447 protein-coding genes, 7 tRNA genes and 1 pseudogene (2 of these 455 only partly in view) are annotated in these 450,076 nt (G+C 64.9%); 253 read left to right on the forward strand and 202 right to left on the reverse strand.

All coding sequences use genetic code 11. The annotated features are described in order from the left end of the window. Both HOY44_RS17145 and HOY44_RS17150 read left to right on the forward strand, forming a co-directional pair. Positions 1-364 carry the 3' portion of a dihydrofolate reductase family protein gene (locus HOY44_RS17145; protein WP_287436379.1) on the forward strand. Its footprint begins 173 nt before the window's first position, so only the last 364 of its 537 coding nucleotides appear in the window; the start codon falls outside the window, past its left edge; the stop codon is at positions 362-364. Between the two features lie 254 nt (positions 365-618). Continuing rightward, positions 619-1,038, forward strand: a complete 420-nt coding sequence (locus tag HOY44_RS17150; RefSeq protein ID WP_287436381.1) for a PACE efflux transporter — start codon at positions 619-621, stop codon at positions 1,036-1,038. A gap of 56 nt (positions 1,039-1,094) precedes the next feature. Here the strand turns inward: HOY44_RS17150 and HOY44_RS17155 are convergent, their stop codons facing one another. From HOY44_RS17155 to secG, 13 genes are all read right to left on the reverse strand, one after another. Beyond that, entirely contained in the window at positions 1,095-2,318 is a 1,224-nt protein-coding gene (locus HOY44_RS17155; protein ID WP_008329631.1) for a DegT/DnrJ/EryC1/StrS family aminotransferase, read from the reverse strand. A gap of 214 nt (positions 2,319-2,532) precedes the next feature. Beyond that, positions 2,533-3,894 (reverse strand): glutamine synthetase family protein, encoded by a 1,362-nt coding sequence (locus HOY44_RS17160; RefSeq protein ID WP_008329629.1) that lies wholly within the window; start codon positions 3,892-3,894, stop codon positions 2,533-2,535. Beyond that, positions 3,894-4,571 (reverse strand): type 1 glutamine amidotransferase, encoded by a 678-nt coding sequence (locus tag HOY44_RS17165; protein WP_287436386.1) that lies wholly within the window; start codon positions 4,569-4,571, stop codon positions 3,894-3,896. Before HOY44_RS17165 ends, HOY44_RS17160 begins: the two co-directional genes overlap by 1 nt. A 163-nt stretch (positions 4,572-4,734) precedes the next feature. Then, positions 4,735-5,541 (reverse strand): ABC transporter permease, encoded by an 807-nt coding sequence (locus HOY44_RS17170; RefSeq protein ID WP_287436389.1) that lies wholly within the window; start codon positions 5,539-5,541, stop codon positions 4,735-4,737. Continuing rightward, the gene (locus HOY44_RS17175; protein WP_287436391.1) at positions 5,538-6,422 is read right to left on the reverse strand and encodes an ABC transporter permease; all 885 of its coding nucleotides are present in this window, start codon (positions 6,420-6,422) and stop codon (positions 5,538-5,540) included. Before HOY44_RS17175 ends, HOY44_RS17170 begins: the two co-directional genes overlap by 4 nt. A gap of 41 nt (positions 6,423-6,463) precedes the next feature. Continuing rightward, the gene (locus HOY44_RS17180; protein WP_287436393.1) at positions 6,464-7,195 is read right to left on the reverse strand and encodes a transporter substrate-binding domain-containing protein; all 732 of its coding nucleotides are present in this window, start codon (positions 7,193-7,195) and stop codon (positions 6,464-6,466) included. A gap of 20 nt (positions 7,196-7,215) precedes the next feature. Beyond that, the gene (locus HOY44_RS17185; protein WP_138424115.1) at positions 7,216-7,995 is read right to left on the reverse strand and encodes an ABC transporter ATP-binding protein; all 780 of its coding nucleotides are present in this window, start codon (positions 7,993-7,995) and stop codon (positions 7,216-7,218) included. Positions 7,996-8,127: 132 nt separating this feature from the next. Beyond that, positions 8,128-8,562 carry a tellurite resistance TerB family protein gene (locus HOY44_RS17190; protein ID WP_287436395.1) on the reverse strand — a complete coding sequence of 145 codons (435 nt, stop codon included), beginning with the start codon at positions 8,560-8,562 and terminating at the stop codon, positions 8,128-8,130. A 75-nt stretch (positions 8,563-8,637) separates the two neighbouring features. Next, on the reverse strand, positions 8,638-8,931 hold the full coding sequence (locus HOY44_RS17195; protein ID WP_287436397.1) for a DUF1330 domain-containing protein: 294 nt from the start codon (positions 8,929-8,931) through the stop codon (positions 8,638-8,640). Between the two features lies 1 nt (position 8,932). Then, positions 8,933-9,715: a 23S rRNA (adenine(2030)-N(6))-methyltransferase RlmJ gene (locus HOY44_RS17200; protein WP_287436399.1), complete on the reverse strand. Its 783-nt coding sequence runs from the start codon at positions 9,713-9,715 to the stop codon at positions 8,933-8,935. A gap of 49 nt (positions 9,716-9,764) precedes the next feature. After that, positions 9,765-11,153, reverse strand: coding sequence for an aromatic ring-hydroxylating oxygenase subunit alpha (locus tag HOY44_RS17205; protein WP_287436401.1), 1,389 nt, complete (start codon positions 11,151-11,153; stop codon positions 9,765-9,767). Positions 11,154-11,320: 167 nt separating this feature from the next. Further along, positions 11,321-12,964: a CTP synthase gene (pyrG, locus tag HOY44_RS17210; RefSeq protein ID WP_008329614.1), complete on the reverse strand. Its 1,644-nt coding sequence runs from the start codon at positions 12,962-12,964 to the stop codon at positions 11,321-11,323. 220 nt (positions 12,965-13,184) lie between these two features. Next, positions 13,185-13,574 (reverse strand): preprotein translocase subunit SecG, encoded by a 390-nt coding sequence (secG, locus tag HOY44_RS17215; RefSeq protein ID WP_287436404.1) that lies wholly within the window; start codon positions 13,572-13,574, stop codon positions 13,185-13,187. A gap of 174 nt (positions 13,575-13,748) precedes the next feature. Here secG and HOY44_RS17220 point away from each other — a divergent pair, with 174 nt between their 5' ends. Continuing rightward, a complete protein-coding gene (locus HOY44_RS17220) occupies positions 13,749-15,044 on the forward strand; it encodes an adenylosuccinate synthase (RefSeq protein ID WP_287436406.1) in 1,296 nt (431 codons plus the stop codon). A 54-nt stretch (positions 15,045-15,098) separates the two neighbouring features. Further along, entirely contained in the window at positions 15,099-15,329 is a 231-nt protein-coding gene (locus HOY44_RS17225) for a DUF2842 domain-containing protein (protein WP_287436408.1), read from the forward strand. 55 nt (positions 15,330-15,384) lie between these two features. Here HOY44_RS17225 and HOY44_RS17230 read toward each other — a convergent pair whose 3' ends face one another. Beyond that, positions 15,385-17,652, reverse strand: coding sequence for a hypothetical protein (locus HOY44_RS17230; RefSeq protein ID WP_287436410.1), 2,268 nt, complete (start codon positions 17,650-17,652; stop codon positions 15,385-15,387). On the opposite strand from HOY44_RS17230, the gene HOY44_RS17235 reads away from it, so the two are divergent. Both HOY44_RS17235 and HOY44_RS17240 read left to right on the forward strand, forming a co-directional pair. Beyond that, positions 17,642-17,851, forward strand: a complete 210-nt coding sequence (locus HOY44_RS17235; protein WP_138424107.1) for a hypothetical protein — start codon at positions 17,642-17,644, stop codon at positions 17,849-17,851. The two genes, HOY44_RS17230 and HOY44_RS17235, sit on opposite strands and share 11 nt — an antisense overlap. 20 nt (positions 17,852-17,871) lie before the next feature. After that, positions 17,872-18,540 (forward strand): thiamine diphosphokinase, encoded by a 669-nt coding sequence (locus tag HOY44_RS17240; RefSeq protein ID WP_287436412.1) that lies wholly within the window; start codon positions 17,872-17,874, stop codon positions 18,538-18,540. A gap of 1 nt (position 18,541) precedes the next feature. On the opposite strand, the gene HOY44_RS17245 is transcribed toward HOY44_RS17240, so the two are convergent. Beyond that, the gene (locus tag HOY44_RS17245) at positions 18,542-18,895 is read right to left on the reverse strand and encodes a YbaN family protein (RefSeq protein WP_287436414.1); all 354 of its coding nucleotides are present in this window, start codon (positions 18,893-18,895) and stop codon (positions 18,542-18,544) included. A 102-nt stretch (positions 18,896-18,997) separates the two neighbouring features. Beyond that, entirely contained in the window at positions 18,998-19,597 is a 600-nt protein-coding gene (locus tag HOY44_RS17250) for a hypothetical protein (RefSeq protein ID WP_287436416.1), read from the reverse strand. 133 nt (positions 19,598-19,730) lie between these two features. Between HOY44_RS17250 and rpiA the strand changes: the two genes are divergently transcribed. From rpiA to HOY44_RS17280, 6 genes are all read left to right on the forward strand, one after another. Further along, the gene (gene rpiA, locus HOY44_RS17255) at positions 19,731-20,513 is read left to right on the forward strand and encodes a ribose-5-phosphate isomerase RpiA (RefSeq protein ID WP_008329627.1); all 783 of its coding nucleotides are present in this window, start codon (positions 19,731-19,733) and stop codon (positions 20,511-20,513) included. A 351-nt stretch (positions 20,514-20,864) separates the two neighbouring features. Further along, positions 20,865-22,226 (forward strand): glutathione-disulfide reductase, encoded by a 1,362-nt coding sequence (gor, locus tag HOY44_RS17260; protein ID WP_287436420.1) that lies wholly within the window; start codon positions 20,865-20,867, stop codon positions 22,224-22,226. 87 nt (positions 22,227-22,313) lie between these two features. Further along, positions 22,314-23,486, forward strand: coding sequence for an FtsH protease activity modulator HflK (gene hflK / locus HOY44_RS17265; protein WP_008329602.1), 1,173 nt, complete (start codon positions 22,314-22,316; stop codon positions 23,484-23,486). After that, positions 23,486-24,532 carry a protease modulator HflC gene (gene hflC / locus HOY44_RS17270; RefSeq protein ID WP_287436423.1) on the forward strand — a complete coding sequence of 349 codons (1,047 nt, stop codon included), beginning with the start codon at positions 23,486-23,488 and terminating at the stop codon, positions 24,530-24,532. The genes hflK and hflC overlap by 1 nt, the downstream gene beginning before the upstream one ends. Continuing rightward, positions 24,529-24,714, forward strand: a complete 186-nt coding sequence (locus HOY44_RS17275; protein ID WP_287436425.1) for a DUF2065 domain-containing protein — start codon at positions 24,529-24,531, stop codon at positions 24,712-24,714. Before hflC ends, HOY44_RS17275 begins: the two co-directional genes overlap by 4 nt. Before the next feature lie 82 nt (positions 24,715-24,796). Further along, on the forward strand, positions 24,797-26,314 hold the full coding sequence (locus HOY44_RS17280) for a DegQ family serine endoprotease (protein ID WP_502710702.1): 1,518 nt from the start codon (positions 24,797-24,799) through the stop codon (positions 26,312-26,314). 89 nt (positions 26,315-26,403) lie between these two features. Here the strand turns inward: HOY44_RS17280 and HOY44_RS17285 are convergent, their stop codons facing one another. After that, the gene (locus tag HOY44_RS17285; RefSeq protein ID WP_008329598.1) at positions 26,404-26,595 is read right to left on the reverse strand and encodes a YjiS-like domain-containing protein; all 192 of its coding nucleotides are present in this window, start codon (positions 26,593-26,595) and stop codon (positions 26,404-26,406) included. A gap of 318 nt (positions 26,596-26,913) precedes the next feature. Between HOY44_RS17285 and ruvC the strand changes: the two genes are divergently transcribed. The 4 genes from ruvC to HOY44_RS17305 all read left to right on the forward strand — a co-directional run bounded on the left by ruvC (position 26,914) and on the right by HOY44_RS17305 (position 30,405). Next, positions 26,914-27,420 carry a crossover junction endodeoxyribonuclease RuvC gene (ruvC, locus tag HOY44_RS17290; protein ID WP_287436427.1) on the forward strand — a complete coding sequence of 169 codons (507 nt, stop codon included), beginning with the start codon at positions 26,914-26,916 and terminating at the stop codon, positions 27,418-27,420. Continuing rightward, positions 27,417-28,085: a Holliday junction branch migration protein RuvA gene (ruvA, locus tag HOY44_RS17295; protein ID WP_287436429.1), complete on the forward strand. Its 669-nt coding sequence runs from the start codon at positions 27,417-27,419 to the stop codon at positions 28,083-28,085. The genes ruvC and ruvA overlap by 4 nt, the downstream gene beginning before the upstream one ends. 70 nt (positions 28,086-28,155) lie before the next feature. Next, positions 28,156-29,184, forward strand: coding sequence for a Holliday junction branch migration DNA helicase RuvB (gene ruvB, locus HOY44_RS17300; protein ID WP_008329594.1), 1,029 nt, complete (start codon positions 28,156-28,158; stop codon positions 29,182-29,184). A 54-nt stretch (positions 29,185-29,238) separates the two neighbouring features. Further along, entirely contained in the window at positions 29,239-30,405 is a 1,167-nt protein-coding gene (locus HOY44_RS17305; protein ID WP_287436431.1) for a M20 aminoacylase family protein, read from the forward strand. A gap of 271 nt (positions 30,406-30,676) precedes the next feature. On the opposite strand, the gene moaA is transcribed toward HOY44_RS17305, so the two are convergent. After that, positions 30,677-31,687, reverse strand: a complete 1,011-nt coding sequence (gene moaA, locus HOY44_RS17310) for a GTP 3',8-cyclase MoaA (protein WP_287436433.1) — start codon at positions 31,685-31,687, stop codon at positions 30,677-30,679. 83 nt (positions 31,688-31,770) lie between these two features. Here moaA and HOY44_RS17315 point away from each other — a divergent pair, with 83 nt between their 5' ends. The 27 genes from HOY44_RS17315 (at position 31,771) to ribD (ending at position 58,822) form a co-directional block, all read left to right on the forward strand. Then, on the forward strand, positions 31,771-32,226 hold the full coding sequence (locus HOY44_RS17315) for a D-galactarate dehydratase (protein ID WP_287436435.1): 456 nt from the start codon (positions 31,771-31,773) through the stop codon (positions 32,224-32,226). Further along, complete coding sequence (locus HOY44_RS17320; RefSeq protein ID WP_287436437.1) at positions 32,223-33,830, forward strand: AMP-binding protein; 1,608 nt, start codon at positions 32,223-32,225, stop codon at positions 33,828-33,830. The genes HOY44_RS17315 and HOY44_RS17320 overlap by 4 nt, the downstream gene beginning before the upstream one ends. A 251-nt stretch (positions 33,831-34,081) precedes the next feature. Beyond that, positions 34,082-34,861 carry an Ivy family c-type lysozyme inhibitor gene (locus tag HOY44_RS17325; protein WP_287436439.1) on the forward strand — a complete coding sequence of 260 codons (780 nt, stop codon included), beginning with the start codon at positions 34,082-34,084 and terminating at the stop codon, positions 34,859-34,861. 49 nt (positions 34,862-34,910) lie between these two features. Continuing rightward, entirely contained in the window at positions 34,911-35,531 is a 621-nt protein-coding gene (locus HOY44_RS17330) for a hypothetical protein (protein ID WP_287436440.1), read from the forward strand. After that, entirely contained in the window at positions 35,531-36,076 is a 546-nt protein-coding gene (gene thpR, locus HOY44_RS17335; protein ID WP_287436442.1) for an RNA 2',3'-cyclic phosphodiesterase, read from the forward strand. Before HOY44_RS17330 ends, thpR begins: the two co-directional genes overlap by 1 nt. A gap of 22 nt (positions 36,077-36,098) precedes the next feature. Next, positions 36,099-36,488: a tol-pal system-associated acyl-CoA thioesterase gene (gene ybgC / locus HOY44_RS17340; protein WP_138424091.1), complete on the forward strand. Its 390-nt coding sequence runs from the start codon at positions 36,099-36,101 to the stop codon at positions 36,486-36,488. A 130-nt stretch (positions 36,489-36,618) separates the two neighbouring features. Next, on the forward strand, positions 36,619-37,314 hold the full coding sequence (gene tolQ, locus HOY44_RS17345; RefSeq protein WP_008329569.1) for a protein TolQ: 696 nt from the start codon (positions 36,619-36,621) through the stop codon (positions 37,312-37,314). A 1-nt stretch (position 37,315) separates the two neighbouring features. Beyond that, positions 37,316-37,792, forward strand: a complete 477-nt coding sequence (gene tolR, locus HOY44_RS17350) for a protein TolR (protein WP_040884464.1) — start codon at positions 37,316-37,318, stop codon at positions 37,790-37,792. 9 nt (positions 37,793-37,801) lie between these two features. After that, positions 37,802-38,902 carry a cell envelope integrity protein TolA gene (tolA, locus tag HOY44_RS17355; RefSeq protein ID WP_287436446.1) on the forward strand — a complete coding sequence of 367 codons (1,101 nt, stop codon included), beginning with the start codon at positions 37,802-37,804 and terminating at the stop codon, positions 38,900-38,902. A gap of 32 nt (positions 38,903-38,934) precedes the next feature. Further along, positions 38,935-40,233 carry a Tol-Pal system beta propeller repeat protein TolB gene (tolB, locus tag HOY44_RS17360; RefSeq protein WP_287437262.1) on the forward strand — a complete coding sequence of 433 codons (1,299 nt, stop codon included), beginning with the start codon at positions 38,935-38,937 and terminating at the stop codon, positions 40,231-40,233. 74 nt (positions 40,234-40,307) lie between these two features. Further along, on the forward strand, positions 40,308-40,805 hold the full coding sequence (gene pal / locus HOY44_RS17365) for a peptidoglycan-associated lipoprotein Pal (protein WP_008329565.1): 498 nt from the start codon (positions 40,308-40,310) through the stop codon (positions 40,803-40,805). Positions 40,806-40,835: 30 nt separating this feature from the next. Further along, positions 40,836-41,684 carry a tol-pal system protein YbgF gene (ybgF, locus tag HOY44_RS17370; protein ID WP_235889169.1) on the forward strand — a complete coding sequence of 283 codons (849 nt, stop codon included), beginning with the start codon at positions 40,836-40,838 and terminating at the stop codon, positions 41,682-41,684. After that, positions 41,681-42,934, forward strand: a complete 1,254-nt coding sequence (gene tilS, locus HOY44_RS17375; protein ID WP_287436451.1) for a tRNA lysidine(34) synthetase TilS — start codon at positions 41,681-41,683, stop codon at positions 42,932-42,934. Before ybgF ends, tilS begins: the two co-directional genes overlap by 4 nt. A 102-nt stretch (positions 42,935-43,036) precedes the next feature. Further along, positions 43,037-44,962 carry an ATP-dependent zinc metalloprotease FtsH gene (gene ftsH / locus HOY44_RS17380; protein ID WP_040884462.1) on the forward strand — a complete coding sequence of 642 codons (1,926 nt, stop codon included), beginning with the start codon at positions 43,037-43,039 and terminating at the stop codon, positions 44,960-44,962. A 118-nt stretch (positions 44,963-45,080) separates the two neighbouring features. After that, entirely contained in the window at positions 45,081-45,863 is a 783-nt protein-coding gene (locus HOY44_RS17385; protein ID WP_287436455.1) for a methyltransferase domain-containing protein, read from the forward strand. Between the two features lie 91 nt (positions 45,864-45,954). After that, the gene (locus HOY44_RS17390) at positions 45,955-46,659 is read left to right on the forward strand and encodes a Crp/Fnr family transcriptional regulator (RefSeq protein WP_287436457.1); all 705 of its coding nucleotides are present in this window, start codon (positions 45,955-45,957) and stop codon (positions 46,657-46,659) included. A 42-nt stretch (positions 46,660-46,701) separates the two neighbouring features. Then, positions 46,702-47,289 (forward strand): MOSC domain-containing protein, encoded by a 588-nt coding sequence (locus HOY44_RS17395; RefSeq protein ID WP_353806663.1) that lies wholly within the window; start codon positions 46,702-46,704, stop codon positions 47,287-47,289. Positions 47,290-47,448: 159 nt separating this feature from the next. Next, entirely contained in the window at positions 47,449-49,125 is a 1,677-nt protein-coding gene (locus tag HOY44_RS17400) for a formate--tetrahydrofolate ligase (RefSeq protein WP_138424086.1), read from the forward strand. A 115-nt stretch (positions 49,126-49,240) separates the two neighbouring features. Continuing rightward, the gene (gene folD / locus HOY44_RS17405) at positions 49,241-50,137 is read left to right on the forward strand and encodes a bifunctional methylenetetrahydrofolate dehydrogenase/methenyltetrahydrofolate cyclohydrolase FolD (RefSeq protein ID WP_287436463.1); all 897 of its coding nucleotides are present in this window, start codon (positions 49,241-49,243) and stop codon (positions 50,135-50,137) included. A gap of 77 nt (positions 50,138-50,214) precedes the next feature. After that, positions 50,215-50,802, forward strand: a complete 588-nt coding sequence (locus HOY44_RS17410; RefSeq protein ID WP_287436465.1) for a TetR/AcrR family transcriptional regulator — start codon at positions 50,215-50,217, stop codon at positions 50,800-50,802. 46 nt (positions 50,803-50,848) lie between these two features. Further along, a complete protein-coding gene (locus HOY44_RS17415) occupies positions 50,849-51,319 on the forward strand; it encodes a hypothetical protein (protein ID WP_287436467.1) in 471 nt (156 codons plus the stop codon). Between the two features lie 31 nt (positions 51,320-51,350). Next, positions 51,351-53,330, forward strand: coding sequence for a DNA primase (gene dnaG, locus HOY44_RS17420; protein WP_287436469.1), 1,980 nt, complete (start codon positions 51,351-51,353; stop codon positions 53,328-53,330). Positions 53,331-53,481: 151 nt separating this feature from the next. Continuing rightward, positions 53,482-55,494, forward strand: coding sequence for an RNA polymerase sigma factor RpoD (gene rpoD / locus HOY44_RS17425; RefSeq protein ID WP_008329526.1), 2,013 nt, complete (start codon positions 53,482-53,484; stop codon positions 55,492-55,494). A gap of 842 nt (positions 55,495-56,336) precedes the next feature. Further along, positions 56,337-56,603, forward strand: a complete 267-nt coding sequence (locus HOY44_RS17430; protein WP_008329520.1) for a hypothetical protein — start codon at positions 56,337-56,339, stop codon at positions 56,601-56,603. Positions 56,604-56,695: 92 nt separating this feature from the next. Next, positions 56,696-57,112 carry a secondary thiamine-phosphate synthase enzyme YjbQ gene (locus HOY44_RS17435; RefSeq protein WP_287436472.1) on the forward strand — a complete coding sequence of 139 codons (417 nt, stop codon included), beginning with the start codon at positions 56,696-56,698 and terminating at the stop codon, positions 57,110-57,112. 148 nt (positions 57,113-57,260) lie between these two features. Next, positions 57,261-57,734, forward strand: coding sequence for a transcriptional regulator NrdR (gene nrdR / locus HOY44_RS17440; protein ID WP_040884456.1), 474 nt, complete (start codon positions 57,261-57,263; stop codon positions 57,732-57,734). 14 nt (positions 57,735-57,748) lie between these two features. Next, entirely contained in the window at positions 57,749-58,822 is a 1,074-nt protein-coding gene (gene ribD / locus HOY44_RS17445) for a bifunctional diaminohydroxyphosphoribosylaminopyrimidine deaminase/5-amino-6-(5-phosphoribosylamino)uracil reductase RibD (RefSeq protein WP_287437265.1), read from the forward strand. 140 nt (positions 58,823-58,962) lie between these two features. Here the strand turns inward: ribD and HOY44_RS17450 are convergent, their stop codons facing one another. From HOY44_RS17450 to HOY44_RS17460, 3 genes are all read right to left on the reverse strand, one after another. Then, positions 58,963-61,005 carry a capsule polysaccharide biogenesis protein gene (locus HOY44_RS17450; RefSeq protein ID WP_287436475.1) on the reverse strand — a complete coding sequence of 681 codons (2,043 nt, stop codon included), beginning with the start codon at positions 61,003-61,005 and terminating at the stop codon, positions 58,963-58,965. A 12-nt stretch (positions 61,006-61,017) separates the two neighbouring features. Beyond that, positions 61,018-62,121, reverse strand: a complete 1,104-nt coding sequence (locus HOY44_RS17455) for a polysaccharide biosynthesis/export family protein (RefSeq protein WP_138424223.1) — start codon at positions 62,119-62,121, stop codon at positions 61,018-61,020. A 145-nt stretch (positions 62,122-62,266) separates the two neighbouring features. Beyond that, the gene (locus HOY44_RS17460) at positions 62,267-63,559 is read right to left on the reverse strand and encodes a capsule polysaccharide biogenesis protein (protein WP_287436477.1); all 1,293 of its coding nucleotides are present in this window, start codon (positions 63,557-63,559) and stop codon (positions 62,267-62,269) included. Positions 63,560-63,758: 199 nt separating this feature from the next. On the opposite strand from HOY44_RS17460, the gene HOY44_RS17465 reads away from it, so the two are divergent. The 7 genes from HOY44_RS17465 (at position 63,759) to HOY44_RS17495 (ending at position 68,840) form a co-directional block, all read left to right on the forward strand. Next, positions 63,759-64,349, forward strand: coding sequence for a riboflavin synthase (locus HOY44_RS17465; RefSeq protein WP_287436479.1), 591 nt, complete (start codon positions 63,759-63,761; stop codon positions 64,347-64,349). After that, entirely contained in the window at positions 64,346-64,909 is a 564-nt protein-coding gene (locus tag HOY44_RS17470; protein ID WP_138424074.1) for a hypothetical protein, read from the forward strand. The genes HOY44_RS17465 and HOY44_RS17470 overlap by 4 nt, the downstream gene beginning before the upstream one ends. Positions 64,910-64,958: 49 nt before the next feature. After that, positions 64,959-65,924, forward strand: coding sequence for an MBL fold metallo-hydrolase (locus HOY44_RS17475; protein ID WP_287436482.1), 966 nt, complete (start codon positions 64,959-64,961; stop codon positions 65,922-65,924). A gap of 203 nt (positions 65,925-66,127) precedes the next feature. Further along, positions 66,128-67,264 (forward strand): 3,4-dihydroxy-2-butanone-4-phosphate synthase, encoded by a 1,137-nt coding sequence (gene ribB, locus HOY44_RS17480; RefSeq protein ID WP_040884452.1) that lies wholly within the window; start codon positions 66,128-66,130, stop codon positions 67,262-67,264. Next, positions 67,264-67,773: a 6,7-dimethyl-8-ribityllumazine synthase gene (locus HOY44_RS17485; RefSeq protein ID WP_008329486.1), complete on the forward strand. Its 510-nt coding sequence runs from the start codon at positions 67,264-67,266 to the stop codon at positions 67,771-67,773. Before ribB ends, HOY44_RS17485 begins: the two co-directional genes overlap by 1 nt. Before the next feature lie 87 nt (positions 67,774-67,860). Next, positions 67,861-68,367 (forward strand): transcription antitermination factor NusB, encoded by a 507-nt coding sequence (gene nusB / locus HOY44_RS17490; protein WP_138424073.1) that lies wholly within the window; start codon positions 67,861-67,863, stop codon positions 68,365-68,367. Between the two features lie 158 nt (positions 68,368-68,525). After that, positions 68,526-68,840, forward strand: coding sequence for a hypothetical protein (locus HOY44_RS17495; RefSeq protein WP_287436486.1), 315 nt, complete (start codon positions 68,526-68,528; stop codon positions 68,838-68,840). Here the strand turns inward: HOY44_RS17495 and HOY44_RS17500 are convergent. Continuing rightward, positions 68,834-69,523, reverse strand: a complete 690-nt coding sequence (locus HOY44_RS17500; protein ID WP_287436488.1) for a nitroreductase family protein — start codon at positions 69,521-69,523, stop codon at positions 68,834-68,836. The genes HOY44_RS17495 and HOY44_RS17500 overlap by 7 nt on opposite strands. Before the next feature lie 301 nt (positions 69,524-69,824). Between HOY44_RS17500 and HOY44_RS17505 the strand changes: the two genes are divergently transcribed. Beyond that, positions 69,825-70,286 (forward strand): MmcB family DNA repair protein, encoded by a 462-nt coding sequence (locus tag HOY44_RS17505; RefSeq protein WP_008329476.1) that lies wholly within the window; start codon positions 69,825-69,827, stop codon positions 70,284-70,286. Here the strand turns inward: HOY44_RS17505 and HOY44_RS17510 are convergent. Next, complete coding sequence (locus tag HOY44_RS17510) at positions 70,255-70,479, reverse strand: DUF6324 family protein (RefSeq protein ID WP_008329475.1); 225 nt, start codon at positions 70,477-70,479, stop codon at positions 70,255-70,257. The two genes, HOY44_RS17505 and HOY44_RS17510, sit on opposite strands and share 32 nt — an antisense overlap. A 104-nt stretch (positions 70,480-70,583) precedes the next feature. Between HOY44_RS17510 and HOY44_RS17515 the strand changes: the two genes are divergently transcribed. The 3 genes from HOY44_RS17515 to HOY44_RS17525 all read left to right on the forward strand — a co-directional run bounded on the left by HOY44_RS17515 (position 70,584) and on the right by HOY44_RS17525 (position 72,057). After that, positions 70,584-70,660 (forward strand) — tRNA-His (locus tag HOY44_RS17515). Positions 70,661-70,802: 142 nt separating this feature from the next. Further along, the gene (locus tag HOY44_RS17520; RefSeq protein ID WP_287436491.1) at positions 70,803-71,468 is read left to right on the forward strand and encodes a hypothetical protein; all 666 of its coding nucleotides are present in this window, start codon (positions 70,803-70,805) and stop codon (positions 71,466-71,468) included. Between the two features lie 4 nt (positions 71,469-71,472). Beyond that, positions 71,473-72,057: a hypothetical protein gene (locus HOY44_RS17525; protein WP_287436493.1), complete on the forward strand. Its 585-nt coding sequence runs from the start codon at positions 71,473-71,475 to the stop codon at positions 72,055-72,057. Here the strand turns inward: HOY44_RS17525 and HOY44_RS17530 are convergent. Next, on the reverse strand, positions 72,054-72,353 hold the full coding sequence (locus HOY44_RS17530; protein ID WP_287436495.1) for a DUF6476 family protein: 300 nt from the start codon (positions 72,351-72,353) through the stop codon (positions 72,054-72,056). The genes HOY44_RS17525 and HOY44_RS17530 overlap by 4 nt on opposite strands. On the opposite strand from HOY44_RS17530, the gene HOY44_RS17535 reads away from it, so the two are divergent. The 4 genes from HOY44_RS17535 to HOY44_RS17550 all read left to right on the forward strand — a co-directional run bounded on the left by HOY44_RS17535 (position 72,352) and on the right by HOY44_RS17550 (position 75,856). Then, the gene (locus HOY44_RS17535) at positions 72,352-73,386 is read left to right on the forward strand and encodes an RluA family pseudouridine synthase (RefSeq protein ID WP_287436497.1); all 1,035 of its coding nucleotides are present in this window, start codon (positions 72,352-72,354) and stop codon (positions 73,384-73,386) included. The genes HOY44_RS17530 and HOY44_RS17535 overlap by 2 nt on opposite strands. A gap of 163 nt (positions 73,387-73,549) precedes the next feature. Then, positions 73,550-74,446, forward strand: a complete 897-nt coding sequence (rpoH, locus tag HOY44_RS17540) for an RNA polymerase sigma factor RpoH (RefSeq protein ID WP_138424066.1) — start codon at positions 73,550-73,552, stop codon at positions 74,444-74,446. Positions 74,447-74,509: 63 nt separating this feature from the next. Further along, positions 74,510-75,496 (forward strand): Gfo/Idh/MocA family protein, encoded by a 987-nt coding sequence (locus tag HOY44_RS17545; RefSeq protein WP_287436499.1) that lies wholly within the window; start codon positions 74,510-74,512, stop codon positions 75,494-75,496. A 27-nt stretch (positions 75,497-75,523) separates the two neighbouring features. Then, on the forward strand, positions 75,524-75,856 hold the full coding sequence (locus HOY44_RS17550; protein WP_287436501.1) for a DUF4389 domain-containing protein: 333 nt from the start codon (positions 75,524-75,526) through the stop codon (positions 75,854-75,856). An 81-nt stretch (positions 75,857-75,937) separates the two neighbouring features. Here the strand turns inward: HOY44_RS17550 and HOY44_RS17555 are convergent, their stop codons facing one another. After that, the gene (locus HOY44_RS17555; protein ID WP_287436502.1) at positions 75,938-77,110 is read right to left on the reverse strand and encodes a dipeptidase; all 1,173 of its coding nucleotides are present in this window, start codon (positions 77,108-77,110) and stop codon (positions 75,938-75,940) included. A gap of 78 nt (positions 77,111-77,188) precedes the next feature. On the opposite strand from HOY44_RS17555, the gene HOY44_RS17560 reads away from it, so the two are divergent. Continuing rightward, positions 77,189-77,458: a DksA/TraR family C4-type zinc finger protein gene (locus HOY44_RS17560; RefSeq protein WP_287436504.1), complete on the forward strand. Its 270-nt coding sequence runs from the start codon at positions 77,189-77,191 to the stop codon at positions 77,456-77,458. Between the two features lie 188 nt (positions 77,459-77,646). Here the strand turns inward: HOY44_RS17560 and HOY44_RS17565 are convergent, their stop codons facing one another. Then, positions 77,647-79,491 carry a M3 family oligoendopeptidase gene (locus HOY44_RS17565; protein ID WP_008329458.1) on the reverse strand — a complete coding sequence of 615 codons (1,845 nt, stop codon included), beginning with the start codon at positions 79,489-79,491 and terminating at the stop codon, positions 77,647-77,649. Between the two features lie 301 nt (positions 79,492-79,792). Between HOY44_RS17565 and HOY44_RS17570 the strand changes: the two genes are divergently transcribed. The 4 genes from HOY44_RS17570 to HOY44_RS17585 all read left to right on the forward strand — a co-directional run bounded on the left by HOY44_RS17570 (position 79,793) and on the right by HOY44_RS17585 (position 83,790). Continuing rightward, positions 79,793-81,580 carry a TadE/TadG family type IV pilus assembly protein gene (locus HOY44_RS17570; RefSeq protein ID WP_171043033.1) on the forward strand — a complete coding sequence of 596 codons (1,788 nt, stop codon included), beginning with the start codon at positions 79,793-79,795 and terminating at the stop codon, positions 81,578-81,580. A gap of 1 nt (position 81,581) precedes the next feature. Then, entirely contained in the window at positions 81,582-82,124 is a 543-nt protein-coding gene (locus HOY44_RS17575; RefSeq protein ID WP_040884450.1) for a TadE/TadG family type IV pilus assembly protein, read from the forward strand. 14 nt (positions 82,125-82,138) lie between these two features. Beyond that, complete coding sequence (locus HOY44_RS17580) at positions 82,139-82,768, forward strand: TadE/TadG family type IV pilus assembly protein (protein ID WP_138424059.1); 630 nt, start codon at positions 82,139-82,141, stop codon at positions 82,766-82,768. Between the two features lie 110 nt (positions 82,769-82,878). Continuing rightward, positions 82,879-83,790, forward strand: coding sequence for a pirin family protein (locus HOY44_RS17585; protein ID WP_287436510.1), 912 nt, complete (start codon positions 82,879-82,881; stop codon positions 83,788-83,790). A 103-nt stretch (positions 83,791-83,893) separates the two neighbouring features. Here the strand turns inward: HOY44_RS17585 and HOY44_RS17590 are convergent, their stop codons facing one another. Both HOY44_RS17590 and HOY44_RS17595 read right to left on the reverse strand, forming a co-directional pair. After that, entirely contained in the window at positions 83,894-84,838 is a 945-nt protein-coding gene (locus HOY44_RS17590; protein WP_287436512.1) for an alpha/beta fold hydrolase, read from the reverse strand. Further along, on the reverse strand, positions 84,838-85,128 hold the full coding sequence (locus HOY44_RS17595) for an SCP2 sterol-binding domain-containing protein (RefSeq protein ID WP_008329421.1): 291 nt from the start codon (positions 85,126-85,128) through the stop codon (positions 84,838-84,840). The genes HOY44_RS17590 and HOY44_RS17595 overlap by 1 nt, the downstream gene beginning before the upstream one ends. A 176-nt stretch (positions 85,129-85,304) precedes the next feature. Here HOY44_RS17595 and HOY44_RS17600 point away from each other — a divergent pair, with 176 nt between their 5' ends. From HOY44_RS17600 to HOY44_RS17620, 5 genes are all read left to right on the forward strand, one after another. Further along, positions 85,305-85,838 (forward strand): tetratricopeptide repeat protein, encoded by a 534-nt coding sequence (locus tag HOY44_RS17600; protein WP_287436515.1) that lies wholly within the window; start codon positions 85,305-85,307, stop codon positions 85,836-85,838. A 29-nt stretch (positions 85,839-85,867) separates the two neighbouring features. Next, the gene (locus HOY44_RS17605) at positions 85,868-88,627 is read left to right on the forward strand and encodes a helicase-related protein (protein ID WP_287436517.1); all 2,760 of its coding nucleotides are present in this window, start codon (positions 85,868-85,870) and stop codon (positions 88,625-88,627) included. After that, positions 88,624-89,028 (forward strand): RNA-binding S4 domain-containing protein, encoded by a 405-nt coding sequence (locus HOY44_RS17610; RefSeq protein ID WP_138424055.1) that lies wholly within the window; start codon positions 88,624-88,626, stop codon positions 89,026-89,028. The genes HOY44_RS17605 and HOY44_RS17610 overlap by 4 nt, the downstream gene beginning before the upstream one ends. 51 nt (positions 89,029-89,079) lie before the next feature. Continuing rightward, complete coding sequence (fdxA, locus tag HOY44_RS17615) at positions 89,080-89,412, forward strand: ferredoxin FdxA (RefSeq protein WP_287436520.1); 333 nt, start codon at positions 89,080-89,082, stop codon at positions 89,410-89,412. Positions 89,413-89,699: 287 nt separating this feature from the next. Next, on the forward strand, positions 89,700-90,209 hold the full coding sequence (locus HOY44_RS17620; RefSeq protein ID WP_008329411.1) for a CarD family transcriptional regulator: 510 nt from the start codon (positions 89,700-89,702) through the stop codon (positions 90,207-90,209). Positions 90,210-90,266: 57 nt separating this feature from the next. Here the strand turns inward: HOY44_RS17620 and cobS are convergent, their stop codons facing one another. Continuing rightward, positions 90,267-91,022, reverse strand: a complete 756-nt coding sequence (gene cobS / locus HOY44_RS17625; protein ID WP_287436523.1) for an adenosylcobinamide-GDP ribazoletransferase — start codon at positions 91,020-91,022, stop codon at positions 90,267-90,269. 71 nt (positions 91,023-91,093) lie between these two features. Between cobS and cobT the strand changes: the two genes are divergently transcribed. Continuing rightward, positions 91,094-92,110 carry a nicotinate-nucleotide--dimethylbenzimidazole phosphoribosyltransferase gene (gene cobT, locus HOY44_RS17630; protein ID WP_287436525.1) on the forward strand — a complete coding sequence of 339 codons (1,017 nt, stop codon included), beginning with the start codon at positions 91,094-91,096 and terminating at the stop codon, positions 92,108-92,110. Here the strand turns inward: cobT and HOY44_RS17635 are convergent. The 3 genes from HOY44_RS17635 to HOY44_RS17645 all read right to left on the reverse strand — a co-directional run bounded on the left by HOY44_RS17635 (position 92,107) and on the right by HOY44_RS17645 (position 98,279). After that, positions 92,107-93,999, reverse strand: a complete 1,893-nt coding sequence (locus HOY44_RS17635) for a monovalent cation:proton antiporter-2 (CPA2) family protein (protein WP_008329405.1) — start codon at positions 93,997-93,999, stop codon at positions 92,107-92,109. The genes cobT and HOY44_RS17635 overlap by 4 nt on opposite strands. A gap of 70 nt (positions 94,000-94,069) precedes the next feature. Continuing rightward, entirely contained in the window at positions 94,070-95,290 is a 1,221-nt protein-coding gene (locus HOY44_RS17640) for a PAS domain-containing protein (RefSeq protein ID WP_287437268.1), read from the reverse strand. Positions 95,291-95,369: 79 nt separating this feature from the next. After that, positions 95,370-98,279, reverse strand: a complete 2,910-nt coding sequence (locus tag HOY44_RS17645) for a hypothetical protein (protein WP_287436528.1) — start codon at positions 98,277-98,279, stop codon at positions 95,370-95,372. Between the two features lie 328 nt (positions 98,280-98,607). Here HOY44_RS17645 and HOY44_RS17650 point away from each other — a divergent pair, with 328 nt between their 5' ends. The 16 genes from HOY44_RS17650 to HOY44_RS17725 all read left to right on the forward strand — a co-directional run bounded on the left by HOY44_RS17650 (position 98,608) and on the right by HOY44_RS17725 (position 112,394). After that, positions 98,608-98,946, forward strand: a complete 339-nt coding sequence (locus HOY44_RS17650; RefSeq protein WP_040884445.1) for a hypothetical protein — start codon at positions 98,608-98,610, stop codon at positions 98,944-98,946. Next, positions 98,858-100,240, forward strand: a complete 1,383-nt coding sequence (locus tag HOY44_RS17655) for a DNA-packaging protein (RefSeq protein ID WP_287436530.1) — start codon at positions 98,858-98,860, stop codon at positions 100,238-100,240. Before HOY44_RS17650 ends, HOY44_RS17655 begins: the two co-directional genes overlap by 89 nt. Before the next feature lie 172 nt (positions 100,241-100,412). Then, on the forward strand, positions 100,413-101,609 hold the full coding sequence (locus HOY44_RS17660) for a phage portal protein (protein ID WP_287436532.1): 1,197 nt from the start codon (positions 100,413-100,415) through the stop codon (positions 101,607-101,609). Next, on the forward strand, positions 101,602-102,207 hold the full coding sequence (locus HOY44_RS17665) for an HK97 family phage prohead protease (RefSeq protein WP_287436534.1): 606 nt from the start codon (positions 101,602-101,604) through the stop codon (positions 102,205-102,207). Before HOY44_RS17660 ends, HOY44_RS17665 begins: the two co-directional genes overlap by 8 nt. Beyond that, the gene (locus tag HOY44_RS17670; RefSeq protein ID WP_008329388.1) at positions 102,204-103,406 is read left to right on the forward strand and encodes a phage major capsid protein; all 1,203 of its coding nucleotides are present in this window, start codon (positions 102,204-102,206) and stop codon (positions 103,404-103,406) included. The genes HOY44_RS17665 and HOY44_RS17670 overlap by 4 nt, the downstream gene beginning before the upstream one ends. A gap of 156 nt (positions 103,407-103,562) precedes the next feature. Further along, positions 103,563-104,156, forward strand: coding sequence for a head-tail connector protein (locus HOY44_RS17675; RefSeq protein ID WP_008329386.1), 594 nt, complete (start codon positions 103,563-103,565; stop codon positions 104,154-104,156). Then, positions 104,153-104,491 (forward strand): phage head closure protein, encoded by a 339-nt coding sequence (locus tag HOY44_RS17680; RefSeq protein ID WP_008329384.1) that lies wholly within the window; start codon positions 104,153-104,155, stop codon positions 104,489-104,491. The genes HOY44_RS17675 and HOY44_RS17680 overlap by 4 nt, the downstream gene beginning before the upstream one ends. Next, entirely contained in the window at positions 104,488-104,898 is a 411-nt protein-coding gene (locus HOY44_RS17685) for a DUF3168 domain-containing protein (RefSeq protein ID WP_287436538.1), read from the forward strand. The genes HOY44_RS17680 and HOY44_RS17685 overlap by 4 nt, the downstream gene beginning before the upstream one ends. A gap of 23 nt (positions 104,899-104,921) precedes the next feature. Next, positions 104,922-105,335 (forward strand): phage major tail protein, TP901-1 family, encoded by a 414-nt coding sequence (locus tag HOY44_RS17690; protein ID WP_138424047.1) that lies wholly within the window; start codon positions 104,922-104,924, stop codon positions 105,333-105,335. Between the two features lies 1 nt (position 105,336). Next, positions 105,337-105,651: a gene transfer agent family protein gene (locus HOY44_RS17695; protein ID WP_287436541.1), complete on the forward strand. Its 315-nt coding sequence runs from the start codon at positions 105,337-105,339 to the stop codon at positions 105,649-105,651. After that, positions 105,648-105,866, forward strand: a complete 219-nt coding sequence (locus tag HOY44_RS17700; protein ID WP_287436543.1) for a rcc01693 family protein — start codon at positions 105,648-105,650, stop codon at positions 105,864-105,866. Before HOY44_RS17695 ends, HOY44_RS17700 begins: the two co-directional genes overlap by 4 nt. After that, on the forward strand, positions 105,853-106,512 hold the full coding sequence (locus tag HOY44_RS17705) for an RcGTA-type gene transfer agent tail tape measure protein (RefSeq protein ID WP_287436545.1): 660 nt from the start codon (positions 105,853-105,855) through the stop codon (positions 106,510-106,512). The genes HOY44_RS17700 and HOY44_RS17705 overlap by 14 nt, the downstream gene beginning before the upstream one ends. 10 nt (positions 106,513-106,522) lie before the next feature. Next, positions 106,523-107,155, forward strand: coding sequence for a phage distal tail protein, Rcc01695 family (locus tag HOY44_RS17710; protein WP_287436547.1), 633 nt, complete (start codon positions 106,523-106,525; stop codon positions 107,153-107,155). Continuing rightward, entirely contained in the window at positions 107,155-108,042 is an 888-nt protein-coding gene (locus HOY44_RS17715; protein WP_287436549.1) for a phage/gene transfer agent baseplate hub protein, read from the forward strand. Before HOY44_RS17710 ends, HOY44_RS17715 begins: the two co-directional genes overlap by 1 nt. Continuing rightward, on the forward strand, positions 108,039-108,461 hold the full coding sequence (locus tag HOY44_RS17720; RefSeq protein WP_287436551.1) for an NlpC/P60 family protein: 423 nt from the start codon (positions 108,039-108,041) through the stop codon (positions 108,459-108,461). Before HOY44_RS17715 ends, HOY44_RS17720 begins: the two co-directional genes overlap by 4 nt. A 3-nt stretch (positions 108,462-108,464) precedes the next feature. Then, positions 108,465-112,394, forward strand: a complete 3,930-nt coding sequence (locus HOY44_RS17725) for a baseplate multidomain protein megatron (RefSeq protein WP_287436553.1) — start codon at positions 108,465-108,467, stop codon at positions 112,392-112,394. Between the two features lie 6 nt (positions 112,395-112,400). Here HOY44_RS17725 and HOY44_RS17730 read toward each other — a convergent pair whose 3' ends face one another. The 3 genes from HOY44_RS17730 to HOY44_RS17740 are packed head-to-tail and all read right to left on the reverse strand — an operon-like array spanning position 112,401 to position 115,284. Then, positions 112,401-113,405: a lysophospholipid acyltransferase family protein gene (locus HOY44_RS17730; protein ID WP_287436555.1), complete on the reverse strand. Its 1,005-nt coding sequence runs from the start codon at positions 113,403-113,405 to the stop codon at positions 112,401-112,403. Further along, positions 113,398-114,912, reverse strand: coding sequence for a cytochrome P450 (locus HOY44_RS17735; RefSeq protein WP_287436557.1), 1,515 nt, complete (start codon positions 114,910-114,912; stop codon positions 113,398-113,400). The genes HOY44_RS17730 and HOY44_RS17735 overlap by 8 nt, the downstream gene beginning before the upstream one ends. A gap of 30 nt (positions 114,913-114,942) precedes the next feature. Beyond that, positions 114,943-115,284 (reverse strand): TraR/DksA family transcriptional regulator, encoded by a 342-nt coding sequence (locus HOY44_RS17740; RefSeq protein ID WP_287436560.1) that lies wholly within the window; start codon positions 115,282-115,284, stop codon positions 114,943-114,945. Positions 115,285-115,371: 87 nt separating this feature from the next. Between HOY44_RS17740 and cysE the strand changes: the two genes are divergently transcribed. Next, entirely contained in the window at positions 115,372-116,187 is an 816-nt protein-coding gene (cysE, locus tag HOY44_RS17745) for a serine O-acetyltransferase (RefSeq protein ID WP_040885469.1), read from the forward strand. Between the two features lie 773 nt (positions 116,188-116,960). Here cysE and HOY44_RS17750 read toward each other — a convergent pair. The 5 genes from HOY44_RS17750 to HOY44_RS17770 form a co-directional block, all read right to left on the reverse strand. Further along, the gene (locus HOY44_RS17750; protein WP_287436563.1) at positions 116,961-117,278 is read right to left on the reverse strand and encodes a hypothetical protein; all 318 of its coding nucleotides are present in this window, start codon (positions 117,276-117,278) and stop codon (positions 116,961-116,963) included. 105 nt (positions 117,279-117,383) lie between these two features. Further along, positions 117,384-118,706 carry a pyruvate dehydrogenase complex dihydrolipoamide acetyltransferase gene (locus HOY44_RS17755; RefSeq protein WP_287436565.1) on the reverse strand — a complete coding sequence of 441 codons (1,323 nt, stop codon included), beginning with the start codon at positions 118,704-118,706 and terminating at the stop codon, positions 117,384-117,386. Between the two features lie 12 nt (positions 118,707-118,718). After that, positions 118,719-120,122, reverse strand: coding sequence for a pyruvate dehydrogenase complex E1 component subunit beta (locus HOY44_RS17760; RefSeq protein WP_287436567.1), 1,404 nt, complete (start codon positions 120,120-120,122; stop codon positions 118,719-118,721). A 24-nt stretch (positions 120,123-120,146) separates the two neighbouring features. Next, positions 120,147-121,136: a pyruvate dehydrogenase (acetyl-transferring) E1 component subunit alpha gene (gene pdhA / locus HOY44_RS17765; protein WP_008329342.1), complete on the reverse strand. Its 990-nt coding sequence runs from the start codon at positions 121,134-121,136 to the stop codon at positions 120,147-120,149. Between the two features lie 274 nt (positions 121,137-121,410). After that, positions 121,411-121,677 carry an FtsB family cell division protein gene (locus HOY44_RS17770; protein ID WP_138424037.1) on the reverse strand — a complete coding sequence of 89 codons (267 nt, stop codon included), beginning with the start codon at positions 121,675-121,677 and terminating at the stop codon, positions 121,411-121,413. A gap of 223 nt (positions 121,678-121,900) precedes the next feature. Here HOY44_RS17770 and HOY44_RS17775 point away from each other — a divergent pair, with 223 nt between their 5' ends. Further along, a complete protein-coding gene (locus HOY44_RS17775) occupies positions 121,901-123,514 on the forward strand; it encodes an acyl-CoA dehydrogenase family protein (RefSeq protein WP_287436569.1) in 1,614 nt (537 codons plus the stop codon). A 24-nt stretch (positions 123,515-123,538) separates the two neighbouring features. Here HOY44_RS17775 and HOY44_RS17780 read toward each other — a convergent pair whose 3' ends face one another. From HOY44_RS17780 to HOY44_RS17795, 4 genes are all read right to left on the reverse strand, one after another. Further along, positions 123,539-123,976, reverse strand: coding sequence for a DUF4399 domain-containing protein (locus HOY44_RS17780; RefSeq protein WP_287436570.1), 438 nt, complete (start codon positions 123,974-123,976; stop codon positions 123,539-123,541). Positions 123,977-124,091: 115 nt separating this feature from the next. Next, positions 124,092-124,982, reverse strand: a complete 891-nt coding sequence (locus tag HOY44_RS17785; protein ID WP_287436571.1) for a fructose bisphosphate aldolase — start codon at positions 124,980-124,982, stop codon at positions 124,092-124,094. 95 nt (positions 124,983-125,077) lie between these two features. After that, complete coding sequence (locus HOY44_RS17790; protein WP_138424033.1) at positions 125,078-125,845, reverse strand: SDR family NAD(P)-dependent oxidoreductase; 768 nt, start codon at positions 125,843-125,845, stop codon at positions 125,078-125,080. Between the two features lie 3 nt (positions 125,846-125,848). Continuing rightward, complete coding sequence (locus HOY44_RS17795) at positions 125,849-127,042, reverse strand: phosphoglycerate kinase (RefSeq protein WP_138424032.1); 1,194 nt, start codon at positions 127,040-127,042, stop codon at positions 125,849-125,851. 148 nt (positions 127,043-127,190) lie between these two features. On the opposite strand from HOY44_RS17795, the gene HOY44_RS17800 reads away from it, so the two are divergent. From HOY44_RS17800 to HOY44_RS17815, 4 genes are all read left to right on the forward strand, one after another. Further along, on the forward strand, positions 127,191-127,694 hold the full coding sequence (locus tag HOY44_RS17800) for a peptidylprolyl isomerase (protein ID WP_008329333.1): 504 nt from the start codon (positions 127,191-127,193) through the stop codon (positions 127,692-127,694). Then, positions 127,687-128,313, forward strand: a complete 627-nt coding sequence (locus tag HOY44_RS17805) for a peptidylprolyl isomerase (RefSeq protein WP_008329327.1) — start codon at positions 127,687-127,689, stop codon at positions 128,311-128,313. The genes HOY44_RS17800 and HOY44_RS17805 overlap by 8 nt, the downstream gene beginning before the upstream one ends. 275 nt (positions 128,314-128,588) lie before the next feature. Beyond that, positions 128,589-129,284 (forward strand): hypothetical protein, encoded by a 696-nt coding sequence (locus tag HOY44_RS17810; RefSeq protein WP_287436572.1) that lies wholly within the window; start codon positions 128,589-128,591, stop codon positions 129,282-129,284. Positions 129,285-129,315: 31 nt separating this feature from the next. Continuing rightward, positions 129,316-130,275, forward strand: a complete 960-nt coding sequence (locus HOY44_RS17815) for a DUF3179 domain-containing protein (RefSeq protein WP_287436574.1) — start codon at positions 129,316-129,318, stop codon at positions 130,273-130,275. A 61-nt stretch (positions 130,276-130,336) separates the two neighbouring features. Here HOY44_RS17815 and acnA read toward each other — a convergent pair whose 3' ends face one another. Then, positions 130,337-133,087 carry an aconitate hydratase AcnA gene (gene acnA / locus HOY44_RS17820; RefSeq protein ID WP_287436576.1) on the reverse strand — a complete coding sequence of 917 codons (2,751 nt, stop codon included), beginning with the start codon at positions 133,085-133,087 and terminating at the stop codon, positions 130,337-130,339. 266 nt (positions 133,088-133,353) lie between these two features. On the opposite strand from acnA, the gene HOY44_RS17825 reads away from it, so the two are divergent. Further along, positions 133,354-134,064, forward strand: a complete 711-nt coding sequence (locus HOY44_RS17825) for a DUF1223 domain-containing protein (protein ID WP_008329322.1) — start codon at positions 133,354-133,356, stop codon at positions 134,062-134,064. Positions 134,065-134,199: 135 nt separating this feature from the next. Then, positions 134,200-134,949 carry a glutathione S-transferase family protein gene (locus HOY44_RS17830; RefSeq protein WP_287436578.1) on the forward strand — a complete coding sequence of 250 codons (750 nt, stop codon included), beginning with the start codon at positions 134,200-134,202 and terminating at the stop codon, positions 134,947-134,949. 8 nt (positions 134,950-134,957) lie between these two features. Here HOY44_RS17830 and HOY44_RS17835 read toward each other — a convergent pair whose 3' ends face one another. From HOY44_RS17835 to purB, 7 genes are all read right to left on the reverse strand, one after another. Next, positions 134,958-135,830: a DMT family transporter gene (locus HOY44_RS17835; RefSeq protein ID WP_287436580.1), complete on the reverse strand. Its 873-nt coding sequence runs from the start codon at positions 135,828-135,830 to the stop codon at positions 134,958-134,960. Positions 135,831-135,874: 44 nt separating this feature from the next. Continuing rightward, positions 135,875-136,765 carry a DMT family transporter gene (locus HOY44_RS17840; protein ID WP_235889160.1) on the reverse strand — a complete coding sequence of 297 codons (891 nt, stop codon included), beginning with the start codon at positions 136,763-136,765 and terminating at the stop codon, positions 135,875-135,877. 109 nt (positions 136,766-136,874) lie between these two features. After that, entirely contained in the window at positions 136,875-137,924 is a 1,050-nt protein-coding gene (locus tag HOY44_RS17845) for a flagellar motor switch protein FliG (protein ID WP_353806666.1), read from the reverse strand. Positions 137,925-137,990: 66 nt separating this feature from the next. After that, positions 137,991-138,524 carry a tetratricopeptide repeat protein gene (locus HOY44_RS17850; protein ID WP_287436583.1) on the reverse strand — a complete coding sequence of 178 codons (534 nt, stop codon included), beginning with the start codon at positions 138,522-138,524 and terminating at the stop codon, positions 137,991-137,993. 84 nt (positions 138,525-138,608) lie between these two features. Beyond that, positions 138,609-138,767, reverse strand: coding sequence for a hypothetical protein (locus tag HOY44_RS17855; protein WP_287436585.1), 159 nt, complete (start codon positions 138,765-138,767; stop codon positions 138,609-138,611). A gap of 79 nt (positions 138,768-138,846) precedes the next feature. Further along, on the reverse strand, positions 138,847-139,005 hold the full coding sequence (locus HOY44_RS17860) for an adenylosuccinate lyase (RefSeq protein ID WP_138424025.1): 159 nt from the start codon (positions 139,003-139,005) through the stop codon (positions 138,847-138,849). 69 nt (positions 139,006-139,074) lie between these two features. Continuing rightward, positions 139,075-140,379 carry an adenylosuccinate lyase gene (purB, locus tag HOY44_RS17865; RefSeq protein WP_287436587.1) on the reverse strand — a complete coding sequence of 435 codons (1,305 nt, stop codon included), beginning with the start codon at positions 140,377-140,379 and terminating at the stop codon, positions 139,075-139,077. Between the two features lie 71 nt (positions 140,380-140,450). On the opposite strand from purB, the gene HOY44_RS17870 reads away from it, so the two are divergent. After that, positions 140,451-140,867: a DUF6314 family protein gene (locus HOY44_RS17870; protein ID WP_287436589.1), complete on the forward strand. Its 417-nt coding sequence runs from the start codon at positions 140,451-140,453 to the stop codon at positions 140,865-140,867. A 10-nt stretch (positions 140,868-140,877) separates the two neighbouring features. Here HOY44_RS17870 and HOY44_RS17875 read toward each other — a convergent pair whose 3' ends face one another. The 9 genes from HOY44_RS17875 to HOY44_RS17915 form a co-directional block, all read right to left on the reverse strand. Further along, complete coding sequence (locus tag HOY44_RS17875; RefSeq protein ID WP_287436591.1) at positions 140,878-141,351, reverse strand: NYN domain-containing protein; 474 nt, start codon at positions 141,349-141,351, stop codon at positions 140,878-140,880. 4 nt (positions 141,352-141,355) lie between these two features. Next, entirely contained in the window at positions 141,356-142,858 is a 1,503-nt protein-coding gene (locus HOY44_RS17880) for a replicative DNA helicase (protein WP_138424021.1), read from the reverse strand. A 223-nt stretch (positions 142,859-143,081) separates the two neighbouring features. After that, positions 143,082-143,762 (reverse strand): orotate phosphoribosyltransferase, encoded by a 681-nt coding sequence (locus tag HOY44_RS17885; protein ID WP_287436593.1) that lies wholly within the window; start codon positions 143,760-143,762, stop codon positions 143,082-143,084. A gap of 12 nt (positions 143,763-143,774) precedes the next feature. Next, positions 143,775-144,812, reverse strand: a complete 1,038-nt coding sequence (pyrC, locus tag HOY44_RS17890; RefSeq protein WP_287436595.1) for a dihydroorotase — start codon at positions 144,810-144,812, stop codon at positions 143,775-143,777. Between the two features lie 211 nt (positions 144,813-145,023). Next, positions 145,024-146,073, reverse strand: a complete 1,050-nt coding sequence (locus tag HOY44_RS17895; protein WP_287436597.1) for a glycosyltransferase family 2 protein — start codon at positions 146,071-146,073, stop codon at positions 145,024-145,026. Then, positions 146,073-146,828, reverse strand: a complete 756-nt coding sequence (locus HOY44_RS17900; protein ID WP_287436599.1) for an FkbM family methyltransferase — start codon at positions 146,826-146,828, stop codon at positions 146,073-146,075. The genes HOY44_RS17895 and HOY44_RS17900 overlap by 1 nt, the downstream gene beginning before the upstream one ends. A 63-nt stretch (positions 146,829-146,891) precedes the next feature. Continuing rightward, positions 146,892-149,234 carry a glycosyltransferase family 2 protein gene (locus tag HOY44_RS17905; RefSeq protein ID WP_287436601.1) on the reverse strand — a complete coding sequence of 781 codons (2,343 nt, stop codon included), beginning with the start codon at positions 149,232-149,234 and terminating at the stop codon, positions 146,892-146,894. Then, entirely contained in the window at positions 149,231-149,896 is a 666-nt protein-coding gene (locus HOY44_RS17910) for a sulfotransferase (RefSeq protein WP_287436603.1), read from the reverse strand. Before HOY44_RS17910 ends, HOY44_RS17905 begins: the two co-directional genes overlap by 4 nt. Continuing rightward, positions 149,893-150,915, reverse strand: a complete 1,023-nt coding sequence (locus HOY44_RS17915) for a glycosyltransferase family 2 protein (RefSeq protein ID WP_287436606.1) — start codon at positions 150,913-150,915, stop codon at positions 149,893-149,895. The genes HOY44_RS17910 and HOY44_RS17915 overlap by 4 nt, the downstream gene beginning before the upstream one ends. A 265-nt stretch (positions 150,916-151,180) precedes the next feature. Between HOY44_RS17915 and HOY44_RS17920 the strand changes: the two genes are divergently transcribed. The 3 genes from HOY44_RS17920 to HOY44_RS17930 all read left to right on the forward strand — a co-directional run bounded on the left by HOY44_RS17920 (position 151,181) and on the right by HOY44_RS17930 (position 155,142). Then, entirely contained in the window at positions 151,181-152,092 is a 912-nt protein-coding gene (locus HOY44_RS17920; protein WP_287436609.1) for an AAA family ATPase, read from the forward strand. 123 nt (positions 152,093-152,215) lie between these two features. Continuing rightward, positions 152,216-153,472: a vWA domain-containing protein gene (locus HOY44_RS17925; RefSeq protein ID WP_287436610.1), complete on the forward strand. Its 1,257-nt coding sequence runs from the start codon at positions 152,216-152,218 to the stop codon at positions 153,470-153,472. A 137-nt stretch (positions 153,473-153,609) separates the two neighbouring features. Further along, the gene (locus HOY44_RS17930; RefSeq protein ID WP_287436612.1) at positions 153,610-155,142 is read left to right on the forward strand and encodes a catalase; all 1,533 of its coding nucleotides are present in this window, start codon (positions 153,610-153,612) and stop codon (positions 155,140-155,142) included. Between the two features lie 71 nt (positions 155,143-155,213). Here the strand turns inward: HOY44_RS17930 and HOY44_RS17935 are convergent. The 4 genes from HOY44_RS17935 to HOY44_RS17950 all read right to left on the reverse strand — a co-directional run bounded on the left by HOY44_RS17935 (position 155,214) and on the right by HOY44_RS17950 (position 158,362). Continuing rightward, positions 155,214-155,287, reverse strand: a tRNA-Gly gene (locus HOY44_RS17935). Positions 155,288-155,337: 50 nt separating this feature from the next. Beyond that, positions 155,338-155,814: a pentapeptide repeat-containing protein gene (locus HOY44_RS17940; protein ID WP_287436614.1), complete on the reverse strand. Its 477-nt coding sequence runs from the start codon at positions 155,812-155,814 to the stop codon at positions 155,338-155,340. A gap of 60 nt (positions 155,815-155,874) precedes the next feature. Further along, positions 155,875-157,896, reverse strand: coding sequence for an ASKHA domain-containing protein (locus HOY44_RS17945; RefSeq protein WP_287436616.1), 2,022 nt, complete (start codon positions 157,894-157,896; stop codon positions 155,875-155,877). 136 nt (positions 157,897-158,032) lie between these two features. Further along, complete coding sequence (locus tag HOY44_RS17950) at positions 158,033-158,362, reverse strand: HesB/IscA family protein (RefSeq protein ID WP_008329247.1); 330 nt, start codon at positions 158,360-158,362, stop codon at positions 158,033-158,035. An 88-nt stretch (positions 158,363-158,450) separates the two neighbouring features. Between HOY44_RS17950 and HOY44_RS17955 the strand changes: the two genes are divergently transcribed. The 7 genes from HOY44_RS17955 (at position 158,451) to HOY44_RS17985 (ending at position 166,068) form a co-directional block, all read left to right on the forward strand. Continuing rightward, entirely contained in the window at positions 158,451-159,620 is a 1,170-nt protein-coding gene (locus tag HOY44_RS17955) for a deoxyguanosinetriphosphate triphosphohydrolase (protein ID WP_138424009.1), read from the forward strand. 306 nt (positions 159,621-159,926) lie between these two features. Beyond that, a complete protein-coding gene (gene argS, locus HOY44_RS17960; RefSeq protein ID WP_138424008.1) occupies positions 159,927-161,645 on the forward strand; it encodes an arginine--tRNA ligase in 1,719 nt (572 codons plus the stop codon). A gap of 133 nt (positions 161,646-161,778) precedes the next feature. After that, entirely contained in the window at positions 161,779-163,350 is a 1,572-nt protein-coding gene (locus tag HOY44_RS17965; protein ID WP_287436620.1) for an SPOR domain-containing protein, read from the forward strand. A gap of 4 nt (positions 163,351-163,354) precedes the next feature. Beyond that, positions 163,355-164,359 carry a beta-N-acetylhexosaminidase gene (nagZ, locus tag HOY44_RS17970; protein ID WP_287436622.1) on the forward strand — a complete coding sequence of 335 codons (1,005 nt, stop codon included), beginning with the start codon at positions 163,355-163,357 and terminating at the stop codon, positions 164,357-164,359. Positions 164,360-164,369: 10 nt separating this feature from the next. Next, on the forward strand, positions 164,370-165,161 hold the full coding sequence (locus tag HOY44_RS17975; protein ID WP_008329240.1) for a segregation and condensation protein A: 792 nt from the start codon (positions 164,370-164,372) through the stop codon (positions 165,159-165,161). Then, positions 165,154-165,804 carry an SMC-Scp complex subunit ScpB gene (scpB, locus tag HOY44_RS17980; RefSeq protein WP_287436625.1) on the forward strand — a complete coding sequence of 217 codons (651 nt, stop codon included), beginning with the start codon at positions 165,154-165,156 and terminating at the stop codon, positions 165,802-165,804. The genes HOY44_RS17975 and scpB overlap by 8 nt, the downstream gene beginning before the upstream one ends. A 54-nt stretch (positions 165,805-165,858) precedes the next feature. Continuing rightward, positions 165,859-166,068, forward strand: a complete 210-nt coding sequence (locus HOY44_RS17985; RefSeq protein WP_008329238.1) for a hypothetical protein — start codon at positions 165,859-165,861, stop codon at positions 166,066-166,068. Positions 166,069-166,183: 115 nt separating this feature from the next. Here the strand turns inward: HOY44_RS17985 and HOY44_RS17990 are convergent, their stop codons facing one another. The 8 genes from HOY44_RS17990 to HOY44_RS18025 all read right to left on the reverse strand — a co-directional run bounded on the left by HOY44_RS17990 (position 166,184) and on the right by HOY44_RS18025 (position 172,446). Beyond that, on the reverse strand, positions 166,184-167,278 hold the full coding sequence (locus HOY44_RS17990; RefSeq protein WP_287436628.1) for a 2'-deoxycytidine 5'-triphosphate deaminase: 1,095 nt from the start codon (positions 167,276-167,278) through the stop codon (positions 166,184-166,186). Between the two features lie 58 nt (positions 167,279-167,336). Beyond that, positions 167,337-167,413, reverse strand: a tRNA-Pro gene (locus HOY44_RS17995). A gap of 63 nt (positions 167,414-167,476) precedes the next feature. After that, the gene (locus tag HOY44_RS18000; RefSeq protein WP_287436630.1) at positions 167,477-168,877 is read right to left on the reverse strand and encodes a MerR family transcriptional regulator; all 1,401 of its coding nucleotides are present in this window, start codon (positions 168,875-168,877) and stop codon (positions 167,477-167,479) included. 35 nt (positions 168,878-168,912) lie between these two features. Continuing rightward, positions 168,913-169,215 carry an integration host factor subunit alpha gene (gene ihfA / locus HOY44_RS18005; protein WP_040885460.1) on the reverse strand — a complete coding sequence of 101 codons (303 nt, stop codon included), beginning with the start codon at positions 169,213-169,215 and terminating at the stop codon, positions 168,913-168,915. A 106-nt stretch (positions 169,216-169,321) separates the two neighbouring features. Next, complete coding sequence (locus HOY44_RS18010) at positions 169,322-170,296, reverse strand: beta-ketoacyl-ACP synthase III (protein WP_138424002.1); 975 nt, start codon at positions 170,294-170,296, stop codon at positions 169,322-169,324. Next, positions 170,293-171,420: a phosphate acyltransferase PlsX gene (plsX, locus tag HOY44_RS18015; RefSeq protein WP_287436633.1), complete on the reverse strand. Its 1,128-nt coding sequence runs from the start codon at positions 171,418-171,420 to the stop codon at positions 170,293-170,295. The genes HOY44_RS18010 and plsX overlap by 4 nt, the downstream gene beginning before the upstream one ends. Before the next feature lie 21 nt (positions 171,421-171,441). Further along, positions 171,442-171,651, reverse strand: coding sequence for a 50S ribosomal protein L32 (gene rpmF / locus HOY44_RS18020; RefSeq protein WP_008329231.1), 210 nt, complete (start codon positions 171,649-171,651; stop codon positions 171,442-171,444). Between the two features lie 273 nt (positions 171,652-171,924). Next, the gene (locus tag HOY44_RS18025) at positions 171,925-172,446 is read right to left on the reverse strand and encodes a YceD family protein (RefSeq protein WP_287436636.1); all 522 of its coding nucleotides are present in this window, start codon (positions 172,444-172,446) and stop codon (positions 171,925-171,927) included. A gap of 129 nt (positions 172,447-172,575) precedes the next feature. Here HOY44_RS18025 and HOY44_RS18030 point away from each other — a divergent pair, with 129 nt between their 5' ends. Genes HOY44_RS18030 through HOY44_RS18040 form a run of 3 tightly spaced genes read left to right on the forward strand, consistent with a single transcriptional unit; the run spans position 172,576 to position 175,631 of the window. Then, on the forward strand, positions 172,576-173,043 hold the full coding sequence (locus tag HOY44_RS18030) for an outer membrane protein assembly factor BamE (RefSeq protein WP_040884422.1): 468 nt from the start codon (positions 172,576-172,578) through the stop codon (positions 173,041-173,043). 13 nt (positions 173,044-173,056) lie between these two features. Further along, positions 173,057-173,785, forward strand: coding sequence for a GNAT family N-acetyltransferase (locus HOY44_RS18035; RefSeq protein ID WP_287436639.1), 729 nt, complete (start codon positions 173,057-173,059; stop codon positions 173,783-173,785). A 31-nt stretch (positions 173,786-173,816) separates the two neighbouring features. Beyond that, positions 173,817-175,631 (forward strand): ABC-F family ATP-binding cassette domain-containing protein, encoded by a 1,815-nt coding sequence (locus HOY44_RS18040; RefSeq protein WP_287436641.1) that lies wholly within the window; start codon positions 173,817-173,819, stop codon positions 175,629-175,631. A 94-nt stretch (positions 175,632-175,725) separates the two neighbouring features. Here the strand turns inward: HOY44_RS18040 and hemB are convergent, their stop codons facing one another. Further along, positions 175,726-176,724 (reverse strand): porphobilinogen synthase, encoded by a 999-nt coding sequence (hemB, locus tag HOY44_RS18045; protein WP_287436643.1) that lies wholly within the window; start codon positions 176,722-176,724, stop codon positions 175,726-175,728. A gap of 81 nt (positions 176,725-176,805) precedes the next feature. Here hemB and HOY44_RS18050 point away from each other — a divergent pair, with 81 nt between their 5' ends. After that, the gene (locus tag HOY44_RS18050) at positions 176,806-177,375 is read left to right on the forward strand and encodes a hypothetical protein (protein WP_008329215.1); all 570 of its coding nucleotides are present in this window, start codon (positions 176,806-176,808) and stop codon (positions 177,373-177,375) included. 50 nt (positions 177,376-177,425) lie between these two features. Then, entirely contained in the window at positions 177,426-180,887 is a 3,462-nt protein-coding gene (mfd, locus tag HOY44_RS18055; protein ID WP_287436646.1) for a transcription-repair coupling factor, read from the forward strand. A gap of 12 nt (positions 180,888-180,899) precedes the next feature. On the opposite strand, the gene HOY44_RS18060 is transcribed toward mfd, so the two are convergent. The 3 genes from HOY44_RS18060 to HOY44_RS18070 form a co-directional block, all read right to left on the reverse strand. Further along, a complete protein-coding gene (locus tag HOY44_RS18060; protein WP_287436648.1) occupies positions 180,900-182,132 on the reverse strand; it encodes a multidrug effflux MFS transporter in 1,233 nt (410 codons plus the stop codon). Between the two features lie 82 nt (positions 182,133-182,214). Beyond that, entirely contained in the window at positions 182,215-182,859 is a 645-nt protein-coding gene (locus HOY44_RS18065; protein WP_008329212.1) for a DsbA family oxidoreductase, read from the reverse strand. 80 nt (positions 182,860-182,939) lie between these two features. Continuing rightward, positions 182,940-184,487 (reverse strand): class I adenylate-forming enzyme family protein, encoded by a 1,548-nt coding sequence (locus tag HOY44_RS18070; protein WP_287436651.1) that lies wholly within the window; start codon positions 184,485-184,487, stop codon positions 182,940-182,942. Positions 184,488-184,572: 85 nt separating this feature from the next. Here HOY44_RS18070 and HOY44_RS18075 point away from each other — a divergent pair, with 85 nt between their 5' ends. From HOY44_RS18075 to lpdA, 4 genes are all read left to right on the forward strand, one after another. Continuing rightward, positions 184,573-185,181 carry a helix-turn-helix domain-containing protein gene (locus HOY44_RS18075; RefSeq protein WP_287436653.1) on the forward strand — a complete coding sequence of 203 codons (609 nt, stop codon included), beginning with the start codon at positions 184,573-184,575 and terminating at the stop codon, positions 185,179-185,181. A gap of 87 nt (positions 185,182-185,268) precedes the next feature. Next, positions 185,269-186,555 (forward strand): MFS transporter, encoded by a 1,287-nt coding sequence (locus HOY44_RS18080; protein ID WP_040884420.1) that lies wholly within the window; start codon positions 185,269-185,271, stop codon positions 186,553-186,555. Positions 186,556-186,629: 74 nt separating this feature from the next. Then, positions 186,630-187,202, forward strand: a complete 573-nt coding sequence (locus tag HOY44_RS18085) for a DUF924 family protein (protein ID WP_287436656.1) — start codon at positions 186,630-186,632, stop codon at positions 187,200-187,202. A 140-nt stretch (positions 187,203-187,342) separates the two neighbouring features. Then, positions 187,343-188,737 carry a dihydrolipoyl dehydrogenase gene (lpdA, locus tag HOY44_RS18090; RefSeq protein WP_287436658.1) on the forward strand — a complete coding sequence of 465 codons (1,395 nt, stop codon included), beginning with the start codon at positions 187,343-187,345 and terminating at the stop codon, positions 188,735-188,737. Between the two features lie 52 nt (positions 188,738-188,789). Here the strand turns inward: lpdA and HOY44_RS18095 are convergent, their stop codons facing one another. The 3 genes from HOY44_RS18095 to HOY44_RS18105 form a co-directional block, all read right to left on the reverse strand. Next, positions 188,790-190,415, reverse strand: a complete 1,626-nt coding sequence (locus HOY44_RS18095) for a hypothetical protein (protein WP_287436659.1) — start codon at positions 190,413-190,415, stop codon at positions 188,790-188,792. Between the two features lie 117 nt (positions 190,416-190,532). Then, complete coding sequence (locus HOY44_RS18100; RefSeq protein ID WP_008329202.1) at positions 190,533-190,895, reverse strand: rhodanese-like domain-containing protein; 363 nt, start codon at positions 190,893-190,895, stop codon at positions 190,533-190,535. 76 nt (positions 190,896-190,971) lie between these two features. Next, positions 190,972-193,470 (reverse strand): vWA domain-containing protein, encoded by a 2,499-nt coding sequence (locus HOY44_RS18105; RefSeq protein ID WP_287436661.1) that lies wholly within the window; start codon positions 193,468-193,470, stop codon positions 190,972-190,974. A 165-nt stretch (positions 193,471-193,635) separates the two neighbouring features. On the opposite strand from HOY44_RS18105, the gene uvrA reads away from it, so the two are divergent. Further along, entirely contained in the window at positions 193,636-196,494 is a 2,859-nt protein-coding gene (gene uvrA, locus HOY44_RS18110; protein ID WP_287436663.1) for an excinuclease ABC subunit UvrA, read from the forward strand. Continuing rightward, a complete protein-coding gene (locus HOY44_RS18115) occupies positions 196,491-196,901 on the forward strand; it encodes an NUDIX hydrolase (RefSeq protein WP_287436665.1) in 411 nt (136 codons plus the stop codon). The genes uvrA and HOY44_RS18115 overlap by 4 nt, the downstream gene beginning before the upstream one ends. A gap of 134 nt (positions 196,902-197,035) precedes the next feature. Here the strand turns inward: HOY44_RS18115 and HOY44_RS18120 are convergent, their stop codons facing one another. The 5 genes from HOY44_RS18120 to gltX all read right to left on the reverse strand — a co-directional run bounded on the left by HOY44_RS18120 (position 197,036) and on the right by gltX (position 201,066). Beyond that, entirely contained in the window at positions 197,036-197,767 is a 732-nt protein-coding gene (locus HOY44_RS18120) for a TspO-related membrane protein (RefSeq protein ID WP_287436667.1), read from the reverse strand. An 84-nt stretch (positions 197,768-197,851) separates the two neighbouring features. Further along, the gene (locus tag HOY44_RS18125; protein WP_287436669.1) at positions 197,852-198,070 is read right to left on the reverse strand and encodes a ribbon-helix-helix domain-containing protein; all 219 of its coding nucleotides are present in this window, start codon (positions 198,068-198,070) and stop codon (positions 197,852-197,854) included. Next, a complete protein-coding gene (locus HOY44_RS18130) occupies positions 198,063-198,239 on the reverse strand; it encodes a DUF4169 family protein (protein ID WP_287436671.1) in 177 nt (58 codons plus the stop codon). Before HOY44_RS18130 ends, HOY44_RS18125 begins: the two co-directional genes overlap by 8 nt. Before the next feature lie 86 nt (positions 198,240-198,325). Beyond that, positions 198,326-199,621, reverse strand: a complete 1,296-nt coding sequence (gene gltA, locus HOY44_RS18135) for a citrate synthase (protein WP_148912589.1) — start codon at positions 199,619-199,621, stop codon at positions 198,326-198,328. A gap of 41 nt (positions 199,622-199,662) precedes the next feature. Next, positions 199,663-201,066 carry a glutamate--tRNA ligase gene (gene gltX, locus HOY44_RS18140; RefSeq protein WP_287436674.1) on the reverse strand — a complete coding sequence of 468 codons (1,404 nt, stop codon included), beginning with the start codon at positions 201,064-201,066 and terminating at the stop codon, positions 199,663-199,665. Positions 201,067-201,149: 83 nt separating this feature from the next. On the opposite strand from gltX, the gene HOY44_RS18145 reads away from it, so the two are divergent. Then, positions 201,150-203,252 carry a ComEC/Rec2 family competence protein gene (locus tag HOY44_RS18145; protein ID WP_287437272.1) on the forward strand — a complete coding sequence of 701 codons (2,103 nt, stop codon included), beginning with the start codon at positions 201,150-201,152 and terminating at the stop codon, positions 203,250-203,252. On the opposite strand, the gene lexA is transcribed toward HOY44_RS18145, so the two are convergent. The 4 genes from lexA to trpC form a co-directional block, all read right to left on the reverse strand. After that, positions 203,246-203,938: a transcriptional repressor LexA gene (lexA, locus tag HOY44_RS18150; protein WP_008329183.1), complete on the reverse strand. Its 693-nt coding sequence runs from the start codon at positions 203,936-203,938 to the stop codon at positions 203,246-203,248. The genes HOY44_RS18145 and lexA overlap by 7 nt on opposite strands. A 96-nt stretch (positions 203,939-204,034) precedes the next feature. Continuing rightward, on the reverse strand, positions 204,035-205,207 hold the full coding sequence (locus HOY44_RS18155) for a molybdopterin molybdotransferase MoeA (RefSeq protein ID WP_287436678.1): 1,173 nt from the start codon (positions 205,205-205,207) through the stop codon (positions 204,035-204,037). Then, positions 205,204-205,686, reverse strand: a complete 483-nt coding sequence (moaC, locus tag HOY44_RS18160) for a cyclic pyranopterin monophosphate synthase MoaC (protein ID WP_287436680.1) — start codon at positions 205,684-205,686, stop codon at positions 205,204-205,206. Before moaC ends, HOY44_RS18155 begins: the two co-directional genes overlap by 4 nt. Further along, positions 205,683-206,483 carry an indole-3-glycerol phosphate synthase TrpC gene (gene trpC, locus HOY44_RS18165; RefSeq protein ID WP_287437274.1) on the reverse strand — a complete coding sequence of 267 codons (801 nt, stop codon included), beginning with the start codon at positions 206,481-206,483 and terminating at the stop codon, positions 205,683-205,685. The genes moaC and trpC overlap by 4 nt, the downstream gene beginning before the upstream one ends. A 171-nt stretch (positions 206,484-206,654) precedes the next feature. On the opposite strand from trpC, the gene HOY44_RS18170 reads away from it, so the two are divergent. The 7 genes from HOY44_RS18170 to HOY44_RS18200 all read left to right on the forward strand — a co-directional run bounded on the left by HOY44_RS18170 (position 206,655) and on the right by HOY44_RS18200 (position 216,220). Continuing rightward, a complete protein-coding gene (locus HOY44_RS18170; protein ID WP_287436682.1) occupies positions 206,655-207,623 on the forward strand; it encodes an XdhC family protein in 969 nt (322 codons plus the stop codon). Beyond that, entirely contained in the window at positions 207,623-208,618 is a 996-nt protein-coding gene (locus HOY44_RS18175; protein ID WP_287436684.1) for a molybdopterin-binding protein, read from the forward strand. Before HOY44_RS18170 ends, HOY44_RS18175 begins: the two co-directional genes overlap by 1 nt. A 122-nt stretch (positions 208,619-208,740) precedes the next feature. Beyond that, positions 208,741-209,226 carry a (2Fe-2S)-binding protein gene (locus tag HOY44_RS18180; RefSeq protein WP_040884415.1) on the forward strand — a complete coding sequence of 162 codons (486 nt, stop codon included), beginning with the start codon at positions 208,741-208,743 and terminating at the stop codon, positions 209,224-209,226. A gap of 36 nt (positions 209,227-209,262) precedes the next feature. After that, entirely contained in the window at positions 209,263-211,629 is a 2,367-nt protein-coding gene (locus HOY44_RS18185; RefSeq protein ID WP_287436687.1) for a xanthine dehydrogenase family protein molybdopterin-binding subunit, read from the forward strand. A 15-nt stretch (positions 211,630-211,644) separates the two neighbouring features. Further along, positions 211,645-212,427: an FAD binding domain-containing protein gene (locus HOY44_RS18190; RefSeq protein ID WP_287436689.1), complete on the forward strand. Its 783-nt coding sequence runs from the start codon at positions 211,645-211,647 to the stop codon at positions 212,425-212,427. 201 nt (positions 212,428-212,628) lie between these two features. After that, positions 212,629-214,578, forward strand: coding sequence for an OmpA family protein (locus HOY44_RS18195; protein WP_287436691.1), 1,950 nt, complete (start codon positions 212,629-212,631; stop codon positions 214,576-214,578). Positions 214,579-214,675: 97 nt separating this feature from the next. Beyond that, complete coding sequence (locus HOY44_RS18200; protein WP_287436693.1) at positions 214,676-216,220, forward strand: glutamate synthase-related protein; 1,545 nt, start codon at positions 214,676-214,678, stop codon at positions 216,218-216,220. Positions 216,221-216,276: 56 nt separating this feature from the next. Here HOY44_RS18200 and infC read toward each other — a convergent pair whose 3' ends face one another. Continuing rightward, positions 216,277-216,771: a translation initiation factor IF-3 gene (infC, locus tag HOY44_RS18205; RefSeq protein ID WP_008329151.1), complete on the reverse strand. Its 495-nt coding sequence runs from the start codon at positions 216,769-216,771 to the stop codon at positions 216,277-216,279. Positions 216,772-217,003: 232 nt separating this feature from the next. Between infC and HOY44_RS18210 the strand changes: the two genes are divergently transcribed. After that, positions 217,004-217,900: a hypothetical protein gene (locus HOY44_RS18210; RefSeq protein WP_287436695.1), complete on the forward strand. Its 897-nt coding sequence runs from the start codon at positions 217,004-217,006 to the stop codon at positions 217,898-217,900. A 57-nt stretch (positions 217,901-217,957) separates the two neighbouring features. On the opposite strand, the gene HOY44_RS18215 is transcribed toward HOY44_RS18210, so the two are convergent. The 5 genes from HOY44_RS18215 to HOY44_RS18235 form a co-directional block, all read right to left on the reverse strand. Next, on the reverse strand, positions 217,958-218,809 hold the full coding sequence (locus HOY44_RS18215; RefSeq protein WP_008329149.1) for a ferredoxin--NADP reductase: 852 nt from the start codon (positions 218,807-218,809) through the stop codon (positions 217,958-217,960). 64 nt (positions 218,810-218,873) lie between these two features. Next, positions 218,874-219,293, reverse strand: a complete 420-nt coding sequence (locus HOY44_RS18220; protein WP_287436698.1) for a DUF934 domain-containing protein — start codon at positions 219,291-219,293, stop codon at positions 218,874-218,876. Beyond that, positions 219,290-220,015 carry a phosphoadenylyl-sulfate reductase gene (locus HOY44_RS18225; RefSeq protein WP_138423971.1) on the reverse strand — a complete coding sequence of 242 codons (726 nt, stop codon included), beginning with the start codon at positions 220,013-220,015 and terminating at the stop codon, positions 219,290-219,292. The genes HOY44_RS18220 and HOY44_RS18225 overlap by 4 nt, the downstream gene beginning before the upstream one ends. Continuing rightward, the gene (locus HOY44_RS18230; protein WP_287436701.1) at positions 220,005-221,666 is read right to left on the reverse strand and encodes a nitrite/sulfite reductase; all 1,662 of its coding nucleotides are present in this window, start codon (positions 221,664-221,666) and stop codon (positions 220,005-220,007) included. Before HOY44_RS18230 ends, HOY44_RS18225 begins: the two co-directional genes overlap by 11 nt. Next, a complete protein-coding gene (locus HOY44_RS18235; RefSeq protein ID WP_008329143.1) occupies positions 221,666-221,965 on the reverse strand; it encodes a DUF2849 domain-containing protein in 300 nt (99 codons plus the stop codon). The genes HOY44_RS18230 and HOY44_RS18235 overlap by 1 nt, the downstream gene beginning before the upstream one ends. Before the next feature lie 148 nt (positions 221,966-222,113). Between HOY44_RS18235 and HOY44_RS18240 the strand changes: the two genes are divergently transcribed. Beyond that, on the forward strand, positions 222,114-222,578 hold the full coding sequence (locus HOY44_RS18240; protein WP_008329141.1) for an Lrp/AsnC family transcriptional regulator: 465 nt from the start codon (positions 222,114-222,116) through the stop codon (positions 222,576-222,578). A gap of 27 nt (positions 222,579-222,605) precedes the next feature. Here HOY44_RS18240 and HOY44_RS18245 read toward each other — a convergent pair whose 3' ends face one another. Beyond that, positions 222,606-223,121 (reverse strand): Hint domain-containing protein, encoded by a 516-nt coding sequence (locus tag HOY44_RS18245; protein ID WP_008329139.1) that lies wholly within the window; start codon positions 223,119-223,121, stop codon positions 222,606-222,608. Positions 223,122-223,257: 136 nt separating this feature from the next. Here HOY44_RS18245 and HOY44_RS18250 point away from each other — a divergent pair. The 4 genes from HOY44_RS18250 (at position 223,258) to HOY44_RS18265 (ending at position 226,182) form a co-directional block, all read left to right on the forward strand. Continuing rightward, a tRNA-Leu gene (locus tag HOY44_RS18250) sits at positions 223,258-223,342 on the forward strand. Positions 223,343-223,580: 238 nt separating this feature from the next. Next, on the forward strand, positions 223,581-224,168 hold the full coding sequence (locus HOY44_RS18255; RefSeq protein WP_287436706.1) for a hypothetical protein: 588 nt from the start codon (positions 223,581-223,583) through the stop codon (positions 224,166-224,168). A gap of 181 nt (positions 224,169-224,349) precedes the next feature. Then, positions 224,350-225,681: a trigger factor gene (tig, locus tag HOY44_RS18260; RefSeq protein ID WP_040884408.1), complete on the forward strand. Its 1,332-nt coding sequence runs from the start codon at positions 224,350-224,352 to the stop codon at positions 225,679-225,681. Between the two features lie 84 nt (positions 225,682-225,765). Then, on the forward strand, positions 225,766-226,182 hold the full coding sequence (locus HOY44_RS18265) for a DUF1330 domain-containing protein (RefSeq protein ID WP_008329134.1): 417 nt from the start codon (positions 225,766-225,768) through the stop codon (positions 226,180-226,182). A gap of 155 nt (positions 226,183-226,337) precedes the next feature. Here HOY44_RS18265 and HOY44_RS18270 read toward each other — a convergent pair whose 3' ends face one another. After that, complete coding sequence (locus HOY44_RS18270; RefSeq protein ID WP_008329133.1) at positions 226,338-227,393, reverse strand: methyltetrahydrofolate cobalamin methyltransferase; 1,056 nt, start codon at positions 227,391-227,393, stop codon at positions 226,338-226,340. Continuing rightward, positions 227,390-227,716 carry a virulence factor gene (locus HOY44_RS18275; RefSeq protein WP_287436711.1) on the reverse strand — a complete coding sequence of 109 codons (327 nt, stop codon included), beginning with the start codon at positions 227,714-227,716 and terminating at the stop codon, positions 227,390-227,392. Before HOY44_RS18275 ends, HOY44_RS18270 begins: the two co-directional genes overlap by 4 nt. A 207-nt stretch (positions 227,717-227,923) precedes the next feature. Between HOY44_RS18275 and HOY44_RS18280 the strand changes: the two genes are divergently transcribed. From HOY44_RS18280 to HOY44_RS18295, 4 genes are all read left to right on the forward strand, one after another. Next, positions 227,924-229,036, forward strand: coding sequence for a Ppx/GppA phosphatase family protein (locus HOY44_RS18280; protein WP_008329130.1), 1,113 nt, complete (start codon positions 227,924-227,926; stop codon positions 229,034-229,036). Between the two features lies 1 nt (position 229,037). Beyond that, the gene (locus HOY44_RS18285; protein WP_138423965.1) at positions 229,038-229,754 is read left to right on the forward strand and encodes an RlmE family RNA methyltransferase; all 717 of its coding nucleotides are present in this window, start codon (positions 229,038-229,040) and stop codon (positions 229,752-229,754) included. A gap of 30 nt (positions 229,755-229,784) precedes the next feature. Then, positions 229,785-230,129, forward strand: a complete 345-nt coding sequence (locus tag HOY44_RS18290) for a hypothetical protein (RefSeq protein WP_287436713.1) — start codon at positions 229,785-229,787, stop codon at positions 230,127-230,129. A 190-nt stretch (positions 230,130-230,319) separates the two neighbouring features. Continuing rightward, the gene (locus HOY44_RS18295; protein ID WP_138423963.1) at positions 230,320-231,825 is read left to right on the forward strand and encodes a cytochrome-c peroxidase; all 1,506 of its coding nucleotides are present in this window, start codon (positions 230,320-230,322) and stop codon (positions 231,823-231,825) included. A gap of 84 nt (positions 231,826-231,909) precedes the next feature. Here the strand turns inward: HOY44_RS18295 and msrB are convergent, their stop codons facing one another. Both msrB and HOY44_RS18305 read right to left on the reverse strand, forming a co-directional pair. Further along, positions 231,910-232,350 carry a peptide-methionine (R)-S-oxide reductase MsrB gene (msrB, locus tag HOY44_RS18300; protein WP_040884406.1) on the reverse strand — a complete coding sequence of 147 codons (441 nt, stop codon included), beginning with the start codon at positions 232,348-232,350 and terminating at the stop codon, positions 231,910-231,912. Positions 232,351-232,473: 123 nt separating this feature from the next. Then, positions 232,474-232,563: transfer RNA gene (locus HOY44_RS18305), tRNA-Ser, on the reverse strand. Between the two features lie 176 nt (positions 232,564-232,739). Here HOY44_RS18305 and HOY44_RS18310 point away from each other — a divergent pair. Then, positions 232,740-233,570, forward strand: a complete 831-nt coding sequence (locus tag HOY44_RS18310; protein WP_138423962.1) for a hypothetical protein — start codon at positions 232,740-232,742, stop codon at positions 233,568-233,570. Positions 233,571-233,576: 6 nt separating this feature from the next. Here HOY44_RS18310 and HOY44_RS18315 read toward each other — a convergent pair whose 3' ends face one another. Then, positions 233,577-235,148: an acyl-CoA synthetase gene (locus HOY44_RS18315; protein ID WP_287436717.1), complete on the reverse strand. Its 1,572-nt coding sequence runs from the start codon at positions 235,146-235,148 to the stop codon at positions 233,577-233,579. 22 nt (positions 235,149-235,170) lie between these two features. After that, the gene (locus tag HOY44_RS18320; RefSeq protein WP_287436719.1) at positions 235,171-236,268 is read right to left on the reverse strand and encodes a glycosyltransferase family 2 protein; all 1,098 of its coding nucleotides are present in this window, start codon (positions 236,266-236,268) and stop codon (positions 235,171-235,173) included. Positions 236,269-236,560: 292 nt separating this feature from the next. On the opposite strand from HOY44_RS18320, the gene HOY44_RS18325 reads away from it, so the two are divergent. The 7 genes from HOY44_RS18325 to HOY44_RS18355 all read left to right on the forward strand — a co-directional run bounded on the left by HOY44_RS18325 (position 236,561) and on the right by HOY44_RS18355 (position 242,401). Further along, positions 236,561-237,187, forward strand: coding sequence for a 50S ribosomal protein L21 (locus tag HOY44_RS18325; protein WP_008329098.1), 627 nt, complete (start codon positions 236,561-236,563; stop codon positions 237,185-237,187). Positions 237,188-237,199: 12 nt separating this feature from the next. Continuing rightward, complete coding sequence (gene rpmA, locus HOY44_RS18330; protein WP_008329093.1) at positions 237,200-237,469, forward strand: 50S ribosomal protein L27; 270 nt, start codon at positions 237,200-237,202, stop codon at positions 237,467-237,469. 174 nt (positions 237,470-237,643) lie between these two features. Next, entirely contained in the window at positions 237,644-238,201 is a 558-nt protein-coding gene (locus HOY44_RS18335; RefSeq protein WP_287436722.1) for a GNAT family N-acetyltransferase, read from the forward strand. 4 nt (positions 238,202-238,205) lie between these two features. After that, complete coding sequence (locus tag HOY44_RS18340; protein ID WP_287436724.1) at positions 238,206-238,715, forward strand: GNAT family N-acetyltransferase; 510 nt, start codon at positions 238,206-238,208, stop codon at positions 238,713-238,715. 62 nt (positions 238,716-238,777) lie between these two features. Next, the gene (gene obgE, locus HOY44_RS18345; RefSeq protein WP_138423958.1) at positions 238,778-239,824 is read left to right on the forward strand and encodes a GTPase ObgE; all 1,047 of its coding nucleotides are present in this window, start codon (positions 238,778-238,780) and stop codon (positions 239,822-239,824) included. Beyond that, positions 239,812-240,924 carry a glutamate 5-kinase gene (proB, locus tag HOY44_RS18350; protein ID WP_287436726.1) on the forward strand — a complete coding sequence of 371 codons (1,113 nt, stop codon included), beginning with the start codon at positions 239,812-239,814 and terminating at the stop codon, positions 240,922-240,924. The genes obgE and proB overlap by 13 nt, the downstream gene beginning before the upstream one ends. A gap of 223 nt (positions 240,925-241,147) precedes the next feature. Then, positions 241,148-242,401, forward strand: a complete 1,254-nt coding sequence (locus tag HOY44_RS18355; RefSeq protein ID WP_287436728.1) for a glutamate-5-semialdehyde dehydrogenase — start codon at positions 241,148-241,150, stop codon at positions 242,399-242,401. A 105-nt stretch (positions 242,402-242,506) separates the two neighbouring features. Here the strand turns inward: HOY44_RS18355 and HOY44_RS18360 are convergent, their stop codons facing one another. Beyond that, positions 242,507-243,103 carry a histidine phosphotransferase family protein gene (locus tag HOY44_RS18360; RefSeq protein WP_287436731.1) on the reverse strand — a complete coding sequence of 199 codons (597 nt, stop codon included), beginning with the start codon at positions 243,101-243,103 and terminating at the stop codon, positions 242,507-242,509. A 27-nt stretch (positions 243,104-243,130) separates the two neighbouring features. Here HOY44_RS18360 and HOY44_RS18365 point away from each other — a divergent pair, with 27 nt between their 5' ends. From HOY44_RS18365 to olsA, 3 genes are all read left to right on the forward strand, one after another. Next, positions 243,131-243,316, forward strand: coding sequence for a DUF3553 domain-containing protein (locus HOY44_RS18365; RefSeq protein ID WP_138423954.1), 186 nt, complete (start codon positions 243,131-243,133; stop codon positions 243,314-243,316). Positions 243,317-243,446: 130 nt separating this feature from the next. Further along, complete coding sequence (gene olsB, locus HOY44_RS18370; protein ID WP_287436733.1) at positions 243,447-244,232, forward strand: L-ornithine N(alpha)-acyltransferase; 786 nt, start codon at positions 243,447-243,449, stop codon at positions 244,230-244,232. After that, on the forward strand, positions 244,229-245,059 hold the full coding sequence (olsA, locus tag HOY44_RS18375; RefSeq protein WP_287436735.1) for a lyso-ornithine lipid O-acyltransferase: 831 nt from the start codon (positions 244,229-244,231) through the stop codon (positions 245,057-245,059). The genes olsB and olsA overlap by 4 nt, the downstream gene beginning before the upstream one ends. On the opposite strand, the gene HOY44_RS18380 is transcribed toward olsA, so the two are convergent. Together HOY44_RS18380 and HOY44_RS18385 are read right to left on the reverse strand one after the other, a co-directional pair. Continuing rightward, positions 245,056-245,676 carry a thiamine phosphate synthase gene (locus HOY44_RS18380; protein ID WP_287436738.1) on the reverse strand — a complete coding sequence of 207 codons (621 nt, stop codon included), beginning with the start codon at positions 245,674-245,676 and terminating at the stop codon, positions 245,056-245,058. The two genes, olsA and HOY44_RS18380, sit on opposite strands and share 4 nt — an antisense overlap. Positions 245,677-245,729: 53 nt before the next feature. Continuing rightward, positions 245,730-246,068, reverse strand: a complete 339-nt coding sequence (locus tag HOY44_RS18385) for a TfoX/Sxy family protein (protein WP_040884405.1) — start codon at positions 246,066-246,068, stop codon at positions 245,730-245,732. A 46-nt stretch (positions 246,069-246,114) separates the two neighbouring features. Here HOY44_RS18385 and HOY44_RS18390 point away from each other — a divergent pair, with 46 nt between their 5' ends. Then, positions 246,115-246,864 carry an RNA methyltransferase gene (locus HOY44_RS18390; RefSeq protein WP_287436741.1) on the forward strand — a complete coding sequence of 250 codons (750 nt, stop codon included), beginning with the start codon at positions 246,115-246,117 and terminating at the stop codon, positions 246,862-246,864. 90 nt (positions 246,865-246,954) lie between these two features. On the opposite strand, the gene HOY44_RS18395 is transcribed toward HOY44_RS18390, so the two are convergent. After that, entirely contained in the window at positions 246,955-247,422 is a 468-nt protein-coding gene (locus HOY44_RS18395) for a disulfide bond formation protein B (RefSeq protein ID WP_008329034.1), read from the reverse strand. Beyond that, positions 247,419-247,997, reverse strand: coding sequence for a YqaA family protein (locus HOY44_RS18400; RefSeq protein ID WP_287436744.1), 579 nt, complete (start codon positions 247,995-247,997; stop codon positions 247,419-247,421). The genes HOY44_RS18395 and HOY44_RS18400 overlap by 4 nt, the downstream gene beginning before the upstream one ends. Positions 247,998-248,113: 116 nt before the next feature. On the opposite strand from HOY44_RS18400, the gene ypfJ reads away from it, so the two are divergent. The 5 genes from ypfJ (at position 248,114) to HOY44_RS18425 (ending at position 257,967) form a co-directional block, all read left to right on the forward strand. Beyond that, on the forward strand, positions 248,114-248,950 hold the full coding sequence (gene ypfJ, locus HOY44_RS18405) for a KPN_02809 family neutral zinc metallopeptidase (RefSeq protein WP_287436746.1): 837 nt from the start codon (positions 248,114-248,116) through the stop codon (positions 248,948-248,950). Between the two features lie 44 nt (positions 248,951-248,994). Then, positions 248,995-249,080 (forward strand) — tRNA-Leu (locus tag HOY44_RS18410). 831 nt (positions 249,081-249,911) lie between these two features. Next, entirely contained in the window at positions 249,912-250,094 is a 183-nt protein-coding gene (locus tag HOY44_RS18415) for a hypothetical protein (RefSeq protein WP_287436748.1), read from the forward strand. 1 nt (position 250,095) lies between these two features. Next, positions 250,096-256,692, forward strand: coding sequence for an Ig-like domain-containing protein (locus HOY44_RS18420; protein ID WP_287436750.1), 6,597 nt, complete (start codon positions 250,096-250,098; stop codon positions 256,690-256,692). 585 nt (positions 256,693-257,277) lie between these two features. Further along, on the forward strand, positions 257,278-257,967 hold the full coding sequence (locus tag HOY44_RS18425) for a Hint domain-containing protein (RefSeq protein WP_287436752.1): 690 nt from the start codon (positions 257,278-257,280) through the stop codon (positions 257,965-257,967). On the opposite strand, the gene HOY44_RS18430 is transcribed toward HOY44_RS18425, so the two are convergent. The 9 genes from HOY44_RS18430 to HOY44_RS18470 form a co-directional block, all read right to left on the reverse strand. Continuing rightward, on the reverse strand, positions 257,968-258,573 hold the full coding sequence (locus tag HOY44_RS18430; protein WP_287436754.1) for a nucleotidyltransferase family protein: 606 nt from the start codon (positions 258,571-258,573) through the stop codon (positions 257,968-257,970). It abuts the gene before it with no gap. After that, positions 258,570-259,871 carry a branched-chain amino acid ABC transporter permease gene (locus HOY44_RS18435; RefSeq protein ID WP_287436756.1) on the reverse strand — a complete coding sequence of 434 codons (1,302 nt, stop codon included), beginning with the start codon at positions 259,869-259,871 and terminating at the stop codon, positions 258,570-258,572. Before HOY44_RS18435 ends, HOY44_RS18430 begins: the two co-directional genes overlap by 4 nt. Beyond that, positions 259,868-260,878, reverse strand: coding sequence for a branched-chain amino acid ABC transporter permease (locus HOY44_RS18440; protein WP_287436758.1), 1,011 nt, complete (start codon positions 260,876-260,878; stop codon positions 259,868-259,870). Before HOY44_RS18440 ends, HOY44_RS18435 begins: the two co-directional genes overlap by 4 nt. Beyond that, positions 260,878-261,234: a hypothetical protein gene (locus HOY44_RS18445; protein ID WP_287436760.1), complete on the reverse strand. Its 357-nt coding sequence runs from the start codon at positions 261,232-261,234 to the stop codon at positions 260,878-260,880. Before HOY44_RS18445 ends, HOY44_RS18440 begins: the two co-directional genes overlap by 1 nt. Next, positions 261,231-261,596 (reverse strand): hypothetical protein, encoded by a 366-nt coding sequence (locus HOY44_RS18450; protein ID WP_287436762.1) that lies wholly within the window; start codon positions 261,594-261,596, stop codon positions 261,231-261,233. Before HOY44_RS18450 ends, HOY44_RS18445 begins: the two co-directional genes overlap by 4 nt. 6 nt (positions 261,597-261,602) lie before the next feature. After that, positions 261,603-262,421, reverse strand: a complete 819-nt coding sequence (locus HOY44_RS18455; protein ID WP_008329023.1) for an ABC transporter ATP-binding protein — start codon at positions 262,419-262,421, stop codon at positions 261,603-261,605. Beyond that, positions 262,418-262,912 carry a hypothetical protein gene (locus HOY44_RS18460; RefSeq protein WP_287436764.1) on the reverse strand — a complete coding sequence of 165 codons (495 nt, stop codon included), beginning with the start codon at positions 262,910-262,912 and terminating at the stop codon, positions 262,418-262,420. The genes HOY44_RS18455 and HOY44_RS18460 overlap by 4 nt, the downstream gene beginning before the upstream one ends. Beyond that, positions 262,909-263,691, reverse strand: a complete 783-nt coding sequence (locus tag HOY44_RS18465) for an ABC transporter ATP-binding protein (protein ID WP_008329021.1) — start codon at positions 263,689-263,691, stop codon at positions 262,909-262,911. The genes HOY44_RS18460 and HOY44_RS18465 overlap by 4 nt, the downstream gene beginning before the upstream one ends. 78 nt (positions 263,692-263,769) lie before the next feature. Beyond that, positions 263,770-264,966: an ABC transporter substrate-binding protein gene (locus HOY44_RS18470; protein ID WP_008329020.1), complete on the reverse strand. Its 1,197-nt coding sequence runs from the start codon at positions 264,964-264,966 to the stop codon at positions 263,770-263,772. Positions 264,967-265,135: 169 nt separating this feature from the next. Between HOY44_RS18470 and HOY44_RS18475 the strand changes: the two genes are divergently transcribed. Continuing rightward, entirely contained in the window at positions 265,136-266,242 is a 1,107-nt protein-coding gene (locus HOY44_RS18475) for a PQQ-dependent sugar dehydrogenase (protein ID WP_287436767.1), read from the forward strand. 13 nt (positions 266,243-266,255) lie between these two features. Here HOY44_RS18475 and HOY44_RS18480 read toward each other — a convergent pair whose 3' ends face one another. After that, positions 266,256-267,248, reverse strand: a complete 993-nt coding sequence (locus HOY44_RS18480) for a GlxA family transcriptional regulator (protein WP_287436769.1) — start codon at positions 267,246-267,248, stop codon at positions 266,256-266,258. Between the two features lie 195 nt (positions 267,249-267,443). Between HOY44_RS18480 and HOY44_RS18485 the strand changes: the two genes are divergently transcribed. Beyond that, a complete protein-coding gene (locus HOY44_RS18485) occupies positions 267,444-268,814 on the forward strand; it encodes a class II 3-deoxy-7-phosphoheptulonate synthase (RefSeq protein ID WP_040885450.1) in 1,371 nt (456 codons plus the stop codon). Positions 268,815-268,932: 118 nt separating this feature from the next. Here the strand turns inward: HOY44_RS18485 and HOY44_RS18490 are convergent, their stop codons facing one another. After that, the gene (locus HOY44_RS18490; RefSeq protein WP_287436772.1) at positions 268,933-269,625 is read right to left on the reverse strand and encodes a PAS domain-containing protein; all 693 of its coding nucleotides are present in this window, start codon (positions 269,623-269,625) and stop codon (positions 268,933-268,935) included. Between the two features lie 146 nt (positions 269,626-269,771). Between HOY44_RS18490 and HOY44_RS18495 the strand changes: the two genes are divergently transcribed. Genes HOY44_RS18495 through HOY44_RS18505 form a run of 3 tightly spaced genes read left to right on the forward strand, consistent with a single transcriptional unit; the run spans position 269,772 to position 271,817 of the window. Then, entirely contained in the window at positions 269,772-270,650 is an 879-nt protein-coding gene (locus HOY44_RS18495) for a YicC/YloC family endoribonuclease (RefSeq protein WP_287437276.1), read from the forward strand. A 7-nt stretch (positions 270,651-270,657) separates the two neighbouring features. Then, on the forward strand, positions 270,658-271,299 hold the full coding sequence (gene gmk, locus HOY44_RS18500) for a guanylate kinase (protein ID WP_008328999.1): 642 nt from the start codon (positions 270,658-270,660) through the stop codon (positions 271,297-271,299). Then, complete coding sequence (locus HOY44_RS18505; protein ID WP_287436774.1) at positions 271,296-271,817, forward strand: gamma carbonic anhydrase family protein; 522 nt, start codon at positions 271,296-271,298, stop codon at positions 271,815-271,817. The genes gmk and HOY44_RS18505 overlap by 4 nt, the downstream gene beginning before the upstream one ends. 77 nt (positions 271,818-271,894) lie before the next feature. On the opposite strand, the gene gpt is transcribed toward HOY44_RS18505, so the two are convergent. Both gpt and fabI read right to left on the reverse strand, forming a co-directional pair. Further along, positions 271,895-272,401: a xanthine phosphoribosyltransferase gene (gpt, locus tag HOY44_RS18510; protein ID WP_138423935.1), complete on the reverse strand. Its 507-nt coding sequence runs from the start codon at positions 272,399-272,401 to the stop codon at positions 271,895-271,897. Between the two features lies 1 nt (position 272,402). After that, a complete protein-coding gene (gene fabI, locus HOY44_RS18515) occupies positions 272,403-273,224 on the reverse strand; it encodes an enoyl-ACP reductase FabI (RefSeq protein ID WP_008328994.1) in 822 nt (273 codons plus the stop codon). 121 nt (positions 273,225-273,345) lie between these two features. On the opposite strand from fabI, the gene pdxH reads away from it, so the two are divergent. From pdxH to HOY44_RS18545, 6 genes are all read left to right on the forward strand, one after another. After that, positions 273,346-273,951, forward strand: a complete 606-nt coding sequence (pdxH, locus tag HOY44_RS18520; protein ID WP_287436777.1) for a pyridoxamine 5'-phosphate oxidase — start codon at positions 273,346-273,348, stop codon at positions 273,949-273,951. 117 nt (positions 273,952-274,068) lie between these two features. After that, a complete protein-coding gene (locus tag HOY44_RS18525) occupies positions 274,069-274,599 on the forward strand; it encodes a cold-shock protein (protein WP_287436779.1) in 531 nt (176 codons plus the stop codon). 1 nt (position 274,600) lies between these two features. Next, complete coding sequence (locus tag HOY44_RS18530; protein WP_407943661.1) at positions 274,601-275,068, forward strand: DUF192 domain-containing protein; 468 nt, start codon at positions 274,601-274,603, stop codon at positions 275,066-275,068. Positions 275,069-275,109: 41 nt separating this feature from the next. Continuing rightward, positions 275,110-275,186, forward strand: a tRNA-Pro gene (locus HOY44_RS18535). Positions 275,187-275,828: 642 nt separating this feature from the next. Further along, the gene (locus tag HOY44_RS18540; RefSeq protein ID WP_287436781.1) at positions 275,829-279,521 is read left to right on the forward strand and encodes a vitamin B12-dependent ribonucleotide reductase; all 3,693 of its coding nucleotides are present in this window, start codon (positions 275,829-275,831) and stop codon (positions 279,519-279,521) included. Between the two features lie 12 nt (positions 279,522-279,533). Beyond that, positions 279,534-279,824 carry a hypothetical protein gene (locus HOY44_RS18545; RefSeq protein ID WP_287436783.1) on the forward strand — a complete coding sequence of 97 codons (291 nt, stop codon included), beginning with the start codon at positions 279,534-279,536 and terminating at the stop codon, positions 279,822-279,824. A 156-nt stretch (positions 279,825-279,980) separates the two neighbouring features. On the opposite strand, the gene HOY44_RS18550 is transcribed toward HOY44_RS18545, so the two are convergent. Further along, positions 279,981-280,211, reverse strand: a complete 231-nt coding sequence (locus HOY44_RS18550) for a sulfurtransferase TusA family protein (RefSeq protein ID WP_008328982.1) — start codon at positions 280,209-280,211, stop codon at positions 279,981-279,983. Positions 280,212-280,307: 96 nt separating this feature from the next. Here HOY44_RS18550 and HOY44_RS18555 point away from each other — a divergent pair, with 96 nt between their 5' ends. The 3 genes from HOY44_RS18555 (at position 280,308) to HOY44_RS18565 (ending at position 283,833) form a co-directional block, all read left to right on the forward strand. Beyond that, complete coding sequence (locus HOY44_RS18555) at positions 280,308-281,060, forward strand: cytochrome c biogenesis CcdA family protein (RefSeq protein ID WP_287436786.1); 753 nt, start codon at positions 280,308-280,310, stop codon at positions 281,058-281,060. A 173-nt stretch (positions 281,061-281,233) separates the two neighbouring features. Further along, positions 281,234-282,472, forward strand: coding sequence for a hypothetical protein (locus tag HOY44_RS18560; protein WP_287436788.1), 1,239 nt, complete (start codon positions 281,234-281,236; stop codon positions 282,470-282,472). Beyond that, positions 282,472-283,833, forward strand: a complete 1,362-nt coding sequence (locus HOY44_RS18565) for a cytochrome P450 (protein WP_287436790.1) — start codon at positions 282,472-282,474, stop codon at positions 283,831-283,833. The genes HOY44_RS18560 and HOY44_RS18565 overlap by 1 nt, the downstream gene beginning before the upstream one ends. Before the next feature lie 26 nt (positions 283,834-283,859). Here the strand turns inward: HOY44_RS18565 and HOY44_RS18570 are convergent, their stop codons facing one another. After that, complete coding sequence (locus tag HOY44_RS18570) at positions 283,860-284,861, reverse strand: Fe(3+) ABC transporter substrate-binding protein (protein ID WP_138423281.1); 1,002 nt, start codon at positions 284,859-284,861, stop codon at positions 283,860-283,862. Between the two features lie 72 nt (positions 284,862-284,933). Then, on the reverse strand, positions 284,934-285,764 hold the full coding sequence (gene mazG, locus HOY44_RS18575) for a nucleoside triphosphate pyrophosphohydrolase (RefSeq protein WP_138423280.1): 831 nt from the start codon (positions 285,762-285,764) through the stop codon (positions 284,934-284,936). Positions 285,765-285,870: 106 nt separating this feature from the next. Between mazG and speB the strand changes: the two genes are divergently transcribed. Then, positions 285,871-286,830, forward strand: a complete 960-nt coding sequence (gene speB / locus HOY44_RS18580; protein ID WP_287436794.1) for an agmatinase — start codon at positions 285,871-285,873, stop codon at positions 286,828-286,830. 143 nt (positions 286,831-286,973) lie between these two features. Here speB and HOY44_RS18585 read toward each other — a convergent pair whose 3' ends face one another. Then, positions 286,974-287,318: a hypothetical protein gene (locus HOY44_RS18585; protein WP_287436796.1), complete on the reverse strand. Its 345-nt coding sequence runs from the start codon at positions 287,316-287,318 to the stop codon at positions 286,974-286,976. A gap of 55 nt (positions 287,319-287,373) precedes the next feature. Here HOY44_RS18585 and HOY44_RS18590 point away from each other — a divergent pair, with 55 nt between their 5' ends. The 5 genes from HOY44_RS18590 (at position 287,374) to rpiB (ending at position 291,364) form a co-directional block, all read left to right on the forward strand. Then, positions 287,374-287,796: a DUF1499 domain-containing protein gene (locus HOY44_RS18590; protein ID WP_008328967.1), complete on the forward strand. Its 423-nt coding sequence runs from the start codon at positions 287,374-287,376 to the stop codon at positions 287,794-287,796. A 262-nt stretch (positions 287,797-288,058) separates the two neighbouring features. Next, the gene (gene prfA, locus HOY44_RS18595) at positions 288,059-289,114 is read left to right on the forward strand and encodes a peptide chain release factor 1 (protein WP_287436799.1); all 1,056 of its coding nucleotides are present in this window, start codon (positions 288,059-288,061) and stop codon (positions 289,112-289,114) included. Then, on the forward strand, positions 289,111-289,950 hold the full coding sequence (prmC, locus tag HOY44_RS18600) for a peptide chain release factor N(5)-glutamine methyltransferase (protein WP_502710703.1): 840 nt from the start codon (positions 289,111-289,113) through the stop codon (positions 289,948-289,950). The genes prfA and prmC overlap by 4 nt, the downstream gene beginning before the upstream one ends. 225 nt (positions 289,951-290,175) lie before the next feature. Next, a complete protein-coding gene (locus HOY44_RS18605; protein ID WP_287436801.1) occupies positions 290,176-290,823 on the forward strand; it encodes a DUF4167 domain-containing protein in 648 nt (215 codons plus the stop codon). Between the two features lie 100 nt (positions 290,824-290,923). Then, on the forward strand, positions 290,924-291,364 hold the full coding sequence (gene rpiB, locus HOY44_RS18610) for a ribose 5-phosphate isomerase B (RefSeq protein ID WP_287436803.1): 441 nt from the start codon (positions 290,924-290,926) through the stop codon (positions 291,362-291,364). 12 nt (positions 291,365-291,376) lie between these two features. On the opposite strand, the gene HOY44_RS18615 is transcribed toward rpiB, so the two are convergent. Further along, positions 291,377-292,522 (reverse strand): KH domain-containing protein, encoded by a 1,146-nt coding sequence (locus tag HOY44_RS18615; RefSeq protein WP_287436805.1) that lies wholly within the window; start codon positions 292,520-292,522, stop codon positions 291,377-291,379. 136 nt (positions 292,523-292,658) lie between these two features. Beyond that, positions 292,659-293,204, reverse strand: a complete 546-nt coding sequence (locus HOY44_RS18620; RefSeq protein WP_008328960.1) for a peroxiredoxin — start codon at positions 293,202-293,204, stop codon at positions 292,659-292,661. Positions 293,205-293,512: 308 nt separating this feature from the next. On the opposite strand from HOY44_RS18620, the gene lipA reads away from it, so the two are divergent. The 3 genes from lipA to HOY44_RS18635 all read left to right on the forward strand — a co-directional run bounded on the left by lipA (position 293,513) and on the right by HOY44_RS18635 (position 295,795). Beyond that, positions 293,513-294,463: a lipoyl synthase gene (lipA, locus tag HOY44_RS18625; RefSeq protein ID WP_040884397.1), complete on the forward strand. Its 951-nt coding sequence runs from the start codon at positions 293,513-293,515 to the stop codon at positions 294,461-294,463. Beyond that, on the forward strand, positions 294,460-294,882 hold the full coding sequence (locus tag HOY44_RS18630; protein WP_287436809.1) for a PaaI family thioesterase: 423 nt from the start codon (positions 294,460-294,462) through the stop codon (positions 294,880-294,882). Before lipA ends, HOY44_RS18630 begins: the two co-directional genes overlap by 4 nt. Positions 294,883-294,961: 79 nt before the next feature. Then, a complete protein-coding gene (locus HOY44_RS18635) occupies positions 294,962-295,795 on the forward strand; it encodes an endonuclease/exonuclease/phosphatase family protein (protein WP_287436811.1) in 834 nt (277 codons plus the stop codon). 3 nt (positions 295,796-295,798) lie between these two features. Here the strand turns inward: HOY44_RS18635 and HOY44_RS18640 are convergent, their stop codons facing one another. Beyond that, a complete protein-coding gene (locus HOY44_RS18640; protein WP_287436813.1) occupies positions 295,799-296,686 on the reverse strand; it encodes a c-type cytochrome in 888 nt (295 codons plus the stop codon). 68 nt (positions 296,687-296,754) lie between these two features. Then, entirely contained in the window at positions 296,755-297,228 is a 474-nt protein-coding gene (locus tag HOY44_RS18645; RefSeq protein WP_008328955.1) for a c-type cytochrome, read from the reverse strand. A 90-nt stretch (positions 297,229-297,318) separates the two neighbouring features. Here HOY44_RS18645 and HOY44_RS18650 point away from each other — a divergent pair, with 90 nt between their 5' ends. Further along, positions 297,319-298,182 (forward strand): LysR family transcriptional regulator, encoded by an 864-nt coding sequence (locus tag HOY44_RS18650; protein ID WP_287436816.1) that lies wholly within the window; start codon positions 297,319-297,321, stop codon positions 298,180-298,182. Here HOY44_RS18650 and HOY44_RS18655 read toward each other — a convergent pair. Together HOY44_RS18655 and hpt are read right to left on the reverse strand one after the other, a co-directional pair. Next, complete coding sequence (locus HOY44_RS18655; protein WP_008328953.1) at positions 298,172-298,357, reverse strand: hypothetical protein; 186 nt, start codon at positions 298,355-298,357, stop codon at positions 298,172-298,174. The genes HOY44_RS18650 and HOY44_RS18655 overlap by 11 nt on opposite strands. 3 nt (positions 298,358-298,360) lie before the next feature. Then, a complete protein-coding gene (hpt, locus tag HOY44_RS18660) occupies positions 298,361-298,903 on the reverse strand; it encodes a hypoxanthine phosphoribosyltransferase (RefSeq protein WP_008328952.1) in 543 nt (180 codons plus the stop codon). Between the two features lie 82 nt (positions 298,904-298,985). Here hpt and HOY44_RS18665 point away from each other — a divergent pair, with 82 nt between their 5' ends. After that, entirely contained in the window at positions 298,986-299,432 is a 447-nt protein-coding gene (locus HOY44_RS18665) for a type II toxin-antitoxin system RatA family toxin (RefSeq protein WP_138423265.1), read from the forward strand. Between the two features lie 10 nt (positions 299,433-299,442). On the opposite strand, the gene HOY44_RS18670 is transcribed toward HOY44_RS18665, so the two are convergent. Genes HOY44_RS18670 through HOY44_RS18680 form a run of 3 tightly spaced genes read right to left on the reverse strand, consistent with a single transcriptional unit; the run spans position 299,443 to position 302,067 of the window. After that, the gene (locus HOY44_RS18670) at positions 299,443-300,390 is read right to left on the reverse strand and encodes a site-specific tyrosine recombinase XerD (RefSeq protein ID WP_287436819.1); all 948 of its coding nucleotides are present in this window, start codon (positions 300,388-300,390) and stop codon (positions 299,443-299,445) included. Then, on the reverse strand, positions 300,387-301,937 hold the full coding sequence (locus HOY44_RS18675) for a hypothetical protein (protein WP_287436821.1): 1,551 nt from the start codon (positions 301,935-301,937) through the stop codon (positions 300,387-300,389). Before HOY44_RS18675 ends, HOY44_RS18670 begins: the two co-directional genes overlap by 4 nt. Further along, a complete protein-coding gene (locus HOY44_RS18680) occupies positions 301,930-302,067 on the reverse strand; it encodes a hypothetical protein (protein WP_008328948.1) in 138 nt (45 codons plus the stop codon). Before HOY44_RS18680 ends, HOY44_RS18675 begins: the two co-directional genes overlap by 8 nt. Before the next feature lie 140 nt (positions 302,068-302,207). Here HOY44_RS18680 and HOY44_RS18685 point away from each other — a divergent pair. Both HOY44_RS18685 and aroB read left to right on the forward strand, forming a co-directional pair. Next, positions 302,208-302,765: pseudogene (locus HOY44_RS18685) on the forward strand (shikimate kinase); the annotation flags it as partial. Position 302,766: 1 nt separating this feature from the next. Continuing rightward, positions 302,767-303,876 (forward strand): 3-dehydroquinate synthase, encoded by a 1,110-nt coding sequence (gene aroB / locus HOY44_RS18690; RefSeq protein ID WP_287436824.1) that lies wholly within the window; start codon positions 302,767-302,769, stop codon positions 303,874-303,876. Here aroB and HOY44_RS18695 read toward each other — a convergent pair. Further along, the gene (locus HOY44_RS18695; protein WP_138423260.1) at positions 303,873-304,931 is read right to left on the reverse strand and encodes a site-2 protease family protein; all 1,059 of its coding nucleotides are present in this window, start codon (positions 304,929-304,931) and stop codon (positions 303,873-303,875) included. The genes aroB and HOY44_RS18695 overlap by 4 nt on opposite strands. 66 nt (positions 304,932-304,997) lie before the next feature. Next, a complete protein-coding gene (gene ssb, locus HOY44_RS18700) occupies positions 304,998-305,486 on the reverse strand; it encodes a single-stranded DNA-binding protein (RefSeq protein WP_008328944.1) in 489 nt (162 codons plus the stop codon). 180 nt (positions 305,487-305,666) lie between these two features. On the opposite strand from ssb, the gene HOY44_RS18705 reads away from it, so the two are divergent. Beyond that, positions 305,667-306,236: a lytic transglycosylase domain-containing protein gene (locus HOY44_RS18705; RefSeq protein ID WP_008328943.1), complete on the forward strand. Its 570-nt coding sequence runs from the start codon at positions 305,667-305,669 to the stop codon at positions 306,234-306,236. Positions 306,237-306,238: 2 nt separating this feature from the next. Here the strand turns inward: HOY44_RS18705 and HOY44_RS18710 are convergent, their stop codons facing one another. The 3 genes from HOY44_RS18710 to miaA form a co-directional block, all read right to left on the reverse strand. Further along, the gene (locus tag HOY44_RS18710; protein ID WP_008328942.1) at positions 306,239-306,766 is read right to left on the reverse strand and encodes a GFA family protein; all 528 of its coding nucleotides are present in this window, start codon (positions 306,764-306,766) and stop codon (positions 306,239-306,241) included. A gap of 147 nt (positions 306,767-306,913) precedes the next feature. Next, complete coding sequence (locus HOY44_RS18715) at positions 306,914-307,720, reverse strand: helix-turn-helix domain-containing protein (protein WP_008328941.1); 807 nt, start codon at positions 307,718-307,720, stop codon at positions 306,914-306,916. Positions 307,721-307,939: 219 nt separating this feature from the next. Next, positions 307,940-308,833 (reverse strand): tRNA (adenosine(37)-N6)-dimethylallyltransferase MiaA, encoded by an 894-nt coding sequence (miaA, locus tag HOY44_RS18720; protein ID WP_287436831.1) that lies wholly within the window; start codon positions 308,831-308,833, stop codon positions 307,940-307,942. Between the two features lie 106 nt (positions 308,834-308,939). On the opposite strand from miaA, the gene pyrH reads away from it, so the two are divergent. The 10 genes from pyrH to fabZ all read left to right on the forward strand — a co-directional run bounded on the left by pyrH (position 308,940) and on the right by fabZ (position 318,465). After that, positions 308,940-309,704: a UMP kinase gene (gene pyrH / locus HOY44_RS18725; RefSeq protein ID WP_008328939.1), complete on the forward strand. Its 765-nt coding sequence runs from the start codon at positions 308,940-308,942 to the stop codon at positions 309,702-309,704. 106 nt (positions 309,705-309,810) lie between these two features. Beyond that, entirely contained in the window at positions 309,811-310,377 is a 567-nt protein-coding gene (gene frr / locus HOY44_RS18730) for a ribosome recycling factor (protein WP_008328938.1), read from the forward strand. A 107-nt stretch (positions 310,378-310,484) separates the two neighbouring features. Further along, positions 310,485-311,162 (forward strand): polyprenyl diphosphate synthase, encoded by a 678-nt coding sequence (uppS, locus tag HOY44_RS18735; RefSeq protein ID WP_235889048.1) that lies wholly within the window; start codon positions 310,485-310,487, stop codon positions 311,160-311,162. Continuing rightward, positions 311,155-312,015 (forward strand): phosphatidate cytidylyltransferase, encoded by an 861-nt coding sequence (locus tag HOY44_RS18740; RefSeq protein WP_287436834.1) that lies wholly within the window; start codon positions 311,155-311,157, stop codon positions 312,013-312,015. The genes uppS and HOY44_RS18740 overlap by 8 nt, the downstream gene beginning before the upstream one ends. Next, the gene (gene dxr / locus HOY44_RS18745) at positions 312,012-313,211 is read left to right on the forward strand and encodes a 1-deoxy-D-xylulose-5-phosphate reductoisomerase (protein ID WP_287436837.1); all 1,200 of its coding nucleotides are present in this window, start codon (positions 312,012-312,014) and stop codon (positions 313,209-313,211) included. The genes HOY44_RS18740 and dxr overlap by 4 nt, the downstream gene beginning before the upstream one ends. After that, complete coding sequence (rseP, locus tag HOY44_RS18750) at positions 313,202-314,539, forward strand: RIP metalloprotease RseP (protein WP_287436839.1); 1,338 nt, start codon at positions 313,202-313,204, stop codon at positions 314,537-314,539. The genes dxr and rseP overlap by 10 nt, the downstream gene beginning before the upstream one ends. A 132-nt stretch (positions 314,540-314,671) precedes the next feature. Further along, positions 314,672-314,803: a hypothetical protein gene (locus tag HOY44_RS18755; protein WP_008328933.1), complete on the forward strand. Its 132-nt coding sequence runs from the start codon at positions 314,672-314,674 to the stop codon at positions 314,801-314,803. A gap of 157 nt (positions 314,804-314,960) precedes the next feature. Next, positions 314,961-317,306, forward strand: a complete 2,346-nt coding sequence (gene bamA / locus HOY44_RS18760; protein WP_287436844.1) for an outer membrane protein assembly factor BamA — start codon at positions 314,961-314,963, stop codon at positions 317,304-317,306. A gap of 28 nt (positions 317,307-317,334) precedes the next feature. Further along, on the forward strand, positions 317,335-317,922 hold the full coding sequence (locus HOY44_RS18765; RefSeq protein ID WP_008328931.1) for an OmpH/Skp family outer membrane protein: 588 nt from the start codon (positions 317,335-317,337) through the stop codon (positions 317,920-317,922). Between the two features lie 75 nt (positions 317,923-317,997). Continuing rightward, a complete protein-coding gene (gene fabZ / locus HOY44_RS18770; protein ID WP_287436846.1) occupies positions 317,998-318,465 on the forward strand; it encodes a 3-hydroxyacyl-ACP dehydratase FabZ in 468 nt (155 codons plus the stop codon). A gap of 156 nt (positions 318,466-318,621) precedes the next feature. Here the strand turns inward: fabZ and mnmA are convergent, their stop codons facing one another. Then, complete coding sequence (mnmA, locus tag HOY44_RS18775; RefSeq protein ID WP_287436848.1) at positions 318,622-319,767, reverse strand: tRNA 2-thiouridine(34) synthase MnmA; 1,146 nt, start codon at positions 319,765-319,767, stop codon at positions 318,622-318,624. Positions 319,768-319,887: 120 nt separating this feature from the next. Between mnmA and sciP the strand changes: the two genes are divergently transcribed. From sciP to HOY44_RS18800, 5 genes are all read left to right on the forward strand, one after another. Further along, entirely contained in the window at positions 319,888-320,166 is a 279-nt protein-coding gene (sciP, locus tag HOY44_RS18780; RefSeq protein ID WP_040884390.1) for a CtrA inhibitor SciP, read from the forward strand. Between the two features lie 98 nt (positions 320,167-320,264). Then, a complete protein-coding gene (gene ctrA / locus HOY44_RS18785) occupies positions 320,265-320,978 on the forward strand; it encodes a response regulator transcription factor CtrA (RefSeq protein ID WP_008328927.1) in 714 nt (237 codons plus the stop codon). A gap of 195 nt (positions 320,979-321,173) precedes the next feature. Beyond that, positions 321,174-323,306 carry an NAD-dependent DNA ligase LigA gene (ligA, locus tag HOY44_RS18790; RefSeq protein WP_287436852.1) on the forward strand — a complete coding sequence of 711 codons (2,133 nt, stop codon included), beginning with the start codon at positions 321,174-321,176 and terminating at the stop codon, positions 323,304-323,306. Continuing rightward, positions 323,303-325,393, forward strand: coding sequence for an ATP-dependent DNA helicase RecG (gene recG, locus HOY44_RS18795; RefSeq protein ID WP_287436855.1), 2,091 nt, complete (start codon positions 323,303-323,305; stop codon positions 325,391-325,393). The genes ligA and recG overlap by 4 nt, the downstream gene beginning before the upstream one ends. A gap of 132 nt (positions 325,394-325,525) precedes the next feature. Continuing rightward, positions 325,526-325,648 carry a hypothetical protein gene (locus HOY44_RS18800; protein ID WP_008328924.1) on the forward strand — a complete coding sequence of 41 codons (123 nt, stop codon included), beginning with the start codon at positions 325,526-325,528 and terminating at the stop codon, positions 325,646-325,648. Positions 325,649-325,823: 175 nt separating this feature from the next. Here HOY44_RS18800 and HOY44_RS18805 read toward each other — a convergent pair whose 3' ends face one another. Then, positions 325,824-326,267, reverse strand: a complete 444-nt coding sequence (locus tag HOY44_RS18805; protein ID WP_287436858.1) for an iron-sulfur cluster assembly scaffold protein — start codon at positions 326,265-326,267, stop codon at positions 325,824-325,826. Positions 326,268-326,342: 75 nt separating this feature from the next. Here HOY44_RS18805 and hisI point away from each other — a divergent pair, with 75 nt between their 5' ends. After that, positions 326,343-326,702, forward strand: a complete 360-nt coding sequence (gene hisI / locus HOY44_RS18810; protein WP_287436860.1) for a phosphoribosyl-AMP cyclohydrolase — start codon at positions 326,343-326,345, stop codon at positions 326,700-326,702. A 4-nt stretch (positions 326,703-326,706) separates the two neighbouring features. Here hisI and HOY44_RS18815 read toward each other — a convergent pair whose 3' ends face one another. The 9 genes from HOY44_RS18815 to gyrA all read right to left on the reverse strand — a co-directional run bounded on the left by HOY44_RS18815 (position 326,707) and on the right by gyrA (position 335,418). Next, complete coding sequence (locus tag HOY44_RS18815; protein ID WP_287436862.1) at positions 326,707-327,363, reverse strand: hypothetical protein; 657 nt, start codon at positions 327,361-327,363, stop codon at positions 326,707-326,709. Positions 327,364-327,440: 77 nt separating this feature from the next. Beyond that, complete coding sequence (gene gluQRS, locus HOY44_RS18820; RefSeq protein WP_287436864.1) at positions 327,441-328,265, reverse strand: tRNA glutamyl-Q(34) synthetase GluQRS; 825 nt, start codon at positions 328,263-328,265, stop codon at positions 327,441-327,443. Next, positions 328,266-328,871: a class I SAM-dependent DNA methyltransferase gene (locus HOY44_RS18825; protein WP_287436866.1), complete on the reverse strand. Its 606-nt coding sequence runs from the start codon at positions 328,869-328,871 to the stop codon at positions 328,266-328,268. It lies immediately after the preceding gene. A 44-nt stretch (positions 328,872-328,915) separates the two neighbouring features. Next, positions 328,916-329,131: a hypothetical protein gene (locus HOY44_RS18830; RefSeq protein ID WP_008328918.1), complete on the reverse strand. Its 216-nt coding sequence runs from the start codon at positions 329,129-329,131 to the stop codon at positions 328,916-328,918. Then, positions 329,128-330,480, reverse strand: a complete 1,353-nt coding sequence (gene trmFO, locus HOY44_RS18835; protein ID WP_287436869.1) for a methylenetetrahydrofolate--tRNA-(uracil(54)-C(5))-methyltransferase (FADH(2)-oxidizing) TrmFO — start codon at positions 330,478-330,480, stop codon at positions 329,128-329,130. Before trmFO ends, HOY44_RS18830 begins: the two co-directional genes overlap by 4 nt. A gap of 82 nt (positions 330,481-330,562) precedes the next feature. Continuing rightward, complete coding sequence (locus tag HOY44_RS18840; RefSeq protein ID WP_287436871.1) at positions 330,563-330,721, reverse strand: hypothetical protein; 159 nt, start codon at positions 330,719-330,721, stop codon at positions 330,563-330,565. A gap of 132 nt (positions 330,722-330,853) precedes the next feature. Then, complete coding sequence (locus HOY44_RS18845) at positions 330,854-331,240, reverse strand: hypothetical protein (protein ID WP_287436873.1); 387 nt, start codon at positions 331,238-331,240, stop codon at positions 330,854-330,856. Beyond that, positions 331,237-332,646 carry a GMC oxidoreductase gene (locus HOY44_RS18850; RefSeq protein ID WP_287436875.1) on the reverse strand — a complete coding sequence of 470 codons (1,410 nt, stop codon included), beginning with the start codon at positions 332,644-332,646 and terminating at the stop codon, positions 331,237-331,239. Before HOY44_RS18850 ends, HOY44_RS18845 begins: the two co-directional genes overlap by 4 nt. Positions 332,647-332,664: 18 nt before the next feature. Beyond that, positions 332,665-335,418: a DNA gyrase subunit A gene (gene gyrA / locus HOY44_RS18855; protein WP_287436877.1), complete on the reverse strand. Its 2,754-nt coding sequence runs from the start codon at positions 335,416-335,418 to the stop codon at positions 332,665-332,667. 194 nt (positions 335,419-335,612) lie between these two features. Between gyrA and ctaA the strand changes: the two genes are divergently transcribed. Both ctaA and HOY44_RS18865 read left to right on the forward strand, forming a co-directional pair. Further along, the gene (gene ctaA / locus HOY44_RS18860; RefSeq protein ID WP_287436879.1) at positions 335,613-336,758 is read left to right on the forward strand and encodes a heme A synthase; all 1,146 of its coding nucleotides are present in this window, start codon (positions 335,613-335,615) and stop codon (positions 336,756-336,758) included. 4 nt (positions 336,759-336,762) lie between these two features. Continuing rightward, positions 336,763-338,244: a carboxypeptidase M32 gene (locus HOY44_RS18865; RefSeq protein WP_287436881.1), complete on the forward strand. Its 1,482-nt coding sequence runs from the start codon at positions 336,763-336,765 to the stop codon at positions 338,242-338,244. 117 nt (positions 338,245-338,361) lie between these two features. On the opposite strand, the gene HOY44_RS18870 is transcribed toward HOY44_RS18865, so the two are convergent. Genes HOY44_RS18870 through HOY44_RS18880 form a run of 3 tightly spaced genes read right to left on the reverse strand, consistent with a single transcriptional unit; the run spans position 338,362 to position 339,942 of the window. Beyond that, on the reverse strand, positions 338,362-339,057 hold the full coding sequence (locus tag HOY44_RS18870) for a VIT1/CCC1 transporter family protein (RefSeq protein ID WP_287436884.1): 696 nt from the start codon (positions 339,055-339,057) through the stop codon (positions 338,362-338,364). A gap of 6 nt (positions 339,058-339,063) precedes the next feature. Then, positions 339,064-339,279, reverse strand: a complete 216-nt coding sequence (locus tag HOY44_RS18875) for a hypothetical protein (RefSeq protein ID WP_008328909.1) — start codon at positions 339,277-339,279, stop codon at positions 339,064-339,066. A gap of 9 nt (positions 339,280-339,288) precedes the next feature. Beyond that, entirely contained in the window at positions 339,289-339,942 is a 654-nt protein-coding gene (locus HOY44_RS18880; RefSeq protein ID WP_008328908.1) for an alpha/beta hydrolase, read from the reverse strand. Between the two features lie 146 nt (positions 339,943-340,088). Here HOY44_RS18880 and iscR point away from each other — a divergent pair, with 146 nt between their 5' ends. Genes iscR through HOY44_RS18920 form a run of 8 tightly spaced genes read left to right on the forward strand, consistent with a single transcriptional unit; the run spans position 340,089 to position 347,580 of the window. Continuing rightward, positions 340,089-340,550 carry a Fe-S cluster assembly transcriptional regulator IscR gene (gene iscR / locus HOY44_RS18885; RefSeq protein WP_040884385.1) on the forward strand — a complete coding sequence of 154 codons (462 nt, stop codon included), beginning with the start codon at positions 340,089-340,091 and terminating at the stop codon, positions 340,548-340,550. Positions 340,551-340,594: 44 nt separating this feature from the next. Next, on the forward strand, positions 340,595-341,641 hold the full coding sequence (locus HOY44_RS18890; RefSeq protein WP_287436887.1) for a cysteine desulfurase family protein: 1,047 nt from the start codon (positions 340,595-340,597) through the stop codon (positions 341,639-341,641). Positions 341,642-341,650: 9 nt separating this feature from the next. Then, positions 341,651-343,183 (forward strand): Fe-S cluster assembly protein SufB, encoded by a 1,533-nt coding sequence (gene sufB, locus HOY44_RS18895; protein WP_138423236.1) that lies wholly within the window; start codon positions 341,651-341,653, stop codon positions 343,181-343,183. 31 nt (positions 343,184-343,214) lie between these two features. Next, positions 343,215-343,967 carry a Fe-S cluster assembly ATPase SufC gene (gene sufC / locus HOY44_RS18900; protein WP_138423235.1) on the forward strand — a complete coding sequence of 251 codons (753 nt, stop codon included), beginning with the start codon at positions 343,215-343,217 and terminating at the stop codon, positions 343,965-343,967. Continuing rightward, the gene (gene sufD, locus HOY44_RS18905; protein ID WP_287436890.1) at positions 343,967-345,271 is read left to right on the forward strand and encodes a Fe-S cluster assembly protein SufD; all 1,305 of its coding nucleotides are present in this window, start codon (positions 343,967-343,969) and stop codon (positions 345,269-345,271) included. The genes sufC and sufD overlap by 1 nt, the downstream gene beginning before the upstream one ends. Positions 345,272-345,273: 2 nt before the next feature. Continuing rightward, positions 345,274-345,768 carry a YIP1 family protein gene (locus tag HOY44_RS18910; RefSeq protein WP_287436892.1) on the forward strand — a complete coding sequence of 165 codons (495 nt, stop codon included), beginning with the start codon at positions 345,274-345,276 and terminating at the stop codon, positions 345,766-345,768. After that, complete coding sequence (locus tag HOY44_RS18915; RefSeq protein ID WP_138423232.1) at positions 345,765-346,373, forward strand: Yip1 family protein; 609 nt, start codon at positions 345,765-345,767, stop codon at positions 346,371-346,373. The genes HOY44_RS18910 and HOY44_RS18915 overlap by 4 nt, the downstream gene beginning before the upstream one ends. After that, complete coding sequence (locus HOY44_RS18920; protein ID WP_287436895.1) at positions 346,366-347,580, forward strand: cysteine desulfurase; 1,215 nt, start codon at positions 346,366-346,368, stop codon at positions 347,578-347,580. The genes HOY44_RS18915 and HOY44_RS18920 overlap by 8 nt, the downstream gene beginning before the upstream one ends. Positions 347,581-347,586: 6 nt before the next feature. Here the strand turns inward: HOY44_RS18920 and HOY44_RS18925 are convergent, their stop codons facing one another. Beyond that, positions 347,587-348,270 (reverse strand): M48 family metallopeptidase, encoded by a 684-nt coding sequence (locus HOY44_RS18925; protein WP_287436897.1) that lies wholly within the window; start codon positions 348,268-348,270, stop codon positions 347,587-347,589. 147 nt (positions 348,271-348,417) lie between these two features. Here HOY44_RS18925 and HOY44_RS18930 point away from each other — a divergent pair, with 147 nt between their 5' ends. Further along, on the forward strand, positions 348,418-349,137 hold the full coding sequence (locus HOY44_RS18930) for an FkbM family methyltransferase (protein WP_287436899.1): 720 nt from the start codon (positions 348,418-348,420) through the stop codon (positions 349,135-349,137). 13 nt (positions 349,138-349,150) lie between these two features. Here HOY44_RS18930 and HOY44_RS18935 read toward each other — a convergent pair whose 3' ends face one another. From HOY44_RS18935 to HOY44_RS18955, 5 genes are all read right to left on the reverse strand, one after another. Further along, positions 349,151-350,335 carry a vWA domain-containing protein gene (locus HOY44_RS18935; protein WP_287436901.1) on the reverse strand — a complete coding sequence of 395 codons (1,185 nt, stop codon included), beginning with the start codon at positions 350,333-350,335 and terminating at the stop codon, positions 349,151-349,153. 16 nt (positions 350,336-350,351) lie between these two features. After that, positions 350,352-350,516 carry a hypothetical protein gene (locus tag HOY44_RS18940; RefSeq protein WP_008328894.1) on the reverse strand — a complete coding sequence of 55 codons (165 nt, stop codon included), beginning with the start codon at positions 350,514-350,516 and terminating at the stop codon, positions 350,352-350,354. A gap of 34 nt (positions 350,517-350,550) precedes the next feature. Further along, positions 350,551-351,951 (reverse strand): DUF2927 domain-containing protein, encoded by a 1,401-nt coding sequence (locus HOY44_RS18945; protein ID WP_235889027.1) that lies wholly within the window; start codon positions 351,949-351,951, stop codon positions 350,551-350,553. Then, on the reverse strand, positions 351,948-352,409 hold the full coding sequence (locus tag HOY44_RS18950) for a GNAT family N-acetyltransferase (protein ID WP_008328892.1): 462 nt from the start codon (positions 352,407-352,409) through the stop codon (positions 351,948-351,950). The genes HOY44_RS18945 and HOY44_RS18950 overlap by 4 nt, the downstream gene beginning before the upstream one ends. 376 nt (positions 352,410-352,785) lie before the next feature. After that, the gene (locus HOY44_RS18955; RefSeq protein ID WP_138423228.1) at positions 352,786-353,628 is read right to left on the reverse strand and encodes an AAA family ATPase; all 843 of its coding nucleotides are present in this window, start codon (positions 353,626-353,628) and stop codon (positions 352,786-352,788) included. A 376-nt stretch (positions 353,629-354,004) separates the two neighbouring features. Here HOY44_RS18955 and dksA point away from each other — a divergent pair, with 376 nt between their 5' ends. Further along, positions 354,005-354,427 (forward strand): RNA polymerase-binding protein DksA, encoded by a 423-nt coding sequence (gene dksA, locus HOY44_RS18960; protein ID WP_008328890.1) that lies wholly within the window; start codon positions 354,005-354,007, stop codon positions 354,425-354,427. 77 nt (positions 354,428-354,504) lie between these two features. Further along, the gene (locus HOY44_RS18965) at positions 354,505-355,671 is read left to right on the forward strand and encodes an FAD-dependent monooxygenase (protein WP_287436905.1); all 1,167 of its coding nucleotides are present in this window, start codon (positions 354,505-354,507) and stop codon (positions 355,669-355,671) included. Here HOY44_RS18965 and HOY44_RS18970 read toward each other — a convergent pair. After that, positions 355,650-356,483: an isocitrate lyase/PEP mutase family protein gene (locus tag HOY44_RS18970; RefSeq protein WP_287436907.1), complete on the reverse strand. Its 834-nt coding sequence runs from the start codon at positions 356,481-356,483 to the stop codon at positions 355,650-355,652. The genes HOY44_RS18965 and HOY44_RS18970 overlap by 22 nt on opposite strands. A 191-nt stretch (positions 356,484-356,674) precedes the next feature. Here HOY44_RS18970 and guaB point away from each other — a divergent pair, with 191 nt between their 5' ends. The 8 genes from guaB (at position 356,675) to HOY44_RS19010 (ending at position 367,353) form a co-directional block, all read left to right on the forward strand. Beyond that, positions 356,675-358,129: an IMP dehydrogenase gene (gene guaB / locus HOY44_RS18975; protein WP_287436909.1), complete on the forward strand. Its 1,455-nt coding sequence runs from the start codon at positions 356,675-356,677 to the stop codon at positions 358,127-358,129. Between the two features lie 44 nt (positions 358,130-358,173). Continuing rightward, positions 358,174-359,346 carry an RsmB/NOP family class I SAM-dependent RNA methyltransferase gene (locus HOY44_RS18980; RefSeq protein ID WP_287436911.1) on the forward strand — a complete coding sequence of 391 codons (1,173 nt, stop codon included), beginning with the start codon at positions 358,174-358,176 and terminating at the stop codon, positions 359,344-359,346. Between the two features lie 135 nt (positions 359,347-359,481). After that, complete coding sequence (locus tag HOY44_RS18985; protein WP_287436913.1) at positions 359,482-361,884, forward strand: hybrid sensor histidine kinase/response regulator; 2,403 nt, start codon at positions 359,482-359,484, stop codon at positions 361,882-361,884. A 207-nt stretch (positions 361,885-362,091) separates the two neighbouring features. Next, the gene (gene recA, locus HOY44_RS18990; protein WP_040884382.1) at positions 362,092-363,168 is read left to right on the forward strand and encodes a recombinase RecA; all 1,077 of its coding nucleotides are present in this window, start codon (positions 362,092-362,094) and stop codon (positions 363,166-363,168) included. Positions 363,169-363,338: 170 nt separating this feature from the next. Next, the gene (gene alaS / locus HOY44_RS18995; RefSeq protein WP_287436916.1) at positions 363,339-365,987 is read left to right on the forward strand and encodes an alanine--tRNA ligase; all 2,649 of its coding nucleotides are present in this window, start codon (positions 363,339-363,341) and stop codon (positions 365,985-365,987) included. Position 365,988: 1 nt separating this feature from the next. After that, on the forward strand, positions 365,989-366,276 hold the full coding sequence (locus tag HOY44_RS19000) for a DUF1330 domain-containing protein (protein ID WP_287436918.1): 288 nt from the start codon (positions 365,989-365,991) through the stop codon (positions 366,274-366,276). Positions 366,277-366,610: 334 nt separating this feature from the next. After that, on the forward strand, positions 366,611-366,880 hold the full coding sequence (locus tag HOY44_RS19005; protein ID WP_138423220.1) for a hypothetical protein: 270 nt from the start codon (positions 366,611-366,613) through the stop codon (positions 366,878-366,880). A 179-nt stretch (positions 366,881-367,059) separates the two neighbouring features. Further along, positions 367,060-367,353, forward strand: a complete 294-nt coding sequence (locus HOY44_RS19010; RefSeq protein WP_287436921.1) for a hypothetical protein — start codon at positions 367,060-367,062, stop codon at positions 367,351-367,353. Between the two features lie 72 nt (positions 367,354-367,425). On the opposite strand, the gene typA is transcribed toward HOY44_RS19010, so the two are convergent. From typA to HOY44_RS19050, 8 genes are all read right to left on the reverse strand, one after another. Next, positions 367,426-369,243, reverse strand: a complete 1,818-nt coding sequence (gene typA, locus HOY44_RS19015; protein WP_008328871.1) for a translational GTPase TypA — start codon at positions 369,241-369,243, stop codon at positions 367,426-367,428. A gap of 70 nt (positions 369,244-369,313) precedes the next feature. Further along, on the reverse strand, positions 369,314-370,276 hold the full coding sequence (locus HOY44_RS19020) for an alpha/beta fold hydrolase (RefSeq protein WP_287436924.1): 963 nt from the start codon (positions 370,274-370,276) through the stop codon (positions 369,314-369,316). 59 nt (positions 370,277-370,335) lie between these two features. After that, positions 370,336-370,953: a YitT family protein gene (locus HOY44_RS19025; protein WP_008328868.1), complete on the reverse strand. Its 618-nt coding sequence runs from the start codon at positions 370,951-370,953 to the stop codon at positions 370,336-370,338. After that, on the reverse strand, positions 370,954-371,286 hold the full coding sequence (locus HOY44_RS19030) for a DMT family transporter (protein ID WP_171042978.1): 333 nt from the start codon (positions 371,284-371,286) through the stop codon (positions 370,954-370,956). After that, positions 371,283-371,600, reverse strand: coding sequence for a divalent-cation tolerance protein CutA (gene cutA / locus HOY44_RS19035; RefSeq protein WP_287436928.1), 318 nt, complete (start codon positions 371,598-371,600; stop codon positions 371,283-371,285). The genes HOY44_RS19030 and cutA overlap by 4 nt, the downstream gene beginning before the upstream one ends. Before the next feature lie 64 nt (positions 371,601-371,664). After that, entirely contained in the window at positions 371,665-372,762 is a 1,098-nt protein-coding gene (locus HOY44_RS19040; protein ID WP_287436930.1) for a Hint domain-containing protein, read from the reverse strand. 72 nt (positions 372,763-372,834) lie between these two features. After that, a complete protein-coding gene (locus HOY44_RS19045; RefSeq protein ID WP_287436932.1) occupies positions 372,835-374,046 on the reverse strand; it encodes an NADP-dependent isocitrate dehydrogenase in 1,212 nt (403 codons plus the stop codon). Between the two features lie 158 nt (positions 374,047-374,204). Beyond that, the gene (locus HOY44_RS19050; RefSeq protein WP_287436934.1) at positions 374,205-374,993 is read right to left on the reverse strand and encodes an enoyl-CoA hydratase; all 789 of its coding nucleotides are present in this window, start codon (positions 374,991-374,993) and stop codon (positions 374,205-374,207) included. Between the two features lie 55 nt (positions 374,994-375,048). On the opposite strand from HOY44_RS19050, the gene HOY44_RS19055 reads away from it, so the two are divergent. The 9 genes from HOY44_RS19055 (at position 375,049) to HOY44_RS19095 (ending at position 383,484) form a co-directional block, all read left to right on the forward strand. After that, positions 375,049-375,471: a PaaI family thioesterase gene (locus HOY44_RS19055; protein ID WP_287436936.1), complete on the forward strand. Its 423-nt coding sequence runs from the start codon at positions 375,049-375,051 to the stop codon at positions 375,469-375,471. Positions 375,472-375,550: 79 nt separating this feature from the next. After that, complete coding sequence (locus HOY44_RS19060) at positions 375,551-376,528, forward strand: SLAC1 anion channel family protein (RefSeq protein WP_287436938.1); 978 nt, start codon at positions 375,551-375,553, stop codon at positions 376,526-376,528. Between the two features lie 245 nt (positions 376,529-376,773). Beyond that, entirely contained in the window at positions 376,774-377,412 is a 639-nt protein-coding gene (locus tag HOY44_RS19065; protein WP_008328857.1) for a hypothetical protein, read from the forward strand. A 129-nt stretch (positions 377,413-377,541) separates the two neighbouring features. Beyond that, positions 377,542-378,006 (forward strand): 50S ribosomal protein L13, encoded by a 465-nt coding sequence (gene rplM / locus HOY44_RS19070; protein ID WP_008328855.1) that lies wholly within the window; start codon positions 377,542-377,544, stop codon positions 378,004-378,006. 2 nt (positions 378,007-378,008) lie between these two features. After that, positions 378,009-378,503 carry a 30S ribosomal protein S9 gene (gene rpsI, locus HOY44_RS19075; protein ID WP_287436941.1) on the forward strand — a complete coding sequence of 165 codons (495 nt, stop codon included), beginning with the start codon at positions 378,009-378,011 and terminating at the stop codon, positions 378,501-378,503. Positions 378,504-378,699: 196 nt separating this feature from the next. Beyond that, positions 378,700-379,269, forward strand: a complete 570-nt coding sequence (locus tag HOY44_RS19080) for a hypothetical protein (protein WP_287436943.1) — start codon at positions 378,700-378,702, stop codon at positions 379,267-379,269. A 30-nt stretch (positions 379,270-379,299) separates the two neighbouring features. Next, on the forward strand, positions 379,300-381,894 hold the full coding sequence (locus tag HOY44_RS19085; protein ID WP_287436945.1) for a methyl-accepting chemotaxis protein: 2,595 nt from the start codon (positions 379,300-379,302) through the stop codon (positions 381,892-381,894). 14 nt (positions 381,895-381,908) lie between these two features. Continuing rightward, complete coding sequence (locus HOY44_RS19090) at positions 381,909-382,967, forward strand: protein-glutamate methylesterase/protein-glutamine glutaminase (protein ID WP_287436947.1); 1,059 nt, start codon at positions 381,909-381,911, stop codon at positions 382,965-382,967. Positions 382,968-383,109: 142 nt separating this feature from the next. Then, a complete protein-coding gene (locus HOY44_RS19095; RefSeq protein ID WP_287436949.1) occupies positions 383,110-383,484 on the forward strand; it encodes a chemotaxis protein CheD in 375 nt (124 codons plus the stop codon). A 49-nt stretch (positions 383,485-383,533) separates the two neighbouring features. Here the strand turns inward: HOY44_RS19095 and HOY44_RS19100 are convergent, their stop codons facing one another. From HOY44_RS19100 to HOY44_RS19145, 10 genes are all read right to left on the reverse strand, one after another. Then, positions 383,534-383,917 (reverse strand): hypothetical protein, encoded by a 384-nt coding sequence (locus HOY44_RS19100; protein WP_287436951.1) that lies wholly within the window; start codon positions 383,915-383,917, stop codon positions 383,534-383,536. A 2-nt stretch (positions 383,918-383,919) separates the two neighbouring features. Continuing rightward, entirely contained in the window at positions 383,920-384,306 is a 387-nt protein-coding gene (locus HOY44_RS19105) for a response regulator (RefSeq protein ID WP_287436953.1), read from the reverse strand. Further along, positions 384,306-385,208 (reverse strand): CheR family methyltransferase, encoded by a 903-nt coding sequence (locus HOY44_RS19110; protein WP_287436955.1) that lies wholly within the window; start codon positions 385,206-385,208, stop codon positions 384,306-384,308. Before HOY44_RS19110 ends, HOY44_RS19105 begins: the two co-directional genes overlap by 1 nt. Then, positions 385,205-385,684: a chemotaxis protein CheW gene (locus HOY44_RS19115; protein WP_138423207.1), complete on the reverse strand. Its 480-nt coding sequence runs from the start codon at positions 385,682-385,684 to the stop codon at positions 385,205-385,207. The genes HOY44_RS19110 and HOY44_RS19115 overlap by 4 nt, the downstream gene beginning before the upstream one ends. Beyond that, complete coding sequence (locus HOY44_RS19120) at positions 385,681-387,900, reverse strand: chemotaxis protein CheA (RefSeq protein WP_287436957.1); 2,220 nt, start codon at positions 387,898-387,900, stop codon at positions 385,681-385,683. Before HOY44_RS19120 ends, HOY44_RS19115 begins: the two co-directional genes overlap by 4 nt. A 4-nt stretch (positions 387,901-387,904) precedes the next feature. Next, positions 387,905-388,273, reverse strand: coding sequence for a response regulator (locus tag HOY44_RS19125; protein ID WP_008328839.1), 369 nt, complete (start codon positions 388,271-388,273; stop codon positions 387,905-387,907). Next, entirely contained in the window at positions 388,270-388,551 is a 282-nt protein-coding gene (locus HOY44_RS19130) for an STAS domain-containing protein (RefSeq protein WP_040884374.1), read from the reverse strand. The genes HOY44_RS19125 and HOY44_RS19130 overlap by 4 nt, the downstream gene beginning before the upstream one ends. 100 nt (positions 388,552-388,651) lie before the next feature. Continuing rightward, positions 388,652-389,635 (reverse strand): glucokinase, encoded by a 984-nt coding sequence (locus HOY44_RS19135; protein WP_287436961.1) that lies wholly within the window; start codon positions 389,633-389,635, stop codon positions 388,652-388,654. Positions 389,636-389,662: 27 nt separating this feature from the next. After that, a complete protein-coding gene (locus HOY44_RS19140) occupies positions 389,663-390,994 on the reverse strand; it encodes a GH1 family beta-glucosidase (protein ID WP_287436963.1) in 1,332 nt (443 codons plus the stop codon). Beyond that, on the reverse strand, positions 390,991-392,040 hold the full coding sequence (locus HOY44_RS19145; RefSeq protein ID WP_040884372.1) for a LacI family DNA-binding transcriptional regulator: 1,050 nt from the start codon (positions 392,038-392,040) through the stop codon (positions 390,991-390,993). Before HOY44_RS19145 ends, HOY44_RS19140 begins: the two co-directional genes overlap by 4 nt. Before the next feature lie 256 nt (positions 392,041-392,296). Between HOY44_RS19145 and HOY44_RS19150 the strand changes: the two genes are divergently transcribed. The 8 genes from HOY44_RS19150 (at position 392,297) to HOY44_RS19185 (ending at position 402,243) form a co-directional block, all read left to right on the forward strand. Then, on the forward strand, positions 392,297-393,655 hold the full coding sequence (locus HOY44_RS19150) for an ABC transporter substrate-binding protein (protein ID WP_287436965.1): 1,359 nt from the start codon (positions 392,297-392,299) through the stop codon (positions 393,653-393,655). A 76-nt stretch (positions 393,656-393,731) separates the two neighbouring features. Beyond that, entirely contained in the window at positions 393,732-394,736 is a 1,005-nt protein-coding gene (locus tag HOY44_RS19155) for a carbohydrate ABC transporter permease (protein ID WP_138423202.1), read from the forward strand. Then, on the forward strand, positions 394,736-395,878 hold the full coding sequence (locus HOY44_RS19160; protein ID WP_008328832.1) for a carbohydrate ABC transporter permease: 1,143 nt from the start codon (positions 394,736-394,738) through the stop codon (positions 395,876-395,878). The genes HOY44_RS19155 and HOY44_RS19160 overlap by 1 nt, the downstream gene beginning before the upstream one ends. A gap of 37 nt (positions 395,879-395,915) precedes the next feature. Then, positions 395,916-397,565 carry an alpha-glucosidase gene (locus HOY44_RS19165; protein ID WP_287437281.1) on the forward strand — a complete coding sequence of 550 codons (1,650 nt, stop codon included), beginning with the start codon at positions 395,916-395,918 and terminating at the stop codon, positions 397,563-397,565. Positions 397,566-397,585: 20 nt separating this feature from the next. Then, positions 397,586-398,677 carry an ABC transporter ATP-binding protein gene (locus HOY44_RS19170; RefSeq protein WP_287436968.1) on the forward strand — a complete coding sequence of 364 codons (1,092 nt, stop codon included), beginning with the start codon at positions 397,586-397,588 and terminating at the stop codon, positions 398,675-398,677. Positions 398,678-398,829: 152 nt separating this feature from the next. Then, the gene (locus HOY44_RS19175; protein ID WP_287436970.1) at positions 398,830-400,083 is read left to right on the forward strand and encodes an Hsp70 family protein; all 1,254 of its coding nucleotides are present in this window, start codon (positions 398,830-398,832) and stop codon (positions 400,081-400,083) included. A gap of 68 nt (positions 400,084-400,151) precedes the next feature. After that, positions 400,152-401,279, forward strand: coding sequence for a peptide chain release factor 2 (gene prfB, locus HOY44_RS19180; protein ID WP_287436972.1), 1,128 nt, complete (start codon positions 400,152-400,154; stop codon positions 401,277-401,279). 154 nt (positions 401,280-401,433) lie between these two features. Beyond that, positions 401,434-402,243 carry a DUF2189 domain-containing protein gene (locus HOY44_RS19185; RefSeq protein WP_287436974.1) on the forward strand — a complete coding sequence of 270 codons (810 nt, stop codon included), beginning with the start codon at positions 401,434-401,436 and terminating at the stop codon, positions 402,241-402,243. A 48-nt stretch (positions 402,244-402,291) separates the two neighbouring features. On the opposite strand, the gene HOY44_RS19190 is transcribed toward HOY44_RS19185, so the two are convergent. The 4 genes from HOY44_RS19190 to bcp form a co-directional block, all read right to left on the reverse strand. Continuing rightward, positions 402,292-402,840, reverse strand: a complete 549-nt coding sequence (locus tag HOY44_RS19190; protein ID WP_040884369.1) for a bactofilin family protein — start codon at positions 402,838-402,840, stop codon at positions 402,292-402,294. After that, on the reverse strand, positions 402,830-404,158 hold the full coding sequence (locus tag HOY44_RS19195; protein ID WP_502710704.1) for a DUF5930 domain-containing protein: 1,329 nt from the start codon (positions 404,156-404,158) through the stop codon (positions 402,830-402,832). Before HOY44_RS19195 ends, HOY44_RS19190 begins: the two co-directional genes overlap by 11 nt. A gap of 162 nt (positions 404,159-404,320) precedes the next feature. Continuing rightward, complete coding sequence (locus HOY44_RS19200) at positions 404,321-405,118, reverse strand: ferritin-like domain-containing protein (RefSeq protein WP_287437283.1); 798 nt, start codon at positions 405,116-405,118, stop codon at positions 404,321-404,323. A gap of 17 nt (positions 405,119-405,135) precedes the next feature. Further along, positions 405,136-405,624 (reverse strand): thioredoxin-dependent thiol peroxidase, encoded by a 489-nt coding sequence (gene bcp, locus HOY44_RS19205; protein ID WP_008328823.1) that lies wholly within the window; start codon positions 405,622-405,624, stop codon positions 405,136-405,138. Between the two features lie 62 nt (positions 405,625-405,686). On the opposite strand from bcp, the gene HOY44_RS19210 reads away from it, so the two are divergent. Further along, entirely contained in the window at positions 405,687-409,007 is a 3,321-nt protein-coding gene (locus HOY44_RS19210; RefSeq protein ID WP_287436978.1) for a YhdP family protein, read from the forward strand. 7 nt (positions 409,008-409,014) lie between these two features. Beyond that, positions 409,015-410,082: a tRNA preQ1(34) S-adenosylmethionine ribosyltransferase-isomerase QueA gene (gene queA / locus HOY44_RS19215; protein ID WP_287436980.1), complete on the forward strand. Its 1,068-nt coding sequence runs from the start codon at positions 409,015-409,017 to the stop codon at positions 410,080-410,082. A 65-nt stretch (positions 410,083-410,147) separates the two neighbouring features. Here the strand turns inward: queA and HOY44_RS19220 are convergent, their stop codons facing one another. From HOY44_RS19220 to HOY44_RS19245, 6 genes are all read right to left on the reverse strand, one after another. Further along, on the reverse strand, positions 410,148-411,893 hold the full coding sequence (locus HOY44_RS19220) for an extracellular solute-binding protein (RefSeq protein ID WP_287436982.1): 1,746 nt from the start codon (positions 411,891-411,893) through the stop codon (positions 410,148-410,150). Positions 411,894-412,263: 370 nt separating this feature from the next. Further along, a complete protein-coding gene (locus tag HOY44_RS19225; RefSeq protein WP_287436984.1) occupies positions 412,264-412,872 on the reverse strand; it encodes a LysE/ArgO family amino acid transporter in 609 nt (202 codons plus the stop codon). Next, entirely contained in the window at positions 412,869-413,633 is a 765-nt protein-coding gene (locus HOY44_RS19230) for a DUF502 domain-containing protein (RefSeq protein WP_008328806.1), read from the reverse strand. Before HOY44_RS19230 ends, HOY44_RS19225 begins: the two co-directional genes overlap by 4 nt. A gap of 78 nt (positions 413,634-413,711) precedes the next feature. Further along, positions 413,712-414,620: a pseudouridine-5'-phosphate glycosidase gene (locus HOY44_RS19235; RefSeq protein WP_287436986.1), complete on the reverse strand. Its 909-nt coding sequence runs from the start codon at positions 414,618-414,620 to the stop codon at positions 413,712-413,714. Next, entirely contained in the window at positions 414,617-415,510 is an 894-nt protein-coding gene (locus tag HOY44_RS19240) for a PfkB family carbohydrate kinase (protein WP_008328804.1), read from the reverse strand. Before HOY44_RS19240 ends, HOY44_RS19235 begins: the two co-directional genes overlap by 4 nt. Before the next feature lie 51 nt (positions 415,511-415,561). Then, positions 415,562-415,897, reverse strand: coding sequence for a cupin domain-containing protein (locus HOY44_RS19245; protein ID WP_008328803.1), 336 nt, complete (start codon positions 415,895-415,897; stop codon positions 415,562-415,564). Positions 415,898-416,150: 253 nt separating this feature from the next. On the opposite strand from HOY44_RS19245, the gene rpsB reads away from it, so the two are divergent. Both rpsB and tsf read left to right on the forward strand, forming a co-directional pair. Then, complete coding sequence (gene rpsB / locus HOY44_RS19250) at positions 416,151-416,921, forward strand: 30S ribosomal protein S2 (RefSeq protein ID WP_138423190.1); 771 nt, start codon at positions 416,151-416,153, stop codon at positions 416,919-416,921. An 88-nt stretch (positions 416,922-417,009) separates the two neighbouring features. Further along, entirely contained in the window at positions 417,010-417,885 is an 876-nt protein-coding gene (gene tsf, locus HOY44_RS19255; protein WP_138423189.1) for a translation elongation factor Ts, read from the forward strand. A 302-nt stretch (positions 417,886-418,187) separates the two neighbouring features. Here the strand turns inward: tsf and HOY44_RS19260 are convergent, their stop codons facing one another. From HOY44_RS19260 to HOY44_RS19295, 8 genes are all read right to left on the reverse strand, one after another. Further along, entirely contained in the window at positions 418,188-419,021 is an 834-nt protein-coding gene (locus tag HOY44_RS19260) for a helix-turn-helix transcriptional regulator (RefSeq protein WP_083783333.1), read from the reverse strand. Positions 419,022-419,340: 319 nt separating this feature from the next. Then, entirely contained in the window at positions 419,341-420,030 is a 690-nt protein-coding gene (gene phoB / locus HOY44_RS19265) for a phosphate regulon transcriptional regulator PhoB (protein ID WP_008328799.1), read from the reverse strand. Next, the gene (phoU, locus tag HOY44_RS19270; RefSeq protein ID WP_008328798.1) at positions 420,027-420,752 is read right to left on the reverse strand and encodes a phosphate signaling complex protein PhoU; all 726 of its coding nucleotides are present in this window, start codon (positions 420,750-420,752) and stop codon (positions 420,027-420,029) included. Before phoU ends, phoB begins: the two co-directional genes overlap by 4 nt. Before the next feature lie 13 nt (positions 420,753-420,765). Next, positions 420,766-421,563, reverse strand: coding sequence for a phosphate ABC transporter ATP-binding protein PstB (gene pstB, locus HOY44_RS19275; RefSeq protein ID WP_040885434.1), 798 nt, complete (start codon positions 421,561-421,563; stop codon positions 420,766-420,768). A gap of 22 nt (positions 421,564-421,585) precedes the next feature. Beyond that, positions 421,586-422,917 carry a phosphate ABC transporter permease PstA gene (pstA, locus tag HOY44_RS19280; RefSeq protein ID WP_287436998.1) on the reverse strand — a complete coding sequence of 444 codons (1,332 nt, stop codon included), beginning with the start codon at positions 422,915-422,917 and terminating at the stop codon, positions 421,586-421,588. After that, a complete protein-coding gene (gene pstC / locus HOY44_RS19285) occupies positions 422,914-424,377 on the reverse strand; it encodes a phosphate ABC transporter permease subunit PstC (protein WP_287437000.1) in 1,464 nt (487 codons plus the stop codon). The genes pstA and pstC overlap by 4 nt, the downstream gene beginning before the upstream one ends. Positions 424,378-424,482: 105 nt before the next feature. Continuing rightward, on the reverse strand, positions 424,483-425,514 hold the full coding sequence (locus HOY44_RS19290) for a substrate-binding domain-containing protein (protein ID WP_287437002.1): 1,032 nt from the start codon (positions 425,512-425,514) through the stop codon (positions 424,483-424,485). 149 nt (positions 425,515-425,663) lie between these two features. Beyond that, positions 425,664-426,656, reverse strand: coding sequence for a sensor histidine kinase (locus HOY44_RS19295; RefSeq protein ID WP_287437004.1), 993 nt, complete (start codon positions 426,654-426,656; stop codon positions 425,664-425,666). A 222-nt stretch (positions 426,657-426,878) separates the two neighbouring features. Here HOY44_RS19295 and HOY44_RS19300 point away from each other — a divergent pair, with 222 nt between their 5' ends. Beyond that, positions 426,879-427,286, forward strand: a complete 408-nt coding sequence (locus tag HOY44_RS19300; protein ID WP_008328792.1) for a hypothetical protein — start codon at positions 426,879-426,881, stop codon at positions 427,284-427,286. 18 nt (positions 427,287-427,304) lie between these two features. On the opposite strand, the gene HOY44_RS19305 is transcribed toward HOY44_RS19300, so the two are convergent. Continuing rightward, positions 427,305-428,414, reverse strand: coding sequence for a DUF6456 domain-containing protein (locus tag HOY44_RS19305; RefSeq protein ID WP_287437006.1), 1,110 nt, complete (start codon positions 428,412-428,414; stop codon positions 427,305-427,307). 242 nt (positions 428,415-428,656) lie between these two features. Here HOY44_RS19305 and HOY44_RS19310 point away from each other — a divergent pair, with 242 nt between their 5' ends. After that, positions 428,657-428,950 (forward strand): DUF6477 family protein, encoded by a 294-nt coding sequence (locus HOY44_RS19310; RefSeq protein ID WP_138423184.1) that lies wholly within the window; start codon positions 428,657-428,659, stop codon positions 428,948-428,950. Here the strand turns inward: HOY44_RS19310 and HOY44_RS19315 are convergent. Both HOY44_RS19315 and HOY44_RS19320 read right to left on the reverse strand, forming a co-directional pair. Then, positions 428,941-430,497 carry a trimethylamine methyltransferase family protein gene (locus tag HOY44_RS19315; RefSeq protein ID WP_287437008.1) on the reverse strand — a complete coding sequence of 519 codons (1,557 nt, stop codon included), beginning with the start codon at positions 430,495-430,497 and terminating at the stop codon, positions 428,941-428,943. The genes HOY44_RS19310 and HOY44_RS19315 overlap by 10 nt on opposite strands. 146 nt (positions 430,498-430,643) lie before the next feature. Then, a complete protein-coding gene (locus tag HOY44_RS19320; protein ID WP_008328788.1) occupies positions 430,644-431,129 on the reverse strand; it encodes a YciE/YciF ferroxidase family protein in 486 nt (161 codons plus the stop codon). 147 nt (positions 431,130-431,276) lie between these two features. On the opposite strand from HOY44_RS19320, the gene guaA reads away from it, so the two are divergent. From guaA to HOY44_RS19370, 10 genes are all read left to right on the forward strand, one after another. Next, entirely contained in the window at positions 431,277-432,857 is a 1,581-nt protein-coding gene (gene guaA / locus HOY44_RS19325; protein ID WP_287437011.1) for a glutamine-hydrolyzing GMP synthase, read from the forward strand. Between the two features lie 46 nt (positions 432,858-432,903). Continuing rightward, positions 432,904-434,814, forward strand: coding sequence for an acyltransferase family protein (locus HOY44_RS19330; protein ID WP_287437013.1), 1,911 nt, complete (start codon positions 432,904-432,906; stop codon positions 434,812-434,814). Positions 434,815-435,119: 305 nt separating this feature from the next. Beyond that, entirely contained in the window at positions 435,120-435,269 is a 150-nt protein-coding gene (locus tag HOY44_RS19335) for a hypothetical protein (RefSeq protein WP_008328770.1), read from the forward strand. A 15-nt stretch (positions 435,270-435,284) separates the two neighbouring features. Beyond that, positions 435,285-436,199 (forward strand): DMT family transporter, encoded by a 915-nt coding sequence (locus HOY44_RS19340; protein WP_287437016.1) that lies wholly within the window; start codon positions 435,285-435,287, stop codon positions 436,197-436,199. Continuing rightward, positions 436,196-436,558: a hypothetical protein gene (locus tag HOY44_RS19345; protein WP_287437018.1), complete on the forward strand. Its 363-nt coding sequence runs from the start codon at positions 436,196-436,198 to the stop codon at positions 436,556-436,558. The genes HOY44_RS19340 and HOY44_RS19345 overlap by 4 nt, the downstream gene beginning before the upstream one ends. Before the next feature lie 60 nt (positions 436,559-436,618). Then, the gene (locus HOY44_RS19350) at positions 436,619-437,479 is read left to right on the forward strand and encodes an ATPase (RefSeq protein WP_287437020.1); all 861 of its coding nucleotides are present in this window, start codon (positions 436,619-436,621) and stop codon (positions 437,477-437,479) included. A gap of 42 nt (positions 437,480-437,521) precedes the next feature. After that, positions 437,522-438,439 (forward strand): homoserine O-acetyltransferase MetA, encoded by a 918-nt coding sequence (gene metA / locus HOY44_RS19355; RefSeq protein WP_008328766.1) that lies wholly within the window; start codon positions 437,522-437,524, stop codon positions 438,437-438,439. Continuing rightward, positions 438,423-439,370, forward strand: coding sequence for an alpha/beta fold hydrolase (locus tag HOY44_RS19360; protein WP_287437023.1), 948 nt, complete (start codon positions 438,423-438,425; stop codon positions 439,368-439,370). Before metA ends, HOY44_RS19360 begins: the two co-directional genes overlap by 17 nt. Before the next feature lie 33 nt (positions 439,371-439,403). Next, entirely contained in the window at positions 439,404-440,273 is an 870-nt protein-coding gene (gene ppk2 / locus HOY44_RS19365; protein ID WP_287437025.1) for a polyphosphate kinase 2, read from the forward strand. A 5-nt stretch (positions 440,274-440,278) separates the two neighbouring features. Next, positions 440,279-440,902 (forward strand): TetR/AcrR family transcriptional regulator, encoded by a 624-nt coding sequence (locus tag HOY44_RS19370; RefSeq protein ID WP_008328763.1) that lies wholly within the window; start codon positions 440,279-440,281, stop codon positions 440,900-440,902. On the opposite strand, the gene HOY44_RS19375 is transcribed toward HOY44_RS19370, so the two are convergent. Beyond that, on the reverse strand, positions 440,899-441,453 hold the full coding sequence (locus HOY44_RS19375; protein WP_287437028.1) for an RSP_2648 family PIN domain-containing protein: 555 nt from the start codon (positions 441,451-441,453) through the stop codon (positions 440,899-440,901). The genes HOY44_RS19370 and HOY44_RS19375 overlap by 4 nt on opposite strands. After that, the gene (locus tag HOY44_RS19380; RefSeq protein ID WP_287437030.1) at positions 441,450-442,658 is read right to left on the reverse strand and encodes an RSP_2647 family RNA methyltransferase; all 1,209 of its coding nucleotides are present in this window, start codon (positions 442,656-442,658) and stop codon (positions 441,450-441,452) included. Before HOY44_RS19380 ends, HOY44_RS19375 begins: the two co-directional genes overlap by 4 nt. Positions 442,659-442,871: 213 nt before the next feature. Here HOY44_RS19380 and edd point away from each other — a divergent pair, with 213 nt between their 5' ends. Next, a complete protein-coding gene (gene edd / locus HOY44_RS19385) occupies positions 442,872-444,677 on the forward strand; it encodes a phosphogluconate dehydratase (protein WP_138423175.1) in 1,806 nt (601 codons plus the stop codon). A gap of 4 nt (positions 444,678-444,681) precedes the next feature. Beyond that, on the forward strand, positions 444,682-445,329 hold the full coding sequence (gene eda, locus HOY44_RS19390) for a bifunctional 4-hydroxy-2-oxoglutarate aldolase/2-dehydro-3-deoxy-phosphogluconate aldolase (RefSeq protein WP_138423174.1): 648 nt from the start codon (positions 444,682-444,684) through the stop codon (positions 445,327-445,329). A gap of 45 nt (positions 445,330-445,374) precedes the next feature. Here eda and HOY44_RS19395 read toward each other — a convergent pair whose 3' ends face one another. Both HOY44_RS19395 and glnE read right to left on the reverse strand, forming a co-directional pair. Next, positions 445,375-445,641 carry a hypothetical protein gene (locus tag HOY44_RS19395; protein ID WP_138423173.1) on the reverse strand — a complete coding sequence of 89 codons (267 nt, stop codon included), beginning with the start codon at positions 445,639-445,641 and terminating at the stop codon, positions 445,375-445,377. Continuing rightward, on the reverse strand, positions 445,638-448,427 hold the full coding sequence (glnE, locus tag HOY44_RS19400) for a bifunctional [glutamate--ammonia ligase]-adenylyl-L-tyrosine phosphorylase/[glutamate--ammonia-ligase] adenylyltransferase (RefSeq protein WP_287437285.1): 2,790 nt from the start codon (positions 448,425-448,427) through the stop codon (positions 445,638-445,640). The genes HOY44_RS19395 and glnE overlap by 4 nt, the downstream gene beginning before the upstream one ends. 63 nt (positions 448,428-448,490) lie before the next feature. Here glnE and HOY44_RS19405 point away from each other — a divergent pair, with 63 nt between their 5' ends. The 3 genes from HOY44_RS19405 to HOY44_RS19415 form a co-directional block, all read left to right on the forward strand. Then, on the forward strand, positions 448,491-448,961 hold the full coding sequence (locus HOY44_RS19405) for a YbaK/EbsC family protein (protein WP_287437035.1): 471 nt from the start codon (positions 448,491-448,493) through the stop codon (positions 448,959-448,961). Between the two features lie 125 nt (positions 448,962-449,086). Beyond that, entirely contained in the window at positions 449,087-449,605 is a 519-nt protein-coding gene (locus tag HOY44_RS19410) for a DUF2852 domain-containing protein (RefSeq protein ID WP_287437037.1), read from the forward strand. Between the two features lie 51 nt (positions 449,606-449,656). After that, positions 449,657-450,076: the 5' portion of an RDD family protein gene (locus HOY44_RS19415; RefSeq protein ID WP_287437038.1), read on the forward strand. 36 nt of this gene lie beyond the right edge of the window; only the first 420 of its 456 coding nucleotides appear in the window; the start codon lies at positions 449,657-449,659; its stop codon lies off the right edge, out of view.

The following is a 450,076-nucleotide window of genomic DNA, read 5'->3' on the forward strand; positions in this document are numbered from 1 at the left end:
TCTTGGCTTCGACGAATGGGTCTATGGCGACAAGCCGATCCGGGTGATGAGCCACGCCCTGACGCGCGAGGACATTCCCGAGGCGCGGCGGTCCAGCGTCGAAGTCACGCGCCAAGACCCGCAGGCGCTGATGGAGATGGTCGAGATCGAGGGCTGGACGCGCGCCTATGTCGACGGCGGCGCGCTGGTCCACAGTTTCCTGCGCGCGGGCCTGATCGCGGACATGACGATCACCATCATCCCGATCCTTCTGGGGCAGGGCCGATCCCTGTTCGGCCCCCTCGAACGCGACATCGACCTGAAGCTCGAACATGCGGAAAAGACCAAGGCGGGGTTCCTGACGACCAGATACCGGGTGTTGTGAGGCCACTTCGGTCCCTGCGGGAACGAAAAAACGGCGTGCCTCGGGCAAATGCGTCGCCTCGCAGGGCGCGCGCTTTCGTGACCACCAGTTTGGGCGGCATGTGCCCCGGATGGTTGCCATCGGGCAACCCGTCACATCTCGCATATGGCGACAGGTTGAACGCGGGCACCCGGACATCCATCTCTCGGTCATCAGGACGACCTTCCCATCATGGATCAACACCGGGACGACCCGGAAAGCACACGGGGTTTCCCATGCGCTCGCCTCTCGATCGTCTTCGCCATGCCGTCACATTCGAACTTCTCGCGCTCGGCCTCGCCGTGCCCTTGGGCGCGGTCCTGTTTCACCTTCCCGTTCATGACATCGGTGTCGTGGGCGTGGTCAGCGCGACGCTCGCGACGCTGTGGAACCTGATCTACAACCTTGTGTTCGATCTGGTGCTGCGCTGGCGTCGTGGCACAACCGCGAAATCAATCGGACTTCGCGTGATCCATGCGGTGCTGTTCGAGGCGGGGTTGCTCGCCCTGCTGCTCCCCTTCATGGCGTGGTATCTGGGCCTCACGCTCGTCGAGGCGCTGGTCATGGATCTGGGGTTCGCGGCGTTCTATCTGGTTTACGCCTTCGCGTTCAACTGCGCTTACGACTGGCTGTTTCCGGTCCCACGACCCGTCTGACCGGCCAAACGAAAAGGCCGCCCCAAGGGCGGCCTTTTCCAGCGTTTTCGAACCGTTTACTGCGCCGCGACCGAGGCGCTTGCGGCCTCTTTCACATCCGCCGCCGCCGCGACCAGCGCATTGGCGATGAAGTCGAGTTCCGGCTTCTTGAGGCGGACGGGAAGACGGGTGTCACAGGCGCGCATCAGCATCTTCTTGGTGCCGGGCAGCGGACCCTGATCGCCGATGAATTCCCAGTTCCAGAAGGCGCGGGCGTTGTCGGTGTGCATCCCGAAGACCTGCACCGACACGCCGCGCACCTTGGCGGCATCCATGAAAGCGCGGGTTTCGTCGTCGGTCATGTCGACGAGGTTGAACTGGATCGAATCCGGCGCGCGGGTTTCGGCGGCCAGCGGGGCGGGCACGTCGATCCACGGGCTTTCGTTCAGCTTGGCGGCGACGTAGTCGTGGTTGCGAAGGCCGTCGGTCACCCGGCGTTCGAGCTCGGGGATCTGGGGCCGGATCACGGCGGCGGACAGATTGGACAGCCGCGTGTTGTAAAGCGGCAGCTTGTTCTGCCAGCGCCCGAAGGCCTCTTCCAGCTCGGTCGTGTTGTCGCCGTGCGGGCCTTTGTGCTTCTTCCAGTTATGCTCATAGGCACCGGACATGATGACCGCGCGGGCGATGATGTCGGCATCGTCGGTGATGAGGATGCCACCCTCGCCGGCGTTCAGCATCTTGTAGGACTGGAACGAGAAACAGCCGATCTTGCCGATCTTGCCGATCTTCTCGCCATGCCAGAGCGTGCCGAGGCTGTGGGCCGCATCCTCGACGACCGGAATGCCCTTGGCGTCGCACAGCGCCATGATCGCGTCCATGTCCGAGGTGTGGCCGCGCATGTGGCTGATGATGACCGCGCCCACGTCGTCGGTGAGCTTCGTCTCGAAGTCGTCCATGTTGACGCGGTAGTTGTCCATCACGTCCACGAGCACCGGAACGCAGTCGGCATGAACGACCGAGGAGGGCACAGCGGCGAAGGTGAAGGCCGGGATCAGAACCTTGGTGTCGCGCGGCAGGCCGAGCGCCTTGAGCGAAATGAAGAGCGCCGCCGAGCAGGAGGCCACGGCCAGCGCATACTTGGCCCCCATCATGTCGGCGAATTCACGCTCCAGCAAAGCCACCGGCGCGTCCTGAGGCGCTGTGTAGCGGAACAGGTCGCCCGATTGCAGCAGCCGATCGATCTCGGCGCGGGCAGCTTCGGGAATGGGTTCTGCGTCGTATACGTTGGGCCCCAGGGTCATACTCGTATCCTTTTCGGGTTTTCCGAAGGTGATATTCGGGAAAAGTGTAACACCCGCATGAAACCAAGCAAAGAAAAATGACGCGCACGGCGGGTCAGGATACCCTGCCCACCGTAAGTGCTTGCTCGCTATAGAGGATTTCATTGGCGCTGCACCGCCCACCGGGCCTGTGCCGGGCGGCTTTTCGCAGCGGCGCGAATCGCGGTGTCGTGCCTTACACGTTCAGGAGCAGATGCTCGCGTTCCCACGGGCTGATGACCGACAGGAATTCCTGATACTCCGTGCGTTTCACGATGGAATAAACGCGGGCGAATTCCGGTCCCAGCACCTCGTGCATCTCGGTCGCTTCCTCGAACAGGTCGAGCGCGGACCAGAGGTCATGGGGGATTTCCTCGTCCGCGTCATAGGCGTCGCCCCGGAACTGCGGCTCGGCCCGCACCTCGTTCATCATGCCGAGGTAGCCCGAGGCGAGCGAGGCGGCCATGGCGAGATAGGGGTTCGCATCCATACCGGTCAGGCGGTTCTCGACCCGGCGGGAGTCGGGGCCGGACAGCGGGATGCGGATGCCGGTGGTGCGGTTGTCGCGGCCCCAGGCCAGATTGATCGGCGCGGCGTTGTCGCGCACGTAGCGGCGGTAGCTGTTCACGTAAGGTGCCAGCACCGCGATGACCGAGGGCAGGTGGGTCTGAAGCCCGCCGATGAAGGTGAAGAACGCATCGGTGTCGCCGCCGTTGGGGCCTGCGAAGATGTTCTTTCCGGTGTCCGTTTCCACGACCGAGTGGTGGATGTGCATGGCCGAGCCCGGCTCGTCCGCGATGGGCTTGGCCATGAATGTGGCGAAACAGTCGTGGCGCAGCGCGGCCTCGCGGATCAGGCGTTTGAAATAGAACACCTCGTCGGCGAGCTTCACCGGATCGCCGTGGCGCAGGTTGATCTCCAACTGCCCCGCGCCGCCTTCCTGCGTAATCCCGTCGATCTCAAACCCCTGCGCCTCGGCAAAGTCGTAGATGTCGTCGATCACCGGGCCGAATTCGTCCACGGCGGTCATGGAATAGGCCTGACGCGCGGCGGCGGGGCGGCCCGAGCGGCCCATCATCGGCTCGATCTTCTTGGCGGGGTCGAGGTTGCGGGCGACGAGGAAGAACTCCATCTCCGGCGCGACCACGGGCGTCCAGCCCTGCGCCTTGTAAAGCTCCACCACCCGTTTCAGCACATTGCGCGGGGAATAGGGGATCGGCTCGCCGTTGCGGTCGAAGGCGTCGTGGATCACCTGAAGCGTCACGTCCGCCGTCCACGGTGCCGCCGTCGCGGTGGTCATGTCGGGCTTCAGGATCATGTCGCGTTCGATGAAGCCTTCGTCCCCGGCCGCCTCGCCCCAGTCGCCGGTGATGGTCTGGTAGAAAATCGAATCCGGCAGGTGGAAATAGTTCTGGCGCGCGAATTTGCCCGCCGGCACCGCCTTGCCCCGCGCGATGCCGGGCAGGTCGGCGATGATGCACTCCACCTCGTCCAGCCTGCGCCCGTCGAGATAGGCTTGCGCGGCCTCAGGCAGGCCCGTTGTCCAGTCGCTGGCCATCACTTGGCCCCTTTCTTGAGGAACGCGGCCATGCGGTCGGCCAGTTCGTCGTTGTCGGTGGGTTTCGCCACGTTCGCGCGGGCCTCGTCCACGAGGGCGGGTGGCACGGCGGCGGAGCGGTGTTCGATCAGCCCTTCGATCACGTCGGCGCGAAACTCGGGGTGGGGTTGAACGGTGAGGATGGACGAGCCGATGACCATGGCCGCGTTCTTGCAGAACTCGCTTTCCGCGATGACCTGCGCCCCTTCGGGCAGTTCGACCACCTGATCCTGATGCCAAGCGTTCAGGGCAAGCTCGGTGTCGCCGAAATCGTAGATCTGGCGCCCGACGGACCAGCCGCCGCGAAACTTCTCGACCTTGCCGCCAAGGGCCTGCGCGATGATCTGGTGGCCGAAGCAGATGCCCACCATCGGGCGGGATGACGCGGCGATGGCGCGGATCAGGTCTTCGAGCGGGGGAATCCAGTCGTGATCCTCATAGGCGCCGTGGCGCGAGCCGGTGATGAGCCAGCCGTCGCAGGTGTCCGGGCCCTCCGGGAACTCGCCATCGACGACGTTCCACGTGCGGAAGGTGAAGCCGTGGCCTGAGAAGAGCCGTTCGAACATGGCGGAATAGTCGCCCGTCTCGCCGATGAGCGCGTCCGGCATGTGGCCGGTTTGCAGGATGCCGATAAGCATGAAGCCTCGATTTGATCAAATCTCGCGGCGACCCTAGCCGAGGGGCGCGGGGGCGGCAAGCGGGGTGTTGTCTGTTTCGAATTGGGCTTGCGCCCAATCCGACCCATGTGGGGGGCCAGCCCCCCACACCCCCCGGGATATTTGAGACCGGAAAGAGACGCGCTCAGCGCACGAGCATGGGCCGCAGGCGCAGTTTCGGGCGGGTTTCCTGCGGCAGGTGCCGGGTCAGGCGGCGGTTGATCGCGCCGAAGATCGTGATGACCGTAAGGGTCAGCAGGATGAAGTAGAAGGCGAGGATCGGGTAGGGGACGAAGGGGTTGAAGGTCTTGTCCGCGAAATAGTTGGCGTAATAAAGCGCGTCGCCCCGCTGTTGCCAGGCCGGAAAGCCCGAGAAGAACACGAGCGCGGTGGCGTGAAACAGAAAGATCGCCTCGTTCGTGTAGGCGGGCCAAGCCAGGCGCAGCATGGTCGGAAAGGTGATCCGGCGGAAGCGTTTCCAGCCCATGATGCCGTAGGCGTCGGCGGCTTCGAGATCGCCCTTCGGGATGGCTTTGAGCGCGCCATAGAAGATTTCGCCGGCATAGGCCGAGGTGTTCAGGAACAGAACGATGGTGGCCCCGAAGGCCGCCGAGGTCAGCGGATCGAAGATCGGGGCGACCTGTTTCAGTGACAGGAAGGCGAAATAGGCGAAGAAGAACTGGATGAAGAGGGGCGAGCCGCGAAAGAGGAAGATGAACCACTCCGCCGGTTTTCTGATGAGCGGCGTCGCGGAGGATTTACCGAGCGCCACAGCGATCGACAGGAAGAACCCGAAGGCGAGCGCGAGGACGCCGAAGTAGATGTTCCAGATCATGCCGGAGCCGATCAGCGTGAACTGCTGGCAGAGCGTGAAGTCGGACCGGGGCAGGAGACGCTCACCGATCCCGATGGAGCGCAGGCCGTAGTCCATGACCGTGTCCCAGCAGCTCATGCGGCGGCCTTTCGCTGGGCTTCGCCCGCGGCGGTGGCCTGCCCATGGCTGAGGCGGGCCATCAGCTTGTCGAGCACGATTTCCGAGAGTTTCGTGAGCAGCAGATAGAACACGAGCAGTGCGCCGAAGTAATACATCCGCCAGTCGCCGTGCGGGTAGTCGGAGAAGCGCGCGGTCTTGGAGCCGCCGAGTTCGCGCGCCCAATAGACGATGTCTTCGACCCCCAGAAGGAACAGGAGCGGCGTGGCCTTGATGAGGATCATCCAGAGGTTCGACAGGCCCGGCAGGGCGTAGAGCCACATCTGCGGCACGAGAATGCGCCAGAAGGCCTGACGGTGGGAAAAGCCGTACGCCTCGGCGGTTTCCATCTGGGCGCGCGGGACCGAGCGCATGGCGCCGAACAGCACATTGGCCGCGAAGGCGCCGAAAACGATGGCGAAGGTCAGGACGGCGAGGGTGAAGCCGTAGCTTTCATGCACCCATTGCGGCGAGGTCGAGAGCGGCAGTTTGGCTTGCGCACAGACCACGAAATCGCTGCCCTGACGGATCGGCGCGTCCCAGTCGGGACATTTCACCTGATGGCGCAGCCACTCGAACGCCTGATCCAACGCGATGACGAAGAAGAGGAAAAAGGCGATGTCGGGCACGCCGCGCACAATCGAGGTGTAGCCCTTGCCGAACCAGCGCAGCGGCGCGATGGGCGAGCGGGCGGCCGAGGCACCGATGAAGCCGAAGGCCAGCGAGACGGGCGCGGTGATGACGAGAAGCAGCATCACCACCCCGAAGGACTGGTAGAACAGGATATGCTTGCCGCTGGTGAGGTAGCAGGCAAGCCACTGCAATTCTTGCAGGTTCTGGGGGTCTGCGCAGATCTCGAACATCGGTGGAGAGGAGCGGCCCGAAAGCCGCCCCCCGTGTCAGATCAGTACGGGCCTTCCATGCCGTCGAACCATTTGGCGATCAGTTCGTTGACGGTGCCGTCGGCCTTCAGTTCGGCGATTGCCGCGTTGAGCTTGTCTTTCAGCTCGGTGTCGCTTTCACGCACGCCAAGGCCGATGCCGCCGCCCAGCATCACGTCGTCGCCCGCGAACATCAGGTCGCTGTCTTCGGCCACGATGGGCTCGAGGAACGACTTGTCGGCGAGGACCGCGTCGGCTTCGCCGTTCTTCACGGCGGCGATGGTTTCGTCCGGGGTGGCGAATTCGACAAGCTGCGCGCCGTCCATCGAGGCGACGTGGCTGGCCTGAATCGTGCCGGTCTGGGCCGCGATCACGCCGGTGCCGTCGAAGGCGTCGGACATGGCGACGAAGGAGGACGGATCGGGCGGGAAGTAGGCCTCGGTAAAGTCGATGACCTCGTCACGTTCGTCGGTGATCGACATGCCGGCGATGATCGTGTCGTAGTTGCCCGACACGAGGTTCGGGATGATCGAATCCCACTCGTTCGTCACCCATTCGCAGGTCAGCCCGGCGGTTTCGCAGATCGCGTCGCCCAGTTCGCGCTCGAACCCGTCGACTTCGCCGTTGTCGTTGAGGAAGTTGAACGGAGGGTAGGCGCCTTCGGTGCCCATGCGCACGGTCATGGCGTGGCTTTCGGCCAGCGCGGTGCCCGCAGTCAGCGCGAGCGCGGCGGCGGTGAGGATCAGCTTTTTCATTTTTTGCTCCCTTGGTTGGTTCAGGCCGGAACGGTGGCGGAGAGGAACCCCTTCAGCCGTTCCGATTTGGGGTTGGAGAAGAGCTCTTCGGGTGGCCCTTCTTCCTCGATCTTTCCCTGATGGAGAAAGACCACATGATCGGCCACGTCTGCGGCCATGCGCATGTCGTGGGTCACGATTATCATGGTGCGGCCCTCGGCGGCGAGGGCCTTGATGACGCGCACCACCTCTTGCTCGAGCTCTGGGTCGAGGGCCGAGGTGGGTTCGTCGAACAAAAGCGCCTTGGGCTCCATGCACAAAGCGCGGGCGATGGCGGCGCGCTGTTGCTGGCCGCCGGACAACTGCGCCGGGTAGACATCGCATTTGTCGCCGATGCCGACCTTTTCGAGATAGGCGCGCGCGGCCTCTTCCACGTCCTTTTTCGGGCGGCCCAGAACGGTGACGGGGGCCTCCATGACGTTTTCCAGGATGGTCATATGGGACCACAGGTTGAACTGTTGGAACACCATCGACAGGTTGGTGCGAATGCGCGTCACCTGCGCCCGGTCGGCAGGGCGGCGGGCAAGGCCGGTTCCATGCCAGCGGATTGGTTCGCCTTCGAACAGGATCTCGCCCGACTGGCTGTCTTCCAGCAGGTTGCAGCACCGCAGAAGCGTGGATTTGCCCGAGCCGGACGACCCGATCATCGAGATCGCGTGCCCGCGCGGGGCGGACAGGCTGACACCTTTCAGGACCTCGAGTTCCCCGAAACTCTTGTGCAGGTCATGTATCTCTATGACGGGCGGTTCAGTGTGCGGCACAGCATTTGATCATATCGGTTTCGAGGCCCGAGTAGGGACGAAATCCCAATGTATTGCAACGATAGATTGCCCAATGCCCGGGCGGCTTTTGCCTGCCGTTGGGTCAGGTGGCGCGAAAACGGGCAGCGGACCTCAGCCCATCGCCTTTTGTCGCGCGATGTTCGAGTCGCGGTCGGACACGCCCAGGAACTTGGCGATGAGCCGCATAAGCGCGTCTTCTTCATCGGCCCGGTCGCCGTCCGCCAATACCACGCGCCAAGCGGCGGCGACCACGCTCGTGCGGTCTTCGTAGGGTACCGCATCCTTGATCGCCTCGGTGAAGCGGACGGTGTCGGGGGCCTGAGATTCCAGCTCCTGCGCCTGATACATCAGGTCCTGCGCCAGTTCGGAGGACAGGTCGTAACGGTCCGCCACGATGTCGCGGATCTGGTCCTTTTCGACATCGTCATATTGCCCGTCCGAGCGGGCGATCCGCACGAGCAGGGCGGTCAGCGCCACGCGGGCGTCTTCGGGCGGGAGCTCTTCGGGCGCGGAGCCGAAGAGGGAATTCATGAGTTTGTCGAACATAGCTTTCCACTTAGGCCGGTTTCGCGACGCTTTCCAGCGTATGACTGTCAACTTTCGGGGATATGGCCCGGTTCCTCAGTCCTCATAGCCCTCGATGATGATGAGGTCGCCTTCGGACACCGGGTCGCGGATCGCCTTGGCGGCCTGATATTCCGGGCTGTCGTAGCAGGCGAGCGCATCGGCGTAGCTTGGAAACTCGATCACCACGTTGCGCGCCCGTGCGGTGCCTTCGGCGATCCGATGCTCGCCGCCGCGCACGAGGAAGCGGGCCTTGTACTTGGCGAAGGCCGAGGCGTTCGCGGCCACATAGGCCATGTAGGTTTCGGGGTCGTCCACGTCGACGCGACCGATCCAGTATCCTTTGGGCATGTCAGCCTCCCAAGCTGTCGAAGTTCTGTTTCAGTTTTCCCGCTTCGTCGGCCAGACCCCAAGGCGGGTTGAGCACGAAAAGACCTGAGCCGACCATGCCATGCCCGGGGCGTGCGGGTGGAAAGCGCACTTCGTTTATCAGTGCATCGGGGTGCTGGGTGGTGAGTGTGCGTACCATCCCGGTATGGCGGTCGTCGGTGAGGATCGGATACCACAGCAAAACAACGCCCACGGGCCACTTGCGCGCGATGTTCGAGATCGCCTTCGGCAGGGTGTCGTAATCCGATTTCAACTCCCACGACGGGTCGATGAGCAACACGCCACGTCGCGGATCGGGGGGCGTTACGGCCAGCGCCATCTCAATCCCGTCGCGCTGCTCGACTTTTGCGCCCAAAGGCCGCATGACTTGGGCCAGAGCAGCGCTTTCCTGCGGATGCAGATCGGCCAGCCGCAGGGAATCGCCCGGTCGCAACAGGTGCGCGGCGATCAGGGGCGAGCCGGGATAGGCGGTGGGGCCGTATTCGGCCGTCACCCAGTCGCAGGCGCGGGTGTAGGGGTGATCGGGGCCGAACCAGTCGGCCACGCGCCCGATGCCCGCGGCCGCTTCGCCCGTCTTGACGGCTTCTGGCGCGTCCAGCCGATAAAGCCCGCGTCCCGCATGGGTTTCGATGTAGGACAGCGGTTTGTCCTTTTGCGTCAGGTAGTCCAGCACCCATGCCAGAAGCCCGTGTTTGTGCACGTCGGCCAGATTGCCCGCATGGAAGATGTGTTGGTAGGACAGCATCCCTTGGCGTAACGCCTGCCCCAAGCGGCATCAAGGGGCGAGGCGATGGTCAGTCGGCCACGTATTTGCCGAGGGTCTGGTGGAAATGCCGGATGCGCTGTTCTTCGTAGCGCGCGAGTTCCACGACGCCGGTCGCGGAATTGCGCAGCCCGTCCTGCACAAGCCCGAGGTTCGAAATGTCCTGATCGATGACCGGGCCGAGCACGGGCAATTCCGGTGCCTCCGACCAGGGTGCGCCCGGTTCGATCCACCGCAGTTCGGCGGGGGCGGGGCGTGGCTTGCCGGCGGGGCAGCGCTTCAGGATCATGACCTCCATGATGCACGAATGAACGTCCATCCCGTTGGGGCGCCAGCGGTAGACGATGTTGGGCGCGAACCCGCCCCACGGCGCGAAGTTCGGAAAGACGTTGTAGACGAGCGCGTCCAGAACCTCGGCATCCGAGACGCCGGAATGGTCGGTGCCATAGGCCCGGCTGAACGCCGCGCGGGTCTTGTCGCCAAGGGTGCGGCGGGCCTGGATCGCGCCATCGTCCTTGGGGTCGACCGTCTGGGCCTCTTCGCGCATCCCGAGCATCTGCGCCACGATCTCCTGCTCCGACACGGCGCCCTCGCCCATATGCGGGCTGGTCACGCCGAAGGCGGCGAGGTTTCGGTTCACGTTGTCGCCGTAAAGGTCGTATTGCGCGCTGGCATCCGCGAAAAAGGGCAGGATCTGCGGGTGCGTGGCGATGACGTGGTAGCTTTCCATGAAAGCCTCCTGCGCCACCTTCCAATTGCATTGCATGACCCCGGCCAGATGCACGGATTTGTAGCAATCTTCGAGCCGCCAAGGGGCGAAATGCTCCGGCAGCACACCGAGGTAGTCGGCCAGCGGCGCGGCGTCCGTGTCGAAATTGATGAAGACGAAGCCGCCCCACGTACCCACCTGCACCTCGCGCAGGTGCGCGTCGTCGTCCGTCAGATGCGGGAAATCCCAGCGGCAGGGGATGCTTTTCACGCTGCCGTCAAGGTTCCAGGTCCAACCGTGAAACGCGCAGCGGATCGTCTGGGCCTGCCCGGCGTCGGCCCGAAGCTTGCGGCCCCGGTGCGGACAGGAATTGACGAAGCCGCGCACGGTGCCGCTTTCGGTGCGGACCAGCAGGACCGAGCGGTCCGCGATGTCATAAACGGTCTGATCGCCCGGCGCGGGAATGTCCTCGTCCCGGCAGGCCATCTGCCAGACCTTTTCCCACATCTCGCGCACCTCGCGCAGGAAATAGTCGGGCGAGGTGTAGCGGGCGGTGGGCACGCGGACGGTCTGCGGGTGATACGGCGCCACGTCGCGCAGGCAGGGCGAAGGCGGGTTCGTGTCCCGGTCCAGCACCATCTGATAGGTCGGGCGCGGACGGCCTTCGATGGTTTCGGGGTCGGCAAGGGGGGCTGGGGTTTCGCGGTTCATGGCGGGCTCCGTCTGCATCCGTTCATTGTCTCTTGTGCATACGGATAGCGCCTAATTGCATACAAAGACCTTGATCCAGATCAATCGCCCACCGCGCGTGGACACGAAAAAGGCCGCCGCACCCATCGGTGCAGCGGCCCTTGTCAGTTGGGCGGTTGCGGCCCGCGTCAAACGAGGCGTTCCTGCTCGATCGCCGCGCGGACGAAATCCGCGAACAGCGGCGCGGGCGCGAAGGGCTTCGACTTCAGCTCCGGGTGATACTGCACGCCGATGAACCACGGGTGATCCTGCCATTCCACGATCTCGGGCAGGCGGCCATCGGGCGACATGCCGGAGAAGCACAGGCCCTTGGCCTCAAGCTCCTCCCGATACTTGATGTCGACCTCGTAGCGGTGGCGATGGCGTTCCTCGATGGTCGTGTCGCCATAGACTTCGGCCACTTTCGACCCCTCTTTCAGCGTCGCGGTATAGGCGCCAAGCCGCATCGTGCCGCCCTTGTCGTCGGACACCTTGCGCTTGACGGTATAGTTGCCCTGCACCCATTCCTTGAGGTGGTAAACCACGGGCGTAAAACGCTTTTTCCCGGCCTCGTGGTCGAATTCCTCGGACCCGGCATCCTCGAGCCCGACGACGTTGCGGGCCGCTTCGATCACGGCCATCTGCATCCCAAGGCAGATGCCGAGGTAGGGCACCTTGTGCTCGCGCGCGAACTGGGCGGCGCGGATCTTGCCCTCGGTCCCGCGTTCGCCGAAGCCGCCGGGGACGAGGATCGCATGGTAGCCTTCGAGATGCGGGGCGGGGTCTTCTTTTTCGAAAATCTCGGCATCGACCCATTCGGTCGTGACCTTCACCCGGTTTGCCATGCCGCCGTGGGTGAGCGCCTCTTTGATCGACTTGTAGGCGTCTTCAAGCTGCACGTATTTGCCGACGATGGCGATTTTCACCTCGCCCTCGGCGTTGTGGATGCGGTCCTCGACATCTTCCCACCGGGTCATGTTGGGCGCGGGGGCGGGGCTGATCTGGAAGGCGTCGAGCACGGCCTGATCGAGACCGGCGCGGTGGAACGACATCGGCGCCTCGTAGATCGACTTGAGGTCGTAGGCCGGGATCACGCTGTCGGGGCGCACGTTACAGAACAGCGCGATCTTGGCGCGTTCCTTTTCGGGGATCGGATGCTCGGCGCGGCAGACCAGCACGTCGGGCGCGATGCCGATGGAGCGCAGCTCCTTCACGCTGTGCTGGGTCGGCTTGGTTTTCAGCTCGCCCGAGGCCGCGAGATAGGGGAGCAGCGTGAGGTGCATGAAGATGCACTGGCCGCGGGGGCGTTCCTGGCTGAACTGGCGGATCGCTTCGAAGAAAGGCAGCGCCTCGATGTCGCCGACGGTGCCGCCGATCTCGCACAGCATGAAATCGACCTCGTCATCGCCGATCTCGATGAAGTCCTTGATTTCATTGGTGACGTGCGGAATCACCTGAATGGTCTTGCCGAGGTAGTCGCCGCGCCGCTCTTTCTCGAGCACGTTGGTATAGATGCGGCCCGACGAGACGCTGTCGGTGGCGCGCGCCGCGACGCCCGTGAAGCGTTCGTAATGGCCCAAATCGAGGTCGGTTTCCGCGCCGTCGTCGGTGACGAACACTTCGCCATGTTCGAACGGCGACATCGTGCCCGGATCGACGTTCAGATACGGGTCCAGTTTGCGCATCCGGACGGAAAAGCCGCGTGCCTGCAACAACGCGCCGAGTGCCGCCGCCGTGAGCCCCTTGCCAAGGGACGAAACCACGCCGCCGGTGATAAAGATGTAACGTGCCATGTAAGGGCTGCCCCCGTGATTTTGGTTGGATGCGGTGCGCTCAGGCCGATTTGTCCCGGCTCAAAAACCCATCATCACGGGATTCCGGAATATCCGATTCCCGGTCTCAAGGCAAGCAGACCGCAATATGATGTGGCCGGATTTTCCGGCTTATCAACAGGTTGTAGTGTGGTGCGAAATCACCCCGTCCGGGTCACGGACGGGGTTTCGGGTGCCGCGCTTACTCGGCGCGCGGCGGGGCCACCGGGGCATCCGACGGCTGATCCGAATTCTGCGACGGCATCATGTCCGTCACGTCGGGCAGCGCCGGGGCGTCCGGGGTCGCGTCGCCCGCATCCGAAGACGGTGCGACGATCAGGTCGGTGACCGAACTGTCCGCCGAATTGCGCGCCGAGATGATCGTGAGACCAAGTGACGCGGCAAGAAAGGCGATCCCCAGAATCCAGGTCAGTTTGGAAAGCGCCGTGGCCGCGCTGCGCGACGACATCACGCCGCCGCCGCCACCGCCGCCGCCCATGCCGAGCCCACCGCCTTCCGAGCGTTGCAGAAGCACGACGCCGATCAGCGACAGCGCGAGCAGGAGAAGGATGACGAGCAGGACGTTTTCCATGGGACTTTAGCGGCCTTCCGGGGGTCAGTGTTCCGATGGGGCTATCTAGGGTGAACGGCGCGCCGTCGCAACCCCAAAGCCATGCCGAAATGCGGGCAGGGCGCGCGGGATTGGCCTTTCACCGGGGCGCGGGCTTCGCTATACGGGCGCGGGTTTACCGACAGAGGAAACGTCATGGCCAACGTAGTCGTCGTAGGCGCCCAGTGGGGCGACGAGGGGAAAGGCAAGATCGTGGACTGGCTCAGCGAACGCGCTGACGTCATCTGCCGGTTTCAGGGCGGCCATAATGCGGGCCACACGCTTGTCATCGACGGCACGGTCTACAAGCTGCACGCGCTGCCTTCGGGCGTGGTGCGTGGCGGCAAATTGTCGGTGATTGGCAACGGCGTGGTGCTGGACCCGTGGCACCTGCTGGGCGAGATCGAGACGATCCGCAAACAGGGCGTCGAAATCACGCCCGAGACGCTGATGATCGCCGAGAACACGCCGCTGATCCTGCCGTTCCACGGCGAATTGGACCGGGCGCGCGAAGAGGCCGCGAGCACCGGGACCAAGATCGGCACGACGGGCCGTGGCATCGGCCCGGCCTACGAGGACAAGGTGGGGCGCCGGGTGATCCGGGTCGCCGACCTTGCCGACGACGCGACGCTCGAGGCGCGGGTGGACCGGGCGCTTCAGCACCACAACCCGCTGCGCAAAGGGCTGGGCGTGGACGAGATCGACCGCGACGCGCTGATCGCGCAGTTGAAAGAGATCGCGCCCAAGATCCTCGAATACGCGGCACCGGCGTGGAAGGTGCTCAACGAAAAGCGCAAGGCGGGCAACCGGATCCTGTTCGAAGGGGCGCAGGGTGCGCTTCTGGATATCGACTTCGGCACCTATCCGTTCGTGACCTCGTCGAACGTGATCGCGGGTCAGGCGGCCACGGGCGTCGGCATGGGGCCGGGGGCGATCGACTATGTCCTGGGCATCGTGAAAGCCTATACGACCCGCGTGGGCGAAGGGCCGTTCCCGTCGGAGCTGTTCGACGCGGACGGCGACCGTCTGGGCACGCGCGGACATGAATTCGGGACCACCACCGGGCGCAAGCGCCGCTGCGGCTGGTTCGACGCGGCGCTCGTGCGGCAGACCTGCGCGATTTCCGGCATCAACGGCATCTGCCTGACGAAACTCGACGTGCTCGACGGGTTCGAGACGCTGAAAATCTGCGTGGCTTACGATCTGGACGGCAAGCGGCTGGATTACCTGCCGACCGCCGCCGACGAACAGGCGCGGTGCAAGCCGATCTACGAAGAGCTGGAAGGGTGGAGCGCGTCGACCGAAGGCGCGCGCAGCTGGGCCGATCTTCCGGCCGCCGCGATCAAATACGTCCGCCGGGTCGAGGAACTGATCGAGTGCCCGGTCGCGCTCTTGTCGACCAGCCCGGAGCGCGAGGATACGATCCTCGTCACCGATCCGTTCGCGGACTGATGCCGTAAGTCTGGATACCAGACCAAGGGCGCAAGCCCGATGAAAGGAGACGCCATGGCCCTGTCACTGAAAGCCCGCAAACGCTGGTCGCTGGTCGTTCTGCTGATCGGCCTGCCGCTGTGGATCATCGTGGCGGTCAACTTGGCCGATCTCATCAACCGCGATTCCATCCTCGTCGAGCTGATCGTGTTCGTCGTGCTGGGCGTGGCGTGGATTCTGCCGTTCAAGAAGCTGTTTCAGGGCGTCGCCGCGATGCCGCCCGAAGAAAAGCGCGACGAGGAATGAAAAACGGCGGGGTCCGACCCCGCCGTTTCCGACATCCCCATAACGCGGCAGCGTTTCACTCGTAATACAAACTGTCCTCAGACAGGACGAACTGGCCCCGGTTGACCTTGACGATCTGACCGGAGCGCAGGAGCTGGGCGAAACTCGCCAGCGCTTCTTCGCGCCCCGCGCCGGACGAGGAGGCGAGGGCGAGCGAAATGATTTGCGGACGTGTGGCCCAGGGACGGCCCACTTCCTGCGTGACGAAGGCGGTGGCCGCCTCCAACGTGTCTTCGATCCCTTCGACACCCAGATCGGCGGCGAAAGCGCGGAAGCCCGAGGTCATGTTGTCGCTGGCCTCTTCGCCCTCGTCTTCCTGCGCTTCTTCCGGCTCGTCCTGCATGGCGAGGTTCGATTTGCCCACGCGACGCGGGCGCACCGGGCGCACCGGACGGGCGGGTTTGGCGACGGCGGCCGGGCGCGCGGGCTGGGGCACTTCGGCTTCGGCCACGTCGGACTGATCCACACGCTGCTCGGACACCAGAACCAGCGGGGCGAGGCGTCGCTTGGGGCGGTCGGCATCGGCCTGCGGGCGGCGCGGACGCACGACACGAGCAAGGTCGTCGCGGTATTCGTCGTTGGTCAGCGGCGTCGGGTCGATCGAATCGAGCGCCTCGTCCACCTCGTCACGGTCGGCGCGCTTGGCCTGAACCGCGGCCTTGAGGTGCTGGATCGCATTGCGGCGACGGGTGCTTTCGCCGGTGGCGAGCTGCGAATTGGTCTTTTGCAGGATGCGGTCGATGGCGCGGTCGGTTTCGCCCATGTCCACATCCGCGAACGGCGCGGCCTGCGCCTTGCGGTCGTCCTGAATGCGATCTTCGGGCTCTTCCTCGGGCTCGATGGGCAGGGCTTCGCCGCGCACCATTTCGTCTTCATCGTCCGTGTCCGCGGCGTCGTCGGCCAGAGCGGCCTCGTCCTCATCGGCGTCATCGGCCAGCGCGGCGCGTGCGGCGTTGAAATCGTCCTCGTCGGCACCCGCCGTTTCGCGCGAGTCGCGCTCGACCTCGGCCAGCTCCGCGATCAACGCGGCCTCGTCCTCGGGCGTCAGCGTGCTTTCGCCGGGAACGGTGAAATCGTCCTCGTCCGGGTCGTAAGGCTTCTCGGTCGCCGTCGCTTCGATCTGCTGCGGGGCCGGGGTTTCGTCCTTGGCGAAGGGGCGGCGCACACGGACCACGCGGGCGATCGGGCGGCGCGGCTGGGTCGCCGGGGTCTGGGTCTGGGCGGGCACGATCACGGTCGCGGCCTCGGCGTCCCGAGCGGGCGCTTCGTCCTCGGCTGCATCCGGCGTTTCGGCGGCCTGCGGGATGTCTTCGTCCGCACCTGCGTCATCGGACGCGAAGTCCTCGGCAAAGGCGCTGAGGTCCAGCGGCGTTTCGTCCTCATCCTCGTCTTCGTCCGAGTCGAGGTCCGAGGCGGTCTCTTCGCTCACCTCGTCTGTCAGCGCCTCGTCCTCGAGCGCCGAATCTTCGGCCACCTTGCCGAGCAGAGCGGAAATGTCGTCATCCTCCTCAGACGCATCGTCCTCCGCCTGCGCTTCGGCGGGCGTGTCGTCTTCGTCGTCGGTGTCGATCGGCAGAACTTCGTCCTGTTCCTCGGCCAGCAGCGCCTCTTCGAGAATGTCGTCGTCGTCGCGGAAGTAATCGTCGGCGTGTTCGTCTTCCGAATAGTCGTCGGCGCTGACATCGGTGACGGCGTGGATGCGGCGGATGCGATCGGTCACGGACCCGGCGTCTGCCGCTTCGTCTTCGTCCTCGTCGGCGGCACGGCGCGCTTCGGCCTCGGCCTCGGCTTCGGCGCGGCGCTGTTCGGCTTCCGCTTCCGCCTCGGCGCGGCGACGGGCCGCTTCGGCTTCCGCCTCGGCCCGGCGGGCCTCTTCTTCCTCGGCCTTGCGGGCGGCCTCGGCCTCCTGCGCGGCGGCGTCCTCGGCGGCCTTTGCGGCAGCCTCTTCGGCGGCCCGGCGATTCTCGGCCTGACGTTCGACTTCGGCCGCGTGGCGTTCCGCCTCTTCCTCGGCGGCGCGGCGGCGGGCCTCATCGGCCTGGCGCTTGATTTCGTCGTCCACGGTCGGGGCCGCGGCACCGGTGAGCAGACCGGTCGCGGGCATCTCGTCGTCGGTGGCCTGACGCAGCACGACGCCGTGTTCGCTGACCCGAGCCTCGACGCGGCGCTTGACCTCGCGTTCGGCGATCTGGTGCAGCATCTCGGCATCCGGCTGCGGGGGTTCGGCCCCGAAATAGCGGTCATCCGCCGCAAGTTCGCGGAAATACTCGGCGATGGACTTCATCGTCGAGAACGGCTCATCGAATCCCTCCAGCGTGCAGCTGAAAGTTCCGTATGATACAGTGAGAATCCTGCTCGAACTCACCATCTCTGACTCGCTTTCTCCCCCGATCCAGCAGGGAATGGTTTACCATGCCCTGTCCCGCGAAATTGCACAAAACCGAGATAATCGCGGTATTTTTTCTGGTCCGAAATGTGGATAGTTTCCGACATGGATACAAAGATGGCCATAAATCCCGGTTTTTTAACCTATTTGGAAAAAGTCACCCTTCTGGGCGGCGGCGAGCTTGCCCCGGGCACGGTTTCCGAATTGTTGACGATCGCGCCGAATCTCGTCTGCTGTGACGGGGCGGCGGGCCGGGCGCTGGCGATGGGCCATGTGCCGGACGCGGTGGTCGGCGATCTCGACTCGATCGACGCGGAAACGCGCGCACGGCTCGACCCGGCGACGGTGCATTTCTCCGGCGACCAGGACACGACGGATTTCGACAAGGCGCTCCTCGCCATCGACGCGCCTTTGGTTCTGGGGGCGGGGTTCATGGGACGCAGGCTGGACCATGAGCTTGCCTGTTACAATGCGCTCGTGCGCTGGGACCGTCGCTGCATCCTCGTCGGCGATCATGACATCTGCTTTCATGCGCCCGTCTCGGTCCGGCTCGACCTGCCCAAAGGCACGCGGGTGTCGGTGTTTCCGCTGGCCGAGCGCACGGTAAACCTGCGCGGACTGGTCTGGTCGCATGAGGGCATCACCCTGTCGCCCCTTGGCCGGGTCGGCACGTCGAACGCGGCGGACGGGGTGGTTGAGATCGAAAGCTCCGGCCCCGGTCTGCTGGTCATCCTACCGGTCGGGCATCTGAACGCGGCGATCGAGGCGGTTCTGGCCATGCCGTGACCTAATCGGGACGGGTGAGGATGAAAACCGCCGCTCCGCCCATGCACAGCGCCTGAATGGTGATGAGCCAGCCGGACAGGCCCAGCACCACCGACAAAAGCAAGAGCGCCACCATCATCGACACCGCCAGCACCTTGGCCCGGCGCGAAATCGCGCCGCGATCCTCCCAATCCCGGATCGGCGGACCAAGGTGGGCATGGTCGATCAGCCATGCCCGCATCCGGGGGCTGCCCTTGCCGAAGGCGAAAGCCGCGACCAGCAGGAAAGGCGTGGTCGGCAGGCCCGGCAGAACGACCCCAAGACCGCCAAGGGCGAGCGCGGCCCAACCCAACAGGAGATACCCGAAACGTTGCATGGTCCGACCGTACCCTGTGCCGCTTGCCAAATCGTTCCCGTCCGAAAGACCGGACGATTCCGGCACCATGGCCCCATGCCGATGGGACGGCAAGGCCGCGCGTCACTCCGCCTGTGTTCGGGCAAGTCTCAGCCCGGCGGTATAGTGAATCTCGGGCCCGTCGTCGCGCGTGCGCCAGTCCCAGGCACCGAGCATCAGGTCGGCCGACAGGGCGACGAGCCAGGTGGTATGGGTGAATTGCCGACCGTCGTCCGACACCGTCTCGACCTGCGCCGCCAGCCGGGGAAAGCGCGACAGTGTGCAGCCCAAGGCCGCCTCCACATCCGCGCTGGATTGAGCGGCCTCGGGATCGTCGGGAAGCGTCAGGACCGGATCGCCGGACCAGCGCCACACCCCCTGACCGAACGGCATTTCGACGAAAGTGACCGGCGAGAGGGGCGCCACCATCCCGAACATCCTGAAGGCCCCGTCGACGACATAAAGCCGGACCGGCAGGCGCTTGATCTCGGACGTGTAGGTCGGCGTCTCTTCGGTGCGAATGCGGAACCGTGAGACGGTCATCGTCCAGCCGTCCCCCATCACGGCCTCGGGGTCGAGCTGCGCCGTATCGCAAAGCGACGCGTCCGGGCCCGGCAGCGTGCCCTCGGCCATCGCGGGCGCGGCGGCGGACAGGGCAAGGGCGGTCAGGGCGGCGCGAAACATGGCGATCTCCGGATCGGTGAGGAAACCATAAGGCCGCGCGCCGAATGAGGCCAGTCTTCGCATCGCAATCGGCTCTCGCCCCGCCCGCAGCGATTGCCTATAAAGCCTGCGAACGCAGCGCAGGGATCCGCCCATGTCATCCAACCTCTCGCCCATCGACACCGCCAAATTCGTCGCCGCCAAGCGTGCGGTGGATTTCGTCGAGGACGGAATGCGCGTGGGGCTGGGCACCGGGTCGACGGCGGCCTGGATGGTGCGCTGTCTGGGCGAACGCGTGCGTGAGGAGGGGCTCCGGATCGCCGGTGTCCCGACCTCGACCCGCACCGCGGAATTGGCGCGCCAGGTCGGTATCCGCGTGATCTCGCTGGACGAGGCGCGCTGGCTCGACCTCACCATCGACGGCGCGGACGAATTCGACATGGACCTCAACCTCATCAAGGGCGGGGGCGGCGCGCATCTTCAGGAAAAGATCGTGGCGACGGCTTCGGACCAGATGATCGTCATCACCGATCCGTCGAAACAGGTCGAACACCTCGGCTCGTTCCCGCTGCCGGTCGAAGTGATTCCGTTCGGATGGCAGACCTCGAAAGCCCTGATCGAGGAAACGCTCGCCTCGCTCGAGGTTCTGGGACAGACCAGTGCCCTCAGGATGAACGGCGAGGCCCCCTTCGTCACCGACGAAGGCAACCACATCATCGACCTCTACCTGCAACGCATCGGCAATCCGCGCCAGCTTTCCATGGTCCTGAACCAGATCCCGGGCGTGGTCGAGAACGGGCTGTTCATCGACATCTGCGACAAGGTCGTCATCGGGCATCAGGACGGGCGCGTCGAAGTCATCGACATCAACGAAGGCACGCATGACGAGGGCCTCGTCGAATTCGCCGAAACCGAGAACCTGTTCTCCGATATCTGATTTCGGATTTCGCTTGCGCGAAATCCGACCCGGGCGAGAGGGCGCTGCCCTCTCGCGCTCTCCCGAGGTTTTTTGAAACAGAGAAGACATAGGCGCATCGCGTCCCTCTTCTCTGTTTCGGGAAACCTCAGGGGGTAAGGGCGCATTTGCCTGCAAATGCGACCAGGGGGACTGGTCCCCCTCACCGCGACGGCCTGCCGAAGGCGGGGCGGCGCAATCCCTGTGCCGGCGCAAGCCGGCTCCGCAGTCTGACATATCACACTTGGGCGTGATCCTCCGCTGCGTCGCGGCGGCTGGCATCCCCGGGATTTGTGTGGAATATCCGCATCGAACGGTTGGGAAGGGATGACCATGAGCACATTCGACTACGACCTTTTCGTGATCGGCGGCGGCTCCGGCGGGGTGCGCGCGGGGCGCGTTGCGGCCGAGAGCGGGGCCAGGGTGGCTCTGGCCGAGGAGTTCCGCATGGGCGGAACCTGCGTGATCCGGGGCTGCGTGCCGAAGAAACTGATGGTCTTCGCCTCCAAGTTCGGCCCGGCCACCGGCGAGGCGCGCGACTGGGGCTGGGAGATGGGCGACGGCACCTTCGACTGGTCGAAGTTCCGCCCGAACCTCCATGCCGAGTTGAGCCGGCTCGAGAACATCTACCGCACCAACCTCGCGCGGCCCGGCACCGACATCTACGACGCGCGCGCCACGCTGACCGATGCACATACGGTCGCGCTGTCCAACGGGCAGAGCTACACCGCCAAGCATATCCTCGTGGCGACCGGCGGCCGGCCCTTCATCCCCGATCTGCCGGGGGCGGAAATGGGGATCACCTCGAACGAGGTCTTCAACCTCGACCGGCTGCCGAAGAAGATCCTGATCGTCGGCGGCGGCTATATCGCCTGTGAATTCGCCTGCATTCTCAATGGTCTGGGCACTCAAGTGACGCAATGGCACCGGGGCCCCCAGGTGCTGCGCGGCTTCGATGACGAGGTGCGCGGGCATATCGCGGAGCTCATGCTGGCGCAGGGGATCGACCTGCGCGTGGGCGTCAGTCCCCGCGCGCTCGAACGCTGTGACGACGGGCGCATTCGGGTGATCGGCTCGGACGACCACAAGGTCGTCGTGGACGAGGTCCTGTGGGCCACGGGCCGCAAGCCCAATTCCGACGGTCTTGGGCTCGAAGACCTCGGGGTCGAGATCGGGGAACGGGGCGAGGTCGTCGTGGACGACTATTCGCAGACCGCCGTGCCGTCGATCTATGCCATCGGGGATGTGACCGACCGCATCAACCTCACCCCGGTCGCGATCCGCGAAGGCGCGGCTTTCGTCGAGACGGTGTTCAAGGGCAACCCGACCAAGCCGGATCACGAAATGGTCGCCTCGGCGGTCTTCACCCAGCCGGAATACGGCACCGTCGGGCTGACCGAAGAGGACGCGCGCGCGCGGGAGCCGATCGACGTCTACACCGCGACCTTCCGCCCGATGCAGAAAAGCTTCATCGACCGTCAGGAAAAGGCGCTCTTCAAACTGGTGGTCAGTCAGGAGAGTCAGCGGGTTCTGGGGTGCCATATCGTCGCGGACGGGGCGGGCGAGATGATCCAGCTGGCCGCCGTGGCGGTAAAGATGGGGGCGACCAAGGCCGATTTCGACGCCGCCGTGGCGGTGCACCCGACCATGGCCGAGGAAATCGTGCTGATGAAATCGCCCACGCGGAGCGATTGAACCCAATAGAGAACCCGTGATCCGGGTTGAAAAACAAGCATTCAGCCGCCAGTTATGAGCGGACAGTTTCTGGAGGACTCTACACATATGGCCAGCGATAGCGGCGGACCCTGGGGCGGCGGCGGTGGAAACCGTGGCGGCAGCAATGGCGGATCGAATGGCGGCGACGACCGCAACGGGCAGAACGGCGGCAATCGCCGGCCCGGTCAGCAAGGCGGAAACATCCCCGAGATAGACGACCTGATGCGGCGCGGGCAGGAACAGCTTCGCGTGCTCATGGGCGGCAAGGGCGGTGCGAACCGGGGCAACGGCGGCGGCGAAGGTCCAGCGGGCCCGCGGTTCACCCGTGGCACCATCGGGATCGTCGTTCTGGCGGCCGTCGCGCTGTGGCTGTTCGCGAGCTTCTACCGCGTCGACACCTCGGAGCAGTCGGTCGAGCTTCTGTTCGGCGAACGCTATCAGGTCGGCACCGAAGGTCTGAACTTCGCGCCCTGGCCGGTCGTGACCAAGGAAATCTACCCCGTCACCCGTGAAAACACCGAAGACATCGGTGTGGGTCTCGATGAGGGTCTGATGCTGACGGGCGACGAGAACATCGTCGACATCGACTATCAGGTGGTCTGGAACATCGGTGACGTCGAGCAATTCGTGTTCAACCTCGCCGATCCCGTGAACACGATCCGCGCCGTGTCGGAATCGGCCATGCGCGAGATCATCGGTCGCTCCTCGCTCGCGCCGATCCTGAACCGGGATCGCGGTGTCATCGCGCAGGAACTCGAAGAGCTGATCCAGTCGACGCTCGACAGCTACAACTCCGGCGTGAACATCGTGCGTGTGAACTTCGACCGCGCCGACCCGCCGCGCGAGGTCATCGACAGCTTCCGCGAAGTGCAGGCCGCCGAACAGACCCGCGACACGCTTCAGTCTCAGGCGGATGCCTATGCCAACCGCGTGGTGGCGGAAGCCCGTGGTGAAGCGGCGCAGACGCTGGAACAGGCCGAGGCCTATCGCGCCCGCGTCGTGAACGAGGCCGAAGGTGAGGCCGCGCGCTTCATCGCGGTCTACAACGAATATGCGAAGGCGCCTGAAGTGACCCGTCGCCGCCTTTACATCGAAACGCTGGAGCGGGTTCTGGGTGATGTCGACAAGATCATCATGGACGATGCCGTGGGCGGCGAGCAGGGGGTCGTGCCCTATCTGCCGCTGAACGAGCTGCGCCGGAACTCGACCAACACCACTACTTCGGGAGGGTCGAACTGATGCGTCGTTCCTACGTCATTCTCGGGATCATCGCCGTTCTCGTCTTTATCGGCCTGAATTCCTATTACATCGTCGACGAACGCGAAAAGGCCCTGCGCCTGTGGTTCGGTGAGGTCACGGCCGAGATCGGTGAGCCGGGTCTTTATTTCAAAGTGCCGGTCCTGCACGAGATCGCCAAATACGACGACCGCATCCTGCCGCTCGACACCGAGCCGCTCGAGGTCACACCGGCGGACGATCGTCGTCTCGTCGTCGATGCCTTCGCGCGCTGGCGGATCGAGGACGCGACCCAGTTCCGCCGTGCTGTTGGCGCGTCGGGCATCTCGGGCGCACGTTCGCGGCTTGAACGCATCCTGAACGCCGAGCTTCGCGAAGTGCTGGGTAGCGTGCCCTCGGACGCGGTGCTGTCGGTCGACCGTGTGTCGCTCATGAACCAGATCCGCGACCAGTCACGGGACGAGGCCGCCGCGCTGGGTATCCGTGTCATCGACGTGCGCATCAAGCGCGCCGACCTGCCGGATCAGAACCTCGAGGCGACCTTTGAACGGATGCGGGCCGAGCGTCAGCGGGAAGCGGCGGACGAGATCGCACGCGGTAACGAGGCGGCGCAGCGTCTGCGCGCACAAGCCGACCGGACCGTGGTCGAAACCACATCGGAAGCCCAGCGTGAGGCCGAGATCATTCGCGGTGAAGCCGACGCGCAGCGTAACGCGATCTATGCCGAAGCCTTTGGCCGCGATCCGGAATTCTTCGCCTTCTACCGGTCGATGAGCGCCTATGAGCGGTCGATCCGTGGCGGAAACTCCACGCTCGTCATTTCGCCCAACAGCGAGTTCTTCAACTACCTCAAGTCCGACACTTCGGCCCAGATCGCGCGCAGCGCGGGCACGCCGAACGACACCCGTGTCGAGACCGAGACCGACGGGTCGGCCGATGCCGGTCCCGTGATTGAAGTTCCCGGTGCCGGGCTTGGCGACGAGGATGCGACCGCGACCGACTCGGCCGGTGGAGACGACGCGACGCAAGAGCAGCCCGCCGACGGATGAGCTGGCTGTTTTTGGGCATGGGTCTCGCCCTCGTGTTCGAGGGCCTGATCTTCGCCCTGCTTCCGGGCCGCCTGGAAAACATACTGGCCACCATCGCCACGATGAGCCGCGACAGACGGCGGGTCGTGGGGTTGGTGGCCATTGCTTTTGGCGTGGCGCTGGTCTGGCTCGCCAATCGCTGAGCGGGGCGGGTGGGCCATGTCACGCCGCCGTGACGGCCCGTGGTCAAGATTGCGTTGCGCTCGGCGCCTCCTATCTGGAAAGATGAACGAAACGTCCGACAGGATTTCAGAGGAGACTGCAGTGAAAGCGCAGGCGAGGGTAGAGACCCGACCGAACCCCAAACTGATCGCAACCCTGTTCGCCCTGATGGCGGCGATGGTGCTGGCGGCCACGTCGCTGGCCCATGCCCAGACCCGGCCCGCGAGTTTCGCGGATCTCGCCGAAAAGGTCAGCCCTTCGGTGGTGAACATCACCACGGCCACGGTCGTCAGTCAGGACACCGGGCCGCAACCGATGGTGCCCGAGGGGTCGCCGTTCGAGGATTTCTTCCGTGACTTCCTCGACCGCGAAGGCGAGGGGCAGCCGCCGCGCACCCGGCGTTCGTCCGCTCTCGGGTCGGGCTTCGTGATTTCCGAGGACGGCTACATCGTCACCAACAACCACGTCATCGAGGGCGCGGACGAGATCGTGATCGAATTCTTCGGCAACCGGGGCGAACTGGACGCGACCGTGATCGGCACCGACCCGAACACCGACATCGCGCTGTTGAAGGTCGAGACCGACGAACCGCTCCCCTTCGTGCCCTTCGGCGATTCCGAGGCGATCCGCGTCGGCGACTGGGTCATGGCGATGGGCAACCCGCTGGGTCAGGGCTTTTCGATTTCCGCCGGGATCATCTCGGCCCGTGGGCGCGAGCTTCAGGGCACCTATGATGACTTCCTCCAGACCGACGCGGCGATCAACCGGGGCAACTCGGGCGGACCGCTGTTCAACATGGACGGGCAGGTGATCGGCGTGAACACCGCGATCCTGTCGCCCAACGGCGGGTCCATCGGCATCGGTTTCGCCATGGCGTCGAACGTGGTGACCAAGGTGGTCGACCAGCTCAAGGAATTCGGCGAGACGCGGCGCGGCTGGCTGGGTGTCCGCATTCAGGACGTGAGCGACGACGTGGCCGAGGCGATGGGGCTTTCATCCACCAACGGCGCGCTCGTGACCGACGTGCCCGACGGCCCGGCCAAGGATGCGGGCATGGAAGCGGGCGACCTGATCCTGAGCTTCGCGGGCGAAGAGGTCGCGAACACCCGCGAACTCGTGCGTATCGTCGGCAACTCCGGCGTCGGTGAAACCGTGCGCGTCGTGGTGCTGCGTGACGGCCAGACCCAGACGCTGAAGGTCGTGCTCGGCCGGCGCGAAGAAGCCCTCGCCAATGACGAAGGCGGGTCGTCGAACGACAGCACGCCCGCGCCCGAGGTGCAGCAACAGACCATCCTCGGCATGACCCTGTCGGAAATGACCGACGAATTGCGCGAGGAACTGGGGCTCGACGCCGGGGCGCAGGGGCTCGTCGTGACGGCGGTGCAGGCCGACAGCGAAGCCGCCGCCAAGGGCTTGATCGAAGGCGACGTCATCACCGAGGCCGGCCAACAGCAACTGACCTCCATCGCCCAACTGGAAGAACGGATCGCCTCGGCCCGTGATGGCGGTCGGCAATCCTTGCTGCTTCTGGTGCGGCGCGGCGGCGACCCGCGCTTCGTGGCGCTGCCGGTCACCGAGTAGACCTTGAAAACAAAACGCCCCGCCGAAATAGGCGGGGCGCTTCGTGGCCGCCCCTATGGGCGGCCCTTTTCGTTCGCGTGAGTGGCGGGTCAGCGCATACGGAACACGTCGAGGCGGTTCACCCCGATGTCCGTGAGCTGCGCATCCGTCAGGCCGGTGAGGATCGCGCGGGTCATGCGGCGGGCACGACGACGCTCAACCTCGATGGCGAGATCGGAGAAGAACCGGACGACGCGCGAAACGTGACCGGCGAATTCGTAGTTGGCGACTTTGACAGCCATTTCGGCGCTCCTTGCATAAGTTATGGGCATTTTGAAAACATCTACGCCCGACCCGGTGCAAATAGGGAGAAACACGCGCCGACACAAATGCAGTTTCTGCATGGCTAGGCTGTCATTTCCGCATAGCTCATGCATCATTTAAGACACTGAAATAGCTTGAGGAATCCGGGTGGCCAAAACCGTCGGTTTCGGTTTCCGGGGTGTCGTTTTTCGCCCTCGTGGTCGCAAATCGAGGAGCGGTCCCGAAGGATTGACCTTGGCAGATGTTCGCGTTTCGTGCTAATTTTTCGTCAAAAGCAGAACAAAAGGGGCGGCGACATGCGGGTATTGGGCATCGACCCGGGGCTGAGAAACCTCGGCTGGGGCGTGATCGACGTGTCCGGCAGCCGAATCTCGCACATCGCGAACGGCGTCTGTCACGGGACCGGCGAAGATCTGGGCGACCGCCTTCTGGCCCTGTTCGACGCGCTCACCGACGTGGTCGCGCGCTTCGCCCCGGACACGGCGGCGGTGGAACAGACCTTCGTGAACAAGGATGGCGCGGGCACGCTGAAACTGGGTCAGGCGCGCGGGATCGCGATGCTGGTGCCCGCGCGCGCGGGCCTGCCGGTCGGGGAATACGCGCCCAACACGATCAAGAAGACCGTCGTGGGCGTGGGCCATGCCGACAAGCGCCAGATCGACCATATGGTGCGGCTGCAATTGCCGGGGATCGAGATCGCAGGCCCGGATGCGGCGGATGCACTAGCCATCGCGCTTTGCCATGCCCATCACGCGCGGGCGGGCGACCGGCTCGCGCAGGCCGTGGAACGGGTGCGGGCATGATCGGGAAGCTGTCGGGCCGGATCGACTACAAGGGCGACGATCACGTGCTGATCGACGTGCGCGGCGTTGGCTATATCGTCCACGTCTCGGACCGCACGCTCGCCGGCCTGCCGGGGCCGGGCGAGGCGGTGGCGCTCTATACCGACATGATCGTGCGCGAAGACCTGATGCAGTTGCACGGCTTCACCTCGCTGGTCGAGAAAGAGTGGTTCCGGCTTCTGATGACGGTGCAGGGCATCGGCGCCAAGGCCGCGACCGCCATTCTGGGCACGCTCGGCGCGGACGGTGTGAGCCGGGCGATCGCCTTGGGCGACTGGAATGCGGTCAAAGCGGCCAAGGGGCTGGGGCCGAAGACGGCGCAGCGTGTCGTGAACGAGTTGAAAGACAAGGCGCCGACGATCATGGCGATGGGCGCGGGGCAGGCTGTGGCCGCGCCCGAGGACGTGCTGGTCGAAAGCGATGCGACCCCGGTGGCGGCAGCGCCCAGAGCGGCTGCAAAGCCCGCGAACATGGCCCAGCCGGAGGCCCTGTCGGCGCTCGCGAACCTCGGCTACGGGCCGGGTGAGGCGGCGAGTGCGGTGGCCACCGCTCTCGGCGACGATCCGGACCTCGATACGGCGGGGCTGATCCGCGCGGCCTTGAAGCTGCTCGCGCCGAAAGGGTAGGGAGAATGTGCTGCTCATCCAGCCTCGGGCTGTCTTCGCGGCGACGAGCCTTTGAAAGCGTGCGAGGAGCATGACCGAGCCTGATCCCACCCTGCGCCCCGAGCCGATGGCCGAGGATGTGGACCGCGCCCTGCGGCCCCAGACGCTCGCCGATTTCATCGGGCAGGCCGAGGCCCGCGCGAACCTGAGCGTGTTCATCGAAAGCGCGCGGCGGCGGGGCGAGGCGATGGATCATGCGCTGTTCCACGGCCCGCCCGGTCTGGGCAAGACCACGCTGGCGCAGATCATGGCGCGCGAATTGGGCGTGAATTTCCGCATGACCTCCGGCCCGGTGCTGGCGAAAGCAGGCGATCTGGCGGCGATCCTGACGAACCTCGAAGCGCGCGACGTGCTGTTCATCGACGAGATTCACCGTCTGAACCCGGTGGTCGAAGAGGTGCTTTACCCGGCGCTCGAGGATTTCGAACTGGACCTCGTGATCGGCGAGGGGCCGGCGGCGCGCACCGTGCGGATCGAATTGCAGCCCTTCACGCTGGTCGGCGCGACCACGCGGCTGGGCCTGCTGACCACGCCATTGCGCGACCGCTTCGGCATTCCGACGCGGCTGCAATTCTACACGGTCGAGGAACTCCACAGCATCGTGACCAAGAACGCGATCAAGCTGGGCGCACCCGCCGATGAAGACGGCGCATTGGAGATCGCCAAGCGCGCGCGCGGCACGCCGCGCATCGCCGGGCGGCTTTTGCGCCGGGTCGTGGACTTCGCCGTGGTCGAAGGCGACGGGCGCATCACGCGGGCGATCGCGGACAATGCGCTGACGCGGCTCGGCGTCGATCATCTGGGCCTCGACGGGGCGGACCGGCGCTATCTGACGCTGATGGCCGAGCACTATGGCGGCGGACCGGTGGGCATCGAAACGCTGGCGGCGGCGCTGTCGGAAAGCCGGGACGCGCTGGAAGAGGTGATCGAGCCGTATCTGCTGCAACAAGGTCTGATCCAGCGCACCCCGCGCGGGCGGATGCTGGGCCATCTGGCTTGGCGGCATCTGGGGCTGGAGGCGCCGCGTGCGCCCGGACAAGGCTCGCTTTTCGAGGACTGAGGCCGCTTGACTGTCCGAGGGTCCGGGCACAGATTCCGGGCAAAGGAGACCCTCATGCCCATCAAGAACCGCTTCGCCGAACTGCACGGTGACATCACCGCGTGGCGACAGGACATTCACGCCAACCCCGAACTTCTGTTCGACACCCACCGCACCGCCGCGCTGGTGGCCGAGAAACTCCGCGCCTTCGGCTGCGACGAGGTGGTCGAAGGGATCGGGCGCACCGGGGTCGTGGGCGTCATCAAGGGCAAGAGCGACACGGCGGGCAAGGTCATCGGGCTGCGCGCCGATATGGATGCCCTGCCGATCAAGGAGGCGACGGGGCTGCCCTATGCCTCCGGCACGGACGGCAAGATGCATGCCTGCGGTCATGACGGGCACACCTCGATGCTGCTGGGTGCGGCGCAATATCTGGCCGAGACGCGGAATTTCGACGGCACCTGCGTCGTGATCTTTCAGCCCGCCGAAGAGGGCGGCGGCGGCGGGCGCGAGATGGTCGAGGACGGGATGATGGACCGCTGGGGTATTCAGGAGGTCTACGGCATGCACAACTGGCCCGGCGTTCCCGTGGGGCAGTTTCAGATCCGCGCAGGCGGGTTCTTCGCCGCCACCGACCAGTTCGACCTGACCATCGAAGGCAAGGGCGGACATGCCGCCAAGCCGCATGAGGGCGTGGACCCGACCGTGGTGGCGAGCCATGTGATCGTCGCGCTCCAGACCATCGCGAGCCGCAATGTGGACCCGGTGAAGCATGTGGTGGTGAGCGTCACGACGATGCAGACCGAGGGCGACAGCTACAACGTCATCCCGCAGCGCGTGCATATGAAAGGCACGATCCGCACCCATGACGCCGACGTGCGCGAGGCCGCGCCGGAGCGGGTGAAGGCTCTGGCCGAAGGCATCGCCGCCGGGTTCGGGGCACGGGCGCAGTTCACCTATCTGCCGGGCTATCCGGTCATGGTGAATTCCGAGGAACAGACTGCCTTCGCCGCCGAAGTGGCGCAGGCGGTGACGGGGCAGGAGACCGCCGAGGCCGACCCGATCATGGGCGGTGAGGACTTCGCCTATATGCTCGAGGCGCGGCCCGGGGCCTATATCCTCGTGGGCAATGGCGATACGGCGCCGGTGCATCACCCGGAATACAACTTCAACGACGAGGCGATCCCGGCGGGGTGCAGCTGGTGGGCCGAGATCGTGGAACGGTGGATGCCGGCGGCGTGAGGGCTGCGTGGCGGTGTTGGATTGAGTGCGGCTGGCGCCGCACGCTCTAATCTGGAGTAGGGTGGCTCCGGCTCACCAAAGAGAAAGACCTTTCGCTTGCGTATCCGCGGTCGCCTGATCCTGCGATGACAGAGCCGGTCGTGCCGCTCAACCGAAATAGACGTATCCCCGGCAAGCCGGGGCCCCTCGTCGATTTCGGTGGATCGTCCCACCCGTCTCCGTCCCCTTGGTCTCAGGCGACGGCGGCTCCGAAGCGAAAGGCTCGGTTCTCTCAGCCCCCGGTGTGGCTCATGTGGCGCGAGACCTGACCGTCCGCGCGCTGGCGGGAATAGTCGAAGTCGTGGCCCTTGGGCTTGCGCGTGATCGCTTCGCGGATCGCGGCGACCAGCGGTTCGTCGGTGTCGGGATGATCGCGCAGCGGCTGGCGCAGGTCGGCGCGGTCCTCTTGCCCCAGGCACATGTAAAGTTCCCCGGTGCAGGTCATGCGCACCCGGTTGCAGCTTTCGCAGAAATTATGCGTGAGCGGCGTGATGAAGCCGATCTTTTGCCCGGTTTCCTCGAGCCGCACGTAGCGCGCCGGGCCGCCGGAGCGTTCGGCGAGCGGGGTCACCGTGTACCGCTCTTCGAGACGCTCGCGCAGGTCGGTGAGGGGCCAGTATTGGTCGAGCCGGTTCTCGTTGCCGATGTCGCCCATCGGCATGACCTCGATCCACGTCAGGTCCATGTCGCGGCGGGCGCACCATTCGGTCAGCTCGAACAGTTCGACATCGTTGAAATTCTTCAGCGCCACCGCGTTGATCTTGATTCGAAGCCCCGCCTCCTGCGCGGCGTCGATGCCGCGGATCACCTTCGACAGGTCGCCGCGCCGGGTGATGTCGGCGAATTTCCGCGGGTCGAGGCTGTCCAGCGAGACGTTCACGCGGCGCACGCCCGCATCCGCCAGGTCGCCCGCGAACCGTTCGAGTTGCGAGCCGTTGGTGGTGAGCGTGAGTTCGTCGAGCGCGCCGGATGTCAGGTGGCGCGACATGGCGCGGAAGTAGTCCATGATGTCGCGCCGCACGAGCGGCTCGCCCCCCGTGATGCGCAGCTTGCGCACGCCGAGGCCGATGAAGGCCGTCGAGACGCGGTCGAGTTCCTCGAGCGTCAGGAGTTCCTTTTTCGGCAGGAACGTCATGTTCTCGGCCATGCAATAGGTGCAGCGGAAATCGCAGCGGTCCGTCACCGACAGCCTGAGGTAGGTGATCGGACGCATGAACGGATCGATGAGAGGTGCATCTGCCATACCGTGAACGTAAGAGCGCGCAGCGGTCGGGGCAAGCGGTATCGGCGCTTGGCCTGCCAGTGCCTTGGTCGTATGCTCGCCCCATGAAACGACTGGTTCTCATTGGTTTTCTTGGGCTTGCAGGCTGTGCGAACGGCCCGGCCTTTCTGCAACCTGCCGCGAATGTGAAACCCGAGGGGTCGACGGTCACCACCGTCGCGCCGCCCGCCGATGCGCGGACCGAGGATGCGTTCGACACCACGACGGACGAAGAGCGCGCGGCGGCGGTCGCGACGCCGGAGCCGGCGGGCGAGCGGTCGCTGGGCACCACGGTCGCGACGCTGGGCAGCCCGACCGATCCGGGGATCTGGATGGACACGCCGCTGGTCTCGTCGGTGACGCAAGGCCGGGTCGAGGCCGCGAACGGCAAGTCGGTGAACCTCGAACTCAGGCCGATCGACGGACCGGCCACGGCCGGAAGCCGGATATCGCTTCCGGCGCTCAGGCTTCTCGAAGTGGGGCTCGCGGGGCTTCACACGCTGACCGTCTACGCGAAATGAACCGGCGGGTCGTCGAGGGGCCGGGCGATTGGGCGGCGCTCAGGCGCGCGTTCCGCTGGACCGTGCCCGACGGGTTCAACATGGCCGACGCCTGTTGCGACAACTGGGCGCGCGACGAACCCGGACGCGTGGCGGTGACCCATGTGGGGCGTGAGACGCGCGACTGGACCTTTGGCGAGTTGAAAGACGCCTCCGACCGGCTGGCCGGGGCCTTTGCCGATGCGGGCGTCGGGCGGGGGGACCGGGTCGGCGTGCTTCTGGGCCAGTCGCCCGAAACCCTGATCGCGCACCTCGCGACGTGGAAGCGGGGCGGTATCTCGATCCCGCTGTTTTCGCTTTTCGGTCCCGATGCGCTGGCCTTCCGGCTCGCAGATAGCGGGACGAAAGCGGTGGTTACGGATGCGGCAGGGGCCGAAAAGCTTGCCGCGGTCCGGGGCGAACTGCCCGATCTGGCCGAGGTGTTCGTCGTGGGCGGCGGCACGGGGCGCGACTTTTGGGGTGAGGTCGAGGCGGCGACCCCGGTCGATCCCGTGCCGGTGAGGGCCGAAGACCCGGCGGTCATCATCTACACCTCCGGCACCACGGGGCCGCCCAAGGGCGCGCTTCATGCCCATCGGTTCCTGATCGGCCATCTTCCGTCGGTCGAATTGCATCACGAGGGGTTTCCGCAGCCCGGCGACGTGGGCTGGACGCCCGCCGACTGGGCGTGGATCGGGGGCCTCATGGATATGGCGATGCCGTGCCTTTATCACGGCGTCCGGCTTGTATCCTGCCGGATGCGCAAGTTCGACGCGGACGAGGCGTATCGGCTGATCGCGGACCAGAGGGTGCGAAATCTGTTCCTGCCGCCGACGGCCCTGAAACTGATGCGGCAGGCCGAGGTGCCGGAGGACGTAAACATACGCACCATCGGGTCCGGGGGCGAGGCGCTGGGGGCCGATCTGCTGGCCTGGGCGCAAGACGCGCTCGGGGTGACGATCAACGAGTTTTACGGCCAGACCGAGTGCAATCTGGTGCTTGCCTCCTGCGCCGGGTCGATGGCGGTGAAGCCCGGCAGCATGGGGCAGGCGGTGCCGGGGCACGAGGTCGCGGTGATCGACGCCGATGGGCAGGTCGTGGCGCCGGGCACGGTGGGCGAGATCGCGGTGAAACGGCCCGATCCGGTGATGTTTCTGGGCTACTGGAACCTGCCGGAGAAGACCGCCGCCAAGTTCACGGGCGACTGGATGCGGACCGGCGACTTGGGGGTCTGCGACGAAGACGGGTATTTCACCTATGTCAGCCGCGACGACGACGTCATCACCTCGGCCGGCTACCGCATCGGGCCGACCGAGATCGAGACTTGCCTGACGGGCCACCCGGACGTGGTGATGGCCGCCGCCGTCGGCGTGCCGGACAAGACGCGGGGCGAGGTGGTGAAGGCCTATGTGGTGCTCAGGGGAGGGGCGGCGACCGAGGGGTTGGCGGACCGCCTCATCCAGCGGGTGCGCGAAAAGGTGTCGCCCCACGTGGCGCCGCGGATCGTGGAATTCGTCGACGATCTGCCGATGACCGCGACGGGCAAGATCATGCGGCGGTCCCTGCGTGATCCGGGTGCGCGGTGATCGGTTTCGCCCGGGCTTGCGCCCGGTCGACCCGCGCGTCGGCTGCGCCGCCGCGATTGTTTAGTGGAATGAGGGGGCGCTGCCCCCTCAAACTCCGCATCCTTCACATGAGGGGGCGCTGCCCCCTCAAACGCCCCCGAGGTATTTTCGGACCAGAGAAGAGGGACCGGCGCATGCGATTGAACCCTTCGCGGTCTTGCGGTGTTGATGCGGGAGCGTGCCGGACGGTGCGCCATGTGAGGAGACAGGACATGCGTTGGATACTCGCCGGGCTGATGGCCCTGATCGCGGCGCCGCTCGCGGCGATGGACACCCGGTTCGGGGAGGTCGAGATCGCCCCGCTGGGCGAAATGGAAAAGGGCCTGATGTTTCAGGGCGAGGTGATCGAACTGCCATCGAACCCCTATTACGCTTTCATCGAGGCGGCGCTTCACGACTGGCTGCTCGTGTCCGTCTCGCAAGGCGGGAATGCCTGTGCCACCGAATACGTCTGGGCCAAGCTGTCGGACGAGGGCGTCGCGTTTTCCGAGGTGTTCGGCACCTGCGCGGAAGGGTTCGAGATGACCGAAGTGCCGGCGGGCGCGAAGGTCACGATCCCGTCGGCGGACGTGGGGGCGGGGCCCGTGTCGTTCATCTATGACGGCGAGGCGATCAGCCGGGTGCAGGAAGGCCCGGAGCCGATCGGCTGGACCCCGGGCGAGGCGGGCGCCTTCTGGCTCGACCGCTATGCCTTCGACTTCTTCGGCGCGGGCGAGCTTCAGGGGCACTTGGCCAACATGATGCCGCCCGACATGGTGGCGCTGGCCGAGAAGAATGCCGAACTGGGCGGACCGTTCGAAATGCAGGATGGATGGATCGTGGCGCGCGCCTGCGAAAAGCTGGAATGCGAAACGAATTACGTGGTGGTCGCGGTGTCGGACGCGGGCGACCGGATCGTGATCGGCATCGCGAACGAGAATATGGACGCCGAAATTTACGGCGATACCGACGGCCCGCTCCCGGCCGCTATCCAAGAGATCGGGGCCCGGTAGTTGGCATTCGCCATGTGAGCGGGTATCCCGCCCGGTGAGGAGTGCTGCCATGACACCGGACGAGATCGAGAGCCTTTTCACCCGACAGGGGCGCTATAGTTTCGCGCGATGGGGTCGTCCCATAGCGCCCGTGGTGTTCGGCGTCGAGGACGAGACGCTCAGGATGCTCAAGGGCTGTATCGAGGCGGTGACCACCTTTGCAGGCCACCCCATGGCCGAGACGGATATGGAGATCGGCACGAACCTGATGCTCTTCTTCCTGCGCGACTGGTCGGAACTGTCGGGGGTGCCCAACCTCGACAAGATGATCCCCGACATCGACCGGATCGTGTCCAAGCTCGCCAAGGCCGACGCGGTGCAATACCGGACCTTCCGCTTTGACGAGGCGGGGGCGATCAAGGCCGCTTTCGCCTTCGTCCGCATGGGCGGCGGGATGGAGAAGCTGCCCGCCGACACCATCGGGCTGATGCAGGCCGCGCAGATCATGCTGACATGGGGCGAGGGCGCGTTCGCCGAGACCTCGCCGCTCGCCAAGCACCCCGAGAGCGGGGTGACGATGCTGCGGCCCGAAATCGCGGACCTGATCCGCGCGGCCTATGACCCGGTCATGCCGCTGGCGGCGGACGATCCGTCCCACGCGCTCAGGCTGTCGGCGCGGATGCAGGGCTGATGCGCGCCTTCGTCGCTTTGGACCTGCCTGAGGCGATCCGCCGCCCGTTGACGCGGCTTCAGGCCGGGCTGTCCGTGGGGCGGCTGGTGGACGAGGACAACCTGCACCTGACGCTGGCGTTTCTGGGCGAGATCGACCCGCAGAAGGCGCAGGATCTGGCGGCGCGGCTGGCCGACCTGCCTGATGCGCCGATCGAGCTGACACTCACCGGCATCGACATCATGGGCGGCAAGAAGCCCAACCTTCTGGTCATGGATGCCGCCCCTACGCAGGCTTTGGTGACGTTGCAGGACCGGGTGCGCCGGATCGCGATGGACGCCGGGGTCGAGATGGAGCGACGGCGCTTTCGCCCGCATGTGACGCTCGCGCGTTTCGGCAAGGTGATGACCACCAAGGACGAGCGGGGGCTGGCCGCGTTTCTGTCACTGAACGCGCCATATTCCTTGCCGACCGAACTGGCGGATACGGTGACGCTCTATCGTTCGCACCTCACGGGCGAGGGCGCGGATTACGAACCGCTGGCTGAATTTCTGCTGACCGGATAGGACGTTACGCAAAGAGGCTCACATGACCCATACATTCCCCGTGCATGTCTATTACGAGGACACCGACCTTGCCGGCATCGTTTATTATGCCAACTACCTGAAGTTCATCGAACGCGCCCGGACCGAGTGGATTCGCGGGATCGGGGTGGATCAGACGCGGGTGAAGGATGAGCAGGGGATCGTCTTCGCCGTGCGCCGGGTCGAGGCGGATTATCACAAGCCCGCGAAGTTCGACGACGATCTGACGGTCGAAACCAGCGTCGAGGCGATGACGGGGGTGCGGATCGTGCTCAAGCAGGACATAAAGCGCGATGGCGAGCTTCTGTTTTCCTCGACCGTGACCATCGTGGCGCTCACCGAAACCGGCGCGCCCGCCCGTTTGCCAGCGAATATCCGCCAAAACCTGCACTGAAACGCCCGTATTTCATGCCGAACACGCGGTTTTGTTGGCTATCGGGCTTCAATTCGGCTACCGTCCTGTTCCATAGAGCCGTCCGATAGAGATGGCCGTCGAGGCAGTCATAGGCAGGTAACGGACCCATATGGAACAGGATGCCCTCGCGCTGGCAGGAGAGATGGATTTCTCCTTCTGGGCGCTTTTCTTCCGCGCAACGCTGATCGTGAAACTGGTCATGGTGCTTCTGGTGGCCATGTCGTTCTACTCTTGGGCGATCATCGTCACGAAGTTCATGCAATTCCGCCGCGCCAAGGCGGAGGCCGCGATGTTCGATCAGGCGTTCTGGTCGGGCGAGCCGCTGGACGAGCTTTACGAACAGATCGGACCATCGCCCACGGGATCGTCGGAAAAGGTCTTCGCCGCCGGGATGCTGGAATGGCGTCGCTCGCACCGCGCCGATGGCGGGTTGATCGCAGGCGCCCAAAGCCGGATCGACCGCTCGATGGACGTGGCGATCGCGAAAGAAGCCGAGGGGCTGAACGCGCGTCTGGGTTTTCTGGCCACCACCGCCTCGTCGGCGCCGTTCATCGGGCTGTTCGGCACGGTCTGGGGCATCATGCATGCCTTCACCGAGATCGCGCAGCAGCAGAACACCAACCTCGCCGTCGTGGCACCGGGGATCGCCGAGGCGCTACTGGCGACCGGGCTGGGCCTGCTCGCCGCAATCCCCGCGCTGATCTTTTACAACAAGCTGACCGCCGACAGCGACAATGTCGCCGCCGGGTGGGAAAGTTTCGCGGACGAGTTCTCGACCATTCTCAGCCGCCAGTTGGACAGCTGACATGGCAGGCTCCGTCGCAACTTCCGCCAAGCCACGCGCCCGCCGGGGCCGTCGCCGGGGGCGCCATCGCGCGATGATGGCCGAGATCAACATCACCCCATTCGTGGACGTGATGCTGGTTCTGCTCATCATCTTCATGGTGGCCGCGCCGCTGATGACCGTGGGCGTGCCCGTGCAGCTGCCCGAAACTGCCGCCACGCCGCTGCCTGCGGTCGAGGAAGAGCCGCTGACGGTCACGCTCACCGAAGAGGGCACCATCACGCTCATGACGACCGAAATCGCGCGCGACGACCTGATCCCGCGCCTTCGCGCCGTCGCCGCCGAACGCTCGGACAACAAAATTTTCCTGCGTGCCGACGGGCGCGTGCCGTATGCGCAGGTCGCGCAGATCATGGGGGCGCTGAACGCCGCCGGGTTCAATGACATCGGCCTCGTCACCGAAACGGGCGGGCCGAGCATGGACGGGGCTTCGAGGTAGGGCACGGGTTTGAAGACCGGCTACTATATCTCGGGGATCGGTCACGGACTTCTGATCCTCTGGCTCCTGTTCGGGGGCATCTTCGAGTTTCGCTCGGAGGAGCCGTTCGTGCCGGTGGCCGATGTCTCGATCATCTCGGAGGAGGAGTTCGCGGCCCTGACCGCGCCGCCCGTCGGTGCGCCCGAGCCAGAGGAAGCCGCGCCGACCGAAACGCCGGTCCCGCCCGCGCGACCGGAGCCGGAGCCTGAGCCCGAGCCGGAACCCGAACCGCAACCGGAACCCGAACCCGCCCCGGAGCCCGAGCCGACCCCGCTGCCGGAGCCGCCCGCTCCGGCGCCGTCGCTGCCGACCGAGGACGTTCAGCCTGAGACGACAGAGCCGACGCCGCCTGAGGCCGACCGCGTCGCGCCCGAGATCGCGCCGGAACCCGAACCGCAGGCCGAGATCGCGCCGGAGGTGGCACCCGAGGTCGCGCCGTCGGAAGAGGCGGTCGAAACCCCGCCCGAGGAAGAGCAGGAGGCGACCCAGCCCGAGGCCGCGACGACCGAGATCGTGACCGAGGCCGAGACGCCGCAATCCTCTGCGCCCACCACCTCGATCCGCCCGCAGGCCCGGCCCGCGCGGCCCGAACCGCCTGTCGAAACCGCCGCGCCGGACCCCACGCCCGAGCCCGACCCGACGCCGGAGCCCGCCGAAGAGCGTGACCCGATCGCCGATGCCGTGGCCGATGCGGTGAACGATGCGCTGACCAGCGACACGCAGGGCCAGACCGACCAGCCCGCGCCCCTTGGGCCGCCGCTCACCTCAGGTGAACGGGACGGGCTGCGCCTTGCCGTGTCGCAATGCTGGAACCTCGGCTCGTCCTCCACGGACGCGATGAAGACGACCGTCGTGGTGCTCGTCCAGATGCAACCCAACGGCGTGCCTTCGGGCATCGAACTGGTCTCGTCCGAGGGGCCGACACAGGACGCGGTGCAAACCGCCTTCCAAGCCGCGCGACGGGCGGTTATCCGTTGCGGGGCGAACGGCTATAATCTGCCGAGTGAAAAGTACGAACAGTGGCGTGAGATTGAAATGACCTTCAATCCGGAGAATATGAGGCTGCGATGACCAAACTGAACCTGCTTGTGGCGCTCGTCTTGATGACGCTTGCGCCCGTCTTCTCCGCCACGACGGCCACGGCCCAGCAAGGCCCGCTTCGGATCGAGATCACCGAGGGTGTGATCGAACCGCTGCCCTTCGCCGTCCCCACCTTTCAGGCCGAAACCGGCAGCGCCGGCGCGATTGCCGAGGAAATCAGCCGCGTGATCGCGGCGGACCTGTCGGGCACGGGGCTGTTTCGCGAAATCCCGTCCTCGGCGTTCATCGCGAACGTCACCAATTTCGCCTCGCCGATCCAGTATGCCGACTGGAAAGCGGTGAACGTGCAGGCGCTTATCACCGGGGCCGTGTCCGAACAGGGCGGCCAGATCAACGTCAAGTTCCGGGTCTACGACGTGTTCTCGGGCACCGAACTGGGGCAGGGGCTGCAATACACCGGCACCACCGACGGCGTGCGCCGCATCGCGCACAAGGTGGCCGATACCGTCTATTCCCGGATCACGGGCGAGACCGGGTATTTCGACAGCCGCGTGGTGTTCGTCAGCGAAAGCGGACCCAAGAACGCCCGGCGCAAGCAACTGGCCGTCATGGATTACGACGGGGCCAACGTCAAATACCTGACGGATTCGGAATCGCTCCTCCTCGCGCCGCGCTTTTCCAAGTCGGGCGACCGGGTGCTTTATACGTCCTATGAGACCGGGCAGCCGCAGATCTACGTGCTCGAGGTCGGATCGGCGCAGCGCCGGGCGCTGGGTACCGGGGGCGGCAACATGGCGTTCTCGCCGCGCTTCTCGCCCGATGGCAACGGCCTGATCTTTTCGCTCGAACAGGGCGGCAACTCGGAAATCTACCGGATGGACCTGAACGGTGGCGGGCTGGTGCAACTGACCAATTCCCCCGCCATCGACACCGCGCCCAGCTTCTCGCCCGACGGGTCGCGGATCGTGTTCGAAAGCGACCGCTCCGGCACCCAGCAGATCTATGTCATGTCCGCGAACGGCGGCGAGCCGCAGCGCATCAGCTTCGGCCCCGGTCGTTACGGCACCCCGGTCTGGTCGCCGCGCGGCGACCTGATCGCCTTCACCAAGCAGAACGCGGGCCGGTTCCATATCGGCGTCATGCGCACGGACGGGTCCGAGGAACGCCTGCTCACCGCGTCCTTCCTCGACGAAGGCCCGACCTGGGCCCCGAACGGGCGTGTCATCATGTTCACCCGTGAAAGCCAGGGGGCCGAGGGTGCGCCGGGTCTTTACTCGGTCGACATCTCGGGCCGCAATCTGCGCCGCGTGCCGACGCCCGATGCGGCCTCGGACCCGAGCTGGGGACCGCTCCAGAACTAAGGAAAAGACCTGCGCGGCCCGATCTGATAGACTGGCCGCATTCGAGCAACGATAAACACGAAGGACAGGATTTCATGAAAAAGACCACCATCGCCCTCCTGATGATCGGCGCTGTCGCGCTCTCGGCCTGTTCGCGGGACCGCTACAACAGTGCGACCGACGGGGCCAACAACAGCGGCGTTGCGGGCAGCGTGAACGACCCGACCTCGACCGCCTATTTCAACCAGACCATCGGCGACCGCGTGCTGTTCATGGTGGATCAGTCGACCCTCAGCCCGCAGGCGCAGGGTATCCTCGACCAGCAGGCCCAGTGGCTGAATTCCAACACCGCCTATTCCGCGATCATCGAAGGTCACGCGGACGAGCAGGGCACCCGCGAATACAACGTGGCCCTCGGCGCGCGCCGGGCCAGCTCGGTCCAGAGCTACCTGATCGAGCGCGGCGTTGCACCGGGCCGCCTCAAGACCGTAAGCTACGGCAAGGAGCGTCCGCTCGCGATCTGTTCGGACGAAAGCTGCTACCAGCAAAACCGCCGGGCGGTAACGGTGCTGACGACCGGCGCCGGAACCTGACCGACCGGCCTGACGGGGTGACATGACGCCATGAGGCTGAGAACGAGTGTGATGGCCGTGGCCTGCGTGATGACGCTGGCCACGCCGGGTCTTGCACAGGACCGCGAGCAGACGCTTGCGGATGTGCGGCAGGAACTGACCGTGCTGAACGTGGAACTGGCCAAGGTCCGGTCCGAACTCAACACGACCGGCGCGCCGAATCCGGTGGCGTCGGGGTCCACGCTGGACCGGGTAAACGCCATCGAAGCGGCGTTGACGCGCCTGACGAACAAGACCGAAGAGCTTGAATTCAAACTGAATTCCATCGCGACCGACGGCGCGAACCGGATCGGCGACCTGTCGTTCCGGCTGTGCGAACTGGAAAGCGATTGCGACATCATGAACGAGGGGATTTCCAAGCCTCTGGGCGGTGTCGAGGCGGCGGCGGTGTCGCAGTCGATGACCACGACCACGCCGCAATCCGACACGTTCTCTGAAACCAACAACACCCAGCTTGCCGTGGGCGAGCAGGCGGATTTCGATGCCGCGATGGCTGCGATGGACGCCGGTGACTTCGCCGGTGCCGCGAGCATGTTCCAGACCTTCGTCGACAATTACCCCGGCACGCCGATGACCGGGCAGGCGCTGTTTCTGAAGGGCGAGGCGCTGAACGCGCAGAACATGGTGGCCGATGCGGCCCGCGCCTATCTCGCGTCCTTCTCGGCCGATCCGACCGGGCAATCCGCGCCGAACGCGCTGGTGCAGCTTGGCACGGCCTTGGGCCAGCTTGGCCAGACGAACGAGGCCTGCGCGACCTTGGGCGAGGTGCCGAACCGCTTCCCCGGTTCGAACGCGGCGGCCGAGGCACAGGCAGAGCGGCAACAGCTCGGCTGTCTGTGACACCGGAAGAGGCGTTCGCGGCGGCGCTGGCCGCCGCGCAGACCGATCACACCATCGACAATCTGGTCGTCGCCGTTTCCGGCGGCGGCGACAGCATGGCGCTGCTTCATGTCGCGCAGGCTTGGGGGCGGACGCAGGGCAAAGCCGTCTCGGCGCTGACCGTGGACCACGGGCTGCGTGACGAGGCCGCGACCGAGGCCGCGCGCGTGGCCGAGATCTGCGCGGACCTCGGTGTCGCGCACCGAACGCTCGATTGGCCCGACTGGGACGGGCAGGGCAATCTACAGGCGATGGCGCGCGCCGCGCGTTACGACCTCATCGCCGATGCCGCGCCCGCCGGGGCGGCGATCCTGATCGGGCATACGATGGACGACGCCGCCGAAACCTTTCTCATGCGTCTGGCGCGTGGCTCCGGTGTCGATGGGCTGTCGCGGATGCGGTCAACGTGGACGGACCGCGGCCACCTCTGGCTGCGTCCGTTTCTGACCGTGCGCCGGGCCGCGCTGCGCGACTGGCTTCACGACCGCGAAATCGGCTGGATCGACGACCCGACCAATGACGACACGCAATACGATCGGGTGCGGATGCGGCAGGCGCTGGACCTGCTCGCCCCCCTCGGCATCGACGCCGAGCGGCTGACCATGACCGCTCAGGCAATGACCGAGGCGCGGCAGGCGCTCGAGCACTGGGCCGAACAGGCGGCACGCGGCACGGCATGGACGGAGGCGGGCGATGTGGTCTTCGACCAGGCCAAGGTGCAGGCATTGCCGCGCGAGACGCATGATCGCCTGATCGCCCACGCGATCGGCTGGGTCGCCAGCGCGGCATATCGTCCGCGCCGTGCCGCGCTGATTCAAGCGGTGCGCGACGTGACCGAGACGGGCTGCGCCACGCTGGGCGGTTGCCTGCTCACCGCGAAAGGCGGGACGCTGCGGGTCGGGCGCGAACCAAAGGCGGTGACCGATCTGCGGGTCTCGCCCCCGTCGATCTGGGACAATCGCTGGCGTCTGAGCGGCCCGGACGCGCCCTCTGGGCAGGTTCTTGCCGTCCGCGCGCTTGGGGCCGGGGGGCTGTCGGACTGCCCGGACTGGCGCGAAACCGGCCTTCCGCGCGATACGCTTTTGGCAAGCCCGGCGGTGTTCGCGGGCGACAGGCTGGTCGCCGCGCCGCTCGCCGGACACCCCGCAGGCTGGCGCGCCGAGCTTTGTCCGCCGCGCGGCGATTTCTTCACATCGCTTTTATCGCATTGAACATATGGTCACGTTCCCTATTTTAGAAGGAAACCAGTGTGACGGTGCGCCGTCACGCCCGGGCAGACCCGGACCCCCATCCGGCATCGTGAGGAGATAACCTTGGGTAACGCGCGAAATTTCGCCTTCTGGATCGTGCTCTTCCTGCTGATCCTGGCCCTCTTCAACCTGTTCTCCAATGGTCAGGGCTCCATCGCCTCGACCGCGGTGAGCTATTCAGATTTCATCGAAGACGTCGAGAACGGCGAAGTGACCAAGGCCACGCTGGATGGCGAGAACGTCACCTACGTCGGGTCCGGTGGTACCGTCTATTCGACCGTCGTGCCGCGTGACGCGGACGTGTCCGAACGGCTTCTGGCCGAGGGCGTCAACGTCGAGGCCAAGAAGCAGGAGCAGTCGGGCTTCCTGTCGCTGCTGTCGCTGCTCTTGCCCGTCATCATCCTGATCGGTTTCTGGTTCTTCATGATGAACCGGATGCAAGGCGGCGGACGTGGCGGGGCCATGGGCTTCGGCAAGAGCCGTGCCAAGCTTTTGACCGAGCGTGAGGGGCGCGTGACCTTCGACGACGTGGCGGGCATCGACGAGGCTAAGGAAGAACTGCAAGAGATCGTGGAATTCCTGCGCAACCCGCAGAAATTCTCGCGCCTTGGCGGGCAGATCCCCAAGGGTGCGCTTCTGGTCGGCCCTCCGGGCACGGGTAAGACGCTTCTGGCCCGCTCGGTCGCGGGTGAGGCGGGCGTGCCGTTCTTCACCATCTCCGGCTCCGACTTCGTCGAGATGTTCGTCGGCGTGGGTGCATCCCGTGTCCGTGACATGTTCGAGCAGGCCAAAAAGAACGCGCCCTGTATCGTCTTCATCGACGAAATCGACGCCGTGGGCCGCCATCGTGGCGCAGGCTATGGCGGCGGCAACGACGAGCGTGAGCAGACGTTGAACCAGCTTCTCGTCGAAATGGACGGGTTCGAGTCGAACGAGGGTGTCATCATCATCGCCGCGACCAACCGCAAGGACGTGCTGGACCCCGCGCTTCTGCGCCCCGGCCGTTTCGACCGCCAGGTCACCGTGCCGAACCCCGACATCAAGGGCCGCGAAAAGATCCTTGGCGTGCACTCGCGCAAGGTGCCGCTCGGCCCCGACGTGGACCTGCGCATCATCGCGCGCGGCACGCCCGGGTTCTCGGGTGCCGACCTTGCCAACCTCGTGAACGAGGCGGCGCTGATGGCCGCGCGTGTGGGCCGTCGTTTCGTGGTGATGGAAGACTTCGAGAACGCCAAGGACAAGGTCATGATGGGCGCCGAGCGCCGGTCGATGGTCCTGACCGACGAGCAGAAGGAACACACCGCGTATCACGAAGCCGGTCACGCGGTCGTGGGCCTGTCGCTGCCGAAATGCGATCCGGTCTACAAGGCCACGATCATCCCGCGCGGCGGTGCGTTGGGGATGGTGGTCAGCCTGCCCGAGATCGACCGCCTGAACTGGCACAAGGATCAGTGCGTCCAACAGCTTGCCATGACCATGGCCGGCAAGGCTGCCGAAATCATGCGCTGGGGCGAGGACGAGGTGTCGAACGGCCCCGCCGGCGACATCATGCAGGCGAGCCAGTTGGCCCGTGCCATGGTGATGCGCTGGGGCATGTCGGAAAAGGTCGGCAACATCGACTACGCCGAAGCCGCCGAAGGCTATCAGGGCAACACCGGGGGCTTCTCGGTCTCGGCCCACACCAAGGAACTCATCGAGGAAGAGGTGCGCCGCTTCGTGCAGGACGGGTATGAAACCGCCCGCCGCATCCTCGAAGAGCGCAAGGTGGAGTGGGAGCGTCTGGCCGAAGGTCTGCTGGAATACGAGACCCTGACGGGCGAAGAGATCAAGCGCGTGATGGCCGGTGACCCGCCGCATATCGACGAAGACGAAGATGGCGGCGCGGGCGAGAAAGCCGACGACAAGCCGTCGGTCGCCGCGATCCCCAAGACCAAGCCGCGCAAGAAGCCCAAGGGCGACGGCGGGCTGGAGCCGGAACCGTCGGCGTAACGACAGCACCACAAGAACACGAGGCCGGGGTCCAAGCCCCGGCCTTTTTCTTTTGCGCGTGGTATCCAGACCGCGCAATTGCGCATAGGATCGAAGGGACAAGGAAAGGGACGCGCCGATGACCACCGCCGACTGGAATCCCGAAGCCTACCAACGCTTTCGCGGGCTGCGCCTGCGCCCGGCGCTGGAGCTTCTGGCACAGGTCCGCGACCTGCCCGACGGGCCGGTGGTCGATATGGGCTGCGGTGCAGGCGCGGTGGCCGAGGCGCTGTCGACGCGCTACCCGAACCGCGATCTCTATGGCATCGACAGTTCCGCCACCATGCTGGCCGAGGCCGAGGCGATGGGGCTTTATGCCCGGCTGACCCGAGACGACGCGAACGACTGGACCCCCGGCTACACCCCCGCGCTGATCTTTTCCAACGCGCTGGCCAACTGGCTTCCCGATCATGCCACGCTCTTTGCCCGCTGGGCCTCGGTTCTGCCGGACCGCGGTGCGCTCGCCGTGCAGATGCCGCGCCAGTATGACGAACCCTCGCACCGGCTGCTGCGCGAGCTGGCGGAGGATATGTTTCCCGACCGCTTCGATTTCGCGGAGTGGACACCCCCCGTCGCCCCGCCGCAGGTCTATGCCGATATGCTCGCGCCCTTGGGTGACATCCGGGCGTGGGAAACGACCTATGTCCAAGACCTCGCCCCGGTGGCCGAGGGGCATCCGGTGCGCCACTTCACCCGGTCCACGGTGATGCGGCCGTTCGTGGCCGAGCTGTCGGAAGAAGAGGCCGTGCGCTATGTCGCGGCCTATGAAACGCTGCTCGCCAAGCACTATCCCGCGCGCGCCGATGGCCACGTGCATTTCCCGTTCAGACGGGTGTTCTTCGTGCTGACACGTGGGGCGTGACCGTGACCCGCCGCGACCCAGCCCGGCGTGACCGCCCGCGCACGAATGCCCGTCATCGGGTCTTGAGCGGGGCGACAAGGACCGCGCGTTGATGCAGGGGAGCCTGTTCCTCGACGGTCTCGGCCTGCTGGGTGCCGCGCTTTATCTGGGCTCCTACGCCGGGTTGCAGTTCGGGGTGATCCGGGGCAACTCGGCGCTCTACACCATCCTCAATCTGGCCGCGTCGCTTGCGGTCCTCACCTCTCTTTTCTCACAGTGGAACCTGAGTTCCGCCGTCATCCAGACAAGCTGGGTCGTGATTTCGATCGTCGGGCTGACGCGGCTCTGGCTGCTTCAGCGGCGGCTCCGGTTGGACGATGCCGAACAGGTGTTCTACGACACCCACCTCGGGGCGCTCCGCCACATCGACGCGCGCCGGTTCTTGGATGCGGGCGAATGGGTGGACCTCGCGGTGGGCGAGGGTCTGACCACCGAGGGCGCGCCGGTCGAGGCGCTGTTCTTTCTGGCAGGCGGCGAGGCCCGCGTGATCGCCGGATCGCAGGAGGTCGCGCGACTGGGCGAGGGCGCTCTCATCGGCGAATTCGGCGTGCTCACGCGCGCCCCGGCCAGCGCGACGGTCGAAATCACCCGGCCCGCGCGCGCCTTTCGCATAACGGCGGATGCCCTGGAAACGCTCGGGGACCGCAACGGCGAATTGCTCCGTCAACTCAGCTTCGTCTTCGCCTTGTCGGGACAAGCCAAGCTTGCCACGTCGAACGCGCGCCTGCGGGGCTCGTCGCTTGACGCCGCCCGGTGATTGGGGTCGAGTGCCGCGACCGCAGCACAGGACCGGATGACCATGAGCGAATATTTCGACGAAGCGCCCTATGCGGCCCGGATCACATGGCTCGGCCATGTCGCGGATCGGGCGGCGGCGCTGGCCTCTGAAGGGCAGGCGCAGGCGGTCCTGACCTATGGCGGCATCGAGGGCGAGGACCATGGCGGCGTGACGCGGCCTGCGTGCAGCCGCGTGTCGATCCTGCATCCGCGCGACACGCAGATCCGCAATACCCGCCAACTGACCATCCTCGCCGCCGAACAGATCGACGAGATCGCGCGGAACATGGGGCTCGACCATTTCGATCCGGCGTGGATCGGCGTGTCCATGGTCGTCGAGGGCATTCCGGACTTCAGCTACGTTCCCCCGTCCTCGCGCCTCCAGACCCCTGATGGGGCGACGCTGACCATCGACATGGTGAACCATCCCTGCACGCTCTCGGGCCGTTCGGTCGAACGCTTCGCGCCGGGCTACGGGCCCAAGTTCAAACCGGCAGCTGTCGATCTGCGCGGCGTCACGGCGTGGGTCGAGCGCGAAGGCACGCTGACCGTTGGCGACGAGATCCGCCTTTTCGTCCCGAAACAGCGAGGCTGGCAGCCGGACGCCTGACCAGACGTCTCCGAACGGGGGCGCAGGTTTCCGAAAGGTCACCGAGTTTCCGGCCCGGTGCCGCAAACCCGCGCATTTTCGTCGCGTATCGCGTTGTCCGATCGGCTATCCCTGCGCACATTCCGGGCGAATTCAGCCACTTGGTCCGGGGAGGACACCATGAGCCATAAATCCGATATCGAAATCGCGCGCGCCGCGAAGAAACGCCCGATCGGGGAGATTGGCGACAAGCTTGGCATCCCGTCCGACCATCTGCTGCCCTACGGCCACGACAAGGCCAAGATCAGTCAGGACTTCATCAATTCGGTCGAGGATCGCCCGGACGGCAAGCTCATCCTCGTGACCGCGATCAACCCGACCCCGGCGGGCGAGGGCAAGACGACGACCACGGTGGGCCTTGGCGACGGGCTGAACCGGATCGGCAAGAAGGCGATGATCTGCATTCGCGAAGCCTCGCTCGGGCCAAACTTCGGGATGAAGGGCGGGGCTGCGGGCGGCGGGTATGCGCAGGTGGTGCCGATGGAGGATATGAACCTTCACTTCACCGGCGATTTCCACGCGATCACCAGCGCGCACAATCTGCTGTCGGCGATGATCGACAACCACATCTACTGGGGCAACGAACTGGGCATCGACGAGCGCCGGGTGACGTGGCGCCGGGTCGTGGACCTCAACGACCGGGCGCTGCGCGATGTAGTGACCTCGCTTGGCGGTGTCGCCAACGGGTTCCCGCGCCAGACCGGGTTCGACATCACCGTGGCCTCCGAGGTCATGGCGATCCTGTGTCTCGCCCGCGATCTGGCCGACCTCGAACGTCGTCTGGGCGACATCATCGTGGCCTACACCCGCGACCGCGACCCGATCACCTGCCGCGATGTCGGGGCCGAGGGCGCGATGACGGTTCTGCTCAAGGACGCGATGCAGCCCAACCTCGTCCAGACGCTAGAAAACAACCCGGCCTTCGTCCACGGCGGCCCCTTCGCCAACATCGCCCACGGCTGCAACAGCCTGATCGCGACGCGCACGGCGCTGAAACTGGCCGACTACGTGGTGACCGAGGCGGGCTTCGGCGCCGATCTGGGGGCCGAGAAGTTCATGAACATCAAGTGCCGCAAGGGTGGGCTGGCCCCCGCCGCCGTCGTGCTCGTCGCCACCGTGCGCGCGATGAAGATGAACGGCGGTGTCGCCAAGGCCGATCTGGGGGCCGAGAACGTCGATGCGGTCAAGGCGGGCTGCCCGAACCTTGGCCGACATATCGAGAACCTCAAAGGGTTCGGCGTTCCGGTGGTCGTCGCGATCAACCATTTCGTCACCGACACCGACGCCGAAGTGCAGGCGGTGAAGGATTACGTCGCCGAACACGGGACCGAGGCGATCCTGTGCCAGCATTGGGCCAAGGGATCGGAAGGGACCGAGGCGCTGGCCACCCGCGTGGCCGAGATCGCGGATGCCGGCATGGGCAGCTTCGCGCCGCTCTACAACGACGATCTGAGCCTGTTCGAGAAGATCGAAACGGTGGCCAAGCGCATCTACCGCGCGGATGAGGTGCTGGCGGACAAGAAGATCCGCGACCAGCTTCGCGCGTGGGAGGCGGCGGGCTATGGCAACCTGCCGGTCTGCATGGCCAAGACCCAGTATTCCTTTACCACCGACCCCACCCGGCGCGGCGCCCCCACGGGCCATTCCGTTCCGGTACGCGAAGTCCGGCTGTCGGCGGGCGCGGGCTTCGTCGTGGTGATCTGCGGAGAAATCATGACCATGCCGGGCCTGCCGTCCAAACCGGCCGCCCTGACCATCGGGCTGGACGACAACGGCGACGTGCAGGGGCTGTTCTGAGGCGGAGGCCGCGCGACCGGGCATCGAGCCCGGTCGCACGGTGCCTTCGGCGAAGGTATTTTTGGACCAGAGAAGCGGGCGAGCGCGCCCCTTCACACAGACGAGGAGAGAGCGGATGAGCGCGACGATCATAGACGGCAAGGCTTTCGCCGCCGAGGTGCGCGGCAAGGTGGCCGAGCATGTGGCGGAGCTTGCCAAGAAGGGCATCAAGCCGGGACTGGCCGTGGTGCTGGTGGGCGAAGACCCCGCGAGTCAGGTCTATGTCCGCTCCAAGGGCAAGCAGACGGTCGAGGCCGGGATGGAAAGCTTCGAGCACAAGCTGGATGCTTCGACCTCGGAGGCCGATCTGCTCGCGCTGGTCGAAAAGCTGAACAACGACCCGGCGGTGAACGGGATCTTGGTGCAACTGCCGCTGCCCGACCACATCGACGAGGAAAAGGTGATCAATGCGATCGACCCGGCCAAGGACGTGGACGGGTTCCACATTTCCAATGTGGGTCTGCTGGCCACGGGGCAAAAGGCGATGGTGCCCTGCACCCCGCTTGGCTGTCTGATGCTGCTGCGCGACCATTTCGGGTCGCTCTCGGGCAAGTCTGCGGTGGTCGTGGGCCGATCGAACATCGTGGGCAAGCCGATGGCGCAGCTCTTGCTGCGTGACAGCTGCACGGTGACCATCGCCCACAGCCGCACGAAAGACATCGAGGACGTGGTGCGCGGGGCCGACATCGTGGTCGCCGCCGTAGGCAGGCCCGAGATGGTGACGGGCGACTGGCTCAAGCCCGGCGCCGTGGTCATCGACGTGGGCATCAACCGTCTGCCGCCCGCCGAAGAAGGCGGCAAGGGCAAGCTGGTTGGCGACGTTGATTTCGCGAGTGCCGCCGAGGTCGCAGGCGCGATCACCCCGGTCCCGGGCGGTGTCGGCCCCATGACCATCGCCTGCCTTCTGGCCAATACGCTGACGGCGACCTGCCGGGCCAACGGCCTGCCGGAGCCCAAGGGGCTGACCGCCTGAACCAATTCGCGCGCCCGGACCCGCGTGCCGGGCGCGCAATCGCTTGATCTGAACGAATGTTCAGTTAATCTTCACCCATGGCGCGAAAATCCGGCTCCCACGCCGACATCACTGGCCCCAAGGTGCGCGAGGCGGCATTGAAGCTCTTCGCGCGCGACGGCTATGCGGCGGTCTCGATGCGAAAGATCGCGGCGGAGGTCGGCGTGCAGGCCGGGGCGCTCTATCTTTACACCCCCGACAAGCAATCGCTGCTCTACGACCTGATGAAGGTCCATATGGAGGAGTTGCTCGACGCTTGGCGCGAGGCCGACACGGGCGGCACGCCGCCTGAACGGCTGGAGGCCTTCGCGCGCTTTCACATCCATTATCACCTCGACCGGCCCGACAATATCTTCATCGCCTACATGGAGTTGCGCAATCTGGACGACGCGAATTTCGCCGAGATCGAGGTGCTGCGCCGCCGCTACGAACAGGGTCTGATCGATATTCTGGAGGCAGGGAACGCCAGCGGCGATTTCGCCGTGCCGGACCCGAAACTCGCCGCGATGGCCGCGATTTCCATGCTGAACGGGGTGACCACGTGGTTTCGCGATGGCGGCCGCCTCAGCCGCGAAACGGTCGAAACGATCTATTGGGACATGCTGCGCAAATCCGTGGCCGCGTGAGGCCGCGCGCGTTAACCTGACGCCATTCAGTTTCAGGAGTTTTGCCATGCGCCTTGCCCTTGTCGCAGCCCTTACCGCCGCGCCGGCCCTTGCCGAACCTATGGGCTGCTACCACCGCACCTATTCCGACGCCCACATCGCGGCTCATCCCGAACAGGTCGTCTCGGCGATCTCGGTCGCCTTCGGGATCGACGAATACGACCAGTATTCCGCCTCCGTTGCGGTCAGCACGTCGAATGGCGGCCATGTGAAAGACACGGAGCTTGCGCTCAGGACGTTCGAGCAGGGGCTTCTGTGCTGGAACGAAGGGGGCGAGATGACTTGTTCGGTCGACTGCGACGGCGGGTTCTTCGAGGTCACGCGCGACAGCGGCGACAGCATCGACCTGACGCTGACATACCTGTGGGTCGGCGAGACCGAGGAATGCGGGGGCGCGGTGGACATCGCCGAGGTGTCCGGCGAGCCTGTCGTCTACCGTCTGTACAAATCTCCGCCCGAGGCCTGCGTGGTCAATTGAGGCGGGCGCGCGGGCGGCCTATATTGACGCCATGTCGTTGCCCCCCGGATTCTTGGATGAACTTCGCACCCGCACCTCGCTTGCGCAGGTGGTCGGGCGCAAGGTCATGTGGGACCAGCGAAAATCCAATCAGGGCAAGGGCGATCTTTGGGCCCCGTGCCCGTTCCATCAGGAAAAGACCGCCAGTTTCCATGTCGATGACCGCAAGGGATTCTACTACTGCTTCGGCTGCCATGCGAAGGGCGATGCGCTGTCCTTCGTGAAGGAAACCGAGAACGTCGGCTTCATGGAGGCGGTCGAAATCCTCGCCCGCGAAGCCGGGATGCAGATGCCCGAGCGTGACCCGAAGGCGCAGGAAAAGGCCGACCGGCGCACGCAACTGGCCGAGGTGATGGAGCAGGCGGTGCAGTTCTTCCGCCTGCAACTCAAGACCAACTCGGGCGTCGGCGCGCGGGAGTATCTCGACCGTCGGGGGCTGAAGGAGGCCGCGCAGGACCGCTGGGACATCGGCTTTGCGCCGGATGGCTGGCAGGGGCTGTGGGATCATCTGCGTGGCAAGGGCGTGGCCGAAGACCTGATCCTCGGGGCAGGACTCGCCAAAGCCTCGTCCAAAGGCAAGCAGCCCTATGACACGTTTCGCAACCGGATCATGTTCCCGATCCGTGACGCGCGCGGGCGCTGCATCGCCTTCGGGGGTCGGGCGATGGACCCGAACGACAACGCGAAATACTTGAACAGCCCCGAGACGGAGCTGTTCGACAAGGGCCGCTCGCTTTACAACCACGGGCCTGCGCGCGAGGCGGCGGGGAAGGGCACGCCGCTGGTGGTGGCCGAGGGGTATATGGACGTGATCGCATTGTCCGAGGCTGGGTTCGGCGCGACCGTGGCCCCGCTCGGCACCGCGATCACCGAGGATCAGCTGCGCCTTCTGTGGCGCATCGCCCCGGAACCGATCATCGCGCTCGACGGCGATACCGCAGGGCTGCGCGCGGCGATGCGGGTCATCGACACCGCGCTGCCGATGCTTGAAGCCGGGCAGTCCTTGCGCTTTGCGATCATGCCCGAGGGGTTGGACCCCGACGATCTCATCAAGGCGCAGGGCGCGGGCGCGATGCAGAAGTTGCTGGACGGGGCGCGGCCCATGGTGAGCCTGCTGTGGCAGCGCGAAACCGAGGGCAAGGTCTTCGACAGCCCGGAGCGGCGCGCGGCGTTGGACCGCGACTTGCGCCAAGCCATCGCCAAAATCCAAGACCAGTCGATCCGCCAGCACTACGGCGAAGAGATCAAGCGCCTGCGCTACGAACTCTTCAATCCGCGTCGCGCGAACGCCCCGCGCCAAGGCGGCTGGCAGGGTGGCGGCGGGCGCCGTGGCCCATGGAAACCCGCCGGGCCGGCGTTCCAGCCCGCCACCAAGGGTTCGCTTCTGGCGGCCGCGTCGGGGCAGGTCGAAGAGGTGCTGCGCGAGGCCGTGATCCTTGCCACCCTCGTCACCCATCCGCACCTGATCGAAAGCTTCGAGAGCGCCTTTGAGCGGGTCGAAATGGCCACCGATGAACATGCGGCGATGCAACGGGCGATCCTGTCGTTCGACGGCGAGGCGACGGAAGACCTGTGCGCGAAAATCGACGCCGAAGTCGGCACGCGCGCCCTTGAAAAACTCTTCGCCCTGAACCATGTGCAGATCGCACCCCCGATACGCCGCAAGGACGATCCGGAGCTCGCGGCGCTGTGTCTGGCCGAGGAGCTTGCCAAACTCGATGCCGCCCGTGGCGCCAGACACGAACTGGACGACGCGGTGGCCGAGATCGGCGCCTTGAGCGACGAGGGGCTTACATTCCGCCTGTCCGAGGCCGTGCGCTTGCTTGACGAGGCGCGGCGGGGGCAGGGCGACGACAAGGGACTGTTCGACCGCGCCGACAACGGCGTCATGGTCGCGCGCGAGGAGAAAGACGCGCTGGATGCGCTCTTGAAGCAGATCGAGGATCAACAGGGCGGACGCAAGAGACCCTGATCCATCACATTTTGAGAAAACACAAAGGTTTCAGGGCTACACGGGTTGGCGAATCAGTGATTCGAGTCGAAGATTCGCAAAAGCGAATCAGCCGAATCAGTCTCGATCCGCCAGATTCGATCCGAGACCGACCCGAGCGAAGGGAACACGCATGGCCGCGAAAGACGCAAACGACGACCAGAACAAGGACGAGCAGGACGACGGCTCCAACCCGATGGGGGATATGGACCAGGCCGCCGTCAAGAAGATGATCGCCGAGGCCCGTGAGAAGGGCTACATCACCTACGATCAGCTCAACAACGTGCTCCCGCCCGATCAGGTCTCGTCGGAACAGATCGAAGACGTGATGTCGATGCTCTCGGAAATGGGAATCAACATCATCGAGGACGAAGAAGCCGAGGACGACAACGACGACGCCAAGGGCTCGACCGAAGTCGTCGCCAAGAATCAGGGCGGCGCCGTCGCCGTGTCGTCCGGCGATACCGAGAAGCTCGACCGCACCGACGACCCGGTGCGCATGTATCTGCGCGAAATGGGGTCGGTGGAACTCCTGTCCCGCGAGGGCGAGATCGCCATCGCCAAGCGGATCGAAGCGGGCCGGAACACAATGATCGCGGGGCTCTGCGAAAGCCCGCTCACCTTCCAGGCCATCACGATCTGGCGCGACGAACTTCTGAACGAAGACATCCTGCTGCGCGACGTCATCGACCTCGACGCCACCTTCGGGCGCCAGATGGGCGAGGACGGCGAGGACGAGGATGTGGTGCAGGGGCTGGGCGAAGCCGCGGCCACGAACACCGAAAGCCAGAAAAAGGACGACGGCCCCGAGCTTGACGCCGACGGCAACCCGATCGCCAAGGACGACGACGACGAGGATGAGGACGATCAGGCCAACATGTCGCTCGCCGCGATGGAGGCCGCCCTCAAGCCCCGCGTGCTCGAAACGCTGGAACTGATCGCGCGCGATTACACCAAACTCAGCGAAATGCAGGATCTTCGGATGTCCGCCACGCTGAACGAGGATGGATCGTTCTCGGACAAGGCGGAAGCCGAGTACCAGAAGCTGCGCTCGGAAATCGTGCTGCTGGTGAACGAACTGCACCTGCACAACAACCGGATCGAGGCGCTCGTCGACCAGCTTTACGGCATCAACCGCCGCATCATGTCGATCGACTCGGCCATGGTGAAGCTCGCCGATCAGGCGCGCATCAACCGCCGCGAATTCGTCGATGCCTACCGGGGCGAGGAGCTTGACCCGAACTGGCTGGAACGGATGGCCGAAAAGCCCGGTCGCGGCTGGCAGGCGTTCATCGAACGCTCGTCCGACAAGGTGGCCGAACTGCGCGGAGACATGGCCCAGGTCGGTCAGTATGTCGGCGTCGACATCTCGGAATTCCGCCGCATCGTGTCTCAGGTCCAGAAGGGTGAAAAAGAGGCGCGTCAGGCCAAAAAGGAAATGGTCGAGGCGAACCTGCGTCTGGTGATCTCGATCGCCAAGAAATACACGAACCGCGGCCTGCAATTCCTTGATCTCATTCAGGAAGGCAACATCGGCCTGATGAAGGCCGTGGACAAGTTCGAGTATCGCCGGGGCTACAAGTTCTCGACCTACGCGACGTGGTGGATCCGCCAGGCGATCACCCGGTCCATCGCCGATCAGGCCCGCACGATCCGCATCCCGGTCCACATGATCGAGACGATCAACAAGCTCGTGCGCACCGGTCGCCAGATGCTGCACGAAATCGGCCGCGAGCCGACGCCGGAAGAACTGGCCGAGAAGCTGCAAATGCCGCTCGAAAAGGTCCGCAAGGTGATGAAGATCGCCAAGGAGCCGATCTCGCTCGAAACGCCCATCGGCGACGAGGAGGACTCGCAGCTTGGCGATTTCATCGAGGACAAGAACGCCGTCCTGCCGCTCGACTCGGCCATTCAGGAGAACCTGAAGGAAACCACGACCCGCGTGCTGGCATCTTTGACGCCGCGTGAGGAACGGGTTCTGCGCATGCGCTTCGGCATCGGCATGAACACCGACCACACGCTGGAAGAGGTGGGCCAGCAGTTCAGCGTCACCCGCGAACGCATCCGCCAGATCGAGGCGAAGGCGCTCAGAAAGCTGAAGCACCCGAGCCGGAGCCGGAAGCTGCGGAGCTTCCTGGATCAGTGAGCGGTCTGGGCGACGAGGCATTTGCGGCGACGCTCAGAGAAGAAATCCAAGCGTTCTATGACGCCAGCCCTCATGAGTTGGGCTGGCGTTTTCTATATGGACCGGCCTCCACTCTGAGTGGTGCCAGAATTGCCTTCATCGGGGCAAATCCGGGTGGCAGTGAAATACCAGCGGACCATTCAGTCTTTTCCTCGGAGCGCGGGAGCGTGTACCGGATTGAACGCTGGAAAGACCGTGAACGCGAGCGACCAGCGGGAGAGCACCGCCTACAAAAGCGTGTGCTGCTCTTGTTCGATAGATTGGGTGTGGACGCTGACGACGTCCTCGCGGGGAACCTTGTCCCGTTTCGTTCCCCCTCTTGGGCGCTCCTTTCGGATAGATCGAAAGCTGTCGAGTTTGGAACGGACCTTTGGCGAAGAGTGCTAAGGCGGGCAAATACAGAACTTATTGTTTGCATGGGGAATGACGCGTTTTTCGCGGTTCATGGGACCCTTGGCCAATCGCGCTATTCTGAAGCGCCTGCAAATTGCGGCAACGGAACGATCAGGACCGCGACGGTGATCGGAGGGGCCAAGTTGGTCGGTATTCCCCACCTGTCGCGTTCAGGCGTTATGACCCGGGCCGAAAGCCAGCGTGCGCTGGCCGAGGCATTCGGCGGTTTCTGGTCGTAAGGAGCCGTCATACCACTGAGAGCCTGTGCAAACCGGACTCACTCCCCTTTGTTTCCACCTGCTCACATCATTTCCCGCTACGCGAAATGAACGAAGCGGTGTAATCTGCCGCCACGGGGCATGGTGCCCCAGCGCCCGGCAAGAAGGCGCGAAACCATTGAGGAAGCAATTATGGCGACCAAGGCAAAGAAAGAGAAACCGGTGCTGACGCCGGAAGAGATGGCCCGCAAGAAAGCCGTCAAGCTGATCGGCTATCACGGCTGGCTGACCGACTGGAAACGCGACAACCCCGAGGCCGACGTGGAAGCCCGTCGTGCGGCCTGGGGCGAGGCCAAGGGCCAGCGGATGCGCGATGCGCGTCGCGTGGTGAAGCGGCTGGAAAAGGGCGGGCTGCAACTCGTCGCGGCCCCGACGCCGGAGGCCATCGCCGCCGAGTGATCCCCGGCAGATGACCTACACGACCCGCCCGGATCATCGCGATCCGGGCGGCGTCGCTTGCGCGTCTCATCCGCATTTGGCAGCGTGGCGCCATGCACACCGAATTCGAGATCGAAACGCGCGGGCAGGGCACCTATGAGTTCACCCGCGACGTGACGCGCTGGGTGGCAGGCACCGGGTCGGGTGAGGGGTTGCTGACGCTCTTCGTGCGGCACACGTCGGCCTCGCTCCTCATTCAGGAAAATGCCGATCCAGAGGTGCAGGTCGACCTGCGCAACTACTTCGCGCGGCTCGTGCCGCCCACCACCGACCCCAGCATGTCCTACCTGACCCACACCTATGAGGGGCCGGACGACATGCCGGCCCATATCAAGGCCGCGCTGCTCCCCATTTCTTTACAGATTCCAATCATAAACGGGACAATGACGCTCGGAACATGGCAGGGAATTTACCTTTTCGAACATCGCGACCGACCGCACCGCCGAAAAGTGGCGGCGCTCGTCCGGTGATTGCGGCATAGGGGCCACAAAACGGCCCTGCTATATCTGGGCGCGACGCTTTGAACCTACCCAAAATGCGGCACTCTTCCTATAGTGCCTGTGGATAAGTGGGCAAAGACCCACGATCAGAGGTGACAGGCATAGAAAAGGAAGTGGGATGCGGTGCCCGTTCTGCGGAAATATTGACACTCAAGTGAAGGATTCACGCCCGGCCGAGGATCACGTCGCGATCCGGCGGCGGCGGTTCTGTCCGGCCTGCGGCGGGCGCTTCACAACCTATGAACGCGTGCAGTTGCGCGACCTCGTGGTCATCAAGTCTAACGGTCGGCGCGAGGATTTCGACCGCGAGAAGCTGGAGCGTTCGATCCGGATTTCGATGCAGAAACGGCCCGTGGAGCCGGAGCGCATCGATCAGATGATCTCGGGCATCGTGCGGCGGCTGGAATCGATGGGCGAGACGGATATTCCGTCCAAGACCATCGGTGAGATCGTGATGGAAAGTCTGGCCCGGATCGACACGGTCGCCTATGTGCGCTTCGCGAGCGTTTACAAGAACTTCCAGGCGGCGGACGATTTCGAGAAGTTCATGAGCGAGCTGCGCCCCGACATTCCGCCCGAAGAACAGGCGTGACCGACGAAAGGTTCATGGATCTGGCCCTGTCGCTCGGGCGGCGGGGCCTTGGCTCTGTCTGGCCGAACCCGGCGGTGGGCTGCGTGATCGTGAGCGGTGAGCGGATCGTCGGGCGCGGCTGGACCCAGCCGGGCGGGCGGCCCCATGCCGAAGTCGTGGCGCTGGCGCAGGCGGGTGAGGCGGCGCGGGGGGCGACGGCCTACGTCACGCTCGAGCCCTGTTCCCACCATGGACGGACCCCGCCCTGTGCCGAGGCGCTGATTTCGGCGGGGATCGCACGGGTGGTCGTCGCTTTGGGAGACCCCGACGACCGGGTGAACGGACGCGGGATCGCGATGTTGCGCGCGGCCGGGATCGAGGCCGTGACGGGGCTGGGCGAAGCCGAGGCACGCGCCGATCAGGTCGGATTTCTGAGCCGGGTAGAGCGCGGTCGCCCGATGGTGACGCTGAAACTCGCTGCGTCCCTTGACGGGCGCATCGCCACGGCGACGGGGGAAAGCCAGTGGATCACGGGGCCGGAGGCGCGGCGGCAAGTCCATGCCGAACGCATGATCCATGACGCGGTGATGGTCGGCGCGGGCACGGCGCGGGCGGATGATCCGTCGCTGACCGTGCGCGGGCTGGGCGCGCGGCGCCAGCCTGTGCGCGTGGTGCTATCGCGGCATCTGGATATTCCCTTGGAAAGCGCGCTCGCGCGCACGGCGAAAGAGGTTCCGGTCTGGCTGATCCACGGCGACCGGGCGCCGGACGGCGTGGTCGCGGCTTGGGAAGGGCTGGGCGCGCGCTGTATCGCGGTGCCCGTCGTGCTGGGTCGCATCGACGTGGCGGCGGCGCAGGCCGCCTTGGGCGAAGCGGGACTGACGCGCGTGTTCTGCGAGGGCGGCGGCGGGCTGGCCGCCTCGCTTCTGGCCGAGGGGCTGGTGGACGAATACGTGGGCTTCACCGCCGGGATCGCTCTTGGTGCCGAGGGCTGGCCTTCGATCGCCGCGATGGGCGTGGGTGCGCTGGCGGATGCGCCGCGGCTGGAGCTGGTCGAGCTGCGCGCCATCGGGGGCGACGTCCTGCACAGGTGGCGGGCCGTATCCTAGCGGTGCGGGCTGACGCCCGCGCTTGATTTGCGCCGCCCTGCCGTTGGCAGGTCGTCGCGGTGGACGCGCCTTGCGGCGCGTTTGGAGGGCCAGCCCTCCAAACCTCCCTAAGTATTTTCGAAACAGAGAAGGGGACCGCTTCAGCGCCAGAAGGTGGTGTAGGGCGCGAGCAGGCCTTGCAGCTTTGAGACGAGGCGCAGGGACGGTGTGCCGGGGCCGGTTTCCTGCGCTTCGATCCGGTCGAGGATGACCTCGACCGGGCAGGGCATGTTCGTGACCGGGTCGTGGTAGCGCGGGTAGTCGATGAGGATCGCGTGGACGAGGCCGGCAAGGCTGGGGCGCGCCCTGCGTCGGTCCGGTATGGTGCCCAGATCGCGGGTGAGGCCCCAGCCTGCGTAGAACGGGGCGCCGAGGCAGGAGACGGTCTTGCCACGGATGAGCGCCTCGAACCCGAGGGTCGAGGTCATGGTCCAGACCTCGTCCACCGCTTCGATCAGCGCCACGGCGTCGGTTTCGGTGGCGACCACGTCGGCATGGCGCGCGGCCTCGTCCAGCGGCATGTCGCCGTCGCGCAGGCCCGCTTCCACGTCCGGGTGGGGTTTGTAGATGATGACGGCCTCCGGGTTGGCCGCGCGCACGCCGCGCAGGAGGCCCCGGTTGTGGGTGACCTCGCGCGTGCCGAGGCGGACTGAGGCATCGTCTTCGACCTGACCGGGAACGAGGATGCGGTGGCCCGGCGGCAGGTTGACCGGCGCGGCGCGATCGAGGTTGTATTTCGAGATACCGGAGGCGGTGAGCCGGTCGATCAGGGCCTCGGCACGGTGAAGCGGGCCGGGGGCGAGGGTTTCTGCGGCGGCGACGAGCCGTTCGAGGCGGCTTTCGGCGTTCGGATCGTAGTAGATGCCGAGGTCGTCACGCACGAGCGACAGGGGCGGGGTCAGTTCGGCGCCCAGACCCCGCGAGCGGATGAAGCCGTCCTCGATGCGGATGGCCGGGGCGGTGAGCGTGTCCGCTTTTCCCGCCCAGACCATCAGCGGGCGACCCGTCTTTGCCGCTTTCGCTTCGGCCTTGGGGCCGTCTTCGAAGATCACGCCCGCGCCGCTCCCGTAGAACTGCGACAATGGCTTGCGCTTCCACAGCCGCATTCCGGCGGCGACGTAGCCCGGCCCGTCCTCGCGCATCGCGCGGGCGCGCGCCTCCAACGTTCCGATCACGTCCTCGATCTCGCACAGCCTGTCGCGGTAGGGGTCGTACCACGTCGGATATTCGAGCATGGCCGCGGCGAACAATTGCGCGCGCGTCAGTTGACGTTCGCGGCGCGGCACGGGGTTTTCGTCCTTGGTCAGGCCCCAGCCGGCGTAGAACGGCTGGCCGAAGACGCGGGGCTTGTGCCCGGCGAAGATCGCTTCGAACCCCATGCCGGACGAGACGGTATAGACCGCAACCGCGCCCTCCATCAGCGCCCAGGGGCTGACGGGATCGGTCAGAAGCGTGACCTTGCCGCCCGTGTGTTCCGGGCCGTAGTAGCCCAGGCGATGGCCTGCGGTGCTGTCCGGGTGGGACTTGATGACGACGCGCAGGCCCGGATTTTCCTCCTGCGCGATGACCAGCATTTCACGGAAGGTCTGCGGTGTGGCCTTCGACGCCAGCACGGCCGCGTCGTCGCGGGTCTGGTCGATCACCAGCACGTAGGGCGCGCGCGGCACAGGGGCCTTGGGGTCGAAGCCGTTGTATTTCGACAGATGGGCGTGGCGGATGCGGTCCACCGCGTCGCGCGCACGGCTGAGAAGCGCGTAGTCGTCCAGCGGCGCATCCGCGAGCATTCGTTCGAGGTCCGAGGGCACGGCGGGGTCGAAATGCACGCCGGAGCGGTCGAGGAGGAGGCCCAGCGGCGGCTCGCCGTCACGGCCCAGACCGACCGAGCGCAGGAAGGGGTCTTCGACGCGCATCAGGGTGGCCCCCCGCCGGTTCGCGACACCCTCGCCCCGGTGCGCGGTGGGCGAGACGCCCCAGACCGCCACGGTATCTTGGGCCTTGGGCAGGCCGATGCGAATGTCCCACCCGGCCAGCGTCAGGACACGCCGCACCCGGCGCTCCCGCAGGAAACCGCCCGAGTAAACGTAAAGCCGCCGCGAGGAGGGAGGCTCCGTCGTGGCGGCTGTGATCCTGTCGTAGGGGGTCATGCGCCCCAAACCTTACGGCGTCGCGCCGACGAGGCCGAAGGTGCTGCCTGCGTTGGCCAGCGACTCGGCCGCGCCGAGGGCACCGGTGAGCGCCGTGATGACCTTGGCCCACTGGACGTAGGGCGCTTCGGTCACGTAGACGGTATCGCCGTCGCGGATCACGAAGTCGCGGGCCATGAACATGCCGTTGGGTTCGGTCAGGTTCAGCACGTAGATCAGGCGCTGCGCCCCGACCAGATCGCCCCGTGCCAGCACGACATTCGCGATCTCGGCGGGTTCGTTGCGGAACACGAAGATACCCGTGGGGTCGGCCAGTGTCGGGTTCAGACCGCCGACCTGCGCGATGGCTTCGAGCGCCGAGAGGTTCTGGGTCTGGAAGTTCACGCGGGTCTGGGTGCCAGTGGCGCCGAGAGCGGTGAAGGCGCGGGTGTCGGCCTCGACCAGAATGCGGTCGCCATTGCGCAGGGCGATGTCGAGGCGCGGGTCTTCGAACAGATCCTGATACCAGATCTGCCCGGTCTGACCGCCACGGATGATCTTGACCACGGCCACCTCGGGGTTCACGGCCACACCGCCTGCGGCGGCGAGCATGGCACCCAGCGTGCGGGTGGGGCGTTCGATCGGGTAGACGCCCTGACCGTTGACCGCGCCCGTGATCGACACGGTGGCGCCGTCGCCAGCGATCCGGGTGACCAAGACCTGCGGGTCCGGGGTCTGGGTGGCGAGTTGTTCGGTGATGATGCGGCGCACGGCTTCGGGTGAGTTGCCGGCGGCCTTGATCCGTCCCGCATAGGGGATGAAGATGAAGCCGGAGCCGTCGACCTGCACCTCTTCGAGCGCGGCGGGGGCGCCTGCCGAGGCGAGGATGCCTTGTTCGACGTTTTCCCAGATCGCCACGCCCAGCACGTCGCCTGGGCGGATCGTGTCGGACCCGACCTGTCCGGCCGAGAGGAAGTTCTCGCCGAACCCGAGCGCCGGGGTGACGGCGGTCGCCCGCGTCACGTGATCGTTGACCGAGACGACGAAGGCGTCGCCCTGTCTCTGCACCGAACCGGAGTAGATTTCCTGCTTGTTCGGGCCGCTTCTGGGGAGCACGTCACATGCGGCTACACCCATCACAAGCGCGAAAAGGAGCGCGATGCGCGCCCACGTAATGCCCTGATTTTTCACTGCCCGGGCTCCTTTTTGGAGTTCTGCCTCAGTTTCTTTTTTTGGCAGACTACTCGGGCTGTGGATAAAAATCCAGACGCGATTCCAAGGGTTACTTCACGAGTCTCAACTGTTGCCGGGGGGCCGCGGTGCCCTTGGCGAGGGCATCGTAGGGGTCGTCCGGGGCGAGCATCATGTCGACGATCTGGCGCAGAAGCTGCCGCCGGCCCCGGGCCGAATAGAACCCGCCGGGGATTTGCGAGGTTTCCAAGAGGTAATGACGATAATCGCGGTAGGCGCGGCTGTCGGGGCGCGTCGGCTGGGCGAAGAATTCGGGCAGGGGCTGGGTCGAAACGAACTCCGGCTTGTCATAGACGGCCGCGCCGAAAACCTTGAGCGGAAGTCCGCGCCACAGCACCTGTTGGGCCGCCGTCGAGTTCACGGTGACGGCGCTGCGGGCATGATCGAGCAGCCGGGCGAGCTTGCCGCCGCGCACGTAATGCACTCGTCCCTCGACGCCATATTGGGCGGCCAGACGACGGATTTCGCGGCGCAGGGGCACGCGGCCATCCTCCAGCGGATGCGCCTTGAACACGAGGTGATGGTGACGGGCCGCGCCGTTCGCGAAGCCTTCGATCACGAGGTCGAGGAACTCGGTCACGCTTTTGAACGGGGAATGGTCCAGAAAGCTCGCGTCATGGGCCAGTTGCAGAAGCGCGAGGTGATAGGGAAAGCCGCCGTTTCGGATACGGCGCGTGGCGATGATCCGTCCCAGCGCCTGAAACGGCATCAGGATCAGGCGCTTGAGGTAAAGCTGGAATTCCTTGCCCACGGTCAGGGCGCGGTGCGGACGGAAGCCGCGATAGCGCCGGTTCGCGAACATGACGAACCAGTGGTAGAGCGCGCCGTAGAAGATGTGGTGGCGCATGTCGCCCCAATGGGCGGGCGGCTCCGGAATGTCGAGCTGCGCGTCGGCCAGCACCTGCTGCATCTGCGGCACGTCCATGTCCATCAGGCGGGAATGGCCGTTCGATCCGCCGCGCTCATAGCTGATCCAATAGGGGCGCAGGTAACCCTCTTCGAACACGTGGACCATGACGCCCGCTTTCCGCGCGGCGCGCACGGCCTCGGCATGAATGAACCGGGTGTCGCCGTAGAGCACCAGATCGGTCACGCCCTTTTCGGTCAGGATGGTGCGGATGCGTTCCGGCCACGCGTCCTGGCTTTCGGTGAAGGGAATGTAGGTCCGCGCATCGTGCCAGAACACCTGATCGCCCATGTTGAACCCGACGCGCCAGACCTGCGCGCCCGAGGCCGAGAGCATCCGGGCCAGACGACGGACATAGGGGCCGTGTGGCCCTTGCAGGAACAGGAATGTCCGGTCGGTTCCGTCGATGGCTTTCATGCGCCTGATTTTACCCGTTTTTCTGGCCTCTGTCGCGAACTGATGCCGCGTTTCTTCAAGGAAAACCTTGCCATTGTCCTTGCGCAAGACACAAAACACCCGAACCGGGCTTTTTTGTGACGCTTGGGGTTTGGCTTGTCCCGCGCCCTGCTTGGCAAGGGGTGGGATTGGGCGTAGCCATTGGGGAAAGGAGTCAGCCATGTTCACTGGGATCATCACCGATATCGGCCGGATCGCCGAGGTCACCCGGACCGAGGATCTGCGCGCGCGGATCGCGACCGCATACGACACCTCGCGCATCGAACTGGGTGCGTCCATCGCCTCCGACGGCGTGTGTCTGACGGTGACCCGGCTCGGCCCGGACTGGTACGAGGTCTTCGTCTCGGGCGAGACGCTGAACAAGACCAACCTCGGCGGATGGGAGGTCGGCAAGCGTGTGAACCTCGAACGCGCCCTGAAGGTGGGGGACGAACTGGGTGGGCATATCGTCTCGGGCCATGTCGATGGCGTGGCCGAGGTGACGGATGTGCATGACGAAGGCGACTCGACGCGGATTTCCTTCAAGGTGCCGGGCGATCTGGCGCGCTTCATCGCGCCCAAGGGCTCGGTCGCGCTGAACGGCACCTCTCTGACCGTGAACGAGGTCGACGGCGACACGTTCGGCGTGAACCTCATCACCCACACGAAAGAGGTGACGACCTGGGGCGACGTGCGCGTGGGCGACAAGGTCAACCTCGAGATCGACACGCTGGCGCGCTACGTGGCGCGGCTCGGCGAATACGCGGCATGACCCTGATCGGTCACAACGGCGGGCCGGGGATCGGCAATACCGGCTGGCACGGTTATGCGTGGCGCAGGGCGCGGGCCGATCTGGTGCCGACCCTGCCGCTGGAAGTGGTGCGGATGCGGGTGCGCCGGGCCAAGGAACTTGGGATCGATTACAAGAGCTACGCCTCGATCCGGGCCGCGACGGGGCGCGACGTGATCGCGCTCCTGTTCTCGTCGAACGCGCTGAAATGCGGGCCGAAACTGGTTGCGGTGCCTGAGGCCGAGGCCACGAAACTGCGGGGCGTGGCCCGCGCAGAACGCCTTGCCGCCGTGCACCGTCCGCTCGACGCGCCCGGCTTTCACGGCGCCAACGCCGCGCTTATCGACGCAGCCATGCAGGCGCCCACATTGGCCGACGGCTGGTCCGCCACGCGCGAAAAGCTCGCCGACCTGACCGCGCGCCGGGGGGTGCCCACGGATGCGGTCTTGGTCGTCGGCGCGACCATGCTGGAGGCCGAATGGTCGGTGGCGGGCCGGATGGCGGGATACCTGCCGGCCGAGAGATATTTCACGACGCTTTAAATCATTCGAAATCGTGCATATGATTCCCGGATCGAACAGGGAGGAATCGATGCCGCTTTTGCGCCCCACACGCCGCGAGATGCTCGCGCTCGCCGCAGCTATGCCCGCCTTCGCCATGCCCGCGGCCCTTCGCGCCGAGCTTGGCCCGCCTGATGGCGAGAACCCCGCGCACTTTCGCTTCACGCTGGGGGATATGAAGATCACCATCGTCTCGGACGGCTGGTTCCCGCAGCCTCTGACGGCCATGGGCATGAATGCGGACGAGGCCGAGAAGCTGGCGTTTCTCGAAGCGCATTTCCTGCCGACCGATGAACTCGTCGGGCATACGAACCACGTCTATATCGAGACCGGCGAGGCGAAGGTGCTGATCGACGTCGGCTCCGGCAATCGGTTCTTCGACACGGCGGGGCGGCTCATGTCGAACATGGAAGCCGCCGGGATCGACCCTTTCGCCACGACGCATGTCGTCGTCACCCATGCCCACCCGGATCACATCTGGGGCGTGCGCGACGATTTCGACGAGGCGATCATCCCCGACGCCGAATACGTGATCGGCGAGGCCGAACACGATTACTGGTTGCAGGACGGCCTCGTCGACCGGGTGGCCCCGGAGGCGCAGCAGTTCGTGCTGGGCGCGGTCAATTCGATCAATGTCGATGGCGCGGACTGGACGCTTGCGGGCGACGGGCACGAAGTGGCGCCGGGCGTGCGGCTGATGTCGACCAACGGGCATACGCCCGGGCACATGTCGATCCTGCTGGAAAGCGGCGACGATCAGCTTCTTGTGCTGGGCGACGCGATCACCCACGCCTTCGGGCACTTCGCGCACCCCGACTGGTACGGCTCGATGGACAGCGACCCCGAGGCGACGGTGGCCACGCGCCGCCGAATCCTCGACATGGCCGCGGCGGATCGCATCCCGGTCGTGGGCTACCATTTCCCGTTCCCCGGCGTGGGCCATGTGAAGGCCGAGGGCGAGGCCTATGCCTTCGTCCCGGCGCTCTGGCGGTTCTGAGGTTTCGCCGGGCTGAAGCCCGGTCGACCAGCTGGGGAGGCGCTGCCTCCCCAGACCCTCCGAGGTTTCCTGAAACAGAGAAGGGGCGGGCGGTCGGCATTCATTGCGACGTTGCGATTTTCACAGCCTCTGTGCGCGACGTTCCTCTGGCATCGGGGGGCGGGTCGCGTTATCTCGCGGGGGCAATTGGAAGGAATGCCCAGATGTCGGACGCCAAGATCTATGACGCACCCGGACCGGTGGAACGCGAGTGGGGCGATGTGATCTCCTCGATCGAGGAGATCATCGAAGACGCGCGCAACGGCCGCATGTTCATCCTCGTCGATCACGAGGACCGCGAGAACGAGGGCGACCTGGTGATCCCCGCGCAGATGGCGACGCCGGATGCGATCAACTTCATGGCGACCCACGGGCGCGGCCTGATCTGCCTGTCGCTGACCGGCGAGCGGGTCGATGCGCTGGGCCTGTCGCTCATGGCCTCGCAGAACTCGTCGCGCCACGAGACCGCGTTCACCATTTCCATCGAGGCGCGCGAAGGCGTGACCACCGGCATTTCGGCGCATGACCGTGCGCGCACCGTTTCGGTCGCCATCGACCCGACCAAGGGAGCCGCCGACATCGCGACTCCCGGCCACGTCTTTCCGCTGCGCGCCAAGGACGGCGGTGTCCTTGTGCGGGCCGGCCATACCGAGGCGGCCGTCGACATTTCGCGCCTTGCGGGTCTGAACCCGGCCGGCGTGATCTGCGAGATCATGAACGAGGACGGGTCGATGGCCCGGCTCCCCGATCTCGTGGCCTTCGCGCAGAAGCACGGATTGAAGATCGGGACGATCAGCGACCTGATCGCCTATCGCCACCGCCACGATAACCTCGTGAACGAAAGCGCGGTGAAGCAGGTCACCTCGGCCTATGGCGGCGACTGGATGCTGCGCATCTTCACGGACGAGACGCAGGGGGCCGAGCACATCGTGCTGACCAAGGGCGACCTGACCACGGACGAGCCGGTGCTGGTGCGTATGCACGCGCTGAACCCCTTGGAGGATGCGCTGGGCCTTGGCCCGAACCCGCATGACGAACTGCCCCGCGCGATGCAGATCATCGCCGACAAGGGGCGCGGGGCCGTGGTCCTGCTGCGCGACCCGTCGATGAAACTCGCCACCGCCGAGGGCGAGGTCAGCCCGCAGGTGCTGCGCCAATACGGCCTCGGTGCGCAGATCCTGTCGGCGCTGGGCATCCACCGGATGCATCTGCTTACCGACAGCCCGTTGCCCAAGGTGGTGGGGCTGGACGCCTACGACCTGACCATCGAAGGCACCCATCCGATCCGGGGAGAGAAGTGATGGCCGGAACCGAGACGCATTACACCCTGCCGCGCCCGACTTTCGACGAGGCGCCCAAGCTGCTGATCGTCGTGGCGCCTTATTACAAGGACATCGCCGACGACCTGATCGCGGGCGCCAAGGCCGAGATCGAGGCCGCGGGTGCAACGTGGGAGATCGTCGAGGTGCCCGGCGCGCTGGAAGTGCCGACCGCGATCCGCATCGCCGACCGCACCGCCGATTTCGACGGCTACGTCGCCCTTGGCTGCGTGATCCGGGGCGAAACCACGCATTACGAGACGGTGTGCAACGACAGCTCGCGCGCGCTCTCGACGCTGGGGCTTGCGGGCCTGTGCATCGGCAACGGCATCCTGACCGTCGAGAACCGCGATCAGGCCGTGGTTCGCGCCGCCGTGGACCAGCAGAACAAGGGGGGCGGGGCCGCTGCCGCCGCGCTCCACCTCATCGCACTCGGTCGGAAATGGACGGGCGGCGAGAAGCAGGTCGGCTTTCGCCCCGTCGGAGCGTGAGCGAATTTTCACGCTTTTCGCGGAAAACGGTTTCCCTTGGTCCGGCCTTGATCTAAGGACGCGGCCTGAGTTTGCCCGAGAGCCGACATGACCGACGAGACCCCGCAAGACACCGACCGCCCCAAGCGCAAGATGACGCCCGAGTTGAAGCGCCGGATGAAATCCGCGTCGCGGCTTTATGCTGTGCAGGCGCTTTTCCAGATGGAGGCGGCGGGGCAGGGCTATGACCGCGTGCGCAAGGAATTCGAGGACCATCGCTTCGGGGCCGAATACGAAGAGGGCGAATTCGAAGAGGGGAACGTGGACCTCTTCCGCGCCATTCTGGGCGAAGCGGTGGACCGGCAGGCCAAGATCGACCAGATGACCGACCGGGCGCTGGTCGCCAAATGGCCCATCGCGCGGATCGACCCGACGCTGCGCGCGCTGTTTCGGGCCGCCGGGGCCGAGCTGGTTCTGGGCGACACGCCGCCCAAGGTCGTCATCGTCGAATTCGTCGAGGTCGCCAAGGCGTTCTTCCCGGAAGGTCAGGAACCCAAGTTCACCAACGCCGTGCTCGACCACATGGCGCGCGAGGCGCGGCCGGAAGCGTTCTGAGCGGTCGTCAGGCTGCCGTCTGCGCACGCGAGTTTCCGCACCATCGTCGCCAAACCTGAAGGGCCGATCGGCCTGAACGCGCCAACCGCGACCCTGCGACAAATGGGCCTTTGCGGCTGCGGCAACCCGTGCCTACATTCGGATCAGGAGGTGCTGACATGCCCAAACTGATCTCGCTCTACATTCGTCACGTTCTGATCGGGTTCGGCCTTGCCGCCGTATTCGTCGCGGCGCTTCTGTGGATGAACGTGGGCAACCTGTGGCACCTCGTGTCGACCTCTGATGTCGGGATCATGGCCGTCATCATGCTGTTCTTCGGCAACGGGATCGTGTTCTCGGGCGTGCAGTTCGCCATCACCATCATGCGGATGGGCGAAGATGACGAACCGCGCGGGGGCAAGCGTATTCCGGTCGCGACCAATATCCCGGCGCGGATCGAAGCGACGGCGAACGCACCGCGTAAGCGTCAGTAAACCTTTAGAATTTCGCCCAGCGGCTTTTTCAGTTTCGCGACCGCGGGCACCGTGGCGTCCTCGGCCGGGTGGCCGACGGCGAGGATCATCACCGGCTTTTCCGAACCGGGCCGCCCCAAGGCGCCGTTCAGGAACTTCATCGGGTTCGGCGTGTGGGTCAGGCAGGCGAGGCCCGCCTGATGCAGCGCCGCGATCAGGAACCCGGTCGCGATCCCCACGCTTTCGGGCACGTAGTAGTTCTTGAACCGGGTGCCATCGTCGAATTCGCCCCAACGCTGCGCGAAAATCACGATGAGCCAGGGCGCGATCTCGAGATGCGGCTTGGAGGCGTCGGTGCCGATGGGTTCCAGCGCCTTGAGCCATTCGTCGCCCGCGCCGCCGTCGTAGAACTTTTCCTCTTCCGCCTCGGCCTCGGCCCGGATGCGGGCCTTCAGCCCCGCGTCCTGCACCACGGCGAAGAACCACGGTTGGTGATTGGCTCCCGAGGGCGCGCGGCCCGCAGTGGCGACGGCGGTCTCGATGATGTCCTGCGGCACCGGGCGGTCCGAGAAGTCGCGCACCGTGTGGCGCCGCGCCATCAGGTCGAAAAAGCCGGTCACGCGGGCGCGTGCCTCGTCATCCGTCCAGTCGAAACGGTCGGGCAGGGGCAGGGGATCGTGCGGCAGGTTGGACTTGGAAGACATGAGGCTCCTCCCGGTGTTGCCGGAAGGAGCCTAGGTAGTGGCGGGACCACCTGCAACCGTCAGGGAAGCGCATTCCCGAGGACCTGATATTCAGGTGGGCGCCGGGTAACTCGGCCACGGCCGCGACAGAGCCAGCTCCCTCGGATTTGCTTAAGGCCACCGGAATGTTCCCGTGTAGACGAGAAGGGCAGACCGCCAAGACCCGAGATAGGCCCGGCCGGGGGTTCGCGCAAGGGGAATGATCGGGGGAATTTCGCGCGGGCGACTTGCGAAATGTTCACGAATTGTTCATTCTGGGCGCATGGACACCGCATTGCTTCAACCCGGCCAGTTGCTCGCCCGTGGCGTGGCGCGGCACCTGAGCCTGCACGATTTCGCCTGCGTGGAGGAATTCGTGCCGGCGCGCGGGTTGCGCACCGATGTCTATGCCGTGGGCCCCAAAGGGGAAATCTGGGTCGTGGAGTGCAAGTCCTGCCGCGCCGATTTCATGGCGGATCACAAGTGGCAGGGCTATCTGGAGTTCTGCGACCGGTTCTTCTGGGCGGTCGATTGCGACTTCCCGCTCGACCTTCTGCCGGACGAGACCGGGCTTATCATCGCCGATCCATACGATGCCGAGATCGTGCGCATGGGGCCGGAAACAAAGCTCGCCCCGGCGCGGCGCAAGAAACTGACGCTCAAGTTCGCGCGGGATGCGGCGCGGCGCCTGCACGGCTACCGCGATCCCGGCGTCAGCCCTTTTTCGGACCCTTCGACTTTTTAGCGCCCTTGTCGCCCATCTTCTGCGCCTGCATCGCGGCGGCGCGAATTTCCTCGGCAATCTCAAGGGCTTCGTCCGGCTCGAAGTCCATCGGCAGATCGATGCCGTTGCCTTCGACATAGATGCGCACCATGCCGAGCGTGGTCGGCCCGATCTGGATGTTGGCGGAAACTTCGGTCTCGGAATTGATGCCCATGGCTGCGCTCCTTCAAGGATGCGGGTGAGTTACGCCGTGCCCCTTCGTTTTTCAAGCCCGGGCTATTGCATTGCACGGATGGGGGCGCTAAACGGCGCTCCAGTGCCGACATAGCTCAGTTGGTTAGAGCGCTTGATTGTGGATCAAGAGGTCCCCCGTTCGAGCCGGGGTGTCGGTACCATCCTTCCCTTTTCGATGTTCGCGCCGAGCGGGCCAGTGCCGTGGTCAAGCTGCGACAGCCCGCGTCATTTCGCGCGGGCAGGGCTTGCCCCGTTCCCAAACGTCCCATAGCGTCCGAACAAGGGGCTAGAAGGGCAGAAAAAATGAAGCTGAAACTCAGCGGTCTCCTGGTGACGGCACTGGCTCTTTCGGCCTGTGCGACCAGCACGACGGGCGTGACCACGACCACCACGACAACGACGACGACCACCAGCGGATCGGGCAGCGTGACCACGACCTCGTCCGAGGTGGTCCTGTTCGACTCGCGGGAGTTGCCGAACGCCGAGGCGCGGCGCACGCTGGCCTGGTCGAACGTGGAGTTCGGGGCGGTAAACGACACGACGCTCGGCGGTGTCGATTTCGTGGTCGGGACGCAGCGCGAAACGGCGCGGGGCTATACCGGCGTTCGCGCGGGCACCGACATCGGGGTCACGGTCGCGACCGGCACGGCGACCTACACCACCGACTATACGGTCCTTCAACTCGACAACCTCACCAGCGACGGCACCAACCTGTCGGGCGACCTTATCCGCGATTCCGGCCAGATCGTGCTGACGGCGGATTTCGACACCGGCGGGCTGACCGGCACCGACAAAGACCTTGTGGTCGCGGGCACAATCGCGGGCGACAATCTGGGCGGCGCAGTGACCTATCGCAGCACGGCCGGCCTTCTGGGCGGCAACATCGGCGACAAGGGCGTCGCGGGCGCGTTCCACGGCAGCGGCGCGGACACGGTGTTCGCGGGCGGCTTCATCGGACCGCAGGACTGACGCCATGCTTCGCACCGCGCTCCTCCTCCCGCTTCTCGCCTTCCCGCTGTCGGGCTGCCTTCTGGTCGACGTGAACACGCGCTCGGGGTTCTACACGGGCGGCACCGTGTCATCGACCGTAACCACCACCGACACCATTCAGGAGTCCGGCGATATCTACGACGCATCCATCGGCGGCATCGAGTATTTCTCGACCCTCGGCAACGGTCGCGCCGAAGCCTATTCCGCGATCCTAGCCGGGTCCGACACGGGCACGACGCCGACCTCGGGTCAGGCGGTCTACCTCGCCGACTACGAAGTCGCCGTGATCTCCAACCTGCGCTACTACGAGACCGAGCTGCGCGGGGTGTCGAGCCTCGATGACGGCAAGATCTCGATCGTCGCGGATTTCGATCAGGGCACGGTGACCGGGTCCGACGGCGCGCTCGTCGTCGATGGCGCGATCACAGGCCGCGCGTTCGAGGGCGGGGTGGTCTATGCGGGCCATGACGGCGACCTCGAAGGGCTCGTCGGCGATCAGGGTGTGATCGGTGCGTTCCACGGCAACAACGGCAAGATCGTCTTCGCCGGTGGCTTCGTCGGGAATTAGTCGACCGCGATTTCCTGTCTGAGCGTCTGGCCGGTCGTGTCGTAGATCAGGATGCGGTCGTCATCCGTCACCACGGCGATCCAGTCGGACCCCCGCGTGATCGCGGTGGCGGCGCTGCCGTCAGGCAGGGCGATCCGGTCCGGGAAACTTTGACCGGGCGTTTCGTTCAACCGCATGACAACGACGGCGATCAGGACTACAAGCCCCACGATCATGGTGACCGTCAGCGTCGTCACCAGCCATTTCAGGTAACGTACGAGACCGGCATCCGGGCCGGTCAGGGGAGCCTCGTCCATGTCGTCCACGTCCGTCCTCGTCGAGATCGGGGCCAATCCGCCCAACCGGCTTGATAAGGCACTGGCCCGCGATGTGCCAGAGGCGGCGAACCTGTCGCGTTCGCGGCTGGCGAAGCTGATCGCCGAGGGGGCCGTTGTGCGGGCAGGCGAGGTGCTGACCGACGCCAAGGCCAAGGTCGCCGAGGGCGAGGTGATCGAGATCACCGTGCCGGTGGCCGAGGACACCCACATGCTGCCCGAGGCGATCGCGCTCGACGTGGTGTGGGAGGACCACGACCTGATCGTCGTGAACAAACCGGCGGGCATGGTGGTGCATCCGGCGCCCGGCACGCCGTCGGGCACGCTGGTCAACGCGCTTTTGCACCATTGCGGCGACGATCTGTCGGGCGTTGGGGGTGAGAAACGCCCCGGCATCGTCCACCGGATCGACAAGGACACCTCGGGCCTGCTCGTGGTGGCCAAGACCGATGCGGCCCATCACGGGCTGGCGGCCCAGTTCGAAAAGCACACGGTCGAGCGGCATTACCGCGCGCTGGTCTACGGTATGCCCGACCTTGCCGATCCGCGGCTCAAGGGCGTGCGTGGCGTGAGTTTCGAACAGGGGGGGATCGTGAAGATCACCACTCAGCTCGCGCGCCACAAAACCGACCGCCAGAAACAGGCGGTCACGTGGTCCGGCGGGCGTCACGCCGTCACGCGGGCCCGCGTGGTTGAAACATTTGGGCGGCCTCCTTCCGTCTCATTGCTCGATTGCTGGCTCGAGACCGGGCGCACGCATCAGATCCGCGTGCACATGGCCCATGCCGGTCACGGGCTTGTCGGTGATCCGGTCTACGGCGGGCGGCGTAAACCCTCTGAATCCGCTCTGGGGGCCGAGGCGGCCAAGGCGTTGTGGGGGTTCGAGCGACAGGCGCTTCATGCCGCCACGCTCGGGTTCGAGCATCCGGTGACCAAGGAACAGCTGCGGTTCGAGGCGCGTTTGCCTGATGACATGGCGGGGCTGATCGAGGTGTTGGGCGCTAAACCCGACTGAAATACTCAGCACAAAGGCGTGAGCCCGCTACCAAAACCGACGGAGATGAGTTCATACTTCGTTAAGTGTTCAAGGGCTCAATGCTCTTGAATGGTGGTACACGCGCCCTAAATAGAATGTTAATCCCCGAAACATTGGGGCGCGACAGTGGAGATGTAAACAGATGGCCAATTATTCGACTTTGCCTGCTCCGACGCCGGAAGGTGGCCTGAACCGCTACCTTCAGGATATCCGGAAGTTCCCGATGCTGGAGCCGGAGGAGGAATACATGCTGGCCAAGCGGTGGGTGGACCATCAGGACACCGACGCCGCGCACCAGCTTGTGACCAGTCACCTGCGGCTCGCAGCCAAGATCGCGATGGGCTATCGCGGCTACGGCCTGCCGCAGGCCGAAGTGATTTCCGAAGCCAACGTGGGTCTCATGCAGGCGGTCAAACGCTTCGACCCCGAAAAGGGCTTTCGCCTCGCCACCTATGCGATGTGGTGGATCCGCGCCTCGATTCAGGAATACATCCTGCGCTCGTGGTCGCTGGTCAAACTCGGCACGACCTCTGCCCAGAAGAAGCTGTTCTTCAACCTGCGCAAGGCCAAGGCCCGCATCGGTGCGCTGGAAGACGGCGACCTGCGGCCCGAGAACGTGGCCCAGATCGCCCATGACCTGAACGTCACCGAGGAAGAAGTGATCTCGATGAACCGGCGCATGTCGGGTGGCGATGCCTCGCTCAACGCCACGATCACGAACGACGGCGATTCCACGATGCAGTGGCAGGACTGGCTGGAAGACGAGGATGCCGATCAGGCGGGCGACTACGAACAGCGAGACGAACTGACCGTGCGCCGCGAAATGCTGGCACAGGCGATGGACGTGCTGAACGACCGCGAGAAGGACATCCTGACCCAGCGCCGCCTGTCGGACGAGACGGTGACGCTGGAAGACCTGTCCGGTCAATACGACGTCAGCCGAGAACGTATCCGCCAGATCGAAGTGCGCGCCTTCGAGAAGCTCCAGAAGCGGATGCAGGAGCTTGCCTCGGAAAAGGGCATGGCCGAAACGGCCTGATTGCGCTAACGACGACACAGGACGCCCGGGCCAAGCGCCCGGGCTTTTTGTAAGGGGAAACCAATGGCCAACGACCTGCGGTGGGGCATTCTCGGGGCGGCGCGGTTCGCCGCCAAAGACATGGCGCCGGCGATCCACGCGGCGCGCGGCAACCGACTGGCCGCACTTGCCACGACCTCGCCGGACAAAGTCGCGCCGTTCCGGGCGATCACCGACGATCTGACGGTCTATGACAGCTACGCGGCGCTGCTGGACGACGATGGGATCGACGCCATCTACATCCCGCTTGCCAATCACCTGCACGTGGATTGGACCCTGCGCGCGATCGAGGCGGGCAAGCATGTGTTGTGCGAAAAACCCATCGCGCTCGACGCGGGCGAGGTGGATCGCATCATCGCCGCGCGGGACGCGAGCGGGCTGCACGTCGCCGAAGCCTACATGATACTGCACCACCCGCAGTGGGAGCGCGTCAGGGAACTGCTGGACGCGGGTGCGCTCGGCACGCTGGGCCATGTCGACGCCGTGTTCACCTACAACAACCCGGATCGCGCGAACTTCCGCAACCAGCGCGGCACGGGCGGCGGCGGTATCCGCGACGTGGGCGTCTATACCTATGGCTCGGCGCGCTTCGCCACGGGCGCGGAACCCGAAGAGATCTCGACCCGCATCCGATGGGAGGACGGGGTCGATGTCTGGGCTCATACAACGGGCACGATGGCCGGGCCGAAAGGCCGCTTCACCTATTCCGGTCTCACCTCGACCCGGCTCATGCGTCACCAATCCGTCACGTTCCACGGTTCGGACGGCCTTCTGAAGCTCACCGCGCCGTTCAACGGCGGCGTTTTCGCCGAAGCGCAGGCCCATCTTTTGCGCCCCGACCACTCGGTCGCGGTGGAACGCTGGCCGGGCGTGAACCAATACGTTCTTCAGGTGGAGAATTTCGCGGCGACGGTGCGCGAGGGCACGTCCTATCCCGCGCCGCTCGAATTCAGCCGGGGCACGCAGGCCATGATTGACATGGTGTTTTCGCAGGCGACCGATATTACTTGAATAGGGACAGAACTGGGAGACGACGGGATGGCCAAGGAAGCTGAAACACCGGATGAGGATGTCGATCCGACCGTGCTGGAAGAGCCGGGCGCGGAGATCGACGAGCGCGAGCCGGACAACATCTGGCTGCGCGGGCTGTGGATGGTGTTCTTCGTCATCGCGCTCTGGGTGGCACGCGGGCTGGTCATCATCGCGGGCCTGATCCAGTTCTTCTGGATGCTGTTCGGCAGCGAAAAGAACCACTACGTCGCCGAGTTTGGCGAGGATCTGGCCGACTGGATGGCGCGCGCCACCCTGTTCGTCACCGGCGTCACCGAAGATCGCCCGTTCCCCTTCGACCGCTGGGGCATTCCCGACTGATCCGTGGCCGTGCGGAGCGCGCCAAGTGCGCGCGCAGGGCAAGCGCCGCCCCGGCTTCGCCGGGACGCCGCGGTGGGCGCCTCAGTTCAGCCGGTCGCGCAGAACCCTGACCATGTTGCCGCCCGCGACCTTGCGAATCTGCGCCTCGGTCAGGCCGATGTCCAGCATCGCCTGCGTCAGGGCGGCGAGCTCGGCGGTGTCGAAGCCGGTGGTCACCGTGCCGTCGTAATCGGAGCCGAGGGCCACGTGATCTTCGCCGACAAGGTCGATGGCTGCCTGAATGGTGCGGGCCACGCCCAAAGGGCTGTCGTCGCAGGTCACGTCCTCCCAGTAGCCGATGCCGATCACCCCGCCCGTGGCGGCGATGGCCTGCATCAGGTCGTCCGGGTAATTCCGCTTCGTGTCGCAATGCGACCTAATACCGGTGTGGCTGACCACAAGCGGCATATCGGTCATCTCGATCACGTCGCGCGCCACCTGGGGCGAGGAATGGGCGAGGTCCAATATCATGCCCCGCGCCGCGACCTCTTTCACGACCTGACGCCCGAAATCGGTAAGTCCGGCATCGCCGACCCCGTGCAGCGATCCACCCAGTTCGTTGTCGAAGAAATGGTGCAGCCCGATCAGCCGGTATCCCGCCGCCTCGAGCCGGTCGAGATTGGCGATCTCGCCTTCGAGCGGATGGGCGCCCTCGATCCCGAGAACACCGCCCACGACCTCTTCCCCGGCCTCACGCAGCGCGAGGACGGCGTCGAGATCCTTTTCGGTGCGGATGAGGCGCAGATGGCCCCCCGATCTGTTCGCCGCGTTCCTGAGCCGCTCGGCCTGATAAAGCGCACGCTCCAGAAGGCTGTTCCAGGTGCGTGGCGGCCAGAGCTGACCCACGGCGAGAAGGGTGATGTTGTCGAACGTCTCGGCGGAGTTCTCTTCGTAATTCTGGCCGGAGGGGGATTTGGTGACGGCGGTGAAGACCTGAAGCGTCACGTTGCCCTCGATCAGGCGCGGAATGTCCACATGTCCCCGGTCGGACCGCTCCAGCGGATCGCGCTTCCACAGCAGCGTGTCGGCATGCCAGTCGCCGATGAGGAGCGTATCGTGAAACGCGGCACCCTCGGCGGTGACCGGGTAGGGGTCGTGTTCGACGACCACGTTCATGTCACGCTCGGCGATCCCCGGCGCGAGGATGAAGAACCCCAGAAGCCCGACCACCAGGACGGTCAGCACGATTCCAAGGATCCATTTCACGATGCGCATCCGCTCCTCCCTCGTTCTTGCGGGCAGGCTATGGCACACTACCTATGGTGAACAGACCCAACCCGACGGAAGGTGGTCATGGCCGGTGGATGGAGCCGCGACGGTGCGGTGCAGGAACAGATCGACGCGTCGATTTCGGAGGAGCTGGAGCGCCTGCGCGCCCGGCGCGCGCCCGTGGGCGAAAGCCTTGCGGTCTGCGCGGAATGCGGCGAAGCGATCCCCGAGGCGCGGCGCGAGGCCTTGCCCGGCGTCAAGATCTGCATCGATTGCCAGCAGGAGCGTGACCAGACCTTCAAGGTGCGCCCGGGTTTCAATCGGCGCGGCTCAAAGGACAGTCAACTGAAATAGCCGCGTCTCCTACGGCAAGCGCCGGGGGATTTTGCATCCCCCGGACCCCCTGCAGGATATTTTGGGACCGGAAAGCAGGGTGCCGGGTCCAGTCTCTTTCCGGTCGGAAAATATCCCCGGGGGAGGTTTGGAGGGGGCAGGCAGCCCCCTCCAACGGGTCGACGCGGGCGCAAGCCCGCGTCGAAACCTCAATCTTCCATCGCTTCGAGTTCGTCGATGAAGCCCGAAATCATGCTCAGGCCCTTGTCCCAGAATTTCGGGTCCGAGGCGTCGAGACCGAAGGGTTTGAGCAGTTCGGAATGGTGCTTGGACCCGCCGGCCTTCAGCATCTCGAAATACTTCTTCTGAAAGTCCGGATCGCCCTCTTCGTAGACCGCGTAGAGCGCGTTCACGAGGCCGTCGCCGAAGGCATAGGCGTAGACGTAGAACGGCGAGTGGACGAAGTGGGGGATGTAGGACCAGAAGGTTTCGTAGCCGTCCATGAAGGTGAACGCCGGGCCGAGGCTTTCGCCCTGCACGCTCATCCACAGCTCGTTGATCTGGCTGGTGGTGAGTTCGCCGCGGGTGCGGCGCGCTTCGTGCAGTTTGCATTCGAAGTCGTAGAACGCGATCTGGCGCACGACCGTGTTGATCATATCCTCGACCTTGCCCGCGAGCAGCACCTTTTTCTGGGCCGCATCGGGCGCTTCGGCCAGCAGTTTGCGGAAGGTGAGCATCTCGCCGAAGACGCTTGCGGTCTCGGCCAGCGTAAGAGGCGTGTCGGCCAGAAGCTCGCCCTGACCGGCGGCCAGCACCTGATGCACGCCGTGGCCCAGCTCGTGCGCCAGCGTCATCACGTCGCGCGGTTTGCCGAGGTAGTTGAGCAGAACGTAAGGATGCGCGTCGGTGACGGTGGGGTGGGCGAAGGCACCGGGGGCCTTGCCGGGTTTCACGCCGGCATCGATCCAGCCGCGATCGAAGAACGGCTCGGCGATGGCGGCCATTTCCGGGTCGAAGCCTGCATAGGCCGACAGCACCATCTCGCGTGCCTTGGGCCAGTCGATGACCCGCTCCTCCTCCATCGGGAGCGGTGCATTTCGGTCCCAGACCTCCATCGTTTCGAGCCCGAGCCATTTGGCCTTGAGCGCATAGTAACGGTGCGACAGCTTCGGATAGGCGTCGACCACGGCGTTTCTGAGAGCCTCGACCACCTCGGGTTCGACATGGTTCGAGAGGTGGCGCGCGGTCTGGGCCGAGGGCATCTTGCGCCAGCGGTCCTCGATCTCTTTCTCCTTGGCGAGCGTGTTGTGCACGCGGGCGAAGAGGGGGAGGTTTTCGCCGAACACGCGGGCCAGTTCGCGCGCGCCCGCTTCGCGGCGGGAGCGTTTCTGTTCGGACAGAAGGTTCAGCGTGGCCTCGAGCGACAGGTCTTCGTCCTCGCCTTCGGGTGAGAAGGTGAGGCGGGCCATCGTTTCGTCGAACAGCTTGTTCCACGCGGCGGAGCCGACGGCGGATTGGTCGTGCAGGAATTTTTCCAACTCGTCGGACAGCTGGTAGGGGCGCATCGCGCGCAGGCGGTCGAAGATCGGCTTGTAGCGGGCCAGATCGGCGTTGGCTTCGAACAGGGCGTCGAGCTTGTCGTCCGGAATTCGGTTGATTTCGAGCGAGAAGAACACCAGCGGCGTGGTGTAGTCCGTCAGCTTTTCCTGACAGTTTTGCAGGAACTGCGCCCGTTCGCCATCGGTCGTGACCTGATAATACCGCAGACCCGCGTAGGACATGAGCCGCCCGGCGATGCGGTCGATCTCCTCATGCGCCGTGACGCAGGTGAGCATGCCCTGAGCGTCCAGATCGGCCAGTTTGCCTTCGTAGCGTTCGGCGAAGTCGGCGCAGAGCGTTTTCAGCCGGTCGAGGTCGCGGGTCACTTCCGGCGCGTCGGGGGCCGCGTAGAGGTCGCTCAGATCCCAGTCGGGCAGATTTCCCAAATCCTTGCCGGACCCTGCGGGGTCGGTGGCGGCGTCGAAGACGGGGCTGGGCTTGGTCGGGATGCGCATGAAGTCTCCTGTTCGTGTGTCGGTCAAGACATAGGACGTGGGCGGGTGGGCCACAACACCCGGTCCGGTCACGTCCGTATTCAGGTCATGGTTCGCTAACCCACGCGGAATTTTCGTGGCGGATTGTGCATGGTTGGGAAACGCTGAAGCGCGGCGGCGGGTCACTGTCCCGTAAAGCTGCATGGTGAGTTTCAAATTTCAAACATTCGCCTCAATTCCGCCGTGGTTCTGGGGTCTCTGGATCGCGGTGAAATCCGTGTTTCGAACGCGGATGATGCGTTTTGACGCGGGAGACGGGACGATGACGGATCACGGCCTGAAAGATCGGAAGACCACGCAACGGGTGGACAATCCCGAGGGGTTCCTGCGTGACGAGCGCGGGTCGTTCATCATATTCGGGATCGCCGTTTTCATGCTGATGTGTCTGGCGGGCGGTATCGCGGTCGACACGATGCGCTATGAAACCCACCGGGTGCATGTTCAGGGCACGCTCGACCGTGCGATCCTTGCCGCAGCGTCGCTGGATCAGGATCTGGACCCGGAAGAGGTGGTGCTGGACTACTTCACCAAGGCCGGTCTGGGCCATGTCATCAGTCAGGACGACATCGACGTCTTCGAGAACCAAACGAACGGCGAGGTGGCCGACGACGTGGCCGTGACCACACGGCGGGTCGAGGCCTCGGTCAGCGCGCTCATGCCGACCACCTTCCTGCGTCTGGCGCATATGTACGATCTGGGCCTCTACACCGAAGGCGGGGCCGAAGAGGCGCTGTCGCTGTCCGAAATTTCACTGGTGCTCGACGTGTCCGGTTCGATGGGCAACTCGTCCAGTTCCGGCTATTCCAAGATCTATGAACTTCGTCGGGCCGCCAAGCGGTTCGTCAACGTCATGCTGTGCAACCCCGCCGATGCGGACGAGACCGAGGATTGCACGCTGACCGAGGGCGACATCTCGATCAACATCGTGCCCTACGCCGAACAGGTGCTGCTGCCGTCGAACCTGCTGCAGCGGTTCAACCACACGAGCGAGCACACCGAAAGCCGGTGCATCACCTTCTACGAGGACGAGTTCGACACGGTCGCCGTTCCGACCTTCTCGCTCGACACCTTCGTGACGAACGGGCGCCCGCTGCCCGCGCTTTACGGCGATCCGATCCAGCTTACAGGGTATTTCGACCCGTCGGGCGGCACCAACAGCACCCCGAACCCCGGCTCGAATTCGCCCTGCTACAACGATTATTCCGGCAGCACGAACGACTACTGGCGCGAGATTTACCCGATGGGCTTCTCCGCCGAGGCTCTGCGCGACGAGATCGACGATCTGGGCGCGAGCGGCAACACCTCGATCGACCTCGGGATGAAATGGGGCGCGGCCCTTCTGGACCCGGCGGCGCAGCCCGCGATCTCGGACCTCGTGGCCGCGAACGAAGTGAACGAGGCCTTCGATGGTCGCCCGTTCGAATACACCCAGCGCGGGATCGAAAAGGTCATCGTGCTGATGACGGACGGCGAAAACACCTCGCAGGACTATCTGCGGCGCGGGTATCACAGCGGGCCGTCGGGCGTTTACAAGGCCAACAGCTCGAACGACTGGTCGGTCTACGACGCCGACGATGATCGCTATTACTGGGTGAACGGCGGTCAGTGGCTCGACCACCCGTACGGCGAGGGCGAATACGAGGAATGCCATTCGGTCCGGCAATACTGGGGGTACTGGTGGTGGCAGTACAACTGGGTCGAAGAATGCGAGATGGTGTACGAAGGCAACGGCGCCACGCAGTTGACCTTCCCGCAACTGTGGCTTCAGAAGACCGCCAACTGGTATGACCAGTGGAACTTCCTCGCGGATGCGCACGACTATTTCAACTACAGCGAAAAGAACGACAATCTGGACGAGATCTGCACGGCGGCGAAGAACGCGGGCATGGTCGTCTTCACGATCGGGTTCGAGGTCAGCGGCAGCCAGCACGACATCATGCGCAGCTGCGCGTCGGCACCGGCCTATTACTTCGACGTCGACGGTCTGGATATCTCGGCGGCCTTCGCGGCCATCGCAAGGGAAATCTCGAAACTGAGGCTAGTGTTCTGAAATGACACATCGGGCAGGCATACTAAAAAGAATAAAACAGGCAATCAGACGGGAAGACGGAACGGCCTCGATCGAGTTCGTCATCCTCTTCCCTGCGCTGATGACGCTGTTCCTATCGTCGTTCGAAATGTCCGTCCTGCTTCTCAGGTCGGTCATGCTGGACAAGTCGCTCGACACGACGGTGCGCGAACTGCGCCTCGGGCTGGTCGATACGCAGACCCAGGGGGCGCTCAAGACGACGCTGTGCAACCGGGCGCCGATCATCTCGAACTGCAATTCGAACCTGCTGGTCGAACTGACACCGATCTCGACCGATACGTGGTCTTTCCCGGCGGGCAACACGACCTGCACCGACCAGTCGGCTGAAATCCAGCCGGTCGTCAACGTCACCTTCGGGCTGGCCAACGACATCATGATCGTGCGCGCCTGCGCCAAGGTCGACCCGTTCTTCGCCCCGTCGAAGTGGGTTCTGGACCTCGCCCCGCTGGACGAAGCCGGTCAATACGCCGTCGTCGCCGCCTCGACCTTCGTGAACGAACCGTGAGGGGAGGGCGACAGATGGAACCACATTTTTCGATCCGCCGGTTCGTTCGGGACGAGGATGCCTCGCTCACCGTCGAGATGGTGCTGATCCTGCCGCTGCTGATCTGGGGCTTTCTGACGGTCTACACGATCTTCGACGTGTTCCGCGCCCGCAATCTGGCGCTGAAGGGCAACTACGCGATCTCGGACCTGATGTCGCGGGAAACCGCATCGATCAACACGACCTATCTCAACGGCGTGCGCTCGGTCTTTCGCTATCTGACGCAGGGCGACAACGACACATGGGTGCGCGTCACCCAGCTTTACTGCAACGGCGATTGCGGCGATGCCGACAACCGGGTGCTGGTTCTGGACTGGTCGCGCGCGACCAATGGCGTGGACACCTACGAATCCGACGACCTCGACGCGTTGAATGCCGTGGTGCCGCTTCTGGGCTTCGGAGAGCGGATCGTCATGGTCGAAACCAGCGTCGACTATGTCGCGCCCTTCATCCCGCCGATGCTGAAAACCGTATCGACGGAGAACTACGAGTCCGGCTGGGGGTTCATGAAGAACAACACCTTCATCGACACCGTGTTCACCGAGCCGCGCTTCGGCCCGCAATTGTGCTGGGAATACGTGAACAGCTGCCCGGCGCGGTCCTGATCTGCCCGGATCTGTGCCTGCGTGCACAGAAACTGCGCCGCCTCGAAGCGTGGCGGCGGATTGTTGCGGGCCACGTGCAACCCTAAATTACGGGTCGAAAGGAGACGCTCATGTCCATTCGTCCCGTAATCTCCCAGACCCCCGCCCAACCCACGATGGAAGGCGCCGGGGTCAAGCTTCATCGCGGTTTCGGCTTCGGCGATCCCGAGGCCTTCGACCCGTTTCTTCTGTTCGACGATTTCCGGGGCGAGATGCCTTCGGATTACATCAAGGGCTTCCCGTGGCACCCGCACCGGGGGATCGAGACGATCACCTATGTGCTCGAAGGCACGGTCGAGCATGGCGACAGCCTTGGCAACCGGGGCACGCTGGGCGCGGGCGACATCCAGTGGATGACCGCGGGCTCCGGCATCATGCATCAGGAAATGCCGACCGGGAACGCCAAGGGCCAGATGCACGGGTTCCAGCTTTGGGGCAACCTGCCGTCATCGCTCAAGATGACGGACCCGCGCTATCAGGACATCGCGTCCAAGGAGATCCCCGAGGTCACCGATGACGACGGCACGGTGGTTCGTGTGGTCGCGGGCGAGTTCTGGGGCAAACGCGGCCCGGTCGACGGGATCGCGGCGGAACCGCAGTATCTGGACGTGACGATTCCGGCGGGGGTGAAGAAGACCTTCAAGATCGACACCTATCGCCGGGCCTTCGCCTATGTGTTCCAAGGCGCGGCGGCGTTCGTCGACGCCTCGAGACCCTCGGGCGTTCTGCTCGAGAAAGAGGTGTTCGGGCAGGAGGTTAACATCCGCGACATGTCGGGCAACCGCACGGTCGTGCGCTTCGGCTCGGGCGACGAGGTCACCGTGCAGGCGGGTGAAGAGGGGGTTCGGTTCCTTCTGATCTCGGGCGCGCCGATTTCCGAGCCGGTGGCGTGGCATGGGCCGATCGTGATGAACACGCGCGAAGAACTGATGCAGGCGATGCAGGATCTGCGCAACGGGACGTTCATTCGTCCGGCGCACTGAGGCGTGTGAAGGGTTTCGCCGCGGGCTTTGGCCCGCGTCGATCCGCTGGAGGGGGTTCTACCCCCTCCAGACCTCCCCCGGGATATTTAACGACCGGAAAGAGTTACGCGTGGGCTTGGAAGTGTTCCACAGTGCGCTGGTAGAACATCGCGCGCGTGTCCGGCACTTCCATCATGATCTCGTGTTCGGCCTTGGGGACGACGACGAGTTCGCCGTTCTTCCAGTGTTCCATCACCTTGTGAACAGGCTCCGTCGCCACGATCCGTTCGTCTGCCCCCAGAAAGGTGAGCGTCGGGATCGCGGGCGGCGGCGTGCGCGCGAGCGAGGCGGTTTCGCGCAGGGCGAGGTAGAGCCACGTGACCGAGGGGCCGCCCAAGGCAAGCTCCGGGTGCGCGACGAGTTGGCGCTGCATGAAGGCCCACATTTCGGGGTCTTTGGTCAGCTGGTTGTCCTCGAACGGGGCGATCTGCACGTAGCCTTCGCGCTTGGTCGCGGGCGACAGCTTGGTGCCGTCGCCGAAGGAATGGGTGAGCCAGGACAGCGACCAGGCCACGGGCCGCAGCCATGTGGCGAGACCGATGCCCCACATCGGCGCCGAAAACACCGCCGCGTTCACGGGCAGGTTGCGATGCAGCGCGCGCAGGCCGATGCAGCCGCCCATGGAGTGACCGATGAGATAGTAGGGCTTGGGCAGGTCGAGCTCGGCCACGGCCGCCATGACCGTGTCGACATCGACCTGATAATCGTCGAAATCCGCGACATGGCCCAGAAGCTTGTCCTCGGCCACCCGGTCGGCGATGCCTTGACCGCGCCAGTCCACCGCGATCATGTCGTATCCCTGTGCCGCGAATTCGGCGGCGGCGGGCCCGTATTTTTCCGCGTATTCCGTGCGGCCGGGGAACAGGAGCACCGTTCCCCGCGCCTTGCGCCGTCCCGATTTCGGCCAATGGGCCAGACGGATCTTCACCCCGTCGGGGCAGGTGAGCCAATAGGCCCGCCCGCCTTTCGGCCCCTCGGCCACTTCGTCGAAGAGCGGCGCGTCATCCATCAGGCGAGGATCGCGCCCAGCTTCATGGCGGTGCCCATGTCGCCGTCCACGGCAAGCTTGCCGCCCATGAAGGCCGCCGTCGGGTTCAGGTCGCCCGACATCATGGATTCGAAGGTTTCGGCGCTGGCGGTCAGGGTCACGTCGGTGTCCTCGTCGCCGGCATGGGCGCCGTTGCCGTCGACCACGACCGAACCTTCGCCTTCGATCACGAATTTCGCCGTCGAGTCGAAATCCTGACCTTCCATCTTTTCGTTGAGTGCGGTCACTGCCGCGTCGATCACGTCGCTCACCTCAGGGTCCTCCGAATATTGGTTGAGATGCCAAGTTTACGTCCCCGTCAGGTTAGCAGGCACACGCAGGGCGCGAAACAGGGGATCGCGCCAAATGACGTGCGGTTAGCGCCATATACGCGCGCGGTCGCGACATGGTGATGACAGCCGCGCGCGTCCGGCGCTAGGCTGTGGGCATGAGACGCATGATCCTGACGCTTTGCCTGTTGGCCAGCCCCGCATTCGCCGCGGATGACGAGCGGTTGAACGAGTTGTTCACTTCGCTCGAAAACGCGGACGAGACCAGTTGGGAGCAGATCGAGAACAAGATCTGGTCGGAATGGTCCGAGTCCGGCTCGCCCGCGATGGACCTGCTGCTGCAACGGGGTCGCGAAGCGACGACCGAAGAGCGGTACGAGGAGGCCATCGAGCATCTGACCGCGCTGGTCGAAAACGCGCCAGACTTCGCCGAGGGCTGGAACGCGCGGGCCACGGCCTACTACGCGGCCGGGCTGATCGGCCCGTCGCTGCACGACATCGCGCGCACGCTGGAACTGGAGCCGCGCCATTTCGGGGCGCTGTCCGGGCTTGGCCGTATCCTCGAGGAAACCGGCAACGATCCCGCCGCGCTCGAAGCCTATTCCGAGGCGCTGTCTATACATCCCCACCGACCGTCGCTAATCAGGGCCGTGGAGCGGCTTGAAGGCGCGCTCGAAGGAAAGTCCATCTAGCGCGCCGACTTGCGCGACGGGGAGCGTGGATGCCGGGCATCACGGCCGTTCTCGGCCCGACGAATACGGGCAAGACTCACTACGCCATCGAACGGATGCTGGCGCATCGCACGGGAGTCATCGGGCTGCCGCTGCGCCTGCTGGCGCGCGAGGTCTATGACCGGATCGTCGCGTTGCGCGGGCCGAGCGTCGTGGCGTTGGTCACGGGCGAAGAGCGGATCGTGCCGGAGCGGACGCAATACTGGGTCTGCACGGTCGAGGCGATGCCGGAGGGGCTGGGCGCCGATTTCGTCGCCATCGACGAGATCCAGCTTTGCGCCGACCCCGAACGCGGCCATGTGTTCACCGAACGTCTGCTGAACGCGCGGGGCATGCATGAGACCCTGTTCATGGGGTCCGACACCATGCGCGGGGCGATTGCCGCGCTGGTACCGAAGGTGCAGTTCATGCGGCGCGAGCGGTTCTCGTCGCTTACCTATGCCGGGTCGAAGAAGATCAGCCGGATGCCGGGGCGTTCGGCCATCGTGGGTTTCTCGGTCGATAACCTTTATGCGCTGGCCGAGTTGATGCGGCGGCAGAAGGGCGGGGTGGCCGTGGTCATGGGGGCGCTGTCGCCCCGGACCCGGAACGCGCAGGTGGCGATGTATCAGAACGGCGACGTGGATTACCTTGTCGCGACCGACGCCATCGGGATGGGTCTGAACCTCGACGTGAATCACGTGGCATTCTCGGCCTTGTCGAAGTTCGACGGGCGGCGGATGCGGCGGCTCGCGCCGAATGAACTGGCGCAGATCGCGGGGCGGGCCGGGCGGTATATGTCCGACGGGTCGTTCGGCGTGACGGGTGAGGCGCAGCCGCTTGAGGATGAGGTGGTCGAAGCGATCACGAACCATTCCTTCACGCCATTGAGGAAACTCAACTGGCGCAACTCGGACCTTCAGTTCGGCACGGCGCAGGCGCTCATCGCCTCGCTCGAGGTCGGCACGGATGACGAATGGCTGATGAAGGCGCGGGAGGCGGACGACCTGATCGCGCTGCGGGATCTGGCGGACGATCCCGTCGTCAGTGCGCGGGCGCATGACGGCAAGAGCGTTCGCCTGCTTTGGGATGTGTGCCGGGTGCCGGATTTCCGGGGCATCAGCCAGACCGAGCATGTGACGCTGCTTCACAGGCTTTTCACAGACCTGCACGAATATGGCCGCGTGAACGAAGATTGGTTCGCGCGGCAGGTCAAACGGATTGATCGGACTGATGGCGAAATCGACACCCTGTCCAAAAGGTTGGCGTATATCCGCACATGGACCTATGTGGCGCAGCGAAATGGGTGGCTTGCCGACGAAGGCCATTGGCGCGGCGAAACCCGTGCGGTAGAAGACCGCTTGTCGGATGCGCTTCACGCCGCACTGACCAAGCGATTTGTCGACCGGCGCACATCCGTGCTTTTGCGCCGGTTGAAGCAGAAGGAGGGCCTTGTGGCCGAGGTGAACGACAAGGGTGAAGTGAGCGTCGAGGGCGAATTCGTCGGTCGGCTGGAAGGGTTCAGGTTCCGGCAGGACACGTCGTCGTCGCCCGACGAGGCCAAAACCTTGCGTCAGGCGTCCGTCGCCGCGCTGGCCCCCGAGTTCCATCTCAGGGCGGACCGGTTCTACAACGCGCCCGATACCGAGCTCGATTTCACCGAGCAGGGCGGGCTGATGTGGGGCGACAGCGCCGTCGGCAAGCTGGTCAAGGGCGACGACATCCTGCGCCCGCGCGTGCAGGCCTTCGTCGATGACGAGGCGGGGACCGAGGTGGCCGAAAAGGTCGCGCGCCGCTTGCAGCATTTCATCGACCGCAAGGTGGCAGGCCTGTTCGAGCCGATGCTGGGCATGCAGAAGGACGAGGCGCTGACCGGGCTGGCCCGTGGCTTCGCGTTCCGTCTGATCGAGGCTTTGGGCATCATCCCGCGCGGAAACGTGGCGGGTGAGGTCAAGGAACTGGATCAGGACGCGCGCGGTAGCCTGCGCAAGCATGGCGTCCGGTTCGGGCAGTTCACGATCTTTATGCCGCTCCTGCTGAAGCCCGCGCCGACGCGCCTGCGTCTGGTGCTGTGGAGCCTTTTCAATGGTCTGGACGAGTTTCCCGAAGCGCCGCCGCCGGGTCTGGTCACGATCCCTGTGATCGAAGGCGTGGGCGACGAGGTTTATACGCTGTCCGGCTATCACAAGGCCGGGGCCCGCGCGATCCGCATCGACATGCTGGAGCGGCTGGCCGACCAGCTTCGCGCGCAGGATTCCAAGGCCGGGTTCGAGGCGAACCCCGACATGCTGTCGATCACCGGCATGACGCTGGAGCAGTTCGCCGACCTTATGTCCGGTCTTGGCTACAAGGCCGAGAAGGGCGAGCGGCCCAAAGCCAAGCCGGTGAGCGAGGCCGAGGCGACGCCGGAGGCTGGCGAGGCCGAGCCGCAACCGATTCCCGAAACCGAGGGCGCATCCGAGGCCGAGGCCACGCCGGATGCCGAGCCGTCAGCCGAGCCTGAGGTCGAAGTCTACTATACCTTCACCTGGGCCGGGTTCGCCCGCAAGGGCGGTGGCGCCCCGCGCGGCGGCGAACGTCGCGGACAGGGCGGCAAGCCGCAGGGTGGCAAGCCCAAGGGCAAGGGGCCGCGTCGCGACGGCGACCGGGGCAAAGGCGGGCAGGGCGGCAAGGCCAAGACCTTCTCGTCCCGACCGCCGAAGAAGGACAAGCCGATCGACCCGGACAACCCGTTCGCGCAGGCGCTCATGGGGCTCAAAGACAAGAAATGACCGGGGCGCCGGAGGGCCAGCCGTCCGCGAACGGGCCGCGCGCCACGATGCGGGCGGACAAATGGCTCTGGCACGCGCGGTTCTTCAAGACACGTGGACTGGCGACGAAACTGATCGCCGCCGGACACCTGCGGGTGAACGGGACCAAGGTCGCCAAAGCATCGCACGGGATCGGGGCGGGGGATGTGCTGACCTTCCCGCAGGCCCGGCGCGTTCGCGTCGTCCGGCTCAAGGCACTGTCCGAACGGCGCGGACCGGCCCCCGAGGCGCAGGCGCTGTACGACGATCTGAGCCCGCAGGAAACGCACGTTCCGGCGAATCCCGGTTTCGAAGGAAAGGGTCGTCCCAGTGCGAAAGATAGACGCAACGCACGTCTTTACGATCCGTCCCGGCTTGAATGATTGCGCCGGGGGCGGTAGGCACAGCCGAAACGACCGGTATCTGGACCTGACATGACATATATCGTCAACGACAAGTGCATCGCCTGCAAATACACCGACTGCGTCGAAGTCTGCCCCGTGGATTGCTTCTACGAGGGGGAGAACATGCTGGTGATTCACCCCGACGAATGCATCGACTGCGGTGTGTGTGAGCCGGAATGCCCGGCGGACGCCATTCGCCCGGACACCGAGCCGGAAGCGGAGAAGTGGGTCGAGTTCAACCGCAAATACTCCGAACTCTGGCCGGTCATCATCGAGAAGAAAGACCCGCTTCCCGAAGCCGAAGCGCGCGACGGGGAAGAGGGCAAACTGGAGAAGTACTTCTCCGAAGCGCCGGGCGGCTGATTCGCCCGATCCGCGCTGCGGCGCGGCGAAAACAGCGGCTTTCATAGGCCAAACTCCGCGGATTCAGGGGGGATTCACCCGAATCCGCCGTGAACCCTTTGAAATTCGGCGATTCTGCGCTATATAGAACTTCGCTGTGAACCATGACACCTGACCAGCGCCCATTGGGGGCCAAATCTGGGCGTGCCTGAATTGCGAAAAACAATCGCGACGATGTAAGGAAGCTTTCCTTGCACCGTGCGTTTTTGTCGCCCAGGTCGCGAGGTGCTGAAAGGAAGTACTTGAAGATGAGCAAAGCCAAGAAGCTTGATTTCCGCCCGAACGAATACGTCGTCTATCCCGCGCATGGCGTCGGACAGATCGTATCCATCGAGGAACAGGAAGTCGCCGGGCTTACGCTGGAACTGTTCGTGATCTCGTTCGAAAAGGACAAGATGACGCTGCGCGTTCCGACCAACAAGGCGACCGAAGTGGGTATGCGCTCGCTCTCGTCGCCGGATGTCGTGTCCAAAGCTATGGATACGCTCAAGGGCAAGGCCCGCGTGAAGCGTGCGATGTGGTCGCGCCGCGCGCAGGAATACGAACAGAAGATCAACTCGGGCGATCTGATCTCGATTGCCGAGGTCGTGCGCGACCTGCACCGCAACGACGACCAGCGGGAGCAGTCCTATTCCGAGCGGCAGCTTTACGAAGCGGCGTTGGAGCGTCTGACCCGCGAAGTGGCTGCGGTGTCCGGTGGTGACGAAGCTGCCGCGCAGGAAAAGGTCGACGGCGTTCTGACCTCGCGCGCCGCCTGATCCGCGCAAAACACTCAAGTTTCCAGAAAACGCCGCTCCGCTTGGGGCGGCGTTTTTTCATGTGCTGATGGCGACCAGCGCGCCGAGGGCAGCAATTTCGCAAAGCTGTTGAGCCGAGCCGAGGACATCGCCGGTCTGCCCCCCGATCTTGGCTTTCGCGATGGCGGCGATCGCGAGTGTTGCAAGCGACACCCAGAGGATCGGGGCGAGGGCACTCGTGCCGAGGCACAGGAAACCCGCGAGCAGAGCGACGAGCACGCCGAGGGTCCCGGTGGCCTGAGACGGGCGGCCGACGCTTTGCGACAGTCCCGCGCCCCGCGCATTCGGCATGGCGGCCGTCAGCACGGCCATCGGGGCGCGGCTGAGGGCGCCCGTGGCGACCAGAACCCAGAACAGGCCGCCGAAGGGCATGAGTGCGGCAAGCGCGGCCCAGCGTGCGATGAGCGAGAGCACCAGCGCGATCACCCCGTAACTGCCGACGCGACTGTCCTTCATGATGTCGAGGCGTCGCGCGACGTCATGCCCGCCCCAGAAGCCGTCGGCCACATCGGCCAGCCCGTCCTCGTGCAATGCGCCGGTCAGGACGATCTGGGTCGCCAGAACCAGTGCGGCGGCGAGCTCGGCGGGCAGGCCCAGCCACAGGGCGACCCCGCCAAAGACCGCCGCGACAGCGCCCGTGACGGCACCGGCGAGGGGCCAGGCCCAGGACGCACGCGCGCCACGGGCGTGGTCCGCCGGGACCGGAAGCCGGGTCAGAAGCGCCAGCGCGGCGGCGATGTCGCCGGGGGTGGCAAGGGGGTCGGAACGGGCCATGACTTTCGCCTTGTTCTCGTTGATGAAACCTCGGTAAGCCTTCGCCCGCGACACATCAATAGGAGACGCCCATGACCGCCCCCTTCGAGACGCTCGACGCCTTTCGCGCCATCCTCGCGGACCTGCCGCAGCCGGACGCCGTGGCCGTCGCCGGGGCGCAGGCGCGCAATGGGCAACTGACGAAGCCGCCGGGGGCACTGGGGCGGCTCGAGGATCTGGCGATCTGGTATGCGGGATGGCGCGGTGACGCGCGGCCCGGCCTGAACGCGCCGCAGGTCATCGTCTTCGCGGGCAACCATGGGGTGACGGCACAGGGCGTGTCGGCATTTCCGGCGGACGTGACCGTGCAGATGGTCGCGAATTTCGAGGCGGGCGGCGCGGCGATCAACCAGCTCGCCAAGGCATTCGGCGCGAAGATGGACGTTCACGCCCTGTCGCTCGACATCCCCACGGCGGATTTCACGCAAGGCCCGGCCATGAGCGAGGCCGAGGTCATCGAGGCCTTGCAGATGGGCTGGAACGCGGTCGATCCGCAGGCCGATCTGCTGGTCACAGGTGAAATGGGAATCGGCAACACCACCTCGGCGGCGGCCATCGCCCATGCCCTGTTCGGCGATTTGGCCGAGGATTGGGTGGGGCGCGGCACCGGGGTCGACGACGCGGGGCTGGCCAACAAGGCGCGCGTGGTGCGCGAGGGGCTGAAAGCCAACCCCGGCGCGTCCTCGGACGGGCTGGAGGCGCTCAGGTGCCTCGGGGGGCGCGAGGTCGCGGCTATGGCCGGGGCGATTGCGCGGGCGCGGGTGCTGGGCATTCCGGTGATCCTCGACGGGTTCATCTGCACCGCGGCGGCGGCCTGTCTTGAACAGGCTGCGAAAGGTGCGTTGGATCATACCGTCGCCGGTCATGTCTCGGCAGAGGCCGCGCACGGGCGGCTTCTCGCGCTGCTGGGCAAGACGCCGCTTCTGTCGTTGGGAATGCGGCTGGGCGAGGGGTCGGGCGCCGCACTTGCGATCGGCGTGCTCAAGGGTGCGGTCGCCACGCACAGCGGCATGGCGACCTTCGCCGAGGCGGGCGTGTCCGAGGGTTAGGAGGCTTTCGCCTCGTCCTCGTCATCCTCGTCGAAGTCGTCGTCACGCGAAGGCTTGGGGTCCTGATCCAGCGCCATGAGCTGTGTCAGCATCGCGCTTTCCATGTCCTTATCGAGCGCCATGGCGCGTTCACGGTAGGCCTCGTTCTCGTCGGCGCGCAGCTTGGGATCCCAATAGTTCGCAAGTTCGCGGATGATGTGGCGGTCGTGCTTGTAGAACATGCGCTCGGCCTCATGCGCCTCGAACTCCGACAGGCCGATGTTTTCCAGCACATAGCGCCCGACGCGTAGCGAGGAGTCGAACATCTCGCGCACGATGTCGTTGGCCCCGGCCTGATACAACCCGTAGACATGCGTCCGGTCGCGGGCGCGGGCGATGATGTGGATGTCGGGGCGTTGCGCGCGGGCGTGCGCCACGATTTTCATGCAGGCTTCCGGGCTGTTGACGGCGACGACGAGGACTTTGGCCGACAGCAGCCCCGCGGCCTTGAGCAGGTCCGGGCGGGTCGGGTCGCCGAAGAACCCTTTCACGCCGAATTTCCGCATCATCTGAATGGTTTGCAGGTTGTTGTCGAGGACCGTGGTTTCGTAGCCCACCGACCGGACGAGCCGGTTCACCACCTGACCGAACCGGCCGATGCCCACGATGATGACGTCGGAGGTATGGTCGATCTCGTCCTCTTCGTGGTGCTCGGTCTTCTCGGACGCGCGTCGGTCGTAGAAGTCGTAGGCGATGAAGGCGAGCGGCGTCAGCAGCATGGACAGCGCGATGACCGTCAGCACGTCCTGACCGATGGCGTTTGTGATGACGCCCTGCTGGGCCGAGAACGTCACCATCAGGAAGCCGAATTCACCGGCCTGCGCAAGGCCGAGCGTGAAAAGCCAAAGGTTCCGTCCGCGCAGGTGGAAGAAGTAGCCGAGCGGCGCGAGCACCGCCGCCTTGGCCGCCATGAGCAGGACCGCGAGGCCGATCAGGCGGGCGGGGTCGGCGATGAAGCCGCGCACGTCCATCCCGGCGCCGACGGTGATGAAGAAAAGGCCCAGAAGCAGGCCCTTGAAGGGTTCGATGTCGGTTTCAAGCTGATGCCGGAATTCCGAGTTCGCCAGCATGACGCCCGCAAGGAAAGCGCCGAGTGCGGGGGACAGGCCGACCATGTTCATGAGCGTGGCGATGCCCACGACGATCAGCAGGGCGACGGCGGTGAACATTTCGCGCAGGCGGGCGCGACCGATGAAGTTGAACACCGGGCGCACGAGGTAACGGCCGCCGAGGATGATCGCCGCGATGGCTCCGAGCGTGACGAGGGCGACGCCCCAGCTTGGCAGGTTCTCGACGATGGACACGCTGGAATGCTCTTCCCCGCCGTGGTGCGCGCCGCTGGAGGCGAGGAACGGGAGGATGAGCAACATCGGGATGACCGCGATATCCTGCGTGAGCAGAACCGAGAAACTGGATCGCCCGCCCGGCGATTGCATCAATCCCTTTTCCGTCAGGGTTTGCAGGACGATAGCGGTCGAACTTAAGGCGAGCATGAGGCCGACGGCAAGCGCGACCTGCCACCCTTCGCCAAGCACCATGACGCCCGCCGTGACGACCCCGGTTGTGAGCAGCACCTGAAGGCCGCCAAGCCCCATGAGCCTGTGTCGCATGTCCCACAGCGCGCCAGGGTCGAGTTCGAGACCGATGATGAAAAGCATCATCACCACGCCGAATTCGGCGAAGTGCATCAGCCCCTCGGTCTCGCCCCCGTCGATCCCCGTGATCGGCCCGATCAGGAGGCCCGCGACGAGGTAGCCCAGAACCGAGCCGAGTCCGAGACGGATGGCGATGGGAACGGCGACGACGGCGGCACCGAGGTAAATCGTGGCATTGAGGAGAAAGGTTTCCATGGGCCGATATTTGCAACCGCCTGTAACATTGGCAATGCACAGCGCGCGGCGGACAGGCGGAAAAGCGCGTTCAGCCCAGCCTGTCGCGTATTTCGTTCCCGAGGTGCATGATGCGATCAAGTCTTGTGCTGATCCTGTCTTGGAACACCTTCAGCTGACCGATGATATCCGTCAGGCTTTCACCCGATTTCGGCAGGCGCGCGCCCTCGATCTTGCACATGACGCGGGTGGTCGACAGGCCAAGCACATGACGTTCCATGGTGTCGCAGGCCGACAGGATGCGCCGCGCCTCGTCCTGCACGAGCGAGATGGCCTTGCTCGCCTCGACCTTGTAGGCGTCGACGAGATTTCGAAGAATCTCGCGCTCGGTTTCAAGGTCGGTGTGGCCCAGCTTGCGCCGTTCGAAGGTCAGTTGCAGGTCGCAAGCGTTCAGAAGGCGCGAAAGTCCCTGGATCAGCAGGGTCTGGATCACCGAGGACTGGATCGACGAAAAGTTGCTGTCTTCGCCCAGAACATGCGCCTCGAACCATTCGAACATATCACGCGACATGATCCCGTAGTTCTTGGACAGGGTCGAGATCGGTCCGCCCGTGGGTTCCATGCGCGAGGCGATGACGCGCAGGTTGTGGGGCACGGTGCGCATGGCGTTGAAGTCGCGGATCAGCCCCTCGGTCTCGGTCTTGAGCGCTTCGGCATGGCCCATCGTGTCGCGCAGCGCATCCATGCGGGGGTCGGTCGGGCGACCGAGGCCGGTGTCGCGCGCCGTCAGTTCCTCGGACAACGCATGGGCCGCGAATTCGGCATAGGTCGGAAAGCCGTGTTCGGCCAGACGGGCCAGCAGGCGGCGTGCGCTTTCCTCCGGCTCGATCTTTTCGGTGAGCTCGACCTCGCGCAGCGCGGCGTATTCTTTCTCGACCGTACGAAAGAGCGGGCTCGTGGGTTTTATGCGGGCCGAAAGATAGCCGTCGCCATTCGGCATCACGACGGCGAACACCCAGTAATAAAGCCCGTCCTCGGCCCGGTTCTTCACATAAGCCCCGATGGGCCGACCCTGTTTGATCGTGTCCCACAAGAGCCAGAAGACCGCGCGCGGCATGTCGGGGTGGCGGATGATCTTGTGCGGAGCGCCGAGCAGGCGGTCCCATTCATAATGGGCTACGCGGCGGAACACGTAATTGCCGGATTCGATCACGCCGCGGGCATCGGTGCGCGAAAAGAACACCTCGTCCAGATTGAAAGGAGCCTCACCCGATGTTGGGCGGAACTCCTGTCGTCTATCCTGAATTGTCACGGCCCAAAGCTCCAACACGCGCCAGTCCGGCTGTCATGTCGGTCTTATCCGTGAAGAGTTGTCGCGCGGTTAATCCGGGTCAGCCCAGCGGCAGAACGTCGAGCGCGAACTGACGCCCGCCTTTCTGGTACACGAGCCGGGTGTCCGAGATCGCGACGACCTGTCCGCCGTCGAGCCGGTCACCGACCGACACCTTCACATAGCGCCCGTTGCCCATCCGCACGAGCGCGCGGCGCGACGAGGACGAGCCGTAGACGCCGATCAGGTTGACCCGACCGAGGTTGAGGGCGTTCTTCATCGTGGCGGTGCGCGCGACCGATGCCGACGACGGGATGATCGGCTGGTTCGATTGCACGGCGGCGGCCACGACGGTGGTGCCGTCGGAGTGGTCCTCGGCCTCGTCCGCCGCTTCTTCGTCGTTCTGGGCGCTCTGCACGGCCTGTTCCACGAGGGCTGCGAAATTCGACGGGCGCTGGCCCGGACGCATGGAGGTGAGCACGGCGAGTTCGGTCGCGTTTTCGATCACGGCGGTCTGCTCGGCCTCTGCCGTCGTCTCGGGCGTGTCCAGCGCCTCTTCCACGGCATCGTCGAGCGCGGCGGTTCGCGTGTCGGGCGCGGCTTGCGTGTCGAGCCGGTCAGGCCGGGCGCGGGGGCGCAGTTCGGCCAGTTCGTCCCGGCTCAACCCGCCCAACTGCGCGCGTTCGGTGAGTTCCGCGAGGTTGTCGGGCCGGGCCTGCGGGGAGATCGTCGGGGTCTCGGCAGGCAGGTCGAGGGCCGCATCGTCCTGCGTCTCGGGCACGATGCCTTCGGGGCGCGGCGCGGGCACCACGGAGGGGCGGCCCTGAATGACGATCACGCCGGTGGGGGAAACGGCCCCTTCCGGCGTGGCAATGACGAGCCCATCTTCGTTGAGGTCGAAGGATGTTCCGGGGGGCGGTGGCGGTATCGGCGCATCGGTCGGAGCTTCGGCCACGGTGCCCGGATCGGGCAGGGCCAAAGCATCGCTTGCCGAAATCTCGGGGTCGATGGAGGCGACATAGACATCGTCGCCGCGTGCCGTTTCGGGTTCGCCCAACGGATCGGGCGCGCGCTGATAGACGCCAGTGACCGCGTATTGGGCTTCGGCCTCTTCGGCGGTGAGAACGCTGGCGGTGTCGACGGTCGGCTCGGGCTCTGGCTCAGGGTCGACGGCGGCTTCGGTCGAGGCAGCGGGGTCTTCCGTCGCCACCGGGGTTTCCGCCGGTGTCGTGGCCGGGTCCGGGTTGAACAGCGTCACCTCTTGGTCGTCGAGGAAGACGGTGGACCAGAGCGCGGCGGCCGCCATCAGAAGCAGCAGGACGAGGGTCAGGATCAGGCCCATGTAACGCGGGCGTCCGCGTTGCGTGGCCTGGTTGCGGCGCGCGCCGAAGACGGTCAGCGATTCCGCCTCTTTCGAGCGCGCGTCGAGTTCCTTGTCCTTCGGTTTTTCCTTGCGCGCACGCTTCGGCTTGTCCGCCTTGGCAGGCTTTGCAGGGCCCGGATCGGGTGTTTTCGCGGCGGGGGCCGGGGCAGGGTCGTCGAGGTCCGCAGGCGGTGCGGGGAGCGGGGCGAGCGGTGTCGTCGCCTCGTCCTTCGTCGGGCGGCGCAGGCGCGACCCGGCGGATGAGGAAAGGCCGCTGATGCCGGAGGACACCCGCGACAACAGGCCCGGCTTTTCCTCGCCCGGCGTCGGTGTCGGTGCGCTGATGGCACGTGCCATCGCCTGTCGGCGCGTCTCGGCCTCGCCCGACAGGCCGCGCGGGGCGGGGCGGGTGTCGTCGATGACGAGGGGCTTTGGCTTCTGGGCGGCATCGTCACCCTTGGCGGGGGTCGATGCGCTGTCGTCGATGTCCGAGATGCGCGGCTCGGTCACCCCGGCCGATGCGGTCGGCGCGGGGCGCGGGGCAGGAGCCGCCGGTGCCGGAGCGCCACGGCGGGACGTGAACGACGGCGTTTCGGGCTCGGTGGCCGGAGCGGCGACGCTGGGCGCCGGGGTCGGCGCGGCCTTGGAGGGTTCGGGATCGCGCGCCGGGGCGGGCGCTTTCGGCCGGTCCGGTGCGGGGGCGGGCTGCGACCGCTGGATCGGTTTGTAGGCTGGCTTGGCGCTGATTTCCGTGGGGTCGTCCGGCGTCGGCGGGAACGGCGCGAGCACGGGCGGGGCCGAGGTAGCACGGGGCTTGCGCGCCGCCGCTGGCGCACGGGGGGCGGTGGCCTCGCCGGTTTCGTCCGCACCGGGATCGCGCGGGAAGGCATCCAGCGCCGGACGGTCCGAAGGGCGCGACGCGGGCGTCGGGTCCGGCATCGGGCGCGCGGGTGCGGATTGCTCGGGTTCGGCGGGCGTGGGTTCGGGTTCGGGCTGCGCCGTGACGGGTTCGGGGCGCGTCGTCGGCGCGGGCACGGACATGCCGCCCGGCAAGTCGATCTGGCGCGGATTGCGCGGCACCGGGGTCGCATCGGGCGTGACGCGCTCGTTGCCACCCAGAATGCGCGGCGCGGATTTGGTCTTGCCGAAGAACGGCTCACCCGAGAAGGCCCCATTGGCCGGGCGCGCGACGAAGCTGACCGGGTTGAACCCGAATTGCGACGCGAAGCCTTCGGCCTCTTCCATCGTCTCATGGGCCAGAACGGCGACGCGGGCGACATCGCCCTCGGCCCGCCAGTCGAACACAAGCTCGGACACCGGGTAGGGCGTGCGCCCTTCGAGTGCGACGCGGATCTGCACTTCGCGCGCCACATCGTCGGGGCCGGGCGCTTCGAGCGTCGTATAGAGGATCTGGCTGTCGGGGATGATGAGCTTGGATGTGACGGTGCCGTCGCCCAGCTCTTCGGCCACCGCGCGCAGGGCCTTGAGATGCTCGGACATCTTCGGATCGTCCAGCGCCACTTCCCCGACATAGCCCCAGCCGCCCGCTGCGCGAAACAGGAGGCGGATGCCGTCATGGGTGAAATCAAGCGCGAAATTCGGCTTCATGGCCTGTGGTGTGCCCGGTGCAATGTCAGTCGATCTCGGGGCCAAGTCCCCGGAGTTTTTGGGAAACTATCGCAGGAGCGCGGGCTTGGGAAGGGAAAGCACGGGGATGGGTCAGGCGGTCGGCGGATTTGGTGTCCGAACGCGGGTTTTCGCCGATATGTGCCTGATTGTCGGCGATTTTCCGGGCGCGAAACCGGCGTCGGGGAGAGAATCACTTGTATACGTCCTAATTCGCCGTGCGGCGGGTTTCCCCAAGCGTCACCCGAATTCGCCAGACTGCCGGTCCAGAGCGCAACCGACCGAACCTGCGCCGATGCCGGAGCCGTCCATGACCGACGACAATACGCGATATGTGCCAGACCCGGACGATCCGTCCGACCCGGTTGCGATCCACAAGATCGCGTCGGATCAGTTCGCGCGGGCGCTGAAAACGATGAACGACCTGACCGAAGCGTTGAAGACGGGCGAGGTGACGGCGGCCAACGACACGGTGGACTGGTCGAAGTTGCTGACCAAGGCGGCGGTTGCGCTGCGCGATGAAAGCGCCCGTCTCGATGCCCTGTTCAAGGATACCGCCGATGACCTTTCCGAAATCGACCTCGACAAGGTCCGAACCGACCTTCAACGCCAACTGGCTCGCATCGCTGACTCCCTCGAAACAGATTGAGTTTCTGGAGACGTTGAACGACGCGGCGCTGGTGGCTTTGCCTTACGTGTTCGAGTTCTGGGCGCTGGATCATCAGCTGCCGCCCGAAGGGGATTGGCGCACCTGGGTCATCCTGGGCGGGCGCGGTGCGGGCAAGACGCGCGCCGGGGCCGAATGGGTGCGCGCGCAGGTCGAGGGGCCTGCGCCCCTGTCGCCGGGACGGGCCGGGCGCGTGGCCCTGATCGGCGAGACCTTCGATCAGGTGCGCGACGTGATGGTGTTCGGCGACAGCGGGATCGTGGCCTGCGCGCCGCCCGACCGCCGCCCGGCGTGGGAAGCGACGAAACGGCGGCTCGTGTGGCCGAACGGCGCGACCGCGACGGCCTTTTCCGCCTCGGAACCCGAGGGGCTGCGTGGGCCGCAGTTCGATGCCGCCTGGGCCGACGAATTGGCGAAGTGGAAAAAGGTCGATGACGCCTGGGACATGCTGCAATTCGCGCTCAGGCTGGGGGACCATCCCCGGCAGGTCGTTACGACCACGCCGCGCGACGTGCCGATTCTGCGGCGCCTGCTCACCCTGTCCTCGACCGTGACGACCCATGCGCCGACGGCGGCGAACCGGGCCAATCTGGCGAAAAGCTTTCTGGAAGAGATCGAGGCCCGCTATGGCGGCACCCGGCTGGGGCGGCAGGAGTTGGAGGGCGTTCTGCTCGACGACCGCGAGGGGGCGTTCTGGTCGACGGCGATGCTGGAGGATTGCCGGATCGACGGGCCGCCGCCGCTGTCGCGGATCGTGGTCGCGGTGGACCCGCCTGTCACGGGTCACGCGGGATCGGACGAATGCGGGATCGTGGTGGCCGGGGCTGTGACCGAGGGCGCACCGGGCGCGTGGCGCGCGGTGGTGCTGGAAGACGCGAGCGTGAAGGCCGCGAAGCCCATCGACTGGGCGCGCGCCGCGCTGGACGCGATGGAGCGATATGGCGCGGACCGGCTGGTGGCCGAGGTCAATCAGGGCGGCGATCTGGTCGAGACGGTGATCCGCCAGATCGACCCGCTGGTGCCCTTTCGCGGCGTGCGGGCGGCCAAGGGCAAGTCGGCGCGGGCCGAACCCGTGGCCGCGCTGTATGAGCAGGGGCGCGTGTCGCATCTGCGGGGTCTGGGCGATCTCGAGGACCAGATGTGCCTGATGACGGTGCAGGGCTTCGAGGGCAAAGGCAGCCCGGACCGGGTGGATGCGCTGGTCTGGGCGCTGACCGATCTTGTCGTCGAACCGGGCGCGAAATGGCGGCGGCCGCAGGTGCGTACGCTGCTTTAAACCCTTCTTTAACCCTTTCTGCGAGGGTGTCCAAAGTCGGAATTCGCCGACGTCGCGCCGGGTAAGGTGCTGATCTTAAAAGGGAACGATCCGCCGCGACAGGGCAAGCGCCCCACGCGGACGGGACAGATGTGCGGGCAAGGCCCGCGAACGGAACGAGGAGCACGCGCCGATGGCGGTATTCGATTTCCTGAAGAAGGGCCCGGTTGCGCCCGCCGAGACCAAGGCTTCGGCCACCGGTCCTGTGATCGCCTATCGCGGCTCGGGCCGCGTCGTCTGGGGCCCGCGCGACACCGTGAACCTGACGAAAAACGGCTTCACCGGGAACCCGGTCGGCTTTCGCGCGGTCAAGCTGATCGCGGAAGCCGCCGCTGCCCTGCCGCTCGTGCTTCAGGACACGTTCCAACGCTACGAGACGCACCCGGTGCTCGATCTGGTGACCCGGCCGAACCCGGCGCAGGGCCGCGCCGAGCTGCTGGAGGCGCTGTTCGGTCAGGTGCTGTTGTCCGGCAACGGCTATGTCGAGGCGGTGGGCGGCGACGAAGGCGTGCCGATGGAATTGCATGTGCTGCGCTCGGACCGCATGAGCCTCGTCCCCGGCGCCGATGGCTGGCCGGTGGCCTATGACTACACCGTGGGCGCGCGCAAACACCGGTTCAACATCGGCGAGGGCCTGTCGCCCATCTGCCATGTGCGCACGTTCCACCCGCAGGACGATCACTACGGCCTGTCCCCGATGCAGGCGGCGGCGAGTGCGCTGGACGTGCACAACTCGGCCACCGCCTGGTCCAAGGCGCTGCTCGACAATGCCGCGCGGCCTTCGGGCGCAATCGTGTATTCGGGCAGTGACGGGCAGGGGACGCTGACCCCGGATCAATACGACCGGCTGCTGAACGAAATGGAAGCGCATCACATCGGCGCGCGCAATGCCGGGCGTCCGATGCTGCTGGAAGGCGGGCTCGACTGGAAGCCGATGGGGTTCAGCCCGTCGGACATGGAATTCCAGAAGACCAAGGAGGCCGCCGCGCGTGAGATCGCGACCGCTTTCGGCGTGCCGCCCATGCTGCTAGGCATCCCCGGCGATGCGACCTTTGCGAATTATCAGGAGGCGAACCGGGCGTTCTACCGACTGACGGTGCTGCCGCTCGCCTCCAAGGTCGCCGCGACCCTGTCGCATTGGCTGTCGGGCTTCGCGGGCGAAACCGTGACGCTGAAACCCGACCTCGACCAGGTGCCCGCGCTTGCCGCCGAGCGCGACCAGCAATGGGCGCGGGTGACGCAGGCCGATTTCCTGACGAACGACGAGAAACGCAGCCTTCTGGGTCTGCCGCCGCTCACACCCCCCACCGAGGAGACCGAGGATGAGTGATTATCACATGCCGTTCTGGTTGGAGCACAAGTTCGTCGCCCTTGGCGAGACGCAGGAGGTCACCGACGGCATCGCCATCGAAGGCTACGCGAGTTTCTTCGGCGAGGCCGACCGGGGTGGCGATATCGTGCAGAAGGGGGCCTATGCCGCCTGTCTGACGGCGCTCGCCCGCGACGGTGGGCACGTCAAGATGCTCTGGCAGCACGACCCGGCCCAGCCCATCGGGGTCTGGGACGAGGTGCGCGAGGATGCGCGCGGGCTTTACGTCAAGGGCCGCATTCTGACCGACGTCGCCAAAGGGCGCGAGGCGGCGAGACTGATCGAGGCCGGGGCCATCGACGGTCTGTCCATCGGCTATCGCACCGTGAAGGCGGCGAAGAACGACCGGGGCCAACGGCTCCTCACCGAACTGGAGCTTTGGGAAGTGTCTCTTGTGACCTTCCCCATGCTGCCCAGTGCGCGGGTCGGGGCCAAGGGCGATGCGCCCGAGGATGCCGGCTTTCGCCAACTGGCGCACATCATCGACGATGCGCGCCTGATGCTGACCCGGCACGGCTCGGGCGGCGATCACACCCTCTCTCGCAACAGGACCGAATGATGACGAAAGAGACCAAGGCGCACGCGCCGTCGGACATGCCGCAGACGGCGGGCCCGGCTGGGGAGGTGAAGACCGCCCTGACGCGTTTCGTGAGCGAAATCAGGTCGTTCAACGACGACATTGAGACCAGACTTCAACAACAGGAAGAGCGACTGACCATGCTGGATCGTAAATCCCTTTCCCCCGCGCGCCCGGTTCTGTCCCGGACCGCCGACACCGAGGCCCCGCACCAGAAAGCCTTCGAGGCCTACGTGCGTTCGGGTGACGACGATGCCCTGCGCGGTATCGTGATCGAAGAGAAAAGCCTGTCGACCGCCGTTGCGGGCGATGGCGGCTATCTGGTCGACCCCAAGACGGCGGACGTGATCCAGAGCGTGCTGCGTTCGAACGCCTCGCTGCGCGCCGTGGCCAACGTGGTGAACGTCGAGTCCACGTCCTATGACGTGCTGATCGACCACGGCGACCTCGGCTCCGGCTGGGCGACCGAGACCGATCCGTCGTCCGAGACCGCGACGCCGAGCATCGAGCGCATCACCATCCCGCTGCACGAGCTTTCGGCGCTGCCCAAGGCGTCGCAGCGGCTGCTGGACGACAGCGCCTTCGACATCGAAACCTGGCTGGCCAGCCGGATCGCGGACAAGTTCGCGCGCGCCGAAGCGGCGGCCTTCGTTTCGGGCGACGGGGTGGACAAGCCCACCGGCTTCCTCACCCACCCGACGGTGGACGAGGATGTCTGGACCTGGGGCAACATCGGCTATGTCGTGTCCGGCGCGGACGGCACGTTCAACGGGATCGACCCGGCGGATTGCCTGTTCGATCTGATCTACGCGCTGGATGCCGAATACCGCGCGGGCGCGTCCTTCGTGATGAACTCCAAGACCGCGGGCGCGGTGCGCAAGCTCAAGGATGCCGATGGCCGGTTCCTGTGGTCCGACGGTCTGGCCGCCGAGGCGCCTGCGCGTCTTGCGGGTTATCCGGTGCTGATCGTCGAGGACATGCCGGACATCGCCTCGGGCTCCATGTCCATTGCCTTCGGGGATTTCCACGCGGGCTATACCGTGGCCGAACGCCCCGACACCCGCATCCTGCGCGACCCGTTCTCGGCCAAGCCGCATGTGCTGTTCTATGCGACCAAGCGCGTGGGCGGCGACGTGAGCGATTTCGCCGCGATCAAGCTGCTCAAATTCGCGACCTCGTAAGTCAGCGGACCGTCGCATCCGTCCGGACCGGGCGGGTGCGGCGACGGGCGCGCGCCCGAACCTCCTTGCCGTCCTGCTGCTCCCCCTCCGTCCGGGCGGCTTGGAAGGCGCGCGCCCTACCATCGATGCGAGGGGCCCGAATTTCGGAGTAAATCCATGATGCTAGTCGAGCAGACCACGATCGAGAGCAGCGCCCTGCCGGTCTGGGCGTTCAAGGAGCACCTTCGGCTCGGCACAGGGTTCGCCGACGACGACGTGCAGGAAAGCGTGCTCGGGTCCTACCTGCGGGCGGCCATTGCGGCGATCGAGGCGCGCACGACCAAGGCGACGCTGACGCGGGCCTTCGCGTTCACGACGACCGCATGGCGCGACCTCGCCTCCCAGACGCTGCCCATCGCGCCGGTCTCGGCGATCAATGCGCTGACCATCGTCGACCGTTACGGCGACGAAGAGGTGGTCGATCCGGCGCGCTACACGCTCGTGCCCGACACGCATCGGCCCCGGCTGGTGTCCACAGGGTTCCTGCTGCCGCCGATCCCGGTGAACGGCAAGGCGTTGATTTCGTTCGACGCCGGGTTCGGCCCGACCTGGGGCGACCTGCCGGGCGATCTGTGCCACGCGATCATCCTGTTGGCGGCCCAGTATTACGAGGATCGCGCAGATCCCGCCGCCGACCGTTTGCCGAGCGACGTGACCGCGCTGACCGAACGCTACCGCGACCTGCGTATCTTCGGCGGGGGGCGGGCATGAAGGCGCCGGTTCTCAATCGCAGGCTCACGCTGGAAGAGCCGGTCGACGTGGCCGACGGGGCCGGAGGCTTCACCCGCACCTGGGTCGAGCTCGGCGCGCTCTGGGCGAATATCAAGGCGGGCACCGGGCGCGAACGTGCGGTCGAAAGTATGACCGCCTCCACGATCTCGTGGAAAATCACGGTGCGCGCCGCCCCGCATGGGTCGCCCTCGCGCCCCAAGCCGGAGCAGCGGTTCCGGGCCGGAGCGCGGCTTTTCCGTATCGTCGCGGTGGCCGAGGCGGATCATTCCGCACGGTACCTGACCTGCTTCGCGCAAGAGGAGGTGTCGGTATGAGCTATGGCACGGCGCTGGCGCTGCAACAGGCGATTTATCAAAGGCTTACGGCGGACAGTTCACTCGCGTCCCTCGTGGGGACCGCGATCTATGATGCGGTGCCGCCGGGACTGACCGGGGTGACCTACGTGGCGCTCGGACCCGAAGACGTGCGCGATGCGGCGGATGGGTCGGACCACGGCGCGCTGCACGAGGTGACGATCTCGGTCGTCTCGGATGCCGCCGGTTTCACCACGGCGAAACAGGTCGCGGCGGCGGTGTCCGACGCGCTTGTCGATGCCTCGCTGATCCTGTCGCGGGGCACGCTCGTCTCGCTCAATTTCCACCGTGCCCGGGCGCGCCGGGTGCAGGACGCCGACATGCGGCGCATCGATCTGCGCTTTCGGGCGCGGGTCGAAGATAGCTGACCTCACACCAACGGAGACCCGTCATGACCGCACAGAACGGCAAAGACCTACTCATCAAGATCGACATGGACGACACCGGTAACTTCTCGACCCTCGCGGGCCTGCGGGCCACACGGATCAGCCTGAACGCCGAAAGCGTCGATGTCACCTCGCTCGAAAGCCAGGGCGGCTGGCGCGAGCTTCTGGGCGGCGCGGGGGTGAAATCCGCGTCGATCGCCGGATCGGGCATCTTCAAGGATGACGCGACCGATGCCCGCGCGCGCCAGATCTTCTTCGACGGGGAGGTGCCTGATTTTCAGGTGATCGTCCCCGACTTCGGCATCCTTCAGGGCGCTTTCATGATTACCGGCATCGAATATGCCGGGAGCCACAACGGCGAGGCGACGTTCGAGATGTCGATGGCCTCGGCGGGCGAACTTAGCTTCACGGCGCTCTGACATGGCCAATCCGTGGACGGGTGAGGTGGCGCTGACCATCGACGGGGAGCGGCGCGTGCTCAAGCTGACGCTTGGGGCGCTCGCGGAACTCGAAGAGCGGCTGGGGGCGGACAGCCTTCTGGCCCTTGTCGAGCGGTTCGAGGGCGGGCGGTTTTCGGCACGCGACGTGATCGCGGTGCTGGTCGCCGGCCTGCGCGGTGGCGGACACGGGGCGATGGATCTTGCCGCCGCCGAGATCGCGGGTGGCCCGATGGAGGCCGCCCGCGTGGCCGGGCAACTCATCCTGCGCGCCTTCAGCCTGCCGGAGGTGGAATGAGCGGCTTCGACTGGTCCGGCCTGATGCGGCTGGGGATGCGCGGGCTGGGCCTGCGCCCCCATGAGTTCTGGACGCTCACGCCCGCCGAACTCACGCTGATGCTGGGCCGGGACGGGGCGGCGGGGCCGCTCGACCGGGCGCGGCTGGAAGATCTGGCGCGGGCTTTTCCCGACACGCCCGCAGATACAGGAGAGATGACCGATGGCGGACATTGAAAGCCTTGATGCATTCGACGATCAGGTGGCGGCGCTGGAAGGCTCGCTTCAGGGGGCGACGGCGCTGACCGCGCATTTCTCGGCCGAGATCGAGCGTGTGGGCGCGACCTTCGACAAGCTCAACACCGATGTGTCGGGCCTGTCGTCCGGCATGACGCGGGGGTTGCGCAAGTCGTTGGACGGGCTGGTCTATGGCTCGATGAATGCCGAACAGGCGCTGCAATCGCTGGGCCGGTCGATGCTGGACACGGTCTATGACGCCGCCGTGTCCCCGCTCGTCAGCCATTTCGGCGGCATTCTGGGGCAGGGGCTGGGCACGGTGATGAACGCCTTTCTGCCCTATGCCAATGGCGGCGCCTTTGCCCAAGGCCGTGTCATGCCCTTTGCCAACGGCGGAATCGTGAACGGCCCGGTGTCTTTTCCCATGCGCGGGGCCACGGGCCTGATGGGCGAGGCGGGGCCGGAGGCGATCATGCCCCTGACCCGTGGCCGCGACGGCAAGCTGGGCGTGCGCGCCGAAGGTGGGCGCAGCGTCCACGTCACTATGAACATCACGACGCCGGATGCGGAGAGTTTCCGCCGCTCGCAGGGGCAGGTCGCAGCGCAGGTGAACCGCATGCTCGGGCGCGGGCGTCGCTATAGCTGAGGAGGGTGCCATGAGTTTCCACGAGGTCAGATTTCCCCCCAACCTGAGCTTCGGCTCGGTCGGTGGGCCGGAGCGGCGCACCGAGGTCGTCACGCTTGCCAACGGGTTCGAAGAGCGCAACACGCCGTGGGCGCACAGCCGCCGCCGCTATGACGCGGGGATGGGGATGCGCTCGCTCGACGATATCGAGGTGCTGATCGCGTTCTTCGAGGCGCGGCGCGGGCAGCTATTCGGGTTCCGCTGGAAGGATTGGTCGGACTTCAAGTCCAGCCTGCCGTCGAAAGACCCGGAGTATCGCGACCAGCGACTTGGTACGGGCGATGGTGAGACGACGGTGTTTCAGGTCGTGAAGACCTATGAGAGCGGGACCAACACCTATGCCCGACCGATCCGCAAGCCGGTGGCGGGCAGCGTCAAGATCGGGCTTGGCGGCGACCCCAAGATCGAGACCATCGACTACACCGTCGATCTGGCCACGGGAGAGGTGACGTTCGTGAACCCGCCCCCCATCGGGGCCGAGGTCACTGCGGGGTTCGAGTTCGACGTGCCGGTGCGCTTCGACACCGACCGCATCCAGACCTCGGTCGCCTCGTTCCAGGCGGGCGACGTGCCGAACGTGCCAGTGGTGGAGGTGCGGGTCTGATGGCATTGACCGAGGACTTTCTGGACCACCTGCAATCCGGGCTGACGACGCTTGCGCGCTGCTGGCTGCTCAGGCGCAAGGATGGCTGGGTGCGTGGATTCACCGATCACGACACCGATGTCGCGTTCGGCGGCGTTGTTTACCGGGCCGATACCGGGCTGACGGCGCACGCAATCATGCAGACCACCGGGCTTGCCATCGACAATACCGAGGCGCTGGGCGCGCTGTCGGATGCCTCGGTCACCGAGGCCGACATTCGCGCGGGCCGCTTCGACGGGGCCAGCGTCGAGGCGTGGCTTGTGAACTGGGCCAACCCGGATGAGCGGCTTTTGCAGTTTCGCGGCGCGCTGGGCGAAATCACGCGCTCCGGCGGTGCGTTCCGGGCCGAGTTGCTGGGGCTGACCGAAACGCTGAACCGCCCGCAGGGTCGGGTCTATCAATCGGCCTGCTCGGCGGTGCTGGGCGACGGGCGCTGCCGCTTCGACACGGACCAGCCGGGGTTTTCCGCGGAGCTGGCGGTGGTCGCCATCGAAGACGATGTGCGTTTCACCCTCGACGGGGCGGGCGAACAGCCGGAGCGGTGGTTCGAGAAGGGGCGGTTTACCGTGCTGGACGGTGGCGCAAAGGGTCTTGTCGGTGTCATCAAGAACGATGGGATCGGGGCCGGGGGCCGGGTGGTCGAACTGTGGCAGGCCTTGCGCGCGCCGATGCGCGTGGGCGACCGCGTTCGGATTGAGGCGGGCTGCGACAAGCGGCACCAGACTTGCCGCGACCGCTTCGACAATATCGTCAATTTCCGGGGCTTCCCCCACATTCCCGGCGAGGATCGGCTGTTGTCGGTCCCGGTGCAGGGGACGACGGTGGATGAAACCGGGGGCGGCAAGTGATCCGGGCCGATGCGCTGGCCGAGGCGCGGACATGGATCGGCACGCCCTATCGTCACCAGGCCTCCTGCAAGGGGGCTGGCACCGATTGTCTGGGCCTCATTCGTGGCATCTGGCGCGCGCTTTACGGGGGGGAGCCGGTGGCGATCCCGCCCTACACGCCCGACTGGTCGGAGCCGTCGCGTGACGAGGTGCTCATGCGCACCGCCACCGCGCTTCTGACCCACGTCGAGCGCCCCGATCCCGGCGACGTTCTGTTGTTCCGGATGCGGGACAAGGGGGTGGCGAAGCACCTCGGCGTGCTCGCGACGTCCGAGACCTTCATCCACGCCTATTCCGGTCACGGGGTTGTCGAAAGCTCGCTTTCCGCCCCGTGGCGCCGCCGCATCGTCGGCACGTTCCGTTTTCCCGAAAGGGGGTAGCATATGGCCACCATCGTTCTGTCCGCCATCGGCGCGGGCCTTGGCGCATCCATCGGCGGCTCGGTTCTGGGCCTGTCCTCGGTCGTGATCGGCCGCGCGGTCGGCGCCATCGCCGGGCGCATGATCGACAACCGCTTGATGAGCACCGGGTCCGAGCCGGTCGAAACCGGCAAGGTCGACCGCCTGCGCATCACCGGCGTCTCCGAGGGCGCGCCCGTGGGTCAGGTCTATGGCCGCTACCGGACGGGCGGTCAGGTGATCTGGTCGGGCAAGGTGCGCGAGAACCGGACCATCACGGATGGCGAGGCGCAGGGGTCGGGCAAGGGCTTCCTCGCCCCCAAGGGGCCGACGGTGACCGAGTATTCCTACTCCGTGTCGCTCGCCATCGCGCTGTGCGAGGGCGAGATCACCCATGTCGGCCGGATCTGGGCGGACGGGAAAGAGGTGAAACCCAAGCACCTGACGATGCGCGTCTATCCGGGGGACGAAGCGCAGATGCCCGACCCGGCGCTCGAGGCCGCGCTGGGCGCGGGCAAGACACCCGCGTTTCGCGGCACCGCCTATGTGGTGATCGAAAACCTCGACATCACGCAATACGGCAACCGCATCCCGGTCTTCAATTTCGAGGTGTTCCGCCCCGAACAGCCCGGCGAGACCCCGGACCTTGCCCGTGGGACCAAGGCGGTCGCGATGATCCCCGGCTGCGGGGAATATGCGCTGGCGACGGATGTGGTGCATTTCGGCGGCGAGCCGGGAAAACGGACGCCCGCGAACAAGCACACACCGCTGGGCAAACCGGATTTCGAGGCGTCTCTCGCGATGCTGGAGGGCGAATTGCCCAACTGCGAGTCCGTGTCGCTGGTCGTCTCATGGTTCGGCACCGACCTGCGCGCGGACCAGTGCGAGATCGCGCCGCGCGTGGATCAGAAGGACCGGGACGGGATCAAGATGCCGTGGCAGGTGTCGGGGCTGGACCGGGAGGGCGCGTCGCTCGTGCCTTACGACGGGGACCGCGCCGTCTATGGTGGCACGCCCACCGATTTCTCGGTCTATCAGGCGATCACGCGGTTGAAGGAGGCAGGGAAGGCGGTCACGTTCTACCCCTTCATTCTGATGGAGCAGATGGACGGCAATGGGCTGACCGACCCTTGGACGGGTGCGGGCGATCAGCCGCGCCTGCCGTGGCGCGGGCGGATCACCACGTCGAAGGCGCCGGGGCAGGCGGGGTCGCCCGATGGGACGGCAGCGGCGGCGGCCGAGGTTGCGGCGTTCTTCGGCAATGCCCAGCCGCATCACTTCATCCCGGTCGACGGCACGGTGAACTACATCGGCCCCTATGAATGGTCCTATCGCCGGATGATCCTGCACTACGCCACGATCTGCGCGCAGGCGGGCGGGGTCGAGGCCTTCCTGATCGGCTCGGAACTGCGCGGGTTGACCCAGATCCGGGGCGCAGGGAACAGCTTTCCGGTAGTCGAGCAGTTGCAGGCGCTGGCGAATGACGTGCGCCTGATCCTCGGGCCGGGCGTCAAGATCAGCTATGCCGCCGACTGGTCGGAATACTTCGGCTATCACCCGCAGGACGGGTCGGGCGACGTGTTCTTTCACCTCGACGCGCTCTGGTCCGATCCGAACATCGACTTCATCGGCATCGACAACTACATGCCCGTCTCCGACTGGCGCGAGGGCGAGGATCACGCGGACGCGCATTGGGGGTCGGTATACAACCTTAACTACCTGAAATCGAACGTCATGGGGGGCGAGGGGTACGACTGGTATTACCACGCGCCGGAAGCGCGCGAGGTGCAGCTTCGCACCCCGATCACAGACGGGGCGCACAATGAGCCGTGGGTCTGGCGTTACAAGGACATCCGGGGCTGGTGGGAGAACGAGCATCACAACCGGATCGGCGGCGTGCGCCAATCCGCGTCGACCGACTGGGTGGCGGGGTCGAAACCGATCTGGTTCACCGAATACGGCTGCGCGGCCATCGACAAGGGCACGAACGAGCCGAACAAGTTTCTGGACCCGAAAAGCTCGGAAAGCTCGCTACCGCGCTATTCCAACGGCCACCGCGACGACTTCATGCAGATGCAGTATCTGCGGGCGGTGCGCGAGTTCTGGGAAGACCCCGCGAACAATCCCGTGCATCAGCTGACGGGCGTGAAGATGATCGACATGGACCGCGCCCATGTCTGGGCGTGGGATGCGCGCCCCTTCCCATGGTTCCCGAAAAAGCGGGCCGCCTGGGGGGATTGGGAGAACTACGAACGGGGCCATTGGCTGAACGGTCGGGCGTCGAACCGTTCGCTCGCCTCGGTCGTGTCGGAAATCTGCACGCGCTCCGGCGTTACGCATTTCGACGTCTCGCGGCTCTATGGTCTGGTGCGCGGCTACATGGTCGATCAGGTGACCGACGCGCGCACGGCGCTTCAGCCGCTCATGCTGGCCTACGGGTTCGAGGCGGCGGAGCGCGAGGGGGTGCTTGAGTTCTTCACGCGTAAGGGCACGCCTGACGGCACGCTCGACCCGGCGCGGTTCGTGGCGACCGACGAGATCGAGGGCGATCTGGAGTTCTCCCGCGCCCCCGAGGCCGAGATGGTGGGGCGGGTGCGTCTGAACCACACGGAGTCCGAGTCCGCCTATGAGGTGCGGTCGGTCGAGGCGATCTTCCCGGACGAAGAGACGCATTCCGTCTCGTCCTCGGACCTGCCGATGATCCTGACGCAAGCCGAGGCGCGGGGGATCACCGAGCGGTGGCTGGCCGAGGCGCGGGTGGCGCGCGACCGGGCGCGGTTCGCGCTGGCCCCGTCCGACCTGAGCTGGCGGGCGGGCGACGTGGTCGAATTGGAGACCGCCGACGGCACCGGGTATTTCCGCATCGACCATGTCGAACAGGCGGGCGTCCAGATGATTCAGGCGGTGCGGGTCGAACCGGGCGTGCTGACCCCCTCGGACGGAGTCGAGAGCGAGATCGAGCTGGCGGAGTTCACACCTGCCGTGCCGGTCTATCCCGTGTTCCTCGACCTGCCGCTTCTGACCGGGGAGGAGACGCCGCATCTGCCGCGCCTTGCCGTGGCGTCGGACCCGTGGCCGGGGCCGGTGGCGGTGTATTCCTCGGCTTCGGAGAACGGCTATTCGCTCAATCAGGTGATCCGCGCACCGGCCCGGATCGGTGTCACCGAAAGCACGCTGCGCTGGGCACGCCCCGGCCTGATCGACCGGGGGCCGGCCCTGCGCGTGCGGCTGCCGCAGGGCGCGGTGTCGTCGGCGGGTCTGGACGGTATCCTGAGCGGTTCCAACGTCGCGGCGATCGGCTTCGGCGACACGGACGGGTGGGAGGTGTTCCAGTTCTCGGACGCGGTGCTGGTCGAAGAGGACGTGTACGAGCTGTCGGGCCGCCTGCGCGGACAGGTCGGGAGCGACTGGGCGATGCCCGCCGAATGGCCGGTGGGATCGACGGTGGTATTCCTCGACAGCGCGGTGACGCCCCTCAACTTGCCGCTGTCGGCGCGCGGGCTGGAACGGCACTACCGGATCGGACCCGCGTCGGAAACCATCGACGACGAGACCTATGAGCACAGCGTGGTCACCACCTATGGCGTGGGGCTCAGACCCTATACGCCCGCGCATGTTTCCGCGCGGGCATCAGGCGGCGACTACGCGGTCACATGGGTGCGGCGCACGCGGATCGACGGCGATAGCTGGCAGGGGGTCGAGGTGCCGCTGGGCGAGGAAAGCGAATCCTACGTCCTGCGGGTCATCGACGGCGGGTCGGTGAAGCGCGAGGTTGTGGTGACGAGCGCCGCGTGGACCTATTCCGCCGCGATGCATGCGGCGGACGGCGTGACCGCCCCGTTCGAGATCGAGGTCGCGCAGGTGTCGCAAAGCTTCGGGCCGGGGCCGGGGGCACGGATCGTGGTGGGCGGATGATCGGGGTCAGGCGTCGCCGATGATGCGGTGGCGCCCCTTGGCAATCGGCTCGGCATTGCGAACCTCGTGCCCCATGTACCATTGCTCGGGCAGCGCAAAGATCCGGCGGCTTGCGATAAGGTCGATCCGTGTCACGGCCTCTTCGAGGCTTTCGTCGCTCAGGACGCTTTCGACGGGGATGTAATGCACCTCGAACCGGCAGCCCTTGAGCCGTTTCGCATGGGTCAGAAGGATCTGCGCCCCGGTCTTGCGCGCCATGCGCACCGCGAAGGCGATGTTGCCGTCGAGACGGACGCCACGCCCAAGCGACGGGCCGCGCACGCCGCCGTGGATGAATTCGTCCGCGAAAATCTGGACCGCGTTGCCCTCGCGCAGCCATTTCATCATTGGGCGGGTTCCGTCGACTCCGGCCGGAAACACCTTGCCGCCGAAGCGTTCGCGCGCGGTGATGGCGAGCGCGTGGCGAAACCGGCTGTCGGGCGGCTCGTAGACCCCCATGATGTTCACGCCGTGGGCGATATGGGTGGGGCCCAGAACCTCGAAATTGCCCAGATGCAGGCCCAGCAGGATCAGGGGCCCTCCTTTGACCGCTTCGAGATGTTCCAACCCGTGAACCGTCACGCGGCCCTTCGGGTAGATGCGGTCGAGCACGGAAAACTCGGTCATCAGGCGTCCGAAGTTCCCGAACCCGTCCTTGACCTTGGCTTCGACCTCGTCGGGTGACCAGTCGGGGCGGATCGCGGACAGCACCGCGCGGAACCGGTTCACGGGAAGCTCGTAGTTGCGCATCCCGACGGTGCGCCCAAGCGCGTCACCGACGCTCGAACACAGTTCGAGCGGGGCGAGGCGCAGGCCGTAGTGCATGATGTAATCGACGATCCCGTCCCGCGTGTCGCGCAGCCAATAGCGCCGCCAACGCGCGCGTCTGCCGCCGCCTGCCTTGAAGTCTTCCCAGGTCGGCGGCGTTTCCGGGCGCCACCGGCGGGCGGCTTTCTTGACCGGCTTAGCCACGGTCCCGGCGCGGATGGATGGTCACGGGCAGACCGCCGCGCGGACGCAGGGTCAGACGGCACTGGGGCACCACATCGGCACCCTCGGGCACACGCACCCGGAATTGCTGGGCGAGGGTGGCGAGGCACAGAACCGCCTCGACCTGACCGAAGGCGGTCCCGGCGCAGACGCGCGGGCCGACCGCGAAGGGCGTATAGGCGAAGGGGAACTTGGGCCGCTTGTCGAGGAAGCGGTCCGGCTCGAAATTATGCGGGCGCTCCCAGAACTCCTCATGCCGATGCAGAAGCCACGGGATCACGAGGACGAGGCTCTTGGCGTCGATCGGGAACTCGCCGATCATGTCGGCTTCCTTCGCCTGCCGCCCGAGGATCGGGACGGGGGGATAAAGCCGTAGCGTTTCGTCGATGATGGCGCGCGTGTATTTCAGCCGAGGCACGTCGGCCAGCGTCGGGGCGCGCCCGCCCAGAACCTCGTCCAGCTCGCGGTGAAGCTGATCTTCGGCCCATTCGGCGCGCGACAGCAGATACCAGGCCCATGTCAGGGTGGCCGCCGTGGTCTCGTGCCCGGCCATGAAGATCGTCGCGGCCTCGTTGCGCAGTTCGACCGGGGTCATCGGCTTGTCCGTGCGCGGATCGACCGACTTCATCAGCATGGCGATCATGGAATTCGGGTCGCCGCGACCCGACAGGTGATGCGCGATCAACTCGTCGATCACCCGGTGCACACGCGCGATGGAGGCGCGGCGGCGGGGTCCGGGAAACAGCGGCCAGCCATCGTCCGCGCCAAGGAAATAGGCCACGTTGATCTGGTTCACGACCTTCTGGTAGTCGGTGAAGCCTTGGATCACTTCGAGCGTCTTGTCGCGCCCCAGCTTGCTGCCGAACACGGCGCGCGCGATGATTTCAGCCGTCAGATCGGCCATTTCCACCAGCGCGTCCACTTGTGCCCCGTCGCCCATCTGGTGCCAGTGCTGCGCCAATTCCTCGGTCGCGTCGACCATGACGGGCGCGAAGATGTCGAGTTTCCGGCGGTGCACGGTCGCCGCGACCTCGCGCCGCCGGAACTGCCACGTCTCGCCGTCGGAGATGAACAGGCCGTCGCCCAGAAGCTGCTCCAGCGCGCGGCGTTGCTGCGGGGCTTTGCGTTCGTAGTTGTCGTGGTTCTTCACCATCACATGCTGAATGGCATGGGGGTTGTTGAGGATCGTGACCTGACGCCCGAAAATGCGGGTCGGCATGATCTTGTAGTCGTAGGCCTCGTTCCACCACAGGCTCAGAAGGTCGCGCCGGGCCAGACGAATGAATTCGGACGGGCGGGGCTGCGCGGGCGCGGGCCTTGGGTAGACGGGGATCAGATGGTCCGCGCCGATATGTTCGACAATCGCGTTTATGTGACGAGCCTTCCGAGTGGGCGGGGCCGAGGGGCGGACGTGGCGACCGCGTTTCGGAACCCCCGGGGCAAATTTGGCGCTAGGTGCCTTTTTTCTGACCGGAAGGTCAAGCGTCACGCGGCGTTCCGGCCAAGGGGCGTGTCGTGTTCAGCCGCCTGTTGCGCAGGAAATACAGGTCGGCACGACAGGGTCGAAATCGAGCCGGCCCTTCGCGATCTCTTCTCCACATTCGGTGCAGTATCCATATTCGCCGTCCTCCATCCGGGCGAATGCGGCGGCGATCCGGCTGCGCTGGACCTCGCGGCGGGCGGCGGTCGCCCGCGCCATCGCCTGACCCTGAAGCGCGTCCATCCGGCTGAGGCGGCCCACGGACTGCTGGTCCAGCGTCACGGTCTTTTGCCCGTCCGTGCCAAGCCGATCCTCGGCGTCCAGCGCGTCGAGCGCCGCGATCAGGGCGTCGCGGTAACGGGCGAGGGTGGTCTCATCCATCTCGGTGAACCTTTGCATCACCTCTTTGCGTTTGGAATTGCGAGCCTATCTGGGGTAACACGAGCCAGCAACATGATGGAGGCCCGCATGGCCGAAACGCGAACGAAACCCCGGGCGATCGACCCTGTCTGGGACCGGATCACCTCGGAAGCGCATGAGGCCGTGGCGAAAGAGCCGCTCATGGGCGGGCTGGTTCATGCCTGTATCCTGCACCACAAGACGCTGGAACGGGCGTTGAGTTACCGCATCGCGGCCAAGCTGTGTTCCAACGAAATGTCGATGATGGTCCTGCGCGAAGTCGCGAACGAGGCCTATGACGACGACCCGACGCTGGTCGAGGCGGCGCGCGCCGACCTGAACGCGGTGCTGGAACGCGACCCGGCGACGCTGCGGATGTTGCAGCCGATCCTTTACTACAAGGGCTTTCAGGGGATGCAGGCGCATCGGTTGGCCCATTGGCTTTGGGCCAAGGGGCGCACCGATCTGGCCTATTTCCTGCAAATGCGCTGTTCCGAGGTCTACGGGATCGACATTCACCCGGCGGCTCGGATGGGCAAGGGGATCATGATCGACCACGCCCATTCCATCGTCATCGGCGAGACGGCGGTGGTGGGCGACAACGTGTCGATGCTGCACTCGGTCACGCTGGGCGGCACCGGGAAAGAGGAAGAGGACCGGCACCCCAAGATCGCGGACGAGGTTCTGATCGGGGCCGGGGCCAAGGTTCTGGGCAACATCAAGGTCGGCTGCTGCTCGCGCATCGCGGCCGGTTCGGTCGTGCTGGCCGACGTGCCGCCCGCGACCACCGTGGCGGGCGTGCCGGCCAAGGTGGTGGGCACGGCGGGTTGCGACCACCCGTCGGTGTCGATGAACCAGCTTCTGGGCACCCGCGGCGCAGAGTGACTGCGACCGAAAAGTTGACCGGATGCGGCCTCCTTTGTAGAGGCCGCTTTCATTTTTACAACATATAGTCGGATCGGACGGGAACTTTCGCGCTGCGTTTACCGTTTCTTCAGGGACAGCCCGGCAGGATCGGGCATTCGAAACCCTGGGAGACCAAGTCATGAAGCCCTTTGCCCTCATCACCATCGGTTGGATCGCAGCCAGCGGTGCGCTGGCGATCATCATCTGATCGGACGAAACCTGACTTAAATGGAAAGACCCGCGCAGGCCGATGCGCGGGTCTTTCTGTATCCGGGGGGCTGTTCGGGGCAGACAGAGGAACGTCACCGAGAACGGCGATCGCTGTGCCCGGACAGCGGACCATGGGTCGTGAGTGGACGGAGCAGGTGAAGGCGCGACTGGTCGCGTTCGACCGGCAGACCGGCCTTGCCCCTCCGCCTGCGTAGTGTCCGGCAAGCGATTGAGTCTTCGTGATTTTCCGATAACCAGCCGGAACGCCGCGCCGCGCGAGACGCGCCGACAGACGAGTCGTCGAGTCTCATAGGCGAAACCTCGCGCACCCGTGATCTGTGTCAATGACACGCGGATCATTTTGTCTAAAAGTGTGGCCACAACGAAAAGGACAGGGGACAACACCATGCTTCGTTTGTGGATCGCCACAGTACTCGGTTTCGCGGCTCTTTACGCGGTTGCCATCGCGGCCTGAACCGGGCAGCACCGATCAAGGAAAATGGAGCGCTGGGATGGCAGTCCCGCGCTCCTTTCTTTTTGGGTCAGTCCCGCCCGGCCTCTTTCATCACCCGACCGAAATGGCGCGAGTGGAAAAGCGCCATGACAAGGCCACCGGCGGCGCCCGCGATCAGATGCCCGGTGCGCGCCGGGTCGAAGCCCGCCACGGGACAGAAGAGCGCCCATGCGGCCAGCGCATTCGCCGCCGCCCACAGGACATTCACGGGCGGGGCGGACATGCCGACACCGGGCGGCGACGCAAAGGGCGAAGGGAACGCGCGCCCCTGAACGCCCGCCACGAAATGCGGGATCGCGTTCACGGCGAAGGCGGCTGCGAAGAATACTCCGACGAGTGACCACATGACAGGTTCCTCCTGCCTGCGATCCTGCCGTTGCGGGCGGCCCCGCTCAATGAAAAAGGCCGCGCAGTCGCCCGCGCGGCCCCCATTTCCGGCAAGATGGCCCGATCAGGCCAGCATCATCATCGGGTTTTCGAGGTTCTGGACGATCTGCTCAAGAAGCTGGGCACCCAGCGCCCCGTCGATCACCCGGTGATCCACGCTAAGGGTCACCGACATGATCGTGGCCACCTCGATCTCGCCCTCGGCGTTCACGATGGGCTTCTTCACCCCGGACCCAACCGCGAGGATCCCGCCGTGCGGCGGGTTGATGACCGCGTCGAAGTTGTCGATGCCGAACATCCCAAGGTTCGAGATCGCGAAGCTGCCGCCCTGATATTCATGGGGCGCAAGCTTGCGGTCGCGGGCGCGGGCGGCGAGGTCTTTCATCTCGGCCGACAGGGCCGAAAGCGACTTCATGTCCGCGTCTTTGAGCACAGGCGTGAACAACCCACCCTCGATGGCGACGGCCACGGCCACGTCGGAGGGCTTCAGCTTCAGCACCCGGTCACCCGCCCAGACGGCATTGGCATCCGGCACGGCCTGAAGCGCCAGCGCCGAGGCCTTGATGATGAAGTCGTTGACCGACAGCTTAACGCCGCGCGCTTCGAGCTGCTTGTTCAGCTGAGAGCGGAACTTCATCAGAGCGTCCAGCTTGATGTCGCGCCGCAGGTAGAAGTGCGGGATCGTCTGCTTGGCTTCGGTAAGCCGCGCGGCGATGGTCTTGCGCATCCCGTCCAACTTGACCTCTTCGAACTCGCGCCCGTCGTACATCTTGAGCACGGCATCGGTGGACGGCCCGGCAGGCATCGCGCCGCCGCCGCCGCCAGCCGGGGCCGCAGCGGGTTTCGCGTCGTCCTTGGCCGGGGCGGCAGAGGGCTTGGCGTCCAGCACGTCGGCCTTGACGATCCGACCCTTGGGACCGGAGCCCTTGATCTGACCGAGGTCGAGCCCTTTATCCTTGGCGATCCGGCGGGCGAGCGGCGAGGCGAAGATGCGCCCGCCCTTGTCGTCTTTGGGTGCGGGGATCGGTCCGGTGGATTTCGGGGCCGGGGCGGCCTCCTCGGTCGCCTTCGGCGCCGCGTCGGCCTTGTCCGAAGACGGGGCCGGGGCCCCGGATGAGGCCTCACCGATGTCGTCGGCGCTTTCGCCCTCTTCCAGCAAAACCGCGATGGGCGTGTTGACCTTCACGCCCTCGCTGCCCGCTTCGACGAGGATCTTGCCGATCACGCCTTCGTCGACGGCTTCGAATTCCATCGTCGCCTTGTCGGTCTCGATCTCGGCCAGCAGGTCACCGGACGACACGGTGTCGCCCTCTTTCACCAGCCATTTGGCCAGCGTGCCCTCTTCCATCGTGGGCGAGAGGGCGGGCATCAGGATTTCCGTAGGCATCGCGCTCTCTCCTTACTTGTAGCAGACCGACTTGACCGCCTCGACCACCTCGTCGGTGGTGACCAGCGCCAGTTTTTCGAGGTTGGCGGCATAGGGCATGGGCACGTCCTTGCCGGTCATGTTCAGAACCGGGGCGTCGAGGTAGTCGAAGGCTTCCTTCATGATTGTCGCGGACAGGTAGCTGCCGATCGACGGTGTCGGCCAGCCCTCTTCGACGGTCACGCAGCGGTTCGTCTTCTTGACGCTTTCGATGACGGTCTTGGTGTCCATCGGGCGCAAGGTGCGCAGGTCGATGACCTCGGCGGAAATGCCTTCGCCCGCCAGAACCTCGGCGGCTTCAAGCGCGTATTTCATGCCGATCCCGAAGGAAACGATGGTCACGTCGTCGCCCTTCTGCCAGATGCGGGCCTTGCCGAAGGGGATGGCGTAGTCATCCAGTTCCGGCACTTCGAACGACTGGCCGTAGAGCAGTTCGTTCTCGAGGAAGACGACCGGGGTGTCGCCCCGGATCGCGGTCTTGAGCAGACCCTTGGCGTCGGCGGCGGAGTAGGGCATCGCCACGTGCAGGCCGGGGATCTGGGCATACCATGCCGCATAATCCTGACTGTGCTGGGCGGCCACGCGGGCGGCGGCGCCGTTGGGGCCACGGAACACGACCGGCACGCTCATCTGGCCGCCGGACATATAGCGCGTCTTGGCGGCGGTGTTGAGGATGTGGTCGATCGCCTGCATCGCGAAGTTGAAGGTCATGAACTCGACGATCGGGCGCAGGGTGCCCATCGCGGCCCCGGTGGCGAGCCCGGCGAAACCATGCTCGGTGATCGGGGTGTCGATCACGCGGCGCTCGCCGAATTCGTCCAGAAGGCCTTGGGTCACTTTGTAGGCACCCTGATACTCGGCCACTTCCTCGCCCATGACGAATACGGCCTCGTCGGCGCGCATTTCCTCGGCCATCGCGTCGCGCAGGGCTTCGCGGACCGTCTGGGTCTTGAAGGTGGTGCCTTCGGGCACTTCGGGGTCTTCGACCGGCTCCGGCTCGGGCACGGATGCGCCCGGCTGGGTCGACATCGGTTTGGCGGTGTCGGTGTCGTCGAGCGCGTCGCCGGAGGACGACGGCGCATCCGCCTCGGCGGCGGCCTTGTTCGACCCGGTGTCGATGTCGTCGGCGCTTTCGCCGTCTTCCACCAGCACGGCGATGGGGGTGTTCACCTTGACGCCTTCGGTCCCGGCTTCGATCAGGATCTTGCCGACGGTGCCTTCGTCCACCGCTTCGAATTCCATCGTCGCCTTGTCGGTTTCGATCTCGGCCAGAATGTCGCCGGATTTGACTTCGTCGCCTTCCTTGACGAGCCATTTCGCCAGCGTGCCCTCTTCCATCGTGGGGCTGAGGGCCGGCATGAGAATTTCGGTTGCCATGTCTTTAGTCTCCGTCCCTCGGTCTTATGCGTAAATGTCGGTCCAGAGCTCGTCGAGCGCCGGCTCCGGGCTTTCGCGGGCGAAGTCGGCCGCGTCGTTGACGATCTGTTTGATCTCTTTGTCGACCGCCTTGAGGTCGTCTTCCGAGGCGTGCTTGCCCTGGATCAGCAGGTCGCGGACGTGTTCGATCGGGTCCTTCTCGTCGCGCATCTTCTGCACCTCTTCGCGGGTCCGGTATTTCGCCGGGTCCGACATGGAGTGGCCGCGGTAGCGGTAGGTCTTCATCTCGAGGATGTAGGGGCCCTTGCCCGCGCGGCAGTGCGCGATGGCCTTTTCCCCGGCGGCCTTGACCGCGAGCACGTCCATCCCGTCGACCTCTTCGCCTTCGATCCCGTAGGCCGCGCCGCGTTCCCACAGCGACGGCGACTTGGTCGCGCGCTTCATCGAGGTGCCCATGGCGTACTGGTTGTTCTCGATCACGAAGATCACCGGGAGGTCCCAGAGTTCTGCCATGTTATAGGTCTCGGCGACCTGGCCCTGGTTGGCGGCGCCATCCCCGAAATAGGTGAAGGTCACGCGGTCGTTGCCGAGGTATTTGTCTGCGAAGGCGAGGCCCGCGCCGATCGGCACCTGCGCGCCGACGATGCCGTGGCCGCCGTAGAAATGCTTTTCGGTCGAGAACATGTGCATCGAGCCGCCCTTGCCCTTGGAATACCCGCCTTCGCGGCCCGTCAGCTCGGCCATGACGCCCTTGGGGTCCATCCCACAGGCCAGCATGTGACCGTGATCGCGGTAGGAGGTGACGCGCTTGTCGCCCTCTTCGGCGGCGGCTTCGAGCCCGACGACCACGGCTTCCTGCCCGATGTAGAGGTGGCAGAAGCCCCCGATCAGACCCATGCCGTAAAGCTGGCCTGCCTTTTCTTCGAATCGGCGGATGAGCAGCATCTCGCGGTAGTGCTCAAGCAATTCTTCCTTGGATGTGTTTGATTTCTTGGCGCTTTTGGCGGTCGCCATGGGCGTTATCCTCCGCGGTCCTAAAGATAGTTTAGTGTTAAACTATCTCATAAACCATTCTGGCGAAGATTGCGAGTATCGATTTGACGGTGCGTCACATCGTCGATGCGCACGAGTATGGAGGCGTCGTGGAGGTTGTCAAATCGTGCGGCTTGCGCCGCGCATGTCAAGCTTGTCCGCGCAGGGCGCGGCCAAGCGGAAAGGGGCGCTGCCCCTTCGGACGCGTTTGCAGGCAAACACGTCCACCCCGAGGTTTCCTGAAACGAAGAAGGTCTTAGCGCAGCACGACCTCGTCCGCGCGCACGAGGCCCAAAACGTCGCGGGCTTGCTGGTCGAGCAGGTCGAGATCGAGGAAATCGTCCGAGATGCGGCGGGTCTTGTTTTCGAGCGTCGCGATTTCGGCGGCGAGGCGGTCGCGCTCTTTCGCGAGCGTCTGCGCCTCGGCGTCGATACGCACGCGACGAAACAGCCCGTAATCCCCCTGCACGGACGCGAAGGTGAAATAGGTGCCAGCGGAAATCAGCCCCAGAAGATAGAGCACGCCGCCGAAGCCGGATTGTCTGCGTGGACCGCGCAAGGGAAACCCCTCGGTATGAACGTCTGCCTCATGCGCCTCTGCCGGGCGCTGTAACTCTTTATGACACAGGCGATTCGCTCTGTGAATCCCCAATGATTCGGTTGGGCGATTTTCGGCGGATGCCGCGACGGGATGGCTTTTCCTGTGCGGGGGCGGGGCGCTAGGCTGGGGGCGAGGAGGACTTGCGATGACGGTGGAGCCACGAAGCACGCTCGCCACCCATGAGGTCGAGAACCAGCCGGGGGCACCGGCGGCGCGCGACCTTTGGGCGTCGGATGCCACGCTGCGCGATCACGTCTTGGCGGCAGGCGGGCGCGAAGATGCGGCGGCCACGGCCGGGGCATCTTTCGGGACCGAGGCCCTGCGTGCGGCGGGCGAGGCGGCGCGGGCGAACCCGCCGGAGCTGAAGCTCTTCGACCGGGCGGGGCGACGGCTGGACGAGGTGCATTTTCATCCGGGGTATCACGAGGTCATGCAGGCGGGCATGGCCGCCGGATATGCCGCCCTTGCTTGGGACGGGGCGCCCGGTGGGCACGCGACCCATGCCGCGATGGTCTATATGCTCAGTCAGGTCGAGCCGGGGATTTGCTGCCCTTTGACCATGACCTATGCCGCCGTGCCCGCGCTTGCCGCCGATCCGGCGCTGGAGGCGGTCTGGGCGCCGAAGCTGACCGGGACCGATTACGACCCGTCCATCGCCCCCGTGGGTCGGAAACGCGCGGCCACGATGGGCATGGCCATGACCGAGAAGCAGGGCGGCTCGGACGTGCGGGCCAATACGACGCGGGCGGAACCGTCGGGTGGGATGTGGCGGCTCACCGGACACAAGTGGTTCTGTTCGGCGCCGATGTCGGACGGGTTCCTGACGCTGGCCTATACCGAGGCCGGGCTCACCTGTTTCCTCGTTCCGCGCTGGACCGACGAGGGGCGCAACCCGATCCAGATCCAGCGGTTGAAGGAGAAGCTGGGCAACCGGGCCAATGCCTCGTCCGAGATCGAGTATCACGGCGCGCTGGCGCACAAGCTGGGCGAGGACGGGCGCGGAGTCGCGACGATCATCGAGATGGTGCATCACACCCGTCTCGACACCGCCATGGCGCCCGCCGGGCTGATGCGGGCGGCGCTCGTCGAGGCGAAACACTGGGTCGAGGGCCGGTCCGCGTTTCAGAAGCGGCTGATCGATCAGCCGCTGATGCGGTCGGTTCTGGCCGATCTGGCGCTGGAGTGGGAAGGGGCGCTGGCGCTCGGGATGCGGGCGGCACGGGCTTTTGACGGTGACGCGCCCGAGGATCGGGCCTTCGCGCGGATTTCCGTGGCGCTGGCCAAGTTCCTGTCGAACAAGCGGTGCGGTCCGGTGATCCTCGAGGCGATGGAGTGCCTTGGCGGTATGGGCTATGTCGAAGAGACGCCGATGCCGATGCTGTATCGCGAAGCGCCGCTCAACTCGATCTGGGAAGGGTCGGGGAATGTGATCTGCCTCGACATTCTCCGCACGCTGGCGCGCGAGCCGATGGCCGGCGCGGCGTTGCGGGCCGAACTGGAGGCCGCGACCGGCGCCGACCGTCGCTATGACGCGGCGCTCGCGGCGCATTTCGACCGCTGGCCTGCGTTGCCGGAGGAGGGCGAGGCGCGGTGGTTTGCCGAACGGCTTGCGGTGCTGCTGGCCGCCTCGGTCCTGCTGCGGGCCGGAAACGCGGCGGTTTCCGACGGCTGGATCGCGACCAAGGTGGACGGCGCGCGCGGCATGGTGCCGGGCGCGGTCAGCGGTCTGGACACGGCCGCCTTGATCGCGCGGATCTGACCGGACAGACCCGCGCGCCAGATTTTATTCCACGGTGATCGTGATTACGTCCGAGGCGACCGGCGGATCGAACGGCACGTGGTTCATGTCGCCCAGCACGAGTTGCAGCGTGTGTTCGCCCGGGGCGAGTTCCAGCATGGTTTCGGTCTGGCCGCCGCCGAAGTGCTTGTGGTTGTCGTCGGCGGGCAGGCCATAGGTCAATTCGCCCTCTTCGCCTTCCCCCAGCGGTGGGCGGTCGATCAGGATGTGGTGGTGGCCGGTGTTTTCCTTTTCGGTGCCCGCCGGGGCCACGCCCATGCCGGTCAGGCCGAAGACGACCTTGACCGGGGACGACACGGTGTCGCCGTCCGACAGGTTGACGAAATAGACCCCGGCCCCCTCGGGCGCCATCATCTGTGCGGCGGCGGGGCTGGCGATGGCCAATCCAAGGGCGATGGCTGCGGCAATGGATCTTGTGAACATGGTTTCCTCCCAAAATGTCCAGGTGTTGTGATGGAAGGGTAACATGAAGCGGGCCACCGCCAAACGAGAACGGGCCGCCCGGTCGGACGGCCCGTTTCAGACGTGGGGGCGGCAATCAGGTGATCGAGGCCCGATAGATGCCGTCGATGGCCTCGCCGATGGTCGCGTTGAATTCGTCGTCGGATTGCTGGGCCGAAAGCCCCTCGGTCAGGGCGCGCGAGAAGCTGGCGATCATGCCCTCGTTCTTGGCGAGCAGCGCGTTCGCCTCGTCGCGCGCATAGCCGCCCGACAGCGCCACGACGCGGATCACGCGGGGGTGGGCGATGAGGCTGGCATACTGGTTTGCCTTGGTCGGAAGCGAGAGTTTCAGCATGATCTCCTGCCCCTCGTCCAGCGCGTCCAAGTGTTTGGTGATCTCTTCGAGGAGGATGTCCTCAGCCTCGGCCTTGTCGTCGATCGAGATAGTCACCTCGGGTTCGAGGATCGGGACCAGACCCTTGGTGAGGATCTGTTTGCCCACCTCGAACTGCTGATCGACGATGGCCGCGATCCCTTCGCGGTTGGCTGCCGAGACGACCGAGCGCATCTTGGTGCCGAAAATCCCGGCGGCGACCGCACGGTCGAGCAGCGCGTCGAGGTCCGGCATGGGTTTCATGAGCTGCACGCCGTTCGCCTCGGCCTCGAGCCCCTTGTCCACCTTGAGGAACGGGACCACGCCGCGCTCTTCCCAGAGGAACCGGGCCGAGGGTTTGCCGCCGATCTCGCGGTCCATCGTCATCTCGAACAGGATCGCGCCGATCACCTTTTCACCCGTGAAAGCCGGGGCCTGTGCGATGCGGGCGCGCATCCCGTGGATCAGGTCGAACATCTCGTCCTCGGACGAATAGGCGCTTTCATCGACGCCGTAGAGGCGCAGCGCCTTGGGGGTCGAACCGCCGGATTGGTCGAGCGCGGCGATGAAGCCCTTGCCGCTTGTCATCTGCTCGCGTTGTTTCGAATCCGACATCTCAATTCCCTCCGTGGTCGCGTGTCCGCCACTTGGTAAGGTGTCGCGCGGCGCTGCGCAATTCTGGTCGCGCTAACGCATCGCGATTGCGCGGGTCAGCCGCGACCGGACCAGAAAAAACCGTTCATGCGGGCCAGTAGACCGCGGGGCGTGATCTTGGCCGACAGCACGACGAGCTTGGTGACGAAGCCGGGCACCTCGACCCGCTTCCCGGCCTCGAGGGCACGCCAGCCGGCGCGGGCGATCACATCGGGGGCGAGCATCGGCAGGAAACTGGTGAGCCACGCGCTGTCGATGCCCGCCGCGCCGAAGAAGTTGGTCTTGGACGGGCCGGGGCAGAGCGCGGTGACGGTGATGCCGTCGCGTTTGCATTCGTAGTGCGCCGCTTCGGACAGGGTCAGGACGTAGGATTTCGTCGCGTGATAGATCGCCATGTTGGGCGAGGGCATGTAGCCGGCGAGCGAGGCGACGTTCAGAACCTTGCCTTTCGTGCCCGTCGCGCGGAACTGTTTGAGGGCGTTCTGCATCAGCTCGGTGACGGCGACCATGTTCACGGTCACCGATCCGCGTTCGCGATCGTCGCCGCAGGTGGCGAAACGCCCATGCACGCCGAAGCCCGCGTTGTTCACCAAGAGGTCGATGGAACGCCCGTCGTTCGCAGCCTGCCAGAGCCTGTCGGCGGCGCCGGGTTCGGCCAGATCGGCCGTCACCACCACCACTTCGGTCGGAAGGGTGTCGGCGAGCGCGCGCAACTCGTCTTCGCGACGGGCCGAAATCACGAGGTTCCAGCCATCGGCGGCGGCGAGCTTGGCGAACTCGAGGCCAAGGCCCGAGGACGCGCCGGTGATGAGCGCCCAGCCCACCGTTCAGCCCTCGAGCGCGGCGACGCCGGGCAGGGTCTTGCCCTCCATCCATTCGAGGAATGCCCCGCCAGCGGTGGAGATGTAGGTGAAATCATCGGCCACGCCCGCCTTGTTCAGCGCGGCCACCGTATCGCCACCGCCCGCGACCGAGGTCAGGCGACCCTCTTTCGACAACGCGCCCGCTTTCTGCGCGGCGGCGTTGGTAGCGGCGTCGAACGGCTCGATCTCGAACGCGCCGAGCGGGCCGTTCCAGATCAGGGTCGAGGCGTTCTCGAACGCCTTTGCGATGGTGTCGACCGTGTCGGGACCGGCATCGAGGATCATGGCGTCGGACGGGCATGCGTCGGCCGCGACGGTTTCGTTCTCGGCCCCCGCTTTGAATTCGCGGGCCACGACCACATCCGTCGGCAGGATGATCTTGCACCCCGCCTCGTCGGCCTTTTCCATGATCTCGCGCGCCGTGTCGGCCATGTCGTGCTCGCACAGCGATTTGCCCACGTCGATGCCTTGAGCGGCGAGGAAGGTATTCGCCATGCCGCCCCCGATCACGAGGTTGTCGACCTTTTCCACGAGGTTGCCGAGCAGTTCCAGCTTGGTTGACACCTTGGCGCCGCCGACCACCGCGACCACCGGGCGCACCGGGTTCGATAGTGCGGCTTCGAGCGCCTTGAGCTCGGCTTCCATCAGCCGTCCGGCGCAGTTCGTCATGATCCGGGCCACGCCTTCGGTCGAGGCATGGGCGCGGTGCGAGGCCGAGAAGGCGTCGTTGACATAGACCTCGCCAAGCGCGGCCAGTGCGGCGGCGAACGAGGCTTCGTTGTCGGTCTCTTCCGGGTGGAAGCGCGTGTTTTCGAGCAGCAGCACTTCGCCCGGCTCCAGCTTCGACACGGCGATCTTGGCGGGTCCGCCGATGCAGTTGTCCGCGAATTTCACCGGGGCGTCGAAGGCGGCGGAGAGCGCGGGCACCAGCGGTTTCAGCGACATCTCGGGCACCACCTTGCCCTTGGGCCGCCCGAAATGGGCCATGAGCACGGGCTTGCCGCCCTTGTCGAGAATGTCCTTCACGGTCGGCACGATACGTTCGATCCGGGTCGCGTCGGTGACGTTGCCCTGATCGTCGAGCGGCACGTTGATGTCCACGCGGACCAGCACGGTCTTGCCGTCAAGGTCCATGTCGTCGAGTGTCTTCCAGCTCATCGGTCTCTCCTTCGTGCCTCAACTCCACAAACACGCTCGTGTTCGGGAATTCAATGGCGATTTGCCGCTGGCCCGCCCGGGATTTCCGCTCTTGCGGGGGCGGGGGGCGGCGCCTAGTTTCCCCGCCAAACAGTCAAAGGAGCGCCAGATGGCCGATATCAAGGACCCCGAGAACACCATCCTCATGGAACTGAAGGATGGGACCGTCGTGATCGAACTGCTGCCCGACGTGGCCCCCAAGCATGTCGAGCGGATGAAAGAGCTGGCGCGGGCCGGGAAATACGACGGCGTCGTGTTCCACCGCGTGATCGAGGGCTTCATGGCGCAGACCGGCGATGTCGAGCACGGTCAGGCCGATGGCGGCAACGTCCGCCGCGCGGGCACGGGCGGTTCGGACCTGCCGGACCTGCCGGCCGAATTCTCGAAGATCCCGCACGCGCGTGGCTCCATCGGTGCGGCCCGCACCCAGAACCCGAACAGCGCGAACAGCCAGTTCTTCATCAACTTCAAGGACAACGATTTCCTGAACGGGCAATACACGGTCTACGGTCAGGTCATCGAAGGCATGGAGCATGTCGATGCGATCACGCGGGGCGAGCCGCCTGCGAACCCGGACAAGATGATTTCCGTCAAGGTCGCCGCCGATGCGTAAGGCCACGTTGGTCGCCTGGCTCCTGTTTCTTGCGGGGGTCGGGCTGGTCGTCTGGTACTACTTCGCGACCGTGCCGGGGTCGGACCCGGCGGTCGTGAACGATGCGCCCGGTCAGGCAGGCGGTCCGCAGATCGAGATCACCGTCGCGGGCGAAGCGAACGGGAAGGTGCTGATCGAACTGTTCGACAACCTCGCCCCGCAGCACGCCGAGCGGATCACCCGTCTGGCCGACGAGGGGGCCTATGACGGCGTGGTCTTTCACCGTGTGATCGACGGCTTCATGGCGCAGACCGGCGACGTGGCCTTTGGCCTCGAAGGCGGTGACATGAGCCGCGCGGGCATCGGCGGATCGGATTATCCCGATCTGCCCGCCGAATTCTCGAACGAGCCGTTCGTGCGCGGTGTCGTCGGCATGGCGCGGTCGTCGAACCCGGACAGCGGCAACAGCCAGTTCTTCATCATGTTCGACGAAGCCCCGTTCCTCGACGGCGAATACACCGTCGTCGGACGGGTGATCGAAGGCATGGACGTGGTCATGGACATCAAGCGCGGCGAAGGGCCGAACGGCGCCGTCATCGGTCAGCCGGATGTCATGACCAACGTGGATGTCGTGAAATGATCGTGGTGGCCCGCCCTTGCGCGGGCCGTCACGCCCCGGCCAGCATCAGAATGAAGCCGAGGAACAATAGCCATTCCAAGGCCGGAGTCCGGTATCGTTTGAGCGTCGAAATCATGTGTGCCTCCCCAGGTCGACAGGCACTATGGTAATCCATACCCGGTAAACAAAGCGTTTTCGTGCGTTTTGGTGAAATTGCCTCGAAATACCCTCAAAAGATCATAAAAACCCCCCGATCCGCGTGAATTGTGTCGGAAACCGCCACAAAGGACGGATCGATGCAGTTGAGTGATGTGATTTTCTACGGGTTGGGCGCCGCCGTCGTGGTGGGCGTCTCGGGGCTTGTGGATTTCAGCGGCCTTTTCGGAGGCAAATCCGAGGACGGGGCGACGCCGCAAGAGGCCGACGCACACAAGGCCGAGGCGGAACAGGTCAACCCGATCCAGAACGAATACCAATCGACACTCGCCTTCTTCCTCGACGAAGAACACGAAAACCTCGTCTCCGGGCGAGACGATGACGCCGCGGACACCGCTTTGGCCCAGGCCGAAGCCTCGGAGGAGGCTGCCGCGCCCGATCTCGTGCAGGCGGACGACACGGGGTTCGATGACGACAACATCTTCGGCGACGTGGCCGCGACGGCGGAGGATTCGCTTTACGAAGCGGCCGAGGAGGCAAGGATGACCGCACCGATCGCGGTCTACGACCTGACCGATCCCGAGGCCGAAGTGCCGCATTGGGACGACTTCGATGCGGAGGCCGAAATGGTCCGAATCGAATACATGCCGAGCTTCGACCCCGAAACGGGGGAGCCGGTGGAGCCTGTGGTTTCAGTGACTTACGACCCGGACTTCGACCAGACGACCATCGCGTTGGACGGCGCGGCGGTGGCGGAACTCGACGGCGATGCGGGGATCGGCGCCGGGGACATCGACCTCGTCCCGATGAGCGACGAGACCTACGCCGCCGCGTGACAGGTGACCCCGGCGATGCCATGCTGATCCCATGACACGCCTGATCCTGTTCCTGATCGTCCTTCCCGGTCTGGCGCTTGCCGACCCGAAGTTCTGGAAAAACGAATTTCCGCACACCGACTTCTCGAACCGCACCATCGAAAGCTGGACCGAAGTGCTGTCGGGCGGGCCGCCGCGCGACGGTATCCCTGCTCTGAGCGACCCCGACATGATCGGCGTGGCGGACGCATCCTTGCCGGAGCGGGAGCCGATCATCGCGCTGGAGCTCGACGGGGAAACCCCGCGTGCCTATCCGATCCGTTACCTCATCTGGCATGAGATCGTGAACGATACCGTGGGCGACGTGCCGGTCGCGGTGACCTTTTGCCCGTTATGCAATTCTGCGCTGACCTTCGACCGGCGGCATGATGGCCGCGTGCTGACCTTCGGCGTGTCGGGCAAGCTCAGAAACAGCGACATGATTATGTATGACCGCGAAACCGAAAGCTGGTGGCAGCAGGCGCTGGGTCAGGGGATCGTCGGCGACTATGCGGGCGACGACCTGACGCCTCTGCCGTCATGGATGGAGGCTTGGTCGGTCTTCGCCGCGCGTAACCCGGACGGGCTGGTCATGGGCGAGCCGGACCACCGCCGCCCCTATGGCCAGAACCCCTATGCGGGCTATGACGACAGGGCGCGACCCTATCCGTTCTTCACTGGCGAGATGCCGCCGCATGACATTCCGGCGCTCGCCCGCGTGGTGCGGGTCGGCGAGCGGGCCTGGCCGATGGCACGGCTGGCCGAGGCGGGCACGATCACCGAAGCCGGGGTGACCCTGACGTGGGAGCATGAGCAGGCCTCGGCGCTCGGCGCCGCGGTGATGGGCGAGGCCGCGCCGGTCGGAGCGATCCGGGTGCGCGATGCGGCGGGCCACGATCTGCCCCACGACCTGATGTTCGCCTTCGCCTTCCACGCCTTTTACCCGGACGGGGACTGGATGCTGGGCGAATAGCCCCCGACGCGAAAAAGCCCCGGGTGCGAACCCGGGGCTTTCCAGTCGATTCAAGCGGTTGTCAGCTCTTGGCGAGGTTGCGCAGCACGTAGTGCAGCACGCCGCCGTTGGCCACGTAATCGATCTCGACCTCGGTATCGATCCGGCATTTCAGCTCGATGTCCTTGGTCGTGCCGTCCGGGTAGGTGATCGTGCAGGGCAGCACCGCAAGAGGCTTCAGATCCTCCGACAACCCGGTGATGGTGAAGGTCTCTTCCCCGGTCAGGTTCAGCGTCTTGCGCGTGTCGCCGCCCGTGAACTCGAACGGAACGACGCCCATACCGACGAGGTTCGAGCGGTGGATGCGCTCGAAGCTTTCCGCGATCACCGCCTTCACGCCCAACAGGTTCGTGCCCTTGGCCGCCCAGTCGCGCGACGAGCCCGCGCCATATTCGATGCCACCGACGACGACGAGGGGCGTGCCGTCCTCCTGATAAGCCATCGACGCGTCGTAGATCGACGTCTGTTCGCCGTCCGGGCCCTTGGTGTAGCCGCCTTCGACGCCATCCAGCATCTCGTTCTTGATGCGGATGTTGGCGAAGGTGCCGCGCATCATGACCTCGTGGTTGCCCCGGCGCGAGCCGTAGCTGTTGAAGTCACGCGGCGCGACCTGCCGTTCGGTCAGATACTTGCCGGCGGGCGACTCCGCCTTGAACGACCCGGCGGGCGAGATGTGGTCGGTCGTAATCATGTCGCCCAGAAGCGCCAGAACGCGGGCGTCCTTGATGTCGGCGATGGTGCCGGGGTCTTTGGACATGCCTTGGAAATAGGGCGGGTTCTGGATGTAGGTGGACTGCGGCGGCCAGTCATAGGTTTCGCCGCCCGACACCTCGACCGCCTGCCATTTCTCGTCGCCCTTGAAGACGTCGGCGTATTTTTCCTGAAACGCCTCGCGGGTGACGACCTTTTCGACCAGTTCGGCGATCTCGGCGTCGCTGGGCCACAGATCCTTGAGGTAGACATCCTTGCCGTCCGGCGTCTGCGCGATTGGGTCGTTGGCCATGTCGATGTTCATGTCGCCGGCCAGCGCATAGGCCACCACGAGCGGGGGCGAGGCGAGGTAGTTGGCGCGCACGTCCGGGCTGATCCGGCCCTCGAAGTTGCGGTTGCCCGACAGCACCGAGACGGCGATCAGGTCGTTGTCCGCGATCGACTTGGAAATCTCGGGCTGGAGCGGGCCGGAGTTGCCGATGCAGGTGGTGCAGCCGTAACCCACGAGGTCGAAGCCGATGGCGTCGAGGTCGTCCTGAAGCCCGGCGGCTTCGAGATACTCGGTCACGACCTGCGACCCGGGGGCGAGCGAGGTCTTGACCCAGGGTTTGCGGTTCAGGCCCAGCTCGTTGGCCTTGCGTGCGACTAGGCCCGCGCCGATCATCACATAGGGGTTCGACGTGTTGGTGCAGGAGGTGATCGAGGCGATCACGACGCTGCCGTCCTTGAGTTCATACTCCTCGCCTTCGACCTTGCCCGACTTGGCATAGACGGCGGGCTTGGTCGCGATGGGGCCTTCGGCGGCCATGTCCTGCGCGTCGTCGGACATATCCACGCCCCGGTAATCCGCAACGACGTTGTCGAAGGCACCGGCGGCCTGATCCAGCGCCACGTAATCCTGCGGGCGTTTCGGGCCGGAGATCGCCGGAACGATGTCGCCCATGTCCAGATGCAGGGTCGAGGTATAGACCGGATCGTAATCCGCATCGCGCCACAACCCGTTTTCCTTGGCATAGGCCTCGACAAGTTCGATCCGGTCCTTGTCGCGCCCGGTCTGTTCCAGATAGCGCAGGGTTTCGCCGTCGATGGGGAAGAAGCCGCAGGTCGCGCCGTATTCGGGGGCCATGTTGGCGATGGTCGCGCGTTGTGCCAGCGGCAGGTTGTCGAGCCCGTCGCCGTAGAATTCGACGAACTTGCCCACGACGCCGTGCTTGCGCAGCATTTCCACGACTTTGAGCACCAGGTCGGTGCCGGTCGTGCCCTCGACCATCGCGCCGGTGAGTTTGAAGCCCACGACTTCGGGGATGAGCATCGAGATCGGCTGGCCCAGCATGGCCGCCTCGGCCTCGATCCCACCGACGCCCCAGCCGAGCACGGCGACGCCGTTGATCATGGTGGTGTGGCTGTCGGTGCCGACAAGCGTATCCGGGTAGGCGACCTCTTCGCCGTTCTGGTCCTTGTCTGTCCAGACAGTCTGGGCGAGGTATTCGAGGTTCACCTGATGGCAGATGCCGGTGCCCGGCGGGACCACGCGGAAATTCTCGAACGCGGTCTGACCCCATTTGAGAAACTGATACCGCTCCATGTTCCGCTCGTATTCACGGTCCACGTTCATCTGGAAGGCGCGCGGGTTGCCGAATTCGTCGATCATCACCGAGTGGTCGATGACGAGGTCGACGGGCACCAGCGGGTTGATCTTTTCCGCATCCCCCCCAAGCGCCTTGATCCCGTCGCGCATGGCGGCGAGGTCCACGACCGCCGGGACGCCGGTGAAATCCTGCATCAGCACACGGGCCGGTCGGTATGCGATCTCGCGGGGGTTCTGCCCGCCCTTGTCGGCCCATTCCGAGAAGGCCTTGATGTCGTCGGTCGACACCGTGCGCCCGCCGTCTTCGAAGCGGAGCATGTTTTCCAGAACCACCTTGAGCGAGGCGGGGAGCTTGGAAAACGTGCCAAGCCCGGCCTCTTCGGCAGCGGGAATGGAATAATAGGCGACGGTCGATCCGCCTGCCGACAGTGTCTTGCGCGTTTTGGATGTGTCTTTGCCGACTTCGATGGGCATGTCTGGCTCCTCTCGCTGGACCACGCGGTGCCCCTCGAACGGGGACATCCGGTTAACGTTTACTCTCCATGTGAGACTGTAGAGGGATTCCTGCAAGGGTTTGAGAGGCAGTTTTTGTATACCATTGCACACACGTCGGGAGGCGCGGGGTGTCTGCCTGCGGACATGGCACATCTGCCACGTTGCAGGACACTCTCAAAACCTTGATTGGCGGGTGAGAGGGGGGTGGTCTATCACGCTTTGCACGGACAGACGGAGAGCGCGTGATGAAATCTTGGATCGGGGCAGGGCTCGTTGCAGCCGCGGCGCTTACGGGTGGCGCTGGATATGCAGACGAGAAACCGCTTGTTCTGATCGAACTTTTCACCTCGCAAGGGTGCAACTCCTGTCCGCCCGCCGACGCCCTTCTGGCCGAGCTTGCGGTGCGCGACGATGTTCTGCCGCTCGCGCTTCACGTGGATTACTGGGACTACATCGGGTGGAAGGACAAGTTCGCCCGGCCCGAACATACGGCACGGCAAAAGGCCTATGCCCATGTCGCGGGCGCCTCGACGATCTATACGCCGCAGATGGTCGTGGGCGGCACTGATCACGTGGTCGGCTACAAACCGATGCGTGTCGCCGATTACATGAAGGCCCATGAGGCGACGCTTGCGGATGTCGAGGTCCGGGCCGAGATCGTCGACGGCAAGATGCGGATCAAATGCCTCGTCAAAGACGGCACGACGCTGCCCACGAAGATCAACGTCGATATCGTGCGCTTCAACCCGTCAGAAACCGTCGACATCAAGCATGGTGAAAACGCCGGTGAAACCATCGCCTACACGAACATCGTGACGGATTGGGAACGCGTCGCGACCTGGGACGGCCGCGAAACGCTTGAACTCGATACCGCGATGGCGGGGGATGGGCCGATGGCGCTGATCCTGCAAGAACCGGGGCCGGGGCGGGTGCTGGCCGCCTATCGGATCAACTGACTCGCCAACCGTACGCCCTCATTGCCTGAAGCAATGGGCCGTATTGCTGGAGTGCGGGAAAATTTCGTCGGATTTTGCCACAGCCCACCGCCGCGTCGGCGGCGCGCGACGTGGTATTCAGAAAAGGACGACGGTATGACGGACCCGACAGAGCGAATTCTCTTTGGCACCGGCAGCCCAAATGTGCGCAAGGTGGGGCTTTTGCTCGAAGAACTCGGGCTCGACTACGCCATGAAACACGTGGCGGTCTTCAGCGGCGAGCAGTTCGAGCCCGACTTCCTCGCCATGAACCCGATCGCCAAGGTGCCGGTCCTGACCGATCCGGGCGCCGATGAGCCGCTGTTCGAATCCAATGCGATCCTGATCTATCTGGCCGAAACCTACGGCCCCGACTTTCTGCCGGAGGCGGGCGCGGCCCGGCGCGACGTGATGCGCTGGCTCATGGTGCAAACCGCGCTGGTGGGGCCGATGCTGGGGCAATACAACCACTACCACCTCGTCGTGAAGCATGGCTCGGAACCCTATTCCGCGGCGCGCTATCGCAACCAGTCGGAAACCGTCTATCGGCACCTCGACGACCGGCTCGCGAGCCGCGACTGGATCGCGGGCGACGGCTATTCCATCGCCGATATCGCGATCTGGCCGTGGACGCTTTACCTTGAGCGGCACGAGTTCGCGCCGGAGGATTTTCCGAACCTTTCGCGCTGGCGTGCGCAGATCGGTGAACGTCCTGCGGCCAAGCGGATGACCCATCGGGTCGAAACCGAATACGATCCCCGCAACAACCTCACCCGGCGGTCATCCTCACCGGAATCGCTCGATCGGTTGTTCAACCGCAAACCGGACGGTCCCGAGGCGGATTTCTCGTTGATCGTCAGTGTCTGACCGGGCGTTCAGGGCGCCGCCCGTTCCCGATGCCAGATGTAAAGGCCCGAGGCGACGATGATCGCCCCGCCAATCCATGTGGCGAGGTCCGGATATTCGCCGAACACCAGCGCGCCCCAGATCGCCGCGATCAGAAGGCCGACGTAGGAAAACGGCGCGATGGCCGAGGCTTCTGCGAAGCGCACGGCTTGTATCAGGAACAGTTGCCCCAACGCGCCAAGCGCGCCGATGGCCAGCATCAGCGCGATCTCTTTGGGGCCGGGGACGGTCCAGAAAAACGGCACGATGACGCTGGTCACGATGGCGCCGAGCAGGGCGGCGTATAGCAGCGAAGTGCGCGGGTCTTCGTCATGGCCGACCTTGCGTGTCAGCAGGATGAAGGTGGCATAGCCCGTGGCCGCGATCAGGGGCAGAAAGGCGGCCGGTGAAAACACCTCGGTCCCCGGCCGGATAATGACCAGCGCGCCGACAAGCGCCGCGACCACCCCGAAGGCCCGGCGCGGCCCGAAGCGTTCCCCCAGAAACAGCGCCGCGCCCAGCGTGATGAAGATCGGATTGATGTCCATGATCGCCGTCGCTTCCGCCAGACCGAGGTAGGTGAGCGACATGAAGAACAGGCTGGTGCCCATCAGAAGCGACATGGAGCGCACGAATTGCAGGCCGGGGTATTTGGTGCGCGCGACCGTCTTCAGCGTGGGCAGGAGCCAGATCGTGACGATGATGGTCTGCCCGGCATAGCGGGCCCAGATCGTCTGGGTGACATGCACCTCCTGCGACAGGATCTTGGCCAAAAGATCCATCGTCGCCATGCAGAAAATCCCGCTCATATAAAGCAGGATGCCCTTGCCCGGCTGGTTGAGGGGGGAGGCGATCGCGGTCATGGCGTCGCTCTATGCCCGGGGGCGGGGATTGGCAACGGGGCGTCTCAGCGGATCGGGACGACGCCAGACCGCTCGCGGTGCCAGATGTAGATGCCCGAGGCCACGATGATGCCTCCCCCGATCCATGTGGCGAGGTCGGGAACGTCGCCGAACGCGACATAGCCCCAGAAGGCGGCGACGAGCAGGGCGATGTAGGAAAACGGCGCGATGGCGCTGGCCTCGGCGTATCGCACCGACTGGATCATCAGGAACTGGCCCAACGCGCCGAGGATGCCGATGGCGCACATGAGGCCGACCTGCCGCAGATCCGGGGTCTGCCAGTAGAACGGCACGACGATGGACGTGATGATCGCCCCGAGAAGGGCCGCGTACAGGAGCGATGTGCGCGGGTCCTCGTCATGGCCCACCTTGCGGGTGAGCAGGATGAACCCGGCGTAGCAGGAGGCCGAGATCAGCGGCAGAAGGGTCGCGGGCGAAAAGACGTCCGTGCCGGGCCGGATCACGATGAGCGCGCCGATCAGCGCCGCGCCGACCCCGAAGGCGCGTTTCACCCCGAAGGTCTCGCCCAGAAAGATCGCGCCGCCCACGGTGATGAGCACGGGGTTGATGTTCATGACCGCCGATGCCTCGGCCAGCCCGAGATAGGTGAGCGCGGTGAAAAACACGGCGGTCCCGATCAGAAGCAGCACGGACCGGGCGAATTGCAGGCCGGGATAGCGGGTGCGCACCACCTGACCCAGCTGCGGGAACAGCCAGACGACGACGATCACGGTCTGGCCCGCGTAGCGTGCCCAGACCGCCTGTGCGACGTGCAGATCCTGCGTGAGCAGCTTCGCCATCAGCTCCATCGTCGACATGAAGAAGAAGGCGGCCATATAAAGCAGGATGCCCTTGCCGGGTTGGCTGGCGGGCTGCATCGCGGGTGTGACGGTCAAGGGAAGGGTCCGGTCGCAGTTTGGTCCCATCGGGCATAAGGCCGTTGTGGGGTCGCGTCCATCAATCTCGGGCATTGCTTACCGGCGGCATGGCGCGCGGCGTTCCGGGTCAGTCGTCGTCGCCCGCCAGCAGCAGAACCTCGCCAGCCGCCTCCAGTTCCCGGATGGTCGAGACGATGGTGCCCATCGCCTCCTCCGCCTCCTTCGGTTTCACCTTGCCCACATTGCCGATCTCTTCGCGCAACTGATCCGCCATGCGTTTCGACATGGCGCCGAGGATGAATTCCGCCGCGGGCGCCAACGGGCCGCCCATCGCACCGGCGAGCGCGGTGATGAGAACGGCGGGGTCCACGTCGCGCGTGATCTTTGGCACGTCGCGCGCGTCGATCCGGTCGGGGATGTTGGCGAAGGTGAAGATCGCCTTGCGCACTTCTTCCGCGAACGCCTGATCCTCGGCATCCAGCCCTTCGAGCACATCGTCGCGGGTGGCGGCGGGCGAGAAGTTCAGGATCGCGCCGACCCGTTCGACCGGCCCGTCGCTGAACGCCTTGAGCGGCTGGGCGTCGAGTTGTTCGGCGATGGCGCGCCCGATCCGGTCGACCACGGCGGGTTCGACCGATCCGGTCAGCGATATGGCATAGGCCAGCTTGCGCGCGCGCGGGCCTGGCAGGCGCCCGAGCAGGTCGGCGGCGGTCGAGACCTTGAGCTTGGACAGGAGCACCGCGCCCACCTCGACGCTTTCCTCTTCGAGAACGGGGAGAAGGCGGGAAGGGTCCAGCCCGGCGATGGTTTCCCAAGGGTCGCCCGTGAAGTTGAACCCCTTGGCCTTGCGGATGCGCGCGACGGTCGCGGGGCTGATTGTGCCGTCGAGCACGTTCAGCGCCCCTTCGAGCCCGCCGGGAAAAGACAGGCCGACGCTTTCGATTTCCTCGACGAATTCATCGACCACCGACTTCAGCGTCACCCGGTCGATGAAGCGCATCGACGACATCTGCTGCGCCAGTTCGGTCTGCAATTCTTCCGGCAGGTCGGCGAGTTTGAGTTCGATCCCTTCGGCGAGCAGGAGCCGCACGATGACCGCCGCCTTCTGACGCTTGGTCAGGCGGCGCAGCGGCATGGGGTCCATGCCGAAATCCGAAAGGGCCATCTCCGTCGACACGTCTCACCTCTTCCCCGGTTCCCCGGAAACCATAGGGTCAAGGTGTTAACGGTTGGTTCCGCGGGATCAGTAGTTGGTGGTCACACCCGAGCGGATCGCCGTCTCCAGCGCCCGTGCGGGCCAGGAGCCTTCGCCGCCCCGCGCGCGGATTTCGACGAGCTGTGCATAAGCCTCGTCCACGCGACCTTCCACGACATAGCCCTGACCCATGTAGGATCGGGCGAGCAGGTTGTCGGGGTTGGCTTCGATTGCGGCGCGGTAGAACGCCTCGCCCCCTTCGAGATCGCCCATGTTCCGGGCGACGAAACCGCGATAGGTCAGAACCCGGTCGTCGGACTGGTCGGACATGGCGGCGAGCACGTTCAGCGTGTCGGCGTAGCGCCCGGCATAGGCCAGTTCGCGCACGGCCTCATAAAGCGCATCATCGGTGAGCGAGCTTTCCTTGGGGGCGACGCACTGGCCGAGGTTCGCATCCCACACCATGCCTTCGGAACACTGTGTGGTGGTTTCGGTCGTGGTCGGCGTGCTGTCATTGTCCGACCCGGCGGCGAAGGCCGCGGCGGGCAGGGCAAGGGCGGCCGCGAGGAATGTGGTACGCATGTCTAACTCCGAAAAAATAATCCCGTATCACAAGCCTAACATGCGCCGCGCGCAAGCCCGGTCACGATGGTGTCACAGGTCCGATTAGCTGGAAACGACGACGCAGGCCTTGGTTTCCGCGTCGTAGATCGTGCCTTCCTTGCAATTGGCATGAGCCTCTTCGCAGGACCGGCTTTCCTGCGCGATGGCGGCAAGGGGAAGAAAGGCGAGGATGGCGGACGCGAGCAGGGTCTTGGCTTTCATGGCTGGACTCCGGGATGGGATGGACGCGAGGAGACACCGCGCAGCCATGCGGGCGACGCGGTGCGCAAACAGTGTTCGATCAGCCGGAAACGACTTCGACGCAGGCGCCCTTTTCGGCGTCCCAGGAATAGCCTTCCATGCAGGACGAGGCGGTTTCCTCATGGCCCGCGCACATGGCGAAGCCGGTGACGGGCAACAGGGCAAGGCAGGCGGCGGCGAAAAAGGCTTTGGCGTTCATGAATGATCTCCTGTTCGACTGACAGGAGGGTATCACGGTTTTTCGCCGCCCGACTTCACGCGCCCGCGATCATGCGCCGAAGACGCGCTTGAAGATCGTGTCGACGTGCTTGGTGTGGTAATCCATGTCGAACTTGGCGCGGATACCGTCCTCGCCAAGTGCCGCCACGACCTCGTCGTCGGCCAGCAGAAGCTCTTGGAAATCGAGGCGTTCTTCCCAGACCTTGAGCGAGTTGCGCTGAACCATGGAATAGGCGTCCTCGCGGCTGACACCGGCTTGGGTCAGCGCCAGAAGCACGCGCTGCGACATCACCAGACCCGGGAATTTGTTCATGTTTTCAAGCATGTTATCGGGATAGATAATCATCTTGTCGACCACGCCCGCCAGACGGTTCAGCGCGAAGTCGAGCGTTACGGTGGCGTCCGGGCCGATCCCGCGTTCGACGGAGGAGTGCGAGATGTCGCGTTCGTGCCAGAGCGCCACGTTCTCCATCGCCGGGATCACGGTCATGCGCACGAGGCGGGCGAGACCCGTGAGGTTCTCGGTCAGGACCGGGTTTTTCTTGTGCGGCATGGCCGACGAGCCCTTCTGGCCCATCGAGAAGAACTCGGCCCCCTCCAGCACCTCGGTGCGCTGCATGTGGCGAATCTCGATCGCGACATTCTCGATGGAACTAGCGATGACGCCCAGCGTGGCGAAGAACATGGCGTGACGGTCACGCGGGATCACCTGCGTCGAGATCGGTTCGGGGCGGAGGCCCAGCTTTTCGCAGACGTGCTCTTCCACCGCCGGGTCGATGTTGGCGAAGGTGCCGACCGCGCCGGAAATCGCGCCGGTGGCGACCTCGGCGCGCGCCGCTTTCAGACGGGCGAGGTTGCGGTCGAACTCGGCATAAAAGCGCGCGAAGGTCAGGCCCATCGTGGTCGGTTCGGCGTGGATGCCGTGGCTGCGCCCGACGCGGACGGTCATCTTGTGCTCCATCGCGCGCTTTTTCAGCGCGGCGAGCACCTTTTCCACATCCTCGATCAGGATGTCGGCGGCGCGCACGAGCTGGACGTTGAGGCAGGTATCGAGCACGTCCGAAGACGTCATCCCCTGATGGACGAAGCGCGCCTCGTCCGACCCGACATGCTCGGCCAGATGGGTGAGGAACGCGATCACGTCATGCTTCGTCACCGCTTCGATCTCGTCGATCCGGGCCACGTCGAAATCCACGTCCTTGGCCTTCCAGACCGCATCGGCGTTTTCGCGCGGGATCACGCCAAGGTCGGCTTGCGCGTCGCAGGCGTGGGCCTCGATCTCGTACCAGATCTTGAACTTGGTGGCCGGCTCCCAGATGTCGGTCATTTCTTTGCGGGCATAACGCGGGATCATGGGGCGGCCTTTCGGTTTGTGGGCGGGTCGCGCGCGTCATAGACTGACGTTCCGGAAGGGGCAAGGTGAGCATGGCAACGCTTTTCGACTTCGAGGGCCGCTGGCGCGTGGCGCGCCGGATCGACGACCGGATGGCGGGCAGGGCGGGCCGGTTCGAGGGCGTCGTGACCTTCGCGCCGGATGGTGAAGGGCTGACCTGCCGCGAAGTGGGCGAACTGACCTTCGAGGGCGGCACGCCGTTCGCCGCGACCCGCACCTATCTGTGGCGGCAGGGCGACGGGGGGATCGAAGTCTACTTCGGGGACGGGCGCTTCTTTCACCGGATCGGACCCGATCAGGCCCCGATCGCGCAGCATTGGTGCGACCCGGACGATTACCGCGTGGCCTATGACTTCACCCTCTGGCCCGACTGGCGCGCGACGTGGGAGGTTACCGGCCCGCAGAAGGACTATTTCATGGTCAGCGACTACTTCCGGATCGCGCCCTGAGGCGGAGCCTTCAAGTCTTGAGATGGAGCCGGTTGCCCCGGTAGCCGCCCCGGATGAGCCGGCCTTTGACGGTGACGAAGTGATAGCGGTCGGCCCAGTCGCGGAACCGGTCGTTCGTCACGATCCGGGCGTTCATTTCGGCGGCCGCCCGCAGCAAATGACCGTCGGCCTGCGTGCCTTTCGGAACCACCATCACACGTTTCTCAGGCAAATTCAGATGCTTGGCGAAGGCGCGATCATGCGTGTAGCGCCCGAACAGCAGATAGCCTGCGTTGGCGTCGAACATCACGCCGGGGCGAAACCCGTCCGCTTCGAGCCGCTTGACGACCTGCCGAACGGTGCGGATGTCCGGCGTCTCGCCGCGCCAATACATGACGTTCGATCCGTCGACCAATACGGCCGGGCGACGCGAACGGCGCACCCGCAGGACGAGTGCGCCGATGAGAAGTCCGAGGACGAAGACCCCAATGGCGAGGGGCGACATGGGCTTAGTAGCCGTCCGGCCCGCCGCCGCCCTGTTGCCACGGCTGCACGAGGTTGCCGAAGCGCGTGAAGCGGCCCTCGAAGCTCAGTTCGACCGTGCCGATGGGGCCGTGACGCTGCTTGCCGATGATGACCTCGGCCTTGCCGTGCAGACGCTCCATCCGTTCCTGCCAGGCCGCCATTTCGTCGAGCCGGTCGTCCGACGGCTTTTCGCGCTCGGCATAATATTCCTCGCGGAACACGAACATGACGACGTCGGCGTCCTGCTCGATCGAGCCGGATTCGCGAAGGTCCGACAGCTGCGGGCGTTTGTCGTCGCGGCTTTCCACCTGACGCGACAGCTGCGACAGCGCGATGACGGGGATGTTGAGTTCCTTGGCGATGGCCTTCAGCCCCATCGAAATCTCGGCGATCTCGTTCACCCGGTTCTCGGCGGTGCCGCGCACAAGCTGGAGGTAGTCGACCATCAGCACGTCGAGCCCATGCTCGCGCTTCAAGCGCCGCGCGCGGGCGGCCAACTGCGCGATGGGGAGCGCGGGCGTGTCGTCGATGTAAAGCGGACAGCTTTCCAGCGCCTTGGCGGCATCGACGAAGCGCCGGAACTCGGCCTCGGTCATGTCGCCGCGCCGGATCTGTTCGGACGGGACTTCGGAGGCTTCGGACAGGATACGCGCGGCGAGCTGCTCGGCACTCATTTCGAGCGAATAGAAGCCCACGACACCGCCGGACACCGCGCCTTCGGACCCGTCGGGTTTCTTGCCCTTCTTATAGGCCTTGGCGATGTTGAACGCGATGTTTGTGGCGAGCGAGGTTTTCCCCATCGACGGACGACCGGCGAGGATCAGAAGGTCCGAGGGGTGCAGGCCCCCCAACTTCTTGTCCATGTCGGTGAGGCCCGTCGAGATACCCGCAAGGCCACCGTCGCGCTGGTAGGCGGCGTTGGCGACCTGCACCGCATCGGTGACGGCGGACAGGAAGCTGACGAACCCGGATGAGGTCTTGCCGGTTTCAGCCAGTTTATAAAGCGACTGTTCGGCGGCGACGATCTGCTCGCCCGGCTCGTTGTCCTTCTCGAACCGCACCGCGCGCGCGGCGATGTCGGCGCCAAGGCGGATCAGTTCGCGGCGCTGGTGCATTTCGTAGATCAGCTGCGCATAGTCGCGCGCGGCGAAGGACGAGATCGCGGCACCGGCGAGGCGCGCGAGGTAGGCGGGACCGCCCAGTTCCTTGAGCCCCTCGTCATCTTCCATGAACGCCTTGATCGTCACCGGCGAGGCGAGCGCGTTCTTCGAGATGCGCTGTTCGGCGATGTCGTAGATGCGCCGGTGCACGGGTTCGTAGAAATGCTCGGGCCGCACGATCTGCGCCACGCGGTCATAGACCTCGTTGTTCGTCAGAATCGCGCCGAGAAGCTGCTGTTCGGCCTCGATATTATGCGGGACGCTGTCCGTCGCGTCGTCTTTTCCGTCCGCCGGCTCGCCCGGCCGGAACGGTGACACCTGATTCATGATTTCCCCCAAAAGCGTTCAGTGGGAATAGCTTAAGAGCGGTTCTTGAGGCTAGGCCTTAAGAAGTCTGCGGATAACCCTGTGCATATCCGCGACCACCGGCCAAATCGCCCGACCACATACCGCCCAGTGTAGCACGCCGCGCCGCGATATCTATATCTTGTTTCACGGTAAGCGGACGAGCACGGAGTCGTCCACAAGCCCGACGAAACGATCCACAGTTCTATCCCCGCTTATTTTTCTCCTGCCAGTCGCGCGGCGCGTTCAGGAAGGCTTCGACCTCGGTCAGCGTCTCGGGCGCGAAGCTGCCGGAGGATTTCGCCTCGGCCAGAACGTCCCACCAGGTGCACAGGTGGTGCAGTTGCACACCGTGATCGCCTAGCGTTTTTTCGGTCTCGGGGAAGATGCCGTAGTAGAAGATCACCGCCGTATGGCCGCAGGTGGCCCCGGTTTCGCGGATCGCGTCGACGAAGGACAGCTTCGATCCGCCGTCGGTGGTGAGGTCTTCGACCAGCAGCACCCGCTCGCCCTCGCTCATCGCGCCTTCGATCCGGGCGTTCTTGCCGTAACCCTTGGGCTTTTTGCGCACATAGGTCATCGGCAGGGCGAGGCGTTCGGCCACCAGCGCGGCGAAGGGAATGCCCGCGGTCTCACCGCCCGCGACATTGTCGAAGGCCTCGAAGCCTGCGTCGCGCATCACCGTGACGGCGAGGAAATCCATCAGCGTCGAGCGGATGCGCGGGTAGGAGATCAGTTTGCGACAGTCGATATAGGTCGGGCTGGGCAGCCCGGAGGCGAGGATGAACGGATCCTCGGGGCGGAAGTTCACCGCGCCGATTTCCAGCAGCATCCGGGCGGTCAGGCGGGCGATTTCGGCCTTGTCGGGAAACGAGGTGGGGATCATCGGATGCTCCTGTTATGCCACGGACCAATGCAGCGGCCGGCCCGGATCGAACACCGTCACGGTGTCGGGGCCAGCGGCGATTTTGGTCGGAAGATCAAGGGGATCGCCCTTGGTGAGGGTCAGCGTTTCGTCCGACACCGGCAGGCCGTAGAAGGCGGGGCCGTTGAGCGAGACGAAGGCTTCGAAATGGTCGAGCGCGCCGTGAGCTTCGAACACCTCGGCAATGCAGGACAGCGCGATGGGCGCGGTGAAGGCGCCTGCCGCGCAGCACTCGGCCTCTTTCCTGTGGGTCGGATGCGGCGCGCTGTCAGTGCCGAGGAAGGTGCGGGAGAAGCCGGAGGTGGCGAGGTTCACCAGCGCCTCGCGGTGGTCGCGGCGTTTGAGGATCGGCAGGCAGTAGTAATGCGGGCGCATCCCGCCCACCAGCATGTCGTTGCGGTCGAGCATGAGGTGCTGGACGGTGATCGTGGCCGCCAAGCTGTCGTCGCCCGCCTGCACATATTGCGCGGCTTGGGCGGTCGTGACGTGCTCCATCACCACTTTGAGGCCGGGGGTGGCGCGGCGGATCGGGTCGAGCACGCGGTCGATGAACACCGCTTCGCGGTCGAAAATGTCGATCTCGGCATCGGTGACTTCTCCATGGACGCAGAGCGGCAGGCCGATCTCGGCCATCACGTCCAGCACGCCGCGCACCTTGTCGAAATCGCGCACGCCCGAGGCGGAATTGGTGGTCGCGCCAGCGGGGTAAAGCTTGACCGCCGTGACGAGGCCCGAGGCGGCGGCGCGGCGCACGTCTTCGGCATCGGTGTCTTCGGTCATGTAAAGCGTCATGAGCGGCTCGAAGGTCATTCTATCGGGCAGGGCGGCCATGATCCGCTCGCGGTAAGCGGCGGCATCGCTGCCGGTCACGACGGGGGGCACGAGGTTGGGCATCACGATGGCGCGGCCGAAATGGCGGGCGGTTTCGGGCAGGACGGCAGCGAGCATCGCGCCGTCGCGCAGGTGCAGGTGCCAGTCGTCGGGGCGGCGGATCGTGAGGCTTTGGGTCATGCGGGGGGATTAGCCTGTCGGCGCTGGCTTCGCCAGAGGTTTTGCGCCCTGCTGCGCAGGTCGCGGCGGGCGCGGCTTCGCCGCGCTTTGGGGTGCGGACCTCGGGCGGTGGTGCGGGGCGGCGAGGGCGGAAAGGGGGCTGTCTGCCCCCTTGGACGTGTTTGCGGGCAAACACGTCCTACCCCCGAAGGTATTTTCGGACCAGAGAAGATCAGGCGGTGTTGGTGGTCCGCCGGGCGTCGCGCTGGCCGTAGGTGATGAGGAAACGCGCGGCCTCCATCGAAAGCGGGCGGGCCGGGGGGCTCATCATCAGGCGGCCCATGAGGGCGCGGTTCGGTTCTTCGAGCATGAGGGCGTCGAAACGCTGCCGTCGCCAGAGCACCGCCTCGGCGTGCAGCTCGGCCAGTTGGGTGTCGGCCATGAATCGGTCGAGCCACGCATCACGCAGGGAGCCGGACTGGCGGATCGAGGTGTCGTCTTCGGAGACCCAGTTGCGCTCGGTCCAGTAGTCGAGGCCGAGCGCATCGCCCTCGTGGACGGCGCGGCCCCGGTCGCGTTTGAGAATGTAGCTTTCCATCGCGCCCAAGGGGTAGTGGTTCAATTGGACGAGGCCGTAGTTCGGGCGGCCATAGTGCGAGAAGATCGGACCCTTGCGAAAGCGCGGGCCCAGGTCGCGGCCCTCGCCGTCGAACCAGCGCGCGTCGTCGGCCTTGGGGCCGGGCGCGCGGGGGCGGTGGACGCCGAGTTTGGCGTAGGCGCCGTCGTTTCGGTAGAGCGTCTTGAACATGCTCGCCCGCCACGGCCAGTACATGATTTCGGGCGCGGCGCGGGTGAACTGGGCGGTGATCGGCAGGTCTTCGAACCGCACGACGCCGCCATTGCCGAAAAGCCGCCAGGTGAGCGTGATCGCGTCGGCGTCCGGGAGGGCGGCGAGGAGGGCGGCGAGCCTGTGGTCGCCGGTGTGGATGTTGACGAACTCGTCCACATCCAGCGCGCAGAGCCAGTCGGCGCCGGTGACGGCGGGGTGTTTGTCGGCGAGTTTCAGCGCGGCGAACTGGATGCCGCCTTCGTGCGGGCCGTCGTTGCGCACATGGTGGACGGGGGCGACCTCGGCCAGCCGGTCGAGCATCGTGTCGGTGCCGTCGTCGCAGTCGTTGGACAGCACCACAAGGTCGGTGAACCCGATGCCCAGATGATGCGCGACCCATTCGATCAGGAACGCGGCTTCGTTTCGGACCGTCAGGACGGCGGTGAAGCGCATCAGAAATCTTTCTTGAAGACCAGAACCTTGGCGACCGAGGCTTTCGGGAAATAGGTCAGCCCGTTGCGGTGCATCGCGTCGAACACGGCGCGCACGCCCGTTTCCCCGATCCACTGCGGATGCACCTCGATGATGGCGAGACGGATGCCGGAGAGCGTCGCCTTGTCGAACAGGTCCGCTTCGGCGCCTTCGATGTCGCAGACCAGAACGGTGGGCTTCAGATCCTTCCACACCGTGTTGATGTTCAGCACCTCGATGTCATGCTCGGCCACCACCGGCACGTCGAGTTTCGCAGGGTTTTCCTCAAGCGACGAGGTCAGAAGGTTCTCGCGCTGGTAGAACGTGGCCTTGCCCTTTTTCGGGCCGACGATGGCGTTCATGACGGTCGCGTTCGTGATCCCGTTCAGCGCGTGGACGTCGCGCATATAGGCGACGGCATCCGGGTTCGGCTCGAACACGTGGACGTGGCTTGCCTTGCAGTTGCGGGCCATGACCGAGGACATGAAGCCGATGCCGCCGCCGAGTTCCAGCACCACGTCGTCGGCGGTGACCTGACTGCGGGCGGCATCCGCTTCGGTCCGCTCGTAGTTGTTGCGCCTCAGCGCACGGCGCAGGCGGGGGGCGAGGATTTCGGGGCGGTCGGGAAACCTAAGGCCCCGGCAGCGGATCATGTCCTCGCCGCCGTCCTCCGCCTCCGGCATCGGTGTCTTGGGTTTGACCTTCATCTGAAAGGCCCGGTCCTGTGCAAGCGCCATGTGACTGCTCCTGATCTGACTGCGGTATCTCCCGCTTTCGTCGGCTGGTGCTCTTGCGGCACCTTAGCTTTCCATATCGAGCGCGAGGGCGAAGGCCACACGCTCCATCTCGGTGAGTTTGGTTTCGAGGGCCTGCGCGTAAAGCTCCTGAAACTCCGGCGTCTCGTGCAATTCGTCGGCCTTGGCGCGGTGCCAGGCATATCCTTCGTCGTGGATGCGCCTGAGCGTGGGGTCGGCCAGAAGCCGCTCCATCTCGGCCCGGACGCGCGGCACGTTGCGCTTGATCGTGACATCCCGGTTGCCGCCCCAGTCCATCCGCACCCAGTAGTTTATGCCGATGGAGCGGTCGACGTGCAGCGCGCGCCCGCGCTGGCGTTTGATGAGGAAGCTTTCGGCGGATCTGAGCGCGTAGTGATTGAGCTGCAAATGGTCGTAGCCGATGGTTTTGAGGTCCGAGCGCCAGCCGTTGTCCTTGTACTTGTCGGTCATCACCTGACCGGAGCCGTTCACCCACTGCACCCGGTCGCGCAGGGTTTCGTCCAGCTTGTTGGGGCGGTGGCAGGAAAACTTCTCATAAGCCCCGATGTTCTTGGTCATCGTCTTGAACCCCCAGGCCGTGTGGGGCTTGGGGCAGTATTTCGGGGCGGCGTCGTCGAACTGTTCGATCACCAGATCGCGGTTCAGTTCTGTCACGCCGTTGTGGCCGAACAGCCGCCAGGTCATCGCGACGTTGGTGGCGTCGGGGACGCGCTCGAAGAAATCCTCCAGCCGCCCGTTGCCGCAGCGGATGTTGATGAACTCGTCCACGTCGATGTGGATCACCCAGTCGGCGTTCTTGATGACGGGTTCCTTGAGCGATTTGTTCAGCGCGTATTGCTGGGGGGAGTTGCCCTTCCACTCGGTATTGTCGCGGTGCTGGAGCACGCCCATTTCCTGCAACCGGTCAAGAAGCGCGTCGGTCCCGTCGGTGCAGTCGTTCGTGTAGATCAGGAAGTTGTCGACGCCGATCATACGGTGATAGGCGACCCATTCGAGGATATAGGGCGCTTCGTTTTTCATGCAGCCGACGATGACGTTGCCGGAGCGGCCTTCGGGCAGGGTGCGGGGGGCGACCTCGGTAAACGCCGCCGCGATTTCTTCTTCGTTCACGCGGCCGAGTCGGTTGTGCGGGGCAAAGCGACCCGTGCGCAGGTGGTGAAAATTCTCCTTGGCGCGGGGCGACATGAGTTTCTCGGCGGTGGCCGACAGCTTGTCAGGCTGCGACATCTCGGTGCCGTTGATGTGGGCCTTCTGCGCGTCCTGTTGGCGGCGGCGCAACTCGGCCGTCACCATGTCGATCCGGGGCAGCGCAGCGGCGGCATATTGGGTCGCGCGAAAGCCATGCGTGACCTCGGCCTCGCTCCAGGGTTCGTCGGGCATCTCCGGGCGAAGGGCCGCTTCGATTTCCGGCCGGGCTTCTGCCAGCGCGGCATTGGCCGGCGCGAAATGTTCGGACAGCGCGGTGAGCGCGCCGGCGCCGATCGGTGACCCGTCGATCGACACCTCTTCCATGAACCGGGATTGAAGTTGGCGCGGGATGATCCGCCCCTGTGCCATCAGCTTCTCAAAGACGAGGTTCAAAGCGCGCCCTCTGGCGATGGTTTCGGCCGAGGGCCGTGGCGGCACCGGGGCCGGGTCCGCCTTGCCCAGCGGCAGGTCGACGCCGATCATGGCCGCGAGTTCTTCGGTCACGCGGTCCGAGGCGAAGAGCTCTTCGTCATAGGGACGCAGCCGCATCCGGCCGGGGCCGAAAACACCCTGCCAATGCGCCGTGAGCGCGGGCAGGTCGAGCCAGTGGGGCGCCGCCTGCACCTCGGGAAAGCCGTTCTGCATCGGGTCGATCCTGCCCCAATCGGCCAGCGCGGCCTTGCGCCAGTCGGAAGTGCCGATCAGGCCCAGTTCCTGACCCAGATCCGCGCGTCGCCCATCCAGCACCGCAGCCTCGTAGTGGCGCACGAGCATTCGGGCCTGTTCGTCCACATGGGCGACCACCTCGATCTCGTCCGATAGCGGGGCGAGCAGGGCGCGCAGACGGCGCAATTCGCCTGCATTGGGCAGGGTCGACAGTTGCAGTGCGGACAGGACCAGCACATCCGGCGCAGCCCGCTTCACCTCGGCGGCGAGGTCTTCGGCCACGCGATCGCGCAGCGCCTCCTGCGTTCTGGACGAGGCAAAGCCACGGGCAAAGCGCAGCGGGTCGATATGGCCGGGGTCGCTGACGGCCATGTAAAGCTTGGTGTGGTTGAGCCGCCCGAGACCGGAATAGAGCACCCCCGCCTTGGCGAGCGCGCCGCGCTTGTCGTCGAGCACCGACTGAAGCCGGTCCGCGCCGCAGACCGGCAGGCCGATATGAAGGACGATCCTCATGACACGCCATCCTCGGATTCGAGGTCGCTGTCTTCGTCGTCCTCGTCGCGCGGCTTGTGGTTTTCGTTCTCGTTCGCCTTGCCCCACCACGGCAGATCGACGCCGGTGAACCGGGCGATCTTGTCGGCGGCCTCGGGGTCTTCGATGTCGAACTCCAGAAAATCGTCGGCCCCGTCGAAGACATGGCGGCAGAACTTGATGTGGCTCTCGATCCAGCGTTCGATCTCGCCGGGATTCTGACCGTGGAACTGCGGCAGGCCCGGCACATGGTTCGCGGGCAGCCGGGTCTTGCCGAGGTTCGACCAGCGCCGGATGCTGTCGGCATGTTTTCCGGGGTCGCGGGCCGAGAGCAGGAACCTCGCGCCGGGATGATGCGCGCGGATGCCGGAGATGATCGCCCAGTCGGTCTGGGGCCAGAAGTTCCGGCCCCGACGGACCACGGAAATCTCGGTATAGGCGTCGAAATCTGGTATGGCGGACAGGGGATCGCCGGTCTCGAAATAGCCCAGATACATGAGCCGACCGACGAACCCCATCTTGTCGCCCTTTTCGTCCCGCGCCATCCAGTCCGCGACGCGCAACCCAGCCTCGGCAAAGGCGGTGGCGAGCGTCGTGGTGCCCGACTTGGGCAGCCCGAGGTTGATGATCTTGGGCAGGCTCACGCGATCAGCTCCATCAACGCGATTTCGGCGGGGCTTTCCTGTGGGGCCGCCAGCAGACGCGCGCGCAGGTCCTGATAGCCGGGTTGCGCGATCAGCTTGTCGCGCTTGGCGCGGTGCGCGGCGCAGGCGGCGGCGTGCAGATCGGCGATCTCGGGGTCCGACATCAGCGCGGCCATCTCGGCCTTGAGGCGCGGCAGATAGCGCAGGATCGAGCGTTCTTCCCACGCCGCATCGTTGCGTTCGCGCCAGTAGCTGTCGTCGAATTCCCGGTTTTCCCGGTTCACGTCGCCCCGGTCGTTCTTGACGAGGTAACTGTCGAGCGAGCGAAGCGCATAGTGATTGAGCGTCGCGAACGCCCGCGCGCCCTTGGCCGGAAACTTGCGCTTGCGGTTCTTGTTGGCCGCGGTGCGGAACTTCCACGGCACGTCGCGGCCCGAACCATCGGTCCAACCCGGTCGCGTCGCTTTCTTGATCCCGCCCTTCATAAAGGGACGGTGCGCGCCGAAGTACTGCACCGGAAAATCGTGGCGCGTCAGGGTCTTGACCTCTTGCGCCAGCTCGTCGCACCAGATGTCGGGGTTGTGGGTATAGGTGAACTGTTCGATCACCGGGCGATCCTCATAGGTCTCGATCCCGCCGTTCGCCATGAACTGAAACGTCACCGAAATCGCATGGGGGTCGCCGCAGGCCTCGATCAATTCCGGGATGGTCCCGTCGCCCACGTGGATGTTCAGAAACTCGTCCACATCCGCGATCCAGATCCAGTCGGCCCCGGTCACGACGGGCTGGCGTGCGGCGTGTTTCAGGGCTTCCATCTGGTAATTGCGCCCTTGGGCGGGGTTCGGCAGATGCTCCACGATCCCGCGCGCGGCCAGCGCATCCAGCATCGCATCGGTCCCGTCGTCGCAATCGTTCGAGTAGAACAGGTGATCCGTCACCCCGATCACGCGGTTGAAGGCGATCCATTCGATCAGGAACGGACCTTCGTTCTTCACGCAGGTGACGGCGGTGATCCGCATCACCGCGCCTCCGACCAGATTTCGGGAAGCTGTGCCATCTGTCCGCCTGCTCGCTCGTGCCGGATTGATCCGGTCTGCCCCGCGTTGTCGTTGCCCGTAGTATGCGCAAACTGCGCCAAAATCGTCAACTTTTTCACAAGACGGTCCATTCGGGCGTCGCGAATCCGTGACAGCGCCTACGACCAATTGACGAGGTCAGGGGGCGTGCCGCCCTTGACCCTTTCGTGCGAGACATATTCCATGAGCCGAGTTTGAGGAGGAGCGGATGACGCAGATACCCGAGGATATCGACGGGGTCGAAGAGATGCTGTCGGGCGAGAACTACGTGGTGGGCCGCGCGCTCGCCACCGTGACCTTTCTCGCCCTCAAGCTGGGGCGCCCGCTCTTTCTCGAGGGCGAGGCGGGGGTGGGCAAGACGGAACTCGCCAAGGCGCTGGCCGCCGCACTGGGCCGCCGCCTGATCCGGCTTCAGTGCTACGAAGGCCTCGACGCCGCCTCGGCGGTCTACGAATGGAACTTCCCGGCGCAGATGGTCGCGATCCGCACCGCCGAAGTGACCGAAGGCACCGACCGCGAGGCGCTGACGGACGAGCTGTTCTCCGACCGCTACCTGATCCGCCGCCCGCTGCTCGAAGCCATGTCGCCCCAACCCGGCGGCGCGCCTGTCCTTCTGATCGACGAGCTCGACCGCACCGACGAGCCGTTCGAGGCGTTCCTGCTGGAAGCCCTCAGCGATTTTCAGGTGACGATCCCCGAACTCGGCACGATCAAGGCGCCCGAACCGCCAATCGTGATCCTGACCTCCAACCGCACGCGCGAGGTGCATGATGCGCTCAAACGTCGCTGCCTCTATCACTGGGTCGACTACCCGTCCTTCGACAGGGAAATGGAAATCCTCACCGCCCGGGCCCCCGAAGCCTCCGAGCGCCTTTCGCGCGAGATCATCGCCTTCGTCCAGCGCCTGCGCACGGAGGACCTGTTTAAGAAACCGGGTGTGGCCGAGACGATCGACTGGGCCAAATGCCTGCTCGCCCTCGATGTCATCGACCTCTCACCCGCCGTCATCGCCGACACACTGGGCGCGATCCTGAAATACCAAGACGATATCCAACGCCTCGCAGGCTCCGAGGCCACGCGCCTGCTCGAAGAATCCCGTCAGGCCCTCGAGACCGCCTGATGCTCTTTCCGGTCTCGAAATATCCCGGGGGGTTTGGGGGGCTGGCCCCCCAGTTTGTCGTGTGGTTTGGAGGGCTGGCCCCCCAAGCGGGTCGGACCGGCGCAAGCCGGTGCGAAACCTGACATGGAGGGCCTTCCCGACCTCGACCTGCCGGAAAACCCCAAGCTCACGGCGAACATCACCCATTTCGCCCGCGCGCTTCGCAAGTCGGGGCTGAAGGCCGGACCGGGCAAGGTGCTGGAGGCGACGCGGGCGGTCGCCGCCGTCGGCTTCACCTCCAAGACCGATTTCTACTGGACGCTCCACGCCGTTTTCGTGTCCCGGCCCGAGGAACGGCGCGTCTTCCATCAGGTGTTCCGGCTCTACTGGCGCGACCCGCGCTACCTCGAACACATGATGTCGCTCATGTTGCCCGCCGTGCGCGGTGTGCAGGAGGATCGGGCGGCGAAACCAGCCGAGAAACGCGCGGCGGAATCGCTTCTCGACGGGATCGAACCCGAAAGGCCCGAGGGCCAGGGCGAGGAGGAGACCGACGAGACCCAGATCGAGGTCGATGCTTCGCTCACCATGTCCGCTGAGGAACGGCTGCGCACGCTCGATTTCGAACAGATGTCGACCTCGGAAGTGGCCGAGGCAAAACGCCTGCTCGCGCGCCTCACGCTCCCAGTGAAACCGCTTCAGTCGCGCCGGACCAAGGCCGCGCTCGACGGGCGGTTGCCGGACTGGCGGCGCACGATGCGCGACGCGATGCGGCAGGGGGGCGAAATCCGCGATCTGGCCAAGAAGGAACGACGCATTCGCTGGCCCAATCTGGTGGTGCTTTGCGATATTTCCGGGTCGATGTCGTCCTACAGCCGGATGGTCCTGCATTTCCTCCACACCGTCGCCAACCAGAAAGGCGCGGGCTGGGCCAAGGTGCATGGCTTCACCTTCGGCACGCGGCTCACCAACATCACCCATCATCTGGCCACCCGCGACGTGGACGCAGCCCTCGCCGCCGCCGGGGCCGAGGCGCAGGATTGGGAGGGCGGCACCCGGATCGGCGAAAGCCTTCATGCCTTCAACCGCGACTGGTCGCGGCGGGTTATGGGGCAGGGGGCGGTCGTGCTCATCATCACCGATGGTCTGGACCGCGACGACCCGGACCGGCTGGCGAAGGAAATGGAGCGTCTGCACCTGTCGGCCAAGCGCGTGATCTGGCTCAACCCGCTTCTCAGGTGGGAAGGCTTCGCGCCCAAGGCGGCCGGCATCCGCGCGATGCTGCCCCATGTCGACACCTTCCGCGCGGGGCACAACATCGCCTCGCTGGAGGCGCTGGCGCAGGCCTTGTCCCACCCCGACGACGCGGGCGAGAAGGCCCGGTTGATGGCCGCTCTCTGACGGGCGCATCGCCGCGATGGCGCGCGTGGATCAATGCCGCCAGACCCGAGGCCCGCGACGAAGTCGGGCGCGATGGAACATAAGCGCCAGCCCACCTGTTTCCGAGACGATCCACCTCGCAACAGGAAGGCGTTTCCATGACCAAGGACAAATCCGTCCCCCCGACCACCACCGATGCCGGCATCCCGGTGCAAAGCGACGAACATTCGCTCACCATCGGTTCCGACGGTCCCATCGTTCTGAACGATCATTATCTTCTTGAGCAGATGGCCAATTTCAACCGCGAGCGCATTCCGGAACGCCAGCCCCACGCCAAGGGCGGCGGGGCCTTCGGCTATTTCGAGGTCACGAACGACGTTTCGAAATACACGAAGGCCAAGGTGTTCCAGCCGGGGGCCAAGGTCGACACGCTGGTGCGGTTCTCGACCGTCGCGGGCGAGCGTGGCAGCCCCGACACCTGGCGCGACCCGCGCGGCTTCTCGGTCAAGATGTATACCGAGGAGGGCAATTTCGACATGGTGGGCAACAACACGCCCGTCTTCTTCATCCGCGACCCGATGAAGTTCCAGCATTTCATCCGCAGCCAGAAACGCCGCGCCGACAACGACATGCGCGATCACGACATGCAGTGGGATTTCTGGACTCTCAGCCCCGAGAGCGCGCATCAGGTGGCTTATCTCATGGGCGACCGGGGCATCCCGCGCACCTGGCGCGAGATGAACGGCTATTCCTCGCACACCTATTCGCTGGTGAACGACGCGGGTGAGAAATTCTGGGTCAAGTTCCACTTCCACACCGATCAGGGCGACGGCAACGCGTATCTCTCGCAGGACGAGGCCGACAAGCTGGCGGGCACCGATGGCGATTACCACCGCCGTGATCTGTTCAACGCGATCCGCGACGGGAACCATCCGAGCTGGACCCTGAGCTGGCAGATCATGCCCTACGAGGACGCCAAGACCTATCGCATCAACCCCTTCGACCTCACCAAGGTCTGGCCCCATGCCGACTATCCGCTGATCGAAGTCGGCAAACTGGTGCTGGACCGGAACCCGACCGATTTCCATACCGAGATCGAACAGGCGGCGTTCGAGCCCAACAACATGGTGCCGGGTGTGGGGCTGTCGCCGGACAAGATGCTGCTCGCGCGCGGGTTTTCCTATGCCGATGCGCACCGCGCCCGGCTTGGCGTGAACTACAAGCAGATCCCGGTGAACGCGGCGAAAAGCCCGGTTCACAGCTATTCCAAGGATGGCGAGGGGCGCACCGTGAACGTGTCGGACCCGGTTTATGCCCCCAATTCCTACGGCGGCCCCGCCGCCCAGCCGCAAAAGCACGAAGCGGGGCTGTGGGAGGCCGACGGCGAGATGGTGCGCGAAGCCTACAAGCTGCGCCCCGACGATGACGACTGGTCACAGGCTCATGCCCTCGTGCGCGACGTGATGGACGACGCGGCGCGCGAGCGTCTGGTGTCGAACGTCTCGGGCCATCTGCTCGACGGGGTCAGCGAAAAGGTCTTGAAACGCGCCTTCGACTACTGGCGCAACATCGACGAAGAGGTCGGCAACCGGATCGAAAAGGCGGTGCGCGACGAGCTGGGCGGCGAATCCGACGCCGAAGGCCTCGCCTCGGCGGAAAGCATCGCCCACACCCGCGACGCGGCCGAATAAGCGGCGCTTGGCACACCACGAAAACGCCGTCGCCCGCAGGGGTGGCGGCGTCTTTCGTGCCTGTCGGGGATTGGAGCGGGTGAAGGGAATCGAACCCTCGTCTTAAGCTTGGGAAGCTCCTGCTCTACCATTGAGCTACACCCGCGTGACGGCTGAGATACGATTGAGTGCGGGGTCCGTCAAGAGGCTCTGCGCCTAGCAGGCCCCGCGCGTTCCATCGGGCATGAGCGCGTCGCAAAGACGGGCATCGGTGAAATCCACCTCCGTCACCGTCGCCCCCGTCAGGTCCGCACCTGCCATGAGGGAGCTTCTGAGACTGGCGCCCGTCAGGTCGGCACCGGCAAGCGACGCGCCTTCGAGAAGGGCGCCCGTGAAATCCGCGCCCGCCAGAGCGCAGCCCGAAAGATCGGCGTCCTTCAGCACCGCGCCGGTGAAGATCGCGCCTTTGGCCGAACAGCCTGTCATCGTCGCGCCGGTCAGCAGCGCCCCGTCGAATGTCGCGCCGTCCACCGTCGTGCCGGTCAGGTTCGCCTCGCCCAGAAAGGCCCCGGAAAAGTCGCTGCCGGCAAGATCCTGCCCGGACAGGTCCGCGCCCTTGAGCATGGCGCTGGAAAAGTCCTCGGCGGCGGCGGCTTGGGTGAACAGGGCAAGGGCGAGCATGGCGCGGAGCATCAGGGGTCCTTTCGGCGACGGCAGGGCCAGTCTTTCGGGAATTCGCCTTCCCGGCAACCCTCAACCCCGCCGCCTGCGCCGCCGCCCGCCGTCGCCGCTGCCGCCGGTGTTGAAATCGACCTCCGGCAGATCGACGACCGAGCGCAGGATCGGGAAAGGATCGGCGGCGTTCGGCATGGCGGTGGCCGCGACGAAATGCTCCTGAAATCGCGGCTCGACGGCGGTTTCGATCTTTTCGATCCGGCGCACGAGCGCCTCGACCTCGCCCCGCGCCTCACGGTTCAGAAGTGCGATCCGCGCCCCGGTGCCCGCCGCGTTGCCCGCGCTCGTCACCCTGTCCAGCGGACAGTCCGGGATCATGCCCAGAACCATCGCGTGTTTGGGCGAGATATGCGCCCCGAACGCGCCCGCCAGCACCACCCGGTCCACGCGGTCCACGCCGCGCTTGTCCATGAGCAGACGCGCGCCCGCATAAAGCGCGGCCTTGGCCATCTGGATCGCGCGGATGTCGCCATTGGTCACGGTGATCCGGCGGTCGCCATCCTCCCACAACAGGTAGGAATAGGTCCGCCCTTCGGGGATGCAGCGCGCCGTGCCCGTGGCTTCGGCGGAGCCGATCAGCCCGCCGGGGTCCACGATGCCCGCCATGCGCATCTCGGCGACCACTTCGATGATGCCCGATCCGCAGATGCCGGTGATCCCACTCGCCGCGACGGCGGTCCGGAACCCATCCTCGGTCGACCACAGGTCGCAGCCGATGACCTTGAAGCGCGGCTCCTTGGTGACGGGGTCGATCTCGACCCGCTCGATCGCGCCGGGGGCGGCGCGTTGGCCCGAGCTGATCTGCGCGCCCTCGAAGGCCGGTCCAGTGGGGGAGGAACAGGCCAGCACGCCGGTCTTGTCGCCGAGCAGGATTTCCGCATTCGTGCCCACGTCCACGACCAGCACAAGGTCGTCGGAGCGATGCGGCGCCTCCGACAGCGCCACGGCGGCAGCGTCCGCCCCGACATGGCCCGCGATCAGCGGCAGAACATAGGCGCGTGTGCCGGGGGCGATGGTGAGGCCCAGATCGCTGGCCATCATCCGCTGGGCGGTCCCCACGGCAAGCGCGAAAGGCGCCTGGCCCAGCTCATATGGGTCGAGACCCAGAAACAGGTGATGCATCACCGGGTTCATCACGAAACTCGCGTCGAGCAGCGTCTCGGCCCCGATCCCGGCCTCTGCCACCAGCTCGCCGATCAGACGGTCCACCCCCTCGCGCACCACGCGCGTCATCTCGTCCGCGCCGCCCGGGTTCATCATCGAATAGGACACCCGGCTCATCAGGTCTTCGCCGAACCGGATCTGCGGGTTCATCAGGCCGGACGAGGCCAGAACTTCGCCCGTGACGAGGTTCACGAGATGCCCCGCGATGGTGGTCGAGCCAAGATCGACGGCCACGCCATGCAGCGGCCCCTCGAAGAAATCCGGCCAGAGCGCGACGACACGCGGGTCGCCGTCGTCGTGGATCGCCGCCGTCACCGCCCATTTGCCCCTGCGCAACGTGGGTTGCAGGGCGGGGAGGAGGTGACGGTCGATCCCGAGCCGCTCCAGCCCCACCTGCGCCTTGAGCGCGTTCAGCAGCCGGTCGAGATCGCTCGACGGATGATGCATGTCCGGCGCGGCCACTTCGACATAGGCAAGGCTCAGGGGCGACGAGAGCACGATGTCGCGCAACTCCGCCCGCTTGCGCACCACCTGCTTGTGAACCTGGCTTTCCGGCGGCACGTCGATCACGACGTCCTTCATGACGCGCGCCTGACAGCCCAGCCGCCGCCCGTCCTTCAGGCCCCGGATACGATCATAGCGCGCTTCGACCTCGTTCCATGCCGACAGCGCGTCGCGGGCGACCGTCACCCCGTGCTTGGCGAACTCGCCATAGCCCGGCGCCACCTGACATTTGGAGCACTTGCCGCGCCCGCCGCAGACCGAATCGAGATCGACCCCCAATCTGCGCGCGGCGTCCAGCACGGGCGTGCCTTCCGGCACCCGTCCGCGCTTGCCCGACGGGGTGAAAATGATGAGGGGGTCTTGGTCCGCCATGGCGCCTGTCTCGCTCCCGAGGTCTTCTTCTTCGGTCTGAAAATACCTCGGGGGTCGCAATTGTCACGCCATTGGTCCGAGAGACAATGGCGACGGGGCAGAGCCCCCGATTGCGACGCCTCGCGGCGCAAAACGGCTACATCGAGAACGAGGTGCCGCAGCCGCAGGAGCTTGACGCGTTCGGATTGTCGATCACGAAGCGCGCGCCGATCAACTCTTCGGTGAAGTCGATGGTAGCCCCGGTCAGGAACGGCAGGGACACTTCGTCGATCACGACCTTCTCGCCCGCGCCTTCGAGCACGAGGTCGCCGTCATCGGGCGCGTCCAGCGCTATGTCGTATTGAAAGCCCGAGCAGCCACCGCCTTCGACGGCCACGCGCAGCGCCTTGCCGTCCTTGCCTGCGCCAATCTCGCCCAGCCGGGCGAATGCGCGGTCGGTCACTTTGGGGGGCAGGTTGAGGTCCATGGTTCACCCGATGTTTCAAGTCCGTAACAGTTGGAATATATGAGCCTTGGGACAGGGCAACAAGAGACGAGAAAGGCGCTGCGGCACCATGAAGGCCACATTCGCGTGTGATCCGGCGCAAAGCCGGGGCAGGCTATACCCCGAAGAAGAAAGCCAGTTTCGCTCGTGTTTCCAGCGCGACCGCGACCGGATCATCCATTCATCGGCGTTCCGGCGGCTCAAGCACAAGACGCAGGTGTTTCTGGAGCACGAAGGCGACTATTACCGCACGCGGCTGACCCATTCCATCGAAGTGGCGCAGGTCGCGCGCACCATCGCGGGCACTCTGGGCATGTCCGGCCAGCTGACCGAAGCCGTGGCGCTGGCCCATGACCTTGGCCACACGCCGTTCGGACATACGGGCGAGGATGCGCTGGACGCGCTGATGCAGCCCTATGGCGGCTTCGACCACAACGCACAGGCTTTGCGGATCGTCACCTCGCTCGAACGGCATTATGCCGAGTTCGATGGGTTGAACCTCACCTGGGAAACCCTTGAAGGCATTGCGAAACACAACGGTCCGGTCACGGGCGAGTTGCCCGTCGCGCTGGCCGAATACAATGCGGTTCAGGACCTCGAACTGCATACCCACGCAAGCGCCGAGGCGCAGATCGCGGCACTGGCCGACGACATCGCCTATAACAACCACGACCTGCACGATGCGATCCGCGCCAAGCTGATCGACGAGGAGGAAATCCTCGTGGTGCCGATGATCCGGCGGTCCTATGCGGCGGTCGACCAGGCCTATCCGACCCTCGACATGAAGCGACGTCGGCACGAGGCGCTGCGCCGCGTCTTCGGCGTGATGGTCGAAGACGTTCTGGCGGCCTCGCGCGCCGCGATTGCCGAAGTTGACCCCAAGACCGCCACCGACGTGCGCATGGCCGGGCGTCAGATCATCCGGTTCTCGGACGAAATCTGGGAGGAACTCAAGCAATTGCGCGGGTTCCTGTTCCGCAAGGTCTATCGCGCGCCCTCCGTGGTGAAGATGCGTGAGGAGGTGACGACGATCATAGACGAGTTGTTCCCGTTGTTCATGGATCACCCCGATTACCTGCCCTCGGAATGGCGCGAGGACGTGGCGGAGGCCGCGGACGAGCGGGCGCTGGCGCGGATCGTGGCGGATTATATCGCCGGAATGACCGACCGCTTCGCCATCGAAACCCATTCGCGCTTCATCGGCGGCACCGACACCCGCTCCCGGCTTTTGTCCAAGTAAGCGGTGCGGGCTGGCGCCCGCGCTTGTCTTGCGCGTCCCCGCCTGCGGCAGGCACGCGCGGTGAGCGCTCTTGCCATTGGGCTGTGCGGGATGGTGGGCGGCGGCGCCTTTGCTGGGGAGGCGCTTGAGGGGGCGATCCGCCCCTCAAGGCGCCAGATCAAGGGTGATGCGAGTCGCCTGCGCCTCAAGGACAAGCGGCGGCAGGGCCGCCGTGCCTGCGGCATCCTTGACCCGCAGACGACTCGCGGGCGTTGACCTCTGCGCGGGGCGTGGTAGACCGCGCGGGGTTTCTCAGACAGGTGTGACATGAACCTTTTCGCCGATATCCGGTCTCTCGTGATTGCCTCGCTCGATGCGCTCGTGGCCGAGGGGGCGCTGCCCGCCGGGCTGGACTTTGCGAACGTCGCGGTCGAGCCGCCGCGCGATGCGGCGCATGGGGATATGGCGACCAATGCGGCGATGGTGCTGGCCAAGCCAGCAGGCGCCAAGCCGCGCGACATCGCCGACGCCCTGTCCGCCAAACTGGCCGCCGACGACCGGATCGCATCGGCCGACGTCGCGGGGCCGGGGTTTCTGAATCTGCGGCTCGAACCGGGCGTCTGGGCCGCATTGGTCGAGGGCGTTCTGGCCGATCCCGATTACGGCACGTCCGACATGGGGCAGGGGCAGAAGGTCAACGTCGAATATGTGTCCGCCAATCCGACCGGGCCGCTTCACGTCGGTCACACGCGCGGTGCGGTGTTCGGCGACGCGCTGGCGAGCCTTCTGGCCTATGCTGGCCATGACGTCACCCGCGAATACTACATCAACGACGGCGGCGCGCAGGTCGATGTGCTCGCGCGGTCGGTCTACCTGCGGTATCTGGAGGCGCACGGGCAGGAGGTCGCGTTCGAGGACGGCACCTATCCCGGCGACTACCTGATCGAGGTGGGCGAGGCGCTGAAGGCCAAGGTCGGCGACGCCTTCGTCGGCAAGGGCGAGCAGTTCTGGCTGGAAGACGTGCGCGATTTCGCGACCGATGCGATGCTCGACCTGATCCGGGCGGACCTGAAGGCGCTCGGCGTCGAGATGGACGTGTTCTTTTCGGAAAAGAGCCTTTACGGCACGGGCCGGATCGAGGCCGCGATCGAGGATCTCAGGGGCAAGGGCCTGATCTACAAAGGCACGCTGGAGCCGCCGAAGGGCAAGCTGCCCGAGGATTGGGAACCGCGCGAGCAGACCCTGTTCAAGTCGACCGACTACGGCGACGACGTGGACCGCCCGATCATGAAATCGGACGGGGCCTGGACCTATTTCGCGCCCGACATCGCCTATCACTACGACAAGGTGACGCGCGGCTTCGATCAGTTGATCGACGTGTTCGGGGCCGATCACGGCGGTTACGTCAAGCGGATGAAGGCCGCCGTCGCGGCGTTGTCGGACAACAAGGTGCCGCTCGACATCAAGCTCACGCAGCTCGTGAAGCTCTACAAGAACGGCGAGCCGTTCAAGATGTCCAAGAGGGCGGGAACCTTCGTGACGCTCCGCGACGTGGTGGACGAGGTCGGGCCGGACGTGACCCGGTTCATCATGCTGACCCGCAAGAACGACGCGCCGCTTGATTTCGATTTCGACAAGGCGCTGGAGCAGTCCAAGGACAACCCGGTGTTCTACGTGCAATACGCCAATGCGCGGGTCCATTCCGTGCTGCGCAAGGCCGCCGACATGGGGGTCGAGCCGGGCAAGCCGTCGTTGACCGACGAGGCCGAGATCAAGGTGGCGCAGAAATTGGCCGAGTGGCCGCGTCTGGTCGAGATCGCCGCGCGCACGCATGAGCCGCACCGGATCGCGTTCTACCTGTATGAACTGGCCAGTGAATTTCACGCACTCTGGAACAAGGGGAATGATCACCCGGAACTGCGTTTCCTTGCCGAGAGTGACTCCCAAGCAACAGCGGCGAAAATTGCCCTGCCGAAAGCCGTTTCCGTTGTGATTTCAGCGGGTCTTGGTATTCTTGGCGTGACGCCGCTCGAAGAAATGCGCTGACGAACAAGCGCCGCCGAGCGGTCAGGAAAAGCCCAGATCCCGGGTGAAAAACCCAGAAAAACAAGGGGCGGGCGAGGCACGAGACGAGGGGTGATCGGTCGGTAAGATCGGCGCTCCCGGAGTGAGGCAGGCAATGACGAACGCGAATTGGGGCGGTCCCCGCGCGGGACAATCCGGCTATCCGCAGCAGGGCCAACAGGGCCACTCTCATCACCCGCATGCGCAGGATCCGGCATGGCACGGCCAGCCGCCCGTGACGCGGCAGGAGCCACGGCTTCAGGCGCAGCGACCGGCGGCGCCGCAATCGGCGCCGATGCCTCAGCAGACCCAACAGCGGGTGGCGCAGCCCCAGCCACAGCCGCAGCGGTCGCCGCAGCCGACCATGCAGCGGCCCGCACAGCCGACGCAGCCCGCGCGCCAGCCTCAGCAGGCGCAGGCGGGGCAGGGCCGCGCGCCGCAACCGCAGATGCAGGCGCAACCACGCCAGCCGCAGCCCCGCCAGCCGCAACCTCAGCCTCAGCCGCGCCAGATGCAGACGCAGCCGCAGGTGCGTCGGCAGGCCCCGGCGCAGCCCGCGCCCCAGCCGCAGGCCCAACAGTACCGGGCGGCCCCCGAGCAATACCCCAATCCTTATCAGCAGGCGCAGGCCCAGCCGCAGCACGGCTATGCCGCCCCGCATGAGGCCTATGGTCAGCCGCACTACGATCCCGCGCCGCAGTATCACGAAGCCGCCTATTACGCCGCGCCCGACGAAGGCGTGGCCGATCGCGGGCGCGTGGCGGGGTTCATGAACGGCGTCGGCGCGATCCTGTCGATCGCGCTGGTGGGCGGTCTTGCCGTCTGGGGTTACCAGCTTGCCATGCGCGACGTGACCGAAGTGCCGGTGATCGCCGCGCTCGAGGGGCCGATGCGCATTCAGCCCGACAATCCCGGCGGCGAGGATGCCGAACATCAGGGTCTGGCCGTGAATAACGTCACCGCGGAAGGCGCGGCGGAAGGGCCTGCGCGTCAGCTCGTCCTCGCGCCGCCTGCCGAACGGCTCGAAGAGAACGATGCCCCTGCGGTGTCTTCGTCGACCATCGAGGCGACGCCGACCGCCGAAGCCGGCGACAGCCAGCCGAAGCTTGGGACCGAACCGCTGGATGCTGCGGTGTCCGCCGATGACGCGGAAGCCGCCGCACGTGCGATGGCCGAGCAGATCGCGGCCGGGTCCGCGCCCTTGTCGGGCGATGAGGCCGACCTTTCCATGACGCCCGAGGCCGAAGAGCGGGCGCTCGCCGCCGCGCGGTCGGGCGACATCGTGCAGCCGAGCGTGCCGGGCGTCGCCGCCTCGCCGCGCCCGCGTGCGCGCCCCACCGACCTTGTCACCCGTGCCGCTGCGAGCCCGTCGTCGGATGCGCTTCTGGCCGCCACGCGCGAGGCCACGCGGGAGGTCGCGCCGTCCGACATTCCGGCGGGCACGCGGCTCGTCCAGCTTGGCGCCTTCGACACCGAGGACGTGGCGCGCGCGGAGTGGGACACGCTGAACGGGCGCTTCGCGGAATACCTCGAAGGCAAGTCGCGCGTGATCGAACAGGCCCAATCGGGCGGCAAGACGTTCTACCGCCTGCGCGCCATGGGCTTCGACGACCTGTCGGAAGCGCGGCGCCTGTGCTCGGCCCTGACGGCCGCCAAAGCCTCCTGCATTCCCGTCGTGACGCGCTGATCCAATGGGGGCGGGTGCCTACATCCTCGGGTGTGAGGGCCCGCGTCTAACCCGTTGGGAACGCGACTTCTTTCGCGATGCGGACCCGTGGGGTTTCATCCTGTTCGCGCGCAATATCGAAGACCCGGAGCAGGTCGCGTGGCTGACCACCGAACTGCGCGAGGCGGTGGGCCGCGACGCCCCGATCTTCGTCGATCAGGAAGGGGGCCGCGTCGCCCGGATGCGACCGCCCCACTGGCGCGACTGGCTGCCACCGCTGGAGCAGGTGAAGCTGACCAAGCGCAAGGCCGCCGAGGCGATGTATCTGCGCTACCGGATTATCGCGCACGAACTGCGCGCCGTCGGGATCGACGGGAACTGCGCCCCGGTGCTGGACCTCGTGCGCCCCGACACGCATGAGATCCTCGCGAACCGCTGCTACGGCGATGACGTGGTGCGGGTCGCCGACATCGCGGGGGCTGCGGCCACGGGGTTGGTGGACGGCGGCGTTCTGCCGGTCATCAAGCACATTCCCGGTCATGGCCGCGCGACGGCGGACAGCCATCTGGAACTGCCGGTCGTGAAGACCAAGGAAAAGGCGCTGAACGTGTCGGATTTCCTCGCGTTTCAGTCCGTGGCGGGTCTGCCCATCGCGATGACGGCGCATGTGGTCTATGCCGATATCGACCCCGACGCGCCCGCCACCACGTCGCACAAGATGATTTCGATCATCCGCGACCGGATCAAGTTCGGCGGGCTGCTCATGTCCGACGACATTTCGATGAAGGCGCTTGCGGGCAGCTTCGCGGACAGGTGCCATGACGCGCTTCAGGCCGGGTGCGACCTGATCCTGCACTGCAACGGCGAGCGGGACGAGATGCAGGCCGTCGTGGCCGCCACCGGGCGACTGGCCGGGCAGGCCGCCGTGCGCGCCGAGACCGCGCTGACATGGCGCAAGGCCCCCGACGATATTGACATTGCGGCGCTGGACGCTGAGTTTCATAGCCTGATGACGCATCGGGCCGGGTAACCCCTTTTCAATGTCAGACGACGACGAGTTTCAGGCAGACGTCCTGTCGGTCTCCGAGAGGATGGCCGCAGAAGCCCTGATCGTGGACGTGGACGGGTTCGAGGGGCCGCTCGACCTTTTGCTGACACTGTCGCGCACGCAAAAGGTGGACCTGCGCAAGATTTCCGTGCTGGCGCTGGCCGAACAGTATCTGGCGTTCGTCGAAAAGGCCCGACATCTGCGCATCGAACTGGCGGCGGACTATCTGGTCATGGCCGCCTGGCTCGCCTTTCTCAAGTCGCGCCTGCTCTTGCCCCCCGACCCGACCGAAGAAGGACCGTCGGGCGAGGAACTGGCGGCGCATCTCGCCTTCCAGCTGGAACGCCTGCAAGCGATGCGCGACGTGTCGGCGCGGCTCATGGCACGGGACCAGAAGGGGCGCGACTTTTTCGTGCGTGGACAGGTCGAGGTGGTCGAGCGGCGAAAAACGATCAGCTACACCGCCACGCTTCTCGATCTCATGCAGGGCTATGCCCGCATCCGCACCCGCGACGAATTCCGGCCTTTCGTCATGGACCGCGAAAGCGTCATGACGATGGAGGAGGCGCTGGACCGGATGCGCCACCTGATCGGCTTCGCCGGCGAGTGGACCGACATCATGTCTTACATGCCCGAAGGCTGGGGCAACGATCCCGTGCGCCGCCGCTCGGCCACGGCTGCGAATTTCGCGGCCTCGCTGGAGCTTGCCAAGGCGGGCGCAATCGAAATCCGGCAGGGCGAGACGTTCTCGCCCATCCAGATCCGCAGGAAACCGAATGACTGAAGAACACGACGCGGTGGAGCAGGAGGAAAGCCTGTTCGAAGCCCCTCCGATGGGCGAGCAGGAGCGGATGGTCGAGGCGATCCTGTTCGCCAGCGCTGAACCCGTGACCGTGGCCGAACTGACCGCGCGGATGCCGCATGGCTCGGACCCCGCCGAGGCGCTGGTGCATCTGCGCAAGCGCTACGAGGGGCGCGGTGTGCGCATCGTGCGGGTGGGCGACGCTTGGGCGATCCGCACGGCGCCGGACCTTGGCTACCTTATGCAAAAGGAAACGGTTGAGACGCGCAAGCTGAGCCGCGCGGCGATCGAGACGCTGGCGATCATCGCCTATCACCAGCCGGTTACCCGCGCCGAGATCGAGGAAATCCGGGGCGTGTCGGTTAGCCGTGGCACCATCGACCAGTTGATCGAGATGGAGTGGATCCGCTTCGGCCGCCGCCGCATGTCGCCGGGCCGCCCGGTGACCTTCGTCGTGACGCAAGGCTTTCTGGATCATTTCGGGCTGGAAAGCGCGCGCGACCTTCCGGGCCTCAAGGAACTGCGCGCCGCCGGTCTTCTGGAAAGCCGCCCGCCACCCGCGATGGGTGGGGAGGAGGACGAAGACGAGGACGACGAGGGCCAGTCCGAGCTCTTCGAAGAGTGATTCCTTTTTTTGAACGGTTCTGTTAATCTGGCCAAAACAGGCAGAGGCAGGCCGATGAATATCGAACGAATGATCACGATGGTGGTGCGCATGGTCCTTGGGCGTCTCGTCCACAAGGGCGTGGATGCGGGCATCGACTATGCGGCACGGCGCGGCAAGCCGCAGGGTGAGATGACAGCCGAGGACCGTCAGCGCGCCAAAGCCGCGAACCAGACCGCGCGCCGGGCCAAGCAGGCGTCGAAACTGGTGCGACGCATCCGCTGATCTGAGCGTTTTAAAGCGGTGCGGGCGTGCGCCCGCGCAGGTTTTGCGCCGCCTCTGGAGGGCTAGCCCTCCAGACCTCCCAAAGTATTTCTCAAACAGAGAAGGGGACGCCGGGTCAGGCCTTCGGGGCGCGGAAGTGCTTGGAAAGCTTGAGGCCCTGGCCCTGATAGTTCGATTTCAGGTCGGCGCCGTAGAGGGTTTCCGGAGTTTCCGACATCTTTTCATAGACTAGGCGGCCCACGACCTGACCGTGTTCGAGGACGAAGGGCGCTTCGTGGCAGCGCACCTCGAGCACGCCGCGCGACCCGCTACCGCCGGCCGTGACATGGCCGAAGCCCGGGTCGAAGAAGCCTGCGTAATGCACGCGGAATTCACCGACCATGGCGAGGTAGGGGGCCATTTCGGCGGCGCAGTCGGGTGGGATCGTCACGGCTTCGCGGCTGACGAGGATGTAGAAGGCGCCGGGGTCGAGGATGATGCGGCCCTCGGTTGTGTGAATCGGCTCCCAGAATTCGGCCGGGTCGTAATGGCCGATCTTGTCGAGGTCGATAACGCCGGTATGGGGTTTGGCGCGGTAACCGACGAGGTCGCCTTGCGCGGGCCTCAGGTCGACCGAAAAGCCGAGGCCGTTGTCGATGACCGGGGCCACGTCGACGAGCGGATCGGCGGCGTGACGGGCGCGCAGGTCGGCGTCGGACAGAACGGCCTGACCCTGACGAAAGCGAATCTGGTTGAGGCGCATGCCGGGGCGCACGAGGACCGAGAAGGAGCGGGGACAGATCTCGGCATAGAGCGGGCCGGTGTAGCCCGTCCCGATGCGGTCGAACTCGACCCCGCCGTCGGTGATCGTGCGGGTCAGAAGGTCGAGACGCCCGGTGGAGCTTTTGGCGTTGGCGACCGCCTGAATACCGTCCGGCAGGGCGAGGCGCTCCATCAGCGGGACGACGTAGACCGCGCCCTTTTCCAGCACCGCGCCGTTCGTCAGGTCGATGCGGTGCATTTCGAACTCGTCCAGACGGTCGGCCACCGTGCGCCCTTCGCCCGCAAGGAAAGACGCGCGCACGCGGTAGGCCACTGTGCCGAGCCGCAGGTCGAGCGAGGCGGGCTGGATCTGTTCGGGGATGATCGCGGGATCGGCGGCGAGCGTGCCTGCGTCGATCATCTGGCGCAGCGCCTGCGAGGGCAAGACACCCGTTCCGGTCATCGTCATCTTCCATCCCCCGAATACACGAACGCCCGCCCCTTGCGAGGGCGGGCGGTTCGGTGATTGGTCGGGCTAGCAGGACTTGAACCTGCGACCTTCCGTCCCCCAGACGGACGCGCTACCAGACTGCGCCATAGCCCGACGTGGGGTGCTACATACCAGTTTTCGCAGGCTGGGCAAGACCGGATTGGCATTCGGTTTCGCTTATCGCAACGTGCCGTCCGACGGGTCGCTTCCAAGCGTTTTCAGCCGGTCCGACAGCGCGCTGAGATGGGCGGGCGGCAAGGTGAGGCCGCGGGCCCGCAAACGCCTGAGCCGCGGGCCGACGGGCGCGATATCCGGGGGCAACGTGCCGTCCGCCGGATCGTCGTCGATATCGGGCATCACCAGAACCGGCGCGTAGTCGGAATAACCCGCATCCACGGGGATGTCGGTGTCCTCGGACCATGTCGGCGCGGGGTCGGATGGGGTGTCGTCGGCCTCTGCCGCGACATCGCGTGCCGGGTTGTCCCCGGTCGGATCCGCCGCGGTGGGCACGGCTGCGGGGTCTTCCATGTCCGAATAGGTCGGCGCGTCAGGCGCGAGGTCGTCGTCGTCAAGCGGTGCCGCTTCCACCTCATGCGCATGTTCCTCGGGCTCGGGGTCGGCGCGGGAGATATGCGGGTCTTCGGTGTGGGGCAGCGTGTCCTCGGTCGGGGCCACGATGTCGCTGTCGTCCGCGCCGGAGACTTCGACCGCCGGGTTCCATGCGGGCGTGTCCTCTTCGGCCTCGTCCGGCGTATCGGACGCGGGCGTGACGGGTTCGTCGGAGGACAGCGCCCAAGGGTCGTCGTCGCCGGGCAATGCGCCGGAGGTGACCATTTCGACCTGCGGCGCGTCGTCCTCTTCGCCCATGGCCGCGTCGGCGGTTTCATCCTCGGCCCAGTCGTCTTCCTGCGTGGTCTCGTCGACCAGCGCGTCGTCGTTCACCGCGTCGACGGGCTGCGCAGTTTCCAGCGGGTCGGCGAACAGGTTGGCGTCTGCGGAGTCGTCTTCTGTTTCGTCTTCGGGCTGGGGTTCGTCGGCTTGCGCGATCACCTCGTCGGACAGGGTCGGCGCATCGGTTTCCACCTCGGCCGGTCCGGCGTCTTCGTCGGTTCCGAAGCTCACGGGCCGGTCTTCTTCGGGGTCGACGGGCGTGACGGCGCCGTCTTCCATCGCTTCGTCGACGGGCAGGGTGCCTTCGTCCTCGGCCACGACCTCCGCATCCTCGACATCCGCTTCATTGGCGCGGCTGCGGGCCGAAAGCGAGACCACGTTGCTCGCCCCGTCGCCCTCGGCGTCCAGATCGAGCGCGGGCGACATGGCGGCGACGTGTTTCACGCCCTCTTCGCGCAGGAGCTTCTGCACGCCGCGGATCGTCATGCCGTCTTCGTGGAGGAGTTTGCGGATACCGCCGAGCAGTTCCATGTCGCTAGGGCGATAGTAGCGCCGCCCGCCCGCGCGTTTCACCGGTTTGACCTGTGTGAAGCGGCTTTCCCAGAACCTCAGGACGTGGGTGGGGACGCCGAGCCACTCGGCCACCTCGCTGATCGTGCGGAAGGCGTCAGGTGACTTCTGTTCCATGTCGATGCCCGTTCATTGACTGCTCTTGGTCGGGCTCAGCTCTTGTTACCGGCTGCGACCCGTTCTTTCATGATCTGGGACGGACGGAAGGTCAGGACACGGCGCGGCGAGATCGGAACCTCTTGCCCGGTCTTGGGATTGCGCCCCACGCGGGCCGCCTTGTCGCGCACCGAAAAGGTGCCGAACGACGAGATCTTGACCGTCTCCCCCTTCACGAGGGCGTCCGAAACATGGCCCAGCACGCTTTCGACAAGCTGGGCACTTTCGTTGCGCGACAGGCCCACTTCGCGAAACACGGCTTCGCTCAGGTCCATGCGCGTCAGCGTCTTTTCACTCATACCGTCCCCCGAGATGGTTTCGGGCAGCATGGGGCGGTTCGATTTTCAAGTCAAGATCAATGGCTTGGCAGAAGGGTTTCACGCCGATATGGCACGAAAGCGCCGATTACCAGCGCAGAACGACGGCGCCCCAGGCAAGACCGCCACCGATGGCCTCGGTCACGACCACGTCGTTTTCGCGGATCTGGCCGCGTTTCTTGCCCTCGTAGAGTGCAAGCGGGATCGAGGCGGCCGAGGTGTTGCCGTGGTCCTGAACCGTCACCACCACATTGTCCATGCTCATGTCGAGCTTCTTGGCCGTGCCCTGAATGATCCGGATGTTGGCCTGATGCGGCACGATCCAGTCGACATCGGCATGGGTGAACCCGGCCTTGCCCAAGGCCGCATCGGCGGTCGCGGCGAGCTTTTCAACGGCCTGACGGAACAGGGGGTTGCCCTGCATCCGCAGTTTGCCCGCCGTCCCGGTGGTCGAGACGCCACCATCGACATACAGCATTTCGCGGTAACGTCCGTCGGAGTTCAGGTCCGAGGACAGGATGCCCCGGTCGGTGTTCTCGCCCGTGCCGGTCGCGGCTTCGATCAGCAGGGCGCCGGCCCCGTCGCCGAAGAGAACGCAGGTCGAGCGGTCTTCCATGTCGAGGATGCGCGAAAAGGTTTCCGCCCCGATCACAAGAACGCATTTGGACTGGCCGGATACGATCAGCGCATTGGCGTTGGCCAGCGCGAAGACGAACCCGGCGCAGACCGCCTGAACGTCGAAGGCGAAGCCCTTGGTCATGCCGAGGCCCGCCTGAACCATCGTGGCGCAGGAGGGGAATGTCAGGTCGGGGGTCGAGGTCGCGACGATCACCGTGTCGACCTGATCGACGCCCATGCCCGCGTCGCGCAGCGCCTCTTTGGCGGCGGCGATGGCCATCTGGGACGTGGTTTCGCCCTCAGCTGCGAAGTGGCGCCGTTCGATGCCGCTTCGCGACCGAATCCAGTCGTCCGACGTGTCGATCCGTTCTTCGAACCAGCTATTCGGGACGATCCGTTCGGGCAGGTAATGCCCGACTCCGCGGACCACAGCGCGTGTTGTCATTCTTCTGCGCTCGCCTTCTTCTCGATCAACGCTGGCGCATCTTGGGTGTCTCCGGGGGTATATGCAACCCGTGCCGCAAGCTTCTCGTTGAACCCCGACTGCGCGAGGTCGAAGGCGAGCTTGATTGCGGCGGAAAAGCTGGTGGCGTCAGCCGAACCGTGGCTTTTGACCACCGTCCCGTTCAGGCCGAGGAACACGCCGCCGTTCGACCGGCGCGGGTCCATCCGCTTTTTCAGACGGCGCAGCGACGTGGTGGCGAGCAATGCTGCGATGCGGGACAGGGGCGTGGCGAGGAACGCGTCTTTCAGCGCCTCGTTCACCATCTTGGCGGTGCCTTCGCCGGTCTTCAGCGCCACGTTGCCGGTGAATCCGTCGGTCACGATCACGTCCACGCGGTCGGACAGCAGATCGCCCCCTTCGACGAATCCGATGTAGTCGAAATTCGCCACCGGGGCCGCGTCTGTGATGAGGTCGGCGGCGGCCTTGATCTCGGCCCGGCCCTTGTGCTCTTCGGTCCCGACATTGAGCAGGCCGACACGCGGGCGCTGGATGCCGTGGCCGTTGCGGGCATAGGACGCGCCCATCAGGGCGTATTGCAGCAGGTCCATCTCGTCGGCGCGGATGTCGGCACCGCCGTCGAGCATGATGTTGAAGCCGATGGGGTTGCGCGAGGGCCAGAACACCGCGATCGCGGGGCGCGACACACCCGGCAGCTTGCGCAGGCGCATCATCGACAGGGCCATGAGCGCGCCGGTGTTGCCGCAGGACACGCAGACCTCGGCCTCGCCGTTCTTCACGCTGTCGATGGCGGACCACATCGAGGTGTTCTTGCCGGTGCGCAGAATCTGCGTCGGCTTGTCGGTCATCGTCACCACGCCTTCGGCATGGCGCACCTCGCAGATGCCCTTGAGTTCCGGGCGCTTGGCCACGAGCGGCTCGACCTCATCCTTGTCGCCGTGCAGGATGAACCCGATGTGCTTGTTCTTGCGCGCAGATTTACCGAGACCGGCGACAACAGCCGCCGGCCCGCGGTCGCCGCCCATCGCGTCGACCGAAATGATAATGCGTTGCAGCCCCTGTGCGGAGGCCGACGTCCGGGAACCGGGGTCCGTCGTTTCCGTCATGGGGCAGGCCTCGTGTCAGGCTTACGCCGCGTCTTCGTCGTCGAAGTCCACCTCGTCGGCCATCGCGACCACTTCACGGTCGGCGTAATGGCCGCAGGACGGGCACACGTGGTGCGGACGCTTCAGCTCGCCACAGGACGGGCATTCGTTGGGGTTGTCAGCCACGAGCGAGTCGTGCGAGCGGCGCATGTTGCGGCGCGACTTGGTGACTTTGTTCTGAGGGACAGCCATGTCTCAACCTCGATGTTTGCGGGGGCTTCGGTGTCGTTGCCCTGTTTCGTCAGGGGCCGAAGCCCGTTGTTCCAGTCTCATCTTTCGCGAGTCTGACCGCCTCTTACGCGCTTAAACGCACGGTTCCAACCCATCTTTTGAAAGAGGGCCGGAACATACTGCGATTCTCCTGTTTTGCAAGGGTTTTCGCGGGGGCCGGCTGCGCCTCGGACAAACCGGAGATATGCATGGGGCGCACGAGTTTCAAACGCGGGTGCAAAGACCTGCGAAACCTTAGTCGTCGCCGCCCTCTCCGGTCAGCTTGTCGCGCAGGGCCGCAAGCCCGGCGAAGGGCTTTGCATCCTCGTCGGTCATCGCCTCTTTCCCCGGTTCGGTGAAGACCTGCTCGCCGATCTCTTCCTCGTCGCCGCGCGGATAGTCTGGCAGGGCAAGGGCGAGCGCCTCGGCCAGCACCGTGCCCATGTCGATCTCGGTGCCGAGCGGTTCCCGATCCACGTCCTCGGGCGTTTCGCTTTCATCGGCGGTCGTCGGCTCGAGCCCCGCGATCCATGTCCGCTCGACATCTTCCTCGATCCGGGTCGTGACGGGGTCGAGGGATATGACGCTCATCTGGTCCACCGTGGCACCGATGTGACCCGTGAAGCGCCAGTCGCGTTTGGACAGCGGTTTCAGCGTTCCGGTGAACCGGACCTTGCGCAGATCGTCGATTCCCAACTCGTCCGCCAGAGCCTTCAACTGCCGCTCATTCAGGCTCACTTCGATCTCACGCGGGCGGGATTTGTCCAAATCTGCCACGCGAAGGACCGGTCCATACTCTATCTTGCCGTCAGATGCCGTCATTTGCCTTTTCGTTCCTTGAACGCCGCGCAATCATTCAATATGAACTTGGTGCAAGAGAATAAGCGGCAAGGCAAGGGGGGCAGTATGACCGCGACCGGTACGAAGGCGGGGATCCTGCGCCTTATGGCTGCCCTGGCCATCACTGTGGCCGTTTCGGCCTGCACCCCGATCTATTCCAACCATGGGTATCTTCCGACCGATCAGGACGTGGAAGAGATCATGGTCGGCCTCGACACGCGCGAAACAGTGGCGGCCATCGTCGGCAAGCCGGGGGCGGCGGGTCTGCTCACCGAAGAGGCATGGTATTACGTCCAGTCCCGGTTCGAGCAGGTCGGCTACCGCGAGAAGGAAGAGATCGACCGCGAGGTTCTGCGCATCACTTTCACGGAGGCGGGCGTCGTCGAGAACATCGAACGCTTCGGGCTGGAAGAGGGCAACGTCGTCGTGCTGTCGCGCCGTGTGACCACGTCGAACACCCGCGGCATCGGCTTCCTGCGGCAGCTTCTGGGCAACATCGGCAAGATCAACCTCGACGATATCGTCGGCGGCTGACGGGGCCCGCGTCATGGGCGCGATCCTGTCCCGTGCGGGTCTCACGGTCCGGCTGGCGGAGAACGAGTCTGAGGTCGCCGAGGCGCAACACCTGCGCCAGCGCGCCTTTCGCGGCGGTGCCACGGACGCGCGCGACATCGACCCGTTCGACGCGGATTGCGACCATGTGCTCGTGAAGCGCGACGGGGTGCTCGTCGCGACCTATCGCTTCCAGAGTTTCGCGGATGGCACGGCGGCCCGGTCGGGCTATTCGGGCCAGTTCTACGACCTTGCGGGCCTCGCCACCATCGACGGCCCGATGATCGAGATGGGGCGATTCTGCCTTGCGCCCGAGGAACACGATCCCGACGTCGTGCGCATCGCATGGGCCGCCATGACCCGGATCGTGGACGGGGCCTCGGCCGCGCTCCTGTTCGGGTGTTCGTCGTTTCACGGCAATGACCCCGCACCCTACGCCGACGCGCTCGGCCTGCTGCGCGCCCGGCACCTTGCGCCCGCGCATCTGAACCTCGCCGCGCAAGCGGGCGAGACGGTCGCCTTGCCCCACGGCACATGGGACGCGGGGCGGGCGCAACGTCAGATGCCGCCCTTGCTCAGAACCTATCTCATCATGGGGGGATGGGTGTCGGACCATCTGGTCGTCGACCGCGCCATGAACACGCTGCACGTTTTCACGGGCGTCGAGATCGCCAAGGTGCCGCCGGGCCGGGCGCGGGCCCTTCGGCTGCTGGCGGGCGATTGACGAGGGCACGGGCCGGGACTAGGTGAGCGGCATGGCACGCGCACCGCTTCTTCAACTCAACGACATCTCGCTGACCTTCGGCGGCGATCCCGTCTTTCACGACCTTTCGCTGGTGGTCCAGCCCGGCGACCGGGTGGCCCTCGTCGGCCGCAACGGGTCGGGAAAATCCACGCTGATGAAGGTCATGGCCGGGATGGTCGAACCCGATCACGGCGAACGCATCCTGCCGCCGGGGATCAGCGTGGGCTATATGGAGCAGCACCCGGATATGTCGGCCTTCGCCACGCTGGGCGACTTCGCCGCGAGCGGGCTGGACGCGGGAGAGGACTACCGGGTCGAGCGTGTGGCCGAGGGGCTGAAATTCAACCCGGACGTGGCCGTGGCGACCGCATCGGGCGGGGAACGTCGCCGCGCGGCCTTGGCCAAGTTGTTGGCCGAGGCGCCGGAGCTGATGCTTCTGGACGAGCCGACCAACCACCTCGACATTCAGGCGATCCAGTGGCTCGAAGACGAGCTTTCGACGACCCGCGCAGGCTTCGTCCTGATCTCGCACGACCGGGCGTTCCTGAACGCGCTGACCCGCGCGACGCTGTGGATCGACCGGGGGCAGGTCCGGCGGCAGGAGGAAGGGTTCGCCAAGTTCGAAACCTGGCGCGACAAGGTCTGGGAAGACGAGGACATGCAGCGCCACAAGCTCGACCGCAAGATCAAGGCCGAAGCGCGTTGGGCGGTCGAAGGCATCTCGGCCCGGCGCAAGCGCAACATGGGCCGGGTGCGCGCGCTTGGCGATCTCAGGGCCGAGCGGGCCGCACAGATCAAGCGGCAGGGCGCTGCGGCGATGGAGTTGCAGGCGGGGCCGAAATCGGGCCGTAAGGTGATCGATGCGAAAGGTATTTCAAAGGCTTACGACGGAAAGGTGATCCTCAGGGATTTCTCGATCCTCGTGAACCGGGGCGACCGCGTGGCCTTGGTCGGCCCGAACGGCGTGGGCAAGACCACGCTTCTAAAAATGTTGATCGGGGAAGAAGCGCCCGACAGCGGTACGGTGACGCTTGGGACGGGCATCGAGATGGCCGTGTTCGATCAGAACCGCGCCACTTTGGACGACGACGCGAGCCTATGGGAAAACCTTGCGGGCGATCCCGAAATGCGCGTCTCGGGCAAGGCCGATCAGATCCTCGTGCGCGGGCAACCCAAGCACGTGGTCGGTTATCTGAAGGAGTTCCTGTTCGACGAACGGCAGGCGCGTGCGCCCGTGCGCTCGCTGTCGGGGGGTGAGAAGGCGCGGCTGATCCTCGCCCGGATCATGGCGAAGACGTCGAACGTGCTGGTGCTGGACGAACCGACCAACGATCTGGACGTCGAGACGCTGGACCTGCTTCAGGAACTCATCATGGACTACGACGGCACCGTGCTTCTCGTCAGTCACGACCGTGACTTCCTCGACCGGACGGTGTCGACCACCATCGCGATGGAGGGCGACGGGCGGGCCACGGTCTATGCGGGCGGCTGGTCGGATTACCTGTCGCAGCGGACCGAGGCTGCGGCGGCCCCGGTCGAGAAGGCCAAACCCGCGGCCAAACCGGCCGAGCCGAAGCCCGTGGCCAAGCCGCAGAAGGCCGGGTTGTCCTTTACCGAAAAGCACCGTCTGGAGGCGCTCCCGGCGGAGTTGGAGCGTCTGGAGGCCGAGATCGGCAAGCTCGAAGGGCTGTTGTCGGACCCGGATTTGTTCACGCGCGAGCCGATCAAGTTCAAGAAGGCGACCGAGGCGCTGGTGGAGCGGCAGGAAAAGCTGGCGGCGTCCGAAGAAGAATGGCTGGCGCTGGCGGAAAAGGCCGAAGCGTAGCCGCCACAAGCCGCCTGTGGCGGCTCCGGAGGGCGCTGCCCTCCAGACCTCCCGAAGTATTTGTGAAACAGAGAAGGGGGCGCGGGGTGCGCGCCTAGCCGTTCAGGAGCTTCGCGGCTTCGGGGGCGAAGTAGGTGAGAATGCCGTCGCAGCCCGCGCGTTTGAAGCTTGAGAGGCTTTCCATCATCACCTTTTCGCCGTCGAGCCAGCCGTTCTGGATGGCCGCCTGCAACATCGCGTATTCGCCCGACACCTGATAGGCGTAGGTCGGCACGCCGAAGCTGTCTTTCACCCGGCGGCAGACGTCGAGGTAAGGCATTCCCGGTTTCACCATGACCATGTCCGCGCCCTCCATCAGGTCGCGTTCGACGAGGCGCAGCGCCTCGTCCGAATTGCCGGGGTCCATCTGGTAGGTCTTCTTGTCGCCTTTCAGCGCGCCGGACGCGCCGACCGCATCGCGGAAGGGGCCGTAGAAGGCCGAGGCATATTTGGCCGAATAGGACATGATCGAGACGTTCTGATGCCCCTCGGCCTCGAGCGCCACGCGCATCGCGCCGATGCGCCCGTCCATCATGTCGGAGGGGCCGAGGATGTCTGCGCCCGCCTCGGCCTGCGCCAGCGCCATTTTCACCAGCGCCTCGACCGTGCGGTCGTTCACAATTTCGCCGTTCGTGACGAAGCCGTCGTGGCCGTTGATGTTGTAGGGGTCGAGCGCGATGTCGGTCATGATCGCGATGTCGGGCACCGCGTCTTTGATCGCGCGGGTGGTGCGGTTGGACAGGTTGTCTGTATCCCACGCGCCCGCGCAATCCTCGGTCTTCACGGTCTGCTCGATATAGGGGAACAGGCAGATCGCCGGGATGCCCAGATCATGCGCCTCGCGCGCGGCCTTGACCACGAGGTCGGTCGTCATCCGTTTCACGCCGGGCATGGAGGGAATGTCGTAGGTCGCGTTCTCGCCCTCCATCAGGAACACGGGCCAGATCAGGTCGTCCACCGTCAGCGTCGTCTCGCGCACAAGCGCGCGCAGGGCGGGCGAGCGGCGGTTGCGGCGCAGGCGGGTGGTCGGGAAGGGGGCGGTTGTGCGTGTCATGTCTGCATCCTTCTGGGTTCGCTTTCCTTGCCACGGCAAAACCCGGCCCTCAAGGGGTGGCGCCGCGCGGATCACGCGCGTATGGTCGCGCAAAACAACCGCCAAGACGGGACAGGCAGCACGGTGGACTGGTATTCAGCCGTTTTCGAGCTCATCGACATGAGGAGCTTTTCCAACCTCTGGTACTGGATCGCACTGGCGGCCGTCTGGTCCCAGACCTCGCGTTACGTGCTGGGCGTGCCTTACGACATGATCCAGCGGGCCGGGCGTCATGGCGGCGAGGCCGAGATCGACCTCGAAGACATGGTGCGCATCAACTGCAACCGGCTTTTGTATGTGGCGGGGGTGTCCGGCCTCTGGATCGTCGGCTTCGGGGCGATGCTGATGACCGGGCTGGCCATGCTGGGGTTCTACTATGACGTGGAATTCGCGCAGGCGGTGTTCCTGCTCGGCGCGCCGATGATCGTGGTGGGGGCGCTGTCGGTGAATTCGGCGCGCGTCATTCGCGACACCGCCCTGTCTGGCCAGCCGCTGCGCAAGTTCATGCATCGCCACCGGATCATGACGCAGTTCGTCGGCATGATCGCGATCTTCGTGACCGCGCTTTGGGGCATGTATCAGAACATGACCTACGGCGCCTTGGGGCAGTAGCCGCCAATCGGGCATTGACACCGCTGCCGGGCGGTTTACCTCCCACCCACATGGCCAGCCGGGATCACATCACGCTATCGGGCGCGCCCGAGGGATTCGACGCCCTCCTTGTATCCAGAGAACTGGAAAAGACCGGCGGCCCCGTGGTGCATGTCGCCCGCGACGACAAACGGCTGGCGGCGATGCAGGCGGCGCTGGGGTTCTTCGCACCGGATGTCACGGTGCTGACCTTTCCGGGTTGGGATTGCCTGCCGTTCGACCGGGTGTCGCCCAATGCCGACGTGTCCGCCGCACGCATGGCGACGCTGGCGGCGCTGGCCCACGGGATGCCGGGTCCATTCATTCTGCTCACCACCTTGAATGCCGCCACGCAGCGCGTTCCGGCGCGCGAGGTTTTGACGGAAGCGAGCTGGTCGGCCACCGTCGACAGCCGGATCGACGTGGACGGGCTGCGCGCGTTTCTGGTGCGCATGGGCTTCGCGCAGGCCCCGACGGTGACCGAGCCGGGCGATTTCGCGGTGCGTGGCGGGATCATCGACATCTTCCCGCCGGGCGAGGCGGGTCCGGTGCGGCTCGACCTCTTTGGGGATGTGCTGGACGGCGCGAGGCGGTTCGATCCGGTCAGCCAGATGACGACCGAGACGCTGTCGGCCATCGAACTGGCGCCGGTGTCCGAGATCATCATGGACGAGGCCGCGATCGCGCGGTTTCGGCAGAACTACCGCGTGGAATTCGGTGCGGGCGGATCGGACGACCCGCTTTACGAGGCGGTGAGCGCGGGACGCAAGCATTCGGGGATGGAGCACTGGCTGCCCTTCTTCCACGAAAAGCTCGAAACCCTGTTCGACTATCTGCCGGGGGCGAGCGTGATGCTCGACGATCAGACCGGCCCCGCCCGCATCGCGCGGTGGGAAGGGATCGCGGACCAGTACGACACGCGCCGCGCCGCGATGCGCGACAAGAACCGCTTGGACACGGTCTATAAGCCGTGCCCGCCGGACCTGCTTTATCTGGACGAGGACGCATGGACCGCGGCCTTGGCCCAGATGCGCGCCATTCAATTGACCGAACTGCCGCGCCAGACCGGGCCGGGGGTCGTGGACGGCGGCGGGCGGATCGGCCGGAATTTCGCGCCGGAACGGCAGCAGGAAAAGATCAATCTGTTCGAAGTGCTGGCCGCCCATATCCGGGCGCGGCGGGACGAGGGGCCGGTTGTCGTCGCTTCCTATTCCGAAGGCGCGCGCGAACGTCTCGGCGGGCTTCTATCGGACGAGGATCTGACGGCGCAGACCGAGATCACCGATTTCCGCGACGTGGCGGCGGGAAAGGGCGGGCTCTACCTCGCCGTGTGGCCGCTGGAGCATGGGTTCGAAGCGCCGGGCCTGACGGTCATATCCGAGCAGGACGTTTTGGGCGACCGCCTGATCCGTGCGCCCAAGCGCAAGCGGCGGGCCGAGAACTTCCTGACCGAGCATCAAAGCCTCAGTCCCGGCGAGTTGATCGTTCACGTCGATCATGGCGTCGGCATCTATCGCGGGCTCGAGACGATTACGGCGCTTGGCGCGCCGCATGACTGCGTGCTTCTGGAATACGCGGGCGGGGATCGGCTGTATCTACCGGTCGAGAACATCGAGCTTCTGTCGAAATACGGGCATGAACAGGGGCTTCTCGACAAGCTGGGCGGTGGCGCGTGGCAGGCCAAGAAGGCGCGGCTGAAAGAGCGTATTCGCGAGGTTGCCGACAAGCTGATCCGGCTTGCCGCCGAACGGAGCCTGCGCAAGGCCCCGGTGATGGAGGCCCCGCATCACGCGTGGGAGGAATTTGCGGCGCGCTTCCCCTATACCGAGACGGACGATCAGCTTTCGGCCATCGCGGACGTGATCGAGGATATGTCGGCAGGCAGCCCGATGGATCGCCTGATCTGCGGCGACGTGGGCTTCGGCAAGACCGAGGTGGCGATGCGCGCGGCCTTCGTCGCGGCGCTGAGTGGCAAACAGGTCGCGGTGATCGCGCCGACAACTCTGCTTGCCCGCCAGCACTACAAGAGTTTCGCGGAACGCTTCCGGGGCTTTCCCATTCAGGTGAGCCAACTCAGCCGTTTCGTGAGCCAAGGCGAGGCGAACCGCACCCGCGAAGGGATGAAGGACGGGACCGTCGATATCGTCGTCGGCACCCATGCGCTGCTGGCCAAAGGCACCCGGTTCAAAGACCTCGGCCTGTTGGTCATCGACGAGGAACAGCGCTTCGGCGTGAGCCACAAGGAACGGCTGAAGGAGTTGCGCTCGGACGTGCATGTGCTGACCCTGTCCGCCACGCCGATCCCGCGCACGCTTCAGATGAGCCTGACCGGCGTGCGCGACCTGTCGATCATCGGCACGCCGCCAGTCGACCGTCTATCGATCCGCACCTACGTTTCCGAATTCGATACCGTGACGATCCGCGAGGCGCTCTTGCGCGAACACTATCGGGGCGGGCAGAGCTTCGTCGTGGTCCCGCGCGTGAAAGACCTGCGTGAGATCGAAGAGTTTCTGAAAACGCAGGTGCCGGAAGTGTCCTTCGTCACCGCCAACGGCCAGATGGCGGCGGGCGAACTCGATGACCGGATGAACGCCTTTTACGACGGCAAGTTCGACGTGCTGGTCGCCACGACCATCGTTGAAAGCGGCCTCGACATCCCGACCGCGAACACGATGGTCGTCTGGCGGGCCGATATGTTCGGTCTGGCCCAGCTTTACCAGATCCGGGGCAGGGTGGGCCGCTCCAAGACCCGCGCCTATTGCTATCTCACCACCAAGCCGCGCGTGCCGCTGACACCGGGGGCGGAAAAGCGGCTCAAGGTGCTGGGTTCGCTCGACAGCCTTGGCGCGGGCTTCGCGCTGGCGAGCCAAGACCTCGACATTCGCGGGGCGGGCAACCTATTGGGCGAAGAGCAGTCCGGCAACATGAACGAGGTCGGCTACGAGCTTTACCAGCACATGCTGGAGGAGGCGATCGCCAAGATCCGCTCGGGCGAACTCGAAGGCCTCACGGAATACGAGGAAACCTGGGCGCCGCAGATCAACCTTGGCGTGCCCGTCATGATTCCCGAGGACTACGTGCCGGATCTGGACGTGCGGCTGGGCCTTTACCGCCGCCTGTCGGACCTGACCACCAAGGTCGAGCTCGAAGGTTTCGCCGCCGAATTGATCGACCGCTTCGGGAAGCTCCCGAAAGAGGTGAACACGCTGCTTCTGATCGTGCGCATCAAAGCGATGTGCAAACGGGCCGGAATCGCGCGGCTGGATGGTGGGCCGAAGGGCGCGACGATCCAGTTCCACAACGACAAGTTCGCTTCGCCCACGGGGCTGGTCGAGTTCATGCAGGCGCAGAATGGGCTGGCCAAGGTCAAGGACAACAAGATCATCGTGCGGCGCGACTGGAAGAAGGACTCGGACAAGATCAAAGGCGCTTTCGCCATCGCGCGCGATCTGGCCGAAAAGGTCGTGGCCGAGAAGAAAAAGGCGAAAGCCTGAACAACGCCCGGGTCAGGCTTTCCGCTCGCGCCCCATGTCGGTCAGCACCAGTGACAGTGCAAGGAACGAGCATCCCACCGCGCCCAGCATGATCGGCCGGGGCGTTCCGTCGAAGGCCTGACCGATGGCGGCGGCGATGGGCATACCCAGACCCATACCAAAGGCCCCGATCACGGCCGAGGCGGTGCCCGCGACATGCGGCAGCGGCTCCATCGCGAGCGCCGTTACATTGCCCAGCGTCAGACCATTGATGAAGAACAGCGAAAGCGTCCAGGCCATGAAGACGCCGATCCGAACCGGATCGCTCGCGGTTTCCAGCCCGCCCAGCGTCCACAAGCCGAACGCAAGTGTGGCAAAGACGGTCTGAGATCCGAAGGCGGCGATGAGCATACGCCGCATTCCGACCCTCATGACCAGCCGGCTGTTGATGAACCCGGCGCCAGCGGACAACAGGGCGATGATCGCGAAGTAGACGGGGAACATGTCGCCCACGCCAAGCGCATCGACCCAAAGCTGCTCGGCCGCACTCAGATAGGCGATGAACTGACCATACATCAGGACCTGCACGGCAAGGTAGCGGCGCGATACGGGCGTCGTCAGAACTTCGCGTGCGGCCGCCAGAATGGGCTTGATCCGAAAGGCGCGGCGGTGCGCGGGATCAAGCGTTTCGGGCTGGCGCAAAAGGAACCAGCCAAGGACGAGCAGCCCGAACAGGACATAGACACCAAACAGGCCCCGCCAGCCCACGAAAAAGATGATCTGCTGCCCCAAGAGGGGCGCGGCCGCCGGGACGACGACGAAGAACATGAATATGAGCGAGGCGATCCGCGCCTGCTCGGCCCCCGAAAAAAGGTCGCGTGTCACGGTCTGGGAGACGATGCGGGCGGCTGCGGCCCCGAACCCCATGAAGAACCGCGACAGAATGAGAAGTTCGAGCGATGGGGCGAACACGCCCGCGATGGCGGCCACCACGTATGTCCCGATCCCGGCTACAAGGGCGCCGCGCCGTCCGATGCTGTCAGCCAAGGGTCCGAACAGCAGCATCCCGGCCGCGCCACCGAGCAGGAAGATACTCACGAGGTATTGCGTGCGCGACTTGTCGTCACGCGCCATCTCGGCGGCGATATCGGTCATGGCGGGCAACATGGAATCCGTCGTGAACGCCATGAGGGACATCAGACCCGCGAGGATCGCGACAAGTTCCAGCGTGCCGATACGTTTGGTGGGGGCAGAGGTGTAGGACATGTGCCTTCGGAATTTGTGTGCTATCGGCATATATCCGCGCGCGCGCGAATGCCAGCCCCGCCGATGCACGCGCGTTGTGCGCTTACGCCGTGCCCTGAACCTGCGCCGCGATTTCGTCGATCACCTTGAGCCACAGATCGGTGGGCTGCGCCCCCGGCACGACATGCTGGTTCGCGATCACGAAGGTCGGCACCGCGTTCACGCCTTTTTCCCGAGCGTCGATGTCGCGCGCCCGGATGTCGTCCGCATCGGCGCCGCTTTCCAGAAGCCGCAGGATCATCTCACGATCCATCTCCGCACCCTCGGCAATGTCGGCCAGAACGCCGTGGTCGCCGATGTCGCGCCCTTCGACGAAATAGGCCTTGAACAGCCGTGACACGATCGCGGTCTGCCGCTGTTCCAGCCCGGCCCAATGGATCAGACGGTGCGCGTCCAGCGTGTTGGGCTGATGGGCGATCGCGTCGAAATTGATGTTCAGCCCGCTCGCCTCGGCCTCACGGACCACCGGCATATAGGCTTGAACAGCGCCCTCCTTGCCCCCGAACTTGGCCTCGAGATAGGCGCGCCGGTCCATCCCGCCCGCCGGCATGTCGGGATTGAGCATGAACGGATGCCATTCGATGTCGAACGGATGGTTCGGGCGCTGTTCGAGCGCCCGGTCGAGCCGCGCCTTGCCGATGTAGCACCACGGGCAGACCGGGTCGGAGAAGATGTAAAGTTTCAGCATGTACGACTCCTACGCCGCTCGCGCCCGATTGTCACCTGCACGGGCGGCCCGGCTTTTGTGGTCCCGAAAAACCGGACGCATCAGCCTTTGCGACCGATGGCCCCGAACTCTCCCGCCTCGGCCTGTGCTCTCAAAGCGCGCCTGAGCAGCTTGTTGTTCGCGCCCTTGGGAAGTGCATCGACGGCGATGAACACCCGTGGGCATTTGTAATGGGCAAGGGTGTCGCGGGCATGGGCCTTAAGTGCCGCGTCATCCGGCGCGGCCCCCGGTTCCGGCACGTAAAAGCAGGCGATCACCTTGGCCGTGGCCGAGACCGAAAGCTCGACCGCCGCCGCCTCGTGCACGTCGGGATAGAGGACCATGGCGCTTTCGACCTCGACCGGAGAGACGCGGAAACCGCCCGCGTTCATCATGTCGTCGTCGCGCCCGAGATACCGGATCGCGCCGTCTTCCGTCATAAGGACCGAATCCCCGGTGAGAAACCACTCACCCTGATAACGCGCGCGGGTCTCGTCCTCGGCACCCACGTAGCCCAGCATCAGACCCGGATCGTCCCGGTGGATCGCCAGCACGCCCGGCACGTCACGGGCCACCGGCCCATCGGCGCCCAGAACCGCGACCCTGCGGCCCGGCTGCGGGTAGCCCAGGCATCCCTCCGGCGCGGGCCGGGTGGGGGCGCCGGAGACGAAGGTGGAGCATTCCGACATCCCGAACGCTTCGTGAAGCGTGGTGCCGGTCGCCGCCTCCCACGCCGCGCGGATCGGGTCGGCGAGCTTCTCGCCCGCCGTCAGACCGTGGCGCAGGTCCGGCGCGTCCGGCATCTCGCCGCGCAGCATCTGCCGATAGACCCCCGGCGCGGCGGCGAAGATCGTCACCCGTTCCGCCGCGATGAGGTCGGGCAGGGCTTTCGAGTTCGTGCCCGGTGCGGGGATCAGCGCCGTCGCGCCGCGCGACCACGGGTCCATCAGCCCGGTGCCCAGCGTATAGGTCCAGTTGAACGCGCCTGCATGCATCAGCCGGTCCTCCGGCGTCAGACCATACCAACCCTCCCACATCATCCGCCGCGCCCAGATCGCGCGATGGGCGTGCAGCACGGCGCGCGGTTTGCCGGAAGTGCCGGAGGTGAAAATCGCATAGGCCGGGCGGTTCGGGTCGCCCATCGCGAACGCGGCCTCTGGACCCGTGGCAAGGTCGTGAAGCGCCGCCTCCGTCAGGACCGGGCAGGGCAGGGGATCGGGCAGGGCCACCCCCGCACCCGCCACGATCAAAGCGGGGTCGATCTGCGCGGCCATCCCCGTGATCTCGCGGGCCGTCAGTTGCGACGAGGTCGGGACCGGAACCAGCCCGGCGGCGACGGCACCGAGAAAGGCCAAGGGAAATTCCACGGTGTTTCCCAGACGCAGCAGCACCCGGTCGCCCGGAACCAGCCCCTGCGCGAGAAGGCCGCCCGCGATGGCGCGCACCGCGCGGGTCAGACGGGCATAGGTCCAGTCGTCGCGGGCTTCGCCCAGAACCGACAGCGCCAGCTTGTCGGGCGTCCCGGACCCGCCGGACAAAACATAGGCCGCCATGTTGAAGGCGTCGGGCGGCGGCGGAAGGTCGGGCTGTGAATGGTAGATCGCGTCCATGCGCACAGCTATGTCAGCCCGCAGGCCAGTTGCAATAGCCTGACCTTCCGGCATAAAACGGCGCATGGCCGAAAACGACCCAACCATGCCCAGCCTGATCCGCCTCGCCCGCGAAAGCGGCGGGTCCGCGCCCGATCCGCAACCGCTGGATCTGGGCGAACGGGTGCGCGACCTGCGCAAGTCGCGCGGCTGGACGCTGGAACAGGCCGCCAATCAGGCGGGGCTCGCACGCTCGACCCTGTCCAAGATCGAGAACGGCCAGATGTCGCCCACCTTCGAGGCGCTCAAGAAACTGGCGGTGGGGCTTGAGATCTCGGTGCCCCAGCTTTTCACCCCGCCGCAGGACGCGCGGGTGTCCGGCCGGATGACGGTGACCAAGACCGGCGAGGGGCAGGCGCATCCGACCGCCACGTACGAGCACGAATTGCTCGCCGGTGCCCTGACCAAGAAGGCGATGCTGCCCTACCGCGCCCGTGTGCGCGCCCGCAGCTTCGATGAATTCGACGGATGGGTGCGCCACGACGGCGAAGAATTTCTTTACGTCCTCACGGGTGAAATCCGCCTGATTACGGAATTCTACGAGCCGGTCGACATGCGGCGCGGCGACAGCGCCTATTACGACGCCTCCATGGGTCACAACGTCATTTCGATCTCGCCGGAGGATGCCCTGATCCTCTGGGTCACGTCGCTCTGACGCGAAACGCCGCCGAAGGGTCGCGCAAGGCTCGCACCCCAGCGTGATGGCTGTTAGTCGGGGGGCACCACCGGCAAGGAGCGTGCGATGATTCAGGTTCTATCCAGTTCTTGGGCCCTGCTATTGGGCATCATGTTCCTGATGGTCGGCAACGGCATTCAGGGCACGCTCCTGGGTATTCGCGGCGGGCTCGAAGGGTTTTCGACCTTCGAGATGTCCGTGGTGATGTCGAGCTACTTCGCAGGCTTCCTGTTCGGGTCGCGGGCCGCCCCCGAACTGATCCGCCGCGTGGGCCATGTCCGCGTCTTCGCGGCGCTATGCAGTTTCATTTCCGCCGTGCTCATCCTTTATCCAACGCTGACCAACCCGATCGCGTGGTCGCTTCTGCGGCTGTTCATCGGGTTCTGCTTCTCGGGCGTCTACGTCACGGCGGAAAGCTGGCTCAACAATCAGGCGACGAACGAGACGCGGGGCCAGTCGCTTGCCCTCTATCTCATCGTGCAGATGATCGGGGTCATTGCCGCGCAGGGCCTTGTCGTGCTGGGCGATCCCTCCGGCTTCGTGCTGTTCATCCTGCCCTCGGTGCTGGTGTCGATCTCGTTCGCGCCGATCCTTCTGTCGATCTCGCCGACACCGGCCTTCGACACCGCCCGGCGCATGACCCTGCGCGAGCTTTTCAACAACTCGCCGCTCGGCGTCATGGGGATGCTGCTGGTCGGCGGCGCCTATGCGGCCATGTTCGGCATGGCGGCGGTCTATGGCACCGAAGCGGGGCTGACGGTCGAGCAGCTCTCGCTGTTCGTCGCGATGTTCTATGTCGGCGGCATGGTCCTGCAATATCCCATCGGGTTCATTTCGGATCGGGTCGACCGCCGGCTGCTTATCATCATCACGGCGGGCGTGGCCGTGGCGGCATCTGTCGCGGGATACCTGTTCCCGGTCTATGCCATCCTGCTGGTCGCGGCGTTCTTCATCGGCGGGATGCTCGGCCCGCTCTATGCGCTCCTCATCGCGCATACGAACGATTTTCTGGACCACGAGGATATGTCGGCGGCCTCGGCCGGGCTGATGTTCGTCAACGGCGTCGGCGCGATTGCCGGGCCGCTCGCGGTCGGGTGGATCATGGGGCCGATGGGGGCCGAGGGCTTTTTCTTCGTCATCGGCTTCCTTCTGGCGCTCGTCGTCCTCTACGGCCTCTGGCGCACGACCCGTCGCCCGTCGGCTTCGGTGGACTCGACCGTCAGCTATGCGGCCCTGTCGCCGCAGGCGTCGCCCGTCGCGATGGAGGTGGCGCAGGAATTCTATGCGGACGCCGTCGAGGAAGCTGCGGAGGCAAGCGAAGATGCCACACATGCAGAAAGCGACATGCGTTGAGCCTAAGTCCCCTTGTCCGAACGTAAAAACTTTGTAACGTCGGGCTAGGGACAGGCGAGGGCGAGGAGGGTGTCATGGCCAACCCCGAGGACATACTCAGCTTCTGGCTGGATGAGATCGGCCCGAAAGGCTGGTACGAGGGAACGGACGATCTGGACGCCCTTGTGGTCGAGCGGTTCGGCGATGCTTGGCGTGAGGCGACGCGGGGCGCATATTCGCTCTGGCTGACCTATCCCAGCGGCACGCTCGCCTACATCATCCTGCTCGACCAGTTTCCGCGCAACATGTTCCGGGGGTCGGGCAAGGCGTTTTCGACCGACAAGGTGGCGCTTGCGGCGGCGAAATGCGCCATCGACAAGAATTGGGACATGAAGATCGACGAACCGGCGCGTCAGTTCTTTTACATGCCGCTCATGCATTCCGAGAACCTGATCGATCAGGATCGCTGCGTGCGGCTGATGCTGACGCGGATGCCCGAGACCGGGGCCGGGAACCTCCTTCATGCCAAGGTCCACCGCGAAGTCATCCGCCGCTTCGGGCGGTTCCCGTATCGCAACGACGCTCTCGCGCGCACGACGACCGGGGCCGAGGCGGCCTTCGTCGAGCAGGGCGGCTACGGCGCCATGCTGCGCGAAATGTCCGCCTGACCCAACTCACCGAATCGTCTAGACTATACGGGTCCGCCGGTTTCGCTGGCGGACCTTGTTTTTGCTTGGTTTTCTGTGGCGATTGATCGTCCTGCAGAAATAGTTTAAGGGTAAACTACTTTTTCGCGAGGGAGATATCGATGGCTGAGACCAGCTTTGACGTGATCGTGGTCGGCTCCGGTCCGGGGGGCTACGTGGCCGCGATCCGGGCGGCGCAACTGGGCCTGAAGGTCGCGGTGGTGGAGCGTGAGCATCTGGGCGGTATCTGCCTCAACTGGGGCTGCATTCCGACCAAGGCGCTTCTGCGGTCGGCCGAGGTCTATCACCTCATGCACCGGGCCAAGGATTTCGGCCTGTCGGTCGAAAAGGCGGGCTATGATCTGGACGCGGTCGTCCAGCGGTCGCGGGGCGTGGCCAAGCAGCTTTCCGGCGGCGTGGCGCACCTTCTCAAGAAGAACAAGGTGACGGTCGTCATGGGCGAGGGGTCGATCCCCGCCAAGGGCAAGGTCGCGGTCAAGACCGACAAGGGGACCGAGACGCTGACGGCGAAGAACATCATCCTCGCCACGGGCGCGCGGGCGCGCACCCTGCCGGGGCTCGAAGCTGACGGGGATCTGGTCTGGACCTACAAGCACGCGCTCCAGCCCCCTCGGATGCCGAAGAAGCTTCTGGTCATCGGGTCGGGGGCCATCGGCATCGAATTCGCGAGTTTCTTCAACACGCTCGGGGCCGACACGACCGTGGTCGAGGTCATGGACCGCGTGCTGCCGGTCGAGGATGCCGAGATTTCGGCCTTCGCCAAGAAGCAGTTCGAAAAGCAGGGCATGAAGATCCGCGAGAAATCGGCGGTGACCAAGCTGGACCGCGGTAAGGGCAAGGTCACGGCCCATATCGAGAAGGGCGGCAAGACCGAGACGGAAGAGTTCGACACGGTCATTTCCGCGGTCGGGATCGTCGGCAATGTCGAAGGTCTCGGGCTCGACGAACTTGGGGTCAAGGTCGACCGCACCCATGTCGTAACCGACGAATACTGCCGCACCGGCGTGGACGGGCTTTATGCCATCGGCGACATCGCGGGCGCGCCGTGGCTGGCGCACAAGGCCAGCCACGAGGGCGTCATGGTCGCCGAACTGATTGCGGGCCAGCACGCGCATCCGGTGAAGCCGGAAAGCATCGCGGGCTGCACCTATTGCAACCCGCAGGTGGCAAGCGTCGGCTACACCGAAGCCAAGGCGAAAGACCTGGGCTACGACGTGAAGGTCGGCAAGTTTCCCTTCATCGGCAACGGCAAGGCCATCGCGCTGGGTGAACCGGAGGGGATGATTAAGACGGTGTTCGACGCCAAGACCGGCGAATTGCTGGGCGCGCATATGGTCGGGGCCGAAGTGACCGAGCTCATCCAGGGCTACGTGGTCGGGCGCCAGCTTGAAACCACGGAAGAGGATCTGATGGCGACCGTCTTCCCGCATCCGACCCTGAGCGAAATGATGCACGAATCGGTGCTCGACGCCTACGGCCGGGCGATCCACTTCTGATCCGGGCCGGATCGGCGATGCAGGCGGGGGCGGCGACGCCCCCGTTCGCGTTTCAGGGCTTTGCGTAGCGCAGCATCTCGGCCCCGCGCTGCACCTCTTCGATGGCGTCGTTCAGAGTCTGGAGCGCATGGGTCATCGATTCGCGCATGAGCGTCGCGGCTCGGACATCTTCCGGATCGGGTCCGCCGGGCAGGGCCTGATCCCCCGCCACCACGGCCTTCGCCAGCGCGCGAAACGCCTCGTCCATGCGTGACAACATTCGGTTGATGTCGCGGGCCAGCCCGCCAAGGTGTGTCGCCTCATAAACCTCGTCGATCCGGTAGTTGAAAATGCCGTTCTCAAGGTTCTCGATCACCGTCCCGATGGCGTCGCGCAGGTTCTGAAGGTCTTCCTGCTCGTCGGCCCGCAGCCGTTCCAACGCCGCGCGCTTGGTCGTGTATTCCGCACGTTCGGCCACCATGCGGGCGTGCTCGCGCAGCATGTCGTCGCGTTCGAGGGACAGGCCGCGCAGATCCTCGGACTTGCGGATGTTGTCCACCAACGCCTCGCGAAACCGGCGCGACGCGCGGGCGATGCGCCCGATCTCGGTGTCGCTCGCGTAGGCGGACAGGTCGACATGGGTTTCGCCCGCCGCAAGGGCGCCCAGACCCTGCGCGATGGCGGCGGCGGGGCGAACGACGATGCGTTCGATCACGTAGTGAAGACCAAGGCTGAAGCCGATCACGCCCAGACAGACGACGAGCGCCATCGCGATGGCCCCTTGTTTCAGCAGCGCCATCTGCGCGTGCAGATCGGCCAGACAGGCGCGGTATTCCAACTGGATCTGCTTGCCGAGCGTGATGAATGCGGCATAGGCGGCATCCTTGGTCACACCGACGGCGGCGTCGAGTTCGGCGGCGGTCGCGCCTGCCGCGATCATCTCGGCGGCAATGTCCAGATTGACGCGGAAATCGACGATGACCCCGGCCAGATCGTCGAGCGCGGCGGCTTCCGTCTCGTTCACCCCGAAGGAGCGATAGGCCTCGAGTGCGAGGAGTGCCCTGTCGATGGCCGCGCGCGCTTGGGTCTCGTAGTCCGGCGACTTGCGCAGCACGTAGTTCTTGAAGTGATGGATCATGCCGTCGTAGCCGAGCGCGCGGCGCAACTCGAACAGCACTTTCCACTTGGTGCTTTCACCGTCCTCGATCACCGCCTGGCGCAGATTGTCCAGCGCGGCGGCGGCGTGGCTGTCATCGACGCGGACCACCCGGTCGATGGCTTCGACCTGATCGTCCATCGCCCGGATCCTGCGCACCACTTCGATCTGAGCGGCATAGTCTTCGACCATCGCGCGGACCGCTTCGATGTCCGCCTCATGCGCGGCGCCGAGCTGCCGTTCCAGTTTGTCGAGGTTCGACAGGATCGCCCCGGTGCTTTGGTCGAAGACCCGAATCTCTTCGCCGCCGCGCAAGAGGTGGTTCTTGAAGGCATGGATCATGCCGCCGAAGCCGAGGTTTCCGACGATCTCGTTCATCGCGATCACGTTCGGGTCGGACTGCCGTTCGACCATGTCGATCTGGCGGTCCAACTGGCCGACGAGTGTGTACAGGCCGAGAGAGGCGGCGGCGAACGCCACCGCGCAAACGAAACAGACGACCGAAGTCAGGTTGGAAAAGGCTTTGAGTGTGAGAGGTTTCATGGTCACGCGCGTCCGTCGAAAAAGTCAACGCCGTGATGCTCGGACCAAGGGATTAAGAAAAAGCGGACGATCCCGGTGTGGAATCGTCCGCCTTTGTTTCAATTTCGAACGGACGGGTCAGGCCCGCACGATCTTGCCGCCCGCCATCTGCCAGTGACCAAGGCCGCCGATGTTCGACACGTCGAATCCGAAGGACGAGAACACCTGAGCCGCCATCGACGAGCGGGCGCCCGAGGCGCAGTACACCGCCACCGGCTTGTTCGTATCAAGCGCCGGATTGAAATCCGGGCTGCGCGGGTCGGCCTGCATCCGGATGACCGCGAGCGGGATATGAACCGCGCCCTCGGCCTTGCCGGTCATGGCAAGCTCGTTGTGGTCGCGCACGTCGACCAGGGTGATTTCGCCGGCGGCGGCCTTTTCGACCGCGTCTTTTGGCGACAGGCTGGGCATGGAGCGCCCTCCGAACATGGCTTTCAGCATTGGAACACATCCTTCATTCGCGTTTGACGACGAATATATTCCATAAAATGAATACGTCAAGGGTCTCCGATGCGCGTCACGGAACGGTGAAGGGGGTAGTGGCCAGGATGCGGTCGGTCGTCCCGTCCAGAATATAGCGCAACTCATAGGTGCCCGAGGCTTCGGGAACGTCCAGAACCGCCGGATTGCCATTCGAAGTGTAGGCATAATCCTCATAGGTGCTCAGATTCGACTCCGGGGTCGCGATCGCCACGTAGTCGCGGCGATGACCGGGGCCGTCCCACGTCACCTCGATCTTGTCACCGACGAGGGCACCGCCAAGCGTGGCCGTCACTTCGCTCACCGTGATCGGTGTGCGGGTCAGCACCTTGGCCGGTCGCCCGGCCTGAACGTATTGCAGTTCATAGGTGCCGGCCACGGACGGAAGCTGGATGTCGAGCGGGCTGCCTTCCTGCGCATAGGTGTAGGTGATGTAATCCCCGGCGTCCGACCCGGTCTCGGCCACGGTCAGATAGTCGCCCTTGGTGGCCGGGCCTTCCCACGTGACCGAGATGTCGCTGCCTGCGGGGGCCGACGCAGCGGCCGACAGGGTGGCCGTCGCCGCCTCGACCGAAATCGGCGTGCTTCCCAAAATCTTGCTGCCCTGACTGGCGATATAGCGGATTTCGTAATCGCCCGCGTCGGTCGGCATGAGGATGTCGAGCGGGCTGCCTTCGTTCGTATAGGTGTAGGTGACGTAATCGCCGCCATCCGCGCCGACCTTCGCCACGGCAAGGTAGTCCGACTTGTAGTCGGGGCCGGTCCACTCCACAGACACTTCCGAGCCGCCGAGGGCCGAGGGCGGGGCGGTGATCGACGCGCCGACGGCGGTCAGGGTGATCGGTTCGGAATGCAGCACCGACTGGTCCTGCCCAAGGAAATACCGGATCTCGTAGTCGCCCGGCTCGATCGGTGCCTTCACCACCAGCGGGTTGCCCGCGTTGGTGTAGGTATAGGTCAGGTAGGGCCGTTCATCGCGCCCCACGCGCCCGATCCCGATATAGTCGTTCTTGGCGTCCGGCCCGGTCCAGGCGATCTCGACATCCGCGCCTGCGACCGCTTCGTCCGGGCCGTCGAGCGTGACCATCGTCTCGCTGACCTCGAACGGCTCCGACCGGCCCGCGACGTGACGCGAAGCCGACAGGACATAGCGAAGTTCGTATGTGCCGGGTTCGGTCGGCATCGGGACCGCAAGCGGATTACCGTCTCGGGTGTAGGCATAGGTTTCGTAATACCCGTCGCCCTGATCCAGCGCGGCGACGGTCAGGTAGTCGCCCCTGTAATCCGGGCCGACCCATTCGATCTCGGGTCGCATCCCCACCGCCGCCTCGTCCGGCGCGGTGATCTGGATGTCGAGCGGCATCACTTCGATGGCCGTCCGGGCGAGCACATCGCCGCCCCTGCCAAGAATGTATCGGATTTCGGCGGGGCCGGCGACGGGCGGCATCCGCACCATGACGACACCATCCTCGGCATTCCGGGTGTAATCGTAGGCGTCGTAGTACCCGTCATCCTTGTCGGCGGTGGCCGAGGCGACGTAATCGCCCTCGGCGTCCGGCCCGGTGAAACTCACCGGCACGAGCGACCCGGCGGGCGCCGAGGCGGGGGCTTCGACGGTCGCGTCCGGCAGGGGTTCCACATACGCGGGCAGGGCGATGGTGATGACCATGTCGCCGCCTCCGGTGGTGAAGCTGGCGGTTCCGGTGGCCTCGTCCGACAGGCGCAGCACCTCGGCGGTGCCCGCCGTTCCGGCCGCCATGCCATAGCTCAGGCTGTCGTCCTCGACCTTGTTGGCATAGACCTGCTCACCCCCTTCGATGGTCCAGACCAGACCTTCGGGAATGATCGGCCCGTTCTCGCCATCGGTCGCGCGGAAGGTGATCGTGTGGATGACGGGTTCCGGCTCCGGCTCGGGTTCCGCGATGGCGACCTCTTCCAGCGCACCGGACAATTCGCTCGCGTTCGAGGCCGCGCGATACATGCCGCCCGTCTCTTCGGCCAGACACTGAAGCTGGGCCTGCGCTTCAGGTTCGGTCACGTCGAAACCGATGACATGGGCGGTGAAGCCGACGCCGGTTTCCTCAAGTTGGCGGCCGAGCGCGCAGGGGTCGAAATCGCAGGTCTCGATCCCGTCGGAGACGAGGATCACGGTCGCGGCTTCCTCGGTGTATTTCAGGGTTTCGGCGGCTTGCAGAACGGCGGCGGAGAGCGGTGTTTTGCCCTTTGGATTCAACCCGCTGACCGCATCCGCAATGGCTTGGCGATCGGTGCCGGGTTCATAAAGTAGTTCGATGTCGCCGCAGTCGCCCTTGGTCCGGTGCCCATAGGCGACCAGCCCCAGCGCCTGATCTTCGGGAAGCGTGCCAAGAAGGTCGCCCACGACCTCCCGCGCGATGACGATCTTGTTCACCCCTTCGATCTGGCCCCACATGGACCACGAGGCGTCGAGCACCAGGATGGCCGACGGACGGTCCTGTGCCGTGGCCGCGAGCGTCGTCGCGAGAAAAAGCAAAGCGGTAAAAATGGCGCGCAACATGACGTCCCCCGGAAATGATCTTTTGAATTACCGGAAGCGTAGCCCATAGGCGGGTGTTTGCGAAGAATGGATTTGAGAGCGAAAGTTCACACTTCGTTCTCATTTTCCGTTTGCGCCTGTGTCTGATTGCCTTATCTAATGGGCCTGTCCCTCCCGAGGTGTGAAATGCCCGAACAGAAGTTCATCGAAGTGCGCGGTGCGCGCGAGCATAATCTCAAGTCCATCGACGTGGATATTCCGCGCGACGAGCTGGTGGTCATCACCGGCCTGTCGGGGTCCGGCAAGTCGTCGCTCGCCTTTGATACGATCTATGCCGAAGGGCAGCGCCGTTACGTCGAGTCGCTGTCAGCCTATGCGCGCCAGTTCCTCGACATGATGGAAAAGCCGGACGTGGATCATATCTCGGGCCTCAGCCCCGCGATTTCCATCGAGCAGAAGACGACGTCGAAGAACCCGCGCTCCACCGTCGGCACCGTGACCGAGATCTACGACTACATGCGCCTGCTCTATGCGCGTGCCGGGACGCCGTTTTCGCCCGCGACCGGGCTGCCCATCGAGGCGCAGCAGGTGCAGGACATGGTCGACCGGATCATGGAGATGGAAGAGGGCACGCGCGCCTATCTGCTCGCCCCCATCGTGCGCGACCGCAAGGGCGAATATCGAAAGGAATTTCAAGAGCTTCGCAAGCAGGGTTTCCAGCGCGTCAAGGTGAACGGCGCCTTCTACGAGTTGGAGGAACCCCCGGTTCTGGACAAGAAGTTCCGCCACAACATCGACGTGGTGGTCGACCGGATCGTCGTGCGCGAGGGGCTGGAAACGCGGCTGGCGGATAGCTTGCGCACCGCGCTCGACCTCGCCGACGGGATCGCCATTCTGGAGACCGCGCCGAAAGAGGGCGAGCCGGAGCGTCAGACGTTTTCCGAGAACTTCGCCTGTCCGGTGTCGGGCTTCACCATCCCCGAAATCGAGCCGCGCCTGTTTTCCTTCAACGCGCCCTTCGGGGCCTGTCCGACCTGCGACGGTCTGGGGCAGGAGCTGTTCTTCGACGAACGCCTCGTGGTGCCGGATGCCGCGCTCAAGGTCTATGACGGGGCCATCGCCCCGTGGCGCAAGGGCAAGTCGCCCTATTTCCGGCAAACCATCGAATCCATCGCACGCCACTATGAATTCGACATGGCGACGCCGTGGAAAGACCTTCCGGCCCATGTCCAGCAGGTGTTCCTGCACGGCTCGGGGGAAGAAGAGATCAAGTTCCGCTTCGACGAGGGCGGCCGGGTCTATGAGGTGACGCGCCCCTTCGAAGGCGTGATCCCGAACATGGAACGGCGCTACCGCGAGACGGATTCGAACTGGGTGCGCGAGGAATTCGAGCGCTATCAGAACAACCGCCCCTGCGGCGACTGCGGCGGCTATCGCCTGCGGGAAGAGGCGCTGGCGGTCAAAATCGCCGGGCTTCACGTGGGGCAGGTGGTCGAGATGTCGATCAAGGAAGCCTACGACTGGTGCCAGACGGTGCCCGAGCACCTGACCAAGCAGAAGAACGAGATCGCGCGCGCCATCCTGAAGGAAATCCGGGAGCGGCTGGGCTTTCTGAACAACGTGGGCCTCGAATACCTGACCCTCAGCCGCAACTCCGGCACGCTGTCGGGCGGCGAGAGCCAGCGCATCCGGTTGGCCAGTCAGATCGGCTCGGGTCTGACGGGGGTGCTCTACGTGCTCGACGAGCCTTCCATCGGCCTGCACCAGCGCGACAACGGGCGGCTTCTGACCACGCTCAAGAACCTGCGCGATCAGGGGAATACCGTGATCGTCGTGGAGCATGACGAGGAAGCGATCCGCGAGGCGGATTACGTCTTCGACATCGGCCCGGGCGCGGGCGTGCATGGCGGTCAGGTCGTGTCCAAGGGGACGCCCGGCCAGATCGCCGCCGACACCGCTTCGCTCACCGGTCAATACCTCGCCGGAACGCGCGAAATCGGTGTCCCGGCGGAACGGCGGAAGGGGAACGGCAAGTCTGTGACGGTGGTCAAGGCCACGGGCAACAACCTGCAAGAGGTGACGGCGGAATTTCCGCTAGGCAAATTCGTCTGCGTGACCGGCGTGTCGGGCGGCGGCAAGTCGACCCTGACCATCGAAACGCTGTTCAAGACCGCCTCGATGCGCCTGAACGGCGCGCGCCAGACGCCCGCGCCCTGCGAGACGATCAAGGGGCTAGAGCACCTCGACAAGGTGATCGACATCGACCAGCGTCCTATCGGGCGCACCCCGCGTTCGAACCCCGCGACCTATACGGGCGCCTTCACCCCGATCCGCGACTGGTTCGCCGGGCTGCCGGAGGCCAAGGCGCGCGGCTACAAGCCGGGGCGGTTTTCGTTCAACGTCAAAGGCGGGCGCTGCGAGGCGTGTCAGGGGGACGGTGTCATCAAGATCGAGATGCACTTCCTCCCCGATGTCTATGTCGAGTGCGAGACCTGCAAGGGCAAGCGATACAACCGCGAAACGCTGGAAATTCAGTTCAAAGGCAAGAGCATAGCCGACGTTCTTGATATGACGGTCGAGGAAGGGCAGGAGTTCTTCAAGGCCGTGCCGACCATCCGCGAAAAGATGGACGCGCTGATGCGCGTGGGTCTTGGCTATATCAAGGTCGGTCAACAGGCGACGACGCTTTCGGGGGGCGAGGCGCAGCGGGTGAAGCTGTCGAAAGAGCTGTCGAAACGGTCCACGGGCCGCACGCTTTACATCCTCGACGAACCGACGACGGGCCTGCATTTCGAGGACGTGAAGAAGCTGCTCGAAGTGCTGCACGAACTGGTCGATCAGGGAAACAGCGTGGTCGTGATCGAGCACAACCTCGACGTCGTGAAAACGGCGGACTGGATTCTCGACATCGGGCCGGAGGGCGGTGACGGCGGCGGCACTCTGGTGGCGACCGGCACACCCGAAGACGTGGCGGCGGTCGAAGCGTCGCACACCGGGCATTTCCTCAAGGACATGCTGAACCCGAAACGCACGGCGGCGGAATGACGGCCACGCAGGCTGCGCTTGCCGTGGTCCTGCGGGAAGAGCGTGTGCTGCTGGTGCGCAGGGCCAATCCGCCGGACGCGGGCCTCTGGGGCTACCCGGGCGGCAAGGTCGAGCCGGGCGAAACGGTGGAGCAGGCTGCGGTGCGGGAACTGCGAGAAGAAACCGGCGTGCGGGCCGAGGCCGGAGCGGTGCTCGTCACGCTGGAGGTTAAGGGCGAGGGGTTCCATTATGCGCTGCACGCGGTCGCTTGCCGTTACGTTTCAGGGCGGCCCTCTGCGGCCGACGACGTCACCGATGCGGACTGGGTCTCTTTCCCCGATGTTCAGGCGGGTGTGCGGCCGATGAGCCGGGATGTGGGCCGGGTTCTGGAGATGGCTCTGAAAAGGCTCGGTTCACCTCTTTCTTAACAATCGAGAATTTATGCGTTTCGCATCAGTGGCTTGAGGCTACCAGAATACTAGGATTCTAGTATCTTGGAATACTGGTGCCGTGCCGGCGGGATCCCGTATCCGCCGCGCCCCACCGGAACTGGCCCGCCACGTCAAGCGGCGGCATCGACCCTGTGCCGCGCGCGCCCGACGATGGACCGGACGAGGGCCACGGCCAGCACCACGACGCCCACGGCCGCGGCCCCGACCACGATCCAGACATCGCCCCAGTTCTTGACCGCGATGGCGAAGATCGCCCAGATCACGCTCAGGAAATACACCCATTCGTGGCGGCGGCCTGCGTGGATGAATAGGGCCACGCCCAGTGCCATCGCGATACAGACGAGCGCCCAGCCGACCTCGCCTAGCACGATACCGAACCCCGCGCCGGTCAGCCCGAGCGACGCGAACGAAGCCGCCGTAAGCCAGCCGGCGTAGAACGCGACCGGAGCGGCAGCCCACCAGCGGTCGCGGTCCGGCGCGCGGTGCATCGCGATGGCGGCGGAGATCAGCATGGTGAAAAGCAGGATCGTCGCCCAGATCGGGGACACCATCGCGACGGGCAGCCAGATCGCCCCGATCACCAGCGAGACGAGCAGGGGCAGGCGCATCGGGTCCCAATCCGCTACGTCATGGCGTTTCAGCAGGCCGAACCCGGTCGAGGCCACGAGCCACAGGTAGATCGGCCCCCAGATCGCGAAGGCATATCCGGCGGGCTGGACCGGCGGATCGACCTGCGGATTGGGGTAAAGGTTCGGATCGAACCCGCCGAATCCCGGCACGAGAAACGGGCCGAGCGCAAAGGCAACGGCCGCGACGAAGAGAAGGATGGATTTGGCACGCATGGCTGACACCTCGTTTTGTCGAGGTAACGTGCCGGAGAGCTTTCCGGTTCACTTTTCGGCGCCTACGCGATGCCGCACTCAGGGTCAGCCGCGGTAGTGGCGCAGCACGTAAATCCGGATCGCGGATGCCAGACCCGAGGACAGGCCGCGCGCCTCGTCGATCTCGGCGGTCAGCTCGTTCACGCCTTTGCCCTCGGCCTCGGCAATCTCGCGAAACGCATCCCAGAAGTCGTCCTCGAGCGAGATCGAGGTCCGATGCCCGCGCAGGGTCACCGAATGCTTGCGGGGGCGGGCGTCAGTCATCCTTGCGGTGCCGGTCCAGTTCCCGCCGCGCCTTGTCCGCTTCGGCCTGTTCCAACGCTTTCTGCGCCTTGGTGCGCCCGAATTTCGCGGCGTTCGCGTCGCCGCTCGCCCGTTTTTCGGCGCGAGCCTTTTGCTTTCGGATCTGGTTGAGGTTGGTGACCTTAGACATGCGCCAATTCTGACTGTCTGAATGAATGCCCGCAACGAAAAAGGCCGCCCGGTCGGGGCGGCCTTTGGTAATCTGTGAGAACCGGATCAGCGGTTCTCGACGTCCACGTAGTCGCGCAGCGTCTCGCCGGTGTAAAGCTGACGCGGGCGGCCGATCTTGTGGCCCGGCTCCGCAAGCATCTCTTTCCACTGGGAAATCCAGCCGACGGTCCGCGACAGGGCGAAAATCGGGGTGAACATCGAGGTCGGGAAACCCATCGCTTCCAGAATGATGCCGGAGTAGAAATCGACGTTCGGGAACAGCTTCTTGTCCGCGAAATACGGGTCTTCCAGCGCCTGCCTCTCCAGTTCCTTGGCGACCTGAAGCACCGGGTTGTCCTCGATCCCCAGCAGGTCGAGCACTTCGTCCGCCGACTGTTTCATCACCTTCGCACGCGGGTCGAAGTTCTTGTAGACGCGGTGGCCGAAGCCCATCAGGCGGAAGGGGTCGTTCTTGTCCTTCGCGCGCGCGATGAATTCCGGGATGCGGTCGACCGAGCCGATTTCCTTGAGCATCTCAAGACAGGCCTGGTTCGCGCCGCCATGCGCCGGACCCCAGAGGCAGGCGATACCGGCGGCGATACAGGCAAACGGGTTGGCGCCCGACGAACCGGCCAGACGCACGGTCGAGGTCGAGGCGTTCTGCTCGTGATCGGCATGCAGGGTGAAGATCCGGTCCATCGCACGGCTCAGGATCGGGTTCACCTCATAGGTCTCGGCCGGCACCGAGAAGCACATGTGAAGGAAGTTCGACGCGTAATCGAGGTCGTTGCGCGGATACACGAAGGGCTGGCCGATGGTGTATTTATAGGCCATCGCCGCGATGGTCGGCATCTTCGCGATCATGCGGATCGACGCGACTTCGCGTTGCCACGGATCGGCGATATCGGTCGAGTCGTGGTAGAAGGCCGACATCGCGCCGACCACACCCACCATGATCGCCATCGGGTGCGCGTCGCGGCGGAAGCCCGAATAGAACTTGGCCATCTGCTCGTGCAGCATGGTGTGGCGCGTTACGCGGAATTCAAAGTCTTCGATTTCGGCGGCGGTTGGCAGGTGGCCGTAGAGCAGCAGGAAGCAGACTTCGAGGTAATGCGATTTCTCGGCCAGTTGGTCGATCGGGTAACCCCGGTGCAGAAGCTCACCTTTTTCGCCGTCGATGAAGGTGATCGCGCTTTCGCAGGCCCCGGTCGAGGTATAGCCGGGATCGAAGGTGAAGACGCCGCCCTGCGCATAGAGCTTGGTGATGTCGAGCACGTCCGGCCCTGCGGTTGGCGAGTAGATCGGCAGATCCAACTCCTTGTCGCCGAATGTCAGCTTCGCCGTTCCTGTCTGGTTCGCCATTCCGATATCCCTTCGTTGGGGCCCGCCGGGCGGCAGGCTGGTTACTGGCTGGCCTCGTTGAGCCGGGCGATGGTTTCGTCACGCCCGAGGACCAGCATCATGTCAAACACGCTCGGGCTCGCTGCGCGCCCGGCGAGGGCGGCCCTGAGGGGCGCTGCCAGCTTGCCGAACTTGATGCCGTGGGCCTCTGCCAATGCGTTGAGAATAGTCTCCAATTCTTCGCGGTTCCAGCTAACAGTTTGCAGCTGCGGCGTCAATTCCGTCAGTATACCACGGGATACATCGTCAAGCGCGGCCTGCGCTTTCTCATCCCGTTCGATGGGCCGGGAAGTGAGAATGAATCGCGCTTTTTCAATCAGTTGCGGCAGGGTCTTGGCGCCGGTGCGAACGAAATCGAGCGCCGCGCGCAGGCCTTCGACCTGCGCATCCGTCAGCTTTTCCTGGGACGTCGCGTCAAGATAATCCTGCACCTGCAAAATAAGTTCGTCGGCCCCGGCCATGGCGATGTGCTGGCCCGAGACATGGTCGAGTTTCTTGAAGTCGAGACGCGCGGCCCCCTTGCCGATCCCGTCGAGGTCGAACCACTCTTTCGCTTGTGCATCGGTGAACACCTCGTCGTCGCCATGCGACCAGCCGAGACGGACGAGGTAGTTGCGCATGGCCGAGGCCGGGTAACCCATTTCCCGGTATTCCTCGACCCCCGCCGCGCCGTGCCGCTTGGACAGTTTCTTGCCGTCCGGGCCGTGGATCAGGGGAATATGCGCAAAGACCGGCACGTCCCATCCCATCGCGTCGTAGATCATCTTCTGCCGCGCCGCGTTGTTGAGGTGGTCGTCGCCCCGGATCACGTGAGTCACGCCCATGTCGTGATCGTCCACGACGACGGCGAGCATGTAGGTGGGCGAGCCGTCCGACCGCAGGCAGACCATGTCGTCGAGTTGGTCGTTTCGGAAGGTGACGTCGCCCTGAACCCGGTCCTCGATCACGGTCGCCCCGTCGCGGGGGGCCTTCACCCGCACGACGTAGGGCGCGTCCGGGTGCGTCGACGCATCGGCATCGCGCCACGGCGACTGAAAGAGCGTCGATTTGCCCTCGGCCCGCGCGGCTTCGCGGAACGCCTCGATCTCGTCCTGAGTCGAAAAGCATTTATAGGCCGTTCCCGCCGCCAGCATCGCCTCGGCCACCTCGACGTGGCGCGGCGCGCGCTCATACTGGCTGATCGCCTCGCCGTCGTAGTCGAGGCCGAGCCATGCCATCGCGTCATAGATCTTGGCCGTCGCCTCGGCTGTCGAGCGTTCGCGGTCCGTATCCTCGATCCGCAGCAGGAACTTGCCGCCGCGACCCCGCGCGTAAAGCCAGTTGAACAGGGCCGTGCGCGCGCCACCGATATGAAGGTATCCGGTCGGCGACGGGGCGAAACGGGTGACGACGGGGGTGTTGGACATCGGGTGTTAACCTTTTGGAAACCATCTCGGGCGTAGCGTCGGGGGAGGGATAGACGGGACGCGGCGGGAGAACAAGTGTGCCCATGGCAAGCGCGATCTCGGAACGGCTCGAGCGTCTACGCGGACGGTTGATCCTGTTCGCGCCGATCTTTCTGGGCATCGGGATCGGCGTCTATTTCCTTCTGCGCACGGAACCGGGTGTCATCGGCTGGGCGGTCGTCGCCGGGCTGGCGGTCGGCGCGGCCATGGCGGGCTGGTTGATCGGGCGCAGCGCCCTGCCGGGGTTCGGCCTGCCGTTCCTTGCCGCGGCGGCCGTGATGACGGGCCTGATGCTGGCCGGGGGGCGCACGGCCATGGTGGCGGCCCCGGTGCTCGATTTCCGCTACTACGGCCCGGTCGAGGGGCGCATCGTCGTGATCGACCGAAGCCAGTCCGACGCGGTGCGCCTGACGTTGGATCAGGTCCGGCTTGACGATGTGGCGCCGTGGAAGGTGCCGGACCGCGTTCGCGTGTCCCTGCATGGGCAACAGGGGTTCGTCGATCCCATGCCGGGGATGCGGATCGCCGTCACGTCGCACCTGTCCGGCCCCGAAGGGCCGGTCGAGCCGGGCGGGTTCGACTTCCGGCGCATGGCGTGGTTCAGGTCCATCGGCGCGGTCGGCTATACGACCAAACCGGCCCTCGCCCTCGCGCCACCGGAACGGGCTTTGCCGATCCACCGGCTCCGGTCCGCGATTTCGGCGGCGGTTCAGGCTGAAATTCCGGGCGAGGCCGGAGCCTTCGCCGCCGCCATCACCACCGGCGACCGGTCCGCAATGGGGCAGGAGACGGTCCAGGCGTTGCGCGCATCGAACCTTGCGCATCTGTTGGCGATTTCCGGGCTGCACATGGGGCTGCTCGTCGGTTTCGTCTTCGGCACATTGCGGCTTGGCCTTGCCCTGACACCGGGCGTCGGCGTGTCGATGGACGTGCGCAAGGTGGCCGCAGTCGTGGCGCTGGCCGCCGGAGCGTTCTACCTCGCCATGTCGGGCGGGGCCGTGTCTACCTCGCGTGCCTTCGTCATGGTGGCGGTCATGCTGGTCGCGATTCTCGTCGGGCGGCGGGCGCTGACCTTGCGCGCGGTGGCGGTCGCGGCCCTCATCCTGCTGATCCTGAAACCGGAATCACTGGTCGAGGCCGGGTTTCAGATGTCTTTCGCGGCGACGACCGCGCTCGTGTTCGTGTTCGGGGCGTTGCGCGACGTGCAGCGCGGCAAGCTCCCGAAATGGGCCCGACCCGTGTTCGCGGTCGTGCTCTCGTCCCTCGTGGCGGGGCTGGCCACTGCGCCGTTCTCGGCCGCGATCTTCAACCGCGTGGCGCATTACGGGTTGATCGCCAACGTGGTGTCGGTGCCTGTGATGGGCATGCTCGTCATGCCGCTCGCGGTCCTCGCGGCCCTGCTGGCACCATTGGGGTTGAGCTGGATCGCGCTGGACCTGATGCGCTGGCCGATAGAATGGATTCTCTGGGTCGCTAAGAAGGTGGCCGCGCTCGACGGTGCGGTGGGCCACGTGATCGCGCCGGCCGATGCCGTGATGCCCATGATCGCGCTCGGCGGTCTGGCGGTGATCCTGCTGCGCGGCGCGGGGCGGGCGGCTGGCGCGGTCGCGGTCGTCGCGGCGCTGGCCCTGTGGACGCAGGCGACGCGCCCCGATGTGCTGATTTCGCCATCCGGCAGCCTGATCGGGGCGATGACCGCCGAAGGACGCGCGTTGACCAAGGCGCGGGGCGAGGGGTTCGCGGCCCGATCCTGGCTGGAAAACGACGGAGATTCCACGGATCAGGAAGGTGCGGCGGCCCGCATGGCGCAGGCGACCGATCCTCAGTTCGACCTGCCCGGACTGACTTTGAGACTGGTCAGCGGTCGTGGCGCGGCGGACCGGCTTGAGGGGGCCTGCGCGTCCGAGGCGCTGGTGATTTTCGCCGCCAAGCCGCTGGAGCGTTACCCCGAGGGGTGCAATATGCTCGACCGCGCGGCGCTGGCGCGCACGGGCGCTCTGGCGATCAGAATGACCGCTGACGGTCCGCGCGTCACATCGGTCGCTCAGGTGTCGGGCAACCGGCCCTGGACCCGTGCGGACCAGACGAAAACGCGGCGGACCCAGCCCGCCGCGTCCGATCTGCCGCTTCTGATCGCGCGTCAGTAGGTGCGGATCAATCCGACCAGCTTGCCCTGAACCTTGATCTGGCCCTGAGGCAGGATGCGGGTCTCGAACGCCGGGTTCGCGGCCTCGAGCGCGATCATGTCGCCCGCCCGGCGGAAGCGTTTCAGCGTCGCCTCGTAGCCATCGACCTGTGCCACGACGATGTCGCCGTTGTCGGCATGCGACGTCTCACGAATGATGACCACGTCGCCGGAGTTGATGCCCGCGTTTATCATCGAGTCGCCCTTGACCTCGAGCGCGTAGTGCTTGCCGTTGCCGACCATCGCGCCGGGGACCGAGACGTGGCTCTGCCCGTCCTCGATGGCCTCGATCGGCGTGCCCGCTGCGATCCGACCCAGAAGCGGCAGGTCCATCGCGCTGCCTTCAAGCGGCATGGCCTGCGCCGGGCGGCTGTCGGGCCTGTCGCCGTCGATCACGCGCGGTTCGAACCCGGCCTTGCCGGAGGGGTCGAGCGCATCGGGAAGCCGCGTCACTTCGATCGCGCGGGCCCGGTGGGCGAGGCGGCGGATGTAACCGCGTTCCTCCAGCGCCGTGATAAGGCGATGAATGCCGGATTTGGAGCGAAGCTGAAGCGCCTCTTTCATCTCGTCGAAACTGGGCGGCACGCCGTCCCGTTGAATGCGCTTGTGAATGAATTCCAGCAGGTCCAATTGCTTTTTCGTCAGCATCGTTCGCCCTCCGGCTGCCCGTTATGTTCTCTGACCACACAGGTCTGTTCGGGTAAAGTTCTACCCGTGTTCTCGTTTCGTGTCAACGATATGCAATCAGAGGGGGAGGTATTCGACGATCTCGCCCTTGCCCCGTTCCGGGTCGTTGGGCGGCCGGACGATCAGGGCGTTCGCGGTGGCGAGGACCGACAGAAGGGCCGAATCCTGACGGTCCGTCGCCGCGATCCCGGCCTCGTCCAGAACCGCGCGCATGTAATGTTGGCGCGGGCCGTTCGCGGCCAGATCGGCGGTGAGCGTCGCGGTATGGGGCGTGACCGGTGCGGCGGGCAGGCCCAGCATGACGCGCAGCGCGGGCAGGATGAAAACCGTCCCGCAAACCATTGCCGAAACGGGGTTTCCCGGAAGTCCGATCATCGCGGCATCGCCCAGCTTGCCCGCCATCAGCGGTTTGCCGGGGCGCATGGCGACCTTGTAGAACGCCTGTGCCATCCCAAGGTCGGCCGCCACGGCACCGACGAGGTCGTGATCGCCCACAGAGGCCCCGCCGATGGTCACGACCAGATCGGCGCTCGCCGCGAGGCCCAGGACGAAGCGCAGGCTTTCGGCATTGTCGCGCGCAATGGGCAGGAGGCGGACGGTCGCGCCCTCGGCCTCCAGCATCGCTTTCAGGCCGAAGGAGTTCGACGCGATGATCTGGTCGGGGCCGGGCTCTTCGCCGGGCATGACCAGTTCGTCGCCCGTGGCGATCAGTGCGATGTCGGGCTTTCTGGCGACGGTCACCTGCGGCACGTTCATTGACGCGATCAGGGCCACGTCGCGGGGCGACAGGCGGCGCGGGGCCGTGACCGTGTCACCGACGCGGAAATCGTTGCCAGCGGGCCGGATGTTCGCGCCGGGGGACAGGTCGCGGTGCAGGGTGATGAGCGATCCGCGCAGGTCCACGTCTTCCTGAATGATGACCCTGTCGGCCCCCTCCGGCACGGGTGCGCCGGTGAAGATGCGCACGGCCTGACCGGCACCCACCTTGCCCGTGAACCGCTCGCCCGCCTTGGCCTCGCCGATCACCTTGAACTGCGCTTCCGGGTCGGCCTCGACCCCGCGCAGGGCGTAGCCGTCCATGGCGGAGGCCGGGAATGGCGGCTGGTCGCGCGTGGCGGTGACGGTCTTGGCAAGGATGCGGCCCGCGGCCTCGGCAAGCGGGACGGTTTCGGTGCCGACGGGGCCGACGAGGTCGAAAATCCGCCCCAGCGCCTCTTCGACCGAAATCACGGCTTCGCCTCGTAAGTGCCTGACTTGCCGCCGGTTTTGGCGAGAAGCTTGATCCCCTCGATCCGCATCCCCTTTTCGGCGGCCTTCAGCATGTCATAGACGGTGAGCGCGGCGGTCGAGACGGCCGTCAGCGCCTCCATCTCGACACCCGTCTGGCCGGAGGTCTTGACGGTCGCGGTGATGCGCACGCCGGGAAGCTCTTCGTCCGGCACCAGATCGAGCGCGACCTTGGTCACGGGAAGCGGATGACACAGGGGGATGAGGTCCGCGGTTTTCTTGGCTCCCATGATGCCCGCAAGCCGCGCCACGCCCAACACGTCACCCTTCTTGGCGGTGCCGTCCATGACGAGTGCCAGCGTGGCGGGTTCCATGATGACCTGTCCGGTCGCGATGGCGGTCCGGTCGGTGATCTCTTTCGCGGAGACGTCGACCATATGGGCCTGACCGGCCTCGTCGAAATGGGTGAGCTTGCCGCTCATGCCGGCACCGGGTCCTTGAGGATCGCGCGGGTCGCGGCCTCCACATCGTCCTGCCGCATCAGGCTTTCCCCGATCAGGAAGGCGCGTGCGCCGACCTTGGCCATGTCGGCCAGATCTTCGGGCGTGAACAGGCCGGATTCGCAGACCAGAAGGCGGTCTTTCGGGGCGATCTTCGAAAGCGCGCGCGTGGTGTCGAGCGTGGTCTCGAAGGTCTTGAGGTTGCGGTTGTTGATGCCGAGGAGCGGCGATTTCAGCGCGCTCGCCCGCTCCAGTTCCTCGGCATCGTGCACCTCGACCAGAACGTCCATGCCCCACTCGAACGCGGCTGCCTCAAGCTCGGCGGCCTGCGCGTCCGAAACGCTGGCCATGATGATCAGGATGCAGTCGGCGCCAAGCGCCCGCGCCTCGGCCACCTGATAGGTGTCGTACATGAAATCCTTGCGCAGCGCGGGCAGGGTCGTCGCCGCGCGGGCGGCCACGAGGAATTCGTCCGCACCCTGAAACGACGGCGTGTCGGTCAGCACCGACAGGCAGGTGGCGCCCCCGGCCTCATAGGCTTTCGCAAGCGCGGGCGGGTCGAAATCGGGGCGGATCAGGCCCTTGGACGGCGAGGCCTTCTTCACCTCCGCGATCAGCCCGTATCCGGTATCGGCGGCCTGTTGCAGCCGGGTGGCGAAACCGCGCGTGGGCGTGGCGTCGCGGGCGGCGGCCTCGACCTCGGACAGGGGCCGGGCGGCTTTGCGCGCGGCCACGTCTTCGAGTTTGTAGGCCTTGATCTTGTCGAGCACGTTGGTCATGCGCACGGGTTTACGCAGGGCGCGGGACTTGGGCAAGTTGCTGTTGGCAAAATCTGTGCGGCCTGGCCCCCGCGCCTCAGACTTTGGTCGAAGGCTCGGCGCTGACCACAGAGAGGGACTTGCTCTTGTGCGGTGCGGGGGGCAGGGTCGGGGGTGAGTGGAGGACCATTGATGGACCGGTTTGACGATATTCCCGAGGTGGCATTGGATTGGCATCGCGCCGGGAAGGGCGCGGTTCTGGCCACGGTCGTCCAGACTTGGGGGTCGGCACCACGGCCCGTGGGCAGCCAGCTTGCGGTGTCGGGCACCGGGGAAATTCAGGGCTCGGTCTCGGGCGGTTGCGTCGAAGGTGCGGTGATCGTCGAGGCCTTGGAAGCGGTCGAGGACGGCAAATCCCGGCTCCTGACCTTCGGCGTGTCGGACGACGAGGCCTTCGCGGTCGGGCTGGCCTGTGGCGGCACGATCCGGGTGCTGGTCGAGCCGGTGGGCCAAGCGGTGTCAGAAGAGGTTCTGGCGGACCTCGTCGACAAGCGCGCGGCGCGCAGGCCGGTGGGCTACGTGGTGAACACCGGGACGTGGGAGCGCAAGCTCGTGGGCCGGGAAGATTATCCCGAACGGTTCCGGGGCGATCGGTCGGGGTTCGAGGAGGACGAACAGACTTTCGTCGCCGTCCACAACCCGCCGCTGCGTATGGTCGTGGTCGGGGCCGTCCACATCGCGCAGGCGCTGGTGCCGATGGCGCGGCTCGCGGGATACGATCCGCTCATCATCGACCCGCGCGGGGCCTTCGCGCAGGAGCACCGCTTTCCCGGCGAGGACATCCGCGAGGATTACCCGGACGAGGTGCTGCCGGACTACGGTCTCGACACGCGCACGGCGGTGGTCACTTTGAGCCACGATCCCAAGATCGACGACCCGGCCATCGAGGCGGCGATTGCGTCGGAGTGCTTCTACCTCGGCTCATTGGGATCGACCCGCACCCATGCCAAGCGGGTGGATCGGTTGAAGGCGCGGGGGTATTCCGACGACCAGATCGCCAGAATTCATGCGCCCGTGGGGCTGGATATCGGGTCGAAAAGCCCCGCCGAGATCGCGATTTCGGTGATGGCGCAGATCACGCAGGTGCTGAGGCAGGGCTGATGGAGTTCGGCGCGGTCACGGTAGGCGAGGCCGCAGGTGCCGTTCTGGCCCATTCGGTCGCCTTGCCCGGTGGCAAGCTCAAGAAAGGCACCGTGCTGAACACCGATCACGTGGCGGCGCTTGGCGCGGCGGGCATCGCGCGGGTGACGGTCGCGCGGATGGGACCGGGCGATCTGGGCGAGGACGAGGCGGCGATGACGCTGGCCCATGCGCTCGTGGACGGGGGCGAGGGGCTGCGACTCTCGAAGCCCTTCACCGGACGGGTCAACATCCACGCGACGAAGATCGGGCTGGCGCATCTTGATGCCGACAGGCTTCACGCGGTGAACGCGGTCGACGATATGGTGACGCTTGCCACGGTCCCCAACTGGCGCCGGATGGCCGAGGGGGGGATGGTCGCGACGGTCAAGGTCATCGCCTATGGCGCCGCGCGTGCGTCGGTCGACAAGGCGGCGGCGCTGGGGCGCGGCGCGGTGCGGCTTGCCCCGGTGGTGACGCCCGATGCCACGCTCATCGTCACCACCCATGACGCAGGGTCCGGCGAGGAGACCGGCAAGGGGTTCAAAGCTATTGAGGGGCGACTCACTTCGCTTGGCATGACGCTGGCCGATACCGTGCAGGTGCCGCACGACGCCCAAGCGGTCGCCGACGCCATCGGCGCGGCGAAGACGGCGATGATCCTCGTGCTGACCGCGTCGGCCACGTCGGACCCGGCGGATGTCGGCCCCGAAGCCCTCAGGCAGGCCGGCGGGCAGGTGACCCGCTTCGGGATGCCAGTCGACCCCGGAAACCTGTTGTTTTACGGGGCGCTCGGGGATGGGCGTCCCGTCATCGGCCTGCCGGGCTGCGCCCGCTCACCCGCGATGAACGGCGCCGACTGGGTGCTGGAACGGCTCGCCGCCGGGCATCCGCCGACCAGCGCCGAGGTCGGCGCGATGGGAGTCGGCGGGCTGTTGAAAGAGATACCCACACGAAAACAACCCCGGGGAGGATGACACTTTAGGACTATAGCAATCGGTCACGGAAAATTGCCAAATCAACAGGGATTTACATCGAGATACCCGGTTCTCAGAGGCCGGGATCGGTGGTCTAGTACAGGTTCAATAGGGAGGATCTCATGACGAATGTAACCATGACGATCAACGGCCGCTCGGTTTCGGGCACGGTCGAGGGTCGCACATTGTTGTCGACGTTCATTCGCGAAACCGCCGGGGCGACCGGCACGCATGTCGGCTGCGACACCGCGCAGTGCGGGGCCTGCACGGTGCACGTGAACGGCGCATCGGTGAAAAGCTGCAATATGTTCGCGATGGAAGCCGACGGGGCGGATGTGACGACGATCGAGGGTATGGCGAATGCCGACGGCTCGCTCGGCACGATCCAGCAGGCGTTTCAGGATCACCACGGGCTTCAGTGCGGCTTCTGTACGCCCGGCATGGTGATGACCGCCGCGGCGCTGCTGAAGGAGAACCCGACGCCCACCGAGGGCGAAGTGCGGGAATACCTGTCGGGCAACCTGTGCCGCTGCACCGGCTACCACAACATCGTCAAGGCGATCATGGCGGCGTCCGGTCAGGACGTGTCGTCGATCGCTGCCGAATAACGGCGCACAGCCAGCGACAATCCAGGGAGGATTACCATGCCAGCAGATGGTGGTATCGGCGCACCGATGAAGCGCCGCGAAGATGTGCGGTTCCTGACGGGAACCGGGCGTTACACGGACGACCTCAACCGGCCCGGACAGGCCTATGTCTATTTCCTGCGCTCGAGCGTGGCGCACGGGAAGATCAACAGCGTGAACACCGAGGCGGCGGCCGCCATGCCCGGCGTGATCCGCATCTTTACCGGTGCCGATTTCGAAGGCATCGGCGGGCTGCCCTGCGGCTGGCAGGTGACCGACAAGCACGGTCAGCCGATGCAGGAGCCGGGCCATCCGGTTCTGGCGCAGGGCAAGGTGCGCCACGTGGGCGACCCGATTGCCGCCGTGGTCGCGGATACGCTCGATCAGGCGCGTGACGCCGCCGAGGCGATCGAGGCCGACATCGAGGAACTTCCCGCGGTCATCGACATGAAAAAGGCGCTCGAGGACGGCGCGCCCAAGGTGCACGACGATCTGACGTCGAACCTGTGTTACGACTGGGGTTTCGTGGAAGAGAACAAGGGCGCCGTGGACGAGGCCTTTGCGAATGCCGCACACGTCACCACGCTTGAGCTGAAGAACCAGCGCCTTGTCGCGAACCCGATGGAGCCGCGTGTGGCCATCGGCGACTATGACCCGGCGGGCGATAACTCGACCCTCTACACGACCTCGCAGAACCCGCATGTCATCCGGCTTCTGATGGGCGCCTTCGTGCTGGGCATCCCCGAGCACAAGCTGCGCGTCGTGGCGCCCGATGTGGGCGGCGGCTTCGGCACCAAGATCTTCCACTACGCGGAAGAGGCGTTCTGCACCTTCGCGGCGAAACAGCTTCGCCGTCCGGTCAAATGGACCTCGTCGCGGTCTGAGGCCTTCATGTCCGACGCGCATGGGCGTGACCACGTGACCAAGATCGAACTGGCGCTGGATGCGGACAACAACTTCACCGCGCTGCGGACCGAGACCTACGCGAACATGGGGGCTTATCTGTCCACCTTCGCGCCTTCGGTTCCGACATGGCTGCATGGCACGCTGATGGCAGGCAACTACAAGACGCCGCTGATCTACGTGAACGTCAAGGCCGTGTTCACCAACACCGTGCCGGTCGACGCCTATCGCGGCGCAGGTCGCCCGGAGGCCACGTTCCAGCTGGAACGCGTGGTGGACAAGGCCGCACGTGAGCTGGGCGTCGATCCCATCGCGCTCAGACGTCAGAACTTCATCACCCAGTTCCCCTACGCGACACCTGTCGCCGTGGAATACGACACGGGCGACTACGAAGCGACGATGGCCAAGCTGGAAGAGATCGCCGATCTGTCGGGCTTCGAGGCGCGTCTCGAAGAGTCGAAGAAGAAGGGCAAGCTGCGCGGTCTCGGCGTGAACTGCTACATCGAGGCTTGCGGCATCGCGCCCTCGCATCTCGTCGGCCAACTCGGCGCCCGCGCGGGTCTTTACGAATCCGCCACGGTCCGGGTGAACGCCACCGGCGGTCTGGTCGTCATGACCGGCTCGCACAGCCACGGGCAGGGGCATGAGACCGCGTTCCCGCAGGTCATCGCGGAAATGATCGGGATCGACCCGTCGATGGTCGAGATCGTGCATGGCGACACCGCCAACACCCCGATGGGCATGGGCACCTACGGCTCCCGCTCGCTCGCGGTCGGTGGTTCGGCGATGGTGCGCGCGACCGAGAAGATCATCAACAAGGCCAAGAAGATCGCGGCCCACCTGCTTGAAGCCTCGGAAGGGGATATCGAGCTCAAGGATGGCGCGTTCTCGGTCGCAGGCACCGACAAGTCGGTCGCTTGGGGGGATGTGACGCTCGCGGCCTATGTGCCCCACAACTATCCGCTCGAGGACATCGAGCCGGGGCTTGAGGAAACGGCGTTCTACGATCCGAACAACTTCACCTATCCGTCGGGCGCCTATGCCTGCGAGGTGGAGGTCGACCCGGAAACCGGCAAGGTCACCATCGAAAGCTTCGCGGCTGCCGACGATTTCGGCAACATCGTGAACCCGATGATCGTGTCCGGGCAGGTCCACGGCGGCATCGCACAGGGCATCGGGCAGGCGCTGCTCGAGGGTTGCGTCTATGACGAAGACGGCCAGCTTCTGACCGGCTCCTACATGGACTACGCCATGCCGCGTGCCGACGACGTGCCGTATTACGCCGTCGATCACTCCTGCCAGACGCCGTGCACCCACAACCCGCTTGGGGTGAAGGGCTGCGGCGAGGCTGGCGCTATCGGCTCGCCCCCCGCGGTGGTGAACGCCGTGGTCGACGCGCTGCAACGCGCGGGCAAGACCGAGGTCACCCATATCGACATGCCGCTCAGCCCGTCGCGGGTCTGGGCCGCGATAAACCAGTAAGGAAGGACCGACACCATGTACGCATTCGAACTGGAACGGCCGACCACGCTGGCCGATGCGATCAAGGCTCTGGGCGGGGAGGAGGCGCAGCCCCTCTCCGGTGGTCAGACCCTCATCCCGACGTTGAAACAGCGTCTGGCGATGCCTTCGACCCTCGTGTCCCTGACGGGCATCGACGAGCTCAAGGGTATCAAGAACGAGAGCGGCACGCTCACCATCGGCGGGGCGACCTGCCATGCCGACGTCGCCAAGGACGGCTCCTACCCGGCGCTGTCCGACCTTGCGGGCCACATTGGCGACCCGCATGTGCGCAACCGGGGGACAATCGGCGGCTCGCTCGCCAACAACGACCCCTCGGCCTGCTATCCGGCGGCGGCGCTCGCCTCGGGCGCGACCATCGTGACCAACAATCGCGAGATCGCGGCGGACGACTACTTCACCGGCCTGTTCGAGACGGCGCTGGACGAGGGTGAGATCATCACCGGCGTCAAGTTCCCGATCCCGGAAAAAGCGGCCTACGTGAAGTTCGAGCAGCCCGCGTCGCGCTTCGCCCTTGTCGGGGTGTTCGTGACCAAGGGCGCAAACGGCGTTCGCGTCGCCGTCACTGGGGCCTCGGAAGGCGGCGTGTTCCGCTGGAGCGAGGCGGAAGAGGCCCTGTCGGCCAACTTCGCCCCTTCGGCGCTCGAAGGGCTCTCGGTGCCGGCGGACGGCATGATCGGCGATCTGCACGGCACGCCGGAATACCGCGCGCACCTTGTGGCTGTCATCACCAAACGCGCGGTGATGAAGGCGGGCTGACGCCAGCCCCACATTTGAAAACGACGCCGCGTCCCCTTGGGGCGCGGTTTTTCTTTGTTTCGCCTAAACGCGCGTGTTTTCAGCGGATTACCGCTGAGGTGTCTCATTTTCTTGCAGGTCGTCTAGGAACTCGACCCATACCTTCGACGTTGATGCGCCAACGAAGCCCAAGGCTCGGGCAGAACACGGAGATACCAAAACATGCTCAAGAACGCTCTGAAATCGACCTCGGTCGTCGCACTGTGCACGGCGCTGATGACGCCGCCGGTGCTGGCTCAGGATGCCGAAGAGAACCTCGAAGAGTGCACGGTCACCGGACCGTTTCCCTGCGTGACCGAAAACGGCGTGCGGGTCGAAAGCGCAATGGAACTCGCCAAGGAAACCCTGATGCCCAGCGAGGCGGAGGAAGGCGAGCAGGCCGAGACCGCGCCGCAGGAACCGGAAACGCCCGCTGAACCCGCGACGCCGGATGCGCCGGGTCAGGACGTGGCCGATGAAACGCCCGCCGCCGATGCGCCGGGACGGGCCGACGCACAGGCCGGGGCCGAAGTGGAAGCGGAAGCCGAAGCGGAAGCCGACGATGAAGGCTTGGTCGAAAACCTCGCCAACGATCTGGTGGACGCGGGCGAAGAGGCCGCCGATACGGTTCAGGAAACCGCCGAACAGGCTGGCGACGCCGTCGAACAGACCGCCGAGGACGCGGCAGATGCGGCAGAGCAGACCGCCGAAGATGCGGCCGACACCGCGGAAGCTGCGGCGGACGCGGCTGAAGAGGAAGCCGGCGACGCGGCGCAGGAGCTGGCCGAAGAGCTGCCGGCAGACGAAACCGTGGAAGCCGAAGCCGAAGCGACCGCAGAAGCGGAAGCCGAAGCCGAAGCGACGAGCGACGAAGACGCACTGGCCGACGCGCTTGAAGAAGACGCGAACGCCGAAGCCGAAGCCACCGCCGAAGCCGAAGCCGAAGCGTCGGACGAGGAAATGACCGCGGGCGAGCGGATCGAGGAAGAGACCTCGGCCGAAACCGCGCAGGCGCCGTCAGCCCCCGAAGAGCCGATGGAAGATCAGGCGCCCGAAGCCGCCGCCGCTGCGGATGCCGAGGCGGAAGCCACGGACGAAGACATGGCGTCGGATGAAGACGTCGTCGTCGAAGAGGTGACCGAAGCCGAAGCCCGGTCCTCGGGTGAGGAATTCGAAACCACGGCGACCGTGACCGAAGAAGCTGCCGCGTCGAACAATGGCGGCAACAACAACGGCTCGGGTCTGAACCGCCAGCTGACCGATTTCGAAAAGCTCGTGCTTGCCGGTCTTGGCGGGATCGCCGTCGGCACCATCCTCGCCAATGGCAAGGAAATCGTGTCGAACTCGGGTGACCGCATCGTGGTTCAGAACCCCGATGGCACCTATCAGGTGCTGAAGAACGACGACACGATCCTGCGTCAGCCGGGCGTCGTCGTCTCGACCAAGTCCTACAACGACGGTTCGACCCGCACGGTCGTCGAGCGTGACAACGGCGTGCGCATCGTGACCATTCGTGCCGCGGACGGCACCGTGCTCAAGCGAACCCGCGTCATGCCGAACGGCGACCAGTACGTGCTGTTCGACGATACCGTCGAGGCGCAGCCTGTCAGCCAGCAGGACGTGCAGGACTATGAGCCGATCGACGACATCCGCGCGTCGGATTCGGACGAGGCGGCACTGCGCGAGGCCCTGATGGCTTCGATGGATCGCGATCCGGGCCGCACCTATTCGCTGCGTCAGGTGCGTCAGTTCTCGGGCGTGCGTGACCTCGCCCCCGTGATCGAAGTGGATGCGATCACCTTCGACACCGGCTCGGCCGTGATCCGGTCGGGGCAGGCGGAAGAGCTGGCCGCTTTGGGTCAGGCGATCCGCAGCGTCATCGAAGAGCGTCCCGACGCGGTGTTCCTGATCGAAGGTCATACCGACGCGGTCGGTGGCGCGGCCTATAACCTCGCCCTGTCGGACCGTCGTGCCGAAAGCGTGGCCCTCGCGCTGACCGAGTACTTCGATGTTCCGCCGGAGAACATGATCACGCAGGGCTACGGGGAAAGCGAGCTTAAGATCGTGACCTCGGAGGCCGAGCGGCAGAACCGCCGGGCCAACGTCCGCAACATCACGCCGCTCCTGCAATAAGCGGTTGAAAGATCAAGGATTTGGGCGCGAGGATTTGATCCTCGCGCCCTTTTCATGCGTAATCGAATAAAGGAATTCAAACAGAGAGGTCAGCCAGATGGCAAAGGACGAGGTTCCGATCATCGCCGCCAAATCCCCCGCCGAAGTGGAGCTTGAAGAAGGCAAGGAATACTATTGGTGCCGCTGCGGGCGGTCGCAGAACCAACCCTTCTGCGACGGCTCCCACAAGGGCACCGGGATCACACCCGTCGGCTTCACCGCCGAGGAAAGCGGCACGGCCTATCTGTGCCGGTGCAAGGCGACGGGGGATCAGCCCTATTGCGACGGCACCCATGCCAAGCTGGACGACGATCTCGAACCGGGCGACCCGTCGCCCGTGAACGACGGCGACGGCGCGCCCGAGGCGGAACCGACACCCGAGGAGCCGACCGTCGCGCGCATTCACGACATGGCGAAGAACGGGCTGAAGGGCCAGCATGGCGAGGTCGGCGCGATGGGGGTTCCGCGCAAAGACTTGCCGCTGTGGGACGATATCCAGATCCTGCCCGCGCAACTGGCCCGAAAACCGCTGATGGACGACGCCCATGTGGCGACGGAAACGGTGATCGGCCCGCGCGCGAAAAAGCCGCTGATGCTGAACATCCCGCTCTTCGTCACCGACATGAGCTTCGGCGCGCTGTCGCCCGAGGCCAAGATCGCGCTTGCCAAGGGGGCCGAAGCCGCTGGAACCGGGATCGCGTCGGGCGAGGGCGGCATGCTTCCCGAGGAGCAGGCCGAAAACTCGCGCTACTTCTACGAATACGCCTCGGCCGGGTTCGGGTGGTCGCCCGAGATCGCCGAGATGGTTCAGGCGTTCCATTTCAAGGGCGGGCAGGCGGCCAAGACGGGCACCGGCGGGCATCTTCCGGCCTCCAAGGTCACCGACAAGATCGCCGAGGTGCGCGGGTTGGAGAAAGGGCAGGACGCCGTTTCGCCCGCCACCTTCCCGGACCTCGATACGCCAGAAGACTTCAAAAAGATCGCCGACGAGGTGCGGGAACGCTCGGGCGGCATCCCCATCGGGTTCAAGCTGTCCGCCAACCATATCGAGGACGACATCGACTTCGCGCTGGCGGCCAGCGCCGACTACATCATCCTCGACGGGCGCGGGGGCGGCACGGGGGCGGCGCCGCTGATCTTCCGTGACCATATCTCGGTCCCCACGATCCCGGCACTCGCCCGGGCGCGGGCGCATCTGGACCGAAAGGCCGGGCGCGAAATCACGCTCGTCGTCACGGGCGGGCTGCGGGTGCCGGAGGATTTCGTCAAGGCGCTGGCGCTCGGGGCCGACGCCGTGGCTCTTGGCAATTCCGCGATCCAGTCGGTCGGCTGCGTGGGCGCAAGGATGTGCCACACGAACAACTGCCCCACCGGGGTGGCCACGCAGAAGGAAGAGCTGCGCAAACGGCTCGACGTCGAGGTCGGTGCCGCCAAGCTTGCCCGGTTCTTCGGCGCATCCACGCAACTCATGCAGGTGATGGCGCGCGCCTGCGGGCACGATGCGCTCGCCAAGTTCTCGCCCAAGGATCTGACCACGTGGAAACGCGAGGTCGCGCAACTGACGCGCATCCGCTACGCGGGCCTCGCACAAGAAGGCGAATGACCAACGAAAAAGCCCTGCCGGATCGGCAGGGCTTTCTCACGCCATGATGGGCGGTGTTACTTGGTCAGCGGCCCGATCATCATGATCATCTGGCGGCCTTCCATCTTCGGCATGTTCTCGACCTTGCCGATTTCCTTCACGTCCTCGGCGACCCGTTCCAGCAGGTCGCGGCCAAGGTTCTGGTGCGCCATCTCGCGCCCCCGGAAGCGGAGCGTGACCTTCACCTTGTCGCCTTTCTCAAGGAACTTCACGACGTTCTTCATCTTCACGTCGTAATCGTGCACGTCCGTGTTCGGACGGAACTTGACCTCTTTGACCTCGATGGTCTTCTGCTTCTTGCGCGCTTCCGCTTCCCGCTTCTGGGTCTCGTATTTGAACTTGCCGAAATCCATGATCTTGCAGACCGGCGGGGTCGCATTCGGAGAGATTTCGACGAGGTCGAGACCGGCTTGTTCGGCCAATTCCATGCCCCGCTGCGGGGACACGACGCCGACGTTTTCGCCTTCGGCACCGATCAGTCGAATTTCAGGGGCCCTGATCTTTTCGTTCACTCGGGGGCCGGTATCGCGCGTTGGCGGCGCGTTGTGGGGTCTACGGGCTATGGTTGAATTCCTTCGTTCGTTGGCAGGAAAGTTTGGGGCCAGAACCTAAGGCCCGCCCGGTGGGCTTTCAAGCCGATATCTGCGGGAAGAGGGCCAAATATTTTAGGAGCTTGACGGTTTTGCCCGCGACCCGCCTATCATGGTGTGCCGGAAGATGCCGGCTGAGAAAAGGAAGGTCGAAATGAACCGCAGTGTGATGGTGCTCGTCGTGGGCGCGGTGGTCGTCGTCGGCGGCTATGTCTGGAACGCGCAGCAGGGCGATCCGACGGGGGTCGAACAGGCGGCGCAGGATGCAGGCGACATCGTGGAGGAAGCGGTGGAAAACGCCACGGCGGACACCACCGCCGAAGAACCGATGGACGAGACCGAGGCTGCGGCGACCGAGGCGGCCGAACAGGCGCGCGAAGCGGCTGCGGCAGCCGATGCCCCAAGCGACGCCGACGAGGCCGAACGGATCGCCACCGACGTCGAAGAGGCGATGGAAGCGGCGGACCCGGAAACACCCGCCGACGCGGGCGCGGACGGGACCAACCGCGAGGTCGAAGCGGCGCAGGACGCCGCAGATGCGGCGCTGGACGCCGCGCAGGAGGCCGAGGCTGCGGTCGAGGACGCGGAGAGCACGGGTGACGTCGAAGCCGCTGAGGCCGCCGAAAACGCCGCCGAGACCGCGCAGGAGGCCGCCCAAAACGCGCAGGACGCCGCTGAAGCGGCCCAGGCCGCGGCGGAAGACGGGGACATGAGTACCGCCCAGGACGCCGCCGAAAGCGCCCGGACCTCGGCTGACGTGGCCGAAACGGCAGCCGAAACCGCCGAGGAGGTGGTGGAGGAGAAAGCGACCGTCGCGCCCGACCCCGCGCCAGCGCCGCAACCCACGCCCGAGCCTGAGCCGATGACGCTCGCGGATTACCTGACGCCGGAGGCTTTCGAGGCGGACGCGGTAAAGGCCTTCATTCAGGACAGCGAACTGGACGACGTGCAGAAAGCCTCGCTCGCCACCAAGATCGACGCCGCCGCCCGTGACGACGCACTGGTCCCGGTCGTGATCGAGGAAATCGAGGCGGCGCTGGGGTTGGATTAAAAAAACAAGCCGCCACAATTGCTTGCGGCGGCTTGCTCATGTTCCTGTCGGGCGATCTCAGTCGAGGAATGCCTTTTCGACCACATAGTGCTTGGGGTCGGAGTTCGCCCCTTCCTCAAGCCCGTAGTCTTCGAGCATTTCCTTCAGTTCGAGGTTGAAGGCGAGGTTGCCGCAGATCATCGCGCGGTCCGTCTCGGGGTTGAGCGGCTCGACACCCAGATCTGTGAAAGCCTCGCCCGAACGCATGAGGTCGGTGATCCGCCCCATCTTCGGGCTCTCTTCGCGGGTCGTGGTCGGGTAATACTTCAGCTTGGCGAGGTTTTCGTCACCGATCAGTTCGCGCAGCAACTCGTCGTTCTTGATGCCCTCGATCAGCTCCGCGCCATAGACCAGTTCGCCCGCTTCACGGCAGGTGTGGGTGATGATGACCTCGTCGTAATCCTCGTAGGTCTGCGGGTCGCGCAGGAGCGAGGCGAAGGGGGCGAATCCGGTGCCGGTGGCGAAGAACCAGATGCGCTTGCCGGGCAGCAGCGCGTCATGCACCAGCGTGCCCACGGGCTTGGGACGCAGAATGATCTCGTCGCCCGGCTGGATGTGCTGAAGTTTCGAGGTCAGCGGACCGTCCTGCACCTTAATCGAATAAAACTCCAGCTCCTCGTCCCACGAGGGCGACGCGATGGAATATGCCCGCAGAAGCGGTTTCTGTTTGCCGGTTTTCGGGTCCGGGTCGCCCATCAGGCCGATCATCACGAACTCGCCCGAACGGAACCGCATCGACGCGGGGCGCGTGCAGCGGAACGAGAACAGCCGATCGGTCCAGTGTTTGACCTCGGTCACGGTCTGGGCGTCGGGCAGGGTCGGGACGGGTTTGATTTTCTGTGCTTCGGTCACTGGGGTCACGTCATTCATAAGCAATGCGGGGGCCTGCGCCCCCGTCCTCTCGTCAGGCTATACAGGAGGTTCGGCTGCGCTTCTACCCGCGCAGCCGCGACTGATGGTCATAGGCTTGCCAGTCGGCCCGAAAGAGCCACTGGCCCTCGGGCTGGCGTTCGGCAAGCTCGTCCGTGATCTCGACTTCGTCGAAGCCCGCCCGGCGCGCCATCGCATACTGGTCGGCGATCAGGCCCGCGCCCGCCCGCAGCCGCCCGGTGTAGCCCATGAGGCGCAGCGACTTGGCGGTGGTGAAGCCGCGACCGTCGGCGAAGGAGCCGAACGAGATGCGGATCGCGCGGGCGTTCAGCAACAGGTCGCGATGGGCGTTCAGGTCGTCGGAGGGCGACAGGTCGATGCCGCAATCGTTACAGCCCGCGCCGGCCGAAATCCCTTCGAGCGCGACGAAGCCTCCGGTGAAATCGTCTTGGCCGAAGCCTTTGTCGGTTACGATCAGAGTCATCCGCGCACCGCCTTTCCGTCGATGAAGTGAATTCCGCATTCTTCCTTGTCCGAACCGCGCCAGCGGCCCGCGCGCGGGTCTTCGCCCGGCTTGGTGGCCGAGGTGCAGGGCGCGCAGCCGACCGACTGGAACCCCTTGGCCGTCAGCGGGTGGTTCGGCAGGCCATGCGCCTTCATGTAGTCGCGCAATTCCTGCCCCGACCAATGGGCCAGCGGGTTGAACTTGAGCCGGTCTCCCTCGACCTCGGCAAGGTCGAGCTGCGCGCGCTGCCCGCCGTGGGCGCGTTTGCGGCCCGTGATCCAGCCATCGAAGGGCGTCAGCGCCCGTTCCAGCGGCAGAACCTTGCGGATGTCGCAGCAGGCATCGGTGTTGCCGATGTGCAGGCGATTGAACGGATCTTTCGCCGCCAGATCCTCGGGCGCGGGGCGCACGATCTGCACGTTCGTCAGGCCGAGGATCAGCGCCACGTCCTTCTGGTAGTCGAGCGTTTCGGGAAACAGCATCCCGGTTTCCAGAAACAGCACCGGCGCGGTCTGGTCGACACGGCTCACCATGTCGAGCAGCACGATGGATTCGGTGCCGAAGGACGACACCAGCGCGACATGGCCGTTTTCGGTCAGCGCGGCTTCGACGACGCCTTGCGCGTCCATCGGGTCGAACCGGTCATTGATCCGGCGGGCCAGATCGTGACGGTCGGGAAAGGCCAAGGCTTCAAGCGGCATCTCGGTTCCCCTCTTCTCCATAGAGCGCGGCCTTGAACGGCTCGGCGCCTGTCCGTGCGATGGTGTCCCTGAACCGCTCGCCCTCGGCCCTCAGGTCGAGATAAGCGAGGATCAGGCGCTCGATCGCGTCGGTCACCTCGTCATAGCCGAAGCCCGGCCCGGTCTTGTCCCCGATCTTGAGGTCCGCGCCCGCGTCGCCGCCCAGCGTGATCTGGTAGTTTTCGACGCCGGCCCGGTCGAGACCGAGGATACCGATGTCGCCCAAGTGGTGATGACCGCAGGCGTTGATGCAGCCCGAAATCTTGATCGCCATTTCGCCGACCTCGACTTCGTACTCTTCCAGCCGTTCGGCGATCTGCTGGGCAATCGGGATCGACCGCGCCGTGGCCAGCGCGCAGTAATCCATACCGGGGCAGGCGATGATGTCGGACGCCAGCCCGACGTTCGCGGTGGCGAGCCCGGCGGCCTTGAGTTCGGCGTGGAGCGCGGGCAGGTCGGCCTTGGCGACATGCGGCAGGACGAGGTTCTGTTCCTGCGTCACGCGGATTTCGTTGTTGCCGAACTTGCGGGCGAGAGCCGCGACGAGGCGCATCTGATCCGCGCTCGCATCCCCCGGCACGCCGCCGTGCGGCTTGAGCGAGATCATCGCAATCGCGTGATCGTCCTGAAAATGCGGGCGCAGGTTGATATCGCTCCACGACCGGAACACCGGATCGGACGCGCGGGCGGCTTCATAGGCGTCGGTGTCGCGTGCGGGCAGGGCGGGTGGCTCGAACGCCACCTGAAGATCGGCCAGCAGGTCCTGATCGGCGCCCTTGAATTCGGGCCGGATGCGGGCGAACGCCTCGTCCACCAGTGCCGAGAAGTCCTCGAGCCCCATTTCGTTGACGGTGATCTTGATGCGCGCCTTGTATTTGTTGTCGCGCCGACCGGCGAGGTTGTAGACGCTCAGGACCGCTTCGAGATACGGCAGCAGATCGGCCTGCGGCAGGAAATCCCGGATGATCTTGCCGACGACCGGCGTGCGGCCAAGGCCGCCACCGACGATGATCTGATAGCCGACCTCACCGTCGCGCTCGACGATGCGAACGGCCAGATCGTGCGCCTTGGTCACCGCGCGGTCGTTCGGGCTGCCGGTCACGGCGATTTTGAATTTGCGGCCAAGGAACTGGTATTCCGGATGATCGGTCGACCAAATGCGGATCAGCTCGGCCACCGGGCGCGGGTCCATCAGCTCGTCGGCATGGGCACCCGCCAGCGGATCGGCGGTCACGTTGCGGATCGTGTTGCCCGAGGTCTGGATCGCGTGCAGGTTCACGTCGGCCAAGCGGGCGAGCATGTCCGGCACGTCCGGCAGCTTGGGCCAGTTGTACTGGATGTTCTGGCGCGTGGTGAAGTGGCCATAGCCACGGTCCCACCGCTCGGAAATCTCGGCCAGCACGTCCAACTGATCTGCGTTCAGCGTGCCATAGGGGATGGCCACGCGCAGCATGTAGGCGTGCAGTTGCAGGTAAAGACCGTTCATCAGGCGCAGCGGGCGGAACTCGTCCTCGGTCAGCGAGCCGTCGATGCGGCGCTGAACCTGTGCGCGAAACTCCTCGACGCGGCGGTCGAGGTAGGTGCGGGTCGGGTTGCTTTGTGCGTCGAGCATCAGGCGATCCCCCAGGACTTGCGGGCCGGGGCCGAGGGGCCGGCGGCGCGGAAGCTTTCGCGGAAGTGATTGGGCACCGGGCCGTTGTCCGAGTTGTCGGCGGGCGCGAGGTAGGGGCCCACGGCGATCTCGGGCTGGCTTTCGGCGAGCGACAGACGTTCGGCCGCGCGCTCTTCGTCGGTGATGAATTCGGCTCCCGACATGGTCGAGACCCACTTGCCGTCGGCGGCAAGGTAGATGACGGCGCCCGACAGAAGGTCGTTCGCGCTGACAATTCCGGGCTGGAAACGTTTGGCCATGTTATGCCTCGTCGTATCTTGGCTTTCGCTTATGCAGAATATAGGACATTGTCCCAATTCCGGGCCAGTAGGGCGGGCGAATAAGAACATTCGTTCCAAGTCCGAAGTCAGCCGGGATGATTGGCCCATGAAACGGGAGCATGGCAGAATGACGTTACGGCTGGATGACATCGACCGGAAAATTCTCAGCGAACTACAGGCGGATGCGAGCCAGTCTCTGGACGTGATCGCGGGCAAAGTCGGCTCGTCCAAGACCCCGGTCTGGAACCGGATTCGCAAAATGCGCGAGGCGGGGGTGATCGGTGCGCAGACCGTCATCGTGGACGCCGAAAAACTGGGGTTCGAGGCCTGTTTCTTCGTGCTGATCCGCACCTCCGAGCACGAGGCGCACTGGCAGGAAAAATTCCTCGCCACGCTCAAGGCGCGGCCCGAGGTGATGGAGGCGCATCGCCTCGCCGGTGAGATCGACTACATCCTGAAGGTCCGGGTCCGAAACGCACGGGCCTATGACGAGTTCTATCAGGCGCTGATTTCCGAGGTGAAGATCTTCAACGTCACCGCGCTTCTGTCGATGGAAGAGATCAAGTTCACCACCGAACTGCCGTTGACGTGACCGTGCCCGTCATTGGGCCGGCGAAGGTCAGCCCTTTGACACGGTTACCTTTTTCGGGGTCTTGACGGATGTGACCACCATGCCGCCCGCGATCTGCATAAGATGCGTGCCGCCCTTGAGCGTCAGTTGGAACAGCCTCATCGGCGCAGCGCCGGTCAAATGGGTGAAATAGGCCCCGTCGGCCATCTTGCGCGCCTCGACCAGAACGGCGGGTTTGCCGAACATCGCCTGCGCACGCCAGTCGCGGATCAGCACCTTCTGGCGCGCCGAAATGACCAGGTCGCGCCCGTCGCCGACCTCGTCGAGGACCGATGGCCGGATGCGGACAAGGTCGCCCATCGGAACGGTCCTGACGGCGATGTCGGTCAGGTCGATCAGGCCCGCGTCGCGCGTCACGATGCGGTCGCCGGGGGTCAGGAACTCGACGGGAATGGCCCCGTCCGCCGTCATCACGTTGGTGCCGAGGCCAAGGCCCGAACGGCACAGGGGAAGGGTGACGCGAAGGGGCTGTCCCTGCGCGACCCGAGACATGATCTGGGTCATGGTTTACCTGCTCAATTTTGCCTGTTTGTTTTCCCTCACCCTAACCAAACAAAGGGTTAAGCGCCAAGAAAATTTGTCGAAAAGGCGGCAATCGCCTCTCGCCAGCGCGAATGCGTGATGCTAAATCCACGCCCGTGCGGGTGTGGCGGAACTGGTAGACGCACCAGATTTAGGTTCTGGCGCCGCGAGGCGTGGGGGTTCGAGTCCCTTCACCCGCACCACTCAATTTTCATGCAAAGCAATGTGCCGGACCGCGCCCTCCGGCACTCGCCGTGCGTTCCAGCCCTGTGAAGACCTGCGTGAAAAATCGGCGATCGTTCGCTGCGCGACGCTGTCGGATGCGGCGGGAAAGTTCCGACCGCCGCGACAGGGCAAAATCGACAGGAACCCAAGCCGCTCCCCCCTCATTGGCCCCTCACCAAAGGCGCAGCGATGCGCCCGAAGCAAAGGAGAAATCCAATGACCAACTCGAAAAAATCCATCACCCTCGCAGCCCTGCTTGCAGGCACCGTCGCGACCGGGGCACTGGCCCAGGGCGTCAGCGCGGACGTCGGCGGCGGCGTCTCGGCCGATGTCGGCGGCGGCAACGGGTCGATCTCGGCCAATGCGGGCGGCAACGGCTCCGTCTCGGCCGGCGATGCGCCCGGCAAGAGCGGCGTCGCGGGCGAGGTGACCGGCAATGCCGACGTGGTGGCCCAAGGTGGCGACGACATGGAGGCACCGGGCAAGTCGGGCGACTGGAACTACGGTCGCATCGTGTCCTCGATCCAGACCGGCGCCAACGCCGACGTGAACTTCGACGACATCGGCGAAGACGCCACGATCGACGTGATGGCCCTGTCCGAAATTCAGGGCAACGCCTCGGGCAACGCGCAGGCGCTCGACAATGCGATGGCGTCGATGGAGGGCGACTGGAGCGCCGACATCGAAGCCAATGAAAAGCTTTCGGCGGCCCTCGAAGAAAGCGGCTATGAGGCCGAGAATGTCATCGGCATCTACGCCAAGGCCGACGGCAGCTACGACGTGCTGGTCGACGATCGCGGCTGACGCCCTGTCGCATCGTGACCCGTGGGGCCCTCGCCATTGGCGGGGGCCTTTCTGCGTGTCACGTCTCCGGCGGCGAATTCGCGGGCAAACCGCTTGCACACCCCGCATCGCGCAAATAGAAGGGCGTGAAAATTTCCGGGGGCGCGTGCGCGCGCCCTGTTTGCCTATGAAGGAACCGAAGATGAGCGTTACCGAGACCCTGAACGAAGGCCTCAAGCGCGGCTACAAGATCGTGGTGCCTGCCTCCGATCTGGACGCGAAGGTCAACGAAAAGCTTGCCGAAGCGCAGCCCGAAGTGGAAATGAAGGGCTTCCGCAAGGGCAAGGTGCCGATGGCGCTTCTGAAAAAGAACTTCGGCCAGCGCCTGATGGGCGAGGCGATGCAGGAAGCCGTCGACGGTGCGATGAACGCGCATTTCGAGGAAACCGGCCACCGCCCGGCGATGCAGCCCGAGGTCAAGATGACCAACGAGGACTGGAAAGAGGGCGACGACGTCGAGGTCGAGATGACCTATGAGGCGCTTCCCGACATCCCCGACGTCGACCTGAGCGACATCAAGCTCGAGCGTCTGGTGGTCAAGGCTTCGGACGACGAGGTGAACGACGCGCTGAAGAACCTCGCCGAGAACGCGCAGAACTTCGAAGACCGCAAGAAAGGCTCGAAAGCCAAGGACGGCGATCAGGTCGTGCTCGACTTCGTCGGCAAGATCGACGGCGAAGCCTTCGACGGCGGTTCGGCCGAAGATTTCCCGCTGGTGCTCGGCTCCGGCCAGTTCATTCCGGGCTTCGAAGAGCAGCTCGTCGGCGTGAAGGCCGGTGAAGAGAAGGACGTGACCGTCTCCTTCCCCGAAGAATACGGCGCGGAAAACCTTGCGGGCAAGGAAGCTGTGTTCTCCTGCACGATCAAGGAAGTGAAAGAGCCGAAAGCGGCCGAGATCGACGATGACCTCGCCCAGAAATACGGTGCCGAGAACCTCGAAGCCCTGAAAACGCAGGTCACCGAGCGTCTCGAAGCCGAATACGCCGGTGCGGCCCGTCAGGTGATGAAGCGCAGCCTGCTCGACGCGCTCGACGGCAAAGTGTCGTTCGATCTGCCCCCGTCGCTGGTCGAGGCCGAGGCCAAGCAGATCGCGCATCAGCTGTGGCACGAGGAAAACCCCGACGTGCACGGCCACGACCACCCGGAAATCGAGGTGAGCGACGACGCCCAGAAACTTGCCGAACGCCGCGTGCGCCTTGGCCTCGTGCTGGCCGACATCGGTCAGAAGGCCGAAGTGCAGGTGACGGATGCCGAGTTTACCCAAGCCGTGATGAACCAGGCGCGTCAGTATCCCGGTCAGGAGCGTCAGTTCTTCGACTTCGTGCAGCAGAACCCGCAGATGCGCCAGCAGATCCAGGCGCCGCTGTTCGAGGACAAGGTCGTCGATCACATCGCGGAAAAAGCCGAGGTGACCGAGAAAGAGGTCTCCAAGGAAGAGCTCGAAAAAGCGGTCGAGGAACTCGACAACGAATGAGCGCAGCGTGACGTTGCGTGACGGGCCGCCCTTCGGGGCGGCCTTTTTCGTTCCCGGTGTTACGGTCGGGGCAGGGAGGATGCCATGACCGACTACACTGGCTTCGAAGGCGATGCCTTCGCTGAGTTCCGAGGGATCGACCGCGACGGGCCGATCCACATGCTGAACCTCGTCAAGATGAAAGAGATCGCCACCTACGACGATGGGCGCACCTCGACGGGGTTCGAGGCCTACGAGGCCTACGGGCGCGAAAGCGGGCCGATTTTCAAACGTGTCGGTGGACGGATCGTCTGGTCCGGGAAGATGGAATTCATGCTGATCGGGCCGCAGGACGAGCAGTGGGATTTCTGCTTCGTGGCCGAATACCCCTCGGTCGACGCCTTCGTCGAAATGATAAAAGACCCGGCCTATCGTGAGGCGATGAAACACCGGCAGGCGGGGGTCAAGACTTCACGCCTGATCCGCATGGCACCGGGCGAGGCGGGCGAACATTTCGGCTGAAGCCGCCCGAAAAGAACGTGCGTGGTCCCGTTCTTCTTCGTTTCAGAAATACTTCGGGGTGTTTGAGGGGCAGCGCCCCTCATTCCGCCTGAAATCTCCAAGGAGATTTCAGGCTCCCCAAGCGCGCGCCCTTGGGCGCGCACCGCTGGGTCACATCAGCCGCGCCGACGATTGCGGCCGCCGCGACGGCCCCCGGCGGCCCCGCCCGCGCCTTGATTGGCGGAGTTGAAGCGGATCCATTCCGCGCCATGCGGGTCGTTGTCGAGCAGCATGTTGGCCGCGCGGATCGCCTCCATCTCTTTCCCCGGCTTGTGCCGGGTCGAGCCGAGACCGAAGAGGGTGACGAAGGTTTCGTCATCCATGCCGTCGGGCAAGATGATCCCGGCGGCTTCCACCTCGGCCTTCTTCTCGGCGATCTTCGCCTGCGGGACGGGCAGGGCGAGCGGGTTCATGATCGCCGAAGTCATGCCCGCCGCCGCCGCCATCGGCAGGAAGGCGTTGTTGATGCCGTGGCGGTTGGGCAGGCCGAACGAGATGTTCGACGCGCCGCAGGTGGTGTTCACGCCCAGTTCGTCGCGCAGGCGGCGCACGAGGGTGAAGACCTGTTTGCCCGCCGTCGCCATCGCGCCCACGGGCATGACCAGCGGGTCGACCACGATGTCATGGGCCGGGATGCCGAAATCGGCGGCGCGTTCCACGATCTTCTTCGCCACGGCGAAGCGCACGTCGGGGTCTTCGGAAATCCCGGTGTCGTCGTTCGAAATCGCCACCACCGGCACGTTGTATTTCGCGATCAGCGGCAGGACGAAATCCATGCGCTCTTCCTCGCCCGTGACCGAGTTCACCAGCGGGCGGCCCTTGGTCACCTTCAGTCCGGCCTCAAGTGCGGCGGGCACGGACGAGTCGATGCAGAGCGGCACGTCCACCAGACCCTGCACGAGTTCGAGGATCGCCGTCATCAGCGGCGGCTCGGTCTCGTTCGGGTTGGGGTTGGAGTTGTAGACGACGCCCGCGTTCACATCGAGCACGGTGGCCCCGCAGGCGACCTGCGCCACGGCATCGCGTTCCACGGTCGAATAATCGCCCGCCTCAAGCTCGGCGGCGAGCTTCTTGCGGCCCGTCGGGTTGATGCGTTCGCCGATCACGCAGAACGGCTCGTCGAAGCCGATGGTAACGGTCTTGGTCGCGCTTTCGAGAACGGTGCGTGTCATGGTCTGTCCCTGTCTTGTCCGGCCTCTTGGGCGCGGCCTGCGTTTGAAATCAAGGTCTTGAGGCGGTCCTGGTCGTACGCGGCGTCGAGTCTCGCGGCCTCGGCCTCCGCCACTGCCCGGTCGTCGCCATCGACCGAATAGGGTGCGGCGCGGCGCCATTCGCCAAGGTAGTCGTCGGTTCCGGCAAGGCCCGCGCCCATCGCGGCCCGGTCGATCGCCTGTTCGAAGCGTTCGGGCAACGGCACCTTCGCGGCCTTGCGACCGCGGCCGACGATGACCTGCGCGGGAATGTCGCGCCAGTAGACGATTGTGACCTCGGCCATGTGCCCTCCGTTTCCCACCCGCTTAGACCGTCGGGGCACGGGCTGCGGGCCAGTTTGCGACATATCCCCGCGTGATAGCGGCCCGCATCGGCATGTTCGCAGAGCGCCTGTGCGGTTTCACATAAGCATCTTCGCATATTAGGGCGCTTGCCAGCGCACCGCCCCCGCACTACCTTTAAGGTAACTCGATATGGAGGGCGTGTAGTTATGGCGCCCAAGCGTCCCGATGGTGCGGGCGCGTTCCCGAAAGCGGTCGAGCAGCCCGCGCCGGTCAAGCCGGATCCAGACAGCCTGTATGCGGCTCTGGACCTCGGCACCAACAGTTGTCGTATGCTGATTGCCCAGCCCAAGGGGAACCAGTTTCACGTCGTGGACAGTTTCTCGAAATCTGTCCAGCTCGGTCAGGGGCTTGGCGGCTCCGGGCGGCTGTCGCGCGCGTCGATGGCGCGAACCGTTCAGGCGTTGAAAATCTGTCAGCGCAAGCTTCAGAAGCACGAAGTCAGCCACATGCGGCTGATCGCGACCGAGGCGTGCCGACGGGCGACGAACTCGCGCGATTTCATGCGCTTCGTGCAGCGCGAGACCGGACTGAAGCTGGAAATCATCCGGCCCGAGGAAGAGGCGCGGCTCGCCGTGATCTCCTGCGCGCCGCTGGTCGGGCGCAAGACCGAGCAACTTCTGGTGGTCGATATCGGCGGCGGCTCGACCGAGCTTGTCTGGCTCGACCTCTCCAAGATCGCGCCGAAGGACCGGCAGAAGTCGATCATGCGGCTTCACGCCGGGTTCAAGGGCGATCCGGGGCCATTTCCGCTGGCCCGCGTGGTCGACTGGATCTCGGTTCCGCTGGGCGTGGCGACGCTGCGTGAGCAGTTCGACGACGTGGACGACGACGCCGCGCGGTTCGCGTTGATGAGCTGGTATTTCGAAGAACAGCTGGGCGAATTCAGCCCGTTCCACAAGGAACAGGCTCGCGAAGGGTTCCAGATCATCGGCACCTCCGGCACGGTCACGACGGTCGCCGCGACCCATCTGGGCCTCCGGCGCTATGACCGCAACAAGGTCGACGGGCTGCGCATGACCTCGGACCAGATCGACAAGGTCATTCGCGGCTACCTCGCCGCCGGGCCGGAAGGGCGCCGTCGCGACCCGCGCATCGGCAAGGACCGTCAGGCGCTCATCATGTCCGGGGCCGCGATCCTTCAGGCGCTGTTGCGGATCTGGCCCACCGACCGCCTGTCCGTGGCCGACCGGGGGTTGCGCGAGGGGCTGCTCTACGCGCAGATGTCGCGCGACGGCGTGCTGGAAGACGGACCCTACTGAGATGACCAAACCACCGGGAAAGAAGAACGCCTCCGGCCGGGGGCAGCGTGACCTTCGCGTGAAGGTCAAGTCGGCGCGTGGGCGCAAGCTGAGTTCGACCCGGTGGCTCGAACGGCAATTGAACGACCCCTACGTGAAACGCGCCCGCGACGAGGGGTATCGGGGCCGGGCGGCCTTCAAGATCCTCGAAATCGACGAGAAATTCCGCTTTCTCGTTCCCGGCGCGCGCGTCGTCGATCTGGGCTGCGCGCCCGGCGGCTGGCTTCAGGTGGCCGTCGAACGGGTGAACGCGCTTGGCGAGAAGAAGGGCAAGAAGGTCGGCACTGTTCTGGGCGTCGACTTGCAGGAGGTCGAGCCGGTGGCGGGGGCCGAGGCCTATCAACTCGATTTCATGGAGGACGATGCGGACGAGAAGGTGAAGGAATGGCTTGGCGGCAAGGCCGACGTGGTCATGTCCGACATGGCCGCCGCGTCTTCGGGCCACAAGCAGACCGACCACCTGCGCATCATCGCGCTGTGCGAGACCGCCGCCTATTTCGCCTTCGACGTGCTGGAAGAGGGCGGCACATTCGTCGCCAAGGTTCTGGCGGGCGGGGCCGAGGGCGATCTTCAGAAGCTGCTCAAGCAGAAGTTCACCAAGGTCGTGAACATCAAGCCGCCCGCGTCACGGTCGGATTCCTCGGAAAAATTCGTGGTGGCGACGGGGTTCCGCGGTTAACCTTTCCTCACTTGTTTGGGGAGAGTTCCATTGAAGCCTTTCATCCTGTGTTCCGCATTCGCTTTGGCGGGCAATGCGGCCTCTGCCGATCTGTTGAAATTCACCTGCGAGCCGGAGTTCGGCGACGTCTATCAAGAGGTCTTTCTCGACACCGACGCGCCGGAAACGGTGACGCTCAAGCTGCGCGGCGGCTATGACATGACCGAGGATGAGCGCACCCATGTCATGAAGCGCGGGGTGCGCGGCTATCAGTATTTCAACGGCACCTACGGGTTCGACGTCGACGACATTCTGAACGCGCTGGTCTGGACCCACGAATACCCGGACGAGGCGACGACCTGTGCGACGCCCGAGGACGTCGCCGCGATCGAGTGACGGGTGAGTCGCGAAACACCTGGGTCGGGCGACTGTCCGGTTCATCGAAACAATCCCGCAATTCGCCCGGTTACCTTGTCGCAACGCGCGACAAAGTAACGGCAAATACCTGAAATGTTTGAGTGATCTCGAAAACGTGAGGTAGTCTTGAAGCAAGGAATTTGCTCAAGACACATTGCGAGGGGATCGGATGAAACAGGGGTATCTTGTGGGGCTCATGTGCCTCGTCGCGGGGGCGTCGCTGGCGGCGCCCGACAATCTGCCGGACCCGGCGACGGCGGATATGTTCCCGAAGATCGACATTCAGCAGGCCATGCTGGGCCAGTCGCTGTTCTTCGATCCCATCCTCGCGGGCAACAAGAACATCGCCTGTTCGACCTGCCACCACCCGACGCTGGGCACATCGGACGGCATGTCGCTGTCCATCGGCGAGGGGGGCGTGGGTCTTGGCCCCGACCGGCGGCTGGGCGAGGGCGAGCATGTCTATGCCCGCATCCCGCGCAACGCCCCGGCGCTGTGGAACCGGGGATCGACCCTGTTTCACACCATGTTCCATGACGGGCGCCTTCAGACCGATGCCGAGCGTCCGCAGGGGGTGCTGATGCCCGCCGCCCGCGACCTCGAACGGCCGGTCCTGAACCCGCTGGCCGCGCAGGCGCTGCTCCCGATCACCTCGGCCGACGAGATGGCGGGCCAGCATGACGAGAACGAGACCGCCGCGCTTGTCGAGAAGATGACCTTCATGGGCGAGTCCGGCGCGTGGTCGACCATCGCCGCCAAGGTCGAGGGTGTCCCGGCCTATCGCGCGGCCTTCGACTGGATCATCGGGCCGGACGAGCCGGTGCACATCACCGACATCGCCAATGCGCTGGCCAGCTTCATGACGTTCGAGTTCCGCTCGACCGACAGCCCGTTCGACCGCTACCTGCGGGGCGAGGAAGACCAGCTTTCGGACCTCGCGATGGAGGGGATGGAGTTGTTTTACGGTGACGCGGGCTGTTCCGGCTGCCACGCGGGCACGTTCCAGACCGACAACAGCTTTCACGCCATCGGGATGCCCCAGATCGGGCCGGGCAAGGCCCATGTGGCCGACCGGATCTACGCCGACATCGGGCGCATGTCGGTGACGCAGGACCCGAATGATGCCTACAAGTTCCGCACGCCGTCCCTGCGCAACGTGACCCTGACCGCGCCATACGGTCATGCGGGCGCCTATGCGACGCTGGAGGCGGTGATCCGCCACCACATGAACCCGAGGGACAGCCTCATGGCCTATACCATCGATCAGGCGGTGCTGCATGACGTGGACACCGATCATCTGGACACCGAGGCGCTGGACGACCCGGAGGAAATGGCACGCATCGCGGCGGCCATCGAATTCGACGGGGTGGATGTGACCGAGGAGCAAATTCCGGCGCTCATCGCTTTTCTAGAGGCACTGGAAGACCCGATTGCGCTGACCGGGCGTCTTGGGGTTCCCGCCAGCGTGCTGTCGGGCCTCGCCATGGATCAGGTGCTGCCGCCGGGGCTGGTCGAAGCCCCTGCCGCGCCGCAACCGATGACACCCAACCGTGCCCGCATCATCCGGGCCGCCAATCCGGTGCCCGCCGTCGGCCCGGTGCGCCGCCCGGATATCACACCTGCCGAACTGGTGCGGGTGGACCGGGAAATCACCGCGCAACTGCTGGGGCGCTAAGGCCCTCGGCGGTCGTCGGAATTGTCGGCGGTTCGGGGCCGACCCCGAGCCGCCGGTGTGCGCTGACCCCGGCGCGGAACGGGGTCACTCCACCTGATCGGTGTAGGCGCCGTAACCCTCGGCCTCCATATCCTCGAAAGGGATGAAACGCAGGGCGGCGGAGTTGATGCAGTAGCGCAGCCCGCCACGGTCGGGGGGACCGTCGGGGAACACGTGGCCCAGATGGCTGTCGCCGTGGGTCGAGCGCACTTCGGTCCGGATCATTCCGTGCGTGCGGTCCTGCAATTCGTTGATATGGGCGGGTTCGATCGGCTTGGTGAAGCTCGGCCAACCGCAGCCGGAATCGTACTTGTCGGACGAGGCGAACAGCGGCTCTCCCGAAACGATGTCGACATAGATGCCGCGCGCCTTGTTATCGAGGTATTTGCCCGTGCCCGGACGCTCGGTGCCCGATTGCTGGGTCACGTAGAACGACATTTCGTCCAGCGCGGATACGGCGTCGGGGTTCTTTTCGTATTGTGCCATCTTGTCCTCCGTCTTTGGGGTCAACATGGCGCGGACGCAGGAAAAATCCAGCCCCGATCGGGTCACGTGATCGTCACGTGCGTCGGCAAAGTCCGGGAAAGCGCGCTTCGCACATCGGCGAAGTGGCGGAGAGACAGGGATTCGAACCCTGGGTGGGCTTGCACCCACAACGGTTTTCGAGACCGCCCCGTTCGACCACTCCGGCACCTCTCCGCGGGGGTCTGTGGCGGGCGATGTAGTGTAAGGCGCGGATGGGCGCAACCCATATCTTCACGAAAATTCGGGCGGGGCCCCGCCCATCCCCGCCATGTCACGGGACCGTTTCTTGAGCGATGGCTCGCGGGTGCTTAGGGTATGGGGCGTTGCCAGCAAGGAAAGGACAGCAAAGCATGACCTTCCAACGTGTTATGACCGGGGCCGCCGTGGCCGTGGCCGCCATCTGTTTCGGGGCCGCGCTCGTGGCCGCAGACCGCGAAACTTCGCGCGAATTTCTTGAAGTCACGGGATTCGATGTCGCCATCACCTCGATGCAGGAGGGGGCGATGAACGGCCCCGGCATCGCGGGGGCGGACCCGGACGCCTTCGGAAGCGAATGGGTGCGCCTGTCGGAACAGGTGTTCGACCCCGACGCGATGATCGAGGACACGCTCGACATGATGGAAGCGATCATGCCGCAGGAGCTGGTGGATCACGGCATGGACTTTTACGGCTCCGAGCTGGGTCAGCGGCTGGTCGAGGCCGAGAACGCGGGCCATGGCGTGTCGAACGAGCGCCAGATGGCCGAGGGCGAGATGATCGTCACGCGGCTGGCCGATGAAAACCCCGACCGGATCGAGGAATACCGCAAGATGTCCGCCGCGATTGGCGGGGTCGAACAATCGACCCGCGCGATCATCGAAATTCAGGTGCGCTACATGATGGCGGCGATGGCCGCCGGTGCCTCGGACATCCAGTATTCCGAGGCCGAGTTGCGCGAAATCCTGAGCCAGCAGAGCGATCAGCTTGCCAACGCGATTTCCACCAGCGGCGTCTTCGGGTCGGCCTACGTCTATCAGTCCTTCTCGGACGAGGAGGTCGTGGCCTACCGCAAAGCCCTCGAAGACCCCCAGATGCAGCAGGTCTACGAAATCCTGAACGGCATCCAGTATGAGATCATGGGCGACCGCTATGAAACGCTGGCCGCCCGGCTGGCCGATCTGTCGCCGCAAACCGACATCTGACCCCGGTCAGTCGTAAAGCGCCTCGTGCGTGTCGCGCAGGGTCCGTTTCAGGATTTTGCCCGCCGTATTGCGCGGCAGTTCGGATGCGAAAAGCACCCGTTTCGGGAGCTTGAACGGCGCGAGGTTGTCTTTCGCAAAAGCGATCAGGTCGTCTTCGCTCGCCTCGGCTCCCTCGCGAAGTACGACGACGGCCGTGACGGCTTCGACCCATTTCGGATGGGGCAGGGCGATTACGGCGACTTCGCTGACCGCCGGGTGGGTGAACAGCACCTCCTCCACTTCGCGGCTCGCGACCATCGTTCCGCCGGTCTTGATGATGTCCTTGGTGCGGTCGACGACGGTGATGTAGCCCGCCTCGTCCATCACGCCCACATCCCCGGAATGGAACCAGCCGCCCGCGAAGGCCTCCTCGGTGGCCTCGGCCTTGTCCCAGTAGCCTGACAGAAGCTGGGGCGAGCGATGCACGATCTCGCCCTGCTCGCCGGGGGCGACGTCGTTCATATCCTCGTCCACCAGCCGCGTTTCCACGTTGTAGATCGGGCGGCCCGCAGAGGCCGGGCGGTCTTCGTGTTCATGCGGGTAGAGGACCGTGGCGAGAGGCCCGATCTCCGACTGGCCGTAACAGTTGAAGGGCCGCGCGCCCTGCAGACGTTCGCGCAGTTCCTGAAGCACCGGCACCGGCATGATCGACGCGCCGTAGTAGACGTATTCGAGGCTCGTCAGATCGCGTGCGTCGAAGGCCGGGCTGCGCAGGAGGCTGATCCAGACCGTCGGCGGCGCGAAGAACGACGTAATGCCGTGCGTCTCGATGAGTTCGAGGCACAGGTCGGGCAGGGGCGCCTCGATCAGCCACGTGGTCGCCCCGACGAGGAACTGGGGCACCGTGAACACATGCATCTGCGCGGAATGATAAAGCGGCAGGCCGGCAAGGGCGCGGTCCTTCGCGGACAGCTCCAGCTCGACGATGCAGCTTGTGTATTCGGCCAGCAGGGCGCGGTGGCTCATCATCGCCCCCTTGGGCGCGGCGGTCGTGCCGGAGGTGTAAAGCAGCTGGACCAGATCCTCGGCGTCGATCCCTTCGCCCAGATCGCCGGGCACGGACTGCGCGTCGTCCTGCGCCATCGTCAGCGCGTCCAGCCCGTCACCGGAATGGGTGGTGCCGACCAGTTTCAGCGGCTCCATCCCGGCCAGAACCGGGTCGGCCATGTCCTGAAGCGCCGGATCGACGAACAGGGCGTCGGCACCGCAGTTGTCGAGGATATACGCCAGTTCGCGCCCGACCAGAGCGTAATTGATCGGCACATGGATGAACCCTGCGCGGGCGCAGGCGAGGTAGAGTAGAAGGTAGGCGTCGGAATTGCGTCCATAGGCCGCCACCCGGTCACCGGGCACGAGGCCCGCCTCGAGAAGCCGCGCGGCGATCCGTCCCGCGCCATCGTAAAGCCCGGTGAAGGTCCATGTCCGGTCCCCGAAATGGAGCGCGGTGCGATCGCCGTAACGGCGCGCGGCGCGGGTCAGCGCGTCGGCGATGGTGTTGCGCCCGGCGCGGGCGATGTTTCGGTCGGTCGTCGTGCTCATCCTGTTCTCCTCAATGTGCGCCCTACGGCTCGAACCGCCGCGCGATGTCGGCGCTCAGAAACGGGCCGCCGGATGCATTCTGTGCGGCGATGATCTCTTTCACCATGTCGCGGTTGATCTCGCTTTCCGGCAGGTCGAGAAGGCGGCTCAGGTGAATGTCGTCAAGCCACATGACCTCGGCCCCCTTGCGGCGGGCCAGAAAGAACAGGATCGCCATGTTCGTCACCCGGTCGGCGATCACGTCGGACACTTCGGACGGATTGGGGCCGGTGCGCACGAGCGTCTCGGTGCCGTCGGGGGCGACCACATGATCGAAGGGCTGCATCGGTCGGCTCGCGTCCCAGGCGGGCATCTGTTCGATCAGCAGACGATTGCGCCGGATCGTGAACCGGGGCCACGACATGTAAAGCGCGCGCGTCGACTGGTTTTCGGGCGGCGGCACGCGCGTCGTGTCGTCGTGGGGCAGGTGGTAGACCGTCTCGGGGATCAGGTCGATCCGCTTCACCCGCGCCCGCATCAGCCGGTTGTAGAAATCGTCGTCCTCCCACCCGTAACCGATGGTGTATTCGTTCTGTCCCCCGATCCTTGCGATGTCGGCGCGGTGAAACAGCACGGTGCCGTTGATGTGGACCTGGCTTTGCTCGACGATCTGGTAGTTCCCGGCGACGAAGCTGTTCTTGGGGAGCCTGTTGCGCGTGAAGAAGTCGGGCTTCAGCACGATATCCCCGTCGATCCGCAGGATCTTGTCGTAACGCGCAAGCCGCATGGCGGTGTTGAAGGCACGCGGCCCATGCCACACCTCGTCCTGCACGGCCCGCACGACGCGCAGGCGCGGGTCCGAGATGCCCTTGGCCTCCAGCACGTCGCGCAGGGGCTCGTCGCAATCCCAGTCGACGATGACGATCTCGTCGATCTCGGGCCGGTCGATCCACGTCCTGAGCGCGGGGAGCATGTTTTCGGTGCGGTTCTTGTTGGCGGTGACCAGGCTGATGCCCGGCACCTCGGGAATGTCGAAGCCGCCGAGGGGGCCGGAAACGGGGGCGAGGGCCGGGCGGCGCGGTCCGAGCGGGGCGGCGAGTGATCCGACACGCTGCGTCAGGGAATTCAAGAACTTGGGCATGGAATCCGGTCAATGGGTCTGAAACGATTCGACGATCCCCGTGAGCCTTTCGCGAAGCGGATGGGGGGTCAATGTCCGGCGGGCCGGTCGCCGGTCGCGGTTGCCATTGTTTTCCTTGACTTGGGGTCCGAATGCCCCGATACACGCGGCTCTGGCGCACGGGGGATTCCCGCGGGCCGGAATGCTATATGAAACAACGCCCCTAGCAGGGCGCGCTGTTCGAGGCCGGGGGATGTCCCCGCGAACGCCGGATCGCCGGGGCCACAGAACGCGGGAGAAAAAGGAAGACCCCATGTTTGCAGTCGTTAAGACTGGCGGCAAGCAGTACAAGGTTCAGACCGGCGACGTCGTCCGTGTCGAGAAACTTGCAGCCGAAGCCGGTGAAAAGATCCAGTTCAACGAAGTTCTGATGGTCGGCACGACCCTTGGCACGCCCCTCGTGGAAGGTGCCGGTGTGCAGGCCGAAGTGATCGACCAGATCAAGGGCGAGAAGCTCATCCACTTCGTCAAGCGCCGCCGCAAGCACAGCTCGCAGCGCACCAAAGGCCACCGTCAGCAGCTGACGCTGCTTCGCATCACCGACATTCTCGAATCGGGCGCGGACAAGTCGGGCATCAAGGCCGCCATCGGTGCAGGCTCGGCCCCGTCGGCCCCGGCCGCTGCCAAGCCCGCCAAGAAAGCGGCGCCCAAGGCCGAAGCCAAAGCCGCCCCGAAAGCGGAAGCCAAGACCGAAGCCCCGGCCGCTGGTGGGTCCGACGACCTGACCGCGATCAACGGGATCGGCCCGGCGATGCAGAAGAAACTGAACGAAGCCGGTGTGAACACCTACGCCGAGCTCGCGAAAGTCGACATCGAAACCTTTGACGCGGTCAACGTGAAGCCCGAATGGGTTGCCGAAGCCGCCGATCTGGCGAAGTAAGGAGAGAGCGAAATGGCACATAAAAAAGCTGGTGGTAGCTCCCGCAACGGCCGCGACTCAGCCGGTCGCCGCCTTGGCGTCAAGAAATACGGCGGCGAAGCCGTGATCCCGGGCAACATCCTCGTCCGTCAGCGCGGCACCAAAGTGTGGCCGGGCGAAGGCGTGGGCATGGGCCGCGATCACACCATCTTCGCGACCGCCGAAGGCCGCGTGACCTTTGCGAAGGGCCTCAAGGGCCGCACCTTCGTATCGGTCCTCCCGGCAGCGGAGGCCGCAGAATAAGCCGATACCCGGCAAAGTAAGACAAGGGGGATCGGCTAGAAACCGGTCCCCCTTCGTCGTTTTAGGCGTGACGGAGAGGAGGCCGGATCGCCAAGAAGTGTTTACCGAACGGCCTTGGGGTGCAGGATTGCGCCCCCATATCGGGCCGGTGAACGCTTTCGAGGAGGAGAGCGTATGAAAGTCGATACAGTCATGGATCAGGATCAGGTTCTGATCGAAACCGAACGGTTCGTTCTGCGCCCGCCGAAGGCATCGGACGTGGGGATGCTCGCGCATTACTCCGGTGATCGGCGCGTGGCCGAAGAGACGCGGTCGATCCCGCATCCTCTGGCCCCCGGCACCACGGACGCCTTCGTCAAACGCGCGATGACCGCGGACCGCCTGGAAGACGTTTGGGTGATGGACGGTTCGTCCGTCGAGGGCGGCGACCGGGGTCATGAGGTTCTGGGCGTCATCAGCCTGACCCGGATGGACCGCAACCAAAGCCAGCTTGGCTATTGGGTCGCGCCGCCGTTCTGGAACACCGGGCTCGCCTCGGAAGCCGTGCAGGCGCTGGTCGCCGCGAACCCCTTGGGCAACGACACGCTCTTTGCCGAGGTGTTTCAGGACAACCCGGCGAGCGCCCGGGTGCTGACCAACGCGGGCTTCGCCTATGTCGGCGACAGCGAGGCGTTCTCGGTCGCGCGCGATGCCAATGTCCCGACCTGGACCTATAGCCGAAAGATGCGCTGACGCCATGACACAAGGGCAGGGCGCAGGCGACGTGATCGTCACGCCCCGCCTGCGGATCACACGACAGACACCGGATGACGCCTGTGCGCTTCATGCCATCATGTCCGACTGGGACGTGGTGCGCATGACCGGAACGTGGCCGCACCCCGTGTCGCTCGACTTCGTGCGCGACCGGATCGCAACGCGGATGGACGAGGCGGCGTTCTTCGGCATCATTCGCGATGGCGACCTGCCCGTCGGCACGGGCCAGTTCGCGAACGGCGAAATCGGTTACCTGCTGGCAAAGACGCATTGGGGCCGGGGACTGGGCACTGAGGTGGCGCGGGCGCTGGTCGGCTACGGCTTCGACGCCGGGGATCACCCGGACATTCGCGCGCGGGTCTGGGCCGATAATCCGGCCTCGTCCCGCATCCTCACCAAGCTGGGCTTTCGCGAGGTCGAGCGCAGTCTCGACGACAATCGCGCCCGCCAGACCCGGCTCGTCACCATCCACTACAGCTTGCCGCGCCCGTAACGGCCCTTGAGCCATACCGCGTTTCCCTCTATCGCAGGGGCCAACAGAAAGGCCTGAAACCTATGAAATTCCTCGATCTCGCCAAGGTCTATATCCGTTCGGGAAGCGGCGGGAACGGCTGCGTGTCTTTCCGGCGCGAGAAATACATCGAATTCGGCGGGCCCGACGGCGGTGACGGCGGGCGCGGCGGAGACGTGGTGATCGAGGTGGTCGAGGGTCTGAACACCCTGATCGACTTTCGCTACCAGCAGCACTTCTTCGCCAAGAACGGCCAGCCCGGCATGGGCAACCAGCGCACCGGGAAATCGGGCGACGACATCGTCCTGCGCGTCCCTGTCGGGACCGAAGTGCTGGACGAGGACGAAGAGACCGTCATCGCCGACATGACCGAGGTGGGCGAGCGTCTGGTGATCGCCAAGGGCGGCAACGGCGGCTTCGGCAACCTGCACTTCAAGACCGCGACCAATCAGGCGCCGCGTCGCGCGAACTCGGGCCAGCCGGGGATCGAGCGGGTGATCTGGCTGCGGCTCAAGCTGATCGCGGACGTGGGCCTTCTGGGCCTGCCGAACGCGGGCAAGTCAACGTTCCTTGCGGCCACCTCCAACGCGCGGCCCAAGATCGCGGATTATCCGTTCACCACGCTGGTGCCGAACCTTGGCGTCGTGGGTGTGGACAACGTGGAATTCGTGGTGGCCGACATTCCCGGCCTGATCGAAGGCGCGCACGAAGGGCGGGGGCTGGGCGATACCTTCCTCGGCCACGTCGAACGCTGCGCCGTGCTTTTGCACCTGATCGACGGGACCGCCGAGGACGTGGTCACGGATTACGAGACCATCGTGGGCGAGTTGGAGGCCTATGGCGGCATCCTCGCCCACAAGCCGCGCATCACGGTTCTGAACAAGATCGACGCACTTCTGGACGAGGAGCGCGAGGAAAAGCGCGCGGCGCTGGAAGAGGCGTCGGGCGGCACGGTCTATGAGATGTCCGGCGTGGCCAAGGATGGCGTGACGCAGGTTCTGCGCGCCTTGAAGGCCGAGATCGGGGCGGACCGCTATCGTCAGAAGGCCGCCGAGGGCGGGGACGAGGAGAACGAGCCTTGGCAACCCTGAGCCTTGGGGCGGCGCGGCGGCTGGTCGTCAAGATCGGCTCCGCGCTTCTGGTCGACAGCACGTCCGGCGCGTTGAAATCCGACTGGCTCATCGGGCTGGCGGAGGACGTGGCGCGGCTGAAGGCACGCGGGATGGACGTTGTGCTGGTCTCGTCCGGGTCCATCGCGCTGGGGCGCGGCGTTCTGGGCCTGCCCGCAGGCGGTCTGGCGCTGGAGCAATCGCAGGCGGCGGCGGCGGTCGGCCAAATCCGGCTGGCACGCGCCTATGAAGAGGTGCTCGCGCCCAAGGGGATCACCACCGCGCAGGTGCTGGTAACGCTCGAGGATAGCGCGGATCGGCGGCGCTATCTGAACTCCCGCGCGACGCTTGAGCAGCTTCTCAGCTTCGGTGTGGTGCCGATCGTGAACGAGAACGATACGGTCGCGACCGACGAAATCCGCTACGGCGACAACGACCGGCTGGCCGCGCAGGTCGCCGTGACCATCGGCGCGGACCTGACGGTGCTTTTGTCGGACGTGGATGGGTTCTATTCCGGCAACCCCAAGACCGACCACGAAGCGCAGCATTTTCCGGTGGTGGATGAGATCACGCCCGAGTTGATGGCGATGGCGGGCGACGCCGGGACGGGCCTGTCGAAAGGCGGGATGAAGACCAAGCTGCTTGCGGCCCAGACGGCGATGGCGGCGGGCTGTTCGCTCATCATCACCGAAGGCAGCACGGTCCAGCCGCTCTCGGCGTTGGAGGACGGTGCGCGGGCGACCGTGTTCGTCGCGCGGGAAGACCCGAGCGCGGCGCGCAAGCACTGGATCGGGTCGATGAAGCCCAAAGGTACGGTCATGCTCGACGCGGGCGCTGTGGCGGCGCTCGGCAAAGGCAAGTCGCTGCTGCCCGCCGGGGTGACGCTGGTCACGGGCCGGTTCGGGCGCGGCGATCCGGTGGAAATCCTCGGACCGGGCGGGGCGCATATCGGGGCCGGTCTCAGCCGCTACACCTCGGACGAGGCCAAGTTGCTCGCCGGCAAGCGGTCGGACCAGATCGAGGCGACACTCGGCTATCCGGGGCGCGCGGCCTTGATCCACCGGGACGATATGGCGCTCTGATTTTTCGGGCTTCGGGCAGGGGTTATAGGCCCCCTTGTTAACACTTTCGGATGAAAGGCGGCGCGCAAGGCGTTGATTTCAAATCCTTGCTGTCCGTGCAAGATACTAGAATCCTAGGATTCTGGTATCCGGCCTGGCGCCATCCCGACACCCCGCCGCACGATCATGTTTTGACCCACGCCCCGCTTGCGCCTATGTAAGCTCGGCGACAACGGAGGCTCCGATGAAAGACGCTGAAAACATCCCCGCGCTGATGCAGGAACTGGGCCGCAAGGCAAAGGCCGCCGCTGCGGAGCTGGCTTTCGCGCCATCGGATGCCAAGCGCAAGGCGCTGGATGCCGCCGCCGACGCCATGTGGGCGCGGCGGGATGAGATCATCGCGGCCAATGCCAAAGACCTCGAATATGGCCGTGAAAAGGGTCTGTCGCCTGCCATGATGGACCGGCTGATGCTGGACGAGGCCCGCATTCAGGGCATGTGCGACGGCGTGCGCTCGGTGGCGGCCCAGGACGATCCCGTCGGCGCGGTGATGTCGGAATGGGACCGGCCCTCGGGCCTGCACATCAAGCGCGTGCGCACGCCGCTGGGCGTGATCGGCGTGATCTATGAGAGCCGTCCCAACGTGACGGCGGATGCGGGCGCCCTGTGCCTCAAGGCGGGCAACGCCGTGATCCTGCGCGGCGGCTCTGAAAGTTTCCACTCGTCAGGCGCGATCCATGCCTGTCTGGTCGAAGGCCTGAAGGCGGCGGGTCTGCCGGAGGACGCGATTCAGCGCGTGCCGACCCGCGACCGCGAAGCGGTGCGCGAGCTTCTGACCATGACCGACTATGTCGACGTGATCGTGCCGCGCGGGGGTAAAGGGCTTGTCGGCCTCGTCCAGCGCGAGGCGCGGGTGCCGGTGTTCGCCCATCTCGAAGGCATCGTCCACGTTTACATCGACAAGGCGGCGGACCCGCAGAAAACGATGGACGTGGTCATCAACGCCAAGACCCGGCGTACGGGGATCTGCGGCGCGGCGGAATGTCTGCTCGTCCACAAAGAGGCGCTGGATCTGGGCCAGACCGTGATCGACGCGCTCATGGCGGCGGGGGTCGAAGTGCGCGCGGGCGAGGGCCTCAAGGGCTCAGTCGTCGCGACCGACGACGACTGGGGGACCGAATTCCTCGACTCGATCATCGCGGCCAAAGTCGTGGATGATCTGGACGCGGCGATCGACCATATCCGGACCTATTCCTCGTCCCACACCGATGCCATCCTGACCGAGGACGATGCGGCGGCGGCGAAGTTTTTCGAACGGCTCGACAGCGCGATCCTGATGCGCAATGCCTCGACCCAATTCGCGGATGGCGGCGAGTTCGGCATGGGGGCCGAGATCGGCATCGCCACCGGCAAGATGCATGCGCGCGGGCCGGTGGGGGCCGAACAACTGACCTCGTTCAAATACATCGTCGAGGGTGACGGCACGGTCCGACCGTAGGCCTCGCCAAGATATCCGTTGCAGGCCGCCCGCTTCGGCGGGGCTCTGTGATGACGTGAACACCAAGCCTTCGGTTCTCTTTGGCCTGTGCCCGGACCGGACAGGTCAGACGGTCAGCCGAACCTCGGTTTCAAGCTGTGCCAGCGTGACCTGTCGGCCCTGAGCAAAGGCCTCTTCCGGCAACAGGGCGAAGTGGATGTTGGCGGGCGTGGCCGTTCCGCGCCCGTCGATCAAGGCCCAGTCGTCGTCTTCGATGCGAAACCGCTCGGCGCGCCCGGTCACGACAAGGCCGCCTGCGTCCCGCTCGACCGAAATCCGCCCGCTATAGGGCATCGCGCTCGCCAGACAATTGAGCGCCAGAAGCGCGAGTTTCGCGTCGGTGCGGGCCATGTCGCCGGGAATACGCCACTCGACGACCGCCTTGGTTTCGATGCCGGCAACGGCCTCGGCCAGATCGCCGGCACGCACCACGGCGCCGCTGGTGGCCGCCCCGAACGCGATCCGAAAGAACCGGATTCGCCCCCGCGCATTCACAAGGCTTTCATTGACCAGCGCCATCTCGGGGGTTTCCTCTCCCCCGGTCAGCGTCATAAGCTCGATCCCGTTGCCGATGGCGCCCAACGGGCTGACGAGATCGTGGCAGATGCGCGATCCGACGAGGGCGACCAGATCCGGGGCCGGGGCGGTTTCGCCCTTGCTCATGCCGCGTCACCCGCCGAAAGGAACCCGATGAACCCGCTCGCCTCGCTTCTCGAACCCGGCCAGCTCGTGCGCTGCCCGACCCAGCCCGACTGGGGTCTGGGGCAGGTGCAGTCGAATATCGGTGGCAAGGTGACGGTGAATTTCGAGCACGCGGGCAAGCAGGTCATTGATATCTCCACAGTCGATCTCACACCGGTTTTCGACGAAGGCTGACGGGCGCCTCATCCGTTTCTCCGACGCTATCACAACCTAGAATTGTGTCAAACCAACGCAGCGAACGCTGCTGTTGCCAATCTTCCGCGTGATCCCTAGAACCCCGAAAAACGAGGAGCCCGCCGTACCGATGTCAGACAGCAGTCCCGTCTACGAACTGCGCATCGCCGAGACCGAGGACGACATTCGCGACGCACAGCGTTTGCGCTATCAGGTCTTTGTCGAGGAATTGGGCGGTGACGGTGTCGACGTCGATCACGAAAACCGGCTGGAACGCGACGAATTCGACGACTGGTTCGATCACCTGATCCTCTACGACCGGTCCCGGCCCGAAGGCGATCAGGCGGTGGGCGCTTATCGCGTGATGCGCGACGATCAGGCCGCGAAACTGGGCCGCTATTACACGGATGCCGAATACGATCTGACCGCGCTCAAGACCTGCGGGCGCAAGCTTTTGGAACTCGGGCGGTCCTGCGTGCACAGGGATTACCGGGGCGGTTCGGCGCTGCCGCAGCTTTGGGTGGGCCTTATGAACTACTCCGACGCCCACGGGATCGACGTGATGTTCGGGGTGGCGAGCTTTCATGGCACCGATCTCGACGCGATCAAGCTTCCGCTTTCGCATCTGCACCACAGCCATCTCGCCCCGCCCGAGCTTCGCACCCGCGTTCTCGACGAATTCTACACCTCGGCCGATTTGATGCCGGCGGATGAGATCGACGAGAAGGCGGCGATGAAGGCGATGCCGGCGCTCATCAAGGCCTATCTGCGCTTGAACGGCGTGATCGGGGACGGCGTCTATATCGACGAGCCGTTCAACACCTCGGACGTCTGCATCATCGTCGACATGGCCAAGGTGCCGCCGAAACAGCGCGCGATGTACGAAAAACTCGCCAAGCGCGAGGCGAGGGGGTGAGCGAGCCGTGGGATGACGGGTCGGCACAGCCCGACCTGTCCGTCGGCCCCTTCGGCTGGATCGTGGCGGTCCTGCGCGGCGTGCCGCTGGTGATCGTTCTGATCCTCGGCCTGATCTTCACCTTCCTTCTGCGCCCGTTCGAGAAACTCCTCGCGGGCGAGGGGCGGCCGGTCACGCCCACCGTCACCCGGATCGTCTGCCTTTCGGCCCTGTTCCTGCTCGGGATCAGGCTGCGGGTGCGCGGCACGCCGATGAAGGGGCCGGGCGCGGTCGTGGCCAACCATTCGTCATGGCTCGATATTTTCGTTCTGAACGCGCCGAAACGGATCTATTTCGTCTCCAAGGCCGAGGTCGCGGGATGGGCCGGTATCTCGTGGCTCGCCAAGGCGACGGGGACCGTCTTCATCGTGCGCGACCGGCGCGAGGCGCGGGGCCAGGTCGAGGTGTTCCGGCGCCGCCTGTCGCTGGGCCACAGGCTGCTGTTCTTTCCCGAAGGCACCTCGACCGACAGCCGCCGGGTGCTGACCTTCAAGACGACGCTTTTCGCGGCCTTCTTCGACGCGGCGCTGCGCGACACCATGCGGGTGCAGCCGGTAAGCGTCGTCTACCACGCGCCCAAGGGCCGGGACGACCGCTTCTACGGCTGGTGGGGCGGTATGGACCTTGGCCCGCACCTGCTCGCCGTGCTGGCCGCGTTGCCGAACGGGTCGGTCGATGTGGTCTATCATGAACCGGTCCGGGTCGCGGATTTCGCGGACCGCAAGACGTTGGCCGCCCATTGCGAGGCGGCGGTGCGCGGCCCGGTGCTCGACGCTTTGGTGGCCTAGGCGCGGGCGGCGGCCAGCCCGGTGAGGGCGGCGGTCGGGTCTTCTGCGGTCCAGATTTCCTCGCCGAACGAGAAGAAATCGGTGACCGAAGCGAAGTCGCGCACCAGTGCCTCGGTCAGCCCGCCTTCCGCGACGATCGGCACTTCGATCATCTCGGTCCACCACTGGAAAAGATCGCGCCCCGCGATTTCGCCGGTGCCGAGGTTCGACGTGCCGACGGGGCCGAAAGCGACGTAATCGGCATCCTGTTCGCCCGCCGTCATCCCGTCATGGCGCGAGGTGCCGCAGAAGGCGCCGACGATGGCGTCCTTGCCCAGATCCTTGCGCGTCTTTCGCACCTGCCGCGACCCGTCGGTGAAATGCACGCCGTCCAGCCCGAGCCGTTCCACCATCAGCACATGATCGGCGATGACGATGGCGATGTCGCGGGCATGGGCCAGCTCCCGGCAGGCATCGGCCGCGCGCGCGATCGTATCCTCGTCACGGGTGGCGAGTTCGAGCCGCAGACAGGCGATCTCGACCGCGTCCAGCGCTCGCGCGAGCTGGTCGGGAAAGCTCGACAGCTCGAACTGCGGCGGCGTCACGAGATAAAGCTGGGGCAGGTCGGTTTCGGCCATCACGCGTCCTCGGTTGGGATTCGCGGCTTTCTACAAGCGTTTGGGGGGAAACGCTACTTCGGTGGAAGGCTCGCGGTGAAGGTCAGCGCCATGTCGAGCAGTCGCGTGCGCGTCAGGTCGTCGGCCAGCGCCTCGCGCGTCACGGCGACATAGCCGCCCATGGTGCGCCCGCCCATGACCATCGGCGTCACCCCGTCCGACGCCAGCGCGGCCTTCATGTTGTCCTTTCCGACCCGCATCAGCGCGCCGCCCTCGGCCGCCCGGCGCACCCCGCCGATCATGTTGCCGTTCTGAAAGAAACACAGGCCCCCGAACATGGCCTTTTCGGTCAGCCCCTTCAGGCCCGACAGGTCGGTGCGCAGGATCTCGGCCTCGCCCTCGTCAAACGCCATCCCCATCTCCTTGCCCGTCCGACCGCGCCACAGTAACACGGGGCCTATGAGCGACGAAGATCAAACAGGACCGCAGCCCGCCTTCGTGCTGGTGCGCCCGCAGATGGGTGAAAACATCGGCGCCGCGGCACGCGCGATGCTGAATTTCGGGTTGGAGCGGATGCGGGTCGTCGGCCCGCGCGACGGCTGGCCCAATCCAAAGGCGGTGGCGATGGCCTCGGGCGCGGGGCGGGTGCTGGACGCGGCGGTGGTCTATGACGATCTGCCCGCTGCGCTGGCCGATTGCGATTACGTCTATGCGACGACCGCCCGGTCGCGCGAACTGGCGAAACCCGTGCGCACGCCGGAGCGCGCCATGGCCGAAGCCCGCGCGATGCGCGCCGAAGGCAAACGTGTCGCGGTGCTGTTCGGGCCGGAGCGGGCAGGGCTCGAAAACGAGGACGTGTCGCGCGCCAATGCGATCATCACCGTGCCGGTGAACCCGGAGTTCGCCTCGCTGAACCTCGCCCAGTCCGTGCTGCTCGCCGCCTATGAATACGGGCGTCAGACCATCGAAGCGGCGCCCGAGGTCATGAGCCTCGCCAAGACCGATTTCGCCACGCAGGTCGAGGTCGAGGCGCTGGCGGACCATTTCGAGCGGCGGTTGGACGAAGTGGGATTCTTCTTTCCCGAGACCAAGGCAGCGGGCATGAAGCTCGTCCTGCGCAACGCCTGGACGCGGCTGTCGCTCACCCGCGCCGACGTTCAGATGTTCCACGGAATGCTCCGCCAGATCTTCCGCAAACTGGGTGACTGACCGCCTCTTCTCTGGTCCGAAAATACCTCGGGGAGGTCTGGAGGGGCTGGCCCCTCCAGCGGGTCGGATCGGGCGCAGCCCGGTCCGAAATCAGGCGGCGGCGCGCCGGGCCGCGATGACCCAGATCACCGCGAGGGCGAGGGAAATCAGGGCGTTTAGGTTCGCCATCGTCACGCCGAACATCTCCCACGGGATCTCGTCACAGCGCACCAGCGGCGCCGACATGATCTGATCCATGAGGTCATCGGTCGACAGCCCTGCCGTGGACCCGCCCGTGCAACTGGACGGACCTTCCCACAGGTCGCGTTCGACGCCGGAGTGGAACACGCCGATGCCGGAGGTCGTCAGCGCGGCCAGCGCCCCGAGCCAGGCCAGCCACCTTCGACCGAGCGCCAGCGCCACGACGCCGATCAGGATCGCGACGGCATGGGGATAACGCTGCCAATAGCACATCTTGCAGGGCGCATATCCCAACGCCTGGAACACGAAGGCACCGCCAAGCAGGGCGACGGACCCGAGGGTAGCCACGAGGACCAGTTGTTTCCAGTTCAGTGTCATATGAATTTCACCACGTAAAAGCCCGCGAGGAGGAGGACAACCAGCAGGACGAACATGACCCCGAGCCGCTTCTCGATGAAGTCCCGGATCGGTTCGCCGAATTTCCACAACAGCCCGGCGACCACGAAGAACCGCAATCCGCGCGCGATGATCGACGAGATCATGAACACGCCGAAGTTCAGGCCCGTGGACCCCGACAGGATGGTGATGACCTTGTAGGGGAAGGGCGTTACGCCCGCCATCAGCACCATCCACGCGCCCCATTCGTTATAGCGCACCGCGAATTCGTCGAAATAGGCGTCCTTGCCGTAGAACTCGAGCACCGGGCGTCCGATGCTCTCGAACAGGCCCCAGCCGATGTAGTAGCCCAGCATCCCGCCCGCGACGGACGAGACGAGCGCGACGCCTGCGATCAGGAAGGCCTTGCGCGGCATGGCGATGATCATCGGGATCATCAGGATGTCGGGCGGGATCGGAAAGACCGAGCTTTCAAGGAACGCGACCAGCGCGAGACCCCACATCGCATAGGGTGATTGCGCAAGACCGATGGTCCAGTCGTATAGTCGTCTCAGCATGCCCGGCCCCTTTTTGCCGGATAAAAGCACTGAAAACGCAGCAAGGGTCAAGCAGATGCGTTCCACGGGAACCGGCGGCACCATAAACAGGTTGTGAATTCCGAAGGGAGACTCGGATGAAATGGCAAGGGCGGCGCGGCAGCCGGAACATCGAAGATCGCAGGCGGATGTCCGGCGGCACGGCGGGGATCGGCGGCGTGGGCCTGCTGGTCATTCTCGCCATCGGCTATTTCGCCGGGATCGACGTGACGCCGATCCTGGACGAAGTGACCGGGACCCAGGGCGCGGGCGAGGTCACCGAAGCCGACGACCGCGCGGCGCAGTTCGTTTCCGTCACGCTGGCCGACACCGAGGAGGTCTGGGCGGGCATCTTCGACCGTCAGGTGGACGGGGCTTACGCGCCGCCGACGCTGGTTCTTTACAAGGGCGTGACCCGGTCCGCCTGCGGTGGCGCGTCCGGCGCGACCGGGCCGTTCTACTGTCCGGGCGACCGCAAGATCTATCTCGACACCGCGTTCTTCACGACGATGGAGCGTCAGCTCGGCGCGGGCGGCGATTTCGCGGCCGCCTATGTCGTGGCGCATGAGGTGGCGCATTCGGTTCAGGACCAGCTTGGTATTCTGGGCGAAGCGAACCGGGTTCGCGCGCAGGTCAGTCCGGCGCAGTCGAACGAAATCTCGGTCCGGACCGAGCTTCAGGCCGACTGTTTCTCGGGCATCTGGGCGCGGCAGGCCGAAGCACAGTTCGGTTCGCTCGAACGCGGCGACATCGCCGAGGCGATGAATGCCGCGAAACAGATCGGCGACGACACGCTGCAACGAAACGCGGGTCGCGTGCCGATGCCGCACACTTTCACGCACGGCACCTCGGAGCAGCGCCAGCGGTGGTTCGCCACCGGCTATGAGACAGGCGATCTGAACGCGTGCGATACCTTCGCGACCGACGGGCTTTAACCGCCGTTGACGCAGCCGCCGTGCAGGGCTAGACGAAGCGTCGTGCCCGAGTGGCGGAATGGTAGACGCAGGGGATTCAAAATCCCCCGGTAGCAATATCGTGTCGGTTCGAGTCCGACCTCGGGCACCATCCAGCCGATCCAGACCTTGCGAAGCGGCAAGCCTTTGCCGGAATGCGCCCCTGTGCCGCTTTGACCTCGCCCTGAGGATTACGCGTGTCGTTGATTCGGGTTTTGTTAAGGCCTTTCGGACGTTCGCTCGGAACAGAACCGGCGGTTTCGGCGGCATTGGTCTCATTTTGAGAACGTTAGCCATACCAATGATTTGGGCGAGTCTCTGTCGGCATTTGCCCGTTTGTTTCCACGACATCGATTTGGGCCAGTTGTCGTTACGGAAACAATAGATCGGGTAATATTCACCTAAATTCACCCCGATCTGTGGATAAGTGTTACAGAAAAGGGCGTTGATAACCGAGACTGGTAGTTTCGCCTGCACGCGCGGGTTGAAATTGTCTCCGGCGGCGAAACAAACGGCTCATCCGGCGGATCGATCCGCGGATCGGATGTGATTGATTGTTAACGATTTCGGCGCGGCCCGACCGAAGTTTCCGCGAGAATTCCCTTTTTTGGACACGAGGTTGGGAGTAATTTCAAAGTGCCCAACTGGGGGGCGATGTCTGTAGGCCACGGGGGCGGCCGCACACGAGAACCACGGTATTTGCCGTGGGGTAGAGGTGTGTGCCGATCGCTGTGCGGCGGTCTGCAAGCTGGGCGAACGGTCGTGCGGACGGGGGGTCCTCATCGATGTTTCAGGTCCAGCCGGGTCCCAGTCGGGCCCGATCTCTCCTCACATGGCAGGTGTACCAAGGTGTGTGCGGCACATCCGTGGCTTCGCGGTGTCGCCCGATGCTTGGGTCAGGAACGAACGCCAAGGCGAGGGGACATAGAAGACGATGCTGTCTTTGACCGATAACGAACTCATCATCTGTGCGACCCGCACGGGTGCCTTCGGCGTTCGAGTGATTCAACCCAATGAAATCAGCGACTTCAGCACCGGTGCGGCAGGCGCCGGTAACGAAAACCATGCGTGCATGACGGTTACCGACGGCGCAGCGCGCCGCGGACTTGAGCAAGGGAAACAGTGAAATGACGTTCTATAGCAAAAACCTTTACGGCTACTTCAAGTACGGCTCGTTTTCCTACGGCAAGTGCGGCGGCGGCGATCGCAACAACGACCCGGATGCGGTCAACGACAGCGCGAGCACCTACGAAGGCGATCCGGTCACGGTCGGCGTTCTGAACAACGACAGCGACGCGGATGGCGACGCGCTCAAGATCGTGAGCACCGGCAACCCGAGCCACGGCACCGTCTCGGTCAACGCCAACGGCACGGTGACCTATACGCCGGACGATGGCTACACGGGCAACGACAGCTTCACCTACACCATCTCCGACGGGAACGGCGGCACCGACACGGCGACCGTCTGCATCCGCGTGGAATGCGATCCGAACGGCAACAACGAAGACCCCGATGCGGTCGACGATGCGGCCAACACGACCGAGGGCGACCCGGTCCAGATCGACCTGACCGGCAACGACAGCGACCCGGACGGTGACACGCTCACCGTCATCGGCGGGACCGATCCGGCGAACGGCACGGTCACCAACAACGGCGACGGCACCGTCACCTACACGCCCAACCCGGGTTTCGTGGGCGAAGACACCTTCACCTACACCATCACCGACGGCAATGGCGGCCAGGACACGGCGACGGTCACCGTCTGCGTGACCGATCCCTACGGCGGCAACCAGGACCCGGACGCAGTCAACGATACGACCAACACCTTCCCGGACACCGCTGTGACGGTCGAAGTCCTCGCCAACGACAGCGACCCGGATGGCGACACGCTGACGATCATCGGCGGCACCGACCCGACGAACGGCTCGGTGACGGACAACGGCGACGGCACCATCACCTACACGCCCAACACCGGTTTCACCGGCACGGACACGTTCACCTACACCGTGTCCGACGGGAATGGCGGCACGGATACCGCGACGGTCACCGTCTCGGTCAATGACAACGGCGGCGGCAACAGCGTCGACGCGGTGGACGACAGCTACAACATCGACGAGGACACGACGCTCATCGTCGATCTGACGGCGAACGACAGCGACCCGGAAGGCGACGATTTCTCGATCACCTCGGTCGGCTCGGCCACCAACGGCACGACGACGTTGAACCCCGACGGGACCGTCACCTACAAGCCGAACGACGACTTCAACGGCACCGACACCTTCACCTACACCATCACCGACGATCAGGGCGCGACCGACACGGCGACCGTCACGATCAACGTGGGCGCAGTGCAGGACGATCCCGATGCCGAGAACGACGTCGAGCTGACGGATGAGAACACGCCGGTCGACATCGACGTGCTGGCCAACGACAGCGATCCGGACGGCGATACGCTGAATGTGTTGAGCTACGGGCAGGGCACGAACGGCACCGTGACCGGTGGCGGCACCGGTCCGCTGACCTACACGCCGAACTCCGGCTTCACCGGGGTCGACACCTTCACCTACACCATCACCGACGGCAACGGCGGTCAGGATACGGCGACCGTGACGGTGGTCGTGGGCGACGTGGACGACAACTCGGTCGTCGCGAACGACGATTCCGCCACGACCACGGCCGGGAATCCGATCGAAATCGCGGTTCTGTCCAACGACACCGACCCGCAGGGCGATACCTTCTCGATCTCGGGCTTCTCGAACGGCACGAACGGGTCGGTCACCGCCGATGCGGACGGCAACCTGACCTACACCCCCGACGCGGGCTTCACCGGGCAGGACACCTTCACCTACACCATCGTCGATTCCCAAGGCGCGACCGACACGGCGACCGTGACGGTCACGGTGAACGCGGGCGGCCAGAACTCGGTCGACGCGGTGGACGACAGCTACAACATCGACGAGGACACGACGCTCATCGTCGATCTGACGGCGAACGACAGCGACCCGGAAGGCGACGATTTCTCGATCACCTCGGTCGGCTCGGCCACCAACGGCACGACGACGTTGAACCCCGACGGGACCGTCACCTACAAGCCGAACGACGACTTCAACGGCACCGACACCTTCACCTACACCATCACCGACGATCAGGGCGCGACCGACACGGCGACCGTCACGATCAACGTGGGCGCAGTGCAGGACGATCCGGACGCCGAGAACGACGTCGAGCTGACGGATGAGAACACGCCGGTCGATATCGACGTGCTGGCCAACGACAGCGACCCTGACGGCGATACGCTGAATGTGTTGAGCTACGGGCAGGGCACCAACGGCACCGTGACCGGGGGCGGCACCGGCCCGCTGACCTACACGCCCGATGCCGATTTCACCGGCACGGATACCTTCACCTACACCATCACCGACGGCAACGGCGGTCAGGACACGGCGACCGTGACGGTGGTCGTGGGCGACGTGGACAACAACACCGTCGACGCGGTGGACGACAGCGCCACGACGACCGCCGGGAACGCGGTCGCGGTGACCGTGCTCGCGAACGACACCGACCCCGAGGGCGACAGCTTCTCGGTCACCGGGTTCTCGAACGGCACGAACGGCTCCGTCTCGGCGGATGCCAACGGTGTGCTGACTTACACCCCGGATGCCGGGTTCACCGGGGTCGATACCTTCACCTACACCATCACCGACGATCAGGGGGCGACCGATACGGCGACCGTGACGGTCACGGTGAACGCCGGCGGCCAGAACAGCGTGAACGCTGTCGATGACAGCTACGACATCGACGAGGACACGACGCTGATCGTGGATCTGACGGGGAACGACTCGGACCCGCAGGGGGACGATTTCTCGGTGACGGCCGTGGGCACGCCCACGAACGGGACGGCGACGCTGAACCCGGACGGGACGGTGACCTACAAGCCGAACCAGGACTTCACCGGGACCGATACCTTCACCTACACGATCACCGACGATCAGGGCGCGACCGATACCGCGACCGTGACCGTCAGCATGGCGCCGGTGAACGACAACCCGGACGCCGAGGATGACGTGCGCGTCACCGACGACACCGATCCGCTGCTGATCGACGTCATCGCGAACGACACCGACGTGGACGGCGACCCGCTGACCGTCACCAATGTCACGACGCCGAGCTTCGGCACGGTCGTGAACAACAACGACGGCACGGTGACCTACGATCCGAACGACGATTTCGTCGGTACCGACACGTTCGAATACACCATCTCCGACGGCAACGGCGGCACCGACACGGCGACCGTGACGGTGGTGGTGAACGGCGACGGCGGCATGAACTCGGTCGTGGCGCGCAACGACAGCGCGACCACCTCGGAGGACGACGCGGTCAACATCGACGTGCTGGCCAACGACAGCGATCCGCAGGGCGACAGCTTCTCGATCCAGAGCTTCGGGCAGGGCGCGAACGGCACCGTGACGGCCGGACCGGGCGGCACGCTGACCTACACGCCGGACCCGGATTACTTCGGCACCGACAGCTTCACCTACACCATCGTGGACTCGCAGGGCGCGACCGACACGGCGACGGTGACGGTGAACGTGACGCAGGACGGCGTGAACACGGTGGATGCCGTGGACGACATGGCCCAGACCGATCCGAACACGGCGGTGAACGTGCCGGTTCTGGCCAACGACACCGATCCCGAGGGCGATACCTTCTCGGTCACCTCCTTCGGGCAGGGCACGAACGGGACGGTCACGACCGGACCGGGCGGCACGCTGACCTATACGCCGGACACCGACTTCACCGGCACGGACAGCTTCACCTACACGATCACCGACGATCAGGGCGCGACCGATACGGCGACCGTCACGGTCTCGGTCGGCATGGGCCCGATGAACTCGGTCGACGCGGTGGACGACGCCTACACGATCGACGAGGACACGACGCTGATCGTGGACCTGACGGCGAACGACTCGGACCCCGAGGGCGACGACTTCACGGTGACGAGCGTGGGCACCCCCACGAACGGCACCGCGACGCTGAACCCGGACGGGACGGTGACCTACAAGCCGAACCTCGACTTCACCGGCACCGACACCTTCACCTACACGGTGACCGACGATCAGGGCGCCACCGACACGGCCACCGTCACGGTCACCATGACCCCGGTCAACGACGCACCCGACGCCGAGGATGACGTGCGGGTGATCGACGAGGGCACGACGCTGACCTTCGATCCGCGCACGAACGACGAAGACCCGGACGGCGACCCGCTGACCATCATCGACGTGGGCACGGCGACGAACGGAACCGTCACCGACAACGGCGATGGCACGGTGTCCTACACGCCGACGGCGGACTTCACCGGGACCGACACGTTCGAATACACGATCAGTGACGGCAACGGTCTGACCGACACGGCGACCATCACGGTCGTGGTGCAGGACGACGGCAACAACCAGAACACCACCGACGCGGTGGACGACGCCTTCGCCACCGACCTGAACACGGCGGTCGCGGGCAATGTGTTGGCGAACGACACCGACCCCGAGGGCGACCCCCAGACGGTCACGTCGAACACCAACCCGTCGAACGGTTCGGTCGTCGTCAACGCGAACGGTGCGTTCATCTACACGCCGGACACCGGGTTCACCGGCACCGACACGTTCACCTACACGATCGCGGACGATCAGGGTGCGACGGATACGGCGACGGTCACGGTTTCGGTGGGTGTGGATGCGCCGCCGCTGGCCAACGACGATACGGCGAACGTGCCGATCAACGCGACGGTCACGATCGACGTTCTGGCCAACGACACCGACCCGGATGGCGACGACGCCAACCTTCAGGTGATCTCGGCCGTGGCCTCGGAAGGCAGCGTGGTCATCAACCCGGACGGGACGCTCACCTACACGCCGACCGTCGATGGCTATGTGACCGTGGATTACACGATCCAGGATGAGGACGGGCTGACCGATACGGCCACCGTCACCATCCTCGTCAACGACGGTATCGTCGAGGGCACGGACGGCGACGATCTGATCGACACCGGCTACACCGGCGATCCCGAGAACGACATGGTCGACGCGGGTGACAACATCTTCCCGGGCAAGGGTCCGGACGACGACATCATCGAAGGCTACGACGGCGACGACACGATCTATGCCGGTGACGGCGACGACGATGTGCGCGGCGGCGACGGGTCCGATACGGTCTATGGCGAGGACGGGGACGATATCATCGACACCTCGGCCCCGACCGAGGCCTCGGACTACGGCTTCGCACCCGGCGAGACCGTGGCGGGTTGGCCCTTCGCGCCGACCACGCCCGATCAGTGGGTGCCGGACGATGCCGACGAGGACAACGACAAGGATACCGTCTTCGGCGGTGCCGGCGACGACACCATCACCACGGGCGACGACGACGATACCATCGACGGCGGAACCGGGGACGACACCATCGACGGCGGTCTCGACGACGATACGATCCAGGGCGGTGACGGGAACGACTACATCATCGGTGGCCACGGCTCGGACGACATCGACGGCGGTGCCGGGGACGACGAGATCTGGGGCGGTCTGGGGCCGGTTACGCCGGATATCCTGAACCTCGAAGACGACGCCTATCCGGTGGACGACTACGGCGACGCGGACACCAACGATCCGCTCAGCCCGATCCCGTCCTTCCTCGATCCGCGCCCGTCGAACGGCATGGACGTGATCCGGGGCGGTGACGGCAACGACACCATCTACGGTCAGGACGACGACGACATTCTCTATGGGGATGCCGGAGACGACTTCATCGATGGCGGGATCGACGACGACACCATCTATGGCGGCGACGGCGACGACGAGCTCTATGGCGACAAGGGTCAGGATCTCATCGACGGCGGTGCCGGGGCGGATGACGCCTATGGTGGCGACGACCGGGATACCTTCATCAACGTCAACGTTGGCGACTTCGTCGACGGCGGCGAAGGCGGCGACGACTGGGATACGCTCGACCTGACCGGCACCAAGCCGACGGGTGGATCGCTCAAGGTCACCAAGGACGGAACGAACCCCGAAAACGGTTTCGTCGAGTTCTTCGACTCGAACGGCGTGTCCACGGGCACGATGAACTTCATCAACATCGAAGACATCGTTCCCTGCTTCACCCCCGGCACGCTGATCGCGACGCCGAAGGGCGAGGTGCCGGTGGAAGAGCTGGGCGAGGGCGACCGTGTCATCACCCGCGACAACGGCATTCAGGAAATCCGCTGGATCGGCCACAAGCAGATCGGGTGGCAGGAACTGAACCGCTCGCAGCACCTCAAGCCGGTGCTCATCAAGGCGGGCAGCCTTGGCAACGGCCTGCCGGAGCGTGACATGCTGGTGTCGCCGAACCACCGGATGCTGGTGGCCAACGACCGGACTGCGCTCTACTTCGACGAACGCGAGGTTCTGGCCTCCGCCAAGCATCTGGTCGACTCGAAAGAGATCATGACGGTAGATGTGCGGGAGGTGACCTACATCCACTTCCTCTTCGATCACCACGAGGTGGTGCTCTCGGACGGCACGTGGTCGGAAAGCTTCCAGCCGGGCGACTACTCGCTCAAGGGCATCGGAAACGCCCAGCGTCAGGAACTGTTCGAACTGTTCCCGGAGTTGGAGACCCGCGAAGGGCTCGAGGATTTCACCTCGGCACGCCGGATCCTGAAGAAGCACGAAGCCAAGATGCTCCGCAAATAATGCAGCGGCCCGCCGGGGAAACCGGGCGGGCCAACCCGACCTGAAAGGGGAAGGGGCTGCCCCCGGTCCGATGTTTTGGGCCGCGAATGGCCGGATTGAACCGGTCCATCGTTTCAGTCGTCAGGAGGCAACCTCACGCGATTTCGTGGGGTTGTTTTCCGTTTGGGCGATGCATTGTGAGTGAGTGATCGCAAAAAATGCGCCGCCATCTTGCTGCCATTGTTTCGCCACGAATGACAATTGGAAACGATGGCGATGATTGTTTCGGCATGGGGAACAATGCGTCCGTGCTCTGACGTTGATCGCCAGTAAAACAGGGACTTTCAAAGCCTAACGTGGGGGCCGAAGGCGTGGCAAGAGCCGGGCCGCGATGCGCCGTGGAGTAGGGTCCGGATTTGTCCCGAATGTGGCGAAATGCGGCAATTTCAGGGCGGGTCGTCTATAACCTTAACAAAACAAGGGGATTCAATGGCGCGGTCCGGCAACATTTTCCCGAATAACTTCATAGTTTCGGCATGATTGCCCGATAGCTTGAAAGTCGACCTAATAGCGACCCCTGACCAAACCCCGAACGGACGCCCCGACATGCTGCATTTTCGCTCCCCCGCCGTCGACCGCGACCTTGACCCCGGCCTTCTCGATGCGCGCGGCTCTTCGCCGCTCACGACCTTTTCCACCTCGGGCCTCGCCCCGTCGGCGGTTGTCGAGACCATCGATGGACCGAAGCTGTCGCGCGATCTGAAAGCCGGCGATCAGGTCATCACCCGCGACAACGGCACGTCGACCGTGCGCTGGGTCGGTGAAAGCATGTCCGTCTACGACAACGAGAACGAGAACGCGCAAGCCGCGGAACGTGGCCCGGTGCGCATCAAGGCCGGTGCGCTCGGAACCGATCCCGAGGCGGGCAATCTCGTCCTGAACGCCGGTCAGCGCCTGCTCGTGCGCAACCCGGTGAACGAACTCTACTTCGGCACCGACGAAGTGCTGGCCGATGTGGGTGATCTGACCCATCTCGACGGCGTCGATTACGTGCCGCGCTCGGTCATGCGGTTCAAGCACGTGCTTCTGGACACCCATGAACTGATCCGCGCCAATGGCGTCTGGATGGAAAGCTTCGCGCCCGAGATGTGGTCGATCCGCGTCGGGTTCCCGGATCAGTGGGCCGAGATCACCGAATGCGTGCCGCGCCTGCGCTACGAGAACGGCGAAGCGAATTACATCGCGCCGCGCATGTCGCTGAACGGCCGCGAAGCCCGCCTGCTCAACGCGATCTGATTACCTGTCAACGCCGCGCCGCCACGCCGCCCAGTCTTCGGGCGTGTCGAGGTCGGTGCGCGCGTGCGAATAGGGCAGGACGACGGGGCGAACGCGGTCCGTATTGGCCTCCATGATCGTCTTTGCGCCCTCGTCGCCTTCCAGCGACCGCAGCGCGGCGAAATCGCGGAACGGAAACACGACCGGATGGCCCAGCTTGCCGTCCGCCGTGGCGCCGCGCAGGATCACCTCCCCGTCGAATGCCGCCAGCACACGCCGCATATCCTCGGTCGTGACGTCGGGCATGTCGGCCAGCAGAACCATGACGGCCACCGCCCCCTCGGGCAGCGCCGAGACACCAGCCGCCAGCGAGCGCGCCATCCCATCGGCGGCATCGGGAACCTCGACCGCCGCAATCGGCTTTTCGTCCAGCAGATCCCAGCGGTCGGGCCGTTCGTCGCGTGCGGGCAGGGTGACGATCACCGGCTGACCCGTGGCGAGCGCCGCTTCGACCCGGTCGAGCAGAAGCGGCTTGTCCCCGACCGCTTCCATCAGCTTGTCACGCCCGCCCATCCGCGAAGACGTTCCCGCCGCAAGGATCAGGGCGGGAACCGCGAGGGGCGTCATTTTTCCGGGATCAGCCCGCGCGGGCTGAACCTGAGGACGAGCAGCATGATAAGCCCCATGGTGAAGAGCCGCATATGCGCCGCCGAGCCAAGAAGGTGCGACTTGAGCGGACCCTCGGACATGCCGGCGGTCACCAGATCCATGAGGGCCTGACCCATCGGCTCCACCTGCACCCAGAAGAACCAGATCACCACGCCCCCCAGCACGGCGCCCCAGTTGTTTCCCGACCCGCCGACGATCACCATGACCCAGACGAGGAAGGTGAAGCGGAGCGGCTGATAGGACGCGGGCGTAAGCTGGCCATCCAGCGTCGTCATCATCGCGCCCGCGATGCCGACGACCGCCGAGCCGAGGATGAAGATTTGCAGGTGGCGGCGGGTCACATCCTTGCCCATCGCTTCCGCTGCGACCTCGTTGTCACGGATCGCACGCATCATCCGGCCCCATGGCGAGCGCAGGGCCATTTCGGACATCCAGATGAGAACGAGCAGCACGGCGAGGAACAGGCCCGCATAGCCCAGTTTGACCACGACCGCCGAGGTGGACACCGGATCGGCCCCGATGCTCTGCGCCCAGTCGACGAAGCCCGCCGATTGCTGGAGGTCGATCTCGTAGGGCACGGGCCGGGGCAGGCCGACGACGTTCTTCACGCCGCGTCCCAGCCAGTCCTCGTTCTTGAGCATGGCGACGATGATCTCGGAAATCCCCAGCGTCGCGATGGCGAGGTAGTCGGAGCGCAGGCCGAGCGCGGTCTTGCCGATGGCCCAAGCCGCCCCTGCCGCCAGCAGGCCGCCAACGGGCCAGGCGAGGATCACGGGCAGGCCAAGACCGCCAAGAAAGCCCTGCGAGGCCGGGTTCACGGCCTCGATGGCCTGAACCGCGGGGTCGAACAGCGCGCGGTAGACGAAGAATCCGACGATCAGGAAGGCGAGCAGGGCAAGCGTGCGGGTCTTGCCGGGCGTCATGCGCTTGTAGATCTGCACCGCGCCGAGGATCACCCCAAGGCCCACGAAGAGCGCGAAAACCACACGCAGGCCGCCCGCCGACCATGCCTCGCCCACCGGCGCGATGGAGGTGACGACCACCGCCAGCCCGCCAAGCGCGGTGAAGCCCATGATGCCGACGTTGAACAGCCCGGCATAACCCCACTGCATGTTCACGCCGAGCGCCATGATGGCCGAAATCAGCCCCATGTTCAGGATCGTGAGGGCGAGGTTCCAGCTCTGGAACACGCCGGTGCCGAGGATCAGCAGACCGACAGCCGCGAAAAGTCCGATGTTGCGCCAGTTGATGCTCATACCGATTTCCCCCGGAACAGACCCGTTGGTCGGAACAGCAGCACGATCACCAGAATGGCGAAGGAGACTGCGAATTTATAGTCGGTGGACAGAAGCTGAAGCAGCCCGTCCGGTGCCCAGGTTTCGGGCACGATGTAGGTCACGACCTTTTTCCACGCATAGGTCACCATCACCTCGGAAAACGCGATGACGAACCCGCCCGCGATCGCGCCCAGCGGCGAGCCCAGCCCGCCGACGATAGCCGAGGCGAAGATCGGCAGCAGAAGCTGGAAATAGGTGAAGGGTTTGAAGCTCTTGTCGAGGCCATAGAGCGTCCCGGCGATGGCGGCGAGGGCGGCCACGATGATCCAGGTGATCGCCACCACGCGCTCGGGGTTGATCCCGGACAGGAGCGCCAGATCCTCGTTATCCGAATAGGCGCGCATCGACTTGCCGGTGCGGGTGCGGTTGAGGAACCAGAACAGCAGGGCGACGACGATGGCGGCGGTGATGACGGTGATGAGCTGCGTGGATTTCAGCGCCAGACCTTCGGCCAGCCCGGACCATTCCTTGAAGTCGCGGGCGGTAAAGACGAACCGTGCCCCGTCGGCGAAGTTCTGGTCGCCCGGCCCGATAATCAGGCGCACGACCCCGTTCAGCACGAACATCACGCCGATCGAGGCCATGACCAGCACGATCGGCTTGGCTTTGACCCGCCGGTAATAGGCATAGACGACCTTGTCCGTCCCCAGCACGAGAAGCGCGGTGATCGCGATGCCGAAGGGCAGGGCGAGAAGCGCGACGGGCAGGGGGCCGAGGCTCAGACCCCAGCTTTGAAAGAGCCATGTGAACAGGATCACCACCATCGTCCCGAACGACATCGTGTCGCCGTGGGCGAAGTTGGAGAACCGCAGGATTCCGTAGATCAGCGTGACCCCGAGCGCGCCGAGCGCCAACTGGCTGCCATAGGCCATGGCGGGGATCAGCACGAAGTTCGACAGGGCGACGATGGCGTTGAGCAGGTCCATCAGCTTGGGGCCTCGCAGGTGTACTCGGTAAGATTGGATGTGAAGGGGTCGGTGGCGGTGTCGAGCGTGTGAAGCAGGACGGGGAAGCCGCCGTCGTCATTGCCGCTCACCATCAGCGTGTGTGTCGTGTCGTCGGCCGTCCAGCTCCACGGCCCGAAAAAGCCGCCCGCGATGCCGGGTGTCGCGTCGGCGCCGACCGTGATGCGGCCCGCCCCCAGTTCGTCGGTCTCCACCGGGTCGAAGGTGAACGACCGGGCCGCACCGTCGGCATCCGCGCAATCCAGCACCATCCGTGCGCCTTCGGCATGGACCGTGGCGGGCAGGGTGAGCGCGAGAAGGGCGAGGGTGCGGATCATCGGGCCATGCACCTCCCGGCGAAGGCGGTCCGCTCGGCACCTTCGTAAAGGCCCATCGTGACGACTTCGACCACAGACCAGTCGGGGGTGAGGGTCATCAGGCCGACTTCGCCGGTCGCCATGTTGGCGGCTGACCATGCGGTGTAGCCTGCGTCCTCGGCCAGCAGCTCGTAGCGCATTTCGCCCGCCATCGACGACATGAGGAGCGATCCGTCCGCCATCGTGCCGACCGTGAATTCCCAGTCGGACGAGGTGCAGGCATCGGTGCCGAAACATTCTTCGACCATCAGGCAATCGTAACTGTCGGCCAGCGCGGGCGCTGCGGCGATTGTCAGGATGGTGGCGAAAAGTGCTGTCTTCACTGTGACTTACCCCCCGAGGAAACTCTGGCGCACTTCCGGGTCGGCGAGCAGTTCCTTGCCGGTCCCCGTATGCGCATTGGCGCCCTGGACGAGCACGTAACCCTTGTCGGCGATCTCGAGTGCCTGACGTGCGTTCTGTTCGACCATCAGAACCGGAAGGCCGGTGCGCGCCACTTCAATGATCCGGTCGAACAACTCGTCCATCACGATGGGCGAGACACCCGCGGTCGGTTCGTCGAGCATGAGCACTTTGGGCTGGGTCATCAGCGCACGGCCCACGGCCACCTGCTGCCGCTGCCCGCCGGACAATTCGCCCGCCGCCTGATAGCGTTTTTCCTTGAGGATCGGGAACAGTTCGTAGACCTGCTCCATCGTCGGGCGGATGTCGTCGGTGCGGATGAACGCGCCCATTTCAAGGTTCTCTTCCACGCTCATCGAGGTGAAGATGTTGTGGGTCTGCGGCACGAAGCCCATGCCCTTCTTCACCCGGTCCTGCGGGCTCAGGTCGGTGATATCCTCGCCGTCCAGCCGCACGGAACCAGACCGCACGTTCAGCATCCCGAAAAGCGCCTTCATCCCCGTCGATTTGCCCGCGCCGTTGGGGCCGACGATCACCGCGATCTCGCCCTTGTCCACGGCGATGGTGCATTCGTGCAGGATGTCGGGGCCGTTGCCATAGCCGCCGGTCATGCTTTCGCCGATCAGGAAAGGGCCGCCCGGTGCCGGGCGCGCCTTGCCGTGCTGGGGGCCGGGCGTCATGGTCGCGCCGCCCTCTTTCGTGACCGAACGGTCCTTGTTGCCACGTCCGCTGTATGCGTCGCTCATAGGTCGTCCTCCACCAGCGCGAGGAGAGCCGCGCGATGGTATTCCATGTGTTTATCAGTCATTTGCGTGCCGCCTTCGACCGTCTGGACGAGGTGCGGAATGCCGGACAGATCGATCACCGTCACGAGCGAGATCATGTCGGGTTGCACCATGTAGGTCAGCGTTTCGGCCGGAATGTCGCCGCCCAGAACGCTTGGTCGATCCATGATCCCGACGCTTTCCTGCGCCGGGAATGTCTCGGCTGCGCCCGACAGGTCGCCCGGGGTGGCCACCCAGACATCGTAGGCGAAAGGCGGCAGGGGGCCGGTCAAAAGCATGACGGTGTCGGCCTGATAGAAGGTGACGCCCATACCGGGGTCGTAATCGCCCGCGTTGCCCGCGAACGGGGTGTCGTCGGGGCAAAAGAGCACGCCGTCCCCCACGGTGTCGCAGGTCTGCGCCAGGGCCGGAGCCGCGGCGAAGAGCGATGCGATGACCAAGCCCCGGATCATGCGCCCACCTGATCCTTGTTCTTGAGCCCGGTGCCCAGATAGGCCTCGATCACCTGCTCGTTCGCCTTGATCTCGGCCAGCGTGCCCTCGGCCAGCACCTTGCCCTCGGCCATGCAAATGACCGGATCGCAGAGCTTTTCGATGAAATCCATGTCGTGCTCGATGACGACGAAGGTATAGCCACGCTCGACGTTGAGCCGTTTGATCGCATCGGCGATGGTGTAAAGCAGCGTGCGGTTCACGCCCGCGCCGACTTCGTCCAAGAACACGATACGTGCATCGACCATCATCGTGCGTCCGAGTTCCAGAAGCTTCTTCTGCCCGCCCGACACCTGACCCGCGCGCAGGTCCGAGATGTGTTCGATGGTCAGAAACTCCATCACCTCGTCGGCCTTGGCCCGAAGCGCGCGTTCCTCATCCGCGATGCGTTTGCGGCCGAACCACGTGTCCCAAAGCCGTTCGCCCGACTGTCCGCCCGGCACCATCATCAGGTTTTCGCGGCACGTCATCGAGCCGAATTCATGCGCGATCTGGAACGTCCTGAGCAGACCTTTGTGGAAAAGCGTATGCGGCGGCAGGCCGGTGATGTCCTCGCCTTCCATCGTGACGCGGCCGGACGTGGGTTCAAGAACCCCGGCGATCACGTTGAAAAGCGTGGTTTTTCCCGCGCCGTTCGGGCCGATCAATCCGGTGATCGCCCCTTTTTCGATTGTCAGACTTGCGCCGTCGACCGCATGGAAGCCGCCGAAATGTTTGTGCAGGTTTTCGACCGTGATCACGGGAACCCCACCTCCGTATGAACCAAGCCCGGGGAGAAGTGTCCCCGGGCTTGGGCCGTTTGTCTAGGAAAAGGCGACTTAGCGGAACTGAACCGTCGAGTAGCCGTCGTCGGTGATCTCGTACTCTTCGTACGTGCCGGCGGCTTCGCCCGGCTCGATCAGCTCCACGCCCGAGGCGCCGACATAGTCGATTTCGCCACCGTTCGCGAGGATTTCGAGCGCCTTGCCAAGCTCACCCGGCAGGATCGGCTCGCCCGGTGCGTTGGCCACGTCCATGACGTTGGCCGCAATGGCTTCGCCGGTCGCCGCGCCGCCTTTGAAGGCCGCGAGGGCGAGCAGGGCGGCGGCGTCGTAGCTTTCACGGGTGAAAGCGGACGAACCGTTGATGCCAGCCGCGTCGGTGATCGACACGAAGGCTTCTGCACCTTCGCCTTCGGCGCCCGGAATGGTGCCGTAGGAACCGACGAGCATGTCGCCGAGGTCCGCGATCAGCGAGTCGGCATACATGCCGTCACCCATCGCGAAGGTTTCGAACGCGCCGGTGTCGATGGCCGACTGGATCACGCCCTTGCCGCCGGAATCGGCGTAGCCGAGCACGACCAGAACGTCGCCGCCAGCTGAGGCGAGCGATGCGACTTCGGCCGAGTAGTCACCCTTGCCGTCTTCGTGGGGCACCGTCGTGGTGATCGAGCCACCCATGCCTTCGAAGGCCGCCGAGAACGCATCGGCAAAGCCTTTGCCGTAGTCGTTGTTGGTGTAGGTCACGGCGACCGAGGTCACGCCTTTGTCCGACAGCACCTGCGCGAGGACTTCACCCTGACGGGCGTCCGACGGGGCGGTGCGGAAGAACAGGCCGTTGTCTTCGACCGTGGTGAGCGCCGGCGAGGTCGACGAGGGCGAAATCATCGGGATGCCGTTGGGCAGCGCCACGTTGGCCAGAACGGCGGTGGTGGAGCCGGAGCAGGCCGCGCCCATGATCGCGATCACGCCTTCGTTCGAGACGAGGCCTTCGCCCGCTGCCGTCGCGGCGGAGGCGTCGACACAGGTGGTGTCGGCCTGAACCGAGGTCAGCGTCACGCCTTCGAGGAACATGCCCGAGTCGTTCACTTCCTTCAGCGCGAGTTCCGCGCTCTGCGCCATGTGCGGCGTGAGCGATTCGATGGGGCCGGTGAAGCCGAGCAGAATGCCGATCTTGGCTTCCGACATATGGCTTTCGGCAAAGGCGCCCGTCGCCACAAGTGCGCAGGCGCTGCTTGCGAGAAGCAGTTTTTTCATGTGTTTTCTCCCTGTTGGATCGTTGTCCTGCACTCACCCTAGCGATGATTTCGGGAATGAAAAGGGGGGGTGCTTGCGCGGCCCGCACTGGTTGTCGGTGCCTGACGTGCGGTCACGTTGTCGTGGGGCGTGATTGTCCAGCCTGTGAAAGCCCCCCATCGTCCTGTGTATGACCGCGATGAACCCCCTCCCGCTCGCCGCCGCGCTGACCCTGACGGTCGCGTTTCCTCTTCATGCCGCCACGGTCGAGACCGAAGCGGGCCCGATGGAGATCACCGAGATCGCAGACGGCTTCGACATGCCGTGGGGCGTCGATTTTCTGCCGGATGGCGGTTTTCTGGTGACCGAGATCGCCGGAACGCTCGTGCGCGTCGATGCCGAGGGCGGTCGCACCGAGGTGTCCGGCGTGCCGCAGGTGGTGGCGCAGGGGCAGGGTGGCCTGCTCGATGTCGCCGTCGCCCGTGATTTCGGCGAGAGCCGCGAAATCTTCCTGACCTATTCCAAACCGCAGGACAGCGGCGCGGGCACCGCCCTGATGGTCGCACGGCTGAACGAGGCGGGTGACGGACTGACCGGGGGCCGGGTGCTCTTCGAGATGGCCGAAGGCGGCAGCACGACCCAGCATTATGGCTCGCGCGTGACCGAGGCCGCCGATGGCACGCTGTTCGTCACGGTGGGCGAACGGGGCAAGGCCGACCTCGCCCAGAGCCTTGGGCATCACAACGGCACCGTGGTGCGGGTCGCCCGCGACGGCACCGTTCCGTCCAACAACCCCTTCGTCGGTCAGGACGGGGCGCTCCCTGAAATCTGGTCCTACGGCCACCGCAACCCGCAGGGCGCGGCAATCGATGGTGACGGTCGGCTCTGGGCCGTCGAACACGGCGCGCGCGGCGGGGACGAGATCAACCGCATCGAACCTGGCACGAATTACGGCTGGCCCGAGATTTCATACGGCACGAATTACAACGGGTCGAAGATCGGTGTCGGGACCGAAGCCGAAGGCATGGCGCAGCCCGAACACTTCTGGGATCCCTCGATCGCGCCCTCCGGCATGGCGATTCTGTCGGATGCGATTCCGGGGTGGGGCGGTCACTTCGTCATCGGCAGCCTGAAGTTCGACTCGCTTCACGTTCTCGACCCCGAGGACTGGTCGGAAGAGGTGATCCGCACCCGCGAAACCGCCCGCGTGCGCGACGTGGCCGAAGCGCCGGACGGGTCGGTCTGGTTCATTTCCGAGGATCGGGGCGCGATCTACCGGCTGGCACCCGCAGACTGAGCGGCCCGCGCGCCTAGGTGTCCGCCGATGCGCCCTGACTGCCGCGTTCGCGGTAGGGCGTCGTGCCGTATTGCGCGCGGTAGCATTTCGAGAAATGCGACGGGCTCGTGAAGCCGCAGGCCAGCGCCACGTTGATGACGTTCATGTCGGTCTGCATCAGCAGGTTGCGCGCCCGCCCCAGCCTGAGTTCCATGTAATACCGCTTAGGCGAGCGGTTCAGGTAGCGCCGGAAAAGCCGCTCCAACTGCCGGGTCGACAGGCCCACTTCGGCGGCGAGGGTCGCGGGGCTGATCGGATCCTCGATATGCGCTTCCATCTTCTGAATGACCGTCGACAGCTTGGGGTGCCGCACGCCGATCCGGGTCGGAACCGATAGCCGCTGCGTGTCCCGGTCGGTGCGGATCGAGGTGTAGATCTGCTGATCGGCCACCGCATTCGCCACGTCCGCCCCCTGATCGCGCGCGATCAGCGACAGCATCAGGTCCATCGACGCCGTGCCGCCCGCCGTCGTGATGATCTTGCCGTCCATCACGTAGATCGACTTGGTCAGGTCAACGTCGGGGAAATCCTCGAGAAAGCCGTCATGGTTCTCCCAATGGATCGTGGCGCGTTTGCCGTCGAGCAGCCCGGCCTTGGCGAGCGCATAGGCCGCCGTGCACAGCCCGCCGATGGTCACGCCCCGCCGCGCCTCGCGCCGGAGCCATGAAATCAGCTTGGGCGAGGTGTGCTTGGTCACGTTGGTTCCGGCGCACAGGATCACCGTGTCGTCATGGCGCAACTCGTCCAGATCGCCGTCGAGCTGAAAGCTGGAGCCGGCCGAACAGGTGGCCGTTCCGCCACCCTCGCCGATATGGCGCCACTCATAGGCCTTGTAGCCGACCTGCCGATTGGCCAGTCGCAGCGCGTCCAGCGCCCCCGCGAAACTCAGCAGGGTGAACTCGGGCATGAGCACGAAAACGAAGCGGCGCGTCGTGCTGTCGGTGCGGAGGGCGGTGGCTGGTGGCATCGTGACGTCTGTGTCTGGCTGGTCCAACGCGGGATTGAGTATTTAACGCACTTTTGCAATCCCCCGTCCAGCGGATCGGGGCAAGTTTGTTTTGCCTTGGGGCGGGTGCGTGGGTATACACCCCATGTTCCCCGGAAATGTTGACGCTAACATGAGCACGGCGCAAATCCCGGGGCCCGAGCGATGGAGAAGAAAATGACCAACTGGACGAAATCGGCATGGCGCGCGAAACCGCGGGTTCAGATGCCGGATTATACCGACGAGGCCGCGCTGGCCGAGGTCGAGGCCCAGCTGTCCAAATATCCGCCGCTCGTCTTCGCAGGCGAAGCGCGCCGGTTGAAAAAGCAGTTGGGCGCGGTGTCGCGCGGGCAGGGGTTCCTGCTGCAAGGCGGCGATTGCGCCGAAAGCTTTGCGGAATTCAGCGCCGACAACATCCGCGACACCTTCAAGGTGATGTTGCAGATGGCGATGGTGCTGACCTACGGTGCCAAGGTTCCGGTGGTGAAGGTCGGTCGTATGGCCGGGCAATTCGCCAAGCCGCGCTCGGCCCCGACCGAGACCATCGATGGCGTGGAACTGCCCAGCTACCGGGGCGACATCATCAACGATCTGGATTTCACGCCCGAGGCGCGGATCCCGAACCCGCAGAAGATGCTTCAGGCCTACACCCAATCGGCGGCGTCGCTGAACCTGTTGCGTGCGTTCTCGACGGGCGGTTTCGCCGACATCCACCGGGTCCACTCCTGGACATTGGGGTTCACGGAAAGCGACGAGGCCGAGAAGTATCGGGATATGGCTGGCCGTATCCAAGATGCGCTCGACTTCATGGGTGCCGCGGGCCTGACGTCTGACGTGAACCACGAACTGTCCACCGTGGATTTCTACACCTCGCATGAGGCGCTTCTGCTCGAATACGAAGAGGCGCTGGCGCGGGTCGATTCGACCTCCGGCAATGTCGTCGCCGGGTCGGGCCACATGATCTGGATCGGCGACCGCACGCGGCAGCCGGACGGCGCGCATGTCGAATTCGCGCGGGGGGTCATCAACCCGGTCGGGCTGAAATGCGGCCCCACCACGACGGAAGAGGACCTCAAGGTTCTGATGGAGAAGCTGAACCCCGAGAACGAGGCCGGGCGCCTGACGCTGATCGCCCGTTTCGGCGCGGGCAAGGTGGCCGAACATCTGCCGCGCCTGATCGAGACGGTGAAATCCGAAGGCGCGAACGTTGTGTGGTCCTGCGATCCGATGCACGGCAACACGATCAAGTCGGCCTCGGGCTACAAGACCCGGCCCTTCGAACAGGTTCTGGCCGAGGTGCAGGAGTTTTTCGCCGTCCACCGCGACCAGGGCACCATCCCCGGTGGCGTGCATTTCGAGATGACCGGCAAGGACGTGACCGAATGCACGGGCGGTTTGCGCGCTGTGACGGACGAGGATTTGTCGGACCGTTACCACACGGCCTGCGATCCGCGCCTCAACGCCTCGCAGGCGCTCGAACTCGCTTTCCTCGTGGCCGAAGAGCTTTCGGGGCGTGGCAAGATCGAAACGGCGGCTGCGACGGCCTGACCGGCACCGGATACTTGAACAAGAAACCCCGCGCCTCGGCGCGGGGTTTTTCGTCTGGAAGCACCGGGAAGCCGCCGTCCGCGATGGCAGGCGGCGGCTTCCCCGACGCGGACGTCCGCTACCCCTCGCTCCCGTCCGCGTCGTGCACGAGGCGCAGGAACGGGGCGGTTCCCGACTCTGCGCCATCGAAAGCCGCTGTGTGTTCCGCCGCTTGGGTCCGGGCCGGGGCGCGGTCTTCGGCCATCGGGTACTGCGGCCCGGTGTCGGACAGGAGCGGTTCGACCGACTGCGTGGTGATCCTGAACCGGCGCGGCCCGCGCCCGATCTTGCCCTTGGCCTGTAACGCCCCAAGGATGCGTGTCGGACGCCCCCGTTCGTCCTTGAGCGGCAGCAGAACCATCTGCGCCTCCAGCTTGGGCCGCGTCAGGCCCGAGTCGCTTTCAAGCGTCAGGCGCGCCTTGGCCGGGCTTTCCAGCACCGATTCCAGCACCATCTGAAGCTCCCGCCGCCCTTCCGGCAGGAACATGGCGGTGATCGGCATACCGCGCACTTCCATCCCCATGAGATCGTTCAGGTGCATCCCCGCCAGCCGGGTCCGCGCCACGCCCGGCGCGTTCTTTTCCAAGACGAACGCGTATTCCAGAACGTCCGAGATACCGCGCGGGTCCACGTCGCCGCGTGTCGGCATCACCCGCCCGTTGCGCAGCGCGTCCCAATAGGCGTCCACGCGGGCGATGGACGGGAAATGCGCCTGCGCGCGCGCCGGAGCGATGGAAATGACGTTTGAACCCTTCAGATACTCGATCTTCATGACACTACCTGTTCGTGCTGCACGTTGCCCCGTCGTGCACCCTCTGTTAACGAATGACCGGCGTTCCTTACCGATGCCTTAATCTGCCACAATTTCGTCCAGATTGGGGCGAAACCTGAAGAAAGGGTTAACGCTTGACCCACTCGATGACCGGCTTCGCGGCGCTCAAGGGCGCGTTGCATCCCTGGAGCTGGAGCTGGGATATCCGTTCGGTCAATGCCCGTGGGCTGGACATGCGGATTCGCGTGCCGGACTGGGTCGACGGGCTGGAACCCGCGGTGCGCAAGGCCGTGTCCGGTGCCGTGGCGCGGGGCAACGTGACCGTCGGGCTCAGGATCACGCGCGATGCGGACGAGGGGGCGCTGGCGATCAATCCCGCCGGGCTCGACCGGGCGCTCGCCATGCTGGTCGAAATCAACGCCGCCGCCGCCCGCAACGGGATCGAACTGGCGGGCACCAGTGCCGCCGATGTCGCCGCCATGCGCGGTGTGGTCGAGACGGCGCAGACCGAAGACGATACCGCGCCGCTTCTCAAGGCCCTGATCGCGGACCTGCCGCCGCTCCTGTCGGCCTTCAATGACATGCGCCGGCACGAAGGCGCCGCGCTTCGCGACGTGCTGTCGGCCCAGCTGGCCGAGATCGAGTCGCTGGTGGGCGAGGCCGAGACGCTGCTCGACGCCCGCAGCGAGGATCAGGCGACGACGCTGAAAGCCGCCTTCGCCCGCGTGATGGACAGTGCCGAGACGATGGACGGCACCCGGATCGAACAGGAACTGGCCCTGATCGCCGTGAAATCGGACGTGCGCGAGGAACTCGACCGCCTGACCGCCCATGTCGCGCAGGCGCGCAGTCTGCTGACCGGGGACGAGCCGCGCGGACGCAAGCTCGACTTCCTGATGCAGGAGTTCAACCGCGAGGCCAACACGCTGTGCTCCAAGGCCGGATTCCAGCCGTTGACGCGGATCGGGCTGGACCTCAAGGCGCTGATCGACCAGATGCGTGAGCAGGTTCAGAACATCGAATGAGGCAGACATGAAACGCCGCGGCCTTCTCATCATCCTGTCGTCGCCCTCGGGCGCGGGGAAATCCACCTTGGCCCATCGCCTGATGGACTGGGATCCGACGCTGGCGTTTTCCGTGTCGGCCACGACGCGCACCCCGCGCGAGGGCGAGGTTGACGGCAAGGACTACCGTTTCATGGACGAGACCGGGTTCAAGAAGCTCGTGGCCGACGGTCAGATGCTCGAACATGCCCATGTGTTCGGCCATTTCTACGGCTCGCCCGAAGCCCCGGTGCGCGACGCGATCGAGAACGGGTGCGACGTGCTCTTCGACATCGACTGGCAGGGGGCCGAGCAGATCAAGGATTCCAGCCTCAGCCACCATGTGCTGTCGATCTTCGTCCTGCCGCCCTCGATTGCCGAGTTGAAGCGCCGCCTTATAACGCGCGGCAAGGATGCGCCCGAAACCATTGAAAAACGGATGCAAAAGAGCTGGGACGAGATCAGCCACTGGCACGGCTACGACTATGTTCTGGTCAATGATGACCTCGACGCGACGTTCGAGAAGCTGAAGGTGATCGTATCGGCCGAGCGGCTGCGCAAGTCGCAGCAACCCAATCTCACGCCCTTCATCCGCCAACTACAGGCAGAATTCACCGAGGCAGACGCATGATCTATGAACTCGACGGCATCGCGCCGACCATCCACGAGGACACATGGGTCGCCCCCGACGCGAACCTGATCGGCGACGTGGTGCTGGAAGAGGGGTCGAGCGTCTGGTTCGGCTGCACCCTGCGCGGCGACAACGAACGCCTGACCATCGGCAAGGGCACGAACGTGCAGGAAAACTGCGTGTTTCACACCGACATGGGCTTTCCCCTGACGCTGGGCGAGAATGTCACCATCGGCCACAAGGCGATGCTGCATGGCTGCACGGTCGGGGACGGATCGCTCATCGGCATGGGCGCGACGGTGCTGAACGGCGCGAAGATCGGCAAGGGCTGTCTGATCGGGGCCGGGGCGCTGGTGACCGAGGGCAAGGTGATCCCCGACGGGACGATGGTGCTGGGATCGCCCGGCAAGGTCGTGCGCGAGTTGGACGATGCGACGAAACAGGGGCTGATCGCCTCGGCGCTGCATTATCAAAACAACATGCGCCGGTTCAGGTCGGGGCTGAAAGCCATCGGCTAAACTCCTGACCGCAAAGGAAAACGCCCGCGTATGGAACCATTCGCGGGCGTCTGGTTTTCGTCTGGCGCAGCGGCCTGTCAGTCCTTGCCGCGATAGGGTTCCACATATTGCAGCGCCATGTCCCACGGGAAGAAAATCCACGTATCCTGACTCACCTCGGTGATATAGCTGTCCACCATCGGCTTGCCCTTGGGCTTGGCATAGACGGTGGCGAAATGCGCGTTCGGCATCAGGTCGCGCACGACCTCGAGCGTTTTGCCGGTGTCGACCAGATCGTCGACCACCAGAACGCCGGTGCCGTCGCCGCAGACCTCCATGTCCGGCGATTTGATGACGACCGGCTCGGTCTGGGTCTGGTGGTTGTAGCTTTTCACGCTGATCGTATCGACCGTGCGGATGTCCAGTTCGCGCGCGACGATCATCGCGGGGGCCAGCCCGCCGCGGGTGATCGCGACCACAGCCTTCCACCCGCCGTCGTTCGGCCCTTTGCCGTCGAGCCGCCAGGCGAGCGCGCGGCTGTCGCGGTGGATCTGGTCCCAGCTGACGTGGAAGCCTTTTTCATGGGGCAGGCGGTTGTCGACCATGTCAGTCTTCCTTCTTCACGGTGACGTCGATATCCGGCGCATCGACGGCCTTCATGCCCACGACGTGATAGCCCGCGTCCACATGATGCGTCTCGCCCGTCACGCCCGAGCCGAGGTCGGACAACAGATACAGCGCCGATTTGCCCACGTCGTCGATGGTCACGTTGCGGCGCAGCGGCGAGTTCAGCTCGTTCCACTTCAGGATATAACGGAAATCGCCGATGCCAGAGGCGGCGAGAGTGCGGATCGGCCCGGCGGAAATGGCGTTCACGCGGATACCGTCCTTGCCGAAGTCTTCGGCCAGATACCTCACCGACGCTTCAAGCGCGGCTTTGGCCACGCCCATGACGTTGTAATGCGGCATGACCTGTTCGGCGCCGTAATAGGTGAGCGTCAGCATCGACCCGCCATCGGGCATCAGGTCGGCGGCGCGCCGGGCGACAGCGGTGAAGGAATAGACCGACACATCCATCGTCATGGTGAAATTCTCGCGCGTGGTATCGGCATAGCGCCCGCGAAGTTGGTTTTTGTCCGAGAAACCAATGGCATGAACGATAAAGTCGATCTTGCCCCATTTCTCTTTCAGCTCGTCGAACAGCGCGTCGACCGAGGCTTCGTCCATCACGTCGCAGGGGACCACGATGTTCGAGCCGAGTTGTTCGGCCAGCGGACCCACCCGCTTTTTCATCTGTTCGCCCTGATAGGAGAAGGCGAGTTCGGCGCCCGCCTCGGCGCAGGCCCGGGCAATCCCCCAGGCGATTGATTTGTCGTTGGCGAGCCCCATGATCAGCCCGCGTTTTCCGTCCATCAATCCGCCCGACATTGCCTGTTCCCCGTCCCGTCGATTACGTGTTAGCCCGGTTTATGAGATTGCCACGGGGCCTTCAAGCCTGCTGGGCAGGCAAGTTGCCCAAAGGGCAGGCGGCGTCGGAACGGGGAGCGTCATGTCGGACAGGACTGGAATTTTCGCGGGCGACGACCCGTTTGCCATCACGCGGGCCTGGCTGGCCGAGGCCGAGGTGTCGGAGCCGAACGACCCGAACGCCATCGCCTTGTCGACCGTCGACGCCGACGGGATGCCCAATGTGCGCATGGTGCTTTTGAAGGATATCGAGGCCGAGGCGTTCGTGTTCTACACCAACTACGGCTCGGTAAAGGCGCAGGAGATCGAGCAGGCGGGGCGCGCGGCGTTCGTGCTTCATTGGAAAACGCTGCGGCGTCAGGTGCGGGTGCGGGGCACCGTGACCCGCGCGGACGGGCCGGAGGCCGACGCCTATTACGACTCCCGCTCGCTCAAAAGCCGTCTCGGTGCCTGGGCCTCGCACCAGAGCCAGCCGCTCGACAGCCGGACATCGCTCATGGCGGAGGTGGCGAAAGTGACCGCGACCCACGGCACGCATCCCAAGCGGCCACCGTTCTGGGGTGGCTTTCGGATCGTCCCGACCGAGATGGAATTCTGGGCCGACGGCGCGTTCCGGCTGCACGACCGATTCCGCTGGTCGCGTGAGTCAGCACAAACATCGTGGAAAATCCAGCGTTTACAGCCGTGATTCTTTGTTGAAAAACGTGCGTCCTGTCGAAAAAGTCAGGGTCGGCCATCTTGTTTCATTTTGCACAATCGTCCACATTTGGAATTGGGGATGCTGGACAACAAGGTGTGCTTTGACATGGACGACGACACAGCGTCGGGCCGCTATGTACAGCGTGGCACGGTAAAGTGGTTCGACCCCGCCAAGGGGTTTGGCTTCGTGGTCGCCGATCAGGGCGGGCCTGACATTCTTCTACACGCCAACGTGCTTCGGAACTTCGGTCAAAGCTCGGTCGCGGACCGGGCCGGGATCGAGATCGTCGTGCAGGATACGCCGCGCGGGATGCAGGCGGTCGAAGTGCTCGCCATTCATGCCGCCGAAAGCGAAGAGACGATCGCCAGCACGTTCACCGAGGATCTGGACCTGTCGCGCGCCGACCCGTTGGAACCGGCGCGGGTGAAATGGTTCGACAAGGGTAAGGGCTTTGGTTTCGCCAACGCCTTCGGTAAACCGGAGGACGTGTTCATCCATGTCGAGGTATTGCGCCGGTCGGGTCTTGCCGACCTGCAACCGGGCGAAGCCATCGGAATGCGCGCGGCGATGGGCGAACGTGGGCGCATGGCGCTGTTGGTGACATCCTGGGACGCGGCCTTGGACGGAGAGGACTGACGTGAAAGTAACGAGTGTTTTGCTGGCCGCGTGTCTGGCCGGCCCCCTGACGGCCCAGACCTGTGATGAAGCACAGGTCGATCTGCGTGGCGCGTTCGGAACCGCCCGGTTCTCGGTCGAGATCGCGGACGACGACGCGGAGCGCGCGCAGGGGCTCATGTTTCGCGAAAGCCTGCCGTCCGGGCAGGGGATGCTGTTCATCTATGAAAGCCCGCGCCCGGCCTCGTTCTGGATGAAGAACACGCTGATCCCGCTCGACATGATCTTCGTTGGGGCCGACGGCGTCGTGCGCAACGTGCACGAGAACGCGGTGCCGGGCGATCTGACGCCGATCCGGGGTGGCGATGATATTCTGGCCGTGCTCGAGATCCGGGGCGGTCTGGCCGGGGCCATCGGGATCGAGGCGGGGGCCGAAATGCGCCATCCCGCCTTCGGCGACGCGGCCGCCTGGTCCTGCGCCGCGCAATAGGTCTTTCCATCGCTCGTCGCTCTTTGTAGAGAGGCGCACGTCGGGGCGTAGCGCAGCCTGGTAGCGCGTCTGTTTTGGGTACAGAAGGTCGTGAGTTCGAATCTCGCCGCCCCGACCATTCCCCTCGTCCTGCATCCGTCCCCCCGCCCGCGAGGACCGTCGACCGGGAATCGGCGGGATGCGATTCTGCGACCTATATCCTTTTGGACTGCCCATATCTGGTGTCCGATTTGGTTCATTAACAATATATGTGGTGTGCTCTCGGCTCGAATCTTGTGCGAAACGATGCAGAATCGAACATTGAGTGCTGGACTGTGGCGCGCACGCAATATGTAGCGTCGCGACTTGAGTTACCCACAACACTCATCCTTTTTGACAGTTTGATGACAGAAAGGCCTGAAAATCCGACGCCTTTTTCGACGACTCTGCGCGGGCGGGTTGGGGATGAATCACTGCGCGTCAGCGTCAACGAAAAAAAGAGGTTAACGGGGCCTGAAAACGCGTTGACGGGTGCGCCCCCCTACGTCAGTTTGTTTGTGCTGGTCGGAAAGCCACAACATATAGTGGCTGTCGGCGGGTAGGGATAGTTAGCCTCACATCGGACCCCAACAAAGGGGCCGCGACAGTTGCCGGGAAACGATGTTCCGGCGACCGGGGCCGTTTTTCCCTTCGCGCCGGCCCCGCCAGCACGAGTTGAGACGTGGGTCAGCGTGAGCAGTGATCCATCCAGTGACCGGCATTGAGAGACACAGGGGCCAAAATGAAAATCGCACGCAAGTTCACCGAGGCAGGCAAAGACGCATACGACGCGATCACGTTCACCCGCGCGACCTCCGAGATCCGCAACCCGGACGGGACCATCGTGTTCAAGCTCGACGATATCGAGATCCCGGAAAGCTGGAGCCAGGTGGCCTCCGACGTCATCGCACAGAAGTATTTCCGCAAGGCGGGCGTTCCCGCCGCGCTGAAGCCGGTCAAGGAAGACGGCGTGCCTGAGTTCCTGTGGCGCCACGTCCCCGACACCAAGGCGCTCGACGCCATGGACAAGGCCGAGCGTTTCGGTGGCGAAACCTCGTCCAAGCAGGTGTTCGACCGTCTCGCGGGTGCCTGGGCCTATTGGGGCTGGAAGGGCGGCTACTTCTCGACCGAGGAAGACGCGCGCGCCTACTACGACGAGATGCGTTTCATGCTGGCCAAACAGATGGCCGCGCCGAACTCGCCCCAGTGGTTCAACACCGGCCTGCACTGGGCCTATGGCATCGACGGCCCGTCGCAGGGTCACTACTACGTCGATTTCGAAACCAAGGAGCTGACCAAGTCGGCCTCCGCCTACGAACATCCGCAGCCGCATGCCTGTTTCATCCAGTCGGTCGGCGACGATCTGGTGGGTGACGGCGGCATCATGGACCTGTGGGTCCGCGAAGCCCGCCTGTTCAAATACGGCTCCGGCACCGGCACCAACTTCTCGTCGCTGCGCGCCGCGAACGAGCCGCTGTCGGGCGGCGGTAAATCCTCGGGCCTCATGGGCTTCCTCAAGATCGGTGACCGCGCCGCCGGTGCGATCAAGTCGGGCGGCACCACGCGCCGCGCCGCCAAGATGGTCATCGTCGATGCCGATCACCCGGATATCGAGGAATACATCAACTGGAAGGTGAAAGAAGAGCAGAAGGTCGCCTCGCTCGTCGCCGGCTCCAAGATGCACGAGCGTCACCTGAACGACATCTTCACCGCGATCCACGGCTGGGACGGCTCGATCGACGCCGCCACCGATCCGAAAGAGAATCCGCAACTCAAGGACGCCGTGCGCGCCGCGAAAAAGGTCGCGATCCCCGAGACCTACATCAAGCGCGTTCTCGACTACGCCCGCCAAGGCTATGCATCCATTGAGTTTCCGACCTACGACACCGACTGGGACTCGGAAGCCTACGCCTCCGTCTCGGGCCAGAACTCGAACAACTCGGTGCGCGTCACCGACGCCTTCCTCAAGGCCGTCGAAGCCGATGCCGACTGGGAACTGATCCGCCGCACCGACGGCTCGGTCGCCAAGACCATCAAGGCGCGCGATCTGTGGGAGAACATCGGTCACGCCGCTTGGGCCTGTGCCGATCCGGGCATCCAGTACCACGACACCGTCAACGCATGGCACACCTGCCCGGAAGACGGCGCGATCCGGGGCTCGAACCCGTGCTCGGAATACATGTTCCTCGACGACACGGCCTGTAACCTCGCTTCGATGAACCTGCTCACCTTCCTCAAGGACGGCACGTTCCAGGCCGAGGACTACATGCACGCCACGCGCCTGTGGACCGTGACGCTGGAAATCTCGGTGACGATGGCGCAGTTCCCGTCCAAGGAAATCGCGCAACTGTCCTATGACTTCCGCACGCTGGGTCTGGGTTACGCCAACATCGGCGGCCTGCTGATGAACATGGGCCTCGGCTACGACTCGAAAGAGGGCCGGGCGCTGACCGGGGCGCTGACCGCGATCCTGTCGGGTGTGGCTTACGCAACTTCGGCTGAAATGGCCGGTGAGCTTGGCGCCTTCGACGGCTACAAGCGCAACGCCGACCACATGCTGCGCGTCATTCGCAACCACCGCACGGCGGCGTATGGCGCCACGGACGGCTACGAGGCGCTGGACATCAAGCCGGTCGCCCTTGACCACGCAGGCTGCCCGGACAAGGCGCTCGTCGACCTCGCCATGTCGTCTTGGGACGAAGCCCTCGCGCTGGGTGAAAAGCACGGCTACCGCAACGCACAGGTGTCGGTGATCGCGCCGACTGGGACCATCGGTCTGGTCATGGATTGCGATACGACCGGCATCGAACCGGACTTCGCGCTGGTGAAATTCAAGAAGTTGGCCGGTGGCGGCTACTTCAAGATCATCAACCGCTCCGTCCCGGCAGCCCTTGAAAAGCTTGGATATTCTTCGGCCCAGATTGAAGAGATCATCGCCTATGCGGTCGGTCACGGCAGCCTTGGCAACGCGCCGGGGATCAACACCCAGACACTGATGAACAAGGGCTTCGGCAATGCCGAAATCCAGAAGATCGAAAAGGGCCTCGCGTCCGCCTTCGACATCCGGTTCCTGTTCAACCAGTGGACGCTGGGCGAAGAGTTCTGCCGCAACGATCTTGGCCTTGGCGACGAGCTGAACGACCCGACCTTCGATCTGCTGAAGCACCTCGGGTTCTCCAAGGGTGATATCGAAGCGGCCAACGACCACGCGCTCGGCACCATGACGCTGGAGGGTGCGCCGCACCTGAAAGAAGAGCACTACAAGGTGTTCGACTGCGCCAACCCCTGCGGCAAGAAGGGCAAGCGGTTCCTGTCCACGGATGCGCACATCTACATGATGGCCGCCGCCCAGTCGTTCATCTCCGGGGCGATCTCGAAGACGATCAACATGCCGAACGACGCGACCATCGAAGATTGTCAGCGCGCCTACGAACTGTCGTGGTCGCTGGGGATCAAGGCGAACGCGCTCTACCGTGACGGCTCCAAGCTGTCGCAACCGCTGGCCGCCGCTCTGGTCGAAGACGACGACGAGGCCGAGGAAATCCTCGCCACCGGCACGCCGCAGCAGAAAGCCGAAGTGCTGGCCGAGAAGATCATCGAGAAGGTGGTCATCAAGGAAGTCGCCCGCGCGGGCCGCGAAAAGATGCCGGATCGCCGCAAGGGGTACACCCAGAAAGCCATCGTCGGCGGTCACAAGGTCTACCTGCGCACCGGCGAATACTCCGACGGGCAACTGGGCGAGATCTTCATCGATATGCACAAGGAAGGCGCAGGCTTCCGGGCGATGATGAACAACTTCGCCATCGCCGTGTCGGTCGGCCTGCAATACGGCGTGCCGCTGGAGGAGTTCGTGGACGCCTTCACCTTCACCAAGTTCGAGCCGGCCGGGATGGTGCAGGGCAACGACACGATCAAGAACGCGACGTCGATCCTCGACTACATCTTCCGCGAGCTTGCGGTGTCCTACCTCGACCGCACAGATCTGGCCCATGTGAAGCCCGAAGGCTCGTCCTTCGACGATGTGGGCCGCGGTCAGGAAGAGGGCGTCGCCAACGTCAAGGAAATGTCCGAGACCGCCGCGACCCGCTCGCTCGAGATGCTGAAACAGGTGTCCTCGACCGGCTACCTGCGCAAGCGTCTGCCGCAGGAACTGGTGGTGCTTCAGGGCGGCCAGTCCACGGGCACCGACGACGCGCTCACGGCGCTGAACACGCTGGTGCCCGCCACGTCGGGGGGCATGGCCGGAGGCTCGATGGTCGCGGAACCCGCAACCTCGCTCGGGACCGGGACCGTCATGACGATGGACGCCCGCGCCAAGGCGAAGATGCAGGGCTACGAGGGCGAGGCCTGCGGCGACTGCGGCAACTACACGCTGGTGCGCAACGGCACCTGCATGAAGTGCAACACCTGCGGCGCGACGAGCGGCTGTAGCTGAGGAGCGCGGACGATGGAGCTGAGAGATTACCGGGGGTCTTTTCTGGTCGATGGTCACGAGACCGAGCGGATGGACCTTCGCATTCTCCTGACCATCGGCGGCGGCGAAACACACGGGTCGGGCGCGTTCCGCGTGCCCGCCGCGATGATCGGGTCGGAAAGCGAAGGGCCGCTCACCTTCGTGACCGACACCGGCGAGACGATCACGCTCCACGTGCGGGAATTCGACCTGACGCAGGGGGTGGCCTACTTCCTGACCGACGGGGCGGTGCCTGCGATGGCACGGGCGCGCGACGCCGGATGAGACGAGACACGGGGCGGGTGCGCTCGCCCCTGACGCGGATAGGGCCGCAGGCAGAAAACAACCGGGCGGTACAATGACGAGCCTTATCAGCGAAACTGGGGAGCCATGGGCTCCCCTTTTTCTTTTGAGATCAGGCCATTGCGACGGACGGTCCGGCTAGGCGCCCTTGCGGATCGTATAGGCGGTGGCGGCACCGTCGTCGTCGGTCGAGATCAGCGTGTGCCCTTCCTCGGCGCAGAAATGCGGCACGTCGATCACGGCAACCGGGTCGGTGGCGAGCAGGCGCAGAACCTGACCGGGCTGCATCCCGCGCAGGGCCTTGCCTGCCTTCAGCACCGGCCAGGGGCAGAGAAGCCCGATGGCGTCGATTTCCACGTCGTGATCCATGGCCAAGCGCATACTGCCGAAGGTGTTACAAGTCCATCGCCCGGATGTGACGTTGTGGCAGGTGACGGCGGGCGCGGAGCCGGGTAGAGGGGGAGCATGTTCGGGATAGACCTTATCGACGCGAGCCTTCTGCCCGCGCTTCTCATCGCGCTGGTCGCGGGGCTTTTGAGTTTTCTCAGCCCCTGCGTGCTGCCCATCGTGCCACCCTATCTGGCCTATATGTCGGGCGTGAGCGTCACGGAGTTGTCCGAGGGCGCGAGATCGTCGCGCAAGGCGACGGTCGCGGCGCTGTTTTTCGTGCTGGGCCTGTCCACGGTGTTCCTGTTCATGGGATTCGCCGCGAGTGCCTTCGGCGCGTTCTTTCTGCAAAACCAAAGCATCTTCAACACCTTGGCCGGGATCGTGGTCATGGTGTTCGGGGCGCATTTTCTTGGCATCTTCACGATCCCCTTCTTGAACCGCGAGGCGCGGCTGGACGCGGGCGACCAAGGGGGGAGTGCCTTCGGCGCCTATCTTCTTGGGCTGGCCTTCGCCTTCGGTTGGACGCCCTGCATCGGCCCGCAACTGGGCGCGATCCTGTCGCTCGCGGCATCCGAGGCGAACGTGGCGAGGGGCACCTTCCTTCTGGCCATCTACGCGGCGGGGCTGGGCATTCCGTTCCTGCTGGTCGCCGCGTTCTTCCCCCGGATGAAGGGCGTCATGGGCTGGATGAAGCGGCATATGGAGCGGATCGAGCGGATTATGGGGCTGCTTCTGTGGACCATCGGCCTCTTGATGCTGACCGGGGGCTTTTCGGCGTTTTCTTATTGGCTTCTCGAAACCTTTCCGGCGCTCGCGACACTGGGCTGAGTTTCGCCGCGCTGGGGCGCGGCGATCCACCGGGGGAGGCGCTGCCTCCCCCGGACCCCCTCCGAGGTATTTTTGGACCGAAGAAGAGAGCGGGCCTGCGCCCGGATTGTCGCGTGAGGGGCTTATTTTCGCCGGAAACGGGGGCTATCGTTTCGCGAAAGAGGCAGTGAGCGATGACGGACGGGCTAGGACAGAGCGTGAGGCGGCGGCGGGTGTTCTACATCCCCGGCTACGACCCGATTCATCCCCGCCGCTACCGTGAGCTCTACCGCAGCGAAGGGGCGGCGCAGGCGGCGATTTCGGGCTATGAGATCGGCCTCGTGGGCCGTCAGGGCGGCGCGACCTATGGCTGGCAGGTCGACGGCGCGATCGAGGGCGGCGAGGTCGAGGCGGAGTTCGACGTGCTGGTCTGGTCCGACATCGTGCGCACATCGATGGCGCTGAACATTCCCCAGACCTATCTGCTGATGGCGCGCACGGCCTGGACCTATATCGGGTCGGGGGCGCTGTGGCGGCTGATGCGGTTGCGCAAGGGGCCGGTGATGGCCGCGCTCTATCCGGTCGGGATGCTGATCCTGCAACTGGTCGTCGCGCTGCTCGCGGGCTGGATCGTGGGCGGCATTCTGAAATGGGCGGTGGGCGCGGTGGTGCCGGGTGTGCTGGCGCATCTCGTGTTCTGGCTGGCGCTCGTCGCCGTGCTGGTAGCCGTGCTGCGCGCGTTCCGGCGTTACGATAACAAGCTGTTCGTCTATTACCTCATGCACGATTACGCCTATTCGGCCCGCTCTCGGGGGGCCAATCCGCCGGAGCTTGAGGCGCGGATCGCCGCGTTCGCGGACCAGATCGCCGCCGCGCTTGCCGAGGACGTGGACGAGGTGCTGGTCGTCGGCCATTCGTCGGGCGCGCATCTCGGCGTGTCGATCCTTGCCGATCTGGACCGGGCCGGGCGCATTCCGGCGGACGGGCCCGCGCTTGGCTTTCTCACGCTGGGGCAGGTGGTGCCGATGGTGTCGTTCCTCAGGGATGCCGACCGGCTCAGGCGCGATCTGCACGATCTGTCCACCTCCGACAGCCTGTTCTGGCTCGACGTGACCGCGCCCGGGGATGGCTGCGCTTTCGCGCTATGCGATCCGGTGGCGGTGTCGGGGGTCGCGCCCGAGGGACAACGCTGGCCGCTTGTGATCTCGGCGGCCTTCACCCAGACCCTCAGCCCGGAGCGTTGGAAGGAATTGCGCTGGCGGTTCTTCCGGCTGCATTTCCAGTATCTCTGCGCCTTCGACCGTCCCGGCGATTATGACTATTTCCGCATCACGGCAGGGCCGCTCACGCTGGCCGAGCGGTTCGCGGGGCGCGCCCCCTCGCAAAGCGCGATCAGAGTGGCGGCGTCGAAATTCACGAGCATGGCGTCGTGATGCAGCCGCCCAAGCCCGCCCCGCGTCCGGGCCGCATATCGCTGCGCCGTTATGCGCGGCTCTTTCGCGAGGATATCCTGTCGGCCCAGCCCGGCCACCTGTACCGTGCGTGGATGGCCGAGTTCCGCACGCCGTTCTTCCGGTCCTATCTCTGCAACGACCCGGCGCTGACGAAACTGGTGCTGAAGGACCGCCCCAACGATTTCCCGAAATCCGACCGTATCCGCGAAGGTTTGGCCCCGCTTCTGGGCAATTCGGTCTTCGTGACCAACGGCGAGACGTGGAAGCGGCAACGCCGGATCATCGACCCGGCCTTCGAAGGCGGTCGGCTGCGCGACACGTTTCCGGCGATGTGGGCGGCGGGGCAGGCGGCCGAGGCACGGATGGAGACGCTTGTGGGTCAGGCGGTCGATATCGAGCCCGAGACCAGCCATGCCGCCGCCGATGTGATCTTTCGCACCCTGTTCTCTGTCCCCATCGAGGATCGGACCGCCTCGCGCGTGTTCGAGAAATTCCGCGAGCACCAGCGCGCGCAACCGGTCCTGAACCTTGGCGCGGTGCTGCCCTTGCCGAAGTGGTTTCCCCGTTTTCACAGCCGGGCGACCAAACGGACGGCGGCCGAGATTCGCGCGCTCATCACGCAGATGACGGCGGACCGCATGGCGGCGATCGAGGCAGGCACGGCACCCGACGATCTGGCGACCAAGATCATGACGACCCGCGATCCGGTCACGCACGAGACCTTCGATACCGCCGAGATGGTCGATCAGGTGGCGATCTTCTTTTTGGCGGGGCATGAGACTTCGGCCTCGGCCCTGGCCTGGACGCTCTACCTGCTCGCCCTGTTCCCCGAGTGGCAGGACAGGGTGGCGGAGGAGGCGCGGGCGCATCTGGGCGACACGCCGGAGTTCGGGACCGTGTCGCGCCTGCGGATCGCGCGCGACGTGTTCCGCGAAGCTCTGCGGCTCTACCCCCCGGTGCCCATGATGGTGCGCGAAGCGGCCTGTCCCGAGCATTTCCGGGACCGTGACGTGCCGAAGGGGGCGCAGATCGTCCTCAGCCCGTGGCACCAGCACCGCCATGAGCGCTTGTGGGAGCGGCCGGACGACTTCGATCCGGGCCGGTTCGCGACCGAGAACGGCAAGACCTGTCTGCGCGAGGCCTATATGCCGTTCTCGGCGGGACAACGGGTCTGCACCGGGGCCGGGTTCGCGATGGCCGAAGGACCGCTCCTTCTGGCCATGCTTCTGCGCCGGTTCCGGTTCGAGACGGTCGCGGGCAGACCGGCAATGCCGGTCGCCCATCTGACCGTGCGCGGCAAGGATGGCATCTGGCTCAGGATCGAGCGCCGTTCCCCCTGACCGCCGGACGGTGTGACCCGAAGGGGTCAGCCGTCGTAGTCGACTTCCTGCGTGATGCGCAGCGCGTCGGGGCGCAGTTTGGCCAGATCCATCAGCGCCACGTCATCGGCGGTGAAGCTGCCCCAGCTTTCGACCATCGGCGCGTTCGGCACTTCGGGGTCCACCGGGTATTCGTGCACGGCTTCGGCATAGATTTCCTGCGCCTTGTCCGAGGCGAGGAACTCCATGAACGCCAGCGCATCTTCGCGGTGCGGCGCGGCCTTGGTCATCGCCATGCCCGAGACGTTGACGTGCGTGCCGCCACCTTCGAACACCGGAAACTCGATGCGAACCGAGTTGGCCCATTCGGTCTGTTCCGGGTCGTCCAGCATTTCGCCCATGTAATAGGTGTTACCCAGCGAGATGTCGCATTCGCCGGCCCAGATCGATTTGACCTGCGCCCGGTCGTTGCCCTGCGGCTTCATCGCGAGGTTGGATTTCACGCCTTCGAGCCAGGCTTTCGCGCCCTCTTCGCCCATGTGGTGAATCGCCGCCGAGGTGAGCGCGACCATATAGGCATGGGTGCCGGACCGGGTGCAGATGCGCCCCTCCCATTTCGGGTCCGCGAGATCCTCGTAGGTCGTGACTTCGCCCTCGGCCACGCGCTCTTTCGAGGCATAGACGACGCGGGCGCGGGTGGTCAGTGCGAACCACTGGTTGCCGGGGTCGCGCAGGTTTTCCGGGATCTGCGTGGTGAGCGTTTCGCTGTCGACCGGCTGGGTCACGTCGGCGGCCACCAGTTCGGCAAGGCGCGAGATGTCGGTCGTCAGGATCACGTCCGCGGGCGAACGCTGCCCTTCGGCCTGAAGCCGTTCGACCATGCCGGTGTTCAGGAAGGCCACGTTGACCTCGATCCCGGTGTCTTCGGTGAAGGCATCGACCAGCGGCTGAATGAGCTCCGGCTGGCGGTAGGAATAGACGTTGACCTCGGCGAGCGCCGGCATTGCGGTCGCGGCAAGGCAGGCGGCGGTGATGGTGGTGCGGAACATGGAATCCTCCGTATTGCGTTCGCCCGCGTTAAATCTGACTAAATTCGTCAGGTCAATACCACACGGAAACAATCAGGAATTCGCGCCGGCCTTCTCCTCGGCTTTCACGGCCTCCCAGAGCGCATCCATCTCGGCAAGGTCGCTGTCCTCTGGGCGTTTCCCCATCGCCTGAAGCCGCGCTTCTATCCCCCGGAAGCGGCGCACGAATTTGGCATTGGTGCCGCGCAAGGCCGCCTCCGGATCGACCTTCAGATGCCGCGCCACGTTGGCCAGCACGAAGAAAAGATCACCGATCTCCTCGGTCAGTTCCGCGTGCGACAGGTGATCCCGCGCCTCGACCACCTCGCGCGCCTCCTCGGCCACCTTGTCGAGCACCGGCGCGAGGTCGGGCCAGTCGAACCCCACCCGCGCGGCCCGTTTCTGAAGCTTCACCGCCCGCAAGAGCGCGGGCAGGCCCAGCGCCACATCGTCCAGCACCCCGCCACGATCCCGCGCTGCACGCTCGGCGGCCTTGATCGTCTCCCAGTCCACGGTCTGCTGTTCGGCGGACTTGTCGCGGGTTTCGTCTCCGAACACATGAGGATGGCGCGCGACCATCTTGTCCGACATGGTGTTGGCCACGTCGTCGATGTCGAACAGCCCGCGTTCGGACGCCATCTGTGCGTGAAACACCGACTGGAACAACAGATCGCCCAATTCGCCGCGCAGCTCGCCCCATGCCTCGCGCTCGATCGCGTCGGCCACCTCATAGGCCTCTTCGATGGTATAGGGCGCGATGGTCGCGAAATCCTGCTCGATGTCCCACGGGCAGCCCGTGTCCGGGTCGCGCAGGCGCCGCATGATCTCGACCAACCGGGGGATGCCGCCTGCCGGGTCGTGCACGATGTCGTCCGAATTCGTCATGAGCGTCTCCTTCGTCCGAACCCGTAGCAAAGCGCGCCGCGCATCGCCAGAGCTTGCGGGGGATGCGGCCCGGTGGCACCCTGCGCGCGACCATTGAGGAGGCACCATGTCGCTCGAAGACGCACAGAACGAAGTCGATGTCGCATTCACGCGGGACGAGATGAAGGGGCTCGCGTTCGAGAACACCTTCGCGGGCGCGACCAGTTTCCTGCGCCGCCGTTACACCAAAGATCTGACCCATGCCGATATCGCGGTCACGGGCATTCCGTTCGATCAGGCGGTGACCAACCGGCCCGGCACGCGCCTCGGCCCACGTGCGATCCGCGAAGCTTCGGCGCTGCAAACCCCCGAACCGCCCTATGGCTGGGATTACGACGTGATGTCGACCTTCGCCATCGCGGATTACGGCGACATGGCCTTCGATTACGCGGCCCCGGTCGAGATCCGCGACCGGATCGAACGCCACATCGCGGGCATCCTCGCGCAGGATTGCGCGGTGGTGACGCTGGGCGGCGACCATTCGATCACGCTTCCGATCCTGCGCGCCCATGTGGCGAAGCACGGGCCCTTGGCGCTTATCCAGTTCGACGCCCACACCGACAGTTGGGAAAACCCGGACCCGGCCCGCGTGGATCACGGCACCTTCGTCTACACCGCGGTCGAGGAGGGGCTGATCGACACCGCGCATTCCGTCCAAATCGGGATCCGCACCGTGAACGAGGATACGCTCGGCATCACCGTGATCGACGCGCCCGAGGTGCACGACATAGGTCCGAAAGCGGTCGTCGAGCGGATCAAATCGGTCGTGGGCGACGCGCAGGCCTATCTCACCTTCGATATCGACGGGCTCGACCCCGCCTTCGCCCCCGGCACCGGCACCCCGGTCTGGGGCGGGCTCACCTCGGCGCAGGCGGCGGCGATCCTGCGCGGGCTCAAGGGCACGAACATCGTCGGCGGCGATATCGTCGAGGTGTCGCCTCCCTTCGACCCCACGGGCGCCACGGCCATCGCGGGCGCCCATGTCGCGGTCGAGATCCTCAGCCTCTGGGGCTATACCCGCCGCTGATCCCTTCTCTGTTTCGAAAAACCTCGGAGGGTGGGCCGGATTTGCCTGCAAATCCGGTCAGGGAGGCTGGCCTCCCTCCGCCCGCACGGGCCCGCCCGCAGGCGGGCCCGTGCTGACGATGTGCGGGCGCAAGCCCGCTCCGCTCACTCGCAGCGGGACCATTCGGCGACGAATCCGTCGCGGATGACATAGACCCCTTCACCCGACCGCATCAGCATGACGCGCTCGGTATAGGTCGTGCCCTCGGCGGAACATTCCATATCGTAAAGCGTCGCCTCCATCCCCGTGACACCGACCGGGTTCATAAGGTCGCAGGTGTTCTCGACCCCCATCAACTGCCCGTCTTGGATGGCCACGGCGCCCCCGTCCATGCCGATGGTCTGACAGGACCAGCCGCTCATGCCGGACGGGTAATAGACCCCATCGTATGCCTGGGCGAGCACTGCTGCGGGCAGGGTGGCCGCGATCACGAATATCCGCAAAACCATGGTCTTCCTCCGAAATGCCGTTAACCTGAGCCCAAGCTAACAGGTCGGAGGCCAAATGCTCCTGAAAATCATCGGCGTTCTCGTCGCGCTCGTCATCGTCTTCGGACTCTGGGTCCGGGTGTCTCCGCTGCCACAGGACCGCCTGAGTGCGAAGCCCGGCCCGGATGCCGAGGGCGTCCATCCCTCGATCGGCGGGATCAAGGTGGTCCGCCCATTGTCGGACCTGCCGGAAAACGCGCTGGACAGGATGGTCGAGATCGCGGCCGCCACCCCGCGCACCGAGCGGATCGGCGACGGCACCGACCCCGCGACCTTCGTCACGCGCTCAAAGCTTTGGGCATTCCCGGATATCGCGGTGATCTGGGTCGAGGACGGCAATCTGCATGTCCAGTCGCATCTGGTGTTCGGCAAGGGCGACATGGGGGTGAACGCGGCCAAGGTTACGCGCTGGTTCGACCGGCTCGAAGCGGAGGCGTGAGGACACGCACATCTCGCCCGTCGGTTTCCATGACGGCGTGTTCAGCGTCATCTCGCAGCGCGCCATGAAGGCGCGGCCATCGACCGTCATGCAGATTTCCTGCCCCAGTTCGACCCGCGCGCCCTCGCGATCCGTGCAGAAGCAGTCGGGATCGGCCAGGGCCGGCGCGGCGGTGAAAAGCAGGGGGAACAGGGCGCGCATGGGTTACGGTAGCCGATAACACGGGCTTGACCAAATCACGGCTTTGCGCGACGAGACCCGGATGGTGCCACTCGACAAACTCGACGCGATCACACAGCGATTCCAATTCCTTGAGGCGAAGATGTCTCAGGGCTTGTCCGGCGACGAAATCGCCGAGGTCGGGCGCGAATATGCCGAACTGAAGCCTGTGGTCGAGGAAATCGCGGCCTTCCGCCAGCTTCTGTCGGACATCGAAGACGCCGAGGCGATGCTGTCGGACCCGGAAATGCGCGAACTGGCGGAAGACGAACTGCCGGCCTTGCGTGAGCGGCTTCCGGTCATGGAGCAGGCGATGCGGGTGGCGCTGCTTCCGCGTGATGCGGCGGATGCGCGCCCCGCGATGGTGGAAATCCGGCCCGGTACGGGCGGTGACGAGGCATCACTCTTCGCGGCCGATCTACTGCGCATGTACCAACGCTATGCCGAGGCGCGGGGGTGGAAATTCGACACGCTGGAGCAAAGCCTGACCGAGGTGGGCGGCGTGAAAGATGTCGTGGCGCGGGTCTCGGGCGATGGCGTCTTTGCCCGGCTGAAGTTCGAATCCGGCGTGCATCGGGTCCAGCGGGTGCCGGAAACCGAAAGCGGCGGGCGCATCCACACATCGGCGGCCACGGTGGCGGTGCTACCCGAGGCCGAGGATGTGGACATCCACATCGACCCCGCCGACATCCGCATCGACACCATGCGCGCCTCCGGGGCGGGCGGCCAGCATGTCAACACGACCGATTCCGCCGTGCGCATCACGCACATCCCCACCGGGATCGTCGTGACCAGTTCCGAGAAATCCCAGCACCGCAACCGCGAGATCGCGATGCAGGTGCTGAAAACCCGGCTGTTCGACGCCGAACGCCAGCGCGCCCATGACGAACGCGCCTCGGCCCGCAAGGCGCAGGTGGGGTCGGGCGACCGCTCGGAACGCATTCGCACCTATAATTTCCCGCAAGGGCGCATGACGGACCACCGGATCAACCTGACGCTCTACAAGCTGGGCGACGTGATGCAGGGCGATCTGGACGAGGTGATCGACGCGCTGATCGAGGCGGATCAGGCCGCGAAACTGGCGGAGCTCGAAGGTTGATCCTGTCGGGCGCGCTGGCGATGGGCACCACGCGGCTGCGCGAGGCGGGGATCGACGGTGCGGCGCGCGACGCCCAACTCCTCCTCGCTCAGGTCTTGCGGATCGAGGTCATGCGGCTTTCGCTGGAGCGCGACATGCAGGTCTCGCCCGCCGACATGCTGGCCTACGAGGACATGCTCGAGCGCCGGATCGCACGCGAGCCGGTGTCGAAGATCATCGGGCGGCGGCAGTTTTGGGGCCGGGATTTCACGGTCACCCGCGACGTTCTGGACCCGCGCCCCGAAACCGAGACGCTGATCGCCGAAGCCCTGACCGGCGCGCCGCCGTCGCGCATCCTCGACCTCGGCACCGGATCGGGCATCCTCGCCGTCACGCTGCTCGCCGAATGGCGCGAGGCTTTCGCTGTCGCCACGGACCTGTCGGACCCGGCGCTGAAGGTCGCTGCGCGCAACGCCACGCTGAACGGGGTGGACAACCGTCTGACCTTCCTCGCCTCGGATTGGTTCGCGCGGGTTCAGGGCCGCTTCGACCTGATCGTGTCCAACCCGCCCTATATCGCCGCAGACGAAATGCCCTCGCTCGCGCCCGAAGTGCTGGGGTTCGACCCGCAGATGGCGCTCACCCCCGGTGGGGACGGGCTGGACCCATACCGCAAGATCGCGGCCGGGGCGCTGGCCCATATGGACCCGGGCGGGCGGATACTGGTGGAAATCGGGTTTCGGCAGGGCCGCGCCGTGTCCGACATTTTCGCGTCGGCAGGGCTTGAAGACGTGCGGATTCACCCCGACATGGATGGAAGGGACCGGGTGATCGGTGCCCGCGCCCCGCATTCCTAACGATTTCTCAGGGTTTTCACGTCACATAGTGGCAAAAATCTCCGGTTATCTTACGGAAACGACAAAATGCCCCTTGTCACGCCCTGACCTGCGTGTTTACTCAAGGATAGCACCTGATGAGGCCGTTCGCCTCTCGGTGCGACAAGCCGAAAAGCCGGACCGCAGAGACGCAGCGGAGGAGTTGCGCGGACCGAGAGCCAGAAAACAGGCTGGATACAGGAACTTATGAGATCTTCGAAATCACGTTCGCGCGGGAAGAACAACCGCAACCGCTCCCCCTCTAACAACATCAACCGGGTCTTCGACAGCTCCGGTCCCGAGGGCAAGGTGCGCGGCACCCCGCAGCAGATCATCGACAAGTACACGCAATTGTCGCGCGATGCCTTCCTCGGCAACGACCGCGTGGCGGGCGAGAACTTTCAACAGCATGCCGAGCACTATGCGCGCCTGCTGTCCGAAGCCCAGAAGGATGCCGAGGCCAAGCGCCAGCAGAACCAGCCCCAGCAGGGCGGGAACAGCGGCGGCAACGGCCAGCACGACAATCAGTCGAACGGCAACAACGACGGCAACGGGAACAACCAGCGCAAGAACCGCGATGCCCAGCGCCGCGAGGAAAAGCAGAACCGCGATCGGTCGAACGACAATTACGATCCCGGTTCGTCGCCCCAGCCCGACGTGATCGTAACGGCGCAGGACGACGACAACGGTCTGGTCGAAACGCCGGAGAACGCGCAGAAGGCGGACGATACGCCCGCCGAAAAGCCGAAAAAACCCCGCGCCCCGCGCAAACCCCGCGCCAAGAAGCCCGAAGGCGACATGGCCGAGGCCACGCAGGGCGCCAGCGACGGCAGCACGCCGGAAGCGGCGGAATAAGCCGCAGCGACAGTCGGGAAAACGGGCCGCCACGGGCGGCCCTTTTCATGTCTGGTCGTCCGGGCTACACGGGGGCGCAATTCCAGCGAAGTGACCCGAAATGACCCAGAACAAACGCATCGTCCTGTCCAGCGACCACGCGGCCATCGAGCTGCGCCAGACCATCGCCAAGCATATCGAGGCGCAGGGGTGGGAGGCCGTGGATATCGGTCCGACCACGCCTGAAAGCACGCATTACCCGCTGCACGGCCAGGCGGCGGCGCGAAAGGTCGCCTCGGGCGAGTGCGCGCTTGGGATCATCCTGTGCGGCACCGGGCAGGGCATCATGATGGCGGCGAACAAGGTCGCGGGCATCCGATGCGGCGTCTGCTCCGACACGTTCTCGGCCCGGATGATCCGCCAGCACAACGACGCGAATATCCTGTCGCTCGGCGCGCGGGTCGTGGGCGAGGGGCTCGCGCTCGACATCGTGGACGCGTTTCTGAACGCCGAATTCGAGGGCGGTCGGCACGCGACGCGGGTGGAGATGATCGAGGGCTGAGGGCTCGTCCGCTCAGTCGTTTCCATAGGCCAGAAGCTTCACCTCGCCGGAGCGCAGCGCGACCGCGTAAAGCCGGAACGCGCCCGCATTCGGATAGGCCGGACCTGACGGGGCCGAGGCCGAGACGAGCAGCCAGCCATCGCGCAACAGGTGCGGCACCAGCGGCGGTCCGTGTTCGTTGCCGTAATCGAACAGATCTGTGAGCCCCGGAAAGCCGATCGTCGGGATAAAGGTGGATATCATGGCGCCGTCCAGCGTGAAGGCCCGGATATCCCCCGGCCGGGAAAAGGCTCCGGTCAGGACGACCTGCCCGGTGGCGGGATCGAAGAGCAGGGCGGAGGCGTCATAGTCGTTCAACCCGGCGATGAGCCGCCAAGCGCCCGTGAGCGCGTCGACGGCATAAAGATACCCCGGCCCGCCATAACTCACCGCAAAGACGGTGTGTGAGGATGGGTCATACACGCTCGCAGCGGGCAGGAGGATGGCGGGCACTTCCCCCGTGATCGGCAGGAACCGCAGGCCGGAAGGGTCCGACAGCGTAACCCCCGTCTCATCGAACCGGACGTCGGGACCGCCCGTTTCACCCGGCGTCTCGATCCAGCCCCGCAACGCCGGGGGCAGGTCGCGCGGTTCTGCAAGGTGGTCGGCAAGATAATCGCGCGACAGTGCCGCTATCGCGTGGTCCACCCGGTCGACCCTGAGGGCGGCCCGCCCGGCCTTGTGCAACGCGGTGAAGCTGGCGATGCGGTCGATCCCGAACCTGTCCCCGACGGTGTCGAGCATCACGCGATAATCCGCGCCCACAGGCCCAAAGACCAGGGGCAGGTCGGGGCCCTCTTCGATCTGCATGGGTATGCCCGACAGGGTGACGCGGGCGGGCGCGTCGTCCGGCCCGTCCCTGACCACTTCCGATATACGTGTGCCTTGGGTGGTCTCGATCCGCCAATGCGCCTCGCCGCCGTCGATCAGGACCAGCGCCACATCCGAACCGGGGCGATCGACCAGCAGGTTGATCTCGGGCAGGGCGTAGAAATCGTCGGTCTGGCGACCTTGTCCGACCGAAACCACGTGCACCTCGACATCGGCAAAGGCCGGCAGGCCCACGACGAAGGCCAGAAAAGCCAGCGCAAAACGCACGGATTTCCGTTTCGCTGACATGGTGCCCGGTCCACCCTCCCTGTCCTCATGGGAACAAGACGAGTCTAGCGCCGGTCCGGGTGTCGGTCGAGTTGGCCGGACGACACGAAAAAGGCCGCCCCCAAAGGCGGCCTTCGACGTTACGCAAGGGGCGCGATCAGGCCGTGGCCGTCGCGTTTTCCTTGAGCCATTTCAGCACGTTCTCGGGCGAGCTTTCGCCGTAGGGGTCTTCGCCGTGGTTGTCGCACATGCCCGGCTCGACAAAGAGCGCCTCGATCACGCCGTCGTTCACGATGGCCGCATAGCGCCACGAGCGGGCCCCGAAGCCGAGGTTGTCTTTGGCGACCAGCATCCCCATTGCCTTAGTGAATTCACCCGAACCGTCCGGGATCACCTTGACGTTGGTCAGGCCCTGATCAATGGCCCATTTGTTCATGACGAAGCTGTCGTTGACCGACATGCAATAGATCTCGTCGATGCCCTGCGCCGCGAAATCCGAAAAGCCCTTTTCAAAGCCCGGAAGCTGGTAGGTCGAACAGGTCGGCGTGAAGGCACCGGGGAGCGAGAACAGCACGACGCGCTTGCCCGCGAAGTAATCGTCCGAGGTCATGTCCTGCCAGCGGAACGGGTTCGGGCCACCGACGCTTTCATCGCGCACGCGGGTTTTGAAGGTGCAGGCGGGGATACGATCACCGACGTTCATGGGTCTCTCCTGAGTTCTTGTACAAACTTGATGCTTTCCGTCTGGAATCGCCGGAAAGTTTACAGGAGTTCTAAGATCATACTGCACGCGCAGAGACAATGCTGCGGCGCAACATGGCAGATATGCGGGCGGGCGCCGGGGCTTCGGCGGTCGAAAATTTGCGCGTTCGGGGCGCGATTGCCCGCGCCGGTCGCGCATTTCAATCCGCATCCGGCGGCCAGCCATGACCCGGTTGCATAACGGACGCCCGGTTTTCGCGGTGACATTCAGGGCCGAATGGATATATGTGGGGCAGAACGGAGGACATCATGCGTGACCTGAAGATCCCGGCGAGCCGCCATCCCGAGAAAGCTCATCGCCCGGACAATGCCCAGCCCAAGAAACCCGATTGGATCAGGGTGAAGGCGCCGGGTGGCCAGGGCTATGCCGATACCCACAGGATCATGCGCGAGCACAAGCTCTCGACCGTCTGCGAAGAGGCCGGGTGCCCCAATGTGGGCGAGTGCTGGTCGCAGGGCCACGCCACCATGATGATTATGGGCGAGATCTGCACGCGCGGCTGCACCTTCTGCAACGTGGCTACGGGCCGCCCGGATGCGCTCGACGTGTTCGAGCCGGGGCGGGTGGCCGATGCGGTCAAGAAGCTGGGCCTCAATCACGTGGTCATCACCAGTGTCGACCGGGACGATGTGGACGACGGCGGGGCCGAGCATTTCGCCATGACGATCCGCGCCGTGCGCAAGCAGGCCCCCGGCACCACCATCGAAATCCTCACGCCCGACTTCCTGAAATCCAGCCCCGGTGCGCTGGAAACGGTGGTCGAGGCGAAACCGGACGTGTTCAACCACAACCTCGAAACCGTGCCGGGGCTGTATCCCAGCGTGCGGCCCGGCGCCCGGTATTTCCATTCGCTGCGGCTGTTGCAGCGGGTCAAGGAACTGGACCCGAGCATGTTCACCAAGTCGGGGATCATGGTGGGGCTGGGCGAGGACCGTCAGGGCGTCATGCAGGTCATGGACGACATGCGGGCAGCCGACATCGACTTCCTCACCATCGGGCAATACCTGCAACCGACGCCCAAGCACCACGCGGTCGATCGGTTCGTGACACCGGACGAGTTCAAGAGCTACGAAAAGGCCGCCTACGGCAAGGGCTTCCTGATGGTGTCGGCCACGCCGCTCACCCGGTCGTCCTATCATGCCGGTGACGATTTCGCGCGGCTTCGCGACGCGCGGAACGCCAAACTCGGCCTCGCGTGACCGACGACGACATCGAGGCGCTCGGGCGCGATATCATCGCCCGGCAGCCCTTCGCGGCCGACATCGGCGTCGAACTCGTCGCGCTTTCGCTCGGAAAATCCGAACTGCGACTTGGTCTGGAAGCCCGGCATACCCAGCACCTCGGCATGGCGCACGGTGGCGTGGTGGCGACACTGGCCGACATGGCGCTCGCCTTCGCGGGCGGTCCGCTCATGGGTGAGGGCAGCGTGACGCAGGAGTTCAAGATCAACTACCTGCGCCCCGGAAAGGGCGAGGCCTTGGTGGCGCGTGCCGAAGTCGTCGGTTCGGGCCGCAGTCAGGCCGTCGTGCGCGCGGACGTGTTCGCGGTGTCCGGCGGGGCCGAAAAACTATGTGCGACCGCGCAGGGCACGATCATGCGGACGGCGAGCAGGTCATAATCTAGCGGAATTCCTGCCTCTCCATCCACGCGCTGCGGGGCTATCCTCGATGCATTGATTGCAGAGATTGGAGCGCGCCGTGGATCTGAAAGTCCTGTCCTGGAACGTCGAACATTTCACCGGCGCCGGCACCGGAAGCCGGCGCGACCGGGTGGCGCGGGTGGCGGATTACGTGGCCGGGGAAGCGCCGGACATCTTCGCGATCATGGAGGTGGAATCGGGCCGGGTGTTTTCCGAATTCGTCACCCGTATGCCCGGATATGTCTTCGCGATCACCGAAGGGCCGCAGACGCAGGAAACGCTCATCGGTATCCGCCACGGGATCACCGCCTTCATGACCCAGAAGAACGAGTTCAAGCGCAACAACCCCGGTCTGCGCCCCGGTGCGCTGGTGACGGTCACTGCACCGGATGGAAGCCACCTGCCGATCCTGTTCAACCATCTCAAGAGCCTGCCATCGCCCGAAGGCTTCGGTTTGCGCGACGCCATGTTCGAAAAGGCCTTCGGACTGAAAAGAACGCTGGACGGCGTGTCGGAAGGGTTGGGGCAGGAGGTGCGGTTCATCCTCGCCGGTGACCTCAACACCATGGGCATGACGCTGAAGGACAGCGATCAGGACATCACGGCGGCCGAGGAGATCGCGCGGCTCGATCGGCGGTTTCGCCGTTATGGGATGGTGCGCCTGCCCAAGACCCATGACACGACGTTCAATAACGGTTCGACGTCATCTTACGCGCCCGCCGACCTCGACCATGTGTTCGCGACCGAGACCCTGACCTTCGTCGATCAGGGGCAGGGCGCCAAGGTTCATGTCGGGGGATGGGCGGTCGAGGCGGAGGACGCGTCGCGCGACGACTGGATCGCCCGGTTCTCGGACCACGCGCCGCTGATGTTCACCGTCGCGGGGCTGTGACGCTCACTCCAACGGCAGCGCCTTCACATAGGCCGCGACCGCTGCGCGATCCTCCTCTGACAATTGCGAAAGGTTCTCGACGACCAGCGCCATGTGCCCGCCTGCCGAGTCGAATTCGGGCGTGAAGCCGGAGGTGAAATATTCCACCAGTTCGCCCTCGGACCACGACATTTCCGGCGGCGTCAGATCGGGGAACGACCCGCGCCCGGCGGGGTTCGGGGCACCGGTCATCCAGTCGGCTCCGGTCTTGAGCCCGCCCAGCGCGTTGCGCGGCGTGTGACATTCGGCGCAATGGGCCATGCCCTCGACGATCTCGCGCCCCCGGGTGAGTTCCGGCGACAGGTCGCCCTGCATCACCCAGTCGTCGTTCAGAAACAGCAGTTTCCAACCGCCAAGCGAGGCGCGGATGTTGAACGGAAAGCCCAACTCATGCGGCTGGGACGGCGTGGCATCGGCGGGAAGCGTCTGCATATAGGCGTGCAGGTCGACAACATCCTGCGGCGCCATGTGGATGTAGGCGCCGTAAGGCAGGACGGGGTAGTAATGCTGACCCTCGGGCGACGTGCCGTGATGCAGCGCGTTCCACAGGTCGATCGCCGCCCAGTCGCCGATCCCGGCTTCGGGGTCCATCGAGATATTGGGCGCGCGGAAGGTGCCGAAGGGCGAGGCGAAGGGTTGCCCGCCCGCCAGCACCAGCTTGTCCTCGGCATCCGCGTCCTCGGCCATGTGGCACGAGGCGCAGCCTGCGGCGATGAACACCTGCTCGCCATGCGCCGTGTCTGGTGTAAGCCCCGCCAGCAGCTCGGCATCGTCCGTTTTGGGCCGCGTCACCCACAGGCCGATGGCGGCCACGATGACGGCGAGCACGACAAGACGAACGATCCAGCGCATGAGGGTCTCCTTACATCAAAAAGACCGGGCCGCATCGGGCCCGGTCGTTCAGCAGCCGTGTCCGCCGCTCATTCGGGTTGCCTGTAGGCTTTGTGACAGTCGCCGCAGGCCCCGCCAAGGGGACCAAACGCAGATTTGAGCGAATCGAGCCCTTCGCCCGCCGCCGCTTCCATCGCGACTGCGGCTTCGTTCAGGGCGACGGCCTTTTCGATCACGCCGTCCATGTCGGTCCAGATCGCGGGCAGTGCGCGGCTGCCGTCGACATCGTCCGCCGAGGTGCCCGGCGCCCACATCGGTCCGGCGGCAAGGCTGGACAGTTTCACGATATTCGACGCGGCGGCGCTGGCGGCTTCGGCGTCGTAGTCCATCTTGTCCTGCGCCATCGCGCCGAGCGTGCCGAGGTTGAAGGCGTAAAGCTGCATCTGTGCATGGCGTGCCTTCACCGCGGCGGGCAGGCCCTGCTCGTGGCTGGCGGCGGGCAGAACGGTGGCGAACGTGCCGGCGGCGGCGAGGCCCAGAAGCGCGCTGCGAATGGTAATCATGGCTGTCTCCCTGTGGATTTTGGCTTCTTGCGACGCTAGCTGTTGGGAAATGAAGGTGAAGTCGGGAAAATCGCAAAGGGTCTGTGCGAAATGAAACAGATGGACTGGGAAGATCTGCGCTACGTCCTTGCCGTGGCGGACAAAGGCTCGCTCTCGGGGGCGGCGCGCAAGCTTGGCGTCAACCATGCGACGGTTCTCAGACGGGTGAACGCCTTCGAGGAAAACATGGGGATTGCCGTGTTCGACCGGACCGCGCGCGGCTATCGCATCGCCCCGCGACGGCGCCGGGTGCTCGATGCGATGCAGGCGGTGGAGGAAGCGGCGCTCGGGGTCGAGCGGGCCATCACGGCGGCGCGATCACCGCTGGCGGGCGTCGTGCGTGTCACGTCGACCGACACTCTTTGCCTGGGCATCCTGCCGGAAATCATCGCGGCGGTGCAGCTTGGCGCCGAGGGGCTGGAAATCGAACTCAGCTCGCAGAACCAGCACGCCGACCTCGCCCGGCTCGACGCCGACATCGCGGTGCGTCCCGCCGCCAAGCTGCCACCGGAACTGACCGGCGTGGTCGCCGCCCGGCTGGGCATGTCGGTCTACGGCGCACCCGGGGGGCGGGACGCGTGGCTGGGCCTGTCCGGCAACCTCGCCCGCATCACGCTGGGCGAGAAGATCAAAGAGATCACCGACGAGGCGCATATCGGGGCCCGCTGCGACAGTTTTCCCGTGCTGCGGGAAATGGCCGCCGCCGGTCAGGGCCGCGCGATCCTGCCCTGCATACTGGGCGATCCCGATCCCCGGCTCGAACGGCTGGATGGGCTGATCGCGGCGACAGCGGTGGACCTCTGGGTCGCGTCCCACGTCGATCTGGCCGAAGTGCCGCGCATCCGGGCGGTGCGCGACCTTATCATCGCCGGGCTCGAACGCGCGGCCCCGCGGCTCCTCGGCGCTACCGGGTGATCTTTCCGCCCGGCGTGTTGTCCATCGTCAGCCAGTCTGGCCAGCCGACCAGGCGTTCGATCCCGAAGAGGACGAGGCACAGCGCGACCACGATAAGGAACAGTTTCACCTGTTTCTCGCCCGGCGGGTTGCGCGCCCATTTCGCCATGCGAAAGAACTGGCGCATGTTGAACACGGCTCAGGCCCCGTCGGTGAAGCGCACGGCCCCGATGAAGGGCAGGTTGCGGTTTCGCTGGGCGTAGTCGATGCCGTAACCGACCACGAATTCATCCGGAATTTCGAACCCGATCCAGTCGGCCTTCACATCCACCTCGCGCCGCGTCGGCTTGTCGAGAAGCGCGATACAGGACAGCCGTTTCGGCTCCCGCGATTTCAACAGGCCGATCACGTGTTTCAGCGTGTGTCCGGTGTCGACGATATCCTCGACCACCAGCACGTCACGCCCCGCGATCTCGCCGCGCAGATCCTTGAGGATGCGCACCTCGCGGCTCGTCACCGTGGAATTGCCATAGGACGAGGCTTCGAGGAAATCGACCTCGACCGGCAGGTCGAGCTCGCGCACCAGATCCGCGATGAACACGAAAGACCCGCGCAAAAGCCCCACGACCACCAGCTTGTCGGTGCCCTTGAAGCGCGCTTCGATCTCTTTCGCCAAGGCCTCGATCCGGGCCGCGATGGCCTTGGCCGAGATCATTTCGTCTATGACATATGGCCGCGACATGAACCCGACTCCCGCTCGCCCCCTTGCATCCGGGCCCTACCTTATGGAATTTGCGCCCCGAGTCACGGGCCGAAGGGGCGACATGCCGACACATAGCGAAAAACGGGTTCTGCCCTACACCGCGCAGCAGATGTACGATCTTGTCGCGGACGTTGGGAAATATCCCGAATTCCTGCCGTGGAACGCGGCGGCGCGGGTGCGCAAGGTCACGCCGCAGCCCGACGGGACCGAGGTGATGGAAGCCGACCTCGTGATCTCGTTCCGCGTGTTCCGCGAACGCTTCGGCAGCCGCGTGGTGCTGGACCCGGAAAACATGCGCATCGACACCGAATACCTCGACGGCCCCTTCAAATACATGAAGAGCTACTGGCAGTTCCGCGATGTCGAGGGCGGATGCGAGGTCGAGTTCTTCGTGGATTTCGAATTCAAGAACATGGTGCTGCAAAACCTGATCGGCGTGGTGTTCAACCAAGCCATGCAGCGCATCGTGCGGGCTTTCGAGGACCGGGCCAAGGCGCTCTACGGCTAGGCGCGCGCTCTCAGGTCACGCCGCCTTTTTTCGCCAGCGGATGATGGCTCAGGACAAGTTCCTTCAACCGTTCGTCCAGCACATGCGTGTAGATTTCGGTCGTCGACACGTCGGCATGACCCAGAAGCGTCTGGATCGCGCGCAGATCGGCCCCGTGAGCCAACAGATGCGTTGCGAAGGCATGGCGCAGGCGGTGGGGCGTGACGGTTTCGGGCGACACGCCGGCGACCACCGCGATATCCTTGATGAGGCCGTGAAAGCGATGGCGCGTCAGGTGGCCGTCCTTGCCGGTCGACGGGAACAGAAAACGCGAAGGCTTCGCGCCCTTGGAACGGGCCGCGTCTTCGGCCGCGTCGCGCACGTCGAGCCAAGAGGCGAGCGCCGCGCGCGCAGGTGGCGAAAGCGGCACCATGCGTTCTTTGCCGCCCTTGCCCATGACGAGAAGCATCCGCGGATCGCCGCGTGCGGCCGAGACGGGCAGGGTGACAAGTTCGCTCACCCGCATTCCGGTGGCGTAGAGCACCTCCATCATGCAGGTGTTGCGCAGCCGGTCCGCGTCGGTCCGCCCATGCTGCCTGGCCGCGTTCAGCAGGCGTTCGACGTCGTCCTCGGACAGCGTCTTCGGAAGGCGTCTGGCCTTGCCCGGCCCGGTGATGCGCAGGGTCGGGTTGTCGGTGCGCCAGCCTTCCTCGAACGCGAAACGGTAGATCTGCTTGATCGCGGATAGCCGCCGCGCGCGGGTGGAAACGGCAAGGCCCTGTGCCTCGCAATCGATCAGATAGGCCTCGACCGTGGCCCGGTCGGCGCCCCCGAAATCCTCACCCATCCGATCAAGATATCCCGAGAAGTCCTTGAGATCACGGCCATAAGCGAGCAGCGTGTTCTGCGAGGCGTCCAGTTCGGCGGCCTGCGCCTCCAGAAACGCCGAAATCCACAGGTCCGGCGAGCGCGGGCTCATCCGCGCCGCTCCAGTATGAGGAAATCGAGGGCCGCGCGGCGCGCCACATCCTCAAGCCCGATCGCACGGAACAGGGCGAGCGCATCGGCCACCTCGTCGAAATCACCTCGGGTTCCGACGGTGAAGTCGCTGATCGCGGCGAGGATCGCTTCGCCCAGCCGGTCGCCATCGACCAGATCGGCGTAGCGGCCCGGAATGGCGGCGGCCGAGAACCCGTCCGCCACCGCCCTTGCTGCGTCCGTGGGTGGGGTCAGGCCCGCCACATTGCCCTGAGCGACGCCCGCCAGAAACCGATCCATCGCGCTGGTGGGGTCCGCTTCCAGCGCGATGATCTCATACCGGTCGCCCAGCAGGCCCATGTGAAACGCAATGTCGGCGGCTTCGCCCTTCAGGTCCATCCCGGCGATGGTCTGCCCGTAAAGCCGCGCGATGGGCATGTCGAGCTCGGCGGCTTGAAGGGTGGACCATGCACGCGGCAGGATCACCTCGACCGCGCGGGGATTGCCGTCGCTGACGGCGCGGTCCAGATCCTGCACCAGCCGAACACGCTCCCACACCCCGCCGGATGCGGCCGGTTCGCGCAGCGTGTAGAGCCCCAGAAGCTGATTGTCCGACAGGGCGCCGGCGCGGGCCAGCCGTTCGCCCGCCTCGACCTGCGCCTTCCAGCCGATGTTCGAGCGCAGATCGGCATGGGCGAAGGCGCGCGGCAGATTGGTGGTCGGCACCGGTTCCCCGATGGCCTCGAACAGCCGAAAGGCCAGCGGCGTCATCGGGCGCGGAGGTTCGGGCGGCGCTTCGCCCTCGAACAGATCGGGGTCGAGGAATCGGGCGAGAAGCAGGTCTTCGTCCTCGGTGATCTCGCCCAGCGCGCGGGCGTTGCCCATGACCAGAACGGCACCGTCCCAGTCCCCGGCGCGCGCCAGACAAAAGACACGGGCCGGGTAGGTGGGCGACAGGTCCGGCGCGGCCTCCATCGCGCGGCAGACCTCGTCTTCCTGACCGATCAGAAGGGCCGCGTCGAACCAGCGGCGCACGATATCGGGTGTCGCGGCCCCGGCCTGCGTGAGGAGCGCGTGGGCTTCCTCCACCGCGCCCATGTCCAGCAGCTTGTCGATCCGGGCGAGGAACACGGCCTGCCCGTCACCGCCGCCGGCCTGCGGCGGATCGAGTTCGGCCAGCAAAATCTCGGTCAGAAGCGATTGCAGGGCCGGGAGCATATCGGCCCGCTCGTCGGAAATGCGGCGCACGATGTCCTCGGGCTGTGACGCGCCCCACAGGCCAGCGGGCAACCCCGTTACATGCGGTGCAAGCAGACCGATGGCATCCGGGCGTGGTCCCGACGAGGCGTCCAGCGGAGCGACCGTGATCGCGGCGACCTCGGCCCCGGTCGTCTCGCCCGCGCCATTCGACGGGCCGAGCGGCACGTCGGCGGGTTCGTTCACGCTGTCGGACAGCCAGTTGATCGCGGACATCGGCGCGCCCGGATCTTGCGCGAGGGCGAGCCCCGGCGCGATGAAAAGAACGAGGGCGGCAGCGGTCCTAGCCATCATCCAGCGTCACCGAGAGCGAATTCTCGGACGCAGGCGGCTTGAGGTCCCCGACGAGCGCATAGCCCGCGATGCCGATTGCCCCGAGTATCACGATTGTCGCGACGAACTTTATGAGCCGCCAAAGCATTGGGTCCCCTTTGTGCCTCTGTCTCTGCCCGATCTTTCCGGATCACGGGTTTGCCCCCGCGTGCAGTTCATATATGGCATGTCCGGCGCGGTCACGCCATGTGATCGCATTCACATTCCGGTCGGCAGACTGCTGCCGTTCGCAGGTGCAGGTTGAAGCAGGTGTTGAAAAAGCCAGTCACGGTGGTCGGCATGATGGGCGCGGGCAAGACCGCGGTCGGCAAGGCCTTGGCGACGCGACTGGGGGTGCCCTTCCTCGATTCGGATGCCGAGATCGAGGCGGCGGCGAACATGACCATCGCCGAGGTGTTCCAACGGGACGGCGAGGCTTTCTTCCGTGATCGCGAGGCCGAGGTGATCGCACGGCTGCTTTCGACCGGCCCGATCGTGCTGTCGACGGGGGGCGGTGCTTTCCTTGCCGAACGCAACCGCGATGCGATTTCGGCGGCGGGCGTATCGCTGTGGCTGCGGGCGGATCTGGACCTGCTGTGGCAGCGGGTCCGGCACAAGACGACTCGGCCGCTATTGCGCACGGCCGATCCGAAGAAAACGCTGGGCGAGATCTATGCGGCACGTCAGCCGATCTACGCGCTCGCCGATCTGGTGGCCGACGCGGACCCCAAGTATTCGATTTCCGATATGGCCGCCCACGTCATCGACGTTCTGAAAACGCGGCCCGACGTGCTCGAGGAGGTCTAGGATGGAAACCGTTCACGTCGCGCTTGGCGATCGCTCCTATGACGTGCGGATCGGGCCGGGGCTGCTGTCTCAAGCGGGCGCGCAGATCGCGCCTCTTCTGAACCGCCCGCGCGTGTCCATCGTGACCGAGGAGCGGGTAGCGGGGCTGCATCTTGCATCGTTGCAGGCCGCGCTGAAGGCAGAGGGGATCGAGAGCGAGGCGTTGATCCTGCCTGCGGGCGAGGCCACGAAAAGCTGGGCGCATCTCACCGAAACCGTCGAGTGGCTGCTTGCCCAGCGGGTCGAGCGCAAGGATGTCGTCGTGGCCTTCGGCGGCGGCGTGATCGGCGATCTGGCGGGCTTCGCGGCGGCGATCCTGCGCCGGGGCGTGCGCTTCGTGCAGATGCCCACCAGCCTTCTGGCGCAGGTGGACAGTTCGGTCGGTGGTAAGACCGGGATCAATTCGCCGCACGGCAAGAACCTTGTGGGGGCCTTCCACCAGCCCTCGCTCGTGCTGGCCGATATCGACGTGCTGGGCACGCTGACCGAGCGGGACTTTCTGGCGGGCTACGGCGAGGTGGTGAAATACGGCGGCCTCGGGTCGCTCGACTTCTTCGAATGGCTCGAAGCGAACGCGCCTGCCATGGCGGCGGGCGACATCGCGCTCAGGACCGAGGCGGTGCGCCGCTCGGTCCAGATGAAGGCCGACATCGTGGCGCGGGACGAAACCGAGCAGGGCGACCGGGCGCTGTTGAACCTCGGCCATACCTTCGGTCATGCGCTCGAGGCCGCGACGAGCTATTCCGACCGCCTTCTGCATGGCGAGGGGGTGGCCATCGGCTGTGCACTGGCGTTCGAGACCTCCGCGCGGATGGGCTGGATGAGCCAGGAGGCGCCGAGCCGGTTCCGCGAGCATCTGTCGGCCATGGGAATGAAGCGCGACCTGCGTGACATTCCGGGCGACTTGCCGGATGCCGAGGGTCTGATCGACCTCATGCGGCAGGACAAGAAGGTCGAGGCGGGCACGATCAAGTTCATCATGGCGCGCGGGATCGGCGAGGCCTTCGTCACGGATGAAGTCGACCTCGACCTCGTGCGCACGATCCTGTCCGAGGCGCTTTCGGCCCGTTAGCGCCCGAGCCGGTCCATCACGGTCCGGTGGCTGATATAGCCCGCGACCTCGCCGGTCGCATCCGTCACCGCGACCGCTGGCGCGCTGTTGAGCAGGCGCAGAACATGGGCGAGCGGCGTGGCGTCCTGCACCACGGGCACGTTCGTGGCCATCACCCGCGTGATCGGCGCCTGTGCACCCAGCGTGTGATACTGATCGTCCAGTTGCTTTCGCGCGAGCAGGCCAGTGATGCGGCGGCTCGCGCTGTCGACCACGGGAAATTCCGCCACACGCTCCCGGTCGAACGCTTCGCGCGCTTGTTCCAGTGTCAGCGAGGTGCCGAGCGCCTTGAACCCGGTGGCCATGACGTTGCCTGCGGTTTCGGTCTTCGCCATCGCGCGCAGGCGCACGTCGCGCGCTTCGGCGCGGGCGGCCATGAAGATGAAGACGGCGATGAGCGGATAGATGAAGCTGCCGATATAGAAGCCGTAGATGCCGAACCCCACGGCGAGCACCTGACCGACACCCGCCGCGATCCGCGTGGCCTTCACCCGGTCGGTGACCATGGCGAGGGTCGCGCGCAACACGCGGCCACCATCCATCGGAAAGGCCGGGATCATGTTGAACGCGGCGAGGATCAGGTTCAGCGTGGCCAGTTCGCGCGGCAGATCGGCGAAGGTCATGCCGCCGGTGAGGGGGGCCGCCTCGAAACTCAGCCCGGCGGTGATCCAGAGGACGAAGAAAATCACCACGTTCACGGCAGGCCCGGCGAGGGCGACGAGCACCTCTTGCCCCGGCTTTTCCGGGATGCGCATGAGGCGCGCGACCCCACCGATGGGCAAGAGCGTGATGTCCGGCGTCGGAATGCCGAACCGCCGCGCGGTCAGGGCATGGCCGTATTCATGCGCGATGACGCAGGCAAACAGCGCGAGCACATAGGCCACATTGACCAGCGCCGCGTCCAGCCCGCCGAACGAATAGGCGCTGCCGCCGACATAGGCGAGCAGGATCAGAAAGGTCGCGTGGACGCGAAGTTCGGAGCCGAGCAGGCGGCCGATGGGAAAAGACCAGCGCATATGTCAGAGATAGGACCGGGCAGGGGATGTGAGAAGGGGCGCCCGATGCGCCCCTGTCGTCGATCCTCAGAACGGGATCTCGTCGTCGAAGCTGCCGCCGCCCGACGCCGGGCCGGAGGGGCCGCTGTCATAGCCGCCGCGATCGTCGTAGCCGGAGCCCGAAGACGAGCCGCCACCGTAGTTGCCGCCACCCGAGTCGCCGCCGCGCGAATCGAGAAGCGTCAGTTCACCGCGGTAGGGGCGCAGCACCACTTCGGTGGAATACCGATCCTGACCCGACTGGTCCTGCCATTTGCGGGTTTCGAGTTGGCCCTCGATATAGACCTTCGAGCCTTTGCGCAGATATTGCTCGGCAATCCGGCCCAGAGGCTCGGAAAAGATCGCGACCGAATGCCATTCGGTGCGTTCGCGGCGTTCGCCCGTGTTGCGGTCCTTCCAGTTCTCCGACGTCGCGATGCGCAGGTTCACGACCTTCCCGCCATTCTGGAACGTCCGCACCTCCGGGTCGCGCCCGAGGTTGCCGACGATGATCACCTTGTTGACGGACCCAGCCATGAGCACCTCCCGAATCTGTAAAACTTGCTTCAAATCGTTACATCACCCGTGCCCGGTGAAGGAAAGGTTAAAATCCCCGGAACCGGGACGGCGGAGGCCCGCTGCCGGTCCCGGTGCGCGAGGCTGGCGAGTCGCCGCAATTGACGGTATAGTCCGGTCAAAACGGAGAGCTGGGCGGTGATGAAGGGACTACTCGCAGGTGCGGTGGCGTTGTCGGTCGCGGTGGGCGCGCCGGTTGCGGCACAGACGTTTTCCTCGTCGAACGGACAACGCAGTTTCGAGAATGCCTTGAAGGTTCTCGACGGGCGGGCGCGTGAGCAATACGCAGGGTCGACCCGGTATCAGCCGCGCCCGAAAGAGCATGTTCCGGCGTTTCGCGGCAGCTACAAGGGCGAGTATCTGGCCCATGCCAAGGCGGCGGCGGCCAAGCACGGCATTCCCGAAGACCTGTTTCTGCGGCTCGTGCAGCAGGAATCGGGCTGGAACCCGTCGGCCAAATCCCATGCGGGCGCCATCGGACTTGCGCAACTGATGCCCGAAACCGCGTCGCTCCTGGGGGTGGACCCGGACGACCCGCTTCAGAATCTCGACGGCGGGGCGCGGTATCTCGCCCAGCAATACAAGGCGTTCAAGTCGTGGAAGCTGGCGCTCGCGGCCTATAACGCGGGGCCGGAGGCGGTGACGAAATACAACGGTGTCCCGCCCTACAAGGAAACCGAAGGATACGTGAAAGCGATCCTCGGCGGCTGAGATCAGATGTCGCGGGCGACGAACCCCATGTGATCGGTCTCGAACCCGCTGCGCCAGATCGCGTGCCAACGTCTGAACAACATGCGCCGGGAATAGCCCGGATAGGTGCGCACCCCATCGGCGTGTTGGCCGGCCTCGACGCGATCCTTTGCATAGACCCTGAGTTCCGGGTCCGGGCGCGCCTGTTCCGGCACACGGTCCGCAAAAACCCCGACCCAGGGCCGCCCCTTGCGATCAAGATACATCGGCGTGCCACAGCAGGTGGCGATGACCCGGTCGGTCGGGCTTTTCGGGTCGAGCTTGTGGGCGGCGAGCTTGTCGGAGCCGGACTGGCAGGTGAGCCTGTCCTTGCGCCACAGCACGTGGAACGTCCCGCCCTCGGAATCGGCCACCGGCGCATTGAACCGGCGTTCGAAGATCATCGCGGCGGTCTGGCATTCGGCACAATGGCAGATGGTCGCCCCGGACGGGCGACCGGACGCGCTCAAGCGCACCGTTCCACAACGGCAAGTGATGTCCTGACTGTCCATGGTGTCCAACCTCTCGTGAATACGAGACGCGCGGTTTCACTAAAAGTCAATTTATAATCGCCGAGAGTCTCATTTAGAGACGTCGGTTGGACTCAGGTCACCATTGGGACGGGGTGTTCGTCAAGTGACCAATGGGTCACAAAACGATCAGGCGCCGCGCCGGAACTGCGACGGGGTGCGCCCCGTGTGATTCTGGAACGCCCGCGTGAAATAGGCCGCCGAGGCGAAGCCGAGCGACGACGCGATGTCCTTGATCGGCATATGCGTTTCGGTCAGCAGTCGCCGTGCCTCGTAATGCACACGGTCGGCAAGGATGGATGAGGCCGGACGCCCGCAGGCCTTGTTGCACACGCGGCTGAGGTGCGTGGGCGTCACGCCCAACTCCTTGGCGTAGTCGCGGACGGTCTTGGCGGAATGGAATTCCTGTTCGACCAGCGCGGTATAGGCGGCGGCGAGACGGGACGAGGCATCCTCGTCCGGCTCTTCGATGTCGAGCGCGCGCATCTGGCGTTCGATCCAGACCGACAGAAGGCCCGCGTGACACAGCATCGCGCGGTCGGAGGCGAGGTTGCCGCTTTCCAGTTCGGACTGAAGGTTCTCGATCAGCCGGTTCAGCTCGATATGCTGATCGGCTTCCTGAAGGCGCAGGTGCACGGGGTCTTCGGGCAGAGAAAGCTCGTCTTCCACGCCGACCGGGAACACGACGATCATTCCGTGGACGGTCGAATTCATCTCGAACCCGTGCATCGTGCCCGCAGGCACGTAAATAGCGTTGTGCGAAGTATAGCCGGAGGTCTTGCCGTTCACCGTGATGCGGCCCTGACCGCGGGTGAACCAGAGGAGAACAGGGGCGCCGTAGCTGCGCATCGCTTCGGTTCGCCACCGCCCGCCGCTTGCGAGGCGGGCCAGAGGGATGACACGGAAGGGAGAGCTCAGCGCGTTCAGTTGGTCCATTTTTTATTGGTTCTCCCTGTCTGTCCCCATTCGAACGACCGACTTTTGTTCGATTCGTCCTACCGCCATGTCGCCCCCTCATCGCGGTCCTTCAGCGGTAGACGATTTACACAGACCTGTCGCCCCCGACTATCCACAGTCTGCGGGTTTTCCTGTGGATAACTCCGAGGCTTTTTGCCGCTGTCGCACAGGGGCCACATATTCGTGAACTAGCGGGAGTCAGGGTATCGTGACTTGCGTCCAGTCCGACATTCGCGACCGGAACCATGTGCGCTGACGCTTGGCATATTGCCGACTCGCGATGATCGCGGCGTCGCGTGCCGCGTCCAGCGTCATCTCGCCCTTCAGATGCGCGATAAGCTCGCGTGCGCCGATGGCCTTGGCCGAGGGCAGGTCGGGCGACCACGTGGTCAGATTGGCCTCGGCCTCGGCCAGCACACCCGCTGACAGCATCGCGTCGAACCGCCGGGCGATCCGGTCGGCAAGCCAGTCGCGCGGGGAATTGAGGACAAGGGGCAGGGCGTCGGCCAGTGGCAGCAGGGGCGGGGGCGTGTCGTCCTGCCAGGCCGCCAGACCCTTGCCGGTGGTGCGCTGAACCTCCCACGCGCGGGCCACGCGGGCGGGGTTGCGGGTGTCGATCCGGGCGAGCGTCTCGGGGTCGATGTCGGACATGAGGGCGACGAGGCCCTTGTCGGCCAGCAGCGCCTCGCCTTCGGCCCGCACCTCGGGCGGTGTGGCGGGAATATCGGCGAGCCCTTCGGTCAGAGCCGAGAAATAAAGCCCGGTGCCGCCCACGATGATGGGCCGCTGCGGGCCGGACAAGTACGGCGCGACTTCGCGCAGCCAGTGCCCGACCGAATAGAACGTGTCGCCGGGCACGTGACCGTAAAGCCGGTGCGGCGCCACCTCTTCCTCCGAGATCGACGGGCGGGCGGTCAGGATACGCCAGTTGGAAAACACCTGAAGCGCGTCGGCATTGACGATCACGCCACCCGCCGTGCGCGCGATCGCCAGAGCCAGCGCCGACTTGCCGCTCGCCGTCGGTCCGGCGATCAGAACCGGGCGGTCCGGCGGCAGATCATCGAGAAAGGGGGCCGCAAGCGCCTCTGCCATCACATGCTTTCTTCCCAGCCCCCGGTTTTTCGCGGATTGCGCCCGCCGGGGATTTCCGACATTTTGCGCGCGATCCATACATGACCCCCGAGGACGACGCAAAGACATGACCGAGGCCGTGACCAACGCCCCCGCCGACGCTCGCCAACCGAAATACAAACGGGTGATGCTGAAAATCTCGGGCGAGGCGTTGATGGGCGACGGGTCATACGGCCTGAACCCGCCCACCGTCGCGCGTATCGCGCAAGAGGTGAAGTCGGTTCACGACATGGGCGTCGAGATCTGCATGGTGATCGGCGGCGGCAACATCTTCCGGGGTCTCGCGGGCTCGGCACAGGGGATGGAGCGCACGACGGCGGATTACATGGGGATGCTCGCGACCGTGATGAACGCGCTCGCCATGCAGTCGGCACTGGAAGAGCTTGGCGTCTACACCCGTGTCATCAGCGCGATCCCGATGGATCAGGTCTGCGAGCCCTACATCCGCCGCCGCGCCGTGCGCCACCTCGAGAAAAAGCGGGTCTGCATTTTCGCCGCCGGCACCGGGAACCCCTATTTCACCACCGACACGGCCGCCACGCTGCGCGCCAACGAAATGGCCTGTGAAGCGATCTTCAAGGGCACCAAGGTGGACGGGGTCTATGACAAGGACCCCAAGAAATTCGACGACGCCAAACGCTATGACGTGGTCAGCTATGACGAGGCGCTGGCGAAACGTCTGGGTGTCATGGATGCCTCGGCCATCGCGCTGGCCCGCGACAACAACATGCCGATCATCGTGTTCTCGCTGGACGAACCGGGCGGGTTCAAGGGCATTCTTGCCGGGCAAGGCACCTATACCACGGTCAAGAACGCCAAGCCTGCCGCCTGAGGTCGGGCCGGCAGACCCGAGGGCCCGCGTCTCTATACAGTGCGGCCCGATGAGAGTATATGAGCGCAAACAATGGACGCAGGTCCACGGTCAGGAGGATTGAGGCATGGCTGACGAAGAGCTTGAGATCGACATCGACGATCTGGAACGCCGTATGGAAGGCGCCATCGGGGCGCTGCGCACGGAACTCGCCTCGCTGCGCACGGGCCGTGCCTCGGCCGCGATGCTGGAGCCTGTCCACGTCGAAGCCTATGGTCAACGCACGCCGATCAACCAGGTGGGCACCGTGAACGTGCCGGAGCCGCGCATGGTCACCATCAACGTGTGGGACAAATCGCTGGTGAACGCGGTCGAAAAGGCGATCATGGAGTCGGGTCTTGGCATCAACCCGCAGACCAACGGCACCATCATCATGCTGCCGATCCCGGAACTGAACGAAGAGCGCCGCAAGGAACTGGCCCGCGTCGCCGCGCAATACGCCGAAAGCGCCCGGGTCGCGATCCGCAACGTGCGACGCGACGGGATGGAACAGCTCAAGAAAGCGAAAGCCGCGGGCATGTCCGAGGACGACAACAAGATCTGGCACGACGAAGTGCAGGAACTGACCGACAAATACATCGGCAATGTCGACAAGACGCTCGAGACCAAGCAGGAAGAGATCATGCAGGTCTGACCTTTCGGTCTGACCGGCGCGTGTCACGCGTTGCCTGACGAGGGAGCCGCCCCGTGAACGAGCAAAGCCAGATCGGAACCGGCAAGGGCCTCCACGTCGCCATCATCATGGATGGCAACGGGCGTTGGGCCAAGGAGCGCGGTCGTCCGCGCCTGTTCGGCCACCATGCAGGCGCCAAACGAGCGCGCGAAGTGGTCGAGGCCTGCCCGGACCTTGGCGTGACGCATATCACGCTCTTCGCGTTTTCCACCGAGAACTGGAAGCGGACGCAGGCGGAAGTCGCGGGGCTGATGAGCCTGTTTCGCCGCTATATCAACAAGACCGCGCATGAGCTGAACGACGAGGGCGCTTGCGTGCGCTTCATCGGCGACCGCATCAAGCTGGACCCGAAGCTGCGCCGTCTGATGGACGATCTGGAAGACCTGACCAAAGACAACGACCGGGTGCATGTCACGGTCGCGCTGAACTACGGCGGGCGGGACGAGGTGGCGCGCGCCACACAGCGGCTGGCGCAGGACGTGAAGGCGGGCAAGCTGGACCCGGACATTATCGACGAGGAAACGCTGCCCAAATACCTCGACACCTGCATGTTGCCCGACCCCGACCTTGTGATCCGCACCTCGGGCGAGGCGCGGGTGTCCAATTTCCTGCTCTGGCAGTCGGCCTATGCCGAGTACGAGTTCATCGACACGCTCTGGCCCGACTTCGACCGGGCGAAGTTCGCCGAGATCCTCGATCGGTTCGCCATGCGCGACCGGCGTTTCGGCGCGGTGAAGAATGGCTGACACATCCGCATCCGCCTCCAAATGGTCCGATCTGTCGACGCGGGTGATTTCCGCGGGCGTGATCGTGCTGATCGCCCTCGGCGCCCTGTTCGGCGGGCCGCTGGCGTGGTCGATCTTCGTCGTGATCGTCTATGTGCTGATGCTGCGCGAGCTTGCGAAACTGTGCGAGGTCGAAATCCCGACCCTGCGCCGTTGGATCATCGCGCTTCTTCCGGTGGCGGTTCTCGCGATCACCTTCGTCCTGCCGCTGGCCGGGCCGGAGCCTGACGGGGCCGAGGCGATCTGGACCGCCGTCACCTTCGGCGTCATGCGGGCACTTCTCGTGGCTTTCGTGCCGCTCGCGGTCGGTCTGCTTCTGATCCGCGCGGGCCATCGGACGTGGCTCGCCTACGGTCTGCTCCTTGCCGTCGCCGCACTGTCGCTGATCTTCGGGCAACTCGTGGCCGGGCCGCGCGGTATCCTCGCCCTGATCGGGATCGTCGTGATTTCTGACATCTTGGGATATTTCGCCGGGCGTGCGTTCGGTGGGCCGAAGTTCTGGCCGCGTATCAGCCCGAAAAAGACGTGGTCCGGCACGGTGGCCGGATGGGTCGGCGCGGGGCTGTTCGGTGCGCTGGTCGGGCCGGGGCTTCTGGACGTTCACTGGGCGCTCTGCGCGTTGGGCGCCGTCGTGCTCGCCTTTGCCGGGCAGATGGGCGACATCGCGGAAAGCTGGCTCAAACGCCGGGCAGGGGTCAAGGACAGTTCGGCCCTGATCCCCGGCCACGGCGGCGTGCTCGACCGGCTCGACGCGCTGGTGGCGGTCGCCGCACTGGCCGGTGTGGCCGCGCTGGGGTTCGGGATCTTCCCATGACCCGGCGGGTGTCCATTTTCGGCGCGACCGGGTCCATCGGCTGTTCGACCATAGACCTGATCGAGCGCGACCCCGATGGGTTCGAGGTAGTCGCCCTGACCGGCGGGCGCAACGTCGATCTTCTGGCCCGGCAGGCCAAGGCGCTCGGCGCCGAGGTCGCGGTGACGGCACATGAGGAATGCCTCGCCGACCTGCGCGAGGCCCTGTCGGGCACCGGGATCGAAGTGGCCGCGGGCGAGGCGGCGCTGACCGACGCGGCGCGCCGTCCGGCGGATTGGGTCATGTCGGCCATCGTCGGTGCGGCCGGTCTGCCGCCGGGGCTGGCGGCACTGGAACAAGGCGCGACCCTTGCGCTCGCGAACAAGGAGAGCCTCGTCACGGCGGGGCCCCTCATCCTCGGCACAGCGCGCGATCACGGCGCGACCGTCCTCCCGGTGGACAGCGAACATTCCGCCGTGTTCCAGGCGCTGGTGGGTGAAGACATGGCCGCCGTCGAGCGTGTCATCATCACCGCTTCGGGCGGCGCGTTCCGCGACTGGCCCATCGACAAGCTGGCCTCGGCCACGCTCGAAGAGGCGTCGAGCCACCCGAACTGGGACATGGGCCAGCGCATCACCATCGATTCTGCCTCGATGTTCAACAAGGCGCTGGAACTGATCGAGACCCGCGAATTCTTCGGCGTGCGCCCCGACCAGATCGAGGTCATCGTTCATCCCCAAAGCCTGATCCACGCGCTTGTCGGCTTCAACGACGGGGCGCTCATGGCCCATGTCGGCCCGCCGGACATGCGCCACGCCATCGGATACGCGCTGAACTGGCCGGAGCGCAAACCGCTCCCGGTCGAGCGGTTGGACCTTGCCCGGATCGGCCAGCTTGAATTTCGCGCGCCCGAGGATGCCCGCTATCCAGCCCTGCGCCTTGCGCGCGAGGTGATGGAGGCCGGCGGCATGGCGGGTGCGGTGTTCAATGCCGCCAAGGAAACCGCGCTGGACGGCTTCATCGCCCACCGGCTTGGTTTCATGGACATGGCCGGGGTCGTCGAAGGGGTGCTCACGGAACTGTCGGGTGACACGGGCCTCATGTCTGCCGCATTTACTCTTGATAACGTGCGCGCGGCCGACCACATGGCCCGGATACGAGCAGAAGAGATAATATCAGGGGCGAAGACCCCGAAAAGGAGTGCCACGTGGACCTGACCGCGCTGATCCCGTCTTTCGGCAACCTCGCCTTCACCCTGATCGCCTTCATCATCGCGCTGACGATCATCGTCGCGATCCACGAATACGGCCATTACATCATCGGGCGTCTGTCCGGGATCAAAGCGGACGTGTTTTCCATCGGCATCGGGCCGGTGCTGGCGAAAAAGACCGACAAGCATGGGACGCAATGGCAGATCGCGGCGTTCCCCGTGGGCGGATACGTCAAGTTCCGGGGGGATGCGAACGCGGCTTCGGCGGGCGTGGACGAGGGGGCGATGGCCGGCCTGTCGGATGAAGAACGGCGGCACACCATGCACGGCGCGCCGCTCTGGGCACGGGCGGCGACCGTCGCGGCGGGTCCGATCTTCAACTTCGTGCTGTCGGCCCTGATCTTCTTCGCGATGGCGTTTCACACCGGCATCGCCACCGACCCGCTGACCGTCGAAGAGGTCGCGCCGGTCTCGGGGCTGGAGGCGCTGGAGCCGGGCGACCAGATCCTGTCCATCGCGGGCGAGGAAACCCCGTCGCTGGATGAATTCGACGGGTTCGTTTCGCGTCTGCCCAACGAAAGCCCGGTGGAATACGTGGTTCTGCGCGGCGGGCAGGAAGTGACGGTCGAGGCGCTGCATCCGTTCCCGCCCTATGTAAGCTCGGTCACACCGCAATCGGCGGCATCGGACGCGGGGATTCGCGAAGGCGACCTCATCCTGACTGTCGACGGCGCACCCGTTTCGACCTTCGGTGACCTGCGCGCCATCGTGGGCGAGGGCGATGGGGCGGCCCTGACGCTTGGCATCGAACGCGACGGCGAAGCGATCAGCGTCGATCTGACCCCGCGCCGCGTCGACCTGCCGCTGCCCGAAGGCGGGTTCGAGACCCGCTGGCTGATCGGCATCGGAGGGGGTCTCGTGTTCGAGCCGGAAACCCGCGCGCCTTCCTTCGGCGAAGCCGTTTCGACGGGCGTGGGGCAGGTGGGCTACATCATCTCGTCCTCGCTGTCCGGGCTGTGGCACATGATTACCGGGGCGATTTCGTCCTGTAACCTGCGCGGGCCCATCGGCATCGCCGAAACCTCGGGTGCGGCGGCGAGTCAGGGGCTCGACAGTTTCATCTGGTTCATCGCGGTGCTGTCCACCGCCGTTGGGCTTTTGAACCTGTTCCCGATCCCGGTGCTGGACGGCGGCCACCTCGTGTTCCACGCCTATGAGGCGGTGGCGGGCAAGCCCCCGTCGGACCGCGCGATGCGTGTTCTGCTCGCGGTCGGCCTTGCCCTGATCCTGTCGATCATGGTGTTGGGCGTGACGAACGATCTGTTCTGCCCATAGGCGGCGAGAGCCGGGCGCGCCCAGCTGCGCCGTGCGGCCGATCGCAAATGCCTTAATCTTGCCGCAATTCGGATGTGGTCCCGCCCGAATCCCATGTGAGTTTCCCCTCCATAACGCTGGAGGTACGAGCGCATGGAACACATTCAACACAGCTACCGCGGGCTTCACCTTTTGATGGACCTGAACTGGGACCGTCTTCTCTATGTCGGCACGCTGGCGGCCGCCCTTGGCTGCGGGGCCTTGCTGGGCGCGTTCCTGCACTGATTTCACGGCGGGTCGCACCGCTCTGAAAACTTACACTTTTCGAACCTGTCGCAGGGCCGCCATAGCGCGGCCCTCAGTCGTTTGACTTGCTTTGACACCGCCCCCCAAACCCGCTAGTCACACTAGGGACTGGGATGTCTGAGCGGATGACAACAAGATGACGTATAACGAGCAGCGTGCCGCCCGCGCCAAGGGGCTGCGCCAATCCGTCTTTGCACCGGCTGCCACGGCGGTTTTCTTCGGGGTATCAGGGGCTTCGCTGATGGTGCCATCGGCGGCACTCGCGCAGTCCTACAATTTCTCCTCGGTGCAGATCGTCGGGACCGAAAAGATCGAAGCGGCGACGATCCTCGCCTACCTCGGATTCGGCAAAAACGAGACGGTCAGCGCGGCCCAACTCAACGACGCCTATCAGCGCCTTCAGGGTTCGGGCCTGTTCGACACGGTCCGGCTTCAGCCGAGCGGCCGCACGCTGGTCGTTCGGGTGCAGGAACAGGCGTTCATCAGCCGCATCAATATCGAGGGCAACCGCCGCGAAGACGACGAGGATCTGATCGCGATCATCCAGTCGCGCCCGCGTCAGGTGTTCTCGCCCGCCGTCGCCGAGCGCGACGCGCAGGTCATCGCGGAATACTATGCCCAGAAGGGTCGCTTGGCCGCCGACGTGACGCCGCGCATCATCCGGCGCACCAATGGCCGCGTCGACCTCGTCTTCGAAGTGATCGAGGGCCGGGTGTCCGAGATCGAGCGTCTGTCCTTCTCCGGCAACCGCAGCTTCGCCGATTCCCGTCTGCGCCGTGTTCTGACGTCGAAACAGGCGGGCCTTCTGCGGGCCTTCGTCCAGTCCGACACTTACGATCCCGGCCGGATCGAGTTCGACAAGCAGGTTCTGACGGATTTCTACAATTCGCGCGGCTTCGTCGATTTCCGGGCCGAAGCGGTCGCCGCCGAAGCGGGCAGCAGCCGTGACGGCTATCAGGTGACCTTCAAGATCACCGAGGGCCAGCAGTTCAGCGTCGGTCAGGTGAACACGATTTCCGAGGTCGACGGTGTCGACACCGCCGAATTCGAGCGCGCAGCGCGTCTGCGTCAGGGCGGCGTCTACAACCCGTCGGACGTGGACAACGCGATCGCGCGGATGGAGCGTCTGGCGGCCCAGAAGGGTCTCAACTTCATCACCGTCGAGCCGCGCATCGTGCGCAACGAACGCGAAGGCACGCTGGATGTGACGCTCGCCATCACCCGCGGGCCGCGTGTGATCGTCGAGCGGATCGACATCGAGGGCAACCAGACCACGCTCGACCGGGTGGTGCGCTCGGAATTCCGCACGGTCGAGGGCGACCCGTTCAATCCGCGCGAAATCCGTCGCGCCGCTGAACGTATCCGCGCCCTTGGCTATTTCGCGAATGTCGACGTGCAGGCGCGCGAAGGCTCGGCGTCGGACCGCGTCGTGGTCGACGTGGACGTGGAAGAGCAGGGCACCGGCTCTCTTTCCTTCGGCGCGTCGTATTCGACAGCCTCCGGTTTCGGTCTGAACGCGTCTTTCAGCGAATCGAACTTCCTGGGTCGCGGCCAGTACATCACCGCCGAGTTCAACTGGGGCGTCGCCGTCCGCAACTACTCGTTCTCCTTCGCCGAACCCCGGCTTCTGGGCCGCGATCTCGAGCTTGGGATCAACGCGTTCTACTATGACACGCTGGCCTCGGCGAATGCGAACTACGACACCACCCGGCTGCTGGTGGAGCCCTATCTGGAGTTCCCGATCAGCCCGTCGAGCCGCGTCGCGGTCAAGGCGGGCGTGCGCGGGTCCAACATCGCGAACGTCGATCCGGCCAGTTCCGCCGTGCTCATGGCCGAGGCCGGGCGCGGCTGGCAGATCGGCGGGCACGCGGGCCTGACCTACACTTTCGACTCGGCGATTTCCGGGCTCGACGATATGTCGCGCTTCTTCCTGGAAATCGACACCGAGGTCGGTGGGCTTGGGGCCGACAACCAATACCTGAAGGCGACGGCTCTGGCGCGGGCGCAGACCCGCATCATGAACGACGAGGTGACGCTGAGGGCCGAGGTCGAGGGCGGCGCGCTCTATTCCATCGGCGGCGCTGGTGCGCGCGTGACGGATCGCTTCACGCTCGGCCCGGAAAAGGTGCGGGGCTTCCGCTTCAACGGCACCGGCCCGCGTGACCTGACCGTCGCGAACACCGATGCGCTTGGCGGCAACTACTTCGTCGCGGCCCGCGTCGAGGCGCAGTTCCCGCTTGGTCTGCCCGAGGAATACGGGATCAGCGGCGGCGTCTTCGCCGATGTCGGTTCGCTTTGGGGCCTGGACAACACGCTGGGCGGCACCATCGACGACGCCTTCTACCTGCGGTCCTCGGTCGGTGCGTCGCTGTTCTGGGACACGCCCATCGGCCCGCTGCGGTTCAACTACTCGATCCCTGTCGTGAAACAGGGCTACGACCGCGAAGGCCGGTTCGAGGTGACGATCCAGACCCAGTTCTGATCAGGTTCGCGCCCCTTCGGAGGTTGCCATGCGTCTGATTGCCTTGATCCTGTCGCTCGTGACGGTCTTGTCCGTCACGCCGCCGGTGCTGGCCCAGAATCTGGGTCAGCTGGTGTCGCCGATCCTGACCATCGACCGCGAGGCGCTGTTCGAGCAAAGCCGGTTCGGCCAGCGCGTTTCGTCCGATCTGGACGCGGAATCCGCGGCCCTGTCGGAAGAAACCCGCAAGATCGAGCAGGAGTTGGAGGCCGAAGAGCAGGCGCTGACGGATCAGCGCGACTCGATGACGGCGGAGGAGTTCCGGGCCGCCGCCGATGCCTTCGACGCCCGCGTCGTCCAGTTGCGCAACGACCGTGACGCCGCGCAATCGGATTTCGTGCGGCGCTTCGAGACGGCGCAACGGGATTTCTACAACCGGATCGGCCCGGCGCTTGGCCAGATCATGCAGCAGCGCGGGGCGGTCGTCCTGCTCGACAAGCGGTCGGTGCTGCTGGCCGCGAATGCCATCGACGTGACCGAAGAAGCGATCGCGCTGATCGACGAAACCTTCGGTGAAGGCTCGAACCTCGTCCCCGAAGCCCCCGCCGACCCGGACACGCCGGCTGCGCCCGAATAGGCCCGCGCCGCGCAAACCCTTGCGCCCGCGCCTGCCACGGGGCAAAAAGCGTGCCAGTATTCAAAGGATGTTCACATGACAGACGCGCCCCTTTCGGCTGATATCCACATGATCCAACGGTGCATTCCGCACCGCTACCCGTTCCTGCTGATCGACCGGGTCGAGGATATCGTGAAAAACGAAAGCGCCGTCGGGGTGAAGAACGTCACCTATAACGAGCCGCATTTTCAGGGACATTTTCCGCAGACGCCGATCATGCCCGGCGTGACCATCGTCGAGGCGATGGCCCAGACCTCGGCGGTGATGGTGTCGATGTCGCTCGACCTCGTCGACAAGGAACCGCTGGTCTACTTCATGGGGATCGACAAGGTGAAGTTCCGGCGCAAGGTGGTGCCGGGCGACGTGTTGAAGATGCACATCAAGACGATCCGCGGCGGGTCGAAGATCTGGAAATTCGAGGGTCGTGCCACGGTCGACGGCGAAGTGGCCTGTTCCGCCGAGTTCTCGGCCATGATCGACCTGAGCCAGTCTCCGTCAGGCTGATCTTTTGACCTGATCTTTCGAAATGTGTGCGCTTGCGCGCACGCAGCTTTTGCGCCGCCCCGGCTGTGCCGGGACGTCGCGATGGCAGCCGCCGTTGGCGGCTCTGGAGGGCCAGCCCTCCAGACCTCCCGAAGTATTTCCTAAACGAAGAAGGGGTCAGCGGCCCGTGTGAATCCAGCCGCCGCCGAAGATGCGGGAGCTGTCGGGGGCATAGAACACGCAGGCCTGACCGGGTGAGACGCCTTCTTCGGGCGTCAGGAGTTCGACCTCGGCTTCGGTTTCGCTGATCGGCCGGATCACCGCTTCGCGCGGCGGGCGGGTCGAGCGGACCTTGACGGACAGGTGCCATTCGCCTTGCGAGGTGAAAGGCGCGTCGCCGAGCCAGTTGATTTCGCGCACCGGGATCGTGCGGGTCGCGAGCATCTCTTTCGGGCCGACGACGACCTGCCGGGTCTCGGTGTCGAGGCGCACCACGTAAAGCGGGTCGGACAGACCGCCGATCCCCAGGCCCCGGCGTTGCCCGATGGTGTAGTGGATCACGCCGTCGTGGCGGCCCAGCACGCGCCCGTCCGCATGGACGATCTCGCCCGGCTCGGCGGCGCCCGGGCGCAGCTTCTCGATCACGCCGGCATAGTTTCCGTCGGGCACGAAACAGATGTCCTGACTGTCCGGCTTGTCGGCCACTTCCAACCCGAATTCGCGGGCGAGGGCCCGGGTTTCGTCCTTGGTCTTGAGGTGGCCGAGCGGGAAGCGCAGGAACGACAGTTGCTCCGGCGTGGTCGAGAACAGAAAATAGCTCTGATCCCGGTTCGCATCGGCCGCCCGGTGGAGTTCCGGCCCGGCGTCGCCCGCGAACCGCTGGATATAGTGCCCGGTCGCCATACAGTCGGCATCGAGGTCTTTGGCGGTCGCCAGCAGATCCTTGAACTTCACGCGCTCGTTGCAGCGGATACAGGGCACGGGTGTCGCACCACCGAGATAGCTGTCGGCGAATTCTTCGATGACCGCTTCGCGGAAGATGTTTTCATAGTCGAGCACGTAGTGCGGAAAGCCCATTTCCTCGGCCACGCGGCGGGCATCGTGGATATCCACCCCCGCGCAGCAAGCGCCCTTCTTGGCCAGCGCCGCCCCGTGATCGTAAAGCTGAAGCGTGACGCCGATGACGTCGTAGCCTTCGCGTTTGAGCTTGGCGGCAACCACGGAACTGTCGACTCCGCCGGACATGGCGACGACCACTCGGGTCTCGCTTTCGGGCTTGGCGAAGCCCAGCGAATTGACGCGGATTTCGGTGTCGAGGCTCATGGCACGCTCCTTTGAACGCGCGAATATATGAAAATTGCACATAACAACAAGGCCGGGTTTCACGCAACATTAAGTCCCTCGCGCAAAAGTGCTTGTGCCTTAGTTCGAGGGAAGACCGTGATGTACCTTAAGAAAGTCGATGGACCGCGTGCCGTGCGATTGCCGGACGGCAGCCATATGACCCGTGCCGACCTGCCGCCTGCGAATACGCGGCGCTGGGTCGCCTCGCGCAAGGCCGCCGTGGTGCGCGCGGTCAAGTTCGGCCTCGTGACCCTGCCCGATGCGCTCAGGATGTATGCGCTGTCGGAGGAGGAGTTCGCGGAGTGGCAACATGCGGTCGAAACCCACGGAGAAGCCGCGTTGAAGGCCACCGCACTTCAGAAATATAGACAACCCTAGGTAGAATGAGCTATGACTCACGCATGGGTAACGGGACGTTAACCATTTGGGGCGAGAGTGTGAACGAACGGAACGGGAACTTATCTGGAGACTGACCGATGCGAATCCTGCTCGTCGAAGACGATCCGACCACATCTCGCTCGATCGAGCTGATGCTGACTCACGCCAACCTCAACGTCTATTCCACGGATCTGGGGGAGGAGGGGGTCGACCTCGCCAAGCTCTATGATTACGACCTGATCCTTCTGGACCTGAACCTGCCGGACATGAACGGGCACGAGGTTCTGCGCCAGTTGCGCCTCGCGCGGATCGAAACGCCGATCCTGATCCTGTCGGGCAACGACGACACCGAGAACAAGCTGCGCGGCTTCGGGTTCGGGGCCGACGATTACATGACCAAGCCGTTTCACCGCGACGAACTGGTCGCGCGCATTCACGCCATCATCCGCCGGTCCAAGGGCCATTCCCAGTCGGTCATCCAGACGGGCCGCGTGGCCGTCAACCTCGACGCGAAATCGGTGGAAGTCGATGGGCGGCCGGTTCATCTGACCGGCAAGGAATACCAGATGCTCGAGCTCCTCAGCCTGCGCAAGGGTACGACGTTGACGAAAGAGATGTTCCTCAACCACCTCTACGGTGGGATGGACGAACCGGAACTCAAGATCATCGACGTCTTCATCTGCAAACTGCGCAAGAAACTCGCCGAAGCCACCGAGGGCGAGAACTACATCGAAACCGTCTGGGGCCGTGGCTATGTGCTGCGTGATCCGCAGCCGGTCGAGATGGACCCGCAGGTGGCGATGGGGGCCTGAGGCCCACAGGTGCAAATGGCCGGTGCGCGGGGCCGGCCGGAACGTTTGCTGACAGGTTCGTCTTTCATTTCGACCCTCCCGACTGCCCGGCAGCCCTGACTGCCGGGCCTTTCTTCGCCCGCGCGTCGTGACCGACCGCTGGACGATACCGGCGCCCGGTTCTATCTCTTGTCAGGCAAGCGAACGGGGGGCCACGTGACCGGACATTCGGAAACCGCTGTCGAAAAACTGGACGAGGCTGGCGCACGAGTGGAACTCGCGCGGCTGGCCGATCTGCTCGCAGCCGCGAACACCGCCTATCACACCCAAGACGCGCCGGAGATGTCCGATGCGGCGTACGACGCGGCCAAGCGGCGCAACGCCGAGATCGAGGCGCGGTTTCCTGAACTGAAGCGTGACGACAGCCCGACCGACCAGGTGGGCGCGGCACCGGCCGAAGGATTTTCCAAGGTCCGGCACCGGGTGCGGATGCTGTCGCTCGCCAATGCTTTCGACGACGACGACATCATGGACTTCGACCGCCAGGTGCGCGCGTTCTTGGGCTTCTCCGCCGAAGAGCCGCTCGCTTTCACCGCGGAACCCAAGATCGACGGTCTGTCGCTTTCCCTGCGCTACGAACACGGCGAACTGGTGCAGGCCGCGACGCGGGGCGATGGCGGCGAAGGCGAGAACGTCACCGCGAACGCGCGCACCATTGACGACATTCCGCAGCGCCTGTCGGGCGCGCCGGATGTCCTCGAAGTGCGCGGCGAAGTCTACATGAGCCATGACGATTTCGCCCGGCTCAACGAAAGCCAGTCGGCAAAGGGCGGCAAGACCTTCGCCAATCCGCGCAACGCGGCAGCCGGATCGCTTCGCCAATTGGACAGTCGGATCACCGAGGCGCGGCCTTTGCGCTTTTTCGCCTATGCTTGGGGCGAACTCAGCGACCCTCTGGCGGACACGCAAATGGGGGCCATCGAAAAACTCGCGGATCTGGGGTTTTCCACGAATCCGCTGACCAAGATCGTCGAGACGCCGCAATCGATGCTCGAACATTACCACGCCATCGAAGAACAGCGTGCCACGCTGGGCTATGACATCGACGGTGTCGTCTACAAGGTCAACGACCTCGCGCTGCAACAGCGGCTCGGGTTCCGCTCGACCACGCCCCGGTGGGCCATCGCGCACAAGTTTCCGGCGGAACTGGCCTGGACCCGGCTTGAAGCGATCGACATTCAGGTCGGGCGCACCGGCGCGCTTTCGCCGGTCGCGCGGCTCACCCCCGTCACGGTCGGCGGGGTGGTCGTGTCGAACGCCACGCTGCACAACGAAGACTACATCGCGGGCCGAGATTCCAAGGGCGGCGACATCCGGGGCGGCAAGGACATCCGCGTCGGCGACTGGGTGCAGGTCTATCGCGCCGGCGATGTGATCCCCAAGGTCGCGGATGTCGACCTCACGAAACGTCCCGACGACGCCGAACCTTACGTCTTCCCCGACACCTGCCCGGAATGCGGGTCCGAAGCGATCCGGGAGGAGGGGGATGCGGTACGCCGTTGCACCGGTGGCATGATCTGCCCGGCGCAGGCGGTCGAAAAACTCAAGCACTTCGTCTCGCGTGCGGCCTTCGACATCGAGGGGCTGGGCGCGAAACAGGTCGAGGCCTTCTATTTCGACGAGGGCCTGCCGATCCGCGAACCCGCCGACATCTTCACCTTCGCCCGGCGCGACGGCGCGGCGCTCGCCAAGCTGAAGAACCGGGACGGCTGGGGCGAAAAATCGGCTGCGAAACTCTTCGAGGCCATCGAAGAGCGGCGGCGCATTCCGCTCAACCGCGTGATCTTCGCACTCGGCATCCGGCACGTGGGGGAAAACTCCGCCAATCTGCTGGCGCGCCACTACGGCGACTGGCCGACGTTCGAGGCCGCGATGACCGGCGCGTCGACCGAGGGCGGCGCGGCGTGGGAAGAGCTTTTGTCCATCGACGGGGTCGGGGAAACCATGGCCACATCGCTCGTCACGACCTTCCATCAGGAGGCCGAGCGCGCGTCGATCGACCGGCTGGTGGCCGAACTCGACATCGAGCCCGTCGAGGCGCCGCAGACGGAGGGCAGCCCCGTCGCCGGCAAAACGGTCGTCTTCACCGGCACGCTGGAAAAGATGACGCGGGCCGAAGCCAAGGCGCGGGCCGAGGCGTTGGGGGCCAAGGTGTCGGGCTCGGTCTCGGCCAAGACCGATCTGCTCGTCGCCGGTCCCGGTGCCGGGTCGAAAGCCAAAAAGGCCGCCGAGCTTGGGATCGAAACCATTGACGAGGACGGCTGGCTCGACCTCATCAACGGCGCATGAGCACGCGACCCGAAATCCTTTTCCCGCTCTTTGCCGAGTTGGAGACCTTGGGCGGCATCGGTCCGAAATCGGCCAAATCCTTCGCGGCACTCGACATCACCCAGCCGCGTGACCTGTTGTTTTCGCTGCCCTATTCCGGGGTCGATCGGTCGTTTCGCGCCTCGGTCGCCGAAATCCGCCCGCCCGCCACGGTGACGGTCGAGGCGGAGGTGGGGCGCCACCTGCCGCCGTCGGCGCGCAACAGGCCGTATCGGGTCGAGATGACCGATGCGCTTACGACGTTTTACCTCGTGTTCTTTCACGGCAACCCGGACTGGATTTCGCGCAACCTGCCGACGGGTCAACGGCGTATCGTGTCGGGCAAGGTCGAGGAATACGACGGTATCCGCCAGATGCCGCACCCGGATCATATCCTCAAACCGGGCGAGGCCGACCTGATCCCGGAGTTCGAGCCGGTCTACCATCTGGCCCAAGGCGTGACGCAGAAGCTGATGTTCCGCGCGGTGGGCGAGGTTCTGTCGCGGGTCCAGCCGCTCATCGAATGGATCGACCCCGGTCTCAAGGCACAGGAACACTGGCCTGACTGGCACGAAGCGGTCCGGATCGCGCATATGCCGCAGGGGCCGGACGACCTGTCGCCGCAGGCGCCCGCGCGGCGGCGGTTGGCGTATGACGAGTTCTTCGCGCATCAACTGACCCTCGCGCTGGCCCGCGCCCGGATGCGGCGCGGTAAGGGCCGGGCGAGTGTGGGCACCGGTGTTTTGCAGGACAAGGTGCGCGCGGCGCTGCCCTATCAACCGACCGGGGCGCAGGAACGCGCGGTGGCGGATATCGCCGCCGACATGGCCGCCGGACAGCGCATGAACCGTCTGCTTCAGGGCGACGTCGGCGCGGGTAAGACGCTGGTCGCGTTCCTTGCGCTTTTGGTCGCCGTCGAGGCGGGCGGGCAGGGCGTGATGATGGCGCCGACCGAAATCCTTGCCCGCCAGCATCTGGAAAGCCTGCGCCCGATGGCCGAAACCGCCGGCGTCGTCGTCGAATTGCTCACGGGCCGCGATAAGGGGGGCGAGCGGCGCGCCAAGCTGGAGGCGTTGAAACGCGGCGATATCCACGTGCTCGTCGGCACCCACGCGGTATTTCAGGACGATGTGGCGTATCACGACCTGCGCCTTGCCGTGGTCGATGAACAGCATCGTTTCGGGGTGACGGAACGGATGCGCTTGGGCAAGAAAGGGCAGGCGGCGGACGTTCTGGTCATGACCGCGACACCCATTCCCCGGTCGCTGTCGCTCGCGCAATACGGCGATATGGATGTCTCGATCCTTGATGAAAAGCCGCCGGGGCGTCAGCCGATCACCACCTCGGTCCTCCCCACGTCGCGGCTTGACGATGTGGTCGCGCGGCTACGCGGTGTGGCCCAAGACGGGGGGCAGGCCTATTGGGTCTGTCCGCTGGTGGGCGAAAGCGAGGTGAGCGAACTGATCGCGGCCGAAGAACGGTTCAAGCACCTGCGCGCGGCCTTGGGCGAGGGCGTCGTCGGGCTGGTCCACGGCCAGATGCCGCCCGCCGAGAAAGACGCGGCGATGGCGGCGTTCCAGCGCGGCGAGACCAAGGTTCTTGTGGCGACGACCGTGATCGAAGTCGGCGTCGACGTGCCCAATGCCACCATCATGGTGATCGAGCGGGCCGAACACTTCGGTCTCGCGCAGCTTCATCAGCTTCGGGGCCGGGTCGGACGCGGTTCGAAAGCTTCGACCTGTCTGCTGCTCTACCAATCGCCGCTCACCGAGACGGGCGAGAAGCGCCTCGGCATCATGCGTGAGACCGAGGATGGGTTCCGCATCGCCGAGGCGGATCTGGAAATGCGCGGTGCGGGCGACCTGATCGGCACCGCGCAATCGGGCCTGCCCAAGTTCATGGTCGGTGATCTGGAACATCAGGCTGGGCTGATGGCCGTCGCGCAGAAAGACGCGCGCAAGCTACTGGCCGATGACCCCGATCTGACCAGCACGCGGGGCGAGGCGGCCCGTGTTCTCCTCTGGCTCATGCGGCAGGACGAGGCGATCCGTTTGATTTCAGTGGGTTAGCGTTTCGTTCCTGTCGAAATGCTAAAAAGTTCTCAGATGTTCTCAAAAAGTTCTTTACAGAACGTGAACGAATATGAGAACAAAGTGTTAACGAAGAACACAAATCGAACACGACAGAGCAGGAGAGCCGCCATGATCAAGGATATCCGTCAAGTCCTGAACCGGTCCCGCGCCACGCTGTGGCAGGATATGGCCGGAGGCGCCGCGCTCATGGTCGGTCTGATCGCCATGCTGCATCTGCCCGCGATTTTCTGAGTTTCTGCCTGCGGTAAAAGGGTCCGGCATCCCTGTCCCAAGCTTGATGCCGACGCTCCCCCAAGCGTCACCTGTCCCACCCGGAACTGCCTCTTTCCCCGGGTCCGACCCACACCGCTTACTGTCGCCGCCTCTTCCCGGAGGCGGCGATTTTTTTTCCGGGCTCAGGGATAAGTCAGGCGGCGGCCTGTGCCTCGTCCATCGCGGCGAGCGTCGCTTCCCAGGCCAGAAGGATCGAGGGGTGGCGGTTCTTGAATTCGCGCGCCGGGCGCAGAACCTCCAGCTCGCCGAACGGGGCGGGCGGGGTCGGCCCGTCTTCCTTCAACATCTTCACCAGCGCATCGCGGGCGGCGGCGATGGTGTCGCGATCCTGCCCGATCACATGCGCGCCGAGGATCGAGGACGAGGCTTGGCCGAGCGCACAGGCCTTCACGTTCTGGGCGAAGTCCGCGATTTTGCCGTCTTGCATCTTGAGCGTGGCGGTCACGGTCGAACCACAGAGCGGCGAGCGTTGCTTGGATGTGCCTTGGGCGCCGTCGAGCGTGCCCAGATGCGGGATGTCGGCGGCAAGCGCGAGGATGCGCTTGGAATAAAGCTTGATGAGATCCGAATCCGACATTGTTCCCCCGGGGCTTTCCGTCTGGTCGCGTTTTCCCTAGATAGGCGAGCGAAACGCGTTTGGAAAGGAACGGCCATGGCTTTCGACCCTCAGACCTTGGTCTACGATCACAAGGGCTTGATCCCCTGCATCGCACAGGCCGCCGGGACCGGCGAAGTGCTGATGATGGCATGGATGAACGCGGAGGCGGTCGCGAAGACGCTGGAAACGGGCCGGGTGACCTATTGGAGCCGCTCGCGGCAGGCGTTCTGGATCAAGGGCGAATCCTCGGGCCACGTTCAAAAGCTGGTGGACCTGCGGGTCGATTGCGACCGTGACTGCCTGCTGGCCGTGGTCGAACAGGAAGGCCCGGCTTGCCACACGAACCGCCGGTCATGCTTCTACACCGCCGTTCGCGACGGCGAAGAGGTGGAGTTGATGACGCCGATAGCGTGATCTCTCACAGCCGGTCGATCTCAGCGCTTTCCACCGCTTCGCCGCTTCTCTTGCGCTGGATTTCCTCCAAGAGCTTCGTAAGGCGTTTTCGTTTGCGGCGTGCGCGGATCTGACGGGCTTCGACCGAACGGGGGCGCACCGCAACGGCGTCTCCATCCCCCTCGATGTCGAACTCCCGGCTCGCGGCGACGATGTGCTTGGCCTGATTGGTCGCGGCGACCACGATCAGCTTCAGGCGCTTGCTGTCGTTCTCGACCTCTTTCAGCCCGTGGAATTCGGCCCGTTCCACCACGTCGCGAAAGCTGCCGATGTCTACGTAGTTGCCGCAGTTGATCGGACCCTGTCCCGTCACTTCGCTGGGCCGCTCGTTCTGCCCGTCGCGCAGTTCCTTTCGGTCCACCACGCTCGCAAGCGTCGGGGCGGTCTTGCCCTCGGTGGCCGCCAGAACGTCGAGCAGGTAGATCGGCTGCGCCCCCATGTTCGAGACAAGGCACCGGCTGTCGAGGTCTTCGCCACCGCCGCGGTTGATGAGCAGGCTGGACCTGCGTTGCTGGATGAAGCCCTGAAGGAAGATGTTCAGGTAGACGATCCAGACGACCGTGGTGGTCACGGACGCGATCAGTTGGACGACTTCGATGTTTTCGGTCAGCCAGTCGAACATGGCGGGGGGCGTACTCCTTGTGGTCGGTGTTGTCAGTCACAAACCAAGGACTCCGGCGCGATGTTCCCAGTGCGCGTTCAGAACCCGACGCGCGCGCGCAGGTCGTCGGGCGTCAGGCCGTCCTCACGATAGGCGCGGATGGCGCGGCTGTGCGCGATCTTGGCAAGCCGCGCTCCACCCTCGTCGCGGATCAGGTCGTGGTGGTGATAGGTGGGCACGGGCCAGCCCATCAGCGTCTGGATCACCACATGCAGAAAGGTCGCGTGCCACAGGTCCGCGCCGCGCACGACATGGGTGATGCCCTGTGCCGCGTCGTCCTGAGGACAGGCGAGGTGATAGGCCGGGTCGCCGGTTTCCTTGCGCCGAAGCACCGGGTCCCCGACATGCGCGATGAGCGCGGCGGGATCGGGGCGATGCGTCCCGGCGTGGAGCGGTCCGGTTTCGGTGAAGGCGGGCAAGGGGCCGGCCGCTTCGAGCGCAGCAGACAAGTTCAGGCGCAACGCATCGCCCGGTCGTGCCTCCGACATCGGGCGCTGGCGGCAGGTGCCCGGATAGACCAGCCCGTCCCACCCCGGCGTCGCGCCGGCTTCGGCGATCTCTTTGCGGGAGCAGGAACAGGGGTAGAGCAGGCCACGCAGGGCCAACCGCTCAAGCGTCGCCGCGTAGTCCGCGAGGTGCTCGGACTGCCGCCACACAGGCGCGGGCCAGTCGAGCCCGAGCCATGCGAGGTCTTCGTAGATCGCCGTTTCGTATTCGGCCCGGCAGCGCGTGCTGTCGGTGTCTTCGATCCGAAGAAGCGCCGTGCCGCCCAGATCCGCCGCGACTTGCCACACGGTCAGGGCAGAGAACGCGTGCCCCAGATGCAGCAGACCCGTCGGAGACGGGGCAAAGCGGGTGCGCACTCAGCCGATCTCCAGCACGTAGACACGGGATTTGGACCCGAGGCCGGGAATGTGATCGCCCATCGCGTCGAAAAGGATCGACGCGGTTTCCGTCACGCTGTCGAGCGCATCCATATAGGCGGCGTCCTCCAGCGTATGATCGTTGTAGGAAAAGGCGAGCAGCGCGCCGGGCGACATGAGCCGCGCGATATAGGGCAGCATCTCGGCAGGTGCGGCCCCGGTCGAGATCACGCCGATCGCCGCGACCAGAGGATAGTCGGACAGATTGAAGGGCAGGCGGCCGGACTCGTCGGTCTGCCAGAGGTTGCGGTAAATGCCCTTCATCCGCGCTTCCTGAAGCATTCCTTCGGACACGTCACAGCCGTCGAGCGTGCGGAACCCGACAGCCGCCAGCGCCGCGCCGCCCAGCCCCGTGCCGCATCCGAAGTCCAGAAGCGGTGCGCTCTTGTCCTCGGCGACCGAGGCGAGCGCACGGGCCAGCCGCCCCGGCGTCGCATATCCGTTGTCGATGAGTTCACCGTCGTAATCGCCCGCCCAGTCGTCATACAGATCGGTCAGGCGGTCGGGGTCCGTGTCGTAGACCTTGTCGAGAAACTTGTCAGCCATGGCCCAAGCGTAGGACGCTCACGTCAGGAGGTCCACCCGGAGGCTTATTCGCCCGCCGCGCGTTCGATCCGGCGCGTGCGACGCTCCTCACCCGACTGATAGATCAGGATCCACGCGAGGATGATGAACATCGGATGCGTGAGCCCGCCCGAAAAGATGATCGCGGGCACCCAGATCAGGAAGATGATGATGGCAAGGATCGGCCGACCCGTCAGAAGGATCGACAGCGGCGGCAGCAGAATGGCGAGTAGATAGTTCATGCCGTCTCAACCGCCGAACCCGCCAACCAGTTCCGCCAATCGTCCTTGGCGCGGTCGGTATAGGCCTTGTAGCGGGCAGGACGGTTCTTGCGCCCACCCTTGAGGTCCACGGGCGGAAACAGCCCGAAGTTCACGTTCATCGGCTGGAACGTCTTGGCCTCGGCCCCACCCGTGATGTGGGTGACGAGCGCACCCATGGCGGTGGTATTCGGAACCGGGGGAAGGCTGTCGCCGGAGAGTTCGGCAATGGCGAACCGCGCGGCCAAAAGGCCCATCGCGGCGCTTTCCACATAGCCCTCGACTCCCGTGACCTGGCCTGCGAAGCGCACGTTCGGACGGGTGCGCAGGCGCATCTGGTCGTCCAGAAGCGTGGGCGAGTTCATGAAAGTGTTGCGGTGGATGCCGCCCAGACGCGCGAAACTCGCGTTCTCCAGACCGGGGATCATCTTGAACACCTCGGTCTGCGCGCCGTATTTCATCTTGGTCTGGAAGCCGACCATGTTGAACAGCGTGCCAAGCGCATTGTCGCGGCGAAGCTGCACCACGGCATAGGCTTTTTCCTCGGGCTTGTGCGCATTCGTCAGGCCCACGGGTTTCATCGGCCCATGGCGCAGCGTTTCACGACCCCGCTCGGCCATGACCTCGATCGGCAGGCAGCCGTCGAAATAACCCGCCGTCTCACCCTCGTGAAACTCGGTCTTGTCGGCGGCCAGCAGCGCGTCGATGAAGGCTTCGTACTGGTCCTTGGTCATCGGGCAGTTGAGGTAGGCTTTACGCTCATCCTCGGTCTCGCCCTTGTCATAGCGCGACTGCGCCCAGACCACGTCCATGTCGATGCTTTCGGCATAGACGATGGGCGCCATGGCGTCGAAAAAGGCAAGCCGATCCGCCCCCGTCTCTCGCGCGATGGCTTCGCCCAAGGCGGGCGAGGTGAGCGGCCCGGTGGTGAACAGCCAGTGGCCTTCGCCCGGCAGATCGGTGATCTCCTCGTCCACCACGGTCACGTTCGGCAGGGCGCGCAGGGTGTCGGTGACGTGTTGCGAGAACGGTTCGCGGTCCACGGCAAGCGCACCACCTGCGGGCAGCCGGTGCTTGTCGGCCGCCGCCATGATCAGCGAATCCGCCTGCCGCATTTCCCAATGCAGGAGCCCGACCGCGTTCTGCTCGCTGTCGTCCGAACGGAACGAGTTTGAACAGACCATCTCGGCCAGCTTGCCGGTGTGGTGGGCGAAGGTTTCGACCTTGGGGCGCATTTCGTGGATGACCACGTCGAGCCCCGCGTTGGCTGCCTGCCACGCGGCCTCGGACCCGGCCATGCCACCGCCGACGATATGAAGCGTTTTGGACATGGACGCGATTTAGGCGCTCGGTGCGCAAAAGAAAAGGCCCGCTTGCGCGGGCCAGTTTGCACCTTGAGGAGGCGGTATTGAATTAACTTGCGGCGAGGGCGGAGGCCTGCGGGCTTTTCGGTCCATTGCCATAGCCGATCAGGTCGAGGATCTGCGCATAGCGTCCGGTGGGCCGGAAATCGCGAAAGCGCGCCTCGGTCGGGCGGCGGGTTAGGTCGATGCGTCGATAGGTATAGGCCATGTGTCCGGTCCCTCTTGCGTTGATCCCAATAGGCCATCCGATTGGGGCGGGATCGGGGACGCGCCGGGGTGATTGTTCGGCATTTGTGGGAAATGAACGTGAATTGCCGCGACTGTTCGCGGGCTGGAAACGCTAGGCGTCGTGTTCGCCATTCGGTGCGTAGAGTGCGCCCAGATGGTTCGAACAAGGCGCGTCATGCGGGTCGAAAATCACGTCGAAGGACAGTTCTTCGCCGGTTTCCACATGGGCGATCACGGTGGTGGACGTGAGGAAGTGGAAGAAGGCACCGTCTTCGGGGAACAGGTCTGGACGATCCAGCGCATGTTCGGCATAGGCGGCGAGGAAGGTATCCGTCGCGGGTTGTGCCATGACCGAGGCGGGAAAGCTCTTGGCCAGATGTGCCCGGCACGTCTCGACCATCGCGGCCAGTTTCCGGCCCCGAAACAGTTGCGCCTGCGCCGGGGTGGCTGCGACAAGCGCCGCCGCGCCGCTGGTGGCTATGAAGGCGCGCCGCTTCATGTGACCGCCCGCCCGGCTCGAAGCGCCAGCGCCGATAAGGTGAGCGTCGGGTTGGCGAGGCTCGATGTGGGAAAGACGCCGGACCCAAGCGCATAAAGCCCCGCAACGCCATGCACCCGCAGGTCCGGGTCCACTACGTGCCGCGCCGGGTCGGTGCCGAACCGATGCGTTCCCATCGCATGTTTCTCGGTCTTGACCGGCTCGGTCCAGCCCCAGAAGTCCAGCCCGTCGGGCAGGATCGACTGCATCCGCTCCAGCCCCCACGCCAGCCCGTCCCAGGCGTAGGCGTCATGCCCGGCCCATTCGATCACGTAATCGTCGCCGTCCAGCACCACCCGGTTGTCGTCACGGGGCAGATCTTCCGCGATGATCTTCATTCGCAGCCGCTCGGTCCATCTGCCGGGGTCCGGGCGCAGCTCCATCGGCGCGTTGTAGGTCTCCATCAACACGCCCGAATGATTGGCGCGGTGCGGCCCGTCATACAGCGGGTAGCCATGCCCGGTGACCGAGGTGCCGCCGAAATAGCCCAGCCCCGGCCCGTCGATCAGCACATTCTGCGCGACCTGTTCGTTGATCCCGACGCCGAGTTTGGGGTGATCCACGCCCGAGCGCAGCAGGATCACGGCGTTGAAAAGCGCATTCGTGCCAAGCGCCACGGCGCTGCCTGAAATCTCGGCCTCACCATCCGCGTCACGCAGCAGAACGCCCGTCGCGCGCCCGCCCTCGATCCGGGCCGCGCGCACTTCGTTTTCGGTCAGCAGATACGCGCCGTCATAGGCGAGGCGGTCGAAGCTGTTCAGCACCGAGTATTTCGAGTCGATCGGGCATTCGTCGCAGACCCCATTGGCGCAGCATTGCGCGCGCGGCCCGCCGTTGGCCCGTGCGGTCGGTTGCGCCCACCACAGGTCCGAATGCGCCCGCAGCACCTTGTCGGACCGGGTCGGCAGATGCGCGGGGTAGGGAAACGGCTTGTCGCGCGGCAGCACGTGGTCCGACCCGCCGCCGTTCACGTCCATCGCTTCCTCGACCTCCTGATAAAAGGGCGCGAGGTCGTCGTAGGTAAGCGGCCAATCCTCGCCCACGCCGTAAAGGCTCTGCATCCGGAAATCGCTGGGATGAAAACGCGGGGTGCAGGCCCACCAGCAGTTCGAGTTGCCGCCCAGCAGGCTGTGAAACACCCATTCCTTGTCATGCCCCGAGCGATTGTTCATCGGCACGGCTTCGAGATTGCGAAACCCGCTGGCGATCTGCTCGGCATGGGTCATGTGGCGACCCTTTTCGATCACGAGGACCGAAAGCCCCTTCGGCAGACCCTGCAAAAAGAACATCGCGGAGAAGGAACTCCCCGCGATGATCATATCCCACTGGCGCGCCTGCGCCTCGGTGCGTGTGAGCGTCGGGAACATCAGGTTCGCCGCACGCCCTTATGCATCCGTCGCCTCCTCGGCCTCGTCCTCGTCTGCCGATTCCGCGATCCAGGCCACCGACACGACGCTTTCGCCCTTGCCGGTGTTGAACACCTTCACGCCACCCGCGCCGCGCGAGCGGAACGAGATACCATTGACCGGGCAGCGGATCGACTGGCCCTTGGAGGTGGCGAGCATCACCTGATCCTCCATCCCGACCGGGAAACAGGCGACCAGATCGCCGCCGGGCATCGCCTTGGTAAAGGCGGTGACGCCCTGACCGCCACGTCCGCGCACGGGGTAGTCGTGGCTGGACGACAGCTTGCCCAGACCCTTTTCGGTGATGGTCAGGATCAGCTCTTCGGCGGCCTGCATTTCCTCGAACCGCTCCTGCGTGATCGCGCCTTCGACGGCCTCTTCCTCGTCGTCGCTGTCGTCCGTCTCGTCCGCGCCGGCCATCTGGCGGCGCATCTTGAGATAGGCGGTGCGCTCTTCGGACGTGGCGTCGAAATGGCGGATCACCGACATCGACACGACCTCGTCATCCTTGCCGAGGAGGCGGATGCCCCGCACGCCGGTCGAATTGCGCGAGTTGAACACGCGCACGTCCGGCACCGGGAAGCGGATCGCGCGCCCCTTGTTGGTCACCAGCATCACGTCGTCGTTCTCATCGCAGATGCGCGCGTTGATGAGGCGGGTGTTCTCATCCTCACCCTCGAACTTCATCGCGATCTTGCCGTTGCGCATGACGTTGGTGAAATCCGACAGACGGTTGCGGCGCACCGAGCCCTTCGACGTTGCGAAGACGATCTGAAGGTCGTCCCAATCGGCCTCGTCCCGGTCCACCGGCATGATCGCGGCGATGCCGACGCCCGTGGGGATCGGCAGGATGTTCACGATAGCCTTCCCGCGTGAGGTGCGGCCGCCCAGCGGCAGACGCCATGTTTTGAGCTTGTAGGCCATCCCGTCGGTGGTGAAGAACAGAAGCTGCGTGTGGGTGTTGGCGACGAAAAGCGTCGTGATGACGTCCTCGTCCTTGGTCGCCATGCCTGACAGGCCCTTACCGCCGCGTTTCTGTTCGCGGTATTCGGCCAGCGGCGTGCGCTTGGCCCAGCCGGACTGGGTGATGGTGACCACCATATCTTCACGCTCGATCAGGTCTTCGTCGTCCATGTCGCCGGACCACTCGACGATCTCGGAGCGGCGCGGCACGGCGAATTCGTCCTTCACTGCCGTCAACTCGTCCGAGATGATCGCCATGATCCGGTCGCGCGAGCGCAGGATGTCGAGGTATTCGCGGATCTTGCCCGCCAGTTCCTGCAACTCGTCCGTGACTTCCTTGACCCCGATCTGGGTCAGGCGCTGGAGCCGCAGTTCGAGGATCGCGCGCGCCTGCGTTTCCGACAGATTGTATGTCCCGTCGTCGTTCATCGTGTGGGTCGGATCGTCCACCAGACGGATGTAATCCGCGATGTCTTCGGCGGGCCAGCGGCGCGTCATCAGCTTTTCACGCGCTTCGGCGGCATCGGCGGAGGCGCGGATGGTCGCGACCACCTCGTCCACGTTCGACACGGCGACGGCCAGACCACACAGGATGTGCGAGCGGTCGCGCGCTTTGCGCAACAGGAACGCGGTTCGCCGCGCCACGACTTCTTCGCGGAAGGTGATGAAATGACGCAGGAAATCGCGCAGCGTCAGTTGCTCGGGCTTGCCGCCGTTCAGGGCCAGCATGTTGCAGCCGAAGCTGGTCTGAAGCTGGGTGAAGCGGAAAAGCTGGTTCAGCACCACTTCGGGCGTCGCATCGCGTTTGAGTTCGATGACCACCCGCACGCCCAGACGGTCACTTTCGTCCTGAATGGCGGCGATGCCTTCGAGCTTCTTGTCGCGCACGAGGTCCGCGATCTTCTCGATCATCATCGCCTTGTTCACCTGAAACGGCACTTCGTCGACGACGATGGCGTAGCGGTCCTTGCGGATTTCTTCGACGCGGGTCTTGGCGCGCAAGATCACGCTGCCGCGCCCCTCGAGATACGCCTTGCGCGCACCGGAACGGCCAAGGATCACGCCGCCGGTCGGGAAGTCGGGGCCGGGGATGATCTCCATCAGCCGTTCGTCCGAGATGTCCGGCTCTTCGATCATGGCGAGCGTCGCATCGACAACTTCGCCAAGGTTATGCGGCGGAATGTTCGTGGCCATGCCGACCGCGATGCCGCCCGCGCCGTTGACCAGCATGTTGGGGAACCGGGCCGGGAGCACCATCGGCTCGCGCTGCTTGCCGTCGTAGTTGTCCTGAAAATCGACCGTGTCCTTGTCGATGTCTTCCAGCAGCGCCTGCGCCGCCTTCTCCATCCGAACCTCGGTGTAACGGAAGGCCGCGGGCTTATCCCCGTCCATCGAGCCGAAGTTGCCCTGACCGTCGAGGAGCGGCAGCGACATCGAGAAATCCTGCGTCATCCGGGCGAGCGCGTCATAGATCGCGGCGTCGCCATGCGGGTGATACTGGCCCATCGTGTCGGCCACGGGGCGCGACGATTTGCGGTAGGGCTTGTCGTGCGTGTTGCCCACCTCGTGCATCGCGTAAAGGATGCGCCGGTGCACCGGTTTCAGCCCGTCGCGCAGATCCGGAATCGCCCGGCTCACGATCACGCTCATCGCGTAATCGAGGTAGGAATTCCGCATCTCTTGCTCGATCGTGATCGAGGGGCCGGAATGGGTGGGTCGTTCGGGCGGCAATTCGCCACCGTTTTCAGGGGGTTCCGGGGTGTCGTTCAAGTCGTCCGCCGTTCGTTTGTTATGGGTCTTCCGCCTGTGATGTGTTCACCACATTTTGTTTCGTTCTCTATACCAACAACCAGCTATGGGGTGCAATCGGAAGCGTCCAAAAGTCGCCCTTAAAACCGGCATTCCGGCTTGGCATTTTCGGGGGCTTCCCCGATAGTCCCGCGAAACAAGACATGAGGACGCCGATGGCTCAACCAGGTCGCAGCATTTTCGAAGAGGTCGGACAGGATACGCCGACGCGCCAGACCGCCCAGACGGGCATGATCGAACGTGGTGGCGGGCGCGGGGCCCGGCGCGGCATCCGGGCTTGGCTGATCGCGCTTTTCGCCCTTATCACCGTCATGGTTCTGGTGGGTGGGATGACGCGCCTGACCGACAGCGGTCTGTCGATCACCGAATGGAACCTCGTGGGTGGCTCGCTGCCCCCGACGAGCGCCGAAGTCTGGGCCTCGGAATTCGAGAAATACCAGCAATCTCCGCAGTATAGGTTGATGAACGAAGGCATGAGCCTGTCGGAGTTCAAGTCGATCTATTGGTGGGAATGGGGCCACCGTCAGCTTGGCCGGTTCATCGGTCTGGTCTGGATCGCGGGCTTTCTGTTCTTCGCGCTCACCAAGCGTGTGCCGGGTGGCTGGAACGGGCGTCTGCTTACCATCGGCGTGATGATCGGGGTGCAGGGCGCCGTAGGCTGGTGGATGGTGCATTCCGGCCTTCAGGGCGAAATGACCTCGGTCGCCTCCTATCGGCTCGCAACCCATCTGGGGCTCGCCTTCGCCATTCTCGCGCTGATCCTGTGGTGCATTCTGCTGCTTGGGCGCAGCGAGGCCGAGGTGATGCAGGCGCGACGCCTGCGCGAAAAGTCACTGTTCGGCATGGGCACGGGCCTTATGCATCTGGCTTTCCTGCAAATCCTGCTGGGCGCACTGGTCGCCGGGATCGACGCGGGGCGCAGTTTCGTCGACTGGCCGATGATGGCGGGGCAGTTCTTTCCGCCGGACGCCTTTTCGATCGAACCGGTTTGGCGCAACCTTTTCGAAAACCCCGGCCTCGTGCAGTTCATGCACCGGATCGTTGGCTATCTCTTGGTCCTGTTCGCCATCGGTGCCTTTTTCCGGGGCCGCAAGGCGGCGGCACCATCGACACGCAACGCCTTCATGCTGGCGTCCGGCATGATCGTCGTCCAGATGGTGATCGGCATCGTGACCGTGCTCAACGCCTCGCCGCTGCACATCGCCATCATGCATCAGGCGGGGGCTATCCTGACCTTCTCCCTCATCCTGACCGCGCGTTACCGTGCGGGCTATCCGAAGGCTCAATCCGTAAGGGGGTAATGGCGTGTCGCACTACGATGAATTGATGGAGTTCGAGCGCCAGACGCAGGCGCTTGGCCAGATCGCGGGCCGTCTGGGCTGGGATCAGGAGACGGTCATGCCGCGTGGCGCAGGGCCGCAACGCGCCGAGGAAAGCGAGGCGCTGGAACACGTCTTGCACGCCCGGCGCACCGACCCGCGCGTGGGCGACTGGCTGACGGCCATCGACGCCGCGTCCCTGGGCCCCGTGGCGCAGGCCAATGTGCGGCACATCCAGCGTCGTTTCGACCGCACCAGCCGGGTGCCCGTCAAACTGGCGGGCGAGATCGCGCGCGTCACGTCGTCGTCTCAGCGCATCTGGGCCGACGCGCGGGCCGAGAACGATTTCAAGGCCTTCGCCCCTGTGCTTGAGAAAGTGGTGGAGCTGAAACGGCACGAGGCCGAGGCGCTCGCGATCGGCGGCGATCCCTACGACGCCCTGCTCGACGATTACGAGCCGGGCGCGACGGCCGCCGAGCTCGAGGCCATGTTCGACGCGCTGCGCCCGAGGCTGGTGGACCTGCGCGACCGGGTCATGGGGGCCGATCACCAACCCGCGCAGCTCACAGGCACGTTCGACGAACAGGCGCAGATGAAGCTCACCCGCGAAATCGCCAAGGCGTTCGGCTACGACATGGCGCATGGGCGGATCGACAAGGCGGTGCATCCGTTCTCGTCCGGCTCCGGTCTTGACGTGCGCATCACCACGCGCACCAGTGCGACCGACCCCTTTGGTTCGATCTATTCGACGGTGCACGAGGTCGGCCATGCCTGTTACGAGCAGCACATCGACCGGGACTACCTGCTGACGCCTCTGGGCGCGGGTGTGTCGATGGGCGTGCACGAAAGCCAGAGCCGCATCTACGAGAACCAGATGGGCCGCTCGCGCGCCTTCACCGAATGGCTGTTCGCCCGGATGAAGGACGTGTTCGGCCCGCTGTCGACCAAGGATGCGGATGCGTTCTACGGCGCGGTGAACCGGGTGACGCCGGGCTTCATCCGCACCGAGTCGGACGAGGTGCAGTATAACCTGCACGTCCTTCTGCGCTTCGATCTGGAACGCGACCTGATCGCGGGCAAACTCGCCGTGCGCGATTTGGAAGAGGCATGGAACACCCGGTTCGAAAAGGATTTCGGTGTGAAGGTCGACAAGCCGTCGAACGGCTGCCTTCAGGACTTGCACTGGTCGGTGGGTCTGTTCGGCTATTTCCCGACCTATTCGCTGGGCAACGTCTATGCGGGCTGTCTGATGAAGGCGCTGCGCGCGCAGGTGCCGGAGGTGGACAGCCATCTGGCGAAAGGCGAACCGGCCGAGGCGACGAAGTGGCTTGCCGACAACCTGCAACGCCACGGAGGGCTTTTCGAGCCGCGCGAGGTGGTGACGCGGGCCTGTGGCGGGGAAGAGCCGAGCGAGGCGCCGTTGCTCGAGTATCTCGAAGCGAAGTTCGCGGAGGTCTACCGGTTGTGAGCGCCTGATGTTGCGCCGCGCATTAGCGCGTCGCGGTGGCTACGCGCCTGCGGCGCGTCCGGAGGGCCAGCCCTCCGGACCTCCCGAAGTATTTCTGAAACAGAGAAGAGGTGCGCGTCAGCCGAGGCCCGCGACGATGTTGCCTGCGCCAAAGGCCAGTGCCGCGCAGAGTGCGCCGAGGATCAGGGTTTCGCCGACGGCGCGCGCGGCGCTTTCACGGGTGGCGCGCCATCTGAGGAGGCCCAGAAGGGCGAGAGCGAGCAGCGTGGCGGCGGCAGAGACCCACGGCGTCGACGGGTGGTCGGGCGCGAGGAAGAACGGCAGGATCGGGATCAGGCCGAAGGCGAGAAAACTCGCGAAGGTGACGAGGCCGCGCAGGGCGGGCGGTGCGCCATGGGGCGTTTCGGCATTGTCGCGGTAGCGCAGCGTCATGTCGCGGGCGAGGGCGGGCGAGGTCGCGATGGCCTCGGCCGCGCGGGCGGCCGCCTCGGGCGAAAGCCCCTCGGTCATGAGGGCGGCGGCGAGATCGGTTTGGGTTTCGCGTGCCGACTGGCGGTCGATCCGGGCGGCACGCCCGCGCCACAGGGCCCGTGTCGAGCGGTCCGACAGGAATTCGCCCAGCCCCATCGAAAACCCGTCGGCGATCAGGTTGGCCATACCGAAGATTAGGACCGCGACCGCCCCGACCTCGGCCACCCCTTCGGCCTGGGCGCCGGCGAAGCCCGCCACGATGGCGAAAGTGGTGATGATCCCGTCGTTGCCGCCATAGGTGATCTGGCGCAGGAACGTCTGTATCAGCGTCGGCGCGGCCACCGGCCCCTAACCGTTCTGGGTGCGCAGGGAGGCGAGCAGTTCCATCGCGCGCGCCTCGGCCCGGCGCACGCGGATCGCGGTCATGAACGCCTCTTCCAAGGTCTGGGACGAGGTGCCGATGACCTTCTTCACGTCCTCGATGATGTCGGGATTTCCGGTTTCATCCACGAGTTTCAGCACCTCGATGGCCACCCGGTCCGCGACGTCGTCGATGAGTTGCATGGCGTTCCCTCAGCGCGTGGTCTCGGTCAGGCGGCGGCGGACGTATTCGTCGACCGCGCCCAGCATCGTGTTCATGTGGTCGCCTTCGTAGAAGTGACCGGCGCCCTCGACCTCGGTATGCGTGATGGTGATGCCCTTTTGCTCATGCAGCTTGTCCACCAGCGAATGCGTATCGGCAGGCGGGGCCACGCGGTCGCCGGTGCCGTTGATGATGAGACCCGAGGACGGGCAGGGCGCGAGGAACGAGAAGTCGTACATATTCGCGGGCGGCGAGACGCTGACGAAACCCGTGATCTCGGGCCGGCGCATCAGAAGCTGCATCCCGATCCATGCCCCGAACGAAAAGCCCGCGACCCAGCAATGCTTGGCGTTCTGGTTCATCGACTGAAGGTAGTCGAGCGCCGAGGCGGCATCGGACAATTCGCCCACGCCCTGATCGTATTCGCCCTGGCTGCGGCCCACGCCGCGGAAATTGAACCTGAGGACCGTGAAGCCCATTTTGAAGAACGTGTAGTGGAGGTTGTAGACCACCTTGTTGTTCATCGTCCCGCCGAACTGCGGGTGCGGGTGCAGCACGATGGCGATGGGCGCGTCGCGGTCCTTCTGCGGGTGGTAGCGGCCTTCGAGCCGGCCTTCGGGGCCGGGAAAAATCACCTCGGGCATATGGGTCTGTCTCTCCCTCGTGCCCGGTTTTCTTGACTGGCTAGACCGGGCAAATTACAAGCATTGAGTTTCCGGCGCGACGGCGGCGCAGGGTTTCAAGTCACGTAAAGCGCAGGCGCGGTTTCGTCAATGTTTCGGGGGGATACATGAAGCTTTCCACAAAGGGACGTTACGCCATGGTCGCGCTCGCCGAGCTGGCGCTACAGCCCGAAGGCACACGCATGTCCCTGACCGATCTGAGCGAACGGCAGAAAATCTCGCTTCCCTACCTCGAACAGTTGTTCGTCAAGCTGCGCCGGGCCGAACTGGTCGAAAGCGTGCGCGGCCCCGGTGGCGGCTATATGCTGGCGCGGCCGTCGTCGGAGATCCGTGTGGCCGAAATCCTTGCCGCCGTGGACGAAACGGTCAGCGCGATGCACACCGGGGCCGGGGCGTCGGGCGGCAAGTCGGGCACGCGCGCCCAGTCGATGACCAATCGGCTGTGGGAAGGGCTGTCGGCCCATGTCTATGTGTTTTTGCACCAGACGCGCCTGTCGGACGTGGTGCATAACGAACTTGCCCCCTGTCCGGCGGTGCCCAGCCTGTTCGAAGTGGTGGACGAGGACTAGCGACCGCCTTACATCCCGCCTGCAACGATGCGAAGGGGGCGCCGGTGGCACGGGTCTATCTCGATTACAATGCGACCACGCCCTTGAGGGCCGAGGCGCGCGCGGCGATGGTCGCCGCGATGGACGTGGCCGGAAACCCGTCGTCGGTCCACACCGAGGGACGCGCGGCGAAGGGCCTGATCGAAAAAGCGCGGCGTCAGGTCGCGACCGCGCTTGGTGCGGACGGCGCGGATGTCGTGTTCGTGTCCTCGGCGACCGAGGCCGCCGCGCTCGCGTTGGCCGACCGGGGGATCGCCTGCGCCGAGATCGAGCATGAGGCGGTTTCGGCGTGGTGCGAGACGTCCCTTGCCGTGGCGGCCGATGGCGGTGTCACGGTCACCGACACTGCGCATTCGAGCCTACAGGTCGCCAATTCCGAGACCGGCATCGTCCAGACCTTGCCCGCGGGCCTTGCGCTGACCGACGCGACGCAGGCGTTCGGCAAGCTGCCCTTCGCCTTCAATTGGTCCGGAGCGGACATGGCCATCGTATCAGCCCATAAGATCGGCGGTCCCAAGGGGATCGGGGCGCTGATTATGAAACGGGGATCGGACGTGGACGCGCGGATCAAGGGGGGTGGTCAGGAAATGGGGCGGCGCTCCGGGACCGAAAACGTCATCGGCATTGCCGGATTCGGCGCCGCTGCCGAGGCCGCCGCCCGCGATCTGGATGCCGGCGTGTGGACGAAAGTCGCTGAACTTAGAAATATTCTAGAAAAAAGACTTTCAGAATCCGCGAGAGAGACTATTTTTGTCGGGAAAGACGCGAACAGGCTCCCCAACACGTCCTGTTTCATCACGCCGGGCTGGAAAGGGGAGACTCAGGTGATGGTGATGGACCTCGCTGGTTTCGCAGTTTCTGCGGGTTCGGCGTGCTCCTCGGGCAAGGTCCGGGCCAGCCGGGTTCTGCGCGCCATGGGATACGACGACACGCAGGCGGCAAGCGCCCTTCGCGTCTCGTTGGGTCCGGAATCGACAGAGGGGGACGTTTCGGCATTTGCCGAAGCTTGGCTCCGCGAATACGAGAAATTCCGCGCCCGGCGCGGGGATTGAGAGGCGAAGATGGCCGACGACACGATGGTCGCCAAGGAAGGCGTCGAACAGGAAACGGTCGATGCCGTCAAATCGCTTGGCGACAAGTACAAATACGGCTGGGAAACCGATATCGAGATGGAATACGCCCCCAAGGGGCTGACCGAGGATATCGTACGGCTCATCAGCCAGAAGAACGACGAGCCGGAGTGGATGACCGAATGGCGTCTGTCGGCTTATCGCCGCTGGCTTCAGATGGAAGAGCCCGACTGGGCGATGGTCGAGTATCCCGAGATCAACTTTCAGGATCAGTATTACTACGCCCGCCCGAAAAGCATGGAGACGAAGCCCAAGTCGCTGGACGAGGTCGATCCCAAGCTGCTCGCCACCTATGAAAAGCTGGGGATTCCGCTGAAGGAACAGATGATCCTTGCCGGTGTCGAAGGCGCGGGCGAGGTTCCGGCGGACGGCGACAATTCCGAGCGCAAGGTCGCTGTGGACGCCGTGTTCGACTCCGTCTCGGTCGGCACGACGTTCAAGAAGGAGCTCGAGCAGGCGGGGGTCATCTTCTGCTCGATTTCGGAAGCGATCCGCGAACATCCTGAGCTTGTTAAAAAGTATCTGGGGTCGGTGGTTCCGCCGACCGACAACTTCTATGCCACGCTGAACAGCGCGGTCTTTTCCGACGGTTCCTTCGTCTACATCCCGCCGGGGGTGCGCTGCCCGATGGAGCTGTCCACCTACTTCCGCATCAACGCGGAAAACACCGGCCAGTTCGAGCGCACGCTCATCATCGCGGACAAGGAGGCTTACGTCTCCTACCTCGAAGGTTGCACCGCGCCCCAGCGCGACACCGCGCAGCTTCACGCCGCCGTTGTGGAAATCGTCATCCTCGACGATGCCGAAGTGAAATACTCGACCGTTCAGAACTGGTTCCCTGGCGACGAAGAGGGCAAGGGCGGCATCTACAACTTCGTGACCAAACGCGCCGATTGCCGAGGCGACCGCTCCAAAGTGATGTGGACGCAGGTGGAAACCGGCTCGGCGGTGACGTGGAAATACCCGTCCTGCGTGCTGCGCGGCGATGAAAGTCAGGGTGAATTCTACTCGATCGCCATCACCAACAACATGCAGCAGGCCGACACCGGCACCAAGATGACCCATCTGGGCAAGAACACGCGTTCGCGCATCGTGTCCAAGGGCATTTCGGCGGGCAAGTCGAACAACACCTATCGCGGGCTCGTGTCGATGCACCCCAAGGCCACGAACAGCCGCAACTACACCCAGTGCGACAGCCTTCTGATCGGCGACCAGTGCGGCGCGCACACGGTGCCTTACATCGAGGTCAAGAACCCGTCCTCGCGCGTCGAGCACGAGGCGACGACATCCAAGGTGGACGACGATCAGATGTTCTACTGCCGCCAGCGCGGCATGGACGAGGAAGAGGCGGTCGCCCTGATCGTCAACGGGTTCGCCAAGGAAGTTCTGCAAGCCCTGCCGATGGAATTCGCGATGGAAGCCCAGCAACTGGTCGCCATCTCGCTGGAAGGCAGCGTCGGCTAAGCCCGGACGCGCCCAGACAAGGAATACGAAAATGCTGAAGATCGAAAACCTGCATGTCAAACTGGAAGAAGAGGACAAGCAGATCCTCAAGGGTCTGTCCCTCGAAGTGCCCGCTGGCGAAGTCCACGCGATCATGGGGCCGAACGGCTCGGGCAAATCCACGCTGTCCTACGTGCTGTCCGGCAAGGATGGGTATGAGGTGACGGACGGATCCGCCACGCTCGAAGGCAACGACCTGCTCGACCTCGAGGCCGAAGAACGCGCCGCCGCTGGCCTGTTCCTGGCCTTCCAGTATCCGGTGGAAATCCCCGGCGTCGGCAACATGACCTTCCTGCGCACCGCCGTGAACGCACAGCGCAAGGCGCGCGGGGAAGAGGAAATGTCGGCGGCCGAATTCCTTAAGGTGATCCGGGCCAAGGCCAAAGACCTCAAGATCGACGCCGATATGCTCAAGCGCCCCGTCAACGTGGGCTTCTCGGGCGGCGAAAAGAAACGCAACGAGATCCTCCAGATGGCGATGCTGGAGCCGAAGATGTGCATTCTGGACGAGACCGACTCCGGGCTGGACGTCGACGCCATGAAACTGGTGTCGGACGGGGTGAACGCCCTGCGCGACCCGAACCGCGCCTTCCTCGTCATCACGCACTATCAGCGCCTGCTCGACCATATCGTGCCGGATGTCGTGCACATCATGGCGGGCGGCAAGATCGTGAAGTCGGGCGGCCCGGAACTGGCGCTCGAAGTCGAGAAGAACGGTTATGCCGATCTGATGGAGTCCGCGTAATGGCGGTCGCGAAGGAAAAGCTGCTCGCGCGCAAGCGCGACGCGCTGGCCGAACGGCTGGGCGCGCTGACGCTGCCCGAAGGCGGCGCGTGGATCACCGAGGCCCGCAAAGCCGCGCTTGGCCGGTTGGAGGCGATGGGCCTGCCCGCGCCGCGCGACGAATACTGGCGCTTCACCAAGCCCGATCTTCTCAACGCACCCAAACCCGCACCCGCCGCCGTGTTCGATCACGGCGACGAGATGCCGGTTTTCGGTGAGGTCGACCGCCTCAAGATCGTGTTCGTGGACGGCGTGTTCGACGCCGCGCAATCCGATGACCTGTCCCTCGCCGGGGTCGAGATCGACAGGCTGGCCGAGGCCGCAAAGGCCGACATCCACTGGGCAAAGGGCGTTTTCGGCACGGTCGAACTGGCGAGCCAGACCCCGGTGGAACGCCCGCTCGCCGCGCTCAACACCGCCTTCGCGACGGACGGCGTGCTGATCCGGGTAACCGGGAAGGCCGCAAAGCCCATCTCGCTCATCTACAAGCACGAAGACGATTGTTCCGACGCGATCCTGCACAACGTGGTAAAGCTGGAGCCCGGCGCCGAGCTTACCCTGCTTGAAAACGGCCCGGCTGCGGCGCGGTTCAACAAGTGCCTCGAGGTGGAGATCGCGGACGGTGCGCGGTTCCACCATATCCGGGCGCAGGGGCGTGACCACGAACGTCAGGCCGTGACCGGCATGTTCGTGCGTCAGGGGGCCGAGAGCCTGTTCAAAAGCTTCACGCTGACGGCCAACGGTCGCCTCACGCGCAACGAGTGCTTCATCGAGATGAAGGGCGCCAATGCCTCGGCCCATATTGCCGGTGCGGCGCTCGGTCACGGTGACTTCCACCACGACGACACGGTTTTCATCACGCATGATGCGGAAAACTGCGAAAGCCGTCAGGTGTTCAAGAAGGTGCTCCAGAAGGGCGCCGTGGGCGCGTTTCAGGGCAAGATTCTCGTCAAGCGCGGGGCGCAGAAGACCGACGGATACCAGAAGTCGCAGTCGCTGCTTCTGGATGACGAAGCGCAGTTCCTCGCCAAACCCGAGCTTGAGATCTACGCCGACGACGTGGCCTGTTCCCACGGCTCGACCTCCGGTGCCATCGACGAGGACATGCTGTTCTACCTGCGCGCGCGCGGCGTCGACAAAGGCACCGCGATGGACCTGCTCGTCATCGCCTTCGTGGCCGAAGCCATCGAAGAGATCGAGGACGAGAGCTTCCGCGAGGAAATCACCGAGCGGCTGGAAAGCTGGCTGCTGCGCAGGCGGGGATAAGCATGTCGGTCGTGCGTGACGTGATCCGCGCCTATCGTGCGCCGCGCGCGGTGTTTCTGCGCCGCCTCGGCGATACGGTGCGCGAAGATCGTGCGCTGGCCGTGCTGATGGTCGCCTGCGTTCTGGTTTTCGTGGCCCAAGCCCCGCGGCTTCAGCGTGTCTCGATCGAAACCGGGCAGGAATTGAACCCGCTTCTGGGCGGCGCGATGTTCGCCTGGCTCTTCATCATGCCGCTCGCCGCCTATGGCATCGCTGCGATCAGCCACCTGATCGCGAAGGTCGTGGGCGGGCAGGGCACGTGGTTCGCAGCCCGCTTCGCACTGTTCTGGGCACTGCTCGTGGCCAGCCCCCTGTGGCTTCTCTGGGGCCTCGTCACCGGGTTCATCGGACCGGGCGTCGAAGAAAGCATCGTAGGTGCCATCGCGCTTGCGGCCTTCCTGATCCACTGGATCGTCAACCTCGTCAGCGCCGAGGCGGGTGTGGGGGCGGTTGCGTGAGGTTCGAGCCGGGATACCTTCTCGGTATGGCGATGCAGTCCATCCCGGAGCCGCGCAAGATCGCGCGGGAGCTGTTCGCGCTGAACCTCGACCGGGCGACGCTTTGGCAGATCCTGATCCTTCTTATGGTGATCGGCGCCATTCTGGGCGTCGGGTCGTCGGTCCTGTTCCCGCCCGCGCCGGAACTCGAAGGCACGATTTTCGCGATGCCGCTGATCGTCGCGATGGCCGAGGCGTCGATCGCCGTCATCACGGTCTTTCTGATCTATTGGCTGGGCCGGTCGGCGGGCGGAACGGGCCGGTTCGAGGACGGGATCGTCACGGTCGCCTGGCTGAACTTCGTGCTCCTGATCGTTCAGACCGTCGTTCTGGTCCTAAGCCTGTTCGCCCCGTCGCTCGCCGCGCTGCTGTGGCTCTTCGGTGGCTTCACCGGGTTCTGGATCCTGAGCCATTTCATCGCGGAACTGCACGGTTTTGCGTCGGCCCTGCGCGTGTTCCTGACGATCCTTCTGACCAGTTTCATCGCCGTCGCGATCCTGTCGATCATCCTTGCGATCCTCGGGGTCGGCGCGGCCATGACCTCGGGAGAGCTTGGTAATGTATGATGTGAACAAGATCCGCGCGGATTTCCCGATTCTCGCGCGTGAGGTAAACGGCCAGCCGCTGACCTATCTCGACAACGGGGCTTCGGCCCAGAAGCCGCAGGTGGTGATCGACGCGGTGACGCGCGGCTATGCCGAGGAATACTCCAACGTCCATCGCGGTCTGCATTATCTGTCGAACCTCGCCACCGAGAAATACGAAGCGGTGCGCGGCATCGTCGCCCGCTTTCTGAACGCGCCGTCCGAGGATGAGATCGTGTTCAACTCCGGCACGACCGAGGGCATCAACATGGTCGCCTATGGCTGGGCCGCGCCGCGCATGGCCGAGGGCGACGAGATCGTCCTGACCGTGGCCGAGCATCACGCCAACATCGTCCCGTGGCATTTCCTGCGCGAACGGCAGGGGGTCAGGCTCGTCTGGGTCGAACCCGACGCGGACGGGTCGATCCCGGCGGACAAGGTGCTCGCCGCCGTGACCGAGCGGACCAAGCTGATCGCGGTGACGCAATGCTCCAACGTCCTCGGCTCCATCGTCGACGTGAAGGCGATCAAGGCCGGTGCGGGGGCCGTGCCTGTGCTGGTGGACGGCTCACAGGGCGCGGTGCACATGCCGGTGGATGTCGCGGATCTTGGCGTCGATTTCTACGCCATCACCGGCCACAAGCTTTACGGTCCCTCCGGCTCGGGCGCGATCTTCGTCAAGCGTGAGCGGATGGACGAGATGCGGCCCTTCATGGGCGGCGGCGACATGATCCGCGAGGTGACGCGCGAGACCGTCAGCTACAACGATCCGCCGATGAAGTTCGAGGCGGGCACGCCGGGGATCGTCCAGACCATCGGGCTGGGTGCCGCGCTGGAATACATGATGGGCGTCGGTATGGAGAATATCGCGGCCCACGAAGCATCGCTTGCGAAATATGCCGCCGAGCGGTTCGAGGGGCTCAACTGGCTTAACGTGCAGGGCAAGGCGCCGGGCAAGGCCGCGATCTTTTCGCTGACGGTCGAAGGCGGGGCACATGCGCATGACCTGTCCACGATCCTCGACAAGAAAGGGATCGCGATCCGCGCCGGGCACCATTGCGCCCAACCGCTGATGGATCACCTCGGCGTGCCCGCCACGGCGCGCGCGAGCTTCGGCATGTACAACACGACGGAAGAAGTCGACCGGCTCGTCGAAGGGCTGGAGTTGTGTCACCGGCTCTTTGGCTGAGGCGCGTCACCGCGCCCATTTGGCCTCGTTCGCTTCGATGGCGGCAATGCGCTGGTGCGTTTTCGGGTGGCTCAGAAGCCACGCGGGCTGACTGTTGCCCCGGCTCTTGGTCAGGTCTTCGAGTTTCTCGAAAAGCGACTTCTGGGCGGCGGTGCCGATTCCGGATTTCATGAGCAGGGCGGTGGCATATGCGTCGGCCTCGTATTCGTCGCCGCGCGACAGGCGCGCCATGACCATCGACGACAGCGCGCCCGCGATCATCGGCCCCAGACCGGGAATGAACCGCCCCAGCAGCATGATAAGCGCTGTGCGCAGCGCGTTCTGCCCGGAAAAGTCGATCATCCGCCGTCGCGCGTGACCCAGCGCCACGTGGCCCAGTTCATGCGCGATGACGCTCGCCAGTTCTTCGGCGGAAACCTTGCCTTGCCGATACTGGTCATAAAACCCGCGCGTGATGAAGATGCGCCCATCGGGCGAGGCGAGGCCATTGACAGGCTCGATCTCGTAGATGTTCACGCGGATGCGCGGCAGGTCGAGCGCCTGCGCCATCCGGTCGGTCAGCGCGCGCAGCTTGGGATCGGCGAGCTCGGTCGATTTCGCGTCCAGTTCATGCCGCAGACGCCATGCCGAGAACCACCACAGGACGAACCCGTAAAGGAGCGCGATCAGGATGGGCGTGAACTTCAGCATGTCAGGAATATGGAGTTTGCGCCGTCCTCGCGCCAGTGCGTATGCGCGTCGCGGCGTTCACAAACTTGACCGCTCACGAAGAATCCATTCAACTTGGGATTGTGGGTGACACGTGGAGATGAGGGGACACCAGAACGGGAGTCCCTTATGGACGATATTTCACGCATCTTGCCACGCACTCCGGGTAAGCGCGATTCCATCGCCAAGTTTCTTGCCGCCGGGTTTCCGGTGGAAACCGTGATCGACGTGGGCGTGCAGTATGGCACGCCGGAACTGATCGACACGCTGGGCGACCGCCGCCACATCCTGTGCGAGCCGATCGTCGAATACCATGACAGCATCAGGCGCACCTACACCGCGCGGGGCGTTGATTTTCTGCTCGATGCCCGCGCGGCCTCGGACAGCGACGGAACGGCGCAGATCGCGCTCTCGACCACATCGGACGCCAGCACGATCACACATGCGCGTCTCAACGACGCGGATGCGCCGGGGCAAACGCTGCGTGCGGTCGAAACCGTCACACTGGCGACGCTGGTCGAGGATCGGAACCTCGCCGGGCCTTTCCTGCTCAAGATCGACGTGGACGGGGCGGAAGAGATGATCCTGAAAGGCGCGGCCCCGATCCTGAGCCAATGCTCCGGCGTCGTGATGGAGGCGCATGTCGAAAGTTTTTTCGCGCGGTGTCAGCACCTTGTGGATGCTGGCCTCGCGCTCTTCGACATCATCGATCTGTGCTATTACGACAACCGGCTGTGTCAGGTGGACGTGTTTTTCATCAACCCGGCCTTTGCACCCGACGGGGCGGAAAAGCCGATCAGCGGCGCCTGGGACAATTCGAAGTGGTTCGACCTGATCCGCCACATCTGACCGGGCAGACGGATCAGCGCACCAGTTCGCGCATCCCCCGGTCGATCCCTTCAAGCGTCATCGGCACCATGCGATCCTCGAAGATCTCGCGGATCATCTCGACCGATTGGGTATAGGGCCAATAGCGTTCCTGAAGCGGGTTGATCCACAGGTGATCGGGCCACTGTTCGCGCGCGCGTTGCAGCCAGACCGATCCGGCCTCGGGGTTCCAGTGCTCGTTGGCACCGCCCGGCATCGCGACCTCGTAGGGCGACATCGAAGCGTCACCGACGAAGATGCACTTGTAGTCCGACCCGTAGGTATGAAGCACGTCCCAAGTCGGGGTCTGTTCGGTCCAGCGCCGGCGGTTGTCGCGCCAGACGCCTTCGTAAAGGCAGTTGTGGAAGTAGTAATATTCGAGGTGCTTGAACTCGGTCCGTGCCGCCGAGAACAGCTCTTCCACCACCTTGATATGCGGGTCCATGCTGCCGCCCACGTCGAGAAACAGCAGAACCTTGACCGCGTTGCGCCGTTCGGGCCGGACCTTGACGTCGAGATAGCCATGCTCGGCGGTCGAACGGATCGTGCCGTCGAGGTCCAGTTCCTCATGCGCCCCGTCGCGCGCCCAGTTGCGCAAGCGTTTGAGCGCGACCTTGATGTTGCGGGTGCCAAGCTCGACCGAGTCGTCGAGGTTCTTGAATTCCCGCTTGTCCCAGACCTTGACCGCGCGTTGATGGCGGCTTTCCTTCTGCCCGATGCGGACGCCTTCGGGATTGTAGCCATAGGCGCCGAAGGGCGAGGTGCCGGCCGTGCCGACCCATTTCGATCCGCCCTGATGCCGTTCCTTTTGCTCTTCCAGCCGTTTCTTGAGCGTTTCCATGAGCTTGTCGAAGCCACCTAAAGCTTCGATCTCGGCGCGTTCCTCGTCGCTCAGGTGCTTCTCGGCCATCTTGGTCAACCAGTCGGACGGGATGTCCACCGCCTCCATCACCTGATCGAAACTGATCGCCTCAAGCCCTTCGAAGGCCTGCGCGAAGGCGCGGTCGAACTTGTCGAGATTGCGCTCGTCCTTCACCATCGAGGCGCGCGCGAGGTAATAGAACGCCTCGATATCATAGGTCGCAAGCCCCGCGCGCATCCCTTCCAAAAAGGTCAGGTATTCACGCAGCGATACGGGAACCTTGTTGTTCCGGAGCGTTTCGAAGAAGGGAATGAACACGGGCGGCGTGCTCCTGTTACAGGCCTCGGCTGAGGAAGACCGTAACAAACAGGCCGAGAATTGCAAAAGCCATGCCATAGGCCGCGCCGTATTGCGCAAGGTCGAGCCGCTGACCCCCGCGTTTGCGGGCCTGATAAGCGCCGAGAAGCGCGCCGAACACGGCGAATGCGAAAACGATCATGTGGCCTCCCGGGGCAAGTCGCTGCCCCGGAGGGTCAGCCTCGTTTGATGGGCGAGATCGCGGCGATTTCAAGCAGCCGCTGTCCCACCTCGGCGTCGGAACCGAAGCCATATCGTGCCCAGCCGAGGCTGTCGAGACGCACCAGATGCGCCTCAGCGTCGCGCCCCAGAATCTCGAGCCCTTCGGCCTTGATCATCAGGAGCGTGGATAGAAGCGCCGCGTTCTGGGCCGAACGCACGGCGGGCATATGGTTGTCGACGATGCGGATCGCGGTGTCGGCATTGCCGAGCGACAGGGCATGGGCGGCAAGCTGCACGCCCATATGCGCGGCCTGAAGCCGGGTGCCGGGCAGGGCGCCATAGATCGCTTCGGCCTCGCGGAAGGCCGCCAGTGCCACGTCGGAGTTGATGCCCAGATTGAGACGCCCGAGCGCGAAAAGCGAGAAGGCGAGGCGCGTGTCGTTCCAGCCATAGGCGCGGGCGAGGTCCACGGCCTGACCGGCGGCCTTGCGACGCTGGGTGCCGCTTTCATTGGCGCTGAGTGCGGTTTCGATCGCGGCTTTCCACGACCGCGGGGTCGGCGAGGTGGCGACCGGATACCCCATGCCGCCCGACGGGTTGAGCCGCGCGAGCAGGCCGGGCAGGCGCGCCGCCACCTGTTCGCGGGTCATGCCGGAGCTGAGTTCGGGCGAATAGTAGGCCCGCAGGATCAGCATGTCGAAGCCGGTCAGGACGGTATGAAAGTTGTCGTCGTTGAACACGCTGTCGGCGAGGCGGTAGAGGTCGTTCACCGGGCCCAGCGATTGCGCCACTTCCTCGTGCAGGCAATCGCGCATTTCCTGCGGGGCCACGTCGCCGGGGATGAATACCGACATCTGCGTGCGCACCTGCAACTTGGTCCAGTCCGTGCGCGGCGAGCGGCGGTTGGTCTTGTAGTCGCGCCAGCCGGAGACGTTCGGGGCCACGAAACAGGCCGCACCGGGTACGAGCGCCTGAAGCTGACGCTTCGGAATGACCTCGAGCGTGATCGAGGGCGTGCCCTGACCCGTGTAACGCGAGATGTCGATACCCGCCTCGGTGCGCAGGCGCCCGATGAGCTGGTCCAGTTCGCTGTCGAGGACCGAGGCCTTGCGCCCGGAGACCTTGACCGTCACCGGACCTTCGAAGCGCGACATGACGGGCAGGGCGCGGCCCGATTCAAGCTGGAACGACAGATCGAGAAAGTCCGACGCGACCTCGCCGTTCGAGCGGGCGACGGCAAGCGTCGGTCCCGAATTGAACGCCTTCATCGGTGGCAGTTCCGTGGGCAGGTTCAACTGCCGCGCCGTGACTTCTCGGGCGAACTCCGACGCTGGCGTTTGCAGTGCACCTGTGCAACCTGCCAGAACCAGAGCCGCCCCGGTGACCGCCCCCACGATCCATCTGTGCCCGTTCATGTGCGTATCCCCCGTTGGTACTTGATGAACGGTGTCTTCTCGGCGATCCGGTCATAAAGGCGTCGTGCCGTCGTGTTGAACTCCTGCGTGTTCCAATAGACCACGGGCGTGCCGTTCCGGTCGGCGGCCTCATAGACCGCTTCGATCAGCGCACGCCCCACGCCGAGGCCACGGACCTCGGGATCGGCATACAGGTCTTGCAGGTAACAGACGTCCTCGATCCGCCAGTTGTGGCGGTGATAGAGGAAATGGACGAGACCCACAGCTTCGCCGTTCGCCTCGGCGACAAAGCAATGCTGCGGTTCGTTCCCCGAGAGGAGCCGCTCGAAGGTGGTCAGGTACACCTCCTCGTCGACCGCGCTCTCATAGAACCGCAGATACTCTGTCCAGAGGCGACGCCACTGGGGCTCGTCCGCACGCGTCAGTGCACGGACGGAGATCTGTGTAGTGTCTCCCAACACGCTACAGGCACACCGTTCCTTGCCCCCCCAGGCAGGTTCAATGGTTAGGTCACCCCACCCGGATTCCCCAAGCGGAAAGTGGCCGAATTGGGGCAGAAAATGGATTGTCCCGTGTCGGGCAACAATCGCCTCGCAAGATGTGGTGGGCGTATCGCCGGACAGCACAATGCCGCGCTGCGGAATGTGGCGGAATTGCGGCGGCGAGGGCGTGGCGACTCGAATCATACTCATGCCCAACAGTCAGCCGCTCAACTGGTTCCGATTTTGGGCAAGGCCGGGACAATGCGCGGGCGAACTGCGGTTTGTTTCGGGCAGGCGCGCATGAAAAAGGCCCACGCCGGGGCGCGGGCCTGTCGCCTTCTCAGGGTCTGCGTCAGCCGCGTTCGCGACGTGCGAGGAAGGCGAGACGTTCGAACAGATGCACGTCCTGTTCGTTCTTCAGGAGCGCCCCGTGCAGCTTGGGCAGGGCGGTCGAGCCATCGCGTTTCAGGTCTTCGGGGTCCATATCCTCGGCCAGAAGCAGTTTCAGCCAGTCGAGCACTTCGCTGGTCGACGGTTTCTTCTTCAGACCCTGCTGTTCGCGGATTTCGTAGAACTGCGTCAGCGCGGTGGTCAGCAGCGCCTCCTTGATGCCCGGATGGTGGACCTCGACGATCTTGCGCATCGTCTCGACGTCCGGGAATTTGATGTAGTGGAAGAAGCAGCGGCGCAGGAAGGCGTCGGGCAGCTCTTTTTCGTTGTTCGAGGTGATGATGACGACGGGGCGGTGCTTGGCGCGGATCGTCTCGCCGGTTTCGTAGACGTGGAACTCCATCTTATCGAGCTCCTGCAACAGGTCGTTCGGAAACTCGATGTCGGCCTTGTCCACCTCGTCGATCAGCAGAACGACCTTTTCGTCCGCCTCGAAGGCCTGCCAGAGCTTGCCCTTCCGGATGTAGTTCGAGACGTCATGAACCCGCTCATCGCCCAACTGGCTGTCGCGCAGGCGGCTGACCGCGTCGTATTCGTAAAGGCCCTGTTGCGCGCGGGTGGTCGATTTGATGTTCCACTCGATCATCCTGAGGCCAAGGCTTTCGGCCACCTGCTTGGCGAGTTCGGTCTTGCCCGTGCCCGGCTCGCCCTTGACGAGCAGGGGGCGTTCGAGCGTGACCGCCGCGTTCACGGCGATGGCAAGGTCGTCGGTCGCGACATAGGTTTCGGTGCTCTCAAATCGCATCATTCACTCCCGGCTGGTTGGCACGAAGTAAACGGCAGCAAGGCTGACATGCAAGTGGGGCGCGCGGAAACGTGGCGGCACGGGCGGGCGGCGCGCGTTAATGCAAAACGCGAATTAGAGGTTGCAGAATCAGGTGGCCTTCACCTATTTGAGCGCCAGAGATATGGTTATCTTTCAAAAACTTGCACGAGGATTTGGGTGTGCAAGACTGCGAAATGTGCAGCTTGGTCGGCACCATCGCCCAAAACGTGAACATGGCGAACGGTTTGTGTAGTGACATCCCCGGAGGGCTGGGATACACGACCCCACAGGAGAGCACCGAATGGTAAAAAGTAACCAAGTTAACGGGGCATCCGGGGTTGAAGAGGAGAGTGGGATGAAGGTGGAAAGCTTCCTGCCGGACAACTACACGCCGGCCGAAGACGAACCTTTCATGAATGACCGGCAGCTGGAATACTTCCGCGTCAAACTGTTGAAATGGAAAGCCGAATTGCTGGGCGACAGCAAGCACACCATCGAAGGCCTGCAAGACAGCACCCGCAACATTCCCGACATCGCGGACCGCGCCTCGGAAGAGACGGACAGGGCGCTTGAACTGCGCACCCGCGACCGCCAGCGCAAGCTTGTCGCCAAGATCGACAGCGCGTTGCGCCGCATCGACGAGGGCGAATACGGCTACTGCGAAGAGACCGGCGAGCCGATCTCGCTGAAGCGCCTCGACGCCCGTCCGATCGCGACCCTGAGCCTCGAAGCGCAGGAGCGTCACGAACGGCGCGAGCGGGTTCATCGCGACGACTGATCGTCGGCGCAGGGGATGAGATTTGACCGGCACCGCGGCGGATGCGCCCCGGTGCCTTTCTTTTTGATGGGGCATCCATGTTGATCGGTCAGGACATCTGCATCGTCGGTGCGGGGATCGGCGGGCTTGCCGCCGCCTGTGCGCTGGCCATGCGCGGGGCGCGGGTGACGGTTCTGGAACAGGCCGACGCGGTGCGCGAGGTCGGGGCGGGCATTCAGGTCAGCCCCAATGGCCTGTCGGTGCTGGACGCGCTCGGGGTCGGGGACGAGGTGCGCGCGCGCTGCCCCCGGTCGAAAGCCGTTCATCTGCTCGACGGCCTGACCGGGCGCAGCGTCATCCGTATGGATCTGGAGCGTCTGCGACCCGATCAGGATTTCCGCCTCGTGCACCGCGCAGACCTGATCGACATCCTTCTGACCCGCGCGACCGGGCTGGGCGTCGTCGTCGAGACGGGGAAGGCGGTGACGGCGGCGACCATCGGCCATGACGACGTGACGCTGACGGTGAACGGTGTGGACCGGGATCTGCCCTTCGTGATCGGAGCCGACGGGTTGCATTCGGTCCTGCGTCCGGTCCTGACCGGCAAGCGTGAACCGTTTTTCACCGGGCAGGTCGCGTGGCGCGCGCTGGTGCCTGCAACGGGCGATGAACCCATGGAGGCCCGCGTGTTCATGGGGCCGGGCCGCCACATGGTCACCTATCCGCTGCGCGACGGCTCTCTCATAAACATCGTGGCGGTTGAGGAGCGGGATGGCTGGGCCGACGAGGGCTGGCACCACCCGGATGACCCCGACAACCTGCGCCGGGCCTTTGCTATGTTCGCCGACGTGCCGGGTGCGCTGCTCGCCCGGGCCGAGACGGTGAACATCTGGGGGCTGTTCCGTCATCCGGTCGCGAACCAGTGGCACAAGGGGCCTGCGGTCATTCTGGGCGATGCCGCGCACCCGACGTTGCCGTTCATGGCGCAGGGCGCGGTCATGGCGCTCGAGGATGCCTGGGTGCTTGCCGATAGCCTCGCGGTTGCGGGGCTGGACGAAGGTCCGGCGCTCTATCAGGCCCGCAGACGCCACCGGGCCGAGAACGTGATCGAAGCGGCGAATGGCAATGCCCGCAATTACCACTACGCCAACCCGGTCCTGCGGTTCTTGGGCCACAATGCGCTGCGCTTTGCCGGTAACCTGTCGCCGGACAGCGTGCTCAAACGCTACGACTGGATCTACGACTACGACGTGACGACGGCCTGACCCGACAACAGCGCGTCGACCTCGGCCCCGCTCGCCGCCGCGGTGAGGGGCGAGAAGTCGCCGCGCCCGAACATGGCGCGACCGGCGTTCAGGATCGCGGCCTGCGTCACCCGTGCCAGCGCGCCCCCGATGGAAATGCGCGCCACCCCGATCTCGGCGAACTGCGCACGCGTGACCCCCGCGAAGGGTCCGGCGGCCAAGGCGTTCACGGGCACCGACACCGCGTCGCAGACCCGCTTTTGCGCGGCAAGGTCGCCCGGATGGGGGACATAGACGCAATCCGCGCCCACGGCCTCATAGGCCCGCACCCGCGCGATGGCCTCGTCCAGATCGTATTGGCCGTTCATCACGCCATCCGCCCGCGCCACCAGAACGAAGTCGCGGGGCAGGGCGCGGGCCGCTTCGACTGCCGCCTTGATGCGCGCGACCGCCATGTCGCGGTCGTAGGGCGTGGGGGACGGCAACATCGCGTCTTCGATGGAAATGCCCGCCAGCCCCGCCTCATAGGCCAGAAGCACGGTGTCGAAAATATCCTCGGGGTCATGGACGAAGCCGTTCTCGAAATCGCCCGAGACCGGGACGGTGACCGCGCGCACTAGCGTTTCGGCATGCCCCAGCGCCTCTTCCCGCGAGATGCGCCCCATGTCGGGGCGTCCGAGCGTGAAGGCATGGGCCGAGGATGAGGTCGCGATGGCCTCGGCCCCCAGTCCGGCCAGCAGTTTCGCGCTCCCCGCATCCCAGGCATTCGCCAGAATGAACGGATCGCCCGGCCTGTGAAGGGCACGGAATTCGGCTCCGATGTCGCGTCGCATGGCTGATCCTCCCTCGTCCTGCCGTGAATCCTATCCACAAGCGGCCCGCAGGCAAACGGCAATCGTGACGGTTCGGCCCGAATCGAAAGACCTGCATGAGTGCTGTGGATTTTCGCCCCCGGACCCCTTTCCATTCTTCCCGGCCCGTGAAATAGGGAAGTGCCAAACGATCCCTCCAAAGGAGACCGCTCATGGAGATTCGCGAGGCGCTTACCTTCGACGATGTTTTGCTGGTTCCAGCCGAAAGCACGGTGCTGCCGTCCACGGCGGACACGACCACTTGGGTCACCAAGTCGATCAAGCTCAACATACCGCTTCTGTCCTCGGCGATGGACACGGTCACCGAAAGCCGCATGGCGATCTGCATGGCGCAGGCGGGCGGGATCGGCGTGATCCACAAGAACCTGTCGGTCGAGGAACAGGCGCGCGAGGTGCGGCGGGTCAAGCGGTTCGAAAGCGGGATCGTCTACAACCCCGTCACCCTGACGCCGGATCAGACGCTGGCCGATGCCAAGGCGCTGACCGAGCGATACGGGTTCACGGGCTTCCCGGTGGTGGACGAAAACCGCCGCGTCGTCGGGATCGTGACCAACCGCGACATGCGCTTCGCCCAGCATGACGACACGCCCGTGCGCGTGATGATGACGGGCGACGATCTTGCGATCCTACAGGAGCCCGCCGACCGGGACGAGGCGATCAGCCTGATGAAGTCGCGCCGGATCGAAAAGCTGCTGGTCACGGACAAGACCGGCAAGCTCACCGGGCTTCTGACCCTGCGCGACACCGAACAGGCCGTGCTGAACCCGACCGCCTGCAAGGACGATCTGGGTCGCCTGCGGGTCGCAGCCGCGACCAGCGTGGGCGACAGCGGGTTCGAACGGACCGAGGCCCTGGTCGACGCGGGTGCCGACATCGTGGTGATCGACACCGCGCACGGCCATTCGCGCGGGGTGCTCGAAGCGGTCGACCGGGCCAAGAAACTGTCCAACGAGGTTCAGATCATCGCTGGCAACGTCGCGACCGCCGAGGCGACACGCGCGTTGATCAACGCGGGCGCAGATGCGGTGAAGGTGGGGATCGGCCCCGGCTCGATCTGCACGACCCGCATGGTCGCGGGCGTCGGCGTGCCGCAATTGACAGCGGTCATGGAAAGCGCGCGCGAGGCGGCCAAGTCAGGCGTCCCGGTGATCGCGGATGGCGGCATCAAGTTCTCGGGCGATTTCGCCAAGGCGATCGCGGCGGGCGCGTCCTGCGCGATGGTCGGCAGCATGATCGCGGGCACGGACGAAAGCCCGGGCGAGGTGATCCTGTATCAAGGGCGCTCGTTCAAAAGCTATCGCGGCATGGGGTCGCTGGGCGCCATGGCGCGCGGTTCGGCGGATCGGTATTTCCAAAAGGACGCGGCGAGCGACAAGCTGGTCCCCGAAGGGATCGAGGGTCAGGTGCCATACAAGGGGTCCGCGAATGCGGTCGTCCACCAGCTCGTCGGCGGCCTGCGCGCGGCGATGGGCTATACCGGCAACGCGACGGTCGAGGAGATGCGCACGAACTGCCAATTCGTCAAGATCACCGGCGCCGGGCTCAAGGAAAGCCATGTCCATGACGTGCAGATCACGCGCGAAAGTCCGAACTACAGGATCGGCTGAGATTTGAAGGGCTTGGCGGTCGATATTCACGTAATGGGTGAGGCATGACGCCCGCTGCCCGCCTCGCGGCCGTGATCGAGATTCTGGACGACTGGCTGGCAGGTGCCGCGCCGGAACAGGTGCTCACACGCTGGGGGCGCGCCAACCGCTATGCGGGGTCCAAGGACCGGGCCGCGATCCGCGATATCGTCTATAATGCGGTGCGTTGCCGACGGTCCTTCGCCGCTTTGGGCGGCGGTGAAACCGGGCGCGGACTGGTGCTTGGTGGGCTGCGCGCCGCAGGGGCCGACCCGGATGAGCTTTTCACGGGCGACCGTTTCGCGCCGACACCCCTTACCGATGAAGAACGCACGGTGCCCGATCTGGGGGATGCCCCGCCTACCGTAAGGCTCGACCTGCCGGACTGGGTGCTGCCGTTGATACAGGACAGCCTTGGTGCGGACTGCGAGGCGGTCGCGCAGACGCTGCGCCACCGCGCGCCGGTGTTTCTGCGCGTGAACACGGCCAAGGTCAGCCGTGCGGGCGCGCAAGCCGCACTTGCCGATGAAGGGATCGGCACGACCGAGCACGCCCTGTCCGATACGGCGCTCGAGGTCACCTCCGGCGCGCGGCGCGTTCACACCAGCCGCGCCTATCAGGATGGGCTTGTCGAACTTCAGGACGCAGCCAGTCAGGCGGTGGTCGATCTGCTCGACGTGACGCCCGGTATGAGGGTGCTGGACTACTGCGCCGGGGGCGGCGGCAAGGCGCTTGCCCTCGCGGCACAGGGCGCTGCCGTGACCGCTCATGACATCGACGCAGGGCGGATGCGCGATCTGCCGGAGCGTGCCCGCCGCGCCGGGGTCGACATCGACATCTCCGCACCGGGTCAGGCCGGCGATGGCTTCGATCTGGTTTTCGCCGACGCGCCGTGTTCCGGGTCCGGGAGCTGGCGTCGCGCGCCACAGGGCAAATGGTCCCTGACGCGGGACGGGCTTGACGCACTGTGCCGGATGCAGGCCACGATCCTCGACGAAATCGCCGACCGCGTGCGCCCCGGAGGGCGGATCGCCTATGCCACCTGTTCTCTGTTCGGCGAAGAAAACATGAGCCAGATCAAGGCTTTCGTCGCGCGACGCCCTGAGTGGACCCTGACCGCATCGCGCCGTTTCACACCGCTCGACGGGGGCGATGGGTTCTTCGTTGCGATCCTCGAAACTTCGCCCGGCACGCGCTAACTTACGCGAATAGCAACCCTAGATTGAATGTCGTTTCTCGATTAAGCTGACGTTAACGCTGACTAGGTTGACTGAGGCGCAGTCGAATCAACGCTTGGTAGGGTCTTGTCCCACGTTGTCCTTACACCTGGCCCGATGACCCGGGCGGCGCTTGGGTTGGCGCCGCGCCTGTGGGCGGTGGTGCTTGTGGCGCTCGTCGCGTTGGGTGGTTCGTGGTTCGTCGTGCCTCCGGTCGCCGCGCTGCTTCTGTTCCTGATCGGCCTCACGCTCCTGTCCGTCGCGCTTCTGACATTCGGTCTGAAGTTCTGGCACGACCGCGCGGCCGAAAGTCTGAGAAGCCTGACCGAGGCGCTCGTGGCCGAGGATTCGGCGCCCACGCTGATGACCGACCCCGACGGCGCGATCCGGTTCGCCAACGCGGCTGCCCGCACGGCGTTCGAGGCGCGCGAGGGTCAGACGTTGACCGAGGTGCTGGGCGATCTCTGGCTCCAGCCCGCGACATTGCTCTACCGCCTGCAAAACCGTGCATTGGCGCTGGGGGCGGCGCGCGAAGGCGTGGCGATCCGGGGCGGGCAGGTCAACGTGTCGGTGCATCGCGTCGGCTCGGAAACCTTCCTGTGGCGGATCGAGGAGGTCGGGGCGATGCGCCCGACGGGCCAGTCCGGTGACGATATCGGCCTGCCGATGATGACTGCCTCGCGATCCGGCGCGATACTTTCCATGAACGAAGCGTTGCGGCGCCTTCTGGGCGGGCGCGAATCCACGCTCGACCGGGTGTTCTCGGACCTCCCGCTCAGGCCCGGCGAAACCCACGTGATCCACGGCGCGCGCGGCGTCATGCCGGTGCTGGTGGCCGAGGTCGAACGCTCGGCGGGACGGCGGGAGATCTATCTGCTGCCCGAACCCAAATCCCCGATGCTCGAAGCCGCTGACTGGGGCGTGGTCGAAAGCCTGCCCGTGCCGCTCCTGCGTCTGGCACCGAACGGACGCGTTTCGATGGCGAACGCACGCGCACGCAAGCTGCTGGGCGTCGATGAGGTTGTGGGGCGTCTGTTCTCGGACCTTGTGGAAGGGTTGGGGCGGCCCGTGTCGGACTGGTTGTCCGAGGCTTGGGTGGGCCGCAATCTGGGCCGGACCGAAACCCTGCGCACGAGCGAGGGCGAGGACGAGACCTTCCTGCAAATCTCGCTGGAAAAGGTGCGTGACGACGAAGGCGATGCGCTTGTCGTCGTCATGAGCGATGCGACCGAGTTGAAAACGCTCGAAACGCAGTTCGTGCAAAGCCAGAAGATGCAGGCGATCGGACAGTTGGCCGGTGGGGTCGCGCATGATTTCAACAACCTGCTGACGGCGATCTCCGGGCATTGCGACCTGCTGCTTCTGCGTCATGACAACCCGGATGACGAGGATTTCCCCGACCTCAAACAGATATCGCAGAACTCGAACCGGGCCGCCGCGCTTGTCGGTCAGCTTCTGGCGTTTTCGCGCAAGCAGACCCTGCGCCCGGACGTCATCGACCTTGCCGACGGCATGGCCGATCTCGTGCATCTCTTGGGGCGTCTGGTGGGGGAAACCATCACGCTCGACTACCTCCACGATCAGGACATCCGCCCGGTGCGCGCCGACAAACGCCAGTTGGAACAGGTCGTGATGAACCTTGTGGTCAATGCGCGCGACGCGATGCCCGGTGGCGGCACCATCCGTCTCGAGGTGCATAACGTGTATCTGGACCGTGCGCTGGAACGCGACCGTGTTCGGGTGCCGCGCGGGGATTACGTCACCATCCGCGTGATCGACGCTGGGCACGGCATTCCGCCCTCGAGGATCGCCAAGATTTTCGAGCCGTTTTACACCACCAAAGGCGCGGGCAAGGGCACCGGACTTGGCCTCTCGATGGCCTATGGCATCGTGAAACAGTCCGGCGGGTTCATCTTCGTGGATTCGGTCGAAGGGTCGGGCACCACGTTCAGCCTGTATTTCCCTGTCTACGAACCGCCCGCCGACCACATGCTGTCTCCGACCATGGTGGCCGAGAAGGAGCGCACGGATGCGGTCCTTCGCGAAGCCGCCGCTCGGATGATCGAGGACAAGCGCGCGCCTGCGCCGGCGACGCTGGAGGATGCCGAGAAGGTGTCGGTGCCGAAACCGACGCATGATCCGAACCTCGAACGCAAATCGGGCAATGTGCTGTTGGTCGAGGACGAGGCGCCGGTGCGCGCCTTCGCCTCCCGTGCGTTGGCGCTGCGCGGATACACGGTGCTCGAAGCCGACAGCGCCGAATCCGCGCTCGCCCTGCTCGAAGACCCGACGCTCAAAATCGACGTGGTGGTCACGGATGTCATCATGCCCGGCATGGACGGGCCGACCTGGGTGGCCAAGGCTCTCGAGGACCGGCCCGGGGTCAAGGTCGTTTTCGTGTCGGGCTATGCCGAGGAATCGGTGTCCGAACACCAAAAGCGCATCCCGAACTCGGTTTTCCTGCCCAAGCCGTTTTCGCTTTCGGAACTGACCGCCACGGTCGCGGCCCAGATCCACTAGGCCAAGCGTCTGAAATAAAGCGACTTTCCAGAAATCCACTCCGATCCTGCCCGCGCTAAAGGTTTGTTAACCAAGCTTGGCGCAAGGTGAATCCATAGAATTTTCTTGAAATGTTCTCTTTTGTTCTTCATGTAGAAAACCAGAACAAGAGGCGAACAAGAGCAACAATTGCTGCCCGGCTCCGGGTATGGAATAAGGATGGAAAACATGGCAACCGCAAACCTCCTGGACCTTGATATGAAACGCGACAGCGAGAAGCAGAAGGCGCTCGACAGCGCACTGGCGCAGATTGAACGCCAATTCGGCAAAGGCTCGATCATGAAGCTCGGCGCCGACAACCCGGTGGCCGAGATTGCTTCGACATCGACCGGCTCGCTCGGTCTCGACATCGCGCTGGGGATCGGCGGGCTGCCCAAGGGCCGGATCATCGAGATCTATGGCCCGGAAAGTTCGGGCAAGACGACGCTGACGCTGCATTGCGTGGCCGAGGAACAGAAAAAGGGCGGGGTCTGCGCCTTCGTCGACGCGGAACATGCGCTCGACCCGCAATATGCCAAGCGGCTGGGGGTCGACCTTGACGAACTCCTGATTTCGCAGCCCGACACGGGTGAACAGGCGCTGGAAATCGTCGATACGCTGGTGCGCTCGGGCGCGGTGAATATGGTCGTCGTCGACTCGGTCGCGGCCCTGACGCCGAAATCGGAGCTTGAAGGCGACATGGGCGACTCGTCCGTCGGTGTGCAGGCGCGCCTTATGTCTCAGGCGATGCGCAAACTCACCGGCTCCATCGCGCGTTCGAACTGCATGGTCATCTTCATCAACCAGATCCGGATGAAAATCGGCGTCATGTTCGGCTCGCCCGAAACCACCACGGGCGGTAACGCGCTTAAATTCTACTCGTCCGTCCGTCTCGACATCCGCCGCATCGGCGCGATCAAGGACCGGGACGAAGTCGTCGGTAACGCGACCCGCGTGAAAGTGGTGAAAAACAAGGTGGCCCCGCCGTTCAAGCAGGTCGAATTCGACATCATGTATGGCGAAGGCATCTCGAAGACCGGCGAGCTTCTGGACCTCGGCGTCAAGGCGGGCGTGGTCGAGAAATCGGGCGCCTGGTTCAGCTACGGCGACGAGCGGATCGGGCAGGGGCGTGAGAACTCCAAGACCTTCCTCAAGGAAAACCCCTCCATCGCACTTGAGATCGAGGACAAGATCCGCGCGGCGCATGGCCTCGACTTCGATATGGGCGGCGCCGACTTCGACGACGCGGACGTGGTCGAGGACTGATCGGTCGGAGACGGCCAACTCCGGAAAAGGCCCACGTGACGGGTGAAACCGGCGCGGAGAATACTTGGGAAAGGGCAGGCCTCGGCCTGTCCTTTTTCGTCGTGGTGGACAGTGGTCGTGACCCCCGATAAACCGGGCGGACCGAAACCAAGAATGCCCGGACCCGCGCCATGGCCAGCCTGAACGATATCCGCTCCACTTTCCTCAGCTATTTCGAAAAGAACGGCCACACGGTCGTCGACAGTTCGCCGCTCGTCCCGCGCAACGATCCGACGCTGATGTTCACGAACTCCGGCATGGTGCAGTTCAAGAACCTGTTCACCGGGGTCGAGCACCGCGATTACACCCGCGCGACCACTTCGCAGAAATGCGTGCGCGCCGGGGGCAAGCACAACGACCTCGACAATGTCGGTTACACCGCCCGCCACCACACCTTCTTCGAAATGCTCGGCAACTTCTCGTTCGGCGATTATTTCAAGAAAGAGGCGATTCCCTTCGCGTGGGAGCTCATCACGCGTGAGTTCGGCATCCCGACAGACAAGCTTTATACGACGGTGTATCACACCGACGACGAAGCCTTCGAGATCTGGAAAAAGGTCGGCGTGCCGGAAGAGCGGATCATCCGCATCGCCACCTCGGACAACTTCTGGCAGATGGGCCCGACCGGCCCCTGCGGCCCCTGCACCGAGATTTTCTATGACCACGGCGACCACATCTGGGGCGGCCCTCCGGGTTCGCCCGAAGAGGACGGGGACCGGTTCATCGAGATCTGGAACGTCGTGTTCATGCAGAACGAGCAGTTCGAAGACGGCTCGATGCGCGAACTGGACATGCAGTCGATCGACACCGGCATGGGGCTGGAGCGGATCGGGGCGCTTTTGCAAGGCAGCCACGACAACTATGACACCGACCTGTTCAAGGCGCTGATCGAGGCCTCGGCCCATGCCACCGGCGTCGATCCCTATGGTGACCACAACGTGCACCACCGCGTGATCGCGGATCACTTGCGCTCGACCTCGTTCCTGATGGCCGACGGAGTGATGCCCTCGAACGAAGGGCGCGGTTACGTGCTGCGCCGGATCATGCGCCGCGCCATGCGCCATGCGCATCTGCTGGGGGCCAAAGACCCGGTGATGCACCGTCTTGTCCCGGAACTCGTGCGGCAGATGGGTCAGGCCTACCCGGAACTCGGACAGGCCCAGTCGATGATCGAGGAAACCCTGCTGACCGAGGAAACCCGGTTCCAGGCGACGCTGGATCGCGGCCTGAAACTGCTGGACGAGGAACTGGCCAAGCTGCCCGAAGGCGCGGCGCTTCCCGGCGAAGCGGCGTTCAAGCTTTACGACACCTTCGGGTTCCCGCTCGACCTTACGCAGGATGCGTTGCGCGAAAAGGACCGGCTGGTGGACACCGAAGGCTTCGACGCCGCGATGGCCGAACAAAAGGCCAAGGCGCGCGCCGCATGGTCGGGGTCCGGCGAAGCGGCGGACGCGACCGTCTGGTACGACATCGCCGAAGAAAAAGGCACGACCGAGTTCCTTGGCTACGACACCGAAAAGGCCGAGGGCCAGATCGTCGCCCTTGTCGCGGACGGCGACAAGACCGACAAGGTCGATACCGGCAGCGTTCAGATCGTCGTGAACCAGACGCCGTTCTACGCGGAAGCCGGGGGTCAGGTCGGCGATACCGGCACCATCACGACTGAGACCGGCAAGGCGCGTGTCACCGACACCAAGAAGGTGGCGGGCGTCTTTATCCATTTCGCCGAGGTGGTCGAGGGGTCGATCGAACGCGGGCAGGGCGCGGAACTGACGGTCGAGCATGACCGCCGTTCGGCCATTCGCGCCAACCACTCCGCCACGCACCTGTTGCACGAGGCGCTGCGCGAGGCGCTTGGCGATCACGTGGCGCAGCGCGGCTCGCTCAACGCGCCCGACCGTCTGCGGTTCGACTTCAGCCACAACAAGGCGCTGACGGCGGATGAGATCGGGCGGGTCGAACGCGATGTGAACGCCTACGTCCGGCAGAACACGCCGGTCGAAACCCGTATCATGGCCCCCGACGATGCCCGTGCGCTTGGCGCGCAGGCGCTCTTCGGCGAGAAATACGGGGACGAGGTGCGCGTCGTGTCCATGGGCCGCGCGGCGACCGGCAAGGGCGTCGACAAGGAAACCTATTCCATCGAATTGTGCGGCGGCACCCATGTGAAACGCACGGGCGACATCGGCGCATTCGTTCTGACGGCTGAATCCGCCTCCTCGGCCGGGGTGCGCCGGATCGAGGCGCTGACAGGCGAGGCGGCGATGGGGGAATTGCGCCGTCGCGAAATGCTCATGTCCGAGGTCGAGGGGCTTTTGAAGGTGTCCGAGCAGGACGTGCTGTCGCGCCTTCAGGCCCTTCTGGACGAACGCAGGACACTGGCCGGGCAGGTCGACCAGCTGCGACGGGAACTCGCCATGTCCGGTGGTGCAGGTGCCGGGCCGGACGCGGAACAAGTGAACGGCGTTGCGTTCTTCGCCCAGTCTCTGACGGGCGTATCCGGGCGCGACCTGCCGCCCTTGATCGACGAGCACAAGGCGCGGCTCGGCTCTGGTGCCGTTCTGCTGATCGCGGATGTCGACGGCAAGGCGGCCGTGGCCGCCGGTGTGACGCCCGACCTGACCGATACGGTATCGGCCGTCGACCTCGTGCGTGCGGCGGTGGCCGAACTTGGCGGCAAGGGCGGCGGTGGCCGCCCGGACATGGCGCAAGGCGGTGGCAAGGATGCCGCCAACGCAGATGCCGCGATCGCCGCGGCCAAATCGGTAATTGGAGGATAAGATGCCCGCACTCTGGATCGCTCACGTCACGGTCACCGACGCCGAAGCCTATGGAAAATATGCCGAGCTTGCGGGCCCGGCCATCGCCAAGCATGGCGGTGCTTTCATTGCGCGCGGCGGGCGCTATGTGCAGCTCGAAGGGACGGATCGCCCGCGCAACGTGGTCGCGAAATTCCCGACCGTCGAGGATGCCGAGGCCTGCTATAACTCACCCGAGTATCAGGCCGCGCTCGACCACGCGCGTGGCGCGTCGGAGCGCGATCTGGTCATCATCGAGACGACCGAGTAACTCCCCGGCAAGAAACCGCCAAACAGACCCGAAACCCGGCGACTGGGCCTTTTCCAGCCGACCCGGTGATTCGGCAAAATTGTGGCATTGTTTCCGGCCCGGAAACGCGACGCCGGCTCTCATCACGCTGTTTCCAAAGGGGAAACCTAGCATGTTTCGAACATGCCACAGGATTGGTGCCAAAACTGAACCGATTCAGCCGGATTTGGGGGATTTTACCTAAAACCAAGGAATATCGGGGGTTTAACGGGGGGGAAACGAGAATTCCTGTCGCGCAACTGTGAAAAACTTAGTTAAGGTTCATTTACCAACAATTCATTTGGGAGATCGATCAATGAAAAAACTGATTGCTGGCGCTGTGCTCGCTTCGGCCTTCGCTGCCCCGGCTTTTGCCTGGGAAGGTCACGTTGTGGCTTGCTATGACAAAGTCTGGGTACCGGCCTCGTACGCCTACTCGAAGAAGCTGATCATGGCGGCTCACACCGAGTGGGAGCACAACAAGAAAGGTCAGATGGTCAAGGTGCATTACCCGGCCGTCTACAAAGAGATCAAGACCATGACGGCCCCCGGCCACTACGTCGCCAAAGCGGCGAAGTGCAAGTAAGGGCTTAAGTCCAAGCTGCCATGGCAAGCCTTTGGGCGTGGGGGGCGATCTCCACGCCCTTTTTCGTGCATTAACCTTAACGCCCGCCCGCGACCTGCCGGAAGAATTCCGGAGCGCGGGCATAATTGTGCCGCATTTGTCGACAATGCTTCGGTTTGAACAAGACTGAGGAACGAGCAATGCGCAGGGCAATCCTGACACTCCTTTTCGTCGCTGCCGCGGGGTCGGCGTCGGCCGAGGAGCGCTATATCAACATCGGCAACGACCGGGTGAAATTGCTGGCTTGTTTCAACGAGGTGATGGTTCCGGCCAAATACTCGGTGAAAAAGGTTCTGATGGAACCCGCACGGCAGGCCTACGTAAAGCGGTCGACGGGCCGGGTCGAGCTGGTGGAATATCCGGCGGTCTACCGCGAAGAGCGGACGCTGGTCGAAGCCTCCTACAAGCTGATGAAACCCATTCCCTGCAACTGAGCAGGGCCGCGCCATGAAAAAAGGCCTGGCGGGAAACCGCGCCGGCCTTTCGTCGTGTTCGATTTTTCGCGGTCAGGCCGACTTGGCCGCGCGCTTGCGCTCATGCGGGTCGAGGTGGCGCTTGCGCAGGCGGATCGCGTTCGGCGTGACTTCGACCAGTTCGTCGTCGTTGATATAGGCGATGGCCTGTTCCAGCGACATGCGGCTGATCGGGGTCAGGCGCACCGCGTCATCGGTGCCAGAAGCGCGCACGTTGGTCAGCTTCTTGCCCTTGAGCGGGTTCACCTCAAGGTCGTTGTCGCGCGAGTGTTCGCCGATCACCATGCCCTGATAGACCTTCTCTTGCGGCTCGACGAACATCTTGCCGCGCTCTTCGAGGTTCCACAGCGCGTAAGCCACGGCCTCGCCATCCTCCATCGAGATCAGAACGCCCGCGCGACGGCCCGGGATCGCGCCCTTGTGCGGGGTCCAGCCGTGGAACACGCGGTTCAGAACGCCGGTGCCGCGCGTGTCGGTCAGAAACTCGCCGTGGTAGCCGATAAGACCGCGCGACGGCACGTGGGCCACGATGCGCGTCTTGCCCGCGCCCGCCGGTTTCATCTCGACCAGATCGCCCTTGCGCGCGCCGGTGATCTTTTCGATGACCGCGCCGGAATAGTCGTCGTCGACGTCGATGGTGACTTCCTCGACCGGCTCCATCCGCACGCCATCCTCTTCGCGCATGATGACCTGCGGGCGCGAAATCGACAGTTCGAACCCTTCGCGGCGCATGTTTTCGATCAGGACGCCCATCTGGAGTTCGCCGCGCCCCGACACTTCGAAGGCCTCGCCGCCCGGCGTGTCCTTGATCTTGATCGCAACGTTGCTTTCGGCCTCTTTCATCAGACGGTCCCGGATCACGCGCGACTGCACCTTTTTGCCGTCACGACCGGCAAGCGGGCTGTCGTTGATGCCGAAGGTCACGGTGATGGTCGGCGGGTCGATCGGCTGGGCTTCGAGCGGTTCTTCGACCGCCAGCGCGCAGATCGTGTCAGACACCGTGGCCTTGCCCATACCGGCGAGCGAAACGATGTCGCCCGCGACGGCCTCGTCGATCTCGGTCTGGCCCAGACCGCGGAAGGCGAGGATCTTGGACACCCGGAATTGTTCGATCTTCTGCCCGATGCGGCTGATCGCCTGCACCGTGGCGCCCGCCTTCAGCTTGCCGCTCTCGACGCGGCCGGTGAGGATGCGCCCGAGGAACGGGTCGGCACCCAGCGTGGTCGCCAACATCTTGAAGTCCTCGCCCTGATGGGCAAGCTGACGGGGCTTCGGAACGTGGTTCACGATCAGCGCGAAGAGCGCCGACAGATCCTTGCGCGGCCCGTCGAGGTCGGCATCGGCCCAGCCGGAACGGCCCGAGGCATACATATGCGGGAAGTCGAGCTGGTCGTCATCGGCGCCGAGGTTGGCGAACAGGTCGAACACCTCGTCCAGCGCGCGGTCGGGCTCGGCGTCGGGTTTGTCCACCTTGTTCAGCACTACGATCGGGCGCAGGCCCAGCGCCAGCGCCTTGGAGGTGACGAACTTGGTCTGCGGCATCGGGCCTTCGGCGGCATCGACCAGCAGGACCACGCCGTCGACCATCGACAGGATGCGCTCCACCTCGCCGCCGAAATCGGCGTGGCCGGGGGTGTCGACGATGTTGATGCGCGTGCCTTTCCATTCGACCGAGGTGGCTTTCGCAAGGATCGTGATCCCGCGCTCCCGCTCGAGGTCGTTGGAATCCATCATCCGCTCGGACGTGGCTTGATTTTCGCGAAACGCGCCCGACTGCTTCAAAAGCTCGTCCACGAGGGTCGTCTTGCCGTGGTCGACGTGGGCGATGATGGCGATATTGCGAATTTCCATTGCGGGGTCCTTGTCCTGCTCGCGGGTCGCTTACAGGCGGACGGGCGGAATGGCTAGGGGCAAAGCGGCGTCAAAGCGTGGCGAGCCAGTCGATGAGCGCCTTGTTGACCGCATCGGGCGCTTCCTGCTGCGTCCAATGGCCGACACCGGGCAGGCGGTGCACGCCGCGCAGGTCGGCCAGTGTCTTGGGCAGAAGATCCTCGGGCGGCGTGCGGAACATGGTCAGCACCGGGTCACGGTCGCCATAAAGGAACAGGCTCGGCTGCTGGATGATCGGGTTCGACGGGTGCGCCTTGAGGAAAGCATGATCCTCGCGCTGATTGCGGTATCGGTTGAGCGGGCCGCGAAACCCGGAGGTGCGGAAATCTGCGGCGTAGCTGTCGAGGTCGCCCTGCGTCAGCCACGGCAGCGGCAGATCGGGCCGGGGCAGACCCTTGAGCACCGGGTCGCCGTGTGGCTTGTCGGTGGGCCATCCGTTCGGCGGGCAGTCGCCGGACCACGCGTAGTAGAACTTGGCGAGGCTGTCTTCGACATCCGCCTCCAACTCGGCTTCGGCCACGCCCTCGTCCTGAAAATAGACCTGATAGAAGAAGCGGCCCTTGTCGGTGAAGAGCTTGTGATAAAGGTCGATCGGCGCGACGTCGCCGGGTGGTGCGTAGGGCACGGAAAGCCCAGCGACGGCGCGAAATTGTTCAGGGAAGAGCCGCGCGGTGTTCCATGCCAAGGGCGCGCCCCAGTCATGCCCGACAATGACGGCGGGTTCATCCGACAACGCCTGCGCGAGACCCAGAAAGTCGCGCGGCATGACCTCCATCGCATAGGCCGAAACGGCCCCCGGCGCGTCCGAATTGCCGTAGCCGCGCACATCGGGAACACACACGCGGTAGCCCGCTTCCACCAGCGGCGACACCTGCTTGCGCCAGCTATACGCGGTTTCGGGGAAGCCGTGGACGAGGATGACGAGCGGCCCGTCGCCCTCGATGCGCGTGGCCAGCCGAATGCCGTTCGTCTCGATAAAGCTCTTGTCGGTCATGTCGTCCTCCCGCAGCCATTGGGCGCCTGCGTGGGCCGGCTGTCAAAACCTCCGCTGCGTCAGCCTTTGGCGATGTAGCGGTCGCGACGGTGGTTGAGCGCGATCAGGATGTTCAGGAAGGCCGCGCCAAGCAGCGACCAGATCACCACCTTCGGTTCGAACAGGAAGAAAGCGACGATGAAAACACCCGCATCGAAGATGAGCTGCGTCAGCCCCGCCCGAAAATCGAACCGGTCCTGAAGATACAGCGCAAGCATCCCGATCCCGCCAAGCGATGCCCCGTGACGAAAGAAACTCAAAAGCCCCATACCGGCCAGAACCGAACCGATGATCGCCCCGTAGGCGGGATGCGGCAGGTCGAGCGTGATGGTGTCTGCGAAAAACTCCGACACGGTCGACATCAGGATGACCGCGATGAAGCTCTTGATCGTGAACATCCAGCCCATGCGCAGGGCGGCGAAGACGTAGAACGGAAGGTTCAGGAGGAAAAAGACCAGACCGAAGGGCCAGCCGCCCAAGTAGGACAGGATCAGAGCGGTTCCCGCGATCTGGCCGGTGAACAGCCCGGCGGTTTGCAGGAACACGATGCCGAGCGCGACGAGTGTGGTCGCGATGACATATGCGACGGCGTCCTCGACCAGCGAGTGGCGGTCGGGCGGGGCGGAAAGCAGAAGCATCTAGTGCGGGGCCGTCTTGGAAAACAGGTGAATGACGAAGATCCCGCCAAGGATCATCGCCATGCCGAAGATCGCGGCGGGGTCGAGCCGCTGACCGAACACGACGAAGCCGATGAAGGCGATCAGCACGATGCCAAGCCCCGACCAGATCGCATAGGCGATGCCGACCGGCAGGAACTTGAGCGCCCAACCGAGCAGCGCGAAGGAAATGCCATAGGCGATCACCACGACGATGCTGGGGGCGAGCCGCGTGAACTGCTGGCTCGCCTGAAGCGCGGTGGTCCCGATGGTCTCGGCGACCACGGCGAAGAAAAGGATGAGATAGGGCATCAGGCGTCCACGTTGTCGGTGATCCAGTCGAGGTAATCCTGCGCCCCCCACACGATCGGGAGCGCGGTGATCTGCGGCACGTCATAGGGGTGCGTTTCGCGCACCTTGTCGGCCACGACGGGCAATGCCGAGGCGAGCGTCTTTCCGGTGAGAAGCCATTCAGGCTCGCGCTCGATCTCGTCGTTCCAACGGTAGACCGATGTGACCGCGCTGACTTGGCCGCAGGCGATGAGCCGCGCGTCGACCAGCGCCGCCGCAGCCGCCTGCGCGGTCTCGGCGTCCGGATAGGTGATGTGAAGTTCGACCGCGTCGACCATGCGCGCCTCCTGCTTCGGGTCAGGCTAGGCGCGGGCGTCGGGGAAGGGAAGGGGCCGTGCGCGTTCAGACCGTCACGTCGCATAGGCCGATGACGGCTTGCGCATTTCTCGCCCGTTTGCGCAATCGCCGGGCATGTCGTGCCGCCTCGGCGCGGGTGACGAGCGGGCGGGCAGGGCGTTCGTGCCGGAGCCTTGGCGGAAGGCTATTCCCCAACGCGCGCCGGGTCATCGGGCCAAGGTGCAGGCTCTCGCAAGGGGCGCCGTCCGCGATCAGCACTTCGTGGTGCGTGAGCAGAAGATGAACATAGGTCGCGACCGAACGCCCATGCAGAACGCGCGCGCCCGCCAGATCGGTCAGGCCGATCGCCGGGGCCAGAACCTCACCCACCCCGAAACTGCGCCGAACCTCGCCCCCGCGCAGAAGCACACGGTGCTGGGGGGACACGACGAGGGTGCGGCGCGGCCAGCCGCCCCCAAGGCTGCCGGGCGCGAAGGACACCGGGCGATTTCGGTGGGGGAACCGTCCCAGCGTCACCCGGCGCATCCCCGTCCAGCGCAAGACCTGCGCGCCATGGTCGAGCGTGCGCACGAGGTCGCCGGGCCCAAGACGCTCCGCCGGCACCGGACCGGACGGCGTGTCGATCATCGTGCCCGCCGTGAAACAGACCACGCCCGCATATGCGACCGTGTTCGTGTCGCCCGTGCTGCTGCTGTTCAGCGCGACATCGCTGCTCGCCTTTGGGTAGAACGTGGCCCCCGGCGGCACGTAGTAATAAGGCACCTGCGGCGAGAAGCCCACGTTGGTGCCGTCGATGGTGATGATCCAGACTTCGGCGCCGGAACCGTCGACCAGCGAAAATTCCGAGTAGACCGTGCTGCCCGCCGCATAGGTGACGCCGTTCAGGGTGACGTCTGCGGCAAGCACCGCCATCGCCCCGGTCTCGGCATTATTGTCCTCGAGCATCCCGTCATCGTCGATGACCTTGAGGTGCACCGGGCCAGCGCCGGTATAGGTATAGGTCTGTCCGACCCAAGTCGGACTGGAGGGGTCGTAGTTCAGGGCCCCGGGATCGTTCGCGTCGAGGTCGGTGTCGCGGTGATCCGGGGTAAGCGCCGCCGGAATCGCCACGGCGGACCAGTCGTAGACTCCGATGATCGGCATGGCACGCTCCCCTTCTGCGCCGAAACGCGGGGCGAAAGGTAGCGGGCTTGGGTTACGGAAGGGTTGAGGGCCTTAGCCCAGCGCCTTTTGCAGGTTCGCGTCCACGGCGTCGAGGAAGCCGGTGGTGGTGAGCCATCCCTGATCCGGGCCGACCAGAAGGGCGAGATCCTTGGTCATCTGCCCGCCCTCGACGGTCGCGATCACGACGGCCTCGAGCGTTTCCGCGAACGCCTTGAGCTTGGAATTGTCGTCCAGCTTGGCGCGGTGCTTCAGCGCCCCGGTCCAGGCATAGATCGACGCGATCGAATTGGTCGAGGTCGCCTCGCCCTTCTGGTGCTGGCGATAATGGCGGGTGACGGTGCCGTGGGCCGCCTCGGCCTCGACGATCTTACCGTCCGGGGTCATGAGTTGGCTGGTCATCAGCCCGAGCGAGCCATAGCCCTGCGCCACCGTGTCGGACTGCACATCGCCGTCGTAGTTCTTGCAGGCCCAGACATAGCCGCCCGACCATTTCAGCGAGGAGGCGACCATATCGTCGATCAGCCGGTGTTCGTACCACAGGCCCAGCTCGTCGAACTGGTCCTTGAATTCCTCGTCAAAGACCTGCTGGAACAGATCCTTGAAGCGCCCGTCATAGGCCTTGATGATCGTGTTCTTGGTCGACAGATACACGGGCCACTTGAGGTTGAGGCCATAGTTGAAGCTCGCCCGCGCGAAGTCGATGATGCTCTCATCGAGGTTGTACATCGCCATCGTCACGCCCGCGCCGGGAGCGTCATAGACCTCGCGCTCGATGACGGTGCCGTCCTCACCCTCGAACTTCAGCGTGATCTTGCCCTTGCCGGGGAAGGTGAAATCGGTGGCCTTGTATTGATCCCCGAAGGCATGGCGCCCGACGACCACCGGCTTGGTCCAGCCCGGCACGAGGCGCGGCACGTTCTTGCAGATGATCGGTTGGCGAAACACCACGCCGCCCAGAATGTTGCGGATCGTGCCGTTGGGCGACTTCCACATCTTCTTGAGCCCGAATTCCTCGACCCGCGCCTCGTCCGGCGTGATGGTGGCGCATTTCACGCCGACGCCGACCTCCTTGATCTTCATCGCCGCGTCCACGGTGATCTGATCGTCGGTCTCGTCGCGCTTCTGGATCGACAGGTCGTAGTAGAGCAGGTCGATGTCGAGATAGGGTTCGATCAACTGCGTCTTGATGAGATCCCAGATGATGCGGGTCATCTCGTCCCCGTCGATATCGACGATGGGGTTGTCGACCTTGATCTTGTCCATGAAGCACGCTCCTGCGGGATGAGAGTCGCGGGAAGCCTAGCGCCTTTGCAGGTGCAGCGAAAGCGGGGTGGGTGTGTTCGTGCGTGGCGCGTGCGGATGGGGCGGGAGCGAGGGGCCAGCCCCTCGCGCTCCCCGAAGTATTTATGAAACAGAGAAGATCAGGCGGGCCAGTCGGGTTTGCGTTTTTCGATGAAGGCCTGAATGCCCTCGGCGGTGTCCGTGTCCATCATGTTGTGGACCATGATGTCGCCCGTGAAGGCATAGGCGGCATCCAGCGGCATCTGGAGTTGTTCGTAGAACGCTTGTTTGCCGATCTTGACGGCGGAGGCGAGTTTTTCGGCCACAGTCGTGGCGAGCGCGGTTGTTTCGGCTTCGAGGTCTTCGGGGGCGACGACACGGTTGACGAGGCCCAGCTCGCGGGCGCGGCTGGCGTCGATGAATTCGCCCGTTGTCAGCATCTCGAACGCCTGTTTGCGCGGCACGTTGCGGCTGAGCGCGACCATGGGTGTCGAACAGAAAAGGCCGATGTTCACGCCGTTCACGCCGAACCGGGTGCCGGTCGCGGCGACCGCCATGTCGCAGGAGGCGACGAGTTGGCATCCGGCGGCGGTGGCGATGCCGTGTGCGCGCGCGATCACCGGCTGGGGCAGGGTGGGGATCATCTGCATGACTTCGCCGCAGCGGGTGAAGAGGTCCGCAAAATAGGCGCGCCCGCCGTCCTCGCTTTGCCGCCCGGCCTGCATTTCCTTGAGGTCATGGCCCGCGCAGAACGCCTTGCCCGCGCCCGCCAGAACCACGGCCTTGATCGAACGATCCTCGCGCAGCGCCGCGAACTCGGCCTTGAGCGCGGCCAGCATGGCGTCGGACAGCGCGTTCAGCTTGCCCGGATCGTTTAGTGTCAGCGTCGCGATTGACGCCACGTCCTCGCGCAGCAGGATATCCGTCATCTTGTCCTCCCTTGTCCGTTGACCAACGATAGGCGCGACATGAGGGAGGATAAAGATGCAGTTGAAGATGTCGCTGGACGAGTTGAACGTGTTCCTCGTCGAGCATTTCCCGCAGGTGGCCGGCGATTTCGAGGTGCTGGACGTGTCCCCGATGCGGATCACCACCCGCGCGCTGGTGGATGACAAGCATCTCAGACCCGGCAACACCGTGTCGGGTCCGACCATGTTCGCGCTGGCGGATGTGTCGGTTTACTTGGGCATCCTCGGCATGATCGGGCCCAAGGCGCTTGCGGTCACGACGAACTGCGCCATCGACTTCATGCGCAAGCCCGTCGCCAATGCGAACCTGCGGGCCGAGACGCGGATTCTGAAGCTCGGCAAAGTCCTCGCCGTGGGCGATACGCTCATCTACTCTGAAGGTCAGGATGCGCCGGTCGCGCGGGCGGGGCTGACCTATTCGATCCCGCCGGAGCAATGACGGCCCGTTGATTTGGGTCAAGGTCTGGCGCCGGGAACACATGCAGTATCCGTAATGTGAACGGATCGGGAGAGACAGGATGACCGAGGCAACGGGCGACGCCATTGCGGGAAACCGGCTGGAGCATTTTCCCATCACCTTCTTCGCCATCGTGATGGGGCTTCTGGGACTGACGCTGGCCTTGCGCGCCTCGGCCCCCGTGCTGGGGTGGACCGAAGCGGTGGCCGAGGTCATGGTCTGGGTGGCCGTCGGTGTGATGGTCACCATCGCCGCGTTCTACCTTGCCAAGCTTCTGCGCCACCCCCGCGCCGTGATCGAGGAGTGGCAGCATCCGGTGCGGATCGCGTTTTTCCCGACGATGACGATTTCGCTGCTTCTGCTGGCGACCGCCCTGCGCGACACTCATCCGGCCCTGTCCGAGCCGCTCTGGATCGTCGGGGCCGCCGGGCAGGCGGTGTTGACCATCGCGGTCGTGACCGGCTGGATCAGCCATCGGTCGTTTCAGGTCGGGCACCTGACGCCCGCGTGGTTCATCCCGGCCGTCGGCAACGTGATCGTCCCGGTGGCCGGCGCGCGTATGGGCTATATCGAGCTGTCGTGGCTGTTCTTCGCGGGCGGCATGATGTTCTGGGGCGTGCTCCTGACCCTCGTCATGAACCGGCTGGTGTTTCACGACCCGATCCCGGCCCGGCTGTTTCCGACCATGGTGATCCTGATCGCGCCGCCGTCGGTCGCCTTCGTGGCCTATATCGCGATGGTCGGGGCCGTCGACGGGTTCGCGCGCAGCCTGATTTACATCGCCTATATCTTCGCGGCCCTCGTGGTGGCGCAGATCCCGCGCCTCGCCCGGATTCCTTTCGCCCTGAGTTGGTGGGCGCTGTCGTTCCCGCTGGCCGCGCTGTCGATCGCGTCGTTCCTGTTCGCGCGGCTGGAAGGGACGGCGGCGCATCAGGCCATCGGCCTTGGGGTGCTGGTGATCCTGATCCTCGTGGTGATCGGTCTGGTCTATCGCACGGTTCTGGCCACGATGCGGGGCGAAATCTGCCGTCCTGAGTGATGCGGCGGGGTTTGCCTGCTCCGAAAGGATTCGGGCGGCTACGGTTTGCATGCGGGCGATGCGGGGGCGTGGTCCGGCCGCGCCCCTTCGATCGTATGCAATCGGTGGTCAATGTGCCGGGCCGAGGCGGGATTGTCTCCGCCCCGGTAACGAGACAACGTGTTTCTTCTACCGGCTCTTAACTTTCGCTCGGAGATTGGACCATTTCGGTTATTCTGGAATCGCAAGGAACGAGCCGCAAGTCCATGAAAGAACATACGAAAGCGGTCTTGGAGGCCTGTACGGGGCAACTCGTCGCGCTGGGGCTTATGCGCCGGCGCCGTGGCCTTGCCGTCTGGCAGATGAACGACGAGATGTGGGGGGGCGTCGGGATGCAGGCGCAATTCCTGCGCTCGGGTGCGATGCGCGTCATTCCGGTGCCACAGGTCGTGTGGGATCCGGTCGAGCAACTCGTCGCACATGGCAAGGGAACCGGGTATCGCCCGTGGAGCGCGACGGCAATCACGCGGTCCCGTGTCGTGCTGCCCGAAAAGCGCATGGGGCCGTTCGAGTTCCGCGATCCCGAAGTGCAGGGGGCGATGCTGGACAAGTTCGGCGTCTTCGTGCGCCAGCGTCTGATCCCCACGATCCTCGAAATGGCGGATGAGCGTGAGATTCTGCGCCATTACCGTGCCGAGGCCTACAAGGGGCTGGGGCGCGCCGAACATGCGCTGGCGATCCTCGCCTGGACGCACAAGAGCCTTGAACTCGAGGATGACTTCGGGTCGCTCCTCAGGCAACAAACGCAGGACGAGACGCGCGCGAGCCTCGAGGCGTTTCACCACCGTCTGCGCGGGTCCGAGGAGGCGCGGGCGCTCATCGCACCGGAAATCAGGCCCGAATAGGTGGGGTAAAATAATACCCAAATTGCAAGCCATTGAAAACGCTGGAATTTGCCGGAAACAAAGCCCTTGACCGGACGCGCGAAATCACTAAAACCGCGCCATCCGACAACCCACCAAGGGCCGAATGACATGAAAACCTTTTCTGCAACCCCTGCAGATATCGACAAGAAATGGGTCGTGATCGACGCCGAGGGCGTTGTTCTGGGCCGTCTTGCCTCGATCATCGCCATGCGTCTGCGTGGCAAGCACAAGCCCAGCTTCACCCCGCACATGGATTGCGGTGACAATGTCATCGTCATCAATGCCGACAAGGTGCAGCTGACCGGCAAGAAGCGTGCCGACAAGATCCATTACTGGCACACCGGCTTTCCGGGCGGGATCAAGAACCGCACCGCCGGCCAGATCCTCGAAGGCGAATACCCCGAGCGTCTCCTGACCCTCGCGGTCAAGCGCATGCTGCCGGGCAACCGCCTGAGCCGCCAGCAGATGACCAACCTGCGCGTCTACGCCGGGGCCGAGCATCCGCATGAGGCCCAGTCGCCCGAAGTGCTGGATGTCAAATCCATGAACAAAAAGAATTCGCGTGAGGGCTGATCATGGCTGAAGAAATCAAATCGCTTGATGAGCTGAACTCGGTCGTCGAAGGCACCGAAGGCGAAACCGTCGTCGAAACCTCGGCGCCGCGCGAACCCGTTCGTGACGAGCTGGGCCGTTCCTATGCCACCGGCAAGCGCAAGGACGCGGTCGCCCGCGTCTGGATCAAGCCGGGCTCCGGCAAGGTCACCGTCAACGGCAAGGAGATGGACAAGTACTTCGCCCGTCCCGTGCTCCAGATGATCCTGCGTCAGCCCTTCACCGTCGCCGGTGTCGAAGGCGAATTCGACGTGATGGCGACCGTCGTGGGCGGTGGTCTTTCGGGGCAGGCCGGTGCGGTCAAGCACGGCATCTCGAAGGCGCTGCAACTCTACGAACCGTCGCTGCGCCAGGCGCTCAAGGCCGCGGGTTTCCTGACCCGTGACAGCCGCGTCGTGGAACGGAAGAAATACGGCCGTGCGAAAGCCCGCCGCAGCTTCCAGTTCTCGAAGCGCTGATCCCAAGGGATCGTTTCCGTCGGAAGGGTCGCTCGTTGGAGCGGCCCTTTCTCGTTTGAAATCATCAATTTGAAAGATGTTCCTAAATCTTCGCCGCAGCGTTTGAGGGGCATTAACCGACGAGAAAGACAAGCCGCGTAGGGTCTCGCACCATGTCCCCGATCCCGGGGGAAATGTCCTGCAACGGAGACCCGACATGAAATCACTTCTCGCCACCGCGCTGGCCCTGGGCCTCGCGACCCCTGTTCTCGCAGACGATGCCTCCACGGCGATGGGGGCCTTTCTCGACGAAAATGTCGCGCCCTGGGCGACGGACCCGGTTCTCGTCGACGCGATCCGCGCCCAGAATGAGGCGCACGCGGGCCTGACACAGGCCAATATCGACGCGATGGATCAGGCGTGGCGAAACGAGGTGGGGCAGGCCGACACCCCGACCATTTCGCGCGTCATCGACAGCGCGGCATCGGATTTCCTGCGTGCACGTGTCGATGCCTCGGCCGGGGCCATCACCGAAGTGTTCATCATGGACAATCACGGGCTGAACGTCGCGGCTTCGGCGACGACGTCCGACTTCTGGCAGGGCGACGAAGCCAAGTTCTCCGAAACCTACGGTGTGGGTGCCGGCTCGCGCCATTTCTCCGAGATCGAGAAAGACGAATCGACCCGCTCCTATCAGGGGCAAGCGTCCTTCGCGATCACCGACCCGGACAGCGGCGAGGTCATCGGTGCGATGACTGTCGGCATCAACGCCGAAGCCCTGTTCTAATCCAAGACGACCAACTGGAGACGCAAGGTCATGGACAAGACTGAGAAATCCCAAAAGCGCGGCGGTGTCCGCATCAATTCGATCTTCTTGAAGCTCGCGGGCGTCATCTTTGTCATGTCGACCTTGCTGACCGCCCTGACGTCGTGGCTCTACACGGGCGCGGCGGTCTACGAACTCGAAACCGTGTTGAAGCATTCGGCGCTGGAAATCTCCGAGATGACGGCTGAGTCCTTGGGCGGCGCGATCGCCTTCGGCGACGCCGAAGACATTTCGGCACAGATTCACGGCCTGACCGACCATGAAAACGCCGAGACGGTGCACGGCCTTGCAACGAAAGCGGACGGAAGCGTGATTTCCGCGGGAGGGCAAGCACCGGACCTCGAAAGCGAACTCACGACATTGGCGGAACGCGCGGTCGGAACCGGTGAAACGGTCGTGTCCGAAGACGGTTACAACATCGCCGTGCCTGTGTTTTACGGCGAACGCGACAGTGCCGTCGGCGCCGTGGCCTTGGCCTGGACGGCTGAACATCTTATCGCAGAAGCGCGTCTGGTTCAGAACCGCGTCATCCTGATTTCGGCCGCTGTCGTGCTGGCGGGGCTGCTCCTCATGATGGCCGGAATCCGCGCCTGGATCACCAAGCCTCTCGTCGGCGTCTCCAGAATCGTCGACGAGGTGTCGCGCGAGAACTACGACATCGACATCAAAACGGCGCGGCGCGGCGACGAACTCGGCGATCTCGGAAAATCCGTCGACAGCCTCCGCACGACCTTGAAGATGGGCACCGAACTGGCGCAGGAAAACCGGTTCCGTGGCAAGGCGTTTGAGGCCTCCTCCGCCGCCATCATGATGGCGAGCGCCGACATGCGCATCATGTCGGCGAACAACTCTGTCATGGAAATCATGCGCAAGTTCCGGACCGATTTCGAAAAGGCCGCGAAAGGGTTCGACCCCGAGAACGTCGTCGGCACCGACATGGATTTCTTCCACCCCGGCGCTTTGAAGGACAAGGTGCGCCGACTGCTCGGTGACCCCGCCAATCTTCCCTACAAGGCGAACATCAGCGTCGGCGAAGGCCGCTTCGAACTGGTCATCAGCAGCGTCGAAAACGATGACGGTTCGCTCGAAGGCTACGTGATCGAATGGTCCGACAAGACCGAGCAATACATGAACGAGGCGATCCTGACGGCCATCGAGTCGAATCAGATCAAGGCCGAATTCGGCGTCTCGGGCGAACTTCTGGACGCGAACCCTCTGTTCCGCTCGGCCTGCAACATGGGAACCGGAGACCTGCGCGGCATCCGCACCGACGAGATGTTCGACTTCGACACGACCTTGGCCGAAGAGCGTGGCACCGTCTTCGACCGTCTTCGCAAGGGCCAGACCGTCTATGGATCGTTCAAGCTCAAGCGGCGCGGGGGCGGCGTCACGATCGTGGACGGCGGTTTCACACCCGTCCAGGACGTACACGGGAAACTTCTGCGCATCATTCTGGTCGGAAACGACGTGACCGAAGATCGTGAAGCCATCGACCGGGCCGAAGCGGAACGCCAAGCGGCCAAGGTCACCCAGGACAAGGTCGTGGACGCGCTGCGCGAAGGTCTGGAAGCTCTGGCCGAGGGCGATCTTATGACCCGGATCGACGAAGCCTTCACCGAGGATTACGAACAACTGCGCAACGACTTCAACAAGGCGGCCGACAAGCTGCTGGAGGCGATGCGCGGTGTGATCGAGAACGCCGATCTCATCACCGGCGAGGCGGCCGAGATTTCCACCGCTGCCGATGACTTGTCGGCCCGGACCGAGAAACAGGCGGCAACGCTGGAGGAAACCGCCTCCGCGCTCGATCAACTCACCTCGTCGGTGCGGTCGGCAGCCGATGGCGCGACCCATGCCAACGAGATCGTCGACAAGGCCCGCGAGAACGCGGAAGCCTCAGGCGAGGTCGTGCGCGAGGCCGTGACAGCGATGGGCGAGATCGAAAACTCGTCGACCCAGATCTCCAAGATCACCGGCGTCATCGACGATATCGCCTTCCAGACCAACCTTCTGGCTCTGAACGCGGGCGTCGAGGCGGCCCGGGCCGGTGAGGCCGGGCGCGGCTTCGCCGTCGTCGCATCGGAGGTCCGGGCGCTGGCGCAGCGGTCATCCGATGCCGCGCGTGAAATCAACGAGCTGATCTCGGCCTCGGGCGGTCAGGTCAAACGCGGCGTGGACCTCGTCGGACAGGCGGGCGAGGCGCTGAAAGGGATCGTCGAAAGCGTGTCGGAAATCTCCAAACACGTCTCCGAGATCGCGGTGAGCTCGCGCGAGCAAAGCTCGGGTCTTGCCGAAATCAACGCGGCGGTGAACCAGCTCGATCAGGTGACCCAGCAGAACGCGGCGATGTTCGAGCAGACGACCGCGGCGAGCCATGCGCTGACCCGCGAAGCCGAAACGCTCGCCCGGACCATGGGCCGCTTCCAGACCGGCGCCCCGGCCCGCGACGCGGCTGCCCCCGTGGCCTTCACGACCAAACGCGACACCGCACCCGCTCGACCGCAAGCCAGCGCGACTCGGGCGATCACGACCACCGCCACCGCCGTGGCGCAGGCGCCCGACGATGATGGGTGGGACGAATTCTGAAGGACGGGGTGCAAATGAACCGTCCCCGCCGCGTCCTGATCGTGGACGACTCCTCAACGATGCGAAAACTGATCCGCACCGGCCTCGAAGGAGACAATCGCCTTGAGATCGTCGGCGAAGCGTCCTCAGCGCGCGACGCGCGAGATATGGTAAAGGCCCTGAGCCCCGATATCATGACGCTCGATGTTGAAATGCCGGGCATGGACGGGCTGCAATTCCTGGAGAGGTTGATGAGGTCCCGGCCTATGCCAGTCGTCATGGTGTCTTCGCTGACGGCCAAGGGCAGCGAAGCAGCCCTGCGCGCCTTGTCCCTCGGTGCGCTCGACTGTGTGGAGAAACCTCGGTTCGGCGCAACGCGGTCCACCCTCGCGCATCTTGCTGAATTGGTCTTCCAGCTTTCGACCTCGAGCATAGCCGCGCGACGGGACAGGCTGCGCGCAAAAAAGGTCCCGCAATCGAATGATTTCCGATGGAACGGAAAAACCATCTTGATTGGGGCGTCTACGGGCGGTGTCGAAGCGTTGGAGCGCGTCTTCTCCGAGTTTCCCGAGAATTGCCCGCCGACGATGGTGACCCAGCATATGCCCGAGAATTTTCTGGCGAGTTTCGCGGTTCGGCTCAACGCAGCCGTTGTCCCGCGGGTCCGCCTAGCCCGCGATAAAATGCGCGTAAAGCAGGGCGAGATCGTGATCGCACCCGGCGGCCACTATCATTTGCACATCGACGCGGATGAGCCATTCCAGGCAAACCTCGTCACCGCGCCGAAGCGTTCCGGCCATCGCCCGTCAGTCGATGAGATGTTCTTGTCCGCGGTCCCTCATGCGTCATCGATTGTGGCGGCGCTCTTGACCGGGATGGGCCGCGATGGCGCAGAAGGCCTCAGGTCGCTACGAAATGCCGGCGCCACCACCTTTGGCCAGGACGAAAACACATGCGTCGTCTACGGGATGCCCCGTGTCGCAGCCGATATGGGTGGTGTTCAGGAAGCGGTGCCATTGCCGAAGATCGCCGCGCGACTGTTACAGGAAGCGTCGAGGCAGGTTTCGGGAGTTCGGGAGGTCGAAGGTGAGTAGCCTGCAGCACAAAAAGTCCGGTCGGACCTATATATCCCAAGGCGATTTCGCAATCGACGGGGGACCCGACGCCGTCATTGCGACCCTGCTGGGGTCCTGTATCTCCGCCTGCATATGGGATCCGGGTCGAGGGATCGGTGGAATGAACCACGTCCTGTTCGTCGACGATACTCGATCAGCCGATGCGGCATTTGGTTTCGGGGTCAATGCCATGGAGCTTCTCATAAACGGGCTGCTCCGTCTGGGTGCGGACCGGAGGACCCTCCGAGCAAAGGTGTTCGGGGGCGCGCGTATGATCGACGGCTTGTCGGATGCAGGCCTTCGGAATGCGGCTTTCGTGCGAGATTTTCTAGAAACGGAAGGCATCGTCGAAGTCGGGAACGACGTCGGAGGCACCAGCGCGCGCCGCGTCGAGTTCTGGCCGGGGACTGGGCGTGCGAGATTGAAGTACGTGTCGCAAGAGGTGCCTCTGCGCTCGCCGGAACGCACCGAGAAGAAGGAAGTCGAGCTTTTCTGAGATGCCTAGCCCTTTATTACAATCGAAGCGTCACAGGATGTCGCTCGACTTAGAAGAACGTGACCTCATCCTCGTCAGACGGATCCATGTTGTAGAGACCCGGAAAAAGCCGATGCCGAAGGCTTGCCAACTTCAAAAGGCTGGCCAGAGCCTTGTCGTCAGGGGTCAACTCCTGTGAGGCCCGACCAATTTCATTCAACAGGCGAGCCGAGTCGGCGAGGACCTGATGGAGCCGATCCAGATCCTGGAGCATATGGAATTCCCCGACGAGATCCGGATGGTCGGTCTTATCCAAGAGTGACGACACCAGCACTTGTAGACGTCCGCAATCTTGTGAAGCGCTTTCCAGTTCGTCGCCGATCCGCCGAACCAAATTGATTTCGGCGGGCCGAGGGTCTGAATCGGATTTCGCAACGATCCGGTTGTCAGCCATCGTCAAAGACGTCCGACGATAGCTTCGATCGATTTGCGCAGATCGTCCGGCTGAAAGGGTTTCAGGAGGAAATTGTTCATCCCGAGCTTTTTGCCGGTCTCGATGATTGTCTTGTCGGCTTTGCCGGTGATCAATAGGAAGCCGACCCGGCGCGTTTGTGCGCCGGACCGGAGTGCGTGAAGCAGCTGCAAACCGTTCATACCGGGCATGTTCATGTCCGAAATGACAAGATGAACCGGCCACTGCGCGATCTTTTGGAGCGCTGACTGACCGTCTGCGGCCGTTTCAACCTGCCGCACCCCGAAACCGTCCAACGCCTGTGTTAGGAGGCCGCGGCTTGTCGACATGTCGTCAACGACAAGAATTCTGATCTGGTCTCTAAGGGGCATCAGCTTTCCTTTCCCGTTACCGTGATCGGGACATCGGTCCGGCGATATGCGGTGACACTCGATTTTGCGAAGTAGGCTTCCGCGCAAGGCGAGATACGCTCGCTATGGCCCAGAAAAAGCCAGCCGCCCGGCCGGATACGTTCGGCGAATTTCGACCAAAGCCGCGACTGGGTATCTTTATCGAAGTAGATCACGACGTTGCGGCAGAAAACTGCATCGAAGCGACCTGTCATTGGCCAAGGTTTCAGGAGATTGAGAACACGAAACGTCACTGCATCGCGCAATGTGCCTTTGGCCTCGAATGTACCCGATCCATCGGCATGGAAGTAGCGCGACAGATGCTCGTCCGACAGCCCGCCGAGCATTTGCTTCGGATAGGCGCCGGTTCGTGCGAACGAGATCACATCCGGATCGATGTCAGTCGCAAGGATCTTGCACCCGTTTTCTGGTCCCAGCCCAACGCCATTGAGCACCATCGCGATCGTGTATGGCTCCTGCCCATTTGCGCAGCCTGCCGACCAAATCCGTGTGGGCTGACCTGCACCCGCTCTTTCGAGCAGGTCCTTTGCGACATCGGTGGCGAGAAGATCGAAGTGATGGCTTTCGCGGAAGAAGTGAGAAACGTTCGTCGTGAGCGCGGAAATCAGCTGGCCAAGTTCGGCCGCCCCTTCTGGTCGCTCGACAAGATCGCAATACCCTTCGTAACTGGACAGGCCAAGGTGCCTGAGCCTGCGGGCGAGGCGTGTGCGGACCATGTCGGATTTGTTATCGGCGATGGCGAGGCCCGCCTCCCGCATGGCGATGTGGGCGAGGCGACGAAACGAGTCGGGGGACATGACCGGCCCCTGGAGCGTGAAGTCTTGCGACCGCCCGCCCTTTACGTGGTGGACGTCCGAGCTCACGCGGCTTCCTCGTCCGAATGCGGGATCACGGCGCCGAGGTCGAGCACGCGGATCATGCGGTTGTCCATAATCGTCAGCGCGGAGACGAAGCTGCGTTGCTGATCCGCGGGAAGGTCGGGGGGCTGCTGAAGATCGTCTTCAGATATGGCGAGGATGTCGGAAACCGCATCGACCATAAGGCCGACGACCCGCTCACCGATGGCCACCACGATGATGACGTTCCGCTCGCTGTCCGTCTCCGTACCCAGTTCGAGGCGACCCGCAAGGTCCATGATAGGAAGGACCGTGCCGCGCAGGTTGATCACGCCGATCATGTAGGGTGGCGAATGAGGCAGCGTCGTCGCCTTGGCCCCGCCACGGATTTCGCGAACCTGCATGATATCGACGCAGTAATCCTGCCGCCCTACGAGGAAGGACAGATACTCGCGGACCGAGCCATCGGTCGTCTTGTCTGCCAGCGTATCGGGATCGGTCATATGAAGTCTCCGTGCGAAGAGGAACCCGACAGCGATTTTGGCCCGCTGACGGCGGATGAGATCTTGGTCAGCCCCGAGGCTTGGGCGATCAGGTCGATGGGGTCGAGGATCAGAGCGATTTGACCATCGCCCAAGATGGTGGCCGCCGCGATTCCGGGCACGCGGCCATAGGATTCCTGAAGGCCTTTGATAACCACTTGCCGCTGGTCTTCGATGGCATCCACGACCACTGCAGCGGATAGTCCGTCTTCTTGGCCGATGAGCAAAACCACGCCGCCGGTGTAGTCGTCGAGGGGTGTCCGGTAGCCAAGTTCGGCGCCGAGATCGATGAGTGGGACGAAACTGTCGCGGATATTGATAACGTGTGTGGATGGGCCGAACGCGCGCAGATCCTCTTGCGTCACGGCAAGGGTTTCGAAAATCGCGTTGAGCGGAACGACGAGCGTTTCACCGGCCACGCGGACCACCATGCCGTCCAGCACCGCCAGCGTCAGAGGGAGGGAGATGGAAAAGGTCGTGCCGGCACCGGGGTCCGACTGGATCGAAATGCGACCGCCGAGGGATTGGATCGAACTGCGGACCACGTCCATGCCGACGCCGCGACCGGACAGGTTCGAGATTTCGTCGGCCGTCGAAAAGCCGGGCAAGAACAGGAGGTTGTCTATCTCGCTGTCCGAAAGCTGGCTGTCGGCGGGAATCAGTTCCTTTTCGATCGCCTTCTTCAGAACCTTCGGGCGGTTGATGCCGGCCCCGTCGTCAGCGACCTCGATGACGACGCGCCCGGAACGGTGGGTCGCCGTGAGATAGACGGTGCCCTCGCGCGGTTTGCCCGCGTTTTCGCGCAGGTCGTTCTGTTCCAGACCGTGATCCACGGCATTTCGGATCATGTGGGTCAGGGGGTCGGCCAGACGTTCGATGACGGTCTTGTCGACCTCGGTATTCTCGCCCTCGGTTCGCAGCCGGACGTCCTTGCCGATTTCGGCGGAGGCTTCGCGCACGATGCGCGACATGCGTTGGAACAACGATTTGACCGGCTGCGCCCGGATCATCATGACGCTTTCCTGAATGTCGCGCGTGAGTTGCTGGAATTCCTCGAGCCCGGTGCGCACGGGGGAGTTCGGGGGAATGCCCGCCGCTTCGACGCTTTGACTGAGCATGGCTTGATTTATTACGATTTCGCCGACGAGGTTCACCAGGCGGTCGATGCGGTCCAGATCGACGCGAACGGTGGCGCGCGGCGTGGCGGGGGCAGCAGTCGCCGGTGGGGATGCGCGTTCCGGCGCTGGCGTAGCGGAAGGTGCCGCTACCGGGGGAGCGGCGTCAATCTGCGGTTCGTCCGGGACTTCGGCATCTTCGACTAGATCCAGATTTGCCGTCGGTTCGGTGTCGACGGTTTCAGCCTCCTCGACGGCGTCGTTCAACACGGAAAGGACGGCGAGGTCCGCAAGGGCGGGGTCGCCAGCAAGCGGTTCGATGTCGAGCGCACACAGACCTTCGACGAAATCGAAGGCTTCGGCAATCGCCGCGCGATCCTCGGACGTCGTCAGCGACAAGTCCCAACCGAGATGTGCGTGTTCGCAATCCAGATCCGCCAGCGGGGGGAGGTCGTTGTCGTGGCAGGTGACGTCGAGTTCCCCCAGATCGCGCAGGGCGCGAAAGAGAAAGAGCGGCTCGTTGCCGTTCGCATAGAGCATGGGGCCGGGTTGAAACCGAATGCGCCATGTCGGGTCGTCGGTTTCGGTGTCCGGCGATCCCAGATCGAGATCGAAGGCGAGTGTCGCGACTTCGAAATCGATCGCCTCCTCGGGCGACGCCTCCGCTTCGACCGGGCCGCCCAGAAGCGCGTCGAGTTCCGCAAGCACCGGATCGGTGCGTGTTCTGTCATGGTCGATCCCGTCGCGGCTTTCCCGCACGAGATCGCCCAGAATGTCGTTGCAGGTGAAGAACAGTTTCAGGACTGCGGCATCGGCCACCAGATTGCCGCCCCGCACCTCGTCCAGAGCCGTCTCGAACCGGTGGGCGAAACTGACGAGGCCGTCCAGCCCGAATGCGCCCGCGCCGCCCTTGATCGAATGCACCGCACGGAACACGACATTTACCGTCTCGCCGTCGCCTGCGCCGTCATACATCGTTTGCAGACCGTCTTGCAGGGCTTCGAGCAGTTCTTCGCATTCGATGAAGAACGAGGCCCGGATTTCCGCCATCGGATCGGACATGACCTTACCCCGCTACCATTCTGAGCGCCTTGACCAACTTTGCCGGGTCGAACGGCTTCACGATCCAGCCGGTCGCCCCGGCATCGCGTGCCCGCGCCTTCATGTCGGCCGCGCTTTCGGTGGTCAGGACGAGGATTGGGATTGAGCGATATTCTTCACGTGCGCGCACGGCGTCGATGAACCCGAAGCCATCGAGTCGAGGCATGTTGATATCTGTGATGATCGCGTCGGGCGGGGCCATGTCATCCAGCACCTCGAGCCCATGAACCCCATCTTCCGCCACGTGCGTTTCAATGCCTTCCGCGTTCAGGGCGAGACGGACCATGTCGCGCATCGTGCGGCTGTCGTCGACGGCAAGGACGTGCATCGTCATGTCTCGGCCTCCCACGTCGTCAAGGTGTCCGGGTTGAAACCGAGAAGCGAAAGCTGGTCGCAGACCGTGGTCGAGGCATTCTCGAACGTCAGCGACCGGCCCGCTTCGGCCCAGCTGCGTGCGGCGGCCCGGATCACCTGAAGCGCGAGGCCTCCGATCTGCGTCACATGCGTGGCGTCGAGAACCACGTCTTGATCCGCCTGCGCGAGCAGATCGTCGCGCAAGGGTCCGGCGGCTCTGAGGTCGAGTTTCGGTTGCAGGGAAATGGTGGCGCTCATTCCGCTGCCCTCGCGCCTGGGCGGTCGTCAATCATCACATGCGGCCCCTTTGTCGATCCGGTCACGTCACCGGGATACGGCAGGGGTCGTTAAGATTGGCTTACCCCGAGACGGATTTTCCGGGGGCGAGTTTCTGCGCCAGATGACGGGCGCAGCCGGTCAGGGCGGCGTAGTCGTCGGAGACGAGGTAGACCGGGAAATTCTTCATGAACCCGGCGAAGCGGCCCTTGTCGCGCATGGCGTCGTCGAATCCCATCTCGGCAAGGTATGGCCCGACGGCCCGCGCGACACCGCCGATCAGGAAAACACCGCCGAAGGGCAGGTGGATCAGCGACAGGTTGCCCGTGACGGTGCCGAGGATGCGCACGAAGAACGCCAGCGCCTCACGCGCCAGATCATCGCCGGTCTCGGCCAGTTCCATGACCTGCGCCGCGGAATATTCGCGGGCCTGCCCGGCGCGGCGGCTCATCCAGTTCGCGACATGGGCGAGACCACGGCCCGACAGCACATCCTCGACCGCCGGAAAGCCATGGGCGGTTTCGAAATCGCGGCAGAGGTCAAGTTCCTCGGTCGAACGGATCGGCAGGTTCGCATGACCCGCCTCGGACGGAACGACGAGTCGCCCGGCAGGGGTTTCGTGGACCGGGGCGCAGTTGAACCCGGTGCCGACCCCGATCACGAGCTTGGCCGCGTGGGCAGGGGCGGCCGGTCCGCCGACGATCGTCTCCAGACACCCATCGGCAATATGGTCGAGCGCATGGCCCTGTGCCTGAAGGTCGTTGATGACATCGACCGTTTCGGCCTGTGCCGCACGCCCCACGGTTTCGGCGTCGATGGTCCAGTCGAGGTTCGTCATCGTGCCCACGCCGTCGCGCACGGGGCCGGCGAGCGCGACGCAGGCACCTGCGCAATCGGGCCGCCCATGCGCGTCGAGATAGGCGTTCAGCACCGTCTCCAACCCCGGATAGTCCGCGTTCTTGAACCGCTCGACCGTGTCGGTGAGCACGCGGTTGCCCTCGGCCAGAGCGACGCGGGTGTTCGTGCCGCCGATATCGGCGACGAGGGTGAGGGCGTTGGCGGTCATGGGCAAGGTCCGGTCGTTCTGAGGGTGTCAGGTGCGCACCAGCGCACGGGCCATGTCTTGGTAGGACGCCTTCGGGGTGCGATCAAGGCTGTCGAAATCCACATGCACAAGCCCGAACCGTTTGTCGTAGCCCAAGGCCCATTCGTAGTTGTCCAGAAGCGACCATGCGAAATAGCCCTTCACCGGCGCACCCTGCGCGATGGCTTCGCGTACGGCGCCCAGATGCGCGTCGAGATAGGCGATGCGCGCGTCGTCTTGCACCGCGCCGTTGTCCAGCACATCCGGGGCCGCCATGCCGTTTTCGGTCACGTAAAGCGGCAGGTCACCGGAATAGGTCTTGGCCACATGGGTCAGGAAATGGGTGAGGCCGTCGGGAAAGATCTCCCACCCCATGTCGGTTTTGGGCAGGGGGCCGGGAATTTCCTCATGCGCGGGGAAGGGGCCGGGGACGGGTCTGATGATCTTGCGCGTGTAATAGTTGATCCCGCACCAGTCGAGCGGTTGGCGGATCGTGGCCATGTCGTCCTGCCAGCCCACGGGCAGATGCGGCTCCAGCCCCGATAGCATCTCGTCCGGGTAGGTGCCGTGGAACGCCGCGCCAAGGAAGGTGCGGTTGAAGATCGCGTCATAGGTCGCGGCTGCGCGTTTGGCCTCGTCGGTGTTCTCGGACGGCATCGTGTATTCGAGGTTGAAGACCGCGCCCAGATTGTTGTGACCTGCCGCGCGCATCGCCTCGATCCCCATGCCATGCGCCTTCAGCACGTTGTGGATCGCCCGCGCACCCGCGCGAATGTCGCGCAGTCCCGGTGCGTGGATGCCGAGAAAATGGCTGAGCCAGCTGACGCACCAGAACTCGTTGATCGTGGCGGTCGACCAGATGCGGTCGCCGATCCGGTCCATCAGGACCGTGGCATAGTCGGCGAACCACTTGGCCACGTCGGGGTGGGTCCAGCCGCCTCTGTCGGACAGCGCCGAGGGCAGTTCCCAGTGATACAGCGTCAGCGCCGGTTTGACCCCGCGCTCCAGCATCCCGTCGACCAGCCGGTCGTAATAGTCCAGCCCGTCGGCATTGGGCGTCCCGCGCCCCTCGGGCAGCACCCGCGCCCAGCTTGCCGAAAAGCGGTAGACGTCGAAATTTCCGTCCCGGATCAGGTCGAGGTCTTCGGGCCAGCGGTGGTAGTGATCGCAGGCCACCGCGCCGTCCTCGGCATTGACGACATTGCCGGGGGTGGCGGCGAAGGTATCCCAATGGGTCGACCCGGCGCCGCCGAATTGGTGCCCTTCGATCTGATAGGCCGAGGTCGAGACACCGAAGAGGAAGTCTTCGGGAAAATCCTTGCGGGAATGCGAAAGCGTCATACGGGGTCCGTCGTTCTGGCGTGGGCCGGGGCAGGGCCGGTGGACTGGCCGATCAGCAGTTCGGCCTCCATCAGCGAGGTGCGGGGGGTGTCCGAGCCGTTGGCGATGATGTCGAGCAGCATGGTCGCCGCCCGCCGCCCGGCCTCGCGCACCGAAGACCTGGTGGCAGTGAAGATCGGATCGTCGCGCCCGTTGGGTAGATAGGACAGGTCGTCGTCATGGATGATGACCGACACGTCGCGGCCCATTTCAAGGTTCGCCTCGCGGATCGCACGTCGGATGCCGATGGCGGGGATCATGGACGAGGTGATGATCGCGGTGGGCGCGTCGGGGCGCGCAAGTAGCGCGGCGGTCGTGTCATGCCCGAATTTCTCGGTCATCTCGCCCGAGAACATCAAGCTTTCATCATGGGTTATCCCGCGTTCCTCATGCGCCGCCTCGAACCCGGCGCGGCGGCGGATCGCGAAATCCATATCCTCGAGCCCGTTGATGAGCGCGATGCGGCGGTGTCCGAGATCGAGGAGAAAGTTCGTGGCGCGCTGAAAGGCCCTGAGGTTGTTCATATCGACCCAGGAATACGCCTCGTCGCTTTTCGAGGCGCGACCGTGGACGACGAAGGGGATGCCGACGGCTTTCAGCAGCTTGATGCGCTGGTCGCCCGACCGTGGGGCGTGAACGATGATCCCGTCCACCGACGCCTTGTGCTTGAACTCTTCGTAGGCGCGTTCCTGCTCCGCTTCGGGCACAATGGAAATCAGCATGTCGTATCCCGACTTGGAATAGACCTCGCCCGCACCCGCGATGAAATCCGCGAACACCGGGTTCACCATCTCATGCTCCGAGGCCAGCGGGATGACGTGCCCGATCGCCATGGCGCGGCCCGTGGCGAGTGATCTGGCGCGCATGTTGGGGCGGTATCCATAGGCATCGGCGGCGGCCTGAACCCGCTTGCGCGTCGCCTCGGACACCTCCGGGAACCCGTTCAGCGCGCGGCTGACGGTGGTCGGAGACAGGCTCAGGGCCTTGGCGAGCTCTTTCAGGGTCATCGCTTTCAAACCGCTTTGGATTTTGCCGACGGTAACGATTCACGCGGCTCCCGTCAAAGGTCTGCGTTTGTGCTGCGCAGACGTAAGGAAAACAAGCATAAATGGTGTGCATCACGGGAATCCGCATTGACACATGGCAGGTCATACGCAAGTTTCAGGCATCCAAAACGGTTTGGAGCAAGCGACTCGCGCGTGCCGGACCCTTTGAAATCGAAGCCAAAAAACGCGCCCAAGGCGCACATTCTGGGAGGATTGCATGAAACGGAAACTGATCGCGAGCGCGGCCGTTCTGGCGCTGAGCGCGGGCTTTGCCCATGCCGCGAGCCACGAAGGCGGAATGTTCACGCCCGGCGAAGGCCCCTATGACTGGGAGGGTCTCGATGCCTTCGCCGCCGAGCACGACTATTCCGGGCAGGAGGTGACGATCCTCGGCCCGTGGCTGGCCGGCGAACAGGACAGCTTCAACAACCTGCTCGATTTCTTCGAAGAGGCGACCGGGGCGAGCGTGTCCTATGTCGGCTCGGACTCGATGGAACAACAGATCGTTGTGGATGCGGAAGCCGGGTCGGCCCCGAACATCGCCGTGTTCCCGCAGCCGGGTCTGGCCGCCAACATGGCGTCGCGCGGGTTCCTGTCGCCGCTGTCCGACGAAACCGCGGCCTGGATCACCGACAACTACGCCGCCGGGCAATCCTGGGTCGATCTGGGCACCTACGAGAACGACAGCGGGGAAGAGAACCTTTACGGCTTCTTCTTCAACGTGAACGTCAAGTCGCTAGTCTGGTACATCCCCGAGAACTTCGAGGACTTCGGCTACGAAGTGCCCGAAACGATGGAAGACCTGAAGGCGCTGACCGATCAGATGGTCGAGGACGGCGAAACCCCGTGGTGCATCGGCCTTGGCTCCGGCGCCGCGACCGGCTGGCCCGCGACCGACTGGGTCGAGGATCTGATGCTGCGCACGCAGGAACCGGCGGTCTATGACCAGTGGGTAACGAACGAGATGCCGTTCAACGACCCCGCCGTCATCGAAGCGATCAACGAATTCGGCTGGTTCCTCGACGGTGACCGGGTGTCGGGCGGGCGCGAAGCCGTGGCTTCGGTCGATTTCCGCGACTCGCCCAAAGGTCTGTTCGATGCGCCGCCGCAGTGCATGATGCACCGTCAGGCTTCGTTCATCCCGGCCTATTTCCCGGAAGGCACCGAAGTCGGCGCCGACGTCGATTTCTTCTACTTCCCGGCCTATGCCGAAAAAGACCTTGGCACCCCGGTGCTGGGGGCGGGCACGCTCATGGCGATCACGGACGACAGCGAGGCCACGCGCGGCCTGATGCAGTTCTTCCAGACCGCATTCGCGAACGAGATCATGATGTCGCAGGGCGCGTTCCTGACCCCGCTCAAGAGCGCCAATCCCGAGGCCTATGCGGATGACACGGTGCGGGCACAGGGCGAAATCCTGACCAACGCCACGACCTTCCGCTTCGACGGGTCCGACCTGATGCCGGGCGGCGTCGGCGCCGGGTCGTTCTGGACCGGCATGGTCGATTTCGCCGGCGGCAAATCCGCCGAAGAGGTCACGCAGGAAATTCAGGACAGCTGGGACGCCCTGAAATAAGCTGATCCTGTGCGAAAACGGGGGCGGGCCGCATGACGGCCCGCTCTCCCGTCCTTAGACTTCAGGGGGGAGCAAGATGCATCCAGCCATTCAGGCCGTGCTGACCGTCGGTGTCGCCGTCATCGCCGCCATCGGGTATTTCTATCTCTCCAACCTGTTGCTGGACCGGGTTCTGTTCCCGGCACGCGGCAAGAACGCTGGGCGCAACATCAACCGCGCCAACATGATCCGCCCTTGGCTGTTCCTGTTTCCCGCGCTCTTCGCCCTCTGCCTCTACCTTGCCTATCCGGTGGTCGAAACGATCCGCCTGTCCTTCACCGACCGGGTGCCGGGCGGCTACGAATGGGCCGGAACGTCGAACTACCAGCAGATGCTGCGCGAACCGAAATTCTGGGAGGCGTTGCGCAACAACTTCTTCTGGCTCCTCGTGGTGCCGGGTCTGTCCACGCTGTTCGGCCTCATCATCGCCCAGCTTACCGACCGGCTGTCGTGGGGGAATATCGCCAAGTCGATCATCTTCATGCCGATGGCGATCAGCTTCGTCGGCGCCTCGGTGATCTTCAAACTGATCTACGACTATCGCCCGGCGGGGGAGGAACAGATCGGCATCCTGAACGCGGTCTACCTCGCCTTGGGCGGGGCCGAACCGCAGACGTGGCTCACGATTCCGGGGCTGAACAACTTCCTTCTCATGGTCGTGCTCATCTGGATTCAGACCGGGTTCGCCATGGTCATCCTGTCGGCGGCGCTGCGCGGTATCCCCGAGGAAACCATCGAAGCCGCCATCGTCGACGGCGCGAACCCGTTCCAGATCTTCTTCAAGATCAAGGTGCCGCAGATCATGCCGACGATCATGGTGGTCTGGACGACGATCACGATCCTCGTCCTCAAGATCTTCGACATCGTCTTTGCCATGACCAACGGCCAATGGGGCACGCAGGTTTTGGCGAACTACATGTACGACAAGCTTTTCCGCGCGAACGACTGGGGCGTGGGATCGGCGAGCGCGATGGTCATCATGCTGCTCGTCCTGCCCATCCTCGTCTGGAACGTGCGCCAGGCCCGCAAGGAGATGCGCTGATGGACAATATCGCGGGCCGCAAACCGGCGCTTGGCTGGGCCGTCAACATCAGCGTCATCCTGATCGTTCTGCTGTGGATTTTCCCCACCGTGGGTCTGCTCGTGTCGTCCTTCCGCACAGCCGATCAGATTTCGTCCTCGGGGTGGTGGAAGGCGTTTTTCCCGACCGAACAGACCGAACAGTTCCGCACCGCGGACCCGGACGGCCGTGTGCAGGACGGGGACGTCTTCGTGGTGGAAGGCGTCATCTTCGAGAATGCCGAGGCCAATATCGCCTCATGGGGCACGTCGAGCCGCGATGTCTCGGCCTATGCGCCCGGCGAAACCGCCGATCTGGGTGACGGGGAAACCCTGACGCTCAACGAAGACGGCACCTATCGCTGGACCGGGAACGACGAGCAGATTTCGGGCCGGGGGCAGCGGTTCTTCGTCACCGCCACACAGCCGCCGGAGTTCACGCTCAGAAACTACGACAACATGCTGTTCGGCGGCTCGTCCGACAATATCTCAAAGGCGTTCTTCAACACGCTGACGGTGACGATCCCGGCGACCATCATCCCGATCCTGTTCGCGGCCTTCGCGGCCTATGCGCTGGCATGGATGGACTTTCCCGGCCGCGCGCTTCTGATCGCCTTCATCGTGGCGCTGTTGGTGGTCCCCCTGCAACTCGCCCTGATCCCGCTTTTGAAACTCCACCTCTCGATCGGGATCGGAAAGGGCTATCTGGGGGTCTGGCTGGCCCATACCGGCTTCGGGCTCCCCCTCGCGGTCTATCTCTTGCGAAACTACATGGCCGGTTTGCCGCGCGACATCATCGAAAACGCGCGCGTCGACGGGGCGACGGATTTTCAGATCTTCATAAAAATCATCCTTCCGCTCAGTTTTCCGGCACTGGCGAGCTTTGCGATCTTCCAATTCCTCTGGACATGGAACGACCTGCTTGTGGCCATCGTGTTTCTCGTGGACTCGTCGGGGGACACGACCGTCATGACACGCCACATCGTCGAGCTTCTCGGCACACGTGGGGGCAACTGGGAAATTCTCGCCACGGCGGCCTTCGTGTCGATGGCGGTCCCGCTGCTCGTCTTCTTCTTCATGCAACGCTACTTGGTCCGGGGCCTGCTGGCCGGATCGGTAAAATGAGGTTCTCGTGAACGTAACGACCCAAGCCGCACCGAAAATGACCCATCTGGAAAAGGACCCGGACTGGTGGCGGGGGGCGGTGATCTATCAGATCTATCCGCGCAGCTATCAGGACTCGAACGGGGACGGGATCGGCGACCTTCTGGGCATCGTCGGGCGGCTGCCCTACATCGCCTCGCTCGGCGTCGACGCGATCTGGATTTCGCCGTTCTTCACCTCGCCGATGAAGGATTTCGGTTACGACGTTTCGGATTACTTCGATGTCGATCCGATGTTCGGCACGCTGGCCGATTTCGACGCGGTGATCGAAACCGCGCATACCCTCGGCCTCAAGGTGATGATCGACCTCGTCCTGTCGCACACCTCCGACGAACATCCCTGGTTCAAGACCAGCCGCGCGAGCCGGGAAAACCCCCGCGCCGACTGGTATGTCTGGGCCGATGCCAAGCCCGACGGCACGCCGCCCAACAACTGGCTGTCGATCTTCGGGGGCAGCGCATGGCAGTGGGACAGCACCCGCCTGCAATACTACCTCCACAACTTCCTGACCTCGCAGCCCGACCTCAACTTCCACAACGACGAGGTGCAGGACGCGCTCTTGGGCGTCGCCCGGTTCTGGCTGGATCGCGGCGTCGACGGCTTCCGGCTCGATACCATCAACTTCTACACCCACGACGCCGAACTCAGGAACAACCCGCCGCTGAAGCCCGAGGAACGGCAGGCCAAGACCGCGCCCGCCGTGAATCCCTATACGTGGCAGAACCACCTTTACGACAAGTCGCGGCCCGAAAACCTGATTTTCCTGCGCAAGCTGCGCGAGCTGATGAAGCACTACAACGCCGCCGCCGTGGGCGAGGTGGGCGACGACCAGCGCGGGCTGGAAATCCTTGGGGAATACACCAAGGGCGACGACCTGATGCAGATGTGCTATGCCTTCGAACTGCTCTCAGGTTCCACGCCGTCCGCCGGCTATGTCGCCGAGACGCTTCAGGCGATCGAGGATTACGCGCCCGACGGATGGGCCTGCTGGGCCTATTCCAACCACGACGTCGTGCGCCACATCTCGCGCTGGGATCTGTCGCCCGCCGCCGCGCGCGGCTTCGCCACCCTCATGATGTGCCTCAAGGGCTCGGCCTGCATCTATCAGGGCGAAGAGCTTGGGTTGCCCGAAGCCGAGCTTGCCTTCGAAGACCTGCAAGACCCCTACGGCATCGAATTCTGGCCCGAATTCAAGGGCCGCGACGGCTGCCGCACCCCGATGGTCTGGGACCACGACCGCGCGCTTGGCGGCTTCACCAACGGCGGCAACGCGTGGCTTCCGGTTCCCGCCGAACACCTCGCGCTCGCCGTGGACAAGGCCGATGCCGACCCCGGCGCACTTCTGCACCATTACCGTCGCGCCATCGCGTTCCGACACAGCCACACCGCGCTCAAAAAGGGGCGTCTCGAGGATCTGCGCGCCTATGGTCAGGTGCTGTCGTTCCGCCGCGTGTCGGACACCGAGGAAATCTTTTTCGCGATCAATCTGGGCGAAGTCCCGGTCAGCATCACGCCGCCCAGGGGAGAGGGGTGGCTCGAGATCGGCGCGGAACTCAACGCCGCACACCCGCGGCTCGACGGCGAGATCCATCTGGCCCATTGGCAACCGTCGATCTTGCTCAGGCCAATCGAACAAGAAGAGGCCTGACAAGGGCCGGGGAGGAGAACATGGCTGATCTGAAACTGACCGGAGTGGGCAAGACCTACGGCGGCAAGGTCGAGGTGCTGAAAAACATCGACCTCGACATCAAGACCGGGGAACTGATCGTTTTCGTCGGCCCCTCCGGCTGCGGCAAGTCCACGCTTCTGCGCATGATCGCGGGGTTGGAAAAGATCACCTCCGGCACGCTCGAAATCGACGGGTTGGTGGTGAACGACATTCCGCCCAGCGAACGGGGCATCGCGATGGTGTTCCAAAGCTACGCGCTCTATCCGCACATGACGGTCTACGACAACATGTCCTTCGCGCTGAAGATCGCGAAGAAGTCGAAAGACGAGATCGACGCGAGCGTGCGCCGCGCGGCCAAGATCCTGCAACTCGACCCGCTTCTGGATCGCCTGCCGAAAGAGCTCTCCGGCGGCCAGCGACAGCGCGTCGCCATCGGGCGCGCCATCGTGCGCGATCCCAAGGTCTACCTCTTCGACGAGCCGCTCTCGAACCTCGACGCCGCGCTGCGCGTGGCCACCCGGATCGAGATCGCGCAACTCAAGGAATCGATGCCGGAAAGCACGATGATCTACGTCACCCACGATCAGGTCGAGGCGATGACGCTTGCCGACAAAATCGTGGTGCTCGCCAACAAGGGCATCGCTCAGGTCGGCAGCCCGCTCGAACTCTATGAAACCCCCGACAACGAATTCGTGGCCCAGTTCATCGGCTCTCCCTCGATGAACCTGCTGCCGGGCAAGGTCGAAGCGACGGGCGCCGAGACCACCGTGAACGTGACGGGGCATGGCATGGCCCGTTCCAACGTCCCGACACAGGAGGCGGACAAGGGCCGCGCCGTCAACATCGGTATTCGTCCCGAAGATTTCCGCATCGCGCAGGACGGCGAGAATTACATTCTCGAAGCCACGGTCGATTACGTCGAACGGCTGGGCGAGGTGACGCTGCTCTACTTCGTGGCCGAAGAGGGGGCCGAACCGCTCATCGCCAAGCTCCCCGGCATCCACAAGGACCTGCGCGGAAACACCGTGCGCCTGACTGCCGAGGCCGAAAAGGTCCACATGTTCTCGAACGGTCAGACGATGCGCACCTGACCCGTCCTTTTTCCGGTCCAAAATATCCCGGAGAGGGGTTTGGGGAGAGGCTGGCCTCTCCCCAACATCGCGATGCGGCGCAAGCCGCAGCGCAACACCTTGCAGCCCACACGCCCCCCGGATAAACCGGGCGCTTCCCGAGGAGCGCCCCCATGTCCGACCCACACCGCACCCTTGCCATCGACTTCGGCACGTCGAACTCGGCCGTCGCCGTCCTGATGGGCAGCATAGCCTTCCGCGTGCCGCTCGAGGCGGGGAACGACACGCTGCCCACGGCGGTCTTTTTTCCCACCGGCGGCGCGATGCGGATCGGAACCCAAGCGGGCGAGGCGCTGATCGCGGGCACCGAAGGGCGCTATATGCGCGCGCTGAAAAGCGTGCTCGGTACGTCGTTGTTTCACGAAAGCCGTCTTATCGGCGGCAAGCGCCGGACCCTTGCCGACATCGTCACCGCGTTCCTGACGAAAGTGAAAACCCGCGCCGAGGATATGACGCGGATGACCTTCTCCACCGCGGTTTCGGGCCGCCCCGTTCATTTCCACTCGAACGACCCCGAGCGCGACGCCCGCGCGCAGGACGACCTCGCCGCCTGCTACCGCGCGGCGGGCTTCGAGCACTTGCGCTTCGTCTATGAACCCGAGGCCGCGGCCCTCGCGGCGGGCAAGGGCAAAGGGCTTGGCCTTGTGGTCGATATCGGCGGCGGCACCTCGGATTTCTCGGTGTTCCGCGAGGGGCCGGAGGGCGCCGAGATTCTGTCCTCCCACGGCATTCGTCTCGGCGGCACCGATTTCGACCAGTCGATCTCGCTCACCCATGTGATGCCGCTTCTGGGTCACGGCAGCCAGCTTACGCGCGACATGGGGGCGGGCCGTCTGCCCATGCCCAAGGCGCTCTATGTCGACCTCGCCACATGGGCCAAGATCCCGTTCCTGTACAGCCCCGAAACCCGGCGCACGATCAAGGACTACCACAAGCACGCGGTGGAACCGGTCCTGATCGAACGCCTCGCCACCGTGATCGACGAGGAACTCGGCCATGACCTCGCTTTCGCCGTCGAGCGGGGCAAGATCGCTGCCAACGGGCCGGACGGGGCAGGGCGCGTGGCGATGGGGCTGGTGGAGCCGGGGCTTGCCGCCGATATCACCCGCGCCACGATGGATGCGGCACTGGCCGACCAGACCGCCACGCTCACACAGGCGATCCGCGAAACGCTCGACCGGGCCACGGTCAAGCCCGCCGACATCTCCCGCGTCGTCCTCGTCGGGGGCTCGTCGCTCATGTCGCTCGTCGAGGGCGCCGCGCACAGCGTCTGCCCGGCGGCCACGCTCGAGCGGTCCGAGGCCTTCACGGCGGTCGTCGACGGGCTGGCCCTTGCCATCGACCGGCGTATCGGCACGCCGGTTTGACCGCTCGCACCTTGCCGCGTCCCCGCACCGTTGATAGGTAGACGCGGATAACGCGCAGAGGAACGACCATGCGGGCAGAGGCTCAGAACAACGTGGACGCCATCGAGAAATCGCTGGCCCTTCTTCGGCAACGGATCGGCTGGGAAACTGCCGAGCACCGGCTGGAAGAGCTGAACGCGATGACCGAAGACCCGGAGCTTTGGAACGATCCCGACCGGGCGCAGAAACTCATGCGCGAACGCCAGTCGCTGGTGGCCCAGATGGACGGCTACAAAGCGATGGAGCAGGAAAAGAACGACAGCGTCGAGTTGATCGAACTGGGCGAGATGGAGGACGACGAAGAGGTCGTCAAGGACGCCGAAGCCGCGTTGAAGGCCCTCAAGGAACGCGCCGCAGCCGCCGAGATCGAGGCGCTGCTGAACGGCGAGGCCGACCCCAACGACACGTTTCTGGAAGTCCACTCCGGCGCGGGCGGCACCGAAAGCTGCGACTGGGCGTCTATGCTGGCGCGCATGTATGTCCGCTGGGCCGAGGCGCATGGCTACAAGGTCGAGCTTCAGTCGACGACACCGGGCGAAGAGGCGGGCATCAAATCCGCCACCTACAAGATTTCTGGCCACAATGCCTATGGCTGGCTGAAATCGGAAAGCGGCGTGCATCGTCTGGTGCGCATTTCGCCCTACGATAGCGCCGCCCGTCGCCACACCTCGTTCTCGTCGGTCTGGGTCTACCCGGTCGTGGACGACAACATCGAGGTCGAGGTCGCGCCGAACGACATCCGCATCGACACCTACCGCTCGTCCGGGGCGGGCGGCCAGCACGTGAACACCACCGACTCCGCCGTGCGGATCACCCACATCCCTACCGGGATCGTCGTGACCAGTTCGGAAAAGTCCCAGCACCAGAACCGTGACATCGCGATGAAAGCCCTGAAATCAAGGCTTTATCAGATGGAGCTGGACCGCCGGAACCAAGCCATCAACGAGGCGCATGAGAACAAGGGCGATGCGGGCTGGGGCAACCAGATCCGGTCCTACGTTCTCCAGCCCTATCAGATGGTGAAAGACCTGCGGACTTCGTTCGAAACGTCCGATACCCAAGGTGTGCTGGACGGCGACCTCGACGGGCTGATGGCCGCGACGCTGGCGATGGACGTGGCGGGCAAGAGCCGGGCCGAGGCCAACGCGGAAGACTAGGTCGCACCTGCGGGCCGCGTCGAAACGCGCCACCTGCACATCGTGTGAATGCACGCCGGATGCGGCCCCCGCATTCGCCCGCTTGACCGAAACACATTCATCGGATCAAATCTGAACCGCGCGACAGGTGACAACTTTCGTGCGGGAGGGACATTTGACAGACATCACCGCGACCGAACCGTCGCCGACCCCCAAGGTCGCGACCGTTTCCGCATCCGTGATCGGCGAAGTGCTGAGGGCCGGCTGGCGCGACTTCACGCGCGTCCCCCTGATCGGCCTGTTCTTCGCGGCCTTTTATGTCGTGGGTGGCATCATCCTCGTCCTGCAACTGCAACGCGCCGATCAGAGCTATTCGATCATCCCCGTCGCGTTGGGATTCCCGCTCCTCGCCCCGTTCCTCGCCGTCGGGCTGTATGAGGTGTCGCGACGTCTGGAACTGAGGGATGCGAACTTGCAGGGCGGGATGGGCTGCCACTGGTGCGAGATCATCGGGGTGGTGTTCCGCCAGAAAGACCGCCAGATCCCGTCGATGGCCGCGGTCATCATCATGATCTTTCTGTTCTGGGTGTTCATCGCCCACATGATCTTTGCGCTCTTTCTCGGCCTCATGCCGATGCAGAACATCCTGACCGAATGGCAGCACACGATCTTTTCTTTCAACGGGATCAAGATGCTCGGCGTCGGCACGCTCGTCGGGGCGGTGACGGCCTATGTCCTCTTTTCGCTAACCGTGGTCAGCTTGCCGCTGCTTCTAGACAAGGAACTCGATTTCATCACGGCGATGATCGTGTCGTGGCAATTCGTGGCGGCGAACCGGGGGGTGATGATCCTTTGGGGGATCGTGATCGCGGTGATCCTGTTCGCCGCGATGATCCTTGCGTTTCTGGGCCTGTTCATCGCGTTGCCGGTGCTGGGTCACGCCACCTGGCACCTGTATCGCCGCGCGCTCGTTCACCCGGAATGAAAAAGGCCGCCCGGTCGGGGCGGCCTTCAAAATCGGATCAGATCCCGATCAGTTCTGCGCGGGCTTCGGCGCGGGCTGCTGGGCCGGGGCCTGCTGCTGCGGCGCTGCGGCCTTGGGGCGCGGGGCGCCGCCGTTGTTCAGCGGGTCTTCCTGACGCTGAACCGAGCCTTCGAAATGCGCACCGCTTTCGATCGCGATGGTCTTGTGGATGATGTCGCCTTCGACGCGGGCGGTCGAGGTCAGGCGCACCTTGAGGCCGCGCAGACGGCCCACGATCCGGCCGTTCACGACCACGTCGTCGGCGACCACTTCGCCCTTCACGGTGGCGCTTTCACCGACCGTCAGCATGTGGGCGCGGATGTCGCCCTCGATCGTGCCTTCGACAAGGATGTCGCCGGTCGAGCGCAGGTTGCCCACCACCGTCAGGTCCGACGACAGGGTCGAGGCCGGGGCTTTCGCCTTGGGCGTGCTCGGCATCGGGGCCGACGAGGAGGCGCTGGACGCCGGAGGTTTCGGCATAGACGTTTCCCCTGCCGGTTTGGTTTCAGACTCGCCCGCCTTGGGGCCCGGTTCGTTGATGCGGCTCTTAGAAAACATCTCGTCCTGCCTTGATATATGTCATTGGATTCACAGCCTTGCCGCCCACGCGCACTTCGTAGTGGAGATGGGGGCCGGTGGACCGTCCGGAATTGCCCATATCACCAATCAGGTCCCCGCGCGAGACCCTTTGGCCTTTCTTGACCCGGATGCGCGACAAATGGGCATAGCGGGTTTCAAGCCCGAACTCGTGCTGCACTTTGATGAGCCGACCATAACCGGATTGCCAGTCGGCATGGGTCACGACGCCATCGGCGGTCGCGTAGATCGGAGTCCCGACCGGCCCGGCCATGTCGGTGCCCGCGTGTAGGCGGCCCCAACGGGTGCCGAAGCCCGAGGTATAGCGGAAGGTGCCCGGACGCACGGGCATGTAGAACGGCAGCTTTTCAGCGGCGATCCGGTACATGTTCATGCGGTCCAGCTCGTTCAGGATCTGGTTGGCGCGCTCCATGTCCTCATTCGGCTCTTCGCCCTTGGTGGACAGGATCATCGGCATCAGGGGGCCGCCCTGACCGGAATAGCCGCGCCGGACCTGTGCAAGGATATTGTCTGTGGACATGCCGGCGGCCGAGAACATCTTGTCGAGCGGTTCGAGGCTGACGGTCACCGCCTCTTCGAGCTGGCTGAAGATCTGGTTGTTGCGCTCGTCGCGCAGCCGCGCCTCGTAGATCAAATCATCGGTGGCGGTCTTGGCTTCAGCGGCTTCGGCCAAGGCGGCGTCACGCTCCGTGGCGGTCGCTTCCAAAGCGGCGGTCAACACGGCGACGGTCTGGCTCATATCCTCGCCGCTGACCATGACGGGGGCTTGGCCCGAGCCGTCTTCGCCCCGCGCCTCGGCCAGCATGGCTTCGAGCGACCCGCGCGCATCATCGCGTTCGTTCATCGTGCGCCGCAGCGTCGATTGGATCACGTTGATCCCGGTTTCCAGTTCGCGGCGATGCTCTTCCGACGCGAGAAGCTCGGACTGCATTTCGGAAATCTGGGCGAGGGCGAGGTTGAAGCGTTCCTGCGCCGCGACCGCTTCGGCCGCGCGGGCGTCGCGCTGGTCGGCCAGAGTGCGCAGGCGCTCCTCATACAGGCGTTGCTCGCGTTGCGATTGCTCGCGTACGCTGCCCGATGACACGGAATCCATCAGAAGGACGGCGGTGGCGATAATGGCCCAGGCGACGAAGGCGGCGCTGACGACCCAAGCGACCAGTTGCACGGTCGGCGTCAGGATCACGAAGCGGGTTCCCTGTTCCGAGCGCAAAAAGAGCCGCTGCTCAGGAAAACTCTTTTCGAGCCGTCGGTTAAACCTGTAGGCCACTGTGTTCAGCACGCTGTCACCGTCTGATTGCCCCATCCCAATTCTTGCGCGTCTGTTCCCCAACGGCGCGCTTGTCGGTCCTTACCGTGCGATACTGCATAAGTGCAACAATTTATCACCCTTTTGGTCGGGTCAGGGGGTCGCATCGGGCAGGAACCTGCCGATTTCGCGGGGTCAGCGCGCGGGGTCCGATGCCAACGGCCAATAGAAGTCGGGAGGCATCCCGGCCTCGGCGCGCTTTTCCTCGTTGAACGGCGGTTTCAGCCCGCCGTGGAAGTAACGACGCACGAGATCGTGGAAGGCATCCTTGGGGTCGGCCTCGTGCCGCCCGCACAGAAAGTGAAACCATTTGGACCCATAGGCGACATGCGCGACTTCTTCGGAATAGATCACCTCCAGCGCGGCCACGGACTGCGTGTCCTTCGCCTGTCGGAAAATCTCGATCATGCCGGGCGTCACGTCGAGCCCACGCGCCTCCAGCACCATCGGAACGACCGCGAGCCGGCCCATCAGATCCCGCGCCGTATCCTCGGCCGCGCGCCACATGCCCGCATGGGCGGGCAGGGCGCCATAATGGCTTCCCTGCGCTTCGAGCGCATCGCAGACGAGGTTGAAATGCTTCGACTCGTCATCCGCCGCCTTCACCCAGTCGTCATAGAACCCGGCGGGCATCGGCGTGTCCGCGAAGCGCGGGATGATGTCCCAATGCAGGTCCACCGCGTTCAGCTCGATATGCGCGATCGCGTGCAGTATCGCGTTGCGCCCCTCGGGGCTGCCGGGTCGCCTGCGCGGCACGTCGCGCGGGTCGAGCAACTCCGGTCGCGCGGGTCTTGCCGGAAAGTCGGGGGGATCGGCCCGCCCGATGGGCAGCCGATCGCCCGCCGCGCGTGCCGCGAACCATGTGGCCGCATGTCTGCGCGACAGGGCTGTCTTTTCGCGCCCGTCGGCGGTGGTGAGAACCTCCACCGCCATTTCGGCAAGCGTCTGGCTCAAAGCGCCTTGACCGCCGCGAGCACCTCGTCCGCGTGACCCGGCACCTTCACCTTGGGCCAGACCTGCGCGATCTTGCCGTCCGCGCCGATGAGATAGGTGGTGCGGGTGATCCCCATGAAGGTCTTGCCGTACATCTTCTTTTCACCCCAGACGCCGTAATCCTCACACAGCGTTCCCTCGGCATCGGACAGAAGCGGCACGGTCAGCTCTTGTTTGGCCGCGAAATTCTCCTGCTTCTTCACGCTGTCCTTGGAGGCGCCCAGAACCACGGCACCCGCATCGACGAACGCCTGATGCAGCCGGGTGAAATCCAGCGCCTCGTTGGTGCAGCCCGGGGTCGAGGCTTTGGGGTAGAAAAACAAAACCACGGGTTTGCCCGCGAAATCGTCGAGCGACACGGTATCGCCGCCATCGCGGGGCAGGGAAAACGCGGGCGCTTTCGCGCCGATGTCCAAAAGCTGATCGGCCATATTCTTTCCTTCCATTGGGCTTTGCCCTAATCACGGTTCAATCACACGAGCCCCCGGATGGAAAGCACCGGCCAGAGATGACCGAACCGACTGAGCACGAGCCGCCTTCGCGTCCCACGGACGCGTCGTCCCGTGCCGCGCGGTGGCGACCGCGTCGGCTGCATTTTCACCTCGGTATCTGGTCCGTCCTCGCCATCGCCGCCGTGGGGCTGTTTCTGACATTGGCCTCGATGTCGCTGACCGGCCGGGCCATCGCATTGCCCGACTGGGTCGCCGAACGGGTCGAGACCGAACTCAATACGGCGATGCCCGAAGGGTCGATCACACTCCGCCGCATCGAACTGGGTGTCACGCCCAAGGGCCGGCCCAGGCTGCGTCTGGTCGATGTCGGACTCAGGGACGCCTCCGGCCTCGACATCGCGCAACTGAACTCGATCGAAGGCGGCGTGCGTCTTGCACCGCTGTTTCAGGGTGAATTCGTGCCGCGCACCGTGATCCTGTCGGGGGCGCAGGTGACCTTCCGGCGGCTGGCGGACGGCAGCTTCGCCCTGCAATTCGGGCAGGGCGACACCGCCACCGGGAACCTCGCCGACGTGCTCGACGAATTCGACGCCGTGTTCGACGGCGGTATCCTTGCCGAAGCGGTTCATGTCGAGGCGCTCGGCCTGACCATCACGCTGGAAGACGCCCGGACGGGCCGCATCTGGCAGGTGACCGACGGACGGCTGGTGGTGGGGCAGACCGACAAGATCGTCGAAACCGAAGTGAGCTTCGATGTCTTCAACCAGACCGACGAACTGGCCGAGGTCGAACTGGGCCTGCGCACCGCCAAGGCCGATAGCGCCGCCACCCTGTCGATCAGCTTCCGCAACGCCGCCGCGCGCGACATCGGCGCGCAATCGGCGGCGCTGTCGTTTCTGAACCTGATCGACGCCCCCATCGACGGGGCCCTGCGCACGACCATCGCGGGCGACGGCACGATCTCGGACCTCGCAGGCGCGATGGAGATCAAGGAAGGCGCGATCAAACCCAACCCGACCTCGCATCCGGTGGGCTTCGGCGGCGCCAAGGGGTATTTGGACTACGACCCGGAGCAGCAGGCGCTCCAACTCTCCGGTCTTACCTTCACCTCGGATCTGGGCGAGATCGAGCTGGACGGCAAGCTCATGCTCGCCGACTTCCAGAACGACTGGCCGCAATCGGTGATCGGTCAGATCCGCGTGAACCGGGCCTCGTTCACCACGCCGGAGGTCTTCGACGCCCCGGTGACCATCGACCGGGGGTTCGCCGATTTCCGGGTCAAGCTTTCGCCCTTCTCGGTGGATATCGGGCAGGTCGTCCTGTTTCGCGGATCGACGCGCTTCAACCTCGACGGGCGGATCACGGCGGCGGGCGACGAATGGGCGATGGCGCTGAATGCCCATATCCCGTCGATCGACGTGCCGAACCTCAAACAGGTCTGGCCCAAGACGGTGGCCCCCAAGCCGCGCGACTGGATGTTCCGCAACGTCGAGGCGGGCGCGCTGCGCGATGTGCACATGGCGCTGCGCGGCCCCTCGCTGAAATCGGCGGCTCTGATGATGGGGGCCGAAGCCACGGGCGCCCAAGTCCGCGTGATGAAGCAGATGCCGGTCGTTCACGATGCCTCGGGCCATATGTCGCTGGCCAACCAACGCTTCGTCGTCGGGGTGGATCAGGGCACCATGACGGCGCCCAACGGGATGGACATGGACGTCTCGGGCAGCAGCTTCACCGTGCCGGATGTGACGGTCAAGCAAGGCCCCGCGCAGGCCGACGTGAAGATCGAGGGGCCGGTGCAGGGCGCTTTCGCGCTGCTGGAGCTGCCGCCGTTCGAGGTCTTCAAGAACACCGATTTCGGGCCGGACGTCGCCACCGGCAGGGTATCGGCCCACGGCACAGTGAATTTCCTCCAGAAACCCGTGATCCCGATCGAGGATATTCAGTTCGACGTGGCCGGGTCGGTGTTCGACGTGCGCACGGACCAGATCATAAAGGGCAGCACCCTGACCGCGGAGCGGCTCGATTTCACCGCGCGGCCCGAGGCGATCGAGGTCACGGGGCCGGGCAAGATCGGCGACGTCGACGTGCGCGCGACATGGGTGCAGCCCATCGCGCCCGAGACCGCAGGGCAGGGGTCCACGGTCGAAGGCACGATCACGGTCGGTCAGGCGCTGGTCGAGGAATTCAACCTCGGCCTCTCCTCCGCGATCCTCGACGGTGCCGCGCCCGCGCAGTTCACGGCCCGTATCGTGCCCGATCAGCCGATCACGCTGACGGCCAGTTCGACCCTCGTCGGCGCGCGTCTGGCCATTCCCGGCACCGGGTGGAGCAAGGCCGCAGGCACCTCCGGCCAGCTCGACCTGACCGCCACCCTCGGCCCGACGCCGACGGTCGAAACCCTGTCGCTCACCGCGCCCGGCCTGTCCGCATCCGGCACGATCACGACCAAGTCGGGCGGCCTCGACCGCGCCAGTTTCTCGCGCGTGCGGCTTGGCGGCTGGCTCGACGCCCCCGTCACGCTCACCGGGCGGGGGAACGCGCCCATCGCCATTGCAGTGCGGGGCGGGCGTGCCGACCTGCGCAACGCCGGGCTTTCGTCCGGCGGGTCGTCCGGTGGCGCGCGCGGCCCCGCGTCGCCGCTCGATCTGACGCTGGATGAACTGGTGATCGCCGAGGGCATCGTCTTGCAAGGTTTCCGGGGGAACTTCGATCTGTCCGGCGGTCTGCGCGGCACGTTCACGTCACAGGTAAGCGGCGGCGCGCAACTCACCGGCACCGTGGCCCAGACCGAGAACGGTGCGGCCTACCGGATCAACGCGGCACAGGGCGGCGAGATCCTGCGCGGTCTCAACCTCTTCACCAAAGCCAGCGGTGGCGCGCTCGAGGTCGTGCTCGCCCCGACCGGCCAGAAGGGCACCTTCGAAGGCTCCGTCACCCTCACCGACACGCGCCTCGTGGAAGCGCCCGCGATGGCCGAGCTTCTGTCCGCGATCTCGGTCGTCGGTCTGCTCGACCAATTGGACGGCCCCGGCATCGGCTTTTCCGAAGTGAAGGGGCGCTTCAACCTCTCGCCCGAACGCCTGACGCTCTATTCGTCCTCCGCCGTTTCCGCCTCGCTCGGCCTGTCGATGGACGGGTATTACAACTTGGGGTCCAACACGCTCGACATGCAGGGCACGCTGTCGCCCTTCTACCTCATCAACTCGCTGGGCCGCGCGGTGAGCGCCCGCGACGGCGAGGGACTCGTCGGGTTCAACTTCACGCTGACCGGCCCCGCGAAAAAGCCGAACGTGGGGATCAATCCGCTTTCGATCCTGACGCCGGGTGTGCTACGCGAGGTTTTCCGCAGGCAAGCGCCGCAGCAACCCACACCGTGAGGCCGACATGACGACCGATGCCATTGGCACCCGGCTTTCAGACTACGATTTCGACCTGCCCGAGGATCTGATCGCGACCCGACCGGCCCGGCCCCGGTCCTCGGCCCGTCTGCTGGTCGCCGAGCGCACCCGGATCACCGATGCGGTGGTGACGGATCTGGTCAACTGGCTGCGCCCCGGCGACCGGCTCGTGCTGAACGACACCCGTGTGATCCCGGCCCGGCTCGAAGGCACGCGGACGCGGGGCGAGGCGCAGGCGCGGATCGAAGTGACGCTACTTGCCCCGGATGCGCAACCCGGCGCATGGTCGGCGCTGGTCAAGCCGCTGCGCAAGGTGAAGGATGGCGAAACCATCGACTTTGCTGCGGGCCTGAGCGCGACCGTGCTGTCACGCTCCGAAGGGCAGGCGGTGCTGACCTTCAACCTGATGGGCGCGGCATTCGATGCGGCACTGGCCGAGGCGGGGCGGATGCCGCTCCCGCCCTATATCGAGGCCAAACGCCGCGCTGATGCGCAGGACCGCGAGGACTATCAGACCGTCTGGGCGCGCCAGACCGGCGCGGTCGCGGCCCCCACCGCTTCGCTCCATTTCGACGATGCGCTGCTCGCGGCGCTGGACGCGCGGGGCGTGACCCGCACCCATGTCACGCTTCATGTCGGCGCGGGCACGTTCCTGCCGGTCAAGGTGGACGACGTGTCCGACCACAAGATGCACGCGGAGTGGGGCGAAGTGACCGAAGCCGCCGCCGCCGAAATCAACGCGACCCGCGCTGCCGGAGGCCGGATCATTCCGGTCGGCACCACGGCGCTTCGGCTGATCGAAAGCGCGGCCACGGAACCGGGCCGGATCGAGCCGTGGCGCGGCCCGACGGATATCTTCATCCGGCCCGGCTATGCCTTCAAGATCACCGACGGGCTGATGACCAATTTCCACCTGCCAAAATCGACGCTGATGATGCTGGTCTCGGCGCTCATGGGCATGGAGCGGATGCGCGAGGTCTATGCCCACGCCATCGAGAACCGCTACCGCTTTTTCAGCTACGGCGACGCCTCATTGCTTCTGCCCAACGGCTAGATCTTCCCGGTTTCGACGTAGCGCGTGGGTGCGCGAGGGGCAGCGCCCCCACCAGCGCCGCGCAGTCACTCTTCGTACCACCAAAGCTCCGGCTGGAAGCCCAGCCAGTCGCCGTACATCGGCAGCGTCTCGGGGTAGTGCAGCTCTTTCACATGGGCTACCCGGGACACGTCGGAATACCAGATCGGGATCACATAGCGCCCCGCCGTGAGCACCCGGTCCAATGCCTTGGTCGCGGCCTGAAAATCCTCCTGACTGTCCGCCGTCAGCATTTCCTCGATCAACCCGTCCACGGCATCGGATTCGACACCCATCCAGTTGCGCGACCCGTTCTCGCCCACCATGGCCGAGCCCCAGTACAGGCGTTGCTCGTTGCCCGGCGACAGCGACAGCGACCGCCAGTAGGGGGCCATGTCGAAATCGTAGCTGTTGGTGCGCTCGGTATATTGCGCCGAGTCCATCGCCGAGATCGTCGGCGTGATCCCGATCCGGGCCAGCGACGCGGCATAGATGTCGATCACCTGTCGGTCCTGCGTCGCGCCCTGATTGAGCACGATTTCAAAGGTGAACTCCTCGCTCGCTTCGTTCTTCATCACGCCGTCCTGCACCGTCCATCCGGCCTCGGCCATCAGGTCCAGCGCACGGGAAACCCCGGCGCGGTTGCGCTCGGACCCATCCGAGGCGGGGAGGGCGTATCCCTCGACCGCGCCCGGCGGCAGGTCGTCATAGGCGCTCAGGTATTCGGCCACGCGGCCCGTCGCGGGGGCACCCACTTCCATCCCCAGAACCGAGTTGTGGAAATAGGACTGGATGCGCGGCTCGCGACCGCCGTTCAGGGTCTGGTTGATGAACTCGAAGTTGAAGACCTGGATCATTGCCTCGCGCACCCGCCAGTCCTGAAACTGGGGACTGCGGGTGTTCATGACATAGCCCTGAATGCCGGTCGGGCGCTTGTGCGGAATCTCCGACAGCACCACGTCGCCCGATTGCACCGCCGGGAAGTCGTATTGCGTCGCCCATTTCTCGGCGTTGGTTTCGCGGTAGGTGTTGGCTTCGCCCGCCTTGAACGCCTCGAACACCACGTCGCCGTCGCCGTAGAATTCATACCGGATCGTGTCGAAGTTCATCTGACCCTGCATGAACGGCACGTCCTTGCCCCAATAGTCGGGATTGCGTTCGAGGTTCAGATACCGCCCCGGTTCGAAATCCCCGATCACATAGGGCGACGACCCGATCGGGATCACATCGATGCCCGACGCCTGAAAGTCATGCCCTTCCCACTGGGCCTTCTTCAGGATGGGCCGCAGCCCCATGATGAGCGGCAGTTCGAAATCGACCGTGTTGATGGTGAACCGGACCGAGCGCGGGCCGGTCTGCTCCATCTTCTCGATCTTGCCCCATGCGCCGAGATAGCGCGGATGCCCCTCGGTCCCGAGGATTTCATAGGACCACATCACATCCTCGACCGTGACCGGCGAGCCGTCCGAGAACGCGGCCTCTTCGCGCAGCGTGAATTCGACCCATTCGCGGTTCGGCCCGGTCTCGACCGTCTCGGCCAGAAGGCCGTAAAGCGTGAACGGCTCGTCATAGGACCGGCCCAGCAGGCTTTCGAAGATCATGTAGCGCAACTGCCAGGGCGGGTTGCCCTTGGTGATGACCGGATGCAGGGAATCAAACGACCCCGATTCGGCAAAGACGATCTCGCCCCCCTTGGGCGCATCCGGGTTGGCTTGCGGCAAGTGCTTGAAATCCGCGGGAAGGGCCGGTTCCCCATACATGGCGATGCCGTGCTTGGGTTCGGCATGTACCATTTGGGCCATCCCGCCAATTGTGCCTGCAAGAGCGATCCCCAACATATGTTGGGCGAATCGGCGATGAACTGCGAATGTCATTGGAAACGGTCCCCCGTACTGCGCCTGTTTGTGGCGAGCCTAGTGGGCGTTCCTTGGCTTTTCAAACTTTTAGCTTGGACTTTGAAGTTGCTGCCTCTATATTGAGGGCACTGCTCGATAGGTTTCTTGCCTGTATGAAACCTGCCTCAATGACTGAACGCCGGCCCTAGTGCCGGCGTTTTTTTTGGTGTTCGGTCGGGGGCGCGGCAATCCGCCGAGCGGGTCTATCTTTCGATCAGGATTATGGGGAAGGGTGGCTTCATGAAGCCTTCGTCGCCACGCCCGCCCGTCAAAGAACGCCCGCGATCAACTTCGCCGCAATCGCCAGCATCGTCAGCCCGATCAAAAGGTCGAGCACCTGCCACGCCCGCGCCGAGCGCATGATGGGCGCGAGGAACCGGGCGCCGTAACCAAGGCCAAAGAAGAAAACGAAACTCGCGATGACGGCCCCGGCACCGAAGGTGATGCGGGTGGGCCAGTCGGGGTATTGCGTGGACACGGCACCGATCAGGCCGAGTGTGTCGAGGTAGACATGCGGATTGGCCCATGTGAACGCCGCCGCGATCGCCAGTGTCTTCCACAGCGAATGGTCAGCGCCGCCGATCTCCATCGCATCGCCGCCGCGCCATGCCGCGATGAGCCGGGTGAGGCCGTAGACGATCAGGAACGCAGCCCCCCCGAGGCTCATCACGAGTGGCAGCCAGGGTGCCGCCGCGACCATCGCACCGAAGCCCGCGACGCCTGCGGTGATGAGAAGCGCGTCGGACGCCGCGCAGAACAGGCACAGCCAGAACACATGGCTGCGCAAAAGCCCTTGGCGCAGGACGAAGGCGTTCTGCGCGCCGATGGCGAGGATCAGGGAAAAGCCGGTCGCGAACCCGGTCAGCGCCGCCGTCATTCCGCCGGTTTGGGCAGCGGTGTGCCGCCTTTGTTTTCCACCGTGTCTTTCTTGTTCGGATAGACGAGGCCCGCCGAAATGACGAGTTTCGCCGCATCCTCGACCGTCATGTCGAGTTCGATCACCGAATGGCGCGGCACGAACAAAAGGAAGCCCGAGGTCGGGTTCGGCGTGGTCGGCAGAAACACCGATATGATCTCTTCATCCACCGGGATGCGCTTGGCGATCTCACCCTTCGCGTTCGTCGAGATGAAGGCGATGGCCCACAGCCCCTTGCGGGGATATTCGACCAGACAGGCCTTGTCGAATTTGGTGTCGGTCTGCGCGAAGACCGTCTCGGCGATCTGCTTGATCCCGTTGTAGAGCGAGCGGACGATGGGCATCCGATCGACGAGGTTTTCGCCCCATGCGATGAACTGACGTCCGAGAATCCCCTTGGCAATCCAGCCGACGAAAATCGTGAACAGCAGGAAGATGACGACGCCGAGGCCCCGGATGTTCACCGTCACGTTCTCGCCGAAGACGGCGATGAACCACTCCTTGTCGCCGAGGTAGCGTTGGATCAGCATGTCCGGGTGGTAGCTTTTCGGCACGAAGGGCAGCACCCAGCCGTCGATCCAGCCGATGAAGGTCCAGATCAGCCAGATGGTCAGCGCGATGGGCGCGACGACGACCAGCCCCGTGAGAAAATTGTTCCTGAACCCTGCGAAGAAGCGACGGCGTCTGCGCGGATGGTCGGGCGGGGTGGGCTTGGCGTTCATAATGGTCCGGGGTTCGGGCGTTACACGCTATCTAGGCGCTGCGGCGCGGCACGGCAATGGTGAGGATCCGCCGTGGTATCACTTTCCTGCAAGCGCCCGCGCAATCCCCGTCCCAAGGCGCGCATTGTTCAGAACGAGGGCGATATTGGCGGTGAGCGAAGCGCCATCGGTCGCCCGGAAGATATGGTCGAGCAGGAAGGGCGTGACGGCTTTGCCCTTGATCCCCTGCGCCTCGGCTTCGTCCAGCGCGGCCTCGATGATCGGGCCGATCACCTCTTGCGCGATCTCGTATTCCCGCGGGATCGGGTTGGCGACGAGTTGCCCGCCCGACAGGCCCATCGCAGCGCGCGTCTCGGCTTCCCGTGCGATGTCTTCTGCGCTGTCCATCCTGAGCGGTGCGCCAAGACCGGACGCACGCGACCAGAACGCCGGGAAGTCGTCCTGACCATAGGCGATGACGGGCACCCCGTTGGTTTCCAGCACTTCCAGAGTTTTCGGCAGATCCAGAATGGCCTTGGCCCCGGCTGCCACCACGGTCACGGGCGTCGTGGCCAGTTCGATCAGGTCGGCGGAGATGTCGAACGAGGTTTCGGCGCCCCGATGCACACCGCCGATCCCGCCGGTCGCGAAGACCCGGATGCCCGCCAGATGCGCCGCGATCATCGTCGCGGCCACGGTCGTGGCCCCTGTGCCGCCCGTGGCGATACAGGCCGCGATGTCGGCACGCGACAGCTTGGCCACGTCCTTGGCCTGACCCAGCGTCTCGAGCTCGTCGTCCGTCAGGCCCACGTGCAAGCGGCCCGACAAGACCGCGATGGTCGCGGGCACGGCCCCCTCGGCGCGGATCGTCGCCTCGACCTCGCGCGCCGTTTCCACGTTCTGCGGCCACGGCATCCCGTGGGTGATGATGGTGCTTTCCAGCGCCACGAGGGGGGCGCCGGATGCGCGCGCGTCGGCCACTTCGGGCGAGTAATGAATGTCGATCATGCGGGGTCCTCTCCCGATACATAAGTGGCGGCGGCGTTCAGCGCCGTGCGCAGCGCGACCGCACCGCTTTCGCCGCGCCTTTCCGCCGCGATATGGGCCGCCATGAAGGTGTCGCCTGCGCCGGTCACGCGTTTTTGCGGAACCCGTGGCGGGGTATCGCTGATCGTGCCGGCATATTCGCCAAGCGCCGCCGACCGTGCGCCATCCGTCACCAGTGCGCGCGTCGCCCCGGCGGCGACCAGCGCATCGGCGGCGTGGAAGGCCGCGTCGAAGGTCCGGCCAAGGATCAACCCTGCCTCTTCCAGATTGACGTAAAGCGTCGCGCCGGGATGGGCGAGCAGCGGGGTCAGGCGCGTCGCCTTGCCGGGGCTGGCCGGGGCGATCCTGAGGTCGGCTTTGCGCAGTGCAGGGTGCTCGGCCACGTCGATGAGCAGCGCCTCGGTCAGGTTCCCGTCCAGCGCCACGGGGCCGCTGTAGGGGGCCTCGGCGCTCCCCAACCGGCCATCGAACAGCGGCGCGAGGATACGGTCGCCCGCCGCCTCCAGCGAATGCGCGTCGCACATCGCCGCGACCAGCCCGCCGTTATCCTCGATGGCGATGTAGCTGTCGGTCGGCAGCCGTGCATCGCGCAGCAGAAAGGCGGTGATAAGCCCCATGTCGTCGCAGGCGGTGACGAGTTCGTCGCCCTCGGGGTCCGAGCCGACGATGGACAACAGGGCAGGGGTCAGCCCGAACCGTTTCAGCGTCATGGCGATGTTCAGCGCCACGCCGCCCGGCAGACGCGTGATCCGCCCCGGCACGTCATTGCCCTGCCGCATCGACGCGTCGGTGCGCCCGATCACGTCCCACAGCACGCTGCCGATGCAAAGAATATCGCTTGTCCCGTTCATTGGCCGCTTTTGGCAACCCATGCGCCGATGCGCAAGCCGGGTTCACCAGCCTCAGGCGCGCAAAGGATACCGATCCGCTTCCTCGAACACGTCGATGGCGGTTGTCCCGGCCTTGATGCGCGCACTATGAGGCACGCCCGTCGGCAGGTTCCAAGTGTCGCCCGGGCCGCAGGTCTGCACCTCGCCGTCGATGGTCATTTCGATCTCGCCCGAGACGAGCGTGCCCCATTGCCATTTGTGGCTGTGCTCCGGGATCTCGAAATCCTGATGGAAGGTGAAGAAGACGACGAGGCCCGCGTCGGATTGGATCGCGCGCGCTGAAACCACATCCTCGGGAAACGGGATGTCGAGCGCGGGGAACGCCTGTATGAAGTCGGGAAATGCCATTGATCCTCCTGTCCCGCCCGCCTGATTGCGGGCCCTTTGATCCGACCCTACGCCAATTTCAGCGAAAACAAGCTGAAAAACCGCGAAACCCCTTGCCAACAGGGCCAAAGCCCCGTAATGGCCGCCCTACTTCACAGGCGGGGTCGGGCCTGACGGGGAGAAATCCCGTGCAGGTCCACCGGTTGGTGAGGACGAAGCTTTCGTCCAAACCTAGAAGCCCCGCCGAGGCGCAAACCGGAAAAGGAACTTGGACATGGCGCTCCCTGAATTCACTCTGCGTCAGCTTCTGGAAGCTGGCGTTCACTTCGGCCACCAGACTCAGCGTTGGAACCCCCGCATGGGCGAGTTCATCTACGGTGAGCGGAACGGCATCCACATTTTCGACCTGACCCAGACCGTCCCGATGCTGGACGCCGCCCTGAACGTGATCCGTGAAACGGTCGCGAAGAACGGCCGCATCCTGTTCGTCGGCACCAAGCGTCAGGCGTCGAAGCCGATCGCCGAAGCCGCCGAGAAATCGGCCCAGTACTACATGAACCACCGCTGGCTCGGTGGCACGCTGACCAACTGGCAGACCGTGTCGCAGTCGATCAACCGCCTCAAGGCCTATGACGAGCAGCTCGCCGCCGGTGCCGAAGGCCTGACGAAGAAAGAGCGTCTGGGCATGGAACGCGATCAGGAGAAGCTGACGCTTTCGCTCGGCGGTATCCGCGAAATGGGCGGCCGTCCCGACCTCCTGTTCGTCATCGACGTGAACAAGGAAGACCTCGCCATCAAGGAAGCCAACAAGCTGGGCATCCCGGTCGTGGCCGTGGTCGATTCCAACTGCTCGCCCGATGGCGTTGACTACATCATCCCCGGCAACGACGACGCCGCCCGTGCCATCGCGCTTTACTGCGATCTGGCCGCCCGCGCCGCGCTTGACGGCATGTCCGGTCAGCTCGAAGCCGCCGGCATCGACGTCGGCGCGCTGGAAGAAGGCATGGTCGAGGAAGCTGTCGCCGAAGAGCAGGCCGAAGCCTGATCTTCGTCACAGTCCTGTAACCGAGGGCGGGCACACCGCCCTCGGACCCGTTTCTAACGGACCCCGTACATTACGAAGGAGAGCCAAGATGGCGATCACCGCTGCACAAGTGAAAGAACTCCGCGAGAAATCCGGCGCGGGCATGATGGATGCCAAGAAGGCGCTGACCGAGACCGATGGCGACATGGACGCCGCGATGGACTGGCTGCGCACCAAGGGTCTTGCCACCGCCGCCAAGAAATCGGGCCGGACCGCTGCCGAGGGCCTCGTCGCCGTCGCCGTGTCGGGCGACACCGGCATCGCGGTCGAAGTGAACTCGGAAACCGACTTCGTCGGCAAGAACGCCGAATTCCAGGGCATGGTCACCAAGATCGCCGCCGCCGCGCTGAACGTGGCCGATGTGGACGCGCTGAAAGAGGCCGACATCGACGGCAAGCCGGTTTCGACCATGATTACCGACGCCATCGCGAAGATCGGTGAGAACATGGGCGTGCGCCGCATGGAGAAGATCTCCGGCGAGACGGTCGTGACCTACGTGCACAACGCCGTCGCCGACGGCCTCGGCAAGATCGGTGTCCTCGTCGCGATGACCGGCGGTGACGAAGCCTTCGGCAAGCAGGTCGCGATGCACGTCGCCGCCGCGAACCCGGCTTCGCTCGATCAAGCCTCGCTCGATCCGGCCATCGTCGAGAAAGAGCGTCAGATCCAGATCGAGATCGCTCGCGAATCCGGCAAGCCGGAGCAGGTGATCGAGAAGATGATCGAAGGCCGCATGAAGAAGTTCCTCTCGGAAGTCACGCTTCTGGGCCAGAACTTCGTCATCAACCCGGACCTGACGGTCGAGCAGGCCGCGAAAGAAGCGGGCGCGACGATCACCGGCTTCATCCGCATGGAAGTCGGCGAAGGCATCGAGAAGGTCGAAGAAGACTTCGCCGCCGAAGTGGCCAAGGCCGCCGGCGCCTGATCCGCATAGGATCGGGTCGGGCAGGGTGCCCGGCCCACGCATCACAGAACCCGGTGCGCAGACGCGTGCCGGGTTTTTCTTTGGCCGACAACGGGCTGACGATTGAAGCTGAGATCGGCAGGGGGTGAGACGGGAATGGAGCGATCCCGAAATCGCGAGTGCCCCATCCCCAGTTCCAAAGGCATCAATTGCCACCACTCACGGAACAGAGACACAATCTCGCATTTCTTCGCGAGATACCAGTAAGGTTTTCCTTACTTTCTGCTGGTTTTCCTTACCCTTTTGGACGTGTTTGACAACCGTCAGTAGTCCTCGTCCGCGCGGCGCAACCGGCGGCTGACATAGGACGATCCGTCATCCACATCGTCGTTCAACTGCACCGCGCCACCTTGCGAACTGCGCACGTGGATCTGGTTCAGGAAGGTAATCTTGGCAATGGCTTGCGCGGTGGTGTCCACACCCAGCTTTTCCCGCGCGAGGCGCAGGTGCTTTTCGATGGTCGGGACCGAGACGTCCATGATCGTCGCGACATCCTGGTTCGATTTGCCTTCCGACACCCATTCCAGCACTTCCAACTGGCGCTTGGACAGCTTGGGGCGGTTGGTCTCGATCGGCAGCGAGGCGATCTTCAGGTGAACGATGTTGCATAACACATCGATTTCCTTGCCGTTTTCCGCCCAGATCTCGTCCAGATCCTGCTGGGTCAGCCCATGCGCGCCGGTCAGCGCGAACAGCGCATGCGACCGATCCGACGCGGTCGGAACCGCCACCGTGTATCCCGCGGTCACGTTCATCGCGCGGTTGAAGGCGATCACCTCCAGCTCTTTCTCGGTCAGATCCTCAGGCCGCGTCCACAGCGCACCCCAGGAGCAGTATCCGCTTTCATTCTCACGCGCCCAGCGGGTGAGGGGCGCGTGCAGGAACATGCGTTCCTCGATGAACTGCCGGAAATAGGTTGGATTGTGGTTGGTCAGAAACAGCGCGTCGATCAGCTCGCCAACCGAGTTGGGCGTCGCGAAGCGCGTATATCCGTAAATCAGCCTGTCGAACCCGAATGTCGCCATCCTGTCGCAATGCAATTGCCAGACTTGTTGGAGCGTTCTTGCTCGCACGATGTGTTCGAGCACATCAAGCATCAGTACCTCATCCCGTCGCTTGCACTCCGTCGTCCCACTTTCGTGAACGCCCCTTGACGGCAGAGTGTCATTTGAGCCCGAAGAAAGCCACCATTCGTATGGGTTGTCGAGTGTATATGCACACAAAATGCGAATTTTTTGCTATTTGCGAGTGTGATAGTGCGACAGAAGGTCTTGGTAAGGTATTGGAAAGTTTCGTTTAATCCGGCGTACGGTTATTTTACATAATACTGATTATACGCATAAGCCATATTAGCCGCCCGAAACTATGCATTTAGGAAACCTGCGCTCCCCTCGAAGCAATAAACGCAAACGCGCCTTAGCCAAGCGCGTATCCCGTGCCCCGAACCGTGCGCAACGGATCGTCCCCCCCGGTCTTGCACAGCGCCTTGCGCAGCCGCCCGACATGGACATCGACGGTCCGTGTATCGACATAGACGTCACGGCCCCAGACCCGGTCCAGAAGTTGTTCACGGCTCCAGACGCGGCCCGGTTTTTCCATGAAGGTCGTCAGAAGCCGGAATTCGGTCGGACCCAATTTGATCGGATCGCCGCCGCGCGTGACGCGATGGGTCTCGCCGTCGAGGATGATGTCCTCATAGGCAAGCTGTTGCCCGACACTCGCGGGCCGCGTGCGGCGCAATTGCGTGCGGATGCGCGCCATCAGTTCCTGCACCGAGAACGGTTTGACCATGTAATCGTCGGCGCCGGTTTCCAGCCCCCTCACCCGGTCCATCTCGTCCGACCGGGCCGACAGCATGATGACGGGAATATCCGTCGTCTCGCGTCGCGATTTCACACGGCGGCAGATCTCGATCCCCGAAACCCCCGGCAGCATCCAGTCCAGCAGGATCAGGTCCGGCCCGATTTCCTCGACCAGCACCATCGCGTCGTCGCCGTTCTCGGCGATCGACACGTCATAGCCTTCGGATGCGAGGTTGTAGCGCAGGATTTCCCGTTGCGCCGGTTCATCCTCGACCAGCAGCACGAGCGGCTTGTCGGTGCTCATTCGTCCGCCTCTTCGAACCCCTCGACCTTGTAGATGGACTGGTTGTCCTTGGGTCGCTGGTCATCCGGGAACTGGCCCGTGGACAGATAGATCACCTGATCCGCGATCGAGGTCACGTGGTCGCCCATGCGTTCGATGTTCTTGGCGATGAAATGCAGGTGCATACAGGCGGTGATGTTGCGCGGATCTTCCATCATGAACGTCAGGAATTCGCGGAACAGCGCGTTATACATCTGGTCGACTTCCAGATCACGGTGCCGCACATCCTCGCCCACCGTCGCATCCCGGCGGATGTAACTGTCGAGCGCATCGGACAACATCGCCTCGACCTCTTTCGACATGCGGCGAATCGCGCTCGAGGCCCCTTCGATGGGCTGCATGTGCGACAGAACCTCGGTCCGTTTCGCGATGTTCTTGGCATAGTCGCCGATGCGTTCGAGATTGCCGGCGATCTTCATCACCGTCAGCACGGTCCGCAGATCGGTCGCGGCCGGCTGCCGGATCGCCAGAAGCTGCGCGCACTGGGTGTTGATGAGGTCTTCAAGCTCGTCGATCTTGCGGTCGCCCTGACGCACCTTTTCGGCACGCTCCGTGTCGCGGGTCTTGAGCGATTTGGCGGCTTCGCGGATCGCTTCTTCGACCAGCCCGCCCATTTTCATGACCAGCGCCTGAATGGCTTCGAGATCGCGGTCGAAGGCTTTTGCGATATGGGGATCGTTCATGTCTCTGCCCTCCTCAGCCGATACGGCCGGTGATGTAGCTTTCCGTCCGCGTGTCGCGCGGATTGGTGAAGATTGTCGTCGTGTCGTCGTATTCGACGAGGTTGCCCAGATGGAAGAACGCGGTCTTCTGGCTGACGCGCGCGGCCTGCTGCATCGAGTGCGTGACGATCACGACCGAATAGCTGGCCTTGAGCTCGTCGATCAGTTCCTCGACCTGCGCCGTGGCGATGGGGTCGAGCGCCGAACAGGGTTCATCCATCAGCAGCACTTCCGGCTCGGTCGCCACCGCCCGCGCGATGCACAGGCGCTGCTGCTGACCGCCCGACAACCCGGTGCCGGGCGCGTCGAGACGATCCTTCACCTCGTCCCAGATCGCGCCGCGGCGTAGGGATTTTTCAACGATTTCATCGAGTTCCGCCTTGTTGCGGGCCAACCCGTGAATGCGCGGGCCATAGGCGATGTTGTCGTAGATCGATTTGGGAAACGGATTGGGTTTCTGAAACACCATCCCGACCTTGGCGCGCAATTGCACCGGGTCCACCTGCGGCGCGTTGATGTCTTCGCCGTCGAGCAGGATATCGCCCTCGACCCGGCAGATCGGGATCGTGTCGTTCATCCGGTTCAGGGACCGCAGGAAGGTCGACTTGCCGCAGCCCGACGGGCCGATGAAGGCCGTCACGGTCTTGTCGAGGATGTCGACGTTCACGTCCTTGATGGCATGGTTGTCGCCATAATAGACCTGCACGTCCCTTGCTGAGAACTTCACGTTCATCGCATCCACCCCGACTTTGTTTTCTACATTGTCTTTCATCATAAGTTCCCCCTGCCCGCGATTACCAGCGGCGCTCGAAACGACGGCGCAGGATCACCGCCAGGATGTTCATGGTCATGAGGAACACGAGCAGGATGATGATCCCGCCCCATGCCCGTTCGTAGTAAGCCGGATCGGCACGCTTGGCCCATTCGTAGATCTGCGCGGGCATGGCCGAGTTCGGGTCGAGGAACCCACTCGCCACCCCGTCCGGGTAGTTCGACGCGATGTAGCCAACCATCCCGATCAGAAGCAGCGGCGCGGTCTCCCCAAGCGCCTGCGCCAGTCCGATGATGGTCCCGGTGAGGATGCCGGGCATGGCCAGCGGCAGGACATGGTGAAACACCGTCTGCATCTTGGACGCGCCGATGCCCAAGGCCGCCTCGCGGATCGACGGCGGCACCGCCTTCAGCGACGCGCGGGTCGAGATGATGATCGTCGGCAGCGTCATCAGCGTCAGGACCAGACCGCCGACCAGCGGGGCCGACTGCGGCAGGTGCATGAACTGGATGAACACGGCCAGACCCAGAATACCGAAGACGATCGACGGCACGGCGGCGAGGTTCGAGATGTTCACCTCGATGATGTCGGTAAAGCGGTTCTGGGTCGCGAACTCCTCCAGATAGATCGAGGCCGCGACGCCGATGGGCAGCGACAGGCCGAGCACGACGAACATCATGAAGAGCGAACCCAGCATCGACACCCCGATCCCCGCCTGCTCCGGTCGGCTTTCCGAGGCATCCGCCCCGGTGATGAAGTCGAAGTTGAAGCCCTTGGCGATGATGCCTGCGTCGCGCAACGCATCCACCACGTCGAAATGGGCCGCGTCGATATTGTTGTCACGCGCCACGCTTTCGCGCGTCACCCGGCCCTTGAGGTAGCCGTCCACCCGGCTCGCCGCGAGAATCTCGAAGCTGTGGGTCGTGCCCACCAGATCCGGGTTCGCCAGCACCTCGTCCCGCACGACGGCGGCGGCCGACGACGACAGGATCGGCTTCAGCCCCTTGGCATCCTCAAACGGGTTTTCGATGCCATTCGCGACCAGCGCGTCGGCCAGCGCCTGTTCGATGAGCGGGTTGTATCCGAAGGTCGAGACTTTCTTCATCACCTCGATGTCGCGCACGCCGGACTTGTCGAGCGTTTCTTCGGGCAGCGCGATAGGCAGCGTCAGCTTGGTCTGCTGGAACGCCGGGATGCCGCGCACGACGATGGTGGACAGCAGCGCCACGAGGAACACGAGCCCCAGACCGATGGCGATCATGCCGTAGATCCTGAACCGTTTCTCGGCCGCGTTGCGCTTTTTCGTGCGCGCGTCGACGTCGTAGAGCGAGCCGGTGTTGGTCGCGTCGGTCATTCGTACTGCTCCCGGTATTTGCGCACGATGTAGAGGGCGAGGACATTTAGGGCGAGGGTCACGACGAAGAGCGTCATGCCCAGTGAAAAGGCGACCAGCGCCTCTGGGCTGGCGAAGTCCGCGTCGCCGGTGAGCTGGCTCACGATCTTGGCGGTCACCGTCGTCATGGCGTCGAACGGGTTCAGCGACAGGCGGGCCGCCGCCCCTGCCCCGAGCACGACGATCATCGTCTCACCGATGGCGCGCGAGGCGGCCAAAAGGATCGCGCCGACGATGCCCGGAAGGGCGGCCGGCATGACCACCTGACGGATCGTTTCGGATTGCGTCGCGCCAAGGCCGTAGGAACCGTCGCGCATCGCCTGCGGCACCGCGTTGATGATGTCATCGGACAGCGAGGAGACGAAGGGGATCAGCATGATCCCCATGACGAGCCCGGCGGTCATCACGGCGGTTCCGCCCTGCATCCAGCCGACGCCCAGAATGCCACCGTCCCCGAAAATGCCGACCAGAAGCGGACCGACGGTCAGCAGCGCGAACAGGCCGTAGACGATGGTGGGAATTCCCGCGAGCACCTCGAGCATCGGTTTGGCGACGCTGCGCACCTTGGAGCTTGCGTATTCCGACAGATAGATCGCGGCGAACAGGCCGATGGGCACGGCCACCGCCAGCGCGATCAGCGAAATATAGAGCGTGCCCCACAGAAGCGGCAGGATACCCAGTTGCGAGCCGCCACCGAACGAGGGCGACCAAGTGGTGCCGAAAAAGAACTCGTCCGCCGGGTAAAGGCCGAAGAACTCGATTGTATTGAACAGAAGCGACAGCACGATGCCCAGCGTCGTCAGGATCGCGATGAGCGCGGCGGTGATGAGCAGGATCAGGATTCCGGTCTCGACCCGGTTGCGCGCCCGCAGCGTGCCCGAGGTGCCGAGATAGGCGTAAAGGAACCCGGCGATGGCGACGACGAGCACGACGACGGTGCGCACCCAATCCCCGGTGTTGGACGCGGCGCGATAGTCGAGCGCGGCGGCCAGAACCTCTTCGCTCACGTCCGAGCCGAGCGCGACGCCGACACCGCCCAGCGTGTCGCGGACCGTGGTCGCGTCCAGCCCTTCGATATCACCCGGCGCGATAACGCCTTGGGCGATCGCGGTGTCGAGGCCCGAGGCCACGCGCTGCACGTCCGACATCACGAGGCTGAGTTCGCCCCGCGTCTCGTAAAGCGTATCGGGAATATCGCCGCGCACCTGCCCGGCGACGACGAGCGGCTGCACGATGACCCAGATGGCGAGCAGCAGGACGGCGGGGACGAAGGCGAGCATCGCCACGTTCATCCCGTAGAAATTCGGCAGACTGTGCAGCATTCGCACGTCATCGACCGAACCGACCGCGCGCTGGCGGCCCATGACATAGCCTGCGACCGTGAGCGCAAGGACGATGGCGAGAAGGATCAGAGGGGACATCGGCGGGCCACCTTTAGGTTCGGGAAACGCACCGTACGTCTTTCCCGCGGTAAAGATCGGCGCGAAGTCACCCCCGCGCCGACCGGTTTCGAAGGTCTGAAGACCTTAGTTCATGGTCTCTTCGTTCGCGATCATGGCCTGCGTGGCGGCAAGCTCGGGATCGGCGACGAGGCCGTAGTTCGACAGCGGGCCGTCGGGGCCGGCGATCTCGTCAGCGACGAAGAACTCGGCGTATTCCTTCAGGCCGGGGATGACGCCGATGTGGGCCTTCTTGATGTAGAAGTAGAGCGGGCGCGACACCGGGTAATCGCCAGCGGCGATGGTCTCGGTGGTCGGCTCGACGCCCGACATGGTCGCCACTTTCAGCTTGTCGGTGTTGTTCTCGTAGAACGCGAGGCCGAAGACGCCGATGGCGTTGGTGTTCGCGTCGATACGGGCGAGCGTTTCGGTGTAGTCGCCGTCGATGTCGACCGACATGCCGTCGGTGCGCACCATCAGGCAGGCGTCTTCGGCGTCGTCTTCCGACATGCCGCCGGCGATCATGGCTTCCATCGCGCCGGTGGCTTCACAGCCAGCCGCGATCACCTTTTCCTCGAAAACTTCGCGCGTGCCGTGCTTGGTGCCGGGGATGAAGGCGAGGATTTCGGCGTCCGGCAGATCGGCGTTGAAGTCCGACCACTTGGTGTGCGGGTTGTCGACCAGCTCGCCGTCGACCATGACCTTGGGCGCCAGCGCGTTGAAGATGTCGTTTTCGGTGAAGGCGGTGAACTCCGGGCCGTTCAGCTGCGAGGCGAACACGATGCCGTCGTAGCCGATGCGCACTTCGATGATGTCCGTCACGCCGGCTTCGGCACAGGCGGCGATTTCCTTTTCACGGATCGCGCGCGAGGCATTCGCGATGTCGATGGTGTTTTCACCGACGCCTTCGCAGAAGCGCTTGAGGCCAGCCGAGGAGCCGCCCGATTCCACGACCGGGGTCGGGAAGTCGAAGTTTTCGCCAAAGGCTTCGGCGACGATCGAGGCATAGGGCAGCACGGTGGACGAGCCAGCCACCTGGACCTGGTCACGCGCGACGGCAACGCCGGTGGTCATGGCAGCGATCGCCAGGGTCGAGGCGGTCAGTTTCGCAAAGGACATGAGTGTCTCCTGGTTTGGTTTGCAGCAGGCGACACGTTCCGCATCGCACTGGGCGCCTCACTAGGGTGAGTCCGCTATGGTTTTGCGACAGTTTTGTAACAAGCGTGTAACACAGTCCAAATCAGATGTGGACAACTCGCGCGGGTTGTCTAGCGCGTCGGCAAGGCCACGCTGAACGTGCTCCCCTGCCCCGGCGTGCTTTCGATCCGCAGACGCCCGCGATGTCGGTTCACGATATGCTTGACGATGGCAAGGCCCAGCCCGGTGCCGCCCATCCCGCGGGAGCGGTGATCGTCGACCCGATAGAATCGCTCGGTCAACCGGCCGAGGTGCCGTTCGTCGATGCCCTCGCCCTTGTCCGTGACCGCGACGATCAGGCCCGGCCCGCGCAGTCGGGGATCGTTCTGAACCTGAGACAGGGTGACCGTGACCTCGCCGCCGCTGCCACCGTATTTGATCGCGTTCTCGATCAGGTTCGTGAACACCTGCGTAAGCTGATCGGGGTCCGCCGGGGCCATGACGGGCGCGTCGCAGCCGCGCACATGAAGCTGCACCAGCCGATCATCCGCCTGCCCCTGCAAGTTCAACGCGGCGTTCAACAGGAGTTCCGCCACATCCTGCTGCTCGGTCGGTCGCAACCCCTCGGTGTCCTCGACCTTGGCCAGGGAAAGCAGGTCGTCCACCAGACGGTGCATCCGCCGCGTCTCGCTTTCCATGATCTTCAGAAAGTGTTCGCGGGCGCCGGCATCGTCGCGCGCCGGGCCGCGCAGGGTTTCGACGAAGCCCGAAATGGCGGTCAGCGGCGTGCGCAGTTCGTGGCTGACGTTGGCCACGAATTCCGACCGCATCTCGCCCGCTTCTTCCAGCGCCGTCACATCGTCGAAGGCGAGGATCGTGCCCATTCCGGCGTCGAGCGGCGTGATCGACACGTCGTAAAGCCGCTCCCGCGCCTCGCCCGATGCGATATGGCGCGCCTGCGCGGGCACGCGGGTCTGCATGACGGTCTCGATCCGGTCGAGAAGGGCTGGCTGACGGAACACCGCCGCGTAGTGCCGACCCAGAACGGCACCACCGAAAAGCCGCTCCGCAGCGGGATTGAGCGCCGCGAGTCTCTGGTCCGCACCGATGACGGCGCAGGGCATCGGAATCGCCCTGATGAAAGTATCCGCATCCATTTCGTTGCCGCTTTCGCCTTCGCCTATCCCTTTGAATGTGGCCGCGCGACCGCACCCGCTAAGTTACTGATCTATTCGGTTAAATGCCCAAAGGTTCACTTTGCAATCTATCAATACTTCTCTCATACTACAGTGGCGTGACTTGGACAGGGACTTACCCTGATAACTCCTAGGGGGTTTAGCCGAGCAATGAGTCAACCGGATAAAACCAAAAACATCGATTGGATCGACGCATCGACAGGCACAGGTGCCGAGGCGTTGCGCGTACTCGCCGTCGGCTCATCGAACGCGGCCAACACGAACGATAAGGTCGGTGACCTTCCCGGAACGCGTTTCGTGGATTTCGCCGAACTGACGACCGAGTTGATGGAGTTGCATCGGCCCGATGTGGTGCTTTCGCCGCTCATGTCGAGCGGGTTCGATTGCGTGGAACTCGCCTATCGTCTGGTGGACAGCGGATTCGGCGGGCGTTACCGCGCCTTCGCCGAGGACATTCCGCGCCCCGAGATGGTCAAACGTGAAATCCGGCGCAGTTTTCCCGGGCTGGATTTCGACGTTTTGGTGGTGGCCCGCACGCCGGAATCGCGTGCGGTCTGAACCTCGGGCGGCGCAGGGTCAATAGATCAGATCGTGACCCTCGTCGCCCACCGTTTCATAGTGGCGCACCAGCGTATTCAGCGCGATCCGCAGAACGATCTTGCCCGACCGTGCCGGGAAATCGAGCCGGTCCTCGATCTCTTCCATGCCCGTTTCGTCACAGCATGACAGGATGACGGCCTCGGACAGTTCCGGGCCGAGCTTGTCGATCGCTTTGGCGAGACTTTGGAACGCGGTCATATGGCGCGGGATGGCGAGCGCGGTCGCGCCGCCACCCGACGGCATCGCCGGACGGACATGCCCTTCGAGAAGGGCGCCCAGATCATCGCCGATGGCGCCCCCGGCGCGGGCGATTTCGTAGCTTTCGCGAAACCGTTCCGCCGCACGCACCATGGGTTTGGACAAAAACGCCGACCCGTCGCCGCGCTTGCGCCGGGCCAGAACCCGCAACGGCGGCTCCGCACCCGCGGTGCGCGGTTTCTTCTGCGCCCCCTGCACCGGTTTCGCGGTCGTTTTCGTCACCTCCGAGATCGAGGCGACCTTGCGCGACTCGTTCTGGGCCATCAGCCGGCCAAGCTCGGTCCGGCCCGACGGCGTGATGGAATAGCGGCTCAGGCGGCCCCGCGTGCGCCCTTCGATCCATTCTTTCAGGGCGAGGATTTCGGCCACGTCGCGCGGCACCACCGCACGGCGGACGGGCCGGTCGTCTTCGACATGCGCGACGACGACGGCGTCCTCGACACCCTCGGCAATGATAAGCAGCGCGCCCGGTTCGGTCAGGGCCCGGAGCGCGCGCAGGGCTTCGCGGTCGATGCGGTCATGGTCGTTCGGTATGCGGGTCATGGTCTTCGCGGTGCCTCCGTGGCGGTCCGGTCCGCTGTCGCGGCCCGAGCCATGCCAAAGCGTTTCAAGTGACCTGAGAGCCGCGTCCGCCAGCGGATCGTCCCGCAATCCCTCGCACCGCCTGACCTGCCGCATCACCGTCGACGCATGAACGCCGGTTTCCCGCGCGATATTGCGCAGCGACGTGCCGTCTTCGACATGTGCCAGATAGGTCCGAACCGTGTCCGGCACCCAGGCCGGAAGTCGTTGGCGCGATCCGAAAGACTGCTGGGCATGTGTCCGCATGTTCTGTCCTCATCCCGTGTCGAACCGTTTCCAATCTGGAAGCGATACAACCTTAACGCGAGTCGTTATCCACAGACAATCCACAATTTGACGGTTTATCCACAGGCTCTCAACGATGCGGTCACAATGTCGCCGCATCGAATAAAGCCTTCTAAAGGCATCGCACGCAGCGCGGGGCCGTGACGCAACACTCGTCTAGGTTGTGCGACAACGACATCGAATCACGCTCAACGGAGGATACGATGCGACCCGCGATCACCCGACTCAGCCAGATGAAACGCCCGAAACTCTTGATGAAGGCCGCCCGCTTCGCTCTGGATGGCTATGATCGCAAGCGGGCCTTGCCGCGAATTCTGGGCAAGACGCCCGCCCGCCATGACCACACCATCGACGAGCTGCTCCTGCACGAAGAACAGGTGGAAAGCCTCCGCCGGAGCGGGGGCGCGGATTACTCCCCCGCGCGGCACATCGAGTTGCTGACCGCGATCATCGCCGAGGCCCGCAGCCTCGCCGCACCCGATCAGGTTCAGCTGTAGGCGTCGGGCATCTCGGCCTTGCGGCGCGCCACGAAGGCTTCGATGGCTTCGCGCACCGCGGGGTCCATCACCGGAGCCTCGTATTGGCCGAGCAGCTTGCGCACCCGGACATTGGCGAGCGTCGACGAATCCCGCGCCCCTTCTTCGAACCAGGTCTCGTAGGGTTTGTAGTCGAGCACCTCTGAGCGCCAGAACGCGTCCTTGAAATTGACCTGCGTGTGGGCGCAACCAAGGTAGTGCCCGCCCGGCCCCACTTCGCGCAGCGCGTCCATCGCCTGCGCGTTCTCGTCGATCGCGACGCCCGCCGCGAATTTGTGGACCGTTCCGAGCTGATCGGCATCCAGCACGAATTTCTCGAAGCTCGACACCAGCCCGCCTTCGAGCCAGCCACAGGCGTGCAGCATGAAATTGACGCCCGCATTCATCCCCATCTGCAGGCTGTTCGCGCTTTCATAGCCCGCCTGCGCATCCGGCAGCTTTGATCCGGTGAACGCGCCGGACGAACGGAACGGGAGCCCCATGCGGCGGGCAAGCTGCCCGGCGCCGAGCGTGATCTGCGTGGCCTCGGGCGTCCCGAAGGTCGGCGCGCCGGAGTTCATGTCGATCGAGGTCACGAAGGCGCCGAAGATCACAGGCGCACCCTTGCGCACCAGTTGCGAATAGGCGACGCCCGCCATCACCTCGGCCAGCACCTGCGTCAGCGTGCCCGCCACCGACACGGGCGCCATCGCACCGCCGACGATGAAGGGCGACACGATGCAGGCCTGATTGGCGGCGGCATAGGTTTCGAGCGTGCCCATCATGACGCTGTCGAAGGTGAGCGGCGAGTTGATGTTGACCAGCGAGGTCATGACCGCGTTCTGGTCGACGAACTCGGCCCCGAACAGGATCTTGGACATCTCGACGCAATCAGCGGCCCAGTCCTTGTCGGTCACGGCACCCATATAGGGCTTGTCCGACAGCGTCATGTGGGCATGGAGCATGTCGAGATGACGCTTGTTCACCGGAACGTCCGTCGGTTCGCACAGGGTGCCGCCCGACAGGTGGACCCATTTCGACATATAGCCCAGCTTCACGAAGGTCCGGAAATCTTCGATCGTGGCGTAACGGCGCACACCGTCCAGATCGCGCACGAAGGGCGGGCCATAGACCGGCGCGAAGACGAGATTGTTGCCGCCGATCTCGACCGACCGCTCGGGGTTTCGGGCGTGATGCGTGAAAGACGAGGGCGCGGTCCTGCACAGTTCGCGGGCGAGGCCACGGGGGATATGAACCCGCTCCCCCCGCACGTCCGCCCCCGCCGCGCGCCAACGCTCAAGCGCGCCGGGGTTCTCGGCGAACACCACCCCGATCTCTTCCAGCACGGTTTCCGCGTTGGTTTCGATGATCGACAAGGCCTCGTCGTTCAGAATGTCCAGCGTCGGCGTCTTGCGCACGATCACGGGGGCCGAGTCGAATCGCGGGGCCGTGCGTTCCGCGCGTCGTGCCGCGCCGCCTCCGCCCCGTGCCCGCCTTTTGCGTTCGCCGGTCGCCACTTCTTCGGACATATCGTTCTCCGCGCTGATCCTGCCACCTGATAGCCCGCCCCAGACACCGGGTCGGGAGGGTTTGCGACATTTGACGCGCGAAAACGACGCGGGGCCGAAGCTGGATCAGGCGGGGCCGTGAAACCGGGGGCCCCGCCTGCCCCGGCTCAGGCCGCCTGACGGTTCAGGCTGTCCTCGCCCAGTTTCGACAGCTTGCGGTCGGCGTCGTATTCCTGATCGAGATTCGCCTGCAACAGCTTGCCGACCTCGGGGTCGAGCCCAAGGGTCTTGGCCCAGGCGATCAGGGTGCCGTAGCGCGTGATCTCGTAATGCTCGACCGCCTGCGCCGCCGCGATCATGCCCGCGTCACGGGTATCGGGATCGTCGGCTTCCTCCATGATCTCCTTGCCTTCGTCGAGGATCCCGTTGATCGCGTCGCAGGTGACCCCACGGGCCTTGAGCCCGAGATGCTCGAACACCTTCTCAAGGTTTTCGATCTGGGTCTCGGTTTCTTCGCGGTGATCTTCGAAGGCGGTCTTGAGGTCGTCCGAGTCGGCCTTGCGGGCCATTTTCGGCAGAGTCTTCAGCACCTGCTTTTCGGCATAGTAAATGTCGCGCAGGAAATGTTTGAACAGGGCATCTAGGGTGTTCATGGTTAGCCTCGCTAATGTTGGGGTTGGACCCGTCCGGGGGTCTGTGGCTCTAAACGAGACTGCCGGCCTCAGGGTTCCCGGCCTGCGTGTCGATTGTGGCGGATGGGCGCTTGCGCGCCTGTGGCGCGGCGCGTATTTGCTTTGCCCATGAGCATCACGGACCCGCAGCGCGATCATCAGCGCCTTCTCATCATCGACTTCGGCAGCCAGGTGACGCAGCTCATCGCGCGGCGTCTGCGCGAGTTGAACGTCTATTGCGAAATCCACCCCTATCAGAACGTGACCGATGCGTTCCTGAAAGAGTTCGCGCCGAAAGCCGTGATCTTCTCGGGCGGTCCGGCCAGCGTGATCGACGAAGGCTCGCCGCGCCCGCCGGAAAGCGTTTTCGACCTCGGGGTTCCGATCCTTGGCATTTGTTATGGCCAGCAGGTCATGATGCACATGCTGGGCGGCGAGGTTCTGCGCGGTCACGGCACCGCCGAATTCGGCCGCGCCTATGTGACCCCGACCGAAGAACGGATCGACGCGCTCAACGGCTGGTTCATGGATGGCACGGGGCGCGAGCAGGTGTGGATGAGCCACGGCGACCACGTGTCCAAGATCGCGCCGGGGTTCAAGGTCTACGGCACCTCGCCCAACGCGCCCTTCGCGATCACCGCCGACCTGGAGCGACGGTTCTACGCCGTGCAGTTCCACCCGGAGGTGCATCACACCCCGAACGGCAAGACGCTCTATGAGAACTTCGTGCGCGACGCAGGCTTCAAGGGCGACTGGACGATGGGCGCCTACCGTGAGGAAGCCATCGCCAAGATCCGCGAACAGGTCGGCTCGTCCCACGTGATCTGCGGTCTGTCCGGCGGCGTCGACTCGTCCGTGACGGCGGTTCTGCTGCACGAGGCGATTGGCGACCAGCTGACCTGCGTCTTCGTGGATCACGGCCTTCTCCGGCTCAACGAGGCCGAAGAAGTGGTCACGATGTTCCGCGACCACTACAACATGAAGCTGATCCATGCGGACGAGAGCGATCTGTTCCTTGGGGAGCTTGAGGGCGTCTCGGACCCCGAGCAGAAGCGCAAGACCATCGGCAAACTCTTCATCGACGTGTTCCAGAAATACGCGAGCGAGATCGACGATGCGGATTTCCTTGCCCAAGGCACGCTCTACCCGGACGTGATCGAGAGCGTCTCGTTCTCGGGCGGTCCGAGCGTCACGATCAAAAGCCACCACAACGTCGGTGGTCTGCCGGAAAAGATGGGACTCAAGCTGGTCGAACCGCTGCGCGAGCTGTTCAAGGATGAAGTGCGCGCGCTGGGGCATGAGCTGGGACTGCCAGCGAGCTTCATCGGTCGCCACCCCTTCCCCGGTCCCGGCCTCGCGATCCGCTGTCCGGGCGAGATCACGCGCGACAAGCTCGACATCCTGCGCAAGGCGGATGCGGTCTATATCGACCAGATCCGCAAGCATGGCCTCTATGACGAGATCTGGCAGGCCTTCGTCGCGATCCTTCCCGTGCGCACTGTGGGCGTCATGGGCGACGGGCGCACCTATGATTACGCCTGCGCGCTTCGCGCGGTGACCAGCGTCGACGGGATGACGGCGGATTACTATCCGTTCAGCCACGAATTCCTCGGCGAAACCGCGACGCGGATCATCAACGAAGTGCAAGGCATCAACCGCGTGACCTACGACATCACCTCGAAACCTCCGGGGACGATCGAGTGGGAGTGATGACGGTCATGCGCGATATGGTCCACACCCGGTTCAATACGTTGAAATGAACTATCGCCCCGAGATCGACGGCCTGCGATCCGTCGCGGTGGTGCCTGTCATTCTTTTCCACGCAGGCGCCTCGCTTTTCAGCGGGGGCTTCATCGGCGTCGATGTCTTTTTCGTCATCAGCGGCTACCTGATTACGACAATCCTTCTGAACGACATCGAAGCGGGTCGTTTCAGCCTCGTCACCTTTTACGAACGCCGGGCGCGGCGCATCCTGCCGGCACTGTTCGTGGTAATGCTGGCCTGCATTCCCTTCGCTTGGGCATGGATGCTGCCCGAACAGATGGAGGAATTCGGTCGAAGCCTGATCGCGGTCGTCCTGTTCGTCTCGAATGTCCTGTTCTGGCGTGAAGCCGGGTATTTTTCCCCGGCGGCCGAGGAAAAACCGCTTCTCCACACGTGGAGCCTTGCGGTCGAAGAGCAATACTACCTTCTGTTCCCGATCCTCCTGTTTTTCGCGTGGCGGCTGGGGCGCAAGGCGGCGTTCACGATCATCGGGGTCATCGCCCTTATCAGTCTTGGCCTGAGCGAAGTGGGTTGGCGCAAGGCGCCGACGGCGAACTTCTATTTGACGGTCTTTCGCGCGTGGGAGTTGTTCGCGGGGTCGCTCGTGGCCTTCGTCATGAGCCGCCGGACTGTCGCACCGAACCAGCTTTTTTCACTGGCGGGGCTGGCGATGGTCATCGTCCCGATTTTCGAGTTTGACGACACGACACCCTCTCCGGGCCTCATCACGGTCGTTCCGGTCGCGGGCGTCGCGCTCATCATTCTGTTCGGCTCGGGCGAGACCTTGGTGCGTCGGATGCTGGGGTCGCGCATTCCGGTCGCGATCGGTCTGGTGAGCTACAGCGCCTATCTCTGGCACCAACCCCTGTTCGCTTTCGCAAGACTTCGCTACGCCGAGTCCTTCGATCTGGCTTTGGGTGGCGCTCTCGTCTTGATGACCTTCGCGCTGGCGTTTCTGAGCTGGCGATATGTCGAGCGGCCCTTTCGCGACCGATCCTCCAAAACATGGACGCGACAGCGCATTTTCGCGTGGTCGGCCCTTGGGATGGTCGCACTGGCCGCTGCCGGTTTGGGCGCTCACCTGACCCAAGGGTTCGCCTCTCGCCTCAGCGAAACGGAACGCGCTTTCGTCGCGGCGCTCGACAACAGGCCGGATGACGATTTCCGGCAGGTGGCGTCACGGGCCGGTTTCGGATCGGGCAAACCCAAGCTCCTCATCATCGGGGACAGCTTCGCCAAGGATCTGTACGAGGGCCTGCGCGCATCTCCGACCGCCGAACTTTCCCGGCTCGACGTGGTTCTGGTCACCATTCCGCGCAGGTGCAAAAACGTGCTCCGCGACACCCCGGACCTTGCCGCGTTTCTCGACCCCTCGGACAAACAATGCCAGAACTGGAAGCCGCGCGTCGGTGATCCGGACCTCGATGCTCTCGTGCGCGAAGCCGATCTGACGCTCGTGCGCAGCGCATGGGATGTTCTGCCGACCCGCGAGATGCCACGAACCTACGATCATCTCGATGCACTTGCGCCGGGGCGGGTCGCGTTTCTGGAAGCGACCACCTTCGGCGATGTGAAATACAACTCGCTGAGTGCCCTGCGCGCACGCACCGAGCGGGTCGCGGATATCGACACGAACGCAGCATATACGGTGGTCGATCCCGCGCCGCCCATGATCGACCTTATCCATGAGGCCCGCTCGCGCATGACCGGGCGCGCGTATTTTAATGTGAACGACGCCTTTTGCGAGACCGGCAAAGGGTGCCGGGTGATAGACGAGGACGGAGCGCCTTTGACCCCGGACGGCGGCCACACAACGGCGCGGGGCGAAACGATCATGGTCGAAAAGCTGTTCGACACGCCCGATTTCCGCAGGATGTGGGACACGAACCTAGGCTCACCCTAGGCAAGCTCCGGCATTTTCATTCTGCACAAGCTCTGATCGAAACCGGCCTAGGCCGATGCCGGCCGCAAAAAAATGATGCGACCCAAAGCGTTTTGGGACCACGGCGCGCAAAAGGGACCGTCGCCCGCACAACTCACTTTGTCATGTGGAAATAGCATGTTAACGAGTCGCCGACGGACACTGGCTCCGTCTTGATTCAGACGGTGCGGAGAGGCTGCTTCGACCGTTAAGGACTTTTGTAAATAGCCTGCCGTGGGGACGGAATGGCAATCAGGATTTTCAAATGCACCGCGTGCGGGCATCGTATGCGGCTTGCGAGCAATTACTGCGGATCGTGTTTCAACGAAAAGCCGGGCTGGCAGAAGCCGGGGTCGCTGATCGCGATGGCGGCCATTCCAGCCATCGTCGTCGTCGGATTTTTCGCGTTCATTATGCTTGCGGTTCCCACCGGCTGACGGCAGGGTCGCGCCATGATCGATGGCGCGAACGAGCAGGGTCTGGCCCCGACAGTGAACCCGATCCTGAGCGCCTCGCTCTGGATGCTGGGTGCGATTGCCTGTTTCACGACCATGGCCGTGGCGGGACGTGAGGTGAGCCTCGACCACGACACTTTCGAGTTGATGTTCTACCGCTCCTGCGTCGGCATCGTGATCGTGGTGTCCGTGATTTCCGCGCGCGGGCTTTGGGGCAGCGTCGGACGCCGCCAACTGGGCCTGCATTTCGTGCGCAACGTGTCCCATTTCACTGGGCAGAATCTGTGGTTCTACGCGGTCGGGGTGATCCCGCTCGCACAGGTCTTCGCGCTCGAATTCACCTCGCCGCTGTGGGTGCTTGCGATGTCGCCGATCTTTCTGGCCGAGCGCATCACCGCGCCCCGGGCCCTGGCGGCCTTTGTGGGCTTTCTCGGCATCCTCGTCGTGACGCGACCGTTTTCGGTGCAGCTTGAGCCGGGCGTGCTGGCCGCGCTGGGTGCCGCCATCGGCTTTGCAGGCTCCGCCGTGTTCACCCGCAAGCTGACCCGCACGCAAAGCCTTGCCTCGATCCTGTTCTACCTGACGACGATGCAGGCGGTTTTCGGCCTCACGCTTGCGGCCATCGACGGCGACATGGCCCTGCCGTCCGCGACCTCCGCGCCGTGGCTCGTCATCATCGGTTTCGCGGGCCTCGCCGCGCATTTCTGCCTGACCTCGGCGCTCAAACTGGCACCTGCAACGGTGATCATGCCTATCGACTTCGCCCGCCTCCCCGTGATCGCCCTGATCGGGTGGCTGCTTTATCAGGAGCGGCTGGAACTGGCTGTGGTCCTTGGCGGCGCGCTGATCCTGACGGCCAACTGGATCAACATCCGGGCCAGCGTGCGCGAGGCGCGGGCGCGGGTCGGATGAGCGGTGGCGCGGGCGACCTTCGCGCCGCATACGAAGCCGAGGTCCACGCGCTCGACGGCGAGGCACAGCGAATGCGGGCCGACGGTCACGCGCCCGAAACCATCGCACGCCACCTTCATGCCCTGCGCCGCGAACTTGCCGCTGCGTTCAAGGCGCGCACGCCCGAACCGATGCGCAGCCTGATCGAAGCCCGGACCCTGCGCGCACATGGCGACGTGGGCGGGCCGAGTATCGCCACGCTGCGCGCCCGTGGCTGTTCGTGGGAGGACATCGCGCAAAGCGCCTGCCGCCCCGGCCGCCTGACCTTCGACCCCGAACGCGGCCCGGTCCCGGCACGGGAGCGTGACGACCGGGGTTGATCTTGCCCTGCCCGCGCCCGCCCGCTACCACACGGGGCAAGAACCACGGCAGGGACGGCGATGATCTACGAGACCGCGAAAGACTGGCGCGACGCGACGGCGAAGCGCGTGCTGCTGTTCGGCATGTCCGGGCTGGGCAAGACGCACCTGTCCAACATGCTGCGCGACGGCGGCGCGTGGTTTCACTACTCGGTCGATTACCGGATCGGCACGCGATACATGGGCGAGCTCATATCGGACAATTTCAAGTCCGAGGCGATGAAGAACCCATTTCTGCGCGAGCTTCTGTTGACCGACAGCGTCTATATCGCGTCCAACATCACCTTCAACAATCTCGCGCCCCTTTCGACGTATCTCGGCAAACCCGGCGATCCGTCGAAGCACGGGTTGCCGTGGGACGTCTACATGCAGCGGCAGGCCGAGCATCGCGACGCCGAGATCAACGCCCTGCTCGACACGGTGCGTTTCGTGCGCCGCGCCAAGTCGCTTTACGGCTACGACAACTTCGTCTGCGACAGCGGCGGCTCGATCTGCGAGGTCGTGGACCCGCACGATCCCGCGGACCCGGTGCTCACCGCCCTGTCCGACAACCTTCTGATGGTCTGGATCGAAGGGTCCGAGGCGCATACCGAGGAACTCGTCCGACGCTTCATCAAGGCGCCCAAGCCGATGTATTACCAGCCCGCGTTTCTCGAAGCCTGCTGGGCCGATTACCTTGCCGAAAAGGGTCTGCGCGAAGATCAGGTGGACCCGGACGACTTCGTGCGCTCGACCTATGCCAAGGCGCTGCACCACCGCCACCCGCTCTATGCCGCGATGGCCGAGAAATGGGGGGTCAAGGTCAAGGCCGACGACGTGGCGAAGGTCCGGTCCCCCGACGACTTCGACGACCTGATCGCGGGGGCCCTTGAGGCCCGGTGATCAAAGGCTTATCTCACCCGAACCTTTCAACCGGAGCTTCCGATGCCGATCAAGATCCCTGCCGACCTGCCTGCCGCCGACGTGCTTTCGCGCGAGGGCGTCATGGTCATGTCGGAAAATCAGGCGGCGCGGCAGGATATCCGGCCGCTGAAGATCGGGCTTCTGAACCTGATGCCCAAAAAGATCCAGACCGAGACGCAGTTCGCGCGTCTGATCGGGGCGACCCCGCTTCAGATCGACTTCACGCTCATCAAGATGACCGAGCACGCCTCCAAGAACACGCCCGAGGAGCATCTGGGCATGTTCTATCGCGACTTTCAGGACGTGAAGGACGAGAAGTTCGACGGGCTCATCATCACCGGCGCACCGATCGAACATCTGCCGTTCGAGGACGTGACCTATTGGGACGAGATGGTCGAGGTCATGGACTGGACCCAGACCAACGTGCATTCCACCTTCGGCGTCTGCTGGGGCGGCATGGCGATGATCTATCATTTCCACGGGGTGCAGAAGCATATCCTGCCGGAAAAAAGCTTCGGCTGCTTTCCGCAGGAAAAGCTGAAACCAAATTCGCCCTATCTGCGTGGCTTCTCGGACAGCTTCGTCATTCCCGTAAGCCGGTGGACCGAGATGAAACAGGATGAGATCGACGCAGCCGACGGGCTGACCACCCTTCTCGGGTCGCCCGAGACGGGGCCATGTCTGGTCGAAGATCCGGCGCACCGGGCGCTCTATATCTTCAACCATTTCGAATACGACTCGGACACGTTGAAGCAGGAATACGACCGCGACACCGCCTCCGGCACGCCGATCGAGGTGCCGATCAACTACTACCCGGACGACGACCCGACCAAGCCGCCCAAGAACCGTTGGCGCAGCCATGCCCATTTGCTTTACGGCAACTGGATCAACGAAATCTACCAGACGACGCCCTACGATCAGAATGAAATTGGCACTTAGCCTTCTCCTGATCCTCGCGCTGTTCACCTGCGCGACGATGATCCGGGTGGAAAACCGTCGGCTTGCCGCCTACCGCGCGCATCCGCCCGAGGGGCAATTCATCGTCGTGGACGGGCACCCGGTGCATTACGTCCAGATGGGCGAAGGGCCGGATCTGGTGCTGCTTCACGGCGCGTCCGGGTCCACCCGCGACTGGACCTTCGACATCGCGCCGGTGCTGGCTGAAAGCTACCGCGTCACGATCCTCGACCGTCCGGGGCTGGGCTACACCCCGCCGCTCAAACCCAATGGCGTGACCCTGTCGGAACAGACCACGCTCATGGTCGAGGCCGCCCGCGCCCTGGGGGTCGAAAACCCCGTCGTCGCGGGCCAGAGTTTTGGCGGGGCCCTTGTGATGAATTGGGCGGTCCACCATCCCGACCATATCTCGGCCGCCGTCTCGATCGCCGGGGCGACGCATCCTTGGCCCGGTGGCCGCGACACGCTTTATGCCCTGCTCGCCCAACCCGTGATCGGGCCGATCATGGCGCATGTCATCTCGGCATGGCTGCCCGAAGCCTATCTGGAAGGGCAGATCAACGCGGTCTTCGCGCCGAACGATCCCCTGCCCGGATATGCCGATTACATCGGTGCGGGCATGATCCTGCTGCCCGAACAATTCAAGGCCAACGCGCAACAGCGGCACGAACTGCTCCACCACCTCGAAGAGCAGCAGCCGCGTTATGCGGATGTCGAAATCCCGGTCGAGGTGATCCACGGCGACGCCGACACCACCGTCGGGCTGTCGGTCCATTCGGAACCGCTGGTCGAAGAGGTGCAGAACGGAAACCTGACGGTGCTCGACGGCGTTGGACACATGCCCCATCACGTCGAGATGGCGGAAACCATCGCCGCCATCGACCGCGCGGCGTTGCGCGCCGGGGTCAAATAGCCATACTGGCCCGACTGGACACGGGAGACGGCGATGGACCTGCCTTTCGACGGCGCAATCTCGAAATTCTATGCGGACGAAGCGCCCGAAGATGTGCGCAAGGCCATCGAGGGCGCGGGCAAGGACGATATGCTCGACCCGTCCTATCCTTATGCCGAAGAAATGGACAAGGACGATTACGAGGACGAGTTGGAGGCGCTCCAGCTTGAACTGGTGAAGTTGCAGGCCGATGTGAAAGCGACCGGAAAGCGTGTCGTCGTCGTGTTCGAAGGGCGCGATGCCGCTGGCAAGGGCGGCACGATCAAGCGGATGCGGATGAACCTGAACCCCCGTGTCGCGCGGGTCGTCGCGCTTCCGAAACCCTCGGACCGCGAACAGGGCGAATGGTATTTCCAACGCTATGTCAGCCACTTGCCGACCGAAGGTGAGATCGTGCTCTTCGACCGCTCGTGGTATAACCGGGGTGTGGTCGAAAAGGTGTTCGGCTTCTGCGGCGAGGCCGAGCGCGCGGCGTTCTTCCGGCAACTGCCCGAGTTCGAACACATGCTGGTGGACGAAGGAATCTACTTCGTGAAGCTCTGGTTGAACGTCGGTCGCGCGGAACAGCTCCGCCGCTTCATGGCGCGTGAGCAGGACCCGCTAAAGCATTGGAAACTTTCGTCCATCGACGTTCAGGGGTTGAGCCGTTGGCAGGCCTATTCCGATGCGATCTCGGAAACCTTCGCCAAGTCGCATTTTCCCTATGCGCCCTGGACGATCATCCGTTCCGACGACAAAAAGCGCGCTCGACTTGCAGCCATCAAGACCGTGTTGCAGGGCATTGATTACGAGAAGAAAATCCACGACGTGGCCTGTGCCCCCGACCCCAAGATCGCGGGCGGGCTGGACATCTGGGAAAGCTGACGCCGGTGCCCACGAAAAAGCGCGGATATCATCACGGCAACCTCCGGCAGGCGCTGGTCGAAGCCGCCTTGACGCTGATCGAGGAAAAGGGGCCGACCGGGTTCACGCTGTCGGAAGCGGCCAAGCAGGCTGGCGTGACGCCCGCCGCCGTCTATCGTCACTTCGATGGGCGCGAAGACTTGATCGCCGAGGCCGCGCGTCAGGGATATGAGATTTTCGCGGACCTGATGGAACACGCCTACGCCAAGGGCCAGCCCTCGGCGCTGGCCTCATTCGAGGCGACGGGGCGGGCCTATCTGGCGTTTTCCCGCCGGTTTCCGGGCCATTACATCGCGATGTTCGAGTCCGGGGTGTCGATCAACAAGTCCGCCGATCTGGCCCATGTGGCGAACCGGGCGCTCGGCGTGCTCGACATGGCGGCGAACGAACTGCTGAAAGACGTGCCGCCCGAGAAACGCCCGCCGGCACGGATGGTCTCGGCCCATATCTGGGCCATGTCGCACGGTGTCGTCGAACTTTTCGGTCGTGGCTCGCCCGGCACCAAGTCGCCGTTTCCGCCCGAGGATCTGCTGGAAAGCGGGATCGGCGTCTACTTGCGGGGCCTCGGGCTTATCAAGGCCGACAGCTAGAACTTGCCCGAGGCTTCCAGCGCCTTGCCGAGTCTTGGCAGGCGGGCTTTCTTCATCAGCTTGCGGATCGTCCAATCTTCGCCCGACAGCCGGATCGCCTCGTCCAGCACGGCGCGGGCGACCGTTTCGACCGCTTCGGGTGCCTCTTCGTAAAGCCCCAGCAGAAACGGGTCGGGACTTGCCAGCACCAGCCTTTCGAGGCCCAGCAATTGCCGGGGGAAGTCCTTGATGTTCAGCGTCATCAACACGTCCGCCGAGGATGCGATGGCCGAGGCCAGAACATGCACGTCGTCGGGGTCGGGCAGTGACAGGCGGCTCATGTCGCCGTCCTTGGGCCGGAACGAGGCGCGGGGCCAGTCGGCCTCCAGCGTCGCGATTTCACCGCGCGCAAGCGCCTCCTGCCCCGGACCGAGTTTCGCCGCCGCCCGCGCCCATTCTTCGAGGATGCGGGGGCTCCACTTCGGCTCGAACAACCCCGCCTTGGCCGCACCGATCACCATCTCGCGCATAACCGTCGGGTAAAGCACGCAGGCGTCGATCAGAACCTTCATGCGGTGAGCCGGAAGAACAGCGCCTTGAGGTAGCCGCTTTCGGCAAGCGCCGGATGTTGCGGATGGTCGGGGCCGGCAAAGCCCGTGTGGATCAATTGCGCGGAGCGGCCACCGCGCCCGATGCCCCGCACGCTCGACTTGCGGAAGCTGTCGAGGTCGGCGGCGTGGGAGCAGGAGCACAGGCCCAGATAGCCGCCGGGGGCCACGAGGGGCGCGGCCAGCCTTGCGATGCGCTCATAGGCCCTGAGGCCAGCGTCGAGCGCCTGTTTGTTGGGCGCAAAGGCGGGCGGGTCGCAGATGACCACATCGAACACCTCGCCCGCTTCGCCAAGCGCGGTCAGCACGTCAAAAGCGTCGCCTTGGCGGGTGTCGAACCGGTCCGCCACGCCCTTGGCTTTGGCGCCTTGGGTGGCGAGGTCCAGCGCGGGTTGCGAGCCGTCGACGGCCAGCGCGGAAGTCGCGCCGTTCGCCAGCGCGGCGAGCGAGAAGCCCCCGACATGGCTGAAGACATCGAGCACGCGCGCGCCGTTCGAAAGCGTCGCGGCGAAGGCGTGGTTCGGACGTTGGTCGAAGAAAAGGCCCGTCTTCTGCCCGCCCAGAAGGTCGGCCATATAGGTCGCGCCGTTCATCGGCACCGGGATCGGGCCGTCGACCGCGCCGCGCTCCACCAGCGTCTCCTCGTCCAGCCCTTCGAGCCCGCGCGCCCGACCGCTAGCGTTCTTGACCACCGTGGTCACGCCCGTGACCTCGGCCACAGCCGCCGCCAGATCGTCGAACAGCACGTCGGCCCATGCCGCATTGGGCTGGATCACCGCCGTATCGCCGAAACGGTCGATGACGACGCCGGGCAGCCCGTCGGCCTCGGCATGGATCAAGCGGTAGAACGGGTCGGGAAAAAGACGCGCGCGGTGGGCGAGCGCCAGTTCGACCTTGGCGGCGAGCCACGCTTTGTCGATCACCACGTCGGGGTCGCGGTCCAGCATCCGCGCGAAAATGCGCGAGTTCGGGTTCACCGCGACGGTACCCAGGGCCGCACGGTCCGCGTCCTCCAACCGGGCGATGGTGCCCGGCGCGATGGCCTTGGTGCGTCGGTCCGTGACCAGTTCGTTGTCATAGACCCACGGCGCGCCATGACGGATCGCGCGCGCGTTGGCTTTCGGCTTGAGGCGGATGGACGGGCGATTGCCCTTCTGCGTATCGTTCATGCGCACTGCCTATCCCGTTCGCGTCCGGGCGGGAAGAGGCTGCGCGCTTGCCCGCCCGCGGACGGTTTCGCGCCGTTTGCACGGGACGCCGGGGAAAGGCATGGTAGCGTCTAACGAGGGCGCCCTGCCCGGCCTGATGCGTTCGCCGGGTTGTTAGCGCTATCACGACATGATAAGCGGTCGCCAGAACGCGCGATCAGAATAGGACTTCCCATGGCTCTCAACAGCGAGATCGAACGGGTCACCCAACGGATCATCGACCGAAGCGCCGCACGGCGCGCCTCCTACATGGAGGGGATTCAGGCGCAGATCGACAAGGGGCCGAAGCGCGGCCACCTGAGTTGTTCGGGTCAGGCGCATGCCTATGCCGGGGCTGGTCCCGATCAACACGCGCTCGCCACCAAGGATGCGCCCAACATCGGGATCGTCACCACCTTCAACGACATGCTGTCGGCCCACCAGCCGTTCGAGCGGTTCCCCGACCTCATCAAGGCCGCCGCGCGGGCCGAGGGCGCGACGGCGCAGGTGGCGGGGGGTGTGCCGGCCATGTGCGACGGTGTCACGCAAGGCGAGACAGGAATGGAGCTGTCGCTTTTCTCTCGCGACGTGATCGCGCTCGCCTCGGGCGTGGCGCTCAGCCACAACACCTTCGACGCCGCGCTTTATTTGGGCGTCTGCGACAAGATCGTGCCGGGTCTGGTGATCGCCGCCGCCACCTTCGGCCATATCCCCGGCATCTTCATGCCGGCCGGGCCCATGACCTCCGGCCTGCCGAACGACGAAAAGGCCAAGGTGCGCCAGAAATTCGCGGCGGGCGAAGTGGGCCGCGACGCCCTTATGCAGGCCGAGATGGAGGCCTATCACGGCCCCGGCACCTGCACCTTCTACGGCACCGCCAACTCGAACCAGATGCTGATGGAATTCATGGGTCTGCACCTGCCTGGCGCGTCCTTCGTGAACCCGAACACGCCGCTCCGCGATGCCCTGACGATGGAGGGCGCGCGCCGGGCCACGCAGATCACCGCATTGGGCAATGCCTTCACCCCGGTCGCCGAGGTGCTGGACGAAAAGGCCTTCGTGAACGGGATCGTCGGGCTGATGGCGACGGGCGGGTCCACGAACCTTCTTATCCACCTGCCCGCCATGGCGCGGGCCGCCGGGATCGAGCTGACGATGCAGGATTTCGCCGACATTTCGGCTGTCACGCCGCTCATGGCGCGGGTCTATCCGAACGGCCTGGCTGACGTGAACCATTTCCACGCTGCGGGCGGGCTTGGCTACCTGATCGGCGACCTGCTGGACGAAGGCATGTTGCACCCCGACACCCGCACCGTCGCGGGCGGCGGGCTGGAAGCCTATACGCAGGAGCCCAAAGTTGACGGCGACCGGGTGAAATACGAACCCGGCCCGCGCAAGACGCTCAACGACAAGATCGTGCGCCCCTATGCCGATCCGTTCCAGAAAACCGGCGGCTTGTCGCAGTTGGTGGGCAACCTCGGTCATGCCGTCATGAAAGTGTCGGCGGTCGATCCCGCGCGCCACGTGATCGAAGCCAAGGCGCGGGTCTTCACCGATCAGGCGTCCGTCAAGGAGGCGTTCAAGGCGGGCGCGTTCACCGAGGACACGGTGGTCGTCGTGCGCTTCCAAGGCCCCAAGGCCAACGGGATGCCTGAGCTTCACGGGCTGACGCCGACGCTTGCCGTGCTACAGGACAGGGGCCTGAAGGTCGCGCTCGTGACCGACGGGCGCATGTCCGGTGCCTCCGGCAAGGTGCCCGCCGCGATCCACGTCTCGCCCGAAGCGGTGGACGGTGGCCCCATCGCCAAGGTGCAGGACGGCGATCTGGTGCGCGTGGATGCCACGAACGGCACCATCGACGTGCTGACCGAAGGGTTCGACGCGCGTACGCCCGCCACAATGGACCTGTCGGCCAATTCCCGTGGTCTTGGTCGCGAGCTTTTCGAAATGTTCCGCCAGAACGTCGGCCTCGCCACCGAGGGCGCGGGCGTGGTTGTGTAAGGAGATGACGATGACCCCTGCCGAAGCCTCTGCCAAAGCCGCCGAAATCTGCGAACTGGCCCCCATCGTGCCCGTGCTGATCGTCGAGGACGTGGCCCATGCCGCCCCCCTCGCCGCCGCGCTGGTCGCGGGCGGTTTGCCTGCGCTGGAAGTGACCTTGCGCACCGATGCCGCGCTCGAGGTGATTGCCGAAATGGCCCGTGTCGAAGGCGGCGTCGTGGGGGCCGGCACTTTGCTGACACCGAAGGACGTGCAACGGGCGGTGGATGCCGGTGCGAAATTCGGCGTCTCGCCCGGTGCGACGGACACGCTGCTCGACGCTTGCGAAGAAGCAGGGCTGCCGCTCCTGCCCGGTGCGGCTTCGGCGACCGAGGCGATGCGCCTTCTGGAACGCGGCTACACCATCCAAAAATTCTTTCCGGCCGAGGCGGCGGGCGGTGCGCCGTTCCTGAAATCGCTCGCCTCGCCCCTGCCGCAGATCCGCTTCTGCCCCACGGGTGGCGTAAGCCCGAAGAACGCGCGCGATTACCTGTCGCTGCCCAACGTGATCTGCGCGGGCGGGTCGTGGGTCGCGCCGAAAGAGATGTTCAAATCGGGCGACTGGGCCGGGATCGAACGGCTCGCAGCCGAGGCGGCGACGCTCCCCCGCTGACCCGCGTCGTGCGAGGGCGACGACTTCGCTCAATCGCTGATCCGGTCAGCGCCGAGCGCGGGCCCCGCCCCGGCGTCTGGGCGCGGTGGTGATGCTGTCTTTGCCCTCGCGCAGAACCCGTGTCATCGGGTGATCCGGCGCAGCCCCGCCATAAAGGTCCAAAAGCGCCGCCACCTCCGCCGCGCCGATCCGGCGCTCGCGATGGCCCAGCACCCAATCGAAAAAGATGCCCCGGCAGTCTTCAAGCGACACGCCTTCGATGCGATAGGCCTCGCGGATCAGTCCCTTCGGGTCGATCTCATCGGGTGTCATGCCGCCTCTCCCGGTCTGCGTGCAAGGATCGCCTCGATCGCCTTCGTCGCCGTTTCGGCGCAGCCTGTCACGCGGTCGAGCAGCGCCTCGCCATCCTCGACCTCCATCAGCCGGAACAGGAAGGCGCGGCCACCCTGCCCGACCGTATCCAGATCGAGCGTGCCGTCGGTGATGAGCTTGGCACCGCTTTGCAGCCGCCGCATCGTGTCATAGGCCGCGTTGAGCGCCTCGGCCTCGTCCCGCGTGATCCAGCCGATCTCGACCCCGATGGCGATCTGATCCTCGGTCAGCCGGGGCGTTTCGGGGGCAAGAACCGCGGCGCATTGCGCGACGAGTTCGATGTCCTGCAAGCGCCCCGGCCCGATCTTGGGGTCCAACGGCCCGGTGTCGCCCTTGGCTTCGGCGATCCGGGCGCGCATCTCGACCACGTCGGCGATGGTGCGGGCCGGGTCGCGGTCGCGGCCCAACACCTCGGCCCGGACGTCTTCGACCGCGTCGCCGATGGCCATGTCGCCCGCGATGGGCCGGGCACGGGTGAGCGCCAGATGCTCCCACGTCCAGGCTTCGTCCCGCTGGTAGGCGGAAAACGCGGCGAGCGATGTGGCGACCGGACCCTGACGGCCTGAGGGGCGCAGCCGCATGTCGACTTCGTAAAGCCGCCCTTCGGGCATCTGGGCCGAAAGCGCCGTCACCATCGCCTGCGTGAGGCGTGAGTAATAAGCCCTTGACCCAAGGGGTCTTTTGCCGTCCGACTCCGCGTCGCCCGGCGCATCATAGATGACGATCAGGTCGAGGTCCGACGCCGGGCCGACGGTGCGCGCACCAAGGCTGCCCATGCCGAGCAGAACCGCCCCATTGCCCGGTGGCGTTCCGTGTTTGCGCGCGAATTCCTCCGCCACCAGCGGCCAGATCACCCGGACCACGGCATCGGCGAGGTCGGCGTAGTCCAGCCCCGCCTCGGCCGGGGGCGTCAGGCCGCGCAGCAGGTGAACACCGATGCGGAAATGCCATTCCTTCATCCAGCGCCGCGCCCCGTCGAGCTTGGCTTCGTAGTCCGGGAGCGCGTCGAGCGTTTCCTGAAGATCGGCCCGCAGGCCGCTTTCACCGGGCCATGCCGAGAAGAAATCGCCCCCGATCACCGCGTCCAGCACCTGCGCGTTGCGGCCCAGATAGACGGAAAGCGCGGGCGCGGTAGCGGCGATATCGACGATCAGATCGACCAGCGTCGGGTTCGAATCGAACAGGGAAAACAGTTGAACGCCCGCAGGCAAGCCGCTGAGAAACTTGTCGAAATTGATGATCGCCTCGCGGGGGCGCGCGGCCCCCTTGAGAGCCGCCAGCAAATCCGGTTTCAGCCGGTCGAAGATGGTGACGGCACGCGATGAACGCAGCGCCGGATAAGCCTTCCACCCCTCGACGATCTCGGCCTCTTCCTTGTCGAGGTCCGCAGTCGGGGCCGAGGCATCGCCGGGGGCAAAGAAGCCCTCGGTCAGGTCATGCACTTCGGTCAGCGCGGTCGTGAGGTCGGACACGAGGTGCGCGCGGTCCATGTCCATCATGCAGGCCAGCCGCCGGAAGCCCTCGTCCGTGCTGGGCAGCTTGTGCGTCTGGGCATCGCGCACCATCTGGACGCGGTGCTCGACATCGCGGTGGAAGCGGTAGTGCCGGGTCAGCGTCTCGGCCACATCGGCGGGCACCCAGCCCTTCTCGACCAAAGCGGCCAGCCCTTCGACCGTGCCGCGCAGGCGCAGTTCGGGATCGCGCCCGCCAGCGATCAACTGCCGGGTCTGGGTGAAGAACTCGATCTCGCGAATGCCGCCGCGCCCGAGCTTCATGTCGTGCCCCGGCAGCGTGATCGGACCGCCCAGCCCCTTGTGCTCGCGAATGCGCAACCGCATGTCGTGCGCGTCCTGAATGGCCGCGAAATCGAGGTGTTTGCGGTAGACGAAGGGCCGCAGCACCTCGAGATACCTGTCGCCCGCCTCGATATCGCCCGCACAGGTGCGCGCCTTGATATGCGCCGCCCTCTCCCACGTGCGGCCGAGGCTTTCGTAATAGCGTTCGGCGGCATCGGTCGAGATGATGACGGGCGTGACCGAGGGATCGGGACGCAGGCGCAGGTCGGTGCGAAAGACATAGCCGTCGGCGGTGTTCTCGGACAGCATCGACGACATCTTGCGCACCGCGCGGATCAGGCTGGCGCGGGCGTCGTGGTAATCGTCGTCGTCATAGCGCGTCTCATCGAACAGCATGATAAGGTCGATGTCGGAGGAGTAGTTCAGCTCCCCGGCCCCCATCTTGCCCATCGCAAGCGCGAAGGCCCCGCCAGCGGTCGCGATGTCGTCCTCGGTCGCACCGGGCAGCTTGCCGCGGGCGATCTCACGCCCGACGTGGAACTTCAGCGCCTTGTCGGTGGCGATATCCGCAAGCCGGGTCAGCGCGCCCGTGACCTTTTCCAGCGGCCAGACCCCGGCAAGATCGGCCAGCCCGGTGTAAAGCGCGACGCGGCGCTTGGCCTGCCTGAGCGCGGCGGACAAATCGGCCTCGCTTTCGCCCTCGATGACCAGCGCCTTGTCGATCGCCTCGTCAGGGTCCATCGACAGGGCCTCACGCAGCCACGCGTCCTCTTTCGTCATGAGGCCCATGAGATAGGGCGAACAGCCCGCCGTGCCCGACAGAACCTCGACCATTTCCGGGGCAAGGTCTGCGAACGATGTGGCGATTTCCCTGGCCGGGTCGGTTTCGAACGGGCGCGGGCAACGGGTGATATGGCTGGCGAACGACATGGCGCGGAGATTGGCTGCGCGGTCGGGGGTGGTCAAGCCGATCCGCCCGTGCATGATGCCGCCATGAGCAAGTCATTGAAACGCGTCGAACGGGCGGCGGCCGAGGCCGGGCTGGACATTTCCATCCTCGAAATGGCCGAGGGCACGCGCACGGCGGCGGATGCGGCCCGCGCGGCGGGCTGTGAGATCGACCAGATCGTCAAGTCGATCATCTTTCGCGGCGAGGACGACGGGCAGGCGATCCTGTTCCTGACCGCAGGCGGCAACCGGGTGGACGACGCCAAGGCCAGCGCGGCGGCGGGCGAAGCGTTGGGTAAGGCCGATGCGGGCCTGATCCGGTCGCAGACAGGCTTTGCCATCGGCGGGGTCGCCCCCATCGGGCACCTGAACCCGATCCGGGCCTTCATGGACCCTCGGCTCTTCGATTTCGACGTGATCTGGGCCGCAGCAGGCACGCCACGGCACATATTCTCTGTGAACCCCCGCGATATCGAGCGGCTGACGGGCGCACAAGTCACTGATTTCATTGTCTGATCGAAATTAATGTGAAAAGCCTTCACATTTTTCCTTGAAATGGCGGGGTGCGGTCCCGATCTTGGTAATGTGAAAGGAATTCACATCGCACTGACACCGCACCTTCCGTGCAGAAAGGAAACACGATGACGACGATGAGCGAAACCGCCCCTCCGAAGTCCAAGGGCTGGTTCAACAAGACCGAGGCCTGGCTCGACGAACGGGGCAAGGGCGCGTGGATCGCGCTCATGGTCCTCGGGTTCGTCTTCTTCTGGCCCGTGGGCCTCGCCCTTCTGATGTACATGATCTGGAGCAAACGCATGTTCTCGAAATCCTGCAACGGCCCGCATGGCCGTCACCGCCACGGCCGCCGTCACGGCCATGACACCTACGCCTATGTCTGGGACAATGGTCGCGGACGCAGCTTCAAAAGCTCGGGCAACACCGCCTTCGATTCCTACAAGGCCGAAACCCTGCAACGCCTGATGGACGAGCAGGAGCAGTTCGAGGCTTTCCTCGACCGCCTGCGCCAGGCCAAGGACAAGTCGGAATTCGACCAGTTCATGAACGAACGCGCCGATGCGGCCCGCAGCGGTCGGATCGAAGACAGCTCGGACGACGAGGACGGTGACGACGATGCCGTCGTGGCGAAAGAGCCGAAATAAGATCGCGCGGCCCCGCTTGTCGGGGCCGACCGCCTTTTCCATATGGGGACCATGATGAACACCGCCACCTATACCGGACTGCCCGATCCCGACTACCAGTCGGAGTTCTATGCCGATGTGCCCGCCAAGCGCGCGCTGGCCTGGGTGTTCGATACGCTGATCGTGGTTGGCCTCGTCCTGCTCTTCATTCTGCTGACCGTCGGAATCGGCTTTTTCTTCGCGGGCTTCCTGTGGCTCGTCGTCGGGTTCGTCTACCGTGTGGTGACGCTCGCCAACGGGTCGGCCACGCTGGGGATGCGCCTGATGTCGATCGAGATCCGGCGGCACGACGGCCAGCGGCTCGACCTCGGGACCGCCGTGATGCACACGCTGGGCTACACCCTGTCGATGTCCTTCGTCCTGCCGCAGATCGCATCCATCATCCTGATGATGACCGGGGATCGGGGTCAGGGCCTCACCGACCTCGTGCTC

Source organism: Maritimibacter sp. (assembly GCF_016774595.1).
Classification (GTDB): domain Bacteria; phylum Pseudomonadota; class Alphaproteobacteria; order Rhodobacterales; family Rhodobacteraceae; genus Maritimibacter; species Maritimibacter alkaliphilus.

Coding starts and splice junctions, on each gene's coding strand:
- HOY44_RS17150 (WP_287436381.1), top strand. CDS start 619: ATGCGCTCGCCTCTCGATCGTCTTCGCCATGCCGTCACATTCGAACTT.
- HOY44_RS17155 (WP_008329631.1), bottom strand. CDS start 2,318: ATGACCCTGGGGCCCAACGTATACGACGCAGAACCCATTCCCGAAGCT.
- HOY44_RS17160 (WP_008329629.1), bottom strand. CDS start 3,894: ATGGCCAGCGACTGGACAACGGGCCTGCCTGAGGCCGCGCAAGCCTAT.
- HOY44_RS17165 (WP_287436386.1), bottom strand. CDS start 4,571: ATGCTTATCGGCATCCTGCAAACCGGCCACATGCCGGACGCGCTCATC.
- HOY44_RS17170 (WP_287436389.1), bottom strand. CDS start 5,541: ATGAGCTGCTGGGACACGGTCATGGACTACGGCCTGCGCTCCATCGGG.
- HOY44_RS17175 (WP_287436391.1), bottom strand. CDS start 6,422: ATGTTCGAGATCTGCGCAGACCCCCAGAACCTGCAAGAATTGCAGTGG.
- HOY44_RS17180 (WP_287436393.1), bottom strand. CDS start 7,195: ATGAAAAAGCTGATCCTCACCGCCGCCGCGCTCGCGCTGACTGCGGGC.
- HOY44_RS17190 (WP_287436395.1), bottom strand. CDS start 8,562: ATGTTCGACAAACTCATGAATTCCCTCTTCGGCTCCGCGCCCGAAGAG.
- HOY44_RS17195 (WP_287436397.1), bottom strand. CDS start 8,931: ATGCCCAAAGGATACTGGATCGGTCGCGTCGACGTGGACGACCCCGAA.
- HOY44_RS17200 (WP_287436399.1), bottom strand. CDS start 9,715: ATGCTGTCCTACCAACACATCTTCCATGCGGGCAATCTGGCCGACGTG.
- HOY44_RS17205 (WP_287436401.1), bottom strand. CDS start 11,153: ATGAACCGCGAAACCCCAGCCCCCCTTGCCGACCCCGAAACCATCGAA.
- pyrG (WP_008329614.1), bottom strand. CDS start 12,964: ATGGCACGTTACATCTTTATCACCGGCGGCGTGGTTTCGTCCCTTGGC.
- secG (WP_287436404.1), bottom strand. CDS start 13,574: ATGGAAAACGTCCTGCTCGTCATCCTTCTCCTGCTCGCGCTGTCGCTG.
- HOY44_RS17220 (WP_287436406.1), top strand. CDS start 13,749: ATGGCCAACGTAGTCGTCGTAGGCGCCCAGTGGGGCGACGAGGGGAAA.
- HOY44_RS17225 (WP_287436408.1), top strand. CDS start 15,099: ATGGCCCTGTCACTGAAAGCCCGCAAACGCTGGTCGCTGGTCGTTCTG.
- HOY44_RS17235 (WP_138424107.1), top strand. CDS start 17,642: ATGGACTTCATCGTCGAGAACGGCTCATCGAATCCCTCCAGCGTGCAG.
- HOY44_RS17230 (WP_287436410.1), bottom strand. CDS start 17,652: ATGAAGTCCATCGCCGAGTATTTCCGCGAACTTGCGGCGGATGACCGC.
- HOY44_RS17240 (WP_287436412.1), top strand. CDS start 17,872: ATGGCCATAAATCCCGGTTTTTTAACCTATTTGGAAAAAGTCACCCTT.
- HOY44_RS17245 (WP_287436414.1), bottom strand. CDS start 18,895: ATGCAACGTTTCGGGTATCTCCTGTTGGGTTGGGCCGCGCTCGCCCTT.
- HOY44_RS17250 (WP_287436416.1), bottom strand. CDS start 19,597: ATGTTTCGCGCCGCCCTGACCGCCCTTGCCCTGTCCGCCGCCGCGCCC.
- rpiA (WP_008329627.1), top strand. CDS start 19,731: ATGTCATCCAACCTCTCGCCCATCGACACCGCCAAATTCGTCGCCGCC.
- gor (WP_287436420.1), top strand. CDS start 20,865: ATGAGCACATTCGACTACGACCTTTTCGTGATCGGCGGCGGCTCCGGC.
- hflK (WP_008329602.1), top strand. CDS start 22,314: ATGGCCAGCGATAGCGGCGGACCCTGGGGCGGCGGCGGTGGAAACCGT.
- hflC (WP_287436423.1), top strand. CDS start 23,486: ATGCGTCGTTCCTACGTCATTCTCGGGATCATCGCCGTTCTCGTCTTT.
- HOY44_RS17275 (WP_287436425.1), top strand. CDS start 24,529: ATGAGCTGGCTGTTTTTGGGCATGGGTCTCGCCCTCGTGTTCGAGGGC.
- HOY44_RS17280 (WP_502710702.1), top strand. CDS start 24,797: ATGAACGAAACGTCCGACAGGATTTCAGAGGAGACTGCAGTGAAAGCG.
- HOY44_RS17285 (WP_008329598.1), bottom strand. CDS start 26,595: ATGGCTGTCAAAGTCGCCAACTACGAATTCGCCGGTCACGTTTCGCGC.
- ruvC (WP_287436427.1), top strand. CDS start 26,914: ATGCGGGTATTGGGCATCGACCCGGGGCTGAGAAACCTCGGCTGGGGC.
- ruvA (WP_287436429.1), top strand. CDS start 27,417: ATGATCGGGAAGCTGTCGGGCCGGATCGACTACAAGGGCGACGATCAC.
- ruvB (WP_008329594.1), top strand. CDS start 28,156: ATGACCGAGCCTGATCCCACCCTGCGCCCCGAGCCGATGGCCGAGGAT.
- HOY44_RS17305 (WP_287436431.1), top strand. CDS start 29,239: ATGCCCATCAAGAACCGCTTCGCCGAACTGCACGGTGACATCACCGCG.
- moaA (WP_287436433.1), bottom strand. CDS start 31,687: ATGGCAGATGCACCTCTCATCGATCCGTTCATGCGTCCGATCACCTAC.
- HOY44_RS17315 (WP_287436435.1), top strand. CDS start 31,771: ATGAAACGACTGGTTCTCATTGGTTTTCTTGGGCTTGCAGGCTGTGCG.
- HOY44_RS17320 (WP_287436437.1), top strand. CDS start 32,223: ATGAACCGGCGGGTCGTCGAGGGGCCGGGCGATTGGGCGGCGCTCAGG.
- HOY44_RS17325 (WP_287436439.1), top strand. CDS start 34,082: ATGCGTTGGATACTCGCCGGGCTGATGGCCCTGATCGCGGCGCCGCTC.
- HOY44_RS17330 (WP_287436440.1), top strand. CDS start 34,911: ATGACACCGGACGAGATCGAGAGCCTTTTCACCCGACAGGGGCGCTAT.
- thpR (WP_287436442.1), top strand. CDS start 35,531: ATGCGCGCCTTCGTCGCTTTGGACCTGCCTGAGGCGATCCGCCGCCCG.
- ybgC (WP_138424091.1), top strand. CDS start 36,099: ATGACCCATACATTCCCCGTGCATGTCTATTACGAGGACACCGACCTT.
- tolQ (WP_008329569.1), top strand. CDS start 36,619: ATGGAACAGGATGCCCTCGCGCTGGCAGGAGAGATGGATTTCTCCTTC.
- tolR (WP_040884464.1), top strand. CDS start 37,316: ATGGCAGGCTCCGTCGCAACTTCCGCCAAGCCACGCGCCCGCCGGGGC.
- tolB (WP_287437262.1), top strand. CDS start 38,935: ATGACGCTTGCGCCCGTCTTCTCCGCCACGACGGCCACGGCCCAGCAA.
- pal (WP_008329565.1), top strand. CDS start 40,308: ATGAAAAAGACCACCATCGCCCTCCTGATGATCGGCGCTGTCGCGCTC.
- ybgF (WP_235889169.1), top strand. CDS start 40,836: ATGAGGCTGAGAACGAGTGTGATGGCCGTGGCCTGCGTGATGACGCTG.
- HOY44_RS17385 (WP_287436455.1), top strand. CDS start 45,081: ATGACCACCGCCGACTGGAATCCCGAAGCCTACCAACGCTTTCGCGGG.
- HOY44_RS17390 (WP_287436457.1), top strand. CDS start 45,955: ATGCAGGGGAGCCTGTTCCTCGACGGTCTCGGCCTGCTGGGTGCCGCG.
- HOY44_RS17395 (WP_353806663.1), top strand. CDS start 46,702: ATGAGCGAATATTTCGACGAAGCGCCCTATGCGGCCCGGATCACATGG.
- HOY44_RS17400 (WP_138424086.1), top strand. CDS start 47,449: ATGAGCCATAAATCCGATATCGAAATCGCGCGCGCCGCGAAGAAACGC.
- folD (WP_287436463.1), top strand. CDS start 49,241: ATGAGCGCGACGATCATAGACGGCAAGGCTTTCGCCGCCGAGGTGCGC.
- HOY44_RS17410 (WP_287436465.1), top strand. CDS start 50,215: ATGGCGCGAAAATCCGGCTCCCACGCCGACATCACTGGCCCCAAGGTG.
- HOY44_RS17415 (WP_287436467.1), top strand. CDS start 50,849: ATGCGCCTTGCCCTTGTCGCAGCCCTTACCGCCGCGCCGGCCCTTGCC.
- dnaG (WP_287436469.1), top strand. CDS start 51,351: ATGTCGTTGCCCCCCGGATTCTTGGATGAACTTCGCACCCGCACCTCG.
- rpoD (WP_008329526.1), top strand. CDS start 53,482: ATGGCCGCGAAAGACGCAAACGACGACCAGAACAAGGACGAGCAGGAC.
- HOY44_RS17430 (WP_008329520.1), top strand. CDS start 56,337: ATGGCGACCAAGGCAAAGAAAGAGAAACCGGTGCTGACGCCGGAAGAG.
- HOY44_RS17435 (WP_287436472.1), top strand. CDS start 56,696: ATGCACACCGAATTCGAGATCGAAACGCGCGGGCAGGGCACCTATGAG.
- nrdR (WP_040884456.1), top strand. CDS start 57,261: ATGCGGTGCCCGTTCTGCGGAAATATTGACACTCAAGTGAAGGATTCA.
- ribD (WP_287437265.1), top strand. CDS start 57,749: ATGGATCTGGCCCTGTCGCTCGGGCGGCGGGGCCTTGGCTCTGTCTGG.
- HOY44_RS17450 (WP_287436475.1), bottom strand. CDS start 61,005: ATGACCCCCTACGACAGGATCACAGCCGCCACGACGGAGCCTCCCTCC.
- HOY44_RS17455 (WP_138424223.1), bottom strand. CDS start 62,121: ATGGGTGTAGCCGCATGTGACGTGCTCCCCAGAAGCGGCCCGAACAAG.
- HOY44_RS17460 (WP_287436477.1), bottom strand. CDS start 63,559: ATGAAAGCCATCGACGGAACCGACCGGACATTCCTGTTCCTGCAAGGG.
- HOY44_RS17465 (WP_287436479.1), top strand. CDS start 63,759: ATGTTCACTGGGATCATCACCGATATCGGCCGGATCGCCGAGGTCACC.
- HOY44_RS17470 (WP_138424074.1), top strand. CDS start 64,346: ATGACCCTGATCGGTCACAACGGCGGGCCGGGGATCGGCAATACCGGC.
- HOY44_RS17475 (WP_287436482.1), top strand. CDS start 64,959: ATGCCGCTTTTGCGCCCCACACGCCGCGAGATGCTCGCGCTCGCCGCA.
- ribB (WP_040884452.1), top strand. CDS start 66,128: ATGTCGGACGCCAAGATCTATGACGCACCCGGACCGGTGGAACGCGAG.
- HOY44_RS17485 (WP_008329486.1), top strand. CDS start 67,264: ATGGCCGGAACCGAGACGCATTACACCCTGCCGCGCCCGACTTTCGAC.
- nusB (WP_138424073.1), top strand. CDS start 67,861: ATGACCGACGAGACCCCGCAAGACACCGACCGCCCCAAGCGCAAGATG.
- HOY44_RS17495 (WP_287436486.1), top strand. CDS start 68,526: ATGCCCAAACTGATCTCGCTCTACATTCGTCACGTTCTGATCGGGTTC.
- HOY44_RS17500 (WP_287436488.1), bottom strand. CDS start 69,523: ATGTCTTCCAAGTCCAACCTGCCGCACGATCCCCTGCCCCTGCCCGAC.
- HOY44_RS17505 (WP_008329476.1), top strand. CDS start 69,825: ATGGACACCGCATTGCTTCAACCCGGCCAGTTGCTCGCCCGTGGCGTG.
- HOY44_RS17510 (WP_008329475.1), bottom strand. CDS start 70,479: ATGGGCATCAATTCCGAGACCGAAGTTTCCGCCAACATCCAGATCGGG.
- HOY44_RS17520 (WP_287436491.1), top strand. CDS start 70,803: ATGAAGCTGAAACTCAGCGGTCTCCTGGTGACGGCACTGGCTCTTTCG.
- HOY44_RS17525 (WP_287436493.1), top strand. CDS start 71,473: ATGCTTCGCACCGCGCTCCTCCTCCCGCTTCTCGCCTTCCCGCTGTCG.
- HOY44_RS17535 (WP_287436497.1), top strand. CDS start 72,352: ATGTCGTCCACGTCCGTCCTCGTCGAGATCGGGGCCAATCCGCCCAAC.
- HOY44_RS17530 (WP_287436495.1), bottom strand. CDS start 72,353: ATGGACGAGGCTCCCCTGACCGGCCCGGATGCCGGTCTCGTACGTTAC.
- rpoH (WP_138424066.1), top strand. CDS start 73,550: ATGGCCAATTATTCGACTTTGCCTGCTCCGACGCCGGAAGGTGGCCTG.
- HOY44_RS17545 (WP_287436499.1), top strand. CDS start 74,510: ATGGCCAACGACCTGCGGTGGGGCATTCTCGGGGCGGCGCGGTTCGCC.
- HOY44_RS17550 (WP_287436501.1), top strand. CDS start 75,524: ATGGCCAAGGAAGCTGAAACACCGGATGAGGATGTCGATCCGACCGTG.
- HOY44_RS17555 (WP_287436502.1), bottom strand. CDS start 77,110: ATGCGCATCGTGAAATGGATCCTTGGAATCGTGCTGACCGTCCTGGTG.
- HOY44_RS17560 (WP_287436504.1), top strand. CDS start 77,189: ATGGCCGGTGGATGGAGCCGCGACGGTGCGGTGCAGGAACAGATCGAC.
- HOY44_RS17565 (WP_008329458.1), bottom strand. CDS start 79,491: ATGCGCATCCCGACCAAGCCCAGCCCCGTCTTCGACGCCGCCACCGAC.
- HOY44_RS17570 (WP_171043033.1), top strand. CDS start 79,793: ATGACGGATCACGGCCTGAAAGATCGGAAGACCACGCAACGGGTGGAC.
- HOY44_RS17575 (WP_040884450.1), top strand. CDS start 81,582: ATGACACATCGGGCAGGCATACTAAAAAGAATAAAACAGGCAATCAGA.
- HOY44_RS17580 (WP_138424059.1), top strand. CDS start 82,139: ATGGAACCACATTTTTCGATCCGCCGGTTCGTTCGGGACGAGGATGCC.
- HOY44_RS17585 (WP_287436510.1), top strand. CDS start 82,879: ATGTCCATTCGTCCCGTAATCTCCCAGACCCCCGCCCAACCCACGATG.
- HOY44_RS17590 (WP_287436512.1), bottom strand. CDS start 84,838: ATGGATGACGCGCCGCTCTTCGACGAAGTGGCCGAGGGGCCGAAAGGC.
- HOY44_RS17600 (WP_287436515.1), top strand. CDS start 85,305: ATGAGACGCATGATCCTGACGCTTTGCCTGTTGGCCAGCCCCGCATTC.
- HOY44_RS17605 (WP_287436517.1), top strand. CDS start 85,868: ATGCCGGGCATCACGGCCGTTCTCGGCCCGACGAATACGGGCAAGACT.
- HOY44_RS17610 (WP_138424055.1), top strand. CDS start 88,624: ATGACCGGGGCGCCGGAGGGCCAGCCGTCCGCGAACGGGCCGCGCGCC.
- fdxA (WP_287436520.1), top strand. CDS start 89,080: ATGACATATATCGTCAACGACAAGTGCATCGCCTGCAAATACACCGAC.
- HOY44_RS17620 (WP_008329411.1), top strand. CDS start 89,700: ATGAGCAAAGCCAAGAAGCTTGATTTCCGCCCGAACGAATACGTCGTC.
- cobS (WP_287436523.1), bottom strand. CDS start 91,022: ATGGCCCGTTCCGACCCCCTTGCCACCCCCGGCGACATCGCCGCCGCG.
- cobT (WP_287436525.1), top strand. CDS start 91,094: ATGACCGCCCCCTTCGAGACGCTCGACGCCTTTCGCGCCATCCTCGCG.
- HOY44_RS17635 (WP_008329405.1), bottom strand. CDS start 93,999: ATGGAAACCTTTCTCCTCAATGCCACGATTTACCTCGGTGCCGCCGTC.
- HOY44_RS17645 (WP_287436528.1), bottom strand. CDS start 98,279: ATGAAGCCGAATTTCGCGCTTGATTTCACCCATGACGGCATCCGCCTC.
- HOY44_RS17650 (WP_040884445.1), top strand. CDS start 98,608: ATGACCGACGACAATACGCGATATGTGCCAGACCCGGACGATCCGTCC.
- HOY44_RS17655 (WP_287436530.1), top strand. CDS start 98,858: ATGACCTTTCCGAAATCGACCTCGACAAGGTCCGAACCGACCTTCAAC.
- HOY44_RS17660 (WP_287436532.1), top strand. CDS start 100,413: ATGGCGGTATTCGATTTCCTGAAGAAGGGCCCGGTTGCGCCCGCCGAG.
- HOY44_RS17665 (WP_287436534.1), top strand. CDS start 101,602: ATGAGTGATTATCACATGCCGTTCTGGTTGGAGCACAAGTTCGTCGCC.
- HOY44_RS17670 (WP_008329388.1), top strand. CDS start 102,204: ATGATGACGAAAGAGACCAAGGCGCACGCGCCGTCGGACATGCCGCAG.
- HOY44_RS17675 (WP_008329386.1), top strand. CDS start 103,563: ATGATGCTAGTCGAGCAGACCACGATCGAGAGCAGCGCCCTGCCGGTC.
- HOY44_RS17680 (WP_008329384.1), top strand. CDS start 104,153: ATGAAGGCGCCGGTTCTCAATCGCAGGCTCACGCTGGAAGAGCCGGTC.
- HOY44_RS17685 (WP_287436538.1), top strand. CDS start 104,488: ATGAGCTATGGCACGGCGCTGGCGCTGCAACAGGCGATTTATCAAAGG.
- HOY44_RS17690 (WP_138424047.1), top strand. CDS start 104,922: ATGACCGCACAGAACGGCAAAGACCTACTCATCAAGATCGACATGGAC.
- HOY44_RS17695 (WP_287436541.1), top strand. CDS start 105,337: ATGGCCAATCCGTGGACGGGTGAGGTGGCGCTGACCATCGACGGGGAG.
- HOY44_RS17700 (WP_287436543.1), top strand. CDS start 105,648: ATGAGCGGCTTCGACTGGTCCGGCCTGATGCGGCTGGGGATGCGCGGG.
- HOY44_RS17705 (WP_287436545.1), top strand. CDS start 105,853: ATGGCGGACATTGAAAGCCTTGATGCATTCGACGATCAGGTGGCGGCG.
- HOY44_RS17710 (WP_287436547.1), top strand. CDS start 106,523: ATGAGTTTCCACGAGGTCAGATTTCCCCCCAACCTGAGCTTCGGCTCG.
- HOY44_RS17715 (WP_287436549.1), top strand. CDS start 107,155: ATGGCATTGACCGAGGACTTTCTGGACCACCTGCAATCCGGGCTGACG.
- HOY44_RS17725 (WP_287436553.1), top strand. CDS start 108,465: ATGGCCACCATCGTTCTGTCCGCCATCGGCGCGGGCCTTGGCGCATCC.
- HOY44_RS17740 (WP_287436560.1), bottom strand. CDS start 115,284: ATGGATGAGACCACCCTCGCCCGTTACCGCGACGCCCTGATCGCGGCG.
- cysE (WP_040885469.1), top strand. CDS start 115,372: ATGGCCGAAACGCGAACGAAACCCCGGGCGATCGACCCTGTCTGGGAC.
- HOY44_RS17750 (WP_287436563.1), bottom strand. CDS start 117,278: ATGTGGTCACTCGTCGGAGTATTCTTCGCAGCCGCCTTCGCCGTGAAC.
- HOY44_RS17755 (WP_287436565.1), bottom strand. CDS start 118,706: ATGCCTACGGAAATCCTGATGCCCGCCCTCTCGCCCACGATGGAAGAG.
- HOY44_RS17760 (WP_287436567.1), bottom strand. CDS start 120,122: ATGGCAACCGAAATTCTCATGCCGGCCCTCAGCCCCACGATGGAAGAG.
- pdhA (WP_008329342.1), bottom strand. CDS start 121,136: ATGGCGACCGCCAAAAGCGCCAAGAAATCAAACACATCCAAGGAAGAA.
- HOY44_RS17775 (WP_287436569.1), top strand. CDS start 121,901: ATGACGGTGGAGCCACGAAGCACGCTCGCCACCCATGAGGTCGAGAAC.
- HOY44_RS17780 (WP_287436570.1), bottom strand. CDS start 123,976: ATGTTCACAAGATCCATTGCCGCAGCCATCGCCCTTGGATTGGCCATC.
- HOY44_RS17785 (WP_287436571.1), bottom strand. CDS start 124,982: ATGTCGGATTCGAAACAACGCGAGCAGATGACAAGCGGCAAGGGCTTC.
- HOY44_RS17795 (WP_138424032.1), bottom strand. CDS start 127,042: ATGAGCTGGAAGACACTCGACGACATGGACCTTGACGGCAAGACCGTG.
- HOY44_RS17800 (WP_008329333.1), top strand. CDS start 127,191: ATGGCCGATATCAAGGACCCCGAGAACACCATCCTCATGGAACTGAAG.
- HOY44_RS17805 (WP_008329327.1), top strand. CDS start 127,687: ATGCGTAAGGCCACGTTGGTCGCCTGGCTCCTGTTTCTTGCGGGGGTC.
- HOY44_RS17810 (WP_287436572.1), top strand. CDS start 128,589: ATGCAGTTGAGTGATGTGATTTTCTACGGGTTGGGCGCCGCCGTCGTG.
- HOY44_RS17815 (WP_287436574.1), top strand. CDS start 129,316: ATGACACGCCTGATCCTGTTCCTGATCGTCCTTCCCGGTCTGGCGCTT.
- acnA (WP_287436576.1), bottom strand. CDS start 133,087: ATGCCCATCGAAGTCGGCAAAGACACATCCAAAACGCGCAAGACACTG.
- HOY44_RS17825 (WP_008329322.1), top strand. CDS start 133,354: ATGAAATCTTGGATCGGGGCAGGGCTCGTTGCAGCCGCGGCGCTTACG.
- HOY44_RS17830 (WP_287436578.1), top strand. CDS start 134,200: ATGACGGACCCGACAGAGCGAATTCTCTTTGGCACCGGCAGCCCAAAT.
- HOY44_RS17835 (WP_287436580.1), bottom strand. CDS start 135,830: ATGACCGCGATCGCCTCCCCCCTCAACCAGCCGGGCAAGGGCATCCTG.
- HOY44_RS17850 (WP_287436583.1), bottom strand. CDS start 138,524: ATGCGTACCACATTCCTCGCGGCCGCCCTTGCCCTGCCCGCCGCGGCC.
- HOY44_RS17855 (WP_287436585.1), bottom strand. CDS start 138,767: ATGAAAGCCAAGACCCTGCTCGCGTCCGCCATCCTCGCCTTTCTTCCC.
- HOY44_RS17860 (WP_138424025.1), bottom strand. CDS start 139,005: ATGAACGCCAAAGCCTTTTTCGCCGCCGCCTGCCTTGCCCTGTTGCCC.
- purB (WP_287436587.1), bottom strand. CDS start 140,379: ATGATCCCGCGTTATGCCCGCAAAGAAATGACCGACATCTGGGAGCCG.
- HOY44_RS17870 (WP_287436589.1), top strand. CDS start 140,451: ATGGCAACGCTTTTCGACTTCGAGGGCCGCTGGCGCGTGGCGCGCCGG.
- HOY44_RS17875 (WP_287436591.1), bottom strand. CDS start 141,351: ATGTCGCCCCTCGCCATTGGGGTCTTCGTCCTCGGACTTCTCATCGGC.
- HOY44_RS17880 (WP_138424021.1), bottom strand. CDS start 142,858: ATGAATCAGGTGTCACCGTTCCGGCCGGGCGAGCCGGCGGACGGAAAA.
- HOY44_RS17885 (WP_287436593.1), bottom strand. CDS start 143,762: ATGATCCCCACCTCGTTTCCCGACAAGGCCGAAATCGCCCGCCTGACC.
- pyrC (WP_287436595.1), bottom strand. CDS start 144,812: ATGACCCAAAGCCTCACGATCCGCCGCCCCGACGACTGGCACCTGCAC.
- HOY44_RS17895 (WP_287436597.1), bottom strand. CDS start 146,073: ATGCGCTTCACCGCCGTCCTGACGGTCCGAAACGAAGCCGCGTTCCTG.
- HOY44_RS17900 (WP_287436599.1), bottom strand. CDS start 146,828: ATGGCGCTTGCACAGGACCGGGCCTTTCAGATGAAGGTCAAACCCAAG.
- HOY44_RS17905 (WP_287436601.1), bottom strand. CDS start 149,234: ATGAGGATCGTCCTTCATATCGGCCTGCCGGTCTGCGGCGCGGACCGG.
- HOY44_RS17915 (WP_287436606.1), bottom strand. CDS start 150,915: ATGCGGATCACCGCCGTCACCTGCGTGAAGAACGAAGGTCCGTTCCTG.
- HOY44_RS17920 (WP_287436609.1), top strand. CDS start 151,181: ATGACGCAGATACCCGAGGATATCGACGGGGTCGAAGAGATGCTGTCG.
- HOY44_RS17925 (WP_287436610.1), top strand. CDS start 152,216: ATGGAGGGCCTTCCCGACCTCGACCTGCCGGAAAACCCCAAGCTCACG.
- HOY44_RS17930 (WP_287436612.1), top strand. CDS start 153,610: ATGACCAAGGACAAATCCGTCCCCCCGACCACCACCGATGCCGGCATC.
- HOY44_RS17940 (WP_287436614.1), bottom strand. CDS start 155,814: ATGCTCCGCGCCATGCTCGCCCTTGCCCTGTTCACCCAAGCCGCCGCC.
- HOY44_RS17945 (WP_287436616.1), bottom strand. CDS start 157,896: ATGGCGGACCAAGACCCCCTCATCATTTTCACCCCGTCGGGCAAGCGC.
- HOY44_RS17950 (WP_008329247.1), bottom strand. CDS start 158,362: ATGGACCTCAACCTGCCCCCCAAAGTGACCGACCGCGCATTCGCCCGG.
- HOY44_RS17955 (WP_138424009.1), top strand. CDS start 158,451: ATGAAGGCCACATTCGCGTGTGATCCGGCGCAAAGCCGGGGCAGGCTA.
- argS (WP_138424008.1), top strand. CDS start 159,927: ATGAACCTTTTCGCCGATATCCGGTCTCTCGTGATTGCCTCGCTCGAT.
- HOY44_RS17965 (WP_287436620.1), top strand. CDS start 161,779: ATGACGAACGCGAATTGGGGCGGTCCCCGCGCGGGACAATCCGGCTAT.
- nagZ (WP_287436622.1), top strand. CDS start 163,355: ATGGGGGCGGGTGCCTACATCCTCGGGTGTGAGGGCCCGCGTCTAACC.
- HOY44_RS17975 (WP_008329240.1), top strand. CDS start 164,370: ATGTCAGACGACGACGAGTTTCAGGCAGACGTCCTGTCGGTCTCCGAG.
- scpB (WP_287436625.1), top strand. CDS start 165,154: ATGACTGAAGAACACGACGCGGTGGAGCAGGAGGAAAGCCTGTTCGAA.
- HOY44_RS17985 (WP_008329238.1), top strand. CDS start 165,859: ATGAATATCGAACGAATGATCACGATGGTGGTGCGCATGGTCCTTGGG.
- HOY44_RS17990 (WP_287436628.1), bottom strand. CDS start 167,278: ATGACGATGACCGGAACGGGTGTCTTGCCCTCGCAGGCGCTGCGCCAG.
- HOY44_RS18000 (WP_287436630.1), bottom strand. CDS start 168,877: ATGGAACAGAAGTCACCTGACGCCTTCCGCACGATCAGCGAGGTGGCC.
- ihfA (WP_040885460.1), bottom strand. CDS start 169,215: ATGAGTGAAAAGACGCTGACGCGCATGGACCTGAGCGAAGCCGTGTTT.
- HOY44_RS18010 (WP_138424002.1), bottom strand. CDS start 170,296: ATGACAACACGCGCTGTGGTCCGCGGAGTCGGGCATTACCTGCCCGAA.
- plsX (WP_287436633.1), bottom strand. CDS start 171,420: ATGACGGAAACGACGGACCCCGGTTCCCGGACGTCGGCCTCCGCACAG.
- rpmF (WP_008329231.1), bottom strand. CDS start 171,651: ATGGCTGTCCCTCAGAACAAAGTCACCAAGTCGCGCCGCAACATGCGC.
- HOY44_RS18030 (WP_040884422.1), top strand. CDS start 172,576: ATGACCGCGACCGGTACGAAGGCGGGGATCCTGCGCCTTATGGCTGCC.
- HOY44_RS18035 (WP_287436639.1), top strand. CDS start 173,057: ATGGGCGCGATCCTGTCCCGTGCGGGTCTCACGGTCCGGCTGGCGGAG.
- HOY44_RS18040 (WP_287436641.1), top strand. CDS start 173,817: ATGGCACGCGCACCGCTTCTTCAACTCAACGACATCTCGCTGACCTTC.
- hemB (WP_287436643.1), bottom strand. CDS start 176,724: ATGACACGCACAACCGCCCCCTTCCCGACCACCCGCCTGCGCCGCAAC.
- HOY44_RS18050 (WP_008329215.1), top strand. CDS start 176,806: ATGGTCGCGCAAAACAACCGCCAAGACGGGACAGGCAGCACGGTGGAC.
- mfd (WP_287436646.1), top strand. CDS start 177,426: ATGGCCAGCCGGGATCACATCACGCTATCGGGCGCGCCCGAGGGATTC.
- HOY44_RS18060 (WP_287436648.1), bottom strand. CDS start 182,132: ATGTCCTACACCTCTGCCCCCACCAAACGTATCGGCACGCTGGAACTT.
- HOY44_RS18065 (WP_008329212.1), bottom strand. CDS start 182,859: ATGCTGAAACTTTACATCTTCTCCGACCCGGTCTGCCCGTGGTGCTAC.
- HOY44_RS18070 (WP_287436651.1), bottom strand. CDS start 184,487: ATGGACGCGATCTACCATTCACAGCCCGACCTTCCGCCGCCGCCCGAC.
- HOY44_RS18075 (WP_287436653.1), top strand. CDS start 184,573: ATGCCCAGCCTGATCCGCCTCGCCCGCGAAAGCGGCGGGTCCGCGCCC.
- HOY44_RS18080 (WP_040884420.1), top strand. CDS start 185,269: ATGATTCAGGTTCTATCCAGTTCTTGGGCCCTGCTATTGGGCATCATG.
- HOY44_RS18085 (WP_287436656.1), top strand. CDS start 186,630: ATGGCCAACCCCGAGGACATACTCAGCTTCTGGCTGGATGAGATCGGC.
- lpdA (WP_287436658.1), top strand. CDS start 187,343: ATGGCTGAGACCAGCTTTGACGTGATCGTGGTCGGCTCCGGTCCGGGG.
- HOY44_RS18095 (WP_287436659.1), bottom strand. CDS start 190,415: ATGAAACCTCTCACACTCAAAGCCTTTTCCAACCTGACTTCGGTCGTC.
- HOY44_RS18100 (WP_008329202.1), bottom strand. CDS start 190,895: ATGCTGAAAGCCATGTTCGGAGGGCGCTCCATGCCCAGCCTGTCGCCA.
- HOY44_RS18105 (WP_287436661.1), bottom strand. CDS start 193,470: ATGTTGCGCGCCATTTTTACCGCTTTGCTTTTTCTCGCGACGACGCTC.
- uvrA (WP_287436663.1), top strand. CDS start 193,636: ATGCCCGAACAGAAGTTCATCGAAGTGCGCGGTGCGCGCGAGCATAAT.
- HOY44_RS18115 (WP_287436665.1), top strand. CDS start 196,491: ATGACGGCCACGCAGGCTGCGCTTGCCGTGGTCCTGCGGGAAGAGCGT.
- HOY44_RS18120 (WP_287436667.1), bottom strand. CDS start 197,767: ATGCGTGCCAAATCCATCCTTCTCTTCGTCGCGGCCGTTGCCTTTGCG.
- HOY44_RS18125 (WP_287436669.1), bottom strand. CDS start 198,070: ATGACTGACGCCCGCCCCCGCAAGCATTCGGTGACCCTGCGCGGGCAT.
- HOY44_RS18130 (WP_287436671.1), bottom strand. CDS start 198,239: ATGTCTAAGGTCACCAACCTCAACCAGATCCGAAAGCAAAAGGCTCGC.
- gltA (WP_148912589.1), bottom strand. CDS start 199,621: ATGGCGAACCAGACAGGAACGGCGAAGCTGACATTCGGCGACAAGGAG.
- gltX (WP_287436674.1), bottom strand. CDS start 201,066: ATGTCCAACACCCCCGTCGTCACCCGTTTCGCCCCGTCGCCGACCGGA.
- HOY44_RS18145 (WP_287437272.1), top strand. CDS start 201,150: ATGGCAAGCGCGATCTCGGAACGGCTCGAGCGTCTACGCGGACGGTTG.
- lexA (WP_008329183.1), bottom strand. CDS start 203,938: ATGCTGACGAAAAAGCAATTGGACCTGCTGGAATTCATTCACAAGCGC.
- moaC (WP_287436680.1), bottom strand. CDS start 205,686: ATGAGCGGCAAGCTCACCCATTTCGACGAGGCCGGTCAGGCCCATATG.
- trpC (WP_287437274.1), bottom strand. CDS start 206,483: ATGACCAACGTGCTCGACAAGATCAAGGCCTACAAACTCGAAGACGTG.
- HOY44_RS18170 (WP_287436682.1), top strand. CDS start 206,655: ATGGACCGGTTTGACGATATTCCCGAGGTGGCATTGGATTGGCATCGC.
- HOY44_RS18175 (WP_287436684.1), top strand. CDS start 207,623: ATGGAGTTCGGCGCGGTCACGGTAGGCGAGGCCGCAGGTGCCGTTCTG.
- HOY44_RS18180 (WP_040884415.1), top strand. CDS start 208,741: ATGACGAATGTAACCATGACGATCAACGGCCGCTCGGTTTCGGGCACG.
- HOY44_RS18185 (WP_287436687.1), top strand. CDS start 209,263: ATGCCAGCAGATGGTGGTATCGGCGCACCGATGAAGCGCCGCGAAGAT.
- HOY44_RS18190 (WP_287436689.1), top strand. CDS start 211,645: ATGTACGCATTCGAACTGGAACGGCCGACCACGCTGGCCGATGCGATC.
- HOY44_RS18195 (WP_287436691.1), top strand. CDS start 212,629: ATGCTCAAGAACGCTCTGAAATCGACCTCGGTCGTCGCACTGTGCACG.
- HOY44_RS18200 (WP_287436693.1), top strand. CDS start 214,676: ATGGCAAAGGACGAGGTTCCGATCATCGCCGCCAAATCCCCCGCCGAA.
- HOY44_RS18210 (WP_287436695.1), top strand. CDS start 217,004: ATGAACCGCAGTGTGATGGTGCTCGTCGTGGGCGCGGTGGTCGTCGTC.
- HOY44_RS18215 (WP_008329149.1), bottom strand. CDS start 218,809: ATGAATGACGTGACCCCAGTGACCGAAGCACAGAAAATCAAACCCGTC.
- HOY44_RS18220 (WP_287436698.1), bottom strand. CDS start 219,293: ATGACTCTGATCGTAACCGACAAAGGCTTCGGCCAAGACGATTTCACC.
- HOY44_RS18225 (WP_138423971.1), bottom strand. CDS start 220,015: ATGCCGCTTGAAGCCTTGGCCTTTCCCGACCGTCACGATCTGGCCCGC.
- HOY44_RS18230 (WP_287436701.1), bottom strand. CDS start 221,666: ATGCTCGACGCACAAAGCAACCCGACCCGCACCTACCTCGACCGCCGC.
- HOY44_RS18235 (WP_008329143.1), bottom strand. CDS start 221,965: ATGGCCAAACGTTTCCAGCCCGGAATTGTCAGCGCGAACGACCTTCTG.
- HOY44_RS18240 (WP_008329141.1), top strand. CDS start 222,114: ATGACGTTACGGCTGGATGACATCGACCGGAAAATTCTCAGCGAACTA.
- HOY44_RS18245 (WP_008329139.1), bottom strand. CDS start 223,121: ATGACCCAGATCATGTCTCGGGTCGCGCAGGGACAGCCCCTTCGCGTC.
- HOY44_RS18255 (WP_287436706.1), top strand. CDS start 223,581: ATGACCAACTCGAAAAAATCCATCACCCTCGCAGCCCTGCTTGCAGGC.
- tig (WP_040884408.1), top strand. CDS start 224,350: ATGAGCGTTACCGAGACCCTGAACGAAGGCCTCAAGCGCGGCTACAAG.
- HOY44_RS18265 (WP_008329134.1), top strand. CDS start 225,766: ATGACCGACTACACTGGCTTCGAAGGCGATGCCTTCGCTGAGTTCCGA.
- HOY44_RS18270 (WP_008329133.1), bottom strand. CDS start 227,393: ATGACACGCACCGTTCTCGAAAGCGCGACCAAGACCGTTACCATCGGC.
- HOY44_RS18275 (WP_287436711.1), bottom strand. CDS start 227,716: ATGGCCGAGGTCACAATCGTCTACTGGCGCGACATTCCCGCGCAGGTC.
- HOY44_RS18280 (WP_008329130.1), top strand. CDS start 227,924: ATGGCGCCCAAGCGTCCCGATGGTGCGGGCGCGTTCCCGAAAGCGGTC.
- HOY44_RS18285 (WP_138423965.1), top strand. CDS start 229,038: ATGACCAAACCACCGGGAAAGAAGAACGCCTCCGGCCGGGGGCAGCGT.
- HOY44_RS18295 (WP_138423963.1), top strand. CDS start 230,320: ATGAAACAGGGGTATCTTGTGGGGCTCATGTGCCTCGTCGCGGGGGCG.
- msrB (WP_040884406.1), bottom strand. CDS start 232,350: ATGGCACAATACGAAAAGAACCCCGACGCCGTATCCGCGCTGGACGAA.
- HOY44_RS18310 (WP_138423962.1), top strand. CDS start 232,740: ATGACCTTCCAACGTGTTATGACCGGGGCCGCCGTGGCCGTGGCCGCC.
- HOY44_RS18315 (WP_287436717.1), bottom strand. CDS start 235,148: ATGAGCACGACGACCGACCGAAACATCGCCCGCGCCGGGCGCAACACC.
- HOY44_RS18320 (WP_287436719.1), bottom strand. CDS start 236,268: ATGCCCAAGTTCTTGAATTCCCTGACGCAGCGTGTCGGATCACTCGCC.
- HOY44_RS18325 (WP_008329098.1), top strand. CDS start 236,561: ATGTTTGCAGTCGTTAAGACTGGCGGCAAGCAGTACAAGGTTCAGACC.
- rpmA (WP_008329093.1), top strand. CDS start 237,200: ATGGCACATAAAAAAGCTGGTGGTAGCTCCCGCAACGGCCGCGACTCA.
- HOY44_RS18335 (WP_287436722.1), top strand. CDS start 237,644: ATGAAAGTCGATACAGTCATGGATCAGGATCAGGTTCTGATCGAAACC.
- HOY44_RS18340 (WP_287436724.1), top strand. CDS start 238,206: ATGACACAAGGGCAGGGCGCAGGCGACGTGATCGTCACGCCCCGCCTG.
- obgE (WP_138423958.1), top strand. CDS start 238,778: ATGAAATTCCTCGATCTCGCCAAGGTCTATATCCGTTCGGGAAGCGGC.
- HOY44_RS18355 (WP_287436728.1), top strand. CDS start 241,148: ATGAAAGACGCTGAAAACATCCCCGCGCTGATGCAGGAACTGGGCCGC.
- HOY44_RS18360 (WP_287436731.1), bottom strand. CDS start 243,103: ATGAGCAAGGGCGAAACCGCCCCGGCCCCGGATCTGGTCGCCCTCGTC.
- HOY44_RS18365 (WP_138423954.1), top strand. CDS start 243,131: ATGAACCCGCTCGCCTCGCTTCTCGAACCCGGCCAGCTCGTGCGCTGC.
- olsB (WP_287436733.1), top strand. CDS start 243,447: ATGTCAGACAGCAGTCCCGTCTACGAACTGCGCATCGCCGAGACCGAG.
- HOY44_RS18380 (WP_287436738.1), bottom strand. CDS start 245,676: ATGGCCGAAACCGACCTGCCCCAGCTTTATCTCGTGACGCCGCCGCAG.
- HOY44_RS18385 (WP_040884405.1), bottom strand. CDS start 246,068: ATGGCGTTTGACGAGGGCGAGGCCGAGATCCTGCGCACCGACCTGTCG.
- HOY44_RS18390 (WP_287436741.1), top strand. CDS start 246,115: ATGAGCGACGAAGATCAAACAGGACCGCAGCCCGCCTTCGTGCTGGTG.
- HOY44_RS18395 (WP_008329034.1), bottom strand. CDS start 247,422: ATGACACTGAACTGGAAACAACTGGTCCTCGTGGCTACCCTCGGGTCC.
- HOY44_RS18400 (WP_287436744.1), bottom strand. CDS start 247,997: ATGCTGAGACGACTATACGACTGGACCATCGGTCTTGCGCAATCACCC.
- ypfJ (WP_287436746.1), top strand. CDS start 248,114: ATGAAATGGCAAGGGCGGCGCGGCAGCCGGAACATCGAAGATCGCAGG.
- HOY44_RS18420 (WP_287436750.1), top strand. CDS start 250,096: ATGACGTTCTATAGCAAAAACCTTTACGGCTACTTCAAGTACGGCTCG.
- HOY44_RS18425 (WP_287436752.1), top strand. CDS start 257,278: ATGCTGCATTTTCGCTCCCCCGCCGTCGACCGCGACCTTGACCCCGGC.
- HOY44_RS18430 (WP_287436754.1), bottom strand. CDS start 258,573: ATGACGCCCCTCGCGGTTCCCGCCCTGATCCTTGCGGCGGGAACGTCT.
- HOY44_RS18435 (WP_287436756.1), bottom strand. CDS start 259,871: ATGAGCATCAACTGGCGCAACATCGGACTTTTCGCGGCTGTCGGTCTG.
- HOY44_RS18440 (WP_287436758.1), bottom strand. CDS start 260,878: ATGGACCTGCTCAACGCCATCGTCGCCCTGTCGAACTTCGTGCTGATC.
- HOY44_RS18445 (WP_287436760.1), bottom strand. CDS start 261,234: ATGATCCGCACCCTCGCCCTTCTCGCGCTCACCCTGCCCGCCACGGTC.
- HOY44_RS18455 (WP_008329023.1), bottom strand. CDS start 262,421: ATGAGCGACGCATACAGCGGACGTGGCAACAAGGACCGTTCGGTCACG.
- HOY44_RS18460 (WP_287436764.1), bottom strand. CDS start 262,912: ATGATCCGGGGCTTGGTCATCGCATCGCTCTTCGCCGCGGCTCCGGCC.
- HOY44_RS18470 (WP_008329020.1), bottom strand. CDS start 264,966: ATGAAAAAACTGCTTCTCGCAAGCAGCGCCTGCGCACTTGTGGCGACG.
- HOY44_RS18475 (WP_287436767.1), top strand. CDS start 265,136: ATGACCGCGATGAACCCCCTCCCGCTCGCCGCCGCGCTGACCCTGACG.
- HOY44_RS18480 (WP_287436769.1), bottom strand. CDS start 267,248: ATGCCACCAGCCACCGCCCTCCGCACCGACAGCACGACGCGCCGCTTC.
- HOY44_RS18485 (WP_040885450.1), top strand. CDS start 267,444: ATGACCAACTGGACGAAATCGGCATGGCGCGCGAAACCGCGGGTTCAG.
- HOY44_RS18490 (WP_287436772.1), bottom strand. CDS start 269,625: ATGAAGATCGAGTATCTGAAGGGTTCAAACGTCATTTCCATCGCTCCG.
- HOY44_RS18495 (WP_287437276.1), top strand. CDS start 269,772: ATGACCGGCTTCGCGGCGCTCAAGGGCGCGTTGCATCCCTGGAGCTGG.
- gmk (WP_008328999.1), top strand. CDS start 270,658: ATGAAACGCCGCGGCCTTCTCATCATCCTGTCGTCGCCCTCGGGCGCG.
- HOY44_RS18505 (WP_287436774.1), top strand. CDS start 271,296: ATGATCTATGAACTCGACGGCATCGCGCCGACCATCCACGAGGACACA.
- gpt (WP_138423935.1), bottom strand. CDS start 272,401: ATGGTCGACAACCGCCTGCCCCATGAAAAAGGCTTCCACGTCAGCTGG.
- fabI (WP_008328994.1), bottom strand. CDS start 273,224: ATGTCGGGCGGATTGATGGACGGAAAACGCGGGCTGATCATGGGGCTC.
- pdxH (WP_287436777.1), top strand. CDS start 273,346: ATGTCGGACAGGACTGGAATTTTCGCGGGCGACGACCCGTTTGCCATC.
- HOY44_RS18525 (WP_287436779.1), top strand. CDS start 274,069: ATGGACGACGACACAGCGTCGGGCCGCTATGTACAGCGTGGCACGGTA.
- HOY44_RS18540 (WP_287436781.1), top strand. CDS start 275,829: ATGAAAATCGCACGCAAGTTCACCGAGGCAGGCAAAGACGCATACGAC.
- HOY44_RS18545 (WP_287436783.1), top strand. CDS start 279,534: ATGGAGCTGAGAGATTACCGGGGGTCTTTTCTGGTCGATGGTCACGAG.
- HOY44_RS18550 (WP_008328982.1), bottom strand. CDS start 280,211: ATGGATCACGACGTGGAAATCGACGCCATCGGGCTTCTCTGCCCCTGG.
- HOY44_RS18555 (WP_287436786.1), top strand. CDS start 280,308: ATGTTCGGGATAGACCTTATCGACGCGAGCCTTCTGCCCGCGCTTCTC.
- HOY44_RS18560 (WP_287436788.1), top strand. CDS start 281,234: ATGACGGACGGGCTAGGACAGAGCGTGAGGCGGCGGCGGGTGTTCTAC.
- HOY44_RS18565 (WP_287436790.1), top strand. CDS start 282,472: ATGCAGCCGCCCAAGCCCGCCCCGCGTCCGGGCCGCATATCGCTGCGC.
- HOY44_RS18570 (WP_138423281.1), bottom strand. CDS start 284,861: ATGTTCCGCACCACCATCACCGCCGCCTGCCTTGCCGCGACCGCAATG.
- mazG (WP_138423280.1), bottom strand. CDS start 285,764: ATGACGAATTCGGACGACATCGTGCACGACCCGGCAGGCGGCATCCCC.
- speB (WP_287436794.1), top strand. CDS start 285,871: ATGTCGCTCGAAGACGCACAGAACGAAGTCGATGTCGCATTCACGCGG.
- HOY44_RS18585 (WP_287436796.1), bottom strand. CDS start 287,318: ATGGTTTTGCGGATATTCGTGATCGCGGCCACCCTGCCCGCAGCAGTG.
- HOY44_RS18590 (WP_008328967.1), top strand. CDS start 287,374: ATGCTCCTGAAAATCATCGGCGTTCTCGTCGCGCTCGTCATCGTCTTC.
- prfA (WP_287436799.1), top strand. CDS start 288,059: ATGGTGCCACTCGACAAACTCGACGCGATCACACAGCGATTCCAATTC.
- HOY44_RS18605 (WP_287436801.1), top strand. CDS start 290,176: ATGAGATCTTCGAAATCACGTTCGCGCGGGAAGAACAACCGCAACCGC.
- rpiB (WP_287436803.1), top strand. CDS start 290,924: ATGACCCAGAACAAACGCATCGTCCTGTCCAGCGACCACGCGGCCATC.
- HOY44_RS18615 (WP_287436805.1), bottom strand. CDS start 292,522: ATGTCAGCGAAACGGAAATCCGTGCGTTTTGCGCTGGCTTTTCTGGCC.
- HOY44_RS18620 (WP_008328960.1), bottom strand. CDS start 293,204: ATGAACGTCGGTGATCGTATCCCCGCCTGCACCTTCAAAACCCGCGTG.
- lipA (WP_040884397.1), top strand. CDS start 293,513: ATGCGTGACCTGAAGATCCCGGCGAGCCGCCATCCCGAGAAAGCTCAT.
- HOY44_RS18640 (WP_287436813.1), bottom strand. CDS start 296,686: ATGCGCTGGATCGTTCGTCTTGTCGTGCTCGCCGTCATCGTGGCCGCC.
- HOY44_RS18645 (WP_008328955.1), bottom strand. CDS start 297,228: ATGATTACCATTCGCAGCGCGCTTCTGGGCCTCGCCGCCGCCGGCACG.
- HOY44_RS18650 (WP_287436816.1), top strand. CDS start 297,319: ATGAAACAGATGGACTGGGAAGATCTGCGCTACGTCCTTGCCGTGGCG.
- hpt (WP_008328952.1), bottom strand. CDS start 298,903: ATGTCGCGGCCATATGTCATAGACGAAATGATCTCGGCCAAGGCCATC.
- HOY44_RS18665 (WP_138423265.1), top strand. CDS start 298,986: ATGCCGACACATAGCGAAAAACGGGTTCTGCCCTACACCGCGCAGCAG.
- HOY44_RS18670 (WP_287436819.1), bottom strand. CDS start 300,390: ATGAGCCCGCGCTCGCCGGACCTGTGGATTTCGGCGTTTCTGGAGGCG.
- HOY44_RS18675 (WP_287436821.1), bottom strand. CDS start 301,937: ATGGCTAGGACCGCTGCCGCCCTCGTTCTTTTCATCGCGCCGGGGCTC.
- HOY44_RS18680 (WP_008328948.1), bottom strand. CDS start 302,067: ATGCTTTGGCGGCTCATAAAGTTCGTCGCGACAATCGTGATACTCGGG.
- aroB (WP_287436824.1), top strand. CDS start 302,767: ATGGAAACCGTTCACGTCGCGCTTGGCGATCGCTCCTATGACGTGCGG.
- HOY44_RS18695 (WP_138423260.1), bottom strand. CDS start 304,931: ATGCGCTGGTCTTTTCCCATCGGCCGCCTGCTCGGCTCCGAACTTCGC.
- ssb (WP_008328944.1), bottom strand. CDS start 305,486: ATGGCTGGGTCCGTCAACAAGGTGATCATCGTCGGCAACCTCGGGCGC.
- HOY44_RS18705 (WP_008328943.1), top strand. CDS start 305,667: ATGAAGGGACTACTCGCAGGTGCGGTGGCGTTGTCGGTCGCGGTGGGC.
- HOY44_RS18710 (WP_008328942.1), bottom strand. CDS start 306,766: ATGGACAGTCAGGACATCACTTGCCGTTGTGGAACGGTGCGCTTGAGC.
- HOY44_RS18715 (WP_008328941.1), bottom strand. CDS start 307,720: ATGGACCAACTGAACGCGCTGAGCTCTCCCTTCCGTGTCATCCCTCTG.
- miaA (WP_287436831.1), bottom strand. CDS start 308,833: ATGGCAGAGGCGCTTGCGGCCCCCTTTCTCGATGATCTGCCGCCGGAC.
- pyrH (WP_008328939.1), top strand. CDS start 308,940: ATGACCGAGGCCGTGACCAACGCCCCCGCCGACGCTCGCCAACCGAAA.
- frr (WP_008328938.1), top strand. CDS start 309,811: ATGGCTGACGAAGAGCTTGAGATCGACATCGACGATCTGGAACGCCGT.
- uppS (WP_235889048.1), top strand. CDS start 310,485: ATGGATGGCAACGGGCGTTGGGCCAAGGAGCGCGGTCGTCCGCGCCTG.
- HOY44_RS18740 (WP_287436834.1), top strand. CDS start 311,155: ATGGCTGACACATCCGCATCCGCCTCCAAATGGTCCGATCTGTCGACG.
- dxr (WP_287436837.1), top strand. CDS start 312,012: ATGACCCGGCGGGTGTCCATTTTCGGCGCGACCGGGTCCATCGGCTGT.
- HOY44_RS18755 (WP_008328933.1), top strand. CDS start 314,672: ATGGAACACATTCAACACAGCTACCGCGGGCTTCACCTTTTGATGGAC.
- bamA (WP_287436844.1), top strand. CDS start 314,961: ATGACGTATAACGAGCAGCGTGCCGCCCGCGCCAAGGGGCTGCGCCAA.
- HOY44_RS18765 (WP_008328931.1), top strand. CDS start 317,335: ATGCGTCTGATTGCCTTGATCCTGTCGCTCGTGACGGTCTTGTCCGTC.
- fabZ (WP_287436846.1), top strand. CDS start 317,998: ATGACAGACGCGCCCCTTTCGGCTGATATCCACATGATCCAACGGTGC.
- mnmA (WP_287436848.1), bottom strand. CDS start 319,767: ATGAGCCTCGACACCGAAATCCGCGTCAATTCGCTGGGCTTCGCCAAG.
- sciP (WP_040884390.1), top strand. CDS start 319,888: ATGTACCTTAAGAAAGTCGATGGACCGCGTGCCGTGCGATTGCCGGAC.
- ctrA (WP_008328927.1), top strand. CDS start 320,265: ATGCGAATCCTGCTCGTCGAAGACGATCCGACCACATCTCGCTCGATC.
- recG (WP_287436855.1), top strand. CDS start 323,303: ATGAGCACGCGACCCGAAATCCTTTTCCCGCTCTTTGCCGAGTTGGAG.
- HOY44_RS18800 (WP_008328924.1), top strand. CDS start 325,526: ATGATCAAGGATATCCGTCAAGTCCTGAACCGGTCCCGCGCCACGCTG.
- HOY44_RS18805 (WP_287436858.1), bottom strand. CDS start 326,267: ATGTCGGATTCGGATCTCATCAAGCTTTATTCCAAGCGCATCCTCGCG.
- hisI (WP_287436860.1), top strand. CDS start 326,343: ATGGCTTTCGACCCTCAGACCTTGGTCTACGATCACAAGGGCTTGATC.
- HOY44_RS18815 (WP_287436862.1), bottom strand. CDS start 327,363: ATGTTCGACTGGCTGACCGAAAACATCGAAGTCGTCCAACTGATCGCG.
- HOY44_RS18825 (WP_287436866.1), bottom strand. CDS start 328,871: ATGGCTGACAAGTTTCTCGACAAGGTCTACGACACGGACCCCGACCGC.
- HOY44_RS18830 (WP_008328918.1), bottom strand. CDS start 329,131: ATGAACTATCTACTCGCCATTCTGCTGCCGCCGCTGTCGATCCTTCTG.
- trmFO (WP_287436869.1), bottom strand. CDS start 330,480: ATGTCCAAAACGCTTCATATCGTCGGCGGTGGCATGGCCGGGTCCGAG.
- HOY44_RS18840 (WP_287436871.1), bottom strand. CDS start 330,721: ATGGCCTATACCTATCGACGCATCGACCTAACCCGCCGCCCGACCGAG.
- HOY44_RS18845 (WP_287436873.1), bottom strand. CDS start 331,240: ATGAAGCGGCGCGCCTTCATAGCCACCAGCGGCGCGGCGGCGCTTGTC.
- HOY44_RS18850 (WP_287436875.1), bottom strand. CDS start 332,646: ATGTTCCCGACGCTCACACGCACCGAGGCGCAGGCGCGCCAGTGGGAT.
- ctaA (WP_287436879.1), top strand. CDS start 335,613: ATGGCTCAACCAGGTCGCAGCATTTTCGAAGAGGTCGGACAGGATACG.
- HOY44_RS18875 (WP_008328909.1), bottom strand. CDS start 339,279: ATGCAACTCATCGACGACGTCGCGGACCGGGTGGCCATCGAGGTGCTG.
- HOY44_RS18880 (WP_008328908.1), bottom strand. CDS start 339,942: ATGCCCGAGGTGATTTTTCCCGGCCCCGAAGGCCGGCTCGAAGGCCGC.
- iscR (WP_040884385.1), top strand. CDS start 340,089: ATGAAGCTTTCCACAAAGGGACGTTACGCCATGGTCGCGCTCGCCGAG.
- sufB (WP_138423236.1), top strand. CDS start 341,651: ATGGCCGACGACACGATGGTCGCCAAGGAAGGCGTCGAACAGGAAACG.
- sufC (WP_138423235.1), top strand. CDS start 343,215: ATGCTGAAGATCGAAAACCTGCATGTCAAACTGGAAGAAGAGGACAAG.
- sufD (WP_287436890.1), top strand. CDS start 343,967: ATGGCGGTCGCGAAGGAAAAGCTGCTCGCGCGCAAGCGCGACGCGCTG.
- HOY44_RS18910 (WP_287436892.1), top strand. CDS start 345,274: ATGTCGGTCGTGCGTGACGTGATCCGCGCCTATCGTGCGCCGCGCGCG.
- HOY44_RS18920 (WP_287436895.1), top strand. CDS start 346,366: ATGTATGATGTGAACAAGATCCGCGCGGATTTCCCGATTCTCGCGCGT.
- HOY44_RS18925 (WP_287436897.1), bottom strand. CDS start 348,270: ATGCTGAAGTTCACGCCCATCCTGATCGCGCTCCTTTACGGGTTCGTC.
- HOY44_RS18930 (WP_287436899.1), top strand. CDS start 348,418: ATGGACGATATTTCACGCATCTTGCCACGCACTCCGGGTAAGCGCGAT.
- HOY44_RS18940 (WP_008328894.1), bottom strand. CDS start 350,516: ATGATCGTTTTCGCATTCGCCGTGTTCGGCGCGCTTCTCGGCGCTTAT.
- HOY44_RS18945 (WP_235889027.1), bottom strand. CDS start 351,951: ATGAACGGGCACAGATGGATCGTGGGGGCGGTCACCGGGGCGGCTCTG.
- HOY44_RS18955 (WP_138423228.1), bottom strand. CDS start 353,628: ATGCGATTTGAGAGCACCGAAACCTATGTCGCGACCGACGACCTTGCC.
- dksA (WP_008328890.1), top strand. CDS start 354,005: ATGAAGGTGGAAAGCTTCCTGCCGGACAACTACACGCCGGCCGAAGAC.
- HOY44_RS18965 (WP_287436905.1), top strand. CDS start 354,505: ATGTTGATCGGTCAGGACATCTGCATCGTCGGTGCGGGGATCGGCGGG.
- HOY44_RS18970 (WP_287436907.1), bottom strand. CDS start 356,483: ATGCGACGCGACATCGGAGCCGAATTCCGTGCCCTTCACAGGCCGGGC.
- guaB (WP_287436909.1), top strand. CDS start 356,675: ATGGAGATTCGCGAGGCGCTTACCTTCGACGATGTTTTGCTGGTTCCA.
- HOY44_RS18980 (WP_287436911.1), top strand. CDS start 358,174: ATGACGCCCGCTGCCCGCCTCGCGGCCGTGATCGAGATTCTGGACGAC.
- HOY44_RS18985 (WP_287436913.1), top strand. CDS start 359,482: ATGACCCGGGCGGCGCTTGGGTTGGCGCCGCGCCTGTGGGCGGTGGTG.
- recA (WP_040884382.1), top strand. CDS start 362,092: ATGGCAACCGCAAACCTCCTGGACCTTGATATGAAACGCGACAGCGAG.
- alaS (WP_287436916.1), top strand. CDS start 363,339: ATGGCCAGCCTGAACGATATCCGCTCCACTTTCCTCAGCTATTTCGAA.
- HOY44_RS19000 (WP_287436918.1), top strand. CDS start 365,989: ATGCCCGCACTCTGGATCGCTCACGTCACGGTCACCGACGCCGAAGCC.
- HOY44_RS19005 (WP_138423220.1), top strand. CDS start 366,611: ATGAAAAAACTGATTGCTGGCGCTGTGCTCGCTTCGGCCTTCGCTGCC.
- HOY44_RS19010 (WP_287436921.1), top strand. CDS start 367,060: ATGCGCAGGGCAATCCTGACACTCCTTTTCGTCGCTGCCGCGGGGTCG.
- typA (WP_008328871.1), bottom strand. CDS start 369,243: ATGGAAATTCGCAATATCGCCATCATCGCCCACGTCGACCACGGCAAG.
- HOY44_RS19020 (WP_287436924.1), bottom strand. CDS start 370,276: ATGACCGACAAGAGCTTTATCGAGACGAACGGCATTCGGCTGGCCACG.
- HOY44_RS19025 (WP_008328868.1), bottom strand. CDS start 370,953: ATGCTTCTGCTTTCCGCCCCGCCCGACCGCCACTCGCTGGTCGAGGAC.
- cutA (WP_287436928.1), bottom strand. CDS start 371,600: ATGGTCGACGCGGTCGAACTTCACATCACCTATCCGGACGCCGAGACC.
- HOY44_RS19040 (WP_287436930.1), bottom strand. CDS start 372,762: ATGCCGATCATCGGAGTCTACGACTGGTCCGCCGTGGCGATTCCGGCG.
- HOY44_RS19045 (WP_287436932.1), bottom strand. CDS start 374,046: ATGGACAAGATCAAGGTCGACAACCCCATCGTCGATATCGACGGGGAC.
- HOY44_RS19050 (WP_287436934.1), bottom strand. CDS start 374,993: ATGACGGATATCCTGCTGCGCGAGGACGTGGCGTCAATCGCGACGCTG.
- HOY44_RS19055 (WP_287436936.1), top strand. CDS start 375,049: ATGCAGTTGAAGATGTCGCTGGACGAGTTGAACGTGTTCCTCGTCGAG.
- HOY44_RS19060 (WP_287436938.1), top strand. CDS start 375,551: ATGACCGAGGCAACGGGCGACGCCATTGCGGGAAACCGGCTGGAGCAT.
- HOY44_RS19065 (WP_008328857.1), top strand. CDS start 376,774: ATGAAAGAACATACGAAAGCGGTCTTGGAGGCCTGTACGGGGCAACTC.
- rplM (WP_008328855.1), top strand. CDS start 377,542: ATGAAAACCTTTTCTGCAACCCCTGCAGATATCGACAAGAAATGGGTC.
- rpsI (WP_287436941.1), top strand. CDS start 378,009: ATGGCTGAAGAAATCAAATCGCTTGATGAGCTGAACTCGGTCGTCGAA.
- HOY44_RS19080 (WP_287436943.1), top strand. CDS start 378,700: ATGAAATCACTTCTCGCCACCGCGCTGGCCCTGGGCCTCGCGACCCCT.
- HOY44_RS19085 (WP_287436945.1), top strand. CDS start 379,300: ATGGACAAGACTGAGAAATCCCAAAAGCGCGGCGGTGTCCGCATCAAT.
- HOY44_RS19090 (WP_287436947.1), top strand. CDS start 381,909: ATGAACCGTCCCCGCCGCGTCCTGATCGTGGACGACTCCTCAACGATG.
- HOY44_RS19095 (WP_287436949.1), top strand. CDS start 383,110: ATGAACCACGTCCTGTTCGTCGACGATACTCGATCAGCCGATGCGGCA.
- HOY44_RS19100 (WP_287436951.1), bottom strand. CDS start 383,917: ATGGCTGACAACCGGATCGTTGCGAAATCCGATTCAGACCCTCGGCCC.
- HOY44_RS19105 (WP_287436953.1), bottom strand. CDS start 384,306: ATGCCCCTTAGAGACCAGATCAGAATTCTTGTCGTTGACGACATGTCG.
- HOY44_RS19115 (WP_138423207.1), bottom strand. CDS start 385,684: ATGACCGATCCCGATACGCTGGCAGACAAGACGACCGATGGCTCGGTC.
- HOY44_RS19120 (WP_287436957.1), bottom strand. CDS start 387,900: ATGTCCGATCCGATGGCGGAAATCCGGGCCTCGTTCTTCATCGAATGC.
- HOY44_RS19125 (WP_008328839.1), bottom strand. CDS start 388,273: ATGACGATGCACGTCCTTGCCGTCGACGACAGCCGCACGATGCGCGAC.
- HOY44_RS19130 (WP_040884374.1), bottom strand. CDS start 388,551: ATGAGCGCCACCATTTCCCTGCAACCGAAACTCGACCTCAGAGCCGCC.
- HOY44_RS19135 (WP_287436961.1), bottom strand. CDS start 389,635: ATGACCGCCAACGCCCTCACCCTCGTCGCCGATATCGGCGGCACGAAC.
- HOY44_RS19140 (WP_287436963.1), bottom strand. CDS start 390,994: ATGACGCTTTCGCATTCCCGCAAGGATTTTCCCGAAGACTTCCTCTTC.
- HOY44_RS19145 (WP_040884372.1), bottom strand. CDS start 392,040: ATGACCCTGAAAGAGCTCGCCAAGGCCCTGAGCCTGTCTCCGACCACC.
- HOY44_RS19150 (WP_287436965.1), top strand. CDS start 392,297: ATGAAACGGAAACTGATCGCGAGCGCGGCCGTTCTGGCGCTGAGCGCG.
- HOY44_RS19155 (WP_138423202.1), top strand. CDS start 393,732: ATGCATCCAGCCATTCAGGCCGTGCTGACCGTCGGTGTCGCCGTCATC.
- HOY44_RS19160 (WP_008328832.1), top strand. CDS start 394,736: ATGGACAATATCGCGGGCCGCAAACCGGCGCTTGGCTGGGCCGTCAAC.
- HOY44_RS19165 (WP_287437281.1), top strand. CDS start 395,916: ATGACCCATCTGGAAAAGGACCCGGACTGGTGGCGGGGGGCGGTGATC.
- HOY44_RS19170 (WP_287436968.1), top strand. CDS start 397,586: ATGGCTGATCTGAAACTGACCGGAGTGGGCAAGACCTACGGCGGCAAG.
- HOY44_RS19175 (WP_287436970.1), top strand. CDS start 398,830: ATGTCCGACCCACACCGCACCCTTGCCATCGACTTCGGCACGTCGAAC.
- prfB (WP_287436972.1), top strand. CDS start 400,152: ATGCGGGCAGAGGCTCAGAACAACGTGGACGCCATCGAGAAATCGCTG.
- HOY44_RS19190 (WP_040884369.1), bottom strand. CDS start 402,840: ATGTTTTCTAAGAGCCGCATCAACGAACCGGGCCCCAAGGCGGGCGAG.
- HOY44_RS19200 (WP_287437283.1), bottom strand. CDS start 405,118: ATGGCGGTGGAGGTTCTCACCACCGCCGACGGGCGCGAAAAGACAGCC.
- bcp (WP_008328823.1), bottom strand. CDS start 405,624: ATGGAAGGAAAGAATATGGCCGATCAGCTTTTGGACATCGGCGCGAAA.
- HOY44_RS19210 (WP_287436978.1), top strand. CDS start 405,687: ATGACCGAACCGACTGAGCACGAGCCGCCTTCGCGTCCCACGGACGCG.
- queA (WP_287436980.1), top strand. CDS start 409,015: ATGACGACCGATGCCATTGGCACCCGGCTTTCAGACTACGATTTCGAC.
- HOY44_RS19220 (WP_287436982.1), bottom strand. CDS start 411,893: ATGGTACATGCCGAACCCAAGCACGGCATCGCCATGTATGGGGAACCG.
- HOY44_RS19225 (WP_287436984.1), bottom strand. CDS start 412,872: ATGACGGCGGCGCTGACCGGGTTCGCGACCGGCTTTTCCCTGATCCTC.
- HOY44_RS19230 (WP_008328806.1), bottom strand. CDS start 413,633: ATGAACGCCAAGCCCACCCCGCCCGACCATCCGCGCAGACGCCGTCGC.
- HOY44_RS19235 (WP_287436986.1), bottom strand. CDS start 414,620: ATGATCGACATTCATTACTCGCCCGAAGTGGCCGACGCGCGCGCATCC.
- HOY44_RS19240 (WP_008328804.1), bottom strand. CDS start 415,510: ATGAACGGGACAAGCGATATTCTTTGCATCGGCAGCGTGCTGTGGGAC.
- HOY44_RS19245 (WP_008328803.1), bottom strand. CDS start 415,897: ATGGCATTTCCCGACTTCATACAGGCGTTCCCCGCGCTCGACATCCCG.
- rpsB (WP_138423190.1), top strand. CDS start 416,151: ATGGCGCTCCCTGAATTCACTCTGCGTCAGCTTCTGGAAGCTGGCGTT.
- tsf (WP_138423189.1), top strand. CDS start 417,010: ATGGCGATCACCGCTGCACAAGTGAAAGAACTCCGCGAGAAATCCGGC.
- HOY44_RS19260 (WP_083783333.1), bottom strand. CDS start 419,021: ATGCTTGATGTGCTCGAACACATCGTGCGAGCAAGAACGCTCCAACAA.
- phoB (WP_008328799.1), bottom strand. CDS start 420,030: ATGAGCACCGACAAGCCGCTCGTGCTGCTGGTCGAGGATGAACCGGCG.
- phoU (WP_008328798.1), bottom strand. CDS start 420,752: ATGAACGATCCCCATATCGCAAAAGCCTTCGACCGCGATCTCGAAGCC.
- pstB (WP_040885434.1), bottom strand. CDS start 421,563: ATGAAAGACAATGTAGAAAACAAAGTCGGGGTGGATGCGATGAACGTG.
- pstA (WP_287436998.1), bottom strand. CDS start 422,917: ATGACCGACGCGACCAACACCGGCTCGCTCTACGACGTCGACGCGCGC.
- pstC (WP_287437000.1), bottom strand. CDS start 424,377: ATGTCCCCTCTGATCCTTCTCGCCATCGTCCTTGCGCTCACGGTCGCA.
- HOY44_RS19290 (WP_287437002.1), bottom strand. CDS start 425,514: ATGTCCTTTGCGAAACTGACCGCCTCGACCCTGGCGATCGCTGCCATG.
- HOY44_RS19295 (WP_287437004.1), bottom strand. CDS start 426,656: ATGCCCTGCGCCGTCATCGGTGCGGACCAGAGACTCGCGGCGCTCAAT.
- HOY44_RS19300 (WP_008328792.1), top strand. CDS start 426,879: ATGAGTCAACCGGATAAAACCAAAAACATCGATTGGATCGACGCATCG.
- HOY44_RS19305 (WP_287437006.1), bottom strand. CDS start 428,414: ATGCGGACACATGCCCAGCAGTCTTTCGGATCGCGCCAACGACTTCCG.
- HOY44_RS19310 (WP_138423184.1), top strand. CDS start 428,657: ATGCGACCCGCGATCACCCGACTCAGCCAGATGAAACGCCCGAAACTC.
- HOY44_RS19315 (WP_287437008.1), bottom strand. CDS start 430,497: ATGTCCGAAGAAGTGGCGACCGGCGAACGCAAAAGGCGGGCACGGGGC.
- HOY44_RS19320 (WP_008328788.1), bottom strand. CDS start 431,129: ATGAACACCCTAGATGCCCTGTTCAAACATTTCCTGCGCGACATTTAC.
- guaA (WP_287437011.1), top strand. CDS start 431,277: ATGAGCATCACGGACCCGCAGCGCGATCATCAGCGCCTTCTCATCATC.
- HOY44_RS19330 (WP_287437013.1), top strand. CDS start 432,904: ATGAACTATCGCCCCGAGATCGACGGCCTGCGATCCGTCGCGGTGGTG.
- HOY44_RS19335 (WP_008328770.1), top strand. CDS start 435,120: ATGCGGCTTGCGAGCAATTACTGCGGATCGTGTTTCAACGAAAAGCCG.
- HOY44_RS19340 (WP_287437016.1), top strand. CDS start 435,285: ATGATCGATGGCGCGAACGAGCAGGGTCTGGCCCCGACAGTGAACCCG.
- HOY44_RS19345 (WP_287437018.1), top strand. CDS start 436,196: ATGAGCGGTGGCGCGGGCGACCTTCGCGCCGCATACGAAGCCGAGGTC.
- HOY44_RS19350 (WP_287437020.1), top strand. CDS start 436,619: ATGATCTACGAGACCGCGAAAGACTGGCGCGACGCGACGGCGAAGCGC.
- metA (WP_008328766.1), top strand. CDS start 437,522: ATGCCGATCAAGATCCCTGCCGACCTGCCTGCCGCCGACGTGCTTTCG.
- HOY44_RS19360 (WP_287437023.1), top strand. CDS start 438,423: ATGAAATTGGCACTTAGCCTTCTCCTGATCCTCGCGCTGTTCACCTGC.
- ppk2 (WP_287437025.1), top strand. CDS start 439,404: ATGGACCTGCCTTTCGACGGCGCAATCTCGAAATTCTATGCGGACGAA.
- HOY44_RS19375 (WP_287437028.1), bottom strand. CDS start 441,453: ATGAAGGTTCTGATCGACGCCTGCGTGCTTTACCCGACGGTTATGCGC.
- HOY44_RS19380 (WP_287437030.1), bottom strand. CDS start 442,658: ATGAACGATACGCAGAAGGGCAATCGCCCGTCCATCCGCCTCAAGCCG.
- edd (WP_138423175.1), top strand. CDS start 442,872: ATGGCTCTCAACAGCGAGATCGAACGGGTCACCCAACGGATCATCGAC.
- eda (WP_138423174.1), top strand. CDS start 444,682: ATGACGATGACCCCTGCCGAAGCCTCTGCCAAAGCCGCCGAAATCTGC.
- HOY44_RS19395 (WP_138423173.1), bottom strand. CDS start 445,641: ATGACACCCGATGAGATCGACCCGAAGGGACTGATCCGCGAGGCCTAT.
- glnE (WP_287437285.1), bottom strand. CDS start 448,427: ATGTCGTTCGCCAGCCATATCACCCGTTGCCCGCGCCCGTTCGAAACC.
- HOY44_RS19405 (WP_287437035.1), top strand. CDS start 448,491: ATGAGCAAGTCATTGAAACGCGTCGAACGGGCGGCGGCCGAGGCCGGG.
- HOY44_RS19410 (WP_287437037.1), top strand. CDS start 449,087: ATGACGACGATGAGCGAAACCGCCCCTCCGAAGTCCAAGGGCTGGTTC.